Annotated in this window: 352 protein-coding genes, 24 tRNA genes, 1 rRNA gene, 3 other RNA genes and 9 pseudogenes (1 of these 389 only partly in view); 237 read left to right on the top strand and 152 right to left on the bottom strand. The window is 23.4% G+C overall.

Annotation, left to right across the window (positions count from 1 at the left end):
* The 9 genes from mnmG to atpC all read left to right on the top strand — a co-directional run bounded on the left by mnmG (position 1) and on the right by atpC (position 8,985).
* Positions 1-1,887 carry a tRNA uridine-5-carboxymethylaminomethyl(34) synthesis enzyme MnmG gene (mnmG, locus tag RJX12_RS00005; protein ID WP_343192169.1) on the top strand — a complete coding sequence of 629 codons (1,887 nt, stop codon included), beginning with the start codon at positions 1-3 and terminating at the stop codon, positions 1,885-1,887.
* 442 nt (positions 1,888-2,329) lie between these two features.
* Complete coding sequence (gene atpB, locus RJX12_RS00010; protein ID WP_343192170.1) at positions 2,330-3,160, top strand: F0F1 ATP synthase subunit A; 831 nt, start codon at positions 2,330-2,332, stop codon at positions 3,158-3,160.
* A gap of 54 nt (positions 3,161-3,214) precedes the next feature.
* The gene (gene atpE, locus RJX12_RS00015; RefSeq protein ID WP_343192171.1) at positions 3,215-3,457 is read left to right on the top strand and encodes a F0F1 ATP synthase subunit C; all 243 of its coding nucleotides are present in this window, start codon (positions 3,215-3,217) and stop codon (positions 3,455-3,457) included.
* 123 nt (positions 3,458-3,580) lie between these two features.
* A complete protein-coding gene (locus RJX12_RS00020; RefSeq protein WP_343192172.1) occupies positions 3,581-4,090 on the top strand; it encodes a F0F1 ATP synthase subunit B in 510 nt (169 codons plus the stop codon).
* The gene (locus RJX12_RS00025; RefSeq protein ID WP_343192174.1) at positions 4,071-4,616 is read left to right on the top strand and encodes a F0F1 ATP synthase subunit delta; all 546 of its coding nucleotides are present in this window, start codon (positions 4,071-4,073) and stop codon (positions 4,614-4,616) included. The genes RJX12_RS00020 and RJX12_RS00025 overlap by 20 nt, the downstream gene beginning before the upstream one ends.
* Positions 4,617-4,627: 11 nt before the next feature.
* Positions 4,628-6,169 (top strand): F0F1 ATP synthase subunit alpha, encoded by a 1,542-nt coding sequence (gene atpA, locus RJX12_RS00030; RefSeq protein WP_343192175.1) that lies wholly within the window; start codon positions 4,628-4,630, stop codon positions 6,167-6,169.
* A 55-nt stretch (positions 6,170-6,224) separates the two neighbouring features.
* Positions 6,225-7,103 carry an ATP synthase F1 subunit gamma gene (gene atpG, locus RJX12_RS00035; protein WP_343192176.1) on the top strand — a complete coding sequence of 293 codons (879 nt, stop codon included), beginning with the start codon at positions 6,225-6,227 and terminating at the stop codon, positions 7,101-7,103.
* 24 nt (positions 7,104-7,127) lie between these two features.
* Positions 7,128-8,534 carry a F0F1 ATP synthase subunit beta gene (gene atpD / locus RJX12_RS00040; protein WP_343192177.1) on the top strand — a complete coding sequence of 469 codons (1,407 nt, stop codon included), beginning with the start codon at positions 7,128-7,130 and terminating at the stop codon, positions 8,532-8,534.
* A gap of 31 nt (positions 8,535-8,565) precedes the next feature.
* Entirely contained in the window at positions 8,566-8,985 is a 420-nt protein-coding gene (atpC, locus tag RJX12_RS00045; protein WP_343192178.1) for an ATP synthase F1 subunit epsilon, read from the top strand.
* A 72-nt stretch (positions 8,986-9,057) separates the two neighbouring features.
* On the opposite strand, the gene gyrB is transcribed toward atpC, so the two are convergent.
* From gyrB to dnaA, 3 genes are all read right to left on the bottom strand, one after another.
* Positions 9,058-11,472, bottom strand: a complete 2,415-nt coding sequence (gene gyrB / locus RJX12_RS00050; protein ID WP_343192179.1) for a DNA topoisomerase (ATP-hydrolyzing) subunit B — start codon at positions 11,470-11,472, stop codon at positions 9,058-9,060.
* A 243-nt stretch (positions 11,473-11,715) separates the two neighbouring features.
* Positions 11,716-12,819: a DNA polymerase III subunit beta gene (gene dnaN / locus RJX12_RS00055; RefSeq protein WP_343192180.1), complete on the bottom strand. Its 1,104-nt coding sequence runs from the start codon at positions 12,817-12,819 to the stop codon at positions 11,716-11,718.
* A gap of 4 nt (positions 12,820-12,823) precedes the next feature.
* Positions 12,824-14,122, bottom strand: coding sequence for a chromosomal replication initiator protein DnaA (gene dnaA, locus RJX12_RS00060; protein ID WP_428994276.1), 1,299 nt, complete (start codon positions 14,120-14,122; stop codon positions 12,824-12,826).
* A gap of 535 nt (positions 14,123-14,657) precedes the next feature.
* On the opposite strand from dnaA, the gene rpmH reads away from it, so the two are divergent.
* From rpmH to mnmE, 4 genes are all read left to right on the top strand, one after another.
* A complete protein-coding gene (gene rpmH / locus RJX12_RS00065) occupies positions 14,658-14,801 on the top strand; it encodes a 50S ribosomal protein L34 (RefSeq protein ID WP_343192182.1) in 144 nt (47 codons plus the stop codon).
* Positions 14,802-14,807: 6 nt separating this feature from the next.
* Positions 14,808-15,179, top strand: a complete 372-nt coding sequence (rnpA, locus tag RJX12_RS00070) for a ribonuclease P protein component (RefSeq protein WP_343192183.1) — start codon at positions 14,808-14,810, stop codon at positions 15,177-15,179.
* Between the two features lie 219 nt (positions 15,180-15,398).
* The gene (gene yidC / locus RJX12_RS00075) at positions 15,399-16,994 is read left to right on the top strand and encodes a membrane protein insertase YidC (protein ID WP_343192184.1); all 1,596 of its coding nucleotides are present in this window, start codon (positions 15,399-15,401) and stop codon (positions 16,992-16,994) included.
* A gap of 93 nt (positions 16,995-17,087) precedes the next feature.
* Positions 17,088-18,458 carry a tRNA uridine-5-carboxymethylaminomethyl(34) synthesis GTPase MnmE gene (mnmE, locus tag RJX12_RS00080; RefSeq protein WP_343192185.1) on the top strand — a complete coding sequence of 457 codons (1,371 nt, stop codon included), beginning with the start codon at positions 17,088-17,090 and terminating at the stop codon, positions 18,456-18,458.
* Positions 18,459-18,501: 43 nt separating this feature from the next.
* Here mnmE and RJX12_RS00085 read toward each other — a convergent pair.
* Positions 18,502-18,574: transfer RNA gene (locus tag RJX12_RS00085), tRNA-Phe, on the bottom strand.
* 288 nt (positions 18,575-18,862) lie between these two features.
* Between RJX12_RS00085 and RJX12_RS00090 the strand changes: the two genes are divergently transcribed.
* The 3 genes from RJX12_RS00090 (at position 18,863) to efp (ending at position 21,540) form a co-directional block, all read left to right on the top strand.
* Positions 18,863-19,156, top strand: coding sequence for a co-chaperone GroES (locus tag RJX12_RS00090; protein ID WP_343192186.1), 294 nt, complete (start codon positions 18,863-18,865; stop codon positions 19,154-19,156).
* A gap of 54 nt (positions 19,157-19,210) precedes the next feature.
* Positions 19,211-20,860 carry a chaperonin GroEL gene (groL, locus tag RJX12_RS00095; protein ID WP_343192187.1) on the top strand — a complete coding sequence of 550 codons (1,650 nt, stop codon included), beginning with the start codon at positions 19,211-19,213 and terminating at the stop codon, positions 20,858-20,860.
* A 113-nt stretch (positions 20,861-20,973) separates the two neighbouring features.
* Complete coding sequence (efp, locus tag RJX12_RS00100; protein WP_343192188.1) at positions 20,974-21,540, top strand: elongation factor P; 567 nt, start codon at positions 20,974-20,976, stop codon at positions 21,538-21,540.
* A 56-nt stretch (positions 21,541-21,596) separates the two neighbouring features.
* On the opposite strand, the gene dnaC is transcribed toward efp, so the two are convergent.
* The 3 genes from dnaC to rsmD all read right to left on the bottom strand — a co-directional run bounded on the left by dnaC (position 21,597) and on the right by rsmD (position 23,624).
* Positions 21,597-22,337 (bottom strand): DNA replication protein DnaC, encoded by a 741-nt coding sequence (dnaC, locus tag RJX12_RS00105; protein ID WP_343192189.1) that lies wholly within the window; start codon positions 22,335-22,337, stop codon positions 21,597-21,599.
* Entirely contained in the window at positions 22,337-22,870 is a 534-nt protein-coding gene (gene dnaT, locus RJX12_RS00110) for a primosomal protein DnaT (RefSeq protein ID WP_343192190.1), read from the bottom strand. The genes dnaC and dnaT overlap by 1 nt, the downstream gene beginning before the upstream one ends.
* A 151-nt stretch (positions 22,871-23,021) precedes the next feature.
* Positions 23,022-23,624, bottom strand: coding sequence for a 16S rRNA (guanine(966)-N(2))-methyltransferase RsmD (rsmD, locus tag RJX12_RS00115; protein ID WP_343192191.1), 603 nt, complete (start codon positions 23,622-23,624; stop codon positions 23,022-23,024).
* A 96-nt stretch (positions 23,625-23,720) separates the two neighbouring features.
* Here rsmD and ftsY point away from each other — a divergent pair, with 96 nt between their 5' ends.
* The 3 genes from ftsY (at position 23,721) to metE (ending at position 29,591) form a co-directional block, all read left to right on the top strand.
* Complete coding sequence (gene ftsY, locus RJX12_RS00120) at positions 23,721-24,959, top strand: signal recognition particle-docking protein FtsY (RefSeq protein ID WP_343192192.1); 1,239 nt, start codon at positions 23,721-23,723, stop codon at positions 24,957-24,959.
* A gap of 169 nt (positions 24,960-25,128) precedes the next feature.
* A complete protein-coding gene (gene rpoH / locus RJX12_RS00125) occupies positions 25,129-25,986 on the top strand; it encodes an RNA polymerase sigma factor RpoH (RefSeq protein ID WP_343192193.1) in 858 nt (285 codons plus the stop codon).
* Positions 25,987-27,320: 1,334 nt separating this feature from the next.
* Entirely contained in the window at positions 27,321-29,591 is a 2,271-nt protein-coding gene (gene metE, locus RJX12_RS00130) for a 5-methyltetrahydropteroyltriglutamate--homocysteine S-methyltransferase (RefSeq protein ID WP_343192194.1), read from the top strand.
* Positions 29,592-30,319: 728 nt separating this feature from the next.
* Here the strand turns inward: metE and RJX12_RS00135 are convergent.
* The 15 genes from RJX12_RS00135 to RJX12_RS00200 form a co-directional block, all read right to left on the bottom strand.
* Positions 30,320-31,177, bottom strand: a complete 858-nt coding sequence (locus tag RJX12_RS00135; protein WP_343192195.1) for a YicC/YloC family endoribonuclease — start codon at positions 31,175-31,177, stop codon at positions 30,320-30,322.
* 62 nt (positions 31,178-31,239) lie between these two features.
* Complete coding sequence (gene purH / locus RJX12_RS00140; protein WP_343192196.1) at positions 31,240-32,814, bottom strand: bifunctional phosphoribosylaminoimidazolecarboxamide formyltransferase/IMP cyclohydrolase; 1,575 nt, start codon at positions 32,812-32,814, stop codon at positions 31,240-31,242.
* A 115-nt stretch (positions 32,815-32,929) separates the two neighbouring features.
* A complete protein-coding gene (locus tag RJX12_RS00145; RefSeq protein ID WP_343192399.1) occupies positions 32,930-33,217 on the bottom strand; it encodes an HU family DNA-binding protein in 288 nt (95 codons plus the stop codon).
* Between the two features lie 586 nt (positions 33,218-33,803).
* Positions 33,804-38,054, bottom strand: a complete 4,251-nt coding sequence (gene rpoC / locus RJX12_RS00150; protein ID WP_343192197.1) for a DNA-directed RNA polymerase subunit beta' — start codon at positions 38,052-38,054, stop codon at positions 33,804-33,806.
* 95 nt (positions 38,055-38,149) lie between these two features.
* Positions 38,150-42,178 (bottom strand): DNA-directed RNA polymerase subunit beta, encoded by a 4,029-nt coding sequence (gene rpoB / locus RJX12_RS00155; protein WP_343192198.1) that lies wholly within the window; start codon positions 42,176-42,178, stop codon positions 38,150-38,152.
* Positions 42,179-42,431: 253 nt separating this feature from the next.
* Positions 42,432-42,803: a 50S ribosomal protein L7/L12 gene (rplL, locus tag RJX12_RS00160; protein WP_343192199.1), complete on the bottom strand. Its 372-nt coding sequence runs from the start codon at positions 42,801-42,803 to the stop codon at positions 42,432-42,434.
* Between the two features lie 79 nt (positions 42,804-42,882).
* Complete coding sequence (gene rplJ / locus RJX12_RS00165; RefSeq protein WP_343192200.1) at positions 42,883-43,368, bottom strand: 50S ribosomal protein L10; 486 nt, start codon at positions 43,366-43,368, stop codon at positions 42,883-42,885.
* 262 nt (positions 43,369-43,630) lie between these two features.
* Positions 43,631-44,323 (bottom strand): 50S ribosomal protein L1, encoded by a 693-nt coding sequence (rplA, locus tag RJX12_RS00170; protein WP_343192202.1) that lies wholly within the window; start codon positions 44,321-44,323, stop codon positions 43,631-43,633.
* A 2-nt stretch (positions 44,324-44,325) separates the two neighbouring features.
* On the bottom strand, positions 44,326-44,754 hold the full coding sequence (gene rplK / locus RJX12_RS00175) for a 50S ribosomal protein L11 (protein ID WP_343192203.1): 429 nt from the start codon (positions 44,752-44,754) through the stop codon (positions 44,326-44,328).
* Positions 44,755-44,897: 143 nt separating this feature from the next.
* Positions 44,898-45,443: a transcription termination/antitermination protein NusG gene (nusG, locus tag RJX12_RS00180; RefSeq protein WP_343192204.1), complete on the bottom strand. Its 546-nt coding sequence runs from the start codon at positions 45,441-45,443 to the stop codon at positions 44,898-44,900.
* Positions 45,444-45,447: 4 nt separating this feature from the next.
* Positions 45,448-45,822: a preprotein translocase subunit SecE gene (gene secE, locus RJX12_RS02480; protein WP_428994271.1), complete on the bottom strand. Its 375-nt coding sequence runs from the start codon at positions 45,820-45,822 to the stop codon at positions 45,448-45,450.
* 432 nt (positions 45,823-46,254) lie between these two features.
* Positions 46,255-46,327, bottom strand: a tRNA-Thr gene (locus RJX12_RS00185).
* A 14-nt stretch (positions 46,328-46,341) separates the two neighbouring features.
* Positions 46,342-46,413: transfer RNA gene (locus tag RJX12_RS00190), tRNA-Gly, on the bottom strand.
* 30 nt (positions 46,414-46,443) lie between these two features.
* A tRNA-Tyr gene (locus tag RJX12_RS00195) sits at positions 46,444-46,525 on the bottom strand.
* A 13-nt stretch (positions 46,526-46,538) separates the two neighbouring features.
* A tRNA-Thr gene (locus RJX12_RS00200) sits at positions 46,539-46,611 on the bottom strand.
* 711 nt (positions 46,612-47,322) lie between these two features.
* On the opposite strand from RJX12_RS00200, the gene metF reads away from it, so the two are divergent.
* From metF to argH, 3 genes are all read left to right on the top strand, one after another.
* Entirely contained in the window at positions 47,323-48,213 is an 891-nt protein-coding gene (gene metF / locus RJX12_RS00205) for a methylenetetrahydrofolate reductase (protein WP_343192205.1), read from the top strand.
* 1,013 nt (positions 48,214-49,226) lie between these two features.
* Positions 49,227-50,441 carry an argininosuccinate synthase gene (locus tag RJX12_RS00210; protein WP_343192206.1) on the top strand — a complete coding sequence of 405 codons (1,215 nt, stop codon included), beginning with the start codon at positions 49,227-49,229 and terminating at the stop codon, positions 50,439-50,441.
* A gap of 98 nt (positions 50,442-50,539) precedes the next feature.
* Positions 50,540-51,937, top strand: a complete 1,398-nt coding sequence (argH, locus tag RJX12_RS00215) for an argininosuccinate lyase (protein WP_343192207.1) — start codon at positions 50,540-50,542, stop codon at positions 51,935-51,937.
* Positions 51,938-52,494: 557 nt separating this feature from the next.
* Here argH and rpoD read toward each other — a convergent pair.
* The 3 genes from rpoD to rpsU form a co-directional block, all read right to left on the bottom strand.
* Positions 52,495-54,333 carry an RNA polymerase sigma factor RpoD gene (gene rpoD, locus RJX12_RS00220; protein ID WP_343192208.1) on the bottom strand — a complete coding sequence of 613 codons (1,839 nt, stop codon included), beginning with the start codon at positions 54,331-54,333 and terminating at the stop codon, positions 52,495-52,497.
* Positions 54,334-54,538: 205 nt separating this feature from the next.
* A complete protein-coding gene (gene dnaG, locus RJX12_RS00225; protein WP_343192400.1) occupies positions 54,539-56,287 on the bottom strand; it encodes a DNA primase in 1,749 nt (582 codons plus the stop codon).
* Positions 56,288-56,382: 95 nt separating this feature from the next.
* A complete protein-coding gene (gene rpsU / locus RJX12_RS00230; protein ID WP_343192209.1) occupies positions 56,383-56,598 on the bottom strand; it encodes a 30S ribosomal protein S21 in 216 nt (71 codons plus the stop codon).
* A 258-nt stretch (positions 56,599-56,856) separates the two neighbouring features.
* Here rpsU and tsaD point away from each other — a divergent pair, with 258 nt between their 5' ends.
* A complete protein-coding gene (gene tsaD / locus RJX12_RS00235) occupies positions 56,857-57,873 on the top strand; it encodes a tRNA (adenosine(37)-N6)-threonylcarbamoyltransferase complex transferase subunit TsaD (protein ID WP_343192210.1) in 1,017 nt (338 codons plus the stop codon).
* Positions 57,874-58,625: 752 nt separating this feature from the next.
* Complete coding sequence (locus RJX12_RS00240; RefSeq protein WP_343192211.1) at positions 58,626-59,873, top strand: multifunctional CCA addition/repair protein; 1,248 nt, start codon at positions 58,626-58,628, stop codon at positions 59,871-59,873.
* Between the two features lie 289 nt (positions 59,874-60,162).
* Here RJX12_RS00240 and crr read toward each other — a convergent pair whose 3' ends face one another.
* The 3 genes from crr to RJX12_RS00255 all read right to left on the bottom strand — a co-directional run bounded on the left by crr (position 60,163) and on the right by RJX12_RS00255 (position 62,827).
* Complete coding sequence (gene crr, locus RJX12_RS00245) at positions 60,163-60,666, bottom strand: PTS glucose transporter subunit IIA (RefSeq protein ID WP_343192212.1); 504 nt, start codon at positions 60,664-60,666, stop codon at positions 60,163-60,165.
* A 25-nt stretch (positions 60,667-60,691) separates the two neighbouring features.
* On the bottom strand, positions 60,692-62,419 hold the full coding sequence (gene ptsI, locus RJX12_RS00250; protein ID WP_343192213.1) for a phosphoenolpyruvate-protein phosphotransferase PtsI: 1,728 nt from the start codon (positions 62,417-62,419) through the stop codon (positions 60,692-60,694).
* A 150-nt stretch (positions 62,420-62,569) separates the two neighbouring features.
* Positions 62,570-62,827, bottom strand: coding sequence for an HPr family phosphocarrier protein (locus RJX12_RS00255; RefSeq protein ID WP_343192214.1), 258 nt, complete (start codon positions 62,825-62,827; stop codon positions 62,570-62,572).
* Between the two features lie 1,303 nt (positions 62,828-64,130).
* Here RJX12_RS00255 and ligA point away from each other — a divergent pair.
* The gene (ligA, locus tag RJX12_RS00260) at positions 64,131-65,900 is read left to right on the top strand and encodes an NAD-dependent DNA ligase LigA (protein ID WP_343192215.1); all 1,770 of its coding nucleotides are present in this window, start codon (positions 64,131-64,133) and stop codon (positions 65,898-65,900) included.
* Between the two features lie 240 nt (positions 65,901-66,140).
* On the opposite strand, the gene RJX12_RS00265 is transcribed toward ligA, so the two are convergent.
* Together RJX12_RS00265 and RJX12_RS00270 are read right to left on the bottom strand one after the other, a co-directional pair.
* Positions 66,141-66,213: transfer RNA gene (locus RJX12_RS00265), tRNA-Lys, on the bottom strand.
* A 27-nt stretch (positions 66,214-66,240) separates the two neighbouring features.
* Positions 66,241-66,313: transfer RNA gene (locus RJX12_RS00270), tRNA-Val, on the bottom strand.
* 215 nt (positions 66,314-66,528) lie between these two features.
* On the opposite strand from RJX12_RS00270, the gene gltX reads away from it, so the two are divergent.
* The gene (gene gltX, locus RJX12_RS00275; protein ID WP_343192216.1) at positions 66,529-67,935 is read left to right on the top strand and encodes a glutamate--tRNA ligase; all 1,407 of its coding nucleotides are present in this window, start codon (positions 66,529-66,531) and stop codon (positions 67,933-67,935) included.
* 113 nt (positions 67,936-68,048) lie between these two features.
* Positions 68,049-68,121, top strand: a tRNA-Ala gene (locus tag RJX12_RS00280).
* Between the two features lie 120 nt (positions 68,122-68,241).
* Here the strand turns inward: RJX12_RS00280 and fliE are convergent.
* On the bottom strand, positions 68,242-68,550 hold the full coding sequence (gene fliE, locus RJX12_RS00285; protein WP_343192217.1) for a flagellar hook-basal body complex protein FliE: 309 nt from the start codon (positions 68,548-68,550) through the stop codon (positions 68,242-68,244).
* A gap of 223 nt (positions 68,551-68,773) precedes the next feature.
* Between fliE and fliF the strand changes: the two genes are divergently transcribed.
* The 12 genes and pseudogenes from fliF (at position 68,774) to RJX12_RS00345 (ending at position 79,493) form a co-directional block, all read left to right on the top strand.
* The gene (gene fliF, locus RJX12_RS00290) at positions 68,774-70,528 is read left to right on the top strand and encodes a flagellar basal-body MS-ring/collar protein FliF (RefSeq protein WP_343192219.1); all 1,755 of its coding nucleotides are present in this window, start codon (positions 68,774-68,776) and stop codon (positions 70,526-70,528) included.
* Entirely contained in the window at positions 70,528-71,529 is a 1,002-nt protein-coding gene (locus tag RJX12_RS00295) for a FliG C-terminal domain-containing protein (RefSeq protein WP_343192220.1), read from the top strand. The genes fliF and RJX12_RS00295 overlap by 1 nt, the downstream gene beginning before the upstream one ends.
* Positions 71,522-72,226 carry a flagellar assembly protein FliH gene (locus RJX12_RS00300; protein ID WP_343192221.1) on the top strand — a complete coding sequence of 235 codons (705 nt, stop codon included), beginning with the start codon at positions 71,522-71,524 and terminating at the stop codon, positions 72,224-72,226. The genes RJX12_RS00295 and RJX12_RS00300 overlap by 8 nt, the downstream gene beginning before the upstream one ends.
* Positions 72,223-73,587: a FliI/YscN family ATPase gene (locus tag RJX12_RS00305; RefSeq protein WP_343192222.1), complete on the top strand. Its 1,365-nt coding sequence runs from the start codon at positions 72,223-72,225 to the stop codon at positions 73,585-73,587. The genes RJX12_RS00300 and RJX12_RS00305 overlap by 4 nt, the downstream gene beginning before the upstream one ends.
* 96 nt (positions 73,588-73,683) lie before the next feature.
* A complete protein-coding gene (locus tag RJX12_RS00310) occupies positions 73,684-74,067 on the top strand; it encodes a flagellar FliJ family protein (RefSeq protein WP_343192223.1) in 384 nt (127 codons plus the stop codon).
* Positions 74,068-74,505: 438 nt separating this feature from the next.
* On the top strand, positions 74,506-75,252 hold the full coding sequence (locus tag RJX12_RS00315) for a hypothetical protein (RefSeq protein WP_343192224.1): 747 nt from the start codon (positions 74,506-74,508) through the stop codon (positions 75,250-75,252).
* Positions 75,253-75,381: 129 nt separating this feature from the next.
* Positions 75,382-76,362, top strand: coding sequence for a FliM/FliN family flagellar motor switch protein (locus RJX12_RS00320; protein ID WP_343192225.1), 981 nt, complete (start codon positions 75,382-75,384; stop codon positions 76,360-76,362).
* A gap of 40 nt (positions 76,363-76,402) precedes the next feature.
* Positions 76,403-77,233, top strand: coding sequence for a flagellar motor switch protein FliN (gene fliN, locus RJX12_RS00325; protein WP_343192226.1), 831 nt, complete (start codon positions 76,403-76,405; stop codon positions 77,231-77,233).
* Positions 77,234-77,239: 6 nt separating this feature from the next.
* Positions 77,240-77,560 (top strand): annotated as a pseudogene (locus RJX12_RS00330) (flagellar biosynthetic protein FliO); the annotation flags it as partial.
* Positions 77,561-77,653: 93 nt separating this feature from the next.
* A complete protein-coding gene (fliP, locus tag RJX12_RS00335; RefSeq protein WP_343192401.1) occupies positions 77,654-78,385 on the top strand; it encodes a flagellar type III secretion system pore protein FliP in 732 nt (243 codons plus the stop codon).
* Between the two features lie 59 nt (positions 78,386-78,444).
* Positions 78,445-78,714, top strand: coding sequence for a flagellar biosynthesis protein FliQ (gene fliQ / locus RJX12_RS00340; RefSeq protein WP_343192227.1), 270 nt, complete (start codon positions 78,445-78,447; stop codon positions 78,712-78,714).
* On the top strand, positions 78,714-79,493 hold the full coding sequence (locus tag RJX12_RS00345) for a flagellar biosynthetic protein FliR (protein ID WP_343192228.1): 780 nt from the start codon (positions 78,714-78,716) through the stop codon (positions 79,491-79,493). Before fliQ ends, RJX12_RS00345 begins: the two co-directional genes overlap by 1 nt.
* A gap of 175 nt (positions 79,494-79,668) precedes the next feature.
* Here RJX12_RS00345 and rpmG read toward each other — a convergent pair whose 3' ends face one another.
* From rpmG to ppa, 3 genes are all read right to left on the bottom strand, one after another.
* A complete protein-coding gene (gene rpmG / locus RJX12_RS00350; RefSeq protein WP_343192229.1) occupies positions 79,669-79,836 on the bottom strand; it encodes a 50S ribosomal protein L33 in 168 nt (55 codons plus the stop codon).
* Positions 79,809-80,072, bottom strand: a complete 264-nt coding sequence (gene rpmB / locus RJX12_RS00355) for a 50S ribosomal protein L28 (protein ID WP_343192230.1) — start codon at positions 80,070-80,072, stop codon at positions 79,809-79,811. The genes rpmG and rpmB overlap by 28 nt, the downstream gene beginning before the upstream one ends.
* Before the next feature lie 63 nt (positions 80,073-80,135).
* Positions 80,136-80,657 (bottom strand): inorganic diphosphatase, encoded by a 522-nt coding sequence (ppa, locus tag RJX12_RS00360; protein WP_343192231.1) that lies wholly within the window; start codon positions 80,655-80,657, stop codon positions 80,136-80,138.
* A 303-nt stretch (positions 80,658-80,960) separates the two neighbouring features.
* Between ppa and pmbA the strand changes: the two genes are divergently transcribed.
* Complete coding sequence (pmbA, locus tag RJX12_RS00365) at positions 80,961-82,316, top strand: metalloprotease PmbA (RefSeq protein WP_343192232.1); 1,356 nt, start codon at positions 80,961-80,963, stop codon at positions 82,314-82,316.
* Positions 82,317-82,362: 46 nt separating this feature from the next.
* Here pmbA and rnpB read toward each other — a convergent pair.
* Positions 82,363-82,772, bottom strand: an RNA gene (gene rnpB, locus RJX12_RS00370) — RNase P RNA component class A.
* A 601-nt stretch (positions 82,773-83,373) separates the two neighbouring features.
* On the opposite strand from rnpB, the gene RJX12_RS00375 reads away from it, so the two are divergent.
* The 4 genes from RJX12_RS00375 to dapE all read left to right on the top strand — a co-directional run bounded on the left by RJX12_RS00375 (position 83,374) and on the right by dapE (position 89,092).
* Positions 83,374-84,603, top strand: coding sequence for a beta-ketoacyl synthase N-terminal-like domain-containing protein (locus RJX12_RS00375; protein ID WP_343192233.1), 1,230 nt, complete (start codon positions 83,374-83,376; stop codon positions 84,601-84,603).
* 160 nt (positions 84,604-84,763) lie between these two features.
* On the top strand, positions 84,764-85,714 hold the full coding sequence (gene tal / locus RJX12_RS00380) for a transaldolase (RefSeq protein ID WP_343192234.1): 951 nt from the start codon (positions 84,764-84,766) through the stop codon (positions 85,712-85,714).
* A gap of 109 nt (positions 85,715-85,823) precedes the next feature.
* On the top strand, positions 85,824-87,821 hold the full coding sequence (tkt, locus tag RJX12_RS00385) for a transketolase (protein ID WP_343192236.1): 1,998 nt from the start codon (positions 85,824-85,826) through the stop codon (positions 87,819-87,821).
* A gap of 134 nt (positions 87,822-87,955) precedes the next feature.
* Positions 87,956-89,092 carry a succinyl-diaminopimelate desuccinylase gene (gene dapE / locus RJX12_RS00390; RefSeq protein WP_343192237.1) on the top strand — a complete coding sequence of 379 codons (1,137 nt, stop codon included), beginning with the start codon at positions 87,956-87,958 and terminating at the stop codon, positions 89,090-89,092.
* 232 nt (positions 89,093-89,324) lie between these two features.
* Here the strand turns inward: dapE and dapA are convergent, their stop codons facing one another.
* Positions 89,325-90,239 carry a 4-hydroxy-tetrahydrodipicolinate synthase gene (gene dapA / locus RJX12_RS00395; protein WP_343192239.1) on the bottom strand — a complete coding sequence of 305 codons (915 nt, stop codon included), beginning with the start codon at positions 90,237-90,239 and terminating at the stop codon, positions 89,325-89,327.
* A gap of 446 nt (positions 90,240-90,685) precedes the next feature.
* Between dapA and bcp the strand changes: the two genes are divergently transcribed.
* Complete coding sequence (gene bcp / locus RJX12_RS00400) at positions 90,686-91,150, top strand: thioredoxin-dependent thiol peroxidase (protein WP_343192240.1); 465 nt, start codon at positions 90,686-90,688, stop codon at positions 91,148-91,150.
* Between the two features lie 185 nt (positions 91,151-91,335).
* On the opposite strand, the gene aroC is transcribed toward bcp, so the two are convergent.
* On the bottom strand, positions 91,336-92,397 hold the full coding sequence (gene aroC / locus RJX12_RS00405) for a chorismate synthase (RefSeq protein WP_343192241.1): 1,062 nt from the start codon (positions 92,395-92,397) through the stop codon (positions 91,336-91,338).
* A gap of 453 nt (positions 92,398-92,850) precedes the next feature.
* Here aroC and smrB point away from each other — a divergent pair, with 453 nt between their 5' ends.
* The 13 genes from smrB (at position 92,851) to metG (ending at position 105,626) form a co-directional block, all read left to right on the top strand.
* A complete protein-coding gene (gene smrB / locus RJX12_RS00410; RefSeq protein ID WP_343192242.1) occupies positions 92,851-93,384 on the top strand; it encodes an endonuclease SmrB in 534 nt (177 codons plus the stop codon).
* 485 nt (positions 93,385-93,869) lie between these two features.
* Positions 93,870-93,941 (top strand) — tRNA-Arg (locus RJX12_RS00415).
* 176 nt (positions 93,942-94,117) lie between these two features.
* Positions 94,118-95,017 carry an ATP phosphoribosyltransferase gene (hisG, locus tag RJX12_RS00420; protein WP_343192243.1) on the top strand — a complete coding sequence of 300 codons (900 nt, stop codon included), beginning with the start codon at positions 94,118-94,120 and terminating at the stop codon, positions 95,015-95,017.
* Positions 95,018-95,022: 5 nt separating this feature from the next.
* Positions 95,023-96,315: a histidinol dehydrogenase gene (gene hisD, locus RJX12_RS00425; protein WP_343192244.1), complete on the top strand. Its 1,293-nt coding sequence runs from the start codon at positions 95,023-95,025 to the stop codon at positions 96,313-96,315.
* A gap of 14 nt (positions 96,316-96,329) precedes the next feature.
* Complete coding sequence (hisC, locus tag RJX12_RS00430; protein ID WP_343192245.1) at positions 96,330-97,421, top strand: histidinol-phosphate transaminase; 1,092 nt, start codon at positions 96,330-96,332, stop codon at positions 97,419-97,421.
* Positions 97,415-98,482 (top strand): bifunctional histidinol-phosphatase/imidazoleglycerol-phosphate dehydratase HisB, encoded by a 1,068-nt coding sequence (hisB, locus tag RJX12_RS00435; protein WP_343192246.1) that lies wholly within the window; start codon positions 97,415-97,417, stop codon positions 98,480-98,482. Before hisC ends, hisB begins: the two co-directional genes overlap by 7 nt.
* Positions 98,482-99,105, top strand: a complete 624-nt coding sequence (hisH, locus tag RJX12_RS00440; RefSeq protein WP_343192247.1) for an imidazole glycerol phosphate synthase subunit HisH — start codon at positions 98,482-98,484, stop codon at positions 99,103-99,105. The genes hisB and hisH overlap by 1 nt, the downstream gene beginning before the upstream one ends.
* The gene (gene hisA, locus RJX12_RS00445) at positions 99,077-99,814 is read left to right on the top strand and encodes a 1-(5-phosphoribosyl)-5-[(5-phosphoribosylamino)methylideneamino]imidazole-4-carboxamide isomerase (protein WP_343192248.1); all 738 of its coding nucleotides are present in this window, start codon (positions 99,077-99,079) and stop codon (positions 99,812-99,814) included. The genes hisH and hisA overlap by 29 nt, the downstream gene beginning before the upstream one ends.
* The gene (hisF, locus tag RJX12_RS00450) at positions 99,796-100,572 is read left to right on the top strand and encodes an imidazole glycerol phosphate synthase subunit HisF (protein ID WP_343192249.1); all 777 of its coding nucleotides are present in this window, start codon (positions 99,796-99,798) and stop codon (positions 100,570-100,572) included. The genes hisA and hisF overlap by 19 nt, the downstream gene beginning before the upstream one ends.
* Positions 100,566-101,183 (top strand): bifunctional phosphoribosyl-AMP cyclohydrolase/phosphoribosyl-ATP diphosphatase HisIE, encoded by a 618-nt coding sequence (hisIE, locus tag RJX12_RS00455; RefSeq protein WP_428994274.1) that lies wholly within the window; start codon positions 100,566-100,568, stop codon positions 101,181-101,183. The genes hisF and hisIE overlap by 7 nt, the downstream gene beginning before the upstream one ends.
* Before the next feature lie 347 nt (positions 101,184-101,530).
* Entirely contained in the window at positions 101,531-102,937 is a 1,407-nt protein-coding gene (gene gndA / locus RJX12_RS00460) for an NADP-dependent phosphogluconate dehydrogenase (protein ID WP_343192251.1), read from the top strand.
* A 360-nt stretch (positions 102,938-103,297) separates the two neighbouring features.
* The gene (gene dcd / locus RJX12_RS00465) at positions 103,298-103,879 is read left to right on the top strand and encodes a dCTP deaminase (protein ID WP_343192252.1); all 582 of its coding nucleotides are present in this window, start codon (positions 103,298-103,300) and stop codon (positions 103,877-103,879) included.
* Between the two features lie 145 nt (positions 103,880-104,024).
* Positions 104,025-105,626: a methionine--tRNA ligase gene (gene metG, locus RJX12_RS00470; RefSeq protein ID WP_343192253.1), complete on the top strand. Its 1,602-nt coding sequence runs from the start codon at positions 104,025-104,027 to the stop codon at positions 105,624-105,626.
* Positions 105,627-105,647: 21 nt separating this feature from the next.
* Here metG and tilS read toward each other — a convergent pair whose 3' ends face one another.
* Both tilS and RJX12_RS00480 read right to left on the bottom strand, forming a co-directional pair.
* Positions 105,648-106,976: a tRNA lysidine(34) synthetase TilS gene (gene tilS / locus RJX12_RS00475; protein ID WP_343192254.1), complete on the bottom strand. Its 1,329-nt coding sequence runs from the start codon at positions 106,974-106,976 to the stop codon at positions 105,648-105,650.
* A gap of 66 nt (positions 106,977-107,042) precedes the next feature.
* Positions 107,043-107,116 (bottom strand) — tRNA-Val (locus RJX12_RS00480).
* 1,137 nt (positions 107,117-108,253) lie between these two features.
* Here RJX12_RS00480 and ydgT point away from each other — a divergent pair.
* The 4 genes from ydgT (at position 108,254) to tyrS (ending at position 113,394) form a co-directional block, all read left to right on the top strand.
* The gene (gene ydgT, locus RJX12_RS00485) at positions 108,254-108,469 is read left to right on the top strand and encodes a transcription modulator YdgT (protein WP_343192255.1); all 216 of its coding nucleotides are present in this window, start codon (positions 108,254-108,256) and stop codon (positions 108,467-108,469) included.
* Between the two features lie 441 nt (positions 108,470-108,910).
* The gene (gene nth / locus RJX12_RS00490) at positions 108,911-109,543 is read left to right on the top strand and encodes an endonuclease III (RefSeq protein ID WP_343192257.1); all 633 of its coding nucleotides are present in this window, start codon (positions 108,911-108,913) and stop codon (positions 109,541-109,543) included.
* Between the two features lie 77 nt (positions 109,544-109,620).
* Positions 109,621-111,819 carry a replication restart helicase PriA gene (gene priA / locus RJX12_RS00495; RefSeq protein WP_343192258.1) on the top strand — a complete coding sequence of 733 codons (2,199 nt, stop codon included), beginning with the start codon at positions 109,621-109,623 and terminating at the stop codon, positions 111,817-111,819.
* A gap of 300 nt (positions 111,820-112,119) precedes the next feature.
* Complete coding sequence (gene tyrS, locus RJX12_RS00500; RefSeq protein WP_343192259.1) at positions 112,120-113,394, top strand: tyrosine--tRNA ligase; 1,275 nt, start codon at positions 112,120-112,122, stop codon at positions 113,392-113,394.
* A 95-nt stretch (positions 113,395-113,489) separates the two neighbouring features.
* On the opposite strand, the gene RJX12_RS00505 is transcribed toward tyrS, so the two are convergent.
* Positions 113,490-113,855, bottom strand: a complete 366-nt coding sequence (locus RJX12_RS00505; RefSeq protein WP_343192260.1) for a HesB/IscA family protein — start codon at positions 113,853-113,855, stop codon at positions 113,490-113,492.
* A 463-nt stretch (positions 113,856-114,318) separates the two neighbouring features.
* Between RJX12_RS00505 and ydiK the strand changes: the two genes are divergently transcribed.
* The 10 genes from ydiK (at position 114,319) to tgt (ending at position 125,849) form a co-directional block, all read left to right on the top strand.
* The gene (ydiK, locus tag RJX12_RS00510; RefSeq protein WP_343192261.1) at positions 114,319-115,422 is read left to right on the top strand and encodes an AI-2E family transporter YdiK; all 1,104 of its coding nucleotides are present in this window, start codon (positions 114,319-114,321) and stop codon (positions 115,420-115,422) included.
* Between the two features lie 577 nt (positions 115,423-115,999).
* A complete protein-coding gene (locus tag RJX12_RS00515; RefSeq protein WP_343192262.1) occupies positions 116,000-117,046 on the top strand; it encodes a 3-deoxy-7-phosphoheptulonate synthase in 1,047 nt (348 codons plus the stop codon).
* 251 nt (positions 117,047-117,297) lie between these two features.
* The gene (gene thrS, locus RJX12_RS00520) at positions 117,298-119,226 is read left to right on the top strand and encodes a threonine--tRNA ligase (RefSeq protein ID WP_343192263.1); all 1,929 of its coding nucleotides are present in this window, start codon (positions 117,298-117,300) and stop codon (positions 119,224-119,226) included.
* A gap of 3 nt (positions 119,227-119,229) precedes the next feature.
* On the top strand, positions 119,230-119,769 hold the full coding sequence (gene infC, locus RJX12_RS00525) for a translation initiation factor IF-3 (RefSeq protein ID WP_343192381.1): 540 nt from the start codon (positions 119,230-119,232) through the stop codon (positions 119,767-119,769).
* Positions 119,770-119,845: 76 nt separating this feature from the next.
* Complete coding sequence (gene rpmI / locus RJX12_RS00530) at positions 119,846-120,043, top strand: 50S ribosomal protein L35 (protein ID WP_343192264.1); 198 nt, start codon at positions 119,846-119,848, stop codon at positions 120,041-120,043.
* Positions 120,044-120,081: 38 nt separating this feature from the next.
* The gene (gene rplT, locus RJX12_RS00535) at positions 120,082-120,438 is read left to right on the top strand and encodes a 50S ribosomal protein L20 (protein ID WP_343192265.1); all 357 of its coding nucleotides are present in this window, start codon (positions 120,082-120,084) and stop codon (positions 120,436-120,438) included.
* Between the two features lie 173 nt (positions 120,439-120,611).
* On the top strand, positions 120,612-121,595 hold the full coding sequence (gene pheS / locus RJX12_RS00540; RefSeq protein WP_343192266.1) for a phenylalanine--tRNA ligase subunit alpha: 984 nt from the start codon (positions 120,612-120,614) through the stop codon (positions 121,593-121,595).
* A gap of 20 nt (positions 121,596-121,615) precedes the next feature.
* Positions 121,616-124,012 (top strand): phenylalanine--tRNA ligase subunit beta, encoded by a 2,397-nt coding sequence (pheT, locus tag RJX12_RS00545; RefSeq protein ID WP_343192267.1) that lies wholly within the window; start codon positions 121,616-121,618, stop codon positions 124,010-124,012.
* A gap of 4 nt (positions 124,013-124,016) precedes the next feature.
* Positions 124,017-124,310 (top strand): integration host factor subunit alpha, encoded by a 294-nt coding sequence (locus tag RJX12_RS00550; protein ID WP_343192268.1) that lies wholly within the window; start codon positions 124,017-124,019, stop codon positions 124,308-124,310.
* Positions 124,311-124,745: 435 nt separating this feature from the next.
* Positions 124,746-125,849 carry a tRNA guanosine(34) transglycosylase Tgt gene (gene tgt, locus RJX12_RS00555; protein ID WP_343192269.1) on the top strand — a complete coding sequence of 368 codons (1,104 nt, stop codon included), beginning with the start codon at positions 124,746-124,748 and terminating at the stop codon, positions 125,847-125,849.
* Positions 125,850-126,094: 245 nt separating this feature from the next.
* Here tgt and glyS read toward each other — a convergent pair whose 3' ends face one another.
* Together glyS and glyQ are read right to left on the bottom strand one after the other, a co-directional pair.
* Complete coding sequence (glyS, locus tag RJX12_RS00560) at positions 126,095-128,167, bottom strand: glycine--tRNA ligase subunit beta (protein ID WP_343192270.1); 2,073 nt, start codon at positions 128,165-128,167, stop codon at positions 126,095-126,097.
* Positions 128,168-128,220: 53 nt separating this feature from the next.
* On the bottom strand, positions 128,221-129,099 hold the full coding sequence (gene glyQ, locus RJX12_RS00565; RefSeq protein WP_428994272.1) for a glycine--tRNA ligase subunit alpha: 879 nt from the start codon (positions 129,097-129,099) through the stop codon (positions 128,221-128,223).
* Between the two features lie 461 nt (positions 129,100-129,560).
* Between glyQ and nfo the strand changes: the two genes are divergently transcribed.
* The gene (gene nfo / locus RJX12_RS00570; RefSeq protein WP_343192271.1) at positions 129,561-130,400 is read left to right on the top strand and encodes a deoxyribonuclease IV; all 840 of its coding nucleotides are present in this window, start codon (positions 129,561-129,563) and stop codon (positions 130,398-130,400) included.
* A 246-nt stretch (positions 130,401-130,646) separates the two neighbouring features.
* Entirely contained in the window at positions 130,647-130,925 is a 279-nt protein-coding gene (gene rplY, locus RJX12_RS00575) for a 50S ribosomal protein L25 (protein ID WP_343192272.1), read from the top strand.
* Positions 130,926-131,135: 210 nt separating this feature from the next.
* Here rplY and RJX12_RS00580 read toward each other — a convergent pair whose 3' ends face one another.
* Positions 131,136-131,852 carry a DedA family protein gene (locus tag RJX12_RS00580; RefSeq protein WP_343192273.1) on the bottom strand — a complete coding sequence of 239 codons (717 nt, stop codon included), beginning with the start codon at positions 131,850-131,852 and terminating at the stop codon, positions 131,136-131,138.
* Positions 131,853-132,424: 572 nt separating this feature from the next.
* On the opposite strand from RJX12_RS00580, the gene rsmA reads away from it, so the two are divergent.
* Both rsmA and RJX12_RS00590 read left to right on the top strand, forming a co-directional pair.
* Positions 132,425-133,228, top strand: coding sequence for a 16S rRNA (adenine(1518)-N(6)/adenine(1519)-N(6))-dimethyltransferase RsmA (gene rsmA, locus RJX12_RS00585; protein ID WP_343192274.1), 804 nt, complete (start codon positions 132,425-132,427; stop codon positions 133,226-133,228).
* Between the two features lie 97 nt (positions 133,229-133,325).
* Positions 133,326-134,147, top strand: a complete 822-nt coding sequence (locus RJX12_RS00590; protein WP_343192275.1) for a symmetrical bis(5'-nucleosyl)-tetraphosphatase — start codon at positions 133,326-133,328, stop codon at positions 134,145-134,147.
* Positions 134,148-134,159: 12 nt separating this feature from the next.
* Here RJX12_RS00590 and folA read toward each other — a convergent pair whose 3' ends face one another.
* The 7 genes from folA to ribF all read right to left on the bottom strand — a co-directional run bounded on the left by folA (position 134,160) and on the right by ribF (position 144,957).
* Positions 134,160-134,651, bottom strand: a complete 492-nt coding sequence (gene folA / locus RJX12_RS00595; protein ID WP_343192276.1) for a type 3 dihydrofolate reductase — start codon at positions 134,649-134,651, stop codon at positions 134,160-134,162.
* Positions 134,652-134,665: 14 nt separating this feature from the next.
* Positions 134,666-137,905 (bottom strand): carbamoyl-phosphate synthase large subunit, encoded by a 3,240-nt coding sequence (carB, locus tag RJX12_RS00600; protein WP_343192277.1) that lies wholly within the window; start codon positions 137,903-137,905, stop codon positions 134,666-134,668.
* Entirely contained in the window at positions 137,905-139,059 is a 1,155-nt protein-coding gene (gene carA, locus RJX12_RS00605; protein WP_343192278.1) for a glutamine-hydrolyzing carbamoyl-phosphate synthase small subunit, read from the bottom strand. Before carA ends, carB begins: the two co-directional genes overlap by 1 nt.
* A gap of 20 nt (positions 139,060-139,079) precedes the next feature.
* Positions 139,080-139,892, bottom strand: coding sequence for a 4-hydroxy-tetrahydrodipicolinate reductase (gene dapB, locus RJX12_RS00610; RefSeq protein ID WP_343192279.1), 813 nt, complete (start codon positions 139,890-139,892; stop codon positions 139,080-139,082).
* An 815-nt stretch (positions 139,893-140,707) separates the two neighbouring features.
* A complete protein-coding gene (lspA, locus tag RJX12_RS00615) occupies positions 140,708-141,190 on the bottom strand; it encodes a signal peptidase II (protein WP_343192280.1) in 483 nt (160 codons plus the stop codon).
* Entirely contained in the window at positions 141,177-143,996 is a 2,820-nt protein-coding gene (gene ileS, locus RJX12_RS00620) for an isoleucine--tRNA ligase (RefSeq protein WP_343192281.1), read from the bottom strand. The genes lspA and ileS overlap by 14 nt, the downstream gene beginning before the upstream one ends.
* 22 nt (positions 143,997-144,018) lie before the next feature.
* Positions 144,019-144,957, bottom strand: a complete 939-nt coding sequence (gene ribF, locus RJX12_RS00625; protein WP_343192282.1) for a bifunctional riboflavin kinase/FAD synthetase — start codon at positions 144,955-144,957, stop codon at positions 144,019-144,021.
* 215 nt (positions 144,958-145,172) lie between these two features.
* Between ribF and rpsT the strand changes: the two genes are divergently transcribed.
* Positions 145,173-145,436, top strand: a complete 264-nt coding sequence (rpsT, locus tag RJX12_RS00630; protein WP_343192283.1) for a 30S ribosomal protein S20 — start codon at positions 145,173-145,175, stop codon at positions 145,434-145,436.
* Between the two features lie 112 nt (positions 145,437-145,548).
* Here rpsT and dnaJ read toward each other — a convergent pair whose 3' ends face one another.
* Together dnaJ and dnaK are read right to left on the bottom strand one after the other, a co-directional pair.
* Positions 145,549-146,688, bottom strand: a complete 1,140-nt coding sequence (gene dnaJ, locus RJX12_RS00635) for a molecular chaperone DnaJ (RefSeq protein WP_343192284.1) — start codon at positions 146,686-146,688, stop codon at positions 145,549-145,551.
* A gap of 115 nt (positions 146,689-146,803) precedes the next feature.
* Entirely contained in the window at positions 146,804-148,720 is a 1,917-nt protein-coding gene (dnaK, locus tag RJX12_RS00640) for a molecular chaperone DnaK (RefSeq protein WP_343192285.1), read from the bottom strand.
* A gap of 344 nt (positions 148,721-149,064) precedes the next feature.
* On the opposite strand from dnaK, the gene ndhC reads away from it, so the two are divergent.
* From ndhC to folC, 15 genes are all read left to right on the top strand, one after another.
* Positions 149,065-149,448, top strand: a complete 384-nt coding sequence (gene ndhC, locus RJX12_RS00645) for an NADH-quinone oxidoreductase subunit A (protein WP_343192286.1) — start codon at positions 149,065-149,067, stop codon at positions 149,446-149,448.
* 63 nt (positions 149,449-149,511) lie between these two features.
* Complete coding sequence (locus tag RJX12_RS00650; RefSeq protein ID WP_343192287.1) at positions 149,512-150,180, top strand: NADH-quinone oxidoreductase subunit B; 669 nt, start codon at positions 149,512-149,514, stop codon at positions 150,178-150,180.
* A gap of 182 nt (positions 150,181-150,362) precedes the next feature.
* Positions 150,363-152,126 (top strand): NADH-quinone oxidoreductase subunit C/D, encoded by a 1,764-nt coding sequence (gene nuoC / locus RJX12_RS00655; RefSeq protein ID WP_343192288.1) that lies wholly within the window; start codon positions 150,363-150,365, stop codon positions 152,124-152,126.
* A 17-nt stretch (positions 152,127-152,143) separates the two neighbouring features.
* On the top strand, positions 152,144-152,641 hold the full coding sequence (gene nuoE, locus RJX12_RS00660; protein WP_343192289.1) for an NADH-quinone oxidoreductase subunit NuoE: 498 nt from the start codon (positions 152,144-152,146) through the stop codon (positions 152,639-152,641).
* Positions 152,638-153,927 carry an NADH-quinone oxidoreductase subunit NuoF gene (gene nuoF, locus RJX12_RS00665; protein WP_343192290.1) on the top strand — a complete coding sequence of 430 codons (1,290 nt, stop codon included), beginning with the start codon at positions 152,638-152,640 and terminating at the stop codon, positions 153,925-153,927. Before nuoE ends, nuoF begins: the two co-directional genes overlap by 4 nt.
* A gap of 179 nt (positions 153,928-154,106) precedes the next feature.
* A complete protein-coding gene (gene nuoG / locus RJX12_RS00670; protein WP_343192291.1) occupies positions 154,107-156,833 on the top strand; it encodes an NADH-quinone oxidoreductase subunit NuoG in 2,727 nt (908 codons plus the stop codon).
* Positions 156,830-157,801 (top strand): NADH-quinone oxidoreductase subunit NuoH, encoded by a 972-nt coding sequence (gene nuoH / locus RJX12_RS00675; protein ID WP_343192292.1) that lies wholly within the window; start codon positions 156,830-156,832, stop codon positions 157,799-157,801. The genes nuoG and nuoH overlap by 4 nt, the downstream gene beginning before the upstream one ends.
* A gap of 24 nt (positions 157,802-157,825) precedes the next feature.
* Positions 157,826-158,368 carry an NADH-quinone oxidoreductase subunit NuoI gene (nuoI, locus tag RJX12_RS00680; protein ID WP_343192293.1) on the top strand — a complete coding sequence of 181 codons (543 nt, stop codon included), beginning with the start codon at positions 157,826-157,828 and terminating at the stop codon, positions 158,366-158,368.
* A 9-nt stretch (positions 158,369-158,377) separates the two neighbouring features.
* The gene (gene nuoJ, locus RJX12_RS00685) at positions 158,378-158,872 is read left to right on the top strand and encodes an NADH-quinone oxidoreductase subunit J (RefSeq protein WP_343192294.1); all 495 of its coding nucleotides are present in this window, start codon (positions 158,378-158,380) and stop codon (positions 158,870-158,872) included.
* Between the two features lie 34 nt (positions 158,873-158,906).
* Positions 158,907-159,209, top strand: a complete 303-nt coding sequence (gene nuoK / locus RJX12_RS00690) for an NADH-quinone oxidoreductase subunit NuoK (protein ID WP_343192295.1) — start codon at positions 158,907-158,909, stop codon at positions 159,207-159,209.
* On the top strand, positions 159,206-161,047 hold the full coding sequence (gene nuoL, locus RJX12_RS00695; protein WP_343192296.1) for an NADH-quinone oxidoreductase subunit L: 1,842 nt from the start codon (positions 159,206-159,208) through the stop codon (positions 161,045-161,047). The genes nuoK and nuoL overlap by 4 nt, the downstream gene beginning before the upstream one ends.
* Positions 161,048-161,140: 93 nt before the next feature.
* Positions 161,141-162,625 carry an NADH-quinone oxidoreductase subunit M gene (gene nuoM / locus RJX12_RS00700; RefSeq protein WP_343192297.1) on the top strand — a complete coding sequence of 495 codons (1,485 nt, stop codon included), beginning with the start codon at positions 161,141-161,143 and terminating at the stop codon, positions 162,623-162,625.
* A 31-nt stretch (positions 162,626-162,656) separates the two neighbouring features.
* A complete protein-coding gene (locus RJX12_RS00705; protein WP_343192298.1) occupies positions 162,657-164,126 on the top strand; it encodes an NADH-quinone oxidoreductase subunit N in 1,470 nt (489 codons plus the stop codon).
* Between the two features lie 401 nt (positions 164,127-164,527).
* Positions 164,528-165,157 carry a TerC family protein gene (locus tag RJX12_RS00710; RefSeq protein WP_343192383.1) on the top strand — a complete coding sequence of 210 codons (630 nt, stop codon included), beginning with the start codon at positions 164,528-164,530 and terminating at the stop codon, positions 165,155-165,157.
* A 265-nt stretch (positions 165,158-165,422) separates the two neighbouring features.
* Entirely contained in the window at positions 165,423-166,625 is a 1,203-nt protein-coding gene (gene folC / locus RJX12_RS00715; RefSeq protein WP_343192299.1) for a bifunctional tetrahydrofolate synthase/dihydrofolate synthase, read from the top strand.
* 164 nt (positions 166,626-166,789) lie between these two features.
* Here folC and RJX12_RS00720 read toward each other — a convergent pair whose 3' ends face one another.
* On the bottom strand, positions 166,790-167,737 hold the full coding sequence (locus RJX12_RS00720) for a ribose-phosphate pyrophosphokinase (protein ID WP_343192300.1): 948 nt from the start codon (positions 167,735-167,737) through the stop codon (positions 166,790-166,792).
* A gap of 902 nt (positions 167,738-168,639) precedes the next feature.
* On the opposite strand from RJX12_RS00720, the gene prfA reads away from it, so the two are divergent.
* From prfA to pta, 5 genes are all read left to right on the top strand, one after another.
* Positions 168,640-169,716 (top strand): peptide chain release factor 1, encoded by a 1,077-nt coding sequence (prfA, locus tag RJX12_RS00725; protein WP_343192301.1) that lies wholly within the window; start codon positions 168,640-168,642, stop codon positions 169,714-169,716.
* Positions 169,717-169,720: 4 nt separating this feature from the next.
* Complete coding sequence (prmC, locus tag RJX12_RS00730; RefSeq protein WP_343192302.1) at positions 169,721-170,551, top strand: peptide chain release factor N(5)-glutamine methyltransferase; 831 nt, start codon at positions 169,721-169,723, stop codon at positions 170,549-170,551.
* Positions 170,552-170,808: 257 nt separating this feature from the next.
* Complete coding sequence (gene sirB1 / locus RJX12_RS00735) at positions 170,809-171,618, top strand: invasion regulator SirB1 (protein ID WP_343192303.1); 810 nt, start codon at positions 170,809-170,811, stop codon at positions 171,616-171,618.
* Positions 171,619-172,131: 513 nt separating this feature from the next.
* Positions 172,132-173,352 carry an acetate kinase gene (locus RJX12_RS00740; protein WP_343192384.1) on the top strand — a complete coding sequence of 407 codons (1,221 nt, stop codon included), beginning with the start codon at positions 172,132-172,134 and terminating at the stop codon, positions 173,350-173,352.
* A gap of 53 nt (positions 173,353-173,405) precedes the next feature.
* The gene (gene pta / locus RJX12_RS00745; protein ID WP_343192304.1) at positions 173,406-175,559 is read left to right on the top strand and encodes a phosphate acetyltransferase; all 2,154 of its coding nucleotides are present in this window, start codon (positions 173,406-173,408) and stop codon (positions 175,557-175,559) included.
* A 53-nt stretch (positions 175,560-175,612) separates the two neighbouring features.
* Here pta and RJX12_RS00750 read toward each other — a convergent pair whose 3' ends face one another.
* The 4 genes from RJX12_RS00750 to gyrA all read right to left on the bottom strand — a co-directional run bounded on the left by RJX12_RS00750 (position 175,613) and on the right by gyrA (position 182,146).
* Entirely contained in the window at positions 175,613-175,897 is a 285-nt protein-coding gene (locus tag RJX12_RS00750; protein WP_343192305.1) for a 2Fe-2S iron-sulfur cluster-binding protein, read from the bottom strand.
* A gap of 3 nt (positions 175,898-175,900) precedes the next feature.
* Positions 175,901-177,031: a class Ia ribonucleoside-diphosphate reductase subunit beta gene (nrdB, locus tag RJX12_RS00755; RefSeq protein ID WP_343192306.1), complete on the bottom strand. Its 1,131-nt coding sequence runs from the start codon at positions 177,029-177,031 to the stop codon at positions 175,901-175,903.
* A gap of 94 nt (positions 177,032-177,125) precedes the next feature.
* A complete protein-coding gene (gene nrdA, locus RJX12_RS00760) occupies positions 177,126-179,414 on the bottom strand; it encodes a class 1a ribonucleoside-diphosphate reductase subunit alpha (RefSeq protein ID WP_343192307.1) in 2,289 nt (762 codons plus the stop codon).
* Between the two features lie 185 nt (positions 179,415-179,599).
* Complete coding sequence (gyrA, locus tag RJX12_RS00765) at positions 179,600-182,146, bottom strand: DNA topoisomerase (ATP-hydrolyzing) subunit A (RefSeq protein ID WP_343192308.1); 2,547 nt, start codon at positions 182,144-182,146, stop codon at positions 179,600-179,602.
* A gap of 588 nt (positions 182,147-182,734) precedes the next feature.
* Between gyrA and RJX12_RS00770 the strand changes: the two genes are divergently transcribed.
* Positions 182,735-183,532, top strand: coding sequence for a DUF2076 domain-containing protein (locus tag RJX12_RS00770; protein WP_343192309.1), 798 nt, complete (start codon positions 182,735-182,737; stop codon positions 183,530-183,532).
* A gap of 125 nt (positions 183,533-183,657) precedes the next feature.
* Here the strand turns inward: RJX12_RS00770 and RJX12_RS00775 are convergent, their stop codons facing one another.
* A complete protein-coding gene (locus tag RJX12_RS00775) occupies positions 183,658-184,263 on the bottom strand; it encodes a peroxiredoxin (protein ID WP_343192310.1) in 606 nt (201 codons plus the stop codon).
* A gap of 184 nt (positions 184,264-184,447) precedes the next feature.
* Here RJX12_RS00775 and ung point away from each other — a divergent pair.
* Positions 184,448-185,115, top strand: a pseudogene (gene ung / locus RJX12_RS00780) (uracil-DNA glycosylase).
* 63 nt (positions 185,116-185,178) lie between these two features.
* Here ung and grpE (RJX12_RS00785) read toward each other — a convergent pair.
* Positions 185,179-185,760 (bottom strand): nucleotide exchange factor GrpE, encoded by a 582-nt coding sequence (gene grpE, locus RJX12_RS00785; protein ID WP_343192311.1) that lies wholly within the window; start codon positions 185,758-185,760, stop codon positions 185,179-185,181.
* A 117-nt stretch (positions 185,761-185,877) separates the two neighbouring features.
* Here grpE (RJX12_RS00785) and nadK point away from each other — a divergent pair, with 117 nt between their 5' ends.
* Positions 185,878-186,759, top strand: coding sequence for an NAD(+) kinase (gene nadK / locus RJX12_RS00790; protein ID WP_343192312.1), 882 nt, complete (start codon positions 185,878-185,880; stop codon positions 186,757-186,759).
* Positions 186,760-186,826: 67 nt separating this feature from the next.
* On the opposite strand, the gene ssrA is transcribed toward nadK, so the two are convergent.
* Positions 186,827-187,191: a transfer-messenger RNA gene (gene ssrA, locus RJX12_RS00795) on the bottom strand.
* A gap of 319 nt (positions 187,192-187,510) precedes the next feature.
* Between ssrA and grxD the strand changes: the two genes are divergently transcribed.
* The gene (grxD, locus tag RJX12_RS00800; RefSeq protein WP_343192313.1) at positions 187,511-187,846 is read left to right on the top strand and encodes a Grx4 family monothiol glutaredoxin; all 336 of its coding nucleotides are present in this window, start codon (positions 187,511-187,513) and stop codon (positions 187,844-187,846) included.
* Positions 187,847-188,014: 168 nt separating this feature from the next.
* On the opposite strand, the gene rnt is transcribed toward grxD, so the two are convergent.
* The gene (rnt, locus tag RJX12_RS00805; RefSeq protein ID WP_343192314.1) at positions 188,015-188,662 is read right to left on the bottom strand and encodes a ribonuclease T; all 648 of its coding nucleotides are present in this window, start codon (positions 188,660-188,662) and stop codon (positions 188,015-188,017) included.
* Between the two features lie 250 nt (positions 188,663-188,912).
* Here rnt and RJX12_RS00810 point away from each other — a divergent pair, with 250 nt between their 5' ends.
* The 3 genes from RJX12_RS00810 (at position 188,913) to ychF (ending at position 191,417) form a co-directional block, all read left to right on the top strand.
* Positions 188,913-189,539: a Fe-Mn family superoxide dismutase gene (locus RJX12_RS00810; RefSeq protein ID WP_343192315.1), complete on the top strand. Its 627-nt coding sequence runs from the start codon at positions 188,913-188,915 to the stop codon at positions 189,537-189,539.
* Between the two features lie 125 nt (positions 189,540-189,664).
* The gene (gene pth / locus RJX12_RS00815; protein WP_343192385.1) at positions 189,665-190,183 is read left to right on the top strand and encodes an aminoacyl-tRNA hydrolase; all 519 of its coding nucleotides are present in this window, start codon (positions 189,665-189,667) and stop codon (positions 190,181-190,183) included.
* Between the two features lie 133 nt (positions 190,184-190,316).
* Positions 190,317-191,417: a redox-regulated ATPase YchF gene (ychF, locus tag RJX12_RS00820; RefSeq protein WP_343192317.1), complete on the top strand. Its 1,101-nt coding sequence runs from the start codon at positions 190,317-190,319 to the stop codon at positions 191,415-191,417.
* Between the two features lie 80 nt (positions 191,418-191,497).
* Here the strand turns inward: ychF and thrC are convergent, their stop codons facing one another.
* The 4 genes from thrC to dksA all read right to left on the bottom strand — a co-directional run bounded on the left by thrC (position 191,498) and on the right by dksA (position 197,578).
* Positions 191,498-192,793 (bottom strand): threonine synthase, encoded by a 1,296-nt coding sequence (gene thrC, locus RJX12_RS00825; protein ID WP_343192318.1) that lies wholly within the window; start codon positions 192,791-192,793, stop codon positions 191,498-191,500.
* 3 nt (positions 192,794-192,796) lie between these two features.
* The gene (gene thrB / locus RJX12_RS00830; RefSeq protein ID WP_343192319.1) at positions 192,797-193,726 is read right to left on the bottom strand and encodes a homoserine kinase; all 930 of its coding nucleotides are present in this window, start codon (positions 193,724-193,726) and stop codon (positions 192,797-192,799) included.
* Positions 193,727-193,729: 3 nt separating this feature from the next.
* Positions 193,730-196,192 (bottom strand): bifunctional aspartate kinase/homoserine dehydrogenase I, encoded by a 2,463-nt coding sequence (gene thrA, locus RJX12_RS00835; RefSeq protein WP_343192320.1) that lies wholly within the window; start codon positions 196,190-196,192, stop codon positions 193,730-193,732.
* 930 nt (positions 196,193-197,122) lie between these two features.
* A complete protein-coding gene (gene dksA / locus RJX12_RS00840; protein ID WP_343192321.1) occupies positions 197,123-197,578 on the bottom strand; it encodes an RNA polymerase-binding protein DksA in 456 nt (151 codons plus the stop codon).
* A 259-nt stretch (positions 197,579-197,837) separates the two neighbouring features.
* On the opposite strand from dksA, the gene truA reads away from it, so the two are divergent.
* The 6 genes from truA to lpdA all read left to right on the top strand — a co-directional run bounded on the left by truA (position 197,838) and on the right by lpdA (position 209,036).
* Positions 197,838-198,635 (top strand): tRNA pseudouridine(38-40) synthase TruA, encoded by a 798-nt coding sequence (truA, locus tag RJX12_RS00845; RefSeq protein ID WP_343192322.1) that lies wholly within the window; start codon positions 197,838-197,840, stop codon positions 198,633-198,635.
* Positions 198,636-198,986: 351 nt separating this feature from the next.
* A complete protein-coding gene (gene secA / locus RJX12_RS00850; protein ID WP_343192323.1) occupies positions 198,987-201,551 on the top strand; it encodes a preprotein translocase subunit SecA in 2,565 nt (854 codons plus the stop codon).
* 608 nt (positions 201,552-202,159) lie between these two features.
* Positions 202,160-203,200, top strand: a complete 1,041-nt coding sequence (locus RJX12_RS00855) for a GMP reductase (RefSeq protein WP_343192324.1) — start codon at positions 202,160-202,162, stop codon at positions 203,198-203,200.
* A gap of 471 nt (positions 203,201-203,671) precedes the next feature.
* Positions 203,672-206,341, top strand: coding sequence for a pyruvate dehydrogenase (acetyl-transferring), homodimeric type (gene aceE, locus RJX12_RS00860; RefSeq protein WP_343192325.1), 2,670 nt, complete (start codon positions 203,672-203,674; stop codon positions 206,339-206,341).
* Positions 206,342-206,357: 16 nt separating this feature from the next.
* Positions 206,358-207,536: a 2-oxo acid dehydrogenase subunit E2 gene (locus tag RJX12_RS00865; RefSeq protein WP_343192326.1), complete on the top strand. Its 1,179-nt coding sequence runs from the start codon at positions 206,358-206,360 to the stop codon at positions 207,534-207,536.
* A gap of 90 nt (positions 207,537-207,626) precedes the next feature.
* Complete coding sequence (gene lpdA / locus RJX12_RS00870) at positions 207,627-209,036, top strand: dihydrolipoyl dehydrogenase (RefSeq protein WP_343192327.1); 1,410 nt, start codon at positions 207,627-207,629, stop codon at positions 209,034-209,036.
* 247 nt (positions 209,037-209,283) lie between these two features.
* Here the strand turns inward: lpdA and RJX12_RS00875 are convergent, their stop codons facing one another.
* The 7 genes and pseudogenes from RJX12_RS00875 to ilvB form a co-directional block, all read right to left on the bottom strand.
* Positions 209,284-210,018: a 5'-methylthioadenosine/adenosylhomocysteine nucleosidase gene (locus RJX12_RS00875; protein WP_343192328.1), complete on the bottom strand. Its 735-nt coding sequence runs from the start codon at positions 210,016-210,018 to the stop codon at positions 209,284-209,286.
* A 79-nt stretch (positions 210,019-210,097) separates the two neighbouring features.
* Positions 210,098-210,442 carry an iron-sulfur cluster insertion protein ErpA gene (gene erpA, locus RJX12_RS00880; RefSeq protein WP_343192329.1) on the bottom strand — a complete coding sequence of 115 codons (345 nt, stop codon included), beginning with the start codon at positions 210,440-210,442 and terminating at the stop codon, positions 210,098-210,100.
* A 274-nt stretch (positions 210,443-210,716) separates the two neighbouring features.
* Positions 210,717-211,680: pseudogene (gene ftsZ / locus RJX12_RS00885) on the bottom strand (cell division protein FtsZ); the annotation flags it as partial.
* A gap of 66 nt (positions 211,681-211,746) precedes the next feature.
* A complete protein-coding gene (gene ftsA, locus RJX12_RS00890) occupies positions 211,747-213,006 on the bottom strand; it encodes a cell division protein FtsA (RefSeq protein ID WP_343192331.1) in 1,260 nt (419 codons plus the stop codon).
* 1,442 nt (positions 213,007-214,448) lie between these two features.
* A complete protein-coding gene (gene rsmH, locus RJX12_RS00895; protein ID WP_343192332.1) occupies positions 214,449-215,390 on the bottom strand; it encodes a 16S rRNA (cytosine(1402)-N(4))-methyltransferase RsmH in 942 nt (313 codons plus the stop codon).
* Positions 215,391-215,484: 94 nt separating this feature from the next.
* Positions 215,485-215,961: an acetolactate synthase small subunit gene (ilvN, locus tag RJX12_RS00900; RefSeq protein WP_343192333.1), complete on the bottom strand. Its 477-nt coding sequence runs from the start codon at positions 215,959-215,961 to the stop codon at positions 215,485-215,487.
* Positions 215,958-217,694: a biosynthetic-type acetolactate synthase large subunit gene (gene ilvB, locus RJX12_RS00905; RefSeq protein WP_343192334.1), complete on the bottom strand. Its 1,737-nt coding sequence runs from the start codon at positions 217,692-217,694 to the stop codon at positions 215,958-215,960. Before ilvB ends, ilvN begins: the two co-directional genes overlap by 4 nt.
* A 698-nt stretch (positions 217,695-218,392) precedes the next feature.
* Here ilvB and RJX12_RS00910 point away from each other — a divergent pair.
* Positions 218,393-219,823 carry a Do family serine endopeptidase gene (locus RJX12_RS00910; protein ID WP_343192335.1) on the top strand — a complete coding sequence of 477 codons (1,431 nt, stop codon included), beginning with the start codon at positions 218,393-218,395 and terminating at the stop codon, positions 219,821-219,823.
* 67 nt (positions 219,824-219,890) lie between these two features.
* On the opposite strand, the gene dapD is transcribed toward RJX12_RS00910, so the two are convergent.
* Both dapD and map read right to left on the bottom strand, forming a co-directional pair.
* Positions 219,891-220,715, bottom strand: a complete 825-nt coding sequence (gene dapD / locus RJX12_RS00915) for a 2,3,4,5-tetrahydropyridine-2,6-dicarboxylate N-succinyltransferase (protein ID WP_343192336.1) — start codon at positions 220,713-220,715, stop codon at positions 219,891-219,893.
* Between the two features lie 252 nt (positions 220,716-220,967).
* Complete coding sequence (map, locus tag RJX12_RS00920) at positions 220,968-221,759, bottom strand: type I methionyl aminopeptidase (protein WP_343192337.1); 792 nt, start codon at positions 221,757-221,759, stop codon at positions 220,968-220,970.
* 307 nt (positions 221,760-222,066) lie between these two features.
* Here map and rpsB point away from each other — a divergent pair, with 307 nt between their 5' ends.
* The 8 genes from rpsB (at position 222,067) to dnaE (ending at position 233,176) form a co-directional block, all read left to right on the top strand.
* Complete coding sequence (gene rpsB / locus RJX12_RS00925; protein WP_343192338.1) at positions 222,067-222,783, top strand: 30S ribosomal protein S2; 717 nt, start codon at positions 222,067-222,069, stop codon at positions 222,781-222,783.
* A gap of 181 nt (positions 222,784-222,964) precedes the next feature.
* Complete coding sequence (tsf, locus tag RJX12_RS00930; RefSeq protein WP_343192339.1) at positions 222,965-223,783, top strand: translation elongation factor Ts; 819 nt, start codon at positions 222,965-222,967, stop codon at positions 223,781-223,783.
* A 127-nt stretch (positions 223,784-223,910) separates the two neighbouring features.
* Positions 223,911-224,651 (top strand): UMP kinase, encoded by a 741-nt coding sequence (gene pyrH, locus RJX12_RS00935; RefSeq protein WP_343192340.1) that lies wholly within the window; start codon positions 223,911-223,913, stop codon positions 224,649-224,651.
* A 78-nt stretch (positions 224,652-224,729) separates the two neighbouring features.
* On the top strand, positions 224,730-225,287 hold the full coding sequence (gene frr, locus RJX12_RS00940; protein ID WP_343192341.1) for a ribosome recycling factor: 558 nt from the start codon (positions 224,730-224,732) through the stop codon (positions 225,285-225,287).
* Positions 225,288-225,813: 526 nt separating this feature from the next.
* The gene (bamA, locus tag RJX12_RS00945) at positions 225,814-228,225 is read left to right on the top strand and encodes an outer membrane protein assembly factor BamA (protein ID WP_343192342.1); all 2,412 of its coding nucleotides are present in this window, start codon (positions 225,814-225,816) and stop codon (positions 228,223-228,225) included.
* Positions 228,226-228,397: 172 nt separating this feature from the next.
* Positions 228,398-228,853: a 3-hydroxyacyl-ACP dehydratase FabZ gene (gene fabZ, locus RJX12_RS00950; protein WP_343192343.1), complete on the top strand. Its 456-nt coding sequence runs from the start codon at positions 228,398-228,400 to the stop codon at positions 228,851-228,853.
* Positions 228,854-229,024: 171 nt separating this feature from the next.
* On the top strand, positions 229,025-229,615 hold the full coding sequence (gene rnhB, locus RJX12_RS00955; protein ID WP_343192344.1) for a ribonuclease HII: 591 nt from the start codon (positions 229,025-229,027) through the stop codon (positions 229,613-229,615).
* 51 nt (positions 229,616-229,666) lie between these two features.
* Positions 229,667-233,176: a DNA polymerase III subunit alpha gene (dnaE, locus tag RJX12_RS00960; protein WP_343192345.1), complete on the top strand. Its 3,510-nt coding sequence runs from the start codon at positions 229,667-229,669 to the stop codon at positions 233,174-233,176.
* Between the two features lie 144 nt (positions 233,177-233,320).
* Here dnaE and RJX12_RS00965 read toward each other — a convergent pair whose 3' ends face one another.
* Positions 233,321-235,012, bottom strand: a complete 1,692-nt coding sequence (locus RJX12_RS00965) for a proline--tRNA ligase (protein WP_343192346.1) — start codon at positions 235,010-235,012, stop codon at positions 233,321-233,323.
* 178 nt (positions 235,013-235,190) lie between these two features.
* Here RJX12_RS00965 and RJX12_RS00970 point away from each other — a divergent pair, with 178 nt between their 5' ends.
* Together RJX12_RS00970 and flhA are read left to right on the top strand one after the other, a co-directional pair.
* Positions 235,191-236,327, top strand: a complete 1,137-nt coding sequence (locus RJX12_RS00970) for a flagellar type III secretion system protein FlhB (RefSeq protein WP_343192347.1) — start codon at positions 235,191-235,193, stop codon at positions 236,325-236,327.
* Positions 236,320-238,395 (top strand): flagellar biosynthesis protein FlhA, encoded by a 2,076-nt coding sequence (gene flhA / locus RJX12_RS00975; protein WP_343192348.1) that lies wholly within the window; start codon positions 236,320-236,322, stop codon positions 238,393-238,395. Before RJX12_RS00970 ends, flhA begins: the two co-directional genes overlap by 8 nt.
* Before the next feature lie 84 nt (positions 238,396-238,479).
* On the opposite strand, the gene argS is transcribed toward flhA, so the two are convergent.
* Entirely contained in the window at positions 238,480-240,213 is a 1,734-nt protein-coding gene (gene argS / locus RJX12_RS00980; protein WP_343192349.1) for an arginine--tRNA ligase, read from the bottom strand.
* A 359-nt stretch (positions 240,214-240,572) separates the two neighbouring features.
* Between argS and RJX12_RS00985 the strand changes: the two genes are divergently transcribed.
* The 3 genes from RJX12_RS00985 (at position 240,573) to RJX12_RS00995 (ending at position 242,367) form a co-directional block, all read left to right on the top strand.
* A 16S ribosomal RNA gene (locus RJX12_RS00985) occupies positions 240,573-242,133 on the top strand.
* Positions 242,134-242,183: 50 nt separating this feature from the next.
* Positions 242,184-242,260: transfer RNA gene (locus RJX12_RS00990), tRNA-Ile, on the top strand.
* Positions 242,261-242,294: 34 nt separating this feature from the next.
* Positions 242,295-242,367: transfer RNA gene (locus RJX12_RS00995), tRNA-Ala, on the top strand.
* Here RJX12_RS00995 and gloB read toward each other — a convergent pair.
* Positions 242,359-243,141, bottom strand: coding sequence for a hydroxyacylglutathione hydrolase (gene gloB / locus RJX12_RS01000; RefSeq protein ID WP_343192350.1), 783 nt, complete (start codon positions 243,139-243,141; stop codon positions 242,359-242,361). The genes RJX12_RS00995 and gloB overlap by 9 nt on opposite strands.
* A 57-nt stretch (positions 243,142-243,198) precedes the next feature.
* Positions 243,199-243,660, bottom strand: coding sequence for a ribonuclease HI (gene rnhA, locus RJX12_RS01005; RefSeq protein ID WP_343192351.1), 462 nt, complete (start codon positions 243,658-243,660; stop codon positions 243,199-243,201).
* A gap of 51 nt (positions 243,661-243,711) precedes the next feature.
* Between rnhA and dnaQ the strand changes: the two genes are divergently transcribed.
* The 6 genes from dnaQ (at position 243,712) to tadA (ending at position 247,735) form a co-directional block, all read left to right on the top strand.
* Positions 243,712-244,449, top strand: a complete 738-nt coding sequence (gene dnaQ, locus RJX12_RS01010; protein WP_343192352.1) for a DNA polymerase III subunit epsilon — start codon at positions 243,712-243,714, stop codon at positions 244,447-244,449.
* Positions 244,450-244,509: 60 nt separating this feature from the next.
* Positions 244,510-244,583, top strand: a tRNA-Asp gene (locus RJX12_RS01015).
* A gap of 479 nt (positions 244,584-245,062) precedes the next feature.
* Complete coding sequence (gene gpt, locus RJX12_RS01020; protein WP_343192353.1) at positions 245,063-245,524, top strand: xanthine phosphoribosyltransferase; 462 nt, start codon at positions 245,063-245,065, stop codon at positions 245,522-245,524.
* A gap of 351 nt (positions 245,525-245,875) precedes the next feature.
* Positions 245,876-246,442, top strand: coding sequence for a nucleotide exchange factor GrpE (gene grpE / locus RJX12_RS01025; protein ID WP_343192354.1), 567 nt, complete (start codon positions 245,876-245,878; stop codon positions 246,440-246,442).
* Between the two features lie 264 nt (positions 246,443-246,706).
* Positions 246,707-247,189, top strand: a complete 483-nt coding sequence (smpB, locus tag RJX12_RS01030) for an SsrA-binding protein SmpB (RefSeq protein ID WP_343192355.1) — start codon at positions 246,707-246,709, stop codon at positions 247,187-247,189.
* Between the two features lie 93 nt (positions 247,190-247,282).
* Positions 247,283-247,735: a tRNA adenosine(34) deaminase TadA gene (gene tadA, locus RJX12_RS01035; protein ID WP_343192356.1), complete on the top strand. Its 453-nt coding sequence runs from the start codon at positions 247,283-247,285 to the stop codon at positions 247,733-247,735.
* A 36-nt stretch (positions 247,736-247,771) separates the two neighbouring features.
* Here the strand turns inward: tadA and acpS are convergent, their stop codons facing one another.
* From acpS to lepA, 5 genes are all read right to left on the bottom strand, one after another.
* Complete coding sequence (acpS, locus tag RJX12_RS01040) at positions 247,772-248,152, bottom strand: holo-ACP synthase (RefSeq protein WP_343192357.1); 381 nt, start codon at positions 248,150-248,152, stop codon at positions 247,772-247,774.
* Positions 248,153-248,213: 61 nt separating this feature from the next.
* On the bottom strand, positions 248,214-249,065 hold the full coding sequence (gene era, locus RJX12_RS01045) for a GTPase Era (RefSeq protein WP_343192358.1): 852 nt from the start codon (positions 249,063-249,065) through the stop codon (positions 248,214-248,216).
* Positions 249,062-249,742, bottom strand: coding sequence for a ribonuclease III (gene rnc, locus RJX12_RS01050; protein ID WP_343192359.1), 681 nt, complete (start codon positions 249,740-249,742; stop codon positions 249,062-249,064). Before rnc ends, era begins: the two co-directional genes overlap by 4 nt.
* 127 nt (positions 249,743-249,869) lie before the next feature.
* Positions 249,870-250,739 (bottom strand): signal peptidase I, encoded by an 870-nt coding sequence (gene lepB / locus RJX12_RS01055; protein WP_343192360.1) that lies wholly within the window; start codon positions 250,737-250,739, stop codon positions 249,870-249,872.
* Between the two features lie 9 nt (positions 250,740-250,748).
* Positions 250,749-252,548 (bottom strand): translation elongation factor 4, encoded by a 1,800-nt coding sequence (gene lepA / locus RJX12_RS01060; RefSeq protein WP_343192386.1) that lies wholly within the window; start codon positions 252,546-252,548, stop codon positions 250,749-250,751.
* A 326-nt stretch (positions 252,549-252,874) separates the two neighbouring features.
* Between lepA and mnmA the strand changes: the two genes are divergently transcribed.
* From mnmA to pyrF, 8 genes are all read left to right on the top strand, one after another.
* Positions 252,875-254,038: a tRNA 2-thiouridine(34) synthase MnmA gene (gene mnmA, locus RJX12_RS01065; protein WP_343192361.1), complete on the top strand. Its 1,164-nt coding sequence runs from the start codon at positions 252,875-252,877 to the stop codon at positions 254,036-254,038.
* 357 nt (positions 254,039-254,395) lie between these two features.
* The gene (gene purB, locus RJX12_RS01070) at positions 254,396-255,787 is read left to right on the top strand and encodes an adenylosuccinate lyase (protein WP_343192362.1); all 1,392 of its coding nucleotides are present in this window, start codon (positions 254,396-254,398) and stop codon (positions 255,785-255,787) included.
* A gap of 414 nt (positions 255,788-256,201) precedes the next feature.
* On the top strand, positions 256,202-256,990 hold the full coding sequence (locus RJX12_RS01075) for an enoyl-ACP reductase FabI (protein ID WP_343192363.1): 789 nt from the start codon (positions 256,202-256,204) through the stop codon (positions 256,988-256,990).
* Between the two features lie 201 nt (positions 256,991-257,191).
* Positions 257,192-259,138, top strand: coding sequence for an exoribonuclease II (locus tag RJX12_RS01080; RefSeq protein WP_343192364.1), 1,947 nt, complete (start codon positions 257,192-257,194; stop codon positions 259,136-259,138).
* 323 nt (positions 259,139-259,461) lie between these two features.
* Complete coding sequence (locus RJX12_RS01085; protein WP_343192365.1) at positions 259,462-260,097, top strand: YchE family NAAT transporter; 636 nt, start codon at positions 259,462-259,464, stop codon at positions 260,095-260,097.
* Between the two features lie 34 nt (positions 260,098-260,131).
* On the top strand, positions 260,132-260,782 hold the full coding sequence (gene lipB, locus RJX12_RS01090) for a lipoyl(octanoyl) transferase LipB (RefSeq protein ID WP_343192366.1): 651 nt from the start codon (positions 260,132-260,134) through the stop codon (positions 260,780-260,782).
* A gap of 141 nt (positions 260,783-260,923) precedes the next feature.
* Positions 260,924-261,823 carry a lipoyl synthase gene (gene lipA, locus RJX12_RS01095; protein ID WP_343192367.1) on the top strand — a complete coding sequence of 300 codons (900 nt, stop codon included), beginning with the start codon at positions 260,924-260,926 and terminating at the stop codon, positions 261,821-261,823.
* 72 nt (positions 261,824-261,895) lie between these two features.
* Positions 261,896-262,612, top strand: a complete 717-nt coding sequence (gene pyrF / locus RJX12_RS01100) for an orotidine-5'-phosphate decarboxylase (RefSeq protein WP_343192368.1) — start codon at positions 261,896-261,898, stop codon at positions 262,610-262,612.
* A 1,131-nt stretch (positions 262,613-263,743) separates the two neighbouring features.
* Here pyrF and hns read toward each other — a convergent pair.
* The 7 genes from hns to trpD all read right to left on the bottom strand — a co-directional run bounded on the left by hns (position 263,744) and on the right by trpD (position 272,112).
* Positions 263,744-264,151: a histone-like nucleoid-structuring protein H-NS gene (hns, locus tag RJX12_RS01105; RefSeq protein WP_343192369.1), complete on the bottom strand. Its 408-nt coding sequence runs from the start codon at positions 264,149-264,151 to the stop codon at positions 263,744-263,746.
* Positions 264,152-264,477: 326 nt separating this feature from the next.
* Positions 264,478-265,824, bottom strand: a complete 1,347-nt coding sequence (gene cls, locus RJX12_RS01110; protein WP_428994273.1) for a cardiolipin synthase — start codon at positions 265,822-265,824, stop codon at positions 264,478-264,480.
* Between the two features lie 160 nt (positions 265,825-265,984).
* Positions 265,985-266,407, bottom strand: a complete 423-nt coding sequence (gene yciA, locus RJX12_RS01115) for an acyl-CoA thioester hydrolase YciA (RefSeq protein WP_343192371.1) — start codon at positions 266,405-266,407, stop codon at positions 265,985-265,987.
* Between the two features lie 1,314 nt (positions 266,408-267,721).
* The gene (gene trpA, locus RJX12_RS01120; protein ID WP_343192372.1) at positions 267,722-268,525 is read right to left on the bottom strand and encodes a tryptophan synthase subunit alpha; all 804 of its coding nucleotides are present in this window, start codon (positions 268,523-268,525) and stop codon (positions 267,722-267,724) included.
* Positions 268,518-269,717: a tryptophan synthase subunit beta gene (trpB, locus tag RJX12_RS01125; RefSeq protein WP_343192373.1), complete on the bottom strand. Its 1,200-nt coding sequence runs from the start codon at positions 269,715-269,717 to the stop codon at positions 268,518-268,520. The genes trpA and trpB overlap by 8 nt, the downstream gene beginning before the upstream one ends.
* 25 nt (positions 269,718-269,742) lie before the next feature.
* A complete protein-coding gene (gene trpCF / locus RJX12_RS01130) occupies positions 269,743-271,110 on the bottom strand; it encodes a bifunctional indole-3-glycerol-phosphate synthase TrpC/phosphoribosylanthranilate isomerase TrpF (protein ID WP_343192374.1) in 1,368 nt (455 codons plus the stop codon).
* A 3-nt stretch (positions 271,111-271,113) separates the two neighbouring features.
* The gene (gene trpD, locus RJX12_RS01135) at positions 271,114-272,112 is read right to left on the bottom strand and encodes an anthranilate phosphoribosyltransferase (RefSeq protein ID WP_343192375.1); all 999 of its coding nucleotides are present in this window, start codon (positions 272,110-272,112) and stop codon (positions 271,114-271,116) included.
* A 520-nt stretch (positions 272,113-272,632) separates the two neighbouring features.
* On the opposite strand from trpD, the gene RJX12_RS01140 reads away from it, so the two are divergent.
* From RJX12_RS01140 to sohB, 3 genes are all read left to right on the top strand, one after another.
* Positions 272,633-273,517: a DMT family transporter gene (locus RJX12_RS01140; protein WP_343192376.1), complete on the top strand. Its 885-nt coding sequence runs from the start codon at positions 272,633-272,635 to the stop codon at positions 273,515-273,517.
* 201 nt (positions 273,518-273,718) lie between these two features.
* A complete protein-coding gene (locus RJX12_RS01145) occupies positions 273,719-274,468 on the top strand; it encodes a pseudouridine synthase (RefSeq protein ID WP_343192377.1) in 750 nt (249 codons plus the stop codon).
* 73 nt (positions 274,469-274,541) lie between these two features.
* A complete protein-coding gene (gene sohB, locus RJX12_RS01150; protein WP_343192378.1) occupies positions 274,542-275,579 on the top strand; it encodes a protease SohB in 1,038 nt (345 codons plus the stop codon).
* Between the two features lie 148 nt (positions 275,580-275,727).
* Here the strand turns inward: sohB and RJX12_RS01155 are convergent, their stop codons facing one another.
* Entirely contained in the window at positions 275,728-276,525 is a 798-nt protein-coding gene (locus RJX12_RS01155) for an inositol monophosphatase family protein (protein ID WP_343192379.1), read from the bottom strand.
* A 326-nt stretch (positions 276,526-276,851) separates the two neighbouring features.
* On the opposite strand from RJX12_RS01155, the gene rlmN reads away from it, so the two are divergent.
* From rlmN to glyA, 3 genes are all read left to right on the top strand, one after another.
* Positions 276,852-277,934 carry a 23S rRNA (adenine(2503)-C(2))-methyltransferase RlmN gene (rlmN, locus tag RJX12_RS01160; RefSeq protein ID WP_343192380.1) on the top strand — a complete coding sequence of 361 codons (1,083 nt, stop codon included), beginning with the start codon at positions 276,852-276,854 and terminating at the stop codon, positions 277,932-277,934.
* A gap of 379 nt (positions 277,935-278,313) precedes the next feature.
* Entirely contained in the window at positions 278,314-279,606 is a 1,293-nt protein-coding gene (gene hisS / locus RJX12_RS01165; RefSeq protein WP_343191946.1) for a histidine--tRNA ligase, read from the top strand.
* Between the two features lie 365 nt (positions 279,607-279,971).
* The gene (gene glyA / locus RJX12_RS01170; RefSeq protein WP_343191947.1) at positions 279,972-281,225 is read left to right on the top strand and encodes a serine hydroxymethyltransferase; all 1,254 of its coding nucleotides are present in this window, start codon (positions 279,972-279,974) and stop codon (positions 281,223-281,225) included.
* Positions 281,226-283,564: 2,339 nt separating this feature from the next.
* Here glyA and RJX12_RS01175 read toward each other — a convergent pair.
* Both RJX12_RS01175 and mfd read right to left on the bottom strand, forming a co-directional pair.
* Positions 283,565-284,560, bottom strand: coding sequence for a beta-propeller fold lactonase family protein (locus RJX12_RS01175; protein ID WP_343191948.1), 996 nt, complete (start codon positions 284,558-284,560; stop codon positions 283,565-283,567).
* 208 nt (positions 284,561-284,768) lie between these two features.
* Positions 284,769-286,862, bottom strand: coding sequence for a transcription-repair coupling factor (gene mfd, locus RJX12_RS01180; protein WP_343191949.1), 2,094 nt, complete (start codon positions 286,860-286,862; stop codon positions 284,769-284,771).
* Positions 286,863-287,655: 793 nt separating this feature from the next.
* Between mfd and gap the strand changes: the two genes are divergently transcribed.
* Positions 287,656-288,651, top strand: coding sequence for a type I glyceraldehyde-3-phosphate dehydrogenase (gene gap, locus RJX12_RS01185; RefSeq protein WP_343191950.1), 996 nt, complete (start codon positions 287,656-287,658; stop codon positions 288,649-288,651).
* A 118-nt stretch (positions 288,652-288,769) separates the two neighbouring features.
* Here the strand turns inward: gap and fldA are convergent, their stop codons facing one another.
* Entirely contained in the window at positions 288,770-289,297 is a 528-nt protein-coding gene (gene fldA, locus RJX12_RS01190) for a flavodoxin FldA (RefSeq protein ID WP_343191951.1), read from the bottom strand.
* Positions 289,298-289,662: 365 nt separating this feature from the next.
* On the opposite strand from fldA, the gene phrB reads away from it, so the two are divergent.
* The 6 genes and pseudogenes from phrB (at position 289,663) to pfkA (ending at position 298,604) form a co-directional block, all read left to right on the top strand.
* Positions 289,663-291,084, top strand: coding sequence for a deoxyribodipyrimidine photo-lyase (gene phrB / locus RJX12_RS01195; RefSeq protein ID WP_343191953.1), 1,422 nt, complete (start codon positions 289,663-289,665; stop codon positions 291,082-291,084).
* A gap of 14 nt (positions 291,085-291,098) precedes the next feature.
* Positions 291,099-291,842: a Nif3-like dinuclear metal center hexameric protein gene (locus tag RJX12_RS01200; protein WP_343191954.1), complete on the top strand. Its 744-nt coding sequence runs from the start codon at positions 291,099-291,101 to the stop codon at positions 291,840-291,842.
* A 281-nt stretch (positions 291,843-292,123) separates the two neighbouring features.
* A pseudogene (locus RJX12_RS01205) lies at positions 292,124-294,909 on the top strand (2-oxoglutarate dehydrogenase E1 component).
* A 13-nt stretch (positions 294,910-294,922) separates the two neighbouring features.
* Complete coding sequence (sucB, locus tag RJX12_RS01210; protein ID WP_343191955.1) at positions 294,923-296,131, top strand: dihydrolipoyllysine-residue succinyltransferase; 1,209 nt, start codon at positions 294,923-294,925, stop codon at positions 296,129-296,131.
* A 766-nt stretch (positions 296,132-296,897) separates the two neighbouring features.
* A complete protein-coding gene (gene gpmA / locus RJX12_RS01215; RefSeq protein WP_343191956.1) occupies positions 296,898-297,596 on the top strand; it encodes a 2,3-diphosphoglycerate-dependent phosphoglycerate mutase in 699 nt (232 codons plus the stop codon).
* A gap of 45 nt (positions 297,597-297,641) precedes the next feature.
* Entirely contained in the window at positions 297,642-298,604 is a 963-nt protein-coding gene (pfkA, locus tag RJX12_RS01220; RefSeq protein ID WP_343191957.1) for a 6-phosphofructokinase, read from the top strand.
* A gap of 85 nt (positions 298,605-298,689) precedes the next feature.
* Here pfkA and tpiA read toward each other — a convergent pair whose 3' ends face one another.
* From tpiA to serS, 6 genes are all read right to left on the bottom strand, one after another.
* Positions 298,690-299,457, bottom strand: a complete 768-nt coding sequence (gene tpiA, locus RJX12_RS01225; protein ID WP_343191958.1) for a triose-phosphate isomerase — start codon at positions 299,455-299,457, stop codon at positions 298,690-298,692.
* A gap of 140 nt (positions 299,458-299,597) precedes the next feature.
* Entirely contained in the window at positions 299,598-299,894 is a 297-nt protein-coding gene (locus RJX12_RS01230; RefSeq protein ID WP_343192387.1) for an HU family DNA-binding protein, read from the bottom strand.
* Positions 299,895-299,954: 60 nt separating this feature from the next.
* A complete protein-coding gene (gene rpsA, locus RJX12_RS01235; RefSeq protein WP_343191959.1) occupies positions 299,955-301,637 on the bottom strand; it encodes a 30S ribosomal protein S1 in 1,683 nt (560 codons plus the stop codon).
* A gap of 533 nt (positions 301,638-302,170) precedes the next feature.
* Positions 302,171-303,460: a 3-phosphoshikimate 1-carboxyvinyltransferase gene (gene aroA / locus RJX12_RS01240; protein ID WP_343191960.1), complete on the bottom strand. Its 1,290-nt coding sequence runs from the start codon at positions 303,458-303,460 to the stop codon at positions 302,171-302,173.
* Between the two features lie 65 nt (positions 303,461-303,525).
* Positions 303,526-304,611, bottom strand: a complete 1,086-nt coding sequence (gene serC, locus RJX12_RS01245) for a 3-phosphoserine/phosphohydroxythreonine transaminase (RefSeq protein ID WP_343191961.1) — start codon at positions 304,609-304,611, stop codon at positions 303,526-303,528.
* A gap of 153 nt (positions 304,612-304,764) precedes the next feature.
* On the bottom strand, positions 304,765-306,069 hold the full coding sequence (gene serS, locus RJX12_RS01250) for a serine--tRNA ligase (RefSeq protein ID WP_343191962.1): 1,305 nt from the start codon (positions 306,067-306,069) through the stop codon (positions 304,765-304,767).
* A gap of 401 nt (positions 306,070-306,470) precedes the next feature.
* On the opposite strand from serS, the gene trxB reads away from it, so the two are divergent.
* From trxB to aspS, 3 genes are all read left to right on the top strand, one after another.
* Entirely contained in the window at positions 306,471-307,421 is a 951-nt protein-coding gene (gene trxB, locus RJX12_RS01255) for a thioredoxin-disulfide reductase (protein ID WP_343191963.1), read from the top strand.
* A gap of 234 nt (positions 307,422-307,655) precedes the next feature.
* The gene (gene infA / locus RJX12_RS01260) at positions 307,656-307,874 is read left to right on the top strand and encodes a translation initiation factor IF-1 (RefSeq protein WP_343191964.1); all 219 of its coding nucleotides are present in this window, start codon (positions 307,656-307,658) and stop codon (positions 307,872-307,874) included.
* A gap of 340 nt (positions 307,875-308,214) precedes the next feature.
* Positions 308,215-309,960 carry an aspartate--tRNA ligase gene (gene aspS, locus RJX12_RS01265; RefSeq protein WP_343191965.1) on the top strand — a complete coding sequence of 582 codons (1,746 nt, stop codon included), beginning with the start codon at positions 308,215-308,217 and terminating at the stop codon, positions 309,958-309,960.
* A gap of 862 nt (positions 309,961-310,822) precedes the next feature.
* Here the strand turns inward: aspS and RJX12_RS01270 are convergent.
* The 3 genes from RJX12_RS01270 to pyk form a co-directional block, all read right to left on the bottom strand.
* Positions 310,823-311,605, bottom strand: coding sequence for an iron chelate uptake ABC transporter family permease subunit (locus RJX12_RS01270; protein WP_343191966.1), 783 nt, complete (start codon positions 311,603-311,605; stop codon positions 310,823-310,825).
* Positions 311,606-311,645: 40 nt separating this feature from the next.
* On the bottom strand, positions 311,646-312,356 hold the full coding sequence (gene znuC / locus RJX12_RS01275) for a zinc ABC transporter ATP-binding protein ZnuC (protein ID WP_343191967.1): 711 nt from the start codon (positions 312,354-312,356) through the stop codon (positions 311,646-311,648).
* Between the two features lie 164 nt (positions 312,357-312,520).
* The gene (pyk, locus tag RJX12_RS01280; protein WP_343191968.1) at positions 312,521-313,963 is read right to left on the bottom strand and encodes a pyruvate kinase; all 1,443 of its coding nucleotides are present in this window, start codon (positions 313,961-313,963) and stop codon (positions 312,521-312,523) included.
* Positions 313,964-314,364: 401 nt separating this feature from the next.
* On the opposite strand from pyk, the gene zwf reads away from it, so the two are divergent.
* The 4 genes from zwf (at position 314,365) to tsaB (ending at position 320,435) form a co-directional block, all read left to right on the top strand.
* Positions 314,365-315,843, top strand: coding sequence for a glucose-6-phosphate dehydrogenase (gene zwf / locus RJX12_RS01285; RefSeq protein WP_343191969.1), 1,479 nt, complete (start codon positions 314,365-314,367; stop codon positions 315,841-315,843).
* A gap of 438 nt (positions 315,844-316,281) precedes the next feature.
* On the top strand, positions 316,282-317,160 hold the full coding sequence (gene htpX / locus RJX12_RS01290; RefSeq protein WP_343191970.1) for a protease HtpX: 879 nt from the start codon (positions 316,282-316,284) through the stop codon (positions 317,158-317,160).
* Between the two features lie 887 nt (positions 317,161-318,047).
* Positions 318,048-319,607, top strand: a complete 1,560-nt coding sequence (locus RJX12_RS01295; protein WP_343191972.1) for a TerC family protein — start codon at positions 318,048-318,050, stop codon at positions 319,605-319,607.
* 147 nt (positions 319,608-319,754) lie between these two features.
* Positions 319,755-320,435: a tRNA (adenosine(37)-N6)-threonylcarbamoyltransferase complex dimerization subunit type 1 TsaB gene (gene tsaB / locus RJX12_RS01300; RefSeq protein WP_343191973.1), complete on the top strand. Its 681-nt coding sequence runs from the start codon at positions 319,755-319,757 to the stop codon at positions 320,433-320,435.
* A gap of 37 nt (positions 320,436-320,472) precedes the next feature.
* Here the strand turns inward: tsaB and minE are convergent, their stop codons facing one another.
* Genes minE through minC form a run of 3 tightly spaced genes read right to left on the bottom strand, consistent with a single transcriptional unit; the run spans position 320,473 to position 322,257 of the window.
* Complete coding sequence (gene minE / locus RJX12_RS01305; RefSeq protein ID WP_343191974.1) at positions 320,473-320,724, bottom strand: cell division topological specificity factor MinE; 252 nt, start codon at positions 320,722-320,724, stop codon at positions 320,473-320,475.
* Positions 320,725-320,727: 3 nt separating this feature from the next.
* Positions 320,728-321,540: a septum site-determining protein MinD gene (minD, locus tag RJX12_RS01310; protein WP_343191975.1), complete on the bottom strand. Its 813-nt coding sequence runs from the start codon at positions 321,538-321,540 to the stop codon at positions 320,728-320,730.
* An 18-nt stretch (positions 321,541-321,558) separates the two neighbouring features.
* Positions 321,559-322,257 (bottom strand): septum site-determining protein MinC, encoded by a 699-nt coding sequence (minC, locus tag RJX12_RS01315; RefSeq protein ID WP_343191976.1) that lies wholly within the window; start codon positions 322,255-322,257, stop codon positions 321,559-321,561.
* Positions 322,258-322,554: 297 nt separating this feature from the next.
* On the opposite strand from minC, the gene RJX12_RS02485 reads away from it, so the two are divergent.
* Both RJX12_RS02485 and RJX12_RS01320 read left to right on the top strand, forming a co-directional pair.
* The gene (locus tag RJX12_RS02485) at positions 322,555-322,890 is read left to right on the top strand and encodes a hypothetical protein (RefSeq protein ID WP_428994269.1); all 336 of its coding nucleotides are present in this window, start codon (positions 322,555-322,557) and stop codon (positions 322,888-322,890) included.
* Positions 322,881-323,573, top strand: a complete 693-nt coding sequence (locus RJX12_RS01320; protein ID WP_343192388.1) for a methyltransferase — start codon at positions 322,881-322,883, stop codon at positions 323,571-323,573. The genes RJX12_RS02485 and RJX12_RS01320 overlap by 10 nt, the downstream gene beginning before the upstream one ends.
* Positions 323,574-323,596: 23 nt before the next feature.
* Here RJX12_RS01320 and RJX12_RS01325 read toward each other — a convergent pair.
* Positions 323,597-323,681 (bottom strand) — tRNA-Leu (locus RJX12_RS01325).
* A 13-nt stretch (positions 323,682-323,694) separates the two neighbouring features.
* A tRNA-Cys gene (locus RJX12_RS01330) sits at positions 323,695-323,765 on the bottom strand.
* A gap of 192 nt (positions 323,766-323,957) precedes the next feature.
* Between RJX12_RS01330 and RJX12_RS01335 the strand changes: the two genes are divergently transcribed.
* The 9 genes from RJX12_RS01335 to RJX12_RS01375 all read left to right on the top strand — a co-directional run bounded on the left by RJX12_RS01335 (position 323,958) and on the right by RJX12_RS01375 (position 330,463).
* A tRNA-Ser gene (locus RJX12_RS01335) sits at positions 323,958-324,042 on the top strand.
* A gap of 505 nt (positions 324,043-324,547) precedes the next feature.
* Entirely contained in the window at positions 324,548-324,964 is a 417-nt protein-coding gene (gene flgB, locus RJX12_RS01340) for a flagellar basal body rod protein FlgB (RefSeq protein WP_343191977.1), read from the top strand.
* 9 nt (positions 324,965-324,973) lie between these two features.
* The gene (gene flgC, locus RJX12_RS01345) at positions 324,974-325,384 is read left to right on the top strand and encodes a flagellar basal body rod protein FlgC (RefSeq protein ID WP_343191978.1); all 411 of its coding nucleotides are present in this window, start codon (positions 324,974-324,976) and stop codon (positions 325,382-325,384) included.
* Between the two features lie 17 nt (positions 325,385-325,401).
* Positions 325,402-326,079 carry a flagellar hook assembly protein FlgD gene (locus tag RJX12_RS01350; protein WP_343191979.1) on the top strand — a complete coding sequence of 226 codons (678 nt, stop codon included), beginning with the start codon at positions 325,402-325,404 and terminating at the stop codon, positions 326,077-326,079.
* Positions 326,080-326,460: 381 nt separating this feature from the next.
* Entirely contained in the window at positions 326,461-327,240 is a 780-nt protein-coding gene (locus RJX12_RS01355; protein WP_343191980.1) for a flagellar hook-basal body complex protein, read from the top strand.
* 22 nt (positions 327,241-327,262) lie between these two features.
* Positions 327,263-328,045, top strand: coding sequence for a flagellar basal-body rod protein FlgG (gene flgG, locus RJX12_RS01360; protein WP_343191981.1), 783 nt, complete (start codon positions 327,263-327,265; stop codon positions 328,043-328,045).
* A gap of 79 nt (positions 328,046-328,124) precedes the next feature.
* Positions 328,125-328,838, top strand: coding sequence for a flagellar basal body L-ring protein FlgH (locus RJX12_RS01365; protein WP_343191982.1), 714 nt, complete (start codon positions 328,125-328,127; stop codon positions 328,836-328,838).
* A gap of 177 nt (positions 328,839-329,015) precedes the next feature.
* Positions 329,016-330,134 (top strand): flagellar basal body P-ring protein FlgI, encoded by a 1,119-nt coding sequence (locus RJX12_RS01370; RefSeq protein WP_343191983.1) that lies wholly within the window; start codon positions 329,016-329,018, stop codon positions 330,132-330,134.
* A 17-nt stretch (positions 330,135-330,151) separates the two neighbouring features.
* Positions 330,152-330,463, top strand: a complete 312-nt coding sequence (locus tag RJX12_RS01375; protein ID WP_343191984.1) for a rod-binding protein — start codon at positions 330,152-330,154, stop codon at positions 330,461-330,463.
* A 1,360-nt stretch (positions 330,464-331,823) separates the two neighbouring features.
* Here RJX12_RS01375 and rne read toward each other — a convergent pair.
* Positions 331,824-333,205, bottom strand: a pseudogene (rne, locus tag RJX12_RS01380) (ribonuclease E); the annotation flags it as partial.
* 495 nt (positions 333,206-333,700) lie between these two features.
* Between rne and RJX12_RS01385 the strand changes: the two are divergent.
* The 10 genes from RJX12_RS01385 to RJX12_RS01430 all read left to right on the top strand — a co-directional run bounded on the left by RJX12_RS01385 (position 333,701) and on the right by RJX12_RS01430 (position 341,775).
* Positions 333,701-334,615 carry an RluA family pseudouridine synthase gene (locus RJX12_RS01385; protein ID WP_343191985.1) on the top strand — a complete coding sequence of 305 codons (915 nt, stop codon included), beginning with the start codon at positions 333,701-333,703 and terminating at the stop codon, positions 334,613-334,615.
* Between the two features lie 124 nt (positions 334,616-334,739).
* On the top strand, positions 334,740-334,904 hold the full coding sequence (gene rpmF, locus RJX12_RS01390; protein WP_343191986.1) for a 50S ribosomal protein L32: 165 nt from the start codon (positions 334,740-334,742) through the stop codon (positions 334,902-334,904).
* A 127-nt stretch (positions 334,905-335,031) separates the two neighbouring features.
* Positions 335,032-336,006, top strand: coding sequence for an ACP S-malonyltransferase (gene fabD, locus RJX12_RS01395; RefSeq protein WP_343191987.1), 975 nt, complete (start codon positions 335,032-335,034; stop codon positions 336,004-336,006).
* Positions 336,003-336,734 carry a beta-ketoacyl-ACP reductase gene (locus RJX12_RS01400; protein WP_343191988.1) on the top strand — a complete coding sequence of 244 codons (732 nt, stop codon included), beginning with the start codon at positions 336,003-336,005 and terminating at the stop codon, positions 336,732-336,734. The genes fabD and RJX12_RS01400 overlap by 4 nt, the downstream gene beginning before the upstream one ends.
* A gap of 32 nt (positions 336,735-336,766) precedes the next feature.
* On the top strand, positions 336,767-337,015 hold the full coding sequence (acpP, locus tag RJX12_RS01405; protein WP_343191989.1) for an acyl carrier protein: 249 nt from the start codon (positions 336,767-336,769) through the stop codon (positions 337,013-337,015).
* Between the two features lie 92 nt (positions 337,016-337,107).
* Positions 337,108-337,770 (top strand): dTMP kinase, encoded by a 663-nt coding sequence (gene tmk / locus RJX12_RS01410; protein ID WP_343191990.1) that lies wholly within the window; start codon positions 337,108-337,110, stop codon positions 337,768-337,770.
* A complete protein-coding gene (locus tag RJX12_RS01415; protein ID WP_343191991.1) occupies positions 337,730-338,725 on the top strand; it encodes a DNA polymerase III subunit delta' C-terminal domain-containing protein in 996 nt (331 codons plus the stop codon). Before tmk ends, RJX12_RS01415 begins: the two co-directional genes overlap by 41 nt.
* 64 nt (positions 338,726-338,789) lie before the next feature.
* On the top strand, positions 338,790-339,575 hold the full coding sequence (locus tag RJX12_RS01420; RefSeq protein WP_343191992.1) for a TatD family hydrolase: 786 nt from the start codon (positions 338,790-338,792) through the stop codon (positions 339,573-339,575).
* Between the two features lie 265 nt (positions 339,576-339,840).
* Positions 339,841-341,274 (top strand): PTS glucose transporter subunit IIBC, encoded by a 1,434-nt coding sequence (ptsG, locus tag RJX12_RS01425; protein ID WP_343191993.1) that lies wholly within the window; start codon positions 339,841-339,843, stop codon positions 341,272-341,274.
* A gap of 159 nt (positions 341,275-341,433) precedes the next feature.
* Positions 341,434-341,775: an HIT domain-containing protein gene (locus RJX12_RS01430; protein ID WP_343191994.1), complete on the top strand. Its 342-nt coding sequence runs from the start codon at positions 341,434-341,436 to the stop codon at positions 341,773-341,775.
* Between the two features lie 328 nt (positions 341,776-342,103).
* Here the strand turns inward: RJX12_RS01430 and RJX12_RS01435 are convergent, their stop codons facing one another.
* The 5 genes from RJX12_RS01435 to RJX12_RS01455 form a co-directional block, all read right to left on the bottom strand.
* Entirely contained in the window at positions 342,104-343,216 is a 1,113-nt protein-coding gene (locus tag RJX12_RS01435; RefSeq protein ID WP_343191995.1) for a porin, read from the bottom strand.
* 112 nt (positions 343,217-343,328) lie between these two features.
* Positions 343,329-344,723, bottom strand: a complete 1,395-nt coding sequence (gene asnS / locus RJX12_RS01440; protein WP_343191996.1) for an asparagine--tRNA ligase — start codon at positions 344,721-344,723, stop codon at positions 343,329-343,331.
* A gap of 511 nt (positions 344,724-345,234) precedes the next feature.
* Positions 345,235-346,182 (bottom strand): rhodanese-related sulfurtransferase, encoded by a 948-nt coding sequence (locus RJX12_RS01445; RefSeq protein ID WP_343191997.1) that lies wholly within the window; start codon positions 346,180-346,182, stop codon positions 345,235-345,237.
* A 213-nt stretch (positions 346,183-346,395) separates the two neighbouring features.
* Positions 346,396-349,251, bottom strand: a complete 2,856-nt coding sequence (locus RJX12_RS01450; RefSeq protein ID WP_343191998.1) for a valine--tRNA ligase — start codon at positions 349,249-349,251, stop codon at positions 346,396-346,398.
* A 158-nt stretch (positions 349,252-349,409) separates the two neighbouring features.
* Positions 349,410-350,924: a leucyl aminopeptidase gene (locus RJX12_RS01455; RefSeq protein ID WP_343191999.1), complete on the bottom strand. Its 1,515-nt coding sequence runs from the start codon at positions 350,922-350,924 to the stop codon at positions 349,410-349,412.
* 370 nt (positions 350,925-351,294) lie between these two features.
* Here RJX12_RS01455 and argF point away from each other — a divergent pair, with 370 nt between their 5' ends.
* The 3 genes and pseudogenes from argF (at position 351,295) to RJX12_RS01470 (ending at position 354,286) form a co-directional block, all read left to right on the top strand.
* The gene (gene argF / locus RJX12_RS01460) at positions 351,295-352,314 is read left to right on the top strand and encodes an ornithine carbamoyltransferase (protein ID WP_343192000.1); all 1,020 of its coding nucleotides are present in this window, start codon (positions 351,295-351,297) and stop codon (positions 352,312-352,314) included.
* An 89-nt stretch (positions 352,315-352,403) separates the two neighbouring features.
* A pseudogene (gene pyrB / locus RJX12_RS01465) lies at positions 352,404-353,328 on the top strand (aspartate carbamoyltransferase); the annotation flags it as partial.
* 568 nt (positions 353,329-353,896) lie between these two features.
* A complete protein-coding gene (locus RJX12_RS01470; protein WP_343192001.1) occupies positions 353,897-354,286 on the top strand; it encodes a RidA family protein in 390 nt (129 codons plus the stop codon).
* A 102-nt stretch (positions 354,287-354,388) separates the two neighbouring features.
* Here the strand turns inward: RJX12_RS01470 and RJX12_RS01475 are convergent, their stop codons facing one another.
* The 14 genes from RJX12_RS01475 to greA all read right to left on the bottom strand — a co-directional run bounded on the left by RJX12_RS01475 (position 354,389) and on the right by greA (position 370,061).
* The gene (locus RJX12_RS01475; RefSeq protein ID WP_343192002.1) at positions 354,389-356,188 is read right to left on the bottom strand and encodes a DEAD/DEAH box helicase; all 1,800 of its coding nucleotides are present in this window, start codon (positions 356,186-356,188) and stop codon (positions 354,389-354,391) included.
* A gap of 402 nt (positions 356,189-356,590) precedes the next feature.
* Positions 356,591-358,672 carry a polyribonucleotide nucleotidyltransferase gene (gene pnp, locus RJX12_RS01480; protein ID WP_343192003.1) on the bottom strand — a complete coding sequence of 694 codons (2,082 nt, stop codon included), beginning with the start codon at positions 358,670-358,672 and terminating at the stop codon, positions 356,591-356,593.
* 221 nt (positions 358,673-358,893) lie between these two features.
* A complete protein-coding gene (rpsO, locus tag RJX12_RS01485) occupies positions 358,894-359,163 on the bottom strand; it encodes a 30S ribosomal protein S15 (protein ID WP_343192004.1) in 270 nt (89 codons plus the stop codon).
* A gap of 24 nt (positions 359,164-359,187) precedes the next feature.
* Positions 359,188-359,319 carry a tRNA pseudouridine(55) synthase TruB gene (locus RJX12_RS02490; protein WP_428994275.1) on the bottom strand — a complete coding sequence of 44 codons (132 nt, stop codon included), beginning with the start codon at positions 359,317-359,319 and terminating at the stop codon, positions 359,188-359,190.
* The gene (locus RJX12_RS01490) at positions 359,303-359,764 is read right to left on the bottom strand and encodes a hypothetical protein (protein ID WP_343192389.1); all 462 of its coding nucleotides are present in this window, start codon (positions 359,762-359,764) and stop codon (positions 359,303-359,305) included. Before RJX12_RS01490 ends, RJX12_RS02490 begins: the two co-directional genes overlap by 17 nt.
* A gap of 1 nt (position 359,765) precedes the next feature.
* A complete protein-coding gene (locus RJX12_RS01495; RefSeq protein WP_343192005.1) occupies positions 359,766-360,014 on the bottom strand; it encodes a hypothetical protein in 249 nt (82 codons plus the stop codon).
* 139 nt (positions 360,015-360,153) lie between these two features.
* Entirely contained in the window at positions 360,154-360,510 is a 357-nt protein-coding gene (rbfA, locus tag RJX12_RS01500) for a 30S ribosome-binding factor RbfA (RefSeq protein ID WP_343192006.1), read from the bottom strand.
* A 69-nt stretch (positions 360,511-360,579) separates the two neighbouring features.
* Entirely contained in the window at positions 360,580-363,219 is a 2,640-nt protein-coding gene (gene infB, locus RJX12_RS01505; RefSeq protein WP_343192007.1) for a translation initiation factor IF-2, read from the bottom strand.
* Between the two features lie 16 nt (positions 363,220-363,235).
* Positions 363,236-364,726 (bottom strand): transcription termination factor NusA, encoded by a 1,491-nt coding sequence (nusA, locus tag RJX12_RS01510; protein WP_343192008.1) that lies wholly within the window; start codon positions 364,724-364,726, stop codon positions 363,236-363,238.
* 394 nt (positions 364,727-365,120) lie between these two features.
* Positions 365,121-365,209, bottom strand: a tRNA-Leu gene (locus tag RJX12_RS01515).
* Between the two features lie 151 nt (positions 365,210-365,360).
* A complete protein-coding gene (secG, locus tag RJX12_RS01520) occupies positions 365,361-365,588 on the bottom strand; it encodes a preprotein translocase subunit SecG (protein WP_343192009.1) in 228 nt (75 codons plus the stop codon).
* 1,242 nt (positions 365,589-366,830) lie between these two features.
* Positions 366,831-368,666 (bottom strand): ATP-dependent zinc metalloprotease FtsH, encoded by a 1,836-nt coding sequence (gene ftsH / locus RJX12_RS01525; protein ID WP_343192010.1) that lies wholly within the window; start codon positions 368,664-368,666, stop codon positions 366,831-366,833.
* 48 nt (positions 368,667-368,714) lie between these two features.
* Positions 368,715-369,353: an RlmE family RNA methyltransferase gene (locus tag RJX12_RS01530; protein ID WP_343192390.1), complete on the bottom strand. Its 639-nt coding sequence runs from the start codon at positions 369,351-369,353 to the stop codon at positions 368,715-368,717.
* Positions 369,354-369,581: 228 nt separating this feature from the next.
* Positions 369,582-370,061, bottom strand: a complete 480-nt coding sequence (gene greA, locus RJX12_RS01535) for a transcription elongation factor GreA (protein ID WP_343192011.1) — start codon at positions 370,059-370,061, stop codon at positions 369,582-369,584.
* Between the two features lie 192 nt (positions 370,062-370,253).
* Here greA and RJX12_RS01540 point away from each other — a divergent pair, with 192 nt between their 5' ends.
* The 4 genes from RJX12_RS01540 (at position 370,254) to cgtA (ending at position 373,108) form a co-directional block, all read left to right on the top strand.
* Complete coding sequence (locus RJX12_RS01540; protein WP_343192012.1) at positions 370,254-370,508, top strand: BolA family protein; 255 nt, start codon at positions 370,254-370,256, stop codon at positions 370,506-370,508.
* 801 nt (positions 370,509-371,309) lie between these two features.
* Complete coding sequence (gene rplU, locus RJX12_RS01545; RefSeq protein ID WP_343192013.1) at positions 371,310-371,636, top strand: 50S ribosomal protein L21; 327 nt, start codon at positions 371,310-371,312, stop codon at positions 371,634-371,636.
* Positions 371,637-371,639: 3 nt separating this feature from the next.
* Positions 371,640-371,900 carry a 50S ribosomal protein L27 gene (gene rpmA, locus RJX12_RS01550; protein ID WP_343192014.1) on the top strand — a complete coding sequence of 87 codons (261 nt, stop codon included), beginning with the start codon at positions 371,640-371,642 and terminating at the stop codon, positions 371,898-371,900.
* Between the two features lie 197 nt (positions 371,901-372,097).
* Positions 372,098-373,108, top strand: coding sequence for an Obg family GTPase CgtA (gene cgtA / locus RJX12_RS01555; RefSeq protein WP_343192015.1), 1,011 nt, complete (start codon positions 372,098-372,100; stop codon positions 373,106-373,108).
* A 369-nt stretch (positions 373,109-373,477) separates the two neighbouring features.
* Here cgtA and rpsI read toward each other — a convergent pair whose 3' ends face one another.
* Together rpsI and rplM are read right to left on the bottom strand one after the other, a co-directional pair.
* On the bottom strand, positions 373,478-373,873 hold the full coding sequence (rpsI, locus tag RJX12_RS01560; RefSeq protein WP_343192016.1) for a 30S ribosomal protein S9: 396 nt from the start codon (positions 373,871-373,873) through the stop codon (positions 373,478-373,480).
* A gap of 18 nt (positions 373,874-373,891) precedes the next feature.
* Entirely contained in the window at positions 373,892-374,320 is a 429-nt protein-coding gene (gene rplM / locus RJX12_RS01565) for a 50S ribosomal protein L13 (protein ID WP_343192017.1), read from the bottom strand.
* Between the two features lie 487 nt (positions 374,321-374,807).
* On the opposite strand from rplM, the gene RJX12_RS01570 reads away from it, so the two are divergent.
* From RJX12_RS01570 to rplS, 7 genes and pseudogenes are all read left to right on the top strand, one after another.
* Complete coding sequence (locus tag RJX12_RS01570; RefSeq protein ID WP_343192018.1) at positions 374,808-375,101, top strand: chorismate mutase; 294 nt, start codon at positions 374,808-374,810, stop codon at positions 375,099-375,101.
* A gap of 53 nt (positions 375,102-375,154) precedes the next feature.
* Positions 375,155-375,942: pseudogene (locus RJX12_RS01575) on the top strand (prephenate dehydratase domain-containing protein).
* Positions 375,943-376,193: 251 nt separating this feature from the next.
* Complete coding sequence (ffh, locus tag RJX12_RS01580; RefSeq protein WP_343192019.1) at positions 376,194-377,549, top strand: signal recognition particle protein; 1,356 nt, start codon at positions 376,194-376,196, stop codon at positions 377,547-377,549.
* Between the two features lie 102 nt (positions 377,550-377,651).
* A complete protein-coding gene (gene rpsP / locus RJX12_RS01585; protein ID WP_343192020.1) occupies positions 377,652-377,912 on the top strand; it encodes a 30S ribosomal protein S16 in 261 nt (86 codons plus the stop codon).
* Positions 377,909-378,445: a ribosome maturation factor RimM gene (gene rimM / locus RJX12_RS01590; RefSeq protein ID WP_343192021.1), complete on the top strand. Its 537-nt coding sequence runs from the start codon at positions 377,909-377,911 to the stop codon at positions 378,443-378,445. Before rpsP ends, rimM begins: the two co-directional genes overlap by 4 nt.
* A 32-nt stretch (positions 378,446-378,477) precedes the next feature.
* Complete coding sequence (gene trmD, locus RJX12_RS01595; protein ID WP_343192023.1) at positions 378,478-379,242, top strand: tRNA (guanosine(37)-N1)-methyltransferase TrmD; 765 nt, start codon at positions 378,478-378,480, stop codon at positions 379,240-379,242.
* A 12-nt stretch (positions 379,243-379,254) separates the two neighbouring features.
* Positions 379,255-379,617: a 50S ribosomal protein L19 gene (gene rplS, locus RJX12_RS01600; RefSeq protein ID WP_343192391.1), complete on the top strand. Its 363-nt coding sequence runs from the start codon at positions 379,255-379,257 to the stop codon at positions 379,615-379,617.
* A gap of 100 nt (positions 379,618-379,717) precedes the next feature.
* On the opposite strand, the gene tldD is transcribed toward rplS, so the two are convergent.
* Positions 379,718-381,166, bottom strand: coding sequence for a metalloprotease TldD (tldD, locus tag RJX12_RS01605; protein WP_343192024.1), 1,449 nt, complete (start codon positions 381,164-381,166; stop codon positions 379,718-379,720).
* Positions 381,167-381,507: 341 nt separating this feature from the next.
* Between tldD and aroQ the strand changes: the two genes are divergently transcribed.
* Positions 381,508-381,969, top strand: a complete 462-nt coding sequence (aroQ, locus tag RJX12_RS01610) for a type II 3-dehydroquinate dehydratase (RefSeq protein ID WP_343192025.1) — start codon at positions 381,508-381,510, stop codon at positions 381,967-381,969.
* A gap of 210 nt (positions 381,970-382,179) precedes the next feature.
* On the opposite strand, the gene rluD is transcribed toward aroQ, so the two are convergent.
* On the bottom strand, positions 382,180-383,109 hold the full coding sequence (rluD, locus tag RJX12_RS01615) for a 23S rRNA pseudouridine(1911/1915/1917) synthase RluD (protein ID WP_343192392.1): 930 nt from the start codon (positions 383,107-383,109) through the stop codon (positions 382,180-382,182).
* Positions 383,110-383,335: 226 nt separating this feature from the next.
* Here rluD and alaS point away from each other — a divergent pair, with 226 nt between their 5' ends.
* From alaS to gshA, 5 genes are all read left to right on the top strand, one after another.
* Positions 383,336-385,972, top strand: coding sequence for an alanine--tRNA ligase (alaS, locus tag RJX12_RS01620; protein WP_343192026.1), 2,637 nt, complete (start codon positions 383,336-383,338; stop codon positions 385,970-385,972).
* Between the two features lie 214 nt (positions 385,973-386,186).
* Positions 386,187-386,372, top strand: coding sequence for a carbon storage regulator CsrA (gene csrA / locus RJX12_RS01625; protein WP_343192027.1), 186 nt, complete (start codon positions 386,187-386,189; stop codon positions 386,370-386,372).
* Positions 386,373-386,535: 163 nt separating this feature from the next.
* A tRNA-Ser gene (locus tag RJX12_RS01630) sits at positions 386,536-386,624 on the top strand.
* Positions 386,625-386,637: 13 nt separating this feature from the next.
* A tRNA-Arg gene (locus tag RJX12_RS01635) sits at positions 386,638-386,711 on the top strand.
* A gap of 152 nt (positions 386,712-386,863) precedes the next feature.
* The gene (gene gshA, locus RJX12_RS01640) at positions 386,864-388,441 is read left to right on the top strand and encodes a glutamate--cysteine ligase (RefSeq protein ID WP_343192028.1); all 1,578 of its coding nucleotides are present in this window, start codon (positions 386,864-386,866) and stop codon (positions 388,439-388,441) included.
* A 389-nt stretch (positions 388,442-388,830) separates the two neighbouring features.
* On the opposite strand, the gene RJX12_RS01645 is transcribed toward gshA, so the two are convergent.
* The 5 genes from RJX12_RS01645 to RJX12_RS01665 all read right to left on the bottom strand — a co-directional run bounded on the left by RJX12_RS01645 (position 388,831) and on the right by RJX12_RS01665 (position 390,992).
* A complete protein-coding gene (locus RJX12_RS01645) occupies positions 388,831-389,433 on the bottom strand; it encodes a 5-formyltetrahydrofolate cyclo-ligase (RefSeq protein ID WP_343192029.1) in 603 nt (200 codons plus the stop codon).
* 372 nt (positions 389,434-389,805) lie between these two features.
* Positions 389,806-390,468: a ribose-5-phosphate isomerase RpiA gene (gene rpiA, locus RJX12_RS01650; RefSeq protein WP_343192030.1), complete on the bottom strand. Its 663-nt coding sequence runs from the start codon at positions 390,466-390,468 to the stop codon at positions 389,806-389,808.
* Between the two features lie 257 nt (positions 390,469-390,725).
* Positions 390,726-390,796, bottom strand: a tRNA-Gln gene (locus RJX12_RS01655).
* Positions 390,797-390,816: 20 nt separating this feature from the next.
* Positions 390,817-390,898: transfer RNA gene (locus tag RJX12_RS01660), tRNA-Leu, on the bottom strand.
* 20 nt (positions 390,899-390,918) lie between these two features.
* Positions 390,919-390,992: transfer RNA gene (locus RJX12_RS01665), tRNA-Met, on the bottom strand.
* A 287-nt stretch (positions 390,993-391,279) separates the two neighbouring features.
* On the opposite strand from RJX12_RS01665, the gene glnS reads away from it, so the two are divergent.
* The 3 genes from glnS (at position 391,280) to eno (ending at position 396,243) form a co-directional block, all read left to right on the top strand.
* Positions 391,280-392,938: a glutamine--tRNA ligase gene (glnS, locus tag RJX12_RS01670; protein WP_343192031.1), complete on the top strand. Its 1,659-nt coding sequence runs from the start codon at positions 391,280-391,282 to the stop codon at positions 392,936-392,938.
* 338 nt (positions 392,939-393,276) lie between these two features.
* Entirely contained in the window at positions 393,277-394,908 is a 1,632-nt protein-coding gene (locus tag RJX12_RS01675; protein ID WP_343192032.1) for a CTP synthase, read from the top strand.
* Positions 394,909-394,932: 24 nt separating this feature from the next.
* A complete protein-coding gene (eno, locus tag RJX12_RS01680; protein WP_343192033.1) occupies positions 394,933-396,243 on the top strand; it encodes a phosphopyruvate hydratase in 1,311 nt (436 codons plus the stop codon).
* Positions 396,244-396,931: 688 nt separating this feature from the next.
* Here the strand turns inward: eno and mutS are convergent.
* A pseudogene (mutS, locus tag RJX12_RS01685) lies at positions 396,932-399,509 on the bottom strand (DNA mismatch repair protein MutS).
* A 528-nt stretch (positions 399,510-400,037) separates the two neighbouring features.
* On the opposite strand from mutS, the gene RJX12_RS01690 reads away from it, so the two are divergent.
* Together RJX12_RS01690 and RJX12_RS01695 are read left to right on the top strand one after the other, a co-directional pair.
* Positions 400,038-400,952, top strand: a complete 915-nt coding sequence (locus RJX12_RS01690; protein WP_343192034.1) for a 5'-3' exonuclease — start codon at positions 400,038-400,040, stop codon at positions 400,950-400,952.
* A complete protein-coding gene (locus tag RJX12_RS01695) occupies positions 400,904-402,712 on the top strand; it encodes a DNA polymerase (protein ID WP_343192035.1) in 1,809 nt (602 codons plus the stop codon). Before RJX12_RS01690 ends, RJX12_RS01695 begins: the two co-directional genes overlap by 49 nt.
* Positions 402,713-402,768: 56 nt before the next feature.
* Here RJX12_RS01695 and yihA read toward each other — a convergent pair whose 3' ends face one another.
* Complete coding sequence (gene yihA, locus RJX12_RS01700; protein ID WP_343192036.1) at positions 402,769-403,377, bottom strand: ribosome biogenesis GTP-binding protein YihA/YsxC; 609 nt, start codon at positions 403,375-403,377, stop codon at positions 402,769-402,771.
* 235 nt (positions 403,378-403,612) lie between these two features.
* Here yihA and typA point away from each other — a divergent pair, with 235 nt between their 5' ends.
* Complete coding sequence (gene typA / locus RJX12_RS01705) at positions 403,613-405,433, top strand: translational GTPase TypA (RefSeq protein ID WP_343192037.1); 1,821 nt, start codon at positions 403,613-403,615, stop codon at positions 405,431-405,433.
* Positions 405,434-405,576: 143 nt separating this feature from the next.
* On the opposite strand, the gene gmk is transcribed toward typA, so the two are convergent.
* Both gmk and ygfZ read right to left on the bottom strand, forming a co-directional pair.
* On the bottom strand, positions 405,577-406,203 hold the full coding sequence (gene gmk, locus RJX12_RS01710) for a guanylate kinase (protein ID WP_343192393.1): 627 nt from the start codon (positions 406,201-406,203) through the stop codon (positions 405,577-405,579).
* Positions 406,204-406,325: 122 nt separating this feature from the next.
* Positions 406,326-407,294: a tRNA-modifying protein YgfZ gene (gene ygfZ, locus RJX12_RS01715; RefSeq protein WP_343192038.1), complete on the bottom strand. Its 969-nt coding sequence runs from the start codon at positions 407,292-407,294 to the stop codon at positions 406,326-406,328.
* A gap of 306 nt (positions 407,295-407,600) precedes the next feature.
* Here ygfZ and prfB point away from each other — a divergent pair, with 306 nt between their 5' ends.
* The 11 genes and pseudogenes from prfB (at position 407,601) to tusA (ending at position 420,754) form a co-directional block, all read left to right on the top strand.
* Complete coding sequence (prfB, locus tag RJX12_RS01720; RefSeq protein ID WP_343192039.1) at positions 407,601-408,698, top strand: peptide chain release factor 2; 1,098 nt, start codon at positions 407,601-407,603, stop codon at positions 408,696-408,698.
* A 6-nt stretch (positions 408,699-408,704) separates the two neighbouring features.
* The gene (lysS, locus tag RJX12_RS01725; RefSeq protein ID WP_343192040.1) at positions 408,705-410,216 is read left to right on the top strand and encodes a lysine--tRNA ligase; all 1,512 of its coding nucleotides are present in this window, start codon (positions 408,705-408,707) and stop codon (positions 410,214-410,216) included.
* Positions 410,217-410,265: 49 nt separating this feature from the next.
* A complete protein-coding gene (gene lysA, locus RJX12_RS01730) occupies positions 410,266-411,531 on the top strand; it encodes a diaminopimelate decarboxylase (RefSeq protein ID WP_343192041.1) in 1,266 nt (421 codons plus the stop codon).
* Between the two features lie 96 nt (positions 411,532-411,627).
* A pseudogene (lgt, locus tag RJX12_RS01735) lies at positions 411,628-412,457 on the top strand (prolipoprotein diacylglyceryl transferase).
* 23 nt (positions 412,458-412,480) lie between these two features.
* The gene (gene thyA, locus RJX12_RS01740) at positions 412,481-413,275 is read left to right on the top strand and encodes a thymidylate synthase (protein WP_343192042.1); all 795 of its coding nucleotides are present in this window, start codon (positions 412,481-412,483) and stop codon (positions 413,273-413,275) included.
* Between the two features lie 177 nt (positions 413,276-413,452).
* Positions 413,453-414,775: a tRNA (N6-isopentenyl adenosine(37)-C2)-methylthiotransferase MiaB gene (miaB, locus tag RJX12_RS01745; RefSeq protein WP_343192043.1), complete on the top strand. Its 1,323-nt coding sequence runs from the start codon at positions 413,453-413,455 to the stop codon at positions 414,773-414,775.
* A gap of 60 nt (positions 414,776-414,835) precedes the next feature.
* Positions 414,836-415,294, top strand: coding sequence for an rRNA maturation RNase YbeY (ybeY, locus tag RJX12_RS01750; protein ID WP_343192044.1), 459 nt, complete (start codon positions 414,836-414,838; stop codon positions 415,292-415,294).
* 86 nt (positions 415,295-415,380) lie between these two features.
* Positions 415,381-416,235 (top strand): transporter associated domain-containing protein, encoded by an 855-nt coding sequence (locus RJX12_RS01755; protein WP_343192045.1) that lies wholly within the window; start codon positions 415,381-415,383, stop codon positions 416,233-416,235.
* 247 nt (positions 416,236-416,482) lie between these two features.
* On the top strand, positions 416,483-419,092 hold the full coding sequence (gene leuS, locus RJX12_RS01760) for a leucine--tRNA ligase (protein WP_343192046.1): 2,610 nt from the start codon (positions 416,483-416,485) through the stop codon (positions 419,090-419,092).
* 88 nt (positions 419,093-419,180) lie between these two features.
* The gene (gene holA / locus RJX12_RS01765) at positions 419,181-420,176 is read left to right on the top strand and encodes a DNA polymerase III subunit delta (protein ID WP_343192047.1); all 996 of its coding nucleotides are present in this window, start codon (positions 419,181-419,183) and stop codon (positions 420,174-420,176) included.
* Between the two features lie 335 nt (positions 420,177-420,511).
* Entirely contained in the window at positions 420,512-420,754 is a 243-nt protein-coding gene (tusA, locus tag RJX12_RS01770) for a sulfurtransferase TusA (RefSeq protein ID WP_343192048.1), read from the top strand.
* A 308-nt stretch (positions 420,755-421,062) separates the two neighbouring features.
* On the opposite strand, the gene asd is transcribed toward tusA, so the two are convergent.
* Complete coding sequence (gene asd / locus RJX12_RS01775) at positions 421,063-422,172, bottom strand: aspartate-semialdehyde dehydrogenase (protein ID WP_343192049.1); 1,110 nt, start codon at positions 422,170-422,172, stop codon at positions 421,063-421,065.
* A gap of 408 nt (positions 422,173-422,580) precedes the next feature.
* On the opposite strand from asd, the gene RJX12_RS01780 reads away from it, so the two are divergent.
* From RJX12_RS01780 to recD, 8 genes are all read left to right on the top strand, one after another.
* A complete protein-coding gene (locus RJX12_RS01780; protein WP_343192050.1) occupies positions 422,581-423,174 on the top strand; it encodes a YhgN family NAAT transporter in 594 nt (197 codons plus the stop codon).
* Between the two features lie 344 nt (positions 423,175-423,518).
* Positions 423,519-424,685 carry a phosphoglycerate kinase gene (locus RJX12_RS01785; RefSeq protein ID WP_343192051.1) on the top strand — a complete coding sequence of 389 codons (1,167 nt, stop codon included), beginning with the start codon at positions 423,519-423,521 and terminating at the stop codon, positions 424,683-424,685.
* A gap of 57 nt (positions 424,686-424,742) precedes the next feature.
* The gene (gene fbaA, locus RJX12_RS01790) at positions 424,743-425,822 is read left to right on the top strand and encodes a class II fructose-bisphosphate aldolase (RefSeq protein WP_343192052.1); all 1,080 of its coding nucleotides are present in this window, start codon (positions 424,743-424,745) and stop codon (positions 425,820-425,822) included.
* 315 nt (positions 425,823-426,137) lie between these two features.
* Positions 426,138-426,989 (top strand): small-conductance mechanosensitive channel MscS, encoded by an 852-nt coding sequence (gene mscS, locus RJX12_RS01795; protein WP_343192053.1) that lies wholly within the window; start codon positions 426,138-426,140, stop codon positions 426,987-426,989.
* A 128-nt stretch (positions 426,990-427,117) separates the two neighbouring features.
* Positions 427,118-430,396, top strand: coding sequence for an exodeoxyribonuclease V subunit gamma (gene recC / locus RJX12_RS01800; protein WP_343192054.1), 3,279 nt, complete (start codon positions 427,118-427,120; stop codon positions 430,394-430,396).
* Positions 430,397-430,444: 48 nt separating this feature from the next.
* The gene (recB, locus tag RJX12_RS01805) at positions 430,445-433,948 is read left to right on the top strand and encodes an exodeoxyribonuclease V subunit beta (protein WP_343192055.1); all 3,504 of its coding nucleotides are present in this window, start codon (positions 430,445-430,447) and stop codon (positions 433,946-433,948) included.
* A 20-nt stretch (positions 433,949-433,968) separates the two neighbouring features.
* The gene (locus RJX12_RS02495; protein ID WP_428994270.1) at positions 433,969-434,238 is read left to right on the top strand and encodes a hypothetical protein; all 270 of its coding nucleotides are present in this window, start codon (positions 433,969-433,971) and stop codon (positions 434,236-434,238) included.
* Complete coding sequence (gene recD / locus RJX12_RS01810; RefSeq protein ID WP_343192056.1) at positions 434,121-435,809, top strand: exodeoxyribonuclease V subunit alpha; 1,689 nt, start codon at positions 434,121-434,123, stop codon at positions 435,807-435,809. The genes RJX12_RS02495 and recD overlap by 118 nt, the downstream gene beginning before the upstream one ends.
* Before the next feature lie 161 nt (positions 435,810-435,970).
* On the opposite strand, the gene RJX12_RS01815 is transcribed toward recD, so the two are convergent.
* Positions 435,971-436,047: transfer RNA gene (locus tag RJX12_RS01815), tRNA-Met, on the bottom strand.
* Positions 436,048-437,748: 1,701 nt separating this feature from the next.
* Here RJX12_RS01815 and nusB point away from each other — a divergent pair.
* Entirely contained in the window at positions 437,749-438,186 is a 438-nt protein-coding gene (gene nusB / locus RJX12_RS01820; protein ID WP_343192057.1) for a transcription antitermination factor NusB, read from the top strand.
* 300 nt (positions 438,187-438,486) lie between these two features.
* Here the strand turns inward: nusB and RJX12_RS01825 are convergent, their stop codons facing one another.
* Complete coding sequence (locus tag RJX12_RS01825; protein ID WP_343192058.1) at positions 438,487-439,635, bottom strand: MFS transporter; 1,149 nt, start codon at positions 439,633-439,635, stop codon at positions 438,487-438,489.
* A 43-nt stretch (positions 439,636-439,678) separates the two neighbouring features.
* Here RJX12_RS01825 and RJX12_RS01830 point away from each other — a divergent pair, with 43 nt between their 5' ends.
* A complete protein-coding gene (locus tag RJX12_RS01830; protein WP_343192059.1) occupies positions 439,679-439,996 on the top strand; it encodes a TusE/DsrC/DsvC family sulfur relay protein in 318 nt (105 codons plus the stop codon).
* A 107-nt stretch (positions 439,997-440,103) separates the two neighbouring features.
* Here the strand turns inward: RJX12_RS01830 and cyoE are convergent, their stop codons facing one another.
* The 5 genes from cyoE to cyoA all read right to left on the bottom strand — a co-directional run bounded on the left by cyoE (position 440,104) and on the right by cyoA (position 444,837).
* The gene (gene cyoE / locus RJX12_RS01835) at positions 440,104-440,982 is read right to left on the bottom strand and encodes a heme o synthase (protein ID WP_343192060.1); all 879 of its coding nucleotides are present in this window, start codon (positions 440,980-440,982) and stop codon (positions 440,104-440,106) included.
* An 11-nt stretch (positions 440,983-440,993) separates the two neighbouring features.
* Positions 440,994-441,323 (bottom strand): cytochrome o ubiquinol oxidase subunit IV, encoded by a 330-nt coding sequence (gene cyoD / locus RJX12_RS01840; protein ID WP_343192061.1) that lies wholly within the window; start codon positions 441,321-441,323, stop codon positions 440,994-440,996.
* The gene (cyoC, locus tag RJX12_RS01845; RefSeq protein WP_343192062.1) at positions 441,316-441,939 is read right to left on the bottom strand and encodes a cytochrome o ubiquinol oxidase subunit III; all 624 of its coding nucleotides are present in this window, start codon (positions 441,937-441,939) and stop codon (positions 441,316-441,318) included. Before cyoC ends, cyoD begins: the two co-directional genes overlap by 8 nt.
* Positions 441,926-443,920 (bottom strand): cytochrome o ubiquinol oxidase subunit I, encoded by a 1,995-nt coding sequence (gene cyoB, locus RJX12_RS01850; protein ID WP_343192063.1) that lies wholly within the window; start codon positions 443,918-443,920, stop codon positions 441,926-441,928. The genes cyoC and cyoB overlap by 14 nt, the downstream gene beginning before the upstream one ends.
* A 77-nt stretch (positions 443,921-443,997) precedes the next feature.
* Entirely contained in the window at positions 443,998-444,837 is an 840-nt protein-coding gene (cyoA, locus tag RJX12_RS01855) for a ubiquinol oxidase subunit II (protein WP_343192064.1), read from the bottom strand.
* Positions 444,838-445,028: 191 nt separating this feature from the next.
* On the opposite strand from cyoA, the gene RJX12_RS01860 reads away from it, so the two are divergent.
* The 6 genes from RJX12_RS01860 to RJX12_RS01885 all read left to right on the top strand — a co-directional run bounded on the left by RJX12_RS01860 (position 445,029) and on the right by RJX12_RS01885 (position 454,964).
* Complete coding sequence (locus RJX12_RS01860) at positions 445,029-445,355, top strand: BolA family protein (RefSeq protein WP_343192065.1); 327 nt, start codon at positions 445,029-445,031, stop codon at positions 445,353-445,355.
* 558 nt (positions 445,356-445,913) lie between these two features.
* On the top strand, positions 445,914-446,534 hold the full coding sequence (gene clpP, locus RJX12_RS01865) for an ATP-dependent Clp endopeptidase proteolytic subunit ClpP (RefSeq protein WP_343192066.1): 621 nt from the start codon (positions 445,914-445,916) through the stop codon (positions 446,532-446,534).
* Positions 446,535-446,636: 102 nt separating this feature from the next.
* Positions 446,637-447,941 carry an ATP-dependent Clp protease ATP-binding subunit ClpX gene (gene clpX / locus RJX12_RS01870; protein ID WP_343192067.1) on the top strand — a complete coding sequence of 435 codons (1,305 nt, stop codon included), beginning with the start codon at positions 446,637-446,639 and terminating at the stop codon, positions 447,939-447,941.
* 162 nt (positions 447,942-448,103) lie between these two features.
* Positions 448,104-450,449, top strand: a complete 2,346-nt coding sequence (lon, locus tag RJX12_RS01875) for an endopeptidase La (RefSeq protein ID WP_343192068.1) — start codon at positions 448,104-448,106, stop codon at positions 450,447-450,449.
* Between the two features lie 1,003 nt (positions 450,450-451,452).
* Positions 451,453-453,183 carry a SmdA family multidrug ABC transporter permease/ATP-binding protein gene (locus tag RJX12_RS01880; RefSeq protein WP_343192069.1) on the top strand — a complete coding sequence of 577 codons (1,731 nt, stop codon included), beginning with the start codon at positions 451,453-451,455 and terminating at the stop codon, positions 453,181-453,183.
* Positions 453,184-453,206: 23 nt separating this feature from the next.
* Positions 453,207-454,964: a SmdB family multidrug efflux ABC transporter permease/ATP-binding protein gene (locus RJX12_RS01885; RefSeq protein ID WP_343192070.1), complete on the top strand. Its 1,758-nt coding sequence runs from the start codon at positions 453,207-453,209 to the stop codon at positions 454,962-454,964.
* Positions 454,965-455,005: 41 nt separating this feature from the next.
* Here RJX12_RS01885 and ffs read toward each other — a convergent pair.
* Positions 455,006-455,102: signal recognition particle sRNA small type (gene ffs / locus RJX12_RS01890), an RNA gene on the bottom strand.
* 164 nt (positions 455,103-455,266) lie between these two features.
* On the opposite strand from ffs, the gene dnaX reads away from it, so the two are divergent.
* The 4 genes from dnaX to adk all read left to right on the top strand — a co-directional run bounded on the left by dnaX (position 455,267) and on the right by adk (position 459,584).
* Positions 455,267-456,379, top strand: a complete 1,113-nt coding sequence (dnaX, locus tag RJX12_RS01895) for a DNA polymerase III subunit gamma/tau (RefSeq protein ID WP_343192071.1) — start codon at positions 455,267-455,269, stop codon at positions 456,377-456,379.
* A 124-nt stretch (positions 456,380-456,503) separates the two neighbouring features.
* A complete protein-coding gene (locus RJX12_RS01900) occupies positions 456,504-456,836 on the top strand; it encodes a YbaB/EbfC family nucleoid-associated protein (protein WP_343192072.1) in 333 nt (110 codons plus the stop codon).
* Positions 456,837-456,968: 132 nt separating this feature from the next.
* The gene (gene htpG / locus RJX12_RS01905; protein WP_343192394.1) at positions 456,969-458,837 is read left to right on the top strand and encodes a molecular chaperone HtpG; all 1,869 of its coding nucleotides are present in this window, start codon (positions 456,969-456,971) and stop codon (positions 458,835-458,837) included.
* 99 nt (positions 458,838-458,936) lie between these two features.
* The gene (gene adk, locus RJX12_RS01910; RefSeq protein ID WP_343192073.1) at positions 458,937-459,584 is read left to right on the top strand and encodes an adenylate kinase; all 648 of its coding nucleotides are present in this window, start codon (positions 458,937-458,939) and stop codon (positions 459,582-459,584) included.
* Between the two features lie 43 nt (positions 459,585-459,627).
* Here adk and RJX12_RS01915 read toward each other — a convergent pair.
* A tRNA-Arg gene (locus tag RJX12_RS01915) sits at positions 459,628-459,702 on the bottom strand.
* 210 nt (positions 459,703-459,912) lie between these two features.
* On the opposite strand from RJX12_RS01915, the gene folD reads away from it, so the two are divergent.
* Positions 459,913-460,782 (top strand): bifunctional methylenetetrahydrofolate dehydrogenase/methenyltetrahydrofolate cyclohydrolase FolD, encoded by an 870-nt coding sequence (gene folD, locus RJX12_RS01920; RefSeq protein ID WP_343192074.1) that lies wholly within the window; start codon positions 459,913-459,915, stop codon positions 460,780-460,782.
* A 6-nt stretch (positions 460,783-460,788) separates the two neighbouring features.
* Here folD and cysS read toward each other — a convergent pair whose 3' ends face one another.
* Positions 460,789-461,373: the final stretch of a cysteine--tRNA ligase gene (cysS, locus tag RJX12_RS01925; protein ID WP_343192075.1), read on the bottom strand. Its footprint extends 813 nt past the window's final position; only the last 585 of its 1,398 coding nucleotides appear in the window; its start codon lies beyond the right edge, outside the window; its stop codon occupies positions 460,789-460,791.

Raw genomic sequence — 461,373 nt, forward strand, 5'->3', positions numbered from 1 at the left:
ATGTCTAAAGTAAATCAATTTGATGTAATAGTTATAGGAGGTGGACATGCTGGAATAGAAGCTTCAATGGCTTCTGCAAGAATGGGGTATAAAACATTATTATTAACTCAAAGTATAAATACTTTAGGTTTTTTATCTTGTAATCCTGCTATAGGAGGAATTGGAAAAAGTCATTTAGTGAAAGAAATTGATGCGTTAGGAGGAGTTATGGCTAAAGCTATAGATTATGCTGGTATTCAGTTTAAAATACTTAATTCAAAAAAAGGACCTGCTGTTCGATCTACTCGAGCACAAGCTGATAGAAATCTATATGCTAACGTTATTAAGTTTTTCTTAAGAAATCAAAGTAATCTTTTTTTATTAGAAGAAGAAGTATATGATTTAATTATACGTAACTATTCTATTACAGGAGTTATAACAAAAAATGAATATAAATTTTACTCTAATTCAGTAATTTTAACTGCTGGTACATTTTTAGATGGAGTGATTCATATTGGTTTTAAAAAATATACAGGTGGTCGTATTGGTCATACTTCTTCTATAATATTAGCTGAACGTTTGAGGGGTTTATCATTAAAAATGGGTAGATTAAAGACTGGTACACCACCTCGAATTGATTCACGTACTATAGATTTTTCTCATTTATTAGTGCAACATGGAGATATTCCTACTCCTGTATTTTCATTTCTTGGGCAGGAACTTTGTCATCCTAAACAAATTCCATGTCATATAACATATACTAATGAAAAAACACATCAAATTATTAATGACAATTTTCATCAAAGTCCTATTTATACACATCAGATAACAGGTATAGGACCTCGTTATTGTCCTTCTATAGAAGATAAAGTTACTCGTTTTTCTCATCGTAAATCTCATCAAATTTTTTTGGAACCTGGAGGATTAACAGGAAATGAAATATATCCAAATGGTGTATCAACAAGTTTGCCATTAAAGATACAACTTGAATTTATACATTCGATTAAAGGTTTAGAGAATTCTAAAATTATACAACCAGGATATGCTATAGAATATAATTTTTTTGATCCAAGGAATTTAAAACCTACATTAGAAAGTAAATGTATTTCGGGTTTATTTTTTGCTGGTCAAATTAACGGAACAACTGGATATGAAGAAGCTGCAGTTCAAGGATTACTAGCAGGATTAAATGCTGCTTTATATATTTCTAATAGGGAACCATGGTTTCCTTTAAGAAATCAAGCATATTTGGGTGTATTAATTGATGATTTATGTACAAAAGGTATACAAGAACCTTATCGTATGTTTACAGCAAGAGCTGAGCATAGATTATATTTAAGAGAAGATAATGCTGATTTACGTTTAACAGAAATTGGTCGAAAATTAAATTTAGTAGATGATTTAAGGTGGGCTTGTTTTTGTGAAAAATCTGTATCTATTCAAACTGAATTTAATCGATTAAATACTTTAATGATTACACCAAATTCTTTAGAAGCTTTAGAAATTAATAAAATATTATCAAAAAAATTAACAAAGTTATCTACTGGAAAAGAATTATTAAAACGTTCTGAAGTTTCTTATTTTGATCTTATAAATTTATCTTTTTTTACTCCTAGTTTATCAGATAGAACTGCTATAGAACAATTAGAAAACCAAATAAAATACGAAGGTTATATTGCTCGACAAAATCATGAAATTGAGAAACATATTCATCATGAACATACAATTTTATCAGGAATTTTAGATTATTGTGATGTAAAAGGTTTATCTAATGAAGTTATTACAAAATTAAATTTTTATAAACCTGTATCTATAGGTCAAGCATCGCGTATTGAAGGAATTACTCCAGCAGCAATTTCTATTTTATTAATTCATATTAAAAAATGCCGAATGCAATCCAATTATTAAATATGTTCTAATATAATATATTTTTTATTATGAATAAAGTTTTTTATTATTCATTATAGTTTTTGATGTGTTTAATTTATATGTTGGTACTTTGTAATATTATATGTATAATATTTTTTATTTTTTTGTTATAGATCAAATAAATGATTTTAGTATATTTTAATTAATAGAATTATAATGTTTATTTAATTTAATTTTGATTAATAATATGTATTTTAAGTAATAAAATATGTAAATATAAACAGGTATATTAATATGGTATATTTAAAAAAAATACGTTTTTTATATATAAATACAAAAACATAAATTATATAACATTTTATTACATAAATTTTGCTTCTTTAGATTAGTTGATGAAAGGTTTTTTTATAATTTTAATATTTATAGTAAAATAAATTATTATGAGTTAATTTATTGCATAATACAAAATATGGGAGTCAGTATGGCTTCGGGAGAAATATTTAATACTCAGAAATACATCACTCATCATTTAGAACATTTAAAAATAAATTTACACACTTTAAACGTTTTTAATATTAAGGATAATATGCCTGTAAATGATTTTTGGACATTGAATATAGATTCAATTTTTTTTTCTATTTTGTTAGGGGCATCTTTTTTGATATTTTTTTTTATTATGTCAAAAAAAATGACTTATAATACTGTTCCAAATAAATTACAGGTAATAGTTGAATTAGTAATAGATTTTGTAAATAATAATGTACGAGAAATGTATGGTACTAAAAATATATCATTAATAGCACCTTTGTCTTTGACGATATTTATTTGGGTTGTTTTAATGAATTTTATGGATTTATTACCGGTAGATTTATTACCTTTTATCAGTGAATATTATTTAAATTGTACTTCTTTACGTATTGTTCCATCTTCAGATATAAATATTGCTTTATCTATGTCCTTCAGTATTTTTATTTTAATTATGTTTTATAGCTGTAAATATAAAGGGATTGTTTGTTTTTTAAAAGAACTAATAATGCAACCGTTTAAAAATCCATTTTTTTTTATAATTAATTTTATATTAGAATCAATTAGTTTATTATCAAAACCTATTTCTTTAGGATTAAGATTATTTGGTAATATATATGCAGGAGAAATGATTTTTATTTTAATAGCAGGTTTATTGCCATGGTGGTCACAATGGATATTAGCTGTTCCTTGGGCTATTTTTCATATTTTGATTATTTTTCTTCAAGCATTTATTTTTATGGTATTGACTATTGTTTATTTATCAATGGCTTCTAAAAAGCATTAATTTATTTTTGATAGTTTTTTATTAGTATAATAATAGAATAGTTCGGAGATTATTATGGAAAATATAAATATGGATGCACTTTATTTGGCAGTTGCTTTGATTATTGGTTTAGCTGCAATAGGTGCAGCTATTGGTATTGGAATTCTTGGTAGTAAATTTATGGAAGGTGCATCAAGGCAACCAGATCTTATTCCTTTATTACGTACCCAGTTTTTTATTGTAATGGGATTAGTAGATGCGATTCCTATGATTGCAGTAGGTATTGGTTTGTATATATTATTTGCTATTGCTTCTTAGATATAGTTTATATTTATAAAAGACTTAATATACTATGTTAATTTTAGTAAATAATAAAAATCTTTGTATTATTAAAATAATGCAAAGATTTTAAAAATATTAAAAATATGAGGTGTAATAATTGTGAATATTAATGCAACAATATTAGGACAGGCTATTTCATTTTTTATATTTGTTTGGTTTTGTATGAAATATGTTTGGCCTCCTATCTTAAATATTATTGAAAAAAGACAGAAAGATATTATTGATAGTTTAGATTTTGTAAAAAAAGAAAGAGAAAAGTTAGCTATTGATAAAGAGATGATACAAAAAGAAATAAATAATAAAAAAGAAGAGGCTGTTAAAATTATTAATTTAGCATATAAACAACGTGATATTATTTTAGAAAAATCTAAAAAAAATGCTGAATTAGTCAGTAAAAATATTTTTTTAAAATCAAAAGTAGAAATTATTAAGCAACAACATAAAGTAAAAGAAGAACTCTATCAATATGTAGCTGAATTAGCAATAAAAATGGCAGAAAAAGTAATGAAACAATCTATAAGTAAAAATAATAATAATGATACTATTAATCAATTAATTTTAAATTTATCAGAACAGGATAAATTATCTGATGTGCAAACATTTCAATAGTAGTGTTGCTCGTGTTTATGCAATAGCTGCATTCGAATTTGCAATGGAAACAAATGAAATTAAAGCTTGGGAAAGTATGCTGACTTTTGCTGCAGTTATTTCATCTAATAAAAGTATAGAAAGTTTGTTTTCAGGTGTTTTATCTGTGAAATATACTTTGTATATATTTATGAAGTTATGTGAAAAAGAAATAAATAGTATTCCATTTAAAAATTTTATTAAAATTATGGCTGAGAATAAACGTTTGTATTTATTAAATAATGTTTTATTAGAGTTTATTAAATATAAAAATAAATTTTTTAATATTATTGAAGTTAAAATTATATCTTCTCATGAATTAACTTTAAATCAAACTAATAAGATTATCTATTTTTTAGAAAAAAAATTTAACAAAAAAATAAAATGCATATATCAAATTAATAATTCTATAATTAGTGGTTTTATTATAAAAATAGATGATGTGGTAATAAATATGTCTATTAAAGATCGCTTACAACAACTAAATAATTTTTTTAGTATTTTTTGAGAAACATAAGTATGAATTTACATTCAAGTGAAATTAGTGAATTAATTAAAAAACGAATAGCTCAATTTGAAGTGGTTAATACAGTATATAATGAAGGTATAATTGTTTCAATTAGTGATGGAATTATAAAAATTTATGGTTTGTCTGATGTCATGCAAGGAGAAATGATAGCTTTACCTAACAATGAATATGCTATAGCTTTAAATTTAGAAAAAGATACTGTCAGTGCAATTGTTTTAGGTCCATATACTCATATTACAGAGTACACTCAAGTTAAGTGTACTGGACGTGTTTTAGAAGTACCTGTAGGCAAAAATTTTTTAGGTCGTGTTGTTGATACTTTAGGTAATCCTATAGATGGAAAAGGATATATTAAACATGATTTTTTTTCGCCTATAGAAACAAAGGCACCAGGAGTAATTGATAGAGAATCGATTACTCAACCAATACAAACAGGATATAAATCTATAGATTCTATGGTCCCTATTGGTTTAGGTCAACGCGAATTAATTATTGGTGATCGACAAACTGGTAAAACTGCATTGGCAATAGATACTATTATTAATCAGAAAAATGCAAATATTCGATGTATTTATGTAGCTATTGGACAAAAAAATTCAACTGTTGTTAGTATTGTTAAAAAATTAGAAGAATATAATGCTTTAAAAAATACGATTATTGTAGTTGCTTCTGCTGCAGAGTCTGCTGCATTGCAGTATTTAGCTCCTTATTCTGGATGTACAATGGGTGAGTATTTTCGTAATAGAGGAGAAGATGCATTAATTGTGTATGATGATTTATCGAAACATGCTATTGCTTATCGACAAATATCATTATTGTTAAGACGTCCACCAGGAAGAGAAGCATTTCCAGGTGACATTTTTTATTTGCATTCCAGATTATTAGAAAGATCATCACGAGTAAATACAAAATTTGTTGAGAATTTTACTAAAGGAAAAATTATAAATAAAACAGGTTCTTTAACGGCTTTACCTATTATAGAAACTCAAGATGGAGATGTATCTGCTTTTATACCAACAAATGTTATTTCTATTACTGATGGGCAAATTTTTTTAGAATCTAATTTGTTCAATTCAGGAATTCGTCCAGCTGTAAATCCAGGGATTTCTGTATCACGCGTCGGTAGTTCAGCACAAAGCAACATAATTAAAAAATTATCTAGTGGGCTTCGTACAGCTCTAGCTCAATATAGAGAATTAGCATCTTTTTCTCAATTTGCTTCGGATTTAGACGAAATTACTAGAAAACAGTTAATATATGGAAAAAAATTAATAGAATTACTTAAGCAAAAACAATATTCACCTTTGTCTATAGCGGAACAAGCTTTATTGTTTTTTTCTGCAGATAGAGGTTTTCTTGATGATATTTTATTAGAGAAAATTGTTTTTTTTGAGGAATCTATTTTAATATATTTTAATAATAAATATATTCAGGAAATAGAAAATATTAATATTAATAAAGTATTTGATAAAAATATAGAAAATTTATTTTTATCGGTTTTACAAGAATTTAAATCTACTCAATGTTGGTAAAATATAAAATTGTACTATAAAGAGAGAAACATAATTATTTATTTTAGGATGTAAAATGGCTGCAGAGAAAGAATTAAGAATTAAAATTAATAGTATTAGTAACACTAAAAAAATTACGCAAGCTATGGAAATGATTTCTATTTCTAAAATTAACAAAATAAAAAGTAAAATAAAGTTACGAACACCTTATATAGAATCAATGAGAATAGTGATTAATCGTTTGTTACAACGTAATTTACAGTATAAACATATTTATATTGATAATGATATAGATATTAAACGTATTGGTATAATTGTAGTATCAACAGATAAAGGTTTATGTGGTAGTTTAAATATTAATTTGTTTAAAAAAATATTGAGCAAAGTTAAATATTTTAATAATCAAAACATTGTCTGTGATTTTTTTATCTTTGGTTTAAAAGGTTTTATTTTTTTTGATGCAATGAAATATAGTATTATTCATAAAGTAGTAAATATAGGTGATAAACCTAGTATATCTAAATTTAGTGATTCTATTGAATTAGTTTTAAATTTGTACAAAAAAAATGTTTTTGGTAAATTGTTTTTAGCTAGTAATCAATGTAATAGTTCTATATTGCAAACTCCAAAAATTATACAATTATTACCATTTAAAAAAATAGAAAAAAAAAAGATAGAAACGAATGAAATGTGGAATTATTTATATGAACCGGATTCTAAATCGCTTTTAAATTTAATATTTAATCGTTATATTGAATCCAAAATTTATCAAGGCGTTTTAGAAAATATAGCAAGTGAACAAACTGCACGTATGATTGCTATGAAAATGGCTACAGATAATAGTAATAATATGATAAAAGAATTAAGATTAATTTATAATAAAACGCGACAAGAAGCGATTACTAATGAATTAATTGCGATTATTACAGGAGCATCTGCAGTTTCTTTAAATTGATTATTGGTATTGAGGTTTTTAAAGATGGATGTAGGGAAAATTATTCAAATTGTTGGTCCTGTAGTGGATGTAGAATTTCCTCAGGGATCGGTTCCAAACATATATCATGCATTAATAGTAAAAAATAAGGATTTAAATTTAACATTAGAAGTACAGCAACAATTGGGGTCTGGGGTAGTACGTACCATTGCTATGGGTTCTTCAGATGGTTTAAAAAGAGGATTATCTGTTGTTAATTTAAAACATGCTATTAAAGTACCTGTAGGAAAAATTACTTTAGGTAGAATAATAGATGTATTGGGATGTCCTATAGATAATAAAGGCGTATTAGCAGCAGAGAATAATGAAAATGTAGAGTATTGGGAAATTCATAGAAAACCTCCTATTTATGAAGAACAATTAAGTTCACAAGAAATATTAGAAACAGGAATTAAAGTAATTGATTTAATGTGTCCGTTTTCAAAAGGTGGAAAAGTTGGATTATTTGGCGGAGCTGGAGTAGGAAAAACTGTTAATATGATGGAGTTAATTCGTAATATTGCTATTGAACATTCTGGTTATTCAGTTTTTACCGGAGTTGGTGAAAGAACACGTGAAGGTAGTGATTTTTACAATGAAATGAAAGAATCGAAAGTGTTGGATAAAGTATCGTTAGTTTATGGACAAATGAACGAACCTCCTGGAAATCGTTTGCGAGTAGCTTTTACTGGTTTAACTTTAGCAGAAAAATTTAGAGATGAAGGAAATGATGTGTTATTGTTTATTGATAACATATATCGTTATACATTAGCTGGAACAGAAGTATCAGCTTTACTTGGTAGAATGCCTTCTGCTGTTGGTTATCAACCTACTTTAGCTGAAGAAATGGGTACATTGCAAGAACGTATTACTTCAACTAAAAAAGGTTCTATTACTTCGATACAAGCTGTATATGTTCCAGCTGATGATTTAACTGATCCTGCTCCTGCCACAACATTTGCACATTTAGATTCTACCATTACATTAAGTCGACAAATAGCTGCTTTAGGTATATATCCTGCTGTTGATCCTCTTTATTCTACTAGTCGACATTTAGATCCTAATATTGTTGGCAATATGCATTATGATACAGCTAGATGTGTACAGTCTATATTGCAACGATATCAAGAATTGAAAGATATTATTTCAATATTAGGTATGGATGAATTATCAGAAACGGATAAAATATTAGTTTCTAGAGCTAGAAAAATACAACGTTTTTTATCTCAACCATTTTTTGTCGCAGAGGTATTTACAGGTTTTAAAGGTAAATATGTAACCTTAAAAGATACTATTTTTGGTTTTCAAGAAATAGTTAAAGGTAATTGTGATGATTTACCTGAACAAGCATTTTATATGACTGGTACTATTTTAGAAGCACGAAAAAAAGCTAAAAAAATATTAGTAAATTAAATTTTTTATGTGTTTTGGATATATAATATATATGACTTGTCAATTAAACTTAGTTAGTTTTGAAAAAAATATTTTTTCTGGTTTAGTAAAAAAAATTCATATTTCTACTCATGAGGGAGAATTAGGGATTTATCCAGGACATTCACCTTTATTAGCTCGTATTAAAATGGGTTTAATTTATTTAATGCATGATTCAGAACAGGAAGAATATATGTATATTTCAGGTGGAATATTAGAAGTCCAACCTGACATTATTACTATTTTAGCAGATGTGGTTATTTTAGCATTGGATTTAAATTTTAATTTAATTATTCAACAAAAAAAGATAGCTAAAGAAAATATTAATAAAGAAATTAGTAATGCTAAAAATGTAGTATATATTAATCAATTAAATGAGGCATTAGCTAAATTACGTGTTTGTCAAATGACAGAAAAACTAAATTTAAAATAGTATATTATTAGTATTTAGCGGCAGGTGTTTTAAAAAAATTTTTCCTGTCGCGTATTGAGATATTATTATATTTTATATATCAATGTTTTCTACTAGTAGAGCGTGTTTTTCTATAAAGTTTTTCCTTGGTTCTACAGAATCTCCCATTAGTGTAGAAAACAATTTGCTAGCAGATTGTCCATCTTTAATGGTAACTTGTAACATTCTTCTCGTCTCTGGATTCATAGTAGTATGCCACAATTGATCTGGATTCATTTCTCCTAGTCCTTTATATCTCTGAATGGATAACCCTTTTTGAGAATGTTTAATTAGTTGTTCTATAAGTGTGTCTAAGTTATTAATTAAATAAATATTATCTCCTTTTTTTACATATGCCTCTTGTTTTTTTAATCGTGATATATAAACATGTAATTTACATATGTTTTGATATTCTTTACTTTTAAAGAAAGTATCGTCTAGGGTGTAGTTTTTAGTTAATGTATATTTTATTTCTTGAATAATTGGTATAAATAATTGATGATTGAGATCATTATAAATATAAGAAGTATATATACAATGATTTTTTTCTTTTTTATTTAAATCATATGTTAATTCATTTAGCCATTTTTTTACTTTTATATAATCATTTAAATAGTATAAAGGAGGTTGATAAATTAATTCTTTTAATATTGTTAAAGAATATTTTTCTTTTAAATTATATATTATTTTCTGTATGTTATTATATTTTTTTATTATTTTTTTTAAGTAATGTTCTTTAATAGAGTTTTCTTTCTTATCTTTTGTTTGTAAAGAAGTTCCTTCTAATGCTATTTTAAGTTGATATTTTTTCATGGATTCATCATCTTTAATGTAATGTTCTTTTTTTCCTTTTTTAATTTTGTATAATGGTGGTTGGGCTATGTAAAGGTGACCCTTTTCAATAATTTCTGGAATTTGTCGGTAAAAAAAAGTTAATAATAATGTTCGAATATGTGAACCATCAATGTCAGCATCTGTCATAATTATTATACTATGATATCTTAATTTATCTAAATTAAATTCGTTTTTACCTATACCGCAACCTAAAGCTGTAATTAAAGTAGCAATTTCTTGAGAAGATAACATTTTTTCAAAACTAGATTTTTCTACATTTAATATTTTTCCTTTTAATGGAAGAATAGCTTGGTTTTTTCTATTTCTACCTTGTTTAGCAGAACCACCTGCAGAATCTCCTTCAACTAAGTAAATTTCAGATAATGTAGGATTTTTTTCTTGACAATCGGAAAGTTTACCAGGTAATCCATTAATATCTAAAGTTCCTTTTTTTCTAGTAATTTCTCGTGCTTTTCTGGCTGCATCTCTGACTCGAGTAGCATTAATAATTTTATTTACAATGTTTTTAGCATCTTGTGGGTTTTCTAAGAGATACTCAAATAAATATTCATTCATTAATGATTCTACTATTGGTTTAACTTCAGAAGATACTAATTTTTCTTTTGTTTGAGAAGAAAATTTAGGATCTGAAATTTTAACTGAAATAATAGCAGTTAATCCTTCACGGGCATCATCTCCTGTAGCTATAATTTTTGTTTTTTTGTTATTATAACCTTCTCTGTCTATATAATTATTTAATGTACGTGTCATAGCAGTTCTAAAACCTATTAAATGAGTTCCTCCGTCTTGTTGAGATATATTATTAGTAAAACAATGTATGTTTTCTTGAAAAGAATTATTCCATTGCATAGCTATTTCTACTGATACGTTGTTTTTTATAGAAGAAAAATGGAATATATTTACATGGATTGGTGTTTTATTTTTACTTAAAAATATTATAAATTCTTTTATACCACCTTGGTAATGATAGTAGTCATGTATATTTTTTTTTATATCTTTTAAATGAATTGTAATACCTGGATTAAGAAAAGATAATTCACGTAATCTATCAGATAAAATATCATATTTAAAACTAGTAATATTAGTAAATATTTTGGGACTGGGCCAAAATCTTATTTTTGTTCCAGTTAATATAGTTTTTCCTATAATAGAAAGATTATTTTGAGGAGCACCATTATGATATAATTGTTGGTATATTTTTTTATTTCTATAAATTTGTAATTCTAATTTTTCAGAGAGAGCATTGACAACAGATATTCCTACTCCATGTAAACCTCCAGATATTTTGTAAGAATCATTATCGAATTTTCCGCCAGCATGAAGTACTGTCATAATTACTTCAGCTGCAGATATACCTGCATCTGGATGGATATCTACTGGAATTCCTCTACCATTATCTTGAATAGAAATTGAATGATCATTATTAATAGTTACAAAAATTTCTGTACAGTATCCTGCTAGAGCTTCATCAATAGCATTATCTACTACTTCAAATACCATATGATGTAGACCTGACCCATTATCTGTATTCCCAATATACATACTTGGACGTTTTTTTACAGCATCTAAACCTTTTAAAATTTTTATACTAGATGAATTATAAGAATGAGACATAATACCTCTATTTTTTATGTATTAGTGATAAGATAGTATTTTATTTGTTATATATTAAAAATATAAAAATTTTATAAAAATATAACTTATAATATTAAATTAAATTATTTTAAATTTATTTTAAAAAATAAAAAATATTTTTATGAATAAATCTGTGTTTTTAATATTTTTTTTAGATTTAAAATTCTTCTATTACTATATACTGCTTTATATGATTTGGTTTAATATAATAGTTATTGTTGTTTAGAGATGTAATGGCATTATTATGTAAAAAACTGAAGAATGTTCATTATCTGTAAGTTGTAATTTGGAAGCACATTTTTGTATGAAAAAAATAATATTTTTACTTTTTAATACGTTTAATACATCTAAAATGTAGTTTACGTTAATATTCATTTCAAAATTTATTTTTTTAGAAAAAATTAAAGGAATAATTTCTTTTGCTTCTTCTTCATTCTGATTACTACTACTAATTTCCAATTGGTTGTTATTTAAATACAAGTGTACTCCTTTAAATTGTTCATGAGATAAAACAGAAACTCTCAGTAAAGATGCTTTAAATAGAAGTAAATCAATTTCAATAATTTTTATTGGATTATTAAGTAAGACTTGTTTGTAATTTGGATAATTTCCTGAAATTAATTTAGAAGTAAATATTACGTTTTCTAAATGTATTTGAATATTATTTTCTCCTATAAATACTTTTGATAAAGATTGATTATTTCCTAATAAACGAGCTAATTCTATTATGCTTTTTTTTGGTATAATAATTGCACAATAAAGAATATAAGTATTGATTGATATCGTACATATTGCCATACGATATCCGTCAGTAGTAATAGTTCTAATATTATTTTTTTGAATTTCTAATAACATACCATTGAGATAATAACGTACATCTTGATTAGCTATTGCAAAATGAGTTGAATTAATCATATTTTTTAATACATTTTGAGAAATAGAGAATTTATTAGTGCTTTTAAAATTACGTAAATTGGGAAAAATATTTGAATTTAAAGTAATTAAAGAAAAAAAACTATTTTCTGAAATAATATTTATTTTATTTTCATATTTTTTTATTTCTAACATAGAATTGTTTGGAATATTTCGGCAAATATCTAATAATTTTTTACCTGAAACTAAACCACTTCCTGAATTGTATGTATAATGTACTGGAACTGTGATAATAATCTCGATTTCTAAATTACAACTAGTTAGAAATAACGTATTATCTTTAATGTTTAATAATACATTTTCTAAAATAGGATATGATTGATTTTTAACAAATAATGGACTGATTTTTTGTAGAGCAGTAAATAAATTATTTCTTGTTATAGTAAATTTCATATTATTATAGTGATAATTTTTGAATTAAATGTAAAAAGTCTTCTTTAATGTTATGATTTTCCTGGCATAATTGTTTAATTTTTTTACAAGCATGTAATACTGTAGTATGATCTCTTCCTCCAAAAGCATCTCCGATTTCTGGTAAGCTATAATTAGTTAGTTTTTTTGAAATAGCCATTGCAATTTGTCTTGGTCGTGTAATAGAACGAGAACGACTTTTTGATAATAGATCAGATACTTTTATTTTATAATATTCAGCAACGTTTTTTTGTATATTTTCTATAGTTGTTAATTTATTTTGTAATATAAATAAATCTCTTAATGTTTCTTGTACAAAATCGATAGTGATTATTTTATTGGTAAATTTTGCGCTTGCTACTATACGATTCAATGCTCCTTCTAGTTCACGTACATTTGATCTTAATCTTTTTGCTATAAAAAAAGCAACTTCATTAGATAATTTAATATTATTTTCTTTTGATTTATTTATTAAGATATCTATTCTAGTCTTTAATTCAGGAGGGGTTATGGAAACAGTTATTCCCCAGCTAAATCTTGATTTTAATCGATCTTCAATTCCGTTAATTTCTTTTGGATAACGATCAGACGTAAGTATAATTTGTTGATTACCCTCAATAAGACAGTTAAAAGTATGAAAAAGTTCTTCTTGAGATCTTTCTTTATTCGCAAAAAATTGAATATCATCAATTAATAAAACGTTTACTGTTCGATAATATTGTTTGAATTTTTCCATATTATTATTTTTTAATGCCTTGACCATATCTTGCACAAAACGTTCTGAATGTATATAAATAATTTTTTTGTTAAATTGGTTAACAATCATATAGTTACCTACAGCATGTAGTAAATGTGTTTTTCCTAAACCTGTTTTACTATATAAAAATAATGGATTATATGAATTTCCTGGGTTATCAGCTACCTGACATGTAAGTGCACGAGCTAATTTGTTTGATTTTCCTTCTACGAAATTAGAAAAATTATATTTTTTATTAATATGTGAATTATAAGAAGATGTTTTTGAGATTGATAAAATGTCCCATTTGGATGCATTTATAGTAGTATATTGATGATTACAATTAATTAATTTTTTGATATTTTTTTCTTGATGATCTTTTTTTATTTTAAATATTAATAAAGGTGTGTTTTTTCCACAAAAATGATGGAGTAGTTTATTAAAGTGTTTTAAATATTTATCTTGTACCCAGTCTAAAATAAAACAATTAGGAGCTGATAATTCTAACACATTATTATATAATTTAGCTTTTAAAGGACGTATCCACATGCTAAATTCTGTTGGTGGAAGAATGTTCTGTAAGTAAGTAAGACACTTTTTCCAAATCGAAAGAGACACGGTTAACTCCACACGAATAAATAATTAGTAAAAAATAAAATTATCTAACATAATGAAATGATCTATGTTTGATTCATATATAAGTTATTTTCTTAAAATTTTTATGCGTGTTATGAATTTTAAATATTTTTATACATAAAATTAATAATTATAGTATTAATAGTATACTTTATAGGTTATGTGTTTTCATTGTTTATCCAGAGGGATATTTTGATATGAGTGTTTTTATTTGTTCTATTTTTTTTATATGTTTTGATATCAGATAAAAATAAAATATATTTTTTATATATTTTTATATCAAACAATAATACAAATTTTTTATATGATATAAATATATATAATAAGTTTATTATAAAGTTTGTTGACTCTATAATATGAAATTATTATGCTTGTTACAATAATAAAAAATAGTAGTTTCTTATTTTATAAAAATTATAAAAATTAATTCAATAAGGTAATAATTATTATGAAACGAACTTTTCAACCGTCTATTTTAAAGAGAAATCGTTCTCATGGATTTCGGGTTCGTATGTCTACGAAAAATGGTCGCCATATTTTAGCACGTAGACGTGCTAAATTTAGAACATTATTAACTGTTTCTTCTAAATAAATAATAATGAATAAAATATGTTTATTTTTTTTTACAGAAGAGTTTCGTTTATCTAAAGCAGTTCATTTTAATTTTGTATTTACAAAACCGTTTAGAGTAAAAATATCAGAAATTATTCTTTTGGGTAGATATAATTCATTAAAAAATTCACGTATAGGTATCAGTATTTCTAAAAAGAATATTAAATATGCCCATGAAAGAAATCGATTAAAGAGAGTGATTCGAGAAACTTTTCGTGTATCTAAATGTAGAATGATAGGGATTGATTTTATTATTATAGTAACAAAAAATGCTGTTAAAATAAATAGTTCTATATTTAGAGAAAAACTAAATAGATTATGGTTAAATGTTTTTAAAAAAAAAATATTTTATCAATAATTATTTTTTTATAAATTTATATTATTTAAATAATCTTTTTTAAATTATTTTAAAGTTTATTATTTAAATTTTTAAAAAATATTTTTATTATATTAAGATATTTTATTGTAAATAAAAAATTATTTTTTTAATAAAACGAGGATATTGCAATGTTGTTTTTTTTATTTTTATAAAACAGTATTGTATTAGAATAATGAAATACAGAAGAGAATATAAATAATGTATTTATGGCGTAATTTTTTATTTTTTTTTTTAATTATTTCTTTTTTATTATGTCAGATTTTTCAATTAGCATGTGCTGAAAATGTCACTCAATTGCATTTTAAACAAAATCAGTTTAGTAAATTAAGTATTAATACACAAAATAATAAAAAAATTTTTATTAAAACCGACACCATGTTATTAAAGATTAATAAACATGGGGGAGATATAGAAGAAGCATATTTATTAACTTATAAAGATAAATTAAATTCTATAAAACCTTTTCGATTGTTGCAGACTTCATCTGATTTTTCTTATCAAGCACAAAGTGGTATTACTGGAATAAATAGTTCAGATAACTCCAGATATGAAATAAAACCGTGGTTTACTAGTGCTAAATCTTATTTTCAATTAAAAAATGGTCAAAATGAATTACGTGTACCAATGTTATGGATCGATCAATATGGAGTAATTTATAAAAAAACTTTCATACTAACACCTGGTTCATATGTTGTCAAAGTCGAATATTTAATACAAAATAAATCTAATAAAATATTAAATTTATCTATGTTTGGACAATTGAAGCAAACTGTTAAGTTGCCTAAAAATAGAGATGTGCATAATAATAATTTTTTAATACAAAATTTTAGAGGAGCAGCATGTTCAACAGAATACAGTAAATATGAGAAGTACAAATTTAATGATATATTAAATCATAAAAACGTTTATACTAAAACAAAAAATGGTTGGGTAGCAATGTTACAACAATATTTTGTTACAGCTTGGATTCCTTGTTCTGAAGGAGATAATATAATATATACATCTAATTTAGGAAATGGTGTTGCTGCTATTGGGTATAAATCTCATTCATTTCGTGTAATGCCTGAAAAAAAATATAAAATATCATCTAAGTTATGGATTGGTCCAGCAATACAAGAAAGTATGTCTGTACTAGCACCTAATCTTGATTTAACTGTAGATTATGGATTTTTATGGTTTCTTTCTCAGCCGTTATTTAAATTATTAAGATATTTTAATAATATTTTACATAATTGGGGAGTGGCAATTATTTTAATTACTTTAGTAATGCGAATAATTATGTATCCATTTACAAAATCTCAATATATTTCTATGGTTAAAATACGATCTTTACAACCTCAAATTAATGATTTAAAAGTAAAATTTGCAGATAATAAAACAAAGTTAAGTCAAGAAATTATGTCGTTATATAAAAGAGAACATATTAATCCTTTTAGTGGTTTTTTTTCCTTACTTATTCAAATGCCAATTTTTTTAGCATTATATTATATGTTGATAGGTTCTATAGAATTACGTCATGCTCCTTTCGTTTTATGGATAACAGATTTATCTGCTCAAGATCCTTTTTATGTTTTACCTATAATTACGGGTATAACTATGTTTTATATTCAAAGGATGTCTCCTAGCACGATATCTGATCCGGTTCAACGAAATATTGTTAATTTTATTCCTATTTTGTTTTCTTTGTTTTTTCTGTGGTTTCCTTCTGGATTAGTTTTGTATTATATTGTGAGTAATATTGTAACTATTTTCCAACAAAAAATTATTTGTTCTAAATTGAAAAAAGTAGATTGAACATAATCTATAAAATTTTTATATAAAATTTTTTTGTATAAATAATATTATTTAAATGTATTACATGATGTAGAAAGGTTTTATAGAAAATTTATGAATGATCAATTAAAAGATACGATTGTTGCACAAATTACTCCTCAAGGAAGAGGTGCTGTGGGTATTGTTAGAGTATCTGGTGTGAAATCTTCAAATGTAGCTAAAGAAATATTAGGGAAGGTACCAATACCTAGATATATTCATTATGCATCTTTTTTGGATAGTAAAAAAAACATTATTGATAAAGGTATTGCATTATGGTTTCCAGGACCAAATTCTTATACTGGAGAGGATGTATTAGAATTACAAGGACACGGTAATCCAATTATTTTAGATGTTTTAGTTAAAAGTATTATTTCTATTAAGGATATACGGATAGCTAAACCAGGTGAATTTTCTGAACGTGCTTTTTTGAATGGAAAATTAGATTTAATTCAAGCGGAATCTGTTATTGATTTAATAAACGCTACATCACAATATACAGTAAAATTATCTTTAGAATCATTACAGGGATTATTTTCTTTACGTATTAAGAAATTAATGGATAGTATTAAAAATATTCGAATAAAATTAGAAGTTTCTATTAATTTTCCGGAAGAAAACATAAAAATTGATTTATTTCAACTAATTCCTATAACATTAAAAAATATTATATCTGATATAAATAAAGTTTTAGATTCAGCAAATAAAGGTTATATTTTTAGAGAAGGAACTAAAGTTGTTATTGCAGGACCAACTAATGCAGGAAAATCAACTTTATTTAATTTTTTAACTGGTATTGATGCAGCTATTGTTACTGACATTCACGGAACTACAAGAGATTTATTAAGAGAATCTGTAAACATTAATGGAATGCGATTTGATTTAGTTGATACTGCAGGTTTACGTGAAACAAGTGATAAAATAGAAAATATTGGAATTCAAAGGGCTTATCAAGAAATCGAATTAGCAGAACATATATTATTTGTGGTAGACAATACTTGTAATCAATTTGAATTATCAAAAATATATAATAACTTTTTAAGTTCTATTAAAAATAAATCAAAAGTTGTTATTATTTTAAATAAAATAGATCTTACTTTAGAATCAGCAAGTATTAAAATAATAAGTGGATTAACATTTATTTCACTTTCTGCATATACTGGGGATGGAATAAATATCTTATATCGATATTTACAGAAAAAAGATATAGGTATGTATGAAAATACTGAAAGTGTTTTATTAGCTAGAAGACGTCATTTAGATTTATTAAATAAGACTTTAAATCAAATTTTAATTAGTTTAAATAATTGGTCTAACACAAATGATGTTTGTGTATTAGCTGAAGATTTAAGATGTGCTCAAAATTATTTAGGAAGCGTATTGGGTTGTGTGACTACAGAAGATATATTAAATAATATTTTTTCTGAATTTTGTATTGGAAAGTAAGTTATAATAATTTTTTTTTATACATAAGTGATTTTTTTAAATTTGCCCGAAGGCGGAATTGAACCGCCGACACGGGGATTTTCAGTCCCCTGCTCTACCGACTGAGCTATTCGGGCATTTTTTTATTAAATCATTAAATGAAAAGTAATGTCAATGATTTTATTGTATAAATTTATTTTTAATTGAGTATAGTGATAATAGATAATATTGTATGTTACATTTGATTTATTTTTTTTATTTTATATTTTTTTGTTTTTTGTAAATTTATATATTATTTTTTAAAAATAAATTATATACCCCTTGAAAGTTTTTACATAAATCCATATATATTAATTTAAGGATATATATTATAATATGTGATATTTAATCATATTGATTATAGTAATTTTAATAGGAAAGTTTATATGAAAATTAGACCATTACACGATAGAGTTATTATTAAACGTAAAGAAGTAGAAGCTAGATCTGCTGGAGGTATTGTACTTACAGGTTCTGCAGCAGGAAAATCTACCAGAGGAGTAGTAACAGCAGTTGGTAACGGAAGAGTATTAGATAATGGTGAATTAAAAAAATTAGATGTGAAGATTGGTGATACAATTATTTTTAACGAAGGGTATGGCGCAAAAGTTGAAAAAATAGATAATGAAGAATTTTTAATTTTGACTGAAAGTGATATTTTAGCAGTTATTGAAGATTAGATTTTAGGTTTTTTACACTATAATTTAATGAAATTTATTTAAGGAAATATAAAAATGGCAGCTAAAGATGTAAAATTTGGTAATGAAGCACGTATTAAAATGCTTCGCGGAGTTAATGTATTAGCAGATGCAGTGAAAGTTACTTTGGGGCCAAAAGGTCGTAATGTAGTATTAGATAAATCTTTTGGAGCTCCAAGTATTACTAAAGACGGTGTATCAGTTGCTCGTGAAATTGAATTAGAAGATAAATTTGAAAACATGGGTGCTCAAATGGTAAAAGAAGTTGCATCAAAAGCAAATGATGTAGCTGGAGATGGTACTACAACTGCAACTTTATTAGCACAAGCTATTGTTAATGAAGGATTGAAAGCAGTAGCTGCTGGCATGAATCCTATGGATTTAAAAAGAGGTATTGATAAAGCAGTAATTTGTGCAGTTGATGAATTAAAGAAATTATCTGTTCCATGTTCTGATTCTAAAGCTATTACACAAGTAGGCACAATTTCTGCTAATGCAGATGAAAAAGTTGGGGCTTTGATTTCTGATGCAATGGAAAAAGTAGGAAATGATGGTGTAATTACTGTAGAAGAAGGTACAGGTTTAGAAAATGAATTAGAAGTTGTAAAAGGAATGCAATTTGATAGAGGGTATTTATCTCCATATTTTATTAATAAGTCTGAAACAGGTGTAATAGAGTTAGAAAATCCTTATGTTTTAATGGCTGACAAAAAAATTTCTAATATTCGTGAATTATTACCTTTACTTGAATCCGTAGCTAAATCTAGTAAACCATTATTAATTATTTCAGAAGATTTAGAAGGTGAAGCATTAGCTACTTTAGTGGTTAATTCCATGAGAGGTATTGTAAAAGTAGCAGCTGTTAAAGCGCCAGGGTTTGGTGATAGACGTAAAGCAATGTTACAAGATATAGCAATATTAACTGGTGGAACAGTAATTTCTGAAGAATTAGCAATGGAATTAGAAAAGTCTACTTTAGAAGATTTAGGACAAGCTAAAAGAGTTGTTATTAATAAAGATACGACTACTATTATTGGCGGTATGGGTGAAAAATATTCTATTCAAAATAGAATTTCTCAAATACGTCAGGAAATTCAAGAAACTACTTCTGATTATGATAAAGAAAAATTAAACGAAAGATTAGCTAAATTGTCAGGTGGGGTAGCGGTATTAAAAGTAGGTGCAGCTACAGAAGTAGAGATGAAAGAGAAAAAAGCACGTGTTGAAGATGCTTTACATGCTACACGAGCTGCTGTTGAAGAAGGTGTTGTACCAGGTGGTGGTGTTGCTTTAGTTCGTGTTGCACAAAAAATTTCGAATATGTTAGGTCAAAACGAAGATCAAAATGTGGGTATACGAGTAGCTCTTCGTGCAATGGAAACTCCTTTACGTCAAATAGTTTCTAATTCAGGTGAAGAACCATCTGTAGTAACTAATAATGTAAAAGATGGACGAGGAAATTATGGATATAATGCTGCTACTGATGAATATGGGGATATGATAGATTTTGGAATATTAGATCCTACTAAAGTAACACGGTCTGCATTACAATATGCTTCTTCTGTAGCTGGTTTAATGATTACAACAGAATGTATGGTAACAGATTTACCAAAAGAAGAAAAATCTGATATTAGTAGTTCATCACCTGCTGGTGGTATGGGTGGTGGTATGGGTGGTATGATGTAGTAGTAAGTAGAGTTTTTATAAGAATTTAATTTCTCTCCTATACACTACTAATAATGTATTAGGAGGGAAATATTTATTATTATTATTATTTTGTTCTAGAAAACTAAGTTAATATGATAATTAATTCAATTAATAATTTGAAATCGGGTTTAAAAGTAACTTTCAAAGGGGAACCTTTTTTAGTATTGTCAAATGAATTTGTTAAGCCTGGTAAAGGACAGGCATTTTCTAGAGTAACATTACGAAATCTATTAACTAACAAATTAATTGATAAAACTTTTCGATCTACTGACTTATTAGAAGAAGCAAATATAATAGATGTTAATTTGTTATATTTATATAAAGATAACAGACAATATATTTTTATGAATGAAAAGTGTTTTGAATATATAGCAGTAGATAGAAAAATTTTAGGAAGTAACGTGAAATGGTTACTTGAACAAACTCATTATGTTGTAACTTTATGGAATAATAATCCTATTTCAGTATGTTTTAATAATTTTATATCATTAAAAGTAGTATCATTGAATGTATTGGTTACAGGCGATAGAATTCATAAAAGTTATCAATTAGCTACTTTATCTACAGGAGTTATTGTTAAAGTTCCATTATTTATTAAAGTAAATAATGTTGTTAAAATAGATATCAGATCTGGTGAATATATTTCACGAATTCAATAATATGATATTATTTTAATATATTCAAAAGAAAAATTTTATATAATTTTTTATATTATTTAATATTCATTACCTTTAATATATTTTCTATAACTATTCCATTCAAATGTTAGCCATAAACTATTACCTAATCTCATTCTATCTATAACTCTTTCTCCTAATAATGACTTCATTCCTAAATGATCAAGATTAGATAACATTCCTGTTGATCGTTTAGAAGATGATCTTCTATCAACAATTTGGTTAATAATGACTTTTTCGTAACGGGATTCAGTTTGCATACCGATTTCATCTATCATTAGTAAATCAACGTTACTTAAATTATGTAACAGATTTTCTTCTGTTATATTGTTAGTTCCATTAAAAGTATTTTTCATGTTTGACATTAGATCCGCAACTGTAACGATTAATACATTTTTTCCATTTAAAATAAGATGATTACCTATTGCTGAAGCCAAATGATTTTTTCCTGTTCCAGGACGACCGGAAAATATAAAACTAGCAATATTTTCGTTAAATTCTTCAGCATATTTTCTTGCAGCTGATACTACTTTTTGGTGACCTTCATGTTGAATATGGTAATTATCAAATGAACAATTCATATATAATTCTCGAATACCAGATCGACCAAGAATTTTTTGCATTTTCATTGCTCGGTTTTGTCTTAATATTGCTTGGGAAGATAAAATTCCTTCTTCTTGATTCCAAGCTAGTAAATCTTCATCATTATTAAATTTAGGTTTAATATGATTAGGCATAATTCGTTGCAGACGTTTAAAAAAAATAGAGTAATTTTTCATTATTGTCCTCTAAATCCTTCTGGAATATTTATATCTGGTTGAGGTAGATCATTAATATCTCTTTTTTTATATTTTAAATTTAAAGTTCTGCTTTGTTGTATACTTCTGGCTAACTTTTGTTGCCATTGTATATGATAAAAAAATCTTCCTTCCGCTTGCCAGTAAGATATAAAAAGTGCTAGTTCAGCATGTGTAATTGGTTCATGGAGAATTATCCCCCAGATAGCAGCTTGTTTTAAGAAATCAACGTCAGGTTTCCATTCTTTATACATAATAAATTTACCTATAGGAATTTTTTCTAGAAATTTATTTTCTTTTATATTATGTTTTATTTGTTCTTGTTTTTTTTCTTGAAATAGATGGTTTATAGAAAATAATTTATTTAGTAAAGTAGGAGTAACAGCATACATAATGGGAATATTATTTTTAAATACGGCTAGCGCACCTTCTTTAGCTGAATTTAAAGCAGTTATAGGATCTTTTTTAAAATTTTTTAAAGTAATTGTTGTAGGTACTAATATTTTTGTAGACATAGGTGTAAATCTTATTTACAGTATTATGAGTTTATATAAGTGAAATTATTGATTTGTGCTATTGTAATTTATACAATTACTTTGTTTGTCTATAATTTCAAGTTAAGTTGTATAATGAAAATATTTTTTTTTAATATTATATATATATTGTTTATAATGTATACTTATTATTTTTATTAAGTTCTATAAAATAATTTGTTTTTTTAATATAAATTGAGTAATTTACTAATCCAGTTGTTTTATTTTTATATAAAAACCAACTTTTTGGTGTTTTTATATTATTTTGATATTTACTGCATTCTATATAAATCCATGAATTATTTTTTAACCACATGTTATTTTCTAGTAGAAAAATAATTTTTTCTAATATATTACTATAAAAAGGAGGATCAAGGAAGATAATATCATAATTTGTTTTTTTTTTTTTTAACCATGATATAGTGTTAGTATGAATTGTTTTAATTTCTATTATATTAAATTTTTTTATTGTTTTTTTGATGTTGTTTATTATTTTTTTATTAATTTCTAGCAATGTAACTTTTTTTGCTCCACGAGATATTGATTCAATAGATAATGCTCCACTACCAGAAAAACAATCGAGACAGTAAGCATTTATGATTTTTTTATTAAGCCAATTAAATAATGTTTCTCTAATTTGATTTGTAGTTGGTTTTAATTTTTTTTGATATAATATTGGTATTTTTCTTCGTTTTAATTTCCCTGCAATAATGTAAATATTGTTATTTTTTTTCATAATTTTTTATAAATCAATGAGTTTATTATTTTTTATAGTATACATAACTAATAGTGAATATAGGTAATTTAATTTTATATATATAGGAAGGTTAACATGAAGAAAAATATTTTTTTTAGTTGGTTTTCTAGGATAAAAAATAAAAATAAGAAAATTTTAGAAGACAATCCAAAAAAAATAATTTCAGTCAATAATATTTCTAATGAAATTATAAAAAAAAATAATAATCATAAATTTGATAAAATTATTTCTAATGCAATAGACACTAGTATTGTTAAAGATATAACAAAAAATTCGAAAAATGATTGTAAAGATTTATCAATAGATAATAATAGTAATGTACAAAAAATAATACATAGAGAAGTAAAAAATACGCTGATTTCTGAAATAAAATTACATAAAAATACTATTGTATCTAAAAATAGATTTGTTTTAAAATTAAGAGAAGCTTTAAAAAAAACTAGAGATAATTTTTCTATAGGAATAAAGAGTATTTTTTTAACAAGTTATATTGATTCTAAATTATTTGATACAATTGAAGAAATGTTATTGCTTGCTGATGTTGGATTGGAAACAACTACTGTAATTATTAAACATTTAAAATCGGAAGTATTACATAAAAAATTTAAAACGACTCAAGAAGTTTATAATGAATTAAAGCGTCAAATGTTATTGATATTATCAGTTGCAATTAAGGAAAAATCAACTAATATTTCTGCCGGAACATATCCTTTTGTAATATTAGTAGTGGGTGTTAATGGTGTGGGAAAAACAACAAACATTGCTAAATTAGCTGTAAAATATAAAAATTTAGGAAAAAAAGTAATGTTAGTTGCAGGAGATACTTTTAGAGCGGCAGCTATTGAACAATTGAAATTATGGGGATCTAAAATACATGTTTCTGTAATCGCACAACATGTGAATGCTGATTCAGCAGCAGTAGTTTTTGATGCAATGAAATCAGCTAAAGCAAAAAATATTGATATTTTAATAGTTGATACAGCAGGAAGATTACATAATAATATTAATTTAATGAACGAATTAAAGAAAATTAAGAAAGTTATTAAGAAAATAGATGTTTTAGCACCACATGAGATTTTTTTAGTAGTTGATTCTTGTAATGGACAAAATACATTAATACAAACAGAGTTATTTCATAAGTTATTACATCTTACTGGTATAATTGTAACAAAATTAGATGGTACAGCAAAAGGAGGTATTATTTTTTCTATAGTACATAAATTTTCTATTCCAATTAGATATATTAGTACGGGTGAAAAGATAAATGATTTAAGAACATTTGATAATAATGATTTTATTAATTCTATATTTTAATAAAATAATTTTAGATATAAATTAGTTATAAGACGTTTTATTTATATAATTTTATAGAAAGTTTAGATAAGAAAAAATATAGCCTTTGATTTATTAAAATAAATAACGTATCATAAATAAACTTAATATAATTATATGATGTATTAATAATTGTAGTTTAGGGATTAAAATGATTAATAAAACACAAATTTTGTCTCTTACTTCTTTAGGTAATTTAGATGCTTATATTCGAGCTGTGAATTCTTGGTCGATATTATCAGCTGAAGAAGAAAAAATATTAGCAGAACGTCTTTATTATAACAGTGATTTAGATGCTGCTAAAACTTTAATTTTATCTCATTTGCGTTTTGTTATACATATTGCTAGGAGTTATTCCGGGTATGGGTTACCTCAAGCTGATTTAATTCAAGAAGGTAATATTGGATTAATGAAAGCTATTCGTCGTTTTAATCCTGAAGTAGGTGTTAGGTTAGTTTCTTTTGCTGTTTATTGGATAAAATCAGAAATACATGAATATGTTTTGCGTAACTGGCGTATTGTAAAAGTTGCTACAACTAAATCACAAAGAAAATTATTTTTTAATTTAAGAAAAAATAAACGTCGTTTAGGATGGTTTAATGATGATGAATTAGAAATGGTCGCTAAAGATTTAGGAGTTCGTAGTGAAGAGGTTAGAGAAATGGAATGTCGTATGTCTGTCCAGGATATTTCATTTAATTTATTTCCTAACGATGAATATAATGAGAGAAAAATAACTACTGTTATGTCTCATTTAAGAGATCATTCTTCAAATTTTGCTCATTCTGTAGAAGAAGATAATTGGGAAACACATGCTACCAATAAGTTAACTGATGCATTACATATTTTAGATGAGCGGAGTCAGTATATCATTAGAGCTCGTTGGTTAAATGAGAATAATAAAATTACTTTACAAGAAATAGCTAATGGATATGGTATTTCAGCAGAACGTGTTCGTCAGTTAGAAAAAAATGCAATGAAAAAGTTAAGGTTAGCAATTGAAGATTGAGTAATTAATTTGAATTATTTAAAATTGATATATTTATTGATTTTTGTTTAGTTATATATATTATTATTCTATTTTTACAATGTATTTAGTATAAAATTATTTTATTTTTTCTTGAGTCTATTAGTATTTTTTGTCCTTTAAGTTATTAAATATTATTAGATAATAAAAAATATTTTTTTGATATATATCTTATTATGTAAAAGAATATTTTTTATTTAATTTATGAATTTAGTTAATTGTTTTAATTAAACATTATTGATAGTCTTGATATTTAAACAAATTATTTTTATATTTTTAAAATTATTTATAACTATAATAAATAATATTTTTTTAATATTAAAATTTTATTAGTGTAAAATAATTTAAAACAAATATTTTTCTATATATATTTAAAATGAATATTTTTTAATAATTAAATATAATATGTTGTTATAGTAATACACGTAGTATGGTTATATATTTAATATTTTATGTATTATTGAATATAATTATCTGTATAAATAAAATAAGAGTATAATTAGTAATTTTATTTGAATAATAGTTAATAAATTATATTAATTAATTCGATAATATTATATTAAGTTAAATTATATATATTAATTTTAATAGGTATTTTTATAGTTACTTTTTTTTGTATAATTACAATTTATCTTTTTATCTGAAATATTTTTTTTGATAATTATTTTATTAATAGAATAATATTATTTTTATAAAATGCAATTAATGTTTATTTATTATATTAGTATTTATTTGATGTTAAATTATTTAATTATATTATAAATAATGTAAATATATTAACGCAAATAAACTTTAATTATCAATTATTAATTATATGTAATTATATGAATATTTATTATATTTTTATTTTTTATATAAATAATAAAATATTAGTTTATATTAATTAAATACAATAATTTTAATTATTAATCATTTTATAAAATTTTTATTTAAATAAAAATTTTTATTTTTTGTATATTTTTTTTAATGATATAAAAATAATTAATATTTTAAGAGAACAATAAATTATTAAATTATAAAGTGATATAAAATAGTACAGATATGGTTTTAAATATGTTAGTTAGTTAATGATCAAAGTAATTCATTTTTTTTTGTATTATAAATTAATTCGATGGAATATTATTATTTTTTATAGTATATGAAATATTTTATTTAACTTTAGAAAATTTATTGTTATATATAAATTTATATAATATATGATTTTTATAATTCAAAATTATATTTCATGGTATAATAAAATACATATTTAATATGTTGATAAATTATAGTAAGTACGAAATGTGTTGTTTAATTTTGAAAGTAATTAAGGTAATTTAATGACTATTGTAAATCATATACTTGGTTTTCCTAGGATTGGATTAAATCGAGAATTAAAAAGATCTCAAGAAGATTATTGGTCTGGTAAAATTTCACAGAGTGATTTATTAGATGTTGGTAGGAAGTTAAGAAAGAGACATTGGAAACAACAAAAAGAAGCTGGTATTGATTTATTACCCGTAGGTGATTTTGCTTGGTATGATCATGTTTTAAGTACAAGTATGATGTTAGGTAATGTTCCTGAAAGACATAAGAATGAAGATCAATCTATTAATTTAGATACTTTATTTCGTATTGCTAGAGGAATATCCTCTACTGGACAAGCTGCTATGGCATCTGATATGACAAAGTGGTTTAATACTAACTATCATTATATAGTACCTGAATTTAGTAAATTCTGCGATTTTTTTTATGGTTGGTCGCAATTATTAGATGAAGTTGATGAAGCGTTAAAATTAGGACATAATATTAAGCCAGTGATTTTGGGTCCAATAACATATTTATGGTTAGGTAAAATTAAAGGTGAATTATTTAATCGTTTAGATTTGTTACCAAAAATAATTCCTATATATCAATATATTTTATCTGAAATTAAATTAAGAAAAATTGAATGGGTACAAATAGATGAGCCAATTTTAACGTTAGAATTACCTGATGATTGGAGAAATGTTTTTAATACAGTCTATGAACAGTTAAATTGTGGAGTAAATATATTATTAACTAGTTATTTTGATTCAATTATGCATAATATGGATATTATTAAGAAACTTCCAATACATGGATTACATATTGATTTAATATATGGAAAATATGATTTTTTTAATGTAAATACTATTATACCTAAAAATTGGATATTATCTTTAGGTGTTATTAATGGACGTAATGTATGGCGTAGTAATTTAATGTATTGGTTTCATGTGATTACTTCTTTTTTTAATACAAGACAAAAACTATGGATTGGGTCTTCTTGTTCTTTGTTACATTCTCCTATCGATGTCAGCCAAGAAAATACTATTGATTTAGAGATAAAAAATTGGTTTTCTTTTGCTATACAAAAATGTCAGGAATTGTCATTATTAAAGCAATCCATTGTTTCTAATGATACCAATGGTTTACGACAATGGAGTGAATTGATTGAAAATAGAAGTTTATCTAATAAGGTACACGATATTTTAGTACAGAAAAGAGAAAAATCAATTACTATTGATCATATGAAAAGAATTAGTAAGTATAATATTCGTGAAATAAAACAGAGACAAAAATTTAATTTTCCTATATTACCTACTACAACAGTTGGTTCTTTTCCACAAACAGATGTTGTAAGAAAGTTACGTTTTGAATTTAAAAAAAATTATTTTACTTTAGAAAAATATAAAGAAGAAATATTTAAGTATATTAAAGATGCTATTTATCGACAGGATGATTTAGGATTAGATGTATTAGTTCATGGAGAATTTGAAAGAAATGATATGGTAGAGTATTTTAGTGAAAATTTAAATGGATTTATTTCTACAGATAATGGATGGGTTCAAAGTTATGGATCTCGATGTGTTAAACCGCCGATTATTATTGGTGATATAAGTCGTTCTAAATCGATGACTATTGAGTGGATTAAATATGCACAGTCTTTAACGAGTAAACCTGTTAAAGGTATGTTAACTGGTCCAGTAACTATTTTATCTTGGTCATTTGCTAGAGAAGATATTTCTCAGGAAATTATAGCCAAACAAATAGCATTAGCTTTACGTGATGAAGTTAAAGATTTAGAAGATTCTGGAGTTAGAATTATACAAATAGATGAGCCAGCTTTAAGAGAGGGTTTACCTTTACGTAAAAGTGAGTGGGCTGTTTATTTGAAATGGGCAATAGATGCATTTCGGTTAAGTTCTTCAGTTGTTAATGATGAAACTCAAATTCATACACATATGTGTTATTGTGAATTTAATGATATTATGGATTCTATAGTTGCATTAGATGCAGATGTTATTACTATTGAAACATCTAGGTCAGATATGGAGTTGTTAGAATTTTTTAAAAAATTTGAATATCCAAATTCTATAGGACCAGGTGTTTATGATATACATTCTCCAATAATACCTACTGTTGATGGAATAAAATCTTTATTAAGAAAAGTTATTGATTATATTCCAATACAACGTGTTTGGGTGAATCCAGATTGTGGATTAAAAACAAGAACTTGGGAAGAGACTGAATTATCTTTAACAAATATGATAAAAGCAGCTAAAGCATTAAGAAATGAAATAAAATAAATATAATTTTATATATAAAAAAATAGCGCTGACTGCGCTATTTTTTTATATATAAAATTATATTATTATAAGTTATAACTGTACTAATACAATACAATTAAAATATTTTATTATTAATAAATTAAAAAATAACTTATATTTTAGATTTTCGTTAAAATAAATTATTATTTATAAGTAAATTATTTATAACTTTTTAGTAATATTACAATAAACATATATATTTTAAAGAAAAATATTTTAGCAATAAAAATAATTAAATTTTTTTATTAATAAATTATATTTTTATAAAAAATAAATAATATAACGATAAAATAATAAAGATTTACCTTTAAAATTTAAAGTTATCACTGTATTAAAAAATAAATTTAATTTATATTTATTAATATTAAAATATTATTAATATTTTCTTAAAATGAATATTTCTTCTATTAAAAAAAATAAGTATATAATTGCTTATCAAAGCAATGATATATTATTGACTATATATAATTTTTATTTTTTAAACAATAATTTATTTTTTATGTTTTTAAATGACAAAAATGAATATTTTTTATTTAAATAATAATTTAAATTTTACAATCTTAGGATTAAGTTTATGAAAGTAATATACTATTTAAAATTATTTAATAATGTTATAATAAGATATGTATATAGATATAAAAATTTGATTTTATTATTTTTAAATATTATTGTTTATTTAACAATAAAAAATATTTTTTAAAATTAAATTATTCTATATTTTGAATTTGTTCTCGCATTTGTTCAATTAAAACTTTAATCTCAATAGTGGCCGTTGTAATATAAGAATTAATAGATTTTGATGCTATTGTATTTGTTTCTCTATTTAGTTCTTGCATAATAAAATCTAATCTTCTACCTACAGGTTTATATTTTATTTTATTAATTACTGATTTAGTTTCCAAAATATGTATATGAATTCTATCGAGTTCTTCATTAATATCTATTTTTTGAATTAATAAAAGCATTTCTTGTTCTAATCTAATTTTATCAATAGTAATTTGTAATTCTTTACATTTTAGAAATAATTTTTCTTTATATAAGTTTAAAATTTCTGGTAAGATTTTTTTTATTTTATTAATTTCAATTTTTATTAAATCTAATCGACTTTCTATAATTTTTTTTAAAAACATTCCTTCATTTTTTCTAACTAAAATTAATTTTTTTACAGTTGATTTTAGTAATGTAATAATATCTGTTTTAATACCATCTAAATTTTCCTTTTCAATTTCAATAACTCCTGGCCATTTTAACAAATCAATAAAGTTAATATAACATGTTCTCATGTCTAATTTAATCCATTGTGTTGCACGTAAAATTCCATTAATTAATTTTTTATTTAAAATAATTTTTGCTTCTTTTTTTTGATTTGCTTCAAATCTTAAACTGCATTCTATTTTACCTCTATCAATATTATTCCTGATATATTGACGTACAAAAAAATCCAATTCTCGAAATTCTTCAGACATACGAACGTTAATTTCTAAATAACGCTGATTTACAGTTCTAATTTCCCATGAAGCTTTTCCCCAATTTCCTTTTAGTTCTGTTCTGGCATAGCCAGTCATACTTTGTATCATATCATACTCATAAAAAAATCTATTATTAAATTAATAAATAGAATATTTGCTTAATGTTTAAAACAACGAATGTTAGTAAAAATCATGGCAATATTATGTTCATTAGCAGCATTAATAACTTCGGAATCACGAATAGATCCTCCTGGTTGTATTATACAAGTAATCCCAATAGAAGCAGCCATATCAATACCATCTCGGAATGGAAAAAAAGCATCAGATGCCATTACAGATTTTTTCGTATCAAAATCTAAATCTTCTGCTTTAATTTTAGCTAATTTTGCAGCATATATGCGACTCATTTGCCCAGCACCTATACCTATAGTTATAAGATTTTTAACATATACAATAGCATTAGATTTAACATGTTTAACTACTTTCCATGCAAATAAAGAATCTTTAAGTTCATTTAAATTAGGTTTACGTTTAGTTACAATATTCCAGCTAGTTTGTTCTTCTATATTATAATTAGGTTCTTGTACCAATAATCCTTCTGAAATTGACCTAAGTTCTAAATTATTTTTTACATAGTCCAAATTTTTATATATTAATATTTTTATTTTTGGTTTAAATTTTATAATATTTAAAAATTCTTTATTTACACTTGGAGCAATAATAATTTCAGTAAATTGTTTTTTAATAATGGTTTTAGCTAATTCTTCATTTAATTCTTTGTTAAAAGCAATAACTCCTCCAAAAGAAGAAATTGGATCGCTATTATAAGCATTAAGATAAGATGATAGTATGTCTTTTCCTACAGCTACACTACAAGGGTTACCGTGTTTTACTATAACACAAACAGGTTTATAAAATTCTTGTATACATGTTACAGCAACATTAGAATCTAATTTATTATTATAAGAAAGTAATTTACCTTGTAGTTGAGTGGTGTTATAAGTTATCTTATCTAATATATTTTTATTAACATAAAAAGCTGATTTTTGATGTTTATTTTCTCCATAACATAAATCATATTTTTTGACGAATTTAATATTTAAATATTTTGGAAAAATATTATTATTTAAGTTTTTATTTAATTTATTTTTATTAATTTCTAAAAAATAATCTGAAATATTATTATCATATTCTGTTACATAATTAAAAGCAGTAGTTGCTAATTGTAATCTTTTATTTATAGAAAGACTATTATTATTCTTTAATATTTCTTGTGCGATAGGTTGATAATCATTTTTGTTAACTAATACAACAACGTTTTCATAATTCTTCGCCGCAGCACGAACTATAGCAGGTCCACCTATATCAATATATTCTAAAATGGAATTTAAAGAGTTTTTTTTCATTTGAACTATATTTAGAAAAGGGTAAAAATTAACTACAACCATATCTATTTTAATAATTCCTTGTTTATTCAGATCCTTATCATCTATTCCTTCCCTAGCTAATATTCCAGCATAAATTTTATGATGTAACGTTTTTATTCTACCATTGATCATTTCTGGAACATTAGTATATTGTGAAATATCCATATAATCAATTCCTGATTTCTTTAAAATTTTTGAAGTACCTCCAGTAGAAAAAATTTTTATATTACATTTAGTAAGTATCTTAGCTAATTCAATTATTTTATTTTTATCAAAAACACTAATTAAAGCGTGTTTTATAATCATACTATCCTCAAAATATTATAAAAATTTTTTAACTAATTATATATTTCAATTAGTTATATGAAATCAGGGGCAAATATGCCCCTATATTATGTAATTAAATAATATCTAATCAAAATTATTTTACAGCGTTTTTTAAAGATTTACCAGATATAAAAGTAGGGACTTTTGTTGCAGGAATTTTAATTTCTTTTCCTGTTTGTGGGTTACGTCCAGTTCGAGCGGATCGATTATTAACTTTAAAAGTTCCAAATCCCACTAATTGTACAGCATTACCTTTTTTTAAAGATTCAACTATCGATGATAATGTTGTTTCTAAGGTAAGTTTAATTTGTTTTTTAGACAACTTGGTTATTTCAGATATTACATTAATTAGTTGAGCTTTATTCATATTTCTTTCCTGAATAATATTTATTAAAATAATAGTACAATAATTAATTAATTAATTTAGATACCAAGTGTTTTAAACTAATAAATACTGAAGTAAAGATTTAAATTTATGAAAGTAATTAAAGATGATTGCGTTAATTTATAGTTTATTACTCTAAATAATATAAATTATTTATTTCAATGAATAAACAATTGAACATTAATTTATAAAAATAAAAAATTACAACTATAATTAGTATACTCTTGAAAATTATAAAAATATTTATCTTATTTTCTATAATTTAAACACTAAAATAATAATTACTTACAATTGAAAAAATTACTATTATGTAATGTATGTTTTATGTTACGTAGAATAGTTTGAAACTATAATATATATTTTACTTTAATTAAAATTTACATATAACGTTTTTTGAATAAAAAAAAATAATATCATATCTATAAGTAAATGAAAATAAATTAGTATAATTGTTAATTATTAATATATAGTATTTCATTTAATATAAGATCATAATTAAATTAGTTAAATAATTTGTTACTATTAGTTAAATCATTATATAAACTACTATTTTTTTAGTAGTTTATATTATAGTTATAAGATGTTATTTATTATTGATTAAATTTGAATTTAATAATTCAGATAAACTAGCAGAAGCTTCTTCAGGGCTAATAGTTGTAGATAAAGTATCATGGTTCATTTGATGATTTTTTAATAGAGATAATTTCTTATTATGTCTGTTTTTTAATCTATTTTTATGATAAGTATAACCAGTTCCAGCTGGTATTAAACGACCAACAATAACGTTTTCTTTTAAACCTCTTAATTTATCTTTTTTACCTGCAACAGCAGATTCTGTTAATACACGTGTAGTTTCTTGAAATGAAGCTGCAGAAATAAAAGATTCTGTAGCAAGAGATGCTTTTGTAATACCTAGTAAATCTCGAGAAAAGGTTGCTATTTTTTTGTTATTTTTTTTTAAATTACGATTTGATATTTTTACTCGATAAAATTCTACTTGTTCTCCATCTAAAAATTCTGATTGACCTGATGATATAATAGTAGCTTTACGTAACATTTGTCGAATAATAACTTCTATATGTTTATCGTTTATTTTAACACCCTGTAAACGATATACTTCTTGTACTTCATTAACAATGTACTTTGTCACAGATTGTATGCCACGTAATCTAAGTATATCATGGGGAGATTCTGGTCCATCTGAAATGATATCTCCGCGTTCTACACGTTCTCCTTCAAAGACATTTAACTGTCTCCATTTTGGAATCATTGTTTCATATACTACATTATTATCTATCGGAGTAATAACTAAACGTCTTTTTCCTTTTGTATCTTTACCAAATGAAATAAATCCACTAATTTCTGCAAGAATTGCTAATTCTTTAGGGCGACGTGCTTCAAATAGATCAGCTACTCTAGGTAGTCCTCCGGTAATATCTCTTGTACCTCCAGATTCTTGAGGAATTTTAGCTAAAGTATCTCCTGATCTAATTTTAATAGTATTATCTAATTGAACGATACTGTTTCCTGGTAAAAAATATTGAGCAGGCATATCTGTTCCTGGTAATAATACATCCTTACCAAATTTATCTATAATTTTTAGAGCTGGACGTAAATCTTTAGCAATAGAAGTTCGTTCTGCTATATCTAATATAACTGTAGAAGTTAAACCAGTTAATTCATCTGTTTGTCTTATGATACTTTGTCCATCAATCATATCAATAAATTTTACGTATCCGTTAACTTCAGTAATAACAGGTATTGTATGTGGATCCCATTTTGCAATTATTTCGCCAGGTTGTACCGTTTCTCCATGTCCTTTAATCATAATTGCTCCATATGGTACTTTATAACTTTCTTGTGTTTTTCCTAATTTATCTATCATTTTTAATTCAACGTTTCGAGAAGTAATAATTGTTTTTCCTTCTGAATTTATTACTGATTTAGCGTTGATTAAATTAATTTTTCCGGTATTTTTTACTTGAATATTAGATGTAGTAGCTACTCTAGATGCAGCACCACCAATATGAAATGTTCTCATTGTTAACTGTGTACCGGGTTCTCCAATAGATTGAGCTGCAATAACACCTATAGCTTCTCCTTTGTCTACTAAATGTCCGCGTGCTAAATCTCGTCCATAACAATACGCACAAATTCCAAAATCGGTATCACAATTAACGACGGATCTTACTTTTACACTATCAATTGAATTTAATTCTAAAATATCACACCATTTTTCATTTAATAAAGTATTTCTTGGAATTAAAATATCTGTAGAATACGTTTTTAAAATATTTTCAGCTGTAACTCTTCCTAGAACACGTTCACGTAATGTTTCTTTTACTTCTCCACCTTCAATAACAGGAGTCATGACAATACCTTCATGTGTTTGGCAATCATCTTCTGTAACAACTAAATCTTGAGCTACGTCAACTAAACGTCGAGTTAGATATCCAGAATTAGCTGTTTTTAATGCTGTATCTGCTAATCCTTTTCTAGCTCCATGAGTAGAAATAAAATATTGTAATACATTTAAACCTTCACGAAAATTTGCAGTAATAGGTGTTTCAATAATGGAACCATCTGGTTTAGCCATTAAACCCCTCATTCCAGCCAATTGTCTAATCTGTGCTGCAGAACCTCGAGCTCCTGAATCTGCCATCATAAATATACTGTTAAAAGATACTTGTGTTTCTATTATTTTATTTTTATTAATAACTAATTCTACAGAAAGGTTGGCCATCATTGCTTTTGCAATACTTTCATTTGCTGCTGCCCAAATATCAATTACTTTATTATAGCGTTCTCCAGCAGTTACTAGGCCAGATTGAAATTGTTCTTGAATTTCAGCTACTTCATTTTCGGCTTCTCTTATTATTTCTATTTTTTCATCTGGAATTACCATATCATCTATCCCTACAGATGCTCCAGAACGAGTAGCATAAGTAAATCCTGTATACATAATTTGATCAGCAAAATTTACAGTAGATTGTAATCCTAAAATACGGTAACAAGTATTAATCATATCAGAAATATTTTTTTTACCTAATGTTTGATTAATCATAGAAAATGGTAGTCCTTTTGGAACAATCATCCATAGGATAGCTCTACCAATAGTTGTTTCAATAACATGTGTTATTTTTTCGGTTTTTTCATTTCCTTTTATTATATATTCAGTAATTCTAATTTTTACTATTGTATGCAGTTCTACAAATTCTGATCGATATAGTCGTTCGGCTTCCTTAGGTCCAGTTAATATCATTCCCTCTCCTTTCCCATTAATTTTAGAACGTGTCATGTAATATAGTCCTAATACTACGTCTTGAGAGGGAACAATAATAGGTTCTCCATTTGCGGGAGAAAGAATATTATTAATAGACATCATTAATGCTTTTGCTTCTAATTGTGCTTCTATTGTTAATGGCACATGTACTGCCATTTGATCTCCATCAAAATCTGCATTATATGCCGCACAAACCAATGGATGTAATTGGATTGCTTTTCCTTCTACAAGAATTGGTTCAAAAGCTTGTATACCTAATCTATGTAAGGTTGGAGCTCTATTTAATAATACTGGATGTTCACGAATTACCTCATCTAATATATCCCAAACAATAGGGTCTTCTTTTTCGACCATTTTTTTTGCTGCTTTAATTGTAGTCGATAAACCATGTATTTCTAATTTTCCATATATAAATGGTTTAAATAATTCTAAAGCCATTTTTTTTGGCAAACCACATTGATGTAAATGAAGATATGGACCAACAGTAATAACTGATCGTCCTGAATAATCCACACGTTTTCCTAACAAATTTTGTCTAAATCGACCTTGTTTTCCTTTAATCATATCTGCTAATGATTTAAGAGGACGTTTATTAGAACCTGTAATAGCTCGTCCTCGGCGTCCATTATCTAATAAGGCATCAACGGCTTCTTGTAACATACGTTTTTCATTTCTAACGATTATATCAGGAGCTGATAAATCCAATAATCTTTTTAAACGGTTATTTCTATTAATTACTCTACGATATAAATCATTTAAATCAGATGTAGCAAATCTTCCTCCATCTAATGGAACTAATGGTCTTAAATCTGGTGGTAATATAGGAAGTACATTGAGAATCATCCATTCTGGTTTGTTATCAGAATGAATAAATGATTCTAACAGTTTAATACGTTTTGTAAATTTTTTTCTTTTTGTTTCAGAGTGACTTTCACATAATTCATTTCTTAATTTTGTACATTCGTTTTTTAGATCCATATTTTTTAAAAGAGATTGAATAGCTTCAGCACCCATTTTTGCATCAAAATCATCTCCAAATTCTTCCAATGCATCTAAATATTGTTCTTCAGTTAAAATTTGTCTTTTTTCTAAATTGGTCATACCTTCATCAATGATGACATATGATTCAAAATATAATACTCTTTCTATATCTCTTAAAGGCATATCTAATAGTAAACCAATTCTTGATGGTAAGGACTTTAAAAACCAAATATGTGCTGTAGGAGAAGCTAATTCAACGTGACCCATTCGTTCACGACGTACTTTGCTTTGTGTTACTTCAACTCCACATTTTTCACAAATTACTCCACGATGTTTTAAACGTTTGTATTTTCCACATAAACATTCATAATCTTTTACTGGTCCAAAAATTCGAGCACAAAATAAACCGTCACGTTCTGGTTTAAATGTACGATAATTAATTGTTTCTGGTTTTTTAACTTCTCCAAATGACCATGAACGAATCATATCAGGTGAAGGTAATGAAATTTTTATTGCATCAAATTCTTCTGTTTTCGTGCGCATTTTTAAAAATTTAAATAAGTCTTTCACAAATTAGTTCTCATTAAAATAAAACGATACAAAAAACTCTGAATAAAAAAATGAACCTTACTATTATTAAGTGTTTATAATTTGATAAAAATATTTTATTCATTCTCGAGTTCAATATTAATAGCTAAAGATCGAATTTCTTTTAAAAGTACATTAAATGATTCTGGCATACCAGGTTCCATTTGATGTTTTCCGCTTACAATATTTTTATACATTTTTGTGCGTCCATTAACATCGTCTGATTTTACAGTTAACATTTCTTGTAAAGTATATGAAGCTCCATAAGCTTCTAATGCCCATACTTCCATTTCTCCAAAACGTTGACCTCCAAATTGAGCTTTTCCTCCTAATGGTTGTTGTGTTACTAAACTATATGACCCTGTTGATCTAGCATGCATTTTATCATCTACTAAATGATTTAATTTTAGCATATACATGTAACCTACAGTGACTGGTCGTTCGAATTTTTCACCAGTACGTCCATCAAATAATGTAATTTGTCCAGAGGAGGGAAGATCAGCTAATTCTAATAATTGTTTAATTTCATTTTCCTTAGCTCCATCAAAAACTGGAGTAGCTATTGGTATTCCATTTTTAAAATTTTTTGCCAGTAATAAAATTTCTTGATCAGAAAATGTAGAAAAGTTAATTTTTTGACAAACATTTTCTCCTAAATCAAATGTTTTTTGTATAAATGAACGTAACTTATCTACTTTTTCTTTTTTATTAAGCATTGAATTAATTTTATCACCTAATCCTTTAGCAGCAAGACCTAAATGAGTTTCTAATATTTGTCCAATATTCATTCTGGATGGTACGCCAAGAGGATTAAGAACAATATCAATTGGGACTCCATTTGTATCATAAGGCATATCTTCTATCGGATTAATTTTAGAAATTACACCTTTATTTCCGTGACGTCCAGCCATTTTATCACCTGGTTGAATTTGTCTTTTAACTGCTAAGTATACTTTCACTATTTTTAATACACCAGGAGATAAATCATCTCCTTGAGTAATTTTCTTTCTATTAGTTTCTAATTTTTTTTCAAAATCTTTTTTTAATTCGTTATATTGAATAATTAATTGTTCTAATTTTTTTTGTGTGTCATGATTATTTAATGTAATTTTTAACCATTCTGTTTGGGATATATCTTTTAGTGTATTGATTGATATACCCGAATTAAGTAAAATATTTTTAATACGAATAAATATACTTGATTCAAACATTTTTAATTCTTCTGTTAAATCTTTTTTAATTTTTTTTAATTGCATTTCCTCTATTTCTAAAGCACGTTTATCTTTATTTACTCCATCTCTTGTAAAAATTTGTACATCAATCACTGTACCTGATATTCCGTTTGGAACACGTAATGATGAATCTTTAACATCAGAGGCTTTCTCACCAAAAATAGCACGTAATAGTTTTTCTTCTGGTGTTAATTGTGTTTCTCCTTTAGGAGTTACCTTTCCTACTAATATATCTCCGCTAGATATTTCAGCTCCAATATAAACTATTCCTGATTCATCTAATTTAGAAAGTGCTGTTTCACCAACATTAGGTATATCTGAAGTTATTTCTTCTGCTCCTAATTTTGTATCACGAGCAATACATGCTAATTCTTGAATATGAATAGTTGTGAATTGGTCTTTATGAACAACTTTTTCAGAAATTAAGATCGAGTCTTCAAAGTTGTATCCGTTCCATGGCATAAAAGCTACTCTCATATTTTGACCTAAAGCTAATTCGCCTAAATCAGTAGATGGTCCATCTGCTAGTACATTGCCTACTTCTACAGATTCATTTAATTGAATACAAGGAATTTGATTAATACAGGTATTTTGATTAGAACGTGTATATTTATTTAAATTGTAAATGTCAATTCCAGATTCTCCTAAATGCATTTCTTTTTCGTATACTTTAATAACAATACGAGATGCATCAACGTATTGAACTATTCCTCCTCTTTTTGCTATAACTGTAACTCCAGAATCTACTGCTACAGCTCTTTCCATTCCAGTACCAACTAAAGGTTTATCCGATTTTAATGTAGGAACAGCTTGACGTTGCATATTTGCTCCCATCAGTGCACGGTTTGCATCGTCGTGTTCTAGAAATGGAATTAAAGAAGCACCAACTGAAACAATTTGTTGAGTGGATACATCCATATAATCAACTTGTTCACGATTAAATAAACTAGATTCGCCTTTATGACGACAGGTAACTAAATCATCTAAAATTTTACCTAAAGAGTCTATATTTGTATTTGCTTGAGCAATAATAAAATTACCTTCTTCAATAGAAGATAGAAAATGTATTTTATTAGTTACAAAATTATTTTTTACTTGTCGATAAGGTGTTTCTAAAAAACCATATTTATTTGTTTTTGCATAAACAGATAACGAATTAATTAATCCGATATTTGGTCCTTCCGGTGTTTCTATTGGGCATACTCGACCATAATGAGTAGGGTGTACATCTCTGACTTCAAATCCAGCACGTTCTCTAGTTAATCCACCAATACCTAATGCAGATATTCTACGTTTATGAGTAATTTCAGATAATGGATTATTTTGGTCCATAAATTGAGATAATTGACTAGAACTAAAAAACTCTTTTATAGCTGAAGAAATAGGTTTAGCATTAATCATATCTTGAGGCATGATTGTATCAAGATCACCTAAAGATAATCTTTCTTTTACAGCACGTTCTACACGTACTAAGCCTATTCTAAATTGATTTTCAGCCATTTCACCTACAGATCTAATTCTTCGATTACCTAAATGATCTATATCATCTATTTCTCCCTTACCATTACGAATATTAATCAATTTTTTGATAACATCTACAATATCTAATTTACTTAATGTACCTGATCCTTCTTCATATGTTCTTAAAAGAGAACGATTAAATTTCATTCTTCCTACGGGAGAAAGATCATATCTATCTTCAGAAAAAAATAAATTCATAAATAAGTTTTCAGCTGCTTCTCGTGTAGGTGGTTCTCCTGGTCTCATCATTTTATAAATTTCAACCAATGCACTGAATCGATCATAAGTTTGATCGATTCTTAATGTTTCTGAAATATATGGACCATGATCTAAATCATTAGTAAATATTGTTTCTATGCGATTATATCCATTTTTTATTATTTGTTTTAACATATCGAAAGATAATTCTGTATTTGGTAATGCAATAGGTTGGTTAGTTTTTTTATCTATATAACTAGTAGTGACAATTTTATTGACGATATATTCAATTGGTACTTCAATTGTTGTTATGTTATCATTATTTAATTTTTTTATATGATTTGCAGTAATTCGAGAGCCTTTTTTGATATAAATAATATTATCAACTTGTATATCAAAGGAGGCTGTTTCACCACGAAGTTGCTCAGGTAAAAAAGACATTCTTATTTTTTTATTAGAAAAAGTATATATATGTTTTTCAAAAAATAAATTTAGAATTTCTTCAGTAGAATATCCAAGACTACGTAATAATATAGTAACAGGTAATTTTCTTCTTCTGTCGATACGAACAAATAAATGATCTTTAGAATCAAATTCAAAATCTAACCAAGATCCTCTATAAGGTATAATGCGCGCATTGTATAATACTTTTCCTGAAGAGTGTGTTTTTCCTTTATCACTATCAAAAAAAACTCCTGGACTACGGTGTAGTTGGGATACAATAACTCTCTCAGTTCCATTAATAATGAATGTACCATTATTTGTCATTAGAGGAATTTCTCCCATATATACTTCTTGTTCTTTAATATCTTTGACATTAGCGTCTAGATTTTCTCGTTCATAAATAATTAATCGTAATTTTACTCTTAAGGGAGCTGAATATGTAGCTCCTCTAATTTGGCATTCTTTCATATTAAAAATGGACTTACCTAAACGGTAACTTACGTATTGTAATTCGGCATTACCATTATAATTTTTAATAGGGAATATAGAATTAAATGCAGACTCTAATCCATGTTGATTTGTTGGATCATGATCAATAAATTTTTTAAATGAATCGATTTGAATAGAAAGAAGATAAGGTATATTTAAAATTTGTGGTCGTTTTCCAAAATTTTTACGAATTCGTTTTTTTTCGGTATAAGAGTAAACCATGGTTTCCTCAATAATTTGATAAGTTAGGTAACTTATTTTGTTAAAGTCAATTTATATATATATTGACTATAAATTGTGAATATGAATCAATTTTTTTGACTATATTAAAATTATTGTATGAATTTAAATTTCAAATTAAGTTAACATAAATTAAAAATTAGTGTTGTTTAATTTGTAGGAAAGGCTGGTGACTTAAAATAATTAGTCACCAGTATTTATTTATTATGTTGTATTAAATTTATACCAGTACAAATTATTTAATTTCTACTTCAGCTCCAGTATCTTCTAAAGTTTTTTTCAAAGATTCTGATTCTGCTTTATTTACATTTTCTTTAATAATTACTGGCGCAGATTCAACTAAATCTTTTGCTTCTTTTAATCCTAATCCTGTTAAACTACGTACAGATTTTATAACTGCTATTTTGTTGGTTCCTATAGATTTTAAAAATATATTAAATTCTGTTTTTTCTTCTACAGTATCTATATCTTGATTGGTTTTAGTATTCGATAAAATTGAATTTGATGATACGCCGAATTTTTTTTCCATGTCTGATACCAATTCAACAATATTTTTAACTGACATTTCAGATATAGCTTCAATAATTTGTTCTTTATTAATAGACATATAAGAATTCCTAATTATAATCAGAAGTATTGTTATTTATTATCTGCATATAGAAAAAAGTTATGATAGTTTTAGTTATTTATTTATTAGATATAGCAGATAAAGTACGAATAAGCTTTCCTATAGCAATTTCTTTAATTACAGATAAAAAAATTATGATAGCTTCATTATGAGTTGGCATATCTGCTAATTCGTAAATTTGTGCGATAGATAGTTTTTTTTCTTCAAATATGCCACCGGTAATTTTAAAGTTTTTGTGTGTTTTTGAAAATTCTTTTAATAATCTAGCTGCACTACCTGCATGCTCTAGTGAAAAAGCTATTAAATTTGGACCATGTAATGAATTGTGTATACATTGAAAAGATGTATCTTTTATAGCTAAATTTAATAAGGTGTTTCGTATGATACTAATATGCACTCCATTACTTCGACTTAAACGTCTAAGTTCTGTAATATCGTTTCCCGTAACTCGTTGAGAGCTCGCAAATACAATAGATAATGCTGAATTAGCTATATTTTTTATTTTAGTAATAATTTCTTGTTTATTTTTCAGGTTTAATGGCATTGATATGATGCTCCTGTATTTTTTTTTAAGATCATATTATGACTATAATAAATAAATTTATTTGATATAGTATATAATTAGTTCTGAAATAAATACTGGGAATATAAATATTTTCAATCGATAAAATTACTTCAACTATGTTATCAATAAACTTAAATAAAAAAAAATATGCCATTAAAGTAAGTGATTGATGTATTATAAAAAATATAATTATAGTTTTTTTATAATTAAATAATGATTATCTATATTTTTTGATTTATTTTTAAACAAAGTGTTTTTGATCAATAGTTAAACCAGCTCCCATGGTAGTTGATAATGTAATTTTTTTGATAAAAACTCCTTTTGAGTGAGAAGGTTTATTTTTTTTTAAAGAAACTAATAATGCATTTAAGTTTTCTTGAATATTTTGTTGAGGAAAGTTAATTTTTCCAATAGTAGTATGAATAATTCCATTTTTATCATTTTTGTAACGTATTTGCCCTGTTTTAATATTTTTTACTGTTTGATAAATATTATCTGTTACTGTACCTAATTTGGGATTAGGCATGAGACCTTTCGGTCCTAAAATAGACCCTAATTTGCTAACTATTGGCATAGTGTCAGGAGAAGCGATAACAACGTCAAAAATTATTTTTTTATTTTTTATTAAATCAACTAGATTTTCCATACCAATAAAATCAGCTCCAGCAGATTTTGCTAATTTTATATTATCTCCTTGAGCAAATACAGCTGTTTTGATGGTTTTACCAATACCATGTGGTAGAATAGTTGTTCCGCGGATGTTTTGGTCTGATTTTTTTGCATCGATACCTAATTGAATGGATACATCTATACTTTCATTAAATGTTTTTATTGCAAATTCTTTTAACAGTAGAATACTTTCATTAATGTTATATTGTTTTTTTAGTTTAGTTTTGTTTTTTATTAATAGCATTCTTTTTGTTAATTTCGGCATATTTATTCCTCTACTATCAAACCAATAGAACGGGCAGTTCCGGCTATTGATTTAGACATTTTTTCAAGATTAGCACCTGTCATATCTTTTTGTTTTATGGACGCTATGTCTAAAATTTGTTTTTTTGTTACTGTTCCAATTTTATCTTGATTTGGTTTACTAGAACCAGATTTAATTCCTGCTATTTTTTTTAGTAAAATAGAAGCAGGAGGTGTTTTTGTTATAAAAGTAAATGAGCGATCAGTATATACAGTGATAATTACTGGAATAGGAAGGCCTTTTTCCATATTTTCTGTTTTTAAATTAAAAGCTTTACAAAATTCTATAATATTTACTCCTTTTTGACCTAATACGGGACCTACGGGAGGACTTGGATTAGCCATTCCTGCAGCTACTTGTAATTTGATATAGTGTTGTATTTTTTTAGCCATAATATTTTTCCGTAATAATATAATATTTAGGTAGTTTTTAGTGTTAATTTATTTTATATATACGTATTTATTTTTTATTTCTATCATGTAAGTAATAATATAAATAACTAAATTTTAAGTAATAAAGACATTAAAGAAGAGATTTAGTTTTTTTCAACTTGTATAAAATCTAATTCTACAGGAGTTGCTCTGCCAAATATGGATACAGAGACTTTTAATCTATTTTTATCATAATCAATTTCTTCTACTATTCCATTAAAATCAGAAAAAGGACCGTTATTAACTCTGACTATTTCTCCTGGTTCAAAAAGAGTTTTTGGTCTTGGTTTATTACCAATTTTCTTTAATCTTGTAATAATTGCATCTACTTCTTTGTCACTGATAGGAGAAGGTCGATCGGATTTACCTCCTATAAAACCCAGGACTCGTGGTACATTTCTAACTAAATGCCAGCTTAGTTCATTCATAATCATTTGAATTAATACATATCCTGGAAAAAATTTATATTCGCTTTTTTTACGTTTTCCTCCACGAATTTCTATAACTTCTTCACTAGGAACCATAATGTCTCCAAATAATTTTTCCATATTATTTAATTTGATATGTTCTCGAATTGCTTGTGCTATTTTATTTTCAAATCCAGAAAATGCTTGTAGTACATACCATCTTTTTTTTTGATTATCATACATTTAATTATCTCAGGTTAATTATAAATGATATTACACGAAATATAATATTATCTAATCCCCATATGATTAAAGATACTATAATGATTATAGTTGTAATGATTCCGGTAGTATATATAGTTTCTTTTTGACTAGGCCAAATAATTTTTTTTGTTTCATTTTTTGAAGAAATTATGAAATGTAGTATTTTTTTACCTATATTGGTAGACAAAATAATGAAAACAAAAAGAAATAATAAACAAAAATTAATTAATATGTAATACAGATATGCAATTTTTTTACAATAAATATTAATTATTACTGTAGTTATAAAAATAATTAATATATATAACCATTTGACTATTTTTTTATTATTGGTTTGTGTGTAAAAATTAAAATTCATAAATTATCCTAAGTTATGTAATAAAATTAATTAATTCTTTAAAATTTGTAAAAGATACAGGATTTAAAATATATTTATTCATTATTTTTTAATTTTTAAATTACATAATATTTTTTTAATTATGAATTAACTATGTATATATTTAATATTAAAATAAATAATTTTATTTTAATATGATTTATTCTGAATCATATATTGGTCTGTTTTTTTATATATGTTCTATCATTCTTTAGATAGATTATTTATAAAATATTAGGTTTTGTTCAGAGTGGGAAGTCATAACTTATTAATTATGTGGTTGGTGTAAGTAATATAATATATCCAATAAGGTTATAGTAATAATATATACGAACTATCAATCTATCTTTTAATTATTGTTTTATTTATAAGATAGCGTGTATTGTATATTACTATAACCCTATTATTATTACATGCTGATACCCAGATTCAAACCGGGGACCTCACCCTTACCATGGGTGTGCTCTATCAACTGAGCTATATCAGCGTATAATATTTTTTAGCGGACAGCGGGAATTGAACCCGCATCATCAGCTTGGAAGGCTGAGATAATAACCTTTATATGATGTCCGCACATTTCAAATTATCAGATATTATTAATTATGGTGGGAGAAGGATTCGAACCTTCGAAGTCTATGACGGCAGATTTACAGTCTGCTCCCTTTAGCCACTCGGGAATCCCACCTACAAAATATTTATGCCGGCTACCGGAATCGAACTGGTGACCTACTGATTACAAGTCAGTTGCTCTACCTGCTGAGCTAAGCCGGCTAAATAATATATTTTATTGTATTATATATATTACGGATGGATTTAATTTTATGCAATAAAAATTTTAATAAATATTAATTTTAATATAAATATGTTTATTGTGTATTCTTTTTTTTAGTATTAATCAGTAGATTATTTAAAATTAAAAAAAAAATAAGTTTTTTTTATTGAACTTTTGTTATATCAGTAGAGACTAAATCTTGTTTCTGATATTAAGATTTAAAATTTTAGTGATAATTTAAATGAATTTAAGTTTCTTTATATGTATTTTAATATTTTTTTATAATTATAAATAATTAAATAATTTTTATGATTATACCTATTATTTTGTTTTTTTAAAATAAACAGGGTGCTGTTATAATGTATGTATTTTAAATATATTTAATAATGTTAATTTTTTTGCTTTTCTTATTTTATTTTTAATAAATTTTATATTAGTTGTTTTATAGAATTATGGTAATAGTTAATATTAACTAAATAAAATTTAAAATACTTATATGAATAATTAGTTATATTTATGACATATAGTTTATATATAATGTATATGATGTACATATTATTATATATATTTAACGAATATGAAAATGTGTCATGATTATTTTTATAATTTATTGTTGTATAGTTAAAAAATTTTATTTTATATAAAAATATTGTAATATATGTAATCAATTCTAATGTCATATTAGATTCATTAGTTATAAGATAAATAATATGAATTTTTATAAAAAAAAATTAAAAGAAACTTTATATCAATATATAACAGATATTAATTCTAAAATTAATATATCATTTGAATTATTTCCCCCAAAAAATATTTTATTAGAAGATAATTTATGGTCTACAGTAAATAAATTAAGTACATTAAAACCAAATTTTTTTTCAGTAACGTATGGAGCTAATTCTGGAGAACGTTATCGTACTTATGATATAGTTAATGCTATCAAAGAACATACTGGTATGATAGTAGTTCCACATTTAACGTGTGTTGATACAAAAAAAGAAGAATTAATTAAAATAGCTAAAACCTATTGGGACAATAATATTAGGCATATTATAGCGTTAAGAGGAGATTCAGTTAATAAATTAAATAAATCTACAATTTATGCTATTGATTTAATTAAGATATTGAAAAATGTTGCTAATTTTGATATTTCAGTAGCTGCTTATCCAGAAGTACATCCAGAAGCTGAAAGTTCTCAATTTGATTTAATTAATTTAAAGAGAAAAATTGAAGCTGGTGCTAATAGAGCTATCACTCAATTTTTCTTTGATGTTGAATGTTATTTACGGTTTAGAGATCGTTGTTATCAAAATGGAATTAATGTTCAAATTATACCGGGTATTTTACCTATTATTAGTTTTCCACAGTTGAAAAATTTTTCTAATATGACTAATGTACATATTCCAAGTTGGATCTATAATATTTTTTCTGGATTAGAAAATGATTTAAATACTACTAAAATGTTAGGTGCAAGTATAGCTATTAATATGGTGCATCAGTTATATAAAGAAGGTGTAAAAGATTTTCACTTTTATACTTTAAATAAATCAGATGTTGTATATGCAATTTGTTGTAGTTTAGGAAGAAAATCTGTTTCTTGAAAACAAAAAATAGCATATTTTAAAAATATAATTTATTTTTTAATAAGAATACAGAATATATTTTATAGATAATATATTAATTAATTGATATTAAATTTTATAAGAATAAGTTAATAGTTAAATATATAATAAATAGTTTTATATAAATAAATATTGTATATTAAAAATATAGTATTTTATTTGCATATATTATATATATTATTCAGTAGATGAGATAGTAAATATTTTTAGATATTTTATGTATTAAGATTAATAAATAGTAAATTTATTTTATGTTTTTATAAGCAGAACTAAAAATTAATATTATCGATAAAGTTAATATTTTTTAATAAGATAGAATTAGTTTATTTATGTGGAAATTTTTTATTAATTAGAATCAATGAGTTTAATTTTATCTTGAGAAATATTTTATTAATACGAATAAGTAAAGTAATTTTTTAAATAAAATTATATGCTATATTTATTTATAGTATTTTATAGTATAAATAATGGTGGTTTTGTAGTTGAATAGAATATAGTGTTTTTTTGGATTGAGAAATAAATTATTTTTTAAATGTTTATTTATTAAAAATAAAAAATGAGAATTTAATATATTAAAAATTATTTTTTAATTATTTTAAGTTTATTAAAATATTTTTAGTTTATTATATGTTATTTTGATTATAAATGTAATAGAACATATTTATTTAAGTGTATAAATAATATAATACATATTATAATTATTTAATTCATAATGGTTATTAGTTTATTAATAGAAGATTATACTTTCGTATAAAAAATAAATGTTTAAAAAAACATTAATTAAAGGTAAGATTATTATTCATGATAATAAATAAATAAAATAAATTGTAGTATTAAGAAATACGTTTATATAATTATTTATTATAGATATTGATAATGAAGAAATAAAGAAACAAATTTATTAATGTGATAGATTAGTTATTAGAAGAGAATAATAAGAATGTATTTATTTTATTAATATTATTTAATTTACATAGGGAATTATTTGAGTAATGAATAGTACAAAATATAATAAATCAGTTGTTTTAGCTTATTCAGGTGGATTAGATACTTCTGCAATAATTCCTTGGATTAAAGATAATTATAAATTAAAAGTTATTGCATTTGTAGCTGATGTAGGACAAAACAAAAAAGATTTACAAGGAATTAAAGAAAAAGCATTTCTTTCTGGAGCTTTTGAATGCCATGTTATCAATTTAAAAGACGAATTTGTACAGGATTATGTATATCCTATTTTAAAAATTGGTGCTTTATATGAAGGTAATTATTTATTAGGAACAGCTATTGTACGTCCAATTATTGCAAAAGCACAAGTTAGTCTGGCACTAAAGTTAGGAGCAAATTATCTTTGTCATGGAGCTACGGGAAAAGGAAATGATCAGGTACGATTTGAAACAGCATATGCAGCATTAGCTCCACAGATCAAAGTAATAGCTCCTTGGAGGGAATGGAACTTGCATTCTAGAGAAGAACTATTAGTATATTTGAAAGAACGTAATATTATGACAACAGCAACTTTAGAAAAAATATATAGTAGAGATGAAAATGTTTTTCATATGTCTACAGAAGGAGGTTTGTTAGAAAATACATGGAATGTAGCTAATGAAGACTGTTGGGTTTGGACAGTAAATCCAAAATTATCACCTGATCTGTCAGAGTATATATTAATTAAAATAGAAAAAGGATGTGTAGTATCTGTTAATAATCATAGTTTAACGCCATTAAAATGTTTAGAGAAATTAAATTTACTTGGATCTAAGCATGGCATAGGAAGGATAGATATTGTAGAAAATAGATTAATTGGAATTAAATCCAGAGGTTGTTATGAGACACCTGGTGGTACAATAATTATGAAAGCTTTACGAGCAATTGAGCAATTAGTATTAGATCGTGAGAGTTTACAGTGGAGAGAAGAATTAGGATTAAAAATGTCATCTTTGGTTTATGATGGACGTTGGTTTACTCCATTACGTAAATCTTTACAATCATCGATAGATTCATTAGCCAATGAGATAACTGGAGAAGTTGGTATAGAATTATATAAAGGGACAGTTACAGTTGTACAAAAAAGATCTGTTAATTCACTTTATTCTGAAGAATATGCGACATTTGGAAAAGATGATGTGTATAATCATTCAGATGCAAAAGGATTTATTAATATTTTCTCATTATCGTCTCGTATTCGAGCTTTAAAAAATAAAAAATAATATATATACATTGGTATAGAAGTAATATTAGTTAATATTAATTTTTATATTTTTTATTTTTTTTATATTTAATTTCTTTTCTATGAAGGGGTTAAGCGATGTCTCTTTGGGGAGGGCGTTTTACAAAAGATTCTCATCAATATTTTAAAAAATTTAATAATTCTTTAAACATTGATTATCGTTTGTTAAAAGAAGATATTTTAGGATCTATAGCATGGTCTAAATCGTTAATGGAAGTAAAGGTATTAACTATTGAAGAGCAAAAAAAAATAGAATGTGTTTTGAAATTAATATTAAAAGAAACCGAGAATAATGCAAAAAAAATATTAAATAGTGATGCAGAAGATATTCATAGTTGGATAGAACATGAATTAATTTCTAGGTTAGGTGAGTTAGGTAAAAAACTTCATACTGGTCGTAGCAGAAATGATCAGGTATCAACAGATTTAAAATTGTGGTGCAAATCAAAGATTAAAGATTTATATAATAGTTTACATCAATTAAAGATATCTTTTCTTGATCTAGCAGAATCAACACAAGAAGTCATTATGCCAGGTTATACTCATTTACAAAGAGCACAACCTATTACATTTTCACATTGGTGTTTAGCTTACATTGAAATGTTTAAGCGAGATCAAAGTAGATTAAGAGATGCTTTAAAACGTATAGATATTAGTCCATTGGGATGTGGAGCTATATCTGGTACAAGTTGGAATATTGATAGAGAAAAGTTAGCATATGATTTAGGTTTTTCTTCTGCTACTAAAAATAGTATAGATAGTGTATCGGATAGAGATTATGTTGTTGAATTATTATCAATTGCATCGATTAGTATGTTACATTTATCTCGGTTTTCTGAAGATTTAATTTTTTTTAATTCTGGAGAGGCGTCATTTATAGAATTGTCGGATGATATTACATCTGGTTCATCTTTAATGCCACAGAAGAAAAATCCAGATGTTTTAGAATTAATTAGAGGAAAAACTGGACGTGTATACGGTTCTTTAATCAGTATATTAGTTATGTTAAAGGGATTACCATTAGCTTATAATAAGGATATGCAAGAAGATAAAATAGGATTATTTGATGGATTAGATATTTGGGAAGATAGTTTAAACATGGCTAATTTAATTTTACCAAGAATAACAGTAAATTATTTTAAGTGTCATAAGGCAGCAGAAGAAGGTTATTCTAATGCTACTGAGTTAGCAAATTATTTAACAAATAAAGGTATGTCTTTTAGAAATGCACATTATATCGTAGGTAAAATAGTTATAGAAGCAATAAAAAATGGTGTATCTCTAAATAATTTAAATTTAAATATTTTACAAAAGTATAGTAAATTGATTTCCAGTGATGTGTATCAAATATTAGATTTAGATTCTACTATTAATCAACGTAATTCTAAAGGTGGAGTAGCAAAACATAGAGTAAGAGATGCTATTATTGAAATAAAAAAAGAGTTAGCAAAGGATGGTTTATTAAAAATAAATTAATTTAAAGATATATAAAAGTATTAACGTATATAATAAATTAAATAATATATATAAATATACATTATTTTCTGTTTCAATATATAAAATATAATTTTATTACATTGTGTATATATTATTTTGTAAACATTATGTTTTATTTATATATGAAAATTTAATCTTTATAAATAAATGTGTATATATTTTAAAGTTATATTTTTTCTTAAATAGTTTTTTTTATGAATATAGATTCATGTTTTATTTTTTATTATAAATAATGATAGCATAATTATTTTAAAAGATAATTTCATGAAAAATTATAGATATTTTTATATTATTAAAATATACTGACTGATATTATATAGGTATAAAAAATGAGTTTATATTTTTTTTAAATGTATAAATATTAGATACATTGTTTATATGTATTTAATTTATATTTTTTTAAATCATTTGATTATATTTTGTTATATTTATTTACTATAACAATAATAAGCGTATTGTATAAATGAATAATATTTTTATTGATATATATTAACAAAGCTTCTTAAGTAAAAGAAGCTTTGTCTTTGATAGTATCATTAGTCATCTAAAAAACTACGAAGAATTTCAGAACGACTAGGATGTCTCAATTTCCTTAACGCTTTTGCTTCAATTTGTCGAATTCTTTCACGTGTTACATCAAATTGTTTACCTACTTCTTCTAAAGTATGATCAGTATGCATGTCTATTCCAAAACGCATACGCAATACTTTAGCTTCTCTTGGTGTTAATCCTGATAATACATTATTAGTAACAGAACGTAAACTTTCAGAAGTAGCTGAATCTAAAGGTAATTCTAATGTAGTATCTTCTATAAAATCACCTAAATGTGAATCATCATCATCTCCAATGGGTGTTTCCATAGATATTGGTTCTTTTGCTATTTTTAGTACTTTTCTTATTTTATCTTCTGGCATTAACATTCTTTCTGATAACTCTTCTGGCGTTGGTTCTCGACCTGTTTCTTGTAACATTTGTCTAGAAATTCGATTGAGTTTATTAATTGTTTCAATCATATGAACAGGAATACGAATAGTACGTGCTTGATCTGCAATAGATCGGGTAATAGCTTGTCTAATCCACCAAGTAGCATAAGTTGAGAATTTATATCCTCTTCGATATTCAAATTTATCTACTGCTTTCATTAAACCAATATTTCCTTCTTGGATGAGATCTAAAAACTGTAATCCACGATTAGTATATTTTTTTGCTATAGATATTACTAATCTTAAATTTGCTTCAACCATTTCTTTTTTTGCTCTTCTTGCTTTTGCTTCTCCAATAGCCATTCTTCTGTTAATATCTTTTACTTGTTCAATTGTTAATCCTGTTTCTTTTTCAATTTTAACTAATTTTTTTAAAATAATTTCAATTTCTTTTTTAATTTCATATAGTTTGTTTGACCATGGTTTATTAGTAGGTGGAATAACTTGGAAAAAATTTGTTATATTTTTTTTTCTTGAAAAGAAATTAATAAAATGTTTTTTTGGCATTTTACATGTTTCTACACACAATTTCATCACTAAACGTTCTTGAGTTCTTACTTGTTCCATCATATTACGCATATTTCTTACTAAGTAATCGAATTGTTTAGGTACTAATCTAAATTGTTTAAATATTTCTGATAGATTATGAATTTCATGCACAGCATCTTTATGTTTTCTATTTTTTTGTTTAATTATAAGATTAGTTATTTTATATTGATGATATAATGCAAGGAATTTTTCTTTAGCTAATGTAGGATCAATACTATTTTCATCTTCATCGTTTTCTGATTCTTCATGTTCATTTTGTGCATGATTTTGTTCTTCTTCAGATAGTTCAGAACCAATATTTGTAGATATAGGAGAAAAAAAATCTTCTATGTTGGGATCTACAAATCCAGTAATTATTTCAGATAGTTTTATTTCACCTAATTCCACGCGATTATATTGTTGTAATAAATAAGTAATTGCTTCTGGATATTCAGCAACTGAACATTGTACTTGATTGATACCTTCTTCAATACGTTTAGCAATATCAATTTCTCCTTCTCTTGTTAGTAATTCTACAGTTCCCATTTCACGCATGTACATACGAATAGGATCTGTTGTACGACCTATTTCAGTTTCTACATGAGATAAAACTTGAGCTGCAGCTTCAACTGCATCTTCATCTGTATCAGTATTATTTGAATTGAGTATTAGATCATCTGCATCTGGTGCTTCTTCTACTACTTGTATTCCCATGTCATTAATCATTTGAATTATATCTTCAATTTGGTCAGAATCAATAATATCTGCTGGAAGATGATCGTTTACTTCAGAATATGTTAAATAGCCTTGCTCTTTACCATGAGTAACAAGTAGCTTAAGTTGTGACTGCGGGTTTTGCTCCATGAGACGGTATCCACATTTTTTCTATTAATTTAATTAGTAAAATTAATTAATAAATCAATATTAGTTAATTATGAGCAGTATGTAATGATTTAAGATACTTATCTTATATAATATTATTTAATATATTATAATATATAAAAATAAGACAAATAAGATAATAATATTAATATATTGTTTATATTTTATAAATTAAAATATGAATTTGTTATGTTTTAGCTAATTTTTTATTGATTGACCATAATTCATATTTTTCGTTATTATTTAATCCTATTTTTCTTTCTTTATTAATTAAAAAATTATGTCTAGTTTCTAATATAGAATTATATATATTAGTTAATATGTCTAAAAAGACATTTTTTACTTGATTATCAGTAATCATGTGGTCCCATGTAGCCAATTTAACTAAAATAGTTAATTCATGGGTATTTCTGTATAATTCTAATATTTGTCCTGTATTTAATGTTTTATGTTTAATACATGTTTCTACTAATTGTATAAATAAAGTCAAACCTTTTACTTGTACTTTTTTTAATATTTTTATAGATGGAATAACTGCAACTAAATGAGGATTTTGAATTAATAATGCGATAAGAATACGCATTTTAGTTTGTTTAATTGGTGTAATGTTTTTATTTTCTTTTATTTTTTTATATTTAAAAAATAATGTTTCTAATTGATTAATATCTGGAATACCTAATTTATTACCTAATATTTGTTTTAAGTAAATACGCATAGTTTCTCCTGGAATTAAATTTATTAAAGGGATAGCTTTTGCGCTTAGATAACTACGATCTTCAATAGAGCTTAAATCAATGTTGTGTAACAATTTTTTAAAGAAAAAAATAGATAAATCTGTTGCTTGGTTGATTCGGTTTTCGAAAGCTATTTTCCCTTCTTGTCTTATTATTGTATCTGGATCTTCGTTATGTGGTAAAAAAACAAATTTTATACTTTTTCCATCAGTTATATATGGAAGACTTATTTTTAATGTTCTCCAAGCAGCTTTTGTTCCTGATTGATCTCCATCATAACAATATATTATATTATTTGTAGTTCTAAAAAGGAGTTGAATATGTTCTGATGTTATTGATGTACCTAGTGATGCTACAGCATAAAAAATATTAAATTGAACAAGAGTAATTACATCAATATATCCTTCAACAATTAATAATTTATTTGGTCTAGAATATTTTTTTTTCATTTCATAAAAGCCATATAATTGCTTACTTTTATGAAAAATACTGGTTTCTGGTGAATTAATATATTTAGGTTTATTATTATTTAAATTTCTTGCTCCAAAACCACTAATTCTACCAAAATTGTCTTTTATAGGAAATATTATTCTGTTTCTAAATCTATCGTATGTGTATCCTTGATTGTTTTCAATTAATATTCCAGAATCTATTAATTCTTGTTGATTTGTTTTGTTTATTGTAATATTTTTAGATATATAGTTCCATTCTTTTGGAGCAAAACCAATAGAAAATTCATTAATAATTTGAGGATTTAGACCTCTATTAATTAAATAAATATATGCTTCATTATTTTTATTAGTTGTGATGTTTTGTTTATAAATGTCAGTAATTGTTTTCATTAAGGAAAATAATTTGTTTCTTTTTTCATATGCGTTGTTAGTATTGGTTGGATTTGTTTTATAATACAGTATATTATATTTGTGTAATATAGAAAGTGTTTCAATACTTTCAACGAAATTTAAATGTTCATAATTCATTAAAAAATCAATTACATTGCCATGTGCATTACATCCAAAACAATAATAGAATTGTTTTTTCTGATTAACAATAAAAGATGGTGTTTTTTCTTGATGAAAAGGGCATAGAGCATAATAATTTTTTCCTTTTTTTTTAACAGAAATTCGTGAACTAATGAAATTTATAATATCAGTTTTTTCTAATAATTCGCTTATAAGATGTTGTGGTATTTTGTTAATCATTTCGTTATATATTTTACGTTTATAAAACACTGATATCACTTTGATACATAAAAGTATCAATTTGAACAGTGTTTTATGATTATTTAAATGTATAATTAATACATTCGTGTACGTTTTGAGTTTTCTCTAAATATTTTTTTTGCTAGACGTTTTATTGCAGATGCTTTTGCTCTTTTTCTTTCGGTAGTTGGTTTTTCATAGAATTCTCTACGTCTAATTTCTGATAAAATTCCTGCTTTTTCGCAAGATCTTTTAAATCTACGTAATGCTACGTCAAATGGTTCGTTTTCGCGTACTTTAATAATTGGCATAAAATTTTACCTTATTTTAAATAATAGTACATAACTATTTTTTTTAAAAATATTTAATATTACATAATGTAATAACATGTTTTATGAGACATATTATGTTATAATAAAAAATATATATTAAATGTATATTTTATAATGTATATAGTATATATTATATATTTGTTTGGTGTTGTATAAAAAATCATGTATATTAAATAATAAACATATTATTTTGTATATGTTAGTTAACATTTTAATAACAAATTATAAATATTTAATATGCGTATATTAGGCATTGAAACATCTTGTGATGATACAGGTGTAGCAATTTATGATAATAATAATGGTTTAATAGTCAATTTATTACATAGTCAGTCTGAGTTACATGCTAATTACGGTGGTGTTGTACCAGAAATTGCAGCACGTAGTCATATGTGTCAAATTATTCCTTTAATAAAATTAGCTTTAAAACAGATATCAGATAGTGGTGGAATAAATTCTATTGATGCCATTGCATATACGGCTGGACCTGGTTTTAAAGGATCATTATTAATAGGAGCTTCTGTTAGTCATGCTTTATCGTTTTCTTATGATATTCCAATCATACCAATTAATCATATGGAAGGCCATTTATTATCTCCTATATTAGAAGGACAAAAAATACACTTTCCATTTGTAGCTCTTTTAGTATCAGGAGGTCATACTCAATTAATAAAAGTAAATCAAATAGGTATATATGAATTGTTAGGAAATACGTTAGATGATTCAGCTGGAGATGCTTTTGATAAAGTAGCTAAACAATTAGGTTTAAAATATCCAGGAGGTCCTTTATTATCAAATTTAGCTAGACATGGTATTCCTGGTCGTTATAATTTTCCAAAACCTATGAAGAACTCTTTAAATTTTAGTTTTTCTGGGCTTAAAACTTATGTTTTTAATTTTATTAAACAACAAAAAAAAGATTGGCAAACTAGGTCAGATATAGCGTATGCATTTGAATCTTCAGTAGTAGATACATTAGTAAATAAATGTCAACAAGCATTATTATTGACAGGTGTAAAAAATTTAGTAGTTGCCGGTGGAGTAAGTGCTAATTTTACGTTAAGGAAAAAAATGAAATTAATGGTTAAAAAATATGATAGTAAAGTTTTTTATGTAAACCCAGAATTATGTACAGATAATGGGGCAATGATTGCTAACGTTGGAGCTTTACGTTTTAAAGAACGAAAACTTTCCTCATTGCAGATTACTGTATATCCAAATTGGTTATTAACTGAATTGTCTGTTTTATGTTAATATTTTATATATATAATATATATTATTTATATTAAGAATATTAATATTGTTTAAGTTTTAATTATGTTTTATTTTGACTGTATATTTTTTAAATTAATTAGTTGAAGTTATTTTTTAAATGGAGTATGTATATTTTTTTTCTATCATAAGTAAGAAAGAGAAATTTTCAGTTATGTTATAAGTTGCGTTAATAGAAAAATTTATTTTAATTTTTTTACGGTATTTTTTTTATTATTAAATGTAGTTTTATTTTTTTATATATTTTTATTGATGTATAAAACATATTGTACTGCTATTGTATATTGAATAGTTATATTTTTTAATTTTTTGATTGTATTTTTAATACATTTTTTTAATTTATAATTATCTATCATAAGTGATCATTTATAGTCATTATTTTACATAAATATATTAATTTTAAATATATAATATGTTTTTTTTAGATATATGATAATATTTTATTTTTACTACTTTAGTACTTATTGTTATTATTTTTAACATAAAATAAATTTTATTTTGTGTTTTTAAATAAACAACTTTTATTTTAAAATAAAAAAATATAATCATATACTTAATTTTTATATATGTTATTTATTATGTAAATTGATAAAAATATATTTTATTGTGTAAATATAGTTACATATAGATGTAATATTAAATTTTTTATTTTTATTGAATATATGTATTAAAAAAATATATTGATTAAATTAGTTTACAATGATTATATTATAGAATATTAAAGGAAATACTTTGTGGATGTATATTTAGTAGGAGGAGCTGTACGTGATCAATTACTTAATTTATCAATAAAAGATAAAGATTGGGTTGTGGTTGGGTCTACGTCCGAAACTTTAATAAAAAAAGGTTATAAACAAGTAGGTAAAGAATTTCCTGTTTTTATTCATCCTAAAACATATGAAGAATATGCATTAGCAAGAACAGAAATTAAATCTGGATTGGGTTATCATGGTTTTAAAATAAATTTTTCTTCTAAAGTGACATTAGAGGAAGATTTAATAAGAAGAGATTTGACTATTAATGCCATAGCTCAAGATAAGAATGGAAACTATATTGATCCATTTCATGGTAGAAAAGATTTATTTTTAGGTATCTTACGACATATTTCTGATTCTTTTAAAGAAGATCCTTTACGAGTATTAAGAGTGGCAAGATTTGCTGCTGAATTATCGTATTTAGGATTTTATATTGCTAAGAAAACAATGTTTTTAATGACTGAAATGGTTTCTAATCAAGAATTATCGTATTTAACAAGCGAAAGAATTTGGAAAGAAACGGAAAAAGCATTAATAACATCTCATCCTCATGTATATTTTCAAACTTTACGGTATTGTAGGGCTTTATCTGTTGTTTTTCCTGAAATTGATCAATTATATTCTGTATATTTTACAAAGTTTTTTCATAATAAAATAATAGATATGAGTAAGTATGTATTTATTGGTTTAGCAAAAATTTCGCAAGTTAGTAAGGAGATAGATATAAGATTTTCTTGTTTATGTCAATTACTGAGTAAAAGTATTGTACCTTATAATGATAATAACCGTTATACATTTTATAATTATTTAGCAGCTTCATTTGTGAGAAATATGTGTATACGTTTACGTGTACCATCTTCTATAAGAGATTTGGCTGTATTTATTTCAGGGTTTAATGATTTTTTGTATGAAATAGTATTTCATAATGCACAGTCTATTGTTATTTTTTTTGATTATATAGATGCTTGGAGAAAACCAGAAATAGTACATAAATTAGCTTTATTAATAAATATATATTATGCTTTAAATTGTTCCATTGTAGTTGATAATAAAACTCCAGGAGAAAATTTAAAAAATATGTTTACTATGGCTAATAGTGTTTCTATTAAGACAGTGGTAGCTTCTGGATTTAAAGGTATGGGAATACGGATTGAAGTAACGCGTTTGAGAATTATATTAATTGAACAATGGATAATATCTTTTTTTAGTCAACAAAATGAGAATTAAAAAATATTAGATATAAATATTTTTTAATTATTGATTTATATTAATTAATTAGGTATATATGCATTAATTACGATTTTTAAAATTATAGATAATAATTAAATTTATTATTTTTTATACAATGTATTATATTAAATAATGAGATTAAATATTAATAGATATATATATATATTAATAAATAAAATTTATACAATAAAAATATAATGTTAATGTATTATTAATTATTATTATAGATATTTTAATGGGTTATTGATAGTTAAAACGGCACTGTATACCGTTTTAACTAATTGACTTATAATTTTATATGCATAATAGATGTTTGACCTGCAATAGCATTACTACAAAAAATCTTTTTTATTGATTTTATTTTTTCCACGTTAGATATAACAATTGGAGTTATAATAGATTTAGAGTGTTTTTTTAAAAAAGGCAAATCTAATAAAATTATTTTATCTCCCATTTTTACTGTTTGAGATTCTTTTGCAATTTGTATAAATCCTTTTCCTTTTAAATTAATCGTATCAATGCCAAAATGTACTAATAATTCAATACCATCGCAAGATAATATTGAAAAAGCATGCAGAGTCTTGAATATTGTTTCGATAGTTCCATTAATTGGAGAAAGAATTTCATGACCTGTAGGTTCAATTGCTACACCATCTCCAACAATTTTTTTTGAAAATACTTTATCTGGTACTTTTTCAATTTTAATAATTTTACCAGATATCGGTGATACAATATTTATTATTTTACTTTCATCATTTTTTTTTTTAAAAAAATTTGAAAACAATCCCATATTTTCTCCTAATATTTATGTTATATTAGTTATAACAATTCTTGTGAATATAGTCATTAATTATGTTTTTTAATTTTTTAGCTGTACTTTGCATAAGAGATTTATCTGCAATTTTTTTCGCTTGTTTAAAATTAATTTGTCTTATAATTTTTTTTATATTAGGGATATAAGGAGAACTCATACTTAATTTGTCTATTCCCATACCTATCAATAATATTGTAGCATTTGAATCTCCTGCTAATTCTCCGCATATTCCAGTCCATTTTCCTTCTGCATGTGAAGCATCAATAACTAGTTTTATTAATTTTAATACTGAAGGACTCATGGGATTGTATCTATTAGAAATAAGATCATTTCCGCGATCAACAGCGAGAGTATATTGAGTTAAATCGTTACTCCCAATACTAAAAAAATCAACTTCTTGAATTAAATAATGAGATATAATAGCAGCAGCTGGAGTTTCTATCATTATTCCAATTTCTATGTTTTTATTAAAATCTATTTTTTTTTCAGATAATATTGATTTTAATGTTTCTAATTCAGATTTTAAAAATTGAACTTCTTCTAAAGAAATAATCATTGGAAACATAATTTTTAGATTACCAAATACTGAAGCACGTAATATAGCTTTAAGTTGATCATGTAAAATATCTTTTCTATCTATAGAAATACGGATAGCTCTCCATCCTAAAAATGGATTATCTTCTTTTGGAAATTTCATATATGGAAGATTTTTATCTCCTCCAATATCTATTGTTCTAATTATAATAGACTTTCCATTCATTTTTTTTGCAATTTTTTTATATGTCTGAAATTGTTCTTCTTCAGATGGTAGTGTATCACGTTCCATAAATAGAAATTCAGTACGATATAAACCTATAGATTCAGCTCCATTGTTTTGTGCATTATTAATTTCTTGAACGTTGCTAATATTTGCTCCAATTTCTATGCGATGACCGTCTAAAGTAATGGCTGGAAGTATTTTAAATTTTGTTAATTTATTTTTTTGGTGAATATAAGTATTCTGGAATATTTTAATTTTATTGATTTCTTGTGGAGATGGATTAATGATAATGATATTATTAATTGCATCTAAAATAAGATAATCATTAGTTTTAACTTTTTTTGTTATATTATTTGTACCTACAATTGCAGGTATTTCTAAAGCTCTAGCTATAATAGAAGTATGGGATATTCTACTTCCTAAATCAGTGATAAAACCCAATACTTGTTTACAATTTAATTGAGCTGTTTCAGATGGAGTTAAATCTTTAGCTACTATAATGCTTTCATGTTGTACGTTATTTAAATCAATTATTTTTATGTTTAAAATATTTTTCAATAATCTAAAACCTATATCTTTAATATCTATTGCTCTATTTTTTAGATATTCATCTTTTAGTTGTTGTAATAGTTTAATATGTTTGTCAATAACAGTATGTGTAGCAGCATCTGCAGAAAAAAGATTATGTTTAATTAGAAAGAGAATTTCTTGTACAAATTCTTCATCTTCTATTAACATGATATATCCATTAAATATTTCTTCTTTTTCTTTTTCACAAGATTCAGACGCTTTAATTTTAATATTATTTAATTGAGTTAAAGTTTTTTCTTTACCATCAAGAAATTTTTTTATTTCTTGATCAATATTTTTATCAGAAATTTTTTGTTCATTAATAATTATCTTTTCTTCTTTTATCAGTAATACTTTTCCGAACGCAATACCTGGTGAGGCTAAAATGCCTGAAATCATAATATTACCTTATTATATAAAATCGTTGACTAAATTTTAGTTAGTTATTTATTTAAGAAATATTTAAATTGGTATTAAAATTTCCGGAAGTATTATGTATTTATCTTCCGGAAAAGTTTTTTATATACTGTTCTTGTGTTATATGAAACTTTATTCAAGAGTTGAAATTATTTTTTCTAAATGGAAAATAGCTTTTTTTTCATCTTCACCTTCTGCACATAAAGTAATTATACTGCCTTGTATTAATCCCAATGTTTGTAATTTAAATAAACTTTTAGCATTAGCGCATTTGTTTTTGTACGTAATAGTAATATTGGAGTTAAATTTTTTAGCTTCTTTTACAAATTGAGCCGCTGGACGGGTATGTAATCCATTTTTAGATTGTATTACAAGATTTTTTTGGAACATATGTATTGTTTACCTATATATTATTTATGTATGTTAATACTAATTTATAAGTGGATTTATTATTAGTGGTTTTATTAAATTAATTAATTTAAAATATATTAGGTAATACTAATAAATATAAAATCTATCAATATTACTAGAGTGATTTTAAAAAAAAATATTTACTTAACAAATTGGTATGATGTAAATAGATTATTTATCTATAAATAAAAATGTTATTTATATAGTTATAATAGTAAGTGTATAGTACATTATATTTATAAGAAAAATGAGTTATAAATAATCTTTTATTGTACAGATATTTTTTATATAATAGTTAATACATCACAATTATTTTAATTTTAATACTTAAACTGATCAACTATTTTATTTTTTTTAGATTGTATATTATTTTTTTGTTAATATAGTAGATTTATTGACGGATGTCTTAATAGTTTTAATATGTCATCTCATTATTAAAAAAAATATAAATTATGATTTTATCCAGTGAAGCTTGTTTATATAAATTTATTTCTTTTTTGATATAAGAATAAATCAATCGAAATTATTTTAATTTATAATATTTTTGATATATATTTATAATATAATATTTATTATTTCTACAATAGTAATAAGATCATTATAATTAGTAGATGAAATTATAAGAATAATAATTATTCACATGTGTTAGTAATAGTAATGATATGTTATTATTTAAATTGATGATGTATATTTATAATTATAAACTATAAATATATTTTCTAATTTTATAGTAAAATTATTTTTTTACGTTTAATTTGTAAAAATTACATATTCATTATTTTTTTAATTTATATGTGTATTTAGCTATAAATTAGAGTAGTTTTAGTTGATATATTAATAAAATATAGTTTTATTGATTAGTTGTTTGATTTATTTTTATCATGAATATATTTTAACTAATAATACTATATGCTAATTATTAGATATTAATTATATCTATCATTGTTAAAAGAATTAATGTCGATTAACATATAAAGATTCATAAATAATAATATTTTTATTAGATAATTAATTTTAGTAGTTAAATAATATGTAAAATATATAAAATGTTGTATTATTTAAATATATTTTGTAATAAAATATATATATTTAATTATATTACATAGTTTTTTATTCAAATTTTATAAATGTAACTGGATTATTAATGTTGTAATATAATTAATAAAATATTATAAATTATTATTATGTAATTAAATTACATGGTATTACTATCTTTATTTTTTAATCTGAAAGATATATTTTTTTATATAAATTTATATTTATTGTATAAAAGTGATATTGTATGAAATCTACGAAAGATAAAATTATTTTATTAAGAAAAAAAATTTTTTATTATGCATACTTATATTATACTTTAGATGCTCCATTAATATCTGATTATGAATATGACGAATTAATGAAACAGTTGCAAGAATTAGAACAGAAAAATAAAAATTTATTAATACCAATAGCTAATAGTTCTCCTACAAACATTGTAGGTTCTATAAATCATCCTGAATTAAAAACTGTAACTCATTTAACTTCGATGTTATCGTTAGATAACGCTTTTAATAGAGAAGACTATTTAAAATTTGAAAAGAAAATATATAAACTATCAGGAATTATTAATTCAATTGAATTATGTTGTGAGCTTAAAATAGATGGGTTAGCTTTAAGTTTACTTTATAAGCAAGGAAAATTAAAATATGCTATCACACGTGGAGATGGTAAAGTAGGGGAGAATGTTACAGTTAATGCTATGACGATAAAATCTATTCCATTAATTTTAAATGGTGAAAATATTCCACCGGTTTTGGAAATTAGAGGTGAAGTATTTATGAAAAAGTATGATTTTATAAAGATGAATACTTATGCTAAAAATTATAAAGATAAATTATTTTCTAATTCACGTAACGCGGCTGCTGGATCATTACGTCAAAAAGATTCTACAATTAGCGCTCAAAGAAATTTAATGTTTTGTGCATATGGGTATAATATAGTAAATGGAATAGAAGATTCTACAACTCATTTAGAAAAATTAAATAAAATAAAAAATTGGGGTATACCTATTAGCAATCATACAGTATTATGTAATAGTTCACAAGAAGTATTTTCATATTTTAATAAAATAAAACATCATCGCATTTTATTAGATTTTAATATAGATGGTATTGTAGTAAAAGTAAATTCTATTAAAATACAAAATTTATTAGGAAATTCAAGTAGATATCCCCGTTGGGCAATAGCTTTTAAATTTAAATCAATTGAAAAGGTAACTAAATTACTTAATGTAGATTTTCAAGTTGGTAGAACGGGAGTTATTACTCCTATAGCTCGTTTGAAGCCAATAGAAATATCTGGGGTAAAGATATCTAACGTTTCTTTATATAATAAAAATGAAATAAAGAAAATAGGATTATGTATAGGCGATTATGTGACTGTTAGTAGGGTCGGAGATGTTATTCCAAAAATTATTAATGTAATATCTTCATCTCATATATCAAGGAGTAACTCTAAAAAAATAATTTTTCCTAAAGATTGTCCAATATGTCATTCTCTCATTATACAAAAAAGTAAATTGGGTAATTCATATTGCAGTGGAGGTTTTAAATGTTTAGCACAGTGTCAACAATCATTAAATCATTTTTTTTCTAAAAAAGGTTTTAATATAAAAGGTTTAGGTCCGAAAATGATTAATAAGTTAATTGATTTTGATTATATTAGCACTCCTGTAGATGTTTTTCGTTTAAAAATAAAGCAATTAATAATATTAAAAGATGTAGGTTTGCATTCTGCCAATAATTTATTGAAAGAAATTGATCGGTCTAGGCATATAAAATTAAATCAATTAATTTATGCTTTAGGAATAGTAGGTATTGGTGAAGTAACTGCTAAATTATTATCTATGTATTTTAATGATATACATAGAATTATGGAAGTTCAGTTGTGGGATTTAAAAAAAATATCAGGTATTGGGCCAATTTTAGCTAATAATATTATTATGTTTTTTAATGATAAAAGAAATAATAAATTTATTAAATGTTTATTAAATCATATCCATATTATTAATTAATGTAAATTGATAGAATAATAATATAATTCTATTTATTTTAATACAATTGTAAAAAAGATGTTGAATTATATTGATGAAATTATTTTTTTTGTATGAAATTAATAATTATATAATTTTTATTGATTATAAATTAAATATATTATTATCAGTTATATGATGTACATTTAAAATTGCATGTGTATTAAAATAAATACATTAATTTTATGTTTATTAATAGATATAAATAATTTTTTATTGATATGGGTCGTGCAGGATTCGAACCTGCGACCAATTGATTAAAAGTCAACTGCTCTACCAACTGAGCTAACGACCCTTTGATAATGATATAAATGATATATAATGGGTGATGACGGACTCGAACCGCCGACAGCCTCCGTGTAAAGGAGGAACTCTACCAACTGAGTTAATCACCCTAAAATTTAAATACTCTATATATAATAATAGTTTCTATTTTAAAGATCAATAGTTTATATATTTTTTTATTTATTTATTTATTGATTAATGATTATATTTTATAATATTCTTTAAAATTGTTACATTGTTGAAATTAGGAAACATAAAATTATTACTGTATGTATAATATATTAATATTTCATATAGATATAATATTTTATAGAGACAAAAACGTATGCAAATAAGAACTCGTTTTGCACCTAGTCCTACTGGATATTTACATATAGGTAGTGCACGCACTGCTCTTTATTCATGGCTTTTTGCTAAAAAAAACAATGGTATATTTATCTTAAGATTTGAAGATACTGATTTTGAACGTTCGACTGAGTCGTCAGTTAAAGGAATAATAAATGGATTAAATTGGTTGAAGTTAAGTTGGGATGAAGGACCTTACTTTCAAAGTAAAAAATTAAAATATTATATTGAGATTATTCATTCTATGTTAAGTACTGGATGTGCTTATAGATGTTATTGTTCCGAAGTAAGACTACAAAAAGTAAGAAAATATCAAATTGAACAGGGTAAAAAACCCAAATATGATGGTAAATGTCGTACATTAAGTAATAATATTCATGTTAATAATTCTTCTTATGTGGTCAGATTTAAAAATCCTGAAAAAGGACAGGTCATTTTTCAAGACCAAATAAGAGGAAAAATTGTTGTTAATAATTCAGAATTAGATGATTTAATTATTTTACGTAGCAATGGTATACCTACATATAATTTTTGTGTAGTAATAGATGATAGGGATATGGACATAACCCATGTAATTCGAGGTGAAGATCATATCAATAATACTCCACGTCAAATTAATATTTTAAAAGCATTAGGGGCAAAAATTCCTTTATATGCTCATGTGTCAATGATAATTGATATTGATGGTAAAAAATTATCTAAAAGAAATAATGTTATTGATGTTATGAAATATTGTAAATTAGGATATTTACCAGAAGCGATATTAAATTATATACTTAGATTAGGTTGGTCTCATGGTGATCAAGAGATTTTTAGTATAAAGGAAATGAAAGAATTGTTTACTTTAGATAATGTTGGTAAATCGTCAAGTTGTTTTAACATAAAAAAATTATTATGGTTTAATCATTATTATATTAATTCATTACCTATAGATTATATTATTCAATGTCTTAAATCGTTTTATACAGAAGCACGCATTAATATTAACAATGGTCCAAATTTAAACATGGTAGTTCCATTGGTGAGGAATAAGTGCAAAACATTAAATGATGTCATCAAGTTAACTCGGTTTTTTTATGAAGAATGTAGTTATTTAAATAACAAGATTATACAAAAATATTTAAATAATAGTAGTATTTTTATGTTAAAAGAGATAAAAAAACAAATAGAAACTTTGTCTATATGGCAGGTTAAAAATATATCGTTAATGATACACGCGTTATCTGATCATTATAAAGTAAGTATAAAAGAAGTCGCTATGCCACTTCGAATTGCTATTACTGGAACTAACGTATCTCCTAGTATTGATATGACTATTTATGTGTTAGGGCGTTATTGTGTGTTAAAACGAATTAATAATGCTTTAGAATATATTTATAACAATTAACTTATTATTTTTTTATTTAAAAATAATTAATTGTTATTTTTTAAATACATTGAAAGATAGATATAATAACATTATTATTGTTTGTGTAATTAATATTATTTATTAATTTTTATGGGACTATAGCTCAATTGGTAGAGCACTTGCATGGCATGTAAGCGATTAGCGGTTCGAATCCGCTTGGTTCCAAATACCAAATATTACATAATTAATATGTATGTGCATTTATAAAATTATTTTTTATGCTATTTGTATAGTGATTACATATAAAATATGTATATATGCTGGAATTGTTTCCCAGCATTTTTTTTACACTTGCATATTCATTATTTCTTGATAAGCAGAAATAACTTTGTTTCTTATTTGTACAGCCATATTAATTGATATTGAAGATTTTTGTAAGTCTATCATTATATCACTCAAAGACACTCCAGGTTTCTCTAATATAAACTCTTGAGAGTTTTTTTTTGCATTATTTTGAGTTAAATTAATACTATTAAGTAAATTATCAATATAATTAGAAAAATTATGAGATGTATTATGGTTATCGTTATCTATATTAGTCAATGTGTTATAGTTAATTTGGTTTACATGATTAGTAATTGTTTCAATAGGCATAGAAATTTTCTTTATATTAGTAGGTATATTATTAAAATATATAATAGCATATTTTAAAATATTACATAAAAAAAATTTTATTAACATAAATATTTTTTTGTTTTTAATTAAAAAATAATATTAACAGTAATTGATCATGACAATATTTTGTTAATTACATAAAATCATTAATTTGATTTTACTACTGATAGCTTATAATATTGTTATCGGACAGGATAATTGTATGAATTTTAAAGTCAAAAATAAAATAGATTCACATTTGAATAATCAGAAAACTTTTTTTAATTTTTTTAATCGATTTAATTTTAGTCTAAAAAGTATTTTAATATTGTTAGTACTAATTTTTTTTATTATATCCTTATTTTTATCATGTTCTAAAACACAAAAATATAGTGTATTATATGACAATTTATCTATCCAAGATAAAAATACTATAGTATCTCATTTATCTAAAATGAAAATTCCTTACCAATTTAACGATCATTCTGGTGCATTATTAGTTCCTGATAATACAATAAATGATATTCGTTTTAAATTAACTGAATATGGGTTGCCTAGAGGATCTAGTATTGGTTTTGAATTGTTAGATAAAGAAAAATTTGGTACTAGTCAATTTAATGAGCAAATTAATTATCAAAGAGCTTTGGAAGGTGAATTAGCTAGGACGATAGAAAAATTAAATTCGATACGTACTGCTACAGTACATTTAGCTTTACCTAAGTCTTCTGTTTTTATTAGAGATAAAAAAGTACCTACAGCATCACTGGTTTTAGAATTACAGACAGGAAAATATTTAGATAAAAACCAAGTTAATTCTATTTTACAATTTGTTTCTAATAGTGTATCAGGATTAATGTTAGAGAATATTACTATTATTGATCAATTTGGAACATTATTAAATCCTAAACATTTTTTTGATGGTGAATTTAATGAAATGCGTTTCAAATATTCTGAAGAATTAGAGAATCGGTATAAAAAACGTATTGAGGATATTTTAACACCTGTAGTAGGTAAAGGTAATGTTCATGCACAAGTAACTGCACAGATAAATTTTAATCACCAGGATAAAATGGAAGAACATTATCAACCAAATTATATGCATTTTCAACAATCTATTAGGTCTCGTCAAAGCACTCATAATTCAGATATAGGTGATCAACATTTCAATGTATCAATTCCTCATAATTTATCTCATTCATTTTCTCATGATTTAAATAAAATTGATAAAGATGTTCCATATGTAAATCGACCATCAGATAGAGATGTTTATTTTCCTAATGATACTAAAATACATAGTGATGATACTGTCAATTACGAATTAGATCGAATTGTCACTCGTACTCAATGTCAAGTTGGTGAAATACAAAGATTATCAGTAGCTGTAGTAGTAAATTATATGAAGGATAAATTGGGTAATTTTGTTCCACTTTCAGAAAATCAAATTAAAGGAATAGAAAATTTAACTCGTCAATCTATCGGATATTCTGAACATAGAGAAGATAGTGTGAATGTAGTTAATGCTTTGTTTGTCAATAATTCAGATGTATTAGATTCAAAAAATATCAATGTATCAGGTAAAAATGTATTAAACTTATCACCTAAAATAAAAAAAATACAAATAAATGATATTACTTCGAATAGTAATACGAACGAGTGGACATTAGTAAAAGATTATCTTATTCATAAATTTAATAATTTATTTAAATATTTTTCATACTATTTGTTAATATTATTCATGATTATTTTAATACAATATATTGTATTTAAAATGTATATAAAGAAAAAAAGATTTTCATGTTTAAATAATCAACAAGAAGACAATAAAATTGAACAAAAAAAAGAAAACAATAAGTATATAGTTGACAAAAATATTAATTTTAATTCTGATTCTGGTAAAAATACTGTAAATATAAATTCTAAAACAGATATGAATAAAATAGAAATGATTATAAAAAAATGGATGAGCGATAGAACATGATGAACAATAGTATTAATGGTATTAAGAAAAGTGCAATTTTATTAATGTTAATAGGTACCGAGAATGCAGTTTTAATATTAAAAAAAATAAAAATTTCAGAAATTAATAGATTAGTTGAATATATGATAAATTTTGATTGTATTTCCAATACAGAAATTGATTTGGTTTTAAAAGAATGCGCAGATTTTTTTAGTCCAGTAGTACTAAATATTCAGAATAATTATCATGATTATATATTTTCTATTCTTCATCAAGTATTTGGAGAAGAGGTTGCTAATAACTTAATAGAAGATGTTATTGATGAAATGAAAATTCGTTCTGGTATTGATCAATTTAATAATATAGATTGTATTCAATTATTTTCTTTAATTTGTAATGAACACATTCAAGTCGTTACTGCGATTATGATGCATATGCAAGAACGTCAATTAGTTAAATTATTAACTTTTTTTTCTGAAAAACAACGTTCAGAAATAATTTTTAGAATGGTTCAATTTAGCGGATTAAAAAAAAGAGGTAAAAAGGAATTATTAAAAATAATCAATGATATACTAAACAATTGCAGAATTTCTCTTCATAATTTAATGGGTACAAAAAAAATAGTTGATATTATAGATTTAATGCATATTGAAGATAAAAAAACATTAATTAATAATTTATCAAAATTTGATACAGATATAACAGAAAATATTTTAGATAAAATTTTTTTATTTGAGAATATTATAGATATAGATGATAAATATATTTTTAGTTTATTACAAGAGATAGATTTAAATAAAATATGTATAGCTTTAAGAAATACAAATAAGACATTACAAGATAAATTCATTAAAAATATTGAAAAAAAACATGTAAATTATTTACGTCAAGAATTGTTAAAAAATACGAATGTATCAGATATGGAAATTAAAAAAGCTAGAAAACATATAGTAAAAATAATTATTCATTTATTGAAGAATGGCATAATTTTTATGCGAGAAGGTAAAAGTAATCATGTCTAATATTACATCTAATAAAATATGGAAAAAATGGTATCCTGACGAGTTAAAATCTGAGTTTAATATTAGCACTGTTAAACCTATAGTAAATCAAAAAAAAATGTTATATCAACTTAAAAAAAATAAGTCTCAGAGAGATCCTTCTAATAAAAAAGAGATTAATAATCTATCAAAAAACAAAGATTATAGTATAGCATATAATGAAGGTTTAAAGAAAGGTGAAGAAATAGGTTATAAAATTGGAATAGAACAAATGTTGTCTAATAATAATAAAAATCATTATAATGAACAAAATAAAATAAATTCTATTTTATCAAATTTTGAATCAGAATTGAATGCCATAGATGATGTTATCGTGCCGAAATTAGTACAATTAGTTTTAAAAGTAACAGCAAAAATAATAGGAGAGACACATTTAATTAAGGAATCAATGATATTAAATAAAATTAAAGAAATATTAAAAACGAAATGTATAATTTGTGATAAACCGAAATTAATAATTAATCCAAATGATAAAAATTTAGTTGAAAAACATTTTAAAAAAATTTTTAATACATATGGATGGAAGATTATTTGCAATAAAGATATACATTCGGGTGGATGTAAAATAGAATCAGAAGGTGGCAATGTAGATTCTACTCTGACTACTTATTGGCGTGAGTTATGTAAATTATCTTTATTGAATGAGAATTATTCATGAATTCAAGATTAAAAAAATGGATTAAAAAATTAAATGATTTTGAAAAAAAAATACATTTTTTTCCTGAAAATTTTATTTTTGGTTATGTAGTGGGTGTAAATGGTAGCATATTAGAAGTAAGTGGATTAAATGTACCTATAGGTTCAATATGTTTTGTAGAAACTATAATTTGTGGACAAGTTATAGAGATAGATTGTGAGGTTATTAGTTTTAAAAAAAATAAATTATTATTAATTATGTTTGAACAAACGATTGGTATACAACCATATTCAAGAGTATTTTTAAAGTCATATAATAAAAAAATGATTCATATAGGTAAACCTATGCCTATAGGTGATCAATTATTAGGCAGAGTCATAGATAATTTAGGTCGTCCTTTAGATGGATTATCTCGCTTAAATTTAGAAGAATATTCATTTTTACAATTTAAAAAAATAAATCCTTTATATCGTCAACCAATTACTGAAGTATTAGATACTGGAATTAAATCTATAAATGCATTATTAACTATAGGTAAGGGGCAAAGAATTGGCCTATTTTCTAGTTCAGGATTAGGAAAAAGTGTTTTATTAGGAATGATAGCCAGATATACTAAAGTTGATATTATTATTGTTGCATTGATAGGAGAACGCGGTAGAGAAATAAATGATTTTATTAACAATATACTTGGAAAGGAAGGATTATCACGTTCTGTAATTATTGCTGTACCTTCTAATTATTCTGCTATATCGCAGGTGCAAGGTGCACTTTATGCTACATATATTGCCGAATATTTTCGTAACAAAAAATATCATGTATTATTGATTATGGATTCTTTAACACGTTATGCAATGGCACATAGAGAAATTGCTTTATCTATTGGTGAATTACCAGCTATAAAAGGTTTTCCCCCATCTGTTTTTTCTAAATTATCGCATTTAGTTGAGCATGCTGGTAATGGACTTAATGATATTGGTTCCATGTCAGCTATTTATACAGTTTTGACAGAGATAAATATAGACAATGATCCAATTTCAGAAGTTACGCGATCTTTTTTAGATGGACATATAGTTTTATCTAAATTATACGCTGATTCCGGTCATTATCCTGCTATTGATATTGAAACATCAATTAGTCGTTTAACGACCAGTTTAGTAAATTCTACATATTATTTTAAAATACGTGATTTTAAGAGATTAATATCTGTTTATCAAAGTAATAAAGAGTTAATTAATATTGGTGCATATGTTGCAGGGAATAATCTAATTTTAGATAAAGCCATTAAACTCTGGTCTAAAATAGAAAATTTTTTAATTCAAGATATTAATTCTTCTTTCAATTATATTGATTCTTGTCAAGCATTATTAGAAATTTTAGATTAAATTAATCTATATAGGAAAAAATATGGTATGGAATAAACGAGTAGTTAATATATTAATATTATTAGAAAAAAAAAAATAGAATGTTTTTTAAAAGATTTGAATACTATTTCTTTACAAGAAAAGCGTATATTTGATAAGTTAAATTTATTAAATAGTTATTATATGGATTATAAAAAATTATTAAATCATAATTTGAAATTTGGTATCTTCGGCAGTAAATTAAAAAATTATGTTAATTTTATTGAAGTGTTATCAATTGGTATAAAAAAACAAAATGAAATATATAAACAATATCAAGAAAAGTTATATTATATGCGTTGTAATTGGAAAAAATATAATAGCAAATTAAAAATGTGGCGTATTTTAAAAAAAATGTTGGAACAAAAAATGTTACAGAGAAAATTAGTTTTAGAACAAATGTATGTAGATGAATTAACTTGTGTAAAATCATGCATAAATAAAGAGGTGAATAATTTTTGAAAATACACTATTTTAGGAATACACAAGATCGTATTACTCAGTACTTAGAAAAAATTCATACACAAAAGAGTACTACTATAATACGTTCATTTAATTTTTTTTTAATAAATATTTACAGATAAATAGAATAAAAAATAAAAATAATTTTAATTTATTAAAATCTTATAATGTCGTCGATTTATTTTTACAACGTATAAAGAATTTTAATAAATCACTGGTTTTATTAAATACAAAAAAAATAATATTGTTGCATAAAAAAGAAAAAATAAATATTTTATTTAATAAGTTACATCGAAAAAATTTGATTCTAAATCATAAAAATGGCACTTTGAATAATTTAGAGTTATATTCAAATACTATTAATTTCTTTAAGACTATTTTTTTTTTAATTTTTTTGAAAAGTATAAAAACGTATCGTCTTTTATTACAATGAAATTAATGAAAAATAATGAATCTTGTATTGGAGAAATTATAGATAATTTCAAAGAAGACATAAATAATTTTTTTAGTGTTTTTATGTTGGATAAATATATTAATAACATTCGTTATCTATATAACAATGGTGATATTTTTATTTTTGATATTAAAATGAAGGATAATATTTTATTATCATTAATTCATATATCACATCATGTAAACTTTAATATGAAAAATTTTTCAGATTTCTTGTTTATTAAAAATAGAATAAGTAATGATGAAAACACAATATATATGAAATTAAGTTCTTATAGTAATAAAAATATTTTAATGTGGAAACGATTAGTAGATGTATCGCCTGTAAATAATAATTATAATATAATGTATGATAACGTTTTACATATACTATTGAATCAAAAATATTTAGGTGAATTATTTTTAACATTAAAAATAAATTTTATAAAAAAAATAGCTAAAATTTATTTAATATCTAAAAACAGTCAAATGTTTACTATTTTTAAATCATCAATTAATAATTTAAAAGAAATTTTTGATAAAAATCATATTACATTATCAGCATGTTTCGTTAATAATAAAAGTATATATCAAAATATCCATATGTTAGAGTTGCAGAATGTGTATTCTAAAATATTATACTCTAGTTTTATTTTTAAAAAACATATTAAAGGGTATTTTTTTAATAAAATAAATTTTACCTATGTACACAACAATTTTTTTCCTGCTCATAAAATAGATATATATATTTAATATATAATATAAAATAATTAATAAAAGTATTTATATTATATCTCTATAATAATAGAAGTATTATGTCTGATAATATATATCTTTATTCTGTTAATTTGTGAAATTGTTTTTTGATTTAGAGAGTCTCATATGAAAACTAATATTAATGTTTTAAATTCTATTGATATTATTAATAAAAAAATAAAAGATGATAAAAATCGATTAGAAATATTTCAAAAAAATTATTTATATCGTTTAGACATAAATAAATATTATCATTTAATTAAATTAGATTTAAATTTATTAAATAAGATAAATAGTAGTTTTTTAAAATTTTTTTGTTCAGATATATCTATGTTTTTAAATTTAGAAAATATTAAGATTACATTATCTAATACTATAATTCAGACATATAGTAAATATATATCTCAATTTAAAAGGCCAATTAGTGTTAATTTAATAGAATTAAATTCTAATAAAGATATTTTTCTAATTATTTTTTCAGATAATTTTTTATCTATGATAATAGATAATTTATTTGGGGGAAGTGAATTAAAAAAAATAACAAACAATTATAGACATGTTGGTGTTACACCATATGAACGACGAATTATAAAAAAAATAGTAAAAATATTACTTTTAGGATATCAAAAAGCTTATCAAGAAACATTTCCTGTTAATATGAAATATATTCAATCACATGTAGAATCAGATTTTCATAAATTATCTTTTGCGAATCATATGTTTATTATTACATCTTTTGATATAACTATAGGATATTTTAAAAGTACATTTAATATCTTATTGCCTATATTTACTATTAATGAATTAAAAAAGTTACCATATTACATAGATATTAATAAATCGAAGATATATAAAGATAAAGAAAAAAATGATTTATTTAATAATGTTAATTATATATATTTAACGTTAATTGCAAAATTAACTAAAATTTGTTTACCGTTAAATAAAGTATTAAACTTAAAAATAGGAGATGTTTTACCTATTAATAAACCTAATCATGGTATTGTTTACGTTGATACTGTTCCTATATTTTTAGGAGAATGTACTATAGTTGATAATAAGTATGCTTGTTGTATTAGAAGTGTGGTTAAATTAACTCGTAAATAATGATTTAAATTAGTAAAATTCAATAGATGGAAATTAATATATGTCTAACAATGAAAAGTTAAAAAATAAAGCAGATATTAAATTAATAAAAGACAATAATGTTAATAATCATATAAGTACTAATGTTAATAATCATATAAGTACTAATGTTAATAATAATATAAATACTGATATTAATAATAATATACAGACTAATGTTGATAATGATTTAAATGCTGATGTTAATAATGATTTAAATGCTAATGTTAATAATGATGTAAATGCTGATGTTGATAATAATTTAAATGCTGATGTTGATAATAATTTAAATGCTAATGTTAATAATGATTTAAATGCTAATGTTAATAATGATTTAAATGCTAATGTTAATAATGATTTAAATGCTGATGTTGATAATAATTTAAATGCTGTTGTTAATAATGATTTAAATGCTAATGTTGGTAATAATTTAAATGCTGTTGTTAATAATGATTTAAATGCTAATGTTAATAATGATTTAAATGCTGATGTCGGTAATGATATAAATACTGATGTTGATAATGATTTAAATGCTGATGTTAATAAAATAAAAAAGTTTGTTAACATAGATAATTCAAGTAGTACCACATTATTAAATGGAATTAATCATATTTTTGATATATCCGTTAATGTTACAGTACAATTAGGGAAAGTAAAAATTAAGATAGCAGATTTATTGAATTTGTCTTCTGGATCAATATTAATATTAGATAAATATATTGGTGATTCTTTAGATATTTTTGTAAATGATTCATTAATAGCTAAAGGTGAAATAGTAGTAGAAAAAGATAAATATGGAATACGTATTACTAATATTATGGATTGTTTAAACAATGTAAATTATCAGAGTTAATAATTAATGAAAAATGATATCATACAACCTATATCTGTTATATTATCCAATGCAATTTCTAATAAGACATTAACTCAAGCTAGTTATTCATTGATACATATAATTCTATTAATTTTGTTTTTAAGTTGGTTAACGAAAAAATTATTTTTAATAAAAAAAATTGAATTAAATAATTTAATTAAAATTAGATCTAGAATTTCAATTGGTTCGCACGAAAGTATTTTAATAGTAGATGTACCAAACAATATTAGATTAATTGTTGGTGTAACAAAAAATAATATTTCTACTCTACATACTTTAACTGATATTAAAAAAAAAAATATTAGTAATAATAAACAATTACATTCAAATGTTATATTACAAAAAATAAATTTTAAAAAAAATTTTTTTTTAGTATTAAAAAAAATAAGTTCTTTGCGTATGTATTTATTGTTTTTTTTATGTTTATTTTCGCCTACAGTTTATTCAGCAACATCATCAGATATTATGGGTAGTACATTGTTACAACAAGTAGGAAAAGAATGGTCATTTTCTATTCAAGCATTGCTGTTTATTAGTGCTTTAACATTTTTACCAGCTATATTATTAATGATGACTAGTTTTACGCGAATTATTATCGTATTTGGTTTGGTGAGAAATGCATTAGGGACACCTTATGCTCCTTCTAATCAAATTTTAGTAGGATTAGCATTATTTTTAACATTTTTTATTATGTCTCCTATTTGTGATACTATATATAATACAGCTTATTTACCTTTTAGTCGAGATGAAATTAGTATGTCAGTGGCAATAGAGAAAGGTATCTGTCCTCTAAAAAAATTTATGATTAATCAAACGCGTGAGTCAGATTTAAAATTATTTTCTACTTTAGATAAAGCTTCATCTTTTACTAATAAAGATGATATTCCTATGAGGATCGTATTACCATCTTTTGTTACTAGTGAATTAAAAACGGCTTTTCAAATTGGATGTACTATTTTTATTCCATTTGTGATTATTGATTTAGTTATCGCAAGTGTTTTAATGTCATTAGGTATGATGATGGTACCGCCTTCTTCTATATCGTTACCTTTTAAGTTGATGTTGTTTGTTTTAGTAGATGGATGGCAATTACTCATTACTTCTTTAGCTCAAAGTTTTTTTGTTAATTAATATATAATATTTTATTTAATATTTTTAACATTCACGTTTCATTTATTTTTGAGATTAATATGACAATCGAATATATAATGACACTTTTTCATGAAGCAATGAAAGTAGGTTTAATGATTTCTGCTCCTATATTATTATCTGTTTTATTAACTGGTTTAATAATTAGTGTATTACAAGCTGCTATGCAGGTAAATGAACAAACGTTATCTTTCATTCCAAAAATTATTTCTGTTTTAGTTACGATTATTATATTAGGTCCATGGATGTTAGGTGTAATGTTAGATTATATAAAAACCATATTTTATAATTTACCTATGGTTGTTAACTAATGAATATTCTATATAGCTCTAATGTTTCGTTGTTTATTTTATATTTTTTGTTTCCTTTTGCTCGTATATTATCATTTATTGCAACTGTTCCTTTATTTGAAAATAGATTTATAGGATATAAAATAAAATTTATTTTATCAGTGGTAATAACTTATTTAATTATTCCTTTTATACCAACATTAGAGATAATTTCATTATCATATATCAGCATTGTTATATTAATACAACAAATATTAATTGGAACAATGTTGGGATTAACAATACAATGGATTTTATCAATAGGTCAAATAGCAGGAGAAATAGTAGGATTACAAATGGGTTTATCTTTTTCTACTATATTTGATAGTACTAGCAGAACTAATGTATCTATAATATCTCGTTTTTTTTATATATTATTTTCTGCATTGTTAATGTCATGTAATATACATATTTGGATAATATTGATATTAGTATATACTTTTTATACAATACCTATTAGTCAAATAACATTAAATTCCATTGTATTTATAGATATAGTCAAGTTTTTTAGTATAATTTTTAGTTATGGTATGATGTTAATTTTGCCAATTATGGTAATTTTATTAATATTAAATGGAGTAATGAGTATATTTAATCGCATTGTATCTCAGATTTCTTTTTTTTCAATAGGATTACCTATTACTTTGTTAACTGGTATGTTTATGTTGTATATGTTGTTAGTTAATTGTGGTCCTTATTTAAAAAATTTATCACAGTTCTTAATGTTATTTTTTATGACTATCTTGAGTACATTAAAATAAATAATATAACATTATTAATTTGAATTTTTTAAAAGTTTATTTTTTTAATTACTTATTTTTTATATAATTTATGTTAATGTTATTTCAATAATAAAGAACAGACCTTAATTAACTAATTAATTAGAGTCTGGTCTTCTTATTAAGTATTTTAAAGTAATAATTAATTGTTAGGTAATTATTTTATTTTATTTTCTTGATATAATACACGTTTTTGAAGAATAGGATCATATTTCTTTAATTTTAATTTGTTAGATGTATTACGTTTATTCTTAGTTGTGGTATAGAAATGTCCTGTGCCAGCAGAAGAAGTTAATTTTATTTTTTCTCTATTGTTTTTTGCCATATTTTATCTCGATTTTTTTTATTAATTTCTTGTAAAACTGTATATATTCCTTTTTTATCAATTAAGCGCATACCTTTTGTAGATACACGTAAAATTATAAATCTTTTTTCTTCAGGAATCCAAAAACGATGAAAATGTAAATTAGGTAAAAATTTTCTTTTAGTGGCATTCATTGCGTGTGATCTATAATTTCCGACCATTATTTTTTTTCCTGTAATTTGACAAATTTTAGACATATTTTATCTCATTTGATTAAAAAAATGATTTGAATTTAAGTATAAATAATATGATTAATTAAATTAGTATCTTTTAATACTATGTATTATTTCCTTCTTAGCATATTCTATATTTTCCCATCCGATAATTTTTACCCATTTGTTTTTTTCTATTTTTTTATAGTGTTTAAAAAAATGAAAAATTTGATCACGCAGTAAATTTGGTAAATCACATATGTCTTTGTATTTATCATACATTGAATAAATTTTAGAATGTGGTAATGCAATAATTTTTACATCTTCTCCAGATTCATCACTCATTTTTAACAATCCAATCGGTCTAGATCTTATTACTGAACCTGGTTGAATTGGATAAGGAGTATGAACTAGAGCGTCTAATGGATCACCGTCATTAGATAAGGTATAATTAATGTATCCATAATTACATGGATAGAACATAGGAGTTAACATAAATCTATCAACAAATAAAGCACCTGTTTTTTTTTCTATTTCATATTTTATTGGATTAGAATGAGATGAAATTTCAACAATAATATTAATATCTTCTGGAGGATTAATACCTGATGGTATTTTATTTAATGACATAAAGTTATATTCCTAATTATGTTAAATATAGTAAAGAAATAATAAGTATATAATATAGTTAAATGTATATGAATAATAATTTATTAATTGTATTCTATTTTTTATTAATTATAATATTAATGGTATTATTAGTAAATAATAGAGTTTTTTAAAATGTGAGTTATATAAATATGTATTAATTAATAATATAAATAATACTGTAATAGTATGATTTTAATATATTTATATATTTATGTGTTTTATTTTTATTAAATTAATGTATTATGATTAGCATTATTTTTTTTAATTTAGTAAGGGTTTATAATGTATGAAGTTAGAGATGTTTTTTTAGAAGAAAGAAAGTTAAAAGATATAGCAATAACGTGTATAGAATTAGCAAAAAATCAAGTAGATAGTATTGAAGTAAAAATTAAAAAAACTCAAGGTATGAATGTTACTGTACGCAAAGGTATAGCAGAATATATAGAATTTAGTAATGATAGTATTTTGTTTCTTACAGTATATAAAAAAAATTGTAAAGGATCTGCTTCTTCAACAAATTTTAGAACTGATGTTATAAAAAAAACTTTACAAGCAGCAATTACCATTGCTGAAAATACATCAATAGATTGTTATGCAGGATTACCACATATAAAAAATTTAGCTATTGATGATAAAATTATTGACTTGAATTTATTACACCCTAAATATATTAATTTAAATCATGCATTTGAATTAGCGTTATTAGCAGAAAATGCAGCTTTTAAATTTGATTCACGAATTGTTAATTCTGAAGGAGTATCTTTTAGTAGTGCTTTATCAACTATAGTTTGTTGTAATAGTATTGGTTTATTACAAGGATATAGTACTAGTTTATATTCTTTATCATGTGGAAGTATTGCTCAATCACATAATATTATGCAAAGAGATTACTCATATTCTATTGCAAGAAAAATAGATGATTTAAACCCAGCACAATCAATAGGAGAAGAAAGTGCCAAACGTAGTATAGCACGTCTATATCCTAAAAAAATAAATTCAATTAAATCACCTGTTATTTTTTCTTCTGAAGTATCTCCTAGTTTTTTTTATCATTTTGCAAATGCTATTAATGGTTACAATGTTAATAATAAATCTACATTTTTATTAAATGAGTTAAATAATTATATTTTTCCAAAATTTTTAAGTATTTCAGATAATCCACATATCAAAAAAGGATTAGGTTCTAAACCTTTTGATAATGAAGGCGTGTATACAAGGACTCAATTAATTGTTAATCAAGGGAAATTAATTAGTTGGCTATTGGATTCTTATACAGCTATAAAATTAGGTTTAAATACTACAGGACATTCTGGAGGTATCCATAATTTATTAATTCAAGATCATTTAAGTAATAATGTAAATTTTATAAATTTATTAAAATATATGAATACAGGATTACTAGTGACTGAGTTAATGGGAGATGGAGTTAATATTACTACTGGAGATTATTCAAGAGGTATATTCGGTTTTTGGATAGAGAATGGAGTAGTACAATATTCTGTAAGTGAAGTGACTATATCTGGTAATCTTAAACAAATGTTTCAAGATATCATAAAAATTAGTAATGATATTAATATCAATAGCTGTATAAAGTGTGGTTCTTTATTATTATCTAATATGCAAATTTCTGGTTTATAAAAAATTTTTATAATTTAATGAATTTGATATTTTGCATTTTTTTGTTAGATGAAGCTGACCTATAAGCCGGATTCTGTTTTTGACAATCATTTATCTAGACTAATAATCACTTATTAGTTCAAGCAGCCTACCCAGGTTTTAGTATGGGCCGTACTTTTATTTATTATTTTATTAACCTTTATTTGGCTTTGCTCCAGATGGAGTTTACACGGCCGAAACTGTTACCAGTTTCGCGGTATGCTCTTACCATACCTTTTCATCCTTACCTAATATTTTAATAATATATATATGTTTATTTGGCGGTTTTTTTCTGTTGCACTAGTCGTAAGATTTCTCTTCCCAGGTGTTACCTGGCATCTTTGCCCTATGGAGTCCGGACTTTCCTCTTCTACATATTTTTTTTTATAATAAAATGTATATTTTAAATTTATGAGCAGCGATTGTCTGGTCAGCTTCAAAGTTATATTACATTATTTTTATAATAATGTCACCATCTAACGCAATAGAAAATAATAATTATTTGTTTTGTATGTGTTTTTAAATATATTTAATTATTTTTTAGTAATAAATAAATTAATTTTTTATATGTATTAATGAATTTTAATACTATATATTTAGTATTATATAGATTGATTTACATACATAGGTGTAATTTTATATTATGTACGAAAAATGATATAATTTATTATAGTAAAAATTAATTTTTTTTATAGTATATTTTTTAAATGATTTTAACAATATAAAGTAAATAAACATTAAATGAAAAATAGTTAATATAAGTTAATAATTTATTTTTATAATTTATATTATATATAATATGTTATTCATTTTTTATAAGATGAAATAATATACAACTATTGATTAGTGAATATAAAGTTTTTTTTATTAAAAAATAAATTGATAACTATTATATGACGATAATCATATATTAGAAAAAATATTTTTGTTATAAATTAAATTGATAAGGTAATTTTTTTTAGTTTTTAAAAAATTTAAGAAAAAAATAATTTTTTTATATTGTTATATTTGATCACTTTGTATTGTTATGGTTAATAAATTGAAAAGAGTTGTTATAACTGGATTAGGAATTATTTCTAGTATTGGAAATAATAAAAATGAAGTATTATATTGTTTAAAAAATGGAAAATCAGGTATATCTTTTTCTCAAAAAATGAAAAATATGGGTTTACGTAGTCATATATGGGGAAACATAAAATTAAATACCAAACATTTAATTAATTATAGAATGATGCGTTTTATGAATGATGCATCTATTTATGCATATTTGTCTATGTTAGAAGCGGTAAAAGATGCTTTTCTATCTCCTGAAATATATACTAATAACATACGTATAGGTTTAATAGTGGGGTCAGCAGGAGGTTCTCCTAAAAATCAGATCTCTGGGATAGATTCTATAAGAAGTTCACGTGGTTTGAAATCAGTAAGTCCATATATTATATTAAAAACCATGTCTTCTAGCGTTTCAGCATGTTTATCAACAATATTTAATATTTGCGGGGTAAGTTATTCTATTAGTTCAGCATGTTCGTCTTCTGCTAATTGTATTGGTAATGCTTTTGAATTAATTCAGTTAGGTAAACAGGACATTATTTTTACTGGAGGGGCTGAAGAATTAAATTGGGAATTAGCATATCAGTTTGATGCAATAGGAGCATTATCAACTCATTATAATATTTCACCAGAAACAGCATCTCGTGCTTTTGATATTGATAGGGATGGATTTGTGATTTCAGGAGGAGCTGGTATATTAGTAATTGAAGAATTATTTCATGCATTATCTCGCGGTGCTAATATATATGGAGAAATTATTGGATATGGATCGAGTTCTAATGGATTTCATATGGTTACTCCTTCTAAAAAAGGATCTATTCATTCTATGGTATTAGCATTAAATGAAGCAAAAACATCAATTGATTATGTAAATGTACATGCTACTTCGACTCAATTAGGAGATGTTGAAGAAATTCAAGCTATTTATGAAGTATTTGGTAAAAATAAGGTGCCTTATATATCAGCAACTAAATCTATGACAGGACATTCTTTAGGAGCATCTGGTGTTCATGAAATAATTTATAGTTTATTAATGATGAAATATAATTTTATTGCACCAAGTATTAACATAGTTAGATTGGATCCTAACATTAAGGATGTATCCATTATTACTAAAACATTTTATACTTCCATAAAAACGATTATGTCTAATAATTTTGGTTTTGGGGGAGTAAATGTAACTTTAATTATAAAAAAATATTTTAGTGAATGTTAACATGCTATTAAATAACAAAAGTATAATATATTTATTGAGTATTTTTTATGTTTTATTTGTGTATTTTATATATTAAATTAATTATTTATGGAAATGTGTTATATCATTATAAGAAATATTAAAATATAAAATATATAAAATTTATTAAGGAAGTATGTAGATGAATCAATTAGAAGCTTTAAAAAAAATGACTACAGTTGTTATAGATAGTGGAGATGTGGAGTCTATTTTGAAATACAAATCTCAAGATGCTACCACGAATCCAAGTTTAGTACTTCAAGCTATGTCGCTAAAAATTTATCAAACACTATTAGATGAAGCAATTAGTTATGCTAGAAAAATTGGTGGAAATCATAAAAAAAAGGTAGAAAATGCCATTTATAAAATTATGGTTTCTCTTGGAATTAATATTTTAGAGAATATATCAGGACAAGTTTCTATTGAAGTAGATGCTCGTAATTCTTTTGATAAAGAAGCTTCTATTAAACAAGCAAATAAATTAATTAATATGTTTGAAACCAAAGGAGTAAATAGGTCTAGAATTTTAATTAAATTAGCAGCAACTTGGGAAGGAATTAAAGCTGCTGAAGAATTAGAAAAAAATAATATTCATTGTAATTTAACGCTTTTATTTTCTTTTGCTCAAGCTAAAGCATGTGCAGAATCCAATGTATATCTTATTTCTCCTTTTGTTGGAAGAATTTATGATTGGTATAATAAGAACACTTTTATAAATGATTATTCATGTGATACAGATCCTGGTGTAATAGCAGTACGTAAGATATATTATTATTATAAAGAATATAATTATTCTACAATAATTATGGGAGCTAGTTTTCGTAGAAAAGAACAAATTTTAGCTTTAGCAGGATGTGATCGTTTAACTATATCACCTGTATTTTTAGAAGAATTAAAATCTAGTACTGATTTTTTTGAACGTAAATTATTTTGTATAAAAAAAAGTAATAAATTACCTGAAAAAATACGAAAATCAGATTTTAATTGGTTTCATAATCAAGATGCTATGGCAGTAGATCAATTATCTGATGGAATTCGAAGATTTGGAGCTGATCAAATTAAATTAGAGAAAATAATATCAAGTAGATTGTAATAAATATATATAAATAATAAATCTTGAATTGATATATTATTTATAGTAATGATTATTATTACGTTCATAATATTTAAGTATTAATTAATTTTATAATAAGGATGTAAATATGTATTCAAATAGTGATTTATCAAATGCTATTAGATGTTTAAGTATAGATGCTATTCAACGTGCTAATTCAGGACATCCAGGTATGCCTATGGGAATGGCAGATATTGCTATGGTATTGTGGAGACAGTTTTTAAAACATAATCCTAAAAATCCTTTATGGGATAATAGAGATCGTTTTATATTATCTAATGGGCATGGATCGATGTTGTTATATAGTATTTTGCATCTTACCGGTTATGATTTATCTATTAATGATTTAAAAAATTTTAGACAATTAAATTCTAAAACTCCAGGTCATCCAGAAATAGGATGTACTCCTGGGATTGAAATTACAACAGGACCATTAGGTCAAGGTTTGGCTGCAGCTGTAGGAATGGCTATTGCTGAACGTAGTTTAGGTTCTTATTTTAATAGATATGGTTATAATATAATAGATCATTATACATGGGTATTTATTGGTGATGGATGCTTAATGGAAGGTATTTCACATGAAGTGTGTTCGTTGGCAGGTACTTTTGGTTTAGGTAAACTTATTGTTTTTTATGATAGAAATGGAATTTCTATAGATGGTAATACTAATGATTGGTTTAATGATGATACTTCAGTACGTTTTCAATCATATTATTGGCATGTAGTTAATAATGTAGATGGACATAATATAGAATCTATAAAAAATGCTATTATAGAGTCTAAAAGTGTTATAGATAAGCCATCCATTATTATTTGTGATACAGTGATTGGTTTTGGTTCTCCTAATAAATCTGGTAAATCAGAATCTCATGGTTCTCCGTTAGGTAATGAAGAAGTTTTATTAACGAAAAAAAAATTAAATTGGTTATACAAACCATTTTATATTCCTGAAGAAATATATAGTCAATGGGATGCAAGTATTGTTGGTGAAAAGTTAGAAAAACAATGGAAGAAAGAGTTTAAAAGATATGAAATACGTTATCCTGTTTTAGCAGAAGAATATAGACGAAGAATGAATAAAAAGTTACCTAGTATTTGGGATAGAGAGATGGAAAAATTTATTCAACTCTTACAAAAATCTCCTCAGACTATAGCAACTAGACAAGCATCACAAAATACATTAGAACTAATAGGAAGTTTATTAAATGAATTAATAGGTGGATCAGCTGATCTTTCTCCTAGTAATTTAACTATATGGTCAGGTTCTAAATCAATTAAAAATGATTTTTCAGGTAATTATATACATTATGGAGTTAGAGAATTTGGAATGACAGCTATTTCTAATGGAATTTCTCATCATGGAGGATTTATTCCATATAGTGCTACTTTTTTAATATTTGTTGAATATGCAAAAAATGCTGTTCGTATGGCTGCGTTAATGAAAACTCAACAGATTTTAATTTATACACATGATTCTATTGGATTAGGTGAAGATGGACCTACTCATCAACCTATAGAACAGTTATCTTGTTTACGTTTTACTCCTAATTTAAGTGTTTGGAGACCTAGTGATCAAGTAGAAACAGCAATTGCATGGAAATATGCGATAGAAAGACAACAAGGACCAACAGCATTAATTTTGTCTCGTCAAAATGTACCTCAATTGTTTAGGACTAATATTCAGTTAATAGATGTTAAAAGAGGCGGGTATATATTGAATCAAGATTCTGAATGTCCTGAAATTATTATTATTTCTACTGGTTCTGAGCTAAAAATTGCAGTAGAAGTAGCTAAAGCGTTAAATTGTAGTGGTCACATGATTAGAGTAGTTTCTATGCCTTCTACTGATGTATTTGATCAACAAAATTTGTCATACAGAGAAAGTGTATTGCCTCCTTTATTAATTAAACGTGTTGCAATTGAAGCTGGAATTACAGATTTCTGGTATAAATATGTTGGTTTAAATGGATTAATTATAGGTATGAATTCATTTGGTGAATCTGCTCCAGCTAAGCAATTATATGATAAATTTGGTTTTAATGTTCAAGATATTGTAAGAAAAATAAAATTACATTTTTCTTTGTAACTTATGTTAAAAAAAATTAATATAAATTATGTATATATAAATTAATACTACAAAATTATTTTTGTTTAAAATGATAGTACAAAAAATATATACTATGTTTTTTATTTATAAAGTAAGTATGAAAGGGTATATTTATGTGTTGTCCTATTTTAAATTTAGCCAAACAATTAATTGAAATACCATCTATTAGTCCATTAGATTTAGGTTGTCAAAAAATTATAACTCAACGTTTATCTGATATAGGTTTTACAGTAGAAGAAATGAATTTCAAAGATACTCATAATTTATGGGCAACAAGAGGTGTAGGAAGAAATTTAACTTTTTTAGGGCATACTGATGTAGTGGATCCTGGAAAATTAAGTGATTGGAATACAAAACCTTTTGTTCCAGTAGTAAATGATGGTATATTATTTGGCAGAGGATCTGCTGATATGAAAGGTGCTTTAGCAGCTATGATAGTAGCTGTTGAAAGATTTATTAGAGATTATCCTAAATATAATGGAAAAATATCCTTTTTAATTACTTCAGATGAAGAGTCACATGCTATTAATGGTACTAAACATGTAGTGGAAGAATTACAATTAAGAAATGAAAAAATTGATTATTGTTTAGTTGGAGAACCGTCTAGTTCTAAAATATTAGGTGATACCATTAAGAATGGTAGAAGAGGTTCTATAACTGCGGACTTAGTAGTTTATGGAAAACAAGGACATGTTGCGTATCCTCATTTAGCTAATAATTCTATACATATTATTGTTCCATTTCTTTCATCATTACTTTTGACAAATTGGAGTAATGGGAATGTTTTTTTTCCACCTACTAGTTTACAAATTATAAATATTACAACAGGGAATAGTGTTAATAATATGATTCCAGGAGAAATTAATATAAAATTTAATTTTCGTTTTGGGAATGATGTTACTGTTGAGATAATTAAAGATCTAGTAGATAAAATATTATCTAATTTTTTGTTAAAATATTCTATTAATTGGACTGTTTCAGCTCAACCATTTTTGACAAAAACAGGTAATTTCATAGAAGTAGTAAAAAATGTAATAAAAGATGTTATAAAAATTCCTACTAAAATTGTTACTACAGGAGGTACATCTGATGGTCGTTTTGTGTCTGTTATGGGATCTCAAATAATTGAATTAGGTTTGATCAATAAAACGATTCATCAAGTTAATGAACATATTTCTATTGTTGATTTACAATTATTATGTAAAATATATGAATATATTATAAAAAAAATAATGATTGACAATCATTAAATCATTGATTTTTTTATACGTTTTAAGACTATATTTTCAGAGTACCAAAATGATACTCTGTGATTTGTTGGTTATATAATATAAATGGATATATAAATTAATTAATGAATGCATTAGATTTAATTTGTTTTAAAAAGTTCTATTTTTATAGATTAAAAGATAATTAATTATTTTTTATGATATATTTGATCTTTTTTGTAAAAAGTAAAATACGTATTGTTATATTAGTAAATTATTTTTTTTTTATATATTTTTCTTGCATATTATTTGGGTATAATCCGATATCTTTTAAAATTTTTGTTAATATCATTTGTGTGTAAGGAGATAATGGTGTCATAGGAAGTCTTAATGTGTCAGAGGAAATTAATCCTATTTTTTTTGCTGCCCATTTTACAGGAATTGGATTTGGTTCATTAAAAAGTATTTTATGTAAAATCATTAAACGTTGATTAATAATGCGAGCATTATAGAAATCTTTTTTTAAAGCTAAATTACATAGTTCTGTCATTTCCTTGGCTGCAATATTTGCTGTTACGGATATTACTCCATTTCCTCCTAATTGCATAAAATCTAAAGCAGTTGTATCATCTCCGCTAATAAATATAAAATCATTTTTAACAAATTGTTTAATTAAATGAATTCTTGATAGATCACCAGTCGCTTCTTTTATACCTATAATATTTTTTAATTTTGCTAATTTAGTAACAGTTTTAGGTAATAGATCACATCCAGTTCTAGTTGGGACATTATAAAGAATTTGTGGTAATTCACTACTTTCAGAAATTGCTTTAAAATGTTGATAAAGTCCAGTTTGGGTGGGTTTATTATAATAAGGAGTAACAGTTAAACAAGCAATAATACCTGATTTTTCAAATCTTTTAGTTAGTGAGATACCTTCTGCAGTAGCATTAGATCCTGTACCAGCAATAATAGGAATTCTTCCATCAGCTAAATCGAGTGTTATCATGACTACATTACTATGTTCTTCTTGATTGAGCGTTGCAGATTCTCCAGTTGTTCCTACAGAAACAATCGCTGATGTGCCATTTTTAATATGGTAATTGATTAATTTTTTTAAACTTTTTTGACAAATTTTTCCTTTTTCATCCATTGGTGTAATTAGTGCAACAATACTTCCTTTAAGCATTTTTTTTCTCTCATAAAAATAGTAACATTTTATAAATATGTGAAGTGTAGTTTATTAAATTATAGGATAAATTGACGTTTTATTAGGTAAAATTTTTAAGACTATATTAGTTATATAATATAATTGATTTTTTGTATAATTATTATATGTTGTTCAATAATTTATTCTTTATAATATTTAATCAATGTATTTTCTATGTTAGTTGATTTAAATAAGATATTATCTTATTTTGTATTAAAATTAAACTAACATATTTTGTATATAATTTATTTTGTTAAATTTAATTTTGATATTATCTATAAAATGAATATTCATTCAACAATTTTATGATGTATAATAAAAATATTTAAAATGTTAAATTATGTTATATTTAATAGTTTTAAACTATATATATTTTAGAAAATATTATAAATTTATATTGACAAAAATCAATATGGAGTTAAGTAATGACAATATTACGCCCTGGAGATTATGCTCCTAGATTTATATTACCTGATCAAGATAATCAATTAGTAAAATTATTAGATTATATTGGGAAAAGAGTTTTAATTTATTTTTATCCAAAAGCTATGACTCCCAATTGTACTATACAAGCTGGTAATTTAAGAGATAACATAGAAAGTTTTAATACAGCTAATATTGAAATTTTAGGAATTAGTATTGATACACCAGATAAACTACTAAAATTTTCTGAAAAAGAAATGTTAAATTTTACTTTGTTATCAGATAAAGAACACAAAGTAAGTGAACAGTTTGGTATTTGGGGTAAAAAAAAATTTATGGGAAAAGTTTATTATGGAGTACATCGTACTACTTTTTTAATTGATTCAGTAGGAAAAATAGAAAAAATCTTTAGTAGTTTTCAAGCTAATACTCATCACTTAATAGTTTTGAAATATATTGAAATGTAGATGTATGAAATAATCTTTATTTAGTTAATATAATTTATCAATATTATAAAGTATTATATAACTCATTTATTTCATATAATAAGGATAGATTGTGATTGTTTATTTTTATATTAGTAGTATCGTGCTACTAAAATATTTTATTTAGTAGCAGATTTTTTTGAATATATTATTATATAACTATTAGTTTATTTTTTACATTGAGCTCTGTATCGTAATAAATGATCCATAATAATTATTGCTGTCATAGCTTCAGTTATTGGTACTGCTCTTAAACCTACACAGGGATCGTGACGTCCTTTTATAGAAATAATTTGTTCTTGATTTTTAGTATTAATGGTATGACTAGGTATACTGATACTAGATGTTGGTTTAAAGGCTATATTTATAATAATATTTTCTCCGTTACTGATACCTCCTAAAATACCGCCACAGTGATTAGTTATAAATCCTTGTGAGTTCATCTCATCTCTATTTTGGTGTCCTTTTTGATTAACTACTGAGAATCCATCTCCTATTTCTATACCTTTTACTGCATTAATACTCATTAAAGCGTGAGATAAATCAGCATCTAATCGATCAAATACTGGTTCTCCTAAACCAATTGGAACGTTTTCAGCTATTACTGTAATTTTTGCTCCAATAGAATTATGTTCTTTTTTTAGTTTTTTCATATAGTTTTCAATACAAGATACTTGATGAGTATTTGGACAGAAAAAATCGTTTTTTTCACTATCATCTAATGATTTGACATCAAATATCATATCTCCTAGTTGAGATAAATATCCTCGTATATTGATATTAAGATATAATTTAAGATATTTTTTTGCTATGGCACCAGCAGCAACTCTCATAGCTGTTTCTCTAGCTGAAGATCTTCCACCACCTCTGTAATCTCTGATATTATATTTTTTTTCATATGTAAAATCAGCATGTCCAGGTCTATATATATCTTGTATATTTTTATAATCTTGAGAACGTTGATCAATATTTTCTATAGTTAATCCCATACTAGTTCCTGTTGTTACTCCTTGGAATAGTCCGGAAAGTATTTTAATTTGATCTGGTTCTTTACGTTGTGTTGTATATCTTTTATATCCAGGTTTTCTACGATTTAATTCTTTTTGTATATCATTTTCAGATAAAGGAAAACCAGGAGGTATTCCATCTACTATACAACCTAATGATGGTCCATGAGATTCTCCAAAGGTAGTAACATTAAATATTTTTCCAATTTTATTACCAGACATTTTTTATCCTTATTTTTACTAAATTAAAATATGTATTTAATTTTTATATATTATTTTATATATATAGGAATATGATATGTTTTTTATTTATAATAATTGTTTTAAATAATATTTTTAAATAAGAAAAAATAATATGCATATGTGATATATAAATATAATTTATTTTTTTAATTAGTATATTTTAAGATAATTTACATAACTATAATATATCTTCTGTATTTCTAAAATGAAATAAAAATATATTTTTATTTTATGCATTATTTTTTTATTAGTATTGAATAGTATAAATAATTGATTTAAAAATATTTATAAATATTATTGACTTATTAACTAATTACAAATTATCTTGATAATATATAGTTTTAAACATTGGAGTTTTACTAAAAGTATAATTTATAATTAATTATAGAGGACAGATGTTAAATATAATTATTTTTTAGTAATATAAAGTATATGGGACAAAATAATTATATTACGATAGAAGATTATTCTATTTTAAAAGAGTACCTAAATGGTACAAAAAAAATGGTTCAGGATACGTTGTATCATTCTCGTCGAAGTAAGATAAGTAATAACATTCGTTTAAAACGAACTATTTATGAAGAAGAAGCACATGTGCATTATTTTTTATCTCATAATGAATCATATAATTTTATGAAAGATGAGCCTATTAGTTATATTCGTAATAATGTTAGTGTAAAGTTTTTAAATAATTTAAAAATAGGAAAATATACTCCAGAAATTTTTCTTGATTTACATGGGTTAACACAATATGAAGCAAGAAGAGCATTGGGTCGATTAATGGTTATTTGTCAAAAAGAGTCATTTTTTTGTGCCGGAATCATACACGGCCATGGTAAACATATTTTAAAATCTCAAACTCCGTTATGGCTTGCTAAACATCCTGATATAATAGCATTTTATCGTGCATCACAAGTATTTGGTAATAGTGCAGGAATTACTTGTTTAATTGATATAAAAAAATAATTTTTTATGGATATTTTATTATTGTTTTTTTATATTATAGTAACAATATGTTAATTTAGTTTATTTATATAAATAAATGAATTATGTATGTGTTGATATTTTTTTTAATTTTAACTAAATAAAATATTAATTTTAATTTAATTAATTTTATTAGATGTAATAAAATATTATATTAAATTTATTGTTTTTTTTAAAAAAATATTTTTAAAATAAATTATTTTTTTAATGTAAATATTTAAATGTATTTGTAATATATATACTAATATATATATTTTAAAAGAATATAATATTTTTATTTATAATTAACGATAAATATAAAAAATAGATATAATAGAATCTATAACAGTATAGTACTAGATGCTGTTTGTTTTTATTTGTTTAAAATATTTTATATTTATATAAAAATAATATTATATAATATACGTTTCTATTTATTTATTTATATATAAAATAAGTAATAATTTTAATTTTATTAAATAAAATATATCCCTTTAGTTAAATGGATATAATAAACTCCTCCTAAGAGTTAGTTGCAGGTTCAATTCCTGCAAGGGATAGGTTGTTTAATGGAATTATTTATTTAAAAAAACATATTATAATATATATAATGTCAAAATTTTATTTTTAATTAATAAATTTTTTAATAAAAAATTATTTCTTTATAGATTTATAGTTATATTTAAAAACTGCTAAATAGAATTACTAGTTATAGTAATCAAAAGGAATATATTTGATGTTAAATTATAAGCGTTTACGTATAGCTATGCAAAAAAGTGGAAGATTAAGTGATGATTCTAAAAAATTATTAATTAGATGTGGTATTAAGATTAATTTAAATCAACAGCGTTTGATTGCTTTTTCTGAAAATATGCCTATTGATATTATGAGAGTTCGTGATGATGATATTCCTGGATTGATTATGGATGGTGTAGTAGATTTGGGAATAGTAGGCGAAAATGTATTAGAAGAAGAATTATTAAACCGCCGTATGAGGTCAGAAAATAGTGTGTATACTATATTAAAACGACTCGATTTTGGCGTATGTAGATTATCTTTAGCTATTCCTGTTAATTCAGAGTATAAAAATATCAGATGTTTAAATAACATGAGAATTGCAACATCATATCCTTATTTATTAAAGCAATATCTTGATAAAAAAAATATTTTTTTTAAAATTTGTATGTTAAATGGTTCTGTTGAAGTAGCACCGAGAGCTGGATTAGCAGATGTGATATGTGATTTGGTTTCTACAGGGGCAACGTTAGAATCAAATGGATTGAAAGAAGTAGAAGTTATTTATCAATCTAGAGCGTGTTTGGTATGTCGTCCAGGTAAAATGTCAAAAATTAAACAGGAAATAATTAGTACACTAATTACACGTATACAAGGTGTAATTAAAGCTAGGGGTTCTAAATATATTATGTTACATGCACCAATTACAAAATTAAATGAAGTAATTTCTTTATTGCATGGTGCAGAAAAACCTACTGTATTGAAGTTAGCTGGAGATGACACTAGAGTTGCAATGCACATGGTAAGCAGTGAGACATTATTTTGGGAAACAATGGAAAAATTAAAATATTTAGGAGCTAGTTCTATTTTGGTATTACCGATAGAAAAAATGATGGAATAGACAAAATGGTAGATAAATTGTTGAATGTTATTCATTGGAATCAATTAAATGAAATAGATCAAAAAAAAATATTAGTTAGGCCAGCTTTTAGTACATCAAATAAAGTTGTAGAATTGGTTAAAAAAATAATTTTAGACGTTAAGATGTTAGGAGATTCTGCGTTAAAAAAATATTCTTATATTTTTGATCATAGTAATTTAAATACATTTCAAGTAAGTGATAAAAAAATATTAGATTCGCATTATAAAGTGAAAAATAATGTCAAAGATGCTATTTTAAAAGCAATAGAAAACATTAAAATTTTTCATGCAATGCAACAAATGAAAATAATAGATATTGAAGTACAATCTGGAATAAATTGTCAACAAATTATTAAACCAATAGAATCTGTAGGTTTATATATACCAGGTGGTTTATCTCCTCTGGTGTCAACAGTTTTAATGTTATCTATACCTGCTCAAATTGCTCAGTGTCCTAATATATTTATTTGTTCTCCTCCTCCTATTACTAACGAAATTTTATATGCTGCTAAAGTATGTGGTGTACACAAAGTTTTTGAAATAGGTGGAGCACAAGCAATTGCTGCATTTGCTTTTGGAACTAAGTCTATTCCTAAAGTTAATAAAATATTTGGACCTGGTAATATTTATGTTACTGAAGCAAAACGACAAGTTAACCAATTATTAAATAATTTAGCTATTGATATGTTAGCAGGTCCCTCTGAATTGTTAATTATAGCTGACTCTATGGCAAATCCAATATTTGTAGCTGCAGATTTATTAAGTCAATTAGAACATGGACCCGATTCACAAGTAGTATTAGTAACTCCAAGTATTATATTAGTTCAAGAAGTATTGCAACAATTAAAAAAACAGTTACAAGTATTATCACATCGAGAAATTATTAAAAAAACTTTAAAAAAAAGTTTTGTTGTTATTACGTCTAATTTAATAGAATGTACCAGTATATCTAATCTATATGCACCTGAACATTTAATAATAAATACCATCAATCCAGAAGATTTACTATGTAATATTATTAATGCTGGATCTATATTTTTAGGTAATTGGTCACCAGAAGCAGCAGGAGATTATGCTTCTGGACCTAATCATGTGTTGCCTACCTACGGTTGTGCTGCTGTATATTCAGGTGTTGGTGTAATAGATTTTCAAAAGAGAATTAGTGTACAAAAATTAACTAAAGAAGGTTTAATTAGTCTTTCTTCAACTATTTTAACTTTGTCTAATATAGAGAAATTAGAAGCTCATTATAATGCAATAAAATTAAGACTAGATTAATTACAAGGAAATATATGAACTTAAATATTTATAATTTAGTCCGTAAAAATATTCAACAATTGATTCCATATCAATCTGCTCGAAGAATTGGTGGAAAAGGTTCTATATGGTTAAATGCTAATGAATCTACAGAATCAAATTCATTTTTATTAAAAGAGAGTTATTTTAATCGCTATCCTGAGGTTCAACCTCAATCTTTAATTCTTCGATATGCTAATTACATTAATTTATCACCTGGTAATATATTAGTTACCCGTGGTGCTGATGAAGGTATTGAGTTATTAATGAGAGCATTTTGTGAACCAGGTCAAGATTCTATCATTTATTGTTCTCCTACTTATGATATGTATAAAATTAACGCTAATATTTTAGGAATTGAATGTAGAAATATTAAGATGTTAAATAATTGGCAATTAGATGTTGAAAAAATATGTAATCAATCTTTTGGTGTTAAATTAATATATATATGTAGTCCTAATAATCCAACGGGAAATATTATTCGTTCTGTAGATATTGAACAAATTATTCAGGTTTTTTCTGATACTGGTATAGTTGTAATTGATGAAGCATATATTGAATTTTGTGAAAAATATAGTGTTCTTCATTGGATCAAAAAATATTCTAATTTAGTTATTTTAAGGACTTTATCTAAAGCATTTGCTTTGGCAGCATTGCGTTGTGGTTTTGTTATTGCTAATGAGGTAATTATTGACGTTTTGTCTAAGATTATCGCTCCTTATCCTATTCCAAAACCAGTATCAGATATTGCTTATGAGGCTTTGAGTCAAGATAGTATTAAAGCAATGAAAAAGAGAGTTCAAGATTTGATTTATAACAGAACATGGGTTATTAAAGAATTAAATAAAAATACATATGTAGAGAAAATTTTTACAACTGAAAGTAATTATATTTTAGTAAGATTTATTAATGCTGAAAAAATATTTAATTGGTTAAGTAAACATGGTGTGATTGTAAGAAATCAAAACAAAAAAATGTTTTTAAAACAATGTATACGAATTACTGTAGGTACTTTTATTGAATGTTCGACATTAATTAATATATTAAATTTGTTTAACAAGTATCATGAACGGAGAAATACATGTTAAAAAAATATTTATTTATTGATCGTGATGGAACTTTGATTTCTGAACCTGTGAAAGATTTTCAAATAGACAATATAGAGAAGTTATTTTTTGAACCTGAAGTAATTCCTTCTTTAATTATTTTAAAAAATAATGGTTATAAATTTGTTATGATTACTAACCAAGATGGATTGGGTTCGAAAAATTTTTCATTGTCTGCATTTAATATTCCTCATAATTTTATGTTAAAAATATTTAATTCACAGGGTATTTTTTTTGAAAAAGTATTAATTTGTCCTCATTATTCGTATGATAATTGTACTTGTAGAAAACCAAATATAGAATTAGTTAAACCTTGGTTGGATTTGAATATATTAAATAAAACAGAAAGTTATGTTATAGGAGATAGAACTACAGATTTAAAATTAGCTAATAATATGGGAATAAAAGGAATTTTATATAATAAAAATACATGTAATTGGAGTAAAATTGTTAAAACAATAATAAATTGTGATAGATATGCAAAGATATGTAGAAATACTAAAGAAACAAACATTATAGTAGAAATATGGTTAGATAGATATAGTATTAGTAAAATAGATACTCAGATAAATTTTTTTAATCACATGTTAGAACAAATTTCGGTTCATAGCGGAATTTTAATGAATGTTATTGCGCGTGGTGATATACAGGTAGATGATCATCATATTATAGAAGATGTTGGTATATGTTTGGGTCAAGCGTTATTTCAAGCGATAGGTAACAAATATGGACTAAATAGATATGGATTTTATTTACCTATGGATGAAAGTTTAGCTCAATGTGTGTTAGATGTATCAGGACGCCCTTATTTAAAGTTTTCAGCAATTTTTAATCATAAATTAGTGGGAGATATGAATACAGAGATGGTACAGCATTTTTTTTATTCTTTAGCATATTCAATGAAAAGTACTATTCATATTAGTGTTGTAGGAGAAAATGATCATCACAAAATAGAGAGTTTATTTAAAGTATTTGGTAGAGTATTAAAAGATGCTATTTTAATAAAAGGAAATCATCTATTAAGTTCTAAAGGTATACTGTAATGAATATTGTAATAATAGATACAGGATGTGCTAATTTATTTTCTTTAAAATATGCAATACAAAGGTTAGGTTATAATCCTGTTATTACTAAAAATATTAAAATGATAGAGTTTGCAGACAAATTACTTTTACCTGGCGTAGGCACTCCTATATCTGCTATGGAACAATTGCATAAGTTTGATTTAGTAACAGTAATTAAAAATTTTAAGAAACCAATACTAGGTATTTGTTTAGGGATGCAATTGTTTTGTTTATATAGTCAAGAATGTAATAGAGTAAAAATGTTGGGTATCATTAATTCTGTTGTAGTAAAATTAACAGTAAACAAATTATCTATTCCTCATATGGGATGGAATACAGTAATTAGTTACGATCAAGAATTTTTGTTTAGAGGTATTAAGCCAAAGTCTAAATTTTACTTTGTTCATAGTTACATGTTAGAAATGAATAAATATACAATTGCATATTCAGATTATGGCGGGTATTTTAGTGCAGTAATAAGAAAAAAAAATTTTTTTGGTGTGCAATTTCATCCAGAAAAATCTGGTTTTGTAGGAGCTCAATTATTAAAAAATTTTTTAGAGATAGGCGAATATGATTATTCCAGCAATAGATTTAATTAATGGTCAAATAGTACGTTTATATCAAGGGAATTTTTCTGAAAAAAAAATTTATAGTAACGATATTCATGCTAAAATAAAAGATTATTATTCTCAAGGTGCGCAAATAATACATATAGTAGATCTTGATGGTGCTAAAGATCCAACAATAAAACAAATTAAATTATATAAAAGTATATTATCTAAAATAGATGTTTATACACAAATTGGAGGTGGTATTAGAACAGAAAAAGATATAGAAACATTATTTGAAATAGGTGCAAAGAGAGTAGTGATTAGTTCTGTTGCAATTTCAAATTGTACGGAAGTTAAAAAATGGTTTAAAAATTATGGAGGAAATGCAATTGTTCTTGCATTAGACGTATTAATTAATGCTAATAATTGTAAGGAAATTTTAATTAATGGATGGCAAGAAAATTCTCAATTAAGTGTAGAAAATGTTATTAAGAAATTTTCTGAATATGGTTTAAAATATGTATTATGTACAGATATATCTAAAGATGGGACTCTATTAGGTCCTAATTTTGTTTTATATAAAGAATTAACCCAATTATTTCCTCATATTTGTTTTCAATCTTCAGGAGGAGTAAGTTCTTTAGAAGATATTGTACGTTTAAAATCATGCGGGATAAAAGATATAATTATTGGACGTAGTTTATTAGAAAATAGATTTACTTTATTGGAAGCAATCTCATGTTATCAAAACGCATAATTCCTTGTTTAGATGTGCAAGATAATTCAGTAGTGAAAGGTATACAATTTCGTAATCATGAAATTGTAGGAGGTATAATAGAATTAGCTAAACATTATGTTAAAGAAGGTGCTGATGAGTTAGTATTTTATGATATTAAAGCATCTTCCAGTAATAGATTAGTAGATAAAAGGTGGATTGAAAAAATTGCTTCAGTAATTGATATTCCTTTTAGTGTAGCTGGAGGTATAAGAAGTGTAAAAGATGCATCTGAAATATTAAAATTTGGAGCAGATAAGATATCTCTTAATTCTTTTGCAATAAAAGATCCAAGTTTAATTACTCGTATAGCAGATCATTTTGGAGTACAATGTGTCGTTGTTGGAGTTGATTCTTGGTATAATAAAGACACAAATAATTATCAGGTATGTCAATATACTGGTGACGAAAATAAAACATATAAAACAGAATTAGAAACTATACATTGGATATCAGTAGTACAGGAATTAGGAGCAGGTGAAATTGTATTAAATATGATGAATCAAGATGGAATGTGTAATGGGTATAATTTATCTTTATTGAAAAAAGTACGTAAAATATGTAATGTTCCATTAGTTGCCTCTGGAGGTGCTGGAACAATGGAGCATTTTTATCACGTATTTCATGATGTTGATGTAGAAGGAGCTTTAGCTGCATCAGTTTTTCATAAAAAAATAATTAGTATATCAGTATTGAAGAGTTATTTATATAAAAGAGGTGTGGAGATTAGATGGTGTTAAAAGAAATAGATAGTTCAAAATTAAATTGGAAAAAAATGAATGGTATAATACCAGCTATTATTCAGCATAGTATCTCTGGTCAGATATTAATGTTAGGATATATGGATCAGGATGCTTTAGAGCAAACTCAGAAAAAAAAATTAGTATTTTTTTATTCTAGAACAAAAAAACGTTTATGGAAGAAAGGAGAAAAATCTGGTAATTATTTACAGGTAATTAATATTACAGTTGATTGTGATTGTGATACTGTACTTATTTTAGTTGTTCCAATTGGAAATACTTGTCATTTAAATCGGGATAGTTGTTTTGAATCTAACATTCAACCAGAATATTCTTTTCTTTATATTTTGGAAAAATATTTACAAAGCAGAATTATGTCTAGTAAAGAGCATACATCATATACTGTTAATTTATTTAATTCTGGAACTAAACGTATTGCTCAAAAAGTTGCTGAAGAGGGAGTAGAAACTGCTTTAGCTGCAGTTGTTGATGATATATCAGAATTGATTGATGAATCTTCAGATCTTGTCTTTCATTTACTGGTATTATTACAAAATAAATCACTTAATTTTCATACAGTTATTCGTAATTTAAGAAAGAGAAATACATAATTTTTAATATATTAATTAATATATTATATTGGTTTATTTTTGTATAATTAAATTTATCGTTTTTTTATAATTAATCTTAAAAATTACGTAATTATTTATAGGTTGTATATTATATAATGTGTTTAATTTGTATCATGAATACTATAATCAAAAGTTAATAAATTATTTTAGGTATCTATTTTATATTAGTGTTTATTTTTATGAACGTATATAATAATAATGTCAATGGAGTTTTTTATGAAAATAGATTTTTTATAAAAATATTTGTTGTATCTTTGATTAAATGTTATAAAAGTAAATTGTAGATTGTTATATATATATTTTTTATGATTAATAGTGGAATAATTATGTTAAAAAATCAGATTGGTATTATAGGTTTATCCGTAATGGGTAGTAATTTGGCGTTAAATTTTGAAAGAAACATGTATACAGTATCTGTGTACAATCGTTCTTTTGAGAAAACTAATGATTTAATTGATAAGAGTGTAGAAAAAAACATATTTCCTTTTTTTTCTATTAAAGAATTTGTTATATCATTAAATAAACCACGTATTATTTTATTAATGGTAAAATCAGGACAAGCTACTGATCAAACAATTAATTCTCTTGTATCTTATTTAAATATAGGGGATATTTTAATTGATGGAGGTAATTCTTTTTATCAAGATACCATTCGTCGTTATAATGAGTTATCTAAAATTGGTATAAAATTTATAGGTGCTGGTATTTCAGGAGGTGAATATGGAGCTTTATATGGACCTTCTATTATGCCTGGAGGTGAAAAAAATACTTATGATATTATTGAACCAATGTTAAAAAAAATAGCAGCAAAGTCTATAAATAATGAATCGTGTGTAGATTATATAGGACCAAGTGGTGCAGGTCATTATGTAAAAATGGTTCATAATGGAATAGAATATAGTGACATGCAATTGATAGCAGAGACATATTTTTTTCTTAAGATTTTAATAGTAAACGATAATGATGAATTATCAGATATTTTTTTTCATTGGAATAAAGGGGAGTTAAATAGTTATTTATTAGAAATTACGGTAAATATATTTAAGAAAAAAAATAGTTTAGGAGAATATCTTATAGATTTTATATCAGATCATGCAGAAAATAAAGGAACAGGTAGATGGACTAGTCAAAGTGCTTTAGATTTAGGTGAACCAATAACTTTAATTACAGAATCTGTTTTTTTTCGTTATATTTCTTCGTTAAAATCACAGCGTTTATATGCTTCTAAAGTGTTGAAAGGACCTGAAATTAATATAACACACTGTAATAAAAAGGATCTTATTGAAAAGATTAGACAAGCTTTATATTTAGGCAAATTGATTTCTTATGCACAAGGTTTTTCTTTGTTAAAATCTGCTTCTGAAAAATATCAATGGAATTTAAAATATGCAAATATTGCAAAAATATTTCAATCTGGATGTATTATTCAGGCAAAATTTTTAGAAAAGATTACTGAGGTGTATTTAGAAAATAACCAAATATATAATTTATTATTGACACCATATTTTAAAGATATTGCTAATAAATATCATAATTCTATGCGTTATATAGTGTCTCATGCTGTTACTAATGGTATACCTGTTCCTTCTTTTTCATCTGCAATTTCATATTATGATAGTTATAGAATGGCTTTGTTACCTACTAATTTAATTCAAGCACAACGAGATTATTTTGGATCTCATACATATAAGAGAATTGATAAAGAAGGTATTTTTCATACAAATTGGTTATAGTATAATTAATGTTTTAATAAATATATTTTTTATATAGTCATTTAGTATATATGTATGATATATCAAGTAAGTTATTTTTATAAATTAAGGTATATATTCTAGGTGTTTAAAATATTAAGTTAAATTAATTTGATAGATAAATGTTAAATAAATTTTAATTTCATTAATTGAAAATTATTTAATTTACTTTGACAATAAAATAAGACTGATAAAATATAATAAACATATCAAATTAATTGATATGGATTCTATTTATTCAAAAACATATATAATAAGATTAATAAAATACTTATTTTAGTATTATATATTAATCAGTAATTATTTGTATATAATATAAAAAACATAATAGGAGTATTGATAGTGAGATTGTGTGATAAGGATATTGAAAAGTTAATAGATGATAATCAGTTAATAATTTATCCATCCATTGATAGAAATTTAATTAATGGAGCTGCGATCGATATACATTTAGGTAAAGAGTTCTGTACATTTTCTGATAATTATACTCAATGTGTAGATTTAAGTAAATCTAGAGAAGAAGTAGGTGTTTATTTGAATAAATTAATGAATAAAAAAATTATTATAGATGAAGATAAATGTTTTTTTTTAAAACCCGGTTGTTTAGTATTAGGTGTTACTGTTGAAAATATAGAGATTCCTAGAAATATAGTAGGATGGTTAGATGGACGATCATCTTTAGCACGTTTAGGTTTAATGGTGCATATTACTTCTCATAGAATAGATCCTGGATGGAAAGGTAATATTGTATTAGAATTTTTTAATATTAGTAAATTGATATTAGGATTAAAACCAGGTATGTTAATAGCTTCTATTAGTTTTGAAATTTTATCTGGTCCAGCGTTAAGACCTTACAATGTGCGTTATAACGCTAAGTATTTTAATCAGACTGGTGTAGAACCTAGTAAAATTAATCAAGATTAATAAATAGATGATAAATTTTAATATGTATGAAAAGATATTAATTAACTGAATGAAAAAATATTTATATAAGAAATAAACATTTATATTATAATAAGAATATAATTCTATTTAAAAGTGTAAAAATTTATATTAGAGATTTATAATCATGAGTATTCAATACAAAAAAATATTAGTAACATGTGCTTTGCCTTATGCAAATGGGTCTATTCATATTGGTCATTTATTAGAACAAATTCAGGCAGATATTTGGGTTCGTTATAATCGAATGATTGGAAATAAAGTATGGTTTATTTGTGCTGACGATGCTCATGGTACTGCGGTAATGCTTCAAGCAAAAAAACGAAATATTTCTCCTGAAATGTTAATTACTAATGTTTTAAATGAACATAAATTAGATTTTTTTAAGTTTAATATATCTCATGATAATTATTATACAACTCATAGTATAGAAAATAGAACACTTATTAATGAAGTATATGATATTTTAAAAAATAGTGGTTATATTAAAGAACGTGTTATTTTTCAGTTATATGATATGAAAAAAAATATGTTTTTACCTGATAGGTTTGTTCAGGGAGTTTGTTCATTATGTCAAGCTAAAAATCAATATGGTGATCATTGTGAAGTATGCGGAGGAACTTATTCTGCAATGGATTTAATTAATCCAGTTTCAGTTTTATCTTATACGAAACCGATTGCACGTAAATCTCTACATTTGTTTTTTGATTTGCCTTATTTTACAAATATGTTAAAAAAATGGATATTATCTGGTGTATTACAAAATAATATAATAAAAAAAACTCAAGAATGGTTTAAGTACGGGTTAAAAAAATGGGATATTTCTAGAGATTCTCCTTATTTTGGTTTTAAAATACCTAATTATGTCGATAAGTATTTTTACGTTTGGTTAGATGCTTCTATTGGATATATGAGTATATTTAAAAATTTATGTAAAAAAAAAATAGATTTATGTTTTAATGAATTTTGGAAAAAAGATTCTACTTGTGAATTGCATCAGTTTATAGGAAAAGATATTATTTATTTTCATACGTTGTTTTGGCCAGCAATACTAGAAGGTCTTAATTTACGTAAACCAACAAAAATTTTTGTACATGGACATGTTACAATTAATGGTGATAAATTATCTAAATCTAAACATACTTTTATGAAAGCATCTGATTGGTTACAGAATTATGATTCTGATAGTTTACGTTATTATTATGCATGTAAATTATCTTCTAATGCTAATGATATTGAAGTAAACATAATGCAGTTAGTACAAAAAATTAATTCAGATATTGTAAATAAAGTAGTGAATTTAGCAGTACGTAATTCTAGTTTTATTCATAAAAAATTTTATGGAAAGTTATCTAATGTATTGGACGATTTAACATTATATAATCAATTTTTAAATGAGTCTAAAAATATAGAATGTTTTTTTGATAATAGAGAGTATTCTTTAGCTATGAAAAAAATTATGGAATTAACTGATATAGCTAATAAATATATAAATGATAAAAAACCTTGGACGTTAGATCAGAAAAATAATGATAAATTGCATTCTATATGTTCTATGGGTATTAATTTATTTAAAATTATTGTTACTTGGTTATCACCAGTAATGCCTGAATTAGCTAAAAGAGTCGAATATTTTTTAAATAAAAAATTAATATGGAAAGAATTGTCATCTCCCTTATTAAATCATAATATTAATTATGTTCGGGTTTTATACGAAAGAATTAATTAATAAAATATTTTTTATGTTTTATTAAATATAATTTTTATTTTTTGTTATATTGTTTTGCCATGATAAATACCAGTATTTATTAAAATTTAAATTAGAATGTCGTGTAACAAATACACCTAATGCACTGATTAAAATATTATCATAAAATAATAAAGGAATATTTTCTCTTTTCCAGTAAGGTAAATTAAACATTTTCCAAATGTTTTTTAGTTTTATTTTATATGTATATCCATCGATATAAAATGTACCATTAGCTTGAAAACGAATATTTATCAATGTACTTTTTTTTGGGTAAGGTATTTTCATACCTGTATTATTATTAATAATTTGACCTAATTGATTTGGTAAGGATAAAGGTAAAGAAGTATCATGCCAAAAAAGAATAATGTGTTTCATTGAAGGCATAATTGGTTGAATTAAATGAATTGTATTTTTATATTTTTTAATTTCATATTTTTTGAAAGAAATTTTTGGAGTTGATGTTTTATTATTATTAATTATGTCAGTATAAATTCTATTAATTCCATTATATGAGGGTGTTTGTTGTACACCGTTTTTAATAATCCATTTTCTAAGGATAATATTTCTTAATTCTTTATTTATTTTTTTTAAATATGTTATGTTTAATGAATTATCAAATAGTGTGTTTTTTTGAACTATTGGTTCTAAAAATAAATCAATTACTTGTTCTTGTTCATTGCAAATTTTAGCACTACGTGAACAGTTTTTAATAAAGAATGGCCATCTTTTTTGTAATATTGGTATAATTTTTTTTCGTATAAAATTTCGATCGTATTTTATATTAGAGTTACTAGGATCTTCAATCCATTTTAATTGGTGTTTTTTAGCCCATTTTTTTATTGTATCTTGACTTATATTTAATAATGGTCTCATATGCGTTATGTTACCATTTTTTTTGTAAACAGGCATACAAGATAATCCTGTAGGACCACTTCCTCTTTTTAAAGCTAGTAAAAAAGTTTCACATTGATCATTTAAATGATGAGCAGTCAGTAAAGTTTCTTGTGGTAATATATTTTTATATATTAATTGATATCTAATGTTTCTATAATAAGATTCCATATTATTTTTTGTTTGATGAATAGTTATGTTATTAATTATAATAGGTATATTATATTTTTTGCATTTTTCTTGACAATGATTACTCCATAAAGTTGATTCTTTATGTAATCGATGATTAATATGTATGGCACGCAAATGTATATTTTTTATTTCTCTTAATTTTATCATTAAATGTAATAATACAGTAGAATCTAATCCGCCGCTATAGCTTAGTAAAAAATGTTGTTTTTCTTTAATAATTTTATTTATTTTATTTAAAATTGTCATTTAAATATACAACGCATTTTATCAGTTTTTTTATTAGTTTAGTTAATAATTTTTTTATGATTTTTATACGTTCGAGTGGATTTGAACCACCGACCTTCACCTTGTCATGGTGATACTCTAACCAACTGAGCTACGAACGTATAAAATTGTCATATATGATGTGTATTCTATCTATTTTATATTTTTTAATATTTTTTATAATTATAATAACAAATATTATATTTGTCTAAATATTATTAAATATTTTTTAGATATAGTAAATATTAAATATATTAAATTTAATATTTTTTATTATAATTATATGATATACTATTAAATAATTATATATTTTTTAAATAACTTTAAATATATATTATGTATTTTTTCAAATTATATATGATATATTCTTTATTTTTATATATTTTTATATATTTAAATATAAATAAGGAAAATTAGTAATATTTAAAATATTATTATATTATTTTGTTTATTAAATAAATTTTATTTTTTAATTAAAATAAATAATATATTAAGGATATATGTGATGCTTACATGTATTTTAAAATAGACTCATTTTAATAATTTATATGTAATATTATTTAAAAATATAAAATTTAAATAGAGGTTGAATTTTTAAAAAATTGATATATAGTACTTTTATTTTAATCATATTTTTTGACTATGATATATATGTATAATGGAATTATATTTTCAATATTATAAAAGAAATATTAGAATTAATAAATTTAAGTAATTTGATACGATAGTCTTATGTTAATATTGAAAGATCTGTATAATTTAGTTATGAAATATGTGACATATATTTTTTTTATACTATAATTATAGAATATATATAAAACATTTATATTATAAAAATAAATAGTTTAATATGTTTCGTAATAGAATATATTTGTTTTTAATGATTTTTTTTATATAAATGATTTATTTTTATTTATGATATTAGTTTGTAATATTACGTAAAATATTGATTAATATATTTTTTAATTTAATTTTTACTACTATTTTAGATACAATTTTAAGTAATAAAAATTAAATAATTTAATTGATATGATATTAGATCATTATATTAAATTTATAATTTATAATATAAAAAATAATTATTTAATTTATCAATGATGTTAAAATATTTTCATATTTTATATGTTATCAGAATGAACATTTATGTAGCTTATGAGTAAATAAGGTATATATTTTTATTTTAAATAATAAATATTATGTCTGATATATAAATTTAATCTATTTTTTATTTACATTATTTTTTATTAATTATAGTAATTATGACAACACAAGATTATTTATTAAAATTTCGCAGGATAAATTCTTTAAAAACCCTTGAAAAATTATTTGATCATCTTAATTATTCTCTTAGAAATGATCAAGAATTAATTAAAATGTATAGAGCAGCTGATCACAGAAGAGCTGAATTAGCATCTGGTGGACAATTATTTAATTTAGGATGTGTTCCTAAATTTATATGGCATTATGTATTGTAATTTATTTAAATAAACGTTCTTTTTTAATATTACTAATTGAATTGAAGAAGATATTAATCTTAGAGTTATACCATATGTTGGTATATATAGTATTAGATTATGTTTTAATATTTTTATGTTATTCAATAAACAATAATAAATAACGTTCTTAATATATTTATATTAATAATGTGTAATAGGTTCATATATTTATTCATTTAATTTAAATAAATTATTTAAATAACGGTATTGTGTTATTAATATATTTCAATTAATTCATATATTAATTATTATTTAATGGATATTATATGTATAATTATATGATATTTTTTATATTAAAAAATAATTAATATTATAATTTTTTCAATGATATCGTATAATATTATCAATAAATTTATAGTTAATTAGATATTTTATATAATTACTTTACATATATAAATATATTTTTTTATAGGATTTTATTTGGATAATAAAAAAAGATTTGATATAATAAAAATTTTTTATAGGAATAAAAATATATTCAATACAGAATTAATTTTCTCTTCTTCTTTTGAGTGTTTAGTTTCAGTTATTTTATCTGCAAAATCTACGGATATTCGTGTAAATCAAGCGACTAAAAAATTATATGCTATTGCTAATAATCCGAAAGATATTTTATCTCTTGGTTTAATTCGATTAACATCCTATATTAATAGTATAGGATTATATAATAGTAAAGCAAAAAATATTATTAATCTTTGTACAATTTTAGTTAATCAATATCAAGGAAATGTTCCTAATGATCGTATTAAATTAGAACGTTTACCAGGTGTTGGCAGAAAAACAGCTAATGTTGTCTTAAATTTAATTTTTAATTGGAGTACAATAGCTGTAGATACACATGTATTTCGTGTATCAAATAGGATAGGTATAGTAACAGGAAAAACTGTACTAGAAGTTGAAAGAAAGTTATTATCTTATATTCCTATGTATTTTATAGAATATGTACATTATTGGTTTATTCATCACGGTCGTTATGTATGTATTGCACGGAAACCAAAATGTAATATATGTTGCGTAAGATGTTTATGTGAATTTAATAATAAGATAATATAATATTGTATTTTATATAAAATGTATTTTTACTACGACTATAGTAACCTAATAATAATTTTTTTATTTAGAGATAATATGTGTTTATTATAAAAGTTGCATTGTTTCTACCTATAAAAAAAACTTTTAAATATTTATGTCCTGTAGATATGCGTTCTAAAATTGGATGTCGAGTGATAGTACCATTTGGTAATAGAAAAATAATTGGTATTATTATTTCTACATGTAATTCAAAGTATTCTTTACCTTTTAAATTAAAAAATATTCATTCTATTATTGATGAATCGCCAATATATACAGAAAATATATGGAATGTGTTAAAACAGTCTTCTATATATTATCATTGTTCAATTGGATATATTTTATTTCAAATTTTACCTATTTTGATAAAACAAGGGGAAAATGTATTACCAATAACGTTGGAAGAATGGATTGTTACAGAAAAAGGTAAATTAATAGATTTAAATACACTAAAAAAAACACCAAAACAACTTTATGCTTTATCTATATTAAGAAAAAAAACCATATTACAAAATGAATTAAAGAAATATAATTTATCTAATTATGTTTTAAATAAGTTAAATGATAAAGGTTTATGTAATATAGAAATAGTATGTAAAAAGAATCTATTTTGGAAAAAAAATATTTTAATTAAAGAATTTAAATTACCTTTAAATAAAAAAGAATATTTAGTAATTAAACAAATTTTACAAAAAGAAAAATGTTTTATGTCTTGGGTTTTAACTGGTATGAATTGTATAATAAAAGAAAAAGTTTATTTCAGTTTGATATTGAGAATTTTAAAAAAAGGTTTACAGATATTAATTTTAGCACCAAACGATTATATTGTGTATGAAATTGTATCTTTATTACAAACTTATTTAGATGTACCAATTGACGGACTATATGATAAATCTACTAATAGACAAAAATTTTCTATATGGATTAAAGCAAAAAATTATGAAACTGCTATAGTTATTGGAACACGACAAGCAGTGTTTATTCCAATAGCAAAATTGGGTATGATAATAGTTGATTCAGAACATGATACTGCTTATAAAAATAAGAAAGGATGGTTATATCATGCTAGAAATTTAGGTATATTAAGAGCTCGTCAAGAAAATGTTCCTATTATATTAGAATCTGTTTCTCCTACTTTAGAAACATTACATAATGTTGTCAAAAAAAAATATAAATATATAGATTTTTGTTATCGTTTATTTAATCAAAAAAAAGTAATACAACACATAATAGATATTAATAGTGAAAAGTTAAAATGTAGTTTAACTACTACTATAATTAATAAAATTTATGAACATATACATAAACATAATCATATTGTGTTAATTGTCAGTAATTGTAGACATATATTTTTTATTTTATTTTGCAAACATTGTAAATGGATTGCAAAATGTGAAAACTGTAATGAATATTATTATGTTAATGAACATTATAATGAATTATTCTGTCGTTTTTGCTTAATAAAATTAACTATTCCAATGTTTTGTTTATTGTGTGGAAATACATCTTTAATTTCTCGTGGTTTTAGTATAGAACATATTAAAGAATCTATAAAAAATATATTTTCTAATGTGTCAATTTTATGTATAAATTATAAAAATAGTAATTATAAAAATATTTTAAAAAAGTATTCTTTTAAATTAGTAATTAGTAAAGCATTAATTATATTAGTTCAGGAAAAAGATTTTTTAAGTATACATTTTTTTAACATTAAATTAGCAGTAATGTTATTAATTGATTCTCATTTTATATCTATGAAATTCCGTTCTATAGAAAAATTTGCGCAAATGTATACTAATATAATGTATATATTAGATAAAAAAAATGAGTCATTTGAATTTTTTATACAAACGTTTAATCCTAATAATGATGATTTAATTAAATTAATTAATAATGGATACCATAGTTTATCAATGAGTTTGTTAAGAAAGCGGTCAATTTTACAATTACCTCCTATTACTTATCATGCTATTATTTATGTTTCAAGTAAAAACATGTATAGCATAGAAAAATTTTTTATGATTTTTCGTACAATATTAAATAGTCACACGCAACAATATAATAATGATTTATGGACTATGGGACCATTTCCTGAACTTTCTAAAACTTTAAATAAAAAAAAATATATTTATCAATTATTACTTCAACATTCTTCTCGCAAATTATTATTTAATATATTAAAATATAGCTTAAATATGATTAAAACATTTCCTATTTATAATAAAGTAATATGTACTTTAGATGTTGATCCTATTTAAATTTCAAAGTATGTTTTTAAAAACAGATATAATAGTTTATTTAAATGATAGATAATGTATGATCTAAATTTTATAGTTCGTATATTAAATATTATATATTTTTTATTGTATTAAATAATGTGATACCAAAATTATTTATTTTTTTTAATTTAAAATGTTTTAACAAATTTTATATAAGAAATGTATTAATATTATATGAATTTATTTTATTTATTTTATTTTTTTATATAAAAAATACATTTTTTTGATCAAGTATCAGAAAATAAAAATTAAATATTATATTTTAATAAGAGAATTTTTATGCCTAAATTTTGTTTAATAAGCGAATTAATGGAAAGGGGATGTATATCACAATGTACAGATAAAATTGAATTATTAAATAGTGTAAAAAATAAAACTTTATCTATTTATTGTGGATTTGATATTACTGCAGATAGTTTACATATAGGACACATTTTACCACTGATTTGTTTGAAGAGATTTCAAATAGTAGGTCACAAACCTATAGTGCTATTAGGTCAAGCGACTAGTTTAATAGGAGATCCTAGTTTTAAATTAGAAGAAAGAATATTAAATACTGAAGAATCTATTTTAATATGGAAAGAAAAAATTAGTAAACAGATTTCTTTATTTCTTGATTTTAATTGTGATAAAAATAATGCTAAAATTGTTAATAATAAAGATTGGTTTAATAATATGAATATATTAACTTTTTTACGTAAGGTAGGTAAACATTTTTCAGTGAATCAAATGATGAATAAAGAGTCAGTAAAAAGAAGAATTGTTTCTGAAAATCAAGGAATTTCGTTTACTGAATTTTCATATAGTTTGCTACAAGCGTATGATTTTTCTGAATTAAATAGGAAATATTCAGTTACTGTTCAAATAGGAGGTTCTGATCAATGGGGAAACATTGTATCAGGTGTTTTATTAACTCGTAAGTTATTTAACAGAAAAGTATTTGGATTGACATTACCTTTACTTACACAAAGTAATGGCATTAAGTTTGGTAAAACAGAAACAGGTACTTTATGGTTAGATCCAGAAAAAACTACACCATATAAATTTTATCAATTTTGGATTAATAGATCAGATATAGATAGTATTAATTTTTTAAAATATTTTACTTTTTTAAGTGTAAATGAAATTCATTCTAGATGGAAAGTTAACATGGAGAATAACGATGATTATTGGTCAGCAAAGGTTATTTTAGCTGAACATATGACTCGTTTAATACATGGAAACCAAGGGCTATTAGCAGCAAAAAGAATTTCTTCTTGTCTTTTTTCTGGATCTATAGAAAACATGTTATTAACTGATTTTGAACAATTAAAACAAGATGGTATTCCTTATGTTGAGTTATCTGGACATGAAGATTTAGTACAATCGTTGATTAATTCTACTTTAGCTACATCTCGTACTCAAGCGTATAATATGATTAACTCTAATGCGGTATATGTTAATAATAAAATGATTAATAATACAAAATATTATTTTAAAAATGATGATAAAATTTTTGGAAAATATTCATTATTACGTCGTGGAAAAAAAAATTATTATTTGTTATGTTGGTAAGATATAATATTATCTTATGTATAAATCTAATTTGATGTGAATTATATAATTTATTTATTGTATCTTTAGTATTATATAGTTTTAGTATTATTTTTTTATATAACAAAACTTTCTCCACAACCACAATATTCTGTTTTTTTTGTATTATAAAATTTAAAAATTTTATTTAATCCATTTTGTATGAAATCTATTTTTAATCCATTAATTTTTAAAAATGTTTCTTTTTTAATAAATATTTTAATATTATCATTTAATAATTCAATTTCACCATTTTTTTTTTCTTTAGTTAATTCCATTACGTAACGAAAACCAGCACAGCCTGATTTTTTTATACTTAATCTAATTCCTTTATTACCTGAATTATATATTAAAAATAAGCATTGTTTTGATGCATTAGGTGTAAATATGATTTTTGTTGTTTCTGATTTATTTATATGAGTATTATGTTGTTGAATTGTCATATGATGTATTTGTCTTATTAGTATATAATAAAATTAGTATATTTTTATAAAGATAAAAATTTTACTATTGTTATATAGTAATTAAATTATTTTTTTTGTTATGTTAGTTATTAAATTAAATTAAATTAATAAACTATATCATTTTAATGATATATATAACTAAACTATAATATATAATATAATATTATTAAATAAAATTCAAAAAAAATATTTTAATAGTAAAATATAAAAGTTATTTTTTAAATTATGTTAAATTGTTTTAATAATTTATTTAATTTATTAATATAAATTATATTTTATAATATACTCATTTTGAATAAAAAACATATTTTTAGTCAATTAAATATAAAAAAATATAAGAAATATAGATTTTAATTTAATTACTCTAGTATAATTTTTTATAATAGAGTAATAGTTTTATAAGAATTAAAATCCTTGAAGAGTGACTGAGGTATAATTTTATATGTATACTAATAGAAAAGATATAGATTTACCACAAGCTACATTTTCATTAATTTTTATTATTATCATGACATTAACAAGTTTTTGGATTATTCGTCCGTTTATTTTAGGATTTTCTTGGGCTAGTATGGTTGTTATTGCTACTTGGCCATTTATGATTAGATTGCAATTTTTATTATGTGGTAAACGTTCTATTGCTGTGATTATTATGACAGTACTTCTATTATTATTATTTATTATTCCTGTTGCATTTTTAGTGAATAGTTTAATTGAAAATAGTGTACCTTTAATTAATTGGTTAACATCTAGTAATGTACAATTTCCAAATTTAAATTGGTTACAAGCTATACCTGTAATTGGTATGAAGTTATTTGTAGGTTATCATAAATTATTAAGTGAAGGTGGATCAGCTTTAATTTCTCAATTACAACCTTATATGGGTATGACAACTAAATTTTTTATTGTTCAAGTAGGTCATTTTAGTCGTTTTTCTGTAGATTTAATGTTTATGTTAATTTTTAGTATAATATTATATTGGAATGGAGAAAAAGTAGGTAACATCATTCGTCATTTTGCATTTAGGTTAGCTGGTAAAACAGGTGATACATTGGTCTTGCTTGCTGGTCAAGCTATTAGAGCTGTTGCATTAGGAGTTGTAGTAACGGCATTAGTACAAGGATTATTAGGTGGAATAGGATTAGAAATTTCAGGTGTTCCATATTCTGCTTTATTAATGATTTTAATTATTTTATTTTGTTTATTACAATTAGGCCCTTTACCAGTTTTAATTCCTGCAATAGTGTGGTTGTATTGGCATGGTAATAAGACTTGTGGTACTGCTTTATTAGTTTGGAGTAGTATTTTATGTATATTAGATCATATTTTACGTCCTATTTTAATTAGAATAGGGGCAGATTTACCTACTTTATTAATTTTATCTGGAGTAATTGGGGGATTTTTAACTTTTGGAATGATTGGTTTATTTTTTGGTCCAGTTGTTTTAGTGATATCATATCGTTTAATTCTATCTTGGATGGAAGAAATTCCTTCTCCAGTATCACCTATGTCTAATATAGTAATCAAAAGATTGTCTAAAGAAAAATAATTAGAATATACTAAATAGTAGATGCATATAATATTTTATTATATTTTAATATACATGTATTGTAAGTAGTAATAACATTAAATAAATATATTATAGTTATCACATAATATATTATTTTGTGAAAGATTAGAATTGTAATTGTTTTAATTGTTTTAATACATTTACGTATATACATGTTTTATTGAAGTTTTCTTTTGCAAATATATTTTTCATTTGCAATTTTAATAAATTTAGATTTAATAGTTTCTGATAATTTTACTATTTATTTTTAAAGAAAAATATTACTTATAATTCATTATATATTTAATTATTTAAATTGGTGATTTATGTCATAGAAAGATATTTTTAAGTTTTATTAATATTAATAGTGAGTTTTTAAAAAAATTAATTAATATATTAATTATGTGATATACAGTTTTTAGAAAATATAATAAATATATTTATTAGAAAAATATGATCTACTTTTATTAAAAAAATTAAATTTTTTATTTTAGCTATTAATTAATGTATATAGAATATTATTGTAGTTATATTATAGATAGATTTAAGAAGGTTATTTTTTTTGATAGAGACACCAATGAAAAAAACAGATGAATTACGTACAATAAGAATTGATCCATTAGTAACGCCTGTTGATTTAGCTAAAAAATATACGATAACTCCAAAAATTATGGATAATGTTATTAGGACTCGGAATAGTATTGCTAAAATTATTACGGGAAAAGATAAACGTTTATTAGTTATAATAGGGCCATGTTCTGTTCACGATCCAGTAGCAGCAGTAGAGTATGCTTCAAGATTAAATGTATTAAGAAAAAAATATAGTTCTCGACTGGAAATTGTTATGAGAACTTATTTTGAAAAACCACGAACAGTAGTTGGTTGGAAGGGGTTAATTTCTGATCCATATTTAAATAGTAGTTTTCATGTGAATCATGGTTTAGCTTTATCAAGAAAACTTTTATTAGATATAAATGAATTAGGTATGCCTGCTGCTACTGAATTTTTAGATATTGTAATAGGGCAGTTTATAGCTGATTTGATTAGTTGGGGAGCTATAGGTGCTAGGACAACTGAAAGTCAAATTCATCGTGAGATGGCTTCAGCTTTGTCTTGTCCAGTTGGTTTTAAAAATGGAACTGATGGTAATATTCGTATTGCCATCGATGCAATAAGAGCGGCTAAAGTAAAACATTTATTTTTAGCTCCTAATAAACATGGTCAAATGACTATTAATCATACTAGTGGTAATCCATTATCTCATATTATTATGCGTGGAGGAAAATCTCCTAATTATTATGAAGAAAATATTGCTTTAGCTGTTAAATATTTACAAGATTTTAATTTACCTGAATACTTAATGGTAGATTTTAGTCATGGAAATTGTTTAAAACAACATCGTCGACAATGCGATGTTGGTGAATCAATATCTAAACAAATTTATAATGGATCTACAGCTATAGTTGGTGTGATGATTGAAAGCTTTTTAGAAGAAGGGTCTCAAAAGGTTGTGAAAGATGAACCATTAATTTATGGAAAATCAATTACAGATCCGTGTTTAGGTTGGTCAGATAGTGTCAGTTTAATTAATCGTTTAGCAAAAGCTGTAGATAGTCGATTTTAGAGTATAAGTTATATTGATATGATGAGGTATCAGTTTAGATATACTGATACCTTGATGTTATGGATTAAATGTTGTCAATAGTTTAGTCAAAACTATTATTTTTATATTATTAATATTTTTATTAAAATAATTGATTGTATTATTTTAGTGTTATATTGCTGATAATCACAGTATATATATTTTCTAGATATATCTCTAATTAACGTAATTTTTTATAAAATGCAGTTCATCAAATAATTTAAGGATTGTTAATGCCTATTGTTACGCTATTAGATGGTAGTAAAAGAACATATAACTATTTTATTTCAGTGATCGATATAGCTAAAGATATTAATTTTAGTTTATCTCAATCATGTGTTGCGGCATGGGTCGATAACAGTTTAGTAACTGTTGATACTGTTATAAAAAATGATTCTCGTATTATTTTTATATATGTTGAAAATGATATTGCTTTGGAGTGGATTCGTTATTCTTGCGCACAATTATTATCATATGCTATAAAAAATGCATTTCCTGATGTTAAAGTTGCTAATAATGGAATTTTAAAAAATGGTTTTTATTGTGACATAGATTTAGAAATTAAATTAACTAAAAATGATATAAGTATTATAGAACATAATATGTTGAGGTTAGTTAAAAAAAAATTTCCTATTGTTAAAAAATGTATGTCATTCGAACAGGTGTGTAATTTATTTATATCTCAAGGAAATTTTTATAAAATTAATATTTTAAATCAGTATTTTCAATATAAAAAAATAATTGATATTTACTACCATGAAGACTATTTTGATTTTTGTTTTGGTATGCAAGTACCTAATATAAAATTTTGTAGTTTTTTTAAATTACAAAATATATCAGGAGCTTATTGGCTGAATAATAAAAATAACAAAATGCTACAAAGAATTTATGGAACTGCTTGGTCTAATCGTACACAGTTAAATATGTATATTGACAACATAAAACGATTACAAGAAATAGATCATAGAGTTATATCGAAAAAATTAGATTTATATCATATACAAGATGAAGCTCCTGGTATGATTTTTTGGCACAACAATGGTTTAATATTGTTTAGAGAATTAGAAAACTTTGTTAGATTTAATTTAATAAAATATAATTATCAAGAAGTTAAAACACCTGTAATTATGGATCAATCTATATGGGCTCGAAGTGGACATTTAAATAATTATCAATCATCAATATTTACTACTTTGTCAGAAAATAAAAATTATTGTGTAAAACCAATGAATTGTCCAGGTCATGTTCAAATTTTTAATTATACATTAAGATCTTATCGGGATTTACCTATTAGACTAGCAGAATTTGGCAGTTGTTATCGTAATGAATCATCTGGAGCTTTGCATGGTTTAATGAGAGTTAGAGGTTTTACGCAAGATGATGCTCATATATTTTGTACCATGGATCAAGTAAAAGAAGAAATAAAAAATTGTATTATAATGATATATGATTTATATCAAATATTTAATTTTAAATTAATTTCAGTAAAATTATCTACTCGTCCAGAAAAACGTATTGGAGAAGATAAAACATGGGATCATGCAGAAAATTGTTTAGTTTCAGTATTACAGGAAAATAATATATTATTTGAATATCAGTCTGGAGAAGGTGCTTTTTATGGTCCTAAGATTGAATTTTCTCTGCATGATTCTTTAGAACGTATTTGGCAGTGTGGTACTATTCAATTAGATTTTTATTTACCATTACATTTAAATTCTTTTTATATAGATAAAAACAATAATCGTCAAATTCCAGTGATGATTCATCGAGCTATATTAGGTTCGATTGAACGTTTTATTGGTATCTTAATAGAAGAATATAAAGGTGTATTACCAGTATGGTTAGCTCCTATACAAGTAATGGTTATTGGTGTTAGTTTTAGAAATATAAATTATATTAATAAAGTAGTAACTAGTTTATTCACTGCAGGTATTCGCGTTAAATCAGATTTAAGTAATGATAGAATGAATTGTAAAATTCGTTATCATATTTTACATTATATTCCGTATATATTAATTTGTGGAGATCAAGAAGAGAAAAATAATACAGTGAGTATTAAATTTAGAACAGGATTAGAAATTAAAAATGTTAGTATTAATGTTTTTATTGAAAGATTAAAGAAAGAAATTTACAATCGAAGTTTTAATTTATTGGAGGAATAAGGTATTAAAGTTGGCAAAAAAACACAATTAATACGTCCTAATCGTATTAATAATGAAATTCGAGCTGTAAAAGTTCGCTTATCAGGTATTGATGGCGAGCAAATGGGTGTTGTAAGTTTACGTAAAGCTCTAAATATAGCAGAAGAATTAGGAGTAGATTTAGTAGAGATTAGCCCAAATGCAGAACCTCCTGTATGTCGTATAATGGATTATGGTAAATTTTTATATGAAAAAGGTAAATCGTATAAAGAACAAAAAAGAAAACAAAAAATTATTCAAATAAAAGAAGTAAAATTTAGACCAGGAACAGATATTGGAGATTATCAAGTTAAGCTAAAAAAATTAATTTGTTTTTTAGAAGAAGGAGCTAAAGTAAAAATTACATTACGGTTTCGTGGACGTGAAATGGCTCATCAACAAATAGGAGTTGATATGTTGAAGCGTATTAAATGTGATTTAAATGAATTGTCTATAGTAGAATTTTTTCCTAATAAAGTAGAAGGTCGTCAAATGATTATGGTTTTATCTCCTAAAAAGAAATAATTTTTTAATTATAGATAAGAGATAATATTTATGGATATCTACTGTGTTTTAATTTTTTTTAATGGGATATGTAATTGTGCCTAAAATAAAAACGTTGCGTAGTGCCGCTAAAAGATTTAAAAAGACTGCTTCTGGTATGTTTAAACATAAACAAGCTAATTTACGTCATTTATTAACTAAAAAAACTACTAATAGGAAACGTAATTTACGTTCTAAAACAATGGTATTGCAAGGAGATATTAGGAGAGTAATTACTTTTTTACCATATTTATAATATTTTATTACAATCGAAAATTAAGGTAAGGAGAAATAGTGGCTCGTATCAAACGTGGTGTTATCGCTAGAGCTAGACATAAAAAAGTTTTAAAGCAAGCGAAAGGATATTATGGTGCTCGATCTCGAGTATACCGTGTAGCTAATCAGGCTGTTATTAAATCAGCTCAATATTCTTATCGTGATAGAAGACAGCGCAAACGTTTATTTCGTCGATTATGGATTACTCGTATTAATGCAGCAGTAAGATCAGGGAACATTTCGTACAGCCAATTTATGCATGGTTTAAAAAAATTAAATGTAGAGATTGATCGTAAAATTTTATCTGACATTGCAATTTTTGATGAATATACGTTTAATAAATTAATTGAAAAAACAAAATTTGTATTACAGTAGCAGCGTTTTTATTAGGAGGGAGTAACCAATCTCCCTTTTTTATTATAAAATAATATATAATAATTATATACATTAATTATTTTTACATGTAATTATTTATTTATTTTAATAAGTAATTTAAATTTAATATTTAATTAAGTTCAATGGTTTCATGAACAGAGTTTATAAAAATTATGTTAGATCCAGTAAAATTTTTAAATTTAGCTAAAATTGATATTAGTGAAACTAATACTATCGAAGAATTAAATTTAGTAAAAATAAAATATTTAGGAAAAAAAAGTGTTTTATCTAAATGTTTATTAAATTTGCATAAATTATCATTAAAAGATAAGTTAAAAATTAGTGTTAAATTAAATCAATTAAAAAAAGATATAAAATTACTAATTAATTTACATAAAAAAAAGTTAATACATGTTTTATCAAGTAATGATAAAAAAGAGTATGATGTAGATATTTCTTTATTAGGTCGTCGTATTGAAAATGGTGCTATTCATCCTATAACGACGACTATTAATATTATAGAATCGTTTTTTTTTACTTTAGGATTTAATATAGTAATGGGTCCTGAGATAGAAGATGATTATCATAATTTTAGTGCATTAAATATTTCTAAAAATCATCCATCTCGTTCTGAACATGATACTTTTTGGTTTGATACGGAGCGTTTACTAAGAACACAAACTTCTAGTATGCAAATTAGGATAATGAAAAATGAACGACCTCCTATTAGAGTCATAGTTCCTGGAAAGGTGTATCGTAATGATTATGATTCAACACATACTCCAATGTTTCATCAAGTAGAAGGTTTGATACTTGATCATGTTATTAGTTTTTCTAATTTGAAATGGATTATGAAAGAATTTTTGTATTTCTTTTTTAAAAAAAAAATAGAAATAAGATTTCGTCCGTCATATTTCCCTTTTACAATACCATCAGCAGAAATTGATATCATTTATAATCAAAGTACATGGTTAGAAGTATTAGGATGTGGTATGGTACATCCTAATGTTTTAAGTAATGTAAATATTGATTCTAAAAAATATATAGGTTGCGCTTTTGGTATAGGTGTAGAAAGGTTAGCTATGTTGCGTTATGGAATATCAGATTTACGTATTTTTTTTGAAAATGATTTGCGATTTTTAAGACAATTTAAATAATTCAATAATGGTAATTGTTTATGGAATTTAGTGAAAGATGGTTAAAAGAATGGGTTAATTTAGAGATTAATACTATTACATTATGTGAACAACTTACTGAATCTGGTTTAGAAGTCGAAAGCGTAAAATGTATATCAGGAGTATTTAATGATGTTATAATAGGTAAAGTTATATCTTGTGAGATTCATCCTAATGACAATATGTGGAAAATTTTTTTTATTAATATTGGATGTAATAATAATATTCATATTATATCTAAAATTTGTAATGTCAAGATTGGAATGAAAGTAGTTATTGCTCCTATAGGTTCTATATTACCTGATAAAATTGTGATTAAGCCGATTAATATAGAAGGTTACATTTCAGAAGGGATAATTTGTTCTTTTTTTGATTTAGGAATGTTTGAGTATGGAGAAAAAATAATTGTATTACCTGATAATGCTCCAGTAGGTGTAGATTTACATAAATATTTTTTACTAAATGATAACATTATTAAATTATCTGTTACTCCCAATAGATTCGATTGTTTAGGTATTTTAGGAATAGCTAGAGAATTATATATTCGTAATAATATTAAATTACCTGTATTGTATATAAAACCAGTAAAATCAATAATAAATGATACTGTGAATGTAATTTTAAAAGCACCTAATATATGTCCGCGTTATTTTTGTAGATTGATAAAGAATATTTCTAATAGTATTATTACTCCGATTTGGATAGTAGAAAAATTAAGACGTTCTAACATAAAGAGTATTAATGCAATAGTTGATATTGTAGAATATGTTTCTATTGAATTAGGTTTGCCATTACATGTATTTAATGCAGATATTACAGTAGATAATATAATTTTAAGAAAATCAAGTCTAAATGAAAGAACTACATTAATAAATAAAGAAGAAATAATATTAGACAAAAATGTATTTGTTATTTCTAATAATCATTCTATTTTATCAGTAGAAGGTAATATAAATACTGTGATATCAGAAGTAACTACAAATACTAAAAATATATTAGTAGGATCGGCTTTTTTAAATATTTCTCTTGATGAAAAAGTTATAGGTAAGTATACAGGAAAAAATTTTTATACTAATTGTTATGAATATGGTGTTGATTTTAACCTTCAAGAATATGCTATAGAATATGTGACTAATTTATTAATGGATATTGTAGGAGGTCAATCTGGTCCATTAGTATCAGAGACAGATTATTCTAATTTTTGTGTATCAAGAAAAATTAAATTATCAAGAGATAGATTAAATAAAGTACTTGGTTTTTTTATGGAAGATGATTTAGTTAAAGAAAATTTGTTGAAACTTGGATTTCGAGTAATATGGTGTAGTAGTGATTATTGGCAGGTAGAATCACCGTCATGGCGTTTTGATATTAAAATAGAAGAAGATGTAATAGGAGAATTAGTTCGTATTTATGGTTATAATAATATATCTTCTATTTCTTATGTAGGAAAAATGTTTATCAGTAATATTAATGATAAATATGAACTTTTAAAAAAAACTAAAAATTTATTAGTTAATAAAGGATTTTATGAAATTATCACATATAGTTTTATAGATCCAAATATGCAAAGTATGTTATTTCCTAATCGAAAACAATTTTTTTTATCTAACCCAATATCTAAAGAAATGTCGTCTATGAGAACATCTTTATTACCAGGTCTACTTAATATATTATCTTATAATCAAGATCGTCAGAGAGATCATATTTGTTTGTTTGAAAGTGGATTATGTTTTTTAGAAGATAAAAATTGTATTTTAGGGGTTAGTCAAAATTTTTATTTGTCAGGCATAGCTTATGGATATATTTATGGTAACAGATTTTGGGATAAAACAGATAAAAGAATTGATTTTTTTGATATGAAAGGTGTTATTGAATCTATTTTTGAAATAAATGGAATATTAAAAAATATAGATTTTCGATCTGAATCTATAACATGTTTACATGTTCAAAAAAGTGCTAATATTTATTGCAATGGGAAATTAATAGGATATTTTGGTGTATTAAATTCTTATTTAAGTCAATATTTTAAATATACATATAATGTAGTTATGTTTGAAATATTTTGGGAGAATTTTCTTTCTTGTGATTCTATAACAATAAAAAAATTTTCACGTTTTCCAAATAGTAAACGTGATATTTCTATTATAGTATCAAAAAATGTTCCTATAAACGATATTATCAAAACATGTAAAGATATTGATATTATAAAAATAGTAGATGTATATATATTTGATTTATACTGTGATAATCGTGCAATAATGAAAAATAAAAAAAGCGTTGGTGTACGTTTAATATTTGAAGACATGCATAAAACATTAATTGATAGTGAAATTAACGTCATTGTAAAAAAATGTATATTAAAATTACAGAAAAAATTTCAAGCAGTATTAAGGAATTAAATATATGGTATTTACTAAAGCTAAATTATTGGAGTGTTTGTTTGAAAGTTTAAAAATAAAAAAAAAAGATGTTAAAAATATTATAGAGTTGTTTTTTAAAGAAGTTTGTTTTGCTTTAGAAGATGGTGAAAAAGTTAAATTATCAGGATTTGGTAATTTTGACTTAAGATATAAAGAAGAACGTCCTGGTAGAAATCCTAAAACAGGTGAAAAAATATTAATTAAAGCAAGGAGAATAGTAGTATTTAAGCCTGGAAAAAAATTGAAAAATAGATTTAAAATACATAATTTTAATTAGATTGTTAATTATATAATTAAAAAAATAATGTTAAGATATAAATAATATATATAGTATTTTACATGATTTGATTTATAGATATTTTATAAAACATATATTTTATTAATTTTATAATTTTTATTATATGTTACATATGTCATTTAAATTCATAATATAATGTGTGTTTTATTATTTTTTTATCATATGATGTTGATCATATTAATATTAAATTATTTTACATTTAATAATGTAATACATTAATTGCTATTTTTTTAAACATTAGTATTATTTTATAATTTAGTAACATAATTAATTTATTTATAAAAAATTTGTTACATATTTACTATTACAATAATAAAATAAATAATAGATGATAAAATTAAATATTTATTATATTGATATTTTATATTAATTATATACGATATGTTATTTCTTTAATAAAACAAAGGAGATTAAATGGATTTTGTTAAAATAAAACAAGATGGTAAAGCTAGATTAGGTTTATTAAAGTTTAATAGAGGTATTGTAGAAACGCCTGTTTTTATGCCAGTTGGAACATATGGTGCAGTGAAAGGAATGACTTCAGAAGATTTAAAATTAACAAGAACTAAAATAATTTTAGGTAATGCGTTACATTTATCTATGAGACCTGGTCAGAAAATCATAAAATTACATGGTAATTTACATAATTTTATGCAATGGAATGGTCCTATTTTAACTGACTCTGGAGGTTTTCAAATTTATAGTTTGTCTAAAATAAGAAAAATTGATTGTAACGGAGTATATTTTATACATCCTAATGATGGTAGTAAAGTGTTTTTTACTCCTGAACAATCCATTGATGTACAATATGATCTTGGTTCTGACATATCTATGTGTTTAGATGAGTGTGTGTCTTATCCTGTTATTTGGGAAAAAGCTAAAAATGCTATGGAAACATCTATAAATTGGGCAATTAAATCTCGTCGTTATTTTGATATGAAGAAAAATAGTAATGCTTTGTTTGGTATTATACAAGGTTCTATATTTAAAGATTTACGAGATATGTCTATTAATAAATTGTTAAACATTGGATTTGATGGATATGCCGTAGGAGGATTTGCTGTAGGTGAAACAAAAGAACTGATGTATTCATTATTAGAACATATTTGCGATCAAATACCTGTGGATAAACCTAGATATTTAATGGGAATTGGTAAACCATCTGATTTAATTGAATCTGTACGTAGAGGAGTTGATATGTTTGATTGTGTATTACCAACAAGAAATGCTAGAAATGGATATCTTTTTGTTAGCCAAGGTATAATAAGAATTCGTAATAGAAAATATAAAAATGACTTATCTGTATTAGATGATAACTGTAATTGTTATACATGTAAAAATTTTAGTCGTTCGTATTTACATCATCTTGATCGTTGTAATGAAATATTGGGAATTCGTTTAAATACTATTCATAATTTATATTTTTATCAAAATTTTATGCACAATTTACGTATATCTATTAAAAATAATAACTTTAATAAATTTGCTGATCATTTTTATCAGATGAATCATATATAAAATAGTTAGTATATGATTTAATATTTTATTTTTATGAAAAAATATTTTTTTAGATATATATAATTAATAGTACTGTTATCTATAATATTAAGTATTTATATTAGCATATTATTTTTGATACATATATTAATTTGATTAAAGTTTAGTATATTTTATTTAATAATATTTTTATATATAATAAATGATGTTTATTTTTTAAATAACTTTTTTGTTTAAAATGAATATTTCAATATTCATATATTATTTTAAAATAAAACAGAAAAATCGGCAATTTTTAAAAATAATTTTTTTATTTTATCTAATATAGTTAATCGATTAATTTTTATATGTATATTGTCATGGTTAATTATTATTTTATTAAAAAAAATGTTTATAGGAATATTTAATTGATTGATATTAATAAGAGCTTCTTTGTATTTATAATTTAAAATTAAATGTGGAATTGTAGATTCTAAATATAGGATTATTTTTACTACATTTTTTTCTTCTATATTTATAACAAGATTATTGTCAATATGTCGATTAAGTTTAATTGTATTTTTTTTTAAAATATTTGATATTCTTTTATTTATAGATATAAGTGATTGATATATTGTTAACGTTTTAAAGTGTGATATCGCTTTAATACGAGCGTCTATATCTATTGGTGTAGTAATATTACATATTAAAACTGATGTAACTATATTTTTATCGTATTCTGTTTTTTTATATATTGAATAACATTTTTTTATAATAAATTTTAAAGTTGTATTAATCGTATTTTGTTTTTCATTGATTGATTGGTATAAATTAACAGATATTTCTATTAATTTTTTTAAGTTAATAGGAATATTATATTTTATAAGAATTCGTAATATACCTATTGCTGCACGTTTTAAAGCATATGGATCCTTATCGTTTTTAGGATATTCTTGAATTCCAAATATACCTGATAAAGTATCTATTTTATCGGCGATAGAGAGAGCACATGCAATAGGATGGGAAGGTAATGAATCATTTGATAATTTAGGTTGATATTGTTCTTTTATTGCTATGGCAATTTCATTAATTTCTTTATTTTGTAAGGCATAATACATTCCAATTGTTCCTTGTATGTCAGGAAATTCACAGACCATGTTAGTGACTAAATCACATTTAGATAATTGAGCTGCTCGTATAGAATGATTTATGTTAGCTTGAGTATATGGAGCTATCCATTCAATTAAGGTTTGAATTCTACAAGTTTTATCGTATAATGAACCTAATTTCTGATGAAATAAAACATGTTTTAATTTAGGTAAATAATCTTCTAATTTTTTTTTTGAATCGTTTTTAAAAAAAAATTCCGCATCTGCAAATCTAGAATGGAGTACTTTTTCATTACCAGAAATTATATGTTGAGTGGAATTGGAGATGACATTTGAAACAAAAATAAAATATGGTATTAATTGTTCTGTTTCATTATACATTGATAAATATTTTTGCTGATGAGACATTATATGTACTAATATTTCATGTGGTAATTGAAGAAATTTTTTATTAAATTTACCAATCAGAGCTGTAGGTGATTCTACAATAGAAGTAATTTCTTCCAGTAACATATTAGAGAATTTTAATATCCCATTATGTTTTTTTGCTAGATATGTAATATCTTTCTTTATTTTTTCTTTTCTGGTATTAAAATGTGCGATAATATTTGAGTGTTTAAACAATATATCTGGATATTGTTCTGCATGTTGAATAATTATTTTACGAGATTGCATAGATAAATGATGTCTCAGTATTCTATTTGAATATAAATTAAATATATTTATAGAAATTATTTTTTCTCCAAATAAAGTGCAAATATTTCTAATTGGACGAGAAAATTTATGGTTATAATTATCCCATCTCATTTTTGTTTTTAAGTTAATATGTTTTATTGATGTATAAATAATTTTAGGTAAAATATTATAAGTTTCTTGAGTTTGTGATTTTTTTTCATAATATAACCATTCTCCTTGATTGTTTTTTATTTTTATGGCTTGTTTAATATTTATTTTACAAGATTGAGCCCATTTTAAAGCTATACAAGATGGATTTCCAGATACATCAAATGAATTTAATATTGAAGGTCCTTTTTTTTTGATGGTTTTATCTGTGTATGTAGTATGCATTTGTTCTATTTTTAAAGCGATACGTCTTGGAGTGGCAAAAGTTGTATATGATCCATGTGGAATATGATATAATTTTAATTGTGTAAGAATATTGGAACAAAACGATAAATGAATATTATATAATTCTTTTGCAGGTAGTTCTTCAGTACCTAATTCTATTAATAATGTTTGTTGTTTTTGCATAGTATTATTATAGTCCTATATATAACATATAATCTTATTATATTGAATGTGTTTTAAATATTTAATTGGTAATATTTATGTGCTATTTCTTTAGTAATTTTTCTTATATATAAAATATATTTTTGACGTTCAGTTATAGACAAAGCTTTTCTGGCATCGAGTACGTTAAAAATATGTATTGCATATAATATATGTTCGTATGACGGTAGTATTAGTGAATTGTTTGACAGATTTAGTAGCCGAATAGATTCTTTTGTATATTGTTCAAATAATGTATTTAATATATTCAAATCAGCATATTGAAAATTATATAAAGATTGTTCTAATTCATTGTGTAAAAATAAATCTCCATATGTAATTTTTTTTGGTAAATTATTCCATAATATATCATAAACATTATTTTTATTTTGTATATGCATATTAATTCTTTCTAGTCCATATGTTATTTCTACAGTAATAGGATTGCATTCTATTCCTCCGACTTTTTGAAAATAAGTAAATTGAGTTATTTCCATACCGTTTAACCAAATTTCCCATCCTATTCCTGATGCTCCTAAAGTAGGATTTTTCCAATTATCTTCAACAAAACGTATATCATTTATTGTAGAATCAATTTGTAATGCTGTCAGTGAATCTAAATATATGTCTTGTATATTATTTGGAGCTGGTTTGATAGCTACTTGAAATTGATAGTAATGTTGTAAACGATTTGGATTTTTTCCATATCTTCCATCAGCAGGTCTTCTAGAAGATTGTACATATGCAATACTAAAAGGTTTTGCACCAATACTTCCAAAAAATGTTTGATTATGAAAAGTACCTGCTCCTATGGGTATGTCATATGGTTGTATTACAGTACAACCATGTTTTAACCAATAGTTTTGTAAAATACATATAACGTTATAAAAGGTATTATTTTTAATAATTGACATATATATCCAAAATATAATATATAAATTTAATTTGTATTATAATAACTATATTATAATACGTTTATATAAATTGATACGTTAACGAAATAATATTATAAAAAGTTTATTTTATAAATATAAAATATGTTTTTTTATTATTTTTATATTATGTCATTACATAAATATATATATTGTTTAAATACAATATTCATTAAAAGTAATATTTTGTATATTGTTTTTATTAATAGATGAAATTATATTTTTTATTAATTATATAGAGTTATAAAATATATAATATTACAATTTAATTTATAAAATAATATTTATATATATTTTTATTAAAATTTTTTAATTAATTTATATATAGATATATATATTGATATATGTATTGTATTTTTTATATAAAAAAATAACTTTATATTATAGTAATAATATATTTTTTTTTTATAAGATAGTATGTTTTAAAGGTATAAAAATAATTTATGAAATATATTGGAGCACATATTAGTATTGCAGGTGGTGTAGATAAAGCTGTATTGCGTGCATATAAATTAAAAGCTACGGCTTTTTCTATGTTTACTCAAAATCAAAGACGATGGAAATCTGTTTTATATAGTCGCCAAACAATTGTTAATTTTAAATTAATGTGTGAAACTTATAATTATCAAGTTAATACTATTTTACCACATGCCAGTTATTTAATTAATTTAGGTCATCCTATTGATCATTTATTAAAAAAATCTAGATATGCATTTATTGATGAAATAAATAGATGTAATTTGTTAGGATTGGTATTATTAAATTTTCATCCAGGAAATCATTTAAACAAAATATCAATTGAAAATTGTTTAGATCGGATATCTGAATCAATTAATTTTGCGTTAGATCATACTAAAAAAATAGTGTTAGTTATAGAAAACACAGCAGGGCAAGGAACGAGTGTTGGTTTTTCATTTGAACATTTAGCTAAAATTATTAGTGGTGTTAGATACAAAGATAGAATCGGAGTATGTCTTGATACTTGTCATTTATTTGTTTCAGGATATGATTTACGTTCAGAATATTTATGTCATTGTACATTTGATAAGTTTGACAAAATTATAGGTTATCATTATTTAAAAGGATTACATATTAATGATTCTAAAAAACCGTTATGTAGTAAAGTTGATCGTCATCAAAATTTAGGACAGGGGTATATAGGTTATACTGTTTTTCGTTGGATTATGAAGAATTCTTTGTTTGATAATATTCCAATTATTTTAGAAACTACTAATTCTAATCTGTGGTTAGAAGAAATTGCTTGGTTAAATTCGCAACAGTAATATATACTTTATAAGATATTTGATAAATGTAAAATATTTATATAAAAAAATATTATTGCATTATATTTTTTAAAATTTATAAATTTATAGAGGTATATATATGTCTTATTTAAACATAATTAATTTATTTATTTTTTTATGTATATATATATAAGTAATTAATTATTTATTAATTATATAATATTTTTTTGTATTTATATGAATAAATCATGTTTTATAATTGTTTAAAGAGAACTAATCATGTATATGATTTACGGGACATTAAGAACAGACAAAGGTAAAAGTGCTAGTAGACGTTTTCGTATTAAAAATAGCTTTCCTGCTGTAGTATATGGTAAAGAAAAATCTAATCTTTGTATATTATTAGATCATGATATTATGTTTAATTTACAATTGAAACCAGATTTTTATAAAAAAAAGTGTTGTTTAATACTGGAACATAAAAAACATATAGTACGATTGCAGTCAATTCAAAGACATGCTTTTAAACCTAAATTATTACATATGGATTTTATATATGTTTGATATTTTTTGATTAATTTGTGATTATTTATATATCGGCACATAATCTTGTTTTATATCAAGTATTAATTTGTATCTTAAATATTTTTTATTGATTAATAGTATTTTGTGCCGATAGTTATAGTTCAGTATATAAGACGTATTTAGTATTTTTAAAAGGTATTGTGCGACAAAAATATTTTTTGCACATAAAATATGTTTAAAATAAGTTATTTAAAAGTAAAATTTTATTAAAAAAAATAATATAATACTTATTAATAAGATAGAAATAGTTAAATGTTTTGTTTTTTTTATAAATAAAACAGATGTTAAATTGTCATATTTTTTACGTTTCCACCATTTTAACGATAACCATATTATTAACCAAATGAGAATTAAGATATCAAATATATGCCATTTAATAGTATTATCAATTTTATGTAAAGGAATTCTCACTATAGCATCTAATAGCATTCCAGGAAAAAAATATATTGGAGGCCATATTATACATCCAATTATACTAGGGAAAATAAATTTTTTTAACGGTAATTTTAACATACCACATACCATGGGTATTAATGGTCTTGTAGGTCCAATAAATCTTCCAATTAATATAGTTAGTATATTATGATTAATTAAAGTTTTTTTTATTTTTGTTAATATCATTTGATATTTTTTTAGTAAATATAAATTAAGCAACCAGTGTTTAAATCGCCATCCTATGTAATATGAACTCCAATCTCCAAGTAAACAACCTATCATACTAGCTATCCAAGACGTATAAAAATTTAAATAACCATGGCCAATTAAAGTTCCTAAACTGGTCATCATTATAATACCTGGTAAAAATAAACCAACTAAAGTAAAAGATTCCAAAAAAGATATTGAGGTAATTATAATTGGTGCGTAATATAAAGATTTTTTAATTAGATATGTTAACCAATATTCCATAAATATTATTTCTTATAAATTAGAGTTAATTCTTTTAATTTCATTCAACAGTATATCTTATACTAGGTAAATTTATTTTTTAAGTATAATCTGTACTAATACGACACATATTTATTAATTTATAAAATATGTGTCGTATATATGCAATTTTATAAAAAATAGATAAAAAATATTTAAAATATAATAATGTATTATATATTAAATATATAAAATATTTTTTTAAAAAATTTTAAATTAAAAAATTAATTTTTATGTTATTTAACATTATTTTTTTTATTTAAAATATTAAATAGATCTTTTCTATATTTTTTATATTTGGTTTTACATTATAATTTTTATATAAATAATAATAAAATTTTATATATTTTTATGATTTTAATAATTTATGGTAAGTTTTATGTATATTTTGTATAACAAATAATTTTTTTTTATTTTATAAAATTATTAATTATATTATAAAGAATATATTATATATAACTCATTAAATATAAATGAATTATAATTTATCAATATAATATATATTTTATTCAATATTATAGTAAGATATTTTTTATTTTGATGAGTAATTTTAAATGATTTGGAATACAAAATCTTATGATTTTATGCCTAAAAAATATTTAGGACAAAATTTTCTTATAGAAATGAATATAATAAATAAAATTATAGACTATATTAATCCAAAATGGAAAGATAATATAGTGGAAATTGGACCTGGTTATGCAGCGTTAACAAAACCGATTTGTAAATATGTAGAATTATTAAATGTAATTGAATTAGATAAAAATTTGGTATTTTTTTTGGAAAATAGTTGGTTTAGAAAAAAGTTAAATATTTTTCAAAGTAATGCAGTACATTTTAATTATTTAGATATATATAATAATGGTAATAAAAATATACGTATTTTTGGAAATTTACCGTACAATATTTCTGTTGCATTAATTTTGTATCTTTTTAATTTTTTAGAAATTATTGAAGATATGCATTTTATGGTACAGAAAGAAGTTGCTGATCGTTTATCAGCTATTCCAGGGACAAAAAAATATGGTAGATTAAGTATTATTGCTCAATATTATTGTGATATTTTTCCATTATTTTCTGTTGATCCTATTTCTTTTAAACCTATGCCTAAAGTCAAATCTATGTTTGTAAAGTTTATACCTAACGTAAAATTTCCAGTATGTCCTCAAAAAATAGAAGTATTAGAAATGATTACCAAAGAAGTTTTTAAACATAAGAGAAAAATGTTGCGTCATAGTTTATCAAAATTTCTAACCATGGAAAATTTTATAGAATTAAGAATTAATCCTATGTTAAGAGCAGAAAACTTAACTATATTTCAATATTTTAAATTAGTTCATTATTTAACATTAAAATAAAATTAATCGTTTTTTATTTAATTTATTTCGAATTATTTTTAATTGGAATGTATGTTTCATCATTTTTTTATTAAATATAAATTAAAGGATATATACAATGAGCACGTATATTGTAGGGGATATTCATGGTTGTTATTTACAGTTAAAATTGTTATTAAAAAAAGCACATTTTAATTCTGCAAAAGATCTATTGTTATGTACTGGAGACATAGTAGGGCGTGGATCTGGTTCACTAGAAGTAATTCGTTTTTTATACTCTATAAGATATAATGTAAGAATAGTTTTAGGTAATCACGATCTAAGATTATTATCAGTATATTTTGGTTTAATTGAACAAAATAAATATGATCATTTTGAAGATATTTTAAAATATAAATTTTCTGAAAATTTAATTCAGTGGTTAAGAACACAACCTTTATTATATATAGATAAATGTAAAAAGATTATTTTATCTCATGCAGGTATTTATTTTAAATGGAATATTAATACATTAATAAATTACGCTAAATTAGCTGAAATGGCTTTATCTGGTATAGATTATTTATTATTTTTAAAAAAAATACAATTTAATGAGATAACATATTATAAAGAAAATATGAAAGAATATGATCTAATATGTTTTATAGTGAATACGTTAACACGAATGCGTTATATTGATTCAAATGGTAATTTAAATATGACTTGCAAAAAAATACCATCTAGTGTTACAGAACCATTAATTCCATGGTTTCATATGTTATATGATAAAAAATATTTATTTTATTCAATATTTTTTGGTCATTGGTCATCTTTATTAAATTTTAACACACCATGTAATGTTTTTGCATTAGATTCAGGTTGTTGTTGGGGTAATAAATTAACTATGATACGTGTGGAAGATAAAATGTTTTTTTTTCAACCATATGAAATTAATAATTAATATTAAATTGGATTATTGACTGACTATTTTTTTTAATATTTCAAATTGATAATCAAAGTTAATTATATGATTAGCGTAAACATATTTATAATATATACGATTCCATTTTATTTTTTTATAATTAGGAAAGTATTTATCTCCTGGTATATTTTTGTGTAATTTAGTTAAGTATAAGGTATTAGTCATATGTAAAGTTTGTTCATAAATACTACTACCTCCAATAATCATTATTTCTTTATTATATTTAGCTAATTTTATTCCGTCTTTAATTGATTTTGCCCATATTATTCCTGAATGATATATTTTTTTTTTACTAATTATAATATTTTCTCTCATAGGTAAAGGTTTACCGATAGATTCCCAGGTTAATCGTCCCATTATAATACTTTTATGTAAAGTATGTTTTTTAAACCATATAAGATCTGGAGGTAAATTCCATGGTAAATTATTATTATTACCAATAATTTTATTTTTAGATATAGCTGCAATGATACTAATGTTCATTTTGTACTTAAAAATTATATATTATTTTTTTTGATTGTTTTATGTCTATCTTGTAAAGATAATATTGTTTTCGTTGGGTTTTCAGATAAGGCCATAACGGTAGCAAAAGCTCCATTTAATGTAGTATCATAATGTACTTTATAATGTAAAGCATTACTGAAAATTAGTTGAGATTCATCCATAGATTTATTAGTGTCAGTAGTATTTATTATGTAGTTATATTCTTTATTTTTTAGACGATCTTGAATATTAGGACGACCTTCATCATGTATTGAGTTGACTAATCTTGTATTGATTCCTACTTTTTTTAAAATTTTAGCAGTATTTAAGGTGGCGTCTAATTTAAAACCCATATTTTTGAGTTTAATAGCTAATATAATAATATTTTTATGATCTCGTTCCTTAACAGATAGTAATACACGTCCTGATGTTTTAATATTAATTTGAGCTCCTAACATTGCTTTAGAAAATGCTTCTGAAAAATTTCTGCCTATACCCATAACTTCACCTGTTGAACGCATTTCTGGGCCTAGTATAGGATTGACTCCTTGAAATTTGTTAAAAGGTAATACTACTTCTTTTATAGAATAATATGGTGGAATAATTTCTTGTGTATATCCTTGTTGATTTAATGTTTTTCCGCACATGACACGTGCTGCAATTTTGGCTAGCTCTATACCAGTTGCTTTAGAAATAAAAGGTACACTTCTTGAAGCTCTTGGATTAACTTCAATAATATATATATTTTTATCTTTAATAGCAAATTGTATGTTCATTAGACCTTTAACTGATAATTCTATTGCTATTTGTTTTACTTGTTTTCTAATAATGTTTTTAACATTATTAGACAATGTATATGTCGGAAGAGAACAGGCAGAATCTCCTGAATGAATACCAGCTTGTTCTATATGTTCCATAATTCCACCGATTAATACATTTTTTCCATCACTAATAGCATCAACGTCTATTTCTATTGCGTTGTCTAAATAATGATCAAGAAAAATTGGTGATATATTATTTGTTTGAAATGTATCCAAAAAGTGTTTTTCTAGTTCATTTATATTATATACTACTTTCATGGATCGACCACCTAATACATAAGAAGGTCTAATTATAATTGGAAATTTTATTTCTGTAGCTTTTATTTTTGCTTGTTCTAGAGTTGTTACTGTAGCATTTATTGGTTGTTTAAGACCTAATTTTGATATAATTTTTTGGAATCTATTTCTATCTTCTGCTTTATCAATTGAGTCAGGAGTAGTTCCAATTATTGGTAATCCTTCTTTTTGAAATTGATCAGCTAGTTTTAATGGAGTTTGTCCTCCATATTGTATAATTATTCCCATAGGTTTTTCTATACGTGTTATTTCTAAAATATTTTCCAATGTTAAAGGTTCAAAATATAATCGGTCAGACAAATCATAATCTGTAGAAACTGTTTCTGGATTGCAATTAATCATAATTGTTTCAAATCCATCATCTCTTAAAGCTAACGCTGCATGTACACAGCAATAATCGAATTCAATACCTTGTCCTATGCGATTAGGTCCTCCTCCTAGAATAATAATTTTATTGTTGTTTTTATTAGGGTTTGATTCGCATTCATCTTCCCATGTTGAATATAAATAAGCAGTATCAGTAGAAAATTCTGCAGCACAGGTATCTATTCTTTTATATACTGGATAGAGATTTAATTTATGTCGTGTATCTCTTATTTTTTTTTCATCTACGTGTAGTAAATTAGCTATACGTATATCTGAAAATCCTTTTTGTTTTAACATTCTAAAGAATGGATAATTTAATCCTATTAAACCATAAAGTATTATTTTTTTTTCTATATTTACTAGTTCTTTAATTTGAATTAAAAACCATGTATCAATTAATGTTAATTCAAAAATATCATTTAAAGACATATTTATACGAAATGCATCTGCAATATACCAAATTCTTTCAGCTCCAGCACATTTTAATTCATATCTGATTTTTGAAAATAACTGAGGATCATCATGAATAGTTATTTTTGTTTCAAATCCATAAGATCCAATTTCTAAACTTCTAATAGCTTTCTGTATTGATTCCTGAAATGTGCGACCAATTGCCATGACTTCGCCAACAGATTTCATTTGAGTTGTTAATCTATCGTTACATCCTTCAAATTTTTCAAAATTAAATCGAGGAATTTTGGTTACTACATAATCTATGCTAGGTTCAAAAGATGCAGGAGTATTAATTCCAGTAATATCATTTTTTAATTCATCTAGAGTGTAACCGATGGACAATTTTGCTGCGATTTTTGCTATAGGAAAGCCAGTAGCTTTAGAAGCTAATGCAGATGAACGTGATACTCTTGGATTCATTTCTACAATAATCATTCTGCCGTTTTTTGGATTAATTGCAAATTGTACGTTTGAACCTCCGGATTCTACACCAATTTCCTGTAAAATTTTAATCGATGCATTTCTCATTTTTTGATATTCTTTGTCAGTTAAAGTCTGAGCAGGAGCAACAGTAATTGAATCTCCTGTATGTATCCCCATAGGGTCTATATTTTCAATGGAACAGACAATGATACAGTTATCGTTTTTATCTCTCATAACTTCCATTTCATATTCTTTCCATCCAATTAACGATTCATCAATTAGTAATTCTTGAATAGGAGACGATTCAAAACCTTGCATACATATTTCTTTAAATTCTTCGTGATTATAGGCAATACCTCCTCCACTACCTCCCATGGTAAAAGAAGGACGAATAATACATGGAAATCCAATTTTTTTTGATATTTTAAATGCTTCTTCTATATTATGAGCAACTTCTGATCGAGCAGTTTCTAAATTAATTTTTTTCATTGATTTTTCAAATAAAGCACGATTTTCTGCTTTTTTAATTGAGGTAACAGTAGCACCTATCATTTTTATGTTAAATTTTAATAAAATTCCTTTTTTATCTAATTCTAAGGCGCAATTTAAGGCAGTTTGCCCTCCCATTGTTGGTAATAATGCATCAGGTTTTTCTTTTTCTATAATTTTTTTAATAATTTTCCAATGAATTGGTTCAATATACGTAACATCAGCCATGTTTGGATCAGTCATAATTGTTGCTGGATTCGAATTAACTAAAATAATTCTTAATCCTTCTTCTTTTAGAGCTTTACAGGCTTGAACACCAGAATAATCAAATTCGCAAGCTTGTCCAATGATAATAGGACCCGCTCCTAGAACTAATACAGATTGTATTTCTTTTTGTTTTGGCATTATGATTGTTTTCCTGTAATATTTTTTTTGTTCATGTTATTTTTCATTAAATGTATGAAGTGATCAAATAAATATATTGCATCATGTGGCCCAGGATTAGATTCAGGATGACCTTGAAAACCAAAAGCTAATTTATTTTTATGATGTAATCCTTGTAAAGTATTATCAAAGAGGGAGATATGGGTAATATTTGCACTTTTCGGCAAAGTTAAATGATCAACAGCAAAATTATGATTTTGAGTAGTAATGATTACTTTATTTTTTTTAATGTCTTTGACAGGATGATTTGCTCCATGATGTCCAAATTTCATTTTTATTATTTTTGAACCGATTGCTAATGCTAGTAATTGATATCCTAAACAAATTCCAAACATAGGTATATTATGTTGTAAAAAAGTTTTTATAGCGGAAATAGCATAATAACATGTTCTTGGATCTCCTGGTCCATTTGATAAAAAAATTCCATCTGGAGATAATTTTAATACTTCATTAGCAGTAGTTTTAGCGGGTACAATAGTCAGAAAACAATTTTTTTTATTTAAAATATTTAATATACTTCTTTTTATACCAAAATCATACGCTACTACGTTATATAAGAATTTTCTTTTTTTATTAGGGTCTATTTGATAATTCCAAGTATAAGATTTTTTAGTTGATACTAATTGTGCCAAGTCCATTCCATCTAATCCTGCAAATAATTTGTTTTTTTTGTTAGCTATTTCTACATCTATTTTATCAGTAGCTAAAATACATCCATTCTGAGATCCTTTAATACGTAATATACGTGTTAGTTTTCTTGTATCAATATTAGAAATTGCAATTACATTGTTTTTTTTTAAGTAATCAGATAATTTTTGAGTACATCTGTAATTACTTGGAATTATTGACATATCTTTAATTATTAATCCGTGAGCATGAATTTTATTTGATTCGTTATCAAAATTGTTGGTGCCGACATTTCCAATATGAGGATAAGTAAGAGTAATTATTTGATGAGCATATGATGGATCAGTTAAAATTTCTTGGTAACCAGTCATTGAAGTATTAAATACTACTTCTCCTACGGTAGAACCTTTAACACCAATGGATTGACCGTGAAATATGGTTCCATCTGCTAAAACTAATATTGCTAATTTGCTCAAGTTATTCTCCATTAATATTATAAGTTTTTATATTAAAAATTTAGTACGTCTTGCATTGTAAATAACCCTTTTTTATCTGTATTTAACCATATTGCTGCATTTATTGCTCCTTTGGCAAATGGAGTTCTATTACTAATTTTATGACTAATTTCAACACGTTCTCCTAATTTAGCAAATATTATTGTATGTTCACCAACGACGTCTCCTGCTCTGACAATAGAAAATCCTATTTTTTGTTTTTCTCTTTTTCCTATACATCCTTTTTTACGATATATAGAATATTCTTCTAAATTTACATTCATAGTTTGTGCTATTTTTTGACCTAATAATAAAGCTGTGCCAGATGGAGCATCTATTTTATCTTTGTGATGTACATCTATAATTTCTATATCAGAGTCATGACTAAGAGTATTGGTAGTTTGTTCTAACAATTTTAAAATTAGGTTAATTCCGATACTAAAGTTTTCACTATATACAATACCTATATTTTTGCTGGCTAATTTTATTATTTTTTTTTCAATTTCATTAAAACCAGTTGTACCAATGACCATATTTTTATTATGTTTTTGACATATTTTTAAATTGTTTATAGTATTTTTAACAGTACTAAAGTCAATAAGAATATCAAAATTATTGATTTCATTTTGTATAGAATGGTTAATATTAATTCCAATTGGATTTATATTTAATACTGTTCCAATATCTTTTTTAATAAACAGATCATTCTTTCTGATTATTGCAGCAGTTAAATATACATCAGTATGTTGTATTATTTCTTGGATTAATATTTTACCCATTCTACCTAGAGCTCCAGAGATAGCTATTTTTAATTTATTTTTTTGCATATTGTATCCAATTTTATTAGTGTTATATTATTTTTGATTTGTAATAAAATAAATAATTTAATTTAAATATTATCATTAATCTACAATAACATATTGTATGATTTTCAGTATATAGAATATTAATTAATAGATATATTTTTTATTAGATGTATGTATCTAATTAGAAATATATATTTATATGAAATTAATATAAAATATTTTGTTATAAAATAATAAAATATTATTTTTAAAATAATAATAATAAATATTTATTTTTATTATTTTAAATTTTGTTTTTATTATGAAAATAATGAATATATTTGATATGAATATTGTATCTGAATAGTTTGTACATAATAGTTAGTTTTGTAATATAATTTGATTATGTATATATTAAACTGTATGTCATTTAATCGATATATATTAATAAATTATATTATGTAATTATATAATTAGAACGTAGTATTGTATTGTACTATACATATATATTTTTGTATTTATTAGATGTTGTTATGTATTTTTTTAACCAATTAACATTATTTTAGTTAATATAGTATTAAATAGAGATGTAATTATTTTAGATATATAATATGATGATACCTAACATGAATTATGATGTTTATTTCTTAAATGTATAAAATATTTTTTATTATCAATTATATATAGAACGTGATTTTTATATTATAATTAATTATTAATTAATTATGAATATTTTAAAGTAAAATATTTTTATTTTTTTATTTTTATAAATATATTTAAAATTTGGAAATAATTTAATTTTAATAGTATATTATTATTATTTTTTTAGATGATATTATATTTAAATAAGTTTATTATTAAATTAGTGTTTTTATAAATAATATAATTCCTGTAATAATACTAACATCTGCAATATTAAAAGTAGCAAAATGATAATTTTTTATATATAAATCAATAAAATCAATTATAAAACCATGATTTATGCGATCTATTAAATTACTAAAAGAACCACTTATAATAAATAGGTATGAAATATAATTTTTATTATTGTTTTTTATAGATATATATGTTTTGTATAGTAATATTAATATAATTAATATATTAGTAAATATAAAATACAAAAATGTCCAAATGTTTCGATTAGACAAAACATTAAATGCACCTCCATAATTATGAAGGTGAATAATGTTTAACATTGGAATAATTTTTTTAAATTCATACTCCACAAGATTTTTTATAATTAATTTTTTACTAATGTAATCACATAGAATAATAATGAAAAATATTACTAAATAATATGTTTTTTTTGGAGAAAGTATTTTTTTATTATATAAATTCACGTTTTTCACCATAACCAAATATATTAGTAACACATCTATTACATAAATGAGGATATTGACCATGTTCAGAAAAATTATTAAAATAATGCCAGCAACGATGACATTTTTTTCCTGTATGTTTTTTTAATAAAATTTTAAAATTTTTAATATGTTTACTTTTTATAGCATTATATGGCGCTAACATATAATCTTTAATTGTACTTTCTGAAGTTAGTAACATGAATTTTAATTCGTGACCTAGTGTACTAAGTTTTTGAAAAAGATTTTTATCAACATATAATATAATTGATGTTTCCAAGGAAGTTCCAATAATTTGGTTAATTCTAGATTGCTCTAATATTAGATTTACTTCGTTTTTAATTGCAATTAATTCAGACCATAATGTATCATTTATTTTTGTTGTATGATGTAAATTTTGTAAACCATTAAACCATTCTTCAGTAAAAACATATTTTTCACGTTTTCCTGGTAAATAATTCCAAATTTCATCTGCAGTAAATGACAAGATAGGTGCAATCCATCTTACGAATGCTTGTAATATAAGGTATAAAGCTGTTTGGGAACTTTTTCTAGCATATCCATTTTTTTTTGTAGTGTATAAACGATCTTTAAGAATATTTAAATAGAAAGCGCTCATTTCTATGGAACAGAAATATATTAAAATTTTTATAATTTCGTGAAATTTATATTTTTTATATAAATTTATAATTTTTAATTGAGTTTTGTGTGTTTTTGATATAGCCCATTGATCTAAATGGATCATATCATCAAATTTAATAAAATCTGTATTTGGATTAAAATCATGAATATTCGCAATAATAAATCGAATTGTGTTTCTAATTTTTCTATAGTTTTCTGATGACTGTTTCAGTATTTCATCAGAAATTAACATATCTTTAGAATAATCTGAGGAAGCTACCCATAATCGTAAGATATCTGCTCCTAAAGTTTTTATAATAGTATTTGGACTGATAGTGTTACCTATTGATTTAGACATTTTTCGTCCATTTTTGTCGACAGTAAATCCGTGTGTTACTATTTCTTCATAAGGAGATTGATTATAAGTAGCCATAGATACAATTAACGCAGACATAAACCATCCACGATATTGATCTGAACCTTCTAAATATAAGTTTGCCGGATTATTTTTTTTATTTTTATCATTATACATTTTTACTATTTGAATAGCTCCAGATTCGAACCATACATCTAGTACATCGTTAATTTTAATATATTGTTCTGTATTTACTTCTTTAATCAAATCTTCTAATTTTAAATTCCACCATATTTGAATTCCATGATTTTCTATTTTTTTTGCGATTTTTTCTATAAGTAATAAAGTTTTAGGATGTAATTCACCTGTATCTTTATGTATAAATATTGTAATTGGTACACCCCATGTTCTTTGTCTTGATATACACCAATCTGGACGGTGAGATATCATTGATTCCATTTTATTTTTACCCCAGGCAGGTAGCCAATGTACTTGTTGTATTTTTTGTATAGAGTGGTGACGTAAGTTTTTAAAGTTAATATTGATAAACCATTGAGGAGTTGCTCTGTAAATAAGAGGTGTTTTATGTCTCCAACAATGAGGGTAACTGTGTGATATTGTGCTATTATGTAATAATTTTTTATTATTTTCTAATATTTTAATTAAAATATTATTGGATTTAAATATATTTAAGTTATTTAATTGTTCATGTACATTATTTTTGAAATATCCTTGGTTGTTAATGAGATGAGTTAATTGTATGTTATATTTTTTAGATACTTGGTAATCATCATATCCGTAATCTGGGGCAGTATGTACAGCACCAGTCCCTATATCTGAAGTCACGTGTTTTGCTAGTATAATAGGTATTTTAAAATTTAAAAAAGGATGAATAAATTCTAAATTTTCTAACTGATATCCTAGTGTTGTTCCAATTATTTTCCATTCATATATATTTATTTTTTCCATAGTGATTGATATTAAATTTTTAGCTATAATAAGGGTATTATTTTTTATTTGCACTAATTGGTATTCAATATCTGGATGTAATGTAACGGCACGGCAAGCAGGTAAACTCCAAGGTGTAGTAGTCCAAATCAGTATATTAGATGTGATTAATTTTAAATTTGTATTAAATATATCTTTTATAGCATGTAAATTTATTGCTTCTAACATGACAATGATTGAAGGGGATGTTTTATTAAAATATTCTACTTCTGCTTCAGCTAGTGATGAAGAACAATCAATGCACCAGTGTACTGGTCTAAAATCTCTGTATATATAACCATTTTGTATAATTTTAGCTAAGGATCGAATTACATTGGCTTCGTTTTTAAAATCCATAGTTAAATAAGCTTCGTTCCAATTGCTTATAATTCCTAATCTTATAAAATCTTTTTTTTGTTTTGTTATTTGTTGTATTGCATATTTATGGCAAAATATACGAAATTTTTCATGAGAAATAGATTCTCCTGGTTTTCCAACAATTTTTTCAACTTGGTGTTCTATTGGTAATCCATGGCAATCCCATGCAGGGATATAGGGAGCATCAAAACCAGACATATTTTTTGATTTTATAATTATATCTTTTAAAATTTTATTAACTGCATGACCAAGATGGATATTACCATTAGCATAAGGAGGTCCATCTTGTAATAAAAATTTTTTTTTTCCTTTTTTTTTTATTCTAATCATGTGATATAGATTGTCATCTTGCCATTTTTTAATGACGTTTGGTTCTTTTTTAGATAAGTCACCTCTCATTGAGAATTTTGTATTAGGTAAATTTAAAGTAGACTTGTAATCGTTCATTTATTTTCTCAGATTAATATGATTAAGTTTTATAATGTATTGCAAAATAATTTCGTACTATTAATATATCTTTTGATATTTGTTTTTTTAATTCTTCTATGGAAGAAAAAGTTTTTTCATCTCTAATTTTTTTACATAAAATAACTTCTATATTTTGTGTATATAAATCAATTGTTATATCGAATAAATGTACTTCTAACTGTTGTAGTTGATTAGAAAAACTAGGTTTTATACCAATATTAGCAATACCGTAAATATATTTTGTTAATAATTTAGGTATTTTAACTGCAAAAACTCCTGTAACTGGACTAATATATTGGGATAGAGATATATTAGCAGTAGGAAAACCTATTTTTCGACCTTTTTTTCGACCATGTATTACTTTACCTGAAATACTAAATGGATATCCAAGTAAGGATTGTGCTAAAGAAAAATTATTTTTTGATAGGGCGTTTCTAATAGCTGTACTACTGATTTTTTTGTTATTTTTACAATATGTATTAGGTACAATAACATGAAAATTATAAATTTTTCCTTTTTCTCTAAGTAAAGATACATTTCCCATTCTATTTTTACCAAATCTAAAATCGTTTCCTATAATTAAAATTTTTACTTTTAATTTTTCGACTAGTATATCAGAGATAAATTGATTTGGGTGAAGTAAGGAAAAATGTTTATTAAATCGTAAACAAATTATTGTATCAATATTCCATAACGATAAATGTCTTATTTTTTCACGCAATTTTGTTAATCTAGGAGGTGATGCATCAGGACGTAATAATTCTAATGGTTGTGGTTCAAATAGTAGAAGTACAACTGGTTTGTTATAAAGTATTTTTTGTTTCGTAATAAAATTTAATAAAAATTTGTGACCCAGATGTACTCCATCAAAGTTTCCAATTGTTAGGATGCAATCTTTCCATTTATTTTTAATATTTTCAATATCTCGAATTACTAGCATAGTAGTTATATATTTAATGAAAAAGTTATATTATAAAAATAATTGATATATTTATAGTTATAATGTACTAATGTAGTACAGTATAATTTCTGTAATTGTCATATTTTTATGTAATAATTATAAGTTAATATGTTTTTATATTATCATGGTTTTAATTTTTAATTATATAAAAATAATATATTTTAAATTACAATATTATTAGGAGTAAAAAAGAGTTGGCTAATATTAAAGCATCTAAGAAGGATGCTATAAGTGCTATTAAACGTCGTTTAAATAATGTTAGAAAACGTTCTATGATGCGTAATTTTATAAAAAAAGTATATATAGCTATTTCATTAAATAATAAAACATTAGCACAGAGTACATTTTTAAGATTATTACCTGTAATAGATAGGTTTGCTACTAAAGGTCTTATACATAAAAATAAAGCTGCTAGACATAAGTCTAATTTAATGATAAAAATTAATAAATTAATTTAAAAATTAATACATATATATTATAATTAGTTATTTTAATGATATTATCTAAAGTAATTAATCATTTTTAGTATTGCTTCCATGCAATAATATGGCAAGCAATACTATTTAATATTTAGTATCTTCTTAAATCTTCAAAAAATCTTTTTACTCCGTCAAAAAATCTTTTTGATCTAGGGCTGTTTTGTTCTCCTTTAAAACCTGTTAAGCTATTTCCTAAATCATATAATAATTTTTTTTGTTGTTCATTTAAATTAACAGGAGTTTCGACTACTACTCGACACAGTAAGTCACCTTTATATCCATTTCGAACAGATTGTACTCCTTTGCCACGTATACGAAATAATTTTCCTGTTTGTGTTTCTATTGGTATTTTTAGTTTAACTTTACCGTCTAATGTTGGAACTTCAATTTCTCCACCTAAAGCGGACATAGCAAAATTAATAGGAACTTCACAATATAAATTATTTTCTTCTCTTTTAAAAATAGGATGTTGTTTAACTGTGATCTGAACGTATAAATCTCCTGATCTTGCACCATTTATTCCAGCTTCGCCTTCATTATTTAATCGAATTCTATCATTAGAATCAATACCAGGAGGGATTTTTACTGATAATTTTTTAGATTTTTCAATACGTCCTTTGCCTTGACATAAATTACAAGGATGTTTAATAACAGATCCATAACCATGACATGTAGAACAAGTTTGCTGAACTGTAAAAAATCCTTTTCTAATATGTATTTGTCCTTTTCCATTACAGTATGGACAATTTTGTGGTTTGTTACCTGGTTTAGAGCCATTTCCATTACATATATGACAAGTTTGTAAACTTGGAATATGTAATTCTTTTACGACACCTTTTACTGCTTCTTCTAATGTTAATTCTATGTTGTAACATAAATCTGATCCTTGTCGTGTCCTTTGTTTTTTTTCATTACCAAAAATATCTCCAAACACGTCACCAAATATGTCTCCAAAATCAGCTGTGCTATTAAAACTATGATTAAATGAATTTTCTGTATTCCCTTGTTCAAAAGCAGAATGTCCATATTGATCGTATGCTGTTCTTTTTTTTGGATCAATTAATATTTCATAAGCTTCTTTTATTTCTTTAAATTTTTTTTCAGCATGCTTATTACCCTGATTTCTATCAGGATGATATTTCATTGCTAATTTTTTATATGCTTTTTTAATGTCACGATCATCAGATGTATTATTTATTCCAAGTACCTGGTAGTAATCTTTTTTTACCATTCTTAATTTCCTATTTTTTAATACATGTGCACGGGTATTAAGTTTAGTTAATTTTATTCCCGTGCCAATTTATTAGGGAACTTACATCCTGTAATTAGAGTGATATTAGAAGATGTTATTTTTTAGGTTCTTTAATTTCTTCAAATTCTGCATCTACAACATTATCTGTTTTTTCATTTACACTATTTTTATTGTTATTAGATGGTTGAGAAGTTGAATTTTTTTGACATTTTTCAATTAATTTTGAAGAAATTTCTAAAAGTTTTTGTATTGCATCGTCTATATCAGATTTATTATCTTTTTTTAATACTTGATGTAGATGATCTAAAGAATTTTGTATTGTTTTTTTACTTTCTTCATCTAATTTGTCTTTATATTCAGTTAATTGTTTTTTTATGTTATGAGAAATTTGATCACCTTGATTTCTTGTATTAATTAATTCTTCAAATTTACGATCTATTTCAGAATTGGTTTCTGCATCTGCAATCATTTGTTTTATTTCAGATTCATTGAGTCCTGACGATGCTTTAATGGCAATTTTTTGTTCTTTGCCTGTGTTTTTATCTTTTGCAGAAACATGTAGTATACCGTCTGCATCAATATCAAAGGTAACTTCTATTTGTGGTATTCCACGAGGAGCAGGCTGAATACCATCTAGATTAAATTGTCCGAGTGATTTATTATCTTTAGATCTTTTTCTTTCTCCTTGTAATACATGAATTGTTACTGCAGATTGATTATCTTCTGCAGTTGAAAATACTTGACTATGTTTAGTTGGGACAGTGGTATTTTTACTAATTAAAGATGTCATTATTCCACCCATAGTTTCAATACCTAAAGATAATGGGGTAACATCAAGTAGTAAAACATCTTTAACGTCTCCAGATAATACACCGCCTTGTACAGCTGCTCCCATAGCAACAGCTTCATCAGGATTAACATCTTTTCTAGGTTCTTTTCCAAAAAAATCTGCTACTTTATTTTGAACCATAGGCATTCTCGTTTGCCCACCAACTAATATAACGTCATTTATAGCTGATGTTGTTAAATTGGCATCTTTTAGTGCTATTTTTAATGGTTGAATTGATCGTATAATTAAATCTTCGACTAAAGATTCTAATTTTGAACGAGTAACACGGATATTTAAATGTTTTGGTCCCATTGAATCAGCTGTAATATAAGGTAAATTGACATCTGTATGTTGTGCAGATGATAATTCTATTTTTGCTTTTTCTGCAGCTTCTTTTAAGCGTTGCATTGCTAGAGAATCATTTCTAAGATCAATAGTTTGTTCTTTTTTAAATTCATCAACTAAATAGTTTATTAATCTACTATCAAAATCTTCTCCTCCTAGATGAGTATCTCCATTAGTAGCAAGTACTTCAAATGTTTTTTCTTTATCTACTTCATCTATTTCAATAATGGAAATATCAAAAGTACCTCCACCTAAATCATATACAGCGATAGTTTTATTTCCTTGGTGTTTATCTAAACCGTAGGCGAGTGCTGCTGCTGTTGGTTCATTGATGATTCTTTTTACTTCTAATCCAGCAATTCTTCCTGCATCTTTAGTTGCTTGTCTTTGTGCATCATTAAAATATGCAGGTACTGTAATCACAGCTTCTGTAATAGTTTCTCCTAGATAATCTTCTGCAGTTTTTTTCATTTTTTTTAGTACTTCAGCAGAAATTTGGGGAGGTGCAACTTTTTTATTTTTTATATTTAACCATGCATCACCGTTTTCTGATTTAGTAATATTGTAAGGCATTATTTTAATATCACGTTGTACTTCTTCATCTTTGAATTTTCTTCCTATTAATCTTTTTATTGCAAACAATGTATTTTTTGGATTTGTAATAGCTTGACGTTTAGCAGGTTTACCTACTAAAATTTCACCTTCTTGAGTATATGCAATTACTGAAGGAGTGGTGCGGTCACCTTCTGAATTTTCTAATACTCGCGCTTTGTTACCATCCATGATAGCAACACAAGAGTTTGTTGTTCCCAAGTCAATACCAATAATTTTGCTCATTTAGGTTTTCTCCATTGAATAATTTCTACAAGTTAAGTATCTTGGTGTAGACGTAATTACTATTTAGAATAAATAAAATTACATTTAAAATTATATTTGTTAATACTAGTTAGTATGGGGTCTCTTTCTCTAGCATCAAGGTTTATATAAAAATATATTATTTATTTTAATGAACTTTTGTTTAAGACGTGTCAAATTAATTAAAGTTATTTATGTAATTTTTCTATTTTGATTTAGGTTTAAAATTGTTAAAGTTTATTTTTTGTATTCTGAAATACAAAAAAATGGTATCTTTTTTTTAGTTGATATAAAATGTTATTATGTATTTTGTTTTGAGAATAAATATGATAATTAATAACCATGTATATGCTCAATATTGGGCTTTTGCTGTATTTATTTTTGGTGGATTTTTTATTAGTATTTTTATGTTGTTATTAGGCTATTTATGCGGAGGTAAATCGTTTTCCTGTGATAAACATATACCATTTGAGTCTGGAATTAATTCTGTAGGTAATAGTTATTTACGTTTTTCTATTCAATTTTATTTAATAGCGATGCTATTTGTTATTTTTGATGTAGAAGCTTTATATTTATATGTTTGGGCAATTGGAATTTATAATATTGGATGGATTGGATTTTTTGAAGTTTTAATGTTTATTTTGACATTATTATTAGGTTTATTTTATGTTGTACGATGTGGAATGTTACAGTGGATTAAAAAATATTAATAAAAAATATTTTTTATATTGTAAAGTAGTATTTTAATTAGACATTAATACGGGATGTAAAAGATGAATTATAGTTTAACACCAATTAATATCGATAATACTAAACAAAAGTATACAGATAATAATTCTAAAAAAGTAAATGATCCTTTTTTAAAATATACACATACAAATATATATATGGGTAAATTAGTTAAATGTTTAAATAAATTAGTTAATTGGGGAAGAAAAAATTCATTATGGCCTTACAATTTTGGTTTATCTTGTTGTTATGTAGAAATGGTTAGTTCATTTACTGCTGTGCATGATGTTGCACGGTTTGGTTCAGAAGTCTTAAGAGCATCTCCTAGACAAGCTGATTTTATGGTTATAGCTGGTACACCATTTATTAAAATGGCACCGGTGATTAAAAGATTATATGATCAAATGTTAGAACCAAAATGGGTTATTTCTATGGGTGCTTGTGCTAATTCTGGAGGAATGTATGATATATATTCTGTAGTTCAGGGTGTAGATAAATTTTTACCAGTAGATGTTTATATTCCTGGATGTCCTCCCAGACCTGAAGCATATATTCAAGGATTAATGTTATTACAAAAAACGATTGAAAAAGAAAGACGTCCTTTGTCTTGGATAATAGGAGATCAAGGAATATATAAGGCTAATATGCAATCAGAAAAAGAAAGAACACAAAAAAAAAGAATTTCCGTAAAAAATTTACCTATCGATAAATAAGAAAATTATAATAGAATATTAAATATTCATCATGTATGTATGACGGTTGTTATTATAGTATATATAATGTTTTTATTTAAAATAATAAACATATATTAAAATGTTATTTAGTAGTAAAGTAATCAATTTATTTTTTTTGATTAAATGAAGATATTTTTTATAAATAAAATATAGTGAGTATTATGGATACAACAGAACAATTTGTTAGTGTTTCTATAATTGAAGAATTAAAATGTTTTTTTGGAGAACAATCTTTTTTTGTTCAATCTACTAAAATGGGTTTACCAGTTTTATGGGTCGATCGTACTTTAATATTAAAAATAGCAAAATTTTTACATAATATTCCTAAATCATATAATTTTCTATTTGATTTACATGGAGTTGATGAACGTTATCGTTTACATCGAAAAAATATACCAAATTCTGATTTTTCTGTATTTTATCATTTTGTTTCTATTGAAAGAAATGATGACATTATGATAAAAGTAGCATTGTTTTTTGATGATCTAAATATTCCTACATTAACTAATGTATTTGTTAATGCTAATTGGTATGAAAGAGAAACATGGGAAATGTTTGGTATTGTATTTACAGATCATCCAAATTTAAGACGTATTATTATGCCCGATGATTGGATAGGATATCCCTTGAGAAAAGATTATCCATCTAGAGCTACTGAGTTTGATCCTTTCTTTTTAACAAAGGATAAAGAAGATTTAGCAATGGAATCTTTAACATTTAAACCAGAACAGTGGGGAATGAAAAGAGGAACTAAGGATTTAGACTATATGTTTTTAAATTTAGGTCCTAATCATCCTTCTGCTCATGGTGCATTTCGTATTGTATTACAATTAGATGGAGAAGAAATTATAGATTGTGTACCAGATATAGGATATCATCATCGAGGTGCGGAAAAGATGGCAGAAAGGCAATCATGGCATACTTATATTCCGTATACAGATCGTATTGAGTATCTAGGTGGTTGCATAAATGAAATGCCGTATGTATTAGCAGTGGAAAAATTAGCAGGAATTTCAGTATCTAATAGAGTAGAAGTTATAAGAATAATGTTATCGGAATTATTTAGAATTAATAGTCATTTATTGTATATTTCTACATTTATTCAAGATGTTGGAGCTATGACTCCTGTATTTTTAGCTTTTACAGATCGTCAAAAAATTTATGACCTAGTAGAATTTATAACTGGAGCTAGAATGCATCCAGCTTGGTTTAGAATTGGTGGATTAGCTAATGATTTACCTATTGGATGGGATAAATTATTAAAAGATTTTTTACAGTGGATGCCGAAACGTCTTAATATTTATCTAAATGCTTCGTTAAAAAATACTATATTAATTAGTAGAGCTAAAGGAGTAGCTGCTTATACTAGACAAGATGCTATAAATTGGGGGGTTACTGGCGCAGGATTGCGAGCGACAGGTATATCTTTTGATATTAGAAAAAGTCGTCCATATTCAGGTTATGAAAATTTTGATTTTGAAATTCCTATAGGTAATGGAATTAGTGATTGTTATTCGAGAGTTATGTTGAAAGTAGAAGAAGTACGACAAAGTTTGTCTATTTTAACTCAATGTTTACAAAATATGCCATCTGGACCTATCAAATCTGATCATCCATTAGCGACTCCTCCAAACAAAAAACATGTTTTCAAACACATAGAAACAATGATTACTCATTTTTTACAAATGTCTTGGGGTCCTGTAATTCTTCCGAATGAAAGTTTTCAGATGATTGAAGCTGCTAAAGGTATTAACAGTTATTATATTATTAGTGATGGGGAAACAATGAGTTATCGTACTAGAATTCGTACGCCTAGTTTTCCTCATTTACAACAAATACCTTCGGTAATACGAGGTAGTGTAATATCAGATTTAATAGCCTATTTAGGTAGTATCGATTTTGTTATGTCAGATGTTGATCGTTAAATTGTGTGTATAAAAAAATGATAAAAGTTAATTTATTAAATTCTAATTTTAGATTAAATAGTCTAGAAAAAAATAAAATAAAAAATCAAATAAAATATTATGAAGATTCTAGATCTGTATCTATAGAAGCTTTAAAAATTGTACAAAAAGAAAGAGGTTGGATTTGTGATGAAGCAATTTTTGCTATATCTAAATTATTAGGAGTATCTGTAGTAGATATAGAGTCAGTAGCTACTTTTTATAATCAAATTTTTCGACAACCAGTTGGTAAAAATATTATAAGATATTGTGATAGTATTGTATGTTTTATTAATGGTTATAAAGATATTCAAATGTTACTTGAAAATATATTGGCAATAAAAACAGGAGAAACAACTCAAGATGGTATGTTTACTTTACTTCCTACTTGTTGTCTAGGTAATTGCGATCAAAGTCCTGTTCTGATGATTAATGATGATATGCATTTCTGTGTTACTCCAAAATTAATTCCTAATTTATTAGATTCATACAAATGAAAAAAATATTATGTACTTCTGAAACACATCCTTTAACTTGGTGGTTAGGTGATAATCATAATAACACTATTTGGATAACAGAATATCGTAATAAAAATGGATATAAAGCTGCAGAAAAAGTATGCAAAAATTTTAATCCAATAGATGTTATTAATATTGTAAAAGATTCGAAATTAAAAGGAAGAGGAGGAGCTGGGTTTTTAACTGGAAATAAATGGAGTTTAATGCCTCAGTATGAAAAAGGTGTGAATCGTTATTTAATTTGTAATGCAGATGAAATGGAACCAGGTACTTATAAAGATAAATTTTTAATGGAACATATTCCTCATCAATTGATAGAAGGATTATTAATTAGTTCTTTTGCTTTACAGGTAAGTAGAGCTTATATTTTTTTACGAGGTGAATATGTACAAGCAGAAAAAATTTTAAATCGTGCTATATCTGAAGCGAAAGAATTAGGTTTTTTAGGTAAAAATATTTTTGGAAGTAAATTTACTTTAGATATAGTTATACATAGTGGAGCAGGTCGTTATATCTGTGGAGAAGAAACAGCATTAATAAATTCGTTAGAAGGAAAAAGAGCAAATCCAAGATATAAACCGCCGTTTCCTGCTATGGTTGGTTTATGGGGAAAACCGACTTGTGTTAATAATGTAGAAACGTTATCCAATATTCCTTCCATTATTTTGAATGGAGTAAATTGGTATAAAAATTTATCTAAAAGTAATGATACTGGAACTAAATTAATGGGTTTTTCTGGCAGAGTTAAATGTCCTGGTCTATGGGAATTGCCATTTGGTATAACGGCTAATGAATTATTACATAATTATGCTCAAGGAATGAAAAAAGGTTTAACATTAAAAGCATGGTTACCAGGAGGGGCTGGTACAGGATTTCTTACTCCAGAACATTTGAATGTTACAATGGAATTTTCTAGTATTAGTAACGTAGGTAGTAGATTAGGTACAGGGTTAGCTATGGCTATTGATAATACTTTCAGTATGGTATCCATTGTGTTAAATTTAGAAAAATTTTTTTCAAGAGAATCTTGTGGTTTATGTACTCCATGTCGAGATGGTTTGCCATGGACAGTTAAAATTTTAAAAATGCTTGAAAAGAAAAGAGGACATGAAAATTATATTACATTGTTAGAAGAATTATGTAATCAATTAAATACTGGTCGCACTTTTTGCGCTCATGCTCCTGGTGCTGTAGCACCGATAAAAAGTGCTATTAAATATTTTCGATCAGATTTTGAAGCAGGTTTATTAAAAAATAAATTATAGAGATAATGTTATGTAAAATATATATTTTAGTTAGTTTATTTCTATAAATTTAAATTATTAACTTATATTCAATCTGAAAAGCTATTTTTTTAGATTCCAATATATTTAACATGTAAATTAGCATTATGATATCTTGGATATAATTTCGATATTTTTTTAATTTTTAAGTTGGATGATTTATGGCTGAAATTTATGTAGATGGTAAGCAGTATAATGTAGATGAATCAAATAATTTACTACATGCATGTTTATCAGCGGGTATTGATATTCCTTATTTTTGTTGGCATCCAATTTTAGGAAGTGTGGGTTTTTGTCGTCAATGTGCAGTAAAAAAATATGATTCTATGGAATTAAATCAAGGACAGATAGTTATGTCCTGTATGACTCCTGCTAAACATGGAACAATAATTTCAATTAAGGACGAAGAGTCGATAGCATTTCGTAAATTTATAATAGAACTTTTAATGACTAATCATCCACATGATTGTCCTGTATGTGAAGAAGGAGGTAATTGTCATTTGCAAGATATGACTGTAATGACTGGACATAATATACGTCGTTATAATTTTAATAAGAGAACCCATAATAATCAATATTTAGGTCCGTTTATATCTCATGAAATGAATCGTTGTATAGGATGTTATAGATGTACTAGGTATTATCAAGATTACGCTGGTGGAACTGATTTAGGAGTATTTGGTATTAGTAATAATATTTATTTTGGTAGAATTTCTGATGGTATATTAGAGAATGAACATTCTGGAAATTTAGTAGAAATATGTCCTACAGGAGTTTTTACTGATAAGACAAGTTCTGAACATTATCATAGAAAATGGGATATGCAATATGCTCCTAGTATTTGTAATTATTGTAGTATAGGTTGTAATATTAGCGTAGGTGAACGTTATGGTAAGATATGTAAAATAGAAAATAGGTATCACGGATTAATTAATCATTATTTAATTTGTGATTTAGGTCGTTTTGGATATGGATATAGTAATATTAATGATCGTCCTATAAAATCATATCATAAGATATTAAATGATAAAATCATCTTAAATGATGAACAAGCGATTGAAACTGCAGCAAATATACTAAATAAATCTAATTCTATTCTTGGAATTGGTTCTAACAGGGCTAGTATTGAGAGTAATTTTGCATTAAAAAAAATAGTTGGTGAAGAAAACTTTTCTTCAGGTTTATTATTTGAAGAACAGGATTGTATTAATTTAATTATTAACATTTTAAAAAATGGTGGAATTTATACTCCTACATTAAGAGAAATAGAAAATTATGATGTGATTGTGATTTTAGGAGAAGATTTAACTCAAGTAGCTCCTAGGATGGCTTTATCTGTTAGACAAGCTGTTAAATCTAAACGTTTGCAATTAGCGGAACAAAAAAATGTACCAATATGGCATAATCAAGCATGTATAAATATATCTCAAGATAAAAAAAATTATTTATTTATCACTAATATTGATGTAACTAATTTAGATGATATTTCAACATGGAATTATACAGGATCAGTTGATGATCAAGTCATTTTAGCGTATTCAATTGCTAATGAGATAGATAAATCTAGCCCTCCATCTGTATGTATTGATGAAACTATTGTACATAACAAATTGTTTTTAGTAAAAAAATTATTATCTAGTAAAAAACCATTAATTATATCAGGATCGCATTCAAGAAATGTGAATTTAATACAAGCTGCTTTTAATATTTCTTTAGCATTAAAAAAATTAAATCGTGATGTAGGCCTTATATTATTAACTTCTAGTAGTAATAGTATTGGATTAGGTTTAATTGGAGGTATTTCTTTAGATAAAGTATTAGTAAATATTCACAAAAAAAAATATGATACTATGATAGTAATGGAAAATGATTTGTATAGAATGTATTTAAAGTCTCAATTAGAATCAGTTTTTAATTGTATAAAATATATAATTGTTATTGATTATTTTAATAACAATACTATGAAACATGGTACGTTAGTTCTTTCTGCTGCTAATTTTTTTGAAAGTTCTGGAACAATATTAAATTATGAAACTCGGGCGCAGAAATTTTTTAAAGTTTATGATCCAAAGTTTTTTGATAATCAAATAGGTAAATTAGATAGTTGGAAGTGGTTAAGTTATATAGCTCAGCGTATGGGAAAGAGTGGTATGTTGTGGAACAATGTAGATGATGTTATGAATTCAATTATTGATGATATTCATGATTTTAAGTGTTTAAAAAATAATTTACCAAATGCATCTTTTCGCATTTATGGTAGTAAAATAGCACGTTCTTCACATAGAGCTAGTGGAAGAACTGCATTGCGCTCTAATATTAGTGTACATGAAATAAGACAACCTCAAGATATTGATTCAATGTTTTCTTTTTCTATGGAAGGTAATCAACAGGCATATAGATTTTCTTCTTACATACCTTTTGCATGGAGGCCAGGGTGGAATTCTCCACAAGCATGGAATAAAGTTCAAAAAACTATTAATCAGAGTTTATTATGTGGTGATTCAGGGGTTTTAGTATTAAAAGGATATAAAAAAAATAATATTAATTGGTTTCAATATTTATCTAATTCTTCTAAAATTATAAATAATTGTTATGTTGTTCCTTATTATTTTTTATTTGGATCAGAAGAAATAACTCAAAGAACTCCTGTTTTAAGTAAAAAAATACCTATTTTTTGGGCTTATTTTAGTATTTCAGATGCCCAAAAAAATTGCTTAAAAAATAATTCATTAGTTAGTTTTTTTTGTTTAGATGAATATTTTCAAGTTAAAATACGTATTTCAAAAAAATTAAAGTCTGGACAGATTGGTTTACCATTAGGAGTATCTGGTTTTCCGTTTATTCTTTTTGGTCAAGAAATAAAAAAAATACAGGAGATAAAAAAATGAATTTTATTTCCAGTAGTGTAAAAGAAATAATCCCATCTATTCTACAATCTTTTTTTATATTATTTACATTAATTTTTTTTGCTGCATTTTTGAGTTTAGTTGAACGTAGAGTGTTAGCTTTATTTCAAAATAGATATGGTCCAAATAGAGTAGGATATCATGGAATATTACAAATATTTGCCGATATGATTAAAATAGCATTCAAAGAAGATTGGATACCTAATTTTAGTAATCGTTGTATATTTATTATTTCTCCAATAATTGCGTTTACTTCATTATTATTTGTTATGGGAATAATTCCTATTAGTTCTAATATAATCATTATTAATTTAGACATTGGTTGTTTATTCTTTTTAATGATGGCTGGGTTGTCAGTATATTCTATTTTATTTGCAGGTTGGTCTAGTAATAATAAATATGCTTTGTTAGGCTCTATGAGAGCAGCTGCGCAAACGTTGAGTTATGAAATATTTTTGGGTTTGTCGTTAATGGGTGTAGTAGCACAATGCGGATCTTTTAATTTATTAGATATAGTAAATAAACAACGTTATTTATGGAATATTGTTCCTCAATTTTTTGGTTTTTTAACTTTTTTTATTGCAGGTCTAGCAGTATGTCATAGACATCCTTTTGATCAACCAGAATCTGAACAGGAGTTAGCAGATGGTTATCATATTGAATATTCTGGTATGAAATTTGGACTATTTTTTATTGGTGAATACATTTCTATTATCACTGTATCTAGTTTAATTACAACGATGTTTTTAGGTGGTTGGAATGGCCCATGGTTACCAGATTATTGTTGGTTTATTTTTAAAACTTGTTTGTTTATTTTGATATTTATTTTAATTAGAGCTTCTTTGCCTAGACCCAGATACGATAAAGTAATGTTATTTGGTTGGACAATATGCTTACCGATAACATTGTTAAATTTATTAATTACTGGTTTTATTATATTATTATTTTAATTATAATAGGATATTTTTGAGTATATGATTTTAAAAAATATTTTTTTTGGTTTGATTAGTCAAATACGAAGTATATTTATCATTGGTATGCGTGCTTTTTATAAAAGAGAAACTAAACAGTATCCTGAAGAACGAGTAAAGCTTTCTAATAGATATCGTGGAAGAGTTGTATTAACTCGTAATTTGAATGGTGAAGAGCGATGTGTAGCTTGTAATTTATGTTCTGCTGTTTGTCCCGTTAGTTGTATTTCTATGGAGAAAACTAATCTTAAAGATAAACGTTGGTATCCTAAATTTTTTCGTATTAATTTTTCAAGATGTATTTTTTGTGGATTATGTGAAGAAGCTTGTCCTACTGCAGCAATACAGCTTATTCCTGATTTTGAATTAGGAGAATTTAAAAGACAAGATTTAGTATATGAAAAGGATGATTTATTAATTTCAGGTCCAGGAAAATATACAGATTATGATTTTTATAAATTTACAGGTGTTACTATTTCTGGAAAAAAATGTGGTGATTTAAAATATGAAAATAAACCTATCGATGTAAAAACATTGTTACCTTAAGGAAATTCTATGGAATTTATTTTTTATGCTTTAGGAACATTGGTTACATTTTTTACAATATTATCGATTTTTACTTGTAATCCAGTATATGCATTAATTTATCTTATAGTATCTTTATTATTTATATCAGGTATATTTTTTTTATTAGGTGATATTTTTCCTGCTGTATTAGAAATTATTATTTATGCTGGAGCTATAATGGTATTGTTTATATTTGTAATAATGTTGTTGAATCTTGGTAAATATATAGAAAAAACAGAAATGATTTTTTTAAATTCTAATAGTTGGAGAAAAATTAGCGTTTTATTTTTATTTTTTTTGATAGCTTTAGTTTATAGTATTTCATATGTGAGTAATCTTAATATTACTGAAACCACTATAGATATTAAAGAAATGGGTATGAATTTATTTGGTTCTTATATTTATATAGTAGAATTGGTATCAATATTATTATTAAATACATTAATATTAGTGTTTCATTTTGGAAAAAATAGATATAATTAATTTTATATAGATTAAAAGAGGTATGTTATTTAAGATGATTTCTATTTTAGATGGTTTAATTTTATCAATTATTTTATTTTTTTTAGGAGCTTTGTGTATTGTTATACGTCGTAATGTTTTGTTTATTTTTATTGGTATAGAAATTATGATGAATGCACTTGCGTTAGCTTTTATATTTATAGGACATTATTGGAATCAAAGTGATGGACAGATAATGTATATTTTAATTATTACCTTAGCTGCGTCGGAAGCTAGTGTAGGTTTAGCTCTTTTAATTCAACTATATCGGCGTTATAAAACGTTAGATATTGATATATTAAGTAGGATGCGAGGATGAGTGTTATTTATCTTATCGTTGGTTTTCCATTGTTTAGTTTTTTTTTATTATCTTTTTTTAGTAAATATTTATCTAATAATTATTCTATGTTTATTAGTAATATTTCTATTTTTATTTCTTTAATATTAACTTGTTATTATTTGAATATATTTTTACATTTTAATCATCATGTATATTTATTTAAACTATGGAATTGGATTCATATTGGAAAGTTAATAGTTGATTTTAATTTGTTGTTGGATAATTTATCTTTAGTTATGTTATTGATGATTATTCTTGTTGGTTTATTAATATGTATGTATTCTATTTGGTACATGAAACGTGTTGAGGGTTGTACTCGTTTTTTTTCATATATTAGTTTATTTATTGCAAGTATGTTATTATTGGTATTATCAGATAATTTGTTGTTGCTTTTATGTGGTTGGGAATTAGTTGGATTATGTTCTTATTTATTAATTGGTTTTTATTACAAAGATATTAAAAATTGTCGATCAGCAATTAAGTCGTTTATTGTTACACGGTTTGGAGATATTTTTTTATTATTTGCAATTTTTTTAACTTATTATTATTTTGGGTCTTTTAATTTTTGTGATTTATCATTAATTGCAGAAAATAGTATTTTTGTAAGTTATGATTTTTCATTAAAATGGGTGATGTTATTTTTTTTAATAGGGGGATTAGGTAAGTCTGTTCAAATTCCATTTCACATTTGGTTAACTGATGCAATGGTTGGACCCACTCCTGTTTCAGCATTAATTCATGCTGCTACTATGGTTATAGTAGGAATTTATTTATTTTTAAGAATACATACTTTATTTATTTTAACACCAAATATATTGTTTATAATATCTAACATTGGAATTATAACTTTGTTAGTATCTAGTCTATCAGCTGTTGTACAAAAAGATATTAAATGTATATTAGCTTATTCAACAATGAGTCAAATAGGGTATATGTTTTTAGGTTTAGGGGTAGGTGCCTGGAATGCTGTTATTTGTCATTTAGTTATTCATGCTTTTTTTAAAGCATTATTATTTCTTACATCAGGTTCAATAATATTAGCATGTAATCACGAAAGAAATATTTATAAAATGGGTGGTTTATATAAAATATTATTTTTTGAATATATATGTTTTTTATTAGGAACTAGTGCTTTAATTGCTTTTCCTATTATTAGTGCTGGATTTTATAGTAAAGGAGCTATCTTACTATCAGTTTATCAAGCTCGTCATTTTTATCTTTTTGGTATAGCATTAATAAGTTCTATTATAACATCTATTTATGCATGTAAGATGATTTTTCTTATTTTTCATGGTCAACAAAATATTCTTGTTACTAAATACAAAGAAATAATATATAAAGTTCCTTTAATAGTATTAGGTATATTATCTACTGTGTTTGGTTATTTTTTAGTTTTTCCTTTGTCTAATATTTTTGTAATGAAGCCCATACTTTTAGTTAATACTTTTTATATAGAATTTTTGTGTAGTGTATGCTCTATATTAGGTATTTGGATAGCATACATTATGTGGTTCAAGAAAAAAAATATATTTTTTTGTTTTCAACAAGTAAAACTAGTTTATTTTTTAAAAAATTTTTTATATTCAGGTTGTGGATTTAATTATTTATATAATTATTTATTTGTTAAACCATATTTACGGTGTTCATATTTTTTATCACATGATCCATTAAATTATATTATTCAATTTCCTATAAATTGTGTTGTTACGTTTAGGAAAATGTTATCAGTTATGGTGAATGGTTATTTACGTTGGTATATATCTTCAATGATTATAGGTATTACAATTAATTTAATATTTATATTACTGATGTATTGATTGTCTAAATATATTGACTATATTTTTATGGTATATAAATCATAAAATTGGTTCAATAATATTATTAAAATATTGAATAGGGTTATAACTATAATGTTTTTACCATTATTAATCGTTGTTCCATTTTTTGGCGCTTTTTTATGTTGGCAATCAGAACGGTTTAATTACAAATTACCTCGTTGGATTGCATTGATTACAATGGGAATAGTTTTATCATATATATTAAAAATTTGGTGTTATAAGTTTAATTTAGGAATTCAACCACCATTTCAATTAGATAATTGGTTGATAGAATTTTTCATACGATGGATTCCTAAATTAGGTATTGATATTCATTTAGGAGTTGATGGTTTATCTATTTTAATGTTATCACTTACAGTTTTCTTTGGAATTGTTTCAATTTTGTGTTCATGGAATCATATTAATAGATATCAGGGACTATTTTATTTTAATTTAATGTGGTTATTAGGAGCAATTATCGGTCTATTTTTGTCTATTGATTTATTTTTATTTTTATTTTTTTGGGAAATAATGATAATTCCTATGTATTTTTTAATTATTTTATGGGGTTATAAAGCATTTAATAGTCAAAAGAATATTGATTCAGCAAATAAATTTTTTATTTATTCACAATTATCTGGATTATTATTATTAATTGGTATACTTACTTTGGTATTTACTCATTATTGTGTTACTCATGAATGGACATTTAATTATAATTTATTGATAAAAACTCCTATGAGTCAAGAATTAGAATATTTTTTAATGTTCTGTTTTTTTTTAGCATTTATTATTAAAATACCTGTGATTCCATTCCATACTTGGTTACCGGAAGTACATTCATATTCTCCAATTTCTGGTGTTTTAGATTTATCTGGATTGTTATTAAAAACAGCAATTTATGGTTTATTACGTTTTTCATTACCATTTTTTCCACATGTTTTATCTAGTTTTTCTAAATTTGCAATATGTATTGGTTTGATTAGTATGTTCTATAGTGCGTGGATGGCATTCTCTCAAAATAATATAAAAAAAGTTGTGGCTTATAGTTCTATATCTAATATGGGATTAATGCTAATTGCTATTTATGTTAATAATATAATTTCTTTTCAGGGAGTTATGATACAAATATTATCGCATAGTATTTCAATTGCAGCTTTGTTTATTTTGATTCATCAATTATACATAATTCTATTTACAAGAAATATAAAAAAAATGGGAGGATTATGGTCAAATATTGGATGGATTCCAGCTTTTTTTTTATTTTTTATTATATCCAATATTGGTTTACCTGGAACAGGAAATTTTGTAGGTGAATTGATGATGTTTATTGGAATTTTTAATTATTCTCCTATATTATCTTTTGTGTCTTTATTCATATTAATATTTTCTTCTGTTTATTCTTTATATGTGATAAAAAAAATTTGTTTTGGTAAAACTAAAACTTGTTATGAAATAAAAAATATACAGTGTATTGAGTTTGTTATATTGATTATTTTTACTTTAATATTAATTTCTATAGGTTTTTTTCCAACGTTTATTTTAGATACTGCATATATAGCTATGTATAATTTTTAGTATATTTTTTTATTTTATTGAAAGGTTTTTCATGAGTACAATTATTATAAAACAATTTATTGGATTAATTCCTATTTTCATTTTATTAATAGCAGCATTGATTGGGATCTTTTCAATTGCTATAAAGAGAAATCATATATTTGTTTATATTATAAGTGTAATAGGTTTTATTATATCAATATTATCTATGTTTTTTGTTTGTCAAATAATACCAATTGATATTGGTATGTTATTTTATATCAATCATTATTCAATTTTATATATGAGTATAATTATTATATCTGGTATTATTACTATTATTTTAGCTTATCCTTATTTATTGCATTATAAATTTAATAAAGAAGAGTTTTATTTATTATTATTATTTTCTACATTAGGTAGCATGGTCGTTGCTATTTCTAATCATTTAATTAGTATTTTTATAAGTATTGAACTAATGTCTTTTCCGATATTAGGATTAATTGGTTATGAATATTTTCAATATAAATCGTTAGAAGCAGCATTAAAATATATGATTTTATCCGGATTTTCATCTATATGTTTATTATTAGGTATTGCTTTAATATATTATGTATCAGGTAGTTTAAATTTAATTGATATTGGTAATACTTTAATTTTTAATTCTATATATAACAATAATATAATTATATTATTGGGTTTAAGTTTAATTTTAGTATCTTTTATATTTAAATTATCAATTGTACCTTTTCATTTATGGACTCCTGATGTATATGAAGGAAGTTCTTATGTAGTTCTTTTTTTTGTATCTTCTGTTGGTAAAATTGCAGTATTTAGTTTATTAAGTAGATTATTTTTGTATATTCCGAATAGCAAAATCAGTTTAATATATTTAATATTAGAATTTATGTCATTTATTTCTATTGTTTTTGGTAGTGTAATGATGTTATTTCAAAAAAACATTAAGAGGTTATTAGCTTATTCATCTATTTCTAATTTAGGTTATTTATTAATTACAGTGATATATATCAATAATCAATATATTTCATTAATAACTATTGGATTATTTACACTTAGTTATATATTATCAAATGCAGTTTTTTTAGGTTCTATAAGTTCTATTTCTATAAAAAATGAACAAAAAGACATTGATTATATTAAATTTTATAGAGGTATATTTTGGCGTCATCCAATTATTGCAATTATGTTAACAATAGCTTTATTTTCGTTTGCAAGCATTCCTATGAGTATTGGTTTTTTTGGAAAGTTTTATTTAATGTTACTAATAGTATCTAAAAAATCATTATTATTAGGATTTGGAATTGTTTTAGGTAGTATAATTGGATTATATTGTTATTTACAGGTAATTTTAAGTTTTTATTTAAAATCATCTGAATTATTAAGCAATAACAAATTATTTAATAGTTTTAAATTAACTGTATTAAATATATTAATAATAATATTGTCTACTATAATAGTATTATTTGGTATATATCCAACATATTTAATTGAGTTATTTGGAAACATTCAATGGTTGTTATAAAAAACATAATATTCATATACAATTTTAGCATATTTGTATCTATTTTGTATTTAATATATTTTATTACATAAAATATATTTTGTTTAATATAAGTAATACTTTATATAGTATAAACTAAGTATATGAAAAGTACTGTTTATAATTTTATTTGAATATTTTTATAATGGAATAAATAAAAATGTATCATAATGTAGGTACAACTTTTCTTTGGACGGTTTTTAGTATATTGTCTATTTTAATGATTTTGTTTGAGGTAACATTACAAAAAAAAAATATTTTTAAAAAATTATTCTAAAGGAGCTTATTTATTAACTATATCTTGGATATGTACTACCTTTTTATTCGCTTTAATATTTTGGTTATGTATTAAAAATAATTTTAATTGTGAACATGCTAATACAATATTATTATCTTTTTTTAGTGCTTACTTTTTTGAACAATTATTATCTATAGATAATATTTTTGTGTGGTTTATATTATTTAAATCATTTTCTATTTCTTTTATATGGCAACGTAAAGTATTAATATATGGAGTATTAGGTGCTATTTTATTTCGAACTAGTATGATTTTAATAGGTAATTGGTTATTGATAAAGTTGCATTGGGTATTGTATTTTTTTGGAGTTATTTTAATATTAACAGGAGCAAAAGTATTTTTTAGTCGAAACAATGAAAATGATATATTAAAAGAAAAAAAATGGATAATATGGATATATAAAAAATTAAGAATAATAAATGAAATTCAAGGAGATAAATTTTTTTTAAGACGTAATAGAATATTTTTTTTAACTCCCTTGTGTTTTGTAGCTATATTAATTGAACTTAGTGATATTATTTTTTCTATTGATAGTCTTATAGCTGTTTTATCTATAACTGTAGATCCTTTCGTTGCAATTACATCAAATTTATTAGCTATTTTTAGTTTGCGTTCTTTATATTTTGTTTTATATTCTTGTATTAAAAAAATAGATTTTATAAAGTATGTAGTAGGGTTAATATTAATTATTATTGGTCTGAAAATTTTTATATAACATATAATATATTTTTTTGGTATATTTATAAATAATATGTAAACAGATATTGAAATAATATTACTGAGTAATAATATATATATGTTGTAAATATATTGTTATCATAGTAAAGTATGCAAGTTGTTAGTATTTTTTTAAATATTTTTAATAAAATATTTAATTTCAATATACAAAAACTTATAATTCGTTTATTTGTATATTAATTAACGTATATTTTATTTTTTAAAATGATTTTTTATTGTATAGTTAAAATATATAACACGAAATGTATCTTAAAGAAAATAATATAAATTTATATAATTTTAAATTATTGGCAAAAAAAATGCATTTATTGCATTCTTCTGCATTTATTTTTATTGTTGGCGGTACTAATGGAAAAGGGACAGTATGTTATTTTTTAGAAAAGATTTTTATAAATTCTGGGTATCGAGTAGGGTTATATACTTCACCTCATTTATTAGATGAAATTGAACGTGTGAGGATTAATGGTCAATATGTTGAAAGAAGTGTATATCAATATGCGTTTTCATTAGTGAGATTGTATCAAAAAAATTTTTTCTTAACATATTTTGAATTTATTACATTAGTTGCATTAGTTTTGTTTAAAGATACCAAATTAGATGTTATTATTCTTGAAGTAGGATTAGGAGGTAGATTAGATGCTACAAATATCATTAATACAGATTTATCTATAATTACTAATGTCGGGATAGATCATGTTGATTGTTTAGGTAGCACTCGTTCTAGTATTGGATTTGAAAAGGCTCATATTGCCAGAAAAAATAAATTTATCATATTTGGAGAATATGATATACCTGGTAAAATGGTACATGTAATAAAAAATAAACAGGCTATATTAAAATTATTTAAGAGAGATTGGTTTATTATTAAAAATAAAAATAACTGGAGTTATGTTTCTCGTACTAGAAATATATACAATATTTCTTATCCTAATGTATCTTTAAATAGTATTTCAGTAGCTTTAACTGCTTTATTTTGTTCTCCATTTATAATATATAATAATGTTATTATAGATGTGATTAAAAATATTGTGATACCTGGGCGATTTCAAATTATATCTCAAAAACCTAAAATAATATTAGACGTTGGACATAATCCACATGCTATATTAAATTTATCTAAAAAAATAAAAAAAATTAGTCATAAAAGAAAAAAAATTTATGTGATTATGGGAATATTAAAAGATAAAGATTTTCATAATATGATTTTAAATTTAATAGAAGTAGTTGATTATTGGTATACTGCGCCAATAGATACGATAAAAGGATTTACTTGGTGTCAATTAAATAAAATTTTACCAAATTTTTTTAATATTTGTAAAAATGTTCAAAAAGTATGGGATGTTGTTCAAAAAAGAACTAACAAAGAAGACGTAATAGTCGTATGTGGATCATTTTATTTAGTATCGGAAATAATGAAAATTATGAAATTAAAAGTAATAATTTAATTTAATTTATTTTTATAAGAGGATAAATGTAAGTAAATATTTTTTATATATATGATATATTTTTAATAATAGATATTTTACATATTTAATAAATAAACAGTACACTAAAATGAATAATTAATTTTAATGTACTTATGAAAATATATTGTATTAAAACAATGGTTTTAGTGTTCGAACATTTCAGAAATAGATTCTTCATTACTAATTCTACGAATTGCTTCAGATAACATGCTAGAAAGACTCAATTGTCTTACATTAGGCAATAAACTAATTTTTTCAGATAATGGAATAGAATCACATACAACAACTTCATCAATTACAGAACGTTGTAAGTTTTCTACAGCATTACCAGAAAAAATTGGATGTGTAGCGTAAGCAAATACTCTATTTGCTCCTCTACTTTTTAGAGCTTCAGCAGCTTTACATAATGTACTTCCAGTATCTATTATATCGTCAACTAATACGCAATCACGTTCTGTAACATCTCCTATAACATGCATTACTTGAGATATATTAGATTGAGGTCTTCTTTTGTCTATTATAGCCATATCTGTATCATATAATAATTTAGCTATTGCTCTAGCTCTAATTACTCCACCTATATCTGGTGATACAACAATTGGATTATTTAAATTAATTTTTAACATATCTTCTAATAAAATTGAACTACCAAAAACGTTATCTACAGGTACATCAAAGAAACCTTGAATTTGTTCTGCATGTAAATCAACAGTTAAAATGCGATCAATTCCAACATTTGATAGAAAGTCAGCAACGACTTTTGCAGTGATAGGTACTCTAGCTGAACGAACACGTCGGTCTTGTCTAGCATATCCAAAATAAGGAATAACTCCAGTAATACGACCAGCAGAAGCACGTCTTAAAGCATCTACCATAACTAATAATTCCATTAAATTATCGTTTGTAGGAGCGCAAGTTGATTGAATAATAAATACATCACTGCCTCTGACATTTTCATTAATTTGTATGCTAATTTCTCCATCACTAAATCTAGTAACTAATGCATTACCTAATGTAGTATACAGTCTTTTTGTAATAGATTTAGCTAATTTTGGGATAGCATTACCAGAAAATAATTTTATGTTAGACACGGAAGTCAACCTTAATTTATTGATCAATTGAATTGGTTGTATTTTAAATGGATATAATAAAAATTTAATATTTTCAATATTAAAGTAATTATTTTTTAAAATGAATATTATTTCTATATAAAATATTTTTTATAATAGAAATATATCATATAAATATTATTTTTTTAGAAGGTTAATATAATTTTTTAGTTGATTAAAATTATTAAATATTTTTTTAATGGTATGATAAAATTACACAGTATTTAGATAATTTATATTTTTAATTCAATATTTTGAAATATGTGATTAGTGCGTTATGCTATTGAATTATTTTAATATTTTGCATAGTATTTAACGTTATGATTTGAATCATTATTTTTTTGAAAAGTATATTTTATTATATAATATAAATTTGATATAAAAATATTATTTTTTTATTATGAAATGATACTTATAATATAAAATAATATTTTTGTGCATTTTTAAAAAATATAATACATTATAGATAGTGTTTGCTTATAGTAATATTTTTTATTATTTTTAGTAGATTTTTAAGTAAGTTTTTATTCAAATATGTGACGTTGATGTTATTTGTTTTTATTTTATAGTATAAGGGAATTTTATTATATTAATTTTATTTTATAAATTTAAGATATATATATTTTAGGAGTATAGGATATAAAATATGTTTATAAGGATAAATTACTATTATAATTATATAATAAATAAAATATTGACTAGTATTGTTATTTTTATATCAATAATATTAATAACATGAATATAGTGTTTTTTATATTTAAAGTTTATTAATTATAATAGTTCAGTTTTTTTATATTGTTTTTATAATGATTTTAAAGATATATATTGATAGATAGTATTATATGATAGGTATGTAAAATGCATTAATAAGGTAAATGATATAGATGAAAAAATCTATTTTATGTAAATTAGAACATATAAAAAACCGGTGTGAAGAATTAGAATTGATGTTATCGGAATCTAATTTGATATTAAATCATGAAAAATTTCGTATATTATCTCAAGAATATATTAAATTATTAGATATTAAAAAGTGTTTTATAAATTGGAAAGTTAATCAAAAAAATATAAAAACAGCTACAGAATTATTAAATGATAAAGAAGTTCGAGTATTAGCAGAAGAAGAATTGAAGTATTCTCTCCAATATTCTAAGGATTTAGAAGAACAAATAAATATTTTATTGTTACCACGTGATCCTAACGATGAATATAGTTGCTTTATTGAAATTAGAGCAGCAACTGGAGGAGATGAAGCAGCAATTTTTACTGGAGATTTGTTACGTATGTATGTAAAATATGCTGAATCTCGCGCTTGGACAACAGAATTAATTAGTTCAAGTATAGGAGAAAAAGGTGGTTTTAAAGAAATTATTATTAAAATTACTGGAAATGGAGTGTGTGGAAGGTTGAAATTTGAGTCTGGAGGACATAGAGTACAGAGAGTACCTCAGACTGAATCACAAGGTCGAATTCATACCTCTACATGTACAGTTGCAGTTATGCCAGAAGTTAAAACTTCAGAAAAACTTGTTATTTGTCATAGTGATTTAAAAATTGATACTTTTCGTTCTTCTGGAGCAGGAGGTCAACATGTAAATACTACTGATTCTGCTATTAGAATCACACATATTCCAACAGGTCAAGTAGTAGAATGTCAAGATGAGAGATCACAACATAAAAATAAAGCTAAAGCATTATCTGTTTTATCTGCTCGTATTAATTCTGCTGAAATAGAAAAACGTAATAAAGAAAGCGCATTTATTCGTCGAAATTTATTAGGAAGTGGAGAAAGATCCGATCGTAATAGGACCTATAATTTTTCTCAAAATAGAGTCACTGATCATAGAATTAATTTAACTTTATATTGTTTAGATGATATTTTAGAGGGTAAATTAGATTTATTAATCGAACCAATTATTCAGGAACATCAAGCAGAAATGTTACTTTCTTTATCAGATTAATTTTATGAGTATTATTGATTGGTTAAATTATGCATATTGTCGATTATCTTATATAGGCTATTTAAAGATAGATGCTGAATTAATATTAAAATTTGTTTTAAAAAGATCCAAAATATGGTTAATTATTAATCATAAGTTGAAATTAAATATACTTCAATTAAATCAATTAAATCAATTACTTAATAGACGAATTTCTGGTGAACCGATTGCTTATTTATTAAGAAAAAAAGAATTTTGGTCATTGTCTTTATGTATATCAAAATTTGTATTAATACCTAGAACAGATACTGAAATATTAGTAGAACAGAGTTTAAAAAGAATTACTCATGTTAATTTTAAAATATTAGATTTAGGAACTGGTTCTGGAGCGATTGCTTTAGCAATAGCAAAAACTCGTCCAGATTGTCATATTTTAGGTATTGATTGTTTAAAAGAATCAGTAGAATTAGCAACATTCAATGCTAAAAAATTAAATTTAAATAATATAAATTTTATTCGTAGTAATTGGTTTTCTGAATTAAATAATAAAAAATTTAATATTATTGTAAGTAATCCACCTTATATTGGATTGCAAGAAATTTCTTTGTTAGATAAAGATATTTTTTTTGAACCTTTTATATCGTTAGTGTCAGGTAATGATGGATTAGCAGATATACAATTTATAGTAAAGAATGCAAATAAATATTTATATTCTCAAGGTTATTTATTAATTGAACATAGTTATAGACAAAAAAATGTAGTACAAAATATTTTTAAATCACATGGTTTCTTAGGAGTCAAATCTTATAAAGATTACTCTGGGAATGATAGAATTACTTTAGGAAAAAAAATATAGATTATTAATTTTTATAGTTGATGATATTTTTATATTACAATAACTAATATTTATTTCATTTAATAATTATATGATAAATATTTTTAATTTTTTTCATTTATATTGATAATTATTTTTCACTATAACAAATTTTATATGATATGGTATATAGGATATAATTTATTATAGAAATGAAACTATATTTTAAAACAGATAAAATATATATTTTATTTATATTATTTAGTGAAGCATAATTACATATTATAATTGGAGGTAATATGAAATCTTTTGATAAAATTGATTTTTCTACATCTCCACTGTGTGAAATAATAATGCTTATTTTTCAGACGATTCGAAAAGATTTTTCAATAGAGGATGTGTATTCTGAATTACGTAATAGAGTTGATGAAGCTAGAATTTATATTTCTGCAGAAAGTAATCAAAACAATCAATTAAAAAAATTATTAGAGTTATTTTATGAACGTTGGAGATTTGGCGGGGCTAATGGAAAATACTTGTTGTCAGACGTATTGTGGTTAGATAATGTATTACAAACAAGAAAAGGGACAGCAGTATCGCTTGGTATAATATTATTACATATTGCTCAAGAGTTAGAATTGCCATTAATGCCTGTTATTTTTCCTACACAGTTAATTTTACGAGTAAAAAATAAAAATAATGAGTTGTGGTTAATTGATCCATTTAATGGGAATACTTTAGATAAACATACTTTAGGAGTATGGTTAAAAGGCAATATTAGTCCTACTGCTAAATTATATGATAATGATTTAGATCAAGCTGATTCTACGACAGTAATAAGAAAAATATTAGACATATTAAAAACAGCTTTAATGGAAGAAAAGAAAATGGAGTTAGCATTAAATGTTAGTAATATATTATTACAAATAAATCCAGATGATCCTTATGAAATTAGAGATCGTGGTTTAATTTATGCTCAGTTGGAATGTAATCACATTGCTTTGACTGATTTAATTTATTTTGTAGAACATTGTCCTGAAGATCCAATTAGTGAAATTATTAAGATACAAATTCATTCAATTGAACAGAGACAAATTACGTTACATTAATTGAATTTAATTAAATATAATTAATAGGTGCAGTATATTTTTTTTGTTTTTTTACAATTAAGTTAATTAATATAATTATGTTTAAATAATTTTTAAAAACATATACGATTATAAATATATTTATTTATAATTTATTTTGAAAAAATATAATTGATATAGATATTTGATTATATTATTTTATTGGTATTTTATTATATTTAGTACTTATTTTGTTAATAATAGTATCATTAATTAAAATAATTATTTAAACATATTTTAAGTTATATTAATTACTGAATATTAGTTTTATATCATATTAATGATATTATATAATTATGATATATATATGAAAATTTTATTTTTGATAAAAAATCAATATAATCAGTTACGTTAGGTTGATTTTTTTAATTAAAAATTAAATTGTATTAATATTATTTCGTTTAGTGTATATTTTATAGTTAATTTTTATATATATTGATTTATCAAAAATATAATATTATATATAATGTTTATATTTTATTAAATAGGTAATTTATTTTGAATAGATTAGTTTTAGTTTTAAATTGTGGTAGTTCTTCTTTAAAATTTTCTATTATTGATGTTAAGAATAATAAAAAGATTATTTTTGGTAGAGTAGAATCAATATTATCTTCTAAGTCGTATATTATATGGAGTGCAAATAATATTGAATATAAAAATATTTTAAAAAAAAATATTACATATAGTTCTGCATTAAATTTTATTTTAAATAATATTTTAAAAAAAGATATAAAATTATTTAGTAATATTACAGCTATAGGACATAGAGTAGTGCATGGAGGCAGCAAATTAATTAATTCTGTAATTGTTAATGATAAGATTATAGAAGATATTACAGATGCTAGTTGTTTTGCTCCTTTACATAATCCAATAAATTTATTAGGTATTCAATGTGCACTCAATGTATTTCCTCATTTAAGCAATAAAAATGTAGCAGTATTTGATACTTCTTTTCATACTACAATACCAGAACATGCATATTTATATGCTATACCATATCATTTTTATATCAACAATGGAGTTAGAAGATATGGTGCTCATGGGATTAATCATCAATATATTTCTATTCAATCTGCTAAGATATTAAATAAATCATTAAAAAAAATTAATATTATTTCATGTCATTTAGGGAATGGTGCATCTATATCGGCTATTCGTAAAGGTATTTGTATCGATACTTCAATGGGTTTTACTCCTTTAGAAGGATTAGTAATGGGTACTCGTAGTGGAGACATTGATCCCGAAATTATTTTTTTTATGTATAAAAAATTAGGTATAAGTTTAAATGAAATTCATACAATATTAACCAAAGAATCTGGTTTATTAGGATTAAATGGAGTTAGTAGTGATTGTCGTTATGCAGAGAAAAATTATTATACTGATGTAGGAGCTAAAAGATCTATTGATGTTTTTTGTTATCGTTTATCTAAGTATATTGCAGCTTATAATATGTTAATGAAAGGAAAATTAGATGCAATTGTTTTTACAGGAGGGATTGGTGAAAATTCTTCATTAATTCGAGATATAACAATATCTCAATTATCTGTCTTAAATTTTAATATTGATAAAGAATGTAATATGTGTAATACGTTTGATAAATATATTTATATTCATTCAAAAGATTCTTTACCTATTTTAGTTATACGTTCTAATGAAGAATGGATGATTGCAAAAGAAACTATTTCTTTATTAAATTTAAAACATGTTCATGAATAAATAGTAAGACAAAAATTATTTTTTATTTAACATATTTTAAGAGGTGTATAGTTATGGCACGAGATATAACTGTGATTCCAATAGGGACTCATGTTGGTTTGACAATTGTTAATCTTGGATTAATACGATCTATAACGTGCAAAGATTTAACAGTGAGATTTTTAAAACCAATATTTAAATTTCGTGATGACAAAAAAAAAATAGATAATGTAGGTCATTCAATATTTATCAATAAATTAGTACGTTGTGTGGAAATTATTGAATTGTCTTATACTAAATTGTCGTATAATGATAATTTTATCATGTCAATAGTTGATACTATTATTGATAAGTTTTATCAATGTAAAAAAATATATGATATTACTTTAATTGAAGGTTTTAGATACACGGAAATAGGAGCATTGTCTTATATATTAAATTATAAGATTTCTTTAATATTATCTACTGATATTTTATTTGTGGCTGCAGATAATGAAAATATAGAAAATTATTTTATGGAATCCAATTATTTTTTTAGAAATATATTTAAAAGTAATAAACAGGTAAACATTTTAGGAGTAATATTAAATAAATGTAATAATTTTAAATTTAATAACAATAGTATTATAGATTGTATGGATTTATTTGGTATGCATTTTAATATATTTAAAAATAATTTATTTTCTCAGTTAGAAAAAAAATATACTGTATTTTTTAATAATATAAAATTACCAATATTAGCTACTATTCCTTTTAATTTAGAATTAATTAATATTACTGTGTTTCAATGTATTCAATACTTAAATGCAAAAATTATTAAAAATAATTCTATTGAATGTAAATCAATAGAACAGATTATTTTTTTTGATCAATTATCATGTATTAATATTCATAATAAAAAATATAAACGAATGTGTATCATTTCATTTGAACAATTAAAATACGTTGATAATTTGTATTTAAATAATATAAAAAATAGCAATGTTATTGCGATTTTATTAACTGGAGTTGATAATTTTTTAGATAAAGATAACAAATTTGTGTCAAAATTATTAATATTGTCTAATATATATATATTTTCAGTATCAACTAATATTTTAACCACATTAATAAAATTATGTAACATGTATTATTATACATATAGATATGATCGAAATATTATAACACAATTGAAAGATTATGTATCAAATTATATTTCTATTAATTGGTGTAAATTATTAAAAAATATTAATAAATTAACTGGATACATTTCTCCTATATTTTTTCGTTATCATTTAATAAAATTGGCTAATAAATGTAAAAAATGTATTGTTTTACCAGAAGGAAATGACATTCGTATAATAAAAGCTGCATCTATATGTGAAAAAAAAGGTATTGCAAAATGTATATTATTGGGTAATCCTGATGAAATTCATGAAATATCTGTCAGAGAAAAAATTTCTGGCATAGATAGTATAAATATTATTAATCCTATAGAAATACAAAATAATTATATCATGCGTTTAGTTCAATTAAGAAGTAAAAATGGTATGACTTTATTTAATGCTAAAAATGTAATTAAGGATAATATTGTATTATCTACTTTAATGTTAGAAAATGATGACGTTGATGGAGTAGTATCTGGAGTTATTAATACAACAGCGAATACAATTCGACCAGCATTACAATTAATTAAATTAAAAAATAATGTTTCATTAGTATCTTCTTTGTTTTTTATGTTGTTGTCTAATAAAATATTCATATATGCCGATTGTGCTATTAATATTGATCCCAATGCTTATGAATTAGCTGATATCGCTATTCAATCAGCAAATTCAGCGAAATTATTTGGGATTCATGCAAAGATAGCAATGATTTCTTATTCCACGTATGATTCAGCTGGTGGTTGTTCAGTAGAAAAAGTTAGAGAAGCCACATATATTGTAAAAAAACTGAGACCTGATTTAGACATAGATGGTCCTTTACAATATGATGCAGCAACTGTGCCAGAAATAGCAAAATTAAAATCTCCTAATTCACCAATTTCTGGAGATGCAAATATATTAATTTTTCCTGATCTTAATACTGGAAATACTGTTTATAAAGCTGTACAAAGATCTGCTAATTTTTCTGCTATTGGTCCTATTCTACAAGGTTTAAATAAACCAGTAAATGATTTATCTAGAGGAGCAAATATAGAAGATATAGTATATACTATTGCTGTTACGGCAATTCAATCAGGACAATGAATAAAATAATATTTGTATTTTTATATAATGAATAGTAGATATTATTTATTTTTTTATGATAAGTATGGAATTTTAATTTCCATATTTTTTTTTTGTATTATATTACAACAACAAGGTAAAATCTCTCCTGGATGAAGATATACTGTTGAGTTGAAATTAGAAATTAATAAAAATTTTCCTTTAATTAATTTAACTCTACATACTCCACAGTATCCTTTTCGACATTGGAATTCTATAGGTATTTTGCATATTTCTATTATTTCTAATAATGAAATATATTTTTTTTTTGGTTTTATTATGTAATGTATATCATTAATTTTAATATTAATTTTTTGCATAAATTATAACTTAAAATTTTTAAATTCGGAATCGCTAATATCTGAATCAATTTGTCCTACTAAATAAGAACTTACTTCTACTTCTTGAGGAGCATTTTGAACATAATCTGAATTTAGCCAATAATTAATCCATGGAATAGGATTAGAATTTGTTGAAAAAGGTGATTTTAATCCTATTGCATTCATACGAATATTTGTAATATATTCAATATATTGAATTAAAATGTCTTTATTTAGTCCTAGCATAGAGCCATTTTTAAAAAGATATTCTGCCCATTTTTTTTCTTGTTCAGCTACTAATTTAAATAATTGAAAAGCTTCTTCTTCACATTCTGATGCTATATTTTTCATATTTTCATTAATTGGATTTGTTTTTATAATGTTTAACATGTATTGTGTACTATTTAGATGTAATGCTTCATCTCTAGCTATTAATCTAATTATTTTTGCATTTCCTTCCATAATTTGTCTTTCTGCAAAAGCAAAAGAACATGCAAAACTGACGTAAAATCTAATGGCTTCTAATGCATTTACACTGATTAAACATAGATATAATGTTTTTTTTAATGTTTTTAAATTAATATATATTTTTTCATTATTAATAATATGGCTACCTTCTCCTAACATATGCCAGTAATTAGTCATTTTAATAAGTTTATCATAATAAGCTGAAATGTCTTTAGCTCGCGAAATAATATTTTTATTGGTAATAATGTCATCAAAAATTAAAGATGGATTATTAACAATATTTCTAATGATATGAGTATAAGATCTAGAATGAATTGTTTCAGAAAATGACCAAGTTTGTATCCATGTTTCTAATTCTGGAATAGAGACAATTGGTAAAAATGCTACATTTGGACTTCTACCTTGAATTGAATCTAATAAAGTTTGATATTTCAAATTACTTAAGAAAATATGTTTTTCGTTTTTTGGTAAATTATGATAATCGATATTATCTCTAGATAAATCTATCTCTTCTGGTCTCCAAAAAAAAGATAGTTGTTTTTCTATAAGATTTTCAAAAATTTTATATTTTTGTTGATCATAACGGGAAATATTTACTGATTGTCCAAAAAACATTGGTTCAATTAGTTGATTATTTTTTTTTTTTGAAAACGTAGTATATGTCATAATTTTTATATTTTAACCTGATAGTAGTAAGTTACTACTTATAGAATTGTTTTATAATATCATATTTTATAGTAAGTATATGAATAGAATTATGTTATATTGAACAAGCTCCACTATCACAATGATTATTTTTTAATAATGATATATGTTGTATAGATTGATTATCTTCAGCTCTATCTCTAGTGTTTTGATAATAAAGCGTTTTTATTCCTAATTTGTAAGCAGTTAGTAAATCTTGTAGTAAAATTTTCATAGGAATTTTGCCATTGGCAAACAAATAAGGATCATAGTTTGTATTAGTTGAAATAGATTGATCAATAAATTTTTGCATAATTCCTACAAGTTGCAAATAACCATTATTATTTGGGATATTCCATAGTAATTCATAATTTTTTTTTAAAATTTTATATTCTGGAATTACTTGACGTAACATTCCATTTTTTGATGCTTTAATACTAATAAAACCTCTGGGAGGTTCAATGCCATTAGTTGAATTAGAAATTTGTGAAGATGTTTCTGATGGCATGATTGCTGATAAAGTTGAATTACGTAAACCATATTTTTTGATTTTTTTTCTTAAATTTTCCCAGTTATAATGTAGTGGTTCAGTGCATACAGAATCAATATATTTTCTATAAGTATCAATTGGTAGAAATCCTTGATAATAAGATGTATGGTGAAACCAAGGACAGGAACCTTTTTCTTTTGCTAATTCGCAAGATGCATCAAGTAAATAATATTGTATAGCTTCAAATGTTTTATGGGTTAAGTTATTTGCTGATCCATCAGAGTATCGTACTCCATTTTTAGCTAAATAATAAGCAAAATTAATAACTCCGATGCCTAAAGATCTTCTTCCTTTAGTACTCTTTTCAGCGCTAGTTAACGGATAATTTTGATAATCTATCACTGCATCTAGTCCACGGACAATTAGTTTAGTAATTTCTGAAAGATCTTTAAGATTTTTTATGCATCCTAAATTAATAGCAGATAATGTACATAAAGCTATTTCTCCATTTTTATCATGTAGATCATTTAAAGGTTTCGTAGGTAACGTGATCTCAAGACATAAATTAGATTGTCGAATTGGTGCAATTTGTGGATTAAAAGCACTATGAGTATTGCAATGATCAACATTTTGAATATAGATACGTCCTGTAGATGTTCGTTCTTGCATCATAAGTGTAAATAAATTCATAGCTTTTATTCTTTTTTTTCTAATATTATTATTATTTTCATATTTTAAGTACAAATTTTCAAATAATATTTGATCACAAAAAAATGCATTATATAGATCTGGTACATCTGATGGACTAAATAAAGTAATATTTTCTCCTGAAATCATTCGTTGATACATTAATTTATTAATTTGTACTCCATAATCAATATGACGTACTCTATTTTCTTCTATTCCTCTATTGTTTTTTAAAACTAATAGATTTTCCACTTCAAGATGCCAAATTGGATAGAATAAAGTAGCAGCTCCACCTCTTATACCTCCTTGAGAACAAGACTTAACAGCAGTTTGAAAATGTTTATAAAATGGAATAGCTCCAGTATGAAAAGCTTCTCCAGATCTAATGGGGCTACCTATTGCTCGAATTTGTCCAGCATTAATTCCTATACCTGCTCTTTTTGATACGTATTTTATGATAGCGCTACTTGTAGCATTTATTGAATCTAGGCTATCTGCACATTCAATTAATACGCATGAACTAAATTGTCGAGTAGGTGTACGAACGCCTGACATAATAGGAGTAGGTAATGAAATTTTAAATGTAGAAATAGCATCATAGAAATTTTTAATGTACTTCATTCTTTGAGCATGAGGATAATTAGCAAATAAACAAGCAGAAATTAATATATAAAGAAATTGAGCGCTTTCATAAATTTTTCCATTGACTCTATTTTGTATTAAATATTTTCCTTCTAATTGTTGTACTCCAGAATATGAAAAATTCATATCTCTCTTATGATTTATAAATGAATTCATTATTATATATTCTTTTTTTGTATAATCTATTAGTAAATGTTTATCATATTTTCCTAATTTTACCATATTTTTGACATGTTTATATAATGAAGGAGGCTCAAATTGTCCATAAGCTTTTTTACGTAAATGAAAAATAGATAATCTAGCGGCCATATATTGATAATCAGGAGCTGTTTCTGAAATAAGATCTGCTGCTGCTTTAATTATTGTTTCATGTATGTTAACTGTTTTAATTCCATTATAAAATTGAATTTTAGAACGTAATTCTACTTGTGATACAGAAACGTTTTCTAATCCTTTTGCGGCCCAATTTAGTACACGATGAATTTTATCTAAATTAATTCGTTCTTTACTTCCATCTCTTTTAGTAATAAATAAACTGTGATGCATAATATAACATATTCCTATTTTTATTTAATTACGTATTAAATTAAATTGTTGTTGAGTTAAATAAGAAATTAATATTTTTATATTTTTAATTTTATAGAAAATTTTATTAATAATGGATGAGTATTACCATGAATATAATATTTATAAAAATATTATTTAAAATTAGAATTAAGTATAGGATTTTTTTACTTATTGGATATATTATATGTTTCATTAACTTTTTGTAATGCTACTACTTTTTCTTTTTCTATTGTACGTATTAAAATTACACCTTGTGTATTTCTTCCTAATATACCTACTTCTGATATTCTAGTTCTTACTAATGTACCTGCATTAGTTATCATTAAAATTTGATCATTGTCTAGTACTTGGATAGCTCCTACCATAATTCCATTTTTTTTTGTTATTTTAATAGCAATTATACCTCTTGTAGCACGAGATTTTATAGGAAATTCAGAAATTTTTGTCCTTTTACCATATCCATTTTCTGTTACTGTCAAAATATTCCCTTTTCCATTAGGTACTATTAATGATACTACTTGATCTGTTTTATTTGTTTTAATTCCTTTTATTCCTGCAGCTGTTCTTCCCATGTTTCTTACTTTTTTTTCAGAAAAATGGACAACTTTTCCAGATTTAGTAAATAACATAATGTTATCATTTCCGTTAGTTAAAGATACTCCAATTAATTCGTCATCATTTTTTAAATTAATTGCAATAATACCTGTATTTCGGTGTCTATTAAATTCACTTAAAGAAGTTTTTTTAACTATTCCTTTAGCAGTAGCCATAAAAATATTGATATGATTTTTATTTTTTTGTATTGGTAAAATAGCTGTAATTCTTTCTTTTTTATTTAATGGTAATAAATTAATGATAGGACGACCACGTGCATGTCGACTAGCTTCAGGAAGTTGATATACTTTCATCCAATATAATATACCTTTGCTGGAAAAACAAAGAATAGTATCATGTGTATTAGCTATTAACAAACTTTCTATAAAATCTGTTTCTTTTATTTTCGCAGCTGATTTACCCTTTCCTCCTCTTTTTTGCGCATTGTAATCCGATAACGGTTGATATTTAACATAACCTGAGTGTGACAGTGTTACTACGACATCCTCTTTATTAATTAAATCTTCGAAATTAATATCATTAGTTTGAGTAATAATTTCAGTTCGTCGATTATCTCCAAAAGTATTTTTGATAAGAATTAATTCTTTTTGAATAACTTCAGTCATATGATCAGGATTGTCTAAAATGTTCATTAATTTTAATATTTCTTTAAAAATTAAATTGTATTCTTCTATTAATTTATCAGTTTCTAAATTAGTCAATTTATTTAAACGTAAATCTAGAATAGCTTGAGTTTGTTGTTCAGTGAATATATATTGATTATCATTAATATAATTTATTTTATTATTTTCATTAAATATTTTTAACGATTTTTTTTTTAAAATATTTACAATACAATCTTTTCTTATTTTCCAAATGTGTGATATTAACGATTTTTTTGCAATAGATGTATTTTTAGATTGTTTTATTAAATCTATAATTAAGTTAATATTTAATAATGCTACAATGAGTCCTTCTATAATATGGATTTGTTCACGATATTTTTTTAGTTCAAACATAGTACGACGAGTAACTACTTCTTTACGATGTAATGTAAAAGATTCTAAAATATCTTTTAGAGATAGCGTTTTAGGTTGACCGTGACATAATGCTACCATATTAATACCAAAAGAGGTTTGTAATTGTGTAAGAATATAAAGTTGATTTAGTATTACTTCAGCTACCGCTTCTCTTTTAATGTCAATAACTATCCTCATACCATCTTTATCCGATTCGTCTCGAAGAGCGCTGATTCCTTCAATTTTTTTTTCTTTAATTAATTCTGCTATTTTTTCTATTAAACGTGATTTATTCACTTGATAAGGAATTTCATTAATAACAATACTTTCTTTTTTTGTTTTTTTATTAATTATTATTTTACTTCTGGCACGAATATAGATTTTTCCTTTACCTGTTTTATAAGCTTCTTCTATTCCAATATTACCATTTATAATTCCAGCTGTTGGAAAATCAGGTCCTGGAATATATTTCATTAATTCTGTTAAATTAATTTGATTATTTTTAATGTATGCTAGACATCCATTGATTACTTCTGTTAGGTTATGAGGAGGAATATTAGTAGCCATACCGACTGCTATTCCAGATGAACCGTTTATTAATAAATTTGGTATTTTTGTAGGTAATACTTCAGGTATTTTTTCAGAACCATCATAGTTTAATGCAAATGTTACTGTATTTTTTTGTAAGTCTTTTAACAACTCATGAGCTATTCTAGACATTCTTATTTCAGTATAACGCATAGCTGCAGCTGGATCTCCATCAACAGAACCAAAGTTTCCTTGACCATCTATAAGCATATAACGTAATGAGAATGTTTGAGCCATTCGAACTATTGTATCGTATACTGCTGTATCTCCATGGGGGTGATATTTACCTATGACGTCTCCAACTACTCTAGCTGATTTTTTATAAGGTTTATTCCAATCATTACTTAAAACACTCATTGCAAACAGTATACGTCTGTGTACAGGTTTTAGTCCATCTCTTACATCTGGTAAAGCTCTGCCAATTATTACTGACATAGCATAATCCAGATAAGAGTGCTTTAGTTCTTCTTCAATATTGACCTGTACGATTTTTTTAGCAAGGTCTTTCATAGAATTATTTTCTCTTTATAAGATATAAATAAGATTAAAAGTAATACATATTTGTATAATAGATTAAAATAATTTATTAATATATATATCACAAGGTGCGAAGTTTATCATTATAGTGTTTATGTATTAAGTAAGAGATTAATAATTTTAATAAAATATGAATTATTTTATAAATTAGTTTTTTTAATTTAATTATTATTAATTTAATATATTTTTTATACTGTAATATAATACATAAATATTTTAGTTATATATAAATTTTGTTTAATTATTTTTCATTTTAACTTAATTTTATTATTTAAATGAAATTATATATTTTTTTTAAATACTAGATATATTTTATATTTTTAGTTACAATTTGTATAATAAATATGTAAGTGTTATTTTATACATGTTAGCATATTTTTTAACCTGAGAATATCTTAAATATATCTATTAATTATATACCATAACTAATTAAATATAAATTTAATATGAAGTACATTTTTATTGTGTAATATAATTAAGTTTATTTTTTTATATAAAATTAATAGTATGCTAGTAGTATATATATATTATGTATTCATAAATATGTTTGGTAGGTCAATTATGGAACTAGAAGATAAAAAAATAATAGAAAATTTGTTTAATCGTTTAGATCATGTAGAGAAAAATTCTGTATCTCGAGATACTGTTGCTGAACAGTTAATAAAAGATTTATTAATTAAACAATCTAATGCGCCATATTACATGGTACAAATTATTTTAGTACAAGAAACAGCTATTAAAAAATTAAATGATGATATTGCTAAGTTAGAAAATAAAATTGTTGTTATGAAAGAAGAAAATAAAAAAAATAATTCATCTGGTTTTTTATCTGGTTTATTTGGATCTAGTAATAAGGAGAATAATCAAAAAAATATAAAAAATTCTTGGAATGAAACTAATAACACAGGTAATATGCAGCAACGACCTCAAGTTTTAGATCATAATAAACCTACTTCTGGATATGTTGCTACAAATCATGGTAATAGTAATGTGTTTTCTGGATCTGGTAATCATCATCCTATAGGTAGTTTTCTTGGTAGTGCTTTACAAACAGCTACTGGTGTAGCAGGTGGTATAGTGATGGGTAATATGTTGATGAATTTATTTCAACATAAACATTCTGAAGAAGAATTATTTAATAACATGCATAATGCTTCTGACTCACATTTGTATTCTACTTCTAGTATACAAAACGCAGAAGAGATAAACAAATTTGATAATATAAAACAAGAAGAGTCTTCTAATTTTTATAATGAAACAGATCATTATTCTGATAATTCAATAGTACATGATGAATTTAATAATGATGATTTAGATACTGATATTGACATTAATGATGATGATAGCAGCTACATTTAAAATTTTTTTAATATAGATAAAAAATATGCATTATATTTTTTATCTATATATGGTTTTTTTAGAACTATATATAAGTATATAATGCATATTATAGGAATATTAAATTATAATAACTTTATAATTTTCTATTTTGAATAATCTCTATTTTTACTACAATAATCTAATATTCCATTAGGAGAAGGTTTTATAGCATCTTTTCCTTGTGTCCATTGAGCTGGACATACTTCTCCATGTATATCATTAAATTGTACAGCATCTATCATTCTTAGTAGTTCATTAATATTTCTTCCAAAAGGTAAGTCATTTATTACTTGATGTCGAATAATTTTATTTTTGTCTATTAAAAAAGATGCTCTTAGAGCTACGCCGATACTAGGATGTTCAATTTCATATATTTTTTGTATTTCTCTTTTTATATCTGAGACTATAGTATATTGTATATTACCAATACCTCCTTTTTTTATAGAAGTTTGACGCCATGCATAATGTACGAAAACAGAATCACATGATACTCCAATAATTTCTGTATCTCTTTTAAGGAATTCAGAATACAATTGGTTAAAAGCTATAATTTCTGATGGACATACGAATGTAAAATCCATTGGCCAAAAAAATAGAATGCATTTTTTGTTGTGGATTGTTTTATATAAATTAAAATTTTCAATAATTGTATCATTATGTAAAACTGCAGATGTTGTAAAATCTGGGGCAGGTTTAGTTACTAAAGTCATTTTTTTTCTCTTTATAAAATATAGAATAATTTATTAATAAATATTATTTGTAAGTAATTTGTAGTTTTTATATATTTTTTATATTTATAGTATAAATATATTTTTTATAAAAAATTATTTCTATGTTATTTTTGTTTAATTTATAATATATATATTATTATAGTATTATAAAATTGGAATTGTAATGCAAACTAAATTTATTAGTTGGTCCCATGTTTTACAACAAGAAAAAAAAAAAAATATTTTTTAGATATAATAAATTTTTTATCATATGAACGAATGAAGAAAAATATTTATCCTCCAGCAAAAGAAGTATTTACAGCGTTTCGTTTAACTAATTTACATAAAATTAAAGTAGTCATTATAGGTCAAGATCCTTATTATCATTTTAATCAAGCTCATGGATTAGCTTTTTCTGTTAATAAAGGTGTAATTATTCCTCCTTCATTAAAAAATATTTATAAAGAAATTGTTTCAGACTTATCATGTCCTAATGATTTTATAGATGGATCTTTAAATAGTTGGTCTGATCAGGGTGTTTTTTTATTAAATTCTGTTTTAACTGTCGAATCAGGTAAACCAGCATCTCATTTCAATATCGGTTGGCAAGTTTTTACAGATCAAGTAATTAGGATAATTAATAAGTATTTAAATGGTATAGTGTTTTTGTTATGGGGTAATTTTTCTAAAAATAAATCTTTTCTTATTGATAATAAAAAACACTATATATTACAGGCGTCACATCCATCACCATTGTCGGCTTATCGTGGATTTTTTGGATGCCGCCATTTTTCTCAAACAAATAAAATATTAATTAAACAAGGTAAAACCCCTATTAAATGGGTGTTTTAAATAAATTTTTACAGATTAAAAAAATTATTTTATAGAACAATTATAATAGAATTATATATACTATCATATAGATAATTGAACTAAGGCTTTTCTCAATACAATATTATTTAGAGTATATCCAAATTTTATTACAGAAATAATATGATTTGGTGGAATAATTTCAGAAGTTTGATTGGATACAGATTGATGCAAATGATCTTGAAATAATTCATTTTCTTTGCCTTCTCTTTTTATTCCAAATTTTTCAATTATATTTAATAGTGATTGTAAAGTTAATTCTAAGCCTTGTATGATGTTTGAATTTTGTATATTTTTTTTATGGGATATTTTTATTATTTCTTCTAAATAATCTATTATGGGTAATATTTTTTTGGAAAATTCTTCTAATTTATTATATTTTATTAATTTTATATTTGATTGATTTATTTTTCTAATATTATCTATCTTAGCTTGACCTCTTAGTTTAATTTCTTTTATTTGTTTATTTATTTGATTAATTTCTTCTTGTAATTTTGTTTCATCTAAGACTGTTTTATTAATAATTGTATCATTTTTTTTTTTGTCTATTGAAATATCTTTATCCAAGTCGTATTCTTTATTTGGTTTAGATTTTTTTTTTTCTAGATTATTAGATTGATTATTCACAATTAATCCTAAATAAGTTGTAGTATTGTTAACTAATGTTAAGTATGAGGTTTATAAAAGATTTTTCAAGATCATTTTTTTAAAAAAATATATTTTATAATTGGGAAAATAGAATTAATGAAAGCGTTTTTAAATTATATTGGTCTAGTTGGTTATCCTTGTAATAAGAATGTATTAGAAACACATCAGGTGCTTTATCATTGGTTAATTAAAAAAGGTTATGAAGTGATGATTGAATATCAATTATCTAAAGAATTATTGTCCATTAAATCTCCTAACATAGGTAATTTGTCTAAAATAGGTCAATGTTGTGATTTAGCAATAGTAGTAGGTGGAGATGGTAATTTACTATGCGCAGGTTATATTTTATCTAGTTATAATATCAAAATTATTGGTATTAATCGTGGAAATTTAGGATTTTTAACTGATTTAAATCCAGATACAGCGTTGCAACAATTATCTGATGTATTATCTGGACAATTTACGATAGAAAACAGATTTTTGTTGGATGTTCATATATTTAAAAAATTAGATAAATTACATGTTAATACAGTAATTAATGAAGCTGTATTGCATTCGGAAAAAGTGGCACATATGATAGAATTTGAGGTCTATATTGATGAACATTTTGCTTTTTCTCAGAGATCTGATGGATTAATTATTTCTACTCCTACTGGTTCTACAGGATATTCACTTTCTGCAGGAGGACCTATTCTAGAAGCTTCTTTAGAAGCTATTGTATTAGTTCCTATGTTTCCTCATACTTTATCTGCTCGTCCATTGGTTGTAAAGAGTTCAAGTATAATTTATTTGAAATTTCCTAACTGGTATAATGAATTAAAAATTAGTTGTGATAGTCAAAGAGTATTATCGATTAATAGTCAGGATACAGTGGTGATTCGTCGCAGTCATAATTCTCTTAATTTAATTCATCCGAAAAACTATAGTTATTTTAATACTTTAACAACTAAATTAAATTGGTTAAAAAAGTATTTCTAAAATTAATATTGTTTTATTTTTTAGTTTATTTTTATATATGAATCATATAATAATATATTTTATTAATATATGGAGCTGGCGGGAATTGAACCCGCGTCCAAAATTTCTATTACTTTAGATCTACATGCTTAGTCTATGCTTAATTATTTTCATAGTCTTATTTTAGGATAGACTCTTAGTAAGATTTTAGCTTAAATTTTAAAATACGTATGAATTCTTAAGCAAAATTTGTTACGTATCTCTTATTTTTGACCATCTTAATATCTATTTCTAAGAGAAAAATAGACAGATGGGCTTTAGATAGGTTATTAAGCTGCTAAAGCGTAGTTGTTTTTGTTTGCGTTTATTTATTTACGGTTTTTAACGAGGCAACCGTACCTCGGCATGCACTGTCAGCAGTCGATAATTTTGTCGAATCCAAAATACAGCCCCATAGAACTATCTATCTTTATTTTATTATTGCAAAAAAAAATGAAATAGTCTACATATTGTTTTTAATAATTTACAATTTATTTAATTGAATAAAATAGTTTTATTATGTGTAGATGTTTATTTTAATATATTCATTATAATTTAATTATAAGTGAATATAATATTATTTGTATAAAAAATGTTGATATTATGTTTAATATTATTAATATTTTTTCTATTAAAAGTATTATTTTATTTCAATTGATAGCAATAGTTTTTTGTGAGAGAATATTTTAGTTAATTGAGTTGTTGTCATGTGATAAACAGTAGGAATTAATGTATGAATATTATTGAAATAATAAAAAATCAAATTTCAAAAAATCCAATTTTACTGTATATGAAAGGTAGTCCAGATTCTCCTAATTGTGGTTTTTCAGCTCAGGCAGTACAAGCTTTGTCTTTGTGTAAAGAAAAATTTGCTTATATTGATGTTTTGAAAAATCCAGAAATACGTACGGAATTACCTAAATATGCTAATTGGCCTACTTTTCCTCAGTTATGGATAGATGGAGAACTAATAGGTGGTTGTAATATTATTATGGAAATGGTACAAAATGGATCACTTAAAAAATTAATTAATGAGACAGTATTGAAATATAAAATAAATCAAGAATAATTTACGTTGTTAATAACAGTAGATTCAATAATTTTTTTTGTATATGATTTGCATATTTTATCTACTGTTATTTGAATAAATATTATACATGTATATTTTTTATATAAATTATAGTAAATATTATTGATTTTATAATTTTTTTATAAAGATATGTTGGGCTATTATTTTTTATGTATTATTTTCATTATGTACAGGCCATCCTCCTAAACGTTTCCAACGATTGACTAATTCACAAAATAGTTCAGCTGTTTTTTGTGTATCATATAAAGCTGAATGGGCTTGTTTATTATCAAAAAATAATCCTGCTGCTTTACAAGCTTTAGCTAATACAGTTTGTCCAACAACCAAACCACTTAATGCTGCTGTATCAAATGTAGCAAATGGATGAAAAGGATTATTTTGTATTCCTGTTCTTTTTATTGCTGCCATTATAAAATTATGATCAAATGTTGCGTTATGTGCAACTATAATACTTTTAGAACAGTTATTATTTTGCATACTTTTTTTTATTTTTTCAAAAATGAAAAATAACGCTTCTTGTTCACTGATAGCTCCTCTTAATGGGTTAAATGGATCAATTCGATTAAAAGCAATTGCTTCCGGTTGAATAGTAGAACCGTGAAAAGGTATTATATGAAAATGTAATGAAGATTCTTTTTTCAACCAACCTTTTTCATCCATATTAAGTGTAGTTACTCCTATTTCTAATAGTGCGTCAGTTTGAGCATTAAATCCAGCTGTTTCAACATCTATTACTACTGGATAAAATCCACGAAATCTATTTTTTAATAAATGTATCTCTTGATTTGTAGACATTTAAATCTCATAAAAAATGTAAGTATACTATTATATGTTTTAATCATAATTTATTTTAATTAATAAAAAATATATTTTCTATTATTCTTCTTACAGAATAAATATGTATTAATTATTTTTATTAATTTAAATATAATATTTTTATTTTAAAGTAAATGATTACTTTATATTATGTCTAATAGTTGTTTATTTTTGATATTTAATATATATGTATTAGATTATATATATTTAAATTATAAAGGGTGTAATTATGAATCATATTTTACCTGATTTATCTTATAGTTATAATGATTTAGAACCTTATTTTGATACAGAAACAATGACTATTCATCATGTTAAACATCATCAAACATATATTGATAATTTAAATAAAGCATTAGAGAATACAGTTTGGAGTAATTTTTCTATTTATGAATTAATGACCAAATTACCGGAAATTTCTATAGATAAAAGAACAATCATACGAAATAATGGAGGTGGGCACATTAATCACAGTTTGTTTTGGAAAAATTTAAAAATTGGTACTTTATTACCTATAACTTTAAAGACTGCTATAGAACAATCATTTGGTTCTATAGAACAGTTTAAAGAAAAATTTGAACAGATAGCAATGAGTCATTTTGGTTCAGGATGGATATGGGTAGTGAAAGATAATGAGATGATTTCAATTGTTACAACTGTTAATCAAGATAATCCTATTATGGGTAAGAGTATTTCTGGTGTTTATGGTATGCCTATTTTAGGATTAGATTTATGGGAACATGCATATTATTTACATTATAAAAATAAAAAAATTGATTATATCAAATCGTTTTGGAATGTAGTAAATTGGAATGAAGTGTTAAGACGATTTGAAAAAAATATAAGTGATTATTAGTATGTTATATTAATAATATTGTTTCAGTGATTTTATAATATTTAAAATAAAATATAGAATTATTTGTTCTATATTTTATTTATTTAAAATGATATCAAAAAAGGTTTTATTTGAAAAACATCAAGATGATAGTAGGATTAGCTAATCCTATTAATGAGTATAATCATACAAGACATAATGTTGGAGCTTGGTTTTTACAAGTATTAGCTCAACATCAAAATAAATATTTTATTAAAGAAAAACAGTTTTTTGGATTTACAAGTCATATATCTTTTTTAAATAAAAAAATTTTTTTGTTGATACCAAACATTTATATGAATATTAATGGAGCATCTGTATTAGCGATGTCTTCTTATTATAAAATTTCTTTAAATAATATATTAATCGTACATGATGAATTAGATTTATTACCAGGTAAAATAAAATTTAAAGTTGGTAGGGGACATAATGGTCATAATGGTTTAAGAAATATTATTAAAGTTTTTAGTGAAATAATATCTTTTTCTCGTATTTCTATAGGAATAGGTCGTCCAACAACAAAAAAAGAAGTTGCAAAATTTGTTTTATCATCGCCTACACAAGAGGAACATGTTGTTATTAATAAAATTATAAAACAAACGGTAAAAGAATTAATTTTTACTTAGTATCTATTAGAAATAAACGAAATATATTTCATTTCATAATTTTACTATATATCTGTTTATATATTCTATGTATAAACAAGTATATTTTAATCAATACAATAAAATTATTAAATCATATTATATAGGAAGTAATATGGGTTTTAAATGTGGTATAGTTGGGTTACCTAATGTGGGTAAATCTACTTTGTTTAATGCTTTAACTAAAGGTTCTGCTTTAGCTGAAAATTTTCCATTTTGTACAATTAAACCAAACGTAGGCATTGCCTTAGTTTATGATTCAAGGTTAATTAATATTGCCAAGATAGTTCAATCTAAAAAAATTATAGAAACTTTTATTGAAGTTGTTGATATAGCTGGTTTAGTTAAAGGAGCTTCTAAAGGAGAAGGATTAGGAAATCAATTTTTAAACAATATTAGAGAAACTGACGCGATAATACATGTTGTACGTTTTTTTAACGATCGTAAAATTTTACATGTTTATGGAGAATCAAATCCTTTACAGGATATTGAAATGGTGAACATGGAATTATGTTTATCTGATATTCACGTATGTGAATCATATTTAATAAAGATAAATAAAAAATTTAACGCAAATAGTTTTGTTTTAAAAAAAGAAATTTTAATTTTAGAAAGATGTATATCTCATTTAAATCAATTTAAATCCTTAAGAACATTAGCAATTGATACGGAAGAATATTGTTTTATAAAACATTTACGATTATTGACTTTAAAACCGATAATATATGTAGTAAATATGAACGAAGAAATATATTGTGCTAGTAATACAAAAGATGTTTTTAATAAAATAAAAAAAATGGCTGACATGGAAAATTCTCAAGTAATTCCATTATGTCTTACTGTAGAATCAGATTTAGCATATTTAAAAGATCATGAAAAAAATAATTTTATGGAGACTTTTGGTATAAAAAAATCTGGTTTAAATCATATTATTAATTCAGGTTATATTTTATTGAATTTACAAACTTTTTTTACTGCTGGAAAAAAAGAAGTGAGAGCTTGGACAATTAGTAAAGGTACTGTTGCATTAGATGCAGCAGGTAAAATTCATTCAGATTTAAAAAAAGGTTTTATTAGAGCTCAAGTTATTTCTTATTCGGATTTTATAACATATAAAGGTGAAAAAAGAGTAAAAGAATGCGGTAAGTTACGTAATGAAGGAAAACAATATCGTATTCAAGATGGAGATATTGTAAACTTTTTATTTAACAATTAAATTGGTTAGTATTTAATATATTTTTTTATTAGAGAGGAAATAGGATACTATTTCCTCTCTCTTTTTATACGAATACTATTTTATGTATCTAATAAAAAATTTCGTAATTTAGAAAAATTTGGCCGCATATTATATGATAATAAATGTGAGTTATGTAGATTTTTTAATATTTTAGGTACAGGTAATATAATATTTAGAATATTTTCTACTGTATTTTTAAATTTTGCTGGATGAGCAGTTCCTAAAAATAATCCAAATTGATTATCAGTTAATTTTTCACGTAGTAATTTATATGCTATAGCAGCATGAGGTTCTGAAATATAACCTATTTTTTTTAGCTCTATTAAGGTATCTTTTGTTTCTAAATCAGATACACTGCCGAAACCTAATTTGTTTAGCTCCCAATGTTTTCTCAAGAATAATTCTTCTACTCTTGGCCAATTATTCGGTTGGCTAATATCCATTGCATTAGAAATAGTAGAGATAGTTGGATTAGGTTGCCATATTCCCGTTTTAAGAAGACGAGGAATAGTATCATTAGCATTAGTAGCTGCTATAAATGAAGAAATTGGTAGTCCCATGGATTTAGCTAACAATCCTGCTGTTAAGTTTCCAAAATTACCGCAAGGAACAGATATAACTATGTTTTTTCTGTTTTTATTAGGAATTAATGCAAAAGCTTCAAAATAATAACAAATTTGAGCTAGTAGTCTACTTATGTTAATAGAATTAGCTGAATTTAAACCTATGTTTTTTTTTAGTTCTGTATCATTAAAAGCTTTTTTTACTAATGTTTGACATTCGTCAAAACTACCATTAATGGCTATAGTTGTTATATTTTTCCCTAAAGTACAGAATAATTTTTCTTGTAATTCACTAATTTTTCCTTTTGGATATAATATAATTACACGGACATTATTCATACGATAAAAAGCATGTGCTACAGCTGCACCAGTATCTCCTGAAGTAGCGGTTAAAATAGTAATAAGTTTATTATTTTCATCTTGATTAAAGTAAGATAACATTTGAGACATAAATCTCGCCCCAAAATCTTTAAAAGCTAAAGTAGGCCCATGAAATAATTCAAAACATGATATATTATTAGTGACTTGTACTAGTTTTGGTAGAGTAAAAGAAAAAGCTGATTTTACTCTTTTAGTTAATTCATATTTATTGATTTCATCTCCAATAAAATAAGAGAGTATAGTGCTGCTTCTGGTAATAAAATCCATTTCTAAAAGTTTATTGAGATCATTTGTATTAATTTTAGGAAACTCTAAAGGAAAAAATAGTCCTTGTTGTTGGCCTAATCCTAATTTAATGGCTTGTGAAAAGTTTACTATTTCCTTTCTATTTTTTAGATTATATAATTTCATTGATTATCCTATTTTTCTTGTACCAAGTATGTCTACATTGCAAATATGTACAAAACCTGTTTGGTTTTGTAAATAATGTTTAGTTAGCCATTGAGCTATTTTTTTTGCTGATTTCATATTGTTACATATAGCAAATAGGGTAGGACCTGATCCTGAAATTCCACAATTTAGAGCGCCTAATTCGATAAGTATTTTTTTTGCATTAAAGAAATTTGGTATTATTTTAATACGATATGGTTCTGCAATAATATCTTTCATTAATTGAATAGCAAGATTAGGTTGTTTGGTATAAGTTGCATGTATAAACCCAGCTAAATGTTGGCTGTGTTTTATACAAACTTGTTTAGTATATTTTAAAGGTAATAATGATCGAGATGTTTCTGTAGATAATTTAATTCCAGGCCATGCTACAATCCAAATCCATTCTTTAAATATTGGAATAGATTGATGAATATTATTTTCTTCATTAATAATTAATTGTAATCCTCCAAGATAACATGGTGCTACATTATCATAATGAATACTTCCAGATATTTCTCCTTCTAGTTTACCCATAATAATTAGTAATTCTAATTGAGTCAAAGATATATTAAAGAATTCTTTCATGGCAATGGTTGAAGATACTATAGAACATGCACTGGATCCTAATCCAGAAGAAATGGGCATATTTTTTTCTAATTCAATAGAAATTGGAATTTTTTTTCCCATCATGTTGCAAAAGTGTTTCCAACATTTCCATACGATATTTTTTTTAATATCGATAGGTAATTCATGTGCAAATAAACCGGTATTAATTAATTGAAATTTATTTGATGCTTTGATAGAGATACTATCTCCTAAAAAACTACCATCTATTGGTGATATAGCTAAACCTAGAACATCGAATCCTACTCCTACATTACCTATTGATGCAGGAGAAAAAAATTTTACCATATTTTATACTCCTGATTGCTCTGATAATGTATGTAGCAAATCAGAAAATATACCAGCGGCAGTAACATTATTTCCTGCTCCATAGCCTCTTAATACCAATGGAATAGGTTGATAATATTTACTGTAAAATGCTAATGCATTTTCTCCATTTTTTATTTTATATAGCGGATCATTTTCATCTACTTCATCAATTTTGACTTGACATTTTCCAATTTTATTAATTGTACCAATTAATCGTAGAACTTTTCCAGTATTTTGAGCTTTTTTTACTTTATTTGTAAACAATGGATCTAATTCTTTTAATTTGTGCATAAAATTATTAACATCTGTAATGTTATTAAAGGATACAGGTAACAAAGAGTCTATTTTAATATCCTGTAATTCTACAGAATATCCCATTTCTCTAGCTAGAATAAGTACTTTTCTAGCTACATCTATTCCGGATAGATCATCATGTGGATTAGGTTCTGTAAACCCCATGTCTTTAGCTTCTTGTGTAGCTTGAGATAAAGGAACACCAATTTCTAATTGACCAAAAATAAAGGATAAAGAACCAGATAAGATACCTCTAAAATGAATTAATTCGTCACCTGAGTTTATTAAATTTTGGATTGTTTCTATTACAGGTAATCCTGCTCCTACATTAGTTTCATATAAAAATTTTTTTTTGTATTTTAGAGCAGCTAACCGTATTTTTTTATAATAAATTAAATCAGCAGTATTAGCTTTTTTATTAGAAGTAATAACATGAAAACCTTTGTTTAATACATCTACATATTGGTAAGCTAGTTTTTCATCTGCTGTACAATCTATTAATACTGGGTTAATTAAATGATATTTTTTTTGTAAATCTATTATTTTTTTTAGAGAAAAAGTATTATTTTCTTTTTTTAAATTTTCATGCCATTTGTTTAATGGAATACCTTTCATATTTACATGTAATTTTTTAGAATTAGCTATTCCACATATTTTTAAGTTGATATCTTTTATTTGTAATTTTTTTTGTTGAAGGGATATTTGTTGTAATAATGTACTTCCGATTCCACCTACTCCAATAAGAAATATTTCAGCTATATATTTAGTGTCAAATAAGATTCTATGTATAGTTTTTATTTTGTTAATAAGATGTTTGTCTTCTATAACTATTGAAATAGTATTATTGGATAAGAACTGAGAAATAGCTATAGTATTTATAGATAAATTAGCTAGTGCTAAAAAGAATCGAGCAGAAATGTTTAATCGGTATTGTTTATTTATTCCTATAATAGATAAGATAGCTAATTCTTTTATTATTTTTATTTTTTTTAGTATTTTATTTTTTAGTTCGAGAGTAAATTCTTTTTCTAAAATATTTTGTATAAATAAAATGTTTTGTTGTAATACAAAAATATTAATACTATTTTCGGTAGGAGATTGAGTATTAAGAATTATTGAAACTTTATTTCGTGTAATAGCAGTAAAAATACGAGAAGTAATTGTTTTTATACAATGCATATTGTAAGTAGTTATGCAAAACATTGCTATATTATTAAGATAAGTAATTCCTTTTATGGGATGTTCTGTTTTTTTTGGTTTTGAGCAGATTAATGTACCTTCATTATTTGGTTGAAACGTATTTTTAATAATACAAGGAATTTTAAATTGTAATATGGGCGCAATAGTACGAGGATGAAGTACTTTTGCTCCAAAATAAGAAAACTCTATTGCTTCTTGATAGGAGATTTCTTTTAATAATTTAGCATCAGAAACTTGACGTGGATCACATGTATATATTCCATTTACATCTGTCCAAATTTCGCAATAGTTAGCTTGTAAACAAGCAGATAAAATAGCCGCTGAATAATCAGATCCATTGCGACCAAATAATACTAATTCTTTATTTTCGTTGCCTCCTATAAATCCAGCCATTAGAATAATATTTTTTTTTGGAATTTGTATTTTTTTTATACGTGCAGTTGATTTTATTATATTTACTGTAGCTTCTAAATAATTATTTGTACTAAGTAGAGTATCCACTGGATTAATAACAGTAATAGAATAATTTCTGGATTGTAAAATGCCTTTCATAATGGAAACTGATATTATTTCACCTTGGCAAAGTATTTTAGCATATATATTATCCGGACATTGTCCTAATAAATTAATTCCATGAATATTTTTTTTTAGTTCTATAAATTTATCAAGTATTTTTTGTTTGATTATATTATAAGGAAAATTTAATTGGGATTGATTAATATGATCTAATAGTGTTAAAAAAATATTTTTAGTCGTATGTATTTCAGAATCAATGTTTTTTTTATTAATTGATTTATCAATAATAATTTTTAAATTATTAGTAACACCTGATGGAGCAGATAATACAATTCCTACTTGTTCATTTTTTATTTTTTTTTCAATTATATCAGAAACATGTAAAAAGCATGTAGCATCTTTTAGAGATGTACCACCAAATTTCATTATTCGCATGGTTTTAATTTTCCTAAATTTATGCCAAAAAAAACCGCATTAGTTTAGATGCGGGCTTTTTATTTATATATAATTTTAGCCCGAAGTACGTATATATATATATTATTTTTAAGATTATTTTTTTTGATATTGATCAGTTAGTATACATTAAAATATTTATCTTATTGATATGATGTTTATTTTTTGTTATTCAGATACATATTTTTTTGATATTATATATAATGTTAAATATTGATAATTGTAACATATTATTATTTTTTTATCTTTACTTTACTTATTTATCTTGATTGTACTTATATAATAAAGGTAATAATATAAGTTATTTTATTTTTAGAATTAATGAATTACTCTGATGATGTAATTAATTAATTGATTAATGTTATTAATAAACATAAATAGTTTGATAAATGTTATGTCTAAAATTTTTATATGTTATATAAATTGATTTAAATATGATTTTTATATATGTAGAATATATATTAATAATTTATTGTTGATTTGAATATTATTTTATTTAATGTGTTTAAAATAGATTATTTGTAATCTATTATTATTAGTATAATATGTATATTTATGTAATAAGATAAGATAATAATTAATTGGTACCTATACAGTATAATATAGTAGTATATAAAAAATATATTGTAATTTTTCTATATTAAAATTATATATCTTTTAATAATAATTTATTTATTATCTATTTTTTTATTTGTTTAATAATTATTAATAGAATTATATTATAAGTGATAGTATCATAGTATATTAATACTGTGTGGTTATACAATATTACTTGAAATTAATATAATAATATCCAGTAAATATATATATAGAATAAACTAAATTTAATCTCATGATAAAAATACAATGTTTATTAGTGAAATAGGATATATTTCCCATTTCACTAGTGGAAATTTTATATGTAATAAATCGTTAATTAGACATTTGTTTTTTACGAATTTCTTCTAGTGTTTTGCAATCTATACAAAGATTAGCTGTTGGTCTGGCCTCTAATCTACGTATACCTATTTCAATATTACAGGATTCACAATATCCAAAGTTTTGATTATCTATTTTTTTTAAAGTTTGTTTTATTTTTTTTATTAATTTAATTTCTCGTGCTCGATTACGAAGTTCTATGCTAAATTCTTCTTCTTGTACAGCTCTATCAATTGGATCTGGAAAATTACTTGCTTTATCTGTCATATAAGTATTGGAATAATTAGTATCATTTTCTAATTGATTTTTCCATGCTTCAAGTATTTTTTTAAAATGATTTATTTGATATATATTCATATATTTTTCATCATTTTTTTCTTGATAAGGTAATACTCCTGCTATAGTAAGAATACTTAAAGAAGATGTTTTTCTTTTATTTATTTTTTTCATATTTTTTTTCCTATATATATTTTTTTATTACAATTTTTTTAATTTATTTAACATATGATAGTATTTTATACTAAAAATATATTTGTGATATATATAATTTTTTTTCGTTTTTATAAATGTTTTAAAAAATAATATTATGTAAAAATTTTACATTTATTATAAAATGCAAAATATTTAATAAGTAATAAGTTGCATATTGTTTATAGTATTGAACTTCATAAATTATATGTATATTTTTATTTAATAGAGAGATAAAAATATGAAATTTGCATTAGGTGTTGAATATAACGGCAGTAAATATCATGGATGGCAATATCAAAAAAAATACAGTAGTGTACAAGAAGAATTAGAGAAATCTATTTCACGTATAGCAAATCATAATATTACAACTGTATGTGCTGGAAGAACAGATGCTGGTGTTCATAGTACTTTTCAAGTAGTGCATTTTGAAACAAGTGTAATTCGTTCAGATTATGCTTGGACTGTAGGTGTAAATAATTATTTACCCAAGGATATTTCTATTTTGTGGGTTAAAAAAGTTCCTGAAGAGTTTAATGCACGTTACAGTGCATTGTCAAGAACATATCGTTATATAATTTATAATTATAAATTTCGGTCGTCAATTTTAAATAATCAATTATTTCATGTTTATGAAGAATTAAATGTTAAAAATATGCATCAAGCAGGTCAATATTTAATAGGTGAACATGATTTTACATCATTTAGAGGTGCTACATGTCAATCGAGTACTCCTTATCGTAAAGTTATGAATTTAATAGTGTTTCGTTTTAATAATTATATAATAATTGAAATTACAGCAAATTCATTTTTATACCATATGGTTAGAAACATAGTAGGTTGTTTGCTGGAAGTTGGAAGAAATAGAAAGAAAATTGAATGGATATTAATGGTATTAAACACAAAAGATAGAAATAAAATAAATTACACTACTGTTAAAGCCGAAGGTTTATATTTAGTATCTATAGACTATCCAATTTGTTTTGATTTACCTAAGGCATCTGTAGGACCTATTTTTTGTCAAAATTTATGTAATTAAAATGATTTTTTATTATGAAAAAATAAAATATTTTGTTTTTAATGTTAAATTAATTATTTTTTCTAATATATAAGTATAAATATTAACAATATTTATATATAAAAATATATAAATTAATATCTATAAATATTTGTTGTTGATTTTTTATTATATTTTTTGAATGATTATATTTTATAAAATAGATTAATATAAGTTTATATTTTTTTATTAGTTTGATTATGTGACTTTATTTTGTAAACTGTTATTGCAGAAAAAATATATTATATAAAATTGGATGTTATTGGTGAATATAAAACAATATATTCTTGAATATATATTTAGGTATAGGATGTATTTTATGAGAATATTTATATGTTAATAAAAATGTTATCTCAAATATTTAATACTGACAGTAATCGCAAGTTAAAATATATGCAAAAAATTGTTGATAAAATTAATGAGATGGAATCTAATTTTCAAAAAATGTCTGATGTAGTTTTAAAAAAACAAACTGAAAAATTTAAAATATTATTAAATAAAGGATATAGATTAGATGATTTGTTACCACAGGCGTTTGCTACGGTAAGAGAAGCGAGTAAACGTGTTTTTGGTATGCGTCATTTTGATGTGCAGATTTTAGGAGGGATAGTATTAAACAAACGATGCATTGCAGAAATGCGAACAGGAGAAGGAAAAACTTTAACAGCAACTTTACCTTCTTATTTACATGCTTTAAAAGGAAAAGGTGTTCATATAGTAACTATGAATGATTATTTAGCTGAACGTGATGCTAAAAAAAATAAACCTTTATTTAATTTTTTAGGGCTTACAGTTGGAATTAATATATCAGGTATGTCAATTGTATTGAAAAGAAAATCGTATTTATCTGATATAACATATGGTACAAATAATGAATATGGATTTGATTATCTTCGAGATAATATGGTTTTTAATAGCTCTGATAAAGTTCAAAGAAGTTTATATTATGCTTTAATTGATGAAGTAGATTCTATATTAATTGATGAAGCTCGTACTCCATTGATTATTTCTGGTCCTTCTGAAGATAATTCAATTGTGTATATGAAAATTAATTCTATTATTTCTCAATTCATATTACAAGATACAACTGATATTAATAATATTAGTGGAAATGGAGATTATTATATTGATAGAAAACAAAAACAAGTTTTTTTCACTGAAAAAGGATTGATAAAAATAGAGAATTTATTAGTACATTATAAAATTATTAATGACAGTAATTCATTATATTCAGTAAATAATATAGCGTTAATGAATCATTTTATTGTTGCTTTACGAGCTAATATTTTATTTCATAAAGATGTTGATTACATTGTAAAAGATAGAAAAGTATTGTTAATAGATGAACATACTGGAAGAATTATGTATGGTAGACGTTTGTCAGATGGTTTACATCAAGCTATTGAAGCTAAAGAGGGAGTAGATATTAATAATGAGAATCAAACATTAGCATCTATTACATTTCAAAATTATTTTCGATTATATAAAAAAATATCAGGTATGACAGGTACAGCAATAACTGAATCTTTCGAATTTAGATCGATATATAATTTAGACACTATCGTTATACCAACTAATTGTCCTATGGTAAGAAAAGATTTATCTGATGTTGTTTTTATGACAGAAAAAGAAAAGATAAATTCTGTTGTAAATGATATCAAGAAATGTGTTTTAAAAAAACAACCTATTTTAGTAGGAACTGCATCTATTGAAAAATCAGAAGTAATTTCTAAGAAATTAACACAATTAAATATAAAACATAATGTTTTAAACGCTAAGTTTCATGAAAAAGAAGCTAAAATTATATCTGAAGCAGGAAAATTAGGGGCAGTTACTATAGCTACAAACATGGCAGGAAGAGGAACAGATATAGTTTTAGGTGGAAGTATAGATGATAAAGTATATAATAATTTTAATGTAGATAGCAATCAGTTTCACGTTTTAAAAAAAAGATGGATTAAAAAGCATAAAACTGTATTATCTGTAGGTGGTTTACATGTAATTGGAACAGAACGGCATGAATCTAGAAGAATTGATAATCAATTAAGAGGTAGATCAGGTCGACAAGGAGATCTCGGTTCTTCACGTTTTTATTTATCTATGGAAGATTCTTTAATGAAAATGTTTCTTTCAGATCGTATTTTATCAATGATAAAAAAATTTAATATTAAACCAGGTACAGAAATTACGCATCCTTTTATTACTAAAAGTATAGCTCACGCTCAAAAAAAAATTGAAAATTATAATTTTGATATTCGTAGACAACTTTTAGAGTATGATGATGTAATTAACGAACAGCGTCGTGTTATTTTTATTGAGAGAAATACCATAATAAATACAATAGATATTAGTTCAACTATTAAATATATTTTAAAAGATATTTTAAATGTTATTATTGATTCTTATAAATTTAATAAAAATTTTAAAAAAAATTGTTATTTATTAGATTTAGAAAAGCATATTAATAGGGATTTTAATGTTAAATTAGTGTATTCAAGATATCTATTTAATAAAGATGTTTTGTACAGTAATAAAATTAACGATTTGATTATTAAACAAATAAGATTAAATTATTCTAAAAAAGAAAATTTAATTGGATTTGATAATATGAGAAAATTAGAGAGATCAGTTATGTTACATACTTTAGATTTGTTTTGGCAGGAACATTTGTTAATGATGGATAATTTAAGACAAGGCATTCACTTAAGAAGTTATGCGAGAAAAGATCCCCGTCAAGAATATAAAAAAGAAGCTTTTAATTTATTTTCTTCTATGTTGGCGTATTTAAAATATGAAGTATCTGTTATTTTAAGTAGTTTAAATATAAATAAATTAAGTAAAGAAAATACAACCGGAGATAGTTTGTATAATTTTAAAAATTGGCAACAGGTTATATAATATATTTATTTGAATTTTTTTATATGTAGTAATTTTTTTATATATATTAAGTGTAATAAACTGTGTATAGAGATATATTTAGTAGATGATAAAATATAGATTTTTTTAAATAATAAACATTATAATATAGGTATATAAGAAATAAATTTATTAATTTAAATGAATTTTCATTAGTATAAATGTTTATAAGATAAAAAATCTTTTTTAAAAAATATGTCAATGTACTTATTTAATATATGTTTTAAAAATTGTTAAATATATTAAATATTTATTTTATGTATCGGTATTATTAGAATCTATATTGTATAAAAAGAATTTTTTTTAGTTTTTAAATTATTAGGATAGTGATTATTTTTCTACATTATAATAATGGAGTAATCATTTTTTAGTTATAAGTATTTTACAGATAACATTGATAATGTAATAAGTTATATAATTTAAATATATTTTTTTATTTATTTGTATTAATGAAATTGTTTAAATAGTACTTAATATTATATGTTATGATCTATATATTTATTAAATTATTATGATTTTAATTAATTATTTTAATAGTTATTAATCAACAAATTAATTTTATTTTTATGAAATTAGGAATAATTTATATAATGCGTATTGAAGAAGATATAAAATTGGGATTTAAAGATGTTCTGATTCGTCCTAAACGATCCACTTTAACGAGTAGATCACAAGTAGATTTGGAGAGAAAATTTGTTTTTAAACATTCCAAACAAATATGGTCTGGAATACCTATTATTGCTGCTAATATGGATACTATAGGTACTTTTTCTATGGTTAAGTCATTATCTAATTTTAACATATTAACAGCAGTGCATAAATATTATTCTATTGTTGAATGGGATAATTTTATTAATAGTGTATCAAAGCAAATGTTGAAATATGTTATAGTATCTACAGGTATTTCTGATGTAGATTTTATAAAAATTAAAGAAATTTTTTCGTTATCATTAGATTTACAGTATATTTGTATAGATGTTGCTAATGGTTATTCTGAACATTTTATTTATTTTTTAAAAAAAATTCGTGATTTTTTTCCAGATAAAACAATTTGCGCAGGTAATGTAGTCACAGGAGAAATGGTTGAAGAATTAATTTTATCGGGCGCTGACATTGTAAAAGTAGGTATTGGTCCAGGTTCTGTATGTACTACTCGACTTAAAACTGGAATAGGTTATCCACAATTATCAGCTATTATAGAATGTTCTGATGCAGCTCATGGATTAGGAGGTAGGATTATTAGTGACGGGGGATGTATTTTTTCAGGAGATATTGCAAAAGCTTTTGGGGGAGGTGCTGATTTTGTAATGCTTGGTGGTATGTTGGCTGGTCACATGGAATGTGAAGGTAAAATTATTAAAGAAAATGAAAAAAAAATTATGTTATTTTATGGTATGAGTTCATCATCTGCAATGAATCGTTATATAGGAAGAGTAGCGGACTATAGATCTGTAGAGGGAAAAACTGTAAAAATATTATACCGTGGTTCAGTAAGTGTCTCTATACGAGATATTTTAGGAGGATTACGATCTTCTTGTACTTATGTAGGAGCAGAAAGTTTGAAAGAATTAACAAAAAGAACTACGTTTATACGTGTATCTGAACAAGAGAATCATATTTTTAATAATTAATTATATTTTATTAATGAATCTATAATTATATGTACAAAAATATATTTTTAAATAAAAAATATTTATATTATGAAAACAATTATTATAAAACTAAAGAAATATTTTTTTATATATATTAATTCAATGTATTTATATGTTTTAGGTAATAAATGAATAAATTGATATGATTTATTTTAATTTTTATAGATTTTCTTTGTTTTTACCTTTCTTAATTATATATTACATTAATTATTTTAGCTGCATAAACATTTTTTGTTTAATATAAATTAATTTAGTTAATTAATTTTAAAATATAAAGTTGATATTTTTTTATGTATGTTTATATATAATTAATAATATGGTTAAAATTTTATAAATAAAAAACACACGATTAGTTAAATTTAATTCAGTTAATTTTAATGAATATATATGTATATCATTTTTTTTTATAATATATTAATGGTATTAATATAAAAGTAAGGAATAATGTGTATGTCAAAAAATTTCATTAAGGATGAAGATCCTATTGAAACTCATGATTGGATTGAGTCACTTGAGTCAGTAATAAAGAAAGAAGGTGTAAATAGGGCAAAATATTTAATTAATTGTCTTCTTAATAGAGCAAAAAAATACGATATCAATTTTTTTGAAAAACATTTTGTAAATGACTATATTAATACTATTCCTATCGAAGATGAGCCAGTTTATCCCGGTAATTTAATTTTAGAAGAACGTATTTTGTCTTTTGTGTGTTGGAATGCAATTATGATGGTATTACGTGCTTCGAAAAAAAAATTGGATCTAGGTGGTCATTTATCTTCGTTTCAATCATCGGCAGCATTATATGAAGTTTGTTTTAATCATTTTTTTAAGGCACATAATAAATATGATGGAGGAGATTTAGTATATTTTCAAGGGCATATTACACCAGGTATATATTCTCGCGCTTTTATTGAAGGAAGATTACTTAAAGAACAAATAGATAATTTTAGACAGGAGGTAGATGGTAAGGGTTTGCCTTCATATCCACATCCCAAATTAATGCCAAATTTTTGGCAATTTCCTACTGTGTCTATGGGATTAGGTCCTTTTTGTGCTATATATCAAGCTAAATTTTTAAAATATTTACATAATAGAGGATTAAAAGATACATCTCATCAAACGGTGTATGCTTTTTTAGGAGATGGAGAAATGGATGAACCAGAATCTAAAGGAGGTATTTCTATAGCATCACGAGAAAAATTAGATAATTTGATTTTTGTAATTAATTGTAATTTGCAAAGATTAGATGGTCCAGTAATAGGAAATGGAAAAATTATTAATGAATTAGAAAGTATTTTTCGTGGAGCAGGTTGGAAAGTTATTAAAGTTATTTGGGGTAGTGCTTGGGATAAGTTATTGAAAAAAGATGCAAGTGGTAAATTAATTAAATTAATGAATGAAACTTTAGATGGGGATTATCAGACTTTTAAATCAAAGAATGGAGCGTATGTAAGAGAACATTTTTTTGGTAAATATAGAGAAACTATGAAATTAGTACAATCTATGACAGATGCACAAATTTGGGAATTAAATAGGGGAGGTCATGATATAAAAAAAATATACGCTGCTTTTAAAAAAGCTCAAGAAACTAAAGAAAAACCTGTTGTTATTTTAGCGCATACAATTAAAGGATATGGTTTAGGATCTATAGCAGAAGGAAAGAATATTGCTCATCAAATAAAAAAAATGGACATAGAAGGTATTTCATATATTCGAAATAAATTTAATATTCCAGTAAAAGACAATGAGTTAGAAAGTTTACCTTATGTAACATTTTGTAAAAATGATCCTGAGTATCATTATCTTCATGATAGACGAAAAAGTTTAGGAGGTTATTTGCCCGTTCGATTTCCTACTTTTACGGAAGATTTAGTATTACCTACTTTAAATGATTTTCAATCATTATTACAAGAACAAAAAAAAGATATTTCCACTACTATTGCTTTTGTACGAATCCTTAATATTATGTTAAAAAAAAAATCTATTAAAGAACGTATAGTTCCCATTATAGCAGATGAAGCTCGTACATTTGGTATGGAAGGTTTATTTCGTACAATAGGTATTTATAGTTTAGAAGGACAAAAATACACACCTCAAGATAGAGATCAATTAGCTTATTATCGAGAGGACAAAAAAGGTCAAATATTACAAGAAGGTATTAATGAATTAGGAGCAGCATCTTCTTGGTTGTCTGCTGCAACTTCTTATAGTACAAATAATTTTCCTATGATTCCGTTTTATATTTATTATTCTATTTTTGGTTTTCAAAGAATAGGTGATTTGTTTTGGGCTGCAGGTGATCAACAGGCTAGAGGTTTTTTAATTGGAGGAACTTCAGGTAGAACTACATTGAACGGAGAGGGATTACAACATGAAGATGGTCATAGTCATATTCAATCATTAACTATTCCTAATTGTATTTCGTACGATCCAACATATGCTTATGAAATAGCTGTGATTATATGTGATGGTTTGCAGCGTATGTATGGGCCTAAACAAGAAAATATATATTATTACATTACAACTTTAAATGAAAATTATTCTATGCCAACTATGCCTGTAGGTGTAGAAAAAGGTATTTGTAAAGGAATTTATAAATTAAAAACTATTGTTGGAAGCACTAAAATTCATATTCAGTTGCTGGGTTCTGGAGCTATATTAAGAAACATATGTATGGCTTCTAAAATTTTATTAGATGATTACGGAATTGGATCGGATATATATAGTGTCACTTCTTTTACAGAACTTGCACGTGATGGACAAGATTGTGATAGATGGCATATGTTACATCCAACTTCTAAGATATATAAAATTCCTTATATTACAAAAGTGATGAATAAATATCCTGCTATAGCAGCAACTGATTATATGAAATTATTTGCGGAACAAGTTCGTGCATATGTACCATCTATTACATATAAAGTATTGGGTACAGATGGTTTTGGTCGTTCTGATAGTAGAGAAAAATTACGTAATTATTTTGAAATTGATGAATATCATATAGTAGTGGCATCTTTAGGTGAATTATCTAAATTGGGTCAAATTAATAAACAGGTTGTTGCTGATGCAATTAGTAAATATAATGTTAAAACTAATAGAATTAATCCACGTTTGGCATAATATATTGGAGGAATGAGTGAATATTGAAATTAAAGTTCCTGATATTGGTCCAGATACAGTAGAAGTAACTGAAATTTTAGTGAAAATAGGAGAAAAAGTAAAAAAAGAAGATGGATTAATTGTGATTGAAGGACAAAAATCTTCTATGGAAGTACCTGCTCCAACAGATGGAATTGTTAAGGATATAAAGATAAAATTAGGAAGTAAAATTAGTACTGGTACATTGATAATGATTTTTGAAATTAATGATCATGTATTAGTAAAAGAAGAAACGGATATTAATTTAAATGATATTCATGCCAGTCCATTAATTAGACGTTTAGCTAGAGAAAAAAAAATTAACTTAAAAGACATTATAGGAACAGGTCCAAAAAAAAGAATTTTAAAAGAAGATTTACAAAATTATATAAAAAATGAATTTATGTTGAAAGATATGTCAGCTGATGTAAAAACAAACATATCTATTCCGCTGAGTGATACAGTTTCTATGGATAATACTAATAATAAATATATGGAGTTAAGTCATATTCAAATTATATCTGGAAAAAATTTATCTAAAAGTTGGAAACAAATACCACATGTTACTCAATTTTATGAATCAGATATTACAGAATTAGAAGAATTTCGAAAAAATTATAATATGAAATATAAAAATAATGGTATTAATATAACAATATTAATTTTTATTATTAAGATTGTATCATATGCATTAAAAAAATTTCCTAAATTTAATAGTACTTTGTCTAATGATAAAAAACAATTGATTTTAAAATCAGATGTTAATATAGGTGTTGCTGTAGATTCATCTAAAGGAGTATTAGTACCAGTATTAAAAAATTTAGATAGTAAAAATATATCTGATATTTCAAAAGAATTAAATTGTTTATCTAACCAGGTTAAAAAAGGCACAATTAGTTTATTAGATATGCAAGGAGCTGGTTTTACTATATCTAATTTAGGATGTATTGGAGGATGTGGTTTTACTCCTATTATTAATATGTTTGAGGTAGGTATTTTAGGAATATCTAGAGCTTGTGTAAAACCTATATGGAATGGAAAAGAATTTATTCCTAGATTAATATTACCTATGTCACTGTCTTACGATCATAGGGTGGTTGATGGAGTTTATGCTGTTTCTTTTTTAAAAATTATAAGTGAGTTACTTTTAGATATCCGTTTAATAGTTATGAATTAATAGTTTTTATTATTTATATTTTACAGTAAATAATAATTTTTATGTTAATACATATTATATTAACTATAATAAAAAAATAATGGAAAAATAATGTATCATACTCAAGTAGTAATAATTGGAGCAGGACCAGCTGGATATTCTGCTGCTTTTCGTTGCGCAGATTTAGGTTTACAGACAACATTAATAGAAGCTCATAGTAATAAATTAGGGGGTGTTTGTTTAAATGTGGGATGCATTCCTTCGAAGTCATTATTACATATAGCAAAAGTAATTATGGATGCACGTAAATTGTCATCATCTGGTATTGAATTTAATCAACCTGTTATAAATATAAAAAAAATATGTAAATGGAAAGATAATATTGTTAATGATCTTAATTTTGGTTTAATGAATTTGGTTAAACAAAGAAATATTAAAGTATTTTTTGGTAAAGCTAAATTTTTAAGTACTACGTCAATATTAATAGAATCAAATAAAGAGAATATTGTGATATCTTTTGATCATGTGATTATAGCCACTGGTTCATATGCTCGTGAATTGTCAGATGTGGTTACATGTTATGATCATCGTATATGGAACTCTAGTAGTGCATTGGAATTACGAGAAATACCAAAAAAACTATTAGTAGTAGGTGGAGGGATTATTGGTTTAGAAATGGCCACGATTTATAGTGCTTTAGGTTCTAAAGTAGATGTGATAGAGTCGGGTGTAAAACTTTTACCTATGATAGATCAAGATATAATTGATATATTTATGAAATCAATTAGCGGGAGATTTGAAATAATTTTAAATTCATGTGTTTCTAAAGTAGTACCACATAAAACTGGAATATCAGTTAATATAGAGAATAATCATAAACCATATAAAATAGTTGATTATGATGTAGTATTAATTGCCATTGGTCGTCAGGCAAATTTTGATGATTTAAATATAGATAAGATAGGGATTAAGATTAATCAGTTCGGTTGTATTCAAGTTAATCAACAATTGCGAACTAATATACCAAACGTATATGCTATTGGTGATGTAGTGGGTTCACCTATGTTGGCACATAAAGGTATACATGAAGGACATATTGCTGCAGAAGTCATTTCTGGAAAAAATCATTTTTTTTCTCCAAAAGTAATTCCTTGTGTTGCTTATACTGACCCTGAAATTGCTTGGGTAGGTATAACTGAAATGGAAGCTAAAAAAAATAATTTAAATTATAAAATTGCTAAATTTCCTTGGTCAGCTTCTGGTAGAGCGTTAACATCTCATTCAACGATAGGATTAACTAAATTAATATTTAGTCTTGATTCCAATAGAATTATTGGTGGTGAAATTGTAGGAAGTAACGCTAGTGAATTATTATCGGAAATTAGTTTAGCTATTGAAATGGGTTGTGATGCTGAAGATATTTCTTTAACAATACATGCTCATCCTACCTTAAATGAGTCTATTGGTTTAGCAGCAGAAATATTTACAGGTACTATTACCGACTTAATTAATACAAAATAAAATAATATATTTTTTTTGTATAATTTTTTTATCAATATAAGGAAATAGAGAAGAATCATTGATATGAATATAAATCTCTCTATTTCCAATAATTTTTATCAAATGATGAATATTAAAAGTTTTTATTAATATGAATATTTATTTTTTATGTAATAAAATAATTTTGAAATAATTTATATTATCTGTATGATTAGTAATAAGAGTATTAATTTTTATTTTTAGTAAACATATATATGTATAAATTATTTTAGTTTTTTTTATAACAAATACGGACATTTTTTTTTAATAAAAAATATATTTTTTTTAATATATTTATAATAATTTGAGCAAGACAATTACTAATATTTTTAATATTTTTTTTGAAATATGTATTTGAATTATTATCTGATAAATCAGAAATAGCACGTATTATTAAGAAAGGTGTATTAAATTTATAACAAACTTGTGCTATTGCTGTAGATTCCATTTCAATAGCCATTGCTTCCGGAAAATTTTTTAAAATAGATGTAAATTGGTTTTTATTACTAACAAAAGAATCTCCTGTTAACATCAAACCTTCTTTAAATGGGTAATATAATGCTTTTAAACATATTTTAGCAATGGCAAGTAATCTAAAATTTGGAAAAAAAACTATTGGATAATGAGGTATTTGTCCAATTGAATATTTAAAAGTACATACGTCAACATCATGATAACAAATTTTATTAGGTATGATGATATCATTTATTTTTAATAAAGGATTTAAACTACCAGCAGAACCAATATTAATTATAATATCTGGTTGGTAATTAATTAATATTAAGGTAGTTACCATGCTAGCGGAAACTTTTCCAATTCCAGATAATAATAAAATAGTTTGTATTCCTTGAATTCTTCCAGTATAAATTATATGATTTTGTATTTTATTTATTTTACATTTTTTTATCTCTGGAAACAGACATGAAATTTCTTGTTTCATAGCTCCAATAATACCAATTTTCATTATTTTTTTTATTATTAAAATTAATATGATATGTTAATATTAAGTAGATAGTATATTTGTATAATTTATATATATAAAATTACATATTAAATGATAATCCACAGCCACAAGTGTTTTTTACATTTGGATTAGATATAATGAATTTAGATCCTTCTATATTTTCTTTATAATCTATTTTTCCTCCAATTAAATATTGCAAACTAATTGGATCAATTATTATAGAAATATTTTGTTTATCTATAATGAAATCATTTTTATTAATTTTTTCATCAAAATTAAAACCATATTGAAAACCACTACATCCACCTCCAGTAATATATATTCTTAATTTTAAATTGGGATTTTTATTGTGTTGCATAATTTTTTTTATTTTTTTGACAACACTAGATGAAACATGTAATGGTGACATTAATATATTTTTCATTAAATATTCCAAACGTATTTTTAATATATATATATAATATTTTATTAATTTATTTTTTAGATGTATATTTTTTTATTGTTATAAAAAATATTCTTTTTTTAATCTGATTTATTTCTTAAAAATGTTGGAATATCTAAATAATCTAATGTTTTTTTGTATTTTATTTTAGGTTCTTTGAGAATTATTTTTTTTTCTAAATTTAATGAATTATTTTTAATTATTCTTTTTTGTGTCATCATTTCTTTTTCGGATTGATTAGAAACTTTATGTATGTCAATTATTTTATCTGCACCAATTCCTGTGGCCACGATAGTAACACGTAAGGAATCTTGCATTTCTGGATCTAAAGATGTTCCTATTACAACAGTGGCATTATCAGAAGAAAATGCACGAATAGTATTTCCTACAGTTTCAAACTCATCTAATCTCATATCAAATCCAGCTGTTATATTTACTAAGACTCCTCTAGCTCCGGAGAGATCAATATCTTCTAGAAGAGGACTAGAAATTGCTATTTCAGCTGCTTCTTCTGCTCTATTATCTCCAGATGATACACCTGTACCCATCATGGCATGACCCATTTCAGACATCACTGTTCTAATATCTGCGAAATCAACGTTCATCAAACCTGGTTTAGTAATTAATTCTGCAATACCTTGGACTGCTCCTTTTAAAACATTATTTGCTGCACTAAATGCATCTAGTAACGAAATATCTTTATTAAGTACTTTTAATAATTTGTCATTGGGAATAGTAATAAGTGAATCTACATATTTTGATAAATCGTTAATACCTTTTTCTGCAAAGTGCATACGTTTTTTACCTTCAAAATTGAAAGGTTTTGTAACTACAGCTACAGTTAATACGTTTAAATCTTTTGCTACTGAAGCCAGTACAGGAGCTGCTCCAGTACCTGTACCTCCTCCCATACCTGCAGCAATAAATACCATATCAGCTCCTTCTATGATAGATTTTAATTTTTCTCTATCTTCTTCGGCAGCAGTTCTTCCAACTTCTGGATCGGCTCCAGCGCCTAATCCTTTAGTAATATTGTTTCCAATTTGTATAGTTTTACTTGTGTCTATTTTTTTTAATGCTTGAGCATCTGTATTAATTGAAAAAAAATCTACTCCTTCAATATGTTCACGTACCATATGTTCAATCGCATTACCCCCTCCACCACCTACACCAATTACTTTAATAATTGCTTCATTACTTAGTTCTATAGGTTCAAACATATTTATCTCCATTTATTTTTTTAAAATTAATAAAAAATAAAAAGTCAATTATGTATAATTTTTTAATTATTTCTTAAAAAAACCAATTATATTGTTTAAAAATTTTCCGACTACTTTTTTTTTGTTAATTGTAACTTCCTGATGTATATAGTTTTCTTTGGCGTAATGTAATAAACCGATTACTGTAGAATAATATAGTTTATTGTTAATATGTGCTTCTAGTCCATTTAATGTGTTAGGTATACCGATTCTTACAGGCATATTAAATATCTTTTCTCCATAAGATACTAGTGAATCTATTTTTGAAGCCCCTCCTGTAAGTACTATACCTGATTTTAATTCGTAATCCATTCCTTTTTGATATAGTTTTTCTTGTATTTTTCGTATTTCATGATTGACTAGTTTTAATAATTCTATATATCTAGATTTGATAATAGACATTAACTTTTTTACTTGTTCTTGATTATTGTTCTCTGAGTAATTAATATTAGCAGATATATAATTATTTTTATTATTATATGAAATTTTAGACTTATTAGATGTATATTGCGTTTTAATTTTTTCTGCATGTATTTTAGAAACTTTGAAGGCATATGCAATATCATTTGTTACAATATCTCCTGCATAAGGAATGACATGGATATGTTCTAATACTCCATTAATGTAAATTGCCATGTCGATAATTCCTCCCCCAATATCTAACATACATACACCTAGTTCTTTTTCTTCTGTTGTTAAAACGGATGTACTAGATGATAGTCCAGAAAATATAAGTTTTTCTACGTTTAATCCACAGTTTTCTAAAGCTGCAAATATATTGTTTTTAACATCTTTATGACATGTAATCAAATGTACATTTGCTTGAATTCTTTTTCCAGATAAACCAATAGGGTCAATAACTCCACGTTGTTTATCAATATCGTATTTTTTAGGGATAATATGTAAGATATCATGTTGATTTTTAATTTTTACAGATTTTGCTATATATATAGCGTGTTTTATGTCATCTTTTGTAACAACATTATTATTAAGAGGAATAATTCCTATTTCGTTTTGACAACTAATATCTGTAGTTGATAAAGATAGATATACAGATGTAATATGTAGATTAGCCATTTTTTCAGCTTGATTAATAGATTTTTTTATACATTGTGTAATATCGTCTAAATTATCAATTTTACCTTTATTTATTCCGTTAGATAAACAGTATCCTATTCCTATAATGTTTATTGTATTTTTATCTGAAATTTCGCCGATTAAAACAGATGTTTTAGTTGTTCCTATATCTAATCCTACAATTATTTTTTTTTTTGTTAGATTAATCATGATTTAGGCCTGAATAAAATATTTTTAATTTAAAAATAATATTCTTATTGTGAAGTAGCAATTATTATAGTTTAGTTTATTGTTCTATTTGATATATAGTAACTATTTTTAAAATAAATTAATAATATAGTATTTTATTTTTTATTATATTCTTAAAATATTAAAATACTTTTTATATAATATACATATTTAGTTTTAAAAAACATATCTTATATATTATATTAAAATAATACATCTGAAAATAAAAATTTATTATTTGTATTATATTATTAATATAAAATATAATACTATATAGTGGTATTTTTTTATTACATAATAATTGTACAAAAAAATAATATGTTAATTTAACCAGATAGTTATAATTCAATTTATGTTTTGTTATTAATGAATCTTCTACATTACAATAAGATTTTATTTTTTTTATTATAGTACGTAAATTGTTCTTTTAATTTATTGCACATAATTTTTAAATAATTTATTGTAGAATTATTATATATATTTAAAAGTAGTACATATTTTTTTATTTGTTATATTAAAATATTTAATATTATATTTTGGTATATATATAATTTGTTAATATTAAAAATAATATTTTAGTATATACAATGTTGTTAAGTGCAATATATAAATATATATTACTACTATTATTAATATATTAATAAAATATTTAATTTTTTAAAATATTACGAATACATTTTAAATGTACTGATATATATATATTTTTTATATTTTTTGTATTAAAGTCAAATTGTAATGATTATAATTAAATATTATTTATGATACATCGTTAAAAGAAAAGATATATAGTAATATAAAATAAAAATTTTTATTAATAATATTATTAATTAATAAATATATATTTTTATGAAATAGTATATTATACTATGCAATTTTATTTTTAAGGTATATATTTTTAAAAAAATATTGTTAATTCTTTATTCAATATATTTAATATGTTATTAACAAATCATAAATTATATAATACAGTATACGTTAAAATATTGGAGTGAGTATATAAATATTAGTTATTTTTTATATTTTTATATTTTTTTAATATGATAATTTGTATCAATTTATATTTTAATGTAGTTGTATTCTTAATGTTCAAAAAATAATGATAATATTCATATTAATTATGATTTATATGTTTATATCAAAATATAATATATTATTTGTTATTCATAAAACATTTAATGAAAAATATAATTTTATTTATAACAATATTATCATTTAGTTCAATAAAATATTTAATTAATATTTATTAATTGATGTATTTATTTAATTAATTTTAATTAAATACATAATTAAATAATATAAAAAATTTTTTTAGTGATCAATAAATTATATCATTAATTTAACTAATACATGTTGTTATATAACTAGTATTTCTGTTTAAAAGATATTTTAATAAGTTATTAAATTTAATCGATAAGTTAATTTTTTTATTTTATTTTTTCTGCTACGCGTAAAATTGCACTGCGTGCTTTTTTATTATTGATAATTTCTTTCTGTGTTGGAAATATTCTTGCAATATTGCATAATTGTATTGTATGTAATTCATGCAGTTTATTTTCTGTGATAGGTAAGTTTTTTGGAATGTATAGTGGTGCACTATTATGTTTTATAAATTTTTTTATGATACGATCTTCTAAAGAGTGAAAGCTAATTATTGATAGACGTCCACCTGTCGTTAAAATTTTTAAAGAATGTACTAATATTTTTTTAAGTTCTTCTATTTCTTGATTTAAATAAATTCTGATTGCTTGAAATGTTCTTGTAGCTGGATGTTTAAACTTGTTACGTATTGGTATAATACTTTTAATTATTTCTACCAGTTCTTTGGTGTAATGAATAGGATTTTTTTTATTTTTGTTATAAATAGCTTGTGCAATTTTTTTGGCAAATTTTTCTTCACCAAATTTCTTTAATATTAAATAAATTTCATTTTTTGTTGTTTTTTTTAACCAATTAGCTGCTGATATTCCTATGTTTTGATTCATTCTCATATCAAGAGGTCCATTTTCAATAAATGAAAAACCTCTTTGAGGGTTTTTTAATTGTATATCTGACATTCCTAAATCTAATAAAATTCCATTAATTTTTCCTACTATGTTTTTATTTTTTGCTATATTTTCAATATTTGAAAAAAGTCCATGAATTATTTCAAAACGAGAATCATTAATTTTTTGTGCGTTAGTTATAGCTTCAGGATCTCTATCTATAGCGTATAGCTTGCCGTATTTTCCGATTTTTTTTAATATTTGAGTGGAATGACCTCCTGTTCCAAATGTGCAATCGAAATATATTCCATCTTTTTTGATGTTTAGAGCTGCGATAGATTCTGTAAGTAATACAGGAATATGTTTTGGGTAAATTTTTTTCATATTTTTACTTATTATGATAGATATATGTACAATTATTTATTTTTTATATTTTTTATCAACATAATTTGTTAATTAAAAATTTAATAGTATTATTTTATATTTTTGACATACCTATGATACCTGATCGAGAGACTTCAGTAATATTAGTTATATTGTTAATGAGATTTAAAAATGTATTTGTTTGATCACTAGAGCCAGATATTTGTATGATATGAATATTTGAATCGGTATATATTATATGTCCTTGAAACATATCAGTATGTTTTTTTATTTTTTCTATATTACTATTAGTAGAATTAATTTTTATTAACATAATTTCTCTTTCTATATGATCAATGTTTCCAATTTCTATGACTTTTAATACATTTATTAATTTATGTAATTGTTTTTCTATTTTTTTGATGATTTGATCATTTCCAATAGTTTGTATATTTATATGAGATAAAGAAGAATCAGCTGTAGGAGCTACTGTAAGACTTTCAATATTATAACCTCTTTGTGAAAATAATCCAACAACTCTTGATAATGCTCCAGATTCATTTTCTAATAGAATAGATAAAATTCGTTTCATAGTTTATTTTTCTCATTTTTATTTAACCACATTTCGTTCATTCCTCCTCCTCGAATTTGCATTGGATAAACATGTTCTGAAGGATCAATTGATATGTCTACAAAGACTAAATTTCCTTTATTTAATAGTGATATAGCTAATTTTAATTTTTGTTTTAGTTCTAGAGGGGATTTAATTTCTATACCAATATGTCCATAAGATTCAGCTAATTTAACAAAATTAGGTAAAGATTTCATATAAGAATGTGAATGTCTTCCAGAATAAATCATATCTTGCCATTGTTTAACCATCCCAAGTGATTTATTATTTAAATTGATGATTAAAATAGATAATTTATATTGTTGTGCTGTTGAAAGTTCTTGTATATTCATTTGAATACTTCCATCACCCGTAATACATATTACAGTTTCTTCAGGTAAAGCTAATTTAACACCTAATGCAGCAGGTAAACCGAATCCCATAGTACCTAATCCTCCTGAATTAATCCAATGATTGGGTTTGTCAAATAAATAATATAAAGCAGTAAACATTTGATGTTGACCTACATCTGATGTAACAAAAGCTTTTCCTTTAGTGTATTTCCATAATGTTTCTATTACTAATTGTGGTTTAATTATATTACTTTTTTTATCATATTTTAAGTAATTTAAATTTTTCCAATTATTAATTAGGGCCCACCAATGATTTAAATTTCTTGATTTTACTTTTTTTGTTTCATATTGTAATATTTGTAACATTTTTATTAATATTTTTTTTGCATCTCCAATAATTTCTATATTAGCAATAACTGTTTTTGATATAGATGTAGGATCAATATCAATATGTATTATTTGAGAGGAAGGACAATATTTTTTTAAATTATTAGTAGTCCTATCATCAAATCTTACTCCAATAGCAAAAATAATATCTGAATAATGCATAGCCATATTAGCTTCATAAGTGCCATGCATACCTAACATACGTAAGTTTTGTCTATGTGTACCTGGAAAAGCGCCTAATGCCATTAGGGATGTAGTTACAGGAATATTTAATATTTCTGCTAATATACGTAATTCATGGTGACAACCTGAGCTAATAATTCCACCTCCAGCATATATAATGGGTTTTTTAGCTTTTAATAAAAAGTGTAAAGCTTGTTTTATTTTTTGTGTTTGACAAGAGAATATTGTGTCAGGGTTATAAGATCGTATAGATATAGATTTTGGCCAAATATAAGGTTTTTTATTGGTAGAACTTAATATATCTTTTGGTAAATCTATTACTACGGGTCCAGGACGTCCTGTAGAAGCAATCCAGAATGCTTTTTTAAAAATCTCAGGGATTTGTTCTGTTTTTTTTACTAGAAAACTATGTTTAACTATAGGACGAGAAATCCCTATCATATCACATTCTTGAAAGGCATCATATCCAATTAATTCAGATGGGACTTGTCCTGAAATTACTACAAGAGGTATAGAGTCCATATATGCTGTAGCTATTCCTGTAATTGAGTTTGTAGCACCAGGTCCAGATGTTACTAATACTACTCCAATTTTTCCAGTAGATCTAGCATATCCATCTGCCATATGTGTTGCTCCTTGTTCGTGTCTAACTAATATATGTTTAATTCCTCCAATAGTATTTAAAGCATCATAAATATCTAAAACAGCACCTCCTGGGTAACCAAAAATATATTTTATTCCTTGATCAATTAGTGATTGAATAACCATTTCTGATCCTGATAAAATTTTCATTTTTTCTCCAGTATATTTAAAATTTTTAATAAAATGTTTATTATAAATAATAAAACAGTAACATATTTAACATATTTTTTATATGTTATAACTTTGACATGTTTAACATATTACATTTCAGAGTAATATAATAAAATTATATGTTGATAATATTTTAATTATGTTTTTTTAAAAGTACAATGTGTGCAGTGTTAATAATATTTCTTATACAAATAAAAACGTTATAAGAAATGTAATATCAGTAGATGTAATGTGGATAGTATTTTATTTATAAATTTATCTTATGATTTTATAAAATATGACACTAATATTAATTTATTTTTTGTATTAACATTTTATTTTTTTTCAGTATTTCACGTATTGTTGTATGGTAAAATGTATAGTAAGAAAAATCAATTTTATTTAATAAATTGAGTATTAGTTATTTTTTATTTTTTTCTAAACAAATTTACAGAAAAATATTTTTATTTTTTTAAATACTTTTTTTATTTATTATAAAAAAAAATTAAAAAATGATTATATGATATGTAGATAATAAGTTTTCCTGTATATATAAGAATGTTTTTGTTGTAAAAATTAATATTATTATAGTGACATAGATATAATTTAATATATTAATTTTAAACAATAAATTTGTTTATTAAATTAGTTCTTAAATCTTAATATTAAGTATATTAATTGTTATGAGAGAGTACAATATGAAAAAAATTTCTACTATAGCATTTAGATTAACATGTGTTATCATAGTATTTTTTTTAAGTTCTGGGGTATCTTTAGAGAATGTTGTACCAATATCAAAAATGTCTTCTAAGGTATATTTACCTAGTTTAGCTCCAATGTTGGAACGAGTTATGCCTTCAGTAGTAAGTATTAATATTGAAGGAACTAATGTTCCTAAGAAAACTTGTTTAACTAATAATGTATATAAATCATTTTCAGATAGCAGTTCTCCATTATATTTAAATACATCTTTGTTCTATAAATCTATTATGTTTAAAAAAAAATATAAAATAAAACCTGTTCAAAATTATTTTAAAGCATTAGGTTCAGGTGTTATTATTAATGCAAAACAAGGTTATGTTGTTACGAATAATCATGTTATAGATCATGCTGATAAAATTATAGTTTTTTTACATGATGGTACTAGATATGAAGCTAGAATTGTAGGAAAAGATGAAAAATCTGATATTGCTTTACTGCAATTAAAAAATATAAAAAATTTAATTGATATTCAATTAGGAAACTCAGATTTATTAAGAGTAGGTGATTATACTATAGCTATTGGTAATCCTTATGGTTTAGGCGAAACTGTGACTTCAGGAATCATTTCTGCTTTAGGACGTAGTGGTTTAAATATTAGAAATTATGAAAATTTTATTCAAACAGATGCTGCAATTAATCGTGGTAATTCAGGTGGAGCTTTAATTAATCTTAAAGGAGAATTAATTGGTATAAATACGGCTATTTTAGCTCCAGAAGAAGGTAATATTGGTATCGGTTTTGCTATTCCTGGTAATATGATAAAAAATATTACACAGCAAATGATTTTGTATGGAAAAGTGAAACGTGGTGAATTAGGTATTATTGGAACGGAATTAAGTCATCAGTTAGGACAAGTTTTACGATTAAACGCTAATAGAGGTGCTTTTGTTAATCAAGTAATACCAAATTCATCTGCTGATGTAGCAGGAATAGAAGCTGGTGATGTTATTGTTTCTTTTAATAGAAAACCAATATATAGTTTTGCTGTGTTAAGAGCAGAAATAAGTTCTATTCCAGAACATACACAATTTGAATTAGGTTTGTTACGTAATAATAAAATGAAATATGTATCTGTATTATTAAAAAAAAATAAATTAAATATTATTGCATCTAAAAATTTATGCTCTAAAATTTCTGGTGCTATTTTAAGTAATTTTAATCAATCACATGGTGTACATGTAGATAGTATTAAATTGTATTCGGCTGCAGCACATTTTGGATTTAAGGAAAATGACATTATAGTTGGTGTTAACAAACATATAGTGCTTAATTTAGATACATTACAGAATATTTTTGAACATCACTCTTCGGTCTTAATTTTCCATATTATACGAGGTCATACAAATATTTATTTAGTTGTACAATAAAATAAATATAATGTAATGTGTTGTTATTGCCTGAATTATATACATATTCAGGCAAATTAGTATTAATTTATTCTATATTTCTTAGCAATTGATTAATTTCTGTTTTGCGCATAGTTTTTACGTCTACTTTTTTTACAATGATAGCACAGTATAAATTGTATTGTTTATTTTTATCAGGAAGACTACCTGAGACAACGACAGAATTTTTTGGGATTATTCCATAATGAATTTTTCCTGTTTCTCTATCATATATTTTAGTACTTTGACCTATATATACACCCATAGAGATCACTGATCCTTCTTCTACAATTACTCCTTCTACTATTTCAGATCTAGCTCCAATAAAACAATTATTTTCAATAATTGTAGGTGCGGTTTGTAAAGGTTCTATCACTCCACCAATACCTACTCCGCCTGAAATATGTACGTTTTTCCCAATTTGAGCACAAGAACCTACTGTTGCCCAAGTATCAATCATACTACCTTCATCAATATATGCACCAATATTTATGTAAGAAGGCATTAATATTGATTTCTTTCCAATAAAAGCGCCTTTTCTTATTGTTGCATGAGGAACAATTCTAACCCCTTCATATTTAAATTTTTTTTCATCATAATTAGTATATTTTAAAGGAATTTTATCGTAATAATTGGTGTTGTTACCTTTCATTAATTTATTTGTTTTTGTATAAATATATAACAAAACTGCTTTTTTTAACCATTGATGAGTAATCCATTTTCCATTAATTTTTTCTGCAATACGTAATTTTCCTGTATCTAACATAGATATAATTTGATCTATGGTATCTATAATAGATAAATTTATATGATATACATCATTTGTATTTTTTTTTTCAAAAGTATCTTCAATAATTTTTTTTAATTCTTTCATTTTATGTAACCTATTTTTTTATAATGTAATTAAGTTTAAGGAATAATTGTTTCTTTAAATAAATTTAATTATTTACTGTTAACATGATTATTAATATATAAAATATAATTAATTAGATAGATATAATTTTTAAGTAGTTATTTTTTATTATAATAAAATTGAATAAAAATTTTTTTATATAGTACATTGATGTTGATACAACATATGATTCTTTTTTTTTATAATAATTTTGCAATAGATTATTTTATAGTATTAATTTATTAAAATTTTTTTTATATTTTCTTCTTGTCTAAAAGTTAATATTTCACATCCATTCTTTGTAACTAATATGGTATGCTCATATTGAGCTGATAAACTTCGATCTTTTGTTTTTACTGTCCATCCATCTTTCATGCATTTTACTAATGGTTTTCCAGCATTAATCATTGGTTCTACAGTAAAAATCATACCTGGTTTTAATATAATATTTTGATCATTATTTATGTAATGTAATATTTGAGGATCTTCATGAAAATTTTTACCAATGCCATGTCCACAATATTCTTTGACTACAGAAAAGTTTTCTTTGTTAACATATGATTCTATTGTTTGGCCTATTTTATTAATAGGAATTCCTGGTTTTATTATTTGTAAAGCTAAATATAAGCTTTTTTGGGCTACGTTACATAAACGTTGACCTAATATACTAGGTTTTCCAAGAATAAACATTTTTGATGTATCACTGTAATATCCATTGTTAATTATTGAAATATCTATATTAATAATATCTCCTGATTTTAATTTTTGTTTAGCATCAGGAATTCCATGACAGACAACATCGTTAACAGAAGTGCAAATAGATTTAGGATATCCATTATATCCCAAACAAGCAGAAATAGATTTTTGTTTTTGAATAATATAATTATGGCATATTTGATCGAGTTCTTCTGTACTAATATTATTAATGATATATTTTTTTATCATATTTAGTACTTCTGCAGCTAATTTTCCTGCAATTCTCATATGTTTTATTTCTTCAGCAGATTTAATTAATATAGATTTCATATGTATCTCTTGTCAGATTATAAATAAAAAATATTTTTTTTTAAATTTCTAATTTTATCTGATTATGTAATCATAGTAACGATATATAAAATATCTAATTTGATTAACAAATAGTTTTTTGAATTTAGTGAATTATTTATTTTTTTTACTTATAATATTAATAGTTTTTTTATAAAATAGTAAATAATATTAATAAGTATGGTTAATTGGAATAAATAATTATTATAAATAACATATATAACTTATTTTTTTAAAATTAATATAAAGGTTATTATTTTTTTAATTTTTTTTTTATTTAAGAGGTATTATGATTAAATTATCAATGAGAGATATGATTAAAGCTGGTGTACATTTTGGACATCAAACTCGTTATTGGAATCCGAAAATGAAACCATTTATATTTGGATCTCGTAGTAAAGTACATATTATTAATTTAGAAAAAACATTACCTTTATTCAATAATGCTTTATTAGAATTAAAAAAAGTGGTTGAAAGAAAGGGAAAAATATTATTTGTTGGTACTAAAAGAATAGCAAGTCAAGAAATTAAAGAAGTTGCTATAATGTGTAAACAATTTTATGTTAACTATCGATGGTTAGGAGGCATGTTAACTAATTGGAAAACTGTACGGCAATCTATTAAACGTTTAAAAGATTTAGAAATACAATCTCAAGACGGTACATTTAATAAATTAACTAAAAAGGAAGCTTTAATTCGTACTCGTGAATTAGATAAATTAGAAAATAGTTTAGGAGGAATTAAAAATATGGGTGGTTTACCTGATGCTTTGTTTGTAATTGATGCAGAACATGAGAATATTGCTATTAAAGAGGCTAATAATTTAGGAATTTCAGTATTTTCTATTGTAGATACAAATTCTAATCCTGATGGAGTAGATTATATAATTCCTGGAAATGATGATGCAATTAGAGCTATTAGTTGGTATTTACAATCTGTTGTTTCTGTAATTAAAAACAATTCTTCTCAAGATATATTAAATGATCATGATGAATTTATAAAGTGATGCTTATTATTGATTTTATAATATAAACGTATTTAAATTTTTTAAATATATGAGTATTTTACTAATTAAAATTAGCATATTATTTTAATAATATACATAAAAAAATACAATTTATGTTTAAAAATATGATTTATTTAATGTTTATAATATATATAAGTAAAACAATTGGAGAATTTTAATCATGGTTATTAATATTACTGCTTCATTAATAAAGGAACTCCGATTACGGACAGGTGTGGGAATAATGGATTGTAAAAAGGCTTTGTTAAAAACTTCTGGAAATATCGAATTGTCTATTGATTATTTAAGGAAAATAGGTCAAGCTAAAGCAGACATAAAAAACAATCGTTCTACAGCACAAGGGTCATTATTTATATATAAACATAATAATGTTGCTGCAATGTTAGAATTAAGTTGTGAAACTGATTTTGTAGCTAAAAGTAAAGAATTTATATATTTTGGAAATTCTGTTATTAAACAAGTATGTTTAAAATGTATAAAAGATATTCATCTTATACGAAATATTTTTCAAGAAAAAAACAATGAATTAATAACACAATGTAGAGAAAAAATTGTTATTAATCGAATTAATTTATGCGAAAGTGAAATAGTAGATTATTATATTCATTCTAATCGAATAGGAGTATTGGTAGGTGCTACTAAAAGCAGTGATATGCAAATTATTCACCAAGTAGCAATGCACATTGCTGCTAGTAAACCAGAATATTTAAATAAAGATATGGTTCCTGAAGATGTTATTCAGCGTGAAAAAAATATTCAATTGGATATTGCTATAAAATCTGGAAAAAGTGTTTTTCTTTCTAAGAAAATAGTAGAAGGTAGAATGAATAAATTTTTATCTGAAGTGTCTTTAATGGGTCAAAAATTTATTATGAATTCTGAGAAAACTATTTTTCAGTTATTAGTAGAAAATAACTCTATAGTGACATGTTTTACAAGGTTTGAAGTAGGAGAGACATTTAAAAAAAAATATTTATAAAAGGGTATTAATTTTACTCCTTGAATTAATTTATCTTAATAACTCGTTGTATGTCTTCTTTTTTTCACATTACAATGTAATATGTTATTATTACATTGTAATATGTAGAGAGTATACAGGTAAAAAAATGGATAATAGCATAATTAAAAAACCATTATATAATCGTATTATATTAAAAATTAGCGGTGAAATATTTCAAGGATATGATATATGTAAAATCGACGTTAAGATATTAAAAAGTATATCTCAAGAAATTAAAAGATTAGTAAATATTGGTATTCAAATAGGTATTGTTATTGGTGGAGGTAATATAATACGGGGTTCAATGTTAAAAAATATTAATATTAGTAAAGTAACAGCTGATAATATGGGTATATTAGCCACTATTATGAATGGTTTAGTACTAAGGGATATATTAAATAATTTATCTATAAAAACTTGTTTAATGTCAGCTACTAAAACAAATAGCATGTGTGAAGATTATAATCTTGAGAAAGTGTTAGATTGTTTTAATAATAAAAAAGTTGTTATTTTTTCAGGAGGCATTGGTCATCCTTTTTTTACAACTGATACTGCAGCTTGTTTACGAGCAATTGAAACTCAATCAGATGTAGTTTTAAAGGCAACTAAGGTAAATGGTATATATTCATCTGATCCCGAACAGTGTTGTAATGCTATTAAATATAGACGTCTTAGTTATTCATATATTATAAAAAAAGAATTTAAAGTAATGGATTTAACAGCATTTATATTAGCACGTGATCATAACGTACCAATTTGTATTTTTAACATGTACGACATAGGTGTTTTATATAAAATTGTCATGGGTCAAAAAATAGGTACAATGGTAGGTGCATTAAATAAATGATAATATTATTATCATTTATTTTTTTTTAGTTTTTTATTATTACATTGTTTTTACATTAAAAATATATTAGGTCAACTTATGTTTGATAATATTAAGAAAAATACAATTAATTGTATGGATCAGTGTATTAGTGTTTTTAAAAATAATATTATGAAAATACGAACAAATCGTATTGCTCCATATATGTTAGATGGAATTTATATAGAATATTACGGTACTAAAACACCAGTAAGTCAATTATCTAGTATTACTGTTGAAAATTTTAATACATTAAAAATTAATGTTTTTGATGCTTCTACAATAAAACCTATTGAACAAGAGATTATAAATTCTAATATAGGATTATATCCTTCTTCTAATGGATTGACTATTCGCGTATCTTTACCTGCATTAACTGAAAGTAGGAGAAAAGATTTAATAAAAATTTTACAACATGAAGGTGAAAATAGTCGAATTAGTATAAGAAATATTCGACGTGATATTAATAATAAAATAAAAAATCTTTTTAAAAATAAATCAATTAGTGAAGATCAAGAACGTAGATTTCAAAGTGAAATACAAAAAATTACAGATAATTTTATTAAAAAATCTGATTATTTATTAGCTGAAAAGAAGAAAGATTTAATGATAATCTGATATTATTGTTAATATCATATATTATGCAATAAGATTTTATCTTGATAAATTATAGAATGATATTAATTATGTTAATTTATCACTAATATATTTAAGTTAGTTCAACTATTTTAAAACTAAATTATTTTTTAATTATTGAATTATTTATTTTTTATTGATAAAATAAAATAGACAGTAATTCATTTAATTTAATTTAAATACTGGTGTAATTATTATGTTAATTAATTTATTTTTTCTATAGATTCAAATTAATTAAAATATATAGTTCTTATTTAATATAGTATATTTTTATAAATAAACATAAGATTTTAACAATTTCAATATATTTTTTGTATTGGATAATTTAAAATATAAGCGTAGTGTTTTTTATTACACTAAACATTTTTTAACAATAAAGTAAACATTATTTACTATTAAAAATTTCTCTGTGTATATTAAATTTTTATGTCAACGAGATATTTTCTTGTGTATACAAATAAATTAATATTTACTATGTAGTAGATATAATCAATGTAGATAAATAAACATGTTGATAAGAAAATTTTTGATTTTATTTTTTTTATTTTTTAGTATTAATGTATATTCCCAAGATAAATGGAATTTAAAAGATATTAATTTTCATGGATTAAACAAGTTTTCTGTAGATTTAGTAAAAAATTATATAGATACGAAATGTGGAAATGTTATTACTTTAAAAAATATAAATAAATTAATTTTTGTTCTATTGAACACTGGACAATTTGAAAATATTAAAATAATTCAATTAAATAAAAAATTAAGTATTAACTTACAAGAAAAAAGTATTGCGTATAGTATTGATTTTAATGGTCATCATATTTTAACTGATTCTATTGTAAGAAAATTATTTAATATAATTAATTCACGGTTTCATGATGAATTAAATGAAAATGTATTAAAAATATTTAAAAATATAATATTAAATTTTTATAAAAACATAGGTAGATATAATATTGATGTAAATTATTTGTTTTTTACAAAGTCAGATAATACAGTCAACGTTAAGATTATAATTACAGAACACAATAATATTTCTATTAAAAAGATTAATATATTAGGGAATAAAGTTTTTTCTCAAAATAAGATATTGTCTTTTTTCAAATTAAATAATGAATGCAAATGGGGTATATTTAAAAATAAAGAAACATATGACGTATCACAGTTGTTATTAGATCTTGATAAATTAAGAAATTTTTATATAGAGAATGGATATATATTTTTTTCATATAATTCTATTAGAGTAGTTTTATCGTCTGATAAAACTCATATTGTAGTCAATATTAATTTAAAGGAAGGTGAACAGTTTCATTATTCTAATAATTTATTTTTACATGGTAATGTGGATTTATATTTTAGAGAAATAAATAAGTTTATTAATGAAAAGATTAACAATGTTATTAACATAAATTCTATTGTAAAGTTAACTCAATATATAGATAGTATATTATTTAAAAATGGATTTCTTAATAATCGAATTTATATATATAGTAAAATAGATAAAAAAAATAAAATTATATATTTTCATATTTCAATTGACTCAGGTCCACGTTATTCAATAAATAAAGTATATTTTTTTGGTAATAAACTAGTTCAGAACAAAGTATTGCGAAGTAAAGTAAAACAAAAAGAAGGGGATTTATTTAATTGGGACTTGTTAACAATAGATCAAAAAAATGTTCAGAATACTGGGTATTTCGATGTTGTTAAATTAGAGATACATACTTCTTCAAAATTTCCTAATCGAGTGAACGTAGTATATGTGATTAAAGAAAAAAATAATGGTAGTATTCAGTTTTCATTAGGATATGGGATAGATAGTGGACTCTGTTTTAATGTAGATCTCGTTCAGCGTAATTTATTAGGTCTAGGATCTACAGTGCGTTTAAGTGGTATCAAAAATACTAAACGGATATCTGGTGAATTAGAATTTTTTAAATCAATTAATCTATTGTTTAACAATAATTTGAAAGGTAAGTTTTTTTATCATTATTTTAATTCAGATAATGTTAAACTAATTGACTATAGTCAAATAAGTTATGGTTTTAATACTGATTTAGAATTATTAATAAATAAAAGAAATACATTAAATTTAGGTGTACACTATGTTCATAATAATAAGACTAATGTAATTCCTGACTTTTCTATATGGAGTTATTTAAAATCATTTGATTTATCATATAAAAAACATGGTATCAATGATGTAATTATTGATTTCGAGTGGACATTTAATAACTTAAATAATTATAATTTTTCTACTATAGGAAATTGTACTACAATAAGTGGAAAAACAACTACTTTTGGATCGGATAGTTATTTCAATAAAATTCAATATGATTCAGTTAGTTATTATCCATTAAGTAAAAGTAATGATATCATATTATTAATGCATATGTATTTTGGATTAGGTCATAATAGTTTAAGTGTGAACAAAGAATTACCTTTTTATAATAATTTTTCTTCAAGTAGTATAGGGTCAATTCGTGGTTTTCAATCTAATAGTATTGAATCAAATCATAATACTGATAATAATAAAAAATCTGATTTGTGTATGGGTAATAAACATAGCAAATTATGTCAATCTCAAGTTTTTACTGGAAGTGATGTAATAATTACTAACAATTATGAGATTATGAAAATTTTTTCTATTAATAATGATCATTATCCTCAAAAAATTAAAGCATCTTTATTTTTTGATGTAACCAGTGTTTTAGATAAAAATTGGTCACTATCATTAGATAGTTTTACGTCTAAGTTATATAATAATCATGTTAATCAAAATAAAATTAGGATGTCAACAGGTATTACATTACAATGGATATCACCTATTGGTCCGTTAAACGTTTCTTTTTCGTATCCGTTAAAACATTATATTAACGATAAATTAGAACCATTACAATTTAGTATAGGAAAAGTATGGTAATATTTAATTTAATAAAGGTAATATTTATTTAAATATTTTTTATTTAACGTCTTATTTTTGAATAACAATAATATAAAAGGTATATTTACCCTTACCATATGGATATAACATGTAAATATTAAATTCATGTAAATAAATAATATTTTGTTATAAACAATAATTATTATACTAAATGAAAAATAAAATTAGAATGAATAATAGTATATCGGAAACTATTTTCAATGTACTACCACATAGGTTTCCTTTTTTATTTATTGATCGTATTATTGAGATGCGTAATAATGAATATATTCGCGCTATAAAAAATGTTTCTATTAATGAATCTATTTTTCAAGGACACTTTCCTACTGATCCTGTTTTTCCTGGTGTATTAATTTTAGAATCTATAGCACAAGCGTCTGGAGTATTAATTATAAATAGTAATAATGAAATTAATCATAATTATAAGTATTTTTTAATTAATATTAGTAAGGCATGTTTTAGGAAATTAGTAGTTCCAGGAGATCAAATGTTTATTGAGGTGTTTATTAAGAAACGTAAATTGAATTTAATTAATTTTTTTGGAGTAGTAACTGTAGATCGGTATGTTGTTTGTCAAACAATGATGACATGTTATTTAAAAAAATAATAAAAATTAATATTATAATAATGTGTAATAATTATTGTTTTGTATATGGAGAGATTCTTAATTAGTATTAGGTATTAACATATTTTTTTTTATTTTTTATGAAAAGAGTATACTTAATTATTGTTAATATGTTCACTATATTATAGTGATATATATCTTTTCGGAGAAGAGATGAATGGTAGTTATTTTCCTATATTAAATTTAGCAGCAGGTATTGATGAAGTTGGATTAGGAGCTTTAGTAGGTAACGTTATTAGTGCTGCTGTAATTTTGAACCCATTGTTCCCTATTTTTGGTTTAAAGGATTCTAAAAAATTGTCTTTTAAGAAAAGATTACTATTTTTTCATAGTATTAAAAATAAAGCAAAAGCATGGAGTATAGGGCGCAGTACTTCTATGGAAATAGATAAGTTAAACGTTTTACAGGCATCTTTATTGTCTATGAAACGAGCAGTGAATAATTTAAAAGTAAAACCTAATTTTTTATTTATAGATGGTAAGAATAAAATTGATATATCTATTGCATCAATATCTATTGTAAATGGTGATAATTTAATAAATGAGATTAGTGCAGCATCTATTGTTGCTAAAGTAATTCGCGATTACGAAATGTTGCAATTAGATAAATTATTTCCACAATATGGTTTTGCTAAACATAAAGGATATCCTACTAAGTATCATTTAGATATGTTAAAAAAATATGGACCTATATCACAACATCGTTTTACATTTTCTTCTTTGATAAAATTAAAAAATATATAATGTAACAATTTTTCTTATCAATATTAAATCATTTAATGAGATTATTATAATATGTTGCATAAAGAATTTGTTCATTTGCGAGTACACAGTGATTATTCATTAGTAGATGGATTAGTTAATCCAGAATTATTAGTTAAAAAAGCAGTTAATTTAGGTATGTTTTCGTTAGCATTAACAGATTACAGTAATTTTTTTGGAGTAATTAAATTTTATCAATCAGCGCATAGAGAAGGTATTAAACCAATTATTGGCATAGATTTAAAAGTAAATAACGAACTTATGCCAGGACAGATAAATCAATTAACTGCATTAGCAGTAGATAATATTGGTTATAAAAATTTAATTTTTTTAATTTCTAAAGCTTATAGTACGGGATATGATAGTACTGTTGGTGTTGTTATTAATAGGAAGTGGTTATTAAAATATAAACAAGGATTAATTTTATTATCTGGAGGTTGTTATGGTGATATTGGTGTGAATTTGTTAACAGGTAATAAAAAATTATTAAATGAGAATATATCATTTTATAAAGATAATTTTTTTGATTTTTATTATTTAGAAATTATGAGAACTGGTCGTATTAAAGAAGAAGAATATTTAGATCAAGTGATTAATTTGTCGATTATACATAATATACCTTTAGTAGCAACTAATGAGGTTTGTTTCCTAAATAGAGAAGATTTTCAAGCACATAAAATTAGGGTAGCAATTAATAAATCTTTTAAAATTAATGATATTAAATTTGTGCATAATTATAGTTGTCATCAGTTTATGCGCAGTGCAGAAGAAATGCATAATTTATTTTTTGATGTACCAGAAGCTTTAGTTAATAGTATTGAAATTGCGAAACGTTGTAATGTTATACTAAATTTAGATAAATATTTTTTACCTAATTTTAAAACAGGTGATATATGTATTGAAGATTTTTTAATAATGAAAGCTAAACAGGGTATGAAAAAAAGATTATATCAGTTATTTCCTAATAAAAAAATAAGAAAAAAAGTACAAAGTACTTATGAATTACGATTAGATCATGAATTATCAGTAATTAATAAGATGGGTTTTCCAAGTTATTTTTTAATTGTAATGGAATTTATACAATGGGCTAAAGATAATGATATACCTGTAGGACCTGGAAGAGGATCTGGAGCAGGATCTTTAGTAGCTTATTCTTTGAATATTACAGAAATAGATCCTTTAACATTTGATTTGTTATTTGAAAGATTTTTAAATCCAGATCGTGTTTCTTTACCGGATTTTGATATAGATTTTTGTATGGAAAAAAGAGATAAAGTTATTGAGCATGTTTCAAATATATATGGAAGAAACACTGTGTCTCAAATTATTACGTTTGGTACTATGACAGCAAAAGCAGTAGTGAGAGATGTTGGACGTGTATTAGGGTATCCTTATGGTTTTGTTAATAGTATTTCTAAATTAATTCCTTTAGATATAGGGATTACATTAAATAAAGCTTTATCTGATGAAACAGAATTATTTTCTTTGTATCAAGATAATTCTGATGTGAAAAAAATTATTGATATTTCAAAAAAATTAGAAGGCGTAACAAGAAATGTTAGTAAACATGCTGGAGGGGTAGTCATCTCCTGTACTAAAATTACTGATTTTTCTCCATTATATTATGATGAAAATGGTTTAAATCCAGTTACGCAATTTGATAAAAATGATGTAGAAAATGTCGGATTAGTGAAATTTGATTTCCTTGGATTAAGAACTTTAACTATTATTCATAGAGCTTTAAATATGATTAATGATCGTTTATCAAATATGGGTGAAAATATTATTGATATATCATTAATTCCATTAAATGATCCTATTAGTTTTCGTTTATTACGAACTGCAGAAACAGTTGGTGTTTTTCAATTGGAATCATTTGGTATGAGAGATTTAATTAAAAAATTACAACCTGATTCATTTGATGATATAGTAGCTTTATTAGCTTTGTTTAGACCAGGCCCATTACAATCAGGGATGGTTGAAAATTATATTAATCGCAAAAAAAATAGAGAAACTATTTCTTATCCTGATATAAAATGGCAACATAAACTATTAAAACCTGTTCTAAAATCAACTTATGGTATTATTTTATACCAAGAACAAGTAATGGAAATTGCTAGGGTGTTGTCTTCTTATACTTTAGGAGAAGCAGATATTTTAAGAAGAGCTATGGGAAAAAAAGATCCGTTAGAAATGAATAAACAACGATTGATTTTTCAAGAAGGAGCAAGGAAAAATGGAATAAATAGTGAGTTAGCAGTTAAGATATTTAATTTAGTTGAAAAATTTTCAGGTTATGGTTTTAATAAATCTCATTCAGTTGCTTATGCTTTTTTATCATATCAAACTTTATGGTTAAAATCAAATTATCCAGCAGAGTTTATGGCTTCAGCAATGAGTTCAGATATGGATAATGTTAATCGTATAGTTACGTTAGTTAATGAATGCAAAATAATGGGATTAAAAATTGTACCTCCGACTATAAATTATAGTAAATATAATTTTTATGTGAATACGAAAAATGAAATAGTTTATGGATTAGGAGCTATTAAAGGTGTAGGTGAAAGTTCAGTTTGCAATATATTACAAGCAAGAAAAAAATATGGTCATTTTAATACATTATTAGAATTATGTATTCGTACTGATACAAAAAAAATAACTCGTAGAGTAATTGAAAAATTAGTTTTATCAGGTGCTTGTGATTGTTTTGGATTAAATAGAGGAATTTTAATATATATATTGAATAATAATATTCAAGCTTCTAGTCAGTACTTAGATAGTCAGTTAATCAAACAAAGTAATTTGTTTAAGTCATATTTAGATGATCTAAATATATGTAATCATGTTTTAAATTCTTCTTATTCTCCTCATATTTGGTCTAAAAGATATGAGTTACGTCATGAATATGATACTTTAGGTATGTATTTAACAGGACATCCTATTGTCCAATATTTAGATGAAATTCAATTTTATATTCAAGGAAATAATTTAAAGAATATCGATGTTAATAGAAGAGATAATAATAAGAAAATTATTATGATTGCAGGTATGGTAACTAAACTAAGTATTAAAATGACAAAGAACAAAAATCGTATTGCATTTTTTACATTAGATGACAGTTATTCTAAGATAGATGTTATCATTTTTAATGATCTTTTAGAAAAAATTAAAAAAATATTAATAAATCACTATATTTTAATTATATACGGATATATTAATACAAAGTATTTTAGTAATTCTATAAAATTTATAGCTAATAATGTTTTTGAGTTATGTCAATATAGGGAAAGATGTGTATCTAAGCTATTAATTTTATTGAATGAAAAACAAAATAATTCTATTTTTTTAGAATCTTTAAAAAAATGTTTAATGTCAGAAAATTTAGGTATTACTCCGGTATATTTTTTTTATAAAACATATAAAATTAAATTTAAGTTAACGTTTAGTCAAAATAATTGTGTATTTATAAGTAATGAATTATTAGATAAATTAAGATTATTATTAGGATTAAATCAAGTTAAATTAAAATATAAAATAATATAAAATTTGTGTTTATTCTGATAAAAATATTTATTTTTTAATAAAATATTAATTATATATTTTGTCATATTTATTTCATATGTTGTAAATGAATAATAATTAATTATATTTAATTTTTAGGATAATAAAAATTAATTATTATGTTATTCATTTATTTATTTGCTCTGTTATAAAATAAATTATCTGTTCTATGTTTATTAGTTTTTTTTTGTATTCAGATCTTGATTTATATTCCACACAATTTTTATGAATATATCGTTCACTGATGATAATAAAATGTGGTATTCCAATTAATTCCATTTCAGAAAACATGATTCCAGGACTGAGATCTCTATCATCTAATAGTGTTTCTATTCCTTGTTTTTTTAATTTAACATATAGATCTTCAGATGCATTTTTTACTGCTATAGATTTATTTCGATTAATAGGAATAATTACAGATTGAAAAGGAGATAGTGCATTATTCCATATAATACCTTGTTGGTCATAGTTTTGTTCAATTATAGCTGATATAATTCGCGTAATTCCAATTCCATAACATCCCATACGTAAAAAATTTTTTTTATTATTTTTGTTTATGATAGTAGCGTTTAATTTCTTAGAATATTTATCTTCTAATTGAAAAATGTGACCTATTTCAATGTTATTCATAGGTTTTAATGTATATTTATGAGAATCTTTTTTTGTAATAATTTTGGTAATATCATATAATATAGGTAATGGTAATTCTTTTCCCCAATTTATGTTTTCAAAACATTTCCCATTAATATTTGCGCCAATCATAAAATTTTTTAAATTTTTTAAAGAAATATCAGCTATTACAGTAATATTTAAACCAATAGGTCCTACATATTCTATATTACTTTTTGTTAGTTTATAAATTTCTTCTCGTGTAGCTGACACTATTGGTTTATGAACAATATCTATTTTTTCTAGCTTTTTTTTATCAATCATTTGATGATCTAGTATTAATAACCCTATTATTTTATTCTGATGATTTTTATTTGCTTTTACTAACACTGTTTTTACATAGTTTTGAATTTTTATGTTAGGTTTGTGTATTAAATTAAACATATTATTTTTTGATGTTGTGTTTGATTGATTTAATTTTGAAGTAAGTTCAGAAGATAATACAATAGGTTTTTTTATATTATTATTATTTGAATTTAAATTAGTAAATTGTTTTATTTGATTATTTGTATAAGAATAAAATTCATGAGAAATTTCACCACCCATTTCTCCATTATTGGCTTCTATATCTTTAACATTTAGTTTCATTCGTTTAAAAATATGTTGATATGTTGAATACATTATTTCATATGTTTTTTTTAATGAAGATGTATCTATATGGAAAGAATATGCATCTTTCATTATAAATTCTTTTGATCTAATAGTACCAAAACGTGGACGTATTTCATCTCTAAATTTTGTATGTATTTGATATAGTATAATTGGCAATTGTTTATAAGAGTGTATTTCGTTTTTTATTAAATATGTTATGATTTCTTCATGAGTAGGTCCTAATATATATATATTACTACGTCTATCAGTCATAGTTAGTAACTCTTTACCATATGTATTCCATCGATCACTTGTTTTCCATAAGTGAATTGGTTGTAATATAGGTAAACATATTTCTATAGCACCTATTTTATTCAGTTCCTCTCTGATTATGTTTTCTATTTTTTTTATTACTCGTAATCCAGTAGGTAACCAAGTATATACGCCAGATGTTACTTTACGAATCATACCAGATCTTAACATTAATTGATGACTAATTGTTTCGATATTATGAGGCATTTCTTTTAAAGTACAAAAAAAATATTTACTTGCTCGCATTTTTTATCTCGTTTTAATATGAAAATTATTTTCAATGTATGTAATTAATTTTAAGTTTATGAATAAAGTTATATTTAGTATATATTAATTGAGTATTGATATAAAGTTTTTACATATTATGCTAGTATTTTAGCATAAATATTTATTTATATAAAAAATAGATATTAAGGTTTAATATATGAATGACGATAAAACAGAAAATCCAACTCATTATAGATATAAAAAAATTTATAAAACAGGTAAAATTCGGTATTCTCAAGAATTAAGTTCATTTATTATTTTGAGTATAGGTTTTATTTTTTTATGGTTTTATAAGGATATAATAATACAAAAAATATTTACTATGTTCTTGTATAGTTTTCGTTTTGATCATTCTATGATTAATAATGTTAACTTCATTAATGTTGAGACTAATGATTTAATTTTTATTATTTTTTATTTTCTTATTTTGATTTTTATTCCTACTTTAATAACTGTATTAGTTTCAAAATTTTTTGGAGGAATAGCTTTTAACTTTTTATCATTTAAATTTAATTTAGGTGTATTTAATCCATTAAAAGGATTTAAAAAAATATTTTCTTATCAAACATTATTAATGCTAATAAAAATTAGTATAAAAATATTTTTAATGTTAAGTATTACTATATTTTTCTTTTTGACATATACAGATAAAATATTAACATTAATTCACTATACACCAAAAATAGCATTAAAAATTGGATATAATATAATAGAAAAATTTTGTTTTTTGTTTTTAGGTATATTTTTTATAGTGGTTGTATTTGATATTTTTTTAGAGAATTATGGTTATAAAAAACAATTTAAAATGAGTCGTAAAGAAGTTAAAGATGAATTAAAACAAATGGAAGGAGATCCTTATGTAAAGAGAAGAATACGTCAAGCAATGAAAACATTAGCACATCGCAGAATGTTTTCAGATATTAAAAAAGCTGATGTGATTATTATAAACCCTGTACATTATTCGATTGCATTGTCATATGATAAAAAAAATATGAATGCTCCTAAAATTTTAGCTAAAGGAGCAGGTGAATTGGCAAATAAAATTCGTTGTACTGGTAAAAAATATTTAATTCCAATAATTACAGCACCGATTTTGGCTCGTTATTTATATTTTCATACTCAAGTAGGTCAATATATTCCTAGTTCTTTATACAAAGTAATTTCTGAAGTATTAGCTTGGGTTTGGAAATTGAGAATTTGGAAAGAACATGGAGGGATATATCCTCAACCTCCAGAAAATTTATTAATTCCTTCAAATTTAAATAATTGGAATAAGGATAATATAAATGATTAATTTTTTAAAGTATTTGCAAATTAAAGAATGGCAAACTTTATCAGGACCAGTATTAATTTTAATAATTTTATCTATGATGGTTTTACCCTTTCCGCCTGTTTTATTAGATATATTTTTTACTTTTAATATTGTATTATCAATTATTATATTATTAGTAGCTATGTTAACAAAAAAGACATTAGATTTTATAGCTTTTCCTACTATTTTGTTATTTTCTACTTTATTACGTTTAGCTTTAAATATTGCTTCTACTAGAGTTATTTTATTATATGGTCATACTGGAGTAAATTCAGCTGGAAATGTAATTAAATCATTTGGTCATTTTTTAGTTGGAGGAAATTATGCTATAGGTATAGTTATTTTTATTATATTGGTGATTATTAATTTTATGGTAATTACTAAGGGTGCTAATCGAATAGCAGAAGTAGGTGCCAGATTTACTTTAGATGGTATGCCTGGAAAACAAATGGCAATCGATGCTGATTTAAATGCAGGATTAATTGGAGAAAAAATAGCAAAAGAAAGACGATTAGAAATATCTAGAGAAGCAGATTTTTATGGATCTATGGATGGAGCAAGTAAATTTGTTAGAGGAGACGCTATATCTGGTATTTTGATAATGATTGTTAATATTTTAGGTGGTTTAATTATTGGTATTGCTCAACACAATATGAGTTTTATAAAAGCAATAGAAGTATATACAATTTTAACTATTGGAGATGGATTAGTAGCTCAAATTCCAGCTTTAGTAATTTCTATGGCTGCAGGGGTAATAGTAACTCGTGTTTCTACAGAGGAAAATTTAGGTGAACAAATTATTCGTCAGTTATTTTATAACCCTCAAGTTATTTTATTAAGTGGAATTGTTTTAGGAATATTAGGTTTAGTACCAGGTATGCCAAGTATGGTTTTTTTATCATTTACTATTATATTATTTTTATTATCAGGATGGTTATTTAGAAACAATACAGGCGTAAAATTATTTTTTTTAGGTAATAAAAAAAATAATTTTAAAGATGTAAATAAGGAAATAGAAGTATCTTGGAATGATATTAAGTTAGAAGATATGATAAGAATAGAAATAGGTCATGGATTAATTTCTATTGTTGATAATCAAAAAGATAATCAATTATTACATTTACTTCGTAGTATTAGAAAAAAATATGCTATAGAAATAGGTTTTTTACCACCATTAATAAATATTAGAAATAACAGTAGTTTATCTTTGAATGCTTATAGAATTTTAATAAAAGGAGTAGAAGTAGCTAATTATACAGTTTATTTGGAACATCTTATAGCTATAAACATGAGTAATATTTCTAAAACACTTAAAGGTATTAAAGTTTTTGAACCAATATTTAATTTTCCTGCATATTGGATTACTTTAGATTTAAAAAATGAAGCAAAAAACAAAGGATTTACTGTTATAGATTCTAGTACAGTAATAGCAACACATGTAAATAAAATAATGAACGAACATATGAGTGAATTATTTGGTAGACAGGAAGCACAAGATCTATTGCGTTATGTATCAAATATAATGCCGTTTTTAACTGAAGATTTAGTTCCTAATATAATTAGTTTAACTACATTTCATAAAGTATTGCAAAATTTATTATTAGAACATGTTAGTATTAAAGATATGAGAACTATTATAGAGACTTTAATAGAATTTTCTGATTTAAAGAAAGATAATGTCGATACTTTAACAAATATGGTACGTATATCTTTGAGTAAATCAATAATGCAAAATTTATTTAAAAAAGATAAAATGTATGTTATTGGACTTGATACTCAATTAGAAAACTTATTATTACAAGCATTACAAAATAATCAAAATAGTATTGAACCGAGTTTGTTTAGTGAGTTGATAAAAGATTTGGATGTAGCAATAAATAATCAAAAATCTATGGGTGTACTACCAGTTTTACTAGTTCATCATGCTTTACGTGTATTTTTGTTCAGATTATTACATGAAATTTTTTCTGAATTACATGTAATTTCTAATTTAGAAGTTTCTGATTCCAAAGAGATACGTATAAGTAGTATAATTGGACAAAAAAAATAGTATAATTCTATTTTTATTATTTTTTATTGATTTTATATTTATATTTAATATTTAAAATAAAAAATAAATTATTTATTTAAAATATTAAATGTAGTTCATGGTATAAATACCTAACAAATTTAATCCTTTTTTAATAGTTTTAGCTGTTAAAAAAGATAGTTTTAATCGACTATGAGAGATGGCTGTTTTTTTCGCAAATAGAATAGAACAATTTTCATAAAATTTAGAAAATGTTCCAGATAATTGATATAGATAATTACATATAACGTGAGGTGTACCTTGATTTGCTGCGTATAATATTTTTTCTTCAAATTGTAATAAATGTAATGCTAATTCAATTTCATATGGTTCTATGAGTTGTATTTTTGATGTGATTTTTGTCACGTCAATATTCGATTTTTTCATTATTGATATAATTCTAGTATAAGCATATTGAATATATAATGCTGTATTACCTTCAAAAGATAACATTTCATCCCAGTTGAAAATATAGTCTGTAGTTCTATTTTTACGAAGATCAGCATATTTTATAGCTCCAATACCGATAATTGTTGATAATTTTTCTGTATCTTTTGCAGACAAATGGGGATTTTTTTTAAGTAGTATGTTTTTGGCTTTATCGATTCCTTCATTTAGTAAAATATTTAATTTAACGGTATTTCCTGAGCGAGTTTTAAATGGATGTCTATTTTTAGATAAAATCATTCCAAACATATGATGTTCAAGTAATACATGTTTAGATACATATCCAGCTTTTCTAGCTATTTCCCATATTTGTAATAAATATTGATGTTGTCTGGAATCAGTATAATAAATTATTTTATCAGCTTTCAATATTTCACATCTATATTTTATACAAGCAATATCTATTATTGCATATACATAACCGCCATCTTTCTTTTTTATTATTACCCCCATAGGATGGCCTTGTCTATTTTTAATTTTATCTAGTAATACAACTAAGGCACCTTGATTGTATACTGCAATTCCTTTATTTTTGAGATCTTCTGTAATTTTTGGTAGCATAGTATTATATGCGCTTTCACCCATAATATGTTTATCTTGTAATGTAATATGTAGTTTTTTATATATTGTTTTATTATAGTTTATAGTTGCTTGGGTCATTTTTTTCCATAAATATTGACAATATAAATCACCAGATTGTAATTTGACAACATACTGTCTAGATAATTTTGCGAAATTCTGGTCTTCGTCATATTTTTTTTTAGCTTTTTGATATAATTTTTCAATATTTTTTAAGGATATATTTTTTATAAAATCGAAATTTTTATTAACTTTTAAATATGCAAGTAACATACCGAATTGAGTTCCCCAATCGCCAATATGGTTAACGCGAATTACATTATGACCAATAAATTCTAATATTCGAACAGTAGCATCACCTATAATAGTAGAACGTAAATGACCTATATGCATTTCTTTTGCTATATTTGGTGAAGAATAATCTACTATAATAGTTTCAGGTGATATAGGAGCAATACCTAATGTATGTGAATGTATATTTATATCTAAAATTTTAGACAACCATTGTCTATTGAGTATAATATTAATGAATCCAGGCTTTGATACTGAAATATTTTCATATATATTATTTTTTTTTATTAATTTAATTATATTTTTTGCAAAATTGTAAGGATCTGTTTTTAATTGTTTAGCGATTTTCATGATGGCATTAGATTGATAATCTCCTATATGCATTTTAGAAGTTTTAAATATTTCAAGATTATAGTTTTCTGATACACCAAAATTTATTAAAGCTTTTTTTATATCTGTTGAAATGATTTTTTGTATATTCATATTTAGAGCCTAATTTATTTTATTTTTTACTGTTAATAGCTATTTTTTTAGGATAGAATATTATATCTACATTAGATATGATATATTTAATATTATAAAATATTTTACTAATTTTATAAAGATATAATGTTTTATGATGAACTGATTTTTATTATTTTTATTAAATGATGATAAAATATTATTTTATTTATTTTAAATACATAAAAAGATTGACAAAGTATTAAAAAAGCTTTAATATCAAATAAAGTTTAACAATCATGCTCTTTAAAAAAATATTAGATAATTAGTGTGGGCACATCAAAATAAGTCAAGTTTTTAACACTTATTTGGTCTTAAATTTTATTTAAGTAAAAGTTTTTCAATTGAAGAGTTTGATCATGGCTCAGATTGAACGCTGGCGGCAAGCCTAACACATGCAAGTCGAGCGGCAACGAGAAAAAGTTAATCGCTTTTTTGGCGGCGAGCGGCAAACGGGTGAGTAATGTCTGGGGATCTACCCGATAGAGGGGGATAACCATTGGAAACGGTGGCTAATACCGCATAATGTTTGTAAAAACCAAAATGGGGGACTTGTTAATTTAAAAGCCTCATGCTTTCGGATGAACCCAGATGAGATTAGCTTGATGGTAAGGTAAAAGCTTACCATGGCTACGATCTCTAGCTGGTCTGAGAGGATAACCAGCCACACTGGAACTGAGACACGGTCCAGACTCCTACGGGAGGCAGCAGTGGGGAATATTGCACAATGGGCGAAAGCCTGATGCAGCTATGCCGCGTGTATGAAGAAGGCCTTAGGGTTGTAAAGTACTTTCAGCGGGGAGGAAAAAGAATTAATTAATACTTATTTCTTCTGACGTTACCCGCATAAGAAGCACCGGCTAACTCCGTGCCAGCAGCCGCGGTAATACGGAGGGTGCTAGCGTTAATCAGAATTACTGGGCGTAAAGAGCGCGTAGGTGGTTTTTTAAGTCAGATGTGAAAGCCCTGGGCTCAACCTAGGAACGGCATTTGAAACTGAAAAGACTAGAGTATCGTAGAGGGAGGTAGAATTCTAGGTGTAGCGGTGAAATGCGTAGATATCTGGAGGAATACCTGTGGCGAAAGCGGCCTCCTAAACGAATACTGACACTGAGGTGCGAAAGCGTGGGGAGCAAACAGGATTAGATACCCTGGTAGTCCATGCTGTAAACGATGTCAACTTGGAGGTTGTTTCCTTGAGAAGTGACTTCCGAAGCTAACGCATTAAGTTGACCGCCTGGGGAGTACGGTCGCAAGGCTAAAACTCAAATGAATTGACGGGGGCCCGCACAAGCGGTGGAGCATGTGGTTTAATTCGATGCAACGCGAAAAACCTTACCTGGTCTTGACATCCACAGAATTCCACAGAGATGAGGAAGTGCCTTAGGGAGCTGTGAGACAGGTGCTGCATGGCTGTCGTCAGCTCGTGTTGTGAAATGTTGGGTTAAGTCCCGCAACGAGCGCAACCCTTATCCCCTGTTGCCATCGGTTAGGCCGGGAACTCAGAGGAGACTGCCGGTTATAAACCGGAGGAAGGTGGGGACGACGTCAAGTCATCATGGCCCTTACGACCAGGGCTACACACGTGCTACAATGGTGTATACAAAGAGAAGCAACTCTGCAAAGATAAGCAAACCTCATAAAGTACATCGTAGTCCGGACTGGAGTCTGCAACTCGACTCCATGAAGTAGGAATCGCTAGTAATCGTAGATCAGAATGCTACGGTGAATACGTTCCCGGGCCTTGTACACACCGCCCGTCACACCATGGGAGTGTATTGCAAAAGAAGCAGGTAGCTTAACCTATTTTATAGGATGGCGCTTACCACTTTGTGATTCATGACTGGGGTGAAGTCGTAACAAGGTAACCGTAGGGGAACCTGCGGTTGGATCACCTCCTTAAAAAAATACTTATGAGATGTGCTCACATTAATTATCTAATAGAAAATAAAAGGCTTGTAGCTCAGCTGGTTAGAGCGCACCCCTGATAAGGGTGAGGTCGGTGGTTCAAGTCCACTCAGGCCTACCAATATCAAATTTTTATGATTTTCATACAAAAAGAAGGGGCTATAGCTCAGCTGGTAGAGCGCCTGCTTTGCACGCAGGAGGCCAGCGGTTCGAATCCGCTTAGCTCCAACAAAATCTATCCTTCATTCGTCTTAATTGATAAAAAAAATTTATTTCATTTATTTTAGTTAAATCATTATTTTTAAATAATAATTTTTTTTGTAAATTAACTTCTGTAGTTCTTAAAAATAAATTATGTTTTTTTTCGTCTTGTAGCTTACTTGGTAGAGTTGATTTACTTTTTTTAATTAATTTTTTAATTTTTTTTTCATAAAAAAGAATTGTTGAATCTTTTGGGAAAACTGATTTAGAAAACATTAAATTATTTACAGTATTATCATGTCCACAACATATTAAAGTATCGTTAGGAAATTTAGAAATTTTTTTTAATGAATTTAACATTAAATTATAATCTTTTGTAAAAACACGACCGCATCCACCAGAAAATAATGTATCACCACAAAATAAATATGGTGATAAATAATAAGAGATACAATTTTCAGTATGTCCTGGTGTCATAATAACAAGAAATTTATATTGCATAATGTAAATATATTGATCTTTTTGTTCAATATTAATAATGTACGTTTTATTATTCTTTATTTTAGGACCGTATACTTTTATATTGGGATAATTATTTAATATAGATTCTACTCCTGCAGTATGATCTTTATGATAATGGGTTAATAGAATATATTTTGGTTTGTAATTTTTAATTTTAATTGTTTTAATTACTGATGCAGAATCTCCTGGATCAATAATTATAATAAAACCTTTCTCATTACTTAAAATCCATATATAATTGTCATTAATTGCATTAATATAACTTAAATTTAAATACATATAATTAGAATCCTTGATTAATTAACAAATGAAGTTTTTTGAATATTAAATTAATAGTTATAATATATATCCATAATCTTTAGAATGCGGATGATATGCTGATATTCGTGCCAATTTATCACATATTGTATTTTCTTTATGATTTGAATGACTTTTAATCCACTTCCAGTAGACATAATGTTTTTTTAGAATATTATCTAATCTAATCCATAAGTCTATGTTTTTTACAGGTTTTCCTTTTTTATTTTTCCAACTATACTTTTTCCATTCATGAATCCATATTAAAATTCCTTTTTGAACATATTGGCTATCAGTAGTAATATAAACTATGCAAGATTTTTTTAATAATTCTAGAGCAATAATAATACCCATTAATTCCATTCTATTATTCGTGGTAAAATAAAATCCGGCATTTAATATTTTTTTGTGTCGTTTGTAACATAACATAATACTGTATCCACCTGGTCCAGGATTACCTAAACAGGAACCATCTGTGAAGATATTAACTAATTTTAACATGATAGTATATTACCTTTTTCAAATAAAATTATTATTATAGTATAAAATAATATGAAACTAAATGTAATAAGACAAATTGTATTAGATACTGAAACAACAGGTATTAACAATAATGGAATATTTTATAAAAATCACCGTATTATTGAAATTGGTGCAGTTGAAATTATTAATCGACATATTACAGGTAACAATTTTCATACATATATTCAACCAGATAGATCTATTGATGATCAAGCTTTTGCAATTCATGGTATTTCGCAGGATTTTTTAAAAAATAAACCAAGATTTAGTGATATATCAGAAAAATTCATATCTTATTTAAATAATTCTGAATTAATTATACATAATGCACATTTTGATATAAGCTTTATAACATATGAATTTAATTTGTTAAACATTAATGTAAAAAATATTGTTTCTCTTTACAAAGTAATTGATACTTTAGAATTAGCTAGAAAATTATTTCCAGGTAAAAAAAACACTTTAGATGCTTTATCTATCAGATATAATATAAATAAAAATAATAGACCTGTTCATAGTGCGTTATTAGATGCTAAATTATTAGCTAAAATATATTTTTATATGACTAGTTTTCAGGAATCTATTAATTTTGAAAGTTATGATGAACAAAAAAATAGTAATATGTCTATTGTAAAAAATAATAAATTTCAGAAAAATTCATTATATATACGTTTAGCAACAGTAGATGAGGTTAAATGTCATGAAAAATATTTACAATATATGACTTTAAACAATAATAAATGTTTATGGAAAAAATATGAAATGTAGTATTTTTTTTATTTGACAGTTTCATTATTTTAATATAAAATTATTCTTTATATTTATCTTGGTGCGGTAGTTCAGTTGGTTAGAATACCGGCCTGTCACGCCGGGGGTCACGGGTTCGAATCCCGTCCGCACCGTATTTTAAAAACAAAATGTTATTATAAAACATATTTTTTTATTATATTAAATATTTTTTTTTGATATAAAATATTTAATATATGAAATATCAGTGTTAATCCTTCATTAATTAATTATTAATATTCTTTTTTTTAAAATCTTAAAATATAACTAAAAATATTGGATATCAATTCAATATATGTAATATTTTTTATATAATTATGATATCAGATAGAATTCGATAAAATAAATATATAAATTTTCAATTTTAAATGTATAAAAAATAATAAATTATTATATATAATAAAATATTATATTTTTATTATTAATATAATGTGTATTAATGATATAGATTAAATTGAGATGTAATTACATATAGTAAATAGAATTAATTTTCATTTATTAGTGATGCTAGAATTATATTTTTTAAATTATAGATAGATTATCTTTATTTTTATTATTGAATTTACAGCACCTTATAGTTGCGAGATTTTCTTATATGAGCAAGAAATACATTGTTACTTGGGATATGCTTCAAATTCATGCCAGAAAATTAGCGAAAAAATTACTTTCAGTAAAAAAATGGAAAGGAATTATTGCTGTTAGTAGAGGTGGTTTAATTCCATCCGCTCTTTTAGCAAGAGAACTTAGCATACGTTTTGTAGATACTATATGTATCTCTAGTTACGATTATGATAATTTACGTGATATGAAAATAATTAAACAAGCTGCAGGTAATGGAAAAGATATTATTGTTGTGGATGATTTAGTAGATACAGGTGGAACTGCTAAGATAATTCGTGAAATATATCCAAAAGCATATTTTGTAACTATTTTTGCTAAACCTATAGGGCGTTCATTTGTTAATGATTACATAATAGATATCCCTCAGAATATATGGATAGAACAACCGTGGGACATGAGTATATCTTATATAAAACCTTTAATTAAAGACATATAAATGTATAATATTTTTTATTATAGTCATGTACTTACTATTTTTTATGAATTAATTTTTATTAATTATTTTTTCATATTTCGTAATATAATAAAATTTCCTAAATAAATTATGTATTTTTTTAAAAAAAAATAGTTGGAATACTGTATTAATAGTGACGTAATTTAGTATTATGGTATTAATATATTAATTTATAATTATTATTTTTATAATGTAATATTTATTGATAAATTAAATAAATCTTATAATAAAATAATTATATGTAATTATTTTAAATTGATTAATATATGTTTTAATCATAAAATAATAAATATATAATATGTCATAAATATTAATAATTTGGAATAATATAGAATGAATAACGATATATATAATTTAGATGAAAAAAAAAAAAATGATTGTCTAGAAAATTCTCAAGTGCTTAAAAAAATAAATGATAATGATCTTATAGAACTAAAAAAACAAGTGATATCATTAAAAAATAATTTGTTACATGAGACTATGAATATAGAAGAAGAAATTAAAAAAGTAAAAATAAGAGCAGAGAAAGATATTGAAAATATTTATAAATTTTCTTTAGAAAAATTTATAAATGAAATATTATCTATTATAGATAATTTTGAAAGAGCTTTACAGTTGTCTAATCATTTCAATGATGATAATTATTTAGAAATTAATTCTAAATTAAAACAAATAATAGAATTTTCTTTGAATGTTTTAAAAAATTTTGGAGTAACAGTAATTAATAAAATTGATGTGGTATTCAACCCTGATATTCATCAAGCAATGTCTATCCATTTTTCAGAGTCAATAAAAGAAAATAAAATAATTTCAATTTTTCAAAATGGTTATTTATTAAATGATAGATTATTACGTCCAGCTATAGTATCTGTATCAAAAAATAAAAAAGAAACTATATAGTAATTAAAATTGCAGAGATATTAGTACATTAGTTTCTAACTACTCTGCAAGATATATTTTTTATAGTATGAAAAAATAGTTTATTATAATAAAAAATATAATTAATAGTAAACAACTTTATTTTTTAAAAATATTTTTATAACAAGCGAAATAATTAATATTAAAGTATATAATATATGGTAAAAATTATATTTTTTAAATAAATTATATATTATTTAGATAATAATTATTTATTTAGTTTTTACGTTAGAGTGTTTAATTAATATGACAAAAAAATGTATCAGTCATAACAAATTAATAATAGTTAAAAATAAAAAATGTTATTATAATTATAAGATTATAGATGAATTTGAATCCGGTTTAATTTTATTAGGTTGGGAAATAAAATCAATTAGAGCAAAAAAAGTAAGTATTAATAATAGTTATGTTTTATTTCACGATAATGAAGCTTATTTATTTGGGTCTAATTTTCAACCTGTTTTTACTATTACAAAACATATCAATTGTGAACCTATAAGAAATAGAAAGTTATTGTTACATAGAAAAGAAATAGATTTTATGATTGGTAAAATGAATAAAGAAAGATATAGTATAATTGCATTGTCTTTATATTGGAAAAAAAATTTATGTAAATTAAAAATAGGTATGGGTATAGGTAAAAGTAAATTTGATAAACGAATGTATGAAAAGAATAACGCTTGGAAATTAGAAAAAAATAGAATTTTAAAAAATAAAAAAAATAGTTAATATTATATAATACATATTAAATAGTATATTTTATTTTTTATATAATATTTTTTATATTTAAAATATTAAGTAGTATATAGTGATATTATTTTTATGTACATTAATCATAAATATTGGATGCGATGTGCTTTAAAATTAGCTTATTGTGCTCAAAAAAACGGAGAAGTTCCAGTTGGAGCAATTTTAATATTTAATAATAAAGTTATAGGAGAAGGTTATAATTCCTCTATTTCTAAAAATGATCCTACAGCTCATGCAGAAATTATAGCATTACGTGCTGGAGGTAGAAAATTAAAAAATTATAGATTAATGAATACTACATTATATGTTACTAAAGAACCTTGTATAATGTGTATTGGTGCAATTTTGAATAGTCGTATATATCAATTAGTATTGGGATCTCAAGTAAATAATAAATATAGTATATTGAATATATTAAAAAAACAAAATATTACTAATCATAAGTTATATATTAAACAAAAAATATTAGAAAAAGAATGTAATAATATATTATATCATTTTTTTAAAGATAAAAGAAAAACATAAATATAAATCATTTATATTTTTCTTTTAATTTTTAAATTAATTTTCAAAAATTACGATAGAACATGCATATTTTTTTTCATCTGTTAAGTTAATATGGGTATATTTTATACCTATATGTTGTGCTAATATTTGTGCGTTTTTTAGTAATTTTAATTTAGATTTTCCATGTTGATCATGATAAATTTCAAAATTATGAAATTCAATTCCATATTTCATTCCTGTTCCAAACGCTTTTGAAGCAGCTTCTTTAGCTGAAAAATGTTTAGCTAAGAAATTAATTTTATTTTTTTTTGTAAGATATTCATACCATTCATTGTCTGATAAAATACGTTTAGCAAAATCACTTCCTGAATATTTAATTATTTTTTTTATACGACAAATATTAACGATATCTATTCCAATTCCAACAATAGCCATTTTAAAAGATGTTCCTTGTTTTCAAGATTTAGAATACATTCTCATGATATATTATAAATAATTAATCATGTAAATCAATTTTTACCCATAAAAACAAACATATTTTTTTTTGTAATTTATTAGAAATTTCTTTTCTAGCCAATATATTAAATAATTTTATTTTTTTTCCTTTATTTCCAATAATAATTTTTTTATGATTTACGTTTTTTACTAAAATAATAGCATGAATTTTAATGTTTTTTTTAGTGTAATAATAAGACTCTATTTTAACTTTAATAGAATAAGGTAATTCCTGGTTAAAACAATAGATGATTTTTTCACGAATAATTTCAGATATTATGAAATATTTAGAACAATTTGTAATTTGTTTTTTAGGAAATTGATGTACAGAAATAGGCAAATGATTTTTAACGATATTAGATAATATTTCTATATTTTCTCCAGTTTTAGCTGAAACAAAAATTATTTCATTAGATAATATTTTACTTTTTAAAAAGTTAATATGAGGTAACAATTGATTTTTATTTTTTATTAAATCTATTTTATTTATTACTATTATTGTAGGAATGTTGTTTTTTTTTATTTTTTTTGCTATCAATTCATCGTTATTATTCCATTTTATGTTTTCCGTAACAAATATAATTATATTAGATGAATATATTGTTCTATCTATTTTTTTTTCTATTATTGATTTAGTATCTTTTTTTATTTGATATAGACCAGGAGTATCAATATAGATTGCTTGATAATTATTATCTGTTTTAATACCTATCATATTTTCTTGAGTAGTATGAAGTTTAGGAGAAATAATAGATATTTTCTCTCCTATTAATTTGTTTAATATACTAGATTTTCCAGCATTAGACTTACCTATTATAGCAATTGTTCCAGAATACTGTGTATTATTTTTCACTCTATCCCCAATTTTATTAATGCATTTTGAGCAGCATTTTGTTCTGCTTTTCGACGACTAGCTCCTATTCCAATGGAATATTCTATAATTCCACTAATTGCACAATGAATTGTAAATTCTTGATTATGTGCTTCTCCATAAACTTGTTCAATTAAATAAGTAGGTAATGGTAAACGTTTTGCTTGTAAGTATTCTTGTAATCTTGTTTTTGGATCTTTTTGAGTATCTCCAGGGCTTATTTTTTTTAATCTTTTTGCATACCATGTTAAAATTAATTTTTCTACTGTATTTATATCACTATCTAAAAAAATACTACCAATTAAAGCTTCTACTGTATTTGCTAAAATAGATTCTCGACGGAATCCTCCACTTTTTAATTCTCCTTGTCCTAATTGTAAATAATTTCCTAAATCAAATTCACTAGCTATTTCAGCTAAAGTATTACCTCTAACTAAAGTAGCTCGCATTCTACTCATGTCTCCTTCATCTACGTAAGGAAAATAATGATATAAAGCATTTGCAATTACAAAACTTAAAATAGAATCTCCTAAAAATTCTAGACGTTCATTATGTTTACTATTAGCACTTCGATGAGTTAAAGCTTGAGTTAAAAGTTCTTTTCTAATAAAAGTGTAACCAAGTGTTTCTTGTAACTGATTTATTAGGATGCAATTCATATTATTATATATTTTAATATTTTTTATTTAATTTTTGAAATAGTAATTTATAGTTATAAAAATTAATGTTCATTTTTTTAGGTACACCTAATTTATATGCGTAAAAATTTAGTTTAATAGAAATTGTTTAATTTAGAGTTCCAATTCTATTTAAGCGAATTCCAGAAATCCATTTATGATCATTTTTTTCAATACTCATCCATATATATGTTGCTTTTCCTATTAAATTTTTAATTGGTACGAATCCCCAATAGCGACTATCTAAACTATTATCTCTATTATCTCCTATCATAAAATATTGATTTTTAGGAACTATCCAGTGTCCTATTTTTTTTCCTGTTTGTTTAAAATATTCATTTTCTTGGTCATACAACTTTGAATGTAAAATTATTTTAAATATTTTTTTTTCTATTTTTTCTTGAAAAACGTTGTATAAAAGATGGTTCATATATTGTTGGATATTTTGTTCTGTATTATTATCTAACTTAAACTGTGAACGAGTGATAGAGACTGGTTCTTGATAATGTATTTTATCAATATATGTTGGATAAATTATGAAATTTTTATTAATGGTATCATAAATAATTTTATCTCCTGGTATACCGATGATACGTTTAATGTATTTTATTTTTTCATTCTTTGGGTGTCTAAAAACTACTATATCGCCTCTTTTTGGATGATTGAAATTTATTAAAGTAGTATGCTTAATAGGATCTTTAATTCCATAGGAAAATTTTTCTACTAAAATAAAGTCTCCTGGTAATATTGTAGGCATCATAGATCCAGAAGGTACTTGAAATGGTTCATACAGAAATGAACGAATTATAAATATAATAAATAATATTGGAAAAAATGAAGCTATATATAAAATAAATTTTCTTTTTCTTTTACAAAATATAGTAGAGTTTATATGATTACATTTTTTTTTACTGATGATCCAAAAACATAATGTTATTAAAGTAATTATCACGAATATATTTGTCATTAAGTCAGACATATGATTTCCTTATTGTTTTTTTTGATCAATATTAAGTATTGCGAGAAATACATTTTTTGGAATATTTATATTTCCTATTTGTTTCATTCTTTTTTTTCCTATTTTTTGTTTTTCTAATAATTTTTTCTTCCGACTTATATCTCCTCCATAACATTTTGCTAAAACATTTTTACGTAATTGTTTAATTGTTTCTCGAGCTACAATTTTGCTTCCAATAGAAGCTTGAATTGGAATGTCAAATTGATGTCTAGGAATTAATTCTTTTATTTTTTTAACAATTTCACGTGCTTGAAATTGAGAATTATTTTTATGTATAATGGTTGATAAAGCATCAACTTTTTTTGTATTAACTAATATATCTATACATACTAAATCAGATTTTTGAAACATTTTAAATTTATATTCTAAAGAAGCGTAACCACTAGAAATAGATTTTAATTGATCAAAAAAATTAAGAACAATTTCCGCTATAGGAATATCATAAGTTAGTATAATTTGATGTGTATGATAGATTAATTTTTTTTGTTTACCACGTTTTTCTGTGCATAATTTAATTACATGACCCAAATATTTTTCAGGTAATAGAATATTACATTCTGCTATAGGTTCTCTAATTTCTTTAATGTTTTTTAACGTAGATAATTTATATGGAGCATCTATATATATAACAGAATTATCAATATTAATAATTTCATATATAACTGAAGGCATAGTAGAAATTAATTCTAAATTATATTCTCTTTCTAATCTAGCCTGAATTATCTCCATATGTAATAATCCCAAAAAACCACATCGAAAACCAAACCCAAAAGCAGAAGAGTTTTCTAATTCATAAAACAATGAAGAGTCATTTAAACTGAGTTTACCTAAGGCATCTTTAAATATTTCATATTGTTCTGCACAAATTGGAAATAAACTTGCATAAATTTGTGGTTTAATTTTCTTAAAACTAGTTAATTTATATTTAGCAGGATTAATGCATGACGTTAAAGTAGTTCCCACAGGTATATCTGTTATTTTTTTAACTCCATATATTACCCATCCTACTTCTCCACATGTTAAAAAAGATTTATCTTTTCTTTTAGGTGTAAAAATTCCTAAATTTTCAACTTGATATATTTTATTTGAATTTATTACTTTTATTTTATCGTTTTTTTTAAGACATCCATTCTTAATACATACTAATGATACTATACCTTTATAAGTATCAAACCATGAATCAATAATCAATGCTTGTAAAGATTTATTTGAATTTCCTGATGGATGTGGAATTTCATGTATTATTTTTTCTAATAATTCAACGATACCTTGACCTGTTTTAGCAGAACATTGAACAGCATTGGTAATAGAAATACCAATAATATCTTTTATTTCTTTTAGTGTACGTTCAGGACGTGCAGTAGGTAAATCTATTTTGTTTAGTACAGGGATAATTTTTAAGTTCATTTCTAATGCTGTACGACAAGTTGCTACTGTTTGTGCTTCGACTCCTTGTGTTGTATCAACGACTAAAAGAGCTCCTTCACATGCTGATAAAGATCGTAATACTTCAGAAGAAAAATTAACATGTCCTGGAGTATCTATAAAATTTAATTGAAATTTTTCTTGTTTTTTACTTTGATAATTAATAGTTACGCTTTGAGCTTTTATTGTAATACCTCTTTCTTTTTCAAGATCCATAGTATCTAAAACTTGTTCATGCATTTCTCTTGTTGATAAACCATGACATATTTGAATAAATCGATCAGATAGAGTTGATTTTCCATGGTCAATATGTGCAATAATAGAAAAATTTCTTATTTTTGTTATCATTTGATTATCATTATTATGTTAAAAATTAAATTTTATTTTTTATATTTATTAATCGAGTACAATAATTGAATATATAAATAGATAAAATTTTTTTGATATAAAACAATATTATATATATATATTATACTAATATATTATTTAATATAAAATGTCATTTTTAATCAAAAAAATATTTTTTTAATAACATATATTTTATTGTAGAATACATTTCTTAATAAAAAAATAAAAATTATTTTTTAAGAATTTACATAGTGTATACCTAAGATAAATATTTTATTAAAGGTACTAACTAACAGATTAATTAATATTTACATATTGATAATATGTTATCATATCAATATTTTATAAATAGAATATGTCAAAATATGTATAAAAAACATCGGAAAAAAGTTATTGTTGCTATGTCAGGAGGAGTTGATTCTTCTGTATCTGCGTGGTTATTACTAAAAAAAAATTATCATGTAGAAGGTTGTTTTATGAAAAATTGGGAAGAAGAAGACAATAATAATTATTGTTCAGCATATAAAGATTTATCAGATGCAAAAAAAGTATGTGATCAGCTAGGCATTTACTTACATAAAATAAATTTTTCTTCCGAATACTGGGAATATGTTTTTAAAAACTTTATATCAGAGTATAAAAATGGAAATACACCTAATCCTGATATTTTATGTAATAAAGAAATAAAATTTAAAACATTTTTAAATTTTGCATTGGAAGAATTAGGAGCTAATTTTATTGCTACAGGTCATTATGTTCGAAAAAAAGTAATTTGTAATCAAATTCGTCTTTTACGAGGAATTGATGAAAATAAAGATCAGAGTTATTTTTTATATACTTTAAATGCAGAACAAATAAAAAAAACTTTGTTTCCAATAGGTATGTTAAAAAAATCACAAGTACGTTATATTGCAAAAAAAATAGATATTGTAGTAGCTCATAAAAAAGATTCAACAGGAATATGTTTTATTGAACCAAAAAAATTTAGTAATTTTTTAAATCGTTATTTGTCAGGAAAAAAAGGTAATATAGTAAATACATTAGGTCAAATTATTGGAACACATACAGGAGTAATTTACTATACATTAGGACAAAGAAAAGGTTTAGGTATAGGTGGTATACGTGATTCAAAAAATAATAGCCCATGGTACGTTGTTGATAAAAATATTATTACTAATACTTTAACAGTAGCTCAAGGTAATAAAAATATTTATTTAATGTCATTAGGATGTATAGTTACTAAATTAAGTTGGGTTAATAATAAAATTTTAAAAAAATCATTGATTTGTACAGTAAAAACTAGATATCGACAAGAAGATATACCCTGTTGTTTAGTACCTATCAATTCAGATTGTATAAAAGTTATTTTCAAAAAATCAGTGTTTTCAGTCACTCCAGGCCAATCAGCAGTTTTTTACTTACTAGAAGTATGTATTGGAGGTGGAATAATTAATAAAAGAATACCTGTTTATAATGAAAATAATTAATAAATTTATTTAAAAAAATAACATGACGTTAATATATTATATATAATTAAATATCATAAAAATATTATAAGAAAATAAAATGTATTCTGTTAAATTAATATTTTTAATTTTAGTATAAAATATATAATGAATATTTCTGCATAAATATATTTTATTAATATAAAGAATAGTTTCATTAATGTACAATATAATAAATAAAATTAATTTTAAAGAGACCTATATATCAAATTAATATATTTCTTATAAAAATAAATAAAAAAATAAGAGAATTAATATTACAATATATATTAAACAAACAATATATAATAAAACTATTAATTATAAGTATATTTTAAGAAAATAATAATGAGCTAATATATGAAATTATCAAATTTAACAGCAATTTCTCCCGTTGATGGACGTTACGAAAAAATTACTATTCCTTTACGAAATATATTTAGTGAATATGCTTTATTAAAATTTCGAATTAAAATTGAAATTCATTGGATTAAAAAATTATCTGATATTTTATTAATACCAGAAATACCTAAATTTAGTCAAAAAACTATAATTTTTTTAGATAATATTGTCAATAATTTTAATGAAAATGATGCAAAATATATCAAATTATTAGAAAAAAATATCAATCATGACGTAAAATCTATAGAATATTTTTTAAAAGAAAAATTTTCTCAAATTTTAGAATTGAAGGAAATATCGCAATATATTCATTTTGCTTGCACATCAGAAGATATTAATAATCTATCTTATGCTTTGATGTTAAAAACTGCCAGAAAAGAAATAATCGTACCTATATGGAATTCTATTATTAAAAATATTAATAATATGGCTTTAAAATATAAAGAAATTCCTATGTTATCTAGAACACATGGACAACCAGCTACTCCATCTACTGTAGGTAAGGAATTTTTAAATTTTTCTTATAGAATGCAACGTCAATTAAATCAATTTAATTATATAGAAATATTGGGAAAATTTAATGGAGCTACCGGAAACTATAATGCACATTTAGCTGCTTATCCTAACATTAATTGGCATAAAATTAGTCAAGAATTTGTATTATCATTAGATATCGGATGGAATCCGTATACTACTCAAATTGAGCCGCATGATTACATAGCTGAATTTTTTAATTGTATGTTACTATTTAATAATATTTTATTAGATTTTAATCAAGATATGTGGGGTTACATTTCTAAAGATTATTTTACACAAAAAATTATTTTTAATGAGATTGGATCTTCAACTATGCCTCATAAAGTTAATCCAATATACTTTGAAAATTCAGAAGGAAATTTAGGTTTAGCTAACGCTTTAATCAAACATATTACATCAAAACTATTAATTTCTCGTTGGCAAAGAGATTTAAGTGATTCTACTGTATTAAGAAATTTAGGAATTATTATATCGTATTCAATAATAGCATATGATTCTGTTTTATCAGGAATTAAAAGAATAGAAGTTAATGATAAAAAAATATTATATGATTTAAATATTCATTGGGAAGTTTTATCTGAAGCTATACAAACCGTAATGAAGAAATACAATATTAATAACGCATATGAACAATTAAAAAAATTTACATGTGGAAAAAAAATTAATTCTACTAATTTACATGTATTTATTAATAATCTTCCTATTCCTATTCAAGAAAAAAAAAGATTAATTAAGTTTACTCCTAGTAATTATATAGGAGATGCAGTACAATTAGTAATTAGTAATAATAAAGATATGTTAAATAAAAATTAATTATATATAATATCTCTATGTATAATATTTTATAGTATTTTACGATTTAATTATTCTATTGTTGTTACTAATTAATAAATTATTTCTATTTTATAGAATTTTATATATTTAAATAATATTTAAATAAGAAAATAGATATAATATGTTTAATATTGTATAATAATATTTAAATTTTTAAAATATATATATAATATTGTTCAATTGATAAAAAATTAAATTAAAATTAATTATTTCATATTTTTTATATTGTTTTAAACATATCGATCTAATTATAAAATATATGTTATTTGTTGTCATAGTAAGTTATATATATGATAAATGTTATTGATTAACTAAATACAATAATTTTTCAAAATATTTAAAATATTATCAATTTTAGTAAAAATTAATCTTAAAAAAATATTTACAAAATATATGTATAATCAAGGTATATTAAAAGGAAAAAGAATATTAATTACTGGTATATCAAGTAAATCATCTATAGCATTTGGGATTGCCAAGGCTATGTATCAACAGGGAGCAAATTTAGCTTTTAGTTGTAAAACTAATAAATTGAAAAATAAAATATCATTATTTTCAAGTGAATTAGGTTCAAGTATCGTCATACCTTGTGATGTTGATAAAGACCAGGATATTAAAGATTTATTTAAAAAATTGTCAAATATTTGGATAAATTTTGACGGATTTGTACATTCTATTGCATATGCTGAAAAATGTAATTTACATGGAGATTTTGTAGATACTATTAGTAAAGATATATTTCAAACAGCACATAATATTAGTTCTTATAGTTTTATTGCTATGGCTAAAGAATGTAAAAAAATGTTGAATAAAAATGCTTCGTTAGTGACATTAACTTATGAAGGATCTCAAAAAGTAATTCCATATTATAATATTATGGGATTAGCTAAAGCGTCTTTAGAAGCAAATGTACGTTATATGGCATACACATTGGGAGAAAATATGATTAGAGTAAATGCTATCTCTGCAGGACCTATAAGTACTACATCCTCATATAGCATAAAAGATTTTAAAAAAATATTTAATTTTTCCAAATTAATATCTCCTATGCGTAAATTAGTTACTTCTAAAGAAATAGGTAATACTGCCGCTTTTTTGTGTTCTGATTTATCTAAAGGTATTACAGGACAGGTAATTTATGTTGATGGTGGTGTGAATATTTCAAAAATTAATATTTCATAAATATTAATATATTATTAGTTGCGTAATGTACTTATAGTTTATGTAATTTTTTATATTTAGTATTGTAAAAAAATATTACTTTTTTATATTAATAATTCGTGACTTGTATTTATTTATTATTTAAAAATATAATTAATATAAAAATATTAATTTATTATATTAAGTATATAAATTTTATTATGACATTTAGGTGTAATTATTATGTTTCTAAATAATCCATTGCTGAAAAAGTTAAAAAAAAAATTACACAATACGTCACCAAAAGTAGAAGGAATTGTAAAATGTACTAAAAGAAATTTTGGTTTTTTAGATGTAGATTCAAAAACAAGTTATTTTATTACACCTAATGATATGAAACAAGTCATGAACGGTGACCGAATTAGTGCACAAATTAAATTAGATAAATCGAGAGAAATAGCAATACCGAAAAAATTAATTGTACCATTTTTAAATATATTTGTTGGGAAAATATATACAAAAAATAATCAATTATTTATCTCACCTTATTATCCTGTATTAAAAGAATTAATTCTATGTTATATCAATATAAATTGTACTCATGATTTTAAGTCAGGTGATTGGGTGACTGCTAAATTAGTACAGCATAAATTAAATGGTTATCCTTATTTTTATGCTAAAATTTTACAATTTATTATAGAAGGAAATAATTTATTAGCACCATGGCGTGTTACTTTGTTTCGTCATAATTTAGAATATAATGAACCTAACATATTATTTATTAGTAACAGTACTAATTGTGATTCTTTTCCTAGAAAAGATTTAACTCATTTAGATTTTATTACTATTGATAACATAAACACTAAAGATATAGATGATGCCCTATTTATAGAACAAAAATCTAAAGATTTTATAAATTTATTCGTTGCTATTGCAGATCCTACATATTATATTCCATATAACAGTGAAATAGATAAGTTAGCTTGTAGAAGAGGATTTACAAATTATTTACCAGGTTTCAATATTCCTATGTTACCTAGAATTTTATCTGAAGAGGTATGTTCTTTACAACCAAATATCGTAAAACCTTCTCTCGTATGTTTAATTGTAATGGACAAATATGGAAATATTTTAGATGAAAAAATTAATTTTTTTTTGGCGTGGATTAAATCAAAAGAAAAATTAATTTATGAAAATATATCTAATTGGTTAGAAAAAAAAGGATCATGGCAACCAAAAAACAAAAATATTGCTAATCAAATTTCATTATTACATAATTTTTTTAAAATACGAAAAATATGGCGTAAAAAATATTCTTTTGTGTCTAAAGAACGTTTAGAATATAAATTTAATATTTCTGAAAATGGTGAAATAGTTAATATTATACCTCAAATAAGAAATATAGGTCATAAAATAGTAGAAGAAGCTATGATTGTAGCTAATACATGTGCTGCAAAAATATTATCTAATAATCTTGGATTTGGTATATATAACACACATACTGGTTTTGAATATGCTAATGCTGAGAATGTTGTATCTTTGTTAATAAATTATGGAATTTATGTTTCTGCAAAAAAAATTGTAACGTTGGAAGGATTTTGTAATTTACATAGAATTTTAAATAAATTATCTAATAATTATTTAAATAGTAGAATTCGTCGTCTTCAGTCATTTGTAGAAATTAGTTTAAAACCAGCGCCCCATTTTGGTTTAGGCGTAGAATCTTACGCAACATGGACTTCTCCAATTAGAAAATATGGTGATATGATGAATCATCGTTTTTTAAAATCAATTATTCAAAATACACAAATAAGTAAACCAACTTCAATGCTGACTTCTAAAATTAGTGATTGCCGTCGTTTACATAGGATAGCTACAAGAGATGTCGAAGATTGGTTATATACCATATTTTTAAGTAATATTAAAAAAGATAATTCAATTATTTTTAATGCAGAAATATTTGACATTTCTCGTGGTGGAATGAGAGCATATTTAATTGAAAATGGAGCAAAAGTATTTATTCCTGCTTCATTTATACATATAAATAGAAATGAATTAATATGTGATCCAGAACAAGGTACAGTATATATTATGGGAAATATTGTTTATCGAATTTCTGATATTATTCAAGTAAAATTAGAAGAAATAATAATTGAATCACGTAATATTTTAGTTAGACCTATATTATAAATATACATTCATCTATTACTTTATCAATTTATTAAATATAAAAAAATTATTTATACTAAATTAATGTTATTATATTAACATTACATAATTTTAAATATATTAATATATATTAATCAATTCTGAATTTATTTTTTTATTTATATATAAAAGAATTATATTAAAATTAATTTGTTATAACAATAATCTATTTAATTATTTTTTTTATTTATATTAATAGTGATTATATTATTAAACATAGAATCTTAATGGTAAAATATTTTATCAATATTAATATTTTTCATTATATTTTTAATGAATACACTTGTTTACTTTAGGAACAAAATGTGAATATTGAGATGTCTGATTTTTCTACTTATATAAAATTTTTTATTAGTTTATGTGCTTTAGTTAATCCTATAGGTATGATTCCTATCTTTACAAGTATAACTAGTCATCAAAATAGAACAGAAAGAAATAATACTAACTTTATAGCTAATTTGTCAGTAGTAATTATTTTATGTACATCTTTATTTTTGGGTAATTATATTTTAGAATTGTTTGGTATTTCTATCAATTCTTTTAGAATAGCAGGTGGTATATTAATTATTATGATTGCGTTATCTATGTTAAACGGTAAATTAATGTCAGATATGAGACAAAAAAATCAAATTAAATCTTCTATTTCTAAAAATATAGCAGTAGTACCATTAGCAATGCCTTTAATTGCAGGACCTGGTGCAATTAGTTCAACCATTGTATGGAGTACAAATTATTCTGGTATTGGTAACATATTAGGATGTACTATAGTTATTATTTTATTTTCTATATTATGTTGGTTATTATTTAAAGCCGCTCCATTTTTTGTATTTTTGTTAGGAAATACAGGAATTAATATTATAACACGTATAATGGGCTTACTTTTAATGTCTTTAGGAATTGAGTTTATAATTACTGGTATTAAAACTTGGTTATCTATTTAATTAACACTATTTAAATTTATATTTGGAAATATTCTTGTATAACAATACTATCATAGTTCGTCAATTAGGACTTCAATGTTGGAAAAAAATATTTAATTTAATGGAAGATTTTACTATTTCTCGTAACAAAAATACATTAGATGAATTATGGTGTGTTCAACATTATCCAATTTTTACTCTAGGTAGATTAAGTCAAGAACAAGACTTAATTTTTTCTAATAAGATAGAGGTAATACAAACTAATAGAGGAGGAAGAATAACGTATCATGGTCCTGGTCAACAAATAATTTATTTATTAATTGATATTAATAGAAGACAAATTACTCCGAGAAAATTAATACAATTAATAGAATGTACAGTTTTATCTACATTACAACATTTTTGTATTAAAGCACATTTAATAAAAGAATATCCTGGAATATATGTCGATAATAAAAAAATTTGTTCTTTTGGTTTACGTATTACAAAAGGATGTTCATTACATGGTTTTGCATTAAACATTAATATGGATATGTCTCCATTTTTACAAATTTATCCTTGTGGTAATAGAAACATTAAAATGACTCAACTTATTGAGTTTAAAAAAAAAGTTAATATTATAAATGTAACTTCGATATTACTAAAACAAATAATTAATTTATTAAATATAAAAACAGTATATTATGAATACATGTTAAACGATTAATATTTGTTAGTTGAATGCATATAATTAATATGATTCAGTAATATTTTTTTATAAATATTATATTTAATTTTTAAAATATTTTATAAATGTGAATAATTTTATATTAAATAGCTTCTAATAAATTAAATAATAGATAATAATATGATATCAAAAAAAATACCAGTAAAAGAAATTTTTACAAATAATACAATATTGAAGAAACCTAATTGGATAAAAATTAAGATTCAAACTAATTCGAGACGAATTAATGAAATAAAACAAACATTGAGACAGAATAATCTTCATTCTGTTTGTGAAGAAGCTTTATGTCCCAATTTATCAGAATGTTTTAATAATAATACAGCAACATTTATGATTTTAGGAGATATATGTACTCGACGTTGTGGATTTTGCGCTGTAAAAAGTGGTAGACCTAAAATACCGGATATGAATGAATCAAAAAGATTAGCAAAAGTTATTAAAAGTATGAATATAAATTATGTAGTAATTACGTCTGTAACACGAGATGATTTACATGACGGTGGAGCACAACATTTTACTAATTGCATTAAAGAAATTAGAAAAAATAAAAATGTAAAAATAGAAATTTTAGTACCCGATTTTAGAGGATGCGAAGAAAAAGCGTTAAATATTATCAATTCTAATCCACCAGATATATTTAATCATAACTTAGAAAATGTACCTCGTTTGTATGAATACGTTCGTCCAGGAGCAAACTATGCTTCTTCACTAAATTTATTAAAAAATTTTAAATTATCTAATCCTAAAATACCCACAAAATCAGGTTTAATGTTAGGATTAGGAGAAACAAATGAAGAAATTATATCAGTAATGTATGATTTGCGGATGAATGGTGTAGATTTACTGACATTAGGTCAATATTTACAACCTAGTGTACAACATATACCGGTACAAAGATATATCACTCCAATAGAATTTTATAATTTTCAAAAAAAAGCTATTTCCATGGGATTTTCTAATGCTTTTTGCGGTCCTTTAGTAAGATCATCATATCATGCTAATTTGCAAAATTATGTTTAAATAAGTTTAACATCATTATCAATTAATAAACATATATTAATAGCACTATTATATTTCATTGAGGTAATACTAATGTTACAGATTTCTTCTAAATATAAATATTCTAAAAAAATAATCATTGCATTAGATTATTTTGATCAATATAAAGCAATGCAATTAATAAATTGTTTAGATCCGAAATTGTATAGCGTAAAAATTGGTAATCAAATGTTCATTCTTTTTGGAAAAAAATTCATTGTTAAGTTAAAAAAACTTGGATTTGATATTTTTCTTGATTTAAAATTTCATGATATTCCCAATACGATTTTTAATGCTGTTTCAGCTGTAGCAGATTTAGGAGTATGGATGATTAGTGTTCATATATCTGGAGGAAGTAAAATGTTACAATCAGCTAAATTAGCTTTAAAATCCTTTCATAAAAATGCACCTTTATTAATTGGAATTACAGTTTTAACTAGTTTTATTTCACATAATTTAAAAGAAATTGGAATTAATACATCTATTTCAAAACAAGTATTAAATTTATCTATTTTAGCTAAAGAAAATGGTTTAGATGGTGTAGTATGTCCAGGAGAAGAATCAACTAAAATAAAAAAGATATTAGGACATAAATTTAAAGTTATTTCACCTGCTGTTAGGTTTAACACATTATCTGTTGATGATCAAAATCAAATTATAACACCAGAATTAATTAATCAGTTTAATATAGATTATATTATTGTTGGACGAGTTGTTACTGCGTCTAATGATCCTATGTATACATTAAATAAAATAGTATCTTTTTTATAATATATATTATAGTAATAATAGTGATTATAAATTAAAAAAATTAATATTATTAATATAGAATGTATTTTTATATAATCATTGATTGATTATTAATTATTAATTATTTTATTCTAAATACAAATTAAAATTATTTTTTTTATGCTTAAAAAATAAAGTGTGTCTTATTGTTAAATAATATATTTTTTATATATTTATATTATGATATAATTTTATATATTTATTATATTTGTAAATTTTACAAATTTCAAAAGAAATATATTATTTTTTATTTACTCAACAAAGTAATTTTGTGACAATTAGATTTAAAAAAAATAAATAAAGTAATTTTAGTTATAATTTGTTTTAACTGTTTAATTAATCATAATTCATTTTGTAAAATATGATTATATATTGTAACTAAAATGAGAATTATACAAAAAAGATCAAGATGAAAATAGTGTAAATTAATAGTAATAACATATGTGTGATAAATATTGATTTATTAATTAAAATTATTATCGTATTTAAATAAATAGATTAGATTAATTTAATAAGAATAATTTAATTAAAGTTGTTTCTTATGAATATAATATAATAAATGTACTTAAAAAAATATATTTAATTGTAATAAAAATATTAAAAATATAAATTACTTACATATTCAAGTTAATATAATAAATCCTTTTTAGATTAATGAAATATTTTAAAAAGTTAAAATTATATTACAATATAATTTTATAAGTTATGTAGATATATTAAATAAAATAGAATTATATATTATGTTAAACAAAATTAATTATTTATTAATATTTTAATATTAATTTATATATGATTTATATTAATTGAATATTCAGATAATATTAAACCTTCTACGTTAAAATAATAGAAGGTTTAAAAAAATATTAAAATAATATTTTAGTAAAACATTATAATTTATAACTAAAATAATATATCTTTATTATATAAAATATAAATGATTATATTGTTTTTTTATTTATTATTTAATAAATTAAAATAAATACTTTTTATTAAAAAAATAGTATTCTATTAACATAGTATTATTAAACATTAAATATATATTAATGTTTTGTAGGTTATAATATAGTAATATTTATATATTAGTTTTTTATATTAATAAGTGTTTTATTTGAATTATAGTAAAAAATCTTCTAAATTTTTTTTATGATCTAAAATAGCATTTTTAATAATAGCAGGTGTTCTACCTTGACCTGTCCACGTTTTAAAATCTCCTTTTTCATTTATATATTTATATTTTGCTGGTCTAATTTTTTTTTTTGATTTACTAGTATGTTTATGAGTATTCATAGTATCTAATAATTCATTTGGATTAATTCCATCTGCTATTAACATTTCTCGATATTGTTTTAATTTCTTTGTTTTTTCTTTAATTTCAGCTTTAACTTGATTTTCTTCTTCTCTACGTTCATGTACAATTGCTTCTAATTTTTCTAACATTTCTTCTAAGGTTTCTAAAGAACAATCCCGAGCTTGTGCTCGTAAAATACGAATATTGTTTAGAATTTTCAGTGTTTCGTTCATATCACCATCTCACGAGATAATAAAATAAATTTTATTCATTCAACAATAAAATAATAATGTAATATAAATAAAAGAGCATATATATTTTATTTTGATAAAAATAAATTTTTAATATTTAATTATTCATGCTTATTTATATATATATATATTATTAAAATTAAATATCTTATATATTAAAGTAATATATTTTTGTATAAAGATATTATATAATATAACTATTTATTTAATAACGTTATTATGTTAATGTATTTTTTTTTAAAAATAAAGTAAAAATATATAACATATTTTCATAAAAAAAAACAAATAAATTAAAAATAATAAATTATTTATAATAAAGGATTTAAACAATAAAATAAATTTTCTAATATTCTATTCCAATACGATCGAATAGACCATAATCTTTTATCTAATAATGTTGAATTATTAATGTATTCATATTGTATAGATGCTAAATTTTTTCCAAATTGATTATTGTCTATAACTAACGTAATCTCAAAATTTAACCAGATACTCCTCATATCTAAATTAACTGTTCCAACTAAACTTAATTGATGGTCTATTAAAATACTTTTAGTATGTAATAAACCTTTTTCAAATAAATATATTTTAACTCCAGCTTCTAATAATTCACTATAAAATGAACGACTAGCCCATTTCACAAAAATAGAATCATTATATCTAGGAATAATAATACTTACAGATATTCCTTTTTGTGCTGCAGTACATATTGCATAAAATAAATCGTTACTAGGTACTAAATAAGGTGTTGTAATTATTAATTCTTTTGTAGCAGAATAAATAGCAGTTAATAAAGCTTTATGTATAGTATCTTTTGGAAAATATGGACCAGAAGTTATAACCTGTATAGAATTATTTTTTATTAAAGTGTTTAAATTTATTTTATATTTATTTGGTATTTTTGGTAAAATTTGTTTACCAGTTTCCATTTCCCAATCATAAGAATAAATAATTCCAATGGTACCAGCTATAGGTCCTTCTATACGAATCATTAAATCTATCCATTGACCAACACCTGCTGATTTTTTAAATAAAGAAGGATCTACTAAATTCATGCTACCTGTATACGTAATATGATTATCAATTAAAATTATTTTTTTATGTTGTCTTAAATCTATTCTATCAATAAATATTCTTAATATATTAATCTTTAATGCTTCAACAATTTGTATTCCAGAATTTTTCATAATATTTACCCATTTACTACGAAAAAAATCTGTACTACCAGATGAATCTAACATCAAACGACAATAAATACCTCTTTTTGCTGATAGAATTAAAGCATTGGCAACATCATCTGCTAAACCACCTGGTTTCCAAATGTAAAACACTATTTCTATGTTATTTTTAGCTAAATAAATATCATGAATTAATGTGTTTATTGTTTCTGTAAAATTAGTTAATAATGTTAATTTATTACATTTTATCCCTAACAGACCTTGTCTATGTTTGCATAATTGAAATAATGCAGAAGCTACTTTACTATTTTTTTTTTCAAAAATATCATCAAAAGATTTAAAGTTAGTTAACCAAATATTAGCTTTTGACCATATTTTTTTAGCTAACTTAAATTGTTTTTTTTTAAAATAATATTTTTTAATAAATATACAAAGAATTATTCCAATTATAGGCAATATGCACATTATTGACACCATACTATTTATAAATATATTATAAATAACGTTAGGTAATTATTAAAATAATAGATATACAAAAAACATATATAAATTTATTTTTTTATTATCTATTTATTTATAATAACAAGTAAAAATATATCTTTTATAAATTTATTAGATATAAAATATAATAAATTAATTACAAGATACTCATAGGTAATAATTTTCTTGATTTTCCATTGTTATCTACAGCAACGTAAATAAATAGTGCTTCGCTAGTACAATAAAATTGACCTGTTTTTATAGCACACATTTTTTTAATCCATATTTCTATGCTAATAGTTAAAGAACTTTTTCCTATAGATAAACATTTTGCATAACAACTAACTAAATCACCTATAGAAATAGAATGTAAAAAAACAATGTTACTTACACATCCTGTTACTACTCTACCTCCAGAAATTTCTTTTGCTAAAATTCCTCCACCTATATCCATTTGAGACATAATCCATCCACCAAATATATTTCCATTAGCATTAATATGAGCAGGCATAGCAATAGTTTGTAGAACTATAGTTCCTCGTGGAAATATTTTTTTTTTTTCTATTTTTTTTATAGTCATAATTAAACTAATATCTTTATTAATGAGAATTATTTATTTTTGATATTAAATATATTATATATATATTCTAAGAAATAATTACAAATATTAAAGTTAACAATGAAAATAAAAAGTAAAAATTAAATACCATATTATAAAAAATATAATAATTTAAAAATTAATAATACTATATAATAAATAAAATAACCTAAAAAATATATTTTTTATATTAAATTATATGCAAAAAGTTTATAATTTAAAATTATTTAATAAAAATTTACCATTTAATATTTTATTAATACTTCAATATGATTAAATAATCATTTATTAATAATACTTCACTATTAAAATTTATATTTATATTTACTATAAAAAGAAAAAAAGTTATATAAACCTATGTATATCTATTTTATATAATATAATCAATAAAAAATTTTTAATCTTATAAAAAATATTTTTTTTTAAAAATATTAATATATAAAAAATATATTGATAAATAACAAATTTAATTAAAATATATTAATACTTTAAATGTAAATAATAATGTATATAATAGAAATAAATAAATAACAAAAATAGATAAAATTAAATTTTTATAAAGATAAATAATATGTAAGTTAAATTAAAATAAAATAATTTATATATATTCATTACTTATAAAAAATATAATTCATAGAATAACTATCATATAATTATATATCATCATATTAAACGTACTTTTATCAGAAATATAAATATTAGATAGTAGTGATGTTTTAATAGAACTTTTTAAAAATCTAAACTAATAAAAGATAATAATAATATATAACATATTTCTATATTATAAATAATAAATATTACAAAATTAATTTATCTTAATATTGTTAAAATAATTATTAATATTGATAAATAATTAAATAACAACTTAAATTTAAAAAAAATTTTGAAACTGAAATATTTTTTCAATTTATTTAAAAGAATAATTAAACTTAATAAATTAATTAATAACATTATTTTTCTTAAAATAGATGATAAAATTTATTCTATTAACGTTATAAGTAATATATTTTGTTTATTCAACATTCAGTTAATGTATTATCATTAATATTGAAAATATTTTTTCAAGTTGAATTAATATACAATAAATATTTTCTGAATATCATGTGTTAGTAAAATCTCTAAATGTTACTAATAAAATTATAGTAAAAAATAAATATATGTAATATATATTATATAATTAAAAAATGACACGTATTACAAATTAATGAATGGATATTTATTTACATGTATTCTCTTGATTTTAAATACATTATTATATATGAACGCATTTATATTATATAAATAACTAAGAAGGATTTATTTAGTTGCACATTTTAGTTGATTAATTAAATATTTTAATTTATTAAACATAATTTCTAATGTATGACAATTTTCTTCTATTATTTTTATAATTACAGAACCACAAATTACTCCTGATACATTAGATGAAATAGCTTCTTTTATTTCTACAATATTAGAAATTCCAAAACCTTGAATAATAGGTGCAACATTATATGTTTTTAATTTAGTTATTAAATTAATTAATGATTTTTTTTTGTATTGATTGATGCCAGTCACGCCAGGTCTAGATAATAAATAAGTATATCCTGAACTATATTTAGAAAGTTTTGACATTAAATCATCGTTTGCATTAGGAGGGCAAATAAAAATAGATTGTATATTATTTTTAATAGCAGATAAATAAAATATTTTAGATTCTTCAATAGGCATATCAGCTATTAAGATAGAATCTACTCCTGCTTGAAAACAATCGAAATAAAAATTATTTATTCCTTTATTAAATACAATATTAGCATAAGTTAATAATCCAATAGGTAATAAAGGATAACATTTTCTTATTTTTAATAGCATAGTAAAACATTTTTTTAACGTTATACCTGATGATAAAGCACGTAAATTAGCTTTTTGTACAGTAATACCATCAGCAACTGGATCTGAAAATGGAATACCTAATTCTAAAGCATCTGCTCCATTATCAATTAATATATTAATAATTTGAAAAGATATTTCTAAAGATGGGTCACCTAATGTAACGAAAGGTATAAAGCAAGCTTCTTTTTTAATCTTTAATCGATTAAAAAGTATTTGATACCTATTCATGAATTATTTTTCCTCTATTATTTAAATAATTATGTACAGTAGATATATCTTTATCACCACGACCAGATAAATTAACAACGATAATTTGCTCTCTTTTTGGATATTGATTAATTTCTTTTAATGCATATCCAACGGCATGAGCTGACTCAAGAGCTGGAATGATTCCTTCTTTGCAAGATAATATTCGAAATGCTTCTATAGCTTCATTATCTGTAATCGTTGTATAAACAGCACGTCCAATATTTTTTAACCATGCATGTTCAGGTCCTACAGAAGGAAAATCTAATCCAGCTGAAATAGACCATGATTCTTTAATTTGACCTTCCTCTGTTTGCATTAAAGGTGATTTCATACCAAAATATATACCAGTTCGTCCTGAATGTAATGTAGCTCCATGATTATTTGTATGCAATCCTTCTCCAGCAGGTTCTACTCCTATTAACTTTACTGCTTTTGTTTGTATAAATGAAGAAAATATTCCTATTGCATTTGATCCTCCGCCTATACAGGCAATAATTTGATCAGGTAATCTTCCTTCTTTTTGTAAAATTTGAGCTTTTGTTTCTTTTCCAATAATACTTTGAAATTCACGTACCATAGTAGGATATGGATGAGGTCCTGCAGCTGTACCGATCATATAATGAGAATTTTCATAATTTTCACACCAATCTCGCAATGCTTCGTTACATGCATCTTTTAAAGTAAATGATCCATTTTCAACAGATATCACCTGAGCATTCATCAGTTTCATTCGAAATACGTTAGTAGATTGTCTTTGAAAATCTTTTTTACCCATATAAATTTTACATTTTAAACCTAATAGAGAAGATGCCATAGCTGCAGCAACGCCATGTTGACCTGCACCAGTTTCTGCAATAATATTCTTTTTCCCCATTTTTAACGCTAATAATGCTTGACCTAAGACTTGATTTGTTTTATGAGCTCCTCCATGCAATAAATCTTCTCTTTTCAGATACAGTTTAGTTTTAGTTCCATGAGTTACATTTTTACAAAGAGTAAGTGGAGTTGGTCTACCTGCATAATTTTTTAATAAATCTTTAAGAGTTTTATTAAAAGTAGCATCATGTTGAGATTGCATAAATTTTTTTTCTAAATTATATAATTCTGGAATTAATATCTGAGGTACATACATTCCACCAAATTCACCGAAATAAGAGTTAAGTAACGTCATATTATAAAATATTCCTTAATTACACCTATGTGTAATAATATCTTAAAGAATGAAATACAGAAATAATTTTTTTTTTATTTTTTTTTCCTTGTGAATCTTCTACTCCAGAATTAAAATCTAATCCAGCGCATCCTAATTTTGAAGCATAAATACAATTTTTTAGATTTATACCTCCAGCTAAAATTATATTAGATAAGTTATGATTAAATAATATAGACCAGTTAAATTGAGTTCCACTACCTCCATATATACTATCAAATAAATAGTAATCAATAAATTTCAAATTTAAAATAGGAAATTTATCTTTAATAGATAATGCTTTCCAGATATATGTTGAAGAAGGTATTTTTTCTCGTAAAACATTAATATAATTTTGATTTTCATTACCATGTAATTGTATGGCGTATAAAGACAGTTCTTTTACTAGAGAAACAATTAAATTAATGTCTTCATTTTGAAATACTCCAACATATTGTAAATATGCAGTATTAATAATTTTTATTGCTTGTTCTATATTAATATAACGTTTTGAGTTTTTAACAAAAATCAATCCCCCGTAAACAGCACCAGCTTCTTCAGATATTTTAGAATCAATTGTTTGAGTTAAACCACATATTTTATTTTGTCCAATAATAATCTTACGTATCTCAAAATCTAAATTGTGTGATTTCATTAATGTTGAACCAATTAAGAAACCGTTAACTAATGCACTTAATTCTCTAACTTGACTATAACTATTAATTCCTGATTCGCTAATAATATGAATATGATTAGGAATTAATGGAGCTAATGTTTTAGTACGATTTATATCTATAGATAAATCATGTAAATTACGATTATTTATTCCAATTATTTCAGATTTTAAATTAATAGCCCTCTCTAATTCTTTGATATTATTTATTTCAGTAATAACACCCATATTTAAAAATTTTGCAGTATATGAAAGTATATTATATTGTTCATCATTTAAAACAGACAACATTAATAAAATAGCATCAGCTTGATAATAACGAGCTAAATATATTTGGTAAACATCAATAAAAAAATCTTTGCATAATATAGGTTGTGTAATTATTGATCTTACTATTGACAAAAATTCAAATTTTCCATGAAAATATTGTTCATCAGTTAATACAGAAACAACAGAAGCATATTTTTTGTATACATTACAAATTTTATTTAAATCGAAAGTTGAATTAATTAAACCTAATGATGGAGAATATTTTTTACATTCTAGAATAAAAAAAGGATGAACATTTTGTATTTGTTTAAGGAAATTTATTCTTGTTCTATGAACATTATTATAAAAACTGTTTAACGGTTGTTTTTTTTTTCTTTCTTTCAACCAAATTAATTTATTACTAATAATTTCTTGTAATATTGTTTTATGCATATATTACCTTTTTTCTATCAATTTTTTTAATGTGTGATAAGTTTCTCCACTACGAATTATTTTCAATGCATATTGGGCATTATCTTTTATGTTTTCATTTCCGAATATCTTTAATAATAGTGCTACATTTGCTGCTATTGTTTCTTCTTGAGCTAAAGAACCATACCCTTTAAATATTTTCTTTAAAATATCTGAATTTTCTTTTGGATTACCTCCTTTTAATGTCACATTAGAATGGTAATGAAATCCAAAATCTTTAGCTTCTACTGTATATGAAATAATTTTATTATTTTTTAATTCAGAGATATACGTTTTTCCAGATAATGTAACTTCATCGCAATCACTACTATATAATACAATAGCTCTTTTATAATTTAATTTATTTAAGATATTGATTATTATTGTAATTAATTTCTTATCATATACTCCTATAATACTGAATATAGGTTTAGCTGGATTCAATAAAGGACCTAAAATATTAAATAATGTTTTTGTTTTTAATATTGTTCGAACTTTTTCAATATTTTTAAATCCGTCATTATATATAGGAGCAGATAAAAAACAAATATTAAAAGTATCTAACATATATCGTGATTTTTCAGAAGATATATTAAGGTTAATACCTAATTCAGTTAATACATCAGAAGATCCTGTTTGACTAGATATCTTATGATTACAATGTTTGACAATTTTATAACCACATGTAGCAGCAACTAAAGCACTAGCAGTAGATAAATTAATTGAATTAATTGTATCTCCACCTGTTCCTGTACAATCAGAAAAATTATAACAAGGAGCAGGAAAAAATTTAAATTTTTCTGAATATGCTTGAATGGCGCCAATAATTTCGTTTTCTGATAAACCTCTCATCTTTATAGCAATTAATAAAGAAGATAATTGAATATCGTTCATTCGACCTTTAATTATAGATCGAAATAATTCATAACTTTCTATTTCAGTTAAAAATTGTGACTGATATAATTTTTTTAAGATATGATGCATATATAAGTCTCATAATTTGTAAATTATGATATTTTATACAAAATTAGTGATATAATTTGTACAATCATCTAATACTAAAATATCTATAATAAAATAATAATTAATAAAATACGTATAAATTCAATATTAATATACACAACATTTTTTGTATTTAAAGATATAAATAATTTATTTTTTAATATGATATAATTATATAAATTATTATATTAAGTATTTGTTAAAATATAATTTTTAATAATAACAAAATAAAATTCAAATATTATGAATTACTAATAGTTATTATTGAATAATATTTTTTTATTTAAACTATGTTATTCATATATAATAAACTATTATGATTTAATTTAATAGTATCACTTTTATTGAAAAATTAGATAAAATTGATATATAAAATTTAATATTAAGTGATGTAAATTTATCCTGGATAGTTATATTTTTATTTTTCGCATACATTGTTAATCAATCTAAGGAAAATAACTTTTTATTAAATTTTTATCATTTTAGCATCAGAGAGACTAGTATGCGTAAATTTATAATTATATTATTATTTGTGATAGTATCCATTACATGGGGAACTACTTGGTTAGCTATGGCAATTGTTATAAAAACTATTCCTCCATTTTTTGCTACAGGTATACGATTTTTATCTGCCGTTCCTACATTAATTTTGATAGCTTTCTTAAATAAAACTCCTTTACTGTTTCCACCAGGTAAAAGGTTTTTTCAATTTATAATAAGTATATTTTATTTTGCAGTTCCATTTTCATTAATGTTATATAGTGGATTATACGTTAATGTATACCTTTCATCTATAATTTTCTCTAGTATGCCAAGTTTTATTTTAATAGTGTCATATTTTGTATTAAACAAGAAAATCTTTTTTTTTCAAAAAATAGGTTTATTTATTACTGTTATTACATTTATATTCATTTTATACAATTCAATTTATGTAGTTCATGATTGTTTTTTACAAGGTATCATTGCATTAATGATTGCAGTAATTAGTCATGCAATTATTTATGTTCAATGTAAAAAAAGACATTCAAATATTTCAGTATTAACTTTTAATACATTACCTTCTTTAATAGCAGGAATTATTTTGTTAATTGGATCTTTCATATTTGAACATCCAATTATTACTCAGTTTTCATTACAATCAATTTTAGCAATAATATACTTAGGAAATTTTTCTGGAATTTTTGGAATAATTTCTTATTTTTATTTACAAAAACAAGTAAATTCATTTTATGCTTCCATTGTCTTTTTAATTTTTCCGTTTATTGCAATAAGTTTAGATTATTATTTTTTTTATTATACAATTTCTTTATATCAATTTATGTTAATCATACTTTTTTGTTTAGGAATTGTTGTAACATTATCATCAAATAATTTTAAAATTAATTAATAATAAATTAATAAAAAATTTATAAAATATAATTTTAAGAAATAGTATAATTTACTGTAATGTATCTATCTATTTTAATAGTATTTTATAAATAATTACAAAAAAAAATAGGATCTTTGTAATAGATGTGTGTTTAGTTTGTGTTTTTTAATATATATTATGTTGAATTAAATATATTTATATACATGAGACAGAATAGGTATGTATGAAAAAATACAGAAAATCTTAGCTAGATTAGGATATGGATCAAGAAGAACATTAGAAACAATGATTCAAGCTAATTGTATATATGTAAATGGATATCAAGTAAAAATTGGTCAAAGGTATTGTATACATGAAATTAAAGTAATTCAAATTAATAATAAAATAGTTACTTTAACTAAATTAAAACCATGTTTATTAATGTACAATAAACCAAAAGGATTAATTTGTACACGAAAAGATCCTAAAGAAAGAAATACAGTATTTAATATGATTCCTGAATTGAAAAAATCTAGATGGATTATTGTAGGAAGGCTAGATTATAACAGTTGTGGACTTTTATTGTTTACTAATGATGGAGAATTAGCTTATAGATTAATGCATCCTAAATTTAAAATAATTAGAGAATATTTAGTTAATACGTTTGGTACTATAAATTTAAAAAAAATAAATAAATTAAAATCAGGTATATATCTTCAAGATGGTTACGCTAAATTTCAAAATATTCAATGGAATGAAAGTGTGATGCAAAATAATTGGATAAAAGTATCATTAACTGAAGGAAGAAATCGTGAAGTTAGGCGTATGTGTGAAAAAGTTGGATTACGAGTTAATAAATTGATTCGAATTCGTTATGGTAATATAATGTTACCAAATAATATGCGTTCTGGATCGTTTATATATTTAAAAAGTAATGTAATAAGAACTTTATATAAATTAGTAAATTTAAAATATATGTCAATTAATTAATTTTATCATGATAGATATTTTTTTATATGAGTTTATATACTATATGTAATAATATTATTATAAGGTAATTAATATGTATTTTATTTATAACTATGGATTTTTTTTAATTAAAACTATAACTATATGTTCAATTGCACTGATAAGTATACTATTTATCACACATTTTTCAAAACGTGCATCTACCGATAAAGGAGATTTTAAAATAACTCATTTAAAATATGATTATCATGAATTTCAAAAAAATATAGCATTTTTGACTATGACATCTTATGAAAAAAAAATATGGATAAAACAAAATCAACAAAAAGAAAAAAGAATAGAAAAAAATATTCATAAATTATCTTTATTAAATAAAAAAAATAATATTTATGTTAATAAACCTATATTATATGTATTAGATTTTAAAGGAAATATAAATGCCAGTGAAGTTAATCATTTAAGAGAAGAAATATCTGCAATTGTTTCAATTGCTAAAGAAAATGATGAAGTTTTTTTAAGATTAGAAAGTTCTGGTGGAATTGTGAATAGTTATGGTTTTGCTGCTTGTCAATTAAAAAGATTACGTCAAAAAGGAATTTATTTAACTGTTGCTATAGATAAAATTGCTGCTAGTGGAGGTTATATGATGGCTAGTGTAGCTAATTATATTATAGCTGCTCCGTTTGCTATTGTTGGTTCAATTGGAGTAGTAGCTCAATTACCTAATTTTAATAATTTTTTAAAAAAAAATAATATTGATATTGAATTACATACAGCTGGAAAATATAAACGTACGTTAACACTATTTGGCGAAAATACAAAAGAAGGTCGTGAAAAATTTTGTAAAGAATTACAGATTACTTATAATCTTTTTAAAAGTTTTATTCATAAAATGCGACCAAATTTAGATATTGATAATGTTTCTACAGGAGAATATTGGTTTGGTAGTATTGCTTTAGAAAAAAAGTTAATTGATCATATTTCTACTAGTGATGATTTTTTAATCGCTAAGAAAAATAAATTTACTGTATTAAATATAAAATATTTACCTCACGTTAATTTGTTAGATCGATGTTTACATAATATTATAAAAAATATCTATTCTGTTTTTTTTAATAAAATAAAAAAATAATAAAATATAAAAAAATATGTTATAAATAAGGTAATTTGTTTTACTATTATTATTTAACTATATATTACATGTTATATATAAGATATTTTATATTTTTATTAATTTATATAATTTAATAAAATTTAAATATTTTTTTAAAGTTATATTATTATATAATAATTTTTTTTCCTTTTATATCAGATACAATTATTCTAAGTAGTTTAGAATTACCAATGATTACAGATTTAGAATGTAAATTATTGTAACAATTACCGGTTAATTCGCTAATAATTCCACCTGATTCTCGAATTTGTAATGCACCAGAAAAAAAATTGTTTTGTTCTATACATAGATCAAATAAACCATCTAATCGACCTGAAGCTAAATAAGCTAAATTTAATACAGAAGAACCGGATGATATATAATTAATATTATTAGACAATAAAAATTCTATAATTTTAAAATAATTAATTTTATCAAATTTATTATTTGTAGGAATATTAATGCCTATCATACTATTTTTCAGAACATTAACTTCTGAACATCTCATACGATATCCATTTAATTGAGCACCTTTTCCTCTAATAGAACTAAATAATTCATTTTTTAAAGGATCATATATTAATGAAGTTTCAATTTTATTTTTAATGATAACTGCAATAGATAAACAAAAATGTGGAATTTTTTTTTTAAAATTAATTATTCCATCTAATGTATTTATTATCCAATAAATTTTATTTGTTTTTAATTGAAAATTATCATGTATAGTATATACAAAATGATTTGGATATGCTTTATGGATAATATTAATCATTTTTTTATAAATAGTATATTGTATAGTATTAATGATATTTTCTTTACCATTATAATTTTCTACACTAGAGTATATTTTACCATCATAATTTTGAATTATTGTATTTCCTGCTTGTCTAGCAGCTCTTACAGCAATATTAAGTACAGGATGCATTATTTTTCCACTTTTAGTAATTAATAATTTTAAAATATGGATTATATATTATACATATTTTATTTATATTCATAAATTACATATAAAAATATATATCCAAATATAATGATATTTTTTTATAAAAAAAGTATATTATATGTATAAGAATTATGTAGAGTCTATTTGTAATTAATTCTGTATATCTTATATTAACATATGTTTTTTTTAAATGAATATGTTATTAATATATTTAATTAATGATATTTAATCTACTCATAAAAATTATTAATATTTTTTAAAATTGATAATTTATACAACAAATCAATTTAGTATTTAGGATTATTGACATGACAAACAATTTAAGTCAATTTAATACTATAAATAATAAAATTAATTTATTAAGTTTCAATTATGTGCAAATGTGTAATTTTTTTTTATCTATTGGAGAAAAAAAATACTGTGCAGATCAAATTATGTATTGGATTTATCAAAAATATTGTAATGATTTTAATAAAATGACAAATTTAAGCATATTATTACGAAATAAATTAAATAATATATGCATAATTTCAGCTCCTAAATTTATAGAAGAAGTAAAATCTATCGATGGTACTATAAAATGGAAAGTAATTGTTAATAAAAATTTTATTGAAACAGTATTTATACCTGAACGTAATCGTTCTACTTTATGTATATCTTCTCAAATTGGATGTCCTTTAAAATGTACATTTTGTGCTACAGGTCAACAAAAATTTAAAGGTAATTTGAATGTTGAACATATAATTGGACAAATATGGACTGTATGTAAAATTCTTAATTATAATAACGTAAGTAAAATTCGTCCTATAACTAATATAGTAATGATGGGAATGGGAGAACCATTATTAAATTTGAAAAATGTTATTAATGCTTTAGAAATAATGGTAGACAATTTTTGTTTTAATTTCTCTAAGCATAAAATTACTTTATCTACTTCAGGGATTATACCAGCGTTAGACAAATTAAAAAATTCAATTGATGTTAATTTAGCTATTTCATTACATGCTCCAAATAATTTTATACGTAATCAATTAATGTCTATTAATAAAAAATATAATATTCAAAATTTGTTATGTGCAGTTAAACGTTATTTAAAAAAATCTAAAATTAAACAAAAAAGAGTTACGATAGAATATGTCATGTTAGATCATATTAATGATGAAATATGTCATGCTGAAGAATTAGCTTCTATTTTAAAGGATATACCAAGTAAAATTAATTTAATTCCATGGAATATTTTTCCGAATTCTAAATATAAAACTAGTAATATGATAAGAATTAAAAGATTTTCTGATATTTTAATTAATAAAGGATTTCTTACTATTATTAGAAAAAATCGCGGAATAGATATCAATGCTGCATGTGGACAATTAGTAGGTAGATTTGTTTAAATAAATAGATATATTATAAAAAAATATAAAACATTATTTATTAAGTAAATATTTCAATATAAAATATATCTATTTCAATAATTTATAATTTTTAAAATATCATGTATTGAAATATTATAATATAAATCTAAAAATAAAAAAATAAATAAGGAATAATATACTATATAAATCAAATTATTTTATTTAACAAAATGTTTTATTTCATAAATTTTATAAAAATGTTAAATATTTATAAATTCAATTGTATACATCATACAGTAATTAATATTATTGAGACACATTTTTTATTATGATAAAATCACATATTTAAATAAAATAATTTTTTTGTATTTTATAATTACGTACCTTTAATTATTAAAAAAATATAAGAGAAATTTTAATGATTAATAAATATCAGTCTATTAGAGGCATGCACGACTATCTTCCAAAAGAAATAAAACATTGGAATTATGTAGAATCAATTATAAAAAAAATATTATCAAGTTATGGTTATCATGAGATTCGTTTACCTATAATAGAATATACAGAATTATTTTATCGTACCATAGGAAATGATACAGATGTTATAGAAAAAGAAATGTATTCATTTAAAGATCGTAGTAAACATAATGTAACATTACGACCAGAAGGTACTGTCGGATGTGCTCGAGCTAATATTAATAATGGTTTATTAAATGATCAATTTCAAAAATTATGGTATTTTGGTCCAATGTTTAGATATGAACGTCCACAAAAAGGAAGATATCGACAATTTTATCAAATGGGATTAGAGGTATTTGGATTTAAAGGTCCTTATATAGACATAGAATTAATTTTACTTATTTCAAGATGTTGGAAAAAATTAGGTATTGATAAATATTTAAGATTAGAAATTAATTCTATTGGTTCTACTAAATCAAGAGAAGTATATAAAAAAGATTTAATAACATTTTTAGAAAATAATCAATTACTATTAGATATTGATTCAAAGCGTCGTTTATATATTAATCCATTAAGAATTTTAGATACTAAAAATAAATCTATACAACTTTTGTTAAAAAAAGGTCCTTTATTGATAAATTATATTGATAAAAATTCTATGATTTATTTTAAAAATATATGCAATTTTATGTTAGAAATGGGTATTGAATATACAATAAACAATAATTTAATTCGTGGTTTAGATTATTATAATGATATTGTATTTGAATGGAAGACTAATAAATTAGGGACTCAAGATACTATCTGTGCTGGAGGTCGTTACGATAAATTAATAGAAACTTTAGGAGGACCAAAAACACCTGCTATTGGATGTGCTATCGGAATGGAACGATTAATTTTATTAATTAAAGAAATGTCATCTTCAATGATGTCCTGTTATATAGATATATATCTAGTTGTATTTAACGAATGTAATAAATTAAATATTATAAAAATAGGAGAAATTTTACATAATAGTTTCCCTATGTTCAAAATAATTATTAATTATTATAATGGTAGTTTAAAAAGACAATTTCAACTAGCTAATAAATATCATTCAAAAGTAGTTTTATTATTAGGACCAGATGAACAAGAAAAAAATACTATTATTATAAAAGATCTAAGAAATAAAATTCAAAAAGAGATTCTACAATTTAATTTAGTAAAAGAACTTTCTTATTTATTATCACAGAAAAATTGTGATTATCTATAAAATTTATATTTATAATAATAGTATATTGATTATACAAATGTTTATTAAATTCTTAATTTAGTTATGTATTGTTATACTATATAGTTATTAGACTATAATATATCTATTATTATATAATAATATTTTTTAATATAAATTGAAATAACACTTCATTATATTTACATTTATTTAATAAATAATATGTGTAAATTATTTTAAATATAAAATAATGATTATTTATACTGTTCCTATTGTTAAATAACTATAAAAATTATATCTTAAATATATGATGTTATATTATCAATATTTATATTTTTTATAAAAAGATTAAATATAATTTATTGCAAATTAAATTAGATATTTAATAAAAAATAGGAAATAAAAAAGTGTTCAATAACATATTAAATGTTAAACAATATGATAATGAAATATGGAATATCATAAATCAAGAAAAAATACGACAACAAAATCATCTTGAATTAATTGCTTCGGAGAATTATGTTAGTGATCAAGTAATGTCTGCTCAAGGTTCTCAATTAACTAATAAATATGCAGAAGGATATCCTCAGAAAAGATATTACGGTGGATGTGAATATGTTGATAACATAGAAACTATAGCAATTAATAGAGCTAAAAAATTATTTAATGTAAATTATGCTAATGTACAACCTCATTCTGGATCTCAAGCAAATTTTGCAGTATATAATGCACTATTAAATCCAGGTGATTTAATATTAGGTATGAAATTATCTCATGGGGGTCATTTGACCCATGGAGCAAATATAAATTTTTCTGGTAAAATATACAAATCTATTACATATGGAGTGGATGATAATGGAATAATTGATTATAAAAACATAGAAAAATTAGCAAAATTATATAATCCGAAAATAATTGTAGGAGGATTTTCGGCTTATTCAGGTTTATGTGATTGGGAAAGAATGCGTTATATAGCAGATAGTATTAACGCATTTTTTTTAGTAGATATAGCACATGTTGCTGGTTTAGTAGCTACTGGTTTGTATCCAGATCCATTATCTTTTGCTCATGTAGTTACATCTACAACACATAAAACATTAGCTGGTCCAAGAGGAGGATTAATTTTAATACGACACGATAATAAAGATCTATTTCGTAAAATAGATGCTTCAGTTTTTCCAGGTGTTCAAGGAGGTCCTTTAATGCATGTTATTGCAGCTAAAGCGATAGCATTTAAAGAAGCTATGGAACCTAATTTTAAAAAATATCAAATACAAGTATTAAGAAATGCACAATGTATGGTAAATGTATTCATTTCAAGTAAATATAAAGTACTATCTAACGGTACACATAATCATCTTTTTTTATTAGATTTAACTGATAAAAATATAACAGGTAAAGATGCTGAAATAGCTTTAGGAAAAGTTAATATTACTGTTAATAAAAATAGTATACCTTATGATACTAAAAATCCTTTTATTACATCTGGAATTAGAATAGGTACTCCAGCTATTACTCGTCGTGGATTGCAAGAAAAAGAAGTTATTAGTGTATCACATTTTATTATAGATGTATTAAATAAAATAAATAGTCAAGAAAATATGAATCATATAAAAAATAATGTTATAAAATTATGTAAAAAATTTCCAGTGTATTTATAATTTACTAAAATATAAAGTCATACTGTAAATATTTAATAATAGATAAATATTAAATTTTAATTAGTTATATAATATTTTTGATTCCATCAACATATATAATATTTTGATGGAATCAAGAATTTTAAAACTTATTAAACAATATATTTTACCTATATTATTTAGTTTAAATAATTTTAAAAAATAATAAGTAAAAACAGCTTATTTTAAAACAATCCTTGTTTTTTATTTATTAATAATTTTTAATAAAAAATGACTCAATATTATGTGTTTAAATATGTACATTAAAAATAAGCACTTATTAAACATGCATTGAGTAATATTAAAGATAAAGTTAATGTAATCAATTTATTTATTTTCTTTTATGTAAAATATTAAAATTGGCAATATATTTATGTTGATCTAAAATATAATAAATTGTATGAATATTCTACTTTTTATTATTTAATAAAACAAAATAATTATATATGATAAAACTATCAATGATAAAAAATTTTTACCGTAATGCTATTAAATTAATAATTAATTTAATTTATATGATTTATTAATTTTAATTTAATAATTAATCGTAATATATAATAATATTATAAAAAAATAAATCTATTTTTTAAATTTTATATACATATTTTATATATACTTATAAAAATATTATTAAAAAATTAATTAACTATATTAAATAGTATATATACTATTAAATAACTCGAATAAATAATACATTATTTATCTGTATGTGTATAGATTAATTATTTTAAATACATTTTAAAATAAAATTAAACAGTTTTTAACTAATTTTTTAAATATTAGTAAATTACATATTTACATAAAAATATGAATTAATTTTACTACATAAAATATATTTAATTAAATTAAAAATTATATATATATATATAAAACATTTATTTTTTAAATTTATTTTAAACATATAATGATGAATCAATAAAAATATATATATATAAATTCATAAAAAAATTTAATTAATTAAATAATTAAACTAAATTATATCTCGTATCAATACTTCTAATAATACTTATATTTTATAATGGAATTATACTATTATATTAATTGATAATATATTTTAAAATATAATAAATCAACTGTTTATAAAAAACATTTTATTAGATAGTTAATAATATAACTTTTTTAATAATTATCAAACAATTTTAAATTATATTTACTAATATAAAATCATAATTTTAATTTATTTTATTTTTCTAAAAAAAATACCTAAATTACTAAATTGATTAATATTTTTATGCTATTTATAAACTGCCAGTACTAACCACTTAAAATGATAAAGAAATAAATTAGATTATATAACATACATAAGATTTATGTTTATTCATTTATATTTTTTGTAATCAAAAAAGTAAAGATATGTATTATAAATACAGTATCAATAAATAAGTTATACTGATGTATTTATATTAAATTAAACGTATTAATTATTTTTTTATTTTTCAAAGATGTATATTAAATATTTACAAGTATATTAATCAGTATAAACCATTAGGAAAGATAGATAAGTGAACTAACGTCATTAAAAAAAATTCTATTCTATATTTAATTTATTATTGCAAGTAAATAATGTCTATAGAAATATAGTTCACTCTAATGAATTTAAATTATGAATATATTTAAATTATTCCTATAAGTATCATTAATAAAAATATTACTTATAAAATAAATTAGAAAACTATATTAATTAGTATCCATATACGTCTAAAATATTGATGTAGTTAATTTATTTGTTTATGTTTTATTTAATCAACTTAAGGTTATATATTTTTACATATCTATTGATTTGTTTTTTTTAATATTTTAAAAATATAGTATACTTGACAGTGTACATTATTCTAAGTAATACCCATAAAAAGCCTGATAAAATAAATTATTTCTTTTACGCTATTCTAATATTTTATCTACTTTAAATTAATTTTTTATTTTTATATATACTATATATTGTAAATATTAAATATAAAAAATTTATTTTAAAAAATAGTTAAATATCTTTTAATTTTATTTTTAAATCATTTTTAATAAATAAAATTATATATAATATTAGATTATATCTATAAATTAATAAAATAAAAACAATCATAAAATAATTTTTATTAAAAAATATAAATATATTACTTTATTGAACGTAATTTATATGCTCATAATTTTATTATATCATGTATCATAAAATATTTTTGTTACATAAAAAAAATTATTTTATATTTATTAAAATAAAATTTAAATATAATGAATGCAAATTATTTTTTCTTAAATGGTAAACAGTTTTAAGTATTTTATTTATCTTGATTAATTAATCTATAATTTTATGTTAAATTAATTTAATATTATAATAATTTATGTAAATGAACCCATATTGGTCTTTTTCCTACACCTATTTTTATATGTTCAATAATATGATGTGCATTTTTTTTTATTTTATAAAGTGTTATACTATTAGATATTTCACCAGCCACAATTAAAAATGTACCATCTTTACTAATACTAAATGATCTAGGCTGATGTTCTGTAGTATAATCAGCAATTTTTTTTAAGTGATGATTGTTAGAATTAATTTGAAATATTGATATTACATTAGCAATGCGATCAGATGCATATATATATAATCCAGATGGATGTATATGTATATCAGCAGCCCAAAATTGATTGAAATATTTTTTTGATATAACATCAATATTTTGAATAGATTGTATTAGTTTATTATCTTCATTAATTAATCTCCATACATCTATGGTACTATTTAATTCATTAATACTATATACATATTTTTTATTAGGATGAAATACCATATGACGCGGTCCATATCCTTTGTTTACATTTAAAATAAATTGTTTATTTTTTATTAATAATCCATTATTCTGTACACGATATAAATAAATACAATCGTTTTTTAAAGAGGTAACAAATAAAATTTTATTATCATAATCGATATCACAATAATGGCATCCTGCAATATTATATAACACTTGTATTGGTTTATTAGGTATACCAAATTCATTTATTGAACTAACACTAAGGCAATTAGATTTATATGATGCACAAAATATAAATTTATTTTCTCTATCTATAGATAAATAATTAGGACTACCAGGTATCGGAGATTCTCCTATTTTATTTAATAGCCCATTTTTTTTTATTTTATATGTTATTATACGACAATTCGGTCTAATTCCTGCATAAAGAAAATTTTCAGTTGTATGTATAGGTTGAACTTCTCCATCAGTATTTATTACTTGAATTTGTTCTAAAGAGAAATCAACACCAATACTGAAAACTTCTATTTGCTTACTACCTGGTGTAGATAAATATAAAATATTATTCATATTTCCTCAATAATATACTTTGCATGTAAAGTTATCTAAATTATTTAAATATTTACTTCATGTAAAATAGTTTATAGAATTTTAATTCATCAACGTTAATTTTATAATTAACTTGTTTTAATAATAAAAAAATATATTTTTTTATAATATTATGTAGTAAAAATTAAACCTTTATTATTATTAATATAATTTATATTTTTTAAAAAAATTAAGAATTATTTTGATGGTTTATTTTTTCCAAAAAATTTAATATCCATGTTATTCTAGAATTACAATTTATAATTTTATGTTTCAATTTTAATTGATTTACTGTATTAAATTTCCATTCTATTAATTCTTTTTTTAAAATTACTAATAAATATTCAATGTTAATAGAATTAATTTGACAAAAATCAATAATACTATTTAATTTATTAGATTTTATATAATTAATTCCTATTTTTTTAGATAAAATACGTATTTTAGAAACAGTAATCAAATTATGTATTTCTTGGGGTATAGATCCAAATTGATAAATTAACTCATATTTTAAATCAACTAATTCTTTTAAATCTTGAACACTAGAAATTTTTTTGTAATAATCAAGTCTAATATTCATACTATTAATATATGACTCAGGAATTAACGCTGTAACAGATAATTCTATTTCTGGTTGATTATTCAGAATTTCTTCTAAAGATAGAATATTATTATTTTTTATGTTAATAACAGCTTGATTTAATAATTCTGTATATAAAGTAATGCCAATATTGTTTACATGGCCACTTTGCTCAATTCCTAAAATTTCACCTATACCTCTAATTTCAAGATCTTGCATAGATAAAGTTAGTCCAGATCCAAAATCTTTTAATGATATTATTGCTTCAAATCTTTTTTTTGCTTCTGGTGTTATTTTTTCGTAATTAGATACTAGAAGCCAAGCGTATGCTTGATGGTATGATCTACCTACTCTACCACGTAATTGATGCAATTGGGCTAAACCAAAACGATCTGCTTTTTCAACAATAATTGTATTAACATTAGGTATGTCAATTCCTGTTTCAATAATTGCTGTACAAACAAGAACGTTAATTTTATTTTGAGTAAAATTTAACATAACTTTTTTTAATTCATGTGTACTCATTTGACCATGTCCAATATCTATTTTTACTTCTGGTACTAATGTACATATTTTTTTTGCTGTATTTTTAATTTTTTTTACTTCATTACATAAGTAAAAAACTTGACCTCCTCTTAATATTTCTTTAATAATTACTCTTTTAATTAATGAGTCATTATATTCTCGAATAAAAGTTTTTACTGTTAATCTCTTTTCTGGTGGAGTAGAAATAATTGACATATCTCTAATACCACTCATACCCATATTTAATGTACGTGGAATTGGTGTGGCCGTTAGTGTTATAATATCTATATTTAAAAACATAGATTTAATATATTCTTTTTGTTGAACACCAAATCTATGCTCTTCATCAATAATCAATAAACCTAAATTATTCCATCTAATTTTTTTAAATAATAACAAATGAGTTCCAATTAATATATTTACTGTACTATCATGTACACTTTTAATACTAACAGATTGTTTTTTGTTACTACATAATCTAGATAAAATTTCAATTTTATAAGAAAAGTTAGAAAACCGTTTTTTAAAGCTATTATAATGTTGTTGAGCTAAAAGAGTTGTAGGTACTAATACAACGACTTGTTTATTGTTACTAACAGCTAAAAAAGCTGCTCTCATTGCTACTTCGGTTTTTCCAAATCCAACATCTCCACATATAATTCTATCCATAGGAACTGATTTTTTCATATCGCATAATACTGAATTAATTGCATTACTTTGGTCAGAAGTAATTTCAAAAGGACAGTCTTTACAAAATAAATTATATTTATTTTTATCTAAATGAAAAGCAAATCCTTTTTTTGCTATTCTGCTAGAATATGTATCTAATAACATAGTAGCTACATCATTTATTTTTTTAATAGCTTTTTTTTTGACTTTATTCCAGCTATCAGATCCTAACTTATTTAAAGATATATTTTTTTGTGAAAAATTTGTATAACGACTAATCAAATATAAATAAGTAACTGGTACATACAATTTTGCTTTATTGGCATATTCCAATATTAAATATTCATTTTTTACACCAGTAATTTCGATCACTTTTAATCCTTTATATCGACCAATTCCATGTGTAAAATGTACCACTATTTGATCTTTTTTAAGTTCAGATAGATTATTAAAATATGTGTTAAAATTATTTTTTTTAACTTCAAAAAAATTATTATTATAGTGTAACATTTTTATGTTGTTTTTTACATATTATAGTTATATAACATATTATATTGATATACATATAATTATACATAAATATTTTTTATCTATATTATTTTTTTTTATTTTTATATTAGATATATATTTAAATGTTTATTTTTATAATGGTAATATTAAACTTAATAATTTAAATATTTTTATAATTTTTGTAATATGATATAAAATATAATTATATTAATTATATTTTATTTTATTAGTTTTACTTGTGTATTTTTTATGTACTATGATATAATATTATAGGATATAGAAAAATATTTTTTATATTATTAACAATATTTATTTAAAGTAATAATTTTTAATAGATATTATACATTTCTTGACTTTGATAAAACAGTATTTTTCATAAAGTAAAAAAAAATTAATTTTTTTTGTTGCTTTATTTTAAGTAAATAACAGTGTATAAATATAAATATTTATACTATAGATATATAATTTATGTATTTTAGTAATTTTTACTGATAAAAATAACATAATACATATATTGTCTATATAAAATATAAAAAGTTATAAAAAATAAATCAAGTACTGAGCAATATATTAAAACATATGTTTAATAAAGTTATAATATTAAATTTATTTAAGTTTTTATAAAATATTCATATAGTTAAATGTTTTAAAAAACAAGAATAATTAAATTAGATATAATACATAAATATACTTAATATATAATAATAGATATCATCACGAACATTGTATAACAATTAACTTCAATTGTTGAAATAATATTGTTTATATAAAATTTAAAATATTGGCAAAAAAAATGACTATTAGAGTAGGAATAAATGGGTTTGGTCGTATAGGCCGTATGGTATTTAGAATGGCTCAATCACGTTCTGATATAGACATTGTTGCAATCAACGATTTAATTGATACTAAATATATTGCTTATTTATTGAAATATGATTCAACGCATGGAAAATTTAATCAAAATATTTCGATCAATAATAATACATTGATTGTAAATAAAAAAAATATATATATTTCATCTGAAAAAGATCCAAAAAAAATAATGTGGAAAGAATTAAATATAGATGTTGTAATTGAATCTACTGGAATTTTTTTAACTACAGAAAGTGCTTATGCGCATATTATTGCTGGTGCAAAAAAAGTAGTAATTACTGGTCCATCAAAAGATAATACGCCTATGTTTGTTAATGGTGCTAATTTTCATACTTATTCTGGGCAAAAAATTGTATCTAATGCCTCTTGTACAACTAATTGTTTAGCCCCTTTAGTAAAACTAATAAACGATGAGTTTACTATTATTGAAGCATTAATGACTACAGTACATGCAACTACTGCAACTCAGAAAACAGTAGATGGAGTATCTCATAAAGATTGGAGAGGAGGTAGAGGAGCATTACAAAATATCATTCCTTCTTCTACAGGAGCAGCATTAGCTGTCAGTAAAGTATTACCTGAATTAAATGGTAAAATAACTGGTATGGCATTTAGAATTCCAACTCCTAATGTGTCAGTTGTAGATCTTACATTTAAACAAAAAAAATCAGCTGAATATACTGATATTTGTGAAATTATTAAGTATGCATCAAAAAATCATATGAAAAATATTGTAGGTTATACAGAAGATGCTGTAGTATCTACAGATTTTAATGGTACTACTTTAACATCCATATTTGATGCACAAGCAGGTCTATCTCTAAATAGAACGTTCTTTAAAATAATTGCTTGGTATGATAATGAATCTGGTTATTCTAGTAAAGTTTTAGATTTAACATCTCTAATTGCTTCCTAAAATAATAATTTTATATACTGTTAAACATTAAAAAAAATAAAATTTTATTTTATTTTTTTTAATGCTGAAATGAAAACAAAATATTTTAATAAATATTATTTTTAAAAAATATATTACTTTATGAAATATTGTTTGACATAAATAACTCATTTTTTATTTGATTTACCCATATTTTTGTTCTTTTTTCACTTTTTTCAGGTTGTCTATCTTCATCTATAACTAAACCATAAAAAAATTCACTATTTTTTACTGCCTTAGATGATTCAAATGTATACCCTTTAATAGGCCATTGCCCAATAATTTTTGCTCCTTTAGATTTAACTATATTATAAATAATTCCAATTGCATCACAAAAATATTCCGTATAATCACTTTGATCTCCACATCCAAATAAAGCAATAATTTTATTGTTAAAATCTATTGTTTTAAATATCGGTAAAAAATTATCCCAATCACACTGTAATTCACCATAATACCATGTTGGAATACCTAATATTAATACATCACACACTTCTAAATCTTTTTTTGTAACATATTCAATGTCATATAATTTGCATAAATTAATTCCAATGAATTTGTGAATTAATTTTGCAATTTTTTCTGTATTTCCAGTATCGCTTCCAAAAAAAATACCAATTTTTTTCATTTATTCTCCTTTCAAAGTAATGTATTATATATTTATATAATATAATCAAATAATATTTTTTATGAAAATAACAGATAAAAAATTTTCAATGTGATGTATCATAAAATATTTTTTTATTATAAGAAAATATATTTATTTATAATAATTAAATTAAATATATATTATTAGTATATTTTATATAATAAAACTATAACGTATTTTAAATAATAGATATTAAACGTAATTTTTTTAAATATGTTAGTTTATTATAATAATATATAGATAAATTAATTAAAATGTTAAAATAGATATGAATAATTCAATTATCTCCATTTTTATTACATATACAAATATAAAATACAATTTATATTTTATTGGCAAAATATATGAAAATACATCTTATGTGGTTTCGTAATGATTTACGTATACATGATAATACCGCATTACATTTTTGTTGTAAAGATCCATTAATCAAAGTACTATCAATTTTTATTTCTACTCCTTCTCAATGGCAAAAACATGACATGTCATTTAAAAAATCAGAATATATTTATAAAAATTTATTAGAATTAAAAAAAAATATGCTTTCATTAGGTATTCCTCTTGATATACATGAATCAATGAATTTTGCAACATCTATTCAATTTATAATACAATTTTGTAAAAAAAATAAAATAACTGATATGTTTTATAATTATGAATATGAAATTAATGAAAAAAAAAGAGATGTATCTATAACTCAATTACTAAATAAAGAAAATATTTTGATACATAGATTTCATGATAGTGTTATATTACCTCCAGATAAAATCTGTACTAAAAATGGAAAAATATATCAATGTTTTTATTTTTTTAAAAAAAATATAATTAATCAATTAAAAGAAACTTCTCTTAAATGTTGGCCTAAACCTAATATAAGAAATAGTATAAAATATACTAAAAAAAAAATACCATTTACTTATAAACGTGAAAAAATTCAAACTAAAATATATCCTATTGGAGAAGAACAGGCTTTAAATCAATTAATTTTTTTTATTGAAAAAAACATAGAAAATTATGAATTAACTTATAATATTCCTTATCTCAATACTACCAGTTTATTATCTGTCTGTTTATCTATCGGAGTTTTATCACCTCGACAATGTTTGTATTTTCTATTTAAAAAAACAATGTTTACATCAAAAAAAAAATATCAATGTAGATGGTTTAATGAATTATTATGGCGTGAGTTTTATAAATATTTATTAATTAATAATCCTCAATTAAGTAAATATGAATCTTTATTAAATTTTGAAAAAAAAATAAAATGGAATAGTAATGAAAATCATTTGTTAGCTTGGAAAAATGGAAAAACTGGTTATCCAATAATTGATGCTGGAATGAGACAATTAAAAGAATACGGTTGGATTCATAATAGAATACGAATGATTTGTGCTTGTTTTTTAGTAAAAAATCTTTTAATAGATTGGAGGATTGGAGAAAAATATTTTATATCAAAATTAATTGATGGAGATTTAGCTATAAATAATGGTAATTGGCAATGGATCGCTTCTGTAGGAATTAATAGCATGCCATATTTTCAAATATTTAATCCAATTAATCAAATTAAAAAATTTGATAGTCAAGGATTATATATAAAAAAATATTTACCTGAATTACGTAAAGTACCACCATCTGATATTTCTATACCTTATAATTGGTCTTATAAAACAGGAAAAAAAATTAATTATCCTATTCCAATAATTGATTATAACGTAACAAAAAAAAAATTCTTGTTTACTATTCTTTCAGCAAAACGTAGTTTTTAAAAAGTGATAATTTAATGAATAATTTTGATTTAGAAAACATTATTAATATAAAATTAAATAGTCATCAATTTGATGATTTTTCGCCAAATGGATTACAAATAGAAGGTGCTAAAAATATAAAAAAAATTGTTTCTGGCGTAAGTATATGTCAAGAATTACTTAACAAAGCTATCGAATTAAAAGCTTCAGCAATTATTGTACATCATGGGTGTTTTTGGAATAAAACAAAACAGGTTATTACAGGAATACAAAAAAAAAGATTAAAAACTCTTATGTTACATAATATTAATTTATACAGTTGGCATTTACCTTTAGATGCACATCCTGAAATTGGTAACAATGCACAAATAGCAAAAAAGTTAAATATTACTATTCAAGGACATTTGTTACCTTATGTACCATGGGGTACATTAAAAAATAATTTATCTGGAAAAGAATTATCAGATGAAATAATAAAACATTACAATCGAGTTCCTTTTCATGAACGCTCTGAGAAAAACTGTAATATTTCTAAATTAGCTTGGTGCAGTGGAAAAGGACAAGGTTTTATGAAAGATATTAATTTATCAAAATTAGATGCTTTTTTGACTGGAGAAATATCAGAAGAAACAATTTACATGGCTAGAGAAAATAATTTACATTTTTATGCAATAGGGCATTATGCTAGCGAAAGAGATGGAATAATAGCATTAGGCGACTGGTTAACTAAAAAATATAATTTAAATATAACGTTTGTTGATATTAATAATCCTATTTAATCATAATAAAAATTTTAAGTTATGCTTATTTTTAAATAAATAATGTATAATTATAGTTAATTATATAAATAATATACATGTAGCTATATTATTAAAAACATAATAATATCATAAATAAACTTAAATAATATAATGTAATTAACTGTAATCAATATTTATTAACATAAAAAATCATTTAATTTCTTCATATTTATACATTACATTATAAATATAAATTATAATTTAATTAATCATAATATCATTTGTATAAATATTATCATACAAAAAATTAAGAGAGTGACATGAATTATAAAAATATATTAATTCCTTTAATTAATGTTTCATGTTTATCAAAAGATAATGAAAATTATATAGAACATATATATAATTTATTTTTATCTAATCCTAACTCCGTTGATATATTATGGAAAAATTTTTTTTTAGATATTTGTAATAAAAAAAAAAAAATGATTATGTATATTACTCCAGTAATAATTCTTATGACACAAAATATATTACTGATAATAATGAAAAAGTAAATCAAACATATCATACTCAAGAAAAACTATCAAAATTAATTAATTTTTTTCGTAAATATGGACATATATTTGCTAAATTAGATCCATTAAATGTTAATATAAACGAAAAAATTACTAATTTTAATAAAAATTTTAATTATTCTAATAATATAATATCAAGTAATGAAGATATTTCTACTGTATTAAAAATGTGTAATAATTCCAAATCTATAAAAAATATACGGAACAAATTTCAAAACATATATTGTAATTATATTGGATTTGAATATATGCATATTACAAATAGTAAAGAAAAAAAATGGTTACAAAATTATATAGAATGTTCAATTTATAAAGAACATTTCAATACAGAAAATAAAATGCATATATTAAATTTATTAACATATGCAGAAGAATTAGAAAAATTTATATCCAATAAATTTCCAGGTACTAAACGATTTTCTTTAGAAGGTGCTGAAACTCTAATTCCTATGTTACATGAAGCAATGTACTATGCAGGGAATCTAAATGTTTCTAAAATAATATGTTCAATGGCTCATCGTGGTAGATTAAACGTATTAGTTAATATATTTGGGAAAAAAGAACGATATTTATTTAAAGAATTTTCTAATCTATATTATGATAAAAACAAAAGCGGAGATGTTAAATATCATTTAGGTTATCAAAATACAATAAATGTTAATAATAATATAATTGATATTATATTAAAATGTAACCCTTCTCATTTAGAAATCATAAATTCAGTAGTTATTGGTTCTGCACGCGCCCATATAGATCTTATGGAGATAAAAAATTCCAATAAAATATTACCAATTATTATTCATGGAGACGCCGCTATTACGGGACAAGGTATAGTTCAAGAGACATTAAATATGTCACAAGTTCAGGGTTATGAAGTAGGTGGTACTATACATATAGTCATTAATAATCAAATTGGTTTTACCACTTCTCAAAAAAAATATTTACAATCAAGTCGTTATTGTACTGATATAGCTAAAATGATTGATTCTCCTATATTTCATGTAAATGCTGACTATCCAGAATGTGCTATACTAATAATAAAAATGGCTTTAAATTTTCGTTTTTTATTTAAAAAAGATGTATTTATAGATTTTGTTTGTTACAGAAGACATGGCCATAATGAAGTTGATGATCCTTCAGTTACACAACCTATTCTTTATCAAAAAATTAAAAAACATACTCCTGTTCCAAAAGTTTATAATGACTATTTGGTCATGAACAAAATAGTTATGCCAGACTACATAGAAAAAATAAAAAGTAGAAATAAAAATAAATTAGAAAAGGAATATGAATATTCCACAAAAACAAAAATGTATTATGATAATACAAACGAAATTTATAATAATATTACTTGTACTCAACAACTAATTGATTTTAAAAAAATTAAAAAAATTGCTAGTGAAATTAATACAATTCCACATGAAATTAATGTACATCCTTTAGTAAAAAAAATTTATGATAATAGATACAATATGGCTCTTAATAAAATTCCATGGGATTGGGGAGCTGCAGAAAATTTAGCATATGCTACTTTAGTTAGTCAAGGTATTTCATGCCGTCTTTCTGGAGAAGATATTAGTCGTGGTACATTTTTTCATCGTCATGCAATAATTCACGATCAAAAAAATGGGTCTATATATATACCTATACAACATATCCAAAATAAAAAAGGAAAATTTTATATTTGGGATTCTGTACTATCAGAAGAATCAGTCTTAGCTTTTGAATATGGTTATTCAACCACTAATAATTCCATGTTAACAGTATGGGAAGCTCAATTTGGTGATTTTTCGAATGTAGCTCAGGTCGTCATAGATCAATTTATAAGTTCAGGTGAACAAAAATGGGGTTATAAATGTGGGTTAGTAATGTTATTACCACATGGATATGAAGGTCAAGGTCCTGAACATTCTTCAGCTCGATTAGAACGTTATCTACAATTGTCCGCAGAAAACAATATACAAATATGTATACCTACTACAGCAGCACAAATATATCACCTATTACGTAGACAAGCATTTCAAATTAATAAAACACCATTAATTATTATGTCTCCAAAATCAAATTTACGAAACCCTTTAACTTTTTCTAGTTTCGAAAATATTATAAATGGAAAATTTACAGAAATTATAGATGAAATAGATGACATAGAGATGTCAGAATTAAAGCGTATTATATTTTGTTCAGGAAAAATATATTACGATTTATTAGAGAAACGTCGAGAAATTAAAAAAAAATATGTTGTAATTTTACGTCTTGAACAATTGTATCCATTTCCTAAATCATTAATATTACAAATATTAAAAAAATATTCTCATATATCTGATTTTATATGGTGTCAAGAAGAACCAATTAATCAAGGAGCATGGAATTATGTTCAACATTACTTTCGTAATATATTAGCTATAAATTCATCTTTAAAATATATCGGAAGAAAAGCGTCTGCTTCACCAGCTGTAGGAAATTTACACTCTCATAAAAAACAGCAACAAAAAATAATAAATGATGCGTTAAATATATATTCATAAAAAGGATAAAAAAATGAACAGTGTAAATATTCTAACTCCAAATTTACCAGAATCTGTCAAGACAGCAACAATTATTGTATGGCACAAAAAAATAGGTGATTTTATTAAAAAAGATGAAATTTTAGTAGAAATAGAAACTGATAAAATTATACTTGAAGTACCTGCTATATCTGATGGTATATTATATTCAATATTAGAAAAAACGGGAAATATAGTAAATTCTCAACAAATTTTAGGAACTATGACTACTGTTGCAAATAATACTCACAACAATCCTGAAAAAAAATCAGAAAAAATTATTAATGATATTAGTCAAAATATGTTACAAAGAAATGTAAACAATAATTTTAGCCCAACAGTCAGACGTTTATTATCATCCAACAATATGAAAACAGATAATATTCAAGGTACTGGTATAAATCATAGAATTACTAAACAAGATATTGAAAAAACTCTTGATCAAACAAATAATACTCATGAAAAAAATATAAATAATCAGCAACAAACAAAACATTTGCTACAAAGAAATAAAACTAGAATTAAAATGACACATATAAGAAAATGCATAGCTGATAGATTAGTACATGTAAAACGTAATACAGCTATGTTAACTACTTTTAATGAAGTTAATATGCAACAAATTGTAAAATTAAGAAAAAAATATGGACAATCTTTTCAAGAAAGACATAGTATTAAACTTGGATTAATGTCTTTTTATGTAAAAGCTGTTGTGGAAGGATTAAAACGTATTCCAGAAATTAATACTTCAGTTGATAATGAAGATATTATATATTATAACTATTTTGACATTAACGTTGCTATTTCTACTCCTAAAGGTTTAGTAACACCAGTTATAAGAAATGCTAATTTAATGAGTATGGCTGATATTGAAAAAAAAATTAAAAAATTTGCTACAAAAGCAAAATTATCTCAATTAAGTATATCAGATTTAATTGGAGGAAACTTTACTATTACGAATGGAGGTGTATTCGGTTCATTATTATCAACCCCTATTATTAATCCACCTCAAACAGCAATATTAGGTATACATAATATTCATGATCGACCTATTGCTATAAATAATGAAGTATGTATACGTCCTATGATGTATATTGCTTTATCTTATGACCACCGTATTATAGATGGAAAAGAAGCTATTAGTTTTTTATTGGTTGTTAAAAACATATTAGAAGATTTTAATCGTATCATATTGGACATATAATTGATTATATTTATACAAATAATAAATATTACATATTATGGTGCTATGTTAAATCTTAGCACCACCTGTTATAAAACATTATACTCATATTCTTAATGACTACTAATAACTCTTGTCTATTATTAAAATAGAATTATATATTATATAATTATTTTTTGCTAATATATTAAATAAAACTTATATATAATAAAAAATATAACTTTTTTGTTTAAAGTTAATTTTATAACTTTAATAACTTTAATAAACAAAAAAAATTGTCTTTAATAATTATTTATTTCATAATATTTTTATGTTTATAGTTTATTAAATTCAACATGAATGATTTTAACTTAAATAGAAAAATGTAATTAATTAAATATTTTATATACTTTTAAAATAATATTATTTAAATAAAATTTTATAAATAAGGTTATCTAAAATAATTAATTGTTATATTTTCAATAATGATTTTTAATTTGATATTTAATATTATTATTAAAACATTATATAAATTATATATTACATTATGTTGATCATAAAAATAGTTAATATTAATCGAATTATCTTAGATTATTATTTTATAATGTAACAAATTTATTTTATATATATATAAACACATAATAAGTGTATTATATAAATAATTACAAACTGTATGTATTTTTTATAAATTTAAAATTATTACATATATTAATATATATACATATTCAAGAACTATTTTCACTATTTATCTTACAAATAATAATAAATTAAACTAATAACATAATAAAAAATATATGGCATAATACTAATGAATCATAAATTAATTTTAATTAGACATGGTGAAAGTGAATGGAATCGATTAAATAAATTTACTGGTTGGACAGATATAGATTTATCAAAGAATGGAAAAAAAGAAGCTATAGATGCTGCAAAACTTCTGTTATTAAATAAAATTACAGTTGATTTAGCATATACATCAATGCTTAAAAGATCAATTCACACATTATGGTATATTTTAAAATATTTAGATCGTTCTTGGATTCCTGTAAAAAAATCTTGGAATTTAAATGAAAGACACTATGGTGCTTTACAAGGATTAAACAAATTAGATACAATAAAAGAATATGGAGCAGAACAAGTACAAAAATGGAGAAGAAGTTTTGATGAAACTCCACCTAAACTCACTCCCTCTGATATACGTTGTCCAGGAAATGATATACGTTATAGTAATGTAGAAATAGATAAATTACCAATGTCTGAAAGTTTGGAGTCAACGATTAATAGAGTAGTCGATTATTGGAAAATAGATATTTTACCTAATTTTAAAAAAAATAAAAAAATTATTATTGTTGCCCATGGAAATTCATTACGTGCTTTAATAAAATATTTAAATAAAATTAATAACAACGATATAGTAAAATTAGATATACCTACAGGAACACCAATAATATATGAATTTAACAAAAAATTTGTTCCAATTAAATATTTTTATTTAAAAGATATTTAACTGAAAAAATATAAATTTTTTTAATAAATAAAAAATGGAAGTAACATGATAAAAAAAATAGGAGTACTAACTAGCGGGGGGGATGCTCCTGGTATGAACGCAGCTATTAGAAGTATTGTTAAAATGGGTTTAAAAAAAGAACTAAAAATATTTGGTATATTTAATGGATTTTTAGGTTTATATGAAAATCGCATTCATGAATTAAATCAATATAGTGTATCAAATATTATTAATAAAGGAGGAACATTTTTAGGATCAGCTAGGTTTCCTAAATTCAAAAATAAAAAAATTAGAAAAATAGCTGTTAATAATTTAACAAAACAAGGGATTGATAGTTTAATAGTGATTGGTGGTGATGGTTCATACATTGGAGCAAAATTACTAACAGAAATGGGATTACCATGTATTAGTTTACCAGGTACTATTGATAACGATGTTGTAGGCACAGATTATACAATAGGATATTTCACAGCATTACAAACTATTGTAGACGCAATTGATAGATTACGTGATACATCTTTATCACATCAACGTATTTCTATTATAGAAGTTATGGGTAGATATTGTGGAGATTTAACATTATCTTCTGCTATTGCTGGAGGATGTGACGTTATTATACTACCAGAAGTTACATATAATAAAAAAGAGTTGTTATATACCATTAAAAATAATATAAAATTAGGGAAAAAACATGCAATAATAATTATAACAGAACATATTTGTGATGTAAAAGAACTAGCAAAATATATCGAACATGGAACAAAAAAAGAAACAAGAGCGACTATTTTGGGTCACATACAAAGAGGAGGATCACCTGTAGCTTATGATAGAATATTAGCATCTAGAATGGGGGCATATTCAATAGAATTATTGTTACAAGGATGTCAAGGTCGCTGTATAGGTTTAAAAAATGAAAATTTGGTACATAATGATATTCATTATGCACTAAAAAATATGAAACGTTCTTTTAAACAAGATTGGTTCAATGTTGCTAATAATCTTGCTTAATAAATTATATTTCTCTTAAAAACTTTATATTTATTAAAATAAAAAAAATTAAAAAATATTTCTTGAAAAAATAAAGATAATATTTTTAATAATTTTTAATTATATTAATAATTTTAGAAAAACGTTTATAATCTAAGGAAGCTCCTCCTATTAAAACTCCATCTACATCAGGTTGTGATATCAATGAATATATATTATTTTCATCAACGGATCCTCCATACTGTACAAACGTATTTTTCCAGTTAATATTATTATGCTGATTAATATAATTTTTTATAAAATTATGGACTGTTTGAATATAGTTAAGAGAAGCAACCTGACCGGTACCAATAGACCAAATTGGTTCATACGCAATAATAGAATTTTCAAATGCCTGAGATCCTAATAAATTTAAAATATCATTTAATTGTTTTTGACACACTAACTGCGTTTGTCCTAATTTTTTTTCTTTTTCGTTTTCACCAATACATAATATAGGAATTAAATTAGCATCTTTAACTAATTTAAATTTTTTAGCAATTATATTATTATTTTCTTTATGATACATACGACGTTCTGAATGTCCTATTATAACATAACGTACTCCAATATCTTGCAACATGTTAACAGAAATTTCTCCTGTAAAGGAACCATACAAATTAACATCCACATTTTGAGCGCACATAAAAATATTTTTTTGATTAATAATAGAATTAGCTAAATGTATATACATAATTGGAAATGCCATTACTACTAACGTATTTAATTCTTCTTCTTTATTAAAATAAAATTGATTTAATAATGTTAAAAACTTAATAATAGATTTTTTATTACCGTTTAATTTCCAATTAGCTATAATAATTTTTTTTCTCATAGTATAAATATTATCTCTTGATTATTATGATATAATCTGTAATATAAAACAACTAAGTTAATATCTATAATGAATAAAAGAAACTTAGTTGTTTAATATAAAAATAAATAATTCATTATTTATAACGTAATTTAAAATAATTATAAATTTATTCGATTACGTAATCTCTTTCCAGCTCTAAAAAAAGGTACATATTTTTCTTCTAACATTAATAGGTTACCTGTTTTAGGATTTCTTCCTGTTCTAGTAGATCTATAATTTATAAAAAAACAACCAAATCCTCTAATATCTACTTTTTTACCTTTTTTTAAAGAAAAAACTATATGTTCTAAAATTTCTTTTATAGCTGTTTTAATAATTTTTTTAGGAATATAATGAATAATTTTAGAAATTTTTTTTATTAATTCCGATGTAGTCATAAAACCTCTAGTAAATATTTTATTTAAAATAATAACAAACTAGAAGTTTAACAAATTATGGGTAATATATCTAAATAATTATTCTACATTTTGAGCTGCTTTAAATGCTTCAACCATAGTATTAGAAAACTGTTTATCTTCTGTTGTATTTACATCACTCAATATAGATTCTTTAACTTTAACTGGTTCATTAATTGATATTATTAAATATATAAGTCTATTTTTTCTATCAATATTAATAATTTTAGCTTCCACTAAATCTCCGATATTTAATTTTAACTCTTTTTTTACCCCATTATTAGTCATATATGTTATATCAGAATTTTTACAAAATCCTTCAATACCTTCTGACAATTTGATTTTTATACCATTAATATCATATTTTTTTATTATTCCTGTAACTAATGATCCTTTTTTATTTTTTGATATATAAATATTAAAAGGATCTTCTGATAATTGCTTAATACCCAGTGATATTCTTTCTCTATCTGCATCTACTTGTAATACTATAGCAGAAATGTCATCATTTTTCTTATATTTTTTGACTGCTTCTTCTCCTAATTTATCCCAAGAAATATCAGATAAATGTACTAATCCATCAATCCCTCCTGATAAACCAATAAAAATACCAAAATCTGTTATAGACTTAATTTTTCCTACTACTTTATGTCCTTTTTTATATTTTTCTGCAAATTCTTTCCAAGGATTAATTTTGCATTGTTTCAAACCTAATGACACTCTTCTACGATCTTCATCTATATCTAATATCATAACGTCAACTGTATCATTGACATTAACCACTTTAGATGGATGAATATTTTTATTAGTCCAATCCATTTCTGATACATGAACTAATCCTTCAACTCCTTCTTCAATTTCAACAAAACATCCATAATCTGTTAAATTTGTCACTCTTCCAGTAATTTTAATTTTCGTTGGGTATCTTTTAGAAATAGCAATCCATGGATCTTCTCCTAATTGTTTTAAACCCAAAGATACTCTAGTCCGTTCACGATCAAATTTTAAAATCTTTACATAAATTTCATCACCAATATTAACTATTTCGTTTGGATGCTTGACTCGTTTCCATGCCATATCTGTAATATGTAATAATCCATCAACACCCCCTAAATCTACAAAAGCACCATAATCAGTTAGATTCTTTATTATTCCTTTTACATTCATACCTTCTTGTAGTTTTTTTAATAAAATATCACGTTCAGCACTATTTTCTGATTCAATAACAGCTCTTCGAGAAACTACTACATTATTTCTTTTTTGATCTAATTTTATCACTTTAAACTCTAATACCTTACCTTCTAAATGCAAAGTTTCACGAATTGGTCTTATGTCTACTAATGAACCTGGAAGAAAAGCACGGATTTCATTTAATTCAACAGTGAAACCGCCTTTTACTTTTCCATTAATTACTCCTAGTACAGTAGTAGATTTTTCATGTGCTTTTTCTAGAAGAATCCATGCTTCGTGACGTTTTGCTTTGTCACGTGATAAAATCGTTTCACCAAAACCATCTTCTATTGCATCCAAAGCAACATCTACCATATCTCCTAAGTTTATTTCCAATTCTCCTTTAGAATTTTTAAATTGTTCTAAAGGAATTGCTGATTCAGATTTTAATCCAGCATCAACTAATATAAAATCCTTTTCTATTGCAATAACTTTTCCAGGTATAATAGAACCTGGTTTTGTTTTAATCTGTTTGAGAGATTCAGTAAATAATTCAATAAAAGATTCAGTCATGTCAATAATGTTACTTCTTTATCAACGCTAATTTAATATCCTAATAAATTAATGTTATTTAATATGTATTATGATTATCCTTTATCATAATATAATACTATAAAATAAAATATAATATTTTATTATTAAAAATAATTAAAATATTCAGTAATATATAATAATTTTATTACAGTATATATACTTACACATATAATTTGCTTTATAATATCCATTATTTCTGTCTAATTTCATATATGAAATTACATCAAAATTAGCATTAATAATTAGGTTATGCAACTGTAAAATATGTATTTTACTTTAGTTTTATATTTAACCATAAAAAATATTTTTTAGTTATATTTAATTATAAAAAAATAAAGATTAATAATTTTTTAAAATAAAAGTATAAGTAAAAATTAATTTATACGTTAAAAAAATAGAAAATAATTATTTATATAAATTTATATTTTTCATATAGAAATATATATTCCTACTGAATGAATGGTGTTATGTACTTATTTTCTATTGATGTTATGAATATATATAATTATAAATTAATTTATACTAATACTAGATAAAACAGAAAAATAATTTGGAAAAGTTTTGGAAGTACATCGAGGATCAATAATAGTAACTGAAGTTCCTGATAATGAAATTAAAGAAAAACACATTGCTATACGATGATCATTATAAGTTTCAATTACTGTATTATTAAATTTTTTTGGTGGACAAATCGATATAAAATCTTTTCCTTCATTTATGATTGCTCCTATTTTTCTTAATTCCGTACTCATAGCAGACAATCGATCACTTTCTTTTACTCTCCAATTATATATATTGCGGATAGTAGTAACTCCTGAAGAAAATAACGCAAGTATAGCTATAGTCATTGCTGAGTCTGGAATATCATTCATATCTAAATCAACTGATTTTAAAACATTTCTAGTACAAGAAATAAAGTTATTACCCCAAGTAATTATAGCACCCATTTTTTCTAAAATATTTGCAAAATAAATATCTCCTTGTATACTTTGTGAATTTAAACCAGTAACACAAACTGTACCTCCCTTTATAGCAGCAGCAGCTAAAAAATATGATGCTGAAGAAGCATCTCCTTCTATAAAATAATTTCCAGGAGATTTATATTCTTGCTTACCGGAAATATAAAAAATTCGATAAGAGTCATGAGTAATATTTACTCCAAATAATTTTATTAATTTTAATGTAAGATTAACGTAAGGTTGAGATACTAGTTTACCATCAATCATGATTTCTGTGTTTAATGGAGCAAGAGGCGCTGACATTAATAATGCACTTAAAAACTGACTGGAAATATTTCCTTTTATTGTTAATTTGCCACCTAAAAAACCACCCTTTATTTTAATAGGAAGATAAAATTTTTTTTCACAATATATAATTTTAGCACTACCTTGTCTTAGTGTATCTATTAAATCATGAATAGGACGTTCTTTCATTCTTTTGTCACCAGTCAGTAATATATTATTATTATTCCCTAAAGATAACATAGCTACTAAAGGTCTTAAAGCAGTACCAGCATTTCCTAAAAACAAAGAAATGTTTTTATGTTTCATATTCAAAAATTGATTGTTACCGTATATTTTACAAGTTGTATTATTGTCAGATAAAACATATTTTATACCAATAGCTTTTAATGCATATAACATATATTGAACATCATCACTATCTAATAAATTAGTTACATAAGTTATTCCACACGATACGGCAGATAATAATAATACTCTGTTAGAAATACTTTTTGAACCAGGTAACTGTACATTCCCATTAATGTAATGAATAGGATTTAATGTTAGAACATTTTTCATCTATAAAAAATTCCTCTTTTAAAAAATTCTTATGCACTTATAGAAAAGTTATCATCAATTTAATATTAACCATATTTATTTTCAAAATAGACCATAAATTCTATCAACTTTTTAACTCCTTTAATTGACATAGCATTATAAATTGAAGCCCTAAAACCACCTACAATACGATGACCTTTTAATGCATATAAACCATTTTCTAACGATTCTTCTAAAAATATTTTATTTAATTTATAATTCGATAATTTAAACGTAACATTCATATATGATCTGTTGTTTTTATCGATATTGTTTATATATAAATTACTTTTATCTATTGTATTATATAATAAATTTGCTTTAACTGTATTAATATTTTGAATATTCTTAACTCCTCCTTTATTTTTTAACCATTTAAAAACTAATCCTGAGACATACCAAGAAAATGTACTTGGAGTATTAAAAAGAGAGGAATGCTTAGCTATTTTTTTATAGTCTAATATGGAAGGAATAACAATATTTTTTGTATGTAATAAATCATTTCTAATAATAATTAAAGTAATACCAGAAACACCAATATTTTTTTGAGCACTAGCATAAATTATTCCATATTTTTTTATATTAATTACACGTGATAAAATAGTAGAAGAAAAATCACCTACTATTAATTTATCGTTAAAAAATGGTTCTTCGTTAATAGCTATGCCTTCTATTGTTTCATTAGGACAATAATGAATGTACGAAGATTTAGTGCTAATTTTCCAATCGTGCATAGGTAAAATATAAACATTGTTATTAACTATCTTTTGCACTTTTATTAAATTAGGACTGCAATATTTTTTTGCTTCTACAAAAGCTGCATGCGACCAATAACCATTATCAATATAATCAGGATTACTATTTGTATTTAATAAATTCATAGGAACAGCAGAAAATTGTCCTCTTGCACCGCCATGACAAAATAATACTTTATAATTTTCTGGTATATTTAGTAACTCTCGTAAATCCATTTCAATATCATAAATATGTTCCATAAATTGTTCGCTTCTATGACTAATTTCTAGAATTGATATTCCTAATTTTTTCCAATTATTAAACTCTTCTTTAACACGTTTCATTACTGAAACAGGTAACATGGCTGGACCAGCGCTAAAGTTATAGATTATTTTCATTAATTTTTCTTTATTATATATATGATTTTCTATGACAAATCATCCATTATTAAGGTTATGTTGTATTATTTATCAGTATTACAGATTATTTTAAATAATAAGGAAGTAGTATTTATCAAATATAATATATTTATTTAAAATATATATATTTTTTTAATGATATAATGATATCAATTTTAGTCCATTCATATAAGGTATTTGTAAAATTTTAGGAATAGAAATACTACCATCAGAGTGTTGATAATTTTCTAAAATAGCAGCTAATGTTCTACCTATAGCTAATCCAGATCCATTAATTGTATGTAAAAAACATGTTTTATTCATACAATTACTACGAAAACGAGATTTCATTCTACGTGATTGAAAATCAGACATATTAGAACATGATGAAACTTCTCGATAAGTATTTTGACTAGGAAACCACACTTCTAAGTCATATGTTTTATTTGCAGAAAATCCTAAATCTCCAGTACATAAAAGTATTTTCCTATATGGCAAATCCAACAATTGTAATACTTTTTCTGCATGATTGGTTAGTTCTTCTAATTTTTCTATCGATTTTTTCGGATGAACAATTTGTACTATTTCTACTTTTTCAAACTGATGCATACGAATTAAACCTCTCGTATCTTGTCCATAAGAAGATGACTCAGAACGAAAACAAGGTGTTAACGCTGTTAACTTAATTGGTAATTCATTTTCTTTAATAATTTTATTTCTTATAAAATTTGTTAAAGGTACTTCAGAAGTTGGTATTAATGCATATTTTTCTTTATTTGATCCTTCTGAAAAATGATTAACATAAAATAAATCATTTTTAAATTTAGGAAATTGCCCTGTTCCATATAAACTATTATAATTTACTAAATAAGGTACGTTAACTTCCGTATATCCATGTTGTCTTGTATGTACATCTAACATAAATTGTCCTAAAGCTCTGTGTAATAAAGCTATATGACCTTTCATTAATACAAATCTAGATCCAGACATTTCCGCAGCTGAATTCCAATCAAAACCACATACATTATTTCCTAAAGTCACATGATCTTTAATAAAAAAATCATATTTTTTTATATTTCCCCACAAGCTAATAACTTTATTATCTATAGATGATAATCCATTAGGTATATCTTTATCTGGAATATTTGGTATTTCTATTAAAAAAATATGAATTTTATTTTTTAATATATTTAATTCAGATTTTATAATCTTTAATTTTTGATTAATTTCTAATACTTGATCTATTAATAATTTGACATTATTATGAGTATTCTTTTTCTGTCCTATTAATTTAGATAAAACATTACGACGTGCCTGTAGAGTTTCAGTATTTATTTGTAATTTTTTTCTTTCTTTTTCCATAGATATAAAATGTTGTATATCTAATATAAAACCTCGTTTTAATAACTGTTTAGCAATTAATTCAGGATTATTCTTTAATAAATTAGGGTCAATCATAATATTTTAAATTCATTAATTAATAGTTAAAAGTAATGTATTTGTATAAGACTTAAATTTATCATTTATATTATAATAATCAATATTTTTAGATAAAATAACTATAAAAATATATTTTTTATCCTTAAAATAATATGTATATATTACATTATTATACAGTAATAGTATAATACTATTATAGTAATTTGAAATTGTTATACAAACTGTTCTATTAGCAATATATAAAAAATAAATATTGCTAAAAATTAATATAATTTTAGTTAATAAAATATATGCTTTTTTACCTTTTTTTATATCAATAAAAATAACTCAATTGTATTATTTAGTAGTATTAGAAAATGTTTTTTTTATATATAATATAAAATACATTTATTCATATTTAAGTACATTCAATACTAAAAATGACAAAAAAATTGATTATTATAGGTTCCGGTCCAGCTGGATATACTGCAGCTATATATGCCGCAAGAGCTAATCTAAATCCCATATTAATTACCGGTGATAATGCGGGAGGTCAATTAATTAACACTGACAAGATTGAAAATTGGCCAGGAGATCATACAACAATATCTGGATTTGAATTAATGCATCGTATGTATATACATGCAACAAAATTAAATACTTATATATTAAATGATCACGTAATTACTATTGACTTAAAAAGAAAACCTTTTTTTCTCATAACTAAAACCAAAAAAGAATATACTGCTCATACAATAATAATTGCTACAGGAGCATTAGCACGTTATTTAGGATTGCCTTCTGAAAAAAAATTTCAAGGACGCGGTGTATCAACATGTGCTATTTGTGATGGATTTTTTCATAAAAATAAAAGTGTAGCAGTCGTAGGTGGAGGAAATACAGCCATAGAAGAAGCGCTGTACTTATCAAATATAGCTAATAAAGTATATTTAATTCATAGAAGAAATACATTTCGAGCAGAAAAAATATTAGTTAAACGTCTTTATGATAAAATAAATAATAATCAAATTGTACTATGTACTAACTACATAATATCAGAAATTATTGGTGATACATCAGGTGTTACTGGAGTTAAAATTTGTTCTATAAATAATATTAATAATTATAAAATATTAAATATCTCAGGATTATTTATTGCTATTGGAAATATTCCAAATAGTAATTTATTTAAAAATCAACTAGACATGAATAATGGATATATAAAAGTAAATTATAATATTCATGAAAACTCTACTCAGACAAGTATTCCTGGTGTTTTTGCTGCAGGAGATATTGTAGATCATATTTATCGACAAGCCATAACTGCTTCAGCTTCTGGATGTATGGCAGCATTAGATGCTGAACGATATATAGAAAAATATATTTCATAATTTTTTAATAAATTTTAATAAATAAAGAACAATACAATTAATTTATATAATCAATTTAAAATTATTTAATATTATAAAAATTTGATATAAAATTAAAAAAAATGAATATATTATTCAGTTAATTATTTTTTTATAAAATAAACACTATATAATATAAAAATATATTTTATATTATTATAATTTATATTTTTTTAAATTAACTTTTGTGACAATTAAACAAATCTAGAGACAATAATGAGCAAAGAAGAAAATATAGAAATACAAGGCACAGTTATAGATACTTTACCAAATACCACATTTCGAGTAGAATTAGATAATCAACATATTATTACTGCACATATTTCAGGTAAAATGAGAAAAAATTATATCCGTATACTAACTGGCGATAAAGTTACTGTTGCACTTACTCCTTATGATTTAAGTAAAGGTAGAATTATTTTTAGAAGTAGATAATATATTTTAAATATAAATATAATTAATTTATTTAAAATAATTAATATAAAATATTTATATATTTTAAATTATAATATATAAAGTATATAATTAATATACACTTAATTAAACAGAAATTAATGTATAATACTAATGCATATTTTTTATTCTAATACAATATTTTTTATATTAAATAAACGTATTCATAGATATATGAATACAAACATCAATTTAAAATGGTTTCATATTATGAAACCATTTTAAATACACTAAAAACATATAATAAATAATTAAAATATATATATAAAATATATAATTCAAAATTAAACAACAATTTTTAATTTATTAATATAAGAAAAAAATGAGAACTAAATATTGTGGTGAATTAAGATTAACTGATGTAAACACAAAAGTAGTATTATGTGGTTGGGTAAATCAACATAGGATATTTAAGAAAGTAGTTTTTATAGAAATTCGTGATCAAACAGGTTTAGTTCAAGTATGTTTTGATAAAAATACTGTAGAATTTAAAAATTCTTTAAAATTAAAAAATGAATTTTGTATTCAAATAGTAGGATTTGTTAAAGAAAGAGATAATAAAAATAAGAACACCAATATATTAACAGGAGATATTGAAATATTAGCAACACAACTAATTATAATCAATAATTCTGATCCTTTACCTTTAGACTATAAAAAAAATAATTCTGAAGAACTACGTTTAAAATATAGATATTTAGATCTTCGTAGATTTGATATGATTCATAGAATTAAAATTCGTAATAAAATTTTAAATATTGTAAGATTATTTATGCAAGATAACTTATTTTTAGAAATTGAAACTCCAATATTAACTAAATCTACTCCTGAAGGTGCTAGAGATTATGTTATTCCAAGTAGAATACATTCTGGAAAATTCTACGCCTTACCTCAATCTCCTCAATTATTTAAACAAATATTAATGATGTCAGGTATTGATAGGTATTATCAAATTGCGAAATGTTTTCGAGATGAAGACTTACGTTCTGATAGACAACCAGAATTTACACAAATAGATATTGAAGTGTCTTTTATGAATACTAATAACTTTTGTTATATGATGGAACAAATGATTACTAAAATATGGAAAAAAATAAAAAATGTAAATTTAACTAATTTTCCTAAAATAACATTTGATGAATCTATAAAACGATTTGGATCTGATAAACCAGATTTAAGAAATCCAATAGAATTTGTAAACGTAACAAATATATTAAGTCATATTGACAATAGTACATCATTATCTCATGAAACTAAAAATTCTATTATCGCTATATGTATTCCACAAGGCATTACTTTATCCAATAAAAAGTTAATTTATTATAATAATTTTGTAAAAAAATATGGCGTAAAAGAATTAATTTATATTAAAATTAAAAATATAGAATTAGGAGTAAATGGTATTAAAAGTTCAATATTAAACCATTTGAACGATACTATCATTTTACAATTAATTAAAAAAATATGTGCAAAAAATGGAGACTTAATATTAATTATATCTGATAAAATTAATATTGTAAATCAATCCTTAAGTGCTTTGCGTTTAAAAATAGGAAATGATTTAAATATTACTAATCGATTAATTTGGAAACCTGTTTGGATCACTGATTTTCCTTTATTTAAAAAAAATAAAGAAAATTGTTTTTCTGCAATACATCATCCTTTTACAGCTCCTAAAAATATAACAATAGAACAAATAAAAAAAACACCAGAAAAAGTTATTGCAAATTCTTATGACATGATTATTAATGGATATGAAATCGGAGGTGGTTCTGTAAGAAATCATATTAAAAAAATGCAACAAACTATTTTTGAAATTTTAAATATTAACACTACTGTTCAAAACGAACAGTTTGGTTTTTTTATGGACGCTTTAAATTACGGAGCACCTCCCCATGCTGGAATGGCTTTCGGACTAGATCGATTAACTATGCTATTAACAGATTGCCAAAATATTCGAGATGTTATCGCATTTCCAAAAACTACTACAGCATATTGCCCAATGACTAATGCTCCCAGTCGTATTAATTCGGATTTTTTGAAAGAATTATCTATTAATATAAAATAAATTATTAAAATTTTAAAACAATAAAAAACAAACTTAATTTTTTAAATAAAAATAATATATACATTTATTATATAAATAAAATTATTTTAAATTTTATTCAAAACTAAGATTATATAATATAAATTAATAGACAATGAAATTAATAGAAAACAGACTAATACAAAAATAAAAAATAGTAAAAAATATTAAAAAAAGTAAATTATTTTAAAAAAAATATTAAATAATTAACTATTTCTATAAAATGTAGAGAAAAAATTTGAATATAATTGATTTATCAAACACTACTATAAAACAAATGAAATTTTCATCTACTGAAATAAATTATACAAAAAAACTATTTTTTAAAGAGTTTATTTTAAAAAATTACATTAATCAAATAAAATATAAAAGTTTTTAAAAAAAATTGATATGATATTAAATTTTTATAGTAATAATAAAAATATATAGTGTATGAAATGCAAATATATTTTTCTAAATATAACTTGACTGTAGAACTGATTAAATCAGTAACCATTGATTAAAAAATAATAATATTTAAAAACAAATGAATATTATTAAAAAACAAAACAATATATGACTCATAACATAAAAATTATTAATTATATATATATTATTATTACTAACAATATGATAAAAATAAAATTAATAAATATGTTGATAATTCTATCAGTTTAACTATTAATTATACAGAATGTATTTTTTAATACTCAAATGATAATTATATTAGATGAATAAGATACTATATCAGTTAATTATTGACTAAAACAGTTATATTAAAACAAAAATATAAAAAATTATAAGATTTTTAAAGAAAAAACCTTATAATATATTTATATCATGAAAAATATTTTTTAAATAAAAATTATTTTATCATATAACTTATTACAAAAAAAATTAATAAACTCAATACTATAGAAGAACTAATTGGAAAACTAAATAATATAGATATAATTATACCACTTGTCATACCGAACATACCAATGATAGTAGCCAAAATAGCCATTTGTTCTGGAGAACTAGAAAACCTTTTGGAAATTGCAGCTGGCATAATCAATAGTGACGTAATTATCAAAGAACCAATTAATTTAATAGCTATAATTATAGTTAATGTTGTAATAAACATAAAAATTAAACGAATTTTAAAAATATTTACACCTTCAATAATAGCTAATTCTGGATTAATTGAACATAATAAAATTTTATTCCAATAAATGTATAATATTAATAAAATAATTGTAATTATCATTGCAACCATAACAACATCAAACAATGTTATTTTCAATAAATTACCAAAAAAGTAATTAGAAACATCAATACGATTTTTTTCTGATATACAATTAAATATAATCATACTTAAAGATACTGCACTATTAGTCATAATACCTAATATTAAATCTAAAGAAAGATATAAATCTTGTTCTAAAATAACAATAAACAAGGACAGTATTAATAATAAAAATAATACCATATAAAATGGATTAATATTAAAAAATATACCTCCAGCTAATCCCAATAAAGAAGAATGAGATAATGTATCACTGAGAAAAGTCATACGACGCCATACTATAAATGAACCTAAAGGACCAGTAACTAACGTTAATAACATTCCTGCTAACCATCCTTGTAAAAATAGTTCAGTTATCATAGTTAAAATAGTTTTCCACCTAAGGAGATATTAAACGTTATTACGACGTTTTTTTGTGTTGATGATAATATACAGCAAAATTTTTTATACCAGTTAAACCAAACATAGCAATAAATTCTTTATTTCTACATACTATCTCAGGTGTTCCTGAACAACATATGTAAGTGTTTAAACAATAAACTTCATCTGTATATGACATTACTAAATTTAAATCATGCGATACCATTAAAATAGCACATTTAAATTCACAATGAATTTGATTTATTAATGAATATAATTCAACTTGTCCTTGAATATCTATCCCTTGTGTAAATTCATCTAAAATTAATAAATCAGGTTTATTAAGCAAAGCCCTAGCTAATAACATCCGTTGCATTTCACCACCAGATAATTGATGTAATTGTACATTTTTTATATCCCATATTTTCATACGTTGTAACATTTTCTTAATAGATGTTTGTTTGACTTTATAAGATAATTTCATAAATCTATTTACAGTAATTGGTAATAGTGTATCTAAATGTAATTTTTGAGGAACATAACCAATATTTATATTAATTTTTCGTATAATATGGCCTGAATCAGGTGTTAATAAACCTAAAATCACTTTTACAAGAGTAGACTTACCTGCTCCATTAGGTCCTATTAAAGTAACAATTTTATTAGAAATTAAATTTAACGATACGTTAGAAAGAATACATCGATGATTAAAGGTAATAAAAATATTTTTTACATTTACTAATGAAACCATTGAGATAACACACAAGTTAAAATATGTATATACATACTACCATATTTTATTAAAAATTAATTATTTTAAATAAATATAATAAAAAACTTAATATTTATAAGTAAAATTACTATTAATTGATAATATTAAAAATATAAAATATTTTTATATGTTTAATATTTAATCTATAATACTTTTAAAATTCTAGTAGTATTTGTTTTTCCTATTTTACCCATAATATCCCCTTGAGTAACAACAACTAAATCACTAGATGATAAAAATCCATTATTTTTTACAACAAAAATAGCATCTATTGCAGCTTCTAATCCTTCATTATGTGTATTAAAATAAATAGGAATTACACCTCTGTACAAAGTACATAAATTTAATGTTTTTTTATGTTTAGATAAAGCAAAAATAGGCAATCCTGAAGTAATTCGAGACGTAATTAAAGCCGTTCTTCCAGATTCTGTCATAGCAATAACTGCTTTTACTCCTTCTAAATGATTAGCAGCATACATAGCAGACATAGAAATAGCTTCTTCTATATTTTTAAATCTTAAATTAAGTCTATGTCTAGAAATATTAATACTAGGTACTTTTTCAGCTCCTTTACATACTTTAGCCATAGTTTTTACTGTCTCAGATGGATATTTACCAGCAGCTGTTTCAGCTGATAACATTACTGCATCGCTACCATCTAATACAGCATTAGCTACATCCATTACTTCGGCTCTTGTTGGCATAGGATTAATAATCATAGATTCCATCATCTGTGTAGCAGTAATTACAACTCTATTGAGTTGACGAGCTCTACTTATAAGAGTTTTTTGAATTCCAGCTAACGCTGGATCACCAATTTCAACACCTAAATCACCTCTAGCAACCATAATAGCGTCAGAAGATAATATAATTTCATCTATAATCTGACTATTTGCCACAGCTTCTGCTCTTTCTATTTTTGCAACTATTTTAGCATGACTACCTGCTTTTTGTGCTAATTGACGAGCTAAATTTAAATCGTTTCCTGATCTTGGAAATGAAACTGCTAAATAATCAACTCCAATACTAGCTGCAAGAATTATATCTTGTTTATCTTTTTCAGTCAAAACTTCTGCAGATAAACCTCCACCTAATTTATTAATACCTTTATTATTTGATAAAATTCCTCCAATTAATATCTTAGTATAAATTTTATCATTAGTAACTTTAATTACTTTTAATTGTATTCTTCCATCATCTAATAATAAAATATCGTCAGATAGAACATCCTGAGGTAATTTTTTATAATCAATACCTACTCCTTTTTTATCACCACTATTTTTATCTAAATTAGCATCAAGAAAAAATAAATCACCGGTTTTTAAATAAACTTTATTATCTATAAATTTAGTAATACGAATTTTAGGACCTTGTAAATCACCTAATATTGCTAGATGACGCCCTAATTTGTTCATTATTTTTGAAATTTTTTTTGCTCTATATTGATGTTCTTCTTTGTTTCCATGTGAAAAATTTAACCTTAGTACGTCAGCACCTGACTTAATTATTTTTTCAAGATTATCACATTTATCCGTAGCAGGTCCTAATGTAATAACTATTTTTGTCCTTCGAATACGATTAATCACAAAATATCTCCTGTTATTTAAAAAAAATATTTTTAAAATATTTTAAAATAAAATATATCAAATATTTATTAAGAATTATGACTACATATATACAACATATAACTTTTATTCATATTCAGTATATATATAATATACCTCAAACTATATTATTATGACCAATAAAGTTGATGTTAATATCTTATTATATTATCTGTATATTACAAACAAAATTATAGTAATAATCAAACATAATATTAGTATTTATGAAATCTTATTATTATAAATATGATTAATCAATCTACTTATTTTCTAACTCAAAATTAAAATGACTTTTATTTATTTTTAAACAATTAATTTATTTAAAATTTGTTAAAATTATATTAATATTATATTTTATGCAATAAAATTAAGGAATATTAATTATGCAAAAAAAAAACAATTACATATGTAATTTAGTGATTTTCGGTGTTAAAGGAGATTTATCTAAAAAAAAATTAATACCTGCCATTTACCAATTAGAATATTCTAATATGTTGCATAAAGAAACTCGCATTATTGGAGTTGGACGCGCAAATTGGAATACAGAAAATTTTTTAAATATGGTAAAAAAAACATTAGATAAATTTTTAGATTATAAAATAGATAATAATACTTGGATTAAATTATCTAATAGACTAATTTTTTGTAATCTTGATATAACAGAAATATCCAATTTTAACAAATTAAAAAAAATTTTATCAAAAAAAAATCACTTAATAATTTATTATTTAGCTGTACCACCTAATTTATTTTGTTCTATTTGTCAAGGATTAGGTATACTTAAACTTAATCATTCGCTAACAAGAATAATAATAGAAAAACCATTAGGAACATCTTTTAAAACATCTCAACAAATTAATAATGAACTAAGTAAATATTTTAATGAAAATCAAATATTTAGAATTGACCATTATTTAGGAAAAGAAACTATTTTAAATTTATTAACATTACGTTTTGCTAATTCTATATTATTTAATAACTGGAATAAAACAACAATTGATCACATACAAATTACTGTATCTGAACAAATAGGTATCGAAGGCAGATGGGAATATTTTGATAAATCAGGTCAAATTAGGGATATGGTTCAGAATCATCTATTACAAATTTTAACAATTATTACAATGGCACCTCCTATAAATTTAGAAACTAATAATATTCGTCATGAAAAAATTAAAATACTACGTGCTTTAAGAAAAGTTGATTTAACAAACTTTAAACAAAATGTTGTACTTGGTCAATACACATCTGGAACAATTAATGGAAAAATAGTTCCTTCATATATACATGAATCTAATACTCATAAAATAAGCAATACTGAAACTTTTGTTGCTATTAAAACATATATAGATAATCATCAGTGGAATGGGGTACCAATTTATCTCAGGACTGGAAAAAGACTACCTATAAAATGTTCAGAAATAGTAATACATTTCAAAAAACCAACTATTAATTTATTTGAAAAACAATATAATGATCAAATATTTACAAACCAATTAATTATTAAATTGCAACCTAACGAAGGAATTATTCTAAAAATTATAAATAAGGTACCTAATTTAAATTATGAATATGTTCTAAAAAATGTAAATTTAGAATTTAAATATTCAAATGAATTTTATAACAAACGATTACCAGAAGCCTACGAAAGATTATTATTAGCTAGTATTCAGGGAATACAAACATTATTTGTGAGCAGAGAAGAAATTGAAGCATCGTGGATATGGGTAGACAACATTATAAATACACGTGATAAAATAAATCAAGTACCTCTAAAATATCAAGCTGGTACTTGGGGTTCTCCTGATTTATTTGAAAAAATTATTCAAAAAGACGGAAGAAAATGGCATATAAGTATGTAAAAACATTTAAATATAACGTATATAATTTATAATAAAAAGATTAATTTTATATAATATTATCTAGGTTCTATAAATATAACAATACAAAATCATATAAAATTTTCTTATCATTATCTCAAATTTATAATATAGTGTAGATAAGATTATATCTAATATAAAATATAGTAAAATTTATCATAAGTTTTCTTAATAAAAAATAATATAAAAATATAATTTTAACAATAAGTTAATAAATTAAATACATTAAATACATAAAACATTTTCTTTGAAAATTTTATTTACTTAAAAAAAATACTTAATTTGATAACTAAATAAAAAAAGATACTATATAGTAAAAATCAAATAAAATATAAAATTATTTGATAATTAAACACTCATATCAATTTTTTTTACTTTAAATTTAAAATGTTATTTACTAATTAAGGAACATGAAATATTATGATACGCATTATTCTTTTTATGTTGACTAATTTGTCTGTTATGTTCATATTTGGAATAATTCTTAGCATGACGGGTATTAAATCACATAGTATATATGAATTAATTATTATATCTGGATTATTTGGATTTAGTGGATCTATAATATCGTTATTATTATCTAAATGGATAGCCTTACGTTCTGTAAATGGAAAAATAATTAAAGTACCATCAAATGAAAACGAAATTTGGTTAACTAATATAATATATTTACAAGCTAAAAAAATGAATATTTCCACACCTGAAGTCGCAATTTATCATGCATTAGATATGAATGCTTTTGCTACAGGATCAAACCGAAATTCTTCTTTAATAGCTATTTCAACTGGTTTATTAAACAATATGACTCGAGATGAAATAGAAGCAGTAATTGCTCATGAAATAAGTCATATAGCTAATGGTGATATGGTTACAATGACCTTAATACAAGGGGTAGTGAATACATTTGTAATATTTATATCTCGAATATTATCACAAATAATAAACACGTTACTATCTGATAATAAAAATGAAAATGAACATCAACATTATAATTCTACGACATATTTTTTTATAACTATGATATTTGAACTTATATTTGGAATATTTGCAAACATAATTACAATGTGGTTTTCAAGAAAGCGTGAATTTTATGCAGATTCTGGATCAGCTAAATTAGTAGGAAAAACAAAAATGATAGCAGCTTTAGAACGATTACAACAAAGTTGTGAACCACAAGAATTAAGCAATTTATCAACATTTTGTATTCATGGAAAAAGTCAATCTATAATGAATTTATTTATGTCTCATCCATCATTAAATAATAGAATTTATGCATTATATAAAAATATATATATGTAATCGATATGTTGGAAAATATATATATATTAATATATTATTTCATTTTCAATACTAAGTTATAAATTTAGCAATATTAATTGTGTAATACATATATTAAAATAAATACATAAATTAATGCAATTATTATTATTTATACCATAAATAATCAATATATTATTTTTTAAAAAAAAATTACTTTTTTTTAAAAATATTTAATACAAACAACTGATATTAATAAATTTTTTAAATATAAATATACATATGTTATAAATATAAAAATTAAGAATATTATAAAAAAATAATAACATATTATATATATTTAATTAATAGACTATCATAAAAGAAAAAATTTATTATAGCAGTTTATATTTAACAAAATATTTTTTTTATAATAAAAAATATGTAGAATTAAATAATTTCATTAATTAAAACGTTTATTTTTATCACTATAAAATAAATATTACTAATATAATTAGTATATTTATAAAAACTTTATTTTTAATAATTATATAAAAATATTATTAATATATAGTAATATTATACTTTATTATTACATAAAAAATAAATTTTAATTTAAATATTTCTATTTAACATATCAGTAAATATTTATAAAAAATCGTATATTTATTAAAGGCCTTTATATACGTATATATAGGTCTTTAATAATTGATAGATATTCATATTTTTTAGTATATATTTAATTGTATAAATAATTAATAATAATATCTCTATTAATATATATCATATTTTTTTTTAATAACATATTTAAACGCACCATAAGTTATTGTAATTAAATATACGAGATAGAATTTAATAAAATATTTTTTCATATATAAAATATATAAATTTTTAATTTACTCTATTTTCTTATAAAGATTATTTTATCTCGTTTCACTATGGAGCGCTTAATGGAATTTTTTTTCAATCCATCAAATTGGGCTGGGTTGTTGACACTTGTCATATTAGAAGTTGTATTAGGAATTGATAATTTAGTATTTATAGCTATTTTATCAGATAAATTACCATCATCTCAACGTGATAAAGCTCGTATTGTAGGACTGTGTTTAACTTTATTAATGCGTCTTATATTACTTTCATTAATATCTTGGCTGGTTACCTTAAGAACCACATTAATTACTAATCAATATTTTACATTATCTGGCAGAGATTTAATTTTATTATTTGGTGGTTTTTTTTTACTATTTAAAGCAACTATTGAATTACATGAAAGATTAGAAAATCATCCAGAAGAAAATAAACATGATAAACACTATGCTAATTTTTGGATAGTGGTCATACAAATAGTAATATTAGACGCAATATTTTCGTTAGATGCTGTTATTACAGCAGTAGGTATAGTTAATAATATATTTATTATGATGACTGCAATTATTATAGCTATAGGGATAATGTTACTTACTTCAAAAAAATTAACAAAATTCGTTAACTTACATCAAACAGTGGTAGTTTTATGTTTAAGTTTTCTTCTCATGATTGGATTTAGTTTAGTATTAGAAGCTTTTAGATTTCATGTTCCAAAAGGGTATTTATATGTTGCTATAGGTTTTTCAATTTTAATAGAATTATTTAATCAAATAGCACGACGTAATTTTATTAGACATCAATCCATACGTCCCATGAGACAAAGAGTTGCTGAAGCTATTTTGCGACTAATGATTAAAGAACAAAAAAATAATAATAATATAAGTAACAACAAAAATTATAACAAAAAAACATCGCATAAATCTTCTTTTGATACTGAATCTTTTAAAGATGAAGAAAAATATATGATTAATGGAGTATTAACCTTAGCAGCAAGATCTATTCGTAGTATTATGACACCAAGAAGAGAAATTTCTTGGGTAAATATTAATCAAGATACGCGTGAAATGAGATTACAATTATTAGATACACCTCATAGTCTATTTCCAGTATGCAAAAATGAACTAGATGAAATTATCGGAATAGTCAGAGCTAAAGAATTATTAGTAGCTATAGATAACAATTTAGATGTGGAAACATTTGCTTCTAAAACTCCTCCTATTATTATTCCTGATACTTTAGATCCAATTAATTTATTAGGAGTATTAAGACGATCCAAAGGCAGCTTAGTAATAGTAACTAATGAATTTGGAGTAATACAAGGATTAATCACTCCATTAGATTTATTAGAAGCAATTGCAGGAGAATTCCCAGACGCTGATGAAACACCAGAGGTAATAGTAGAAAATAATAGTTGGTTAGTTAAAGGCGGTACTGATTTACATTCCTTACAACAATTACTTGATACCAAACAACTGATTCAAAAAAAAGATACTTATGCTTCTTTAGCTGGATTATTAATTGCACAAAAAGGTCAATTACCTTTACCAGGAGATACTATTTATATTGCACCATTACACTTTCATATTATTGAAGCTACACAATATAGAATTAATCTAGTTAGAATTACTAAAGACAAACAATAAAATACATTAAGAATAAATGTTATTCATATAGATAAAAATCAAAAAAACTATATATTTTTATAGGAAATGATATTAAATTATATATAATATAAAAATATTTCCTATTTACTAAATACAAAATAATTCTAACCACTATATAAAAATATCATGTCTAATAATACAATATATAAAACTATTTTAGCAGTTGATACTTCCATGGATGGATGTTCTGTCTCATTACTTCACAAAAATATTATTATAAATACATTAAAAATTTGTAAAAAAAATCATTCAGATAATATTTTACCAATGATTAACAAAATTTTAAATCTTGCAAAAATTCATATTAAACAACTATATTCTATTAGTTTCTGTAAAGGACCTGGACATTATACTAGTATACGGATTGCATTTTGTATAGTAAAATCATTGTCTTTAAAATATAATTTACCTATTATTGGTTTTTCAACATTTATCTGCTTAGCAGAACAAGCGTGGAGAAAATATACTGCAACAAAAATTTTAATTGCAATAAACGCAACAAAAAAAAATATATATTGGGCTCAATATATTCGTACAAAAGATAATATTTGGACTGGACAAATTACAGAATCACGTATTAAAATTAATGATATACATAAAAAAATTGAAGACATTTCTGATAAATGGACATTAGTAGGTAATACTTGGAATGCTAACTTGTTTAAAAAAAATAAAAAATTAACAATAACAGGAATTACTACACCTAATGCACGAGATATTATTAGTTTGTCAGAATCAGTATGTGTAAGTAATCAAAACCTATCTAATTATAATGAATCTATTATTTATTTGGATGAATATACTTAAATATTCACTATATCGTTAAAAAAGATAGTCAATTAATTTACTTTAATAAAGTTATATTCAATTTTAGTCTAGAAAGATTTTTTTCAATTTTATCAAATTTAATTTTCACCATATCTGGATTAATCTGCACATATTTTCGAATTACTGTTAGTACATCTTTTTTTAATGCAATAAAATAATCTGGTTCATTTAAATGTCTATTATTTTTCGTTAAAATAATTTTTAGACGTTCTTTGGCAAGATTAGCAGTATTGTTTTTACGCACTAAAAATAAATCTAATATGAACATATATTATCTCCTAAACAATCTACGAAAAAAACTTTTTTTTTCCTCCTGAATAAATCGAAAAGGACATTTTTTTCCCATTAAACGAATAATTGTATCATGATATGATTGACCAGCTTTGGACGTTTTATTTAAAATAATTGATTCCCCTTGATTAGAAGCTCTTAATATAGCAGTATCTTCTGGAATAACTCCTATTAAAGTAATTTGTAAAATTTCTAATACATCATTTACACTTAACATATCTCCTAAGTGTACTTTGATCGGATCATATCTAGTTAATAAAAGATATTCTTTAACTGGTTTTTCATTATTTTCAGATCTCCTTGATTTAGAAGAAATCATTCCTATGATTCTATCAGAGTCACGTACTGAAGAAATTTCAGGATTAACAACAACAATCGCTTCATCTGCAAAATATATAGGCAACATAGCTCCTTTTTCTATACCTGCAGGAGAATCACAAACAATAATGTCAAAATTCATATCAGACAAAGTATTAAATACTTTTTCTACACCATCTTTAGTTAGAGCATCCTTATCTCGTGTTTGAGAGGCAGGTAAAATAAATAAATTATCAGTTTTTTTATCTTTAATTAAAGCTTGATTTAAACTCACATCACCGTTAATAACATTAATAAAATCATATACTACCCTTCTTTCACAGCCCATAATTAAATCTAAATTACGTAAACCTATATCAAAATCAATTACTATAGTTTTTTTTCCATTTTGTGCTAATCCAGTAGCTAAAGCAGCACTGGAAGTTGTTTTTCCAACACCTCCTTTTCCCGATGTAATAGTAATAATACGTGTCATCTCTTCACCTACAATAATCTATTTAAATTTACGAATATTTAATTTATTATTTTTAAAAAAAATTTGAGCTCCTTTTCCTATATAATCTACTGGAATCTGATCTATTAACCAATACACGCCAGCAATAGATACTAATTCAGAAAACAATTTTGTACAAAAAATATGACAGGTGATGTCTCCATTAGCACCTGCTAATACTCTACCACGCAATATTCCATAAATATAAATGTTACCATCTGCTACTAATTCTGCACCTGAACTAACATTATTCATTACAACTACATTTGAGTTTTTAATATAAACAAATTGTCCTGAACGAATAGGTGTATTAATTACATGTGTACCTATACAATTTACATTAACAATTTTTGATTTTTTTTCTTGCAAAAAAATATTTTTTTTAAATTTACTATCACCTATAGATAAAATAGGTAAACCTGATTCTAATATTTTATTTTTTAATCTACCTTCTTTACAACAAATTACACCAACAATATGTAATCTAAATGATAAAATAATTTTTTTTATATCCGCCCAATTTACCTGATCAGATAAATTTGAAACATTAACAACTATAGGAATATTTTTAAAAAACATAGGAGATTGACTTATTGTCTCATTTAAATCTTTTTTAATTTTTTCTATATTACAATCTAATATATATAAAACAGACAATGTAAATACACTACCTATAAACTTAATTGTTCGTTGCACCATATTATTTAAATTTCTAATACCATATTTAAATGATTATTTTTATAAATGATATTTATCATAAAACAATCATATTATTATTAAATTATATATGTAGAGTCAATTTTATAAAACAAGTTACACAATCAATATTAATTAAATAAATTAAAAAATATTTTTATATATTTTATTAAATAAAATATTATTTGTCATTAAATTAATACATATAAAAATACTTTTTACTAATCACTTATACAATTTATTAAATAAATAATGTACTATAACTTAAATACATTTAACAAAATTACCAAAAAATAATTTATGATAAAAAAACTAACTAAATCCAGTCAATTGATCTTAAAAAATCACATTTTATTTATTAATAAAAAAGTTATATATTATGGAAATATACAAGATAAAATACCAGATTTCATACCTACGATATATAGCACAATTTATACACACATGTATAACCATTACAATACATTAATTAATAATATACAAAATCATACTATCTACTATTCATTATTTCCTCATGAAAATATAATATCAAATTTTGATACTTTAATATATTTTTGGCCAAAAAATAAATCTGAAGCAAATTTTCAATTACAATATTTTTTTTCAATTTTTAAAAAAAAAAACATATTTTTATAGTAGGAGAAAATAATAGTGGAGTAAACAGTGCTGTATCAATGTTTCGAATGTGGATTAATTTAAATAAAATAGACACAGCAAAACATGCAGTTTTATTTTATGGACGTTTAGATCAAAACACACATTTTAAACTTTCTAATTATATTCATTTACATATATGGAATGACTATAATATTATAACCTTACCCGGAGTATTTGGTTATAAATCAATTGATTCAGGCAGTAAACTATTAATTTCTACTTTTACTCAACAGATTACCGGAAAAATATTAGATATTGGTTCAGGATCAGGAATTTTATCTTTAGCATTATCAAAAATATCAAAAAACACTTCAATTACAATGACTGAAGTTAATCTATTTGCTATTATATCCAGTAAAATCACATTAACATATAATGCTAAACCTTATCAAATGTTATTAAGCAACCTGTATTCATCTGTTTCACATAAATTTGATATGATAATGTGTAATCCACCTATTCATAATAATTTACAATTATCTCTACAAGTCACCAAAAGTATCATCCAATATTCGATAAATTATTTAAAATATGGAGGAGAATTAAGATTTGTGACTAATAGCTGTATTTCTTATCATAAAATATTGAAAAATACATTTCATAAATATAAAATATTAATTCAAAACAACCACTTTAAAGTATATCAAGCAAAACTTTTTTAATCATAAAAAAACATAATCACATTTACCCGGAGCGGGACTTGAACCCGCAAAGCCTATAAAGCCGAGGGATTTTAAATCCCTTGTGTTTACCAATTTCACCATCCGGGCTAATATTTTTATAAGACGCATCCCGGAATTGAACCGAGTTAAACGGATTTGCAATCCGCTGCATATCCAATCTGCCAATGCGCCTAATAAGATACATATAACCAAATAAATAAATTTATTATAACAAAACAATAAAAATTTACAATATTATTTCATGAATATTTTAAAAAACTAATTTATTTTTAAAACTTACATAAATTTTCTTTTCAAAATGAATAAAATAATGTATTATGCGCGTATATATTTTTTTTTAAATTTTAAAAAAATAATGTTTAAGGAGGAGTGGCCGAGTGGTTGAAGGCAGCGGTCTTGAAAACCGCCAATAAGAAATTATTCGAGAGTTCGAATCTCTCCTCCTCCACTGTGTTAACCAAAAAATAATAATTTTATCATTACGTTTTATACATTATAATATAAAATATTTATCACACATTAATTTACAGTAATATACATTAATAATATTAATCAAAATTATATCTATTACAGTAAATAGTAATTAAATATAAAATATAATAAGTAAAACTAAACAATATTATAGATTTATTTTAATTTAAATAATTTTTATATCATTTAAACTTATTTTGTTAAAATTAAGATAACTTATATAAAAAATATTAAGTTAATTTAATTCATACTATTATAATAATATAGTATTTATTTAACTATTATGTTTATATAAATTAAACTAATATAATTAAGATTATAAAAAATAATTATTTATTATAATAATAATAGTTGTTATAGTAATAATTTGATATATAAAATGTTATTTAAGAAAATTTTTTTATGAAAAAATAGTTTTAAAATACTGTAATATATAATTTTATTTACTTATAACATCATAATAAAAATATCTAGGAAATTATATGTTTGATAAAATAAACAATTTATTTCAGTTCAGCAAAGATGCTCTCAATTTAAGAGATTTTAAACAAACTATAATATCTTCTAATATAGCTAATGCAAGTACGCCTAATTATCATCCAATAGATATTAACTTTGCTCATGAAATTAATAAAATTTTAAATAAAAAAACAAAAATAAAAAATTATTCATTATCTTTATCTACTACTTCTAATAAACATTTTACTTCTAATCAATTTAATATTAATAAATTAAAAAGTAGTGTTGTGATCAATAATACTAGACCATATATATCAAATAATGTTGTTAATATGGATAAAGAACGAATTAAATTTATAAAAAATACCTTAAAATATCAAGCTCAAATTACTTTTTTAAAAAATGAAATTCAAAATATCATTAATGCTATAAAAGGATAAATTAATACTATGTCTCTATTCGGTATATTAGATATTGTTGGTTCTGCTATGGACGCACAAATTAAAAAAATGCTTACTTTTTCAAGCAATATAGCAAACGCAGAAAAATTTATTAATAAAAATGGACAATTTTCTCCATATGTCTCAAAAAAAGTTATACTAAAACCAGATACTAAATTTGGAAAATACACCAATGGAGTTAAAGTAGATAAAATTATTAACAATCCTAGTCCTTTTAAAGTAGTATATAACCCTGATAGTCCTTTAGCTAATTCAAAAGGTTATGCTCCTACTTCTAATGTAAATATAATTTCGGAAATGATCCATAATATTTCTACATCTCATGATTATCAAGCAGATGCAGCAATTATTAATACAATTAAATATATGATTTTAAAAACATTATCAGTAGGTTCATAAATAATAGAAAATAAAAAATGAACATTTTAGACAATAATCTTATAAATAATAATACATATATAAGTAATAATAATGAAATTTATTTAAAAAAAAATAATGAACTAAATTCTAAAAATAATTTTTTAAAATTACTTATTGCTCAAATAAAAAATCAAGACCCCATTGATCCTATAAAAAATACAGATATTACTTCATTATTAACGCAAATTGAAAACACTAATGACATAAAAAAAGTAAATGATACATTGTTACACATATCAGAAAATAGTAATAATTTAACTTTAGCACAAACGTCAGAAATTATTGGTCATGGAGTATTATTTCCTAGTTATCAAATTGAACATGACAATTCAAAAGACAACATATTTGGAGTATATTTATCAGAAGATACAACGTTTGCTGATGCAACTATTAGCGATAAAGATGGAAAAATTATATTTTTTAAAGATTTAAGTAATTTTAAAGCTGGAGTTCATCAATTTAAATGGGATGATTCTTATGATAAAGATATAAAAATATTGGATGGCATGTATAATATAAATGTAAATGCAAGAAATGACAAAAAATTAATTTTTTGTCAACCATTAGTTTATGGTATGGTAGATGGAATTATCAACGTAGATAACAATAAAAAAATGGCCGATTTAGGTAAATTTGGATTAATAGAACTCAATAGTATCAAAAAAATTTTTTAATATTTTGTAGAATATATTTCGTATATAAAATTATTTAATATATTAAAAAAATATAAGATTTTTTTATGTATCATAATAATTTGAATACTTATGATTAAATACATGATAATCTATTAATTATTAGATTTATTTTAATTAAATCAATTTCAACATATAATTAAAATGTAATATCTTCATAATTATTGATTAGTTAAAAAAATAAAAAATATTTAAACTAAAAAACCATACATTTCACATTTATATAAAAATGTTATAGATAATACTAATATTTAATAAACATATACATATTTATACAACTTATGTAACATATAATATAATTTAATTATGTACTTATATATTAAAAAAAATAAACAAATAAATATTTTTTTAATAGGATTTTTTATGGATTACATAACACGTCAAGCCATGACACATGCAAATAAAATACTAGATCAACAAGAAATAATAGCTAATAATTTAGCTAATATATCTACAATTGGTTTTAAAGAACAATTAACTGATCAACTATTATCTCCGATAAAAAACAGTAGTACAACATATAAATATGATCAATATTATTCATCTCATAATAGTTATCCTTATTCAAATTTTTCCTCTGGATTTTTAAAACATACCAATAGAAATCTAGATTTATCTATTATAGGAAATGGATGGTTTGTAATACAAGATAATTCATCTAAAAATAAGGAAGGCTACACTAGAAATGGAAAATGTAATATTGATAACAATGGATTATTAATGATGAATAATCATCCAGTTATCGGTAGATTAGGTGTAATTAAAATTCCTAAAAACAAGAATATATATATATCGTCCAATGGTAACGTTAATATTATACATCAAGATAAAAATCATAAAGAAAGTATTTCTGTAATAGAAAGATTAAAACTAGTTAATCCAAATACACAAAATATGACACGTGGTCAGAACAGTATATTTTATCTTAACGAATTAGAACTAAATAAATGGAATAACAAATTACCACACGATAATACTATAAAATTATCTTCAGGTGTTTTAGAAGAAAGTAATGTTAACTTGAATGAAAATTTAATAAATACTATTTTAAATGAAAGAAATTTTGCAATAGAAATGAAAATTATTTCAAATAATAATGATAACATACAACATGCTAATCAATTATTAAATATCAATTATTAATATAAAAACAAGGATAAAAAATATGATACCTTCATTATGGATTGCAAAAACTGGATTAGATGCTCAACAAATTAATATGAATGTTATTTCAAATAATTTAGCAAACGTTAACACAAATGGTTTTAAGCGTGCTCGAGCAATATTTGAAGATTTAATTTATAAAAATATGCGTCAACCTGGATTTAATTCATCAGACGATATTAGTTTACCTTCTGGATTACAATTAGGAACAGGAGTTAGACCTGTATCCACAGAAAGAATTCATAGTCAAGGTAACTTATCAAAAACTGATTCATCAAAAGATATTTCAATAAATGGACAAGGTTTTTTTCAAATTCAATTACCTGACGGAAATTTAGCTTATACACGAGATGGATCTTTTCAAATTAATCAAAATGGTCAATTAGTAACTAACAGTGGTTTTCCTATTCTACCTAATATAAATATACTACCTAATACAGTTGATTTAATTGTTAGTCGCGATGGGATTGTATCTGCTAAAATTCAAAATCAAGCACAACCTACACAAATTGGACAATTAAAATTAGTAAATTTTATTAATAATGCTGGATTAGAAAGTATTGGAGAAAACTTATATCAAGAAACACGCTCCTCTGGTTCTCCAATTGATTCAACACCAGGTTCTAACGGAACAGGTTTATTATATCAAGGATATGTAGAAACATCTAATGTTAATGTAGCAGAAGAATTAGTTAATATGATTCAAACACAAAGAGCTTATGAAATTAATAGCAAAGCAATAAATGCTACTGACCAAATGTTACAAAAATTATCTCAATTATAAATATCACATAATTAATTAAGTTAATTTAAATAATCTAGCATTTACTTGTATTATAATGATAATTATAAGGTATATACAAGTGTTTAAGTTATTATCAAAGTGTAAATATTTCTTAATTATTATTGTTTTATTCTCTTTAACTGGTTGTAATTCATCTTATAATTACAAAAATAATGATACTGATAAAAATATTACAAATAATTTTTCTAATACAGAAACAAATAAAATAGGAATAAACACATTATTAAAAGAAACAGAAATGAAAAACAATATTTTTAAACCATTATTTGAAGATCATCAACCACATAATATAGGAGATACAATAACTATTATATTACAAGAAAATTTAAGTTCTAGTCATAAAACATATTCAAATATTAGTCATAATGGAACCAGTAGTTTTTCTATGAATTTACCAACAATGTCTGAAACTTATTCGTCTCATTACGGAAATAAGTTAGGTTTAGATGGTTTAGCAAAAAATAATTTTTTTGGAAAAGGTTCTTCATCTGATCAAAATTCTTTTTTAGGCGTTATTACAGTTACTATTAAAAATATATTACCTAATGGTAATTTTAATATCTATGGAGAAAAAGAAATATCTATTAATAAACAAAAAGAATTTATACGTTTTTCAGGTGTAATAAATCCTTATTCTATTTCAAAAAATAACACAGTTATATCTACACAAGTAGCTAATGCACATATAGAATATATTAATAATCACTATGTAAATACAGCAAATAAGATTGGTTGGTTACAACGTTTTCTTTTTAAAGTTTCTCCTATGTAAAATTATTAATTTTTAAAATAATTAATTTGAAATGCACTATAGTACAAATAATTTTTAGAGCTTTACTTTTACATTTACCAAATTTTAAAAAAATATTTTAAAATAGTAATCGATTAGTAAGCTCTAAAATTATTAGAAGTAACATTTTTATCATCATATATCAATTAGGATATATTTATGTTTGCTTTATTTTTTTTGAAATTCATTCTATTTTTTTGTTTAAAAGTCAGCTCAATAGTCTATGCTGATAAAATTAGAGATCTCACTAGCGTTCAAGGATCTCATGAAAATCAGCTAATTGGATATGGTTTAGTAGTTGGATTAGATGGTACTGGAGATCAAATAATGTATTCTCCTTTAACATTGCAAACATTAAATAATATGCTCTCTAAATTCGGAATTAGACCGCAATCTAATACTCGCATACAACCAAAAAACATAGCTTCTGTTATAGTTACAGCAGAATTACCAAATTTTAGTCACCAAGGAGAAAAAATAGATGTTGAAGTTTCTTCTATTGGAGATGCTAAAAGTTTAACAGGAGGAACTTTATTAATGACTCCTTTAACAGGAATAGATAATAAAATTTATGCTATTGCACAGGGTAATATTTTAGTAAGTGAAACAAAAAATCATACATTTAATAATGATAACAAAAAATATATACATCATTTAAATGGAGTTAGAATAAATAATGGAGCTACTATTGAAAGAGAAATTACTTCTAACTTTGGAAAAGAAAAAAAAATTAATTTACAATTGAACAAAGCAGATTTTAGCATGTCTCAACGTATCAGTGATATTATTAATATAAATTATCCAAATTCTTCAATTCCTTTAGATGCTAGAACAATTCAAGTAAAAGCACCAAATGATAGTAGTCAACAAGTTCGTATGTTATCTAAAATTCAAAATATCAATGTTGATTTACCAGAACAAGAAGCAAAAATAACTATTAATTCAAATACAGGATCAATTGTTATTAATAAAGACGTATCTCTTGATTCATGTATTATAATAGATAAAAATATATCTTTAGTTATCAATAAAAGCGATATAATAAACAAACCTAATTCATGTATAATTCATACTAAGGTACCACAATCTATTGATAAACGGAAAAATCATGTACCATCTATTACTAGTCAAATGCAAAAAACTGAAACTAATAATATAAATCTTGATAATATTGTTCGTACTTTAAATTCATTAGGTATAAAACCAATAGAATTAATATCAATTTTACAATTAATGAAAAATTCAGGATGTTTACATGCAAAACTAGAAATTTTATAACAGGATAAATAAATAATATGAAAAACGAATTTAATATTTTTTTAAATCCAATCTATAATTATTCTACATATACATCTCATCTATCATCAAACAAACAAAAATATAATGATTTATTAAAAATAACCAAAAATATAGAGGGATTGTTTATACAAATGATTGTAAAAAGTATGAGAAATAGTTTTCCACATGAAAATTTATTATCAAATGAATCTGAAAGCGTTTATCAAGATATTTATGATAATACATTATCACAAGCAATAAGTAAAAAAGGTTTTAATTTTTCAAAAATTATTGCGCAGAAAATTTTAAAAGACACTAATTTAAAATAGTTAATCAATTTATTACATAATATATTTAAAAAATATATTTTTAAAATTTTTTATAAAAAAGAGTTAAATATTACTATTTTTTATATCTTATGAATTTAATAATTTTTATTACATATACATAGAAATATTAAGCATCCCATAACAATTTAAAAACAATATTAAATATAAAAATGGGATGCAAAAAAAAATAAAAAAATATCAACTATGATATTTAATCACATTACTAAAAATATTTTAGATACATATTCATCTATATCAAAACCATATTTCTATAATTTGAAATTATCGAATATATGATTAAATTCAATTTTTATATATTACAAACTATTAAGAAATAATCTAATAATTAAATAACTAACCTGTCATTACTATAATATTAGTAATACACAAATATATATATTATATTTATTAGAAATATATAAATAAATTATTAACTAGATTTATGAAGTGTTTTTATTTGTGATGTATTATTTTTTTAATACTTAACATTACTATAATTTATAGAACAAAGATAAAAACTATATTAATTTATTTTATAAACTATTTTTAGTATAATGTCATATTAATTCAATACAATATATGAGATATTATTTAGAAATATTTTTTATATAACATGATACGTCAATTCAAATCAAATAAGTATTATATTATAAAATTATATTTATACATAATCATTTTATATTTAGTACAACTATAAGATACATAATTCATCTACACAAAATTATCACATAAAAAAACTTTATTTAAAATAAGAAATTAATTTTTTTTTTACTATAAATAATAAAATATTTTTGATTTTTTAAAAAATATATTGTATATAATACATTTTATTTATGTCATACTCATTTAAATTATTATTGATTATTAATTTCATTTTATCAGAATTTTTTATATTTTTTTAATTAAAATGAACTATTTTTTTTATTAAATTTTTTAAAACTATATCTTGAGAATATATTAATTTAATTAAACTAAATATTTTTGTATTTTATCTGTAATTAATTATAAAAAATATTTTTTCTAAACAATTATATTTTATAAAAAATTAAATTAATTAATTTTTTTGTTTAATATAATTACTATTATTTATATTTTTTTAATATTTTATACTTGTATTAATATAAAAGTATAATCAATAGATTATAGAAAAAATATGAATTTTTTTATTTTTTCTTTCATAATTATTTTTTTATATAATTTACTGCACGTTATGTCATTTAATTAAATAAGAACTAAAATATTTTATTTATTATTACTTTTTATTAATAAATAATACAGAATAGTGCAATAATTTTAATTTAATCATTTTTTGATACAATGATAATACGTGTTGTCTACTATTTTTATGTTTATCTCTTTAATTTACTTCTGTTCTCTTATTATTTAATAGATTACAAGATAACTCTATACTGGAACAATTGCATGTACTTCATGAGTATTTTCTTTTAATACTTATTTTTCAATGAATTTTAAAATAGAAAGAGATAATGAATCATTATCTCGAATAGTACCTAACCCACCACATCGAGGACAAATATGATAACTTGATTCTCCCAAAGATGGACTAAGACGTTGACGAGACATTTCTAATAAACCAAATTTAGAAATATTACTTATTTGAGTACGAGCGCGATCATGTTTAACTAATTCACGTAATCTATTTTCAATTTCACGCTGATGATAACTAGACGCCATATCAATAAAATCTATAACTATTAATCCTCCTAAATCTCGTAATATTAATTGACGAGCAATTTCATCAACTGCTTCAATATTAGTATGTAATGCAGTTGTTTCTATATCTATAAATTTAGTAGAACGTGACGAATTAATATCTATAGCAATTAACGCTTCCGTAATATCTATTACAATAGATCCTCCTGATGGTAATCTAACTTCTCTTTGAAAAACAGAATTAATTTGTGACTCTATTTGATAATGACTAAATAAAGGAGTTATTCCCTTATAAAGTTTAATTTTGTTACTGAAATCAGGTCGACCTAATAATTTTATATGTTGATGAGCTATCTTTAAAATTTTTGGATTATCAATAAGAATTTCACCAATATCTGATTTAAGATAATCACGAAAAGCTCGTATAATCACATTACTATCTTGATATATTAAAAAAGGAGCATTATTATTTTTTGCAGCCTGTTTAATTGCATCCCAATGTTTTAATTTAAAATTAAGATCTAATGTTAATTCATCAATAGATTTTCCCACTCCAGCAGTTCTAATTATTAACCCCATATTATTAGGTAATTTCAATGAAGATAAAATCTCTTTTAATTCCAATCTTTCTCTTCCTTCCACTTTTCTAGAAATACCGATTGCATGTGGATTATTTGGCATTAAAACCAAATAACTACCTGCTAAACTAATAAATGTAGTTAATGCTGCTCCTTTACTACCTCTTTCTTCTTTATCTATTTGTACAATAATTTCCTGTCCTTTTTTTAAAATATTTTTAATGTTAGGTTTTATATATGAAAAACAGTTATTAGAAAAATAATCTTTAGAAATTTCCTTTAAAGGCAAAAAACCATGTTTATTAAATCCATAATCAACAAAAACAGCTTCTAAACTGGGTTCAATTCTAGAAATTTTTCCTTTGTAAATGTTAGATTTTTTATTAACATGTCCATGTTTTTCAATACCTAAGTTATATAAACGTTGTCCATCAACAAATGCAACTCTCAATTCTTCTCTCTTAGTTGCGTTAATTAACATTCTTTTCATTAGAACATCTCTATTATTTTTTTGATAAGTGTTAAGATGTATAATAATATCAAACTAAAGTAAAAAAAATAAATACATAAATCATATAATTTATATATAGTTAAACAATGATAAATTAAATTATGCTCAATTGTTTTTGATATAGCATATACTTAAATTTAATACATTATATTTAATTAACATTACATTATTTAATAAAATACATTTTAATAAACTATTCAAAGAATATATGTAAAATTGATGATATAAAATATTAAATAAAAATAGTAAAGTATTACATAATAATATTTTATCATAAATAGATGATTATTTTTTTAAATATAACGTATATTATTAATGACTCACTATACAATAGATAACGTATAATTCAATATATAAAAATAAGATATATGCTTATATTAAAATAAACTATATACTAATTAAATTAACCTATATCAATCAATAACTAAATATATAAAAATGTCGTTAATTCGTAATATATACATCACGGAAGACATGGAACAACAAAGAATAGATAATTTTTTAATAAAAAAATTTAAAACTATGCCAAAAAGTTTAATTTATAAAAATATTAGAATTGGTAAAATAAAAATAAATAAGAAAAAAATTAAACCAAAATATAAATTAAAGATAGGTGATAAAATAAATGTTATCTCTATGATGACAAATCATCTAACAAAGAACAAAATTACAATTATAAATCAAAAAAAAATTTTTAAAATAAAAAATATATTTTTTAACAACATATTATATGAAGATGAACATTTATTAATAATAAATAAACCATCTGGAATAGCTGTACATGGAGGTAGTGGAATACACTTCGGGATAATAGAATGTATAAGGCAATTAAGACAAAAAAATACCTTTCTTGAATTAGTACATCGATTAGATCGTTCTACATCTGGAATCTTGCTATTAGCTAAAAAACGTTCAGCATTAATTAATTTACATCAACAATTAAGAGATAATCAAATTAAAAAAAAATATTTAGCTTTAGTTCACGGAAATTGGCCTGAATCAAAAAAAATTGTCATCACTCCTTTGCTAAAAATAAAACAATTTAATAAAAAAAATATTGTTATAGTAAATAATAAAGGAAAAATATCAGAAACTCATTTTAAAATTCAAAAAAAATATATTAATAATACTTTACTTTCAGTAACTCCTATTACTGGTAGAACTCACCAAATTCGTGTTCATACATCACATGTCGGACATCCAATAGTATTTGATGATAGATATGGAAGACATGATTTAGACATTTATAATAAGACAAAAGAAATCAACAACAGATTATTATTACATGCTAATGAAATTAATTTTTTACATCCAAAATTTAATTATCGCATCAATATATTAGCCCCATTAGAAAAAAATGTTAAAAAATATTTAGATTTACTCTTATAATTTTAATTATTATTAGTTAAAATAAAATCAACGTTAATTACTACTATATAAACTATATAACTGTAATAGCTTTAAAAAGCTATTAATTTATATTTCATTTAGTCAATAGGATGAAAATATTATCATGGCTGTACAAAAAAACAAACCAACACGTTCCAAAAGAGGTATGCGTCGATCTCATGATGTATTAAAAACGTTACATTTATCTATAGATAAAACATCTGGAGAAACACATATTAGACATCATATAACAAAAAATGGATATTATAAAGGTAAAAAAGTAATCTAACACATACAAAAAAATAAAAAAATATAATTTACTAAGACACACCATAAAATGTAAATTATATTTTTGAAAAAATATGATATTAATATATAATTAAAAAAATATTGTCTTTAATAAAATATTATTAGATATGTTAAAATTTAAAAAAAATGATTCTATAAAAAAAATGAATCTATTTGCTATGATATTTCCAGGTCAAGGCATACAAAAAAAAAATATGCTAAATGAATTATCATTACAAGACACTATTGTTAAAAATACTTTTAACGAATCATCAAGTGCAGTAGGATACAATCTATGGAAATTGATAAAAAATGATACTAATAATCAATTAAATTATAGTGAATTTATACAACCAGCAATATTAACTACATCTGTAGCGATATATCGTTTATGGATTGATAAACATGGATATTTTCCTGATATTATGGCGGGTAACAGTTTAGGAGAATATTCTGCATTAGTATGTGCTAATGCTATTTCATTATATGACTCAGCAAAGTTAGTCCAATTTCGTGGAAAATTAATGCAAAAAATAATACGTTATAAACAAGTTGCTATGTCAGCTATTATTGGATTAGATAAAAAAAAAGTTATTGATATATGTAATCAACAAAAAAAAAATCAAATAGTAGATCCATCAAATTTTAATACTTTAAATCAAACTGTTATATCAGGTAATAAATCAGCCGTAGAACGTGTTGGTATCGATTGTAAAAAATCTGGAGCCACACATGTTATACCACTTAACATAAATATAGCTGCTCATTGTCGATTAATGATACCTGCTGCTAATAAATTATCTCGTTTTATAAAAAAAATTCATTTTAATAAACCTACTTGTCCAGTAATAAACAACATTGACGTTAAATGTGAATTTTCTAAAAAAAAAATATGTAAAGCTTTAGTAAAACAATTAAGTTATCCAGTTAGATGGTATGAGATTATAGATTTTATTAAATTACAAGGAATTAAATTAATTCTAGAGGTTGGATCAAGTTCAATTTTAACTAAATTAAATATAAATAATATTTCTATCACATCTATTGCATTAAACAATTCATCAAATTTTTTAACAGCATTTCATCGAATAAAAACTACATGAATAGACAAAAAATAGCTATTGTTACAGGAGCATCCCGTGGTATAGGGTTAGATATTTTAAAAAAATTAATTAGAAAAAATATTTTTGTAATAGGAACATCTACTACTAAAAATGGGATGAATAAAATTAATTATTATTTAAAAAATAAAGGTATAGGGATTATTTTAGATGTTAATGATTATCTATCGATAAATACATCTATAAAAAAAATTTATGAACAATATAAATTCATTGATATATTAATTAATAATGCTGGAATTAATCGTGATAAACTACTTATTAATATGACTACTATAGATTGGGAAGATGTATTACGCATTAATTTAACAGGTGTATTTCATATGTCAAAAGAGATACTCTATACAATGATTAAAAGACGGTACGGTAGAATTATTACTATTGGTTCAGTTGTAGGACATATCGGAAACCCTGGACAAACAAATTATTCTGCAGCTAAATCTGGTTTAATTGGTTTTCATAAATCCTTAGCGTTAGAAGTAGCATCTTTTGGAATTACTGTTAATATAATTTCTCCTGGTTTTATAAAAACAGATATGACTAATTCAATAAATAAAAAAAAATATGATAATTATATATCTAAAATACCAATGAAACGTTTTGGACAAGTTAATGACATATCGTCAGCTGTTTTATTTTTTATATCTAACCAAGCTTCATATATCACTGGACAAGTATTGCATATCAATGGTGGTATGTATATGAATTAATATAATAAATTTATGTAAGGATATTTTATATAATGAACAATATAGATCAACGTATAAAAAAAATATTGTCTGAACAATTAGGTATACAAGAATTAAACATTAATAAGAACCATTCTATTACAGATGATCTTGGGGCAGATTCTTTAGACTTTATAGAACTAGTCATGAAATTAGAAAAAGAATTTAATATTGAAATACCTGACAAAGAAACTGAAAATTTAACAACAGTACAAAAAATAATTCACTTTATAAAAAATAATACTGACGAAAAAATAAAATAAAACTATTTTCATATTTATAATAACGAAATTAATATCATAATATTATATTAAAATATTAATATATAAATTAATAAAATAGGAAATATTATAAAATGAAAAATAGTCAATTTATTGTAGTTGAAGGAATAGAAGGATCAGGTAAAACGAGCATTTGTCTCATTATATTAGAATTATTAAAACAATATAATATTAAAAAAATAATTAATGTTAGACAACCTGGAAGTACTCCTATTGCTGAAATGATACGTAATATAATAAAAAACAACAATGAAGAAAAATTAATTAAAGAAAGTGAGCTATTATTAATATGCGCTGCACGATTACAATTGATAGAAAATATTATTAAACCTGCTTTACAAAAAGGAATATGGGTCATAAGTGATAGACATATTTTATCTTCATTTGCTTATCAAGGAGGAGGATCTCATATTAACACAAAATTAATAACTACTTTAAATAAAATATTATTTTCTAAACTAAATCCAAATTTAACAATTTATGTAGATATTGATCCTAAAATAGGATTAAAACGAGTATATGCCAGAGGATTACCTGATAGAATAGAAAAAAATAGTTTAGAATTTTTTAAACGAACTAGAAAAATATATTTAAAAATGATAAAAAATAATATCAATACAATTTATATTAATGGAAATCAAGATATTAATTTAATAAAAAAAATATTACAAAAAAAAATAAAACACTGGCTAAAAAATGATTATTACCCTACACCCTTGGCTTACTCAACTTTATAAAAATATTGTATTACAATATCAAAAAGGAAAACCTCATCATGCAATTTTAATAAATACCCATCGAGGTATAGGTGTTTTAAACCTTGTTAATGCCATTACATGTTGGCTTTTATGTACAGAAAAAAAAAATATTTATTTTTGTGGATCATGTCATGGATGTCAATTAATGTTATCTAATAATCATCCTGATTATTACCAAATAACACTCAAAAAAAATAAAAAAACATTTGGAATAGAATTAATCAGAGATACTATTCATAAAATATCATATACTTCTCAACAAGGTGGAGAAAAAGTTATAAATATTTCAGATATAGCATATATTACTCCACAAGGAATATGTGCATTACTAAAAAATTTAGAAGAACCTCCAAAAAATACTTGGTTTCTATTAATTAACTACAATACAACAATAGTTCCTAATACTTTAAGTAGTCGCTGTATATCCTACTTTTTACCACCTCCAATAGAATACATTGGACTTAATTGGTTAAAAAAATATAATAATACCTACAATAAAAATCATGAAATATCATTATTAACAGCATTAAGAATTTCAGAAGGATCTCCTATTATTGCTAAGAAAATACTTTACGGTAAGTTATGGTCAGAAAGAACATATTTTTTTATACAATTAAACAAAGCAGTAAATGAAAAAAATTTTTTCCATTTATTATCTATTTTTAAAAAAAAAAAAATAAATATTATATTTTATATCAATTGGATTTGTTTTTTTTTATTAGATATAATTAAATGGAAATATAATTTATATTCATCAATAATTAATTTAGATCAAAAACAACTTATACAATACTACTCAAATAATTACTCTATTCAATCTATAAACAATACAACGTCATCTTGGATTCAATGTAGATTTCAATTAATCAATGTTATTGGAATAAATTATGAATTACTATTAACAAAAGAACTATTAAAATGGGAATTAGAATAATATACTAGATACCTTTTCTACTTACTATATTAATTAACGAACTAAAATCACAGAGAGATTTGTCATGTTTCTGATAGATTCACATTGTCATCTTGACCGTTTAAAACAAATAAAACAACAAAAAAATGGAATTAAAAATATATTAAAAAAAGCTAAAGAAAACAACGTACATGTTATACTTACAATTGCTACATCTATAACTAACTTCTTAGATATACAAACATTAATAGGAATACATAAAAATATTTTATACTCATGTGGTATACATCCTTTATATATTAAAGAAAATAATGTGGATCAAATCAAAAAACTAGAAAAATTTTCTCAAAATAAATATGTTATAGCACTGGGAGAAACAGGATTAGACTACTACTATACAAAAAATAATAAAAATGAACAAAAATATGTTTTTAGAAAACACATACATATTGGAATCAAATTAAATAAACCAATTATTATACATGCAAGAGAATCAATTAATGATATTATATCTATTTTAAAAGAAAAAGAATTCAATAACAGTACTGGAGTAATACACTCATTTACTGGAGATATATCTGATGCAAAAAAAATATTAGATTTAGGATTCTATATCTCTTTTTCAGGTATTATTACATTTAAAAACTCAGATAAAATCCGTCAATCAATTAAATACATTCCTTTAGACCGAATGTTAATTGAGACTGATGCACCATATTTATCTCCTGTACCTTATCGTGGTCATGAAAACCATCCTGCATATTTAAAACATATAGCCTATTGTATTACAAAAATAAAAAATATAGATTTAGGATCATTTTCATCAATTATAAAAGATAATTTTTATACACTATTTAAAATAAAAAATTAATATAATTTTATTGTACATAAACAAATATATAATGATCTAGTCTATACTTATTATTAAATTAAATTAATAACATTACATATATAAATTAATAAAAAACCAATATTTAACATTAATCTTATTAGATAAATATTACACATACTAAAAGTACGTATATAAAAGTAAGATAAAAAATAACATATACAATGAATTATATAATAAATACAGAGCATATTGTGTATATAGATAAGATACAATTGTGCCTGATTACATTAAGGAAATTTTAAAAATGTTTAAAAACACATTTTCTAATCTACAAAAAATAGGAAAATCCTTAATGCTACCGGTCTCTGTATTACCTATTGCAGGAATTTTATTAGGTATAGGATCAGCTAAATTTAGCATAATACCAGAAATAATTTCTCATATTATGGCTGAATCAGGTGGATCTGTATTTACTAATATGCCATTAATATTTGCAATAGGAGTAGCACTGGGTTTTACTAAAAATGATGGAGTATCTGCTTTAGCTGCTGTTATTGCATATGGAATTATGACTAAAACATTAACTGCAATAATACCTCTATTATTAAATATTTCTCAAACAGAAACGATTCATAAACATTTGTCTGATACAGGAATATTAGGCGGTATTATTTCTGGATCTATAGCAGCATATATGTTTAATAGATTTTATAATATCCAACTACCAGACTACTTAGGTTTTTTTTCTGGAAAAAGATTTGTGCCAATTATTTCAGGTATTACTGCTATATTAATAGGTATTCTTTTATCTTTTATATGGCCTCCCGTAAGTAAATATATTCAAATATTTTCGCAGTGGGCTGCTTATCAAAATCCAATATTTGCTTTCTCAATATATGGTTTAGTTGAACGTGCATTAATACCATTTGGATTACATCATATATGGAATGTACCTTTTCAAATGCAAATAGGAGAATTTACTAATGCTATAGGACAAACATTCCATGGAGATATTGCCAGATATATGGCTGGAGACAATACTGCAGGTAAATTATCAGGCGGTTTTATCTTTAAAATGTATGGATTACCAGCTGCAGCATTAGCTATATGGCAAACATCTCATCCTGAAAACAAATCTAAAATTGGAAGTATCATGATATCTGCTGCATTAACTGCCTTTCTAACAGGTATTACGGAACCAATAGAATTTGCGTTTATAATAGCATCTCCCATGTTATATGTTATTCACTCAATTTTAGCAGGTTTAGCTTTTCCTGTATGTATTATATTAAATATGCGAGCAGGTACAAGTTTTTCTCACGGAATTATAGATTTTATTGTTTTAAGTGGCAATAGTCATAGACTATGGTTGTTTCCAATTATTGGTATTATTTATGGATTAATATATTACTCTATTTTTTATATTTTGATAAAAAAGTTTAATTTAAATACACCTGGTAGAGAACAAATAAGTAATTTATTAACTCATCTTAGTGAAAAAAAAATAGCTATACATATAATTAATGCGTTAGGAGGAAAAGATAATATAACAAATTTAGATGCATGCATTACACGATTACGAATTACTGTACGTGATACATCTAAAGTTAATATAATACGATTAAAAACAATAGGAGCAGCAGGAGTTGTAATATCTGGATCAGGAGTACAAGCTATCTTTGGAACGAAATCCGATAACTTAAAAACTGAAATAGATAAATATTTATTACTTAAATAATAAATTATAAAAATAAGAGTAAGAAAAATATACTTACTCTTATATACTATAATGTAAATAAATATATTTATACTTAATAAAAAATTTTTAGTATATGAATACAAAAATAATTATCGTATAATATACTTTACTTTTATTATCATAAAATATAAAGAAAATATGGAAAAAAATAATATTTTTGAAAAAATTATCTCTAGACAAATAAAATCAGACATAATATTTCAAGACAAAAGAGTTACAGCATTTAAAGATATTCGTCCTAAATATCCAGTTCATATTTTAATCGTGCCAAATACAAAAATTGTTTCATCTAATGAAATTAATGAAAACAATAAATATATTTTAACTGATATTTTTTTTACTGCTATTAATATAGCAAAAAAAATGGGTATACATAATTCAGGCTATCGTTTAATATTAAACTGCAATAATCACGGAAGACAAGAAATACCACATTTACATGTACATTTAATTGGAGGTGAACTACTAAAAAACATTTGATATAATAAACAAATTCAAACCCATAATACATAATTAAAATAATTTATATACAAATATATAACACTTAAATAAAAAATACGTTATTATCCTATAATATAAAAAATAAATTTAATAAATAATGATTAATTTTACTTTTCATAAAACATCATAATTTTATCTATTTGCTCTGCTGAATTTCATTTTGTAATAACAATAAAACGAGTCAGTTAAAATGAAATGATTAATCAGCAGAGATAATATTAATTAATATTATATTGTAATAATAATTTTCAATTTTTAAATATTATATAACATAGTAGATAATTAAATTAATACAAAATATCATTTATTAAAATTTATAAATGATACCGGCACTAATCACATTACCTTCATGAACTCCATCAATTATGTCAGCATTCTTATTATGTTTTAATAAATCAAATTTATAATCTACATAAGAATACATGTGATCACTAAAATTATAATGACCAGATACATTCATTTGTCTATTTAAAACTCTTTTATCTGCAAAACTTTTTTGATCCATTGTATGCATATTTTTTCCATATGATTCAGAGTAAGCTAAAGAAGAACTTAATCCAAAATCAAAATTATATTCACCAAAAAATTCTAAATTACTAGATTCACCAATAAATTTAGTATTTTTAGCATATGGAGTTACATTATGACCTTCTCCATAAAAACCAGCAATATAACAATTATTTTTTGCATACTTTAAACCTATTCCATATGCATCAGCATTATCTCCTTGTCCATCCATAATTTGAATAGGTGTTCGATTACTAGAAAACCAAGATGCTACTGCAGTAATACCATATTTATTAGTGTATTGTATAGAACTACCCCAACCATCTCCATTTTCTTTAGCGAGATTAGAATGTTGATGTTTTGATTGATACTGTAAACTAGTTTTTAAATGATTTGATAAACCAAAAAAATTATGATTACGATAAGTCAGTACATTGCTCGTACGATGAATTAAGAATGCATCATCTTCTTTAAAAAAATTGTTACCATGTACAAAACCATGAGGATTGGTTACAGATTTAGCATCGTACATAATTCCGTAATTTCTTCCATAATCTATAGAACTCCAATTACCAAATTTAACTCCAACTAATCCTAAATTTATTTTATCATCATAATAATGTTTTATATACTTATCTAAAACAAAACCTTTTCCAGTATATTCTAAACAAGAATATCCTGTTAATTGATTACCAATATCTGTTGTTCCAAAAAGACCAATAGTATATTCACTAGCATCAACATCATATGTTTTAATTATAGAACGCGGTTGATTTACAAATCTATTTTTTTGATCAATCTCTCCATAAACATTTAACGTATTTCCATTTTTATTATATATTTCTACTCCATATACTGTACTCATAATTAATAAAATTGGCATCATTATGATCAAAGCAATACGATTTATCATTTTTATCTATTACCTCATAACCTTCAGTTATATTTAATATTAAACAACTATTATTTTTTATTAACAGAATAATAAAACAACTAGTTTTATCTTATTGATTAATTTATGTTTACTAAAAATCAATATTACGTACAGTTCTAGGAAAAGGGATCATATCTTTTATATTTTTAATACCAGTAATATAAGCTATAAACCTTTCTATACCTAGTCCAAAACCTGAATGAGGTACTGTACCATATTTTCTTAAATCTCTATACCACCAATAATCTTTCTTATTTAATCCTAACTCTAATAATCTACTATCTAATACTTCAAGTCTTTCTTCTCTTTGAGAACCACCTATAATTTCTCCAATATTAGGTAGTATTACGTCCATTGCAGATACTGTTTTCTGATCGTTATTTAAACGCATATAAAATGCTTTTTTGTTTTTAGGATAGTTACTAATTATTACAGGTTTTTTAAAATATTTTTCAGTAATATATCGTTCATGATCAGTTGATAAATTCATTCCTAAAAATACATCATTTCTAAATTTAATATTTGATTTTAATAAAATATTAACAACATCTATATAATTAATATTAATAAAATCACTATCTAAAAAGTATTTTAACCGATTTACAATATTTAATTCATTAAAATTTTTTAAAAAAATAATGTCTTGTTTACATTCATTTAATACAACAGATACCGAATATTTTAACATTTCTTCTGAAAAAGAACATATATCTTTCAATGTAAAAAAAGCTGTTTCTACTTCTAACATCCAGAATTCCGCTAGATGTCTACTTGTATTTGAATTTTCTGCTCTAAAAGTTGGCCCAAAAGTATACACTTTTGACAGAGCACATGCATATGCTTCTAAAGTTAATTGACCAGATACAGTTAAAAATGACTCTTTACCAAAAAAATCTTCATTAAAATTAATATTTTTTTCTCCAGACATATTATGTATATCTAGAGTAGATACCCGAAACATTTCACCAGCACCTTCTGCATTAACTGCTGTAATTATAGGCGTAGCTACTAAAAAATAACCTTTTTGATCAAGAAATTTATGTAATGCTTTAATTAAAACATGTCTTATTCTAGTAATAGCTCCAATTAAATTAGTACGAATTCTTAAATGAGCAACATCTCTAAGATATTCTATACTATGTTTTTTTAAAGAAATTGGATAAGTGTTAGGATTTTTAATCCATCCTAATACTACTATTTTTATAGCTTTAACTTCATATACTTGTTCTTTTCCCTGAGATAAAATTAATTGTCCAGTAACAGTGACAGAACAACCAGATGTTAAATGTAACACCTCTGTAGTATAATTATTAAGAATATCACTTGCTACTACTTGTATAGAATTCAAACAAGAACCGTCATAAACATTAATAAATGATATTCCTAATTTTGAAGTTCTTCGACTCCGTACCCATCCTTGAATAATAATTATACTATCTAATTTTGTCCTATTTAAATGTACATTAACTATTGATACTACATTCATAAATCATTCCATTAATATCATCTAATTAATTAAATTAAATTATATCTCATACTATCTTAAATTAACAAGTATACTAAAATAATTATTAATAATTACTTGAGTTAAAATTAAATCAATATATTTTATAAAATTATTTTTTTAAAATATGCATATCTTATATACATATAAATATTTATTTTAAATATAATAAAATATTTAATAATTATATATTAAAAAATATATTAATTAATACACATTTATTTTAAATTAAATAAACATAATGATCATTGTATATTTATTTAATAAATAAGCAATATAGATATCTAATAATCTTTATAATCTCTTGTGAATATAAAAATATAGTTTTATATATATTTTATATTATATCAATCATATTATGTAAAATTACATATTTATTTTTAATTATAACTATATATAATATGAAAATCTATTAAATCTGTACATTGTACATATAATATAGAATATTCACAAACAACATTAATATAAACATACTTATAATTAAAAAAAATAATTAAATAATACCATATAATTGATCAAAACAATTAACTGAACAACAACCATAAAATGTTTCATTACATGAAATACATTGAATAAAAAGTTTATGACAAAAGTTATAATTACAATTTCTATGAGTATCACAAGCTTCATAGCATTGATGACAATAAGAAATAATATCTTTAGAAACTCGTTCTCCTAATCTAGCATCAAATACAAAATTTTTTCCTTTAAAACGAATAGGTAACTTATTTTTTTTAGCATCATGCACATACCCTAAAATACCTCCATAAATATGATATATTTTTTTAAAACCATTTATCTTCATCCAAAAAGTAGCCTTCTCGCAACGAATACCACCTGTACAGTACATAACAATTTTTTTATTTTTTTTATTATGGAATAAATCTACAATAACTTTTAGTTGATCACGAAAAGTATTTTTATAAATTACTACTGCATTTTCAAAATGACCTACTTCATATTCATAAATATTTCTCATATCAATAAACGTCACATCATTATCATCTAACATCATATTAACACGACTAGCTGTTAAATATACACCAACATTTTTATTGTCAAATAATACATCTTCATTAAAACCATCTGCAACAATTTTATTTCTTACTTTCACACGTAAACTCCAAAAAGATTGTTTACGATCCAACGCATGATTCATATTAAAATGATAAAATTGATTACATAATGTAAATAAATATGCCTTCATTATAGTATAATTTTTTATTGGTACACTAATTTGTGCATTAATACCTTCATTTGCAATATAAATTCTACCTAATATGTTTAAATCATTAAAACCTGTATATAAATTATTTCTAATTAATGTAGGATTACTAATATCACAATATTTATAAAAAGAAATTGTTATACGTTCTTCACTATCATATACAAAATTAGATTTTAATAATTTGTTAGAAATACGATTATAAAGATATGACATATATCATTATTCCTTTACAAAAAAATATTTTATATTTTAAACAATATAAATTTTATCCATATATAAAAAACCATAAAAACTATTTTTTATATTCTATAAAGTTAAATTAATATGAAACAAAATTATATATCATATATAATAAAATAAAAATTAAAAAATATATGTATTTATAATATAAAAATGATTACTTTTATATAAAACTATTTTATTGTATCATAATTCTAATATCAATTGTATTTGCTTAATTAATTTATATTGCATATTTTCTAAATTTAATAACGTTAATTTATCTTTTTTAATAATATTAATTGGGGCAAATTTTACATATTTTTTATCTGATAATTTATTTTTTATATTTATTAAATTTGACTGAATAATATGTATTTCCTTATATAAACGAGTGATCTCAAAATCTTTATCTACTATACCTGAAATAGGAACTGATAATTCTGCACCATCTAAAAGTTTAGTAATCGATAAAGGAAGTTTTGCATTATCTGAAACAATAGTAATACTTTTTAATTGAGCTAACATTTTTAAATAATTTTCATGTATTTTAATAATATCAATTATTTTGCTATCTACATGTTTAAAAAATACAGGTAATAATTTATTAGCAAGAGATTTAATTGATGAACGAATGTTTCTAATAGAAACTACTACAGATTGAATCCAATTCATATTAAATATTACTGAATTATCTATTAAATTAATATTATATTCAGGAAATTTCCGCAACATAATACTCTTATCTGAAATATTAGTCAATATTCTAATTCTTTGCCAAATTTCTTCAGTAATAAAAGGAATAATTGGATGAGCCAAACATAATAACGCTTCAAGTACTTGTACTAAAGTATATTTAGTACCTGTTAAATCTAAACGATCTGAACTATGAATAAATTTTTTTACTGATTCTAAATACCAATCGCAAAATTTATACCATACAAAATCATATAATATATTAGATGCTTGATCAAATCGATAAGTATCTAAAGCATTGCGATATTTCTTTACAACATCATTAAATTCTAAGATGATCCATTGATCAGCTAAAGTTAAAAATTTAAAATGTTTATACTGAATTAATTCTTTATTTGACACATTTAGCAAAATGAATCGACTAGCGTTCCATAACTTATTGCAAAAATTACGATAACCTTTTAGTCGATTCATATCCCAAACAATTTCACGTGCAGTTGATGCTAAAGAAGAAAAAGTAAACCGTAACGCATCAGCACCTGTTGCCTGAATGCCTTTTGGAAATAATTTTTTAGTCTTTAGAACAATATCCTGCAAATTATGAGATTTAATCATATAAATTGTACGTTTGTTAATTAACTGTTCTAAACTAATACCATCAATCATATCTATAGGATCAATTACATTACCATGTGATTTAGACATTTTTTTTCCATTTTCATCACGAATTAACCCTGTAATATATATAGTTTTAAATGGTATTTGTGGATTTCCTTTATCATCCTTTATTAGATACATGGTTAACATAATCATACGAGCTATCCAAAAAAATATAATATCAAAACCACTAACTAAAACACTAGTGGGATGAAAACGCTTTAAAAAATCTGTATTATTTGGCCAACCTAATGAAGCAAATGACCATAAACTAGAAGAAAACCATGTATCTAATACATCTTCATCTTGTGTAATTATTTTATCTGAATTAATATTATATTTTTGACGAACCTCCATTTCATTTTTTCCAACATATATATTATTATCTAAATCATACCAAACAGGAATTCGATGTCCCCACCATAATTGTCTAGAAATACACCAATCTTGAATATTTTCCATCCATGAAAAATATAAATTTTTATATTGTTTTGGAATAAATACAATATCTCCGTTCCTCACCGCTTGCGTTGCTACTTTTGCTAATTGAGTGGTGCGTAAATACCACTGATTAGTTAACATTGGTTCAATTACTGATCCACTTCTATCACCATGCGGTACCATAATTTTACGTGAAATAACTTGATCTAATAAATTTAATATACTTAGTTCATCAATAATATACTTTCTTGCAATAAAACGATCTAAGTTTTTAAATTGAGTAGGAATAACATATGATTGATAATCATATATTTTCCCAGAAATATTAAAACATTTTGGAAAATCTATTATCTTACCGTCTAAAGTAAAAATATTAATAATTGGTAAATTATGTTTTATACTCACCTTATAATCATTAAAATCGTGCCCTGGTGTAATTTTTACACATCCAGTGTCTTGATTTATTTTAACATATTCATCAAAAATAATAGGAATAGGACGATTGATTAATGGAATTAAAACATGTTTACCTAATAACTTTAAATACCTTTTATCATTAGGATTAATAGCTATCGCTACATCACCAAATAATGTTTCTGGACGAGTAGTCGCAACCACTAAATATTTATCTTTATAAAACGCTGAACAATCTTCCAATAAAGGATATTTAATATACCATATAAATCCATTAACTAGTTTATTGTTAACCTCTAAATCAGAGACCACTGTTTGCATCTTTGGATCCCAATTTACTAATCTTTTTTTTCTGTAAATTAAATTATCTTTATACAGTAAAATAAACGCTTGTATTACAGCTTGTGAAATACCCATATCTAATGTAAAACGCTCACGACTCCAATCAACAGAATTACCCAACCTGCGCATTTGATAAACAATTTCTGAACTAGATAACTTCTTCCACTCCCATATCTTGTTTATAAATTTTTTTCTTGTATATTCTTGTCTATTTTTTTTTTCTTCCAGTAATAATTTTTTTTCAACAATTACTTGTGTTGCAATACCAGCATGATCAGTTCCTACTTGCCAAAAAGTGTTATCACCCATCATCCGATGATACCTAATTAAAATATCCATTATAGTCTGTTGAAAAGCATGCCCCATATGCAAATTACCTGTAATATTAGGAGGCGGAATCATAATACAAAAATTATTTTTACTTAAATTATTAGTTGGTTGAAACAATAAATTAGTTTCCCAAAAATTATATAAATGTTTCTCAATATCTTGTGGTATAAAATTTTTTTTCATATGTATACTTTTAATAATCAATATTATATTTATTAGTTTAACAATAATAATTAATTATATACCTCGTATTTTATCAGATAATAAACTACTATATAATATTTAATTTTTATTCAATATTATTTAATAAATAATTATATTATATTAATTTAATATATTTTTTAAGAATAAAAATTTAAACCAGATTTGTTTAATAAAAATTGAATTAATAATAAAATAGGTCTTCCAGTAGAACCTTTATTTTTACCAGAAACCCAACTTGTACCTGCTATATCTATATGGGCCCAATGATATTTTTTAACAAAATGAGATAAAAAACAAGCTGCAGTAATTGCTCCAGCTGATTTTGTATTACTAATATTAGCTAAATCAGCAAAATTAGAATGTAAAGTATCTTTATATTTATCAAATATAGGTAACTGCCATACTGTATCTCCAGTTTGTTTACTAGCCTTAATTATATCTTTAACTAATAAATTACAGTTAGAAAATAAACCACTAATACTATTTCCTAAAGCAGTCACACACGCACCAGTCAAAGTAGCAATATCAATTACTATACTTGGTTGAAATCTTTCTACATAAGTTAATATATCACATAATATTAAACGTCCTTCAGCATCAGTATCTAAAACTTCTACTGTTGCTCCAGACATCGTTTTAATAATATCGCCTGGACGAAATGCTCCTCCACCTGGCATATTTTCACAACTAGCTAAAATTCCTATAATATTTAAAGGTAATTTTAATTTTATTACAATATACATTATACCATATACAACAGCAGCTCCTGACATATCATATTTCATTTCATCCATACATTTTGAAGATTTGATAGATAATCCTCCAGAATCGAATGTGACTCCTTTACCAATTAAAATAATTGATTGAAACATATTGTTATTTAATCCATTATATTTTATTAATGACATATAAGGTTTATTTTTTGAACCTTTGCTTACCGCTAAATATGCATTCATACCTAACATATTAAGTAATTTTTCATCTACTATCTCTATTGATAATTTAGAATCGCTATTTTGTTCTAAATTTTTTACTTTTAATTTTAAATAATTAGGTGTACAAATATTAGGAGGTAGATTAGCAAGATCTTTAGTTTCTTTAATACCTTGATTAATAATTACCCCATGTTGTATAGCCATTTCTCCAAAAAATATATCTGACTTTTGATAAATATTAAAAAATATATTATGCAACGTTGATCGTTTGATTTTATATATACTTTTAAAATAATTAAATTGATATGAAAACTTTTCAATTACTTCTAAAGCTACCCTAATCTTCCAATACATATTTTTATTATCTATAAATAAGTTGTTTATAAATAATACTGCCTCCGTAGCAGATGTACTGTTTAAAACATACATAGTTTTTAAAAGAATCTTTCTATATATATCTTCATTAAAATCAGATTCTTTTCCACATCCTATTAATAAAACTCTATCAGAAAAAATATGAGGAACATTATATAACAATAAAAATTGATTAACTTTTCCTTCTAATTCTCCAGATAAAATATATTTATTAATACATCCTTTACTAATTTCATCTAAATATTTTGCAGCTATAGATAATTTTTTATTTTCAAAAACACCTACTACTACACATTCTTTTTTTAATTGTTCTACATTAAAATAATTTATATGAAATTTCATAATTTCACCCAAAGCAATTTTATTTAAAATATTAAATAATAAATCCATTAATTATAAATATAAAAATAAGATATACAACAATATATCTTGTCAAACTATAGTTTAAGATATAAGATTAAAATAAATTTAAGAATAAAATAAAAGAATATTTTATAATATCATAATGAAATTAATATTCATTTATTTATTACAAAGATATTTTAATTATTTACTAACATATTTTATTGATAATATCACACTTATAACATTACAACATAATAATATATGATTAACATCATAATTAGTATATTTTTAGTTAAAATATCATATAAATTATATGGTAATAAATAACATTTAAAACAATTATTTTTTTAAAAAAAAGATTTTTAATATGAACACATTATATAACCGTCATTTTCTAAAACTATCTGATTTTACACAATCTGAAATAATGTATTTAATTAAATTAGCCATAAAATTAAAACAAATAAAAAAAAATAAAAAAGAAATACAATATCTTTTAAAAAAAAATATTGTATTAATTTTTGAAAAAGCATCCACTCGTACAAGGTGTGCTTTTGAAGTAGCAGCATTTGATCAAGGAGCAAATGTCACTTATTTAGGTCCTGGTAATACGCATTTTGAATATAAAGAATCTATTATAGATACTGTTAAAGTATTAAGTAGAATGTATCATGGTATACAATATAGAGGTCATGACCATAATATTGTAAAAACATTATCTCAATTTTCTACTATTCCAGTTTGGAATGGATTAACAGATAAATATCATCCTACTCAACTTTTAGCTGATTTGTGTACTATACAAGAATTATGTACTCAAAAATATATGCATGAAATTCATTGTGCTTACGTTGGTAATGCAAAAAACAACATTAGTCATACCCTTTTAGAAGCAGCAGCAATAACAGGATTAAACTTAAGATTAGTAGCTCCTAAACAATATTGGCCTGATAAAAAAATTTTATTAAAATGTCAATTAATAGCACAAAAAAAATATGGAACAATCATTTGTACTGAAAATGTTGCTGAAGGAGTAAAAAATGTAGATTTTATATATACAGACGTTTGGGTATCTATGGGAGAATCTGATAAATTATGGGAAAAAAGAATTCAACTATTAAAAAAATATCAAGTCAATGATACTATGATTAATTTAACAGAAAATGAACATGTCAAAATACTACATTGTTTACCTGCTTTTCATGATCAAACTACTATAATAGGGAAAAAAATATTAAACAAATTTAATTTACAAACAGGAATGGAAATTACTCATTCTATTTTTAAAAAACATTCTGATACTATTTTCGAACAATCTGAAAATAGATTACATACTATCAAAGCTTTAATTATATCTACTCTAACAGAAAATAATCTCGTATCCTAAAAAATCACATATAAATAATTAAAAAAAAACTATATCAATTAAATTACATAAAATAAATATTTTTACATCATTTCTTAAAGTAAATAAATATGGAACATTCGTTATATAAAAAATACATAATTTCTATTCATAATTTTAATCGTAATCAATTAGAATTAATATTAAAAATTTCTGATTTTTTAAAAAAATACGAAATCTGATATATTAAAAATAAAATTATTGCAGTTGTTTTTTGAGCCTTTAACACAAACTAGATTATCATTTGAAGCAGTAATTCATCGATGAGGAGCTTCTTTAATAGGTTTTACTAATAATAAACGATATCTCTTTAAATAAAAAGGAGAATCATTAGCTGATACTATATTAGTCATAAGTAAGTACGTATGCTGATGTAATTGTTATTAGACATTCACAAGAAGGAGCTACTAAATTAGCGTCAGAATATTCTAATAACATATCTATACTTAAATTCAGGTGATAGAGCTAATCAATATCCAACACAAAATTTATTAGATTTATTTACTATCTAAGAAATTCAATACAGATTAAATAACCTTAAAATTACTATGGTAGGAAATTTAAAATATGGAAGAACAGTTCATTCGTTAACATAATATTTATCTAAATTTGAAAATAATTCGTTTTTTTTATTTCTCCAGATTCCTTAACTATACCACATAACATATGTAATATGTTATCAAAAAAAATAAAATGGATTAGATGTAATAATATTAAAGATATTATTAATAAAAAAGATATTCTTTATATCAATAAAATTCAGACAGAAAAATTCAATATTACTAAACATTTCAATACTTAATCTCAATTTATTTTGCGATTAATAGATTTAAAAAAAAAGTAAAAAAAATTTAAAAATATTACATCCACTACTTTGTATTAATGAAATTTCTATTAATATAGATCATACAAATTATTTATGGTACTTTAAACAAGAAAAAAATAAAATTTATACAAGGACAAGAATTATTATCTTTAATATTAAATAAAAACTTAAATATTGATAAAAATAATGATGTATACAAAATAAAAACAGAAAAAATTAAATATGGAAGTATTATTAATCATATTCCATAATATATCAAATTAAAATTGTTAACATTTTTCAAATTAACTAAAACTGAAAAAAAATTAATATAGATTTGAATTTACTTTCCAAAAAAATATATAAACAAGATATTATTAAAGTAGAAAACATATTTTTAACTAATGGACAAATCAACAAATTAAAAAAATGTATAATCCATATGTTAGTATAAACTATATCGATAATTATTAACTAGTTAGAAAAATATTTCTTATATTATTACCTAATATTATAAAAAATATTAATATGTCCAAATATTAGTTACATTAGTAATACTAATACTATTAATTTTAATTTCAAATTCATTTAAAATAAATAGATAAATTTAAAATCTAAATATTGTAAAAAATAATTCGAAAAACATGTAATTCTATGTAATTATAAATAATCGTTATATATGTATAATTATTAATTAAAATTATTAATTTAAAATTATATATTTAATAAATAAAAACTATTCAATAATAAAGGATATATATGCTTAAATCAATTACTACAAAACAAGCCCCTCAACCTATAGGTCCATACTCTCAAGCTATAAAATATGGAAAAATGGTATTTGTATCAGGACAAATTCCTATAGAAATTAATTCAAATAATATTAAAGGAGACATTGAGCATCAAACAACTATCACTTTAAAACATATCAAAACAATTATTGAACACTCAGGCTTAAAAATAAAAGACATAATTAAAACAACTATTTTTTTAACAGATATAAATCAATTAGAGACAGTAAATAAAGTATATAAAAATTTTTTTATAATAAATGAATCTACAACATTTCCAGCTAGATCATGTGTACAAGTGTCCTCTTTACCTAATAATGCAAAAATTGAAATAGAAGTCATAGCAATGAATAATTAAAATAATGGAATAATCCTGGAACATTTTTCCAGGAACTAAATTTTAAAATAATCATTTATAATTTTCAAATATGCCACAAAGTGGCATAAATCAAGGAATATATCATATATTACGACGACGAGAAGATATATAACTTTTAATATTATCTTGTTTACTATTATTATTAAAATTATTAGAATTCTGATTACGTTCTTTAAAACGCCGACTATCAATTATACGCATATTTTTTCGATGTCTAGTAATATAATTTCTTAAAGATAAAAGCTTTAAATTGATATTTTTATTGAGAATTCTAGTACGTACTAAACGTTTTAATAAATCTTTAGATAAACCATGAGGTAATTCAATAGTAGCATAAGAAGCAAAAAGTTTAATATTTCCAATTTGACGACTAGTAATATTACCTTCATTAGCAATAGCTCCTACTATATGACGAACTTCTACTCCGTCATCACGACCTACTTCAATACGATATAAATCTATATCTTTTAAATCTCTTCTATCTCGACGAAATTTACTCATTTTACTATAAGTATGCTGTCTTTCTTCTTCATAAGGTAATTTACTAATTTTTCTTATTTGTTCATCAGGTTTTATGATTAAAGGTCTTTCACCTTGAGCCATTTTTAATAAAGCTGCAGCTAAACTTTCTATATCTAGTGTATTTTCTGGCTTTAATTTTGGCAATAAAGAGCGGTAATCATCTAAATCTATACTCTGTAATTGTATTTTAATTTTTTTAGAAAATCTAGAGAGACGACGTTCGCTCAATAATTCCGTTTTTGGCAATTCTACTTCTTTAATATTAATTTTTATAGTACGTTCAATATTACGCAACAATCGTCTCTCTCTATTTTCAACAAACAATAAAGCTTTTCCTGTTCTACCTGCTCTACCAGTTCTCCCTATTCTATGTACATATGATTCAACATCCATAGGAATATCATAATTAATTACAAAACTAATTCGATCAACATCTAAACCACGAGCTGCTACATCAGTAGCAATTAAAATATCTAAACGTCCATCTTTTAATCTTTCTAAAGTTTGTTCTCGTAAAGACTGATTCATGTCTCCATTTAAAGCAGCACTATTATAACCACTTTTTTCTAATGCTTCTGACACTTCTAATGTAGCATTTTTAGTACGAACAAAAATAATAGAAGCAGAAAAATCTTCTACTTCTAAAAAACGTATCAAAGCATCAGTTTTACGTCCATATACAATCCAAAAACTTTGTTGTATATCAGGTCGTGTAGTAATACTTGATTGAATACGTACTTCTTTTGTATTTTTCATAAATCGACGTGAAATACGACGAATAACATCTGGCATTGTAGCAGAAAACAAAGCTGTTTGATGATTATCAGGAATATTAGACATAATAGATTCTACATCTTCTATAAAACCCATTCTCAACATTTCATCTGCTTCGTCTAACACCACTCCTCGTAATTTTGATAAATTTAAAGTTCCTCTTTTTAAATGATCTAATAAACGACCAGGAGTCCCTACTACGACTTGAGAACCTTCTCTAAGAGCTCTTAATTGTGATTCATATCTTTGACCACCATACAAAGCTAAAACTCGTATTCCAGATATATACTTTGAAAATTCAGAAAAAGCTTCAGCCACCTGTATAGCTAATTCTCTAGTAGGTGTTAACACTAAAATTTGTGGTAAACTTATATTTAATTGTATATTGTTTAATAAGGGTAAAGAAAAAGCAGCAGTTTTTCCACTTCCAGTTTGAGCCATACCTAAAACGTCTTTTCCTAATAATAAATGAGGAATGCATGCAGATTGAATAGGAGATGGTTTTTTATATCCTAATTCACCTAACGCTTTAACAATATGTGAATTTAAACCAAGAGTAGAAAATGTATTTTCAGTATGTGTCATGCAGTACGTGTACCTCTTATGTGACAACTGCGAGTGAATATAATTTATAATAAAATATACTTAATTTAAACGATAAAAAACTTATTACATTATACAAAATATAAAAAAACATTTTTTATTTAAAAAAAATTTATATTTATTTTTATATATCAAATAAATTTAATTACTTTTATCTAAATTATTTTATAATAATTATCAATATAATCTATTTAAAAATTTTAAAAATTATATAGATAGATAATATCTATGTTAAACTTTTTTCAATAAAATACAATATTAATCGTTACTAAATAAAATTTACTAAACATATATAATCTCAAATTAACAAACACATTTCTAATTTTACAACTTAAATAAAATTTATCATGTAAGGTAATACTAAAATACTATAATATATATATTTCATTCAACTTCTTTAATACTTAAACGCAAACGACCTTGACGATCCATTTCTAAAACTTTTACTGATACAATCTGATTAATTTTAAGATAATGAGTTACCTTTTCTACTCTTTTATTAGATATTTGAGAAATATGAACTAATCCCTCTTTTCCTACTCCAATTGAAACAAAAGCTCCAAAATCAACAATACGTGTTACTTTTCCAGAATATATTCGACCGACTTCCACTTCAGCTGTAATTTCTTCAATTCTACGAATAGCATTATCTGCTTTTTCTTGCATTACTGCAGAAATTTTTACTGTCCCATCATCTTCTATTTCAATTGTTGTGCCAGTTTCTTCAGTTAACATTCTAATTATAGAACCACCTTTTCCTATAACATCTTTAATTTTTTCTGGATTAATTTTGATAACATGTATACGTGGAGCAAATTCAGAAATTTCATGTCTAGGTGCTTTTAAAGATTTTTCCATGATATTTAAAATATATAATCTAGCTTTTTTGGCTTTCTCTAATGCTAATGTCATAATAGTATCAGTAACACCTTCTATTTTTATGTCCATTTGTAATGCTGTAATACCATCTTTTGTTCCAGCTACTTTGAAATCCATATCTCCTAAATGATCTTCATCTCCTAAAATATCAGAAAGTATTACATAATTTTCACCTTCTTTTACTAAACCCATAGCAATACCAGCAACAGCTGAATTAATAGGAACTCCCGCATCCATTAATGCTAATGATGCTCCACATACTGATGCCATTGACGAAGAACCATTTGATTCAGTAACTTCTGACACTATTCTAATAGTATAAGGAAATAATTCTATATTTGGCATTACAGCTAATATACTACGTTTAGCTAATCTTCCATGTCCTATTTCACGTCTTTTTGGTGATCCAATTATACCAATTTCACCCACAGAATAAGCTGGAAAGTTATAATGAAACAAAAAGTGATCTATTCTATCACCTAGTAAATCATCTAAATTTTGAGCGTCTCGAGAAGTACCTAATGTCGCAGATACTAATACTTGAGTTTCTCCTCTAGTAAATAAAGCCGATCCATGTGCTCTAGGTAAAATTCCAGTACACATATCTAAAGAACGAATCATATCATGATCTCTGCCATCAATACGTATATTATTTTTTAAAATGCGATTACGTACTATATTTCGTTCTATTTCATAAAATATATACTCAATTATTGATATGTCTAAAGAGGAATCTTCTTTAATTAAATTTTCTATAATCTCATTCTTAATATATTTTAATTGTTCAAATCTTTCTTTCTTTTCAATAATTTTATATGCGTTCTCTAAACTACATTTAGATAAATTTAATATTTTAGCTTTTAACAAATCATCAATAGGTAATATATTTATATTCCACTGAGATTTCTTATATTTATCAGAAAAAATTCGAATGTTATCTATGACTATTCTTTGTTGTTGGTGTGCAAATAAAATAGCATCAATAATTTTTTCTTCACTTAATATATTAGCTTCAGCTTCAACCATTAAAATAGCAGTACTAGTACCCGAAACGACCAAATCTAAATTACTTACTTTTAATTCATCAGTAGTAGGATTTAAAATATATTGATTATCAATCAAACCAACTCTTGATGCTCCAATAGGACCTTGAAATGGGATTCCTGATAAACTTAATGCAGCAGAAACACCAATAATAGATACAATATCTGGATTAATTTGAGGATTTACTGATACTACAGTAGCTATAATTTGAACTTCATTAAAAAAATACTTAGGGAATAAAGGACGAATAGGTCTATCGATTAATCTTGCAATAAGTATTTCATTTTCACTTGGACGTCCTTCTCGACGGAAAAAACCTCCAGGAATTCTACCTACAGCATATGTCCTTTCTTGATAACTAACTGTTAATGGGAAAAAGTTTTGACCTATTTTTTGTATCTTATCACCTACAATAGTAACTAATACAGAAGTATCATCCATACTTACCATTATGGCAGAAGTTGCCTGTCTAGCCATCATACCAGTTTCTAAAGTTACAGTATGTCTACCATACTTAAATTTGTACACAATAGGTTTTAGCAAAATAATATCCTTAATATATAATTTTTTGATCATGACCTAAATAACTAATTCATAATATGAACCTATAAATTATAACATAGACAAATATTATCCCTTTTTACTAATATATACTAATAATAGTATAAAAAGGGCCTGATATAAGCCCTTTTAAAAATTTTATTTTTATAAATTTAATTTATTACTGTAAAATTACTGTTATTTTAAAATTAATATATTTTAAATTAACGACGTAATAACAATAATTCAATTATTTTATTATATCGTGTAGAATTATTATTTTTTAAATAATTTAATAACTTTCGACGTTTAGATACCATTTTTAACAAACCCCTACGACTAGAATGATCTTTTTTATGTATTAAAAAATGATTCTGCAAGTAATTAATCTGAGCTGTTAAAAATGCAATTTGCACTTCAGATTTTCCACTATCTTTTTCATTAGATCCATATTGTATAATAATACTTCTTTTTTTACTCTCATTGAGAGACATATTTTTCTCCATAATGACAAAAAATTATTTTTCCTTTATATTAAATGAAGATAATAATCTTTTAGGTGTGATATATCTTGTATTATTATCCATCTCTCCTAATCCAATGAATACATGTTTTTTTAATACTCTGACTAATTTATATCTTCTTGTTATAGGAAAAAATTTTTTTTCCTTGACTAAAGATAGAACCTAATTCATTAGAAATATTTATAGTAGGAATATAAGAAATAGGAGAATCAATTGACATCAAAATATTATACAAATTTAATTCTTTGATATCTTTTAATAAATTCAATTGTCTGAACGTTATCATTCTATTTATTGGATAAGATCCTACTTGTATACGACGTAATTGTACTACATGAACACTGAAACTTAATAGTTCACCTAAATCATCTATAATAGTGCGTATATATGTTCCTTTAGAACACTTAATATCTAACTTAATTAAATGTTTATTTCTAGAAAGACATTGTAAATGATAAATAATAATTTTTCTATATCTACGTGGAACTATAATTCCTTTTTTAGCATATTTATACAACGATATACCATGTATATTGAATCGTTGAGTATAATGAATAAATTTAGCTAATATTCTACTGAAACAATCTCAATGTTTCTTTCAATTTTTTAGTAGTAAAATTTACTTTACGTATATTTATTATTTCTCCAGTAGAATCAGATGTAGTGGTACTTGTACCTAATTTAGCAATTACTATATAACGTTTATCAAAATTAATAGAATATTGAGCAAATTTAATTGATTTACCACAGAAAACAGGTAACATTCCAGTAGCTAAAGGATCTAACGAACTTGTATGACCAACTTTATTAACAAACAACATTTTTTATTTTCTGAACAACATGATTAAAAGATAATCCGCAAGGTTTATCTATTAATAACACACCATGAACATGTTTGTTTGTACTAAAAAACACGATATCCTCTTTTACTATTACCAAAATTATTATTAATTATTATATTTATTCTTTCGTAATATTATTAATTAAATTAGTAATCTTCATACCATAAACAAAAGAATCATCATACATAAAATATAATTTTGGTACAATTCGTAATTTTATGTTTTTACTTAATAAAATTCTTATAAAACCAGAAGCATTTTTTAAAATACTTATTATAGTTTGAATATTCTCGACTTTATTATTTAATGTAGTAAAAAAAATCTTTGCACAACTAAAATCACGAGTTATCTTAACATCAGAAATAGTAATGATTATATTCAGACGAGGATCTCTTAATTGATATTGAATAATAGTAGCTAACTGTTTTTTTAATTCTTGTTCTATTTTATAAGAACGATGATATTCTAGTATCATTATTAATTCTCAAAAAAAATAAATTCAATACATTCATACTAATATTATGTCTTACGTAATATAATTTAATTAACATTCAATTTCTTCCATTACTTCAATTAAATCATTTATATGAATATTATTATAATTTTTTATACCAATACCACATTCCATTCCTTTTCTAACTTCTACAACGTCCTCTTTAAATCGACGTAACGATTCTAATTCACCTTGATAAATTACTGTATTATTTCTTAATATACGAACAGATTTATTTTTTTTTATAATACCTTCAGTAACCATACAACCAGCAATTTCAGAAAATTTTGGTGATTTAAAAATACTTCTTACAATAGCCAAACCAATAATTTCCTGTTTATGTTTAGGAGATAACAAACCTAAAATAGATTGTTTTACTTCTTCAATTAATTGATAAATTACAGAATAATAACGAATATTAACATTTTCTAATAGAATCATACGTTTTGCGGAAGAATTAGGTCTAACATTAAATCCTAACAAAATAGCATTAGAAGCAACTGCCAAAGATACATCTGTTTCTGTAATACCACCTACTCCTGAACCAATAATTTTAACTATTACTTCCTGATTAGACAATTTTAATAAAGCATCAGAAATGGCTTCTAAAGAACCTTGTACATCTGATTTCAAAACAATGTTTAATTCAGTAATACCATTTGAAATAGATAAATTATTAAAAACGTTTTCTAATTTTATTCTTTTATAACCAGATAACTTCGTTTCACGATATTTTATTTGACGATATAAAGCTACATCACGTGCTTTTTTTTCATTGTTAACAACAGTGAATATATCTCCAATATTAGGTACATGAGATAATCCTAATATTTGTACTGGTATAGAAGGACCAGCTTCTACGATAAAATTACAATTCTCATCTCTCATTGCACGTACTTTTCCATAAGCACACCCACATATTAATATGTCACCTTGCTTTAAAACACCTTCCCTCACTAATACTGTAGCTATCGGGCCACGTCCTTTATCAAGAAACGCTTCTATTACTATTCCACTTGACATTCCATTAAAAAATGCTTTTAGATCTAACATTTCCGCTTGTAATGAAATTGCATTAAGTAAATTATCAATACCTTGTCCTAATTTAGCAGAAATATTAACGAATATATTATCTCCTCCCCATTCTTCAGCAACAATAGAATATTTCATTAATTCTTTTTTTAATTTATCAATATTATTTTCTATTTTATCAATTTTATTCATAGCTACAATTATAGGAACATTCGCAGCTTTTGCATGTTGAATAGATTCTATAGTTTGAGGCATAATACCATCATCCACTGCAATAACTAATATAACAATATCAGTTACTTGTGCGCCTCTTGCTCTCATAGCTGTAAACGCAGCATGACCAGGTGTATCTAAAAAAGTTATAATGCCATATTTTGTTTTTACACAATAAGCTCCAATATGTTGAGTAATTCCACCTGCTTCTTGAGAAACAACTTGGGAAGATCTAATACTATCTAATAACGACGTTTTTCCATGATCAACATGCCCCATAATAGTAACTACAGGTGATCTCAAAGATATTTTAGCTTTACTGTTACAACGTTTTATATCATTGATTAATAGTTCTTCTAATTCGTTTTCATTACGTACAATAACTTTATGTCCCATTTCTTCAGCAATTAACTGAGCTGTATCTTTATCTATTGTTTGATTAATTGTAACTATTATACCAAGATTCATCATTTTTTTAATTAATTCAGCACTTTTTACAGCCATTTTATTAGCTAATTCTGATACTATTATTTTTTCGCCTATTAAAATATCTCTGTTTACAATTTGTATCGGTTTTTTAAAAGATTGTTGTAATAAACTATTTGAATTCTTTTTTTTATAATTATTACTGACACAAAAAATAGATTTACTTTCTTCTTGATCTTTCTTAATATTTAGTGTCGTAATATAATTTTTTTTATTATGTATATTTTTAATCTTTTTATTTTTTGTACGACGCTTACTATCTATTTCTTTTAAATCATTATATTCCGTATGTCGAGTATTAAGAAAATTAATTGAACGATATTCTTTTTTTATATCTTTTTTATCTATTCTATGATTTAATTTATCTTTAAATATTTTTTTTTCTTCTTTAAGAAAAATGCAATTATTTGACTTATTTTTCGTATTTTTTACATCATAGTTATAATTATTATGATTACATTTTTTTATTGAAATAGACTTATCACTTAATTTTAAACTTATAATTTTATCATTAATTATTTTATTTTTTGTTGAAGTAGTTATTTTTTTTTTGTCATTTACAGAATGTTCGATTATTAATTCTTCTTGAATTTTATTAATATTGACATGACTTTTATCATTTAACATATGATTAATATTATTTTTATTCTCTAATAATTTATTTCTTTCTATTTTATTTTTAAAAAACGTATGTTTTTTTCTAATTTCAATTTGAATAGATCTATTTTTACCTGAATTACTGATTACATTTAAAATACTACGTGTTTTTCTTTGTAAAGTAATAGGTTTTTTAACAGTATTTAAATTTTTATGTATATTCTTTAATAAAATATCTTTATCCGATATATTTATAAATTTACCCGTTTTTTCTAAAATTCCTAATTTTGAACAAATATTAATTAATTCATCTACTGATATATTTAGTTCTTGTGCTAACAATTTTATATTTAAATCAACCATTCCATCTCTTCCTATATCAGGTATTATTATTACTAAACCAACAAATATTACGTGCTTCCATAATTAGTTTACCTGCTTTATTCATATCTAATCCCTCAACATCAATCAAATCATCAATAGATTGATTAGCTAATTCTTCTAAAGAGGTAATATTGATATTCTTCAAACCTATAGCTAAGTTTAAACTCATTCCTTCTAAATTTAATATTTCCTCTGTTATACCATATGTTATATCATTTTCTTTTTTCTCCGATTCCTTAATTGTTACAATATTCATAGCATTAGTTTGAATTTTTTTAGCTATATTTTCATTTATACTAAACGATGTAGATAATTCTTTTAAAGATATATACGCTAATTCTTCTAAAGAAGAAAAACCTGCCTCTATTAAAATATCAATTATTTCCATATCAACATTTAAATATTTAATAAAATTAGATCTAATGACATGTGACTCAGCTGTATGTTTTTTTTGTAAATCGTCAATTGTCATTACATTCAATTCCCATCCGCTAAGTTGTGAAGCTAACCGAACGTTTTGTCCATTTCTACCAATAGCTTGCGCTAAATTAATAGATTCTACTGCAATATCCATTGTATTATTGTCTTCATCCATTACAATAGAAGATACATCAGCAGGAGACATCGCATTTATAACAAATTGAATAGGATTACTATCCCATAAAACAACATCAATTTTCTCTCCACATAGTTCACTAGATACTGCTTGTACACGAGCTCCTCTCATCCCAACACAAGCGCCAACTGGATCTATTCTTTTATCATTCGTCTTCACTGCAATTTTAGATCGAGACCCAGGATCACGAGCTGTTGCTTTTATTTCAATAATTTCTTCACCAATTTCTGGAACTTCAATACGAAATAATCCAATCAACATTTCTGATTTAGATCTACTCATAAATAATTGAACCCCACGAACTTCTGGATGAATAGCATATAAAATACCTCTAATACGATCACCTAATCTAAAATTTTCTCTGGGTAACATATCTTCTTTAAGAATTAATGCTTCAGCATAATTATCTAAATCTAAAATAATGTTATCTCTATTAATTTTTTTTACCACTCCAGTAATAATTTCTCCTTTATATTTTTGAAATTGTTCAATTATCATTGCTCGTTCTGCTTCTCTTACTTTCTGAACAATTACTTGTTTTGCCGTTTGAGTTGCGATACGATCAAAAGTTACTGACGGCATAAGTTCTTCAATATAATCATTTAGTTGTATTGAGCTATCTTCCAAACGAGCTGCTTCTAATGTAATTTCTCGCATTGGTTGTGTAACTTGACCAACTACTAACCATCGACGAAATGTAAAAAATTCCCCATTATCGCGATTCATTTGAACTCGTACATCTATTTCTTGATTATTTTTCTTTTTTGTTGCTGAAGCTAAAGCGCATTCTAATGCTTCAAATATTTTTTCACGTGGTAAAGATTTTTCATTGGATACTGCTGCTACTACAGATAAAATATCTTTGTTCACCGTAATTACCCCAATTTTAAACTGTAATAGTAAAAAACTAAATTAATATATTTAACATATAATTTATATTTAATGAATATTAATACTACCAACATAAATTAATTTATCCATTGAAAAGTTTAATTATTATTGTAATAACATACTAATATCATTCAAATAAAAAATATAAATATTATGAAATCACTAACAGTAAAAATACTATTTTATTTTCATAAAATATATATATATATTAACTTTGAATTACTTTTTAAAAAATTTTTAAAAACTTATTAAAAATTAACAGTTTTAATATGAATAAAAAAACCCGAATATTCGGGGAGGTATTATTTACTTATAATATTAATAGAATTCGATAATAACTGAGAAATACTCATAAGATATCAAATATTTTTTCTACCGAGGACGGGATTCGAACCCGTATATCTTGTGCATAAGATACTACCACCTCATAGTAGCGTGTCTACCAAATTTCACCACCTCGGCTACCATAAACAACATAAAAATATCTTATATTATCGATAACTAATTACATAAAATATTTAAATATGTATAAATACACAAAAATTCTATTATTGATATAATAATATACATTATATTGTTATAATGTACATGTTATTATTTACATTGTTATCATTTAATGATGTCCATGAAAATTACATAATACTAAATTAATCAAAAAAAATAACGTAGCAAAAATAATAGTAATATAAACAATATGTTTATTTCGTTTTAAACAAGTAAATAATTTTTCAACATGACTAGACGAATAAGACGAATTAAGATTATAATCTTTTTGTACAATAATTAAAAAAATTAATATTACTGATACAAACATTAATAAACCTAAAAAAACATTATACATATTCAAGTATTCCTATTTCAATAATTAACTTAATGTTATATTTTTAATCGGTATTTATTAAATAAAATAAATCAATACTTTTATTAAATATATATAATGATAATGGTTACAATCAAATAAAATATATAAATTATTATGACAAGAGATACTAAACGTAAAAATACTAATTAATATTAATTATGTACACAATAAAAATATTTAATAATATTATTATATAAACTAATAACATAAATATATTATGTATTTATGATAATTATATTTATCACATAAAATTATATTTTTTAATTAAAAAAAATAAATATTTATAAAATATAAAATAATTACGTGATAATTTATTTTATAGTAACAATACAAACAATAATTTAAAAAAACATTAATTATAATTTTTATTAATATTTTATAATAATACAAAAAATATTATATTTATTTAAAACAAAATATCATATTAAAACAATTATTTCTTAAACATAAAAATATTTACTATACATAAACTTACGTTTGTTAAATAAATATAATTTAGTATACTATACCACATTTATAACAAATTTATTGAATATATTAATTAAAATATATGTATGCTTTTATATAACATTAAATTAACATAAAAATCCAATTTATAGTATTATATCAACCACAATAATTTAAATATTTTTAACTTATACCATTTAACTTAATCATATATCTATTTAAAATATAATATATTTTATAATTCCATAACATTTAATACTATTAAAAAAATAATAATATATTTTACATACTACAGTGTAATTTATAATATATAAAACTAATTTCATTTATTTCTACTCAATATACATATTTTTCATAAAAAAATATTTTATAATTGTGAACTTTAAAAACAATAATCAAATCTAATATAAATTAACTATCTCTTAATTCATATCAAGATTAAGAGATAGTCGTTTATAATTTATTAACTAATAAAAAACGCTCTATTATACATTTTATATCTTATTTTCATACACATTAAAATGTATAATAACTATCATGACGTCAACAGTATAATCCTTATAAAAGTATTTTAATATATGTGATAGTATAATAAAACTATACAATATATTTAAATAAACTATAATTAATACAAAATAATATAAAAAAATAAAAAATCATTATTAAGAAATAATTTAATGTTATCTAACGGATAGGATTAATTTGTAAAATATGTGTTATGCTATCACACATAACAATCATTTTTATTTCGTAAAGATAGTTACATATTCAAATTTAATTAACAGATGCATGATCTATCCAATTAACTGGATCACGAACTTTTTTTCTAGCCATTAGATCATCAATTTGTGACGAATCAATTGTTTCATATTTTATTAATGCATCTTTCATCGCATGTAATATATCCATATTATTATTTAAAATATTTTTTGCACGCTGATAATTAACATTTATTAACTGTCTTACTTCTTCATCAATAATTTTAGCAGTTTCATCTGACATATGCTTTGCTTTTGATACTGAACGACCTAAAAATATTTCGTCTTCATCTTCTGTATATAATAATGGACCTAATTTTTCTGAAAACCCCCATTGTGTAACCATATTTCTAGCTAATGTAGTAGCAACCTTTATGTCATTAAAAGATCCTGTAGATATATTTTCTACTCCATAAATAATCTCTTCTGCTAAACGCCCACCATATAAAGTAGATATTTGACTTTCTAACTTTCTTCGACTAACACTAATTAAATCTTCTTCTGGTAAAAAAACTGTAACACCTAATGCTCGACCTCTAGGAATAATCGTAACTTTATGAGCTGGATCATGATCAGGAACTGATCGTCCAACAATAACATGTCCAGACTCATGATATGCTGTAATTTGTTTTTGTAATTCACTCATTACCATAGAACGACGTTCTGATCCCATAATTATTTTATCTTTAGCTTGTTCAAATTCTGACATAGATACCGTATGACGACTAATACGAGCAGCAAATAACGCTGCTTCATTAACTAAATTTGCCAAATCTGCCCCAGAAAAACCAGGTGTTCCCCTAGCAATAACCATAGAATTAACATCTTTATCTAAAGGGACTTTACTCATATGAACTTTAAGAATTTGATTCCTTCCTTTGATATCAGGTAAAGCCACAATGATTTGCCTGTCAAAACGACCAGGACGTAATAAAGCAGGATCTAACACATCTGGTCGATTAGTAGCTGCTATTAATATAATACCTTCATTTCCTTCAAAACCATCCATCTCTACTAACATTTGATTTAATGTCTGTTCTCTCTCATCATGCCCTCCTCCAACACCAGTACCTCTTTGTCGTCCAACAGCATCAATTTCATCAATAAACATTATACATGGAGCTGATTTTCTTGAATGTTCAAACATATCACGTACCCTAGAAGCACCTACACCTACGAACATTTCAACAAAATCAGATCCTGAAATTGTAAAAAAAGGTACTTTAGCCTCTCCAGCTATAGCTTTAGCTAATAATGTTTTTCCTGTTCCAGGAGGTCCTACCATCAAGATACCTTTTGGTATTTTTCCACCTAATTTTTGAAAACGACTAGGTTCTTTCAAATACTCAATTAATTCTCTTACTTCTTCTTTTGCCTCATCACAACCGGCTACATCAGAAAACGTAGTTTTTATTTCATTTTCTGATAACATACGAGCTTTACTTTTTCCAAAAGACATAGCTCCCTTTCCACCACCAATATGCATTTGACGCATAAAAAATATCCAAACACCTATTAATAAAAACATCGGAAACCAAGATATAAAAATAGATGTAATTAAGCTTGGTTCTGGAGGAGCTTCACCAATTACTCTAATATGTTTTAAGATAAGAGTATCCAGTAACTTAAAATCATTTATTGGCATATATGTTTTATATTTATTATTATTTTTTTTAATAAAATTAATTTCGTGTCCATTAATACGTACTTCACGAATTTTATTTTTATTAACCTCTGACAAAAAAGTTGAATAATCTATTCTATGTATATTTCCATCATAAGAATTAAAATTTTGAAATATAGACATGAATACAACTGCAATAATTAACCAAATCATCAGATTTTTAACCATGTTACTCAAGGTATTAACCTCATATCAAAAATATATTAAAAAAACAGTCTAAGATGTAATCTTTTTCTTTTTAGCTGCTACAATAAATATCTCTTTAGAATTAGATCGAGAAGAATTTGGCTTACGAACATGTACTGAGGAAAATAAGGTGCAAACTTTTTTTAAATATTCTTCAAATCCTTCTCCTTGAAATAACTTTATCAATAATGTTCCACCTTCTATTAATATTATATTAGAAATATTTAAAACTAATTCACATAATAAAATAAATTTAGGAATATCAATAGCGGAATACCCGCTGATATTTGGAGCCATATCAGACATCAAAACATTAACAGATTTATATTCTAAATAATTTAATATTTTATACAATACTATTTCGTCTCTCACATCACCTTGAATAAAATGCACATTTTTAATAGGTAACATAGGTAATACATCACAAGCTACTACTTTACCATATTTTCCTATTTTTTTCGCTGCATATTCTGACCAACTACCAGGAGCTGATCCTAAATCTACTACTGTCATGCCAGACGTAAATAATTTATCAGAATTATTAATATCCTTTAACTTAAATATAGATCTTGATCTAAACCCTTTCTGGTATGATAATTTGACATATTTATCACTTAAATGTCTATGAATCCAACATTTAGATTTATTTTTTTTTTCATAAATTAATATATCCTTTCTATTAAAACATTTAAATAAAAACCAAATAAATAATATAATTAATTTTTTTTGTATTACTATAAAAATGTATATCTATAAAAATATTATTACATAAATATGATACAAAAATAACGAAAAAAAAATATATTAAATAATTAAAATAAAATAATTGAATCAATATATTTTATTAATATTTAATACAAATAATTACATTCATATAGATAAAAATATTTTATTTTATCAAATATGGTCAATTTTTAATATTTTATAATATATAATACCATTAGGTGTATTAATCTCTACAATGTCCATTAATTTCTTTCCTAACAAACCTCTAATTATAGGAGAATTAATAGAAATTAAATTTTGTTTTAAATTTGCTTCATCATCCCCTACAATCTTATATGTATATTGTTGTTTTGTATTAATATTATAAATAGTTATTGTAACACCGAAAATTACTTTACCTACATTTAATATTTTGGTTATATCAATAATATAAGCATTTGATAATTTAGTTTCAATTTCCTGAATTCTCCCTTCACAGAAACTCTGTTCTTCTCTAGCTGCATGGTATTCTGCATTTTCTTTTAAATCTCCATGCGATCTCGCTTCAGCTATTGCTGAAATAATGTTAGATCGTTTCACTTCTTTTAGTTTTTTCAATTCTTTTATCAGTTTTTCAGCACCATGAATAGTCATCGGAATCTTTTGTTTCATATATACACCTTAAAAATATGATTTAATTAAAATGAATATTTTAAATTAAACAATAAAATGTAATCTGACAAAAACTATAAATCTTATATAATAAAAAATATATTTTATAATTATTTTATATAAATAATATTTATTAAATTTTTGTATTATATTATAATATTATTAAAAACATTACTTTAAAATAATATAAAAATGGATACTAAAAAAATAAAAACATTACTTAAAGATAAACTATCACTTAATGAAATTTATATTACAGGAAATAACAATCATCTCCATATTATTGCTATCGGAGAAATATTCCAAGGAATGAATGAAGTTAAAAGACAACAAAGTATTTATACATATTTAACAAAAGATATTTTAGAAAAAAAAATTCATGCTATTTCTATACAGTCTTACTCTCCAAAAGAATGGAGTACAAAAAAAATACTTTACAATATTTAATACATTGTTTATACATATTTAAAATAACATATCTCAATTTATATTTTATAAATTACAATCCTACAAAAATATTGTACATTTATAATAAACACTCAATTTACTTTTATTGTTATAATCATAAACATCAAAAAAAATAAAGTCATATTCATATATCAATAATATCTGATAATATAAAATATATTTATGACACTTATATATTAAAATATTTAAATAAACTCTAATATAAACTTATAAAAAATAAATAAAATGTATCTTTAATAAAGTAATAAATTATTATCAATATGCTATATTGTATCTATATTAAATAATATATTCAGCTATAACGTATTTACTATCATAATTTATTGCTTATTAAAAAAATAATAATAATTAATATTATAAGAAATAAAATTAAAATTATTTTACTATATATAAAATAATAACTTATACATTATATTTTAATATATAATCTATCATTTAATTATTATTTTAATATTTATACATTTAAATTTAATAATAATCGTTATGTACTATCACATAAACGTAATTTTTTAACATCATAAAGATATAATCTATTATGATATAATATATAAAAATTATACACTTATTTAACAAATATTCTTTTAAAAACGTAATTAAAATATGCAGCAAATATAATAAAACATATTACTTTATAATTATATTAAATTCATTATTTTATCTAAAATAAATATACACAAAAAAATATATTTCAAAATATTTTATATTATATTTATATTTTTACATAAATATTTTATATAGATTATATTTATGACATAAAAGTTATGTGACTAGGAATCATTTATGTACGCAATATTTATAAGCGGCGGTAAACAGCACAAAGTAAAAATAGGACAAATCATTAGATTAGAAAAAATTAACTTAAAAATAGGAGAATTAATTAATTTTAAAGAAATATTAATGATTACTGATTCTAACACAACAAAAATAGGTACTCCAATTTTATCAAATTATTTAATAGAAGGCTATATACAAAAACACGGACAACATAAAAAAATAAAAATAATAAAATTTAATAGACGTAAACATTACAAAAAAACTCAAGGACATAGGCAACAATTTACTGATGTAAAAATTGAAAAAATAATTAACAATCAACAGGATAATTAATATATGGCTCATAAAAAAGCAGGTGGTTCTACTAGAAATGGACGAGATTCTAATGCTCAACGTTTAGGAGTTAAACGTTTTGGAGGAGAATATGTATCTTCAGGTAGTATTATTGTTCGACAACGTGGAACTAAATTTCATCCAGGAACTAATGTAGGTTGTGGAAAAGACCACACTTTATTTGCTACAACACATGGAATTATACAATTTACAATAAAAGGAATTAAAAGAAAAAAATATATAAATATTATTAAACATAATTAATTTTTTATCTGATCTAAATATTAAAAGATCTCTTAAAATTATAAGAGATCTTTTATTTTTTATATATAATATTAAAATATTAGAATCAATATTTCAATTTATAAATAAATATTTACTAAGTTACTACAATTAATAATTATGTATTATAAAATAATTGACATTGTATCAAATAACTTTATGATAAATTAAGGAATAACATGAAATTTATAGATACAGCAATAATTCATGTAATAGCTGGAAATGGAGGGAATGGATGTGTCAGTTTTAGAAGAGAAAAATATATACCAAAAGGAGGTCCTGACGGAGGAAATGGAGGTAACGGAGGTAACGTTTGGTTGCAAGCAACAAACAATATAACTACATTAATAAATTTTAAATTCAATAAAATATTTTCTGCAGGTCATGGAAAAAATGGATTATCAAAAAATCGTACTGGAAAACGAGGGAATGATATTACTATTTTAGTACCAATAGGTACAAGAATTATTAATATACCAACTAATGAAGTCATTGAAGATATGTTAATAAATAACACCCAACTATTAATAGCTAAAGGTGGTTGGCATGGATTAGGAAATACTCGATTTAAATCTTCTACAAATCGAACACCAAAACAAAAAACACTTGGAAAAACTGGTGAAAAAAGACAACTATTATTAGAACTAATATTACTAGCTGATGTTGGTACTTTAGGTTTACCTAATTCAGGAAAATCTACTTTAGTACGATCTATTTCAAATGCCAATACGAAAATTGCTGAATATCCATTTACAACATTAAAACCAATATTAGGTGTTGTTAAAATTAATCAAGAAAAAAAATTTATAATATCTGACCTGCCAGGTTTAATACAACATGCATCTAAAGGTATTGGATTAGGTATTCAATTTTTAAAACATTTAGAAAGATGTAGTTTACTTTTACATATAATTGATATTTACTCATATAATAACTCTACAATCGTTAAAAATATAGAAACTGTGATATATGAATTAAAAAATTATAATATAGAATTATATAAGAAACCAAGATGGTTAATCTTTAATAAAATAGATTTACTAAATACAGAAAAAGTAAATGAAACAGTACAAAACATTCTAAGTGTTTTAAATACTAAAGAAAAATATTATATTATTTCTGCTGTTAATAAAATTAATACAAAATCTTTATGCATAGATATTGCACATTTTTTAAAAAAAAAATCATGATAATAAATATAAAACGGGATTATTTAACCCGTTTTACAACTGATATCATAACTCTAAATACCACTCTTCTTAAAAAAAATATATTTATCAATTTACTATTAATTCACAACTAAAGAATCATTGAAATGTAGAATTCATTACATGTATATATTAAATAAATAAACATATATTATATAAATAATATCAAAATAAAAACATATAAAATAATGTTATAAATCATATAAAATATTATAATATATATAAAATTTATAATATATTATAATATCTCACATAATAATTATTGAACTACTAAAGATATTAATAAAATAAAGAAACCCGGTTAATCATTGTTCCGGATTCCTATAAATACTTGTAATACGCATTTTATCATTATCGTTTAGAGAACTGAGTACGTCGTCTAGATTTACGAAATCCTACTTTCTTACGTTCTACTTGACGTGAATCACGTGTAACAAAACCTAATTTTCTTAATTCTATCCTTAATGATTCATCATATTGTATTAAAGCACGACTAATTCCATGGCGAACTGCTCCTACTTGTCCAGAAATACCTCCTCCTCTCACAGTAATATAAAAATCGAATTTATTTAACATATCCACTAATGTTAACGGTTGATATACTATCATACATGATGTTTTTCTAAAAAAATAATCCTCTAATTTTTTTTTATTAACTATAATACGACCAGTACCTAATCTCATAAATACGCGTGCAGAAGATCTTTTACGACGACCCGTTCCATAACTGTATTGCATATCAGTCATGATTTTTTATTATCCTTTTTAAAAAGTTAACAAACTTGGTTTTTGTGCTATATGGTTATGCGAATCTTTAGCATAAACTTTTAATTTTTTTAACATTGTACGACCTAAAGGCCCTTTAGGTAACATACCTTTAACAGCTAATGCAATTATACGCTGAGGACAACGATTAATCATTTCTTCAAAGGAAAAACTTTTAATTCCACCAATATATCCTGTATGATGATAATATATTTTATTATATCTTTTTCTTCCAGAAACTAATATTTTTTGTGCATTTAATACAATTATATAATCTCCTATATCTACATGCGGTGTATACTGTACTTTATGTTTTCCGCGAAGATATGTAGATATTACAGTTGCTAATCTACCTAAAATCTTATCCGTTGCATCAACTACATACCACTTTCTAGTACAATTATTAGATTTAGCTGAAAAACTTTTCATAAAAAATTACCCATAACTATAAATTCTATTATACTTTATTTTTTAATAAAATTTACACAACATTTATTAAAAATAAATACTTAACGTTAAGATAACAATAAATATATAATACATATTATATTAATGTAATCAATGAAAATATATTAAATATATATTCATTACATCAAAATATAAGAACGTTTTTATTTGACAAATTACTGATATTAACCTATTCTAGTAGTGAAATATTTTTATTATAAAAATATTTTATAAGATCATTTAATATCTTAAACTTTATTAAATTAAATGGTGTTTAATCAAATTATATATATTATTTTATTTAAAACATTATATATAATACAAGTAATTATGAATTAAATAAAATATTTTAAAATATAAAATAATTTTAAATTATATCACAATATTATAAACCATACATGCTTTAAACAATAAATGTTTATTATTTTAACACGTATTAATTAAATATTTTAATAGTGACTATATAACTATGATTTACAATAACTATTTAACACACCTAAGAGATAAAATTAATAAAATTGATCACGATTTAATTGTGCTATTATCCAAAAGACAATCAGTAGTCAAAAAAATTGCAAAAATAAAAATTGATCAATCATTACCCATAAAAGATACAAAACGTGAACATTTTTTATTAACAGAATTAATAAAATTAGGTGAAAAATATAATATAAATAGTACCTATATAAAAAATATATTTACTACAATTATAGAATATTCAATAATTTCCCAAGAAAAAATTTTAAAAAAAAAAATAATTTAACTCATGTTATATTTTCATTTCTTGGTCCACAAGGATCCTACTCGTATTTAGCAATGAAGAAATATTCTAAAAAATATTTTTTGAATATTATAGAAAAGACGTGTATTAATTTTGAAAATGTTATAAAAAATGTAGAAAATAAAAAATCTAATTTAGCAATATTACCTATACATAATTTAATTACAGGATCTATTTTAGAAGTATATAATCTACTACAACATACTAAATTATCTATCATAGGAGAAATATATCTTCCTATCAATCATTGTATTATAGCGTTACCAGACACTGATGTAAAAAACATAAATACTATCTATAGCCACATCCAACCTTTAAAACAATGTAGTATATTTTTAAATAAATTTCCACACTGGAAATTAAAAAATACATCTAGTTCATCTTATGCTATTGAAAACTTATCAAAAAAAAAAACAAAAATATCGCTGCTATAGGTAACGAATATAGTAGTAAATTGTATTCTTTAAATATATTATTTCATAATATATCCAATATAAAAAACAATACTACTAGATTTATTATTTTACAAGATACTCCTGTTAATATTATAGAAGATACATCGAAAATAATAACACTAGCATTTATTTGTATAAAAAAACCACAATTACTTAAAAATATACACTTATTATTTAAAAAATATTATTTAAATATAAAATATTTAACATCTCAAGATATTTCTTCTAATCCTATAAAATCAATTTGTTACATCGATATATCATATTATGTACTAATACCCTCTAGTATAAAAAATGCATTATCTGAATTACATACAATTGTTGATCAAATAAAAATATTAGGTTGTTATACAAAAAACAATTATTAAAATATGTTTAATTAATATAAAAATAACAAATTTTATTTTTTACTTAATTTATTACGATAAACATCTAATTATCTTATATAATCTAAAATAAACAAGAAATAGTACATATTTTTTATTAGATAAAAAATTATAATAATTTTTTATCTATTTTAAAGATAATTTAATATTCATACAAATTTGATATATTATGTATAGTATATAGTGAATTTAATATATAAAAAATTTTATTACTTTAAAAATAGGAAAAAATTATGTTTGAAACACTTACTAAACATATGTCAAAAATATTAGACAAAATATCCAATCAAGGTAGATTAACTGAACAAAATATACAAACTACATTAAGAGAAATACGAATAGCTTTATTAGAAGCTGATGTTGCTATATCTGTTATACAAAAAATTATGAGCTGTATTAAAGAAAAATCTTTAGGCAATAAAATCAATACTAGTCTTTCACCAGGACAAACATTTATTAAAATTGTCAAAAATGAACTAATTAATTTAATGGGTAAAAAAAATGATAAATTAAACTTAAATGACATACCTCCTGTTATTATATTATTTATAGGAATACAAGGAGTAGGTAAAACTACTAATTTAGTTAAAATTGGAAAATGGATTCAAGAAAAAAATAAAAAAAAAATACTTACTGTATCTACAGATATTTATCGATCTGCTGCTATTAAACAATTAGAAATATTATCTACTCAAGCAAATATTGATTTTTTTCTTTCACATTGTAATCAAAAACCAATTGATATAGTAGTAAAAGCATTAGAATATGCTAAATTAAAACTATATGATATTTTACTTATTGATACAGCTGGTAGATTACATGTTGATCAAAAAATGATGAATGAAATCAAAATCATACATAATACAATAAAACCGACAGAAACTTTATTTGTACTTGACTCTATGACTGGACAAGATAGTATTAATATAGTATCACAATTTAATCAATCTATACCAATTACAGGAATAATATTAACTAAAGTAGATAGTGATGCCAGAGGTGGAGTAGCCTTATCTGCACGTTATATTACTGAAAAACCAATAAAATTTATAAGTACAGGAGAAAAAATAGAAGCTTTAGAACCTTTTCATCCAGAAAGAATTGCATCACGAATTCTAGGAATGGGTGATATATTATCACTTATAGAAAACTTAGAAAATCATATTGAAAAAGATAAATCTAAAAAATTAAATGATGAATTTAACAATAAATTTAATCTAGATGATTTTTTAAAACAAATTAAACAAATGAAAAAAATAGGAGGAATTTCCAATTTAGTTAATAAATTACCACAATATAAAAGTAATGATAATATCAGTTTACATGATCATATAAATGACCAATTATTAAATAAATTTATAGCTATAATAAACTCAATGACTAAAAAAGAAAGACAAAACCCGGAAATAATTAAAGGATCACACAAAAGACGTATTTCTTTAGGTTCTGGAATAAATATACAAGATATTAACAAATTACTAAAACAATTTAACTATTTAAAAAAAATAATGAAAAAAATTAAACCAAATAATATGAGTAAAATGCTTAAAAATATAAAAAATATAAATTTTAAGAATTTATTTAATTAAATTTACAATCATTTCTCATATACATATAAAATATAACGTAAAACATATTAGTTAATATTATTATATATAACCATACAAAAATAAATATTTTAAGGATATTTTATGTTAAAAATAAGATTAGCTCGTCATGGTTCAAAAAAACGTCCATTTTATCAAATTATTGTTACTGATAGTCGCTTTCCAAGAAATGGACGATTCCTTGAACGCATTGGATACTTTAATCCAATTTATTCTTCTATAACATCACAAAATATATATATGAATAATGATAGAATAAATTATTGGATTCAAAAAGGTGCTATTATGTCTCAACGTACATATACTTTGATAAAAAAATACAAAAAAATAAATATTAGTAAATGACAATAACATATATAAATAAACCAATATATCCTTGTATTATTGGTAAACTCGGAGCAACATATGGAATATTAGGATGGATAAAATTGTTTTCTTTTACATCACAGAAAAATAATATACTAAAATATAGTCCATTGCTAATCAATTACAATTATAAATGGATAACTTTAAATATAGAGAATAAAAAATATCATAAAAATTTTATATTAATCAAAATAAAAAATATAGATGATCAAAATCAAGCAAAAAAATTAACAAATTCTTACATCGTTATAGAAAAAAATATGTTACCCAAATTAAAAAGTAATGAATACTACTGGAATGATATTATTAATTGTAATGTTATATCAATTAACAATGATTACATAGGAAAAGTAATTAAAATTATACAAACCGGTTCTAATGATATTCTAATCATTAAACAAAAAAAAACAAAAAAAGAAATACTAATTCCGTTTCTATATCAATCAGTGATAAAAAAAATTGATATTATCCATCAATTGATAATAGTTAACTGGAACAACATCTATAAATAAAAAATATTTTACAACATTCCTTATAAAATAATATGGTTTATTTTAATATAATTAGCATTTTTCCAGAAATATTTTCTGCCATTAAAAATCAAGGTATTATCAGTAAAGCTATTAAAAAAGGTATTATTCATTTAAACATATTTAATCCACGAGATTATACGCATGACAAGTATCGAACTATAGATGATCGTCCATATGGTGGAGGTTCCGGAATGTTAATGAAATTTGAACCTTTACTTAATGCAATTAAACAAGCAAAAAAAATAAAAAATAAAGTAACAAAAATAATATATCTTTCTCCAAAAGGAAAACCTCTTAACCAAAAAAATATTATTAAGTTAGCTAAAATAAATAATTTTATTATAGTATGCGGGAGATATAAAGGAATAGACGACAGATTAATTTCCCACCAAATCGACGAAGAATGGTCAATAGGTGACTATGTTGTTACTGGAGGAGAATTGCCAGCGATGATATTTATTGATGCTTTATCTAGATTAATTCCAGGTGTCATAGGAAATCAAGAATCAATAGAAGAAGATTCTTTTTATAATGGATTACTTGACGCTCCTCAATTTACCAGACCTAAAAACGTTTTAGGTATGTCTGTACCAAAAATATTACTATCAGGGCATCATGAAAAAATAAAACAATGGAAAATAAAGAAATCTCTAGGAATAACTTGGTTAAAAAGACCAGATTTATTAAATAAATTAACTTTAACTAAAAAACAAACAATGTTATTAACTGAATTCAAGCAAGAATGGTTTAAAACCATAAAAAATAAATTTATTTAAAGGATTCAAAAAATAATGAATATTATTCAAAAATTTGAACAAAATAACCTTAAACAAGACATACCTCAATTTAAGTCTGGAGACACTTTAGAAGTACAAGTGTGGGTATTAGAAGGTGCAAAAAAAAGAATTCAATCTTATGAAGGTGTAGTAATTGCAGTACGTAACCGTGGTTTACATTCGTCTTTTACTTTAAGAAAAATTGCTCATGGTGAAGGAGTGGAAAGAGTATTTCAAATACATTCTCCTATTATTTCTAAAATTCTAGTAAAAAGAAATGGTTCAGTAAGACAAGCTAAACTCTATTACTTAAGGACAAGAAAAGGAAAAGCAGCTCGAATTAAAGAAAAAATAAATATAATAAATAAAAAATAACATACTAATAATGCATCATAAAAAATTATCCATGCAGTCATATATTATTAATATTTTTGACTGCATATTAATGTAATTAATACTATTATAATATAAATTATTAAACCATTCCACCTACCGTTAAATGATTTATTTTTATAGTTGGCTGTCCCACACCAACAGGCACGCTTTGCCCATCTTTTACACAAATACCAACACCTTCATCCATATATAAATCGTCTCCCACCATTGAAATATCATTCATACTCTCTAATCCAGATCCAATGAGCATTACCTTAGTAATTGGTTTAGTAATTTTACCCCTTTCTATTAAATATGCCTCAGAAGTAGAAAAAACAAATTTACCAGAAGTAATATCAACCTGCCCTCCTTTAAAATTAACTGCAAATATACCATATTTTACACTACTAATAATATCCATAGGTTTAGATACACCAGATAACATGTAAGTATTTGTCATACGTGGCATAGGTAAATAAGCGTAAGATTCTCTTCTACCATTACCAGTAAGTTTTGCATCCATCAAATTAGCGTGAAACTTATCTTGCATATAATTTTTTAAAATTCCTTCTTTAATTAATACATTGTATTTACTTGGAACTCCTTCATCATCTATATTTAATGAACCTCTTCTATGTTGCATTGTGCCATCATCAACAATTGTACATAATCGTGATGTGACTTTTTGTCCTATTTTTTTAGAAAAAACAGATGTTTCTCTATAATTAAAATCACTCTCTAACCCATGACCTACAGCTTCATGTAATAATACACCTGGCCATCCAGCACCTAAAACTACTGGAAAACTACCTGAAGGAGCACAATCAGCAAATAAATTTAATAATGCTATTCTTACCGCTTCTCTAACTAAATATTCAATATATGTACTTCCAGATAAATGATTCATTAAAAAATAACCGTAATCTTTTCGAATCCCTCCTCCACTTTGACCAGATTCACGTTTGCCTTTATCTTCAACTACTACTGTTATAGAAAGATGTACTAATGGTCGAATATCTGCAGCTAATGTACTATCTGTAGCTACAATCAATACTTGTTCATATTTTCCACTTAAAGTTGCATTTACTTTTATAACTCGTTTATCTATTTTTCTAGCTAAAATATTTATATTATTTAAAATTTCTATTTTTTCTTGATACGAAAAACTATTTAAAGGATTTATATATTCATACAAAATTTTATAATCTACTTTAGATAATTCTTTTATTGTTTTATTAGATTTGTTATTAAATATTTTTTTTACTGAATTAACACTATTTTGTAAAGCATTTAATGTAATGCTATTGGTATAAGCAAAACTAGTAGTAAATTTATTAATTCCACGAACTCCAATTCCTTGGTCAAAACTATATATACCTTCTTTTACAATATTATCTTCCAAAACCCAAGATTCTTTAAAGATAGATTGGAAATATAAATCAGAATAATCAAAATTTTTTTCTGATAAATCACTTAATACTAAAAATATATCATTTATGCTGATTTTATTAGTATCTAATAATTGTTCCTTTACTAAATTGAATATCATTATTTTTCTCTTGTAACAATGCATTAATATTGATAAAAAACATAATATATATATATTATGAAATAATTATGAAATATTTCATAGTATCGAATACTAAAAAATAGTTTATTGATATATTATTTAATGTTAATACTACATTAATTAAATTAGATAAAAAACTTCATAAAAATATAATAATAATAATTATATATTTATTTTATTAAAATTTTTATATGTACTCAATATATTTTTGATAAAAAAATATTTCATTTGTTTACATTTTATTATTTTTAATTTTAGTATATCACTAAAATAATTTTATAACTTTAAAAAATATAAAAATTTTTAATAAAGGAAAAAATATGAATAACAAAAAAAATATTTTACTAATTAACGGACCTAACATTAATCTTTTAGGTTCCAGAGAAACTAAAATATATGGTCATTATACGTTAAATCAATTATTGGACGAATTAAACAAAATAGCTACAAAATATAATGTAAAACTGCATCACATACAATCAAATGCTGAACATATATTAATTGAACATATCCATCAAGCTAAAAAAAATATTGATTATATTATAATTAATCCAGCTTCGTTCACACATACTAGTATAGCTTTAAGAGATGCTCTTTTAGCTGTAAATATTCCTTTCATAGAAATACATATTTCTAATATCTATTCAAGAGAACAATTTAGATCTAATTCATGGTTTTCTGATATTGCAGACGGTGTTATTTCTGGTTTTGGAATAGATGGATACGTTTGGTCATTAAAAAGTGCTATAAAATACGTTCAATCTACTAATTCACTTAAATAATAAATACATAAATACTTATCAAAATATTTTATATTATTAATATCATCACATATTTAATATATTAACATTTAGTATATAACTCAATTATTTATTGTTTTACAATTTCTCTTCTATTAAGGCATTGTAAAACAATATTAATATATATATTTTAATTTACTTAAAATATTTAATGATATAATTATTTTAATTTAATACATTTAATAATATTAATTATCCTTGTCTTAATACATCTATTAAATGAAGCATATCTTTTGGTAATTGAATTGCAATCGTCATTAACTGATTAGATTTAGGATGCATAAAAATTAATTTACACGCATGTAATGCTTGTCTGGAAAAACTTTTTAAAGTTTTAATTCCTAATGTTGACATACCTTTAGGTAAATTAAATGAATTTTTATATACAGGATCACCCAATATAGGATGTTTTATATGTAAAAAATGCACTCGAATTTGATGAGTTCGTCCAGTTTCTATTGTTATACGTAAATGAGTATGATATTGGAAACGTTCAATAATTCTATAATGAGTTTTAGCATATCTACCATTAGCATTAACAAACATTTTAGTTCTATTTTTAAAATGACGTAAAATTGGCGCTTCTATAATACCACCTGTGATAATGTTACCAATAACTATAGCTTCATATTCACGAACAATAGATCTAATCTTTAAAGCATGTTTTAACTTATTATAAGAAAATATATTCTTTGCAATTAACATTAATCCCGTGGTATTTTTATCTAATCTATGAATAATACCTGCCCGTGGTATATTAAAAAATAAATTATTTTTATATAATAAAGCATTTAAAATAGTATTATCTACATTTCCAGCTCCTGGATGTACAACAACATTTTTTTGTTTATTAATTACTAAAATATCATCATCTTCATATACAATATTTAACAAAATATTTTTAGCAAACACTTCTGCTTCATCTGTAACAATATATATTGTTACAACATCTCCCTGTAACACCTTAAAATTAGGTTGTTGTACAATATCCCCATTAACAGAAACATACCCATTTAATATCATTTTTTTTAACATAGTTCTTGAATATTCATAAAACATAACTGATAACGTTTTATCTAAACGCTTATTTTCTACTGATAATAAAGGAATAATAGCTGAAATTTTTTTTTTCCATAATAATTACCTTATTAATAAACATTGATAAAAATCTAATAAAAAAATTTTATTAATATAATATAATGTTAAAACAATCTATTATTATTAAACAACAAAATTTTTTTAAAAAATATAATAAATATTATTGATTAATGATTTTTTATATCAAATATTATAGACAGCAATTATTACTAACATAATAAAATATGTTTAAATTAAAACGGACATAAAAATGTATCAATCAACAAAAATAATACGACAACGTTTTATAAATTTTTTCCATGAAAAAAAACATAAAATTATTAAAAGTAGTTCATTAATACCAATTAACGATCAATCAATTTTATTTACTAATGCAGGAATGAATCAATTCAAAAATATTTTTTTAGATACAAATCAAAATTATAAATATTCAAAAGTTGTAACTAATCAGTACTGTCTTCGTACAGGAGGAAAACATAATGATTTAGAAACTGTAGGTTATAGTATTCGTCATCATACATTTTTTGAAATGTTAGGTAATTTTAGTTTTGGAGATTATTTTAAAAAACAAGCTATTCTATATGCTTGGGAATTATTAACCTCAAAAAAATGGTTTGCATTACCAAAAGAAAGATTTTTAATTACCGTTTATAAAACAGATGAAGAAACGTATGAAATATGGAAAAATGTTATAGGAATTCCAGAAAATAGAATTATATCCATTGGTGACAAATGTCATAATTCTCCTTATATATCAGATAATTTTTGGTATATGGGTGAATCAGGTCCCTGTGGTCCATGCACCGAAATATTTTATAATCAAGACTCTATTAACCCATCTACAATGACGTTATCTGACGATCAAATAAAAAAATATTTTGAAGTATGGAATATCGTTTTTATGCAATTCGATAAAAAAAAAGATGGATCATTTTGCATGTTACCCAAACCATCTATAGACACTGGTATGGGATTAGAACGTATTGCATCAATAATACAAAATGTATCTTCTAATTATGAAATAGACATATTTAAAGAATTAATTCAAAAAATAGAGAAAATTAACCGAATTAAACATAACCTAAAAAATAATATATCATTACGTATCATTGCTGATCATATTCGAGCATGTTACTTTATGATTTCAGAAAATATTATTCCTTCGAATGAAGGGAGAGGATATGTATTACGTCGTATTATTCGTAGAGCTTCACGTCATGGATATTTATTAGGTATAAAACATGCTTTTCTTTATCAATTAATTAATAGCGTTATATGTGCAATGAACATTACTGATAATTATTTAATTCAAAAAACAGAATACATTAAGTCAATTTTAATGCAAGAAGAAGTAAAATTTAATTACACTCTGGAAAATGGATTAAAATTACTCAACACAGAAATAAAAAAAGTACATAATGGAATCATAGATGGTGAAGTAATATTTTATTTATATGATACTTTTGGTTTTCCAGTAGATTTAACTAAAGAAGTATGTATAGAACATAATATTAAAATAGATGAAATAGGTTTTAAACATGCTATGGATCAACAAAAAAAACGTTCTAGAGATACAAAAGTATTCAATAGTAACTATAAACATTTTAATTCCATAGATCAAAAAACTATATTTATGGGTTATACATTAAACCAAACTAAATCTACTATAATAAATATTATAATTAATAATCAATTTAAAGATACTATGATGTTAGGAGAAAAAGGAATTATATTATTAGATAAAACACCATTTTACCCTGAATCTGGTGGACAAATAGGTGATATAGGACATATTTATAATGATACAGGAACTTTTACAGTAGAAAATACAAAAAAAAACAATGATACAATTTTTCATATAGGTACCATAACATCTGGATATTTAACAAAAACACATGACGTCACTGCTAATATTGATAGTAAAATACGTACATATATTGAAAAAAATCACTCAGCTACACATTTACTTAATTCTGCTTTACGAAAAATATTAGGAAATCATATATATCAAAATGGATCGCTAGTTAAATCTGACTTAATTCGTTTCGATTTCTTTCATAATCAACCTATGACGTTACTAATTGTACAAAATATAGAACAGTTAGTTAATAAATATATTTTTCAAAATAACAGCATAAAAACAAAACAAATAAGCTTAGAAGATGCTAAAAACAAAAATATAACAAGATTACTTAACAAAACATACCATGATAATGTACGTGTAATTTGCATAGATAAACATTCTCAAGAACTTTGTGGAGGTACTCATACAAAAAAAACAGGAAATATAGGATTATTTAAAATAATAACACAACGTAGTATTGCTTCTAATATATATCGAATAGAAGCTGTAACAGGAGAAATAGCATTAAAATTAATACATGAACAAGAAAATAATATTCAAAAAATATGTTCATTACTTAAAACTAATAAATATATATTAAATGATAGTATCAAAAAAATAATATCTCATAACAACCATTTAAAAAAAGAACTTAATGAACTACAAGATAAAGAAGTACTACATAATGTTAATCTATTAATTAAACAAACAAAACAAATTAAACATGTTACATTATTAATAAACACATTAAAAGATAAAAATATTAAAATAATACATTTGATTATTAATGAACTAATTAATAAATTTCAACATTCGATAATAATTTTAGCAAATATTTTGCATAATAAAGTAACTATTATTGTAAGAATTACTAAACATGTTAGTAAACTAATTAAAGCAAACGAATTAATTAAAATAATATTAAACGATATTAACGGAAAAGGAGGCGGTAATGAATCTATGGCTGAAGGAGGAAGTACATATCTACAAAAATTACCAAAAGCATTTAAAAATATTGAGTTATGGATAAATTCAATTTTATAATGTACATGTATTAAATTAATTAATACTATTTTATATATTTAACACTCTTATGCTATGATACTCAATACAAAATAAAATAATTCTAATCTTATAAACATATTCAAATATAATATATATAAACATATCTTTACGGTCTACTGTAAATCTCATATGATAGAATATGCAGGTAGGAATTAAATAAGCTATATTTACTCAATTATTAAAGGAGCAAAAAATGCTTATTTTAACTCGTCGAGTTGGAGAAACTCTTATAATTGGAGATGAAGTAACTGTAACAGTACTAGGAGTCAAAGGAAATCAAGTTAGAATTGGTGTCAATGCCCCTAAAGAAGTTTCAGTACATCGTGAAGAAATTTACCAACGTATCCAAGCAGAAAAAAATCAAAAATCCAATTATTAACCAATCATAGCGTATCTTACTAAAATAATACACTGTAAGATACGCTATCATTTAATCTATTTTTCGTATAACTCATTTTTAAAAAAAATTGACTTACTCAATAAAAAAGTAATATAGTAATAAAATTAGTAAAATTTAAAAATTATTAATACACAATTAATTAGGTGAGATGGCCGAGTGGTTGAAGGCGTTCCCCTGCTAAGGGAGTATGTAAATAAAAATGCATCGAGGGTTCGAATCCCTCTCTCACCATAATTTTAAAATAGCATCCGTAGCTCAGTTGGATAGAGCACTCGGCTACGAACCGAGAGGTCGAAGGTTCAAATCCTTTCGGATGCAAATTAAAAAATATTCTCTATAAAATTAAAATTTTACATATATATAAAAATTAAATATTTTTACTAAAACAGAAATAATTTATTGTATAATACTAATACTATAATTAATTTATATATAATAAAAATTAATTTATTTACAATTAGGAGGTTTAATTGATTCCTAATATATCATCAGTATTATGTTGGCTAAAATGTAATCCAAATATATTAGACAATATTACCAGAGGAATTGAAAGAGAAACATTACGAATAAAAATAGATGGAAACATGCCAACAACAAATCATCCCTATCAAATTGGTTCGTCTCTAACACATAAATGGATAACTACTGATTTTTCTGAAATATTACTAGAATTTGTAACTCCAAAGTCTACTAATTTAAATAATCTTATTGATATATTATATGATTTACATAAGTATACTAGTGAAAATATTAAAAATGAATATCTCTGGCCATTCAGTTTTCCATATTATATAACACCACATTGCGCAATAAAATTAGCTAAATATGGAACATCTAATCTCGGTAAAATAAAAACACTATATAGAACAGGTTTAAAAAACCGTTATGGCAGTTTAATGAATATGATTTCAGGGGTACATTATAATTTTTCTTTATCTATTAATTTTTGGAAACAATGGAAAAATATTACTAATATAAAAAATATACAAAATATTATTTCTTCCGAATATTTTAAATTAATTAGAAATTATCATAAATTTGGTTGGATAATTCCATATTTATTTGGTGCTTCTCCTGTTATTGAACCATCTTTTATAAAAAATAAAAAATCTAACATTACATTTAAAAAAAGTCCAAACAATTTACTTTACCTACCATGGTCTACATCATTAAGACTGAGCTCTATCGGTTATAACAATAGCAAAACCTCTGATATAATGAATGTGTCATTTAATAATCTTACAGATTATATTAATTCATTAAAAAATGCTATTAATACACCTTCTGAAATATTTAAAAAAATAGGTTTAAAAAATAAATTAGGTAATTTTAAACAAATTAGTAATCACTTACTTCAAATGGAAAGCGAATTTTATACACATATCCGACCTAAACAAAAAACTACAACAAATGAATCATTATTAAATACTTTAAAAAACAAAGGAATAGAATACATTGAAATCAGATCATTAGATATTAATCCATTTTCACCTATAGGAATTGATATAAAACAAATATTATTTTTAGACTTATTTTTAATTTGGTGTTTATTCGCTAATTCATCAGAAATTCATAATACTGATATTAAATTATATAATAATAATTGGAATATTATTCTTCTAGAAGGAAGAAAACCTAATCAAATGATCAATGTTGACGGAAACAAAAAAAAAGAAAAATTGATATCTATCGGTAAAATAATATTTCATGATTTATATCATATAGCTGAAAATCTTGACAAAAATTCTAAAAATAATCCATACGAAAAAGTTTGTGATGAATTTATTCAATATTTTAAAGAACCTGAACTAACTTATTCAGGAAAAATATTTAATGAAATTATTACAAATGGAATAAATGAAACAGGATTAAAATTAGCAAGAAAATATAAAAAACAACTTATAGATAAAAAAATGAAATTTTTAAATTACAAAATTTTATATCAAGAAGCAATGTTATCTCATAAAAAAAGACAAAATATAGAAATGCACGATAAAATAAATTTTAAAACGTATTTAAAAAGATACAAAAAAATATTAACTAAATAATTGTGACCTTAAAAAACATATGTATGCAAATTATCTATATTAGATATAAAAATTATCTACAATTAATTATACAAATCAAAAATATATTATATATTTTAAATATACAAACAAATTATTTACTGATAATTAATTATTAAAAAAAATTAAATTTTTAGTATATTTTATTTTTATATAAAAAATTTATTAAATATATAACTAATTGTTACCTATATAAAATAAATATTTTAACTAATATTAATCCCATAAAATATATTTACTATATTTAAATATTATAAAAAAACAATACATGTATTTTATACTATATAAAATATGACATACATTTTAATCAGATTAATTTTAATTTCAACTACATAACTATACAAAAATATATGTATATTATCTATACATGTTTACTTAATTAAATAATCATTATTCCAAATTTTTGTAGGAGTAAAAATAATAGGAAGCAAAATATCCCATGAATAGACAGGAAAAAAAGATATAAATTGAAAATCATAAGCTAAACCAATTGGAACAATTGTATCTTTACAATTCTGCAATATTTTATCATAAAAACCTCCTCCCATTCCTAAACGATATCCTAAATTATTAAAAGCTATTAAAGGCACAAAAATAATATCTAATTGATTAATATCAATTATATCTCTATAAATTATCTTGGGTTCAAAAATATTAAATTTATTTAATACCAATTGAGTCGTGTGATTATATTTAATAAATAGTAAATTTCTTAAATGATATGGATCTATCACTGGTAAATAAACATTAATATTTTTATTTAACATTTGAGTAATTAATGGAAAAGTATTAATTTCTCCATCAAATGAAAAAAATATTGCAACATACTTAACATTATTAATTATATTATAATTTAATATTCTTTTATATAAATTTAAAGATGCTATCTTTTGTTCATTAAAAGATAGTCCATTACGTAATTTTCTTATATTGTTTCGTATATTTTTTCGTTTAGTAAAATCATCATTTGACATATGTTTATTTTTCTATTTTGTATCTAAAAATATTAATTATTTATTTTTTATTTTAAAATAATTAAAAACCCTATAAAAATAGTAATATTAAATATTTTTTATATCTATAAAATTTAGCACAAAATAAAATATATAATATTTTTTAAATTATCTGATTAAAAAATAATACACTTATTATATATATAATTTTTTTTATATAACTTATAAAATATACTATTATTTATAATATTTAACATACATTTAACTAAAAATATAAAATATATTAATATATTTAAAATAATTAAACAATACAATTAAAATCATTTATTTTTATGTATTTATAATTCATATATCAATATTTTTTTAATAATAAAAATAAAATCAAATCTTATGTCATTTTATTATTGTTTTAATTCCTAATTCAGTACCTATTAACAAAATATCTGCTTGTTTCAATGCAAATAATCCAACAGTTACTACACCTGGCAACGAATTAATAAAATTCTCTGTGTATATAGGATCATTGATATTTAAATTATGTACATCAATAATAATATTACCATGTTCTGTAATAACATTATTTCTTATTTTAGGTATACCTCCAAATTTTATTAATTCATCTGATACTAATGAATACGACATAGGAATAATTTCTACTGGTAAAGGAAATCTACCTAATTTATTAACCTTTTTAGTACTATCAACAATACAAATAAATCTATCAGCTACATAAGAAATAACTTTTTCCTTAGTTAATGCTGCTCCTCCTCCCTTAATCATTTGCATATTATCATTAATTTCGTCTGCACCATCCACATATATTGACAATGAATCAACCATATCTAATTCAAATACTGGAATACCTATACTATTTAAAATATTTGTTGAATGAATAGAACTAGATACTACTCCATCGATTGAATCTTTAATTTGAGACAAAGATTCAATAAAATATGATACCGTTGAACCACTACCTACCCCAATAATTGTTCCAGGACAAACGTAATCTAATGCTGCTAATGCTACAGATTTTTTTATTTTATTTAAAATTAACACATAAAACCTACATATTTTATTAAAAAACTATATTTATTCTAAATACTTATTGAGTAAAAATAAATGAATTATGTACCAAATCAAAAAAATAATAAATTTTATTATTTTAAAAAAAATAGATAATTATTTTAACATTAATTTGACTATTAATATTATTATATCTAATCTCATTTCATAATAATTTAAAATATTTTTTAAATACACTAATATTATATATTTAATAATGAATATTTTTTATTCATTTCTAAAATACATATCTGGGGTACCTGGATTCGAACCAGGGATGCCGGTATCAAAAACCGGTGCCTTACCTCTTGGCTATACCCCAAAAAATAATATTCTAATTTATACGGGAGACGAGAGTTGAACTCGTAAACCTTTCGGTGCCAGAACCTAAATCTGGTGCGTCTGCCAATTTCGCCACTCCCGCTCTAATTTGTATAGTAATGATGGCTACGATGGGAATTGAACCCATGACCTCAGCGTTATGAGTGCTGCGCTCTAACCAACTGAGCTACGTAGCCTAATATTATTGATAGATAAATTACATAAAAAATAAAAATTATTTAAAAACATTTGATACACTGTAATTTATTTTTATCTTAAACAAATTTAATATGAAATTATCATTAACTATAATTTTATACATGTATAATAAAGTTAAATTTAATAATTATCAATAAAAAATAAATTAATAAAACATTTATTATATAAAACTATATTTTAAAACATATTTCAATTATAGTACAGAAATTTTATGTATAATTTAAATTATTTTAACTAAAAAATATAAATTATATAACTAAAAAAAATGAAAAAAGATAACTATAAACAAACTAATTTTATAAAGCATATAATAGAAAAAGATCTAAAAAATAAATTAATTTCTGTGATAAAAACTAGATTTCCTCCAGAACCAAATGGATATTTACACATTGGACATGCTAAATCAATATGTTTAAATTTTGGACTAGCTACAGAATACGATGGAACATGTAATCTTCGTTTTGATGATACTAATCCAATGAAAGAAAATATAGAATATATTAATTCTATTAAAAATGATATTAAATGGTTAGGTTTTAAATGGAACAATGATGTTAAATTTTCATCTATGTATTTTGATAAAATATATAAATATGCTATAGAATTAATCAACAACGGATTAGCATATGTTGATCTTCTCAATCAAGAAGAAATACGTAAATATAGAGGTACTTTAAAAAAACCTGGAATAAATAGTCCTTATAGAAATCAAAGTATTGAAAAAAACTTATTATTATTTAAACAAATGAAAAATGGATTTTTTTCTACAGGAGAAGCTTGTTTACGCGCAAAAATTAATATGTGTTCTCCTTTTATAATAATGAGAGATCCTGTATTATATCGAATAATATTTTATGAACATCATCAAACTAAAAATACATGGTGTATATATCCAACATATGATTTTGCGCATTGTATATCTGATGCATTAGAAGGCATTACTCATTCTATTTGTACTTTAGAATTTCAAGACAATAGACGTTTATATGATTGGATACTAAATAAAATTAATATTAAATATCGAGCCTATCAATATGAATATTCTAGATTAAATATAGAATATACAATATTATCTAAAAGAAAATTAAACATTTTAGTAAAAAAAAATATCGTAACAGGATGGGATGACCCAAGAATGCCTACCATATCTGGACTACGTCGTCGCGGATATACGCCTAGTTCTATACGCACATTTTGTGATAAAATTGGTGTTACTAAACAAGACAATTTAATAGAAATGTCTTTATTAGAGTCATGTATTAAAAATGATTTAAATACAAATGCTCCACGTGCTATGGCAATACTTGATCCAATAAAAATACGTATCACTAATTTACCTACAAACTACTTAGAAATATTAATGGTACCAAATCATCCGAATCAACCAAACATGGGATATCGATCTGTTTATTTTACTAATGAATTATATATTGATCGTTCTGATTTTTATGAACAAGAAACAATAGAACATAATGGATTAATATTAGGAAAAGAAATAAGATTACGTTACAGTTATATTATTAAAGCACAAAAAATTAAAAAAGATAAATATAAAAATATAGTTGAAATTCAATGTATTTACGATAAAGAAACTTTAGGAAAACATCCTAAAAATAGAAAAGTAAAAGGAGTAATTCATTGGTTATCAACAAAAAATACACGACCTGCTATTTTTAATTTATATGATAAATTATTTAATATAAAAAATCCAGAAAAAGAAATAAATTTTTTGCAACATATCAACACCGAATCATTAATTATAAAAAAAGGATTTGTAGAACTGAATCTTTTAACAACAAATATAAGCAACGTATACCAATTCGAACGAATAGGTTATTTTTGTTTTGATAAACAAATAAATAACACTATTGCTACATTTAATCGTATTATTTCTCTAAATATTAACAAAACAAAAAAAAAATAATTTTTATAATAAAGTTGAATATAATAAAAAAATTATTCAACTTTATTTGAATAATTTTAAAAAAATAAACTGATTAAAATTTATTGTCTAATTAAAAATTATTACTCTAAATTATATATTACATCATATTAACGTTAGCTTGTTATATCGTCATGACACACACTACTAAATCTATTTACTAAAAATAAAAAATATCAGATACATATTATATAATTGATACATAACTCTGATAGATATTTTAAATCTAAACTAATATAAATTCTTATTATTGTAATCTTTATATATTTATATATAAAGATTATATGTTCTATTTCAACTAAACTCTGTGGTTATTAACTATGGCTACACATTATATTTTTATTACCGGTGGAGTAGTTTCATCTTTAGGTAAAGGAATTATTGCAGCTTCTATAGGAGCTATTCTAAAAGCAAGAAAAATGAATATAACTATTATGAAATTAGATCCATATATTAACGTAGATCCAGGAACAATGAATCCTACTCAACATGGTGAGGTATTTGTTACTGAAGATGGAGCAGAAACAGATTTAGATTTAGGTCACTATGAAAGATTTATTCAAAATAAAATGACACGTTATAATAATTTTACAACAGGTAGTATTTACTCTGAAGTGTTAAAAAAAGAAAGAAAAGGAGATTATCTTGGAAAAACTATTCAAGTAATACCTCATATTACTAATGAAATAAAAAATAGAATTATAAAAGGATCGAAAAACTATGAACTCGCCTTAATTGAAATTGGAGGAACAGTTGGCGACATTGAATCCTTACCATTTTTAGAAGCTATTAGACAAATGGCCGTTGACTTAGGTAGAAAAAATGTTATATATATACATTTAACATTAGTTCCATATCTTAATGTTACTAAAGAGATAAAAACCAAACCTACTCAACATTCTGTAAAAGAATTATTATCTATAGGAATTCAACCTGATATTCTAATTTGCCGTTCAGCGCATGAAGTATCTAAAAATGCAAAAGAAAAAATTGCTTTATTTTGTAATGTATCTGAAAAAGCAGTTATTTCATTAAAAGATGTTAATTCTATTTATAAAATTCCTAAATTATTAAATTTACAAAAAATAGATGATTTTATTTGCGAACGATTTAATATTATAGCTCCTGCAGCTAATTTATCAGAATGGGATCAAGTTATTTACAATGAAGAAAATTCTAAAAATAAAGTAACTATAGGTATAGTAGGTAAATATGTTGAATTACCAGATGCATATAAATCTGTTATTGAAGCTTTAAAACATGGAGGATTAAAAACAAAAACTAAAATAAAAATAAAATTTATTAATTCTCAAGATGTCGAAAAAAAAGGAGTATCATTATTACATAATTTAAATGGAATTTTAGTACCAGGTGGATTTGGAAATAGAGGAATTTTAGGAAAGATAATATCTGTACGCTATGCTCGTGAAAAAAACATACCCTATTTTGGTATATGTTTAGGTATGCAAATAGCATTAATAGAATTTGCTCAAAATGTATTGGGAATGAAAGATGCAAATTCTACAGAATTTGTTCCAAAATGTAAATATCCTATAATTACTTTAATAAAAAAATGGATAGATAAAAACGGAAAAACAAAAATAAAAAATAAACGTGGCAATTTAGGAGGAACTATGAAATTAGGTAGTCAAATATGTATATTAACTGAGAATAGCTTAAGCAAAAAATTGTATGGAAAAAATACAATAAAAGAACGACATCGTCACAGATATGAAGTAAATCTAATATTGTTAAAAAAAATAGAAAAATATGGATTGTTAATTAGCGGAAGATCCAAAAATGATAAATTAGTTGAAATTATTGAATTATTAGATCATCCCTGGTTTATTGCTTGTCAATTTCATCCAGAATTTACATCAACACCTATCTGCGGTCATCCATTATTTATTGGATTTATAAAAGCAGCTAAAAAAAATAACATAACAATTTAATTTACATATTAATAAAGAGAAAAAATGTTTAAAATAATAAAAACAATATCTAGAGAAATTATAGATTCTCGTGGACATCCAACCATAGAAGCTGAAGTACATTTATCAGGAGGATCTATTGGTATAGCTTCTTCACCTTCAGGAGCTTCTACAGGATCCAGAGAAGCTATTGAATTAAGAGACAATGATATATCAAGATTTTTAGGAAAAGGTGTTACCAAAGCAGTTTCATTAATAAATGGACCTATAGCTTCTGCTATTTATAAAAAAGACGCAAGAGAACAAAAAAATATAGACAGAGTAATGATTGATTTAGATGGCACAAATAATAAATCTAATCTCGGCGCAAATTCCATTTTGGCAGTGTCATTAGCTGTCGCAAAAGCAACTGCAATAGCTAAAAAAGTACCTTTATATCAACATATATCTGATATTAATGAAACTTCTGGAATATTTTCTATGCCTTTGCCTATGGTGAATATTATTAATGGAGGAAAACATGCTAATAACAACTTAGATATACAAGAATTTATGATACAACCTATTTGTGCTAACAGTATGAAAGAATCTATTCGTATATCTTCAGAAATATTTCATACTTTAGCTAAAATATTAGAAGAAAATAATATGAATACATCTGTAGGAGATGAAGGAGGATACGCTCCAAAACTACATTCTAATGAATCAGCTTTACAACTTATCCAAAACGCTATTGAAAAATCTGGATATAAATCAGGAAAAGATATTACTTTAGCAATTGATTGCGCAGCATCAGAATTATATAATTTTAATACAAAAAAATATTCATTAAGTAATGAAAAAAAATGTTTTAGTTCAAAAGAATATACTCATTACTTAGAACAATTAATTAATAAATATCCAATAACATCAATAGAAGACGGACAAGATGAATCAGATTGGGATGGTTTTCTTTATCAAACGAAAACAATAGGTAATAAAATACAAATTGTAGGTGACGATTTATTTGTAACTAATAAAAAAATTTTGAAAAAAGGTATTAAAAAAGGAATTGCCAATTCTATTTTAATTAAATTAAATCAAATTGGTTCGTTAAGTGAAACACTAGATACTATAAAAATGGCTAAAAAAGCTAAGTATACTGTAATTATTTCACACAGATCTGGAGAAACAGAAGATACTTCTATAGCAGATTTAGCTGTAGGAACAGCTTCTGGACAAATTAAAACAGGTTCTATGAGTAGATCTGAAAGAACTGCAAAATATAATCAATTAATAAGAATTGAAGAAATATTAGGAAACAAATTAGCTCCATTTAATGGAATAAAAGAAATAAAAAATTACAAATTATACTAAAATATAAACATATATCAAATAATATAATAATTAAAGTAAATATATTTATATAAAATTATGTTTTTTTAATTAAAAATATAAACATCGTCTATATAATCAAAACACATGAAAATACTATCATATATTAATATTTTAACATTGAATTCATTGTAATTTATAAAAATATTTTATTGTAATCAACTCAATATAACCGTTTTCTTGATAACATATCATATCTCTAATTTATCAATAGTATTACATTATTTATTAATATATCTTCATTAATTAATATGAAGATATATTAACTGTATATATAAAAAGTAAATTTTTTATAAAATAAAAATAATAAAAATTTTATATTATATAAACATATAATATAAAATTAAAATGTAATTTTATAAATAACTTTTTTATATAAAAATTTTAAAAAAATATTTAATATATTTACATAAAATATCATATATAAAAATTAATTTCTTATTTGTTTCTCAATTATTTTTTTATAATTAAATTGTTAATAATTATATTTTAAAAAAATATTTTTTATACAAATTAATTAATAACAATATTATTTTATATAATTCATTTTCATATACTAATTTATTAATTATATTACATATATTATATATTATTTAATAATATTTAAAATATACATAAATTAATAACTTATATTTATATATTTTTAATATATAAAAAAATATAAATATAATTATTTTTTATCAGATAAAATGTAATCTTTTAACAAATAAATTATTTCTAAAGACTCTCTTGGAGAAAGTAAATCAGGTTCAATATTTTTTATTACACATAAAATGTTCTCTTTTAAGTTCTTTTGAAATAACATATTTCTAATTTTTTTAAAATAATTTCTATTATTACAAATTTGTGATGAATATTCCAATTCCTTTAGTTTTACTTGAGCTTGACGAATGACATAATTTGGTAAACCTGATAATTGAGCTACAGCTAATCCATGACTTTTTTTTGTAAATCCACTTTTTACCATATATGTAAATTGAATTAAATTATTATGTTCAATTACTTCAAAATAAATATTTTTTATTTCTTTAAATTTTTCTGCTAATAAAGTTAATTCAAAATAATGTGTAGAAAATAATGTAATAGACTTAATAACTTGTACTAAATATTCAGCACATGCCCACGCTAAAGATAAACCATCGTAAGTAGATGTACCTCTTCCAATCTCATCAATTAATACTAAACTATTTTTATCAGCATTATTTAAAATACTAGCTAATTCAGTCATTTCTACCATGAAAGTCGATTTTCCCATTGATAAATCATCTGCAGAACCAACTCTAATAAAAATTTTATTGAAATTACCAATTTTTGCTATCTTTGCTGGAACATAACTACCTATCCAAGTCATAATAACAATCAATGCTATTTGTCTCATATAAGTACTCTTTCCTCCCATATTAGCTCCAGTAATAATAATCATTCTATTTGTTTCAGATAATAAAACAGAATTAGAAACAAATGAATTTTGTAAAACAGACTCGATAACTGGATGACGACTATCTATTAATGAAATAAAAGGATAATCGTATAATTTTGGACAAGTATAATTCATAGCAACTGAACGTTCCGCTAAATTGGTCAATACATCTATTTCAGCTAATATCGAAGCATTAGAATATAAACTATCTAATTCAGTAGAGAATATGTCAAATATTTCTGTATATAGTTTTTTTCTAAGTTAATAATTTTCTCTTGTGCTACCAAAATATTAGATTCATAATCTTTTAATTCTTTAAAAAAATATCTTTCACAATTTTTTAATGTTTGACATTTACTATAATGAGATGGTACTAATTGACAATGTCTTTGACTAACTTGTATATAATATCCAATGATTCGATTAGATCTAATTTTTAATGATTCTATACCTAGAATATCTTTTAATTTTATCTCTAATTTTTTCAGATATTGATATCCATCTGTTTTTATTAATCTTAATGTATCTAACTCATCATTATACCCAGAAGATATTACTCCTCCATCTTGAATTGAATCTGAAGGACATATATTGATTGCTCGTTCTAATAAATTTAATAATTTTTTAAATTCTTTAATTGAAAAACATAATTTTCTTATATGACTAACATTTATATTTAATAATATTTTTTTTATTATCGGTAATTGTATAAAAGTTTTTTTTTAAAGAAATAAAATCTTTTGGTGACGCTGTACGTAAAGCAATACGAGAAGTAATTCGTTCCAAATCGCTAATGTTACATAATTCTGCCTGCAAAATAATATATATTTTACGCAAACCAGAAATACTATTTTGCCGATTTTTAATAACATTAAAATTACGTTCAGGAGAATTTAACCACCTTTTTAATATTCGACTACCCATTGATGTAGAAGTATGATCTAATACAGAACATAAGGTATTTTTCGTACCACCAGAAATATTTTTAATAATTTCTAAATTTCGATAAGTTGACCCATTAATAGTAATATTATCTCTAATATTATTTATTTTAATCGATTTTATATGAGGTAACATATAATAATGTGTATTTTTTACATACTGTAATAAACATCCTGCAGCACAAACAGCAATATATACTTTACAAAAACCTAACTGAAATAAATTAATATTACTAAACTGTAAACTTAATTGTTTCCATGATTTAAAAAATTCAAATTCTGATACAGAACGTTTACGCAATCCTCTTCGTGATTTTATGTCATAATAATAAATAAAATTTTCAGGATACAATAATTCTTTTGGGTTATCTTTTTCTAACACGGATAATATGTCGTTAAAATTTTTATATTCTACTATATTGAATGAACCAGAACAAATATTCAAAGTAGCATAACCAAAAATATTATTTTGCATCCAAATAGAACTTAATAAATTATCTTGATCATCTTTTAAAAAAATATCATCAGTTACTGTACCTGGTGTAATTACTTTCACAACTTTACGTTGTAATAAATTAGTGTTTGGACATATACCACCTATTTGTTCACAAATCGCAATAGATTCACCTAATTTAATTAATTTCACTAAATAAGAATCAACAAAATTACAAGGTATTCCAGACATTGGTATTATTTTTCCACCAGAATAACCTTTTTTTTGTCAATGTAATCTTTAATAAATGAGAAATTTTTTTAGCATCCTCATAAAACAACTCATAAAAATCACCCATTCTATAAAACAAAAGCATATCTGGATAATGAGATTTTAATGACAAGTACTGTTGAATCATAGGAGTATGACATATTGTTTTATTGATTTTTTTCATAAATTAGCTCAAATGGATTTATATAAAAAATTACTATATTTTTTTTTATAACATAAATAAAAATGCCATTAAATTATAAATTTATAACGAATATTTATATATCCTGTACAACTACTACACACATAATAAGATATATATTAACAGTTAACATTCTTTTAAAAAAAATATTAACTATATATATTTTTTTATTATCTCTATTTATATAAAGAGAAAATAAAAAATAATATTTACATCTAAAATAAAATATATATGTAACGTAACATTTTATATCTAATCATTTGCATAAATTTAATTAAAAAATATCGACTATCATATTATAAAAAATATTTACTCAATATATTATTCATTTTATATCTTAAATTATTAACATATTTCTTATATTAATATCATCTATATGACATATAATAAAATATTAACTTCATAAAAATAAAAAAATACACTATATAATATATATTATAAACAATATCATGTGTTAAATAATATTCATTTCTTTATAATAATTAACAAAAAATATAATACCTGTAAAAAATGAACAATATACAAATAGATAATAATAAAAAAATCTTAATAATAGATGCTACTACATATATGTACCGTGCATTCTATGCATTACCATCATTAACTAATAACCAAGGGAATCCATCTGGAGTAATATATGGTGTCATAAATATGTTATATAAATTATTGCATAAATATAACACATATCACATTATTTGTGTATTTGATGCTCCATATAAAAATTTTAGACATCATTTATTTAAAAATTACAAAAAAAACAGAAAATCTATTCCAGAAAACTTAAAAAAACAAATTCCACATTTACAACAAATAATTACATTTATAGGTATACCAATATTCATGATTCCTTTTGTAGAAGCAGACGATGTAATTGGAACACTATCTCATAAAATAGCAAAACAAGGATACTCTGTATTAATTAGTACGAATGATAAAGATATGTTACAATTAATTACAAAAAAAATAAAAATTATACATACAAATAACAATAATATTATTGGAATATCAGAAGTTAAAAAAAAATATGGTATATCTCCTATACATATAATAGATTTATTATCATTAATGGGAGATTCTGCCGATAATATTCCAGGCGTACCAAAAATAGGTGAAAAAACTGCTTTAATATTATTAAAACATTTTCAATCTTTAGAAAATATATATAATAATATAGAAAATATAAAACATATCCCAATTCACGGAGCTAACAAAATATTTAATATCATTAAAACCAATAAAAATATTGCTTTTTTATCAAAAAAATTAGCAACAATAAAAAAAGATGTCCTATTAAATGTCAATATAAAAAAGAATATTAATTTACCATTCCAAAAAAAAGAACTAATAAGATTATTTCATTATTATAATTTTGATATATGGAAAAAAAAGATAGAAAACAATGCATGGTTACCAACAAAAACATAGAATATAATATACATGACAAAAATAATCAAACATGTATTACTATTAATAATAAAGAACAATTTGCACATTTTTTAGAAGAAATAAAATATTATAAAAAAATATCATTTATAATCATAACTGAAATATGTAAACATGAAAATAAACAAATTATAGGTTTTTTATTTTCAGTTACTATTGATCAGTCATTCTATTTACCTGTTTCTATTTATGAATGTTGTAATAATAAAAATAAAATTAATATATCTTACTATTATTATATGTTACAACAACTAAAATTAATTTTTGAAAACAAACATATATTAAAGATAGGATTTAATATAAAAAAAAATATTCATATATTAAAAAAATACCATATAAAATTATATAGTAATTTTTTTGATACTATGATTGCATCACATGCACTAAATAATTGTATAAAAAAAAATAAAGATATCTACAATCTGATAAATTTATGGATAACACAAAAACAAAATAAAATATATGATTCACTTATAAAATTTAATACATCTGCAATTAATTTAAAATTATATTTAAAGATATCAAATTTTTTATATGAAGAAAAAATCACAAAAAAAACAATATATAATATAGAATTACCATTAATAATAATAATAGAAAATATAGAAAAAAATGGTGTATTAATTGATAAAAATATATTAAGAGAACAAGAAAAAAAAATAAATATTGAATTATTAGAATTAGAACAATATATTTATAAATTAATAGAAAAAAAAATTAATTTACTGTCAAGCAAACAAATTAAAGAAATTTTAATCACTATACCAAATACAATATATGAAAATAAAAAAGATTTATTAATGCAATCTGTAAAAAAATATAGAAGTTTATATAAATTACAATCAACATATGTAACACTTTTGCCAAAAAAAATTAATATGATTACTAACAGAATACATACATGTTACAATCAAATTAATACTTTGACTGGAAGATTATCATCTAGTAATCCAAATTTACAAAACATTCCATCATCTACAACTTTTTATGGAAAAAAAATTAGAAATGCTTTCATAGCACCAAAAAATTTTCTTATTGTTTCCTTTGACTATTCTCAAATTGAGTTAAGAATTATTACTCATTTATCCAAAGATAAATATTTCATTAAATTATTTAATGAAAAAACGGATATTCATCTAATGACCGCTGCTTCAATATTTAATATACCTGTAAAAAATGTCATAAACAAGCAAAGACAATTTGCAAAAATGATTAATTTTAGTGTAATTTATGGAATCAACCCATTTAATTTATCAAAACAATTAAATATCAGTATACTGAAAGCAAAAAAATATATTACCACCTATTATACTAAACATCCAGAAATATTACAGTATATAAAAAATACTAGTAAATTAGCACTGATTAATGGATATGTATTAACATTACATAAACGAAAAATATATATTCCGAATATATTCTCAAAAAATATCAATATTCGTCAAGCTGCTCAAAGAACAGCTATTAATGCCACTATACAAGGTACTACTTCAGATATAATGAAGTTGTCTATGATAAAAATACATCATTTATTAAAAACTAAATATACTTTGACAGCAAAAATGATTATGCAAATACATGATGAATTAATTTTCGAAATACAACAAATGCAAGCACATAATATTTGTCAAGAAATAAAAAAAATTATGGAAAATAGCTGTAAATTAGATATCCCTGTATGTGTAAATGTAAAATTAGGAAAAAACTGGGGCGACATATTATCTAGTGTCATAAAAAATTGAATACATAAAATGTATTATGAAATTGATAGTATAAACAATAAAAACACAAAATATATTTATTCTTTACTATATAACCAATTATCTAATTTTTGACGTAATGTATTCACTCCTATTTTTTTTACAGCAGAAAATACATTTACATAAAATAGTTTAGAAGAATATTTCAATATTTCTCTATTAACTTTATTGAACTCTATTTTTTGATCATTTAATAAAATTTTATCTATTTTTGTTAATAAAATCAAAACTGGAATATTATTATTTAAAGCAATTTTTAAAACTTTACGATCTAACATTTTCATATTATGTCTAATATCCATAAATAAAATTATTCCCTTTAAACACGTTCTTTTTTTTAAATAATTAAAAATCATATGTTCCCATTTATTTTTTAAAAATTTTGCTACATTAGCATATCCATATCCAGGTAAATCAACTAAAAAATTATCATGAGATATGGAAAAAAAATTTATATACTGAGTTCTACCTGGAGTTTTACTAGTGCGAGCTAATTTTTTTTGATTAGTTAATAAATTTATAGCACTAGATTTACCGCAATTAGAATAACCAACAAATGCAACTTCTTTAGTTATACTATTATTACATTGTATTGCGCTTATTTCACTACTAACAAAATGTGTATTTATATAATTATTTTTAATCAAAGCATATTGTCCTTTATTATCAGATAATTGAAATATGTCATCACTATATTTTTTTAAAAAATATTTTTATACATTAACTTAAAATTTATATAATTACAGATGATTAAAAATCAGTTTAATTCAGTTTTATATTTTACTATAATAACAATATATATATATTAATTCATTAAATTTTCACATAATCATAATATTTTATAAAGTAATTTAATACAATTTAAAATTGTGAGACAATAAAATGAATAAAAATCTAAGAAATATAGCTATAATAGCTCATGTAGATCATGGTAAAACTACTTTAATAGATAAATTGCTACAACAATCAGGAACTTTTCAAAACCATGAAATTACCACTGATAGAATCATGGATTCTAACGTTTTAGAAAAAGAAAGAGGAATTACTATACTTGCAAAAAATACCGCTATTCAATGGAAAAATTATCGAATTAATATTGTAGATACTCCAGGACATTCTGATTTTAGCGGTGAAGTAGAACGTGTTATGTCTATGGTTGATTCAGTATTACTAGTAGTTGACGCACTAGATGGTCCTATGCCACAAACTCGATTTGTGACAAAAAAAGCTTTCGACTATAAAATAAAACCAATTGTAGTAATAAATAAAATCGATAGAAAAAATGCTAGACCAAATTGGGTTATAGAACAAATATTTGATTTATTTATTAATTTAAATGCAACTGATGAACAACTTGATTTTCCTGTTATATATACTTCTGCATTGCTAGGTACCGCGGGAAAAAATTATACAAATATGTGTAACAATATGATCCCTTTATATGAAGCTATTATTGAATATGTGTCACCACCATATGTAAACCCTCAAGGTACATTACAAATGCAAATATCTCAATTAGAATATAATAACTATTTAGGTATTATAGGTATTGGTAGAATTCAACAAGGTTCTATTAAACCTAATCAGTTAGTAACTATTATTGAACCGAATGGAAAAAATAAATCAGCGAAAATAGGAAAAGTACTTCATTACTCAGGACTCAACCGAATTGAAATACCTATAGCATATGCTGGAGACATTGTTGCTTTAACTGGATTAAATAAAATAAATATTTCAGATACAATTTGTGATCCAAAAAATTTACAACCACTTCCTGTTTTAAATATAGAAAAACCAACTGTAAAAATGTTTTTTTCCGTTAATACTTCACCTTTTTCTGGAAAAGAAGGAAAATATTTAACAGCTAGACAAATTTTCAACAGATTAAAAAAAGAAGAAATACATAATGTTGCTTTATTAATTGAAGAAACATCCGACTCAAACATATTTTGCGTATCTGGACGTGGAGAATTACATTTATCTATATTAATTGAAAATATGCGTAGAGAAGGATTTGAACTTGCCGTATCTCGTCCAAAAGTGATTTTTCGTGAAATTAATGGCATAATGACAGAACCATTTGAAAATGTAACATTAGATATAGAAGAAAAACATCAAGGTAGTATTATGACTACTATGGGAGAAAAAAAAGGAGAAATAAAAAACATTATACCAGATAATAAAGGAAGGATACGGTTAGATTATATTGTTACTAGTCGTTCCTTAATTGGTTTCCGTTCAGAATTTACAAATATTACATCCGGATCAGGATTATTCTATTCATCATTTAGTCATTATGATAATATGCAATTTAACAGTTTAAATCAAAGAAAAAACGGTGTTCTAATCTCTAATAATAAAGGTATAACTGTAGGATTTGCATTATATAATTTACAAGACAGAGGAAAATTATTTTTAGGTCATGGTAGTCAAGTATATGAAGGACAAATTATTGGAATACATAATCGAATCAATGATCTTACTGTCAATTGTTTAACAGGAAAAAAATTAACTAATATGAGAGCATCTGGTACAGATGAAGCAATAGTGTTAACTCCACCTATTAAAATGACTTTAGAAAATGCGTTAAGTTTTATTAATGATGATGAATTAGTAGAAGTTACGCCGCGAGCTATTAGATTAAGAAAAAGATATCTTACAGAAAATGAAAGAAAACGAGTATCTCGTTCTAACAGAAATTAAAATATTTACTGTAATAATTGTAATAAAAAAATATTAAAGACCCTTATTATAATAATCAACTATGTAATTATTTTATATAATATTCAATATTTTCTTATTATAATAAGGTTCAACTTAATATAAATTAATAAATATATTTAAAATTAATTATTTAATAAATGGTTAATAATTAATTGATTGACTTTCTGTTGTCTCTTTATACATAAATGTTCAGCTTGAATAATTGTAATTAAATTGTACATTGCAACATTAAAATCATCATTAACAATTAAATAATCATATTCAATATAATGCTGAATTTCTATCGTAGACTTTTGAATTCTTTTTAATATATCTAAATTACTATCTTGACCTCTATTATTCAGTCGACGATATAACTCATGTTTAGATGGAGGTAAAACAAAAATGCTCTTAGAATCTGGTATTTTTTTTCGTATTTGCTTAGCTCCTTGCCAATCAATATTTAATAAAACATCGATACCATTAAATAAAGTATGTTCAACATATTTTCGAGAAGTTCCATAATAATTGTTAAATACTTTCGCGTATTCTAAAAATTCTTCTCCAATAATCATTTTTTTAAATTTTTCCTTTGAAATAAAAAAATAATGTTCTCCATTTTTTTCTCCCTTCCTAATATGACGCGTAGTATATGATATTGATTCTTTTATTTGATATGTTAATACTGATGAATTTAATAATGCTTTAATTAAACTAGATTTACCAGTACCACTTGGGGCAGAAATAACAAAAAGTATACCTGTATCCATCATCATTATTATTAATATATTTAAAGTGTATCAAAATATAGTAAAGTACTAATAATATAGATAATATTTAATTATTATTACATTACCCTATTATATTGTTAATAAAATTTATTTTTAGTAAATTAAAATTTTTTATGTACAAAAAATAAATTATTTACTTCACTAAAAATACGTAAATTACTTTTTAAATCTATATTTTTATGCAATACAGCTTGTATCCAAATATATCCATTATACATACTTATTGCAATCAAAACATAACCAACAATATACCAATTATTCTCTTTATCTAATTCAATTAAAGAACCAATTTTAGGTATGATAGTACTTGGATAACAACTTATTAACCAAAACAAAGATTGTTTATTCGCTGATTTAAATTTTATTTTTGCAATGGATTCTTGTCCAAAATAACAACCTTTATTAAAATCAATTCCATTTAAATTCTCTAAATTAACAGATAATGGAGAACATTTATTAGTTGTCATTTTACTTATTATAGAAAAACCAGATTCAATATCTAATGATAACCATTGATCACTTGTGCTTATTTGAGAAAAACAATTTATTATTTTAGATAACATTAAATTATTTTTTTTAATAATTAACATAAAACGTTCTAATGGAGAATTAAACCATAATAAAATAGCACTTTTATGACATATAACAGAATTGTCTTTATCTGGTAATTTTAAAAAAAAATTTTTTAAAATTTGTCTACTTCCATTGCCTACTATACCAAATAATAATACATCATTATCTTTACGTATTATTACTTCGGAAAAAATAGAATATTTTTTTAATTCAAAAATTTGTATTAAAGAGACATCAGTACGTTCTATATACATATAACTATTTCTACAATAAAATAAATGAAAAGTGCTCCATATTTTACCATTAATATTACAATGAGCACAAAAAATATGTTTATTATAAGGTAATAAATCTAAGTTAATCGTAATTTGACCTTGCAAATATTTTTTATTATCCACACCATCAATTCGAATGCAAGACCAATCATTTAATTGAATAAAACTTAAAGGAACTTTATTAGAAGGATAAATTAAATTACAAAAATTAATTCTTTGCATAATAATAATTTCCTATAATATTAAGAATTATATGTATATGTAATATACATATAATATCAAAAAAAAATTTATAAAAATATAATATTATACTTTTTTATATCACGATTCAATTAAATAAATTAATACCAATATAAATTGTATCATTATATTTTATATCTTCAGAACAATTATAATAATTAAACAATACATTGAAAACAAATTACACTTTATTAAATGATTATTACAATACTATTTCTATCGTTAGTATATATACTATAATAACGTCATAAATAAAATTTCTCTATAAATTAGGTTTAATAAAATAATATGTTAGAAATTAACACTATTCACAATACAATAAAACAATTAATACACAGAAAAAAAATGTTATTAATAATGCATCAATACGATAAAAAAAAAGAACGTCTATTCAATATAGAAATAGAATTAGAAAAACCATTTATATGGAATAATGTTTCATTGACAAAAAAAATTACACAAGAACATACATATTTAATTCAATTAATTAACTCTATTAATAATATAGATGAAAATATTGAAAAAATTATACATATATTAAAAAATTATGAATCGCAATTTAATAAAAATATTATAAATGAAATCAATCAAAAAATAGAAATTACAACAATAGAAATAGAAAAACTAGAATTTTTACATATGTTTTCTAAAACACATGATACACTTAACTGTTATATTGATTTACAATCTGGTTCTGGAGGAATAGACGCTCAAGATTGGACAAAAATGTTATTAAAAATGTATTTAAAATGGAGTGAAAAAAAAGGATTTAAAACAAAAATAATTGAAGAATCAGCAGGAGACATAGCTGGTATTAAATCTGCTACTATACAAGTCAATGGAGATTACGCTTTTGGATGGTTAAGAACAGAAAACGGTATTCATAGATTGGTGAGAAAAAGCCCATTTAATGCTAATAATAGACGACATACATCTTTTTGTTCAGTTTTTATATACCCAGAATTAGATGATAAAATTAATATTCATATTAATTCTTCAGATTTACGTATTGATGTTTACCGTGCATCAGGAGCAGGGGGACAACATGTCAATAGAACAGAATCTGCTGTACGAATTACCCATTTACCAACTAATACTGTAACTCAATCACAAAATCATAGATCTCAACATAAAAATAAAGAACAAGCAATGAAACAAATGTACGCTAAATTACATCAATTAGAAATACAAAAAAAACAAATTAAAAAAAAAGAACTAGATGCTACAAAATCCAATATAAGTTGGGGAAATCAAATTCGTTCTTATATACTGGATGATTCTCGAATAAAAGACATACGTACTGGAATAGAAACTCATAATGTCCAATCTGTACTTAATGGTCATTTGGATCAATTTATAATCAACAATTTAAAATTAGGATTTTAAAAAAATATGTGTCATGATACTAAAAAAAATAAAGAAAAAAAAAACCAACTAAATACAGAAAAAGATATAAGAACAAGAAAGTTAATTTACATGCAAAAAAAAGGTTTTAATTTTCCTAACGATTTTAAACCAAACGTAACTATTAATCAAATTCATGTTCAATATCGTAATGAAAACAACCTAAACTTAAAAATAAAAAATGTTCAAGTAAAAATAGCAGGTCGTATGACTCAAAAAAGAATAATGGGAAAAAGTTCTTTTTTTTTATTACAAGACGCTGATGGAAAAATACAAATTTACGTCACAGAAAAAAAATTACCCATTAATTTTTATTCAAATCAATTTAAACAATGGAATTTAGGAGATATTATTGGAGTAATAGGTAATATCTTTAGAACAAAAACTAATGAATTAACTATCTATGCTACTAAATTACAACTACTAACAAAAACATTACGCCCATTACCAAATAAATTTAACGGATTATCTGATTCAGAAATTAAATATAGACAACGCTATTTAGATTTAATTAGTAATAAAACATCACAAAAAATATTTAAAAAACGTTCAATTATATTAAATACTATTCGTAACTTTATGTTAGAAAAAAATTTTTTAGAAGTTGAAACGCCAATGATGCATCATCTTCCTGGAGGAGCTACTGCACGTCCTTTCATAACATATCATAATTCATTAAATATTAATTTATATCTCAGAATAGCACCAGAATTATATTTAAAAAAATTAATTATTGGAGGTTTTAATAAAATATTTGAAATTAATAGAAATTTTAGAAATGAAGGGTTATCAACACGTCATAATCCAGAATTTACTATGTTAGAATTATATGAAACATATGCTAATTATGAAGATATGATGCAATTTATAGAAAATCTTTTAAAAAATATTACACAAAAAATATACAATAATAATACGATACAATATAAAGAATATACCCTTGATTTTTCTAAAAAATTTAGACGTATTACCATGCATCAAGCAATATTACTCTTTAATAAAGATATAAAATTATCTGATTTAGAAAATAAAAATAAATTAAAGAAAATTTTAACAACATTAAAAATAAATATTAATGAAAATTGGACAATAGGACATTACATTATACAAATATTTGAAAAAACTGTAGAAAAAAAATTAATAGAACCCACTTTCATTACACATTACCCAATAGATGTATCTCCATTAGCTAAAAGAAACAAAGATAATACTAATATCGCTGACCGTTTTGAATTATTTATAGCAGGATATGAAATTGGTAACGGATTTTCTGAGTTAAATGATTCTATAGATCAAAAAGAAAGATTTAATGAACAAAGACTAATAAAAAAACACAACAATAATCATTTTTTTTATGATGAAGATTATATTACAGCATTAGAATATGGATTACCACCTACAGCTGGTTTAGGTATTGGAATTGACCGATTAATTATGTTATTAACAAATCAAAATTGTATTAAAGATGTAATACTATTTCCAACATTACGTCCTCTATAAAAAAATGTTCAACAATATTAAATATTTTGTTAAATTAAATGAGATCAAAATGAACATTCCATTAAAAATGAACGAACCGTATACAAATATAAAAAATATACTACCATTAATCAAAAAACATTATACACCTATATGGATTTATTATTATGAAATAATAAAAAAAAAAATACAAGAATTAAATAAATTTGATGTAATTAGATATGCACAGAAAGCATGTTCAAACATTCATATTTTAAAAACATTACGCAAATATAATGTTAAAATAGACGCTGTTTCCTTAGGTGAAATTGAGCGTGCTTTACTAGCAGGTTTTACCCCTAATAATCATGAAATTATTTTTACAGGCGATTTATTTGATAGAGAAACCCTATATAAAATTGTTGATTTAAACATCACTGTTAACATAGGTTCAATTAACATGTTAGAACAAATAGGAAAAATATCCCCTGGACATTGTATTTGGTTAAGAATTAATCCTAAATTTGGCCATGGTCACAATAAAAAAACAAATACCGGAGGAGAAAACAGTAAACATGGAATATGGAATCCATCTTTAGCTATAGATACAATAAAAAAATATAAATTAAAATTAATAGGAATTCATATGCATATTGGATCAGGGTCTGATTACCATCACCTTAAAAAAGTATGCGATGCTATGGTACATACAGTTTTACAATTAAATCAAAATATAAAATCAATATCAGCTGGTGGCGGTCTACCTATTCCATATCACTGTAAAGATAAAAAAATAGATATAGAAAACTATTTTTTATTATGGGATAATGCTAGAAAACGTATTTCTAAACATTTAAATCATCCAATAGAATTAGAAATTGAACCAGGACGTTTTTTAATAGCAGAATCAGGTATTTTATTAACTGAAGTAAGAACAATAAAAAAAATGGGTAAAAATACTTTTGTTCTTATTAATGCTGGATTTAATGATTTAATGAGACCTACTATGTATGGAAGTTATCACAAAATTTCAGCTTATTCTCATACTGGACATCTTATCAAAACAAAAAAAACAATAAATACTATTGTCGGAGGACCATTATGCGAATCAGGAGATATATTCACGCAAACTAATACAGGAGATGTTCTAACTAGAAAATTACCTCTATTAAAAATTGGAGATTACTTAATTTTCCATAATACAGGTGCTTATGGTGCTTCTATGTCCTCAAATTATAATAGTCGTCCTTTAATAGCAGAAATATTATGTAAAAACAATAAATTTTATACCATAAGAAAAAGACAATCAATAATAGATATGTTAAAATCAGAAACTGAATGTAATATACCTGAATAGATAAAATTAATAACGAAAATAATAGACTTAATATCATATTTTACACATATATTCATTTATTAAACATTTAATATATATATAAAAAAAATGAATCATATTTATATTAATTTTCCAAAAATAAATCCTATAATGATATCTATAGGTTCTTTTTCCTTATACTGGTATGGAATACTTTACCTTATCAGTTTTATATTTATACTTTATTTTAGTAAAAAAAAAATAAAAAAACTGAAAAAAAAATAGAAAATATACTATACTGTTCTTTTTTTGCTATGTTATTAGGTGGTAAAATAGGATATATAATATTCTATCATCCATATTATTATTTACATCATATTTTCAATATATTTAAAATATGGAACATTGGAATGTCTTTCCATGGTGGACTCATTGGAGTAATAATTACTATATTTATTTTTGCAAAAAAGAATAAAAACAATTTCTTTAAAATTACTGATTCTATTGTTCCATTTGTACCCTTCGGACTAGGAGCTGGTAGAATTGGAAATTTTATTAATGGTGAATTATGGGGTAAAGTATCACTAAACGCACCCGTCTCTGTTTTTTTTCCAAAATCATATGAAGAAGACTTAAATATTTCTATAATACATCCAGAATTTAAACCTATAATGAATCAGTTTGGAACATTACCGAGACACCCTTCTCAATTATATGAATGTTTTTTAGAAGGAATCGTTCTTTTTGTTATATTACATATATTATCAAAACGTACTTATAAAAATGGTACCTTATCATCAATATTTCTAATTTTTTATGGAATATTTCGTATTATCGGTGAACTTTATCGTCAACCAGATCCTCAAATTGGTTTATATTTAGATATATTTAGTATAGGTCAAATATTATCATTTCCAATGATTATAATAGGAATAATAATAATAATTAAAAATTATGTTAAAAAATAAAAAATTTCATAGCTAGGTAAAACATGAAAGAATATTTAAACTTAGTAAAAAAAATTATAAAAGATGGAAAAAATAAACAAGATAGAACTGGTACTGGTACTTTATCTATTTTTGGATACCATATTAAATTTAATTTACAACATGGTTTCCCTTTAGTAACAACAAAAGAATGTCACATACCATCTATTATATATGAATTATTGTGGTTCCTTAAAGGTGAAACTAATATTCAATATCTAAATCAAAAAAAAATATCTATATGGAACAAATGGGCTAACGAAAAAGGAGATCTTGGTCCTATTTATGGCAAACAATGGAGAAAATGGAAAACATCCAAAAATACATACATAGATCAAATTCAAAATGCTTTATATATGATAAAAAACGAACCTAACTCACGTCGAATTATAGTTTCTTCTTGGAATGTTAGTGATATACCAAAAATGGCACTACCTCCATGTCATATATTATTTCAATTCTATGTTATAGATAATACCTTAAGTTGTCAAATATATCAAAGATCGTGTGATGTATTTTTAGGACTACCATTTAATCTAGCGAGCTATGCAATGTTAATACATATGTTCGCACAACAGTGCAATTTATCTGTTGGTGATTTATTATGGACAGGAGGAGACGTTCATTTATACAATAACCATTTAACACAAGCTAAATATCAAATTTTAAGAACTCCTAAAAAAAAACCAACATTAATTATTAAAAACAAACCTAATTCATTATTTGAATATCATATTAATAATTTTTGTTTTATAGGATACAAACCATTTCCACGAATTAAAGCTGATATTTCCATTTAAATAAAATTATATATTTATAAAAATATAAATAAATTAAATTACATACTAAAAAAATACTCTAACGTAATCAAATTTACTATTTACAACACATTTTTTTATTCATGACATAGCACGGATCGTTATTATTATTTAATATACTGGATGACAAAATCAATTCTTACAATAAGTAAAAAAAAAATGAAAAAAAAAGTATATATTAAAACTTGGGGTTGTCAAATGAATAATTATGATTCATCAATTATTTCCAGAATATTAAAAAAAGAAAATAATTATGATATCATTGATACATCTGAAACAGCTGATATTCTAATTTTAAACACATGTTCAATCAGAGAAAAAGCACAAGAAAAAGTATTTCATCAATTAGGTAGATGGAAAAATTTAAAATATAAAAATCCAAATTTAATCATTGCAGTAGGAGGTTGTGTAGCTACACAAGAAGGTGAAAAAATAAAAGAACGCGCAAAATATGTTGATATAATATTCGGCACTCAAACACTTCATCGTTTATCAAATATGATAAAAAACGTACATAAATCAAAAAATACTGTAATAGATATTACTTTTCCTAAAATAGAAAAATTTGATTATATTTTAAAACCTGACGTTTCACAAGTATCTGCTTTCGTCACTATAATGGAGGGTTGTAATAAATATTGTTCTTTTTGTATAGTTCCTTATACACGTGGTAGAGAAATTAGCAGGCCTTATAATGATATTTTACATGAAATATATCAATTATCAAAAACAGGAGTCAAAGAAATCAATTTGTTAGGACAAAATGTCAATGCATATAAAATATTTAACAAGAATGGAACAATTTATAAATTTTCAGAATTATTAAGAGATGTAGCAAAAATAGAAACAATCAAAAGAATTCGTTTTACTACTAGCAATCCAATTGAATTTACAGATGATATTATTGAAGTATATAAAGATACTCCAAAACTGGTAAACTATCTCCATCTACCAGTGCAAAGCGGATCAGATAGAATTCTTAAATTAATGAAAAGATCTCATACTATTTCAGAATATAAAAAAATTATAAAAAAAATATTAAAGATACGTCCTAACATTCATATAAGTTCTGATTTTATTGTAGGATTTCCTGGTGAAACATCACATGATTTCCAAAAAACTTTATCATTAGTTCGAGAAATTAAATTTGATACAAGTTATAGTTTTTTATATTCTCCTAGACCTGGAACACCAGCGTCAAAATTATTAGATAATATTCAAGAACATGAAAAAAAACAAAGACTTTATACCCTTCAAAAATTAATTAATCAACAAACTGAATATTGGAATAAAAAGATATTACATAGTACTCAATCTGTATTAGTTGAAGGAATTTCAAAAAAAAATATTATGAAACTGTCTGGAAGAACAGACACTAACAAAATAGTTCATTTTACAGGATCTCCAAAAATGATTGGAACATTGGTGAATTTAAAAATCACTCATTACTATCAAAATTCTTTAAAAGGAGAATTAATTTAACATTAAAAAAATTCTATTCATAAATTATAATTATAATGTATATTAAAAAATTTATCACCTATGAAACGAATAATTATCGATATACAAAAAACATGTATCAATTCTTTTTATACACCTAAAAAAAAAGATTTTAAAAAATGGTTAAAAGAAATTCTAAAATTTTATCAATCAACTTACGAAATTACTATAAGAATAGTGGGTAAAAAAGAAATGATCAATATAAACGAAAAATATAGAAATCAAAAAAAACCTACAAATATTTTATCTTTTTCATATGATAACAACAGTCAAAAAAAATTAAAATTTTTAGGAGATTTAATAGTTTGCAGTCAAATATTATCGGAAGAAGCTAAGCAACAAAAAAAAAACATAAAGTCCCATTGGGCCCATATAATTATTCATGGCACATTACATTTATTACAATATAAACATACAACAAAAACACAACAAAGAAAAATGGAATCGTTAGAAAGTAACATTATGTTATCTTTAGGATATAATAATCCATATCAATTTTAATATATTAATACTTATTATCCATATACACTAATTATTATATTTTTAACACAAAAAAATATTAAACATAAAATATATATTAATATCATATGAACAATAAAAAACAAAAAAATAAAGAAAATAAAAAAAGTTTTTTCTCTATTTTATTAAATCAAATATTTCATGATGAACCTAAAAATGAAGAAGAATTGTTAAAATTAATACACGATTCAAAAGAAAATACTCTGATAGATCAAAATACTGGTAATATGTTAGAAGGTATAATAAACATTACTAAACAACGTATACGAGACATTATGATTCCACGTTCACAAATGATCGTATTAAAACCACATTATACAATTGATAAATGTTTACATATCATAATTAAGTCAGAACATTCTAGATTTCCTGTAATAAGCAAAGATAATAATTATATTAAAGGAATCTTAATAGCTAAAGATTTATTACTATTCATAAAAAATAAACAAAAAAAATTCTATATAAAAAATATTTTACGACCAGCTATTATTGTACCGGAAAGCAAGTATGTTAATAACATGCTACAAGAATTTTGTTTGAACCAATTTCATATGGCAATTGTCATAGATGAATTTGGCACTGTTTCTGGATTAATTACTATAGAAGATATTTTAGAATTAATAGTTGTAAAAATAAATAATACTTATTATCAAAAAAAAAAAATAAATATTAAAAAACTCAATACACGAACTTTTACCATCCAAGCTATTACAAAAATTGAAGAATTTAATAAAATTTTTAATACTAATTTTAATAAGAAAGAAGTTAATACAATTGGAGATTTAGTAATTAAAACATGCGGATATCTTCCTAAAATAGGAGATACCATAAATATTAATGGGTATTTATTTACAATACAACTAGCTAATAATAAACAATTAATACGATTACATGTTAGCTTACCAACAAATAGTATTAATTAAATTATATATACAGTAATTGATAAATATATATAAAATATATATAGTAATATATTATAAATTATTTAAAATTATATATATATATGAAAACATATATATAATAAAATACAGTGATTCCAAATAATAAATAAATTATTTATATATTAATTACATATTATATATATTATATAACTTTACATATATACAGAAAATATTTTAATTATACACACCAATAATAACATGCTTATTTTTTTATATTAATTATAATCATATGACTACATATAATAACATAGATGAAATATACCAACCCGAACAAATAGAACCATATGTACAAAATATATGGGAAAAAAATAATTACTTTAAAGTTACAGAAAATATAAATAAAGAAAAATATTATTGTTTAGCTATGCTTCCATATCCTTCAGGAAATTTACATATGGGTCACGTTAGAAATTATACTATTAGTGACGTGATATCTCGTTATCATAGAATGTTAGGTAAAAATGTACTACAACCTATGGGTTGGGATGCATTTGGATTACCTGCAGAAGAAGCAGCAATTAAAAATAATATCTCACCGAAAACATGGACTTATCAAAATATACAAAAAATGAAGAAACAGTTAAAACTATTAGGTTTTAGTTATGACTGGAGTAGAGAAATTACTACATGTGAATCCAGTTTTTACCATTGGGAACAATGGTTTTTTACTAAATTATATCAATCAAATCTTGTATACAAGAAAAAATCATCTGTTAATTGGTGCCCTACAGACAAAACTGTATTGGCAAATGAACAAATAATTAATGGATGTTGTTGGCGTTGTAATACCAAAGTAATTTTGAAATACATATCTCAATGGTTTATAAGAACTACTAAATATGCCGAAGAATTACTTAATGATATAAAATATTTAACACAATGGCCTGATAAAGTAAAAAAAATGCAAAAAAATTGGATTGGTCGTATGGAAATATATGAAATTTCTTTAAAAATTTTAAATAGTACAGAAAAAATTATAATACAGACCAATATACCTGATGAAATTATAAATACAACATATATATCTATTTCACCATTCCATGACTTTGTTCAAAAAATAATAAAAAAAAGAAAAAAAATTAAAAAATTTATACAAAATATATGTAACATTATGCAGAAAAAAAATTCTATAAATTGTATAACAACATTAGGAATAAATACCAATCAATATGCTATACACCCATTAACTAAAGCTTTATTACCTATCTGGATAAATAATATCTTACTTATTAACGATATTAGCGATGCTATTTTTTCAACACCTATAAACAATAAAAACGATTTTAATTTTGCTACTAAATATCAAATAAAAAAACAACCTAAATTTATTTTATATAATAAAAAATATACTTGTAATCAATATAAAACCAAAAACAATACAAAAAAAATATTATATATTGATCATTTAAATGATCTAAAAAATAAACAAATTAATTCTACAATAATTAATAAAATACTTAAAAAAAACGGCATCGCTAAATTAAATGTAAAATATAAACTAAAAGATTGGACTGTATCTAGACAAAGATATTGGGGTACACCTATTCCTATGCTCACGAATAAAAAAGGTAAAATTACTCCAATCCCAGATAATCAATTACCACTCATATTATCTGAACAAAAAAATATAGTAAATTTTCAACATACTAAAAATCAAAATAAAATTCATCCAATATATATAAATGGAAAAAAATTTTTTAAAGAATCTGACACATTTGATACATTTATGGAATCTTCTTGGTACTACATAAGATATATTTCACCAAAATTTAATACTGGCATAGTAGATAAAAATGCTTCTAATTATTGGCTACCAATAGATCAATATGTAGGAGGAATTGAACATGCTACAATGCATTTAATATACATTCGATTCTATCATAAATTATTAAGAGACTTTGGTTGGGTAAAAACAGACGAACCAATAAAACAACTATTATGTCAAGGAATGGTACTTTCAAATGCTTTTTATTATATAACACATGATAATAAAAAAAAATGGATTGATCCTAAATTTGTTCAAATTAAAAAAAATACAATAGGAGAAAAAGTATATATACATAATATAACACAAAAAAAATTAATTCATGCTGGTATGATAAAAATGTCAAAATCGAAAAATAATGGAATAGAACCTGATATTATGATTAAAAAATATGGAGCAGATACAGTTAGACTATTTATTATGTTTGCAGCACCTGTAGAAAATTCACTAGAATGGAAAGAATCTGGAATAAAAGGTATTCATCGTTTCTTACAAAAATTATGGAAATTAATATACTATCATATAAATAATATTTTTTTTCAAAAAAAAATATATCTTAAAAAACTGACAATAAAACAACAACAAATACGTTCTTTACTACACAAAACTATTGCAAAAGTATCTGATGACATCGAACGCCGTAAAACTTTTAATACAGCCATATCAGAAATTATGAAATGTGTTAACTACATTATTCAACAAACAATAGAAAATGAACAAGATTACCTATTAGTACAAGAAGCTTTAACTATAATTATAAAAATGTTATATCCGTTTGTACCTCATTTTAGTTTTTTCATTTTAAAAAACATGTTAAATACACATACTGAAAACGGTGAAATTTTATGGCCAAAATTTGATCCTAATGCAATTATTACTCAATTTAAAACAAAAATTATAATACAAATTAATGGAAAAATACGTTGTAGAATATCTACTAGTTCTTCTCTATCTAAAGAACAAATTGTTAACTTAGCTAAACTAGAACCTTCAATAATTAAATATACTAATCATGCCAAAATAAAAAAAATAATTTATATACCTAATAAAATATTAAATTTAGTATTATATTAATTCTTAACTATTATAATTAGAATATAATATAATATTATATATACGTAAAATTATACGCTATACAAAAATAGCATGTTTACTATTTCATATGATGATAATTTACTCTCATAACATACCAGATATTTTACTACACAAGTTAAATACTATATACTTAATTGTTGGTAAAAATGAATTTTTTATTCAATTCAGTGAAAAAATTTTACTTAAATACGCAAAAAAAAAATTTTTTTATACAAAAAAAGAAATTACTATTACTTCAAATGAACAATGGAAACAATTAATTTCTATATACTCTAATAACACTATTTTTTCGGAAAAAACAATTATTATATGTCAGTATACTCTTAATATATTTGAAAAAGATTTTTTATTTAATTTTAAAAAAATATCTAATTTATCTAATCCAAATATTTTATTAATAATAAAATTAAATTATATCGTTTATATTAATTATAATATAAATATATTAAATATTATCAAAAAAAAATCAATAATAATTTTCTGCAATGCATTGTTACCAAATCAATATATTAATTGGATAAACTATATAATTACTAAAAAAAAATTAAACATACATCAAGATTCAAAAAAATATATATATAAAAATTATGAAGGAAATTTATTTGAACTATCTAATATATTAAATATATTAAAATTACTCTATCCATCTACTTTAATAAAAATTAATGACATAAAAAATATTGTAGAAAATTTAGCTATATTTACTCCACAACAATGGATTGATGCAATATTAAAAAATAAAAAAAAACAATCCATAAACATTATACATAGATTAAGTCAACAGAAATATGATCCAATTATTTTAATAAGAACGTTACAAAAAGATTTATTAATCTTAATTTATATGATTAAAAATAAATCAATTAATTTAAATATATTTTTTAAAGAAAAAAAAATATGTTCCTCACGTCATATAATATTTATAAATGCATGTAAAAAATATACAATAATAAAATTATATAAAGTAATAAAAATTATTACTTGTATCGAATTAAAAATCAAAGAAAAATATAATAATAAAACATTATGGATTTTATTAAAAAAATTAACCTTACAATTTTAATTTAAATTAAACATTAACAAAAATCATTACATTATAAAAACGTATAATTTTTACTATTAATCAACATTCATTAAATATAAATCAATAATTTTTATCAAATTTAATAAAAATATTAATTAATACCCTTAATAATATAGCTATAATACATTCATAATACATACTTCAAAAAAAACAATAAAAATATTTACACAACATATAATATTTTATGTTTTATAATACTTTATTTTGAAATTAATACATAAAAAATATTACTAAATCTAATAACTCTTTATTTACTAAAAATAAATTATTTAATATTATTTAAAACATATAATATTTTTATACAAAGGATTTATATGAAACATCAAAAAAATCATTTTCTAAATTTAGTTAATTTACGTTGTCCTGATCCAATTATTAGAATAAGAAATAAATTGAGAGAAATAAAATTTAATGAAACAATACTAATTTATTCAGATGACCCATCAACAAAAAGAGATATTCCTAAACTATGTTGTTTTATGGGACATACGTTAATACACTGCTATTTAAACGTAATACCATATAAATATTTGTTAAAAAAAGGAAAAAAAATATAAAAATTTTCATTACAACGTAATTAACCTATAAAATATTAGTTAAACTTTAACAATACTAATTAACATATTTAAAAAAAATATTTTAAATACTATTTAATAAATTTATAAAAAAAATATTTTAATAATTGATAAATTAATATCTGTATTAAACTATATGTAATATAGTAATATATATATTTCTTATAAATATTAATTATTTTTTAAAAATATTTAATATAATTTAACTAAAAAAATATACTAATATCAAATATATAAATATTTTTTGTATTCTTAAATAAAATAATAAATATTCTAAAAAAATAAATGTATTAAGATACTAACAATTTTAATATTCTACGTAACGGTTCCGCCGCACCCCATAACAATTGGTCTCCTATAGAAAAAGCAGACAAATATTTATTTCCTAAACTAAGTTTACGTAATCTACCAACAGGAATAATTAATTTTCCAGTAACTGCTGTAGGAGTCAATTCATGTACAGTATTTTTTATATTATTTGGTATAACCCTGACCCATTGATTATGATTAAGTAATATTTCCTCTATATCTACTAATGAAATATCCTGTTTAAGCTTGATGACAAAAGATTGACTATGACACCTTAATGAACCTATCCTTACAGCTGTTCCATCAATTAAAATCTTTCTTTTAAATCCTAATATTTTATTAGCTTCTTCTTGAGCTTTCCATTCTTCTTTACTTTGACCAGATCCTATATCAACATCAATCCAAGGAATTAAACTTCCAGCTAAAGGAACATTAAAAAACTCTATTGGAAAATCTTTTGATCGAACAAATTGAGTTACCTTTTTTTCTATACATAATGGAGTAACACTTGAATCATTTATTTCTTTAGATACTACTGAATACAATGCTCCCATTTGACGAAGTAATTCTAACATATAATTTGCACCGCTACCAGAAGCAGCTTGATAAGTAGATACAGAAATCCATTCAATTAAATTAGCAACAAATAAACCTCCTAATGCCATTAACATTAAACTTACAGTACAATTTCCACCAATAAAAGTATTTACTCCTTTATTTATACCTTTTTCTATTATATGTTTATTAACAGGATCTAATACAATAACAGTATCATCTTTCATTCTAAGAGTAGAAGCAGCATCAATCCAATAACCTTTCCAACCACTGTTTCTTAATGTATAAAACATTTTTTTTGTATATTCACCTCCTTGACAAGTTATAATAATATTTAATGATTTTAATATTTCAATATTGTATGCATCTTCTAAAACAGTTGGAATTGTACCTGATATTATTGGTCCAACTTTACCAGGTTGTGACGTTGATAAAAAAATAGGATTTATATTTTTAAAATCATTTTCTTCTTGCATTCTCTGTAATAAAACAGATCCAACCATACCTCTCCATCCCACAAACCCAACTGTTTTCATTATTTTATTCCTTTATTATTATTGTAAATTAATATAATTAATTAAACAAATTTATATTATATATTAAAATTTATTAATACTATATAATAAATTAATTCAACATAATTAACATATAGTTAATAACATTATTATATAAATAATCTATACATAAATTATATTCATATAGACAAATAGATCTGATATCAACACTAATAAATTTTTAACAAATTACTATACTGTATTTATTAATACAGCATAATATATTATCTAATAAATCATTGTTTATGATAATGAAATAATAAATCTCACACTACGTTATCAATAAACTAATTCTTTAAAATTTATCTTTTTATAAAAATTATTTTATTTAAAAATCATTGATAACACATATTAATTTAATTTAAATTAAAAATGGATAATATAATTAAAATGAAAAATATACTCTCTGCTACAATATTATTAATATTAATCATGGATCCATTAGGAAATTTACCTATATTTATGTCTGTACTAAAAAGAATAACTCCCCATAGACGAAAAAAAATACTCATTAGAGAAATGATTATTGCTTTACTAATTATGTTGATTTTTTTATTTTTAGGTGAAACAGTATTAGCTAGTCTTAACTTAAGGACTGAAACTGTATCCATATCCGGAGGAATTATTTTATTTTTAATTGCTATTAAAATGATATTTCCAAAAGAAAAAATAAATGAAAAAATAATTCTTTTAAAAGAAGAACCTTTTTTAGTACCATTAGCTGTTCCTTTAGTAGCAGGTCCTTCCTCACTAGCTACGCTAATATTACTTACACATGAATATCCAAATAAACATTTATATCTTACAGGAGCTCTCATCATTGCATGGGCTATTACTGTAACAATACTATTATCATCTGAAATATTTCTTCGTTTATTTAGCCCTAAAGGAATAGACGCATTGGAACGTTTAATGGGATTAATACTAATTATGCTATCAACACAAATGTTCCTTGACGGTATTCAATCTTGGTTTCAACATTAACTATTTATAATCTCAATCATGTATATATATATCATTAAAACTATAAAAAAAAATCGTTCGATTTGTATAAAAATAATAAATTATAAATAAAATTTGTATAAATAAAAAACTATATAATAGTTAATAATATTATTTATACTAATTAATAATTTATTATATATAAATTAATAACGTATATCAATACTCTTATATTTTATTAAATCTAATTTTAACAACACAATCATAATAACAATACTACAAATAAAGTTATGATATACTTAATATAATCATTTAATAATCAATTTTAATTAATAAATGAAAAAACAAATAGAAGTTATAAATAAAACTACCATGAGATACACAATATGATTCATTTTTCTCAATTAAATATTTTTAACAAACGTGTATTAATAAGATTAGACTTAAACGTACCCATAAAAAATAACATCATACAATCTCACGCTAGAATTTTAGCTGCATTACCCACTATTAAAATCGCATTAAAAAAAAATGCAAAAGTTATCATTATGTCTCATTTAGGTAGACCAAAAATAGAACAATTTAATCCAGAATTATCATTATTTCCTATCTATCAATTTTTAAAAAAAATATTAAAGAATAATACTGTTTATTTTTGTAAAGATTATCTAAATGGCGTTTATATTAATAACGGTGAATTATTAGTTTTAGAAAACGTACGATTTAATATAGGAGAAAAAGAAAACAAAAGTACTTTAGCTAAAAAATATGCTAACTTATGCGACATTTTTGTTATGGATGCTTTTGGTGCAGCACATCGAATTGAAGCATCTACTTATGGAGTTATGGAATTTTCTCCTATATCATGTGCTGGTCCATTATTAATATCTGAAATAAAAGCAATTACACAAGCTTTAAAAAATCCTAATCGTCCAATGGTTGCTGTAATTGGAGGTGCGAAAATATCTACGAAATTTAATATATTAAATTCCTTAGTAAATATAGCAGATAAAATTATTGTAGGAGGAGGAATAGCTAACACTTTCATAGCTATTAATAACAATATAGGAAAATCTTTACATGAACCAAAATTTATTCAACAAGCTAAAATATTAACAAAAAAAAACAATATATTAATTCCTGTAGATTCTAGAGTAGGGACATATTTTGATAATAACACTCCTGCGAAAATAAAAAAAATTAATGAAATTAATAATGATGAAGAAATTATGGATTTTGGTGATCAAACTATAAAAAATATGGTCTTAATATTAAACTCTGCTAAAACTATTTTATGGAATGGACCAGTCGGTGTTTTTGAATTCCAAAATTTTAGGGAAGGTACAAAAATATTAGCAAAAACTATTGCTAAAAGTAATGCTTTTTCAATAGCCGGAGGAGGAGATACTTTAGCAGTAATAGAAATGTTTTCTATAAAGCATAAAATTTCATACATTTCAACTGGTGGAGGCGCTTTTTTACAATTTATAGAAAAAAATACACTACCTACTATAGAAATGTTAAAAAAAATCACCATGCATAAAAACATATAATTTTATCTCTTTTAAAAAATAAGAATAAAAGTGTTTTTTTTAAATAGGAAAATAATTATGTCAAAGATATTAAATTTCCTAAAAGCAGGAGTAATTTTTGGGGATGATATCCAAACACTATTTCAATTGGCAAAAAATAATAGATTCGCTATACCTGCTGTTAATTGCATAAATACAGATTCAATAAATACAGTTTTAGAAACAGCCGCTGCAGTACAATCTCCTGTAATTATTCAATTTTCTTTTGGAGGTTCTGCATTTATTGCTGGAAAAGGTTTAAAAACGAATAAACCAATTAAACAAGCTGTTATAGGAGCAATTGCTGGAGCAAAACATGTACATTTAATGGCTAAATACTATGGAATTCCTGTTATTTTACATACTGATCATTGCCATAAAGAAATATTACCATGGATAAATGGTTTATTAGAATCTAGCGAACAACATTTTGAAAAAACAGGTATTCCTTTATTTTCATCACATATGATCGATTTGTCAAAAGAAAAATTAGAAACTAATTTAAAAATATGTTCCCTATATTTAAAACGTATGAAAATAATTAATATGTTTTTAGAAATTGAATTAGGTTGTACAGGTGGAGAAGAAGATGGTGTAGATAATAGCGACATACATAGTTCATATTTATATACTCGACCTGAAGAAGTTAATTATGCATACGAAATGTTACACCCAATTAGTCCATATTTTACTATAGCAGCTGCTTTTGGAAATGTTCATGGTGTATATAAATTAGGGAATATTCAACTAAAACCAATAATCTTAAAAAAATCTCAAGAATATATTAGCAACAAACATAAATTACCTCATAATTCTCTTAGTTTTGTATTTCATGGTGGTTCCGGATCATCTGATATGGATATCAAACAATCTATAGAATATGGTGTAGTTAAAATGAATATTGATACTGATGCTCAATGGGCTACCTGGAAAGGTATTTTAGAATTTTACGAAAAAAATAAATTTTATTTACAACATCAATTAGGTAATCCAAATGGTCAAAATGAACCAAATAAAAAATATTATGACCCACGTATTTGGATTAGAAAATCTCAAATATCTATGTCCCAATGTTTAAAAAAAGTTTTTCAAAAACTAAATGCCTGTTATACTTTATAATCACTTATATTAAATAGCATATTTTATCTAAAATTAGAGGAGAATAATACTAATATTCTCCCTGATTTTCAATTATTTTTCTAATATTTTTTTTAATTATATATTGATTTAATAAAAAATTTGCACTTGTTTTTTTAAAAAAAATAAAATATAATCTTAGAAATTTAAATATTAACATTGAAATATGGATATACAAATAAATAACTTTAATCAATTAATTCGTATAAAATTTCAATTTAAAATATCTTAAAAAAATATATATATAATATTTATAAAAAATATATTTCACAAAATAGTCAACTAATAAGGAAAAAAATGGAAGAATTAAATGTAGTGAATGACATTAATCATGCTGGAAATTGGTTAATAAAAAATCAGGAGCTACTAATAAGACATGTAATTAATCTTACTTCTACCATTATAATTTTAATTGTTGGACTATTTATAGCAAGAATAATTTCCAATGGAGTTAACAAAATTGTAATAACTAGAAATATAGACACTACCATTGCTAGTTTCCTTTCTACTGTAGTAAGATATACAATTATAACATTTACATTCATTGCTGCTTTAAGTTGTATAGGTATACAAACTACATCTGTAATTACAATACTAGGTGCTGCAGGAATGGCTATAGGATTAGCATTACAAGGTTCTTTGTCTAATTTTGCAGCTGGTGTATTACTAGTAATATTAAGACCATTACGTACAGGAGAATATGTAGATTTAGGAAATATTTCAGGTACAGTAACTAACGTTCATATTTTCTACACTATGTTAAAAACATTAGATGGTAAAATAGCAGTAGTCCCCAATGGAAAAATAATCTCTGGAAATATTATTAATTATTCAAGAGAACCGGCTAGAAGAAACGAATTTATTATATGTTTGTCACATGATAATGATATTGACTTAGTTTTTTGTATATTACGTAATGTCGTAAATAGTGAAAAAAGAGTATTAAAAGATAAAGGAATAATTATAGGATTAAGTGAAATTACTCCAATTTCACTAAACATTATAGTACGATGTTGGAGTCATATAGATGATCTAAATACAGTATATTGGGAATTAATGGCTAAATTTAAAAAATCACTAGATGAACAACATATTTATCCTCCTTGTGCTACTAAAATAGAAGTTAATCTTTTTAAAAAACATCTCTAGCACTATAAAATAATTAAATAAATTATAAATTAATTATTATACACTATATAAATTACAAAATATTCTCATAAAATATTGAACATAATTAATGTACATCAATATTTAAATAATAAAAATAAAAAAATCATATGTTTTTAATATACCAATCTCATAGATTTGATGTGTTAATACGCCAAGCATGTAAAATTATGAAAGATAGTCCTTTGGCAGATCCTTTTAAAAAAGAAATTTTTTTAGTAAAAAATAAAGAAACAATAAAATGGATTAAAATACTGATAGCCGATAAATTAAAAATTTCCGCAAATATCGAATTTATTGACATACATAATTTTATAAATAAATTGCTTTTAAACATTATACCACAAAATACTTCTCCAATCATATATCATCAATCTAAAATGATTTGGAAAATTATGACTATTATAGAAAAAGAAAAAACAAAAAACTTAATAATAAACAAAAATAATTCTTTACTAAAAAAATTTCAATTTGCATCTTACATAGCTGACTTATTTGATCAATACTTAATTTATCGCCCAGATTGGATATATAATTGGGAAATAGACAAAAATAATTTAATCTATAATACAAATGAAATATGGCAAAAAAAATTATGGAAAAAATTAATCACATCTAACAAAAAAAATCATAAAAAATTTAATTTTTCTCATCACTATAATTTTATCTTACAAAAAATAGAAGAAATTAATTTTACATATTCACTGATTTCAAATCGTTTTTTTGTATGTGATATATCGTACATTCCTATATCTTATATACAAATTTTATATTCTCTAAGTAAAAAATATAAAACTTATTTATTAATGACTACCCCATATACAAATTATAAATTTTTTAAAAAAAATTCCATTCAACCAACAAAAAATAAATTTAACAAATACTCTAAAAAACTGTTTTATGATATTTACGAACAATTTCATAAATTACAACAATTACATACAATTAATCCAATTCTTTTATCATGTGGAATATGGGGATATGAATATATTTCTATGTTGTTAACAAAAGAAAACAAATATATTAATTGTGATACTCCAATAAAAAATGATAACTTATTACAAACAATACAAAAAAATATTCTCAAAAATAAAAACGTACCTAACGAAAAAAAAATATTATCATCTAAAGATCAATCCATTTCAATACATATTTGCAATAATATACAAAGAGAAGTAGAAATATTACATAACAATTTATTACATACATTAAATAATGATACTACAATATTCCCAAAAGATATTATTATAAAATCCTTTAAATTAAATACTTATATTCCTTTTATTAACAATGTTTTTAATTCTCATACTGCAGATCATTATATTCCTTTTGTAATATTTAATGAATTATCTGATACAGACAATGAAATACTATTTATTTTTTCTAAATTACTAAATTTAGAAAAAAACAGATTTTCAAATAAAGAAATATTTATTTTTTTACAATGTTCACTATTAAGAAATAAATTTGATATTCAAGCTAAAGAAGTTCCTATACTATTCAAAATAATTTATAACTCAGGTATTAGATGGGGACTAAATAAAAAACATCTAAATGAACTATTATTACCTAACAATATAACATGTACTTGGGAACATGGTATCCAAAAAATTATGTTAAATTATGCAACAAATAATAAAAATACAAATTTTAATAAAATTAATTTATATAATATCAATAATACATTATACACTGAATTAATATGTAAAATGTTAAAGTTCATAGAGACACTGCAAAAATGGAAAAAAAAACTATCCCAACCTAAATCTCTTAAATCTTGGTTACCTATATGCAATAAAATGATCAATGATTTTTTTGATAGTGATAAAAGTAATGATAATGTATTAAATGACGTTCAACAAAAATGGACAAAAATAATCAATAATGGAATAAAATGTAATTATAAAAAAAAAATTTCTATCGCTATAATACGTATTATGTTACTTTCAAAAAAAATTAAAAAAAATAATAATTTTAGTAAAATATTTTCTGGTCCTGTTATTTTTTCTCAATTTAATACCTTTCTAACTATTCCTTTTAAAGTTGTATACATCTTAGGTTGTAATCATGACCAATTTCCTAAACAACAAATATTCAACCAAATTAACTTAATGCAATCTCATCCAAGAGTATGTGACCCAAACTCTCAATATAAAAACAAATTTTTATTTTTAGAAACATTACTTTCAGTAAAAAAATATTTATATATTAGCTATATTGGCAATTCTATTCAAAACCAAAAAAAATTTTATCCTTCTATCATATTAGAAGAATTAACTCGATATATTAATGATAATTTTTGTTTAAAAAATAAAAAAACATTACATATTAAAAACATAAAACATGATGTTATTTCACATTTAATTACATTACACACAAATACAATAATCGATAAACAAAATTATATTAAAAATAATTCATACAAACAAAATTTTTATTCAGAATGGATTAAAATATATTGTAATGAAAAAAAAATCAATTCTAAAAAAAATAAAAATTTAACTGTAATTATAAACAAAGAAATAAATTTTAATAATATACTATTTTTCTGGAAAAATCCTATTTATTATTTTTTTAATAATCGTTTAAACATTCAATTTGAATCATCAGTATTAGAATCAACTGAACAATTTACACCAAATAACTTAGATTGCTACAAAATAAGATTATATCTACTAAATTATAATTCACCATTTTCTAATAAAAATGATATATTTAAACATCTTGTACAAATAGGAATATTATCTAATAATAATTTTGACTATGTATACTTCGAAAAACAACTCAATAAAATTATTACTTTAAAAAATAAAATGTCAACAATAGATCAATCATTAATGATTAAACAAAAATTTAACTTTAAAATAAAAAATTATTACTTATACGGAAATTTAAACAACATTTACAATAATAAATTATTAGATGTAAAACCTAAAATACTCCATATACACGACGGCTTGTTATTTTGGTTAAAACATTTATTATATTGTTACCTAGGAGGAAATCAATCAAGTAAAATATTAGGATTAAATAATAGTGCATGGAATTTCATACCTTTAGATAAAAATACTGCATATATGTACCTAGAAAAATATATATCTGGATATATACAAGGATCAAAAAAACCTATTTTATTAATTAAATCAGGTATGAATTGGATAAAAATAGTTTATGATAAAAACCATCAGAAAATTAGTACAAATAATATGATGAACGATCAAGGATATAAAACGTTGCTTAATACATGGAACGGTAATTTATATTTATCTGGAGAAAAAAATGATCCATATATTAAAAAAATTATTCCAATATTAAATCAAGAAACTATTGATATTATACTAAAAACTTCGAAAAAATGGTTATTACCTATGTTAAAAACACAATGTTAATTACTGTTTATTTATTAACTTAAAAAATATATTAAATAAAAACGTACTATGAAAAAAAAAATAGATGTATTTAATGTACCTTTAACAGGAACAAAAATAATTGAAGCTTCAGCCGGTACAGGAAAAACCTTTACTATCATTATATTATATTTAAGATTATTACTTGGTATTAATAACAAAATGAAATGTTTTTCTGTAACAGAAATTTTAATTGTTACATTTACAAATACTATGAAAGAAGAACTAATTACACGTATTAAAAAAAACATTTATTATTTAAGAATTGCTTGTATACAAAAAAAAACTGACAATCCAATATTTAATGAAATTATTTCTCATATTACTAATTTAAATCATGCAATAATACTATTATTTAAAGCAGAACATCAAATTAATGAAGCTTCTATTTTCACTATTCATAGTTTTTGTTTAAATACATTACAAACAAATCAATACCAATCTGATATAATTTTAAAAAAAAATATTTTAGACAATATATATCCCCTATACTACCAAGCTACATGTGATTTTTGGAGAACACAACAATTATCATTAACTAAAAACATTTCAGAAATAATTTTACAATATTGGAAAAATCCAGAATCATTATTAAAAAACGTTTTACCTATAATAAAAATGTCTCCAGTAATTATTAAACCTAAATTTAAAAAAACAATAACTATTACAAAATATCATCAACAATTATTAAATAATATTAATTCTTTTAAAAAAAAATGGTTATCTTTTAATAAAAAAATTATATATTTAATTAATAATCAAAAAAATAACAAACATATTTATAGTAAAAATAATATGTTAAGATGGATTAATAAAATTACAATATGGGCTAACGAAAATACATATAATTACTATATTCCAAAAGAACTAAATTATTTTACAACAAGTAATGTATATAAAAATACGTTATCATCTGAAACAATATCACATGATATTTTTAAATATATAGAAATATTTTTAACAATGAAATTTTCTCTTAAAGAAATATTTTTATCTACAGCTATAAAAAAAATTAATTACTTAATAAAGAAAGAGAAAAAAAAAATAGAATGTTTAGAATTCGATGATTTATTAATTTATTTCCTCAATTATTTCAAAAAATATAAATTATTTAAAACGTTACATAAACGATATCCTATAACCATCATAGATGAATGCCAAGATATTAATGTATATCAATATAAAATATTTAAAAAAATATACTGCGCTCAAAAAGAATATCTTTTAATATATATAGGTGATCCAAAGCAATCTATTTATACTTTTCGTGGTTCTAGTATTTTTACTTATTTTTTTATAAAATCAAAGATTAAAGAACATTATTACCTCGATACCAATTGGCGTGCATCATATGATATGAATAACAGTATCAATATACTTTTTTCAAAAATGAAAAATCCCTTTTGTTTATCTCCTATTACTTTTAAACCAACTAAATCTCCTAAAAAAAATATAAACCTTAAACTAATAATAAAAAAAATTTGTCAGCCAGCATTACGAATTCTAATAAATACAAAAAAAAATATTACTATTAATGATTATCAACAATGGATAGCAAAAGAATGTGCATCATCTATATTATATTGGTTATCAATTAGTAAACAAGGAGATGCTTTAATTAAAAAAAATAATTTAATTACACCACTAAAAGCTGAAGATATTACTATTTTAGTAAGAAATAAAAACGAAGCAAAAATTATAAAAAAATCTCTAGACGAAGTAAATATAAACTCCACATATTGTTCTAATAATAATAATATTTATAAAACTACTGTAGCAAAAGAATTATTATACATTTTTCAATCTATTTTAGAACCAAACAATGAAAAATTGTTAAAAAGAGCAATGATTACTAATCTTTTAAACTATAACATATATGATATTGATAATTTACATAAAAAATATCAGTTTTGGTCCGAATTAATAGATCAATTTAATAAATACAAAATAATCTGGAATGAAAAAGGTATCTATAGCATGATACGTGCTTTATTAGCTGATTATTATTACAATTATCAAAATATAACCAACAGTCATATTAAAAATAATACCATAACAAATATTATATATATATCTGAACTGCTACAAAACAAATCTAGATTTATTTCTAGTAAACATATATTAATTTTTTGGTTTAAAAATAAAATATTTGATCCTATTGCATTATCTCAAAAAAACTATATTCCACAAAATAACTATAATAATTGTATTAATATTGTTACATTTCATAAATCAAAAGGACTAGAATATAATATAACTTGGATTCCTTTTTCTATCTATTTTCCAAAATCTCAGTTAAATATATATCATAGTAAAAACGTATTAAGTACTATTATTGATTTTAGTATTAATCAAAAAAATTTTAACCAATCTAAAAAAGAAATGTTATCTGAAGAGATCAGATTAATATACGTGGCATTAACTAGATCAATTATACACTGTAGTATAGGTATAGCACCTGTACTTAAAAAATATACTACAGAAACTAAAAATAGTAATAATTGTAATGACTTACATCTCAGTGCATTAGGATATATTCTACAATCAGGACATAAATACAATATAGAAAAATTTATTAACGAAATAAAAAAAATGAGTTATGTACAATATATTGACGTAATATATAATACTTTAAATCATCATACCAAAAAAAAATATCAACAAAACATAACTAAAGATATATATTATCTTTATTTAAATAGAAAAATACAAAACTATTGGTGTATTGCTAGTTATACAACATTAAAAAATATTGACAATTTAAATAAAGAACAAAATATTATACAAAATAAAATATCAATTACAAAAAATATACAATTATATCATACAAAATATGATGTATATCATTTTCCAAAAGGCATGAAATATGGAACTTTCTTACATAAAATACTAAAACTACATAACTTCAAAAAAACAATAAATATCCAATGGTTAATCAATGAACTTGAGCAAATTAATTTAAGTAAAAAATGGTCTCCCATGTTACAAAATTGGATAACTGAAATTAGTCACATATTTTTTATGAAAAATGAAATTAATTTATATAATTTACCATTAAATCAACAAATAAAAGAATTAGAATTTTATTTATCTATAAGTAATATAGTCACTGACGTTCAAATAAACAAATTATTTAAATATTATCATCATTCTAGCTACAATATATCTACTCCACTATCTTTTAATAAGATAACAGGCATGTTAACAGGCTCAATTGATTTTATTTTTTATTGGAAAAAAAAATATTATATTATAGACTATAAAACAAATTGGTTAGGAAATTCTGTAGATGACTATAATCAAAAAAAAATAAAAATGAATATAATACAAAATAGATATGACTTACAATATCAACTATATAGTTTAGCACTGCATAGATATCTTCAGCATAGAATAAAAAATTACCAATTTAAACTACATTTTGGAGGAGTATTTATTTGGTTTTTGCGCGCAATACATCATCAAACTAACGGAATTTTTTATACTCTTCCTCAAAAAGAATTAATTGAAAAATTACATCAAACGTTTAATTAAAAATAATTAGAGATATTTCTATGTATATCATTACTTTACTAAAACAAGCCATAAAAAAAAAAATTATCCATCCCATTGATTTTTATTTTGCTATTAATATCGTAACTACAAAAGAACCAGAAATAATTTTAGCAGCAGTGTGCATAAGTTATACTACCAGGTTTGGTAATATTTGTTTACCTATATCACATATAGAAAAAAAAAAGTTTTTCCTAAAAACAATATATTATTTATCGATAAATTATGGAATACAGTTGGAAATCCTAGTGATTGGGAAAAAACATTACTAAATAGTGCAATAGTCAGTAACAATTCATATTCATCCCCTCTAATTATATCAGAACATAATTTATATCTGAATTATCTATGGAAAGCTCAAAAAACAGTAAGCTCTTTTATTATATGTAATAAAAAAGAATATATTGACTTAAAATTATCAAAAAAAATATTACAGTCATTATTACATAAGAAAGATGATATAGATCAAAAAATAGCCATCGCTTTATCAATGATTTGGAAAATTATTTTTATTATAGGAGGTCCAGGAACAGGAAAAACAACTACAGTAGCTAAAATATTACTAGCATGTATTCGTATATTAAATCAAAAAGTTAACATACAATTAGCAGCACCAACAGGAAAAGCAGCTAATAAATTAACAACATCGTTACAAAAAAGTATAAAGAATATACCATTAAATGAATTAGAAAAAAATATTATTAAAAAATTACATGCTGTTACACTACATCGACTATTAGGTATAAAAAAAAATAGTAACAAACCATTTTTTAATGAGAATAATTTATTAAATATAAATATATTAATAATAGATGAAGCATCAATGATTAGTTTAACATTAATGGAACAACTAATTAAATCTTGTCCAAAACAAATTAAAATTATTTTTTTAGGTGATATTAATCAACTACCTTCAATTGAACCAGGATGCGTACTAAAAGATACATATTATTATTATAAACATGCATATAGTCATGATATAGCAAATTTACTACATAAAATTACTGGAGAAAAAATACAAAAAACAAAAAAAAATAATTTTTCCACTATCAGTGATAGTATTTGTATATTAAATAAAAATTATCGATTTGATGTCAATTCAGATCTTCAACAATTGTCTATCGATTTAATTTTAGATAAAAAACAAGTCATAGAAAAAATATTAAATAACCAATATAAAAATATTTTCTATTATGACATAAGTCATAAAAAAAATTATTATTCTATGATAAAACAAATTATAATAGAATATTCTAAATATTTAACAAACATAAAAAACAATCATTGTTTATATAATATAATAAAAAAATTTAATAAATATCGTGTTTTATGTGCAATTAGAAATGGAATATACGGTGTAAAAGAATTAAATTTACGTTTAGAAATTCAAATGAAAAATTTAAATCTTATTAAAAATATATACTATATTAACAATGATATGTGGTATGAAGGAAAACCAATAATTATTACCGAAAATAACAACTCTCTTGAATTACTTAACGGAGATATTGGAATTACTCTTTTTGATTATAAAAAGAGATTAAAAATATTTTTTATAAGAAATGAAAACTTAACAAAATCAATTCCTATTAATTTAATTACTACATATGAAACTGCATGGATTATGACAATTCACAAGTCTCAAGGTTCTGAATTTTCACATACAGTATTAATTCTACCAAATAAAAAATATGAAATATTAACTCATGAACTATTATATACAGGAATAACTAGAGCTCGTAAAAAACTAACAATATATGCTAACTACTCATGTTTAAAAGAAACAATTCAAAGAAATTGTACAAGATACAGTAATCTATACAAAAATAATATATCTAATTAAAACATAGAAAATATAAAATCTATTTTTTTAAATTTAAATAATAAATTATTTTTATGATTTACTAAATAAAATAACTATTTTTAATAATTAATAACTATAAATTTATATTTTTTATTAAAAAAATAAATATAAAATATATTAAATAAATATTATCCAATTTATGGTTGCGGGAGCCGGATTTGAACCGACGACCTTCGGGTTATGAGCCCGACGAGCTACCAAACTGCTCCATCCCGCGTTTACTAATACAATTACTATACTACTTGATTTAATTATCATACAACTTTTTTTAAAAAAAAACAATAAATATTTTTTAGTTTATAAACTATCTATGATAAATATAATCTTTAAATTTAAAAAAATATATATAATGAATGATATAAAAAATACTTAACAAAACTACATATTTTATACTTTATATTAATTAATATATGTATTCCGCATAATATTATAATAATGATTTATTAAATTAAATTATTAATAAAAACATTATTAAAATTTTTTTAAAAAATAAATATAAAATTTTTAAAACTTAAATTTATAGTAAAAAAATAGATATTTAAAAGTTATTAAATAACAATTTATCAAAACAATAATTCTATTTTAAATATATTAAAAATTAACATTTCAAACATAAAATACTTTAGTCGTAATTTATATATGAAATAATATACAATTAATAACAATATAAATTATTTTTATTCATATACATAACTTTATTAAGAACTGAAAAATATATTATAAATACAGAAAAAAACAATTTATAACTTTAATTTTAAAAATAATATTATCTATCAAAACATAAAATTATTTAATAAATAAAAATAATAAGTTACACTTAATATGAACAAAAAAATATAAATAATTCTATAAATTATAACTGAGTGCCGTTACCGAAATGTAAAACTATTTTTAATATATATATAAATATAATTATAATTATAATATTATATATTATATTAGATAAATTATAGATATTAAAAACAATTTTATAAATAAATATTAATATAAAACATATGTGACACAACATATAATATTAAAATAATTAAATAAAATAAAAACTAACTAATAATTAAAACTTATCATAATAATTATTAAATAATTAAAAAAATATCTAATCATTGAACAATAATTTCATAAAAAAACAATGATTATTATACAAAATATGAAATTTATCTATAATTTAAAAAAACCTAAAATAACTATAATTTATTCTACCAAAACAAAATGTTAAAGTTATGTTAATTTATCCATATACTATATTTTATATCTCTAACAAAAAAAATGAATATATATTTATTTATAACCAATAATATATTAATACAAATTTATATAATATATCTATAAAAATATTTATTGTAGAGATAAAATTAAAAATAAGAATATTAATGAATAAAAATTAAATATAATAATATAATAAATATATTATTGTTATAATTTTATAAAAATATAAAAATTTTATAAATAAAAAAATAATACTAAATATTAACAAAATTATTACTTACATAATCCACTCTTAAATATAAAAAAATAATTTTTATAAATTCTTATAAAACGATAAAAAAACTTATTTAAGTCATTATATAGACAATAAATTTATACAATACTATTTAATAAAATTTTTAATACTTTAAAAAATATATTTTTTTATTAAAAAAATTAAAAAATAAATAAAATTAAAAATAAAATCAAATATATCATTAACTAGATATTTAATAAAAATCAATATAGTAATAGATAAACTTATTTTTTAATCTAATTTATACCTATTAAACAACTTAATGAACCGTTATATATTTTAGATAAATAAATTAATTTAAATACATATAAAAAAATATTTTTTTTTAAAATAAAAATAATGTATAAAAAATAATTATAATTACCTATATACTATTATTTTTAATCCAATTAAATTATACATCTTCAAGGAATAATAATTATGACTCAAAAATCTCGAAGAAAAACTAGAGAATGTATTATACAAGTGTTATATTCTTGGCAAATATCTAAAAATAACATTGATTATATAAAATCTCAATTTTTTGAAGACCATAACATACAAACAATAGACATAAAATATTTTAATGAAATAATTACAGGAGTTGTAAAAAATTACCAAATGATAGATAAATTGATTACACCATACCTTTCTCGTGATTTAATAGCAGTAGGACAGATAGAAAAAGCAATACTTAGATTATCATTTTATGAATTATTAAATAGATCAGACGTTCCATATAAAGTATCAATCAATGAAGGAATAGAACTAGCTAAATCTTTTGGAGCAGAAGATAGTCATAAATTCATAAATGGTGTATTAGATAAAGCCGCTAATACTTTAAGAATAAATAAAAATAATATAGTATCTATTTATTAAATGTTAAAAATAAATATGTAAATACTAAATCATTTTAATTACTATAAATAAATCTACATTATATATATCAACTAAATTTTGACAAATATTTAAAATACTAAGTAAAATATGTGAAAACTTATTGTTATTTATTTTTTATCTTAAAAATAAGTTATATATATAATAAGCAAATAACTATATTAATTATATGTATAACTTTATAAATAATTTATAATATATGTGCATTATATTTTACATACTTAATTATATACAATACATATCATCACTATTTAAATACTATCACAAATAATACATAAAAAATTAATATCTAACTAATAAAAATAAAAGAAACCATATCATAGTAATAAGTAATCCTATTAACATAACTCCTTCTATATTAAACATACCTAATATCCAACCACCCAATATACCACCAATAGCTGAACTTAAAAACTGTATAGTAGAATAAATACCCATAGTCATACCTTTGTATTGAATAGGAGATCGTCTACTGACTAAAGTTGGTAAAAAAGATTCTAATATATTAAAAGCGATAAAAAATATTTGTATACCTAACAAAAACATATAAAAATTATTTTTATAAAATATATTTAAAATAGATGATAATATCAATAAAAAATTTGCTGTTATTAATAACATGTATTTTTTTTTACAATAAAAAAATAATATTGATACAATCAAAAAAGATACTGTTATAATCAATAAATATATTTTCCAATGAAACGATATAGGAAATTTTAATATTTCTAACTGTATAGGTAAAACAATAAAATTTAATACCAATAATGCATGTAAAACAAAAACTCCACAATACAAAAATAACAAAATTCTATCATATAAAATTAAAGACATACCTTTCTTAAAATCATCTAAATTAAAATTTATAGATATTACATGAGTATTCGGAATAAAAAAATAAGTTACTAAAATCGTAAAAATAGACAAACACGCAGCTACTAAAAATAATCCCTGAAAATTCATTATATTAATAATTATTGGAGCAATAATAATTGACAAAGAAAAAGAAATACCATAAATAACACCAACTAAAAACATAATCTGAGTATATTTGTTATCTTTTACTACATCAGACAAACATGCCATACAAGAAGAAGAAATTGCACCTAACCCTTGTAAACCTCTGCCAAATATTAATCCCCAAATAGAATTCATACATCCTGCTATAATATTTCCCAATAAAAATAATATTAATCCAAACAAAATAACTGGTTTTCGACCTATTTTATCTGAAAAAAAACCAAACGGAATTTGTAATAAACATTGAGTAAATCCATATATACCTATTGCACAACCCATTAAAAATTTATTACCGTTTGATAATATTAAACTATAAAAACTAATTACAGGAAATACCATAAACATACCAAAAACACGTAAACTTAAAATTAAACAAATACTCATTATCACTTGCAATTCTTTTTTTTTCATAATAGAATCTTTTATTATTTATTTTACTAATATTAGATTAACAATGCTACATCAATATAAAAAAATACTTAAAAATCATTATTATAACCAAAATAAATGGAATGAATCTATTGCTAATAATATAGCAAAAAAAGAACTCATTAATATGACTTCACAACATTGGGAAATTATTTACATTGTAAAAATATTTTATTGTCAATTTAAAATTACACCATCTATGAGAATGTTACTCACTTTTTCACAAAAAAAAATGGGACACAAAACAATTAATAGTAGATATTTATTTAAATTATTTTCTGAAAACTCTTTAATTAAAATTAGTAAAATTGCTGGAATTCCTAAACCAAATTCATGTTTATAATAAATATTAAATTTAATTAATCCTAATTAAAACTTTAAATATATACCCATAAAAATATATAAGTGATATTTATATATAAATTAAATATATTACATTTCTGTAAACACTCAATTCTGAATTATACTATTAAAATCTAAACACATAGTAAAACTAATAATAAAAATCAAAATAATAGAAAAATAAAATAACGTACGAGCCCAACAAATATTATTTGTAATATATAAACCCTTTAAACCTAAAAATAACCAAAATGATCCAAAAAATAAAGTAACTAATAAATATGTTTCACCTGCATATCCCAAAACACTTAACATGCTAGAAAAAAATATAAAACATATAATATAAAAAATAATTTGATATTTAGTAACTAACAAACCGTATAATATAGGTATAGTAGGTATATTAACTTTCTTATAATCATGATTGTAAATAATTGCAATTGCTAAAGAATGAGGAATTTGCCAACATATAAACATCAAAAGTAAAAAAAAAGCACAAAAATTAAAACCATTTATAACAGAACAATAACCAATAACTGGAACAATAGCTCCAGACAAACTACCAACAAAAATAGAATAAATACTATTCCTCTTCAAATATAAACTATATAGCATAACATAAATAAAAAAAGCTAATAAAGCCAAATACATTGATAACAAATTTATGTAATAATAGAAAATAAATATTCCCCAAAAAAACAGTATATATGAAAAGTATAATATTAATTTAATTGAAACAAATTGAGTAACTAACATTCTTTTATTAGTTCTATACATTTGTTTATCAATATCTCTATCAATGACATTATTTAATATACATGCAGACGACATAATTAATGTTATAGCTACTGTAGTTAATATTAATAATTTAAAATCTAAAATTCCTTTAGAAGCTAAACTATACGCCCCTAACATTGTAACTAAATTACCTATTATAATCTTTGGTTTAATAAGCTCTATAAATTTTAAACTATTTAATATTTTCATATAAATATACTTTAATAACACATGACATTAGAAGTAAGATTAGACATTATCCAAATAGATCCAGACACGATAATAAAAATTACTATTACAGTAAACATTATTGTAATAATATTCCATTTATTCTTATTATCTATTCTTAAATTTAAAAAATATACACAATGAATAACAATTTGCACTAAAGCACATAATGATATTACAATATCTAATATTATATTTGACAAAACCTGTACTTTAACTAATAAAAATGGAATAATTGTCAATATAATAGAAAAAATACAACCTAATATATAAGAATTGATTACAGTAATCATATTTCGTATTTTTTTATAATTATTAAACATTATATAATCCAATTAAATACACAAAAGTAAATATACAAATCCATACAATATCCAAAAAATGCCAAAATAAACCCAGACATGAAATACGTATTTCAATAATACGCGTAATACCAAATTTAATAATTTGTAACAATAATATTAATATCCAAACTATTCCACAAAAAATATGAAATCCATGAGTTACTATAATCGTAAAAAAAGCAGACAAAAAACCACTACGACTAGGTCCATATCCTTTTAATATTAAAGAATAAAATTCGCGACACTCAAAAATAATAAAAATTAATCCAAAAAATAACGTAAATAATAAAAACAATATTGATTGTATTTCTTTTTTTCTATATATAGAAATTTTAGCAATAGTATAAGTAATAGTACTTAATAATAAAGCTATACTCTCAAAAACTACAGTAGTAAATTGAAAAATGTCTTGTCCAGATGGTCCATAAGCGGTATTATTTTTCATAATAAAATAAACTGCAAACAAAGTTGCAAAAAGAATACAATCACTCATTAAATATAACCAAAAACCAAAACATTGTTTAGATAAATTAATTATTTTATGTTGAGACGTTAACTTGTTTTGAACAGTATACATATTATTATTTAATGTCATTTTTAACCCACTTTTGTAATTTTTTCAAACGAGTTATTTCGTTTTTATCAATTTGTTTGCAAGAAATAATATTATGAATTTCATTCTTAAAACTTTTAATAATTATTAAACAAATTATCCCTATTAATGACGTAAAAAACATCCAAAAAATATGCCAAACAGCAGAAAAACCACATATTAAGGAAAACGAACTAATGAAAATACCATAAATAGTATTTTTAGGTAAATAAATATCAGAGTAAGTTTTTTTAATAGACTGATGAACTTTTAACTTTTTTATTCTCCAATATTCATCTATACTTTTCACTATAGGAATATTAGCAAAATTATAAACAGGAGGAGGAGATGAAACAGACCATTCTAAAGTTCTACCGTTCCACGGATCACCGGTTAAATCCATATTAAAAGCTGAATCACGAACAGAAACAAAAAATTGAATAATTTGACAAATTATTCCTATTAAAATTAATAACACACCTATCATAGCTGTAATTAACATAACATGAAATTCAGAGTCAATATTTTGACTAATACGACGAGTCATACCCATAAATCCTAAAACATAAAGTGGCATAAAAGCAACAAAAAAACCTAAAAACCAAAACCAAAAAGCACGAATTCCCCATTTTTCATTTAAAATAAAACCAAATAATTTAGGAAACCAATATGTAATACCAGCAAAACAACCAAAAATTACCCCACCTATAATAACATTATGAAAATGAGCAACTAAAAATAAACTATTATGTAATACAAAATCAGCAGCCGGTAAAGATAACAATACACCAGTCATTCCACCTATTGAAAAAGTAATTAAAAAACCAACAGTCCACATCATACAAGAATGCATATAAACACGACCTCTATACATAGTAAAAAGCCAATTAAATATCTTCACTCCTGTAGGAATAGCAATAATCATAGTTGCAATTCCAAAAAATGCATTCACATCTCCTCCGGCTCCCATCGTAAAAAAATGATGTAACCAAACAATAAACGATAAAATAGTAATAACAATTGTTGCCCAAACTAAAGAATGATATCCAAATAAAGATTTTTTTGAAAAAGTAGAAACTACTTCAGAAAAAATACCAAATGCAGGTAAAATTAAAATATATACCTCAGGATGACCCCAAATCCATATTAAATTAACATACATCATAGCATTACCTCCTAAATCATTAGTAAAAAAATGAAAATCTAAATAACGATCTAAAGTTAATAAAGCTAACGTTGTTGTTAAAACAGGAAATGCAAATAAAATTAATACATTAGCGCACAAAGAAGTCCAAGTAAAAACAGGCATTTTAAACATATTCATACCCGGAGCTCTCATTTTTAATATTGTAACTAAAAAATTAATAGCAGTTAAAGTTGTACCAATTCCTGAAATCTGTAAAGTCCAAATCCAATAATCTACTCCTACACCGGGACTATACTGTAAATTAGATAATGGAGGATAAGCCAACCAACCAGTTTGAGCAAATTCACCTAAAAATAAAGATATATTCATTAAAATAGCCGCACTAACAGTTAACCAAAAACTTAAATTATTTAAAAAAGGAAAAGCTACATCTCTTGCTCCAATTTGCAATGGAATTACTAAATTCATAAAACCTATCACTAACGGCATAGCAACAAAAAAAATCATAATAACGCCATGTGCAGTAAATATTTGATCGTAATGATGAGAAGACAAAAAACCAATGTGCTCAGAAGAGGAGGATAACACTTGTTGCATACGCATCATAATAGCATCAACAAAACCACGAAATAACATCACAAGAGCAAGAATAATATACATAACGGATATTTTTTTATGATCTACTGAAGTAAACCATTCTGACCATAAATATTTCCAACGCCCCATATAAGTCACTATTCCCAATACACCACTAAAAATAAAAAAAATTATAAAAAAAGTAGTCATGATAATAGGTTCATGATAAGGAATAGCGTCTAACGTAATTTTTCCAAACATATACAATCCTTTAATATTTAGTATAAAATTAAATAATATATTTTATTAATTATGTAAAAATATCATATATTAATTTTTTAATTTTTATACTGTTTAACAATCTTATTTAATAAGTCACAATCAACATCAGAAAAATATTGAGTATTAAACTTGTTATGTGAATTAGCAAGATAATTAAACATTTTGATAGTTTTTAAAGTATAGGGAACATGTTTTATTTTTAATATCCACTGATTAAAATATTGTTTATTTGAACTAGATATTACTGAAAATTTCATATTCGAAAAACCATTGCCACTATAATTAGAAGAAAATCCTTTATAATGTCCTGATTGATTAGCTAATAAATTTAATTTACTTATCATACCTGCCATAGCATATATTTGACTACCTAAATCAGGAACAAAAAAAGAATTCATCACTGTATTAGAAGTAATTCTTAAATTAATTGGTGTATTCACAGGAAATACAATTTCATTAATAGTAGCAATTTTATAATCAGGATATATAAATAACCACTTCCAATCTAATGATATAACATCTATATTAATTGGTTTAATAACAGAAATCATTGGTTTACTAGGTTCTAAACGATGAGTTGATTTCCATGACAAAACAGAAAGACAACAAATAATACAAATAGGAACTACCCAAATAAATGTTTCTATTAAATATGATTTATTCCAATCAGGAGTATATATTCCATGTATATTAACACTTCGATATTTCCAAATAAAAAATAAAGTCATTAAAATTACTGGAATCACTATAATTAACATCATAAAAAAAGATATTAAAATCAGTGAACGTTGTTCCATAGCTACATATCCATGTGGATTTAATACAGCACTTTGACAACTATTTATATAATAAAAATAATTGAAAAATACAATTAAAATATTTTTTTTTATATTCATATCTTAATTTTATAACTCCAAGAATAAAAATATTAATACTAAAAATAATATTGACTCATATAAAATATATAACACTTATTGTCAAAGGAATTTATATATTATATTGTTTTAATAACACTATATCTATTATAATACAATTTTTATTCTCATAAGAATAAACGTTCATTAAAAAATAAAAATATAAGAAAAGTATGAAAAATACACTATTGCAACAACTACTAACAAAATTTCAAAAAAAAAATGTTACAATTTACGATGAAAGTCATAAACATAATTTATTAAATAAAAAATTTACACATTTTTTAATTATAATTGTTAGCAACAATTTTATTAATAAAACATTATTAACAAGACATCGAATAATTTATCAACTACTATTAAATACAATAAAAACATATAAAATTCATAGTATATCCCTATATACTTATACTCATAATGAATGGCGAGATTTAAAAAATAAAGAAATTATTTCACCTACTTGCACAAAATATAATAATATTAATCAAAAATTATTTTAACCTATAAAACATATCCTATATATCATAACATCAACTACTATATATGTTTTTATATTATACAATATTATTACTGTGCTACTTACTAAAATATATGTAGTAAATATACTATAATACATCGATTATATTAATATAAAATAAATTAAATAAAAATTATAAAATTTAGTAAAAAAATATTTACTATATAAATAATTTTACAAAATATGTAACTCTCAATCATTAACGTTCCGTAAAAACAACCAATTTTATTATATAGAATATACGTATGAAAAATAATTAAACTACTTTTTACATTGATCGTTACAACATTAAAAATATATATTTTAAAAATACGCTTTACTAATCAGTATAAAAGTATAAATAAAATAATCTGATATAATCAAATATTAAATTTTTTATTTAAAAAATATGCTTTATTCAAATATTATTCAATATAATCTGTCAACTGTTTATAAGAAACATAAAAAATGCATAAATATTTTCACTATTGTGTTAAAAAAATATTCTAAACTATTTTAAAAATTTAAAAATATGTATTAATAGATATTAATAGGTAAAATAATGTCATATGATAAACAAAATAAAATCACTCAAAATAACTTAATACCAATAGTAATAGATAAAACATCAAAAGGAGAACGTTCCTATGACATATACTCACGTCTTCTAAAAGAAAGAATAATATTTATTACAGGTAATATAGATGATATAAACGCTAATTCTATAGTAGCTCAAATGTTATTTTTAGAATCAGATAATCCTAAAAAAGATATATATCTGTATATCAATTCTCCTGGAGGTATAATTTCATCTGGTATGTCTATTTACGACACTATGCAATTTATTAAACCAAGCGTTAATACAATTTGCATAGGACAAGCTTGCTCAATGGGAGCATTACTTTTAGCAACAGGTGAACAAGGAAAAAGATTTTGTTTACCTAATGCTAGAATTATGATTCATCAACCATTAGGTGGATTTCATGGTCAAGCTTCAGATATTGCTATACATGCTAATGAAATTGCTCAAATTAAACACAAAATCAATAAAATTATAGCTTTACATACTGGTAATTCATTAAAAAAAATTAATAAAGACACAGAAAGAGATTATTTTCTTTCAGCATCTGAAGCAATCCGTTATGGATTAATTGATTCAATACTAACAAGAAGAAATGAATAATATATTTTATAAAAAATCATGTTTCATATCATTTAATAAAATATACATTTATTTTTTTGACCAGTAAAATATATTACTCATATTTAATAGGAGAAATTAATAATGTTTGATAAAAAACAAGATGAACTTAAAAAACTCTTATATTGTTCATTTTGTGGAAAAAACCAACAAGCAGTATTAAAATTAATAGCTGGACCATCAGTATATATATGTAATGAATGTATTACTTTATGTAATAACATTATTAATGAAGAAACTATCACAAGATCTACACATAATACAATAAAAAAACCATTTCCAACTCCTCATCAAATTAAAACTCATCTAGACAATTATGTTATTGGACAAGAAAAAACTAAAGTAATACTAGCTGTAGCTGTATATAATCATTACAAACGAATTTATAATATAAATAAAAATAATAAAATTGAATTAGGAAAAAGTAATGTATTACTAATTGGTCCTACAGGTAGTGGAAAAACTTTACTAGCTGAAACACTCGCCAAGTTTTTAGATGTACCATTTACAATTGCTGATGCTACTACTTTAACAGAAGCTGGATATGTAGGAGAAGATGTAGAAAATATTATACATAAATTACTTCAACAATGTAATTACAACATACAAAAAGCTCAAATTGGAATAATTTATATAGATGAAATAGACAAAATTTCAAAAAAATCAGATAATCCTTCAATTACTCGAGATGTTTCTGGAGAAGGTGTTCAACAAGCTTTATTAAAATTAATCGAAGGAACTATAGCATCTGTACCTCCGAAAGGAGGAAGGAAACACCCACAACAAGATTTTTTACATGTTGATACATCAAAAATACTATTTATATGTGGAGGTGCATTTTCTGGTTTAGAAAAAATAATTACTCATAGAATAGAAATAGGTAGAAGTATTGGATTTCATGCTACTGTTTCAAATAAAAAAAATAAAATAAGTCATGATAAACTACTGAACAAAGTTAATTCTGAAGATTTAATTAAATTTGGATTAATTCCTGAATTTATAGGAAGATTACCTATTGTTAGTACATTACATAAATTAGATCACAAAACTCTTATTAGAATCCTATGCGAACCAAAAAATGCATTAACAAAACAATATCAATATCTATTCCAATTAGACGGTGTTAAATTAGAATTTAATAAAGAAGCTATTTCAGCTATAGCAAAAAAATCAATAAATAAAAAAACTGGAGCAAGAGGTTTACGTGCAATTATAGAAAATATTTTATTAAATACTATGTATGATTTACCTTCTATGCAAAATATTAAAAAAGTAATTGTCGATAGATCAACGGTACAAGGTAAATCTGTACCAGAATGTGTTCATGAAGATTCTATACTTATACCTAACCAAATACATAAAGAAAAATATAAAATTACTGCACAATAAATTAAAATAAGGGGAAACATTTCCCCTTTTATTATATAAAATTACTTATCCATTGAACACTCAATATTGATTACTATATACTCACTATATATTTAAAATATAATACCTGTTAATTATACAATATCGATATTTTCAAGAAATTATATTATAAAAGAGAATAATATGAATCTTAAAATTGCCACAAAAATTGAAATTCCCGTTTTGCCGTTAAGAGATGTAGTAGTTTACCCTTATATGGTAATACCGCTTTTCGTGGGTCGAGATAAATCAATAAAATGTATTCAAGCATCCATGGAAAAAGATAAAAAAATTATGTTAGTTTCACAAAAAGAAGCATCAATAGATGAACCTAAAATGGATGATTTATTCATTATCGGGACTATATCTTCTATTTTACAAATGTTAAAACTTCCTGATGGAACTATTAAAGTCTTAGTAGAAGGACTTCAACGCGCAAAAATATATGACCTAAAAAATAATGGAGACTATTTTAGTTCAGAAATAGAATTAATACCTACTCCAAACATTAAAAATAAAACACAAAAAATATTGATTCGAACTACAATAAATCAATTTGAATCTTATCTTAAACTGAATAAAAAAATTCCTCTAGAAATATTGAATTCTTTAAACAACATAGATAATGCCGCACAATTAGCAGATACTATTGCTGCACATATGCCTATGAAATTATCTGATAAGCAATCTATTTTAGAAATTACTAAAATAGATAAAAGATTAGAACATCTTATGATTATTATGGAATCAGAAATGGAATTATTACAAGTTGAAAAAAAGATAAGAAATCGAGTCAAAAAACAAATGGAAAAAAGCCAAAGAGAATATTATCTGAATGAACAGATGAAAGCTATTCAAAAAGAATTAGGAGAAATAGACGATATACCTGATGAATATGAAACGTTAAAAAGAAAAATTCATGCTTCTAAAATGCCAAAAGATGCAAAAAAAAAGAGTAAATCTGAATTACAAAAATTAAAATTAATGTCAACAATATCTGCAGAAGCTACTGTGGTAAGAAGTTATATAGACTGGATGATTCAAATTCCATGGTATATGAAAAGTAAAATAAAAAAAGATATTAAAATAGCTAAAAAAACATTAGATCAAGACCATTTTGGTCTAGAAAAAGTCAAAGAAAGAATTCTAGAATACTTGGCTGTCCAAAATAGAACCAATCAACTAAAAGGACCTATTTTATGTTTAGTAGGACCACCTGGTGTAGGAAAAACATCTTTAGGAAAATCAATAGCCAAAGCAACAGGAAGAAAATATATTAGAATGGCTTTAGGTGGTATACGTGATGAAGCTGAAATTAGGGGACATCGTCGTACTTATATTGGATCTATGCCTGGAAAAATAATCCAAAAAATGGCAAAAATAGGAGTAAAAAATCCATTATTTTTATTAGATGAAATCGATAAAATGTCTTGTGATATGAGAGTCGATCCTGCATCAGCTTTATTAGAAGTATTAGATCCAGAACAAAATTTTGCTTTTAATGACCATTATTTAGAAATAGATTACGATCTTTCTGATGTAATGTTCGTTGCTACTTCCAACTCAACTAATATTCCAGCTCCATTATTAGATCGCATGGAAATTATTCGTATATCTGGTTACACAGAAAATGAAAAATTAAATATTGCTAAATCATACTTAAAACCAAAACAAATAAAAGAAAATGCTTTAAATTCAGATGAATTAACAATATCTGATAATGCACTCACTAATATTATTAATTATTATACACGTGAAGCAGGAGTAAGAAATTTAGAAAGAGAAATATCAAAGATATGCCGTAAAACAGTAAAATTATTAGTTTTAAATAAACTATTAAAACATGTCAATATAAATTGCAAAAACTTAAAAAAATATCTTGGCGTCCAACGTTATGATTACGGGAAAATTAGCAATAAAAATCAAATTGGACAAGTAATAGGATTAGCATGGACAGAAGTTGGAGGAGATTTACTAACAATTGAAACAACTTGTGTTCCTGGAAAAGGGAAACTAATCTATACAGGATCATTAGGAGAAGTTATGCAAGAATCAATTCAAGCTGCATTAACTGTGGTACGAGCTCAAGCAAAAACTTTAGGAATTAAAGATAATTTTTATGAAAAACACGATATACATGTTCATGTACCAGAAGGAGCTACTCCAAAAGACGGACCTAGCGCTGGAATTGCAATGTGTACCGCTATTGTATCTTCTTTAACAAATAACCCTGTACATTCTAGTATAGCTATGACTGGTGAAATTACTTTACGTGGTCAAATATTAACAATAGGTGGATTAAAAGAAAAATTATTAGCAGCTCATCGTGGTGGAATTAAAACAGTATTAATTCCTTATGAAAATACACGTGATTTAGAAGAAATACCAAAAAATATAGTTTTAAACTTATGCATTCATCCAGTCAAAAATATAAAAGAAGTTTTAAATTTAGCTTTAGAAAAAAAACCTTACATTATTACAACTGAATAATATTAATATTTTTTATATAAATAAACAAGTTGAAAAAAAATGCATATATTTTATCAACTTGTTTTCATAAATTAAAATAATTTTTTTATGAAAAAATAATAAAAACAAATATAAAAAATTCACACCAATAAGTGAAATAAATTATTAGAATTAATTATATTATAACTTATTTTATGAAATAAATATATATCAAATAATAAATCAATACTGTTATTAAAATTAATTTCATTAATTTTAAATTACTAATAAAAAAATAATTCAAAAAAATTTTATTTTTTATATATAAAAAAACATTTTTTATTTAATAAAAATACTAAATTTTATAAATTTACTGTGTAATATAAGAATATTGTTAATTTGATAAAAAACTATATTATAGTATCTTAGATCAAATTAAGGATATACTTTTAATAATTTTAATTTTATATTTATGTTTTTTATTTTTTTATATAAATAAAATATATTTGACATTATATTAAATACATTATTATTCTATTAAATTTTTTTATTTTCATTTATTCTATTTACTTATAATTTATAGATTAATAAATATTTTCTTTAACAACTTATCTATAAAAAATTTATTGTTATTAAATAGAAATATATATAATATTAATTATTTATTAAAAATAACAAAAATATCTTAGAAATGAAAACATAATTTAATACAATATAAACTAAAAAAATTCTAAAAAATATTCTATTTTTGTCAAAAATTAAATTTTATTAATATAAATACACGTCTATTTTTTAATTCATAATAAATGAATACAAACATATTTTTTATAAATAAATATATAATATATATACAAATAAGATAATAAGCTACTATAAATAATACAACATTAGATTATTATTTAATCAATATTTAATGTTAAATTTACGTAATAAATTCATAAAAATAATACAAAATTATTACTGTATATTTTTGCAAATACTTCAACAACTAAATTTTAAATTTTTATACCACATTAAACATTAGTATAACTTTTAGGAATTTTTTGTGAAATTATTTAATCAACTAAGTTGGTATTTTACTTGTGAATGGAAACGTTACTTAGGCGCTATCTCTTTACTAATTGCAATTGCTATTTTACAGCTATTACCTCCTAAAATAGTGGGAATGATTGTTGATTTAGTTATGCAAAAACAGATTAATAATACGAAAATATTCTATTGGATTATCTTAATGCTATTAACAGCTTTATTAGTTTATATTTTAAGATATATCTGGAGAATTTTACTTTTTGGAGCAGCTTATAAATTAGCCATTAAATTAAGGGTTAAATTTTATGACTATATCAGCTATCAAAATTCCACGTTTTACTTAAAATATCGCACTGGCGATTTAATGGCTAGAGCAACTAATGATGTAGATAAAGTTGTATTTGCTGCAGGCGAAGGCGTTCTAACACTTGTGGACTCATTAATTATGGGAATTTCAGTCTTAATAATTATGATTACACAAATTAGCTGGAAATTGACATTTTTATCATTATTACCTATGCCAATGATGGCTTTAATTATAAAAAAACATGGAAAAAAATTACACAATACTTTTCATAAAGCTCAAAAAGCATTCTCTTCTCTAACTAATCAAACACAAGAAAGTTTAACTAATATTCGTATGATTAAATCTTTTGGATTAGAAATAGAACAATGTCAAAAATTTGATTTAGTAGCTAAAATAGCTGGTGAAAAAAATATGGAAGTTGCAAAAATAGATGCCAAATTTGATCCTACTATACATTTAGGAATATCACTATCTAACTTACTTGCTATAATAGGAGGTGGCTGGTTAATTTGGAACGAAGAAATTACATTAGGACAATTAACAAGTTTTATTATGTATTTAGGACTTATGGTTTGGCCTATGTTGGCACTAGCCTGGATGTTTAATATAGTAGAAAGAGGAAGTGCTGCTTGGGAAAGAATTCAATTAATGATGAAAAACAATCTATTAACTAAACAAGGAATCCAAAATTTTCCTTTAACACCTAAAAAATTAGAAATCAAAATTCATAATTTTTCTTATCCAAATACTAATAAAAACATTTTAAAAAAAATTTATATTAAATTATATCCAGGAGAATCTTTAGGTATATGTGGACCAACAGGATCAGGAAAAAGTACATTATTAAATTTAATACAAAAACAATTTAATATAAACGATGGAGATATATTATATGATGATACATCATTATCTCATTATAAAACTACAGAATGGCGTAAACGTATTGCAATAGTAAATCAATTATCTTTTTTGTTTTCAGATACTCTTGCAAATAATATCTCATTAGGTTGTCCTAATGCTACACCTTATATGATTGAAAAAGCAGCTAAACTAGCTAATATACACAAAGATATTATTTTATTTCCTAAAAAATATAATACTCCTGTAGGAGAATATGGAGTTATATTATCTGGAGGACAAAAACAAAGAATATCAATAGCTAGAGCATTATTAATGAATCCAGAAATATTAATACTAGATGATGCACTATCTGCTATCGACATAGAATGTCAACAAATAATATTAAAAAACATTCAGAAATGGAAAGAAAAAAAACATACATTAATTATTAGTTCACATCGATTATCATCATTAATTAATTGTAATAAAATAGCTGTACTAAATAATGGTTATATTTCTCAATTAGGTAAACATATCTCTTTAATGAAAGAAGAAAAATGGTATAAAATTATGTATAATTATCAAAAGTTAAGTATTTAAGATAATAAGGATATAATATTAATATGTTATTCAATACTTCTCATGACTTAACTAGATTTTGGAATATATTAAATCGTTTATTAAAATATATAAGTATTTGGAAAAAACAACTTATTATCGCTTTTTTATGTTTAATAATAGCATCTATTACTGAAGTATTAGGACCAATACTAATTAGTTACTTCATTGATAATATTGTTGTTTCTCATAATCTTAATATTACATTAATCGTTTTTATTATTATTGGATTTATAATGTTACAAATATCTTCAGTAACATTAAATTATTATCAAACAATTTTATTCAATAAAACTGCAGTAAAAATAGTACAGAACTTACGATTAGATGTAATTAAATCCGCTTTACAACAACCGTTGTATATATTTGATACACAACCAATAGGACAAATAATATCTAGAATTACGAATGATACAGAAATAGTTAAAGAACTATATGATACGGTTATTGCAACAGTATTCCGTAGTATTGTATTAATTTGTGTTACATTAATAGCTATGTTTAGTTTAGAATGGCATATGGCTAGTATTGCTATAATTATATTTCCCATGGTAATTATGGTCATGTTTTTTTATCAAAAATATAGTACTCCAATATTAAGAAAAGTAAAAGAATATACAGAAAATACAAATAACCAATTTAATGAAATTATTAATGGAATGCAAATTATTCAACAATTTAATCAAGAAAAAAAATTCAAACAATGCATTAAAAAAAATAGTAAATTACATTATTTAGCTCGTATGAAAATTTTAAGATTAGATGGTCTACTACTAAGACCCCTATTAAGTTTATTTTCAGCAATTATTTTATGTGGTTTAATTATATCATGTAATATATTTTCTACTCATTTATTTGAAATAGGTGTACTATATGCATTTATTAGTTATCTCGGTAGATTAAATGAACCATTAATTGCGATTACTACACAACAATCGATATTACAACAAGCTATTGTTTCAGGTGAAAGAATTTTTGAATTAATAGATACACCAAATCAAATATACGGATCAGATTTACTAAAATTAAATAGTGGATCTATTGAAATCAAAAACCTAAATTTTTCTTACCATAACAACACATTTTATACCTTAAAAAATATTAATTTAATTATCCCTTCAAAAGGATTTACAGCATTTATAGGTCATACAGGTAGTGGAAAAAGTACACTCGCTAATTTGTTAATGGGTTATTATTCATTTAATCAAGGTAAAATTTATATCGATAAACGCCCAATACATTCTTTAAGTCATCAAACATTAAGAAAAGGAGTATTAATGGTACAACAAGAACCTTTAATACTAGCTGATTCTATATTGACTAATATCACTTTAGGAAGACATATATCAGAAAAAAAAATTTGGCAAGTTTTAAACATGGTTCAACTCACATCTTTAGTACAATCAATGCCGCAAGGAATTTATTCAAATTTAGGAGAAAAAGGAAATAATTTATCTGTAGGAGAAAAACAATTAATAGCTATTGCTAGAGTATTTGTAGTTAATCCAAAAATATTAATACTAGATGAAGCTACAGCTAATATAGATTCTGAAACTGAACAAAATATACAAAATGCACTGTTATCAATAAGAAAGTTTTCAACTTTAGTTGTAATTGCTCATAGATTGTCTACTATTATTAAAGCAGATAATATAGTAGTACTTCATCAAGGAAAAATAGTCGAAAAAGGTTCCCACAAAATACTAATGCAAAAAAAAGGATATTATTGGAAAATGATTAAAACACAAATTAAAAAATATTAAAAAAATAAACTTAAAAATATTTTTTATATTAATAAAAAAGACTCTATTAGCTTAATTTAAGTACCTGTTTACTTAATATGGCTGCTTTTTTCCAAATCTGACCAATTTCTTAAGAATACAGTACAAAAAGTGCTAATAGAGTACTATCTTTATAATAAACTGATTAAAATACTTATATATTTTATTTTATATAAAAATTTTTTTTTTGCAAGTATATTTAAAAAAATATTATTATAAATATTTTAATTATAAAAAAATATAGTAAAATATATAAATACAAAATAATTAAGTTATTAAAATATATGAACTATTATCAAGCATTAGCACGAAAATGGAGACCACAATCTTTTAACGAAGTCATAGGTCATAAATATATTATTAAAGCTATTTCAAATGCTTTATCTCTAAAAAAAAATCATCACGCTTGGATTTTTTCTGGTACCAGAGGTATTGGAAAAACAACAATTTCAAGATTATTAGCTAAAAGTTTAAATTGTAAACAAGGAATATCTTCTAACCCTTGTCGAATATGTTCTAACTGTCAATCAATAGAAAAAGGTAATTTCATCGATTTATTAGAAATAGATGCTGCATCTAAAACTAAAATAGAAGATATAAAAGAGTCACTCAATAACATCCAATATTCACCTGTACAAGGACGATTTACTATCTATTTAATAGATGAAGTGCATATGCTTTCTAGATATAGTTTTAACTTTCTTTTAAAAATACTAGAAGAACCCCCAAAACATATAAAATTTATTTTAGCTACAACGAATCCAGAAAAAATTCCCAATACTATATTATCCCGTTGTTTAAAATTTAACTTAAGAGAACTAGACATTAATGATATTATATATCAAATAAAAAAAATACTACATTATGAGAACACTAAATATGATTTAGAAGCCTTACAAATAATATCTAGAACAGCTGCGGGTAGTTTAAGAGACGCATTAAACTTAACAGAACAAGCAATATCTATGGGCAATGGAATTATAACACTTCAAGACGTTACTCATATGATAGGTACAATAAATGCTTTACAATCTTTATCATTAACTATAGCTTTACTAAAAAAAGATGCAAATAAAATTTTTTTATTATTAAATAAAATAGCCAATCAAGGAGTTAACTGGGACTCAATTTTAATTGAAATTCTTAGAACATTATATAACATTGCCATGTTACAAACAGTGCCATCACTATGGGATAATTCAAATTATAGTATACATGAAAAAAATATGTTATCTAATATAGCAAGCAAAACAAATAATGAAGATATTCAATTATATTACCAAGCATTGTTATTAAGTAGAAAAGAATTATACATGGCACCAAGCTATAAAATTGGTACTGAAATGGCTTTACTAAAAACATTAAATATAAAAAATACCCGTAAATTAATTATGTAAACTAAAAAAAATATTTCTATTCTCTAATCAATAACTGATATAATATATTCAAACTAATTTATTAAAAAAAATAATTTTAACCAATATTAAATCTAACAATATTACATGTATAAAGAAGAAAAAAATGTTTACTAAAAATGGATTAGGTCATTTAATGAAACAAGCTCAACAAATGCAAGACAAAATGTCAAAAATTAAAAAAGAAATTACTGCTCTAGAAGTAACAGGCGAATCTGGTGCTGGATTAGTCAAAATAACTATCGACGGTGCTCATCATTGTAAAAAAGTAGAATTTGATTCTAGTATAATACTAAAAGATGATAAAGAAATGCTAGAAGACCTAACTGCTGCTGCATTCAATGATGCAGAACGAAAAATTTCTGAAGCTCATAAAGAAAAAATGACAACAATTTCTTCAGGAGTAGATTTACCTAACGAATTCAATTTTCCAATTTAAAAAAATAATGATATTGTATATAATAAATTAAATAAATGTGCTTTAACTAATAAAAAATTAATTTATTGCATGTAACATCATACTCAAATATAAAATATCCTACCGATATATAATTAAGGATTATTTATGAATATAAAAACACAAGAAAAACATGAATTTAAATCAGAAATAAAACAATTATTACATATAATGATTCACTCCCTATATTCTAATAAAGAAATTTTTGTTAGAGAATTAATTTCGAACGCATCTGATGCAATAGATAAATTGAGATTTAAATCTATCACTTCAGAAGAAATACATAAAAATTTTTCTAATGGATGTATTACTATTTACATTAATAAAGAAAAAAACACGTTAACAATTAGTGATAATGGTATAGGAATGACACGTCAAGAAATTATTGACAATTTAGGAACTATTGCTAAATCAGGTACTAAAGATTTTATTAATTCACTAATGAATGATAAAAAAACAGATAATCAATTAATAGGACAATTTGGAGTAGGATTTTATTCATCATTTATTGTATCAGAAAAAGTATTAGTACGAACTCGAGCTGCTACAAATTTATCAGAAGAAGGAATACAATGGGAATCATCAGGTCAAGGTGAATATACAATTCACAATATTGTAAAAAAAGAACAAGGAACAGAAATAATTTTATATCTTAAAAAAGAAGAAAAAGAATTTTTAGATATATGGAAAATAAAAAATATAATAAAAAAATATTCCGACCATATTTCTGTTCCAATAAAAATATTTAATTTTGACGAACAAAAAAAAACGGGTACGTGGGAACAAATTAATAAAGCAACAGCGTTATGGACATTAAATAAAACAGAAATCAAAATAGAAGAATATCAAGAATTCTATAAACATATAACAAATGACTTTAATAAACCTCTCATATGGAGTCATAATCACGTAGAAGGGAATCAAGAATATATAAGCTTACTATATATTCCAGAAAAATCTGCGTGGGATCTATGGAATAGAGAAAACAAACATGGTTTAAAACTATATGTAAAAAGAATTTTTATTATGGATGATGCATCACAATTTCTACCAAATTATTTAAGATTTGTCAGGGGTCTAATTGATTCAAATGATCTTCCTTTAAATATCTCAAGAGAAATACTACAAGATAATCATATTATACAAAAATTACGTCGATCGTTAACTAAAAGAGTTTTAAATATGTTAACAACATTAGCTACAAATGATCCTGAAAAATATAAAATATTTTGGAATCAATTTGGACTAGTACTAAAAGAAGGACCAGCAGAAGATTCAATTAATAAGAATGAAATTGCTAATTTATTAAGATTTTCTTCTCTTAATTCAAATAATTCAGAACAACATATGTCACTTGTTGATTATATTCAAAATATGAAAACAGAACAAGATAAAATCTACTATATTACGTCCGATAGTTATGCTGCTGCCAGTAGCAGTCCTCATTTAGAATTCTTTAAAAAACATAACATTAATGTTTTATTACTTTTTGATCGAATTGATGAATGGATGATGAATTATATAACTGAATTTCAAGGAAAAAAATTTCAGTCTATTAGTAAAGATGATGAATCATTGAATAAATTAGTAAAAAAAAATAATCAAATAGACAAAAATGTAGAAGAAAACATAAACGATTTCATTAAAAAAGTAAAAACTATATTGAAAGATCAAGTAAAAGACGTACGGATTACATATAGATTAATTGATACACCATCAATAGTATTGACTGACACAAATGAAATGACTACACAAATGGCAAAATTATTTTCAGCTGCAGGTCAAAACATACCACCAATAAAATATATATTTGAAATAAATCCAAATCACATTTTAATAAAAAAAATAATGAACGTAAATGATTCCATAATCTTTAATGAATGGATTCAACTTTTGCTAGAACAAGCATTATTAGCTGAAAAAGGTAATTTAGATAATCCAAATCAATTTATTAATAGAATTAATTTATTGTTAAGTCATTAAGTAAATATATGTATGAATGTATACAAAAAAATAATTAATTATTTATTATAAAATTATATGTATAAAAATACAGTGATATTTTATAGCAAGGAATAATTCATGCGTATTATTTTTATTGGTCCTCCAGGTACAGGTAAAGGTACTCAATCTAATTTTATTACTAATAAATATAGTATTCCTACCATATCTGTGGGAGATATTTTAAGAAGCAATACAACACAAAACAACGAATATAATAAAAAAATCAACGATATCATTAATGAAGGAAAATTAGTTGACGATAATACTATTGTTCAATTAACAAAAAAAAGAATTCATCAAATAGATTGCAGAAAAGGATTTGTATTAGATGGATTTCCACGGACTATACCACAAGCACATGCTTTAAAAAATATGAATATTAAGATAGATTATGTTATTCAATTTGAGCTATCATATAAACTAATAATAGATAGAATTAAAGGTAGGAGAATTCATATCCCATCTGGTAGAATTTATCATAAAAAATATAATCCACCAAAAAAAGAAAATATAGATGATATAACAGGTCAAAAACTTACTGTTAGAAAAGATGATAATGAAGAAAAAATAAATAAAAGAATTGAAGAATACCAAAAATATACTCTTCCTTTAGCTGAATATTACAAAAAAGAAGAACAGTTAGGATATATTAAATATTACATAATTAATGCGCAATTGACTCCACTGATTATACACAAACAATTGGAAAAAATATTTATTCAATAAAATAAACTAATTTACTACATATATCATCATCCATCATCCATCATGCACCCTACAGGACTTGAACCTGTGACTTACGGCTTAGAAGGCCGTTGCTCTATCCAAACTGAGCTAAGGGTGCGGATTGTTACTTATTTATAAAAAATTATATTTTATATAAAAATTAAAAAAAAAATAATCTAAATATATATTATCATATATATTATCATATATATATATAATACATTTATTTTTTAATAAAAAAATACTTTTTAAAAAATACAATATAGCAATGTAGCTTATAAGTGATATAATAAAACTAATAAATAATTTTGTAAAGTTGAGTTATTATATGACAGCAAATATTATAGATGGTAAAAAAATTTCTAATACTATAGAGGAAAATATTAAACAAATTGTAAAAAAAAGAATATTATTAGGCAAAAGAGCTCCTGGATTAGCAGTAATCTTAATAGGAAACGATCCTGCTTCAAAAATTTACATCAATAAAAAAAAAACAATTTGTAAAAGAGTTGGATTTATTTTAAAAAATTGGCATTTACCTATAAATATTACTGAAAAAAAAATATTAAAATTAATAAATCAATTAAATAATGATAACTGCATAGATGGAATATTAATACAACTACCTTTACCTAAAAACATTAATAAAGAAAATATAATTAATAGTATTTTACCAAAAAAAGATGTAGATGGTTTTCATCCTTATAATATAGGTTGTCTTTCTCAAAGATATCCTAAATTAAGACCATGTACACCATTTGGGATAATAACATTATTAAAAAAATATAAAATTAATACTTATGGTTTACATGCTGTAATGATAGGAGCATCTAATATAGTGGGTCGACCAATGAGTTTAGAATTACTACTAGCAGGATGTACTACAACCATCGCTCATAGATTTACGAAGAATTTAAAATATCATGTACAAAATGCTGATTTACTAATTGTGGCTGTAGGAAAACCAAATTTTATTCATGGAACATGGATTAAACCAGGAGCTATAATAATAGATATTGGTATAAATAGATTAAATAATGGAAAAATAGTGGGAGATGTGCATTTCAAATCAGCTTGTTTAAATGCATCCTATATTACTCCTGTTCCTGGAGGTGTTGGACCTATGACTGTTATCTCACTATTAAAAAATACTCTTTATGCTTGTGAAAATTTTCATGATAATTTAAAAAACAACTAAGTACTATTATTTTTTAATACTATACCAAAACGTATCATTTTGATTATCTTCTAATATGATATCTAAACTAAATAAATATTTACGAATATTATCTGCTTGAGTCCAATTTTTCAATTTTCTAGCATTATTCCTTATATATAACATTTTTTCTATTGTTGTAATGTCTATTTTTTGAAATTTAGTCTGTTTTTTAAAAAAATCATGTGGATTTTTATATAATAAACCTAACTGATTTCCTAAAAAATACAAAACTGATGCTAATTTATTTACTTCTATACTATCTTTTTGTATTTTTAAAACATTAATTTTTTTTGCTAAATTAGATAATATGGAAAATACCAACGGAACATTAAAATCATCATTCATAGCATTCCTAAATTCTAACTCAAATATAGAATGACGAAACAATGTATCTTTATAATTTGTAGAATATAAAGCTCTATATAATCTTATTAACGATATACTAGATTGTTTTAAAACTTCTTCAGAATATAATAAAGGTTGTCTATAATGTGTAGATAATAAATAGTAACGAATAATTTCAGAATCATACTTATTCAATATATCTCTTAAAAAAAAAACATTTCCCAA

It is taken from the genome of Buchnera aphidicola (Formosaphis micheliae) (assembly GCF_039403185.1).
Taxonomy (GTDB): domain Bacteria; phylum Pseudomonadota; class Gammaproteobacteria; order Enterobacterales; family Enterobacteriaceae; genus Buchnera_C; species Buchnera_C aphidicola_B.

What these genes read in the sequence shown, in the direction of transcription:
- mnmG (WP_343192169.1), top strand. Translation starts at nt 1, where the DNA reads ATGTCTAAAGTAAATCAATTTGATGTAATAGTTATAGGAGGTGGACAT.
- atpB (WP_343192170.1), top strand. Translation starts at nt 2,330, where the DNA reads ATGGCTTCGGGAGAAATATTTAATACTCAGAAATACATCACTCATCAT.
- atpE (WP_343192171.1), top strand. Translation starts at nt 3,215, where the DNA reads ATGGAAAATATAAATATGGATGCACTTTATTTGGCAGTTGCTTTGATT.
- RJX12_RS00025 (WP_343192174.1), top strand. Translation starts at nt 4,071, where the DNA reads ATGTGCAAACATTTCAATAGTAGTGTTGCTCGTGTTTATGCAATAGCT.
- atpA (WP_343192175.1), top strand. Translation starts at nt 4,628, where the DNA reads ATGAATTTACATTCAAGTGAAATTAGTGAATTAATTAAAAAACGAATA.
- atpG (WP_343192176.1), top strand. Translation starts at nt 6,225, where the DNA reads ATGGCTGCAGAGAAAGAATTAAGAATTAAAATTAATAGTATTAGTAAC.
- atpD (WP_343192177.1), top strand. Translation starts at nt 7,128, where the DNA reads ATGGATGTAGGGAAAATTATTCAAATTGTTGGTCCTGTAGTGGATGTA.
- atpC (WP_343192178.1), top strand. Translation starts at nt 8,566, where the DNA reads ATGACTTGTCAATTAAACTTAGTTAGTTTTGAAAAAAATATTTTTTCT.
- gyrB (WP_343192179.1), bottom strand. Translation starts at nt 11,472, where the DNA reads ATGTCTCATTCTTATAATTCATCTAGTATAAAAATTTTAAAAGGTTTA.
- dnaN (WP_343192180.1), bottom strand. Translation starts at nt 12,819, where the DNA reads ATGAAATTTACTATAACAAGAAATAATTTATTTACTGCTCTACAAAAA.
- dnaA (WP_428994276.1), bottom strand. Translation starts at nt 14,122, where the DNA reads ATGTGGATACGTCCTTTAAAAGCTAAATTATATAATAATGTGTTAGAA.
- rpmH (WP_343192182.1), top strand. Translation starts at nt 14,658, where the DNA reads ATGAAACGAACTTTTCAACCGTCTATTTTAAAGAGAAATCGTTCTCAT.
- rnpA (WP_343192183.1), top strand. Translation starts at nt 14,808, where the DNA reads ATGAATAAAATATGTTTATTTTTTTTTACAGAAGAGTTTCGTTTATCT.
- yidC (WP_343192184.1), top strand. Translation starts at nt 15,399, where the DNA reads ATGTATTTATGGCGTAATTTTTTATTTTTTTTTTTAATTATTTCTTTT.
- mnmE (WP_343192185.1), top strand. Translation starts at nt 17,088, where the DNA reads ATGAATGATCAATTAAAAGATACGATTGTTGCACAAATTACTCCTCAA.
- RJX12_RS00090 (WP_343192186.1), top strand. Translation starts at nt 18,863, where the DNA reads ATGAAAATTAGACCATTACACGATAGAGTTATTATTAAACGTAAAGAA.
- groL (WP_343192187.1), top strand. Translation starts at nt 19,211, where the DNA reads ATGGCAGCTAAAGATGTAAAATTTGGTAATGAAGCACGTATTAAAATG.
- efp (WP_343192188.1), top strand. Translation starts at nt 20,974, where the DNA reads ATGATAATTAATTCAATTAATAATTTGAAATCGGGTTTAAAAGTAACT.
- dnaC (WP_343192189.1), bottom strand. Translation starts at nt 22,337, where the DNA reads ATGAAAAATTACTCTATTTTTTTTAAACGTCTGCAACGAATTATGCCT.
- dnaT (WP_343192190.1), bottom strand. Translation starts at nt 22,870, where the DNA reads ATGTCTACAAAAATATTAGTACCTACAACAATTACTTTAAAAAATTTT.
- rsmD (WP_343192191.1), bottom strand. Translation starts at nt 23,624, where the DNA reads ATGAAAAAAAATAACAATATTTACATTATTGCAGGGAAATTAAAACGA.
- ftsY (WP_343192192.1), top strand. Translation starts at nt 23,721, where the DNA reads ATGAAGAAAAATATTTTTTTTAGTTGGTTTTCTAGGATAAAAAATAAA.
- rpoH (WP_343192193.1), top strand. Translation starts at nt 25,129, where the DNA reads ATGATTAATAAAACACAAATTTTGTCTCTTACTTCTTTAGGTAATTTA.
- metE (WP_343192194.1), top strand. Translation starts at nt 27,321, where the DNA reads ATGACTATTGTAAATCATATACTTGGTTTTCCTAGGATTGGATTAAAT.
- RJX12_RS00135 (WP_343192195.1), bottom strand. Translation starts at nt 31,177, where the DNA reads ATGACTGGCTATGCCAGAACAGAACTAAAAGGAAATTGGGGAAAAGCT.
- purH (WP_343192196.1), bottom strand. Translation starts at nt 32,814, where the DNA reads ATGATTATAAAACACGCTTTAATTAGTGTTTTTGATAAAAATAAAATA.
- rpoB (WP_343192198.1), bottom strand. Translation starts at nt 42,178, where the DNA reads ATGGTTTACTCTTATACCGAAAAAAAACGAATTCGTAAAAATTTTGGA.
- rplL (WP_343192199.1), bottom strand. Translation starts at nt 42,803, where the DNA reads ATGTCTATTAATAAAGAACAAATTATTGAAGCTATATCTGAAATGTCA.
- rplJ (WP_343192200.1), bottom strand. Translation starts at nt 43,368, where the DNA reads ATGCCATTAAACCTGAAAAATAAACAAGAAATTATTACTAAAATAAAA.
- rplA (WP_343192202.1), bottom strand. Translation starts at nt 44,323, where the DNA reads ATGCCGAAATTAACAAAAAGAATGCTATTAATAAAAAACAAAACTAAA.
- rplK (WP_343192203.1), bottom strand. Translation starts at nt 44,754, where the DNA reads ATGGCTAAAAAAATACAACACTATATCAAATTACAAGTAGCTGCAGGA.
- nusG (WP_343192204.1), bottom strand. Translation starts at nt 45,443, where the DNA reads ATGTATGATAATCAAAAAAAAAGATGGTATGTACTACAAGCATTTTCT.
- secE (WP_428994271.1), bottom strand. Translation starts at nt 45,822, where the DNA reads ATGAATTTTAATTTTTACACACAAACCAATAATAAAAAAATAGTCAAA.
- metF (WP_343192205.1), top strand. Translation starts at nt 47,323, where the DNA reads ATGAATTTTTATAAAAAAAAATTAAAAGAAACTTTATATCAATATATA.
- RJX12_RS00210 (WP_343192206.1), top strand. Translation starts at nt 49,227, where the DNA reads ATGAATAGTACAAAATATAATAAATCAGTTGTTTTAGCTTATTCAGGT.
- argH (WP_343192207.1), top strand. Translation starts at nt 50,540, where the DNA reads ATGTCTCTTTGGGGAGGGCGTTTTACAAAAGATTCTCATCAATATTTT.
- rpoD (WP_343192208.1), bottom strand. Translation starts at nt 54,333, where the DNA reads ATGGAGCAAAACCCGCAGTCACAACTTAAGCTACTTGTTACTCATGGT.
- dnaG (WP_343192400.1), bottom strand. Translation starts at nt 56,287, where the DNA reads ATGATTAACAAAATACCACAACATCTTATAAGCGAATTATTAGAAAAA.
- rpsU (WP_343192209.1), bottom strand. Translation starts at nt 56,598, where the DNA reads ATGCCAATTATTAAAGTACGCGAAAACGAACCATTTGACGTAGCATTA.
- tsaD (WP_343192210.1), top strand. Translation starts at nt 56,857, where the DNA reads ATGCGTATATTAGGCATTGAAACATCTTGTGATGATACAGGTGTAGCA.
- crr (WP_343192212.1), bottom strand. Translation starts at nt 60,666, where the DNA reads ATGGGATTGTTTTCAAATTTTTTTAAAAAAAAAAATGATGAAAGTAAA.
- ptsI (WP_343192213.1), bottom strand. Translation starts at nt 62,419, where the DNA reads ATGATTTCAGGCATTTTAGCCTCACCAGGTATTGCGTTCGGAAAAGTA.
- RJX12_RS00255 (WP_343192214.1), bottom strand. Translation starts at nt 62,827, where the DNA reads ATGTTCCAAAAAAATCTTGTAATACAATCTAAAAATGGATTACATACC.
- ligA (WP_343192215.1), top strand. Translation starts at nt 64,131, where the DNA reads ATGAAATCTACGAAAGATAAAATTATTTTATTAAGAAAAAAAATTTTT.
- gltX (WP_343192216.1), top strand. Translation starts at nt 66,529, where the DNA reads ATGCAAATAAGAACTCGTTTTGCACCTAGTCCTACTGGATATTTACAT.
- fliE (WP_343192217.1), bottom strand. Translation starts at nt 68,550, where the DNA reads ATGCCTATTGAAACAATTACTAATCATGTAAACCAAATTAACTATAAC.
- fliF (WP_343192219.1), top strand. Translation starts at nt 68,774, where the DNA reads ATGAATTTTAAAGTCAAAAATAAAATAGATTCACATTTGAATAATCAG.
- RJX12_RS00295 (WP_343192220.1), top strand. Translation starts at nt 70,528, where the DNA reads ATGAACAATAGTATTAATGGTATTAAGAAAAGTGCAATTTTATTAATG.
- RJX12_RS00300 (WP_343192221.1), top strand. Translation starts at nt 71,522, where the DNA reads ATGTCTAATATTACATCTAATAAAATATGGAAAAAATGGTATCCTGAC.
- RJX12_RS00305 (WP_343192222.1), top strand. Translation starts at nt 72,223, where the DNA reads ATGAATTCAAGATTAAAAAAATGGATTAAAAAATTAAATGATTTTGAA.
- RJX12_RS00315 (WP_343192224.1), top strand. Translation starts at nt 74,506, where the DNA reads ATGAAAAATAATGAATCTTGTATTGGAGAAATTATAGATAATTTCAAA.
- RJX12_RS00320 (WP_343192225.1), top strand. Translation starts at nt 75,382, where the DNA reads ATGAAAACTAATATTAATGTTTTAAATTCTATTGATATTATTAATAAA.
- fliN (WP_343192226.1), top strand. Translation starts at nt 76,403, where the DNA reads ATGTCTAACAATGAAAAGTTAAAAAATAAAGCAGATATTAAATTAATA.
- fliP (WP_343192401.1), top strand. Translation starts at nt 77,654, where the DNA reads ATGTATTTATTGTTTTTTTTATGTTTATTTTCGCCTACAGTTTATTCA.
- fliQ (WP_343192227.1), top strand. Translation starts at nt 78,445, where the DNA reads ATGACAATCGAATATATAATGACACTTTTTCATGAAGCAATGAAAGTA.
- RJX12_RS00345 (WP_343192228.1), top strand. Translation starts at nt 78,714, where the DNA reads ATGAATATTCTATATAGCTCTAATGTTTCGTTGTTTATTTTATATTTT.
- rpmG (WP_343192229.1), bottom strand. Translation starts at nt 79,836, where the DNA reads ATGGCAAAAAACAATAGAGAAAAAATAAAATTAACTTCTTCTGCTGGC.
- rpmB (WP_343192230.1), bottom strand. Translation starts at nt 80,072, where the DNA reads ATGTCTAAAATTTGTCAAATTACAGGAAAAAAAATAATGGTCGGAAAT.
- ppa (WP_343192231.1), bottom strand. Translation starts at nt 80,657, where the DNA reads ATGTCATTAAATAAAATACCATCAGGTATTAATCCTCCAGAAGATATT.
- pmbA (WP_343192232.1), top strand. Translation starts at nt 80,961, where the DNA reads ATGTATGAAGTTAGAGATGTTTTTTTAGAAGAAAGAAAGTTAAAAGAT.
- tal (WP_343192234.1), top strand. Translation starts at nt 84,764, where the DNA reads ATGAATCAATTAGAAGCTTTAAAAAAAATGACTACAGTTGTTATAGAT.
- tkt (WP_343192236.1), top strand. Translation starts at nt 85,824, where the DNA reads ATGTATTCAAATAGTGATTTATCAAATGCTATTAGATGTTTAAGTATA.
- dapE (WP_343192237.1), top strand. Translation starts at nt 87,956, where the DNA reads ATGTGTTGTCCTATTTTAAATTTAGCCAAACAATTAATTGAAATACCA.
- dapA (WP_343192239.1), bottom strand. Translation starts at nt 90,239, where the DNA reads ATGCTTAAAGGAAGTATTGTTGCACTAATTACACCAATGGATGAAAAA.
- bcp (WP_343192240.1), top strand. Translation starts at nt 90,686, where the DNA reads ATGACAATATTACGCCCTGGAGATTATGCTCCTAGATTTATATTACCT.
- aroC (WP_343192241.1), bottom strand. Translation starts at nt 92,397, where the DNA reads ATGTCTGGTAATAAAATTGGAAAAATATTTAATGTTACTACCTTTGGA.
- smrB (WP_343192242.1), top strand. Translation starts at nt 92,851, where the DNA reads ATGGGACAAAATAATTATATTACGATAGAAGATTATTCTATTTTAAAA.
- hisG (WP_343192243.1), top strand. Translation starts at nt 94,118, where the DNA reads ATGTTAAATTATAAGCGTTTACGTATAGCTATGCAAAAAAGTGGAAGA.
- hisD (WP_343192244.1), top strand. Translation starts at nt 95,023, where the DNA reads ATGGTAGATAAATTGTTGAATGTTATTCATTGGAATCAATTAAATGAA.
- hisC (WP_343192245.1), top strand. Translation starts at nt 96,330, where the DNA reads ATGAACTTAAATATTTATAATTTAGTCCGTAAAAATATTCAACAATTG.
- hisB (WP_343192246.1), top strand. Translation starts at nt 97,415, where the DNA reads ATGTTAAAAAAATATTTATTTATTGATCGTGATGGAACTTTGATTTCT.
- hisH (WP_343192247.1), top strand. Translation starts at nt 98,482, where the DNA reads ATGAATATTGTAATAATAGATACAGGATGTGCTAATTTATTTTCTTTA.
- hisA (WP_343192248.1), top strand. Translation starts at nt 99,077, where the DNA reads ATGATTATTCCAGCAATAGATTTAATTAATGGTCAAATAGTACGTTTA.
- hisF (WP_343192249.1), top strand. Translation starts at nt 99,796, where the DNA reads ATGTTATCAAAACGCATAATTCCTTGTTTAGATGTGCAAGATAATTCA.
- gndA (WP_343192251.1), top strand. Translation starts at nt 101,531, where the DNA reads ATGTTAAAAAATCAGATTGGTATTATAGGTTTATCCGTAATGGGTAGT.
- metG (WP_343192253.1), top strand. Translation starts at nt 104,025, where the DNA reads ATGAGTATTCAATACAAAAAAATATTAGTAACATGTGCTTTGCCTTAT.
- tilS (WP_343192254.1), bottom strand. Translation starts at nt 106,976, where the DNA reads ATGACAATTTTAAATAAAATAAATAAAATTATTAAAGAAAAACAACAT.
- ydgT (WP_343192255.1), top strand. Translation starts at nt 108,254, where the DNA reads ATGACAACACAAGATTATTTATTAAAATTTCGCAGGATAAATTCTTTA.
- tyrS (WP_343192259.1), top strand. Translation starts at nt 112,120, where the DNA reads ATGCCTAAATTTTGTTTAATAAGCGAATTAATGGAAAGGGGATGTATA.
- RJX12_RS00505 (WP_343192260.1), bottom strand. Translation starts at nt 113,855, where the DNA reads ATGACAATTCAACAACATAATACTCATATAAATAAATCAGAAACAACA.
- ydiK (WP_343192261.1), top strand. Translation starts at nt 114,319, where the DNA reads ATGTATACTAATAGAAAAGATATAGATTTACCACAAGCTACATTTTCA.
- RJX12_RS00515 (WP_343192262.1), top strand. Translation starts at nt 116,000, where the DNA reads ATGAAAAAAACAGATGAATTACGTACAATAAGAATTGATCCATTAGTA.
- thrS (WP_343192263.1), top strand. Translation starts at nt 117,298, where the DNA reads ATGCCTATTGTTACGCTATTAGATGGTAGTAAAAGAACATATAACTAT.
- pheS (WP_343192266.1), top strand. Translation starts at nt 120,612, where the DNA reads ATGTTAGATCCAGTAAAATTTTTAAATTTAGCTAAAATTGATATTAGT.
- pheT (WP_343192267.1), top strand. Translation starts at nt 121,616, where the DNA reads ATGGAATTTAGTGAAAGATGGTTAAAAGAATGGGTTAATTTAGAGATT.
- RJX12_RS00550 (WP_343192268.1), top strand. Translation starts at nt 124,017, where the DNA reads ATGGTATTTACTAAAGCTAAATTATTGGAGTGTTTGTTTGAAAGTTTA.
- tgt (WP_343192269.1), top strand. Translation starts at nt 124,746, where the DNA reads ATGGATTTTGTTAAAATAAAACAAGATGGTAAAGCTAGATTAGGTTTA.
- glyS (WP_343192270.1), bottom strand. Translation starts at nt 128,167, where the DNA reads ATGCAAAAACAACAAACATTATTAATAGAATTAGGTACTGAAGAACTA.
- glyQ (WP_428994272.1), bottom strand. Translation starts at nt 129,099, where the DNA reads ATGTCAATTATTAAAAATAATACCTTTTATAACGTTATATGTATTTTA.
- nfo (WP_343192271.1), top strand. Translation starts at nt 129,561, where the DNA reads ATGAAATATATTGGAGCACATATTAGTATTGCAGGTGGTGTAGATAAA.
- rplY (WP_343192272.1), top strand. Translation starts at nt 130,647, where the DNA reads ATGATTTACGGGACATTAAGAACAGACAAAGGTAAAAGTGCTAGTAGA.
- RJX12_RS00580 (WP_343192273.1), bottom strand. Translation starts at nt 131,852, where the DNA reads ATGGAATATTGGTTAACATATCTAATTAAAAAATCTTTATATTACGCA.
- rsmA (WP_343192274.1), top strand. Translation starts at nt 132,425, where the DNA reads ATGATTTGGAATACAAAATCTTATGATTTTATGCCTAAAAAATATTTA.
- RJX12_RS00590 (WP_343192275.1), top strand. Translation starts at nt 133,326, where the DNA reads ATGAGCACGTATATTGTAGGGGATATTCATGGTTGTTATTTACAGTTA.
- folA (WP_343192276.1), bottom strand. Translation starts at nt 134,651, where the DNA reads ATGAACATTAGTATCATTGCAGCTATATCTAAAAATAAAATTATTGGT.
- carB (WP_343192277.1), bottom strand. Translation starts at nt 137,905, where the DNA reads ATGCCAAAACAAAAAGAAATACAATCTGTATTAGTTCTAGGAGCGGGT.
- carA (WP_343192278.1), bottom strand. Translation starts at nt 139,059, where the DNA reads ATGGAGAATAACTTGAGCAAATTAGCAATATTAGTTTTAGCAGATGGA.
- dapB (WP_343192279.1), bottom strand. Translation starts at nt 139,892, where the DNA reads ATGCAAAAAAATAAATTAAAAATAGCTATCTCTGGAGCTCTAGGTAGA.
- ileS (WP_343192281.1), bottom strand. Translation starts at nt 143,996, where the DNA reads ATGAACGATTACAAGTCTACTTTAAATTTACCTAATACAAAATTCTCA.
- ribF (WP_343192282.1), bottom strand. Translation starts at nt 144,957, where the DNA reads ATGCTAGTAATTCGAGATATTGAAAATATTAAAAATAAATGGAAAGAT.
- dnaJ (WP_343192284.1), bottom strand. Translation starts at nt 146,688, where the DNA reads ATGGTAAAAAAAGATTACTACCAGGTACTTGGAATAAATAATACATCT.
- dnaK (WP_343192285.1), bottom strand. Translation starts at nt 148,720, where the DNA reads ATGAGCAAAATTATTGGTATTGACTTGGGAACAACAAACTCTTGTGTT.
- ndhC (WP_343192286.1), top strand. Translation starts at nt 149,065, where the DNA reads ATGATAATTAATAACCATGTATATGCTCAATATTGGGCTTTTGCTGTA.
- RJX12_RS00650 (WP_343192287.1), top strand. Translation starts at nt 149,512, where the DNA reads ATGAATTATAGTTTAACACCAATTAATATCGATAATACTAAACAAAAG.
- nuoC (WP_343192288.1), top strand. Translation starts at nt 150,363, where the DNA reads ATGGATACAACAGAACAATTTGTTAGTGTTTCTATAATTGAAGAATTA.
- nuoE (WP_343192289.1), top strand. Translation starts at nt 152,144, where the DNA reads ATGATAAAAGTTAATTTATTAAATTCTAATTTTAGATTAAATAGTCTA.
- nuoF (WP_343192290.1), top strand. Translation starts at nt 152,638, where the DNA reads ATGAAAAAAATATTATGTACTTCTGAAACACATCCTTTAACTTGGTGG.
- nuoG (WP_343192291.1), top strand. Translation starts at nt 154,107, where the DNA reads ATGGCTGAAATTTATGTAGATGGTAAGCAGTATAATGTAGATGAATCA.
- nuoH (WP_343192292.1), top strand. Translation starts at nt 156,830, where the DNA reads ATGAATTTTATTTCCAGTAGTGTAAAAGAAATAATCCCATCTATTCTA.
- nuoI (WP_343192293.1), top strand. Translation starts at nt 157,826, where the DNA reads ATGATTTTAAAAAATATTTTTTTTGGTTTGATTAGTCAAATACGAAGT.
- nuoJ (WP_343192294.1), top strand. Translation starts at nt 158,378, where the DNA reads ATGGAATTTATTTTTTATGCTTTAGGAACATTGGTTACATTTTTTACA.
- nuoK (WP_343192295.1), top strand. Translation starts at nt 158,907, where the DNA reads ATGATTTCTATTTTAGATGGTTTAATTTTATCAATTATTTTATTTTTT.
- nuoL (WP_343192296.1), top strand. Translation starts at nt 159,206, where the DNA reads ATGAGTGTTATTTATCTTATCGTTGGTTTTCCATTGTTTAGTTTTTTT.
- nuoM (WP_343192297.1), top strand. Translation starts at nt 161,141, where the DNA reads ATGTTTTTACCATTATTAATCGTTGTTCCATTTTTTGGCGCTTTTTTA.
- RJX12_RS00705 (WP_343192298.1), top strand. Translation starts at nt 162,657, where the DNA reads ATGAGTACAATTATTATAAAACAATTTATTGGATTAATTCCTATTTTC.
- folC (WP_343192299.1), top strand. Translation starts at nt 165,423, where the DNA reads ATGTATCTTAAAGAAAATAATATAAATTTATATAATTTTAAATTATTG.
- prfA (WP_343192301.1), top strand. Translation starts at nt 168,640, where the DNA reads ATGAAAAAATCTATTTTATGTAAATTAGAACATATAAAAAACCGGTGT.
- prmC (WP_343192302.1), top strand. Translation starts at nt 169,721, where the DNA reads ATGAGTATTATTGATTGGTTAAATTATGCATATTGTCGATTATCTTAT.
- sirB1 (WP_343192303.1), top strand. Translation starts at nt 170,809, where the DNA reads ATGAAATCTTTTGATAAAATTGATTTTTCTACATCTCCACTGTGTGAA.
- pta (WP_343192304.1), top strand. Translation starts at nt 173,406, where the DNA reads ATGGCACGAGATATAACTGTGATTCCAATAGGGACTCATGTTGGTTTG.
- RJX12_RS00750 (WP_343192305.1), bottom strand. Translation starts at nt 175,897, where the DNA reads ATGCAAAAAATTAATATTAAAATTAATGATATACATTACATAATAAAA.
- nrdB (WP_343192306.1), bottom strand. Translation starts at nt 177,031, where the DNA reads ATGACATATACTACGTTTTCAAAAAAAAAAAATAATCAACTAATTGAA.
- nrdA (WP_343192307.1), bottom strand. Translation starts at nt 179,414, where the DNA reads ATGCATCACAGTTTATTTATTACTAAAAGAGATGGAAGTAAAGAACGA.
- gyrA (WP_343192308.1), bottom strand. Translation starts at nt 182,146, where the DNA reads ATGAAAGACCTTGCTAAAAAAATCGTACAGGTCAATATTGAAGAAGAA.
- RJX12_RS00770 (WP_343192309.1), top strand. Translation starts at nt 182,735, where the DNA reads ATGGAACTAGAAGATAAAAAAATAATAGAAAATTTGTTTAATCGTTTA.
- RJX12_RS00775 (WP_343192310.1), bottom strand. Translation starts at nt 184,263, where the DNA reads ATGACTTTAGTAACTAAACCTGCCCCAGATTTTACAACATCTGCAGTT.
- nadK (WP_343192312.1), top strand. Translation starts at nt 185,878, where the DNA reads ATGAAAGCGTTTTTAAATTATATTGGTCTAGTTGGTTATCCTTGTAAT.
- grxD (WP_343192313.1), top strand. Translation starts at nt 187,511, where the DNA reads ATGAATATTATTGAAATAATAAAAAATCAAATTTCAAAAAATCCAATT.
- rnt (WP_343192314.1), bottom strand. Translation starts at nt 188,662, where the DNA reads ATGTCTACAAATCAAGAGATACATTTATTAAAAAATAGATTTCGTGGA.
- RJX12_RS00810 (WP_343192315.1), top strand. Translation starts at nt 188,913, where the DNA reads ATGAATCATATTTTACCTGATTTATCTTATAGTTATAATGATTTAGAA.
- pth (WP_343192385.1), top strand. Translation starts at nt 189,665, where the DNA reads ATGATAGTAGGATTAGCTAATCCTATTAATGAGTATAATCATACAAGA.
- ychF (WP_343192317.1), top strand. Translation starts at nt 190,317, where the DNA reads ATGGGTTTTAAATGTGGTATAGTTGGGTTACCTAATGTGGGTAAATCT.
- thrC (WP_343192318.1), bottom strand. Translation starts at nt 192,793, where the DNA reads ATGAAATTATATAATCTAAAAAATAGAAAGGAAATAGTAAACTTTTCA.
- thrB (WP_343192319.1), bottom strand. Translation starts at nt 193,726, where the DNA reads ATGGTAAAATTTTTTTCTCCTGCATCAATAGGTAATGTAGGAGTAGGA.
- thrA (WP_343192320.1), bottom strand. Translation starts at nt 196,192, where the DNA reads ATGCGAATAATGAAATTTGGTGGTACATCTCTAAAAGATGCTACATGC.
- dksA (WP_343192321.1), bottom strand. Translation starts at nt 197,578, where the DNA reads ATGAAAAAAATAAATAAAAGAAAAACATCTTCTTTAAGTATTCTTACT.
- truA (WP_343192322.1), top strand. Translation starts at nt 197,838, where the DNA reads ATGAAATTTGCATTAGGTGTTGAATATAACGGCAGTAAATATCATGGA.
- secA (WP_343192323.1), top strand. Translation starts at nt 198,987, where the DNA reads ATGTTAATAAAAATGTTATCTCAAATATTTAATACTGACAGTAATCGC.
- RJX12_RS00855 (WP_343192324.1), top strand. Translation starts at nt 202,160, where the DNA reads ATGCGTATTGAAGAAGATATAAAATTGGGATTTAAAGATGTTCTGATT.
- aceE (WP_343192325.1), top strand. Translation starts at nt 203,672, where the DNA reads ATGTCAAAAAATTTCATTAAGGATGAAGATCCTATTGAAACTCATGAT.
- lpdA (WP_343192327.1), top strand. Translation starts at nt 207,627, where the DNA reads ATGTATCATACTCAAGTAGTAATAATTGGAGCAGGACCAGCTGGATAT.
- RJX12_RS00875 (WP_343192328.1), bottom strand. Translation starts at nt 210,018, where the DNA reads ATGAAAATTGGTATTATTGGAGCTATGAAACAAGAAATTTCATGTCTG.
- erpA (WP_343192329.1), bottom strand. Translation starts at nt 210,442, where the DNA reads ATGAAAAATATATTAATGTCACCATTACATGTTTCATCTAGTGTTGTC.
- ftsA (WP_343192331.1), bottom strand. Translation starts at nt 213,006, where the DNA reads ATGATTAATCTAACAAAAAAAAAAATAATTGTAGGATTAGATATAGGA.
- rsmH (WP_343192332.1), bottom strand. Translation starts at nt 215,390, where the DNA reads ATGAAAAAAATTTACCCAAAACATATTCCTGTATTACTTACAGAATCT.
- ilvN (WP_343192333.1), bottom strand. Translation starts at nt 215,961, where the DNA reads ATGAAACGAATTTTATCTATTCTATTAGAAAATGAATCTGGAGCATTA.
- ilvB (WP_343192334.1), bottom strand. Translation starts at nt 217,694, where the DNA reads ATGAAAATTTTATCAGGATCAGAAATGGTTATTCAATCACTAATTGAT.
- RJX12_RS00910 (WP_343192335.1), top strand. Translation starts at nt 218,393, where the DNA reads ATGAAAAAAATTTCTACTATAGCATTTAGATTAACATGTGTTATCATA.
- dapD (WP_343192336.1), bottom strand. Translation starts at nt 220,715, where the DNA reads ATGAAAGAATTAAAAAAAATTATTGAAGATACTTTTGAAAAAAAAAAT.
- map (WP_343192337.1), bottom strand. Translation starts at nt 221,759, where the DNA reads ATGAAATCTATATTAATTAAATCTGCTGAAGAAATAAAACATATGAGA.
- rpsB (WP_343192338.1), top strand. Translation starts at nt 222,067, where the DNA reads ATGATTAAATTATCAATGAGAGATATGATTAAAGCTGGTGTACATTTT.
- tsf (WP_343192339.1), top strand. Translation starts at nt 222,965, where the DNA reads ATGGTTATTAATATTACTGCTTCATTAATAAAGGAACTCCGATTACGG.
- pyrH (WP_343192340.1), top strand. Translation starts at nt 223,911, where the DNA reads ATGGATAATAGCATAATTAAAAAACCATTATATAATCGTATTATATTA.
- frr (WP_343192341.1), top strand. Translation starts at nt 224,730, where the DNA reads ATGTTTGATAATATTAAGAAAAATACAATTAATTGTATGGATCAGTGT.
- bamA (WP_343192342.1), top strand. Translation starts at nt 225,814, where the DNA reads ATGTTGATAAGAAAATTTTTGATTTTATTTTTTTTATTTTTTAGTATT.
- fabZ (WP_343192343.1), top strand. Translation starts at nt 228,398, where the DNA reads ATGAAAAATAAAATTAGAATGAATAATAGTATATCGGAAACTATTTTC.
- rnhB (WP_343192344.1), top strand. Translation starts at nt 229,025, where the DNA reads ATGAATGGTAGTTATTTTCCTATATTAAATTTAGCAGCAGGTATTGAT.
- dnaE (WP_343192345.1), top strand. Translation starts at nt 229,667, where the DNA reads ATGTTGCATAAAGAATTTGTTCATTTGCGAGTACACAGTGATTATTCA.
- RJX12_RS00965 (WP_343192346.1), bottom strand. Translation starts at nt 235,012, where the DNA reads ATGCGAGCAAGTAAATATTTTTTTTGTACTTTAAAAGAAATGCCTCAT.
- RJX12_RS00970 (WP_343192347.1), top strand. Translation starts at nt 235,191, where the DNA reads ATGAATGACGATAAAACAGAAAATCCAACTCATTATAGATATAAAAAA.
- flhA (WP_343192348.1), top strand. Translation starts at nt 236,320, where the DNA reads ATGATTAATTTTTTAAAGTATTTGCAAATTAAAGAATGGCAAACTTTA.
- argS (WP_343192349.1), bottom strand. Translation starts at nt 240,213, where the DNA reads ATGAATATACAAAAAATCATTTCAACAGATATAAAAAAAGCTTTAATA.
- gloB (WP_343192350.1), bottom strand. Translation starts at nt 243,141, where the DNA reads ATGTATTTAAATTTAAGTTATATTAATGCAATTAATGACAATTATATA.
- rnhA (WP_343192351.1), bottom strand. Translation starts at nt 243,660, where the DNA reads ATGTTAAAATTAGTTAATATCTTCACAGATGGTTCCTGTTTAGGTAAT.
- dnaQ (WP_343192352.1), top strand. Translation starts at nt 243,712, where the DNA reads ATGAAACTAAATGTAATAAGACAAATTGTATTAGATACTGAAACAACA.
- gpt (WP_343192353.1), top strand. Translation starts at nt 245,063, where the DNA reads ATGAGCAAGAAATACATTGTTACTTGGGATATGCTTCAAATTCATGCC.
- grpE (WP_343192354.1), top strand. Translation starts at nt 245,876, where the DNA reads ATGAATAACGATATATATAATTTAGATGAAAAAAAAAAAAATGATTGT.
- smpB (WP_343192355.1), top strand. Translation starts at nt 246,707, where the DNA reads ATGACAAAAAAATGTATCAGTCATAACAAATTAATAATAGTTAAAAAT.
- tadA (WP_343192356.1), top strand. Translation starts at nt 247,283, where the DNA reads ATGTACATTAATCATAAATATTGGATGCGATGTGCTTTAAAATTAGCT.
- acpS (WP_343192357.1), bottom strand. Translation starts at nt 248,152, where the DNA reads ATGGCTATTGTTGGAATTGGAATAGATATCGTTAATATTTGTCGTATA.
- rnc (WP_343192359.1), bottom strand. Translation starts at nt 249,742, where the DNA reads ATGAATTGCATCCTAATAAATCAGTTACAAGAAACACTTGGTTACACT.
- lepB (WP_343192360.1), bottom strand. Translation starts at nt 250,739, where the DNA reads ATGTCTGACTTAATGACAAATATATTCGTGATAATTACTTTAATAACA.
- mnmA (WP_343192361.1), top strand. Translation starts at nt 252,875, where the DNA reads ATGTTATCATATCAATATTTTATAAATAGAATATGTCAAAATATGTAT.
- purB (WP_343192362.1), top strand. Translation starts at nt 254,396, where the DNA reads ATGAAATTATCAAATTTAACAGCAATTTCTCCCGTTGATGGACGTTAC.
- RJX12_RS01075 (WP_343192363.1), top strand. Translation starts at nt 256,202, where the DNA reads ATGTATAATCAAGGTATATTAAAAGGAAAAAGAATATTAATTACTGGT.
- RJX12_RS01080 (WP_343192364.1), top strand. Translation starts at nt 257,192, where the DNA reads ATGTTTCTAAATAATCCATTGCTGAAAAAGTTAAAAAAAAAATTACAC.
- lipA (WP_343192367.1), top strand. Translation starts at nt 260,924, where the DNA reads ATGATATCAAAAAAAATACCAGTAAAAGAAATTTTTACAAATAATACA.
- pyrF (WP_343192368.1), top strand. Translation starts at nt 261,896, where the DNA reads ATGTTACAGATTTCTTCTAAATATAAATATTCTAAAAAAATAATCATT.
- hns (WP_343192369.1), bottom strand. Translation starts at nt 264,151, where the DNA reads ATGAACGAAACACTGAAAATTCTAAACAATATTCGTATTTTACGAGCA.
- cls (WP_428994273.1), bottom strand. Translation starts at nt 265,824, where the DNA reads ATGGTGTCAATAATGTGCATATTGCCTATAATTGGAATAATTCTTTGT.
- yciA (WP_343192371.1), bottom strand. Translation starts at nt 266,407, where the DNA reads ATGACTATAAAAAAAATAGAAAAAAAAAAAATATTTCCACGAGGAACT.
- trpA (WP_343192372.1), bottom strand. Translation starts at nt 268,525, where the DNA reads ATGAATAGGTATCAAATACTTTTTAATCGATTAAAGATTAAAAAAGAA.
- trpB (WP_343192373.1), bottom strand. Translation starts at nt 269,717, where the DNA reads ATGACGTTACTTAACTCTTATTTCGGTGAATTTGGTGGAATGTATGTA.
- trpCF (WP_343192374.1), bottom strand. Translation starts at nt 271,110, where the DNA reads ATGCATAAAACAATATTACAAGAAATTATTAGTAATAAATTAATTTGG.
- trpD (WP_343192375.1), bottom strand. Translation starts at nt 272,112, where the DNA reads ATGCATCATATCTTAAAAAAATTATATCAGTCACAATTTTTAACTGAA.
- RJX12_RS01140 (WP_343192376.1), top strand. Translation starts at nt 272,633, where the DNA reads ATGCGTAAATTTATAATTATATTATTATTTGTGATAGTATCCATTACA.
- RJX12_RS01145 (WP_343192377.1), top strand. Translation starts at nt 273,719, where the DNA reads ATGTATGAAAAAATACAGAAAATCTTAGCTAGATTAGGATATGGATCA.
- sohB (WP_343192378.1), top strand. Translation starts at nt 274,542, where the DNA reads ATGTATTTTATTTATAACTATGGATTTTTTTTAATTAAAACTATAACT.
- RJX12_RS01155 (WP_343192379.1), bottom strand. Translation starts at nt 276,525, where the DNA reads ATGCATCCTGTACTTAATATTGCTGTAAGAGCTGCTAGACAAGCAGGA.
- rlmN (WP_343192380.1), top strand. Translation starts at nt 276,852, where the DNA reads ATGACAAACAATTTAAGTCAATTTAATACTATAAATAATAAAATTAAT.
- hisS (WP_343191946.1), top strand. Translation starts at nt 278,314, where the DNA reads ATGATTAATAAATATCAGTCTATTAGAGGCATGCACGACTATCTTCCA.
- RJX12_RS01175 (WP_343191948.1), bottom strand. Translation starts at nt 284,560, where the DNA reads ATGAATAATATTTTATATTTATCTACACCAGGTAGTAAGCAAATAGAA.
- mfd (WP_343191949.1), bottom strand. Translation starts at nt 286,862, where the DNA reads ATGTTACACTATAATAATAATTTTTTTGAAGTTAAAAAAAATAATTTT.
- gap (WP_343191950.1), top strand. Translation starts at nt 287,656, where the DNA reads ATGACTATTAGAGTAGGAATAAATGGGTTTGGTCGTATAGGCCGTATG.
- fldA (WP_343191951.1), bottom strand. Translation starts at nt 289,297, where the DNA reads ATGAAAAAAATTGGTATTTTTTTTGGAAGCGATACTGGAAATACAGAA.
- phrB (WP_343191953.1), top strand. Translation starts at nt 289,663, where the DNA reads ATGAAAATACATCTTATGTGGTTTCGTAATGATTTACGTATACATGAT.
- RJX12_RS01200 (WP_343191954.1), top strand. Translation starts at nt 291,099, where the DNA reads ATGAATAATTTTGATTTAGAAAACATTATTAATATAAAATTAAATAGT.
- sucB (WP_343191955.1), top strand. Translation starts at nt 294,923, where the DNA reads ATGAACAGTGTAAATATTCTAACTCCAAATTTACCAGAATCTGTCAAG.
- gpmA (WP_343191956.1), top strand. Translation starts at nt 296,898, where the DNA reads ATGAATCATAAATTAATTTTAATTAGACATGGTGAAAGTGAATGGAAT.
- pfkA (WP_343191957.1), top strand. Translation starts at nt 297,642, where the DNA reads ATGATAAAAAAAATAGGAGTACTAACTAGCGGGGGGGATGCTCCTGGT.
- tpiA (WP_343191958.1), bottom strand. Translation starts at nt 299,457, where the DNA reads ATGAGAAAAAAAATTATTATAGCTAATTGGAAATTAAACGGTAATAAA.
- rpsA (WP_343191959.1), bottom strand. Translation starts at nt 301,637, where the DNA reads ATGACTGAATCTTTTATTGAATTATTTACTGAATCTCTCAAACAGATT.
- aroA (WP_343191960.1), bottom strand. Translation starts at nt 303,460, where the DNA reads ATGAAAAATGTTCTAACATTAAATCCTATTCATTACATTAATGGGAAT.
- serC (WP_343191961.1), bottom strand. Translation starts at nt 304,611, where the DNA reads ATGAAAATAATCTATAACTTTAGCGCTGGTCCAGCCATGTTACCTGTT.
- serS (WP_343191962.1), bottom strand. Translation starts at nt 306,069, where the DNA reads ATGATTGACCCTAATTTATTAAAGAATAATCCTGAATTAATTGCTAAA.
- trxB (WP_343191963.1), top strand. Translation starts at nt 306,471, where the DNA reads ATGACAAAAAAATTGATTATTATAGGTTCCGGTCCAGCTGGATATACT.
- infA (WP_343191964.1), top strand. Translation starts at nt 307,656, where the DNA reads ATGAGCAAAGAAGAAAATATAGAAATACAAGGCACAGTTATAGATACT.
- aspS (WP_343191965.1), top strand. Translation starts at nt 308,215, where the DNA reads ATGAGAACTAAATATTGTGGTGAATTAAGATTAACTGATGTAAACACA.
- RJX12_RS01270 (WP_343191966.1), bottom strand. Translation starts at nt 311,605, where the DNA reads ATGATAACTGAACTATTTTTACAAGGATGGTTAGCAGGAATGTTATTA.
- znuC (WP_343191967.1), bottom strand. Translation starts at nt 312,356, where the DNA reads ATGGTTTCATTAGTAAATGTAAAAAATATTTTTATTACCTTTAATCAT.
- zwf (WP_343191969.1), top strand. Translation starts at nt 314,365, where the DNA reads ATGCAAAAAAAAAACAATTACATATGTAATTTAGTGATTTTCGGTGTT.
- htpX (WP_343191970.1), top strand. Translation starts at nt 316,282, where the DNA reads ATGATACGCATTATTCTTTTTATGTTGACTAATTTGTCTGTTATGTTC.
- RJX12_RS01295 (WP_343191972.1), top strand. Translation starts at nt 318,048, where the DNA reads ATGGAATTTTTTTTCAATCCATCAAATTGGGCTGGGTTGTTGACACTT.
- tsaB (WP_343191973.1), top strand. Translation starts at nt 319,755, where the DNA reads ATGTCTAATAATACAATATATAAAACTATTTTAGCAGTTGATACTTCC.
- minE (WP_343191974.1), bottom strand. Translation starts at nt 320,724, where the DNA reads ATGTTCATATTAGATTTATTTTTAGTGCGTAAAAACAATACTGCTAAT.
- minD (WP_343191975.1), bottom strand. Translation starts at nt 321,540, where the DNA reads ATGACACGTATTATTACTATTACATCGGGAAAAGGAGGTGTTGGAAAA.
- minC (WP_343191976.1), bottom strand. Translation starts at nt 322,257, where the DNA reads ATGGTGCAACGAACAATTAAGTTTATAGGTAGTGTATTTACATTGTCT.
- RJX12_RS02485 (WP_428994269.1), top strand. Translation starts at nt 322,555, where the DNA reads ATGATAAAAAAACTAACTAAATCCAGTCAATTGATCTTAAAAAATCAC.
- flgB (WP_343191977.1), top strand. Translation starts at nt 324,548, where the DNA reads ATGTTTGATAAAATAAACAATTTATTTCAGTTCAGCAAAGATGCTCTC.
- flgC (WP_343191978.1), top strand. Translation starts at nt 324,974, where the DNA reads ATGTCTCTATTCGGTATATTAGATATTGTTGGTTCTGCTATGGACGCA.
- RJX12_RS01350 (WP_343191979.1), top strand. Translation starts at nt 325,402, where the DNA reads ATGAACATTTTAGACAATAATCTTATAAATAATAATACATATATAAGT.
- RJX12_RS01355 (WP_343191980.1), top strand. Translation starts at nt 326,461, where the DNA reads ATGGATTACATAACACGTCAAGCCATGACACATGCAAATAAAATACTA.
- flgG (WP_343191981.1), top strand. Translation starts at nt 327,263, where the DNA reads ATGATACCTTCATTATGGATTGCAAAAACTGGATTAGATGCTCAACAA.
- RJX12_RS01370 (WP_343191983.1), top strand. Translation starts at nt 329,016, where the DNA reads ATGTTTGCTTTATTTTTTTTGAAATTCATTCTATTTTTTTGTTTAAAA.
- RJX12_RS01375 (WP_343191984.1), top strand. Translation starts at nt 330,152, where the DNA reads ATGAAAAACGAATTTAATATTTTTTTAAATCCAATCTATAATTATTCT.
- RJX12_RS01385 (WP_343191985.1), top strand. Translation starts at nt 333,701, where the DNA reads ATGGAACAACAAAGAATAGATAATTTTTTAATAAAAAAATTTAAAACT.
- rpmF (WP_343191986.1), top strand. Translation starts at nt 334,740, where the DNA reads ATGGCTGTACAAAAAAACAAACCAACACGTTCCAAAAGAGGTATGCGT.
- fabD (WP_343191987.1), top strand. Translation starts at nt 335,032, where the DNA reads ATGTTAAAATTTAAAAAAAATGATTCTATAAAAAAAATGAATCTATTT.
- RJX12_RS01400 (WP_343191988.1), top strand. Translation starts at nt 336,003, where the DNA reads ATGAATAGACAAAAAATAGCTATTGTTACAGGAGCATCCCGTGGTATA.
- acpP (WP_343191989.1), top strand. Translation starts at nt 336,767, where the DNA reads ATGAACAATATAGATCAACGTATAAAAAAAATATTGTCTGAACAATTA.
- tmk (WP_343191990.1), top strand. Translation starts at nt 337,108, where the DNA reads ATGAAAAATAGTCAATTTATTGTAGTTGAAGGAATAGAAGGATCAGGT.
- RJX12_RS01415 (WP_343191991.1), top strand. Translation starts at nt 337,730, where the DNA reads ATGATTATTACCCTACACCCTTGGCTTACTCAACTTTATAAAAATATT.
- RJX12_RS01420 (WP_343191992.1), top strand. Translation starts at nt 338,790, where the DNA reads ATGTTTCTGATAGATTCACATTGTCATCTTGACCGTTTAAAACAAATA.
- ptsG (WP_343191993.1), top strand. Translation starts at nt 339,841, where the DNA reads ATGTTTAAAAACACATTTTCTAATCTACAAAAAATAGGAAAATCCTTA.
- RJX12_RS01430 (WP_343191994.1), top strand. Translation starts at nt 341,434, where the DNA reads ATGGAAAAAAATAATATTTTTGAAAAAATTATCTCTAGACAAATAAAA.
- RJX12_RS01435 (WP_343191995.1), bottom strand. Translation starts at nt 343,216, where the DNA reads ATGATAAATCGTATTGCTTTGATCATAATGATGCCAATTTTATTAATT.
- asnS (WP_343191996.1), bottom strand. Translation starts at nt 344,723, where the DNA reads ATGAATGTAGTATCAATAGTTAATGTACATTTAAATAGGACAAAATTA.
- RJX12_RS01445 (WP_343191997.1), bottom strand. Translation starts at nt 346,182, where the DNA reads ATGTCATATCTTTATAATCGTATTTCTAACAAATTATTAAAATCTAAT.
- RJX12_RS01450 (WP_343191998.1), bottom strand. Translation starts at nt 349,251, where the DNA reads ATGAAAAAAAATTTTATACCACAAGATATTGAGAAACATTTATATAAT.
- RJX12_RS01455 (WP_343191999.1), bottom strand. Translation starts at nt 350,924, where the DNA reads ATGAAATTTCATATAAATTATTTTAATGTAGAACAATTAAAAAAAGAA.
- argF (WP_343192000.1), top strand. Translation starts at nt 351,295, where the DNA reads ATGAACACATTATATAACCGTCATTTTCTAAAACTATCTGATTTTACA.
- RJX12_RS01470 (WP_343192001.1), top strand. Translation starts at nt 353,897, where the DNA reads ATGCTTAAATCAATTACTACAAAACAAGCCCCTCAACCTATAGGTCCA.
- RJX12_RS01475 (WP_343192002.1), bottom strand. Translation starts at nt 356,188, where the DNA reads ATGACACATACTGAAAATACATTTTCTACTCTTGGTTTAAATTCACAT.
- rpsO (WP_343192004.1), bottom strand. Translation starts at nt 359,163, where the DNA reads ATGTCTCTCAATGAGAGTAAAAAAAGAAGTATTATTATACAATATGGA.
- RJX12_RS01495 (WP_343192005.1), bottom strand. Translation starts at nt 360,014, where the DNA reads ATGTTGTTTGTTAATAAAGTTGGTCATACAAGTTCGTTAGATCCTTTA.
- rbfA (WP_343192006.1), bottom strand. Translation starts at nt 360,510, where the DNA reads ATGATACTAGAATATCATCGTTCTTATAAAATAGAACAAGAATTAAAA.
- infB (WP_343192007.1), bottom strand. Translation starts at nt 363,219, where the DNA reads ATGGTTGATTTAAATATAAAATTGTTAGCACAAGAACTAAATATATCA.
- secG (WP_343192009.1), bottom strand. Translation starts at nt 365,588, where the DNA reads ATGTATAATGTTTTTTTAGGTTTATTAATGTTTGTATCAGTAATATTA.
- ftsH (WP_343192010.1), bottom strand. Translation starts at nt 368,666, where the DNA reads ATGGTTAAAAATCTGATGATTTGGTTAATTATTGCAGTTGTATTCATG.
- greA (WP_343192011.1), bottom strand. Translation starts at nt 370,061, where the DNA reads ATGAAACAAAAGATTCCGATGACTATTCATGGTGCTGAAAAACTGATA.
- RJX12_RS01540 (WP_343192012.1), top strand. Translation starts at nt 370,254, where the DNA reads ATGGATACTAAAAAAATAAAAACATTACTTAAAGATAAACTATCACTT.
- rplU (WP_343192013.1), top strand. Translation starts at nt 371,310, where the DNA reads ATGTACGCAATATTTATAAGCGGCGGTAAACAGCACAAAGTAAAAATA.
- rpmA (WP_343192014.1), top strand. Translation starts at nt 371,640, where the DNA reads ATGGCTCATAAAAAAGCAGGTGGTTCTACTAGAAATGGACGAGATTCT.
- cgtA (WP_343192015.1), top strand. Translation starts at nt 372,098, where the DNA reads ATGAAATTTATAGATACAGCAATAATTCATGTAATAGCTGGAAATGGA.
- rpsI (WP_343192016.1), bottom strand. Translation starts at nt 373,873, where the DNA reads ATGACTGATATGCAATACAGTTATGGAACGGGTCGTCGTAAAAGATCT.
- rplM (WP_343192017.1), bottom strand. Translation starts at nt 374,320, where the DNA reads ATGAAAAGTTTTTCAGCTAAATCTAATAATTGTACTAGAAAGTGGTAT.
- RJX12_RS01570 (WP_343192018.1), top strand. Translation starts at nt 374,808, where the DNA reads ATGATTTACAATAACTATTTAACACACCTAAGAGATAAAATTAATAAA.
- ffh (WP_343192019.1), top strand. Translation starts at nt 376,194, where the DNA reads ATGTTTGAAACACTTACTAAACATATGTCAAAAATATTAGACAAAATA.
- rpsP (WP_343192020.1), top strand. Translation starts at nt 377,652, where the DNA reads ATGTTAAAAATAAGATTAGCTCGTCATGGTTCAAAAAAACGTCCATTT.
- rimM (WP_343192021.1), top strand. Translation starts at nt 377,909, where the DNA reads ATGACAATAACATATATAAATAAACCAATATATCCTTGTATTATTGGT.
- trmD (WP_343192023.1), top strand. Translation starts at nt 378,478, where the DNA reads ATGGTTTATTTTAATATAATTAGCATTTTTCCAGAAATATTTTCTGCC.
- tldD (WP_343192024.1), bottom strand. Translation starts at nt 381,166, where the DNA reads ATGATATTCAATTTAGTAAAGGAACAATTATTAGATACTAATAAAATC.
- aroQ (WP_343192025.1), top strand. Translation starts at nt 381,508, where the DNA reads ATGAATAACAAAAAAAATATTTTACTAATTAACGGACCTAACATTAAT.
- alaS (WP_343192026.1), top strand. Translation starts at nt 383,336, where the DNA reads ATGTATCAATCAACAAAAATAATACGACAACGTTTTATAAATTTTTTC.
- csrA (WP_343192027.1), top strand. Translation starts at nt 386,187, where the DNA reads ATGCTTATTTTAACTCGTCGAGTTGGAGAAACTCTTATAATTGGAGAT.
- RJX12_RS01645 (WP_343192029.1), bottom strand. Translation starts at nt 389,433, where the DNA reads ATGTCAAATGATGATTTTACTAAACGAAAAAATATACGAAACAATATA.
- glnS (WP_343192031.1), top strand. Translation starts at nt 391,280, where the DNA reads ATGAAAAAAGATAACTATAAACAAACTAATTTTATAAAGCATATAATA.
- RJX12_RS01675 (WP_343192032.1), top strand. Translation starts at nt 393,277, where the DNA reads ATGGCTACACATTATATTTTTATTACCGGTGGAGTAGTTTCATCTTTA.
- eno (WP_343192033.1), top strand. Translation starts at nt 394,933, where the DNA reads ATGTTTAAAATAATAAAAACAATATCTAGAGAAATTATAGATTCTCGT.
- RJX12_RS01690 (WP_343192034.1), top strand. Translation starts at nt 400,038, where the DNA reads ATGAACAATATACAAATAGATAATAATAAAAAAATCTTAATAATAGAT.
- RJX12_RS01695 (WP_343192035.1), top strand. Translation starts at nt 400,904, where the DNA reads ATGGAAAAAAAAGATAGAAAACAATGCATGGTTACCAACAAAAACATA.
- typA (WP_343192037.1), top strand. Translation starts at nt 403,613, where the DNA reads ATGAATAAAAATCTAAGAAATATAGCTATAATAGCTCATGTAGATCAT.
- gmk (WP_343192393.1), bottom strand. Translation starts at nt 406,203, where the DNA reads ATGGATACAGGTATACTTTTTGTTATTTCTGCCCCAAGTGGTACTGGT.
- ygfZ (WP_343192038.1), bottom strand. Translation starts at nt 407,294, where the DNA reads ATGCAAAGAATTAATTTTTGTAATTTAATTTATCCTTCTAATAAAGTT.
- prfB (WP_343192039.1), top strand. Translation starts at nt 407,601, where the DNA reads ATGTTAGAAATTAACACTATTCACAATACAATAAAACAATTAATACAC.
- lysS (WP_343192040.1), top strand. Translation starts at nt 408,705, where the DNA reads ATGTGTCATGATACTAAAAAAAATAAAGAAAAAAAAAACCAACTAAAT.
- lysA (WP_343192041.1), top strand. Translation starts at nt 410,266, where the DNA reads ATGAACATTCCATTAAAAATGAACGAACCGTATACAAATATAAAAAAT.
- thyA (WP_343192042.1), top strand. Translation starts at nt 412,481, where the DNA reads ATGAAAGAATATTTAAACTTAGTAAAAAAAATTATAAAAGATGGAAAA.
- miaB (WP_343192043.1), top strand. Translation starts at nt 413,453, where the DNA reads ATGAAAAAAAAAGTATATATTAAAACTTGGGGTTGTCAAATGAATAAT.
- ybeY (WP_343192044.1), top strand. Translation starts at nt 414,836, where the DNA reads ATGAAACGAATAATTATCGATATACAAAAAACATGTATCAATTCTTTT.
- RJX12_RS01755 (WP_343192045.1), top strand. Translation starts at nt 415,381, where the DNA reads ATGAACAATAAAAAACAAAAAAATAAAGAAAATAAAAAAAGTTTTTTC.
- leuS (WP_343192046.1), top strand. Translation starts at nt 416,483, where the DNA reads ATGACTACATATAATAACATAGATGAAATATACCAACCCGAACAAATA.
- holA (WP_343192047.1), top strand. Translation starts at nt 419,181, where the DNA reads ATGATGATAATTTACTCTCATAACATACCAGATATTTTACTACACAAG.
- tusA (WP_343192048.1), top strand. Translation starts at nt 420,512, where the DNA reads ATGAAACATCAAAAAAATCATTTTCTAAATTTAGTTAATTTACGTTGT.
- asd (WP_343192049.1), bottom strand. Translation starts at nt 422,172, where the DNA reads ATGAAAACAGTTGGGTTTGTGGGATGGAGAGGTATGGTTGGATCTGTT.
- RJX12_RS01780 (WP_343192050.1), top strand. Translation starts at nt 422,581, where the DNA reads ATGAAAAATATACTCTCTGCTACAATATTATTAATATTAATCATGGAT.
- RJX12_RS01785 (WP_343192051.1), top strand. Translation starts at nt 423,519, where the DNA reads ATGATTCATTTTTCTCAATTAAATATTTTTAACAAACGTGTATTAATA.
- fbaA (WP_343192052.1), top strand. Translation starts at nt 424,743, where the DNA reads ATGTCAAAGATATTAAATTTCCTAAAAGCAGGAGTAATTTTTGGGGAT.
- mscS (WP_343192053.1), top strand. Translation starts at nt 426,138, where the DNA reads ATGGAAGAATTAAATGTAGTGAATGACATTAATCATGCTGGAAATTGG.
- recC (WP_343192054.1), top strand. Translation starts at nt 427,118, where the DNA reads ATGTTTTTAATATACCAATCTCATAGATTTGATGTGTTAATACGCCAA.
- recB (WP_343192055.1), top strand. Translation starts at nt 430,445, where the DNA reads ATGAAAAAAAAAATAGATGTATTTAATGTACCTTTAACAGGAACAAAA.
- RJX12_RS02495 (WP_428994270.1), top strand. Translation starts at nt 433,969, where the DNA reads ATGTATATCATTACTTTACTAAAACAAGCCATAAAAAAAAAAATTATC.
- nusB (WP_343192057.1), top strand. Translation starts at nt 437,749, where the DNA reads ATGACTCAAAAATCTCGAAGAAAAACTAGAGAATGTATTATACAAGTG.
- RJX12_RS01825 (WP_343192058.1), bottom strand. Translation starts at nt 439,635, where the DNA reads ATGAAAAAAAAAGAATTGCAAGTGATAATGAGTATTTGTTTAATTTTA.
- RJX12_RS01830 (WP_343192059.1), top strand. Translation starts at nt 439,679, where the DNA reads ATGCTACATCAATATAAAAAAATACTTAAAAATCATTATTATAACCAA.
- cyoE (WP_343192060.1), bottom strand. Translation starts at nt 440,982, where the DNA reads ATGAAAATATTAAATAGTTTAAAATTTATAGAGCTTATTAAACCAAAG.
- cyoD (WP_343192061.1), bottom strand. Translation starts at nt 441,323, where the DNA reads ATGTTTAATAATTATAAAAAAATACGAAATATGATTACTGTAATCAAT.
- cyoC (WP_343192062.1), bottom strand. Translation starts at nt 441,939, where the DNA reads ATGACATTAAATAATAATATGTATACTGTTCAAAACAAGTTAACGTCT.
- cyoB (WP_343192063.1), bottom strand. Translation starts at nt 443,920, where the DNA reads ATGTTTGGAAAAATTACGTTAGACGCTATTCCTTATCATGAACCTATT.
- cyoA (WP_343192064.1), bottom strand. Translation starts at nt 444,837, where the DNA reads ATGAATATAAAAAAAAATATTTTAATTGTATTTTTCAATTATTTTTAT.
- RJX12_RS01860 (WP_343192065.1), top strand. Translation starts at nt 445,029, where the DNA reads ATGAAAAATACACTATTGCAACAACTACTAACAAAATTTCAAAAAAAA.
- clpP (WP_343192066.1), top strand. Translation starts at nt 445,914, where the DNA reads ATGTCATATGATAAACAAAATAAAATCACTCAAAATAACTTAATACCA.
- clpX (WP_343192067.1), top strand. Translation starts at nt 446,637, where the DNA reads ATGTTTGATAAAAAACAAGATGAACTTAAAAAACTCTTATATTGTTCA.
- lon (WP_343192068.1), top strand. Translation starts at nt 448,104, where the DNA reads ATGAATCTTAAAATTGCCACAAAAATTGAAATTCCCGTTTTGCCGTTA.
- RJX12_RS01885 (WP_343192070.1), top strand. Translation starts at nt 453,207, where the DNA reads ATGTTATTCAATACTTCTCATGACTTAACTAGATTTTGGAATATATTA.
- dnaX (WP_343192071.1), top strand. Translation starts at nt 455,267, where the DNA reads ATGAACTATTATCAAGCATTAGCACGAAAATGGAGACCACAATCTTTT.
- RJX12_RS01900 (WP_343192072.1), top strand. Translation starts at nt 456,504, where the DNA reads ATGTTTACTAAAAATGGATTAGGTCATTTAATGAAACAAGCTCAACAA.
- adk (WP_343192073.1), top strand. Translation starts at nt 458,937, where the DNA reads ATGCGTATTATTTTTATTGGTCCTCCAGGTACAGGTAAAGGTACTCAA.
- folD (WP_343192074.1), top strand. Translation starts at nt 459,913, where the DNA reads ATGACAGCAAATATTATAGATGGTAAAAAAATTTCTAATACTATAGAG.